This window comes from Aliivibrio fischeri (genome assembly GCA_038993745.2).
Taxonomy (GTDB): Bacteria; Pseudomonadota; Gammaproteobacteria; order Enterobacterales; family Vibrionaceae; genus Aliivibrio; species Aliivibrio fischeri_B.
Window position 1 is genome coordinate 1,093,281 of sequence record CP160629.1, and the last position, 461,373, is coordinate 1,554,653.

Annotated in this window: 398 protein-coding genes, 2 tRNA genes, 42 pseudogenes and 1 other annotated feature (2 of these 443 running past the window's edge); of the genes and pseudogenes, 212 read left to right on the plus strand and 230 right to left on the minus strand. The window is 37.8% G+C overall.

What is annotated here, in order from left to right; all coding sequences use genetic code 11:
* Positions 1–1,167, plus strand: the 3' portion of a protein-coding gene (locus tag AAFX60_005355) for a sensor domain-containing diguanylate cyclase (GenBank protein XDF78565.1). Its footprint begins 729 nt before the window's first position; 1,167 of the gene's 1,896 nt are visible here — the last part of the coding sequence; its start codon lies off the left edge, out of view; it ends in the stop codon at positions 1,165–1,167.
* Here AAFX60_005355 and AAFX60_005360 read toward each other — a convergent pair whose 3' ends face one another.
* The 22 genes from AAFX60_005360 to dinG form a co-directional block, all read right to left on the minus strand.
* Entirely contained in the window at positions 1,168–2,127 is a 960-nt protein-coding gene (locus AAFX60_005360; GenBank protein ID XDF78566.1) for a serine/threonine-protein kinase, read from the minus strand. It abuts the gene before it with no gap.
* Complete coding sequence (locus tag AAFX60_005365) at positions 2,124–2,795, minus strand: PP2C family serine/threonine-protein phosphatase (GenBank protein XDF78567.1); 672 nt, start codon at positions 2,793–2,795, stop codon at positions 2,124–2,126. Before AAFX60_005365 ends, AAFX60_005360 begins: the two co-directional genes overlap by 4 nt.
* Positions 2,792–3,217 carry a type VI secretion IcmF C-terminal domain-containing protein gene (locus tag AAFX60_005370; protein ID XDF78568.1) on the minus strand — a complete coding sequence of 142 codons (426 nt, stop codon included), beginning with the start codon at positions 3,215–3,217 and terminating at the stop codon, positions 2,792–2,794. The genes AAFX60_005365 and AAFX60_005370 overlap by 4 nt, the downstream gene beginning before the upstream one ends.
* Before the next feature lie 53 nt (positions 3,218–3,270).
* Complete coding sequence (gene tssM / locus AAFX60_005375; protein XDF78569.1) at positions 3,271–6,312, minus strand: type VI secretion system membrane subunit TssM; 3,042 nt, start codon at positions 6,310–6,312, stop codon at positions 3,271–3,273.
* Positions 6,313–6,322: 10 nt separating this feature from the next.
* Complete coding sequence (icmH, locus tag AAFX60_005380; GenBank protein XDF78570.1) at positions 6,323–7,156, minus strand: type IVB secretion system protein IcmH/DotU; 834 nt, start codon at positions 7,154–7,156, stop codon at positions 6,323–6,325.
* Between the two features lies 1 nt (position 7,157).
* Complete coding sequence (tssK, locus tag AAFX60_005385) at positions 7,158–8,480, minus strand: type VI secretion system baseplate subunit TssK (GenBank protein XDF78571.1); 1,323 nt, start codon at positions 8,478–8,480, stop codon at positions 7,158–7,160.
* Positions 8,481–8,491: 11 nt separating this feature from the next.
* Positions 8,492–8,983: a type VI secretion system lipoprotein TssJ gene (gene tssJ, locus AAFX60_005390; protein XDF78572.1), complete on the minus strand. Its 492-nt coding sequence runs from the start codon at positions 8,981–8,983 to the stop codon at positions 8,492–8,494.
* A gap of 36 nt (positions 8,984–9,019) precedes the next feature.
* Complete coding sequence (gene tagH, locus AAFX60_005395) at positions 9,020–10,330, minus strand: type VI secretion system-associated FHA domain protein TagH (protein XDF78573.1); 1,311 nt, start codon at positions 10,328–10,330, stop codon at positions 9,020–9,022.
* Between the two features lie 3 nt (positions 10,331–10,333).
* Positions 10,334–10,462: a hypothetical protein gene (locus AAFX60_005400; GenBank protein ID XDF78574.1), complete on the minus strand. Its 129-nt coding sequence runs from the start codon at positions 10,460–10,462 to the stop codon at positions 10,334–10,336.
* A gap of 2 nt (positions 10,463–10,464) precedes the next feature.
* Positions 10,465–12,033 (minus strand): sigma-54 dependent transcriptional regulator, encoded by a 1,569-nt coding sequence (locus tag AAFX60_005405; GenBank protein ID XDF78575.1) that lies wholly within the window; start codon positions 12,031–12,033, stop codon positions 10,465–10,467.
* Positions 12,034–12,038: 5 nt separating this feature from the next.
* Positions 12,039–14,621 (minus strand): type VI secretion system ATPase TssH, encoded by a 2,583-nt coding sequence (gene tssH / locus AAFX60_005410; GenBank protein XDF78576.1) that lies wholly within the window; start codon positions 14,619–14,621, stop codon positions 12,039–12,041.
* A complete protein-coding gene (gene tssG / locus AAFX60_005415; protein ID XDF78577.1) occupies positions 14,618–15,658 on the minus strand; it encodes a type VI secretion system baseplate subunit TssG in 1,041 nt (346 codons plus the stop codon). The genes tssH and tssG overlap by 4 nt, the downstream gene beginning before the upstream one ends.
* The gene (locus AAFX60_005420) at positions 15,622–15,843 is read right to left on the minus strand and encodes a type VI secretion system baseplate subunit TssF (GenBank protein ID XDF78578.1); all 222 of its coding nucleotides are present in this window, start codon (positions 15,841–15,843) and stop codon (positions 15,622–15,624) included. The genes tssG and AAFX60_005420 overlap by 37 nt, the downstream gene beginning before the upstream one ends.
* A gap of 38 nt (positions 15,844–15,881) precedes the next feature.
* Entirely contained in the window at positions 15,882–17,372 is a 1,491-nt protein-coding gene (gene tssF / locus AAFX60_005425) for a type VI secretion system baseplate subunit TssF (protein XDF78579.1), read from the minus strand.
* Positions 17,369–17,794 carry a type VI secretion system baseplate subunit TssE gene (gene tssE, locus AAFX60_005430; protein ID XDF78580.1) on the minus strand — a complete coding sequence of 142 codons (426 nt, stop codon included), beginning with the start codon at positions 17,792–17,794 and terminating at the stop codon, positions 17,369–17,371. The genes tssF and tssE overlap by 4 nt, the downstream gene beginning before the upstream one ends.
* Positions 17,795–17,883: 89 nt before the next feature.
* Positions 17,884–19,359 (minus strand): type VI secretion system contractile sheath large subunit, encoded by a 1,476-nt coding sequence (gene tssC / locus AAFX60_005435; protein ID XDF78581.1) that lies wholly within the window; start codon positions 19,357–19,359, stop codon positions 17,884–17,886.
* 3 nt (positions 19,360–19,362) lie between these two features.
* Complete coding sequence (gene tssB, locus AAFX60_005440) at positions 19,363–19,863, minus strand: type VI secretion system contractile sheath small subunit (GenBank protein ID XDF78582.1); 501 nt, start codon at positions 19,861–19,863, stop codon at positions 19,363–19,365.
* A gap of 14 nt (positions 19,864–19,877) precedes the next feature.
* The gene (gene tssA, locus AAFX60_005445) at positions 19,878–21,428 is read right to left on the minus strand and encodes a type VI secretion system protein TssA (GenBank protein XDF78583.1); all 1,551 of its coding nucleotides are present in this window, start codon (positions 21,426–21,428) and stop codon (positions 19,878–19,880) included.
* A gap of 221 nt (positions 21,429–21,649) precedes the next feature.
* Positions 21,650–21,808: a pleiotropic regulatory protein RsmS gene (gene rsmS, locus AAFX60_005450; GenBank protein ID XDF78890.1), complete on the minus strand. Its 159-nt coding sequence runs from the start codon at positions 21,806–21,808 to the stop codon at positions 21,650–21,652.
* A gap of 31 nt (positions 21,809–21,839) precedes the next feature.
* Positions 21,840–22,391: a primosomal replication protein gene (locus AAFX60_005455; protein ID XDF78584.1), complete on the minus strand. Its 552-nt coding sequence runs from the start codon at positions 22,389–22,391 to the stop codon at positions 21,840–21,842.
* 10 nt (positions 22,392–22,401) lie between these two features.
* Positions 22,402–23,172 carry a TSUP family transporter gene (locus AAFX60_005460; protein ID XDF78585.1) on the minus strand — a complete coding sequence of 257 codons (771 nt, stop codon included), beginning with the start codon at positions 23,170–23,172 and terminating at the stop codon, positions 22,402–22,404.
* A 68-nt stretch (positions 23,173–23,240) separates the two neighbouring features.
* Complete coding sequence (gene dinG / locus AAFX60_005465) at positions 23,241–25,325, minus strand: ATP-dependent DNA helicase DinG (GenBank protein XDF78586.1); 2,085 nt, start codon at positions 25,323–25,325, stop codon at positions 23,241–23,243.
* Between the two features lie 524 nt (positions 25,326–25,849).
* Between dinG and AAFX60_005470 the strand changes: the two genes are divergently transcribed.
* The 12 genes and pseudogenes from AAFX60_005470 to AAFX60_005525 all read left to right on the plus strand — a co-directional run bounded on the left by AAFX60_005470 (position 25,850) and on the right by AAFX60_005525 (position 38,127).
* Entirely contained in the window at positions 25,850–26,860 is a 1,011-nt protein-coding gene (locus AAFX60_005470) for a porin (GenBank protein ID XDF78587.1), read from the plus strand.
* Between the two features lie 637 nt (positions 26,861–27,497).
* On the plus strand, positions 27,498–28,496 hold the full coding sequence (locus tag AAFX60_005475) for a porin (protein XDF78588.1): 999 nt from the start codon (positions 27,498–27,500) through the stop codon (positions 28,494–28,496).
* A gap of 218 nt (positions 28,497–28,714) precedes the next feature.
* Positions 28,715–28,837 (plus strand) — a sequence feature (His leader region).
* A gap of 122 nt (positions 28,838–28,959) precedes the next feature.
* Entirely contained in the window at positions 28,960–29,856 is an 897-nt protein-coding gene (gene hisG, locus AAFX60_005480; protein XDF78589.1) for an ATP phosphoribosyltransferase, read from the plus strand.
* Positions 29,857–29,861: 5 nt separating this feature from the next.
* The gene (gene hisD, locus AAFX60_005485) at positions 29,862–31,181 is read left to right on the plus strand and encodes a histidinol dehydrogenase (protein ID XDF78590.1); all 1,320 of its coding nucleotides are present in this window, start codon (positions 29,862–29,864) and stop codon (positions 31,179–31,181) included.
* A 9-nt stretch (positions 31,182–31,190) separates the two neighbouring features.
* Positions 31,191–32,231: a histidinol-phosphate transaminase gene (gene hisC / locus AAFX60_005490; protein XDF78591.1), complete on the plus strand. Its 1,041-nt coding sequence runs from the start codon at positions 31,191–31,193 to the stop codon at positions 32,229–32,231.
* Between the two features lie 236 nt (positions 32,232–32,467).
* Positions 32,468–33,541 carry a bifunctional histidinol-phosphatase/imidazoleglycerol-phosphate dehydratase HisB gene (gene hisB, locus AAFX60_005495; protein XDF78592.1) on the plus strand — a complete coding sequence of 358 codons (1,074 nt, stop codon included), beginning with the start codon at positions 32,468–32,470 and terminating at the stop codon, positions 33,539–33,541.
* 8 nt (positions 33,542–33,549) lie between these two features.
* Positions 33,550–34,164: an imidazole glycerol phosphate synthase subunit HisH gene (hisH, locus tag AAFX60_005500; protein ID XDF78593.1), complete on the plus strand. Its 615-nt coding sequence runs from the start codon at positions 33,550–33,552 to the stop codon at positions 34,162–34,164.
* A gap of 114 nt (positions 34,165–34,278) precedes the next feature.
* Entirely contained in the window at positions 34,279–35,016 is a 738-nt protein-coding gene (gene hisA / locus AAFX60_005505) for a 1-(5-phosphoribosyl)-5-[(5-phosphoribosylamino)methylideneamino]imidazole-4-carboxamide isomerase (protein ID XDF78594.1), read from the plus strand.
* Positions 34,998–35,770: pseudogene (gene hisF, locus AAFX60_005510) on the plus strand (imidazole glycerol phosphate synthase subunit HisF). Before hisA ends, hisF begins: the two are co-directional and overlap by 19 nt.
* Positions 35,767–36,386 (plus strand): annotated as a pseudogene (gene hisIE / locus AAFX60_005515) (bifunctional phosphoribosyl-AMP cyclohydrolase/phosphoribosyl-ATP diphosphatase HisIE). The pseudogenes hisF and hisIE overlap by 4 nt, the downstream one beginning before the upstream one ends.
* Before the next feature lie 108 nt (positions 36,387–36,494).
* Complete coding sequence (locus AAFX60_005520) at positions 36,495–37,181, plus strand: TIGR01621 family pseudouridine synthase (GenBank protein XDF78595.1); 687 nt, start codon at positions 36,495–36,497, stop codon at positions 37,179–37,181.
* A pseudogene (locus tag AAFX60_005525) lies at positions 37,178–38,127 on the plus strand (class I SAM-dependent methyltransferase). Before AAFX60_005520 ends, AAFX60_005525 begins: the two are co-directional and overlap by 4 nt.
* Positions 38,128–38,201: 74 nt before the next feature.
* On the opposite strand, the gene AAFX60_005530 reads toward AAFX60_005525, so the two are convergent.
* The 11 genes and pseudogenes from AAFX60_005530 to AAFX60_005580 form a co-directional block, all read right to left on the minus strand.
* Positions 38,202–38,600, minus strand: a complete 399-nt coding sequence (locus AAFX60_005530; protein ID XDF78596.1) for a GspS/AspS pilotin family protein — start codon at positions 38,598–38,600, stop codon at positions 38,202–38,204.
* A gap of 25 nt (positions 38,601–38,625) precedes the next feature.
* Entirely contained in the window at positions 38,626–38,928 is a 303-nt protein-coding gene (locus tag AAFX60_005535) for a YciI family protein (GenBank protein ID XDF78597.1), read from the minus strand.
* 104 nt (positions 38,929–39,032) lie between these two features.
* The gene (gene yciA, locus AAFX60_005540) at positions 39,033–39,443 is read right to left on the minus strand and encodes an acyl-CoA thioester hydrolase YciA (GenBank protein ID XDF78598.1); all 411 of its coding nucleotides are present in this window, start codon (positions 39,441–39,443) and stop codon (positions 39,033–39,035) included.
* 94 nt (positions 39,444–39,537) lie between these two features.
* Positions 39,538–40,083: a septation protein A gene (locus tag AAFX60_005545; protein ID XDF78599.1), complete on the minus strand. Its 546-nt coding sequence runs from the start codon at positions 40,081–40,083 to the stop codon at positions 39,538–39,540.
* A gap of 168 nt (positions 40,084–40,251) precedes the next feature.
* A pseudogene (locus AAFX60_005550) lies at positions 40,252–41,486 on the minus strand (dicarboxylate/amino acid:cation symporter).
* Positions 41,487–41,787: 301 nt separating this feature from the next.
* Positions 41,788–42,594, minus strand: a complete 807-nt coding sequence (trpA, locus tag AAFX60_005555; protein ID XDF78600.1) for a tryptophan synthase subunit alpha — start codon at positions 42,592–42,594, stop codon at positions 41,788–41,790.
* Complete coding sequence (trpB, locus tag AAFX60_005560) at positions 42,594–43,784, minus strand: tryptophan synthase subunit beta (GenBank protein ID XDF78601.1); 1,191 nt, start codon at positions 43,782–43,784, stop codon at positions 42,594–42,596. Before trpB ends, trpA begins: the two co-directional genes overlap by 1 nt.
* A 10-nt stretch (positions 43,785–43,794) precedes the next feature.
* A pseudogene (trpCF, locus tag AAFX60_005565) lies at positions 43,795–45,206 on the minus strand (bifunctional indole-3-glycerol-phosphate synthase TrpC/phosphoribosylanthranilate isomerase TrpF).
* 4 nt (positions 45,207–45,210) lie between these two features.
* On the minus strand, positions 45,211–46,218 hold the full coding sequence (gene trpD / locus AAFX60_005570; protein XDF78602.1) for an anthranilate phosphoribosyltransferase: 1,008 nt from the start codon (positions 46,216–46,218) through the stop codon (positions 45,211–45,213).
* Positions 46,219–46,228: 10 nt separating this feature from the next.
* Positions 46,229–46,831 (minus strand): aminodeoxychorismate/anthranilate synthase component II, encoded by a 603-nt coding sequence (locus AAFX60_005575; protein ID XDF78603.1) that lies wholly within the window; start codon positions 46,829–46,831, stop codon positions 46,229–46,231.
* A complete protein-coding gene (locus AAFX60_005580; GenBank protein ID XDF78604.1) occupies positions 46,831–48,420 on the minus strand; it encodes an anthranilate synthase component 1 in 1,590 nt (529 codons plus the stop codon). The genes AAFX60_005575 and AAFX60_005580 overlap by 1 nt, the downstream gene beginning before the upstream one ends.
* A gap of 424 nt (positions 48,421–48,844) precedes the next feature.
* Here AAFX60_005580 and AAFX60_005585 point away from each other — a divergent pair, with 424 nt between their 5' ends.
* On the plus strand, positions 48,845–49,684 hold the full coding sequence (locus tag AAFX60_005585) for a PHP domain-containing protein (GenBank protein XDF78605.1): 840 nt from the start codon (positions 48,845–48,847) through the stop codon (positions 49,682–49,684).
* 73 nt (positions 49,685–49,757) lie between these two features.
* Complete coding sequence (locus tag AAFX60_005590; protein ID XDF78606.1) at positions 49,758–50,378, plus strand: L-threonylcarbamoyladenylate synthase; 621 nt, start codon at positions 49,758–49,760, stop codon at positions 50,376–50,378.
* 54 nt (positions 50,379–50,432) lie between these two features.
* Here the strand turns inward: AAFX60_005590 and ainR are convergent, their stop codons facing one another.
* Together ainR and ainS are read right to left on the minus strand one after the other, a co-directional pair.
* On the minus strand, positions 50,433–52,892 hold the full coding sequence (gene ainR, locus AAFX60_005595; protein ID XDF78607.1) for an autoinducer hybrid sensor kinase/response regulator AinR: 2,460 nt from the start codon (positions 52,890–52,892) through the stop codon (positions 50,433–50,435).
* An 11-nt stretch (positions 52,893–52,903) separates the two neighbouring features.
* Positions 52,904–54,070: an N-3-oxohexanoyl-L-homoserine lactone synthase AinS gene (ainS, locus tag AAFX60_005600; GenBank protein ID XDF78891.1), complete on the minus strand. Its 1,167-nt coding sequence runs from the start codon at positions 54,068–54,070 to the stop codon at positions 52,904–52,906.
* A gap of 356 nt (positions 54,071–54,426) precedes the next feature.
* On the opposite strand from ainS, the gene rluB reads away from it, so the two are divergent.
* Positions 54,427–55,491, plus strand: a complete 1,065-nt coding sequence (gene rluB, locus AAFX60_005605) for a 23S rRNA pseudouridine(2605) synthase RluB (GenBank protein ID XDF78608.1) — start codon at positions 54,427–54,429, stop codon at positions 55,489–55,491.
* An 84-nt stretch (positions 55,492–55,575) separates the two neighbouring features.
* On the opposite strand, the gene AAFX60_005610 is transcribed toward rluB, so the two are convergent.
* Positions 55,576–56,316, minus strand: coding sequence for a YciK family oxidoreductase (locus AAFX60_005610; GenBank protein ID XDF78609.1), 741 nt, complete (start codon positions 56,314–56,316; stop codon positions 55,576–55,578).
* 163 nt (positions 56,317–56,479) lie between these two features.
* Here AAFX60_005610 and sohB point away from each other — a divergent pair, with 163 nt between their 5' ends.
* The 9 genes and pseudogenes from sohB (at position 56,480) to AAFX60_005655 (ending at position 63,870) form a co-directional block, all read left to right on the plus strand.
* Complete coding sequence (sohB, locus tag AAFX60_005615) at positions 56,480–57,541, plus strand: protease SohB (protein ID XDF78610.1); 1,062 nt, start codon at positions 56,480–56,482, stop codon at positions 57,539–57,541.
* A 433-nt stretch (positions 57,542–57,974) separates the two neighbouring features.
* The gene (locus AAFX60_005620) at positions 57,975–58,571 is read left to right on the plus strand and encodes a hypothetical protein (protein XDF78611.1); all 597 of its coding nucleotides are present in this window, start codon (positions 57,975–57,977) and stop codon (positions 58,569–58,571) included.
* Positions 58,572–58,720: 149 nt separating this feature from the next.
* The gene (locus AAFX60_005625) at positions 58,721–59,386 is read left to right on the plus strand and encodes a hypothetical protein (protein XDF78612.1); all 666 of its coding nucleotides are present in this window, start codon (positions 58,721–58,723) and stop codon (positions 59,384–59,386) included.
* Between the two features lie 16 nt (positions 59,387–59,402).
* Positions 59,403–59,505, plus strand: a pseudogene (locus AAFX60_005630) (DUF3265 domain-containing protein).
* A gap of 36 nt (positions 59,506–59,541) precedes the next feature.
* Positions 59,542–60,477 carry a hypothetical protein gene (locus AAFX60_005635; protein ID XDF78613.1) on the plus strand — a complete coding sequence of 312 codons (936 nt, stop codon included), beginning with the start codon at positions 59,542–59,544 and terminating at the stop codon, positions 60,475–60,477.
* A 188-nt stretch (positions 60,478–60,665) separates the two neighbouring features.
* Positions 60,666–61,271, plus strand: a complete 606-nt coding sequence (locus AAFX60_005640; GenBank protein XDF78614.1) for a hypothetical protein — start codon at positions 60,666–60,668, stop codon at positions 61,269–61,271.
* Between the two features lie 171 nt (positions 61,272–61,442).
* Positions 61,443–62,819 (plus strand): AAA family ATPase, encoded by a 1,377-nt coding sequence (locus tag AAFX60_005645; protein ID XDF78615.1) that lies wholly within the window; start codon positions 61,443–61,445, stop codon positions 62,817–62,819.
* Positions 62,820–62,827: 8 nt separating this feature from the next.
* The gene (locus tag AAFX60_005650) at positions 62,828–63,007 is read left to right on the plus strand and encodes a hypothetical protein (protein XDF78616.1); all 180 of its coding nucleotides are present in this window, start codon (positions 62,828–62,830) and stop codon (positions 63,005–63,007) included.
* Positions 63,004–63,870 carry a hypothetical protein gene (locus tag AAFX60_005655; protein ID XDF78617.1) on the plus strand — a complete coding sequence of 289 codons (867 nt, stop codon included), beginning with the start codon at positions 63,004–63,006 and terminating at the stop codon, positions 63,868–63,870. The genes AAFX60_005650 and AAFX60_005655 overlap by 4 nt, the downstream gene beginning before the upstream one ends.
* Positions 63,871–63,941: 71 nt before the next feature.
* Here the strand turns inward: AAFX60_005655 and AAFX60_005660 are convergent, their stop codons facing one another.
* Positions 63,942–64,799: a site-specific DNA-methyltransferase gene (locus AAFX60_005660; GenBank protein ID XDF78618.1), complete on the minus strand. Its 858-nt coding sequence runs from the start codon at positions 64,797–64,799 to the stop codon at positions 63,942–63,944.
* A gap of 449 nt (positions 64,800–65,248) precedes the next feature.
* Complete coding sequence (locus AAFX60_005665) at positions 65,249–65,494, minus strand: YciN family protein (GenBank protein XDF78619.1); 246 nt, start codon at positions 65,492–65,494, stop codon at positions 65,249–65,251.
* 434 nt (positions 65,495–65,928) lie between these two features.
* Between AAFX60_005665 and topA the strand changes: the two genes are divergently transcribed.
* The 4 genes from topA to AAFX60_005685 all read left to right on the plus strand — a co-directional run bounded on the left by topA (position 65,929) and on the right by AAFX60_005685 (position 71,971).
* On the plus strand, positions 65,929–68,559 hold the full coding sequence (gene topA / locus AAFX60_005670) for a type I DNA topoisomerase (protein XDF78620.1): 2,631 nt from the start codon (positions 65,929–65,931) through the stop codon (positions 68,557–68,559).
* A 189-nt stretch (positions 68,560–68,748) separates the two neighbouring features.
* Positions 68,749–70,167, plus strand: coding sequence for an SLC13 family permease (locus AAFX60_005675; GenBank protein ID XDF78892.1), 1,419 nt, complete (start codon positions 68,749–68,751; stop codon positions 70,165–70,167).
* Positions 70,168–70,170: 3 nt separating this feature from the next.
* A complete protein-coding gene (locus AAFX60_005680; GenBank protein XDF78621.1) occupies positions 70,171–71,511 on the plus strand; it encodes an ATP-binding protein in 1,341 nt (446 codons plus the stop codon).
* The gene (locus tag AAFX60_005685; GenBank protein XDF78622.1) at positions 71,498–71,971 is read left to right on the plus strand and encodes a response regulator; all 474 of its coding nucleotides are present in this window, start codon (positions 71,498–71,500) and stop codon (positions 71,969–71,971) included. Before AAFX60_005680 ends, AAFX60_005685 begins: the two co-directional genes overlap by 14 nt.
* Positions 71,972–72,021: 50 nt before the next feature.
* On the opposite strand, the gene AAFX60_005690 is transcribed toward AAFX60_005685, so the two are convergent.
* The gene (locus tag AAFX60_005690) at positions 72,022–73,017 is read right to left on the minus strand and encodes a 2-hydroxyacid dehydrogenase (GenBank protein ID XDF78623.1); all 996 of its coding nucleotides are present in this window, start codon (positions 73,015–73,017) and stop codon (positions 72,022–72,024) included.
* Positions 73,018–73,264: 247 nt separating this feature from the next.
* On the opposite strand from AAFX60_005690, the gene AAFX60_005695 reads away from it, so the two are divergent.
* Positions 73,265–74,974, plus strand: a complete 1,710-nt coding sequence (locus tag AAFX60_005695) for a phospho-sugar mutase (GenBank protein XDF78624.1) — start codon at positions 73,265–73,267, stop codon at positions 74,972–74,974.
* Positions 74,975–75,019: 45 nt separating this feature from the next.
* Here the strand turns inward: AAFX60_005695 and AAFX60_005700 are convergent.
* Positions 75,020–75,654 (minus strand): annotated as a pseudogene (locus tag AAFX60_005700) (LysE family translocator).
* Positions 75,655–75,823: 169 nt separating this feature from the next.
* Positions 75,824–76,438: a fumarylacetoacetate hydrolase family protein gene (locus AAFX60_005705; GenBank protein ID XDF78625.1), complete on the minus strand. Its 615-nt coding sequence runs from the start codon at positions 76,436–76,438 to the stop codon at positions 75,824–75,826.
* Between the two features lie 280 nt (positions 76,439–76,718).
* Between AAFX60_005705 and AAFX60_005710 the strand changes: the two genes are divergently transcribed.
* The 3 genes from AAFX60_005710 to dcuC all read left to right on the plus strand — a co-directional run bounded on the left by AAFX60_005710 (position 76,719) and on the right by dcuC (position 81,151).
* Positions 76,719–78,386 carry a glycoside hydrolase family 19 protein gene (locus AAFX60_005710; protein XDF78626.1) on the plus strand — a complete coding sequence of 556 codons (1,668 nt, stop codon included), beginning with the start codon at positions 76,719–76,721 and terminating at the stop codon, positions 78,384–78,386.
* 165 nt (positions 78,387–78,551) lie between these two features.
* Positions 78,552–79,781, plus strand: coding sequence for a peptidase T (gene pepT, locus AAFX60_005715; GenBank protein ID XDF78627.1), 1,230 nt, complete (start codon positions 78,552–78,554; stop codon positions 79,779–79,781).
* 2 nt (positions 79,782–79,783) lie between these two features.
* On the plus strand, positions 79,784–81,151 hold the full coding sequence (gene dcuC, locus AAFX60_005720; protein ID XDF78628.1) for a C4-dicarboxylate transporter DcuC: 1,368 nt from the start codon (positions 79,784–79,786) through the stop codon (positions 81,149–81,151).
* A gap of 90 nt (positions 81,152–81,241) precedes the next feature.
* Here the strand turns inward: dcuC and AAFX60_005725 are convergent, their stop codons facing one another.
* On the minus strand, positions 81,242–82,498 hold the full coding sequence (locus tag AAFX60_005725) for an adenylosuccinate synthetase (GenBank protein ID XDF78629.1): 1,257 nt from the start codon (positions 82,496–82,498) through the stop codon (positions 81,242–81,244).
* Between the two features lie 135 nt (positions 82,499–82,633).
* On the opposite strand from AAFX60_005725, the gene AAFX60_005730 reads away from it, so the two are divergent.
* From AAFX60_005730 to AAFX60_005740, 3 genes are all read left to right on the plus strand, one after another.
* On the plus strand, positions 82,634–83,524 hold the full coding sequence (locus AAFX60_005730) for a LysR family transcriptional regulator (protein ID XDF78893.1): 891 nt from the start codon (positions 82,634–82,636) through the stop codon (positions 83,522–83,524).
* A 275-nt stretch (positions 83,525–83,799) separates the two neighbouring features.
* Positions 83,800–85,194: a glutamate decarboxylase gene (locus tag AAFX60_005735; GenBank protein XDF78630.1), complete on the plus strand. Its 1,395-nt coding sequence runs from the start codon at positions 83,800–83,802 to the stop codon at positions 85,192–85,194.
* Between the two features lie 90 nt (positions 85,195–85,284).
* Positions 85,285–87,162 carry a transporter gene (locus AAFX60_005740; protein ID XDF78631.1) on the plus strand — a complete coding sequence of 626 codons (1,878 nt, stop codon included), beginning with the start codon at positions 85,285–85,287 and terminating at the stop codon, positions 87,160–87,162.
* Between the two features lie 10 nt (positions 87,163–87,172).
* Here the strand turns inward: AAFX60_005740 and AAFX60_005745 are convergent, their stop codons facing one another.
* A complete protein-coding gene (locus AAFX60_005745; protein ID XDF78632.1) occupies positions 87,173–88,075 on the minus strand; it encodes a LysR family transcriptional regulator in 903 nt (300 codons plus the stop codon).
* Between the two features lie 152 nt (positions 88,076–88,227).
* On the opposite strand from AAFX60_005745, the gene AAFX60_005750 reads away from it, so the two are divergent.
* Together AAFX60_005750 and AAFX60_005755 are read left to right on the plus strand one after the other, a co-directional pair.
* Positions 88,228–88,620, plus strand: coding sequence for a DoxX family protein (locus tag AAFX60_005750; protein XDF78633.1), 393 nt, complete (start codon positions 88,228–88,230; stop codon positions 88,618–88,620).
* Between the two features lie 9 nt (positions 88,621–88,629).
* Positions 88,630–89,496, plus strand: a complete 867-nt coding sequence (locus AAFX60_005755) for a pirin family protein (protein XDF78634.1) — start codon at positions 88,630–88,632, stop codon at positions 89,494–89,496.
* A gap of 30 nt (positions 89,497–89,526) precedes the next feature.
* Here the strand turns inward: AAFX60_005755 and AAFX60_005760 are convergent, their stop codons facing one another.
* From AAFX60_005760 to AAFX60_005770, 3 genes are all read right to left on the minus strand, one after another.
* A complete protein-coding gene (locus AAFX60_005760) occupies positions 89,527–89,724 on the minus strand; it encodes a hypothetical protein (protein XDF78635.1) in 198 nt (65 codons plus the stop codon).
* A 147-nt stretch (positions 89,725–89,871) separates the two neighbouring features.
* A complete protein-coding gene (locus tag AAFX60_005765; protein ID XDF78894.1) occupies positions 89,872–91,326 on the minus strand; it encodes a DUF1214 domain-containing protein in 1,455 nt (484 codons plus the stop codon).
* A gap of 48 nt (positions 91,327–91,374) precedes the next feature.
* Positions 91,375–92,973, minus strand: a complete 1,599-nt coding sequence (locus AAFX60_005770; GenBank protein ID XDF78636.1) for a DUF1254 domain-containing protein — start codon at positions 92,971–92,973, stop codon at positions 91,375–91,377.
* Between the two features lie 164 nt (positions 92,974–93,137).
* Here AAFX60_005770 and AAFX60_005775 point away from each other — a divergent pair, with 164 nt between their 5' ends.
* A complete protein-coding gene (locus AAFX60_005775; protein XDF78637.1) occupies positions 93,138–94,076 on the plus strand; it encodes a LysR family transcriptional regulator in 939 nt (312 codons plus the stop codon).
* Here AAFX60_005775 and AAFX60_005780 read toward each other — a convergent pair.
* From AAFX60_005780 to AAFX60_005815, 8 genes and pseudogenes are all read right to left on the minus strand, one after another.
* Positions 94,051–95,003: pseudogene (locus tag AAFX60_005780) on the minus strand (DUF2860 domain-containing protein). The gene AAFX60_005775 and the pseudogene AAFX60_005780 sit on opposite strands and share 26 nt — an antisense overlap.
* Before the next feature lie 89 nt (positions 95,004–95,092).
* Positions 95,093–95,905 (minus strand): AraC family transcriptional regulator, encoded by an 813-nt coding sequence (locus tag AAFX60_005785; protein ID XDF78638.1) that lies wholly within the window; start codon positions 95,903–95,905, stop codon positions 95,093–95,095.
* An 11-nt stretch (positions 95,906–95,916) separates the two neighbouring features.
* Positions 95,917–96,522, minus strand: a complete 606-nt coding sequence (locus tag AAFX60_005790) for a LysE family translocator (GenBank protein ID XDF78639.1) — start codon at positions 96,520–96,522, stop codon at positions 95,917–95,919.
* A gap of 6 nt (positions 96,523–96,528) precedes the next feature.
* Positions 96,529–97,170, minus strand: a complete 642-nt coding sequence (locus AAFX60_005795) for a molybdopterin-dependent oxidoreductase (protein XDF78640.1) — start codon at positions 97,168–97,170, stop codon at positions 96,529–96,531.
* Positions 97,171–97,183: 13 nt separating this feature from the next.
* Positions 97,184–97,941 (minus strand): annotated as a pseudogene (locus AAFX60_005800) (formylglycine-generating enzyme family protein).
* Between the two features lie 4 nt (positions 97,942–97,945).
* Entirely contained in the window at positions 97,946–98,341 is a 396-nt protein-coding gene (locus AAFX60_005805; GenBank protein XDF78641.1) for a DUF2000 domain-containing protein, read from the minus strand.
* The gene (locus tag AAFX60_005810; protein XDF78642.1) at positions 98,314–98,643 is read right to left on the minus strand and encodes a hypothetical protein; all 330 of its coding nucleotides are present in this window, start codon (positions 98,641–98,643) and stop codon (positions 98,314–98,316) included. Before AAFX60_005810 ends, AAFX60_005805 begins: the two co-directional genes overlap by 28 nt.
* A gap of 17 nt (positions 98,644–98,660) precedes the next feature.
* A complete protein-coding gene (locus AAFX60_005815; protein ID XDF78643.1) occupies positions 98,661–98,972 on the minus strand; it encodes a hypothetical protein in 312 nt (103 codons plus the stop codon).
* A gap of 184 nt (positions 98,973–99,156) precedes the next feature.
* On the opposite strand from AAFX60_005815, the gene AAFX60_005820 reads away from it, so the two are divergent.
* Positions 99,157–99,630, plus strand: a complete 474-nt coding sequence (locus AAFX60_005820) for a DUF2127 domain-containing protein (protein XDF78644.1) — start codon at positions 99,157–99,159, stop codon at positions 99,628–99,630.
* A gap of 93 nt (positions 99,631–99,723) precedes the next feature.
* Here AAFX60_005820 and AAFX60_005825 read toward each other — a convergent pair whose 3' ends face one another.
* Positions 99,724–100,308 (minus strand): TetR/AcrR family transcriptional regulator, encoded by a 585-nt coding sequence (locus AAFX60_005825; GenBank protein ID XDF78645.1) that lies wholly within the window; start codon positions 100,306–100,308, stop codon positions 99,724–99,726.
* Positions 100,309–100,452: 144 nt separating this feature from the next.
* Here AAFX60_005825 and AAFX60_005830 point away from each other — a divergent pair, with 144 nt between their 5' ends.
* The 3 genes and pseudogenes from AAFX60_005830 to brnQ all read left to right on the plus strand — a co-directional run bounded on the left by AAFX60_005830 (position 100,453) and on the right by brnQ (position 103,808).
* On the plus strand, positions 100,453–101,145 hold the full coding sequence (locus tag AAFX60_005830) for a glutathione S-transferase C-terminal domain-containing protein (GenBank protein XDF78646.1): 693 nt from the start codon (positions 100,453–100,455) through the stop codon (positions 101,143–101,145).
* A 44-nt stretch (positions 101,146–101,189) separates the two neighbouring features.
* Positions 101,190–102,049, plus strand: a pseudogene (yghU, locus tag AAFX60_005835) (glutathione-dependent disulfide-bond oxidoreductase).
* A gap of 433 nt (positions 102,050–102,482) precedes the next feature.
* Positions 102,483–103,808: a branched-chain amino acid transport system II carrier protein gene (gene brnQ, locus AAFX60_005840; GenBank protein XDF78647.1), complete on the plus strand. Its 1,326-nt coding sequence runs from the start codon at positions 102,483–102,485 to the stop codon at positions 103,806–103,808.
* A 76-nt stretch (positions 103,809–103,884) separates the two neighbouring features.
* Here brnQ and AAFX60_005845 read toward each other — a convergent pair whose 3' ends face one another.
* Complete coding sequence (locus AAFX60_005845; protein XDF78648.1) at positions 103,885–104,499, minus strand: porin family protein; 615 nt, start codon at positions 104,497–104,499, stop codon at positions 103,885–103,887.
* A 336-nt stretch (positions 104,500–104,835) separates the two neighbouring features.
* On the opposite strand from AAFX60_005845, the gene AAFX60_005850 reads away from it, so the two are divergent.
* The 5 genes and pseudogenes from AAFX60_005850 (at position 104,836) to AAFX60_005870 (ending at position 110,920) form a co-directional block, all read left to right on the plus strand.
* On the plus strand, positions 104,836–105,693 hold the full coding sequence (locus AAFX60_005850; GenBank protein XDF78649.1) for a winged helix-turn-helix domain-containing protein: 858 nt from the start codon (positions 104,836–104,838) through the stop codon (positions 105,691–105,693).
* A complete protein-coding gene (locus AAFX60_005855; protein XDF78650.1) occupies positions 105,684–106,163 on the plus strand; it encodes a hypothetical protein in 480 nt (159 codons plus the stop codon). The genes AAFX60_005850 and AAFX60_005855 overlap by 10 nt, the downstream gene beginning before the upstream one ends.
* A gap of 272 nt (positions 106,164–106,435) precedes the next feature.
* Positions 106,436–107,749, plus strand: coding sequence for an anaerobic C4-dicarboxylate transporter (locus tag AAFX60_005860; GenBank protein XDF78651.1), 1,314 nt, complete (start codon positions 106,436–106,438; stop codon positions 107,747–107,749).
* Between the two features lie 242 nt (positions 107,750–107,991).
* Positions 107,992–108,923: pseudogene (locus tag AAFX60_005865) on the plus strand (TAXI family TRAP transporter solute-binding subunit).
* Positions 108,924–109,009: 86 nt separating this feature from the next.
* On the plus strand, positions 109,010–110,920 hold the full coding sequence (locus AAFX60_005870) for a TRAP transporter fused permease subunit (protein XDF78652.1): 1,911 nt from the start codon (positions 109,010–109,012) through the stop codon (positions 110,918–110,920).
* 73 nt (positions 110,921–110,993) lie between these two features.
* On the opposite strand, the gene AAFX60_005875 is transcribed toward AAFX60_005870, so the two are convergent.
* Positions 110,994–112,640 carry a methyl-accepting chemotaxis protein gene (locus AAFX60_005875; protein XDF78895.1) on the minus strand — a complete coding sequence of 549 codons (1,647 nt, stop codon included), beginning with the start codon at positions 112,638–112,640 and terminating at the stop codon, positions 110,994–110,996.
* Positions 112,641–112,893: 253 nt separating this feature from the next.
* Positions 112,894–114,900 carry a methyl-accepting chemotaxis protein gene (locus tag AAFX60_005880; protein ID XDF78653.1) on the minus strand — a complete coding sequence of 669 codons (2,007 nt, stop codon included), beginning with the start codon at positions 114,898–114,900 and terminating at the stop codon, positions 112,894–112,896.
* 390 nt (positions 114,901–115,290) lie between these two features.
* Here AAFX60_005880 and AAFX60_005885 point away from each other — a divergent pair, with 390 nt between their 5' ends.
* The 4 genes from AAFX60_005885 to AAFX60_005900 all read left to right on the plus strand — a co-directional run bounded on the left by AAFX60_005885 (position 115,291) and on the right by AAFX60_005900 (position 119,654).
* A complete protein-coding gene (locus AAFX60_005885; GenBank protein ID XDF78654.1) occupies positions 115,291–116,391 on the plus strand; it encodes a transporter substrate-binding domain-containing protein in 1,101 nt (366 codons plus the stop codon).
* Between the two features lie 89 nt (positions 116,392–116,480).
* Positions 116,481–117,182, plus strand: coding sequence for a methyltransferase domain-containing protein (locus AAFX60_005890; GenBank protein XDF78655.1), 702 nt, complete (start codon positions 116,481–116,483; stop codon positions 117,180–117,182).
* A gap of 60 nt (positions 117,183–117,242) precedes the next feature.
* Positions 117,243–118,178, plus strand: a complete 936-nt coding sequence (locus tag AAFX60_005895) for a LysR family transcriptional regulator (protein ID XDF78656.1) — start codon at positions 117,243–117,245, stop codon at positions 118,176–118,178.
* A gap of 270 nt (positions 118,179–118,448) precedes the next feature.
* Positions 118,449–119,654, plus strand: coding sequence for a NupC/NupG family nucleoside CNT transporter (locus tag AAFX60_005900; GenBank protein XDF78657.1), 1,206 nt, complete (start codon positions 118,449–118,451; stop codon positions 119,652–119,654).
* Between the two features lie 140 nt (positions 119,655–119,794).
* Here AAFX60_005900 and AAFX60_005905 read toward each other — a convergent pair whose 3' ends face one another.
* From AAFX60_005905 to AAFX60_005930, 6 genes are all read right to left on the minus strand, one after another.
* Positions 119,795–120,202: a glucosaminidase domain-containing protein gene (locus AAFX60_005905; protein ID XDF78658.1), complete on the minus strand. Its 408-nt coding sequence runs from the start codon at positions 120,200–120,202 to the stop codon at positions 119,795–119,797.
* A gap of 23 nt (positions 120,203–120,225) precedes the next feature.
* Positions 120,226–120,702 (minus strand): hypothetical protein, encoded by a 477-nt coding sequence (locus AAFX60_005910; GenBank protein XDF78659.1) that lies wholly within the window; start codon positions 120,700–120,702, stop codon positions 120,226–120,228.
* 145 nt (positions 120,703–120,847) lie between these two features.
* Entirely contained in the window at positions 120,848–121,345 is a 498-nt protein-coding gene (locus AAFX60_005915) for a peptidylprolyl isomerase (GenBank protein XDF78660.1), read from the minus strand.
* 10 nt (positions 121,346–121,355) lie between these two features.
* The gene (bla, locus tag AAFX60_005920; protein ID XDF78661.1) at positions 121,356–122,207 is read right to left on the minus strand and encodes a class A beta-lactamase; all 852 of its coding nucleotides are present in this window, start codon (positions 122,205–122,207) and stop codon (positions 121,356–121,358) included.
* Between the two features lie 50 nt (positions 122,208–122,257).
* Positions 122,258–123,175 (minus strand): 1-aminocyclopropane-1-carboxylate deaminase/D-cysteine desulfhydrase, encoded by a 918-nt coding sequence (locus AAFX60_005925; protein XDF78662.1) that lies wholly within the window; start codon positions 123,173–123,175, stop codon positions 122,258–122,260.
* Between the two features lie 61 nt (positions 123,176–123,236).
* On the minus strand, positions 123,237–123,581 hold the full coding sequence (locus AAFX60_005930; protein ID XDF78663.1) for a YajD family HNH nuclease: 345 nt from the start codon (positions 123,579–123,581) through the stop codon (positions 123,237–123,239).
* A 237-nt stretch (positions 123,582–123,818) separates the two neighbouring features.
* Between AAFX60_005930 and AAFX60_005935 the strand changes: the two genes are divergently transcribed.
* From AAFX60_005935 to AAFX60_005970, 8 genes are all read left to right on the plus strand, one after another.
* The gene (locus AAFX60_005935; protein XDF78664.1) at positions 123,819–124,178 is read left to right on the plus strand and encodes a hypothetical protein; all 360 of its coding nucleotides are present in this window, start codon (positions 123,819–123,821) and stop codon (positions 124,176–124,178) included.
* A gap of 111 nt (positions 124,179–124,289) precedes the next feature.
* Positions 124,290–124,757, plus strand: a complete 468-nt coding sequence (locus tag AAFX60_005940) for an isoprenylcysteine carboxylmethyltransferase family protein (protein XDF78665.1) — start codon at positions 124,290–124,292, stop codon at positions 124,755–124,757.
* 112 nt (positions 124,758–124,869) lie between these two features.
* Complete coding sequence (locus AAFX60_005945) at positions 124,870–125,646, plus strand: outer membrane lipoprotein-sorting protein (GenBank protein ID XDF78666.1); 777 nt, start codon at positions 124,870–124,872, stop codon at positions 125,644–125,646.
* Between the two features lie 15 nt (positions 125,647–125,661).
* Complete coding sequence (locus tag AAFX60_005950) at positions 125,662–126,891, plus strand: FtsX-like permease family protein (protein ID XDF78667.1); 1,230 nt, start codon at positions 125,662–125,664, stop codon at positions 126,889–126,891.
* Positions 126,881–128,098 carry an FtsX-like permease family protein gene (locus AAFX60_005955; GenBank protein XDF78668.1) on the plus strand — a complete coding sequence of 406 codons (1,218 nt, stop codon included), beginning with the start codon at positions 126,881–126,883 and terminating at the stop codon, positions 128,096–128,098. The genes AAFX60_005950 and AAFX60_005955 overlap by 11 nt, the downstream gene beginning before the upstream one ends.
* A 9-nt stretch (positions 128,099–128,107) precedes the next feature.
* Positions 128,108–128,791: an ABC transporter ATP-binding protein gene (locus AAFX60_005960; GenBank protein XDF78669.1), complete on the plus strand. Its 684-nt coding sequence runs from the start codon at positions 128,108–128,110 to the stop codon at positions 128,789–128,791.
* A 122-nt stretch (positions 128,792–128,913) separates the two neighbouring features.
* Positions 128,914–129,819 (plus strand): DnaJ C-terminal domain-containing protein, encoded by a 906-nt coding sequence (locus AAFX60_005965; protein ID XDF78670.1) that lies wholly within the window; start codon positions 128,914–128,916, stop codon positions 129,817–129,819.
* 38 nt (positions 129,820–129,857) lie between these two features.
* A complete protein-coding gene (locus tag AAFX60_005970; protein ID XDF78671.1) occupies positions 129,858–131,042 on the plus strand; it encodes a hypothetical protein in 1,185 nt (394 codons plus the stop codon).
* Positions 131,043–131,089: 47 nt separating this feature from the next.
* Here the strand turns inward: AAFX60_005970 and AAFX60_005975 are convergent, their stop codons facing one another.
* On the minus strand, positions 131,090–131,347 hold the full coding sequence (locus AAFX60_005975; protein XDF78672.1) for a DUF2798 domain-containing protein: 258 nt from the start codon (positions 131,345–131,347) through the stop codon (positions 131,090–131,092).
* Between the two features lie 107 nt (positions 131,348–131,454).
* On the opposite strand from AAFX60_005975, the gene AAFX60_005980 reads away from it, so the two are divergent.
* Positions 131,455–132,321, plus strand: coding sequence for a LysR family transcriptional regulator (locus AAFX60_005980; protein ID XDF78673.1), 867 nt, complete (start codon positions 131,455–131,457; stop codon positions 132,319–132,321).
* Between the two features lie 48 nt (positions 132,322–132,369).
* On the opposite strand, the gene AAFX60_005985 is transcribed toward AAFX60_005980, so the two are convergent.
* Together AAFX60_005985 and AAFX60_005990 are read right to left on the minus strand one after the other, a co-directional pair.
* The gene (locus AAFX60_005985) at positions 132,370–133,353 is read right to left on the minus strand and encodes an HAD family hydrolase (protein XDF78674.1); all 984 of its coding nucleotides are present in this window, start codon (positions 133,351–133,353) and stop codon (positions 132,370–132,372) included.
* A gap of 113 nt (positions 133,354–133,466) precedes the next feature.
* The gene (locus AAFX60_005990; protein XDF78675.1) at positions 133,467–134,318 is read right to left on the minus strand and encodes an SIS domain-containing protein; all 852 of its coding nucleotides are present in this window, start codon (positions 134,316–134,318) and stop codon (positions 133,467–133,469) included.
* Between the two features lie 260 nt (positions 134,319–134,578).
* On the opposite strand from AAFX60_005990, the gene murQ reads away from it, so the two are divergent.
* From murQ to AAFX60_006020, 6 genes are all read left to right on the plus strand, one after another.
* Positions 134,579–135,481, plus strand: a complete 903-nt coding sequence (murQ, locus tag AAFX60_005995; protein XDF78676.1) for an N-acetylmuramic acid 6-phosphate etherase — start codon at positions 134,579–134,581, stop codon at positions 135,479–135,481.
* Between the two features lie 86 nt (positions 135,482–135,567).
* On the plus strand, positions 135,568–137,022 hold the full coding sequence (gene murP, locus AAFX60_006000; protein XDF78677.1) for a PTS N-acetylmuramic acid transporter subunit IIBC: 1,455 nt from the start codon (positions 135,568–135,570) through the stop codon (positions 137,020–137,022).
* Positions 137,023–137,192: 170 nt separating this feature from the next.
* Positions 137,193–137,732 carry a YaeQ family protein gene (locus AAFX60_006005; GenBank protein XDF78678.1) on the plus strand — a complete coding sequence of 180 codons (540 nt, stop codon included), beginning with the start codon at positions 137,193–137,195 and terminating at the stop codon, positions 137,730–137,732.
* Positions 137,733–137,841: 109 nt separating this feature from the next.
* Positions 137,842–138,555 (plus strand): sulfite exporter TauE/SafE family protein, encoded by a 714-nt coding sequence (locus AAFX60_006010; GenBank protein XDF78896.1) that lies wholly within the window; start codon positions 137,842–137,844, stop codon positions 138,553–138,555.
* 68 nt (positions 138,556–138,623) lie between these two features.
* A complete protein-coding gene (locus AAFX60_006015) occupies positions 138,624–139,415 on the plus strand; it encodes an arylamine N-acetyltransferase (protein XDF78679.1) in 792 nt (263 codons plus the stop codon).
* Positions 139,416–139,553: 138 nt separating this feature from the next.
* Positions 139,554–140,063 (plus strand): N-acetyltransferase, encoded by a 510-nt coding sequence (locus AAFX60_006020; GenBank protein ID XDF78680.1) that lies wholly within the window; start codon positions 139,554–139,556, stop codon positions 140,061–140,063.
* Positions 140,064–140,150: 87 nt separating this feature from the next.
* On the opposite strand, the pseudogene AAFX60_006025 reads toward AAFX60_006020, so the two are convergent.
* Positions 140,151–142,102: pseudogene (locus AAFX60_006025) on the minus strand (BCCT family transporter).
* Positions 142,103–142,553: 451 nt separating this feature from the next.
* Here AAFX60_006025 and AAFX60_006030 point away from each other — a divergent pair.
* The 3 genes from AAFX60_006030 to AAFX60_006040 all read left to right on the plus strand — a co-directional run bounded on the left by AAFX60_006030 (position 142,554) and on the right by AAFX60_006040 (position 147,441).
* Positions 142,554–144,590 (plus strand): prolyl oligopeptidase family serine peptidase, encoded by a 2,037-nt coding sequence (locus tag AAFX60_006030; protein XDF78681.1) that lies wholly within the window; start codon positions 142,554–142,556, stop codon positions 144,588–144,590.
* Between the two features lie 308 nt (positions 144,591–144,898).
* On the plus strand, positions 144,899–146,833 hold the full coding sequence (locus tag AAFX60_006035) for a hypothetical protein (GenBank protein ID XDF78682.1): 1,935 nt from the start codon (positions 144,899–144,901) through the stop codon (positions 146,831–146,833).
* Positions 146,812–147,441, plus strand: a complete 630-nt coding sequence (locus AAFX60_006040; GenBank protein ID XDF78683.1) for a hypothetical protein — start codon at positions 146,812–146,814, stop codon at positions 147,439–147,441. The genes AAFX60_006035 and AAFX60_006040 overlap by 22 nt, the downstream gene beginning before the upstream one ends.
* An 85-nt stretch (positions 147,442–147,526) precedes the next feature.
* Here AAFX60_006040 and AAFX60_006045 read toward each other — a convergent pair whose 3' ends face one another.
* Positions 147,527–149,014: an oligopeptide:H+ symporter gene (locus tag AAFX60_006045; GenBank protein ID XDF78684.1), complete on the minus strand. Its 1,488-nt coding sequence runs from the start codon at positions 149,012–149,014 to the stop codon at positions 147,527–147,529.
* Positions 149,015–149,770: 756 nt separating this feature from the next.
* Between AAFX60_006045 and AAFX60_006050 the strand changes: the two genes are divergently transcribed.
* Together AAFX60_006050 and AAFX60_006055 are read left to right on the plus strand one after the other, a co-directional pair.
* On the plus strand, positions 149,771–151,828 hold the full coding sequence (locus AAFX60_006050; GenBank protein XDF78685.1) for a hypothetical protein: 2,058 nt from the start codon (positions 149,771–149,773) through the stop codon (positions 151,826–151,828).
* A gap of 38 nt (positions 151,829–151,866) precedes the next feature.
* Positions 151,867–154,041, plus strand: a complete 2,175-nt coding sequence (locus AAFX60_006055; GenBank protein XDF78686.1) for a hypothetical protein — start codon at positions 151,867–151,869, stop codon at positions 154,039–154,041.
* A gap of 164 nt (positions 154,042–154,205) precedes the next feature.
* Here AAFX60_006055 and AAFX60_006060 read toward each other — a convergent pair whose 3' ends face one another.
* Complete coding sequence (locus tag AAFX60_006060; protein ID XDF78687.1) at positions 154,206–155,171, minus strand: phosphotransferase; 966 nt, start codon at positions 155,169–155,171, stop codon at positions 154,206–154,208.
* Positions 155,172–155,205: 34 nt separating this feature from the next.
* Positions 155,206–155,664, minus strand: a complete 459-nt coding sequence (locus AAFX60_006065; protein XDF78688.1) for an RNA methyltransferase — start codon at positions 155,662–155,664, stop codon at positions 155,206–155,208.
* Between the two features lie 94 nt (positions 155,665–155,758).
* Here AAFX60_006065 and AAFX60_006070 point away from each other — a divergent pair, with 94 nt between their 5' ends.
* Entirely contained in the window at positions 155,759–156,232 is a 474-nt protein-coding gene (locus AAFX60_006070; GenBank protein XDF78689.1) for an NYN domain-containing protein, read from the plus strand.
* Between the two features lie 163 nt (positions 156,233–156,395).
* Complete coding sequence (locus AAFX60_006075; protein ID XDF78690.1) at positions 156,396–157,778, plus strand: alpha-amylase family protein; 1,383 nt, start codon at positions 156,396–156,398, stop codon at positions 157,776–157,778.
* 85 nt (positions 157,779–157,863) lie between these two features.
* Here the strand turns inward: AAFX60_006075 and AAFX60_006080 are convergent, their stop codons facing one another.
* On the minus strand, positions 157,864–159,855 hold the full coding sequence (locus AAFX60_006080; protein ID XDF78691.1) for a methyl-accepting chemotaxis protein: 1,992 nt from the start codon (positions 159,853–159,855) through the stop codon (positions 157,864–157,866).
* Between the two features lie 305 nt (positions 159,856–160,160).
* On the opposite strand from AAFX60_006080, the gene hinT reads away from it, so the two are divergent.
* The 4 genes from hinT to lpoB all read left to right on the plus strand — a co-directional run bounded on the left by hinT (position 160,161) and on the right by lpoB (position 163,072).
* Positions 160,161–160,511, plus strand: a complete 351-nt coding sequence (hinT, locus tag AAFX60_006085) for a purine nucleoside phosphoramidase (protein ID XDF78692.1) — start codon at positions 160,161–160,163, stop codon at positions 160,509–160,511.
* Between the two features lie 67 nt (positions 160,512–160,578).
* On the plus strand, positions 160,579–161,976 hold the full coding sequence (locus AAFX60_006090) for a hypothetical protein (GenBank protein XDF78693.1): 1,398 nt from the start codon (positions 160,579–160,581) through the stop codon (positions 161,974–161,976).
* A complete protein-coding gene (locus tag AAFX60_006095) occupies positions 161,976–162,365 on the plus strand; it encodes a YcfL family protein (protein ID XDF78694.1) in 390 nt (129 codons plus the stop codon). Before AAFX60_006090 ends, AAFX60_006095 begins: the two co-directional genes overlap by 1 nt.
* Before the next feature lie 116 nt (positions 162,366–162,481).
* Positions 162,482–163,072 (plus strand): penicillin-binding protein activator LpoB, encoded by a 591-nt coding sequence (lpoB, locus tag AAFX60_006100; protein XDF78695.1) that lies wholly within the window; start codon positions 162,482–162,484, stop codon positions 163,070–163,072.
* A 79-nt stretch (positions 163,073–163,151) separates the two neighbouring features.
* Here the strand turns inward: lpoB and tcpI are convergent, their stop codons facing one another.
* Positions 163,152–165,014, minus strand: coding sequence for a toxin-coregulated pilus methyl-accepting chemotaxis protein TcpI (gene tcpI, locus AAFX60_006105; protein ID XDF78696.1), 1,863 nt, complete (start codon positions 165,012–165,014; stop codon positions 163,152–163,154).
* A 405-nt stretch (positions 165,015–165,419) separates the two neighbouring features.
* Here tcpI and AAFX60_006110 point away from each other — a divergent pair, with 405 nt between their 5' ends.
* Positions 165,420–165,758, plus strand: coding sequence for a YggL family protein (locus tag AAFX60_006110; GenBank protein ID XDF78897.1), 339 nt, complete (start codon positions 165,420–165,422; stop codon positions 165,756–165,758).
* A gap of 63 nt (positions 165,759–165,821) precedes the next feature.
* Here the strand turns inward: AAFX60_006110 and AAFX60_006115 are convergent, their stop codons facing one another.
* Entirely contained in the window at positions 165,822–166,565 is a 744-nt protein-coding gene (locus AAFX60_006115; GenBank protein XDF78697.1) for a class I SAM-dependent methyltransferase, read from the minus strand.
* Between the two features lie 282 nt (positions 166,566–166,847).
* On the opposite strand from AAFX60_006115, the gene thiK reads away from it, so the two are divergent.
* The 6 genes and pseudogenes from thiK (at position 166,848) to AAFX60_006145 (ending at position 174,688) form a co-directional block, all read left to right on the plus strand.
* The gene (gene thiK / locus AAFX60_006120) at positions 166,848–167,684 is read left to right on the plus strand and encodes a thiamine kinase (GenBank protein ID XDF78698.1); all 837 of its coding nucleotides are present in this window, start codon (positions 166,848–166,850) and stop codon (positions 167,682–167,684) included.
* Positions 167,685–167,809: 125 nt separating this feature from the next.
* Positions 167,810–168,361 (plus strand): alpha/beta hydrolase YcfP, encoded by a 552-nt coding sequence (ycfP, locus tag AAFX60_006125; GenBank protein XDF78699.1) that lies wholly within the window; start codon positions 167,810–167,812, stop codon positions 168,359–168,361.
* A gap of 362 nt (positions 168,362–168,723) precedes the next feature.
* Positions 168,724–170,013, plus strand: coding sequence for an NAD(P)/FAD-dependent oxidoreductase (locus AAFX60_006130; GenBank protein ID XDF78700.1), 1,290 nt, complete (start codon positions 168,724–168,726; stop codon positions 170,011–170,013).
* 167 nt (positions 170,014–170,180) lie between these two features.
* A pseudogene (locus AAFX60_006135) lies at positions 170,181–171,474 on the plus strand (DEAD/DEAH box helicase).
* Positions 171,475–171,483: 9 nt separating this feature from the next.
* Positions 171,484–171,930 (plus strand): exoribonuclease R, encoded by a 447-nt coding sequence (locus AAFX60_006140; GenBank protein XDF78701.1) that lies wholly within the window; start codon positions 171,484–171,486, stop codon positions 171,928–171,930.
* Positions 171,931–172,319: 389 nt separating this feature from the next.
* Positions 172,320–174,688 (plus strand): annotated as a pseudogene (locus tag AAFX60_006145) (cellulose-binding domain-containing protein).
* A 128-nt stretch (positions 174,689–174,816) separates the two neighbouring features.
* Here the strand turns inward: AAFX60_006145 and AAFX60_006150 are convergent.
* The 3 genes and pseudogenes from AAFX60_006150 to AAFX60_006160 form a co-directional block, all read right to left on the minus strand.
* A complete protein-coding gene (locus tag AAFX60_006150; protein XDF78702.1) occupies positions 174,817–176,283 on the minus strand; it encodes a carbon starvation protein A in 1,467 nt (488 codons plus the stop codon).
* Positions 176,284–176,443: 160 nt separating this feature from the next.
* A pseudogene (gene btsR / locus AAFX60_006155) lies at positions 176,444–177,159 on the minus strand (two-component system response regulator BtsR).
* Positions 177,152–178,833, minus strand: a pseudogene (locus tag AAFX60_006160) (sensor histidine kinase). The pseudogenes btsR and AAFX60_006160 overlap by 8 nt, the downstream one beginning before the upstream one ends.
* 246 nt (positions 178,834–179,079) lie before the next feature.
* Here AAFX60_006160 and AAFX60_006165 point away from each other — a divergent pair.
* Entirely contained in the window at positions 179,080–179,667 is a 588-nt protein-coding gene (locus AAFX60_006165) for an acetate uptake transporter (protein XDF78703.1), read from the plus strand.
* Positions 179,668–179,734: 67 nt separating this feature from the next.
* Here AAFX60_006165 and AAFX60_006170 read toward each other — a convergent pair whose 3' ends face one another.
* Positions 179,735–179,896, minus strand: coding sequence for a heat-shock protein HtpX (locus AAFX60_006170; GenBank protein XDF78704.1), 162 nt, complete (start codon positions 179,894–179,896; stop codon positions 179,735–179,737).
* A gap of 312 nt (positions 179,897–180,208) precedes the next feature.
* Here AAFX60_006170 and htpX point away from each other — a divergent pair, with 312 nt between their 5' ends.
* Both htpX and AAFX60_006180 read left to right on the plus strand, forming a co-directional pair.
* A complete protein-coding gene (gene htpX, locus AAFX60_006175; protein ID XDF78705.1) occupies positions 180,209–181,084 on the plus strand; it encodes a protease HtpX in 876 nt (291 codons plus the stop codon).
* A gap of 133 nt (positions 181,085–181,217) precedes the next feature.
* On the plus strand, positions 181,218–181,697 hold the full coding sequence (locus tag AAFX60_006180) for a DUF1456 family protein (protein XDF78706.1): 480 nt from the start codon (positions 181,218–181,220) through the stop codon (positions 181,695–181,697).
* Between the two features lie 72 nt (positions 181,698–181,769).
* Here the strand turns inward: AAFX60_006180 and AAFX60_006185 are convergent, their stop codons facing one another.
* Together AAFX60_006185 and AAFX60_006190 are read right to left on the minus strand one after the other, a co-directional pair.
* On the minus strand, positions 181,770–182,282 hold the full coding sequence (locus tag AAFX60_006185; GenBank protein ID XDF78707.1) for a hypothetical protein: 513 nt from the start codon (positions 182,280–182,282) through the stop codon (positions 181,770–181,772).
* Between the two features lie 113 nt (positions 182,283–182,395).
* The gene (locus tag AAFX60_006190; GenBank protein ID XDF78708.1) at positions 182,396–183,679 is read right to left on the minus strand and encodes a dicarboxylate/amino acid:cation symporter; all 1,284 of its coding nucleotides are present in this window, start codon (positions 183,677–183,679) and stop codon (positions 182,396–182,398) included.
* A 429-nt stretch (positions 183,680–184,108) separates the two neighbouring features.
* Between AAFX60_006190 and AAFX60_006195 the strand changes: the two genes are divergently transcribed.
* From AAFX60_006195 to AAFX60_006205, 3 genes are all read left to right on the plus strand, one after another.
* On the plus strand, positions 184,109–185,518 hold the full coding sequence (locus AAFX60_006195) for an amidohydrolase (GenBank protein XDF78709.1): 1,410 nt from the start codon (positions 184,109–184,111) through the stop codon (positions 185,516–185,518).
* A gap of 112 nt (positions 185,519–185,630) precedes the next feature.
* Positions 185,631–187,169: a L,D-transpeptidase family protein gene (locus AAFX60_006200; protein XDF78710.1), complete on the plus strand. Its 1,539-nt coding sequence runs from the start codon at positions 185,631–185,633 to the stop codon at positions 187,167–187,169.
* Between the two features lie 174 nt (positions 187,170–187,343).
* Positions 187,344–187,895 (plus strand): YcbK family protein, encoded by a 552-nt coding sequence (locus AAFX60_006205; protein XDF78711.1) that lies wholly within the window; start codon positions 187,344–187,346, stop codon positions 187,893–187,895.
* 92 nt (positions 187,896–187,987) lie between these two features.
* Here the strand turns inward: AAFX60_006205 and asnS are convergent, their stop codons facing one another.
* Positions 187,988–189,388: an asparagine--tRNA ligase gene (gene asnS, locus AAFX60_006210; protein XDF78898.1), complete on the minus strand. Its 1,401-nt coding sequence runs from the start codon at positions 189,386–189,388 to the stop codon at positions 187,988–187,990.
* Positions 189,389–189,654: 266 nt separating this feature from the next.
* Between asnS and queD the strand changes: the two genes are divergently transcribed.
* Positions 189,655–190,017 (plus strand): 6-carboxytetrahydropterin synthase QueD, encoded by a 363-nt coding sequence (gene queD / locus AAFX60_006215; protein XDF78712.1) that lies wholly within the window; start codon positions 189,655–189,657, stop codon positions 190,015–190,017.
* Positions 190,018–190,420: 403 nt separating this feature from the next.
* Here queD and AAFX60_006220 read toward each other — a convergent pair whose 3' ends face one another.
* Complete coding sequence (locus AAFX60_006220) at positions 190,421–191,437, minus strand: endonuclease/exonuclease/phosphatase family protein (protein ID XDF78713.1); 1,017 nt, start codon at positions 191,435–191,437, stop codon at positions 190,421–190,423.
* Positions 191,438–191,617: 180 nt separating this feature from the next.
* On the opposite strand from AAFX60_006220, the gene sbcD reads away from it, so the two are divergent.
* The 8 genes and pseudogenes from sbcD (at position 191,618) to AAFX60_006260 (ending at position 201,400) form a co-directional block, all read left to right on the plus strand.
* Entirely contained in the window at positions 191,618–192,862 is a 1,245-nt protein-coding gene (sbcD, locus tag AAFX60_006225; GenBank protein ID XDF78714.1) for an exonuclease subunit SbcD, read from the plus strand.
* Positions 192,859–196,539: an AAA family ATPase gene (locus AAFX60_006230; GenBank protein ID XDF78715.1), complete on the plus strand. Its 3,681-nt coding sequence runs from the start codon at positions 192,859–192,861 to the stop codon at positions 196,537–196,539. Before sbcD ends, AAFX60_006230 begins: the two co-directional genes overlap by 4 nt.
* A gap of 32 nt (positions 196,540–196,571) precedes the next feature.
* On the plus strand, positions 196,572–197,057 hold the full coding sequence (locus AAFX60_006235) for an acyl-CoA thioesterase (protein ID XDF78716.1): 486 nt from the start codon (positions 196,572–196,574) through the stop codon (positions 197,055–197,057).
* A gap of 167 nt (positions 197,058–197,224) precedes the next feature.
* Entirely contained in the window at positions 197,225–197,656 is a 432-nt protein-coding gene (locus AAFX60_006240; GenBank protein XDF78717.1) for a DUF2000 domain-containing protein, read from the plus strand.
* A gap of 495 nt (positions 197,657–198,151) precedes the next feature.
* Positions 198,152–199,304 (plus strand): annotated as a pseudogene (locus AAFX60_006245) (aromatic amino acid transport family protein).
* Positions 199,305–199,415: 111 nt separating this feature from the next.
* Positions 199,416–200,582, plus strand: a complete 1,167-nt coding sequence (locus tag AAFX60_006250; GenBank protein ID XDF78718.1) for an aromatic amino acid transport family protein — start codon at positions 199,416–199,418, stop codon at positions 200,580–200,582.
* Positions 200,583–200,653: 71 nt separating this feature from the next.
* A complete protein-coding gene (locus AAFX60_006255) occupies positions 200,654–201,010 on the plus strand; it encodes a DUF2799 domain-containing protein (protein XDF78719.1) in 357 nt (118 codons plus the stop codon).
* 30 nt (positions 201,011–201,040) lie between these two features.
* Entirely contained in the window at positions 201,041–201,400 is a 360-nt protein-coding gene (locus AAFX60_006260; GenBank protein XDF78720.1) for a DUF2799 domain-containing protein, read from the plus strand.
* Positions 201,401–201,454: 54 nt separating this feature from the next.
* Here the strand turns inward: AAFX60_006260 and AAFX60_006265 are convergent, their stop codons facing one another.
* The 5 genes and pseudogenes from AAFX60_006265 to pabB all read right to left on the minus strand — a co-directional run bounded on the left by AAFX60_006265 (position 201,455) and on the right by pabB (position 207,079).
* Positions 201,455–202,003, minus strand: a complete 549-nt coding sequence (locus AAFX60_006265) for a hypothetical protein (GenBank protein ID XDF78721.1) — start codon at positions 202,001–202,003, stop codon at positions 201,455–201,457.
* 213 nt (positions 202,004–202,216) lie between these two features.
* Positions 202,217–203,577 (minus strand): annotated as a pseudogene (locus tag AAFX60_006270) (L-serine ammonia-lyase).
* Positions 203,578–203,670: 93 nt separating this feature from the next.
* Complete coding sequence (locus AAFX60_006275) at positions 203,671–204,921, minus strand: aromatic amino acid transport family protein (protein ID XDF78722.1); 1,251 nt, start codon at positions 204,919–204,921, stop codon at positions 203,671–203,673.
* Between the two features lie 189 nt (positions 204,922–205,110).
* The gene (locus AAFX60_006280) at positions 205,111–205,692 is read right to left on the minus strand and encodes a CoA pyrophosphatase (GenBank protein XDF78723.1); all 582 of its coding nucleotides are present in this window, start codon (positions 205,690–205,692) and stop codon (positions 205,111–205,113) included.
* A 16-nt stretch (positions 205,693–205,708) separates the two neighbouring features.
* On the minus strand, positions 205,709–207,079 hold the full coding sequence (gene pabB / locus AAFX60_006285) for an aminodeoxychorismate synthase component I (protein XDF78724.1): 1,371 nt from the start codon (positions 207,077–207,079) through the stop codon (positions 205,709–205,711).
* A gap of 164 nt (positions 207,080–207,243) precedes the next feature.
* Here pabB and AAFX60_006290 point away from each other — a divergent pair, with 164 nt between their 5' ends.
* From AAFX60_006290 to AAFX60_006315, 6 genes and pseudogenes are all read left to right on the plus strand, one after another.
* Positions 207,244–208,773: a fumarate hydratase gene (locus tag AAFX60_006290; protein XDF78725.1), complete on the plus strand. Its 1,530-nt coding sequence runs from the start codon at positions 207,244–207,246 to the stop codon at positions 208,771–208,773.
* A 130-nt stretch (positions 208,774–208,903) separates the two neighbouring features.
* Positions 208,904–209,260 carry a DUF2799 domain-containing protein gene (locus AAFX60_006295; GenBank protein ID XDF78726.1) on the plus strand — a complete coding sequence of 119 codons (357 nt, stop codon included), beginning with the start codon at positions 208,904–208,906 and terminating at the stop codon, positions 209,258–209,260.
* A gap of 103 nt (positions 209,261–209,363) precedes the next feature.
* Positions 209,364–210,398 (plus strand): efflux RND transporter periplasmic adaptor subunit, encoded by a 1,035-nt coding sequence (locus tag AAFX60_006300; GenBank protein ID XDF78727.1) that lies wholly within the window; start codon positions 209,364–209,366, stop codon positions 210,396–210,398.
* A gap of 2 nt (positions 210,399–210,400) precedes the next feature.
* Positions 210,401–211,483: an efflux RND transporter periplasmic adaptor subunit gene (locus tag AAFX60_006305; protein ID XDF78728.1), complete on the plus strand. Its 1,083-nt coding sequence runs from the start codon at positions 210,401–210,403 to the stop codon at positions 211,481–211,483.
* Positions 211,480–214,556 (plus strand): annotated as a pseudogene (locus AAFX60_006310) (efflux RND transporter permease subunit). Before AAFX60_006305 ends, AAFX60_006310 begins: the two are co-directional and overlap by 4 nt.
* A gap of 119 nt (positions 214,557–214,675) precedes the next feature.
* The gene (locus tag AAFX60_006315; GenBank protein ID XDF78729.1) at positions 214,676–215,062 is read left to right on the plus strand and encodes a DUF2750 domain-containing protein; all 387 of its coding nucleotides are present in this window, start codon (positions 214,676–214,678) and stop codon (positions 215,060–215,062) included.
* A gap of 52 nt (positions 215,063–215,114) precedes the next feature.
* Here the strand turns inward: AAFX60_006315 and AAFX60_006320 are convergent, their stop codons facing one another.
* A complete protein-coding gene (locus tag AAFX60_006320; GenBank protein XDF78730.1) occupies positions 215,115–216,305 on the minus strand; it encodes a cystathionine beta-lyase in 1,191 nt (396 codons plus the stop codon).
* 145 nt (positions 216,306–216,450) lie between these two features.
* Here AAFX60_006320 and AAFX60_006325 point away from each other — a divergent pair, with 145 nt between their 5' ends.
* The 9 genes from AAFX60_006325 (at position 216,451) to AAFX60_006365 (ending at position 225,399) form a co-directional block, all read left to right on the plus strand.
* A complete protein-coding gene (locus AAFX60_006325) occupies positions 216,451–216,801 on the plus strand; it encodes a hypothetical protein (protein XDF78731.1) in 351 nt (116 codons plus the stop codon).
* Between the two features lie 241 nt (positions 216,802–217,042).
* Positions 217,043–218,188: an L-threonine dehydrogenase gene (gene yiaY, locus AAFX60_006330; protein ID XDF78732.1), complete on the plus strand. Its 1,146-nt coding sequence runs from the start codon at positions 217,043–217,045 to the stop codon at positions 218,186–218,188.
* A 157-nt stretch (positions 218,189–218,345) separates the two neighbouring features.
* Complete coding sequence (gene ribA, locus AAFX60_006335) at positions 218,346–218,945, plus strand: GTP cyclohydrolase II (GenBank protein ID XDF78733.1); 600 nt, start codon at positions 218,346–218,348, stop codon at positions 218,943–218,945.
* A 210-nt stretch (positions 218,946–219,155) separates the two neighbouring features.
* On the plus strand, positions 219,156–220,409 hold the full coding sequence (locus tag AAFX60_006340; protein ID XDF78734.1) for an imelysin family protein: 1,254 nt from the start codon (positions 219,156–219,158) through the stop codon (positions 220,407–220,409).
* A gap of 179 nt (positions 220,410–220,588) precedes the next feature.
* A complete protein-coding gene (locus AAFX60_006345) occupies positions 220,589–221,992 on the plus strand; it encodes a di-heme oxidoredictase family protein (GenBank protein XDF78735.1) in 1,404 nt (467 codons plus the stop codon).
* A gap of 10 nt (positions 221,993–222,002) precedes the next feature.
* Complete coding sequence (locus AAFX60_006350; protein ID XDF78736.1) at positions 222,003–223,013, plus strand: imelysin family protein; 1,011 nt, start codon at positions 222,003–222,005, stop codon at positions 223,011–223,013.
* Positions 223,003–224,112: a DUF1513 domain-containing protein gene (locus AAFX60_006355; GenBank protein ID XDF78737.1), complete on the plus strand. Its 1,110-nt coding sequence runs from the start codon at positions 223,003–223,005 to the stop codon at positions 224,110–224,112. The genes AAFX60_006350 and AAFX60_006355 overlap by 11 nt, the downstream gene beginning before the upstream one ends.
* A gap of 44 nt (positions 224,113–224,156) precedes the next feature.
* A complete protein-coding gene (locus tag AAFX60_006360; GenBank protein XDF78738.1) occupies positions 224,157–224,810 on the plus strand; it encodes an MBL fold metallo-hydrolase in 654 nt (217 codons plus the stop codon).
* A 202-nt stretch (positions 224,811–225,012) separates the two neighbouring features.
* On the plus strand, positions 225,013–225,399 hold the full coding sequence (locus AAFX60_006365) for a hypothetical protein (GenBank protein ID XDF78739.1): 387 nt from the start codon (positions 225,013–225,015) through the stop codon (positions 225,397–225,399).
* Between the two features lie 156 nt (positions 225,400–225,555).
* Here the strand turns inward: AAFX60_006365 and AAFX60_006370 are convergent, their stop codons facing one another.
* Positions 225,556–226,470, minus strand: a complete 915-nt coding sequence (locus AAFX60_006370) for a DUF3943 domain-containing protein (protein ID XDF78740.1) — start codon at positions 226,468–226,470, stop codon at positions 225,556–225,558.
* Between the two features lie 148 nt (positions 226,471–226,618).
* Positions 226,619–227,791, minus strand: a complete 1,173-nt coding sequence (locus AAFX60_006375; GenBank protein XDF78741.1) for an aromatic amino acid transport family protein — start codon at positions 227,789–227,791, stop codon at positions 226,619–226,621.
* A 256-nt stretch (positions 227,792–228,047) separates the two neighbouring features.
* Between AAFX60_006375 and AAFX60_006380 the strand changes: the two genes are divergently transcribed.
* On the plus strand, positions 228,048–229,280 hold the full coding sequence (locus AAFX60_006380) for a CinA family nicotinamide mononucleotide deamidase-related protein (protein ID XDF78742.1): 1,233 nt from the start codon (positions 228,048–228,050) through the stop codon (positions 229,278–229,280).
* Positions 229,281–229,340: 60 nt separating this feature from the next.
* Here AAFX60_006380 and yfaE read toward each other — a convergent pair whose 3' ends face one another.
* The 5 genes from yfaE to ubiG all read right to left on the minus strand — a co-directional run bounded on the left by yfaE (position 229,341) and on the right by ubiG (position 236,759).
* The gene (gene yfaE, locus AAFX60_006385) at positions 229,341–229,619 is read right to left on the minus strand and encodes a class I ribonucleotide reductase maintenance protein YfaE (protein ID XDF78743.1); all 279 of its coding nucleotides are present in this window, start codon (positions 229,617–229,619) and stop codon (positions 229,341–229,343) included.
* Positions 229,620–229,696: 77 nt separating this feature from the next.
* Positions 229,697–231,772: a GGDEF domain-containing protein gene (locus AAFX60_006390; GenBank protein XDF78744.1), complete on the minus strand. Its 2,076-nt coding sequence runs from the start codon at positions 231,770–231,772 to the stop codon at positions 229,697–229,699.
* Positions 231,773–231,977: 205 nt separating this feature from the next.
* Positions 231,978–233,111, minus strand: coding sequence for a class Ia ribonucleoside-diphosphate reductase subunit beta (gene nrdB, locus AAFX60_006395; GenBank protein XDF78745.1), 1,134 nt, complete (start codon positions 233,109–233,111; stop codon positions 231,978–231,980).
* 172 nt (positions 233,112–233,283) lie between these two features.
* A complete protein-coding gene (gene nrdA / locus AAFX60_006400; GenBank protein XDF78746.1) occupies positions 233,284–235,560 on the minus strand; it encodes a class 1a ribonucleoside-diphosphate reductase subunit alpha in 2,277 nt (758 codons plus the stop codon).
* Positions 235,561–236,054: 494 nt separating this feature from the next.
* The gene (gene ubiG / locus AAFX60_006405) at positions 236,055–236,759 is read right to left on the minus strand and encodes a bifunctional 2-polyprenyl-6-hydroxyphenol methylase/3-demethylubiquinol 3-O-methyltransferase UbiG (GenBank protein XDF78747.1); all 705 of its coding nucleotides are present in this window, start codon (positions 236,757–236,759) and stop codon (positions 236,055–236,057) included.
* A gap of 325 nt (positions 236,760–237,084) precedes the next feature.
* Between ubiG and gyrA the strand changes: the two genes are divergently transcribed.
* Positions 237,085–239,721, plus strand: coding sequence for a DNA topoisomerase (ATP-hydrolyzing) subunit A (gene gyrA, locus AAFX60_006410; GenBank protein ID XDF78748.1), 2,637 nt, complete (start codon positions 237,085–237,087; stop codon positions 239,719–239,721).
* Positions 239,722–239,780: 59 nt separating this feature from the next.
* Here the strand turns inward: gyrA and AAFX60_006415 are convergent, their stop codons facing one another.
* Entirely contained in the window at positions 239,781–240,002 is a 222-nt protein-coding gene (locus AAFX60_006415; GenBank protein ID XDF78749.1) for a hypothetical protein, read from the minus strand.
* Positions 240,003–240,185: 183 nt separating this feature from the next.
* Entirely contained in the window at positions 240,186–240,893 is a 708-nt protein-coding gene (locus tag AAFX60_006420) for a DUF3581 domain-containing protein (protein XDF78750.1), read from the minus strand.
* 229 nt (positions 240,894–241,122) lie between these two features.
* Between AAFX60_006420 and AAFX60_006425 the strand changes: the two genes are divergently transcribed.
* The 5 genes from AAFX60_006425 to AAFX60_006445 all read left to right on the plus strand — a co-directional run bounded on the left by AAFX60_006425 (position 241,123) and on the right by AAFX60_006445 (position 245,552).
* Positions 241,123–241,671, plus strand: coding sequence for a phosphatase PAP2 family protein (locus AAFX60_006425; protein XDF78751.1), 549 nt, complete (start codon positions 241,123–241,125; stop codon positions 241,669–241,671).
* A gap of 62 nt (positions 241,672–241,733) precedes the next feature.
* The gene (gene yegD, locus AAFX60_006430; protein ID XDF78752.1) at positions 241,734–243,266 is read left to right on the plus strand and encodes a molecular chaperone; all 1,533 of its coding nucleotides are present in this window, start codon (positions 241,734–241,736) and stop codon (positions 243,264–243,266) included.
* 71 nt (positions 243,267–243,337) lie between these two features.
* On the plus strand, positions 243,338–243,655 hold the full coding sequence (gene yqfB, locus AAFX60_006435) for a N(4)-acetylcytidine aminohydrolase (GenBank protein ID XDF78753.1): 318 nt from the start codon (positions 243,338–243,340) through the stop codon (positions 243,653–243,655).
* 18 nt (positions 243,656–243,673) lie between these two features.
* A complete protein-coding gene (locus AAFX60_006440; GenBank protein ID XDF78754.1) occupies positions 243,674–244,756 on the plus strand; it encodes a site-2 protease family protein in 1,083 nt (360 codons plus the stop codon).
* Between the two features lie 49 nt (positions 244,757–244,805).
* The gene (locus tag AAFX60_006445) at positions 244,806–245,552 is read left to right on the plus strand and encodes a sporulation protein (protein ID XDF78755.1); all 747 of its coding nucleotides are present in this window, start codon (positions 244,806–244,808) and stop codon (positions 245,550–245,552) included.
* A 78-nt stretch (positions 245,553–245,630) separates the two neighbouring features.
* Here the strand turns inward: AAFX60_006445 and AAFX60_006450 are convergent, their stop codons facing one another.
* The 3 genes from AAFX60_006450 to AAFX60_006460 all read right to left on the minus strand — a co-directional run bounded on the left by AAFX60_006450 (position 245,631) and on the right by AAFX60_006460 (position 246,719).
* Entirely contained in the window at positions 245,631–245,921 is a 291-nt protein-coding gene (locus AAFX60_006450) for a putative quinol monooxygenase (protein ID XDF78756.1), read from the minus strand.
* 21 nt (positions 245,922–245,942) lie between these two features.
* Positions 245,943–246,338 (minus strand): glyoxalase superfamily protein, encoded by a 396-nt coding sequence (locus tag AAFX60_006455; protein ID XDF78757.1) that lies wholly within the window; start codon positions 246,336–246,338, stop codon positions 245,943–245,945.
* A 99-nt stretch (positions 246,339–246,437) separates the two neighbouring features.
* On the minus strand, positions 246,438–246,719 hold the full coding sequence (locus AAFX60_006460) for a ribbon-helix-helix domain-containing protein (protein XDF78758.1): 282 nt from the start codon (positions 246,717–246,719) through the stop codon (positions 246,438–246,440).
* A 263-nt stretch (positions 246,720–246,982) separates the two neighbouring features.
* Between AAFX60_006460 and thrS the strand changes: the two genes are divergently transcribed.
* The 5 genes from thrS to AAFX60_006485 all read left to right on the plus strand — a co-directional run bounded on the left by thrS (position 246,983) and on the right by AAFX60_006485 (position 251,622).
* Positions 246,983–248,911 carry a threonine--tRNA ligase gene (gene thrS, locus AAFX60_006465; protein XDF78759.1) on the plus strand — a complete coding sequence of 643 codons (1,929 nt, stop codon included), beginning with the start codon at positions 246,983–246,985 and terminating at the stop codon, positions 248,909–248,911.
* A 3-nt stretch (positions 248,912–248,914) separates the two neighbouring features.
* Positions 248,915–249,466, plus strand: coding sequence for a translation initiation factor IF-3 (infC, locus tag AAFX60_006470; GenBank protein XDF78899.1), 552 nt, complete (start codon positions 248,915–248,917; stop codon positions 249,464–249,466).
* Between the two features lie 107 nt (positions 249,467–249,573).
* Positions 249,574–249,768, plus strand: a complete 195-nt coding sequence (rpmI, locus tag AAFX60_006475; GenBank protein XDF78760.1) for a 50S ribosomal protein L35 — start codon at positions 249,574–249,576, stop codon at positions 249,766–249,768.
* A 41-nt stretch (positions 249,769–249,809) separates the two neighbouring features.
* On the plus strand, positions 249,810–250,163 hold the full coding sequence (gene rplT, locus AAFX60_006480; protein XDF78761.1) for a 50S ribosomal protein L20: 354 nt from the start codon (positions 249,810–249,812) through the stop codon (positions 250,161–250,163).
* Positions 250,164–250,509: 346 nt separating this feature from the next.
* Positions 250,510–251,622, plus strand: a complete 1,113-nt coding sequence (locus tag AAFX60_006485) for a ferredoxin reductase family protein (protein XDF78762.1) — start codon at positions 250,510–250,512, stop codon at positions 251,620–251,622.
* Between the two features lie 144 nt (positions 251,623–251,766).
* On the opposite strand, the pseudogene AAFX60_006490 reads toward AAFX60_006485, so the two are convergent.
* The 6 genes and pseudogenes from AAFX60_006490 to AAFX60_006515 form a co-directional block, all read right to left on the minus strand.
* Positions 251,767–252,545: pseudogene (locus AAFX60_006490) on the minus strand (heme ABC transporter ATP-binding protein).
* Positions 252,545–253,582, minus strand: a complete 1,038-nt coding sequence (locus tag AAFX60_006495; GenBank protein XDF78763.1) for an iron ABC transporter permease — start codon at positions 253,580–253,582, stop codon at positions 252,545–252,547. Before AAFX60_006495 ends, AAFX60_006490 begins: the two are co-directional and overlap by 1 nt.
* A 9-nt stretch (positions 253,583–253,591) precedes the next feature.
* Positions 253,592–254,440, minus strand: coding sequence for an ABC transporter substrate-binding protein (locus tag AAFX60_006500; protein XDF78764.1), 849 nt, complete (start codon positions 254,438–254,440; stop codon positions 253,592–253,594).
* A pseudogene (locus AAFX60_006505) lies at positions 254,437–254,855 on the minus strand (biopolymer transporter ExbD). The gene AAFX60_006500 and the pseudogene AAFX60_006505 overlap by 4 nt, the downstream one beginning before the upstream one ends.
* On the minus strand, positions 254,852–255,535 hold the full coding sequence (locus tag AAFX60_006510; GenBank protein ID XDF78765.1) for a MotA/TolQ/ExbB proton channel family protein: 684 nt from the start codon (positions 255,533–255,535) through the stop codon (positions 254,852–254,854). The pseudogene AAFX60_006505 and the gene AAFX60_006510 overlap by 4 nt, the downstream one beginning before the upstream one ends.
* Positions 255,536–255,556: 21 nt before the next feature.
* Complete coding sequence (locus AAFX60_006515; GenBank protein XDF78766.1) at positions 255,557–256,309, minus strand: energy transducer TonB; 753 nt, start codon at positions 256,307–256,309, stop codon at positions 255,557–255,559.
* 155 nt (positions 256,310–256,464) lie between these two features.
* On the opposite strand from AAFX60_006515, the pseudogene hutW reads away from it, so the two are divergent.
* The 9 genes and pseudogenes from hutW (at position 256,465) to AAFX60_006560 (ending at position 266,925) form a co-directional block, all read left to right on the plus strand.
* A pseudogene (gene hutW / locus AAFX60_006520) lies at positions 256,465–257,839 on the plus strand (heme anaerobic degradation radical SAM methyltransferase ChuW/HutW).
* Positions 257,829–258,358, plus strand: a pseudogene (gene hutX, locus AAFX60_006525) (heme utilization cystosolic carrier protein HutX). The pseudogenes hutW and hutX overlap by 11 nt, the downstream one beginning before the upstream one ends.
* A gap of 53 nt (positions 258,359–258,411) precedes the next feature.
* A complete protein-coding gene (gene hutZ, locus AAFX60_006530) occupies positions 258,412–258,939 on the plus strand; it encodes a heme utilization protein HutZ (GenBank protein XDF78767.1) in 528 nt (175 codons plus the stop codon).
* A 388-nt stretch (positions 258,940–259,327) separates the two neighbouring features.
* Complete coding sequence (gene tssI, locus AAFX60_006535) at positions 259,328–261,379, plus strand: type VI secretion system tip protein TssI/VgrG (GenBank protein ID XDF78768.1); 2,052 nt, start codon at positions 259,328–259,330, stop codon at positions 261,377–261,379.
* 5 nt (positions 261,380–261,384) lie between these two features.
* Positions 261,385–262,239, plus strand: coding sequence for a DUF4123 domain-containing protein (locus AAFX60_006540; GenBank protein XDF78769.1), 855 nt, complete (start codon positions 261,385–261,387; stop codon positions 262,237–262,239).
* Positions 262,236–263,735 (plus strand): toxin VasX, encoded by a 1,500-nt coding sequence (locus AAFX60_006545; GenBank protein XDF78770.1) that lies wholly within the window; start codon positions 262,236–262,238, stop codon positions 263,733–263,735. Before AAFX60_006540 ends, AAFX60_006545 begins: the two co-directional genes overlap by 4 nt.
* A gap of 50 nt (positions 263,736–263,785) precedes the next feature.
* Positions 263,786–265,510 (plus strand): hypothetical protein, encoded by a 1,725-nt coding sequence (locus AAFX60_006550; GenBank protein ID XDF78771.1) that lies wholly within the window; start codon positions 263,786–263,788, stop codon positions 265,508–265,510.
* Positions 265,482–266,213 carry a hypothetical protein gene (locus AAFX60_006555; GenBank protein ID XDF78772.1) on the plus strand — a complete coding sequence of 244 codons (732 nt, stop codon included), beginning with the start codon at positions 265,482–265,484 and terminating at the stop codon, positions 266,211–266,213. Before AAFX60_006550 ends, AAFX60_006555 begins: the two co-directional genes overlap by 29 nt.
* Positions 266,214–266,241: 28 nt before the next feature.
* Complete coding sequence (locus AAFX60_006560) at positions 266,242–266,925, plus strand: hypothetical protein (protein XDF78773.1); 684 nt, start codon at positions 266,242–266,244, stop codon at positions 266,923–266,925.
* A 158-nt stretch (positions 266,926–267,083) separates the two neighbouring features.
* Here the strand turns inward: AAFX60_006560 and AAFX60_006565 are convergent, their stop codons facing one another.
* Positions 267,084–269,282 (minus strand): TonB-dependent hemoglobin/transferrin/lactoferrin family receptor, encoded by a 2,199-nt coding sequence (locus AAFX60_006565; protein ID XDF78774.1) that lies wholly within the window; start codon positions 269,280–269,282, stop codon positions 267,084–267,086.
* A gap of 320 nt (positions 269,283–269,602) precedes the next feature.
* Here AAFX60_006565 and pheS point away from each other — a divergent pair, with 320 nt between their 5' ends.
* The 5 genes and pseudogenes from pheS to AAFX60_006590 all read left to right on the plus strand — a co-directional run bounded on the left by pheS (position 269,603) and on the right by AAFX60_006590 (position 277,092).
* A complete protein-coding gene (gene pheS / locus AAFX60_006570) occupies positions 269,603–270,586 on the plus strand; it encodes a phenylalanine--tRNA ligase subunit alpha (protein XDF78775.1) in 984 nt (327 codons plus the stop codon).
* A gap of 17 nt (positions 270,587–270,603) precedes the next feature.
* Positions 270,604–272,991, plus strand: coding sequence for a phenylalanine--tRNA ligase subunit beta (gene pheT, locus AAFX60_006575; GenBank protein XDF78776.1), 2,388 nt, complete (start codon positions 270,604–270,606; stop codon positions 272,989–272,991).
* Between the two features lie 588 nt (positions 272,992–273,579).
* On the plus strand, positions 273,580–273,876 hold the full coding sequence (gene ihfA / locus AAFX60_006580) for an integration host factor subunit alpha (protein XDF78777.1): 297 nt from the start codon (positions 273,580–273,582) through the stop codon (positions 273,874–273,876).
* Positions 273,877–274,217: 341 nt separating this feature from the next.
* Entirely contained in the window at positions 274,218–275,210 is a 993-nt protein-coding gene (locus AAFX60_006585; GenBank protein ID XDF78778.1) for a succinylglutamate desuccinylase, read from the plus strand.
* 98 nt (positions 275,211–275,308) lie between these two features.
* Positions 275,309–277,092 (plus strand): annotated as a pseudogene (locus AAFX60_006590) (M3 family oligoendopeptidase).
* Positions 277,093–277,173: 81 nt separating this feature from the next.
* Here AAFX60_006590 and AAFX60_006595 read toward each other — a convergent pair.
* A complete protein-coding gene (locus AAFX60_006595) occupies positions 277,174–277,656 on the minus strand; it encodes a YajQ family cyclic di-GMP-binding protein (GenBank protein ID XDF78779.1) in 483 nt (160 codons plus the stop codon).
* A gap of 16 nt (positions 277,657–277,672) precedes the next feature.
* Entirely contained in the window at positions 277,673–278,725 is a 1,053-nt protein-coding gene (locus AAFX60_006600) for a 3-deoxy-7-phosphoheptulonate synthase (GenBank protein ID XDF78780.1), read from the minus strand.
* A 209-nt stretch (positions 278,726–278,934) separates the two neighbouring features.
* On the opposite strand from AAFX60_006600, the gene AAFX60_006605 reads away from it, so the two are divergent.
* The gene (locus tag AAFX60_006605; GenBank protein XDF78781.1) at positions 278,935–279,819 is read left to right on the plus strand and encodes a putative PEP-binding protein; all 885 of its coding nucleotides are present in this window, start codon (positions 278,935–278,937) and stop codon (positions 279,817–279,819) included.
* 81 nt (positions 279,820–279,900) lie between these two features.
* On the opposite strand, the gene AAFX60_006610 is transcribed toward AAFX60_006605, so the two are convergent.
* Positions 279,901–281,256 carry a hypothetical protein gene (locus tag AAFX60_006610; GenBank protein ID XDF78782.1) on the minus strand — a complete coding sequence of 452 codons (1,356 nt, stop codon included), beginning with the start codon at positions 281,254–281,256 and terminating at the stop codon, positions 279,901–279,903.
* Positions 281,257–281,345: 89 nt separating this feature from the next.
* On the opposite strand from AAFX60_006610, the gene AAFX60_006615 reads away from it, so the two are divergent.
* Entirely contained in the window at positions 281,346–282,182 is an 837-nt protein-coding gene (locus tag AAFX60_006615) for a S1-like domain-containing RNA-binding protein (GenBank protein ID XDF78783.1), read from the plus strand.
* Between the two features lie 162 nt (positions 282,183–282,344).
* Here AAFX60_006615 and AAFX60_006620 read toward each other — a convergent pair whose 3' ends face one another.
* Positions 282,345–283,895 (minus strand): diguanylate cyclase, encoded by a 1,551-nt coding sequence (locus AAFX60_006620; GenBank protein ID XDF78784.1) that lies wholly within the window; start codon positions 283,893–283,895, stop codon positions 282,345–282,347.
* A gap of 173 nt (positions 283,896–284,068) precedes the next feature.
* Here AAFX60_006620 and AAFX60_006625 point away from each other — a divergent pair.
* From AAFX60_006625 to AAFX60_006660, 8 genes and pseudogenes are all read left to right on the plus strand, one after another.
* Positions 284,069–284,145 (plus strand) — tRNA-Val (locus AAFX60_006625).
* 77 nt (positions 284,146–284,222) lie between these two features.
* A tRNA-Val gene (locus AAFX60_006630) sits at positions 284,223–284,299 on the plus strand.
* A gap of 175 nt (positions 284,300–284,474) precedes the next feature.
* Positions 284,475–285,617 carry a LysM peptidoglycan-binding domain-containing protein gene (locus tag AAFX60_006635; GenBank protein ID XDF78785.1) on the plus strand — a complete coding sequence of 381 codons (1,143 nt, stop codon included), beginning with the start codon at positions 284,475–284,477 and terminating at the stop codon, positions 285,615–285,617.
* Between the two features lie 5 nt (positions 285,618–285,622).
* Positions 285,623–286,951: a peptidoglycan-binding protein gene (locus tag AAFX60_006640; protein ID XDF78786.1), complete on the plus strand. Its 1,329-nt coding sequence runs from the start codon at positions 285,623–285,625 to the stop codon at positions 286,949–286,951.
* On the plus strand, positions 286,944–287,456 hold the full coding sequence (locus AAFX60_006645) for a hypothetical protein (protein ID XDF78787.1): 513 nt from the start codon (positions 286,944–286,946) through the stop codon (positions 287,454–287,456). The genes AAFX60_006640 and AAFX60_006645 overlap by 8 nt, the downstream gene beginning before the upstream one ends.
* 167 nt (positions 287,457–287,623) lie before the next feature.
* On the plus strand, positions 287,624–287,776 hold the full coding sequence (locus AAFX60_006650) for a type I restriction-modification system subunit M N-terminal domain-containing protein (GenBank protein XDF78960.1): 153 nt from the start codon (positions 287,624–287,626) through the stop codon (positions 287,774–287,776).
* A gap of 153 nt (positions 287,777–287,929) precedes the next feature.
* A pseudogene (locus tag AAFX60_006655) lies at positions 287,930–290,133 on the plus strand (DUF3578 domain-containing protein).
* Complete coding sequence (locus AAFX60_006660; GenBank protein ID XDF78788.1) at positions 290,130–291,431, plus strand: McrC family protein; 1,302 nt, start codon at positions 290,130–290,132, stop codon at positions 291,429–291,431. Before AAFX60_006655 ends, AAFX60_006660 begins: the two are co-directional and overlap by 4 nt.
* 158 nt (positions 291,432–291,589) lie before the next feature.
* Here the strand turns inward: AAFX60_006660 and AAFX60_006665 are convergent, their stop codons facing one another.
* Together AAFX60_006665 and AAFX60_006670 are read right to left on the minus strand one after the other, a co-directional pair.
* Positions 291,590–291,751, minus strand: a complete 162-nt coding sequence (locus AAFX60_006665) for an omptin family outer membrane protease (protein XDF78789.1) — start codon at positions 291,749–291,751, stop codon at positions 291,590–291,592.
* Positions 291,748–292,449 carry an omptin family outer membrane protease gene (locus AAFX60_006670; GenBank protein XDF78790.1) on the minus strand — a complete coding sequence of 234 codons (702 nt, stop codon included), beginning with the start codon at positions 292,447–292,449 and terminating at the stop codon, positions 291,748–291,750. Before AAFX60_006670 ends, AAFX60_006665 begins: the two co-directional genes overlap by 4 nt.
* Positions 292,450–292,923: 474 nt before the next feature.
* Between AAFX60_006670 and AAFX60_006675 the strand changes: the two genes are divergently transcribed.
* Positions 292,924–293,355, plus strand: coding sequence for a LysM peptidoglycan-binding domain-containing protein (locus AAFX60_006675; GenBank protein ID XDF78791.1), 432 nt, complete (start codon positions 292,924–292,926; stop codon positions 293,353–293,355).
* A gap of 69 nt (positions 293,356–293,424) precedes the next feature.
* On the opposite strand, the gene AAFX60_006680 is transcribed toward AAFX60_006675, so the two are convergent.
* The 3 genes from AAFX60_006680 to AAFX60_006690 form a co-directional block, all read right to left on the minus strand.
* Entirely contained in the window at positions 293,425–294,597 is a 1,173-nt protein-coding gene (locus AAFX60_006680) for a MalY/PatB family protein (protein XDF78792.1), read from the minus strand.
* Positions 294,598–294,606: 9 nt separating this feature from the next.
* A complete protein-coding gene (gene nhaC, locus AAFX60_006685) occupies positions 294,607–296,064 on the minus strand; it encodes a Na+/H+ antiporter NhaC (GenBank protein ID XDF78793.1) in 1,458 nt (485 codons plus the stop codon).
* Between the two features lie 136 nt (positions 296,065–296,200).
* Positions 296,201–297,223: a LacI family DNA-binding transcriptional regulator gene (locus AAFX60_006690; protein XDF78794.1), complete on the minus strand. Its 1,023-nt coding sequence runs from the start codon at positions 297,221–297,223 to the stop codon at positions 296,201–296,203.
* 203 nt (positions 297,224–297,426) lie between these two features.
* Between AAFX60_006690 and AAFX60_006695 the strand changes: the two genes are divergently transcribed.
* Entirely contained in the window at positions 297,427–298,419 is a 993-nt protein-coding gene (locus AAFX60_006695; GenBank protein ID XDF78795.1) for a 3',5'-cyclic-nucleotide phosphodiesterase, read from the plus strand.
* A gap of 86 nt (positions 298,420–298,505) precedes the next feature.
* On the opposite strand, the gene AAFX60_006700 is transcribed toward AAFX60_006695, so the two are convergent.
* On the minus strand, positions 298,506–298,958 hold the full coding sequence (locus AAFX60_006700) for a DUF417 family protein (protein ID XDF78796.1): 453 nt from the start codon (positions 298,956–298,958) through the stop codon (positions 298,506–298,508).
* 125 nt (positions 298,959–299,083) lie between these two features.
* Between AAFX60_006700 and AAFX60_006705 the strand changes: the two genes are divergently transcribed.
* The 6 genes and pseudogenes from AAFX60_006705 to AAFX60_006730 all read left to right on the plus strand — a co-directional run bounded on the left by AAFX60_006705 (position 299,084) and on the right by AAFX60_006730 (position 303,525).
* Entirely contained in the window at positions 299,084–299,644 is a 561-nt protein-coding gene (locus AAFX60_006705) for a TetR family transcriptional regulator (GenBank protein ID XDF78797.1), read from the plus strand.
* 33 nt (positions 299,645–299,677) lie between these two features.
* Entirely contained in the window at positions 299,678–300,058 is a 381-nt protein-coding gene (locus AAFX60_006710; protein ID XDF78798.1) for a VOC family protein, read from the plus strand.
* A gap of 161 nt (positions 300,059–300,219) precedes the next feature.
* Positions 300,220–300,793 (plus strand): annotated as a pseudogene (locus AAFX60_006715) (glutaredoxin domain-containing protein).
* A gap of 1 nt (position 300,794) precedes the next feature.
* A pseudogene (locus AAFX60_006720) lies at positions 300,795–301,480 on the plus strand (TVP38/TMEM64 family protein).
* 148 nt (positions 301,481–301,628) lie between these two features.
* Positions 301,629–303,065 carry an amidohydrolase gene (locus tag AAFX60_006725; protein ID XDF78799.1) on the plus strand — a complete coding sequence of 479 codons (1,437 nt, stop codon included), beginning with the start codon at positions 301,629–301,631 and terminating at the stop codon, positions 303,063–303,065.
* A gap of 124 nt (positions 303,066–303,189) precedes the next feature.
* A complete protein-coding gene (locus AAFX60_006730; GenBank protein XDF78800.1) occupies positions 303,190–303,525 on the plus strand; it encodes an SPOR domain-containing protein in 336 nt (111 codons plus the stop codon).
* Between the two features lie 57 nt (positions 303,526–303,582).
* On the opposite strand, the gene AAFX60_006735 is transcribed toward AAFX60_006730, so the two are convergent.
* The 4 genes and pseudogenes from AAFX60_006735 to AAFX60_006750 all read right to left on the minus strand — a co-directional run bounded on the left by AAFX60_006735 (position 303,583) and on the right by AAFX60_006750 (position 307,618).
* A complete protein-coding gene (locus AAFX60_006735; protein ID XDF78801.1) occupies positions 303,583–304,926 on the minus strand; it encodes an MATE family efflux transporter in 1,344 nt (447 codons plus the stop codon).
* A 172-nt stretch (positions 304,927–305,098) separates the two neighbouring features.
* A pseudogene (locus AAFX60_006740) lies at positions 305,099–306,354 on the minus strand (Y-family DNA polymerase).
* A complete protein-coding gene (umuD, locus tag AAFX60_006745; GenBank protein ID XDF78802.1) occupies positions 306,354–306,761 on the minus strand; it encodes a translesion error-prone DNA polymerase V autoproteolytic subunit in 408 nt (135 codons plus the stop codon). The pseudogene AAFX60_006740 and the gene umuD overlap by 1 nt, the downstream one beginning before the upstream one ends.
* A 92-nt stretch (positions 306,762–306,853) precedes the next feature.
* The gene (locus tag AAFX60_006750; GenBank protein ID XDF78803.1) at positions 306,854–307,618 is read right to left on the minus strand and encodes a transporter substrate-binding domain-containing protein; all 765 of its coding nucleotides are present in this window, start codon (positions 307,616–307,618) and stop codon (positions 306,854–306,856) included.
* Between the two features lie 288 nt (positions 307,619–307,906).
* On the opposite strand from AAFX60_006750, the gene AAFX60_006755 reads away from it, so the two are divergent.
* Together AAFX60_006755 and yeiP are read left to right on the plus strand one after the other, a co-directional pair.
* Positions 307,907–308,788: a sulfite exporter TauE/SafE family protein gene (locus AAFX60_006755; GenBank protein XDF78804.1), complete on the plus strand. Its 882-nt coding sequence runs from the start codon at positions 307,907–307,909 to the stop codon at positions 308,786–308,788.
* An 85-nt stretch (positions 308,789–308,873) separates the two neighbouring features.
* Entirely contained in the window at positions 308,874–309,440 is a 567-nt protein-coding gene (yeiP, locus tag AAFX60_006760) for an elongation factor P-like protein YeiP (protein XDF78805.1), read from the plus strand.
* Between the two features lie 98 nt (positions 309,441–309,538).
* Here yeiP and AAFX60_006765 read toward each other — a convergent pair whose 3' ends face one another.
* The 5 genes and pseudogenes from AAFX60_006765 to AAFX60_006785 form a co-directional block, all read right to left on the minus strand.
* Positions 309,539–310,717 carry a threonine/serine exporter family protein gene (locus AAFX60_006765; GenBank protein ID XDF78806.1) on the minus strand — a complete coding sequence of 393 codons (1,179 nt, stop codon included), beginning with the start codon at positions 310,715–310,717 and terminating at the stop codon, positions 309,539–309,541.
* A gap of 87 nt (positions 310,718–310,804) precedes the next feature.
* Positions 310,805–312,226, minus strand: a complete 1,422-nt coding sequence (gene rsmF / locus AAFX60_006770; protein XDF78807.1) for a 16S rRNA (cytosine(1407)-C(5))-methyltransferase RsmF — start codon at positions 312,224–312,226, stop codon at positions 310,805–310,807.
* 161 nt (positions 312,227–312,387) lie between these two features.
* Positions 312,388–315,036: an MlaD family protein gene (locus AAFX60_006775; GenBank protein ID XDF78900.1), complete on the minus strand. Its 2,649-nt coding sequence runs from the start codon at positions 315,034–315,036 to the stop codon at positions 312,388–312,390.
* Positions 315,010–316,227, minus strand: a pseudogene (locus tag AAFX60_006780) (paraquat-inducible protein A). The gene AAFX60_006775 and the pseudogene AAFX60_006780 overlap by 27 nt, the downstream one beginning before the upstream one ends.
* 17 nt (positions 316,228–316,244) lie before the next feature.
* Positions 316,245–318,038, minus strand: a complete 1,794-nt coding sequence (locus tag AAFX60_006785) for an ABC transporter ATP-binding protein (GenBank protein XDF78808.1) — start codon at positions 318,036–318,038, stop codon at positions 316,245–316,247.
* Between the two features lie 96 nt (positions 318,039–318,134).
* On the opposite strand from AAFX60_006785, the gene AAFX60_006790 reads away from it, so the two are divergent.
* The 14 genes and pseudogenes from AAFX60_006790 (at position 318,135) to rmf (ending at position 339,156) form a co-directional block, all read left to right on the plus strand.
* Positions 318,135–318,587 (plus strand): GAF domain-containing protein, encoded by a 453-nt coding sequence (locus tag AAFX60_006790; GenBank protein ID XDF78809.1) that lies wholly within the window; start codon positions 318,135–318,137, stop codon positions 318,585–318,587.
* Between the two features lie 105 nt (positions 318,588–318,692).
* Positions 318,693–319,319, plus strand: a complete 627-nt coding sequence (gene proQ / locus AAFX60_006795; GenBank protein XDF78810.1) for an RNA chaperone ProQ — start codon at positions 318,693–318,695, stop codon at positions 319,317–319,319.
* 17 nt (positions 319,320–319,336) lie between these two features.
* Positions 319,337–321,357: pseudogene (gene prc / locus AAFX60_006800) on the plus strand (carboxy terminal-processing peptidase).
* A 129-nt stretch (positions 321,358–321,486) separates the two neighbouring features.
* Positions 321,487–322,152, plus strand: coding sequence for a hypothetical protein (locus tag AAFX60_006805; protein XDF78811.1), 666 nt, complete (start codon positions 321,487–321,489; stop codon positions 322,150–322,152).
* A gap of 137 nt (positions 322,153–322,289) precedes the next feature.
* Positions 322,290–324,893 (plus strand): aminopeptidase N, encoded by a 2,604-nt coding sequence (pepN, locus tag AAFX60_006810; GenBank protein XDF78812.1) that lies wholly within the window; start codon positions 322,290–322,292, stop codon positions 324,891–324,893.
* A 111-nt stretch (positions 324,894–325,004) separates the two neighbouring features.
* On the plus strand, positions 325,005–325,229 hold the full coding sequence (locus AAFX60_006815) for a DUF2835 domain-containing protein (GenBank protein ID XDF78813.1): 225 nt from the start codon (positions 325,005–325,007) through the stop codon (positions 325,227–325,229).
* Positions 325,230–325,387: 158 nt separating this feature from the next.
* Positions 325,388–330,224 (plus strand): annotated as a pseudogene (locus tag AAFX60_006820) (NAD-glutamate dehydrogenase).
* Positions 330,225–330,479: 255 nt separating this feature from the next.
* Complete coding sequence (pyrD, locus tag AAFX60_006825) at positions 330,480–331,490, plus strand: quinone-dependent dihydroorotate dehydrogenase (protein XDF78814.1); 1,011 nt, start codon at positions 330,480–330,482, stop codon at positions 331,488–331,490.
* A gap of 216 nt (positions 331,491–331,706) precedes the next feature.
* A complete protein-coding gene (locus AAFX60_006830; GenBank protein XDF78815.1) occupies positions 331,707–332,249 on the plus strand; it encodes a cell division protein ZapC in 543 nt (180 codons plus the stop codon).
* Between the two features lie 630 nt (positions 332,250–332,879).
* Positions 332,880–334,996: pseudogene (gene rlmKL / locus AAFX60_006835) on the plus strand (bifunctional 23S rRNA (guanine(2069)-N(7))-methyltransferase RlmK/23S rRNA (guanine(2445)-N(2))-methyltransferase RlmL).
* A gap of 6 nt (positions 334,997–335,002) precedes the next feature.
* Positions 335,003–335,245, plus strand: coding sequence for a glutaredoxin family protein (locus AAFX60_006840; GenBank protein ID XDF78816.1), 243 nt, complete (start codon positions 335,003–335,005; stop codon positions 335,243–335,245).
* Positions 335,226–337,139 carry an ABC transporter ATP-binding protein gene (locus AAFX60_006845; protein ID XDF78817.1) on the plus strand — a complete coding sequence of 638 codons (1,914 nt, stop codon included), beginning with the start codon at positions 335,226–335,228 and terminating at the stop codon, positions 337,137–337,139. The genes AAFX60_006840 and AAFX60_006845 overlap by 20 nt, the downstream gene beginning before the upstream one ends.
* Positions 337,140–337,147: 8 nt before the next feature.
* Complete coding sequence (locus tag AAFX60_006850; GenBank protein ID XDF78818.1) at positions 337,148–338,782, plus strand: DUF3466 family protein; 1,635 nt, start codon at positions 337,148–337,150, stop codon at positions 338,780–338,782.
* Positions 338,783–338,982: 200 nt separating this feature from the next.
* Positions 338,983–339,156 (plus strand): ribosome modulation factor, encoded by a 174-nt coding sequence (gene rmf / locus AAFX60_006855; protein ID XDF78819.1) that lies wholly within the window; start codon positions 338,983–338,985, stop codon positions 339,154–339,156.
* A gap of 206 nt (positions 339,157–339,362) precedes the next feature.
* On the opposite strand, the gene fabA is transcribed toward rmf, so the two are convergent.
* Together fabA and AAFX60_006865 are read right to left on the minus strand one after the other, a co-directional pair.
* A complete protein-coding gene (gene fabA, locus AAFX60_006860) occupies positions 339,363–339,881 on the minus strand; it encodes a bifunctional 3-hydroxydecanoyl-ACP dehydratase/trans-2-decenoyl-ACP isomerase (GenBank protein ID XDF78820.1) in 519 nt (172 codons plus the stop codon).
* A gap of 65 nt (positions 339,882–339,946) precedes the next feature.
* The gene (locus tag AAFX60_006865) at positions 339,947–341,617 is read right to left on the minus strand and encodes a Lon protease family protein (GenBank protein ID XDF78821.1); all 1,671 of its coding nucleotides are present in this window, start codon (positions 341,615–341,617) and stop codon (positions 339,947–339,949) included.
* Between the two features lie 180 nt (positions 341,618–341,797).
* On the opposite strand from AAFX60_006865, the gene matP reads away from it, so the two are divergent.
* A complete protein-coding gene (gene matP, locus AAFX60_006870) occupies positions 341,798–342,244 on the plus strand; it encodes a macrodomain Ter protein MatP (protein ID XDF78822.1) in 447 nt (148 codons plus the stop codon).
* A gap of 50 nt (positions 342,245–342,294) precedes the next feature.
* Here matP and AAFX60_006875 read toward each other — a convergent pair whose 3' ends face one another.
* Positions 342,295–342,849: a DUF1439 domain-containing protein gene (locus AAFX60_006875; GenBank protein XDF78823.1), complete on the minus strand. Its 555-nt coding sequence runs from the start codon at positions 342,847–342,849 to the stop codon at positions 342,295–342,297.
* Positions 342,850–343,493: 644 nt separating this feature from the next.
* Between AAFX60_006875 and AAFX60_006880 the strand changes: the two genes are divergently transcribed.
* A complete protein-coding gene (locus tag AAFX60_006880; GenBank protein ID XDF78901.1) occupies positions 343,494–343,712 on the plus strand; it encodes a DUF3653 domain-containing protein in 219 nt (72 codons plus the stop codon).
* Positions 343,713–343,748: 36 nt separating this feature from the next.
* Positions 343,749–344,432, plus strand: a complete 684-nt coding sequence (locus tag AAFX60_006885; protein XDF78824.1) for a hypothetical protein — start codon at positions 343,749–343,751, stop codon at positions 344,430–344,432.
* Positions 344,433–344,516: 84 nt separating this feature from the next.
* Here AAFX60_006885 and AAFX60_006890 read toward each other — a convergent pair whose 3' ends face one another.
* The 21 genes from AAFX60_006890 to AAFX60_006990 all read right to left on the minus strand — a co-directional run bounded on the left by AAFX60_006890 (position 344,517) and on the right by AAFX60_006990 (position 354,181).
* Positions 344,517–344,645 (minus strand): hypothetical protein, encoded by a 129-nt coding sequence (locus tag AAFX60_006890; GenBank protein XDF78825.1) that lies wholly within the window; start codon positions 344,643–344,645, stop codon positions 344,517–344,519.
* The gene (locus tag AAFX60_006895; GenBank protein XDF78826.1) at positions 344,638–344,814 is read right to left on the minus strand and encodes a hypothetical protein; all 177 of its coding nucleotides are present in this window, start codon (positions 344,812–344,814) and stop codon (positions 344,638–344,640) included. Before AAFX60_006895 ends, AAFX60_006890 begins: the two co-directional genes overlap by 8 nt.
* Positions 344,811–345,149 (minus strand): hypothetical protein, encoded by a 339-nt coding sequence (locus AAFX60_006900; GenBank protein XDF78827.1) that lies wholly within the window; start codon positions 345,147–345,149, stop codon positions 344,811–344,813. The genes AAFX60_006895 and AAFX60_006900 overlap by 4 nt, the downstream gene beginning before the upstream one ends.
* 103 nt (positions 345,150–345,252) lie before the next feature.
* A complete protein-coding gene (locus AAFX60_006905) occupies positions 345,253–345,657 on the minus strand; it encodes a structural protein P5 (protein ID XDF78828.1) in 405 nt (134 codons plus the stop codon).
* A gap of 58 nt (positions 345,658–345,715) precedes the next feature.
* Positions 345,716–346,477, minus strand: a complete 762-nt coding sequence (locus AAFX60_006910; protein ID XDF78829.1) for a hypothetical protein — start codon at positions 346,475–346,477, stop codon at positions 345,716–345,718.
* Positions 346,477–346,977 (minus strand): hypothetical protein, encoded by a 501-nt coding sequence (locus tag AAFX60_006915; protein XDF78830.1) that lies wholly within the window; start codon positions 346,975–346,977, stop codon positions 346,477–346,479. The genes AAFX60_006910 and AAFX60_006915 overlap by 1 nt, the downstream gene beginning before the upstream one ends.
* A complete protein-coding gene (locus AAFX60_006920) occupies positions 346,977–347,684 on the minus strand; it encodes a hypothetical protein (protein ID XDF78831.1) in 708 nt (235 codons plus the stop codon). The genes AAFX60_006915 and AAFX60_006920 overlap by 1 nt, the downstream gene beginning before the upstream one ends.
* Positions 347,681–348,124 carry a hypothetical protein gene (locus AAFX60_006925; protein XDF78832.1) on the minus strand — a complete coding sequence of 148 codons (444 nt, stop codon included), beginning with the start codon at positions 348,122–348,124 and terminating at the stop codon, positions 347,681–347,683. The genes AAFX60_006920 and AAFX60_006925 overlap by 4 nt, the downstream gene beginning before the upstream one ends.
* Complete coding sequence (locus AAFX60_006930) at positions 348,124–348,516, minus strand: hypothetical protein (protein ID XDF78833.1); 393 nt, start codon at positions 348,514–348,516, stop codon at positions 348,124–348,126. The genes AAFX60_006925 and AAFX60_006930 overlap by 1 nt, the downstream gene beginning before the upstream one ends.
* On the minus strand, positions 348,497–348,811 hold the full coding sequence (locus AAFX60_006935) for a hypothetical protein (GenBank protein ID XDF78834.1): 315 nt from the start codon (positions 348,809–348,811) through the stop codon (positions 348,497–348,499). The genes AAFX60_006930 and AAFX60_006935 overlap by 20 nt, the downstream gene beginning before the upstream one ends.
* On the minus strand, positions 348,811–349,005 hold the full coding sequence (locus AAFX60_006940) for a hypothetical protein (protein XDF78835.1): 195 nt from the start codon (positions 349,003–349,005) through the stop codon (positions 348,811–348,813). Before AAFX60_006940 ends, AAFX60_006935 begins: the two co-directional genes overlap by 1 nt.
* Position 349,006: 1 nt before the next feature.
* Positions 349,007–349,303 carry a hypothetical protein gene (locus tag AAFX60_006945; GenBank protein XDF78836.1) on the minus strand — a complete coding sequence of 99 codons (297 nt, stop codon included), beginning with the start codon at positions 349,301–349,303 and terminating at the stop codon, positions 349,007–349,009.
* Positions 349,304–349,312: 9 nt separating this feature from the next.
* On the minus strand, positions 349,313–350,113 hold the full coding sequence (locus AAFX60_006950; protein XDF78837.1) for a major capsid protein P2: 801 nt from the start codon (positions 350,111–350,113) through the stop codon (positions 349,313–349,315).
* A 13-nt stretch (positions 350,114–350,126) separates the two neighbouring features.
* Positions 350,127–350,255: a hypothetical protein gene (locus tag AAFX60_006955; protein XDF78838.1), complete on the minus strand. Its 129-nt coding sequence runs from the start codon at positions 350,253–350,255 to the stop codon at positions 350,127–350,129.
* A 115-nt stretch (positions 350,256–350,370) separates the two neighbouring features.
* A complete protein-coding gene (locus tag AAFX60_006960; GenBank protein ID XDF78839.1) occupies positions 350,371–351,057 on the minus strand; it encodes a type IV secretory system conjugative DNA transfer family protein in 687 nt (228 codons plus the stop codon).
* The gene (locus AAFX60_006965) at positions 351,054–351,512 is read right to left on the minus strand and encodes a hypothetical protein (GenBank protein XDF78840.1); all 459 of its coding nucleotides are present in this window, start codon (positions 351,510–351,512) and stop codon (positions 351,054–351,056) included. Before AAFX60_006965 ends, AAFX60_006960 begins: the two co-directional genes overlap by 4 nt.
* Entirely contained in the window at positions 351,505–351,951 is a 447-nt protein-coding gene (locus AAFX60_006970; protein XDF78841.1) for a hypothetical protein, read from the minus strand. The genes AAFX60_006965 and AAFX60_006970 overlap by 8 nt, the downstream gene beginning before the upstream one ends.
* Positions 351,951–352,205, minus strand: a complete 255-nt coding sequence (locus tag AAFX60_006975; GenBank protein XDF78842.1) for a hypothetical protein — start codon at positions 352,203–352,205, stop codon at positions 351,951–351,953. Before AAFX60_006975 ends, AAFX60_006970 begins: the two co-directional genes overlap by 1 nt.
* 2 nt (positions 352,206–352,207) lie before the next feature.
* Positions 352,208–352,489: a hypothetical protein gene (locus AAFX60_006980; protein ID XDF78843.1), complete on the minus strand. Its 282-nt coding sequence runs from the start codon at positions 352,487–352,489 to the stop codon at positions 352,208–352,210.
* A gap of 736 nt (positions 352,490–353,225) precedes the next feature.
* Entirely contained in the window at positions 353,226–353,855 is a 630-nt protein-coding gene (locus tag AAFX60_006985) for a hypothetical protein (protein XDF78844.1), read from the minus strand.
* Entirely contained in the window at positions 353,855–354,181 is a 327-nt protein-coding gene (locus AAFX60_006990; protein ID XDF78845.1) for a hypothetical protein, read from the minus strand. The genes AAFX60_006985 and AAFX60_006990 overlap by 1 nt, the downstream gene beginning before the upstream one ends.
* Positions 354,182–354,313: 132 nt before the next feature.
* Between AAFX60_006990 and AAFX60_006995 the strand changes: the two genes are divergently transcribed.
* Positions 354,314–354,667 (plus strand): hypothetical protein, encoded by a 354-nt coding sequence (locus AAFX60_006995; GenBank protein ID XDF78846.1) that lies wholly within the window; start codon positions 354,314–354,316, stop codon positions 354,665–354,667.
* A gap of 265 nt (positions 354,668–354,932) precedes the next feature.
* Here AAFX60_006995 and AAFX60_007000 read toward each other — a convergent pair whose 3' ends face one another.
* The 4 genes and pseudogenes from AAFX60_007000 to AAFX60_007015 form a co-directional block, all read right to left on the minus strand.
* Positions 354,933–357,011 carry an ATP-binding protein gene (locus AAFX60_007000; protein ID XDF78847.1) on the minus strand — a complete coding sequence of 693 codons (2,079 nt, stop codon included), beginning with the start codon at positions 357,009–357,011 and terminating at the stop codon, positions 354,933–354,935.
* A gap of 9 nt (positions 357,012–357,020) precedes the next feature.
* Positions 357,021–357,491 carry an FIST C-terminal domain-containing protein gene (locus AAFX60_007005; GenBank protein XDF78902.1) on the minus strand — a complete coding sequence of 157 codons (471 nt, stop codon included), beginning with the start codon at positions 357,489–357,491 and terminating at the stop codon, positions 357,021–357,023.
* Between the two features lie 93 nt (positions 357,492–357,584).
* A pseudogene (locus AAFX60_007010) lies at positions 357,585–358,135 on the minus strand (FIST N-terminal domain-containing protein).
* Between the two features lie 166 nt (positions 358,136–358,301).
* A complete protein-coding gene (locus tag AAFX60_007015; GenBank protein XDF78848.1) occupies positions 358,302–358,757 on the minus strand; it encodes a hypothetical protein in 456 nt (151 codons plus the stop codon).
* 271 nt (positions 358,758–359,028) lie between these two features.
* On the opposite strand from AAFX60_007015, the gene ccoN reads away from it, so the two are divergent.
* The 11 genes from ccoN (at position 359,029) to ttcA (ending at position 369,046) form a co-directional block, all read left to right on the plus strand.
* Positions 359,029–360,459: a cytochrome-c oxidase, cbb3-type subunit I gene (gene ccoN, locus AAFX60_007020; GenBank protein ID XDF78849.1), complete on the plus strand. Its 1,431-nt coding sequence runs from the start codon at positions 359,029–359,031 to the stop codon at positions 360,457–360,459.
* 12 nt (positions 360,460–360,471) lie between these two features.
* Complete coding sequence (ccoO, locus tag AAFX60_007025) at positions 360,472–361,083, plus strand: cytochrome-c oxidase, cbb3-type subunit II (protein ID XDF78850.1); 612 nt, start codon at positions 360,472–360,474, stop codon at positions 361,081–361,083.
* A gap of 10 nt (positions 361,084–361,093) precedes the next feature.
* Positions 361,094–361,279, plus strand: coding sequence for a CcoQ/FixQ family Cbb3-type cytochrome c oxidase assembly chaperone (locus AAFX60_007030; GenBank protein ID XDF78851.1), 186 nt, complete (start codon positions 361,094–361,096; stop codon positions 361,277–361,279).
* Positions 361,276–362,247: a cytochrome-c oxidase, cbb3-type subunit III gene (gene ccoP, locus AAFX60_007035; GenBank protein XDF78852.1), complete on the plus strand. Its 972-nt coding sequence runs from the start codon at positions 361,276–361,278 to the stop codon at positions 362,245–362,247. The genes AAFX60_007030 and ccoP overlap by 4 nt, the downstream gene beginning before the upstream one ends.
* A gap of 82 nt (positions 362,248–362,329) precedes the next feature.
* Positions 362,330–362,809, plus strand: coding sequence for a FixH family protein (locus tag AAFX60_007040; protein XDF78853.1), 480 nt, complete (start codon positions 362,330–362,332; stop codon positions 362,807–362,809).
* A gap of 18 nt (positions 362,810–362,827) precedes the next feature.
* Positions 362,828–365,206: a heavy metal translocating P-type ATPase gene (locus AAFX60_007045; GenBank protein XDF78854.1), complete on the plus strand. Its 2,379-nt coding sequence runs from the start codon at positions 362,828–362,830 to the stop codon at positions 365,204–365,206.
* Positions 365,199–365,375: a cbb3-type cytochrome oxidase assembly protein CcoS gene (gene ccoS, locus AAFX60_007050; protein ID XDF78855.1), complete on the plus strand. Its 177-nt coding sequence runs from the start codon at positions 365,199–365,201 to the stop codon at positions 365,373–365,375. Before AAFX60_007045 ends, ccoS begins: the two co-directional genes overlap by 8 nt.
* Complete coding sequence (locus AAFX60_007055; protein XDF78856.1) at positions 365,365–366,039, plus strand: sulfite exporter TauE/SafE family protein; 675 nt, start codon at positions 365,365–365,367, stop codon at positions 366,037–366,039. The genes ccoS and AAFX60_007055 overlap by 11 nt, the downstream gene beginning before the upstream one ends.
* A gap of 95 nt (positions 366,040–366,134) precedes the next feature.
* Positions 366,135–366,887, plus strand: a complete 753-nt coding sequence (locus AAFX60_007060) for an FNR family transcription factor (protein XDF78857.1) — start codon at positions 366,135–366,137, stop codon at positions 366,885–366,887.
* Between the two features lie 150 nt (positions 366,888–367,037).
* The gene (gene uspE / locus AAFX60_007065) at positions 367,038–367,988 is read left to right on the plus strand and encodes a universal stress protein UspE (GenBank protein ID XDF78858.1); all 951 of its coding nucleotides are present in this window, start codon (positions 367,038–367,040) and stop codon (positions 367,986–367,988) included.
* Between the two features lie 134 nt (positions 367,989–368,122).
* Positions 368,123–369,046 carry a tRNA 2-thiocytidine(32) synthetase TtcA gene (gene ttcA, locus AAFX60_007070; protein ID XDF78859.1) on the plus strand — a complete coding sequence of 308 codons (924 nt, stop codon included), beginning with the start codon at positions 368,123–368,125 and terminating at the stop codon, positions 369,044–369,046.
* A 72-nt stretch (positions 369,047–369,118) separates the two neighbouring features.
* On the opposite strand, the gene AAFX60_007075 is transcribed toward ttcA, so the two are convergent.
* Genes AAFX60_007075 through AAFX60_007085 form a run of 3 tightly spaced genes read right to left on the minus strand, consistent with a single transcriptional unit; the run spans position 369,119 to position 371,326 of the window.
* Positions 369,119–369,766 (minus strand): DUF2987 domain-containing protein, encoded by a 648-nt coding sequence (locus AAFX60_007075; protein ID XDF78860.1) that lies wholly within the window; start codon positions 369,764–369,766, stop codon positions 369,119–369,121.
* 1 nt (position 369,767) lies between these two features.
* The gene (locus tag AAFX60_007080; GenBank protein ID XDF78861.1) at positions 369,768–370,502 is read right to left on the minus strand and encodes a glucosaminidase domain-containing protein; all 735 of its coding nucleotides are present in this window, start codon (positions 370,500–370,502) and stop codon (positions 369,768–369,770) included.
* An 8-nt stretch (positions 370,503–370,510) separates the two neighbouring features.
* Complete coding sequence (locus tag AAFX60_007085; GenBank protein ID XDF76564.1) at positions 370,511–371,326, minus strand: hypothetical protein; 816 nt, start codon at positions 371,324–371,326, stop codon at positions 370,511–370,513.
* A gap of 313 nt (positions 371,327–371,639) precedes the next feature.
* Between AAFX60_007085 and potA the strand changes: the two genes are divergently transcribed.
* The 5 genes from potA to AAFX60_007110 all read left to right on the plus strand — a co-directional run bounded on the left by potA (position 371,640) and on the right by AAFX60_007110 (position 376,773).
* The gene (gene potA, locus AAFX60_007090; protein ID XDF76565.1) at positions 371,640–372,758 is read left to right on the plus strand and encodes a spermidine/putrescine ABC transporter ATP-binding protein PotA; all 1,119 of its coding nucleotides are present in this window, start codon (positions 371,640–371,642) and stop codon (positions 372,756–372,758) included.
* On the plus strand, positions 372,742–373,599 hold the full coding sequence (potB, locus tag AAFX60_007095) for a spermidine/putrescine ABC transporter permease PotB (GenBank protein ID XDF76566.1): 858 nt from the start codon (positions 372,742–372,744) through the stop codon (positions 373,597–373,599). The genes potA and potB overlap by 17 nt, the downstream gene beginning before the upstream one ends.
* Entirely contained in the window at positions 373,599–374,369 is a 771-nt protein-coding gene (potC, locus tag AAFX60_007100; GenBank protein ID XDF76567.1) for a spermidine/putrescine ABC transporter permease PotC, read from the plus strand. Before potB ends, potC begins: the two co-directional genes overlap by 1 nt.
* Before the next feature lie 124 nt (positions 374,370–374,493).
* On the plus strand, positions 374,494–375,528 hold the full coding sequence (locus AAFX60_007105; protein ID XDF76568.1) for an extracellular solute-binding protein: 1,035 nt from the start codon (positions 374,494–374,496) through the stop codon (positions 375,526–375,528).
* A gap of 201 nt (positions 375,529–375,729) precedes the next feature.
* Positions 375,730–376,773 (plus strand): extracellular solute-binding protein, encoded by a 1,044-nt coding sequence (locus AAFX60_007110; protein ID XDF76569.1) that lies wholly within the window; start codon positions 375,730–375,732, stop codon positions 376,771–376,773.
* Between the two features lie 82 nt (positions 376,774–376,855).
* On the opposite strand, the gene cobB is transcribed toward AAFX60_007110, so the two are convergent.
* The gene (cobB, locus tag AAFX60_007115) at positions 376,856–377,569 is read right to left on the minus strand and encodes a Sir2 family NAD+-dependent deacetylase (GenBank protein XDF76570.1); all 714 of its coding nucleotides are present in this window, start codon (positions 377,567–377,569) and stop codon (positions 376,856–376,858) included.
* Between the two features lie 158 nt (positions 377,570–377,727).
* On the opposite strand from cobB, the gene AAFX60_007120 reads away from it, so the two are divergent.
* On the plus strand, positions 377,728–378,639 hold the full coding sequence (locus AAFX60_007120) for a LysR family transcriptional regulator (protein XDF76571.1): 912 nt from the start codon (positions 377,728–377,730) through the stop codon (positions 378,637–378,639).
* A gap of 239 nt (positions 378,640–378,878) precedes the next feature.
* Positions 378,879–380,098: pseudogene (locus AAFX60_007125) on the plus strand (NupC/NupG family nucleoside CNT transporter).
* A 70-nt stretch (positions 380,099–380,168) separates the two neighbouring features.
* On the opposite strand, the gene AAFX60_007130 reads toward AAFX60_007125, so the two are convergent.
* The 8 genes from AAFX60_007130 to AAFX60_007165 form a co-directional block, all read right to left on the minus strand.
* Complete coding sequence (locus tag AAFX60_007130) at positions 380,169–380,459, minus strand: putative quinol monooxygenase (GenBank protein XDF76572.1); 291 nt, start codon at positions 380,457–380,459, stop codon at positions 380,169–380,171.
* 52 nt (positions 380,460–380,511) lie between these two features.
* A complete protein-coding gene (locus AAFX60_007135; protein XDF76573.1) occupies positions 380,512–381,168 on the minus strand; it encodes a Qnr family pentapeptide repeat protein in 657 nt (218 codons plus the stop codon).
* 228 nt (positions 381,169–381,396) lie between these two features.
* On the minus strand, positions 381,397–381,771 hold the full coding sequence (locus tag AAFX60_007140) for a hypothetical protein (GenBank protein ID XDF76574.1): 375 nt from the start codon (positions 381,769–381,771) through the stop codon (positions 381,397–381,399).
* A 124-nt stretch (positions 381,772–381,895) separates the two neighbouring features.
* A complete protein-coding gene (locus tag AAFX60_007145; GenBank protein ID XDF76575.1) occupies positions 381,896–382,495 on the minus strand; it encodes a sugar O-acetyltransferase in 600 nt (199 codons plus the stop codon).
* Between the two features lie 30 nt (positions 382,496–382,525).
* Complete coding sequence (locus tag AAFX60_007150; GenBank protein ID XDF76576.1) at positions 382,526–382,954, minus strand: PACE efflux transporter; 429 nt, start codon at positions 382,952–382,954, stop codon at positions 382,526–382,528.
* Between the two features lie 85 nt (positions 382,955–383,039).
* On the minus strand, positions 383,040–383,582 hold the full coding sequence (locus AAFX60_007155) for a GNAT family N-acetyltransferase (GenBank protein XDF76577.1): 543 nt from the start codon (positions 383,580–383,582) through the stop codon (positions 383,040–383,042).
* A 24-nt stretch (positions 383,583–383,606) separates the two neighbouring features.
* Entirely contained in the window at positions 383,607–384,056 is a 450-nt protein-coding gene (locus AAFX60_007160) for a lytic transglycosylase domain-containing protein (protein XDF76578.1), read from the minus strand.
* Positions 384,053–385,528 (minus strand): lytic murein transglycosylase, encoded by a 1,476-nt coding sequence (locus tag AAFX60_007165; protein ID XDF76579.1) that lies wholly within the window; start codon positions 385,526–385,528, stop codon positions 384,053–384,055. Before AAFX60_007165 ends, AAFX60_007160 begins: the two co-directional genes overlap by 4 nt.
* 280 nt (positions 385,529–385,808) lie before the next feature.
* Here AAFX60_007165 and AAFX60_007170 point away from each other — a divergent pair, with 280 nt between their 5' ends.
* Positions 385,809–387,140 (plus strand): polysaccharide deacetylase family protein, encoded by a 1,332-nt coding sequence (locus tag AAFX60_007170; protein ID XDF76580.1) that lies wholly within the window; start codon positions 385,809–385,811, stop codon positions 387,138–387,140.
* Between the two features lie 49 nt (positions 387,141–387,189).
* Here AAFX60_007170 and AAFX60_007175 read toward each other — a convergent pair whose 3' ends face one another.
* On the minus strand, positions 387,190–387,738 hold the full coding sequence (locus tag AAFX60_007175; GenBank protein XDF76581.1) for a VRR-NUC domain-containing protein: 549 nt from the start codon (positions 387,736–387,738) through the stop codon (positions 387,190–387,192).
* 88 nt (positions 387,739–387,826) lie between these two features.
* On the minus strand, positions 387,827–389,170 hold the full coding sequence (locus tag AAFX60_007180) for an MATE family efflux transporter (protein ID XDF76582.1): 1,344 nt from the start codon (positions 389,168–389,170) through the stop codon (positions 387,827–387,829).
* 105 nt (positions 389,171–389,275) lie between these two features.
* On the opposite strand from AAFX60_007180, the gene AAFX60_007185 reads away from it, so the two are divergent.
* Together AAFX60_007185 and AAFX60_007190 are read left to right on the plus strand one after the other, a co-directional pair.
* Positions 389,276–390,232, plus strand: a complete 957-nt coding sequence (locus AAFX60_007185) for a LysR family transcriptional regulator (GenBank protein ID XDF76583.1) — start codon at positions 389,276–389,278, stop codon at positions 390,230–390,232.
* Between the two features lie 114 nt (positions 390,233–390,346).
* The gene (locus tag AAFX60_007190; GenBank protein XDF76584.1) at positions 390,347–391,144 is read left to right on the plus strand and encodes a nucleotidyltransferase domain-containing protein; all 798 of its coding nucleotides are present in this window, start codon (positions 390,347–390,349) and stop codon (positions 391,142–391,144) included.
* A gap of 37 nt (positions 391,145–391,181) precedes the next feature.
* Here the strand turns inward: AAFX60_007190 and AAFX60_007195 are convergent, their stop codons facing one another.
* From AAFX60_007195 to AAFX60_007210, 4 genes are all read right to left on the minus strand, one after another.
* Positions 391,182–391,814, minus strand: a complete 633-nt coding sequence (locus tag AAFX60_007195; protein XDF76585.1) for an HD domain-containing protein — start codon at positions 391,812–391,814, stop codon at positions 391,182–391,184.
* Positions 391,802–392,470 carry a hypothetical protein gene (locus tag AAFX60_007200; protein XDF76586.1) on the minus strand — a complete coding sequence of 223 codons (669 nt, stop codon included), beginning with the start codon at positions 392,468–392,470 and terminating at the stop codon, positions 391,802–391,804. The genes AAFX60_007195 and AAFX60_007200 overlap by 13 nt, the downstream gene beginning before the upstream one ends.
* Positions 392,471–392,615: 145 nt before the next feature.
* The gene (locus tag AAFX60_007205) at positions 392,616–393,161 is read right to left on the minus strand and encodes a sugar O-acetyltransferase (GenBank protein ID XDF76587.1); all 546 of its coding nucleotides are present in this window, start codon (positions 393,159–393,161) and stop codon (positions 392,616–392,618) included.
* A 111-nt stretch (positions 393,162–393,272) separates the two neighbouring features.
* Positions 393,273–393,902, minus strand: coding sequence for a LysE family translocator (locus tag AAFX60_007210; GenBank protein XDF76588.1), 630 nt, complete (start codon positions 393,900–393,902; stop codon positions 393,273–393,275).
* A gap of 193 nt (positions 393,903–394,095) precedes the next feature.
* On the opposite strand from AAFX60_007210, the gene AAFX60_007215 reads away from it, so the two are divergent.
* Positions 394,096–394,554: a hypothetical protein gene (locus AAFX60_007215; protein ID XDF76589.1), complete on the plus strand. Its 459-nt coding sequence runs from the start codon at positions 394,096–394,098 to the stop codon at positions 394,552–394,554.
* 49 nt (positions 394,555–394,603) lie between these two features.
* On the opposite strand, the gene AAFX60_007220 is transcribed toward AAFX60_007215, so the two are convergent.
* Positions 394,604–394,873, minus strand: coding sequence for a hypothetical protein (locus AAFX60_007220; protein ID XDF76590.1), 270 nt, complete (start codon positions 394,871–394,873; stop codon positions 394,604–394,606).
* A gap of 153 nt (positions 394,874–395,026) precedes the next feature.
* Between AAFX60_007220 and AAFX60_007225 the strand changes: the two genes are divergently transcribed.
* A complete protein-coding gene (locus AAFX60_007225; GenBank protein XDF76591.1) occupies positions 395,027–395,788 on the plus strand; it encodes a carbohydrate deacetylase in 762 nt (253 codons plus the stop codon).
* Between the two features lie 9 nt (positions 395,789–395,797).
* Here AAFX60_007225 and AAFX60_007230 read toward each other — a convergent pair whose 3' ends face one another.
* The 9 genes from AAFX60_007230 to AAFX60_007270 all read right to left on the minus strand — a co-directional run bounded on the left by AAFX60_007230 (position 395,798) and on the right by AAFX60_007270 (position 402,859).
* Positions 395,798–398,464, minus strand: coding sequence for a glycoside hydrolase family 3 N-terminal domain-containing protein (locus AAFX60_007230; GenBank protein ID XDF76592.1), 2,667 nt, complete (start codon positions 398,462–398,464; stop codon positions 395,798–395,800).
* Positions 398,465–398,563: 99 nt separating this feature from the next.
* Positions 398,564–398,890: a cupin domain-containing protein gene (locus AAFX60_007235; protein XDF76593.1), complete on the minus strand. Its 327-nt coding sequence runs from the start codon at positions 398,888–398,890 to the stop codon at positions 398,564–398,566.
* A gap of 16 nt (positions 398,891–398,906) precedes the next feature.
* A complete protein-coding gene (locus tag AAFX60_007240; protein XDF76594.1) occupies positions 398,907–399,401 on the minus strand; it encodes a YgjV family protein in 495 nt (164 codons plus the stop codon).
* Positions 399,402–399,618: 217 nt separating this feature from the next.
* Positions 399,619–400,080: a hypothetical protein gene (locus AAFX60_007245; GenBank protein XDF76595.1), complete on the minus strand. Its 462-nt coding sequence runs from the start codon at positions 400,078–400,080 to the stop codon at positions 399,619–399,621.
* Positions 400,081–400,140: 60 nt separating this feature from the next.
* Positions 400,141–400,608, minus strand: a complete 468-nt coding sequence (locus AAFX60_007250) for a GNAT family N-acetyltransferase (GenBank protein XDF76596.1) — start codon at positions 400,606–400,608, stop codon at positions 400,141–400,143.
* Positions 400,605–401,144, minus strand: a complete 540-nt coding sequence (locus tag AAFX60_007255) for a GNAT family protein (GenBank protein ID XDF76597.1) — start codon at positions 401,142–401,144, stop codon at positions 400,605–400,607. Before AAFX60_007255 ends, AAFX60_007250 begins: the two co-directional genes overlap by 4 nt.
* Positions 401,145–401,150: 6 nt before the next feature.
* Positions 401,151–401,318, minus strand: coding sequence for a hypothetical protein (locus tag AAFX60_007260; GenBank protein ID XDF78959.1), 168 nt, complete (start codon positions 401,316–401,318; stop codon positions 401,151–401,153).
* A 32-nt stretch (positions 401,319–401,350) separates the two neighbouring features.
* Complete coding sequence (locus AAFX60_007265; protein XDF76598.1) at positions 401,351–401,686, minus strand: zinc ribbon domain-containing protein YjdM; 336 nt, start codon at positions 401,684–401,686, stop codon at positions 401,351–401,353.
* Positions 401,687–401,827: 141 nt separating this feature from the next.
* On the minus strand, positions 401,828–402,859 hold the full coding sequence (locus tag AAFX60_007270; protein XDF76599.1) for a cytosolic protein: 1,032 nt from the start codon (positions 402,857–402,859) through the stop codon (positions 401,828–401,830).
* A 298-nt stretch (positions 402,860–403,157) separates the two neighbouring features.
* Between AAFX60_007270 and AAFX60_007275 the strand changes: the two genes are divergently transcribed.
* Positions 403,158–405,203: a tetratricopeptide repeat-containing diguanylate cyclase gene (locus AAFX60_007275; protein ID XDF76600.1), complete on the plus strand. Its 2,046-nt coding sequence runs from the start codon at positions 403,158–403,160 to the stop codon at positions 405,201–405,203.
* Positions 405,204–405,248: 45 nt separating this feature from the next.
* On the opposite strand, the gene AAFX60_007280 is transcribed toward AAFX60_007275, so the two are convergent.
* The 14 genes and pseudogenes from AAFX60_007280 to AAFX60_007345 all read right to left on the minus strand — a co-directional run bounded on the left by AAFX60_007280 (position 405,249) and on the right by AAFX60_007345 (position 419,327).
* Positions 405,249–405,641, minus strand: a complete 393-nt coding sequence (locus AAFX60_007280; protein ID XDF76601.1) for a hypothetical protein — start codon at positions 405,639–405,641, stop codon at positions 405,249–405,251.
* Positions 405,642–405,995: 354 nt separating this feature from the next.
* Complete coding sequence (locus AAFX60_007285; GenBank protein XDF76602.1) at positions 405,996–406,448, minus strand: NUDIX domain-containing protein; 453 nt, start codon at positions 406,446–406,448, stop codon at positions 405,996–405,998.
* A gap of 36 nt (positions 406,449–406,484) precedes the next feature.
* On the minus strand, positions 406,485–406,619 hold the full coding sequence (locus AAFX60_007290) for a hypothetical protein (GenBank protein XDF76603.1): 135 nt from the start codon (positions 406,617–406,619) through the stop codon (positions 406,485–406,487).
* Positions 406,620–406,873: 254 nt separating this feature from the next.
* Positions 406,874–408,664: a hypothetical protein gene (locus AAFX60_007295; GenBank protein XDF76604.1), complete on the minus strand. Its 1,791-nt coding sequence runs from the start codon at positions 408,662–408,664 to the stop codon at positions 406,874–406,876.
* A complete protein-coding gene (locus AAFX60_007300; protein ID XDF76605.1) occupies positions 408,652–409,677 on the minus strand; it encodes a hypothetical protein in 1,026 nt (341 codons plus the stop codon). Before AAFX60_007300 ends, AAFX60_007295 begins: the two co-directional genes overlap by 13 nt.
* Before the next feature lie 207 nt (positions 409,678–409,884).
* On the minus strand, positions 409,885–410,667 hold the full coding sequence (locus tag AAFX60_007305) for a hypothetical protein (protein XDF76606.1): 783 nt from the start codon (positions 410,665–410,667) through the stop codon (positions 409,885–409,887).
* A 406-nt stretch (positions 410,668–411,073) separates the two neighbouring features.
* Entirely contained in the window at positions 411,074–412,096 is a 1,023-nt protein-coding gene (locus tag AAFX60_007310) for a formate dehydrogenase subunit gamma (protein XDF76607.1), read from the minus strand.
* 16 nt (positions 412,097–412,112) lie between these two features.
* Entirely contained in the window at positions 412,113–412,721 is a 609-nt protein-coding gene (gene fdh3B / locus AAFX60_007315; GenBank protein ID XDF76608.1) for a formate dehydrogenase FDH3 subunit beta, read from the minus strand.
* 13 nt (positions 412,722–412,734) lie between these two features.
* Positions 412,735–415,590, minus strand: a complete 2,856-nt coding sequence (locus tag AAFX60_007320; GenBank protein XDF76609.1) for a formate dehydrogenase subunit alpha — start codon at positions 415,588–415,590, stop codon at positions 412,735–412,737.
* Between the two features lie 12 nt (positions 415,591–415,602).
* Positions 415,603–415,800, minus strand: coding sequence for a twin-arginine translocation signal domain-containing protein (locus tag AAFX60_007325; protein ID XDF76610.1), 198 nt, complete (start codon positions 415,798–415,800; stop codon positions 415,603–415,605).
* 84 nt (positions 415,801–415,884) lie between these two features.
* Entirely contained in the window at positions 415,885–416,487 is a 603-nt protein-coding gene (locus AAFX60_007330) for a molecular chaperone (GenBank protein ID XDF76611.1), read from the minus strand.
* Positions 416,488–416,491: 4 nt separating this feature from the next.
* Positions 416,492–418,166, minus strand: a pseudogene (locus AAFX60_007335) (4Fe-4S dicluster domain-containing protein).
* Positions 418,167–418,369: 203 nt separating this feature from the next.
* Complete coding sequence (locus AAFX60_007340) at positions 418,370–418,888, minus strand: DUF3306 domain-containing protein (protein ID XDF76612.1); 519 nt, start codon at positions 418,886–418,888, stop codon at positions 418,370–418,372.
* The gene (locus AAFX60_007345) at positions 418,869–419,327 is read right to left on the minus strand and encodes a DUF3305 domain-containing protein (GenBank protein ID XDF76613.1); all 459 of its coding nucleotides are present in this window, start codon (positions 419,325–419,327) and stop codon (positions 418,869–418,871) included. Before AAFX60_007345 ends, AAFX60_007340 begins: the two co-directional genes overlap by 20 nt.
* Positions 419,328–419,474: 147 nt before the next feature.
* Here AAFX60_007345 and AAFX60_007350 point away from each other — a divergent pair, with 147 nt between their 5' ends.
* Positions 419,475–420,296, plus strand: a complete 822-nt coding sequence (locus AAFX60_007350) for a formate dehydrogenase accessory sulfurtransferase FdhD (GenBank protein ID XDF76614.1) — start codon at positions 419,475–419,477, stop codon at positions 420,294–420,296.
* Between the two features lie 185 nt (positions 420,297–420,481).
* Here the strand turns inward: AAFX60_007350 and AAFX60_007355 are convergent, their stop codons facing one another.
* The 13 genes and pseudogenes from AAFX60_007355 to AAFX60_007415 all read right to left on the minus strand — a co-directional run bounded on the left by AAFX60_007355 (position 420,482) and on the right by AAFX60_007415 (position 433,306).
* Entirely contained in the window at positions 420,482–421,942 is a 1,461-nt protein-coding gene (locus tag AAFX60_007355) for an HD domain-containing phosphohydrolase (protein XDF76615.1), read from the minus strand.
* Positions 421,943–422,263, minus strand: a pseudogene (locus AAFX60_007360) (metal-dependent phosphohydrolase).
* Positions 422,203–422,547 carry a hypothetical protein gene (locus AAFX60_007365; GenBank protein ID XDF76616.1) on the minus strand — a complete coding sequence of 115 codons (345 nt, stop codon included), beginning with the start codon at positions 422,545–422,547 and terminating at the stop codon, positions 422,203–422,205. The pseudogene AAFX60_007360 and the gene AAFX60_007365 overlap by 61 nt, the downstream one beginning before the upstream one ends.
* A 169-nt stretch (positions 422,548–422,716) precedes the next feature.
* Positions 422,717–423,878, minus strand: a pseudogene (gene mltC / locus AAFX60_007370) (membrane-bound lytic murein transglycosylase MltC).
* 239 nt (positions 423,879–424,117) lie between these two features.
* Positions 424,118–426,010: a methyl-accepting chemotaxis protein gene (locus AAFX60_007375; GenBank protein ID XDF76617.1), complete on the minus strand. Its 1,893-nt coding sequence runs from the start codon at positions 426,008–426,010 to the stop codon at positions 424,118–424,120.
* A 263-nt stretch (positions 426,011–426,273) separates the two neighbouring features.
* Entirely contained in the window at positions 426,274–426,912 is a 639-nt protein-coding gene (gene pcp, locus AAFX60_007380) for a pyroglutamyl-peptidase I (GenBank protein ID XDF76618.1), read from the minus strand.
* A gap of 11 nt (positions 426,913–426,923) precedes the next feature.
* Positions 426,924–427,829 carry a DUF979 domain-containing protein gene (locus tag AAFX60_007385; protein XDF76619.1) on the minus strand — a complete coding sequence of 302 codons (906 nt, stop codon included), beginning with the start codon at positions 427,827–427,829 and terminating at the stop codon, positions 426,924–426,926.
* A gap of 9 nt (positions 427,830–427,838) precedes the next feature.
* Positions 427,839–428,516, minus strand: coding sequence for a DUF969 domain-containing protein (locus AAFX60_007390; GenBank protein XDF76620.1), 678 nt, complete (start codon positions 428,514–428,516; stop codon positions 427,839–427,841).
* A gap of 203 nt (positions 428,517–428,719) precedes the next feature.
* A complete protein-coding gene (locus tag AAFX60_007395) occupies positions 428,720–429,964 on the minus strand; it encodes an NRAMP family divalent metal transporter (protein XDF76621.1) in 1,245 nt (414 codons plus the stop codon).
* 81 nt (positions 429,965–430,045) lie between these two features.
* The gene (locus tag AAFX60_007400; protein XDF76622.1) at positions 430,046–431,002 is read right to left on the minus strand and encodes a biotin-dependent carboxyltransferase family protein; all 957 of its coding nucleotides are present in this window, start codon (positions 431,000–431,002) and stop codon (positions 430,046–430,048) included.
* Positions 430,986–431,717 carry a 5-oxoprolinase subunit PxpB gene (gene pxpB, locus AAFX60_007405; protein ID XDF76623.1) on the minus strand — a complete coding sequence of 244 codons (732 nt, stop codon included), beginning with the start codon at positions 431,715–431,717 and terminating at the stop codon, positions 430,986–430,988. Before pxpB ends, AAFX60_007400 begins: the two co-directional genes overlap by 17 nt.
* Entirely contained in the window at positions 431,717–432,457 is a 741-nt protein-coding gene (locus AAFX60_007410) for a 5-oxoprolinase subunit PxpA (protein XDF76624.1), read from the minus strand. Before AAFX60_007410 ends, pxpB begins: the two co-directional genes overlap by 1 nt.
* A 48-nt stretch (positions 432,458–432,505) precedes the next feature.
* Complete coding sequence (locus AAFX60_007415; GenBank protein XDF76625.1) at positions 432,506–433,306, minus strand: putative hydro-lyase; 801 nt, start codon at positions 433,304–433,306, stop codon at positions 432,506–432,508.
* Between the two features lie 146 nt (positions 433,307–433,452).
* Between AAFX60_007415 and AAFX60_007420 the strand changes: the two genes are divergently transcribed.
* Positions 433,453–434,346, plus strand: a complete 894-nt coding sequence (locus AAFX60_007420) for a LysR family transcriptional regulator (protein ID XDF76626.1) — start codon at positions 433,453–433,455, stop codon at positions 434,344–434,346.
* Here AAFX60_007420 and AAFX60_007425 read toward each other — a convergent pair.
* The 6 genes from AAFX60_007425 to AAFX60_007450 all read right to left on the minus strand — a co-directional run bounded on the left by AAFX60_007425 (position 434,343) and on the right by AAFX60_007450 (position 441,844).
* Entirely contained in the window at positions 434,343–437,231 is a 2,889-nt protein-coding gene (locus tag AAFX60_007425; protein XDF76627.1) for an alkaline phosphatase family protein, read from the minus strand. The genes AAFX60_007420 and AAFX60_007425 overlap by 4 nt on opposite strands.
* Entirely contained in the window at positions 437,215–437,883 is a 669-nt protein-coding gene (locus tag AAFX60_007430) for a serine hydrolase domain-containing protein (GenBank protein ID XDF78903.1), read from the minus strand. The genes AAFX60_007425 and AAFX60_007430 overlap by 17 nt, the downstream gene beginning before the upstream one ends.
* The gene (locus tag AAFX60_007435) at positions 437,841–438,371 is read right to left on the minus strand and encodes a serine hydrolase (GenBank protein XDF76628.1); all 531 of its coding nucleotides are present in this window, start codon (positions 438,369–438,371) and stop codon (positions 437,841–437,843) included. The genes AAFX60_007430 and AAFX60_007435 overlap by 43 nt, the downstream gene beginning before the upstream one ends.
* 141 nt (positions 438,372–438,512) lie before the next feature.
* Positions 438,513–438,863: a hypothetical protein gene (locus tag AAFX60_007440; GenBank protein ID XDF76629.1), complete on the minus strand. Its 351-nt coding sequence runs from the start codon at positions 438,861–438,863 to the stop codon at positions 438,513–438,515.
* Positions 438,864–438,925: 62 nt separating this feature from the next.
* On the minus strand, positions 438,926–439,456 hold the full coding sequence (locus tag AAFX60_007445) for a GNAT family protein (protein ID XDF76630.1): 531 nt from the start codon (positions 439,454–439,456) through the stop codon (positions 438,926–438,928).
* A 144-nt stretch (positions 439,457–439,600) separates the two neighbouring features.
* The gene (locus AAFX60_007450; protein XDF76631.1) at positions 439,601–441,844 is read right to left on the minus strand and encodes a peptidase U32 family protein; all 2,244 of its coding nucleotides are present in this window, start codon (positions 441,842–441,844) and stop codon (positions 439,601–439,603) included.
* 171 nt (positions 441,845–442,015) lie between these two features.
* Between AAFX60_007450 and AAFX60_007455 the strand changes: the two genes are divergently transcribed.
* Positions 442,016–442,660, plus strand: a complete 645-nt coding sequence (locus AAFX60_007455) for a glutathione S-transferase (protein ID XDF76632.1) — start codon at positions 442,016–442,018, stop codon at positions 442,658–442,660.
* On the opposite strand, the gene AAFX60_007460 is transcribed toward AAFX60_007455, so the two are convergent.
* From AAFX60_007460 to AAFX60_007485, 6 genes are all read right to left on the minus strand, one after another.
* The gene (locus AAFX60_007460) at positions 442,657–443,130 is read right to left on the minus strand and encodes a GNAT family N-acetyltransferase (GenBank protein ID XDF76633.1); all 474 of its coding nucleotides are present in this window, start codon (positions 443,128–443,130) and stop codon (positions 442,657–442,659) included. The genes AAFX60_007455 and AAFX60_007460 overlap by 4 nt on opposite strands.
* An 89-nt stretch (positions 443,131–443,219) precedes the next feature.
* Positions 443,220–443,654 carry a GNAT family N-acetyltransferase gene (locus AAFX60_007465; GenBank protein XDF76634.1) on the minus strand — a complete coding sequence of 145 codons (435 nt, stop codon included), beginning with the start codon at positions 443,652–443,654 and terminating at the stop codon, positions 443,220–443,222.
* Between the two features lies 1 nt (position 443,655).
* Positions 443,656–443,874 carry a DUF6500 family protein gene (locus AAFX60_007470; GenBank protein XDF76635.1) on the minus strand — a complete coding sequence of 73 codons (219 nt, stop codon included), beginning with the start codon at positions 443,872–443,874 and terminating at the stop codon, positions 443,656–443,658.
* A gap of 34 nt (positions 443,875–443,908) precedes the next feature.
* Positions 443,909–444,754: a sulfurtransferase gene (locus tag AAFX60_007475; GenBank protein XDF76636.1), complete on the minus strand. Its 846-nt coding sequence runs from the start codon at positions 444,752–444,754 to the stop codon at positions 443,909–443,911.
* A gap of 23 nt (positions 444,755–444,777) precedes the next feature.
* Positions 444,778–445,560, minus strand: coding sequence for an SDR family oxidoreductase (locus AAFX60_007480; protein XDF76637.1), 783 nt, complete (start codon positions 445,558–445,560; stop codon positions 444,778–444,780).
* A gap of 19 nt (positions 445,561–445,579) precedes the next feature.
* Entirely contained in the window at positions 445,580–446,023 is a 444-nt protein-coding gene (locus AAFX60_007485; GenBank protein XDF76638.1) for an N-acetyltransferase, read from the minus strand.
* Between the two features lie 185 nt (positions 446,024–446,208).
* Here AAFX60_007485 and AAFX60_007490 point away from each other — a divergent pair.
* A pseudogene (locus tag AAFX60_007490) lies at positions 446,209–447,639 on the plus strand (glycoside hydrolase family 19 protein).
* 61 nt (positions 447,640–447,700) lie between these two features.
* Here AAFX60_007490 and AAFX60_007495 read toward each other — a convergent pair.
* The 5 genes and pseudogenes from AAFX60_007495 to AAFX60_007515 all read right to left on the minus strand — a co-directional run bounded on the left by AAFX60_007495 (position 447,701) and on the right by AAFX60_007515 (position 451,973).
* On the minus strand, positions 447,701–448,495 hold the full coding sequence (locus AAFX60_007495; GenBank protein ID XDF76639.1) for a hypothetical protein: 795 nt from the start codon (positions 448,493–448,495) through the stop codon (positions 447,701–447,703).
* 238 nt (positions 448,496–448,733) lie between these two features.
* On the minus strand, positions 448,734–449,222 hold the full coding sequence (locus AAFX60_007500; protein XDF76640.1) for a hypothetical protein: 489 nt from the start codon (positions 449,220–449,222) through the stop codon (positions 448,734–448,736).
* A 145-nt stretch (positions 449,223–449,367) separates the two neighbouring features.
* A complete protein-coding gene (locus tag AAFX60_007505) occupies positions 449,368–449,763 on the minus strand; it encodes a copper resistance protein (GenBank protein XDF76641.1) in 396 nt (131 codons plus the stop codon).
* Between the two features lie 100 nt (positions 449,764–449,863).
* Positions 449,864–450,309 (minus strand): annotated as a pseudogene (locus tag AAFX60_007510) (hypothetical protein).
* A gap of 108 nt (positions 450,310–450,417) precedes the next feature.
* A pseudogene (locus AAFX60_007515) lies at positions 450,418–451,973 on the minus strand (BCCT family transporter).
* 340 nt (positions 451,974–452,313) lie between these two features.
* Here AAFX60_007515 and AAFX60_007520 point away from each other — a divergent pair.
* The 3 genes and pseudogenes from AAFX60_007520 (at position 452,314) to AAFX60_007530 (ending at position 454,774) form a co-directional block, all read left to right on the plus strand.
* A complete protein-coding gene (locus AAFX60_007520) occupies positions 452,314–452,697 on the plus strand; it encodes a PepSY domain-containing protein (protein ID XDF76642.1) in 384 nt (127 codons plus the stop codon).
* A gap of 38 nt (positions 452,698–452,735) precedes the next feature.
* Positions 452,736–453,392: a response regulator transcription factor gene (locus AAFX60_007525; protein XDF76643.1), complete on the plus strand. Its 657-nt coding sequence runs from the start codon at positions 452,736–452,738 to the stop codon at positions 453,390–453,392.
* Positions 453,393–453,410: 18 nt separating this feature from the next.
* Positions 453,411–454,774: pseudogene (locus AAFX60_007530) on the plus strand (ATP-binding protein).
* A 13-nt stretch (positions 454,775–454,787) separates the two neighbouring features.
* Here the strand turns inward: AAFX60_007530 and AAFX60_007535 are convergent.
* Positions 454,788–456,064: pseudogene (locus AAFX60_007535) on the minus strand (LssY C-terminal domain-containing protein).
* Between the two features lie 20 nt (positions 456,065–456,084).
* Positions 456,085–456,816, minus strand: a complete 732-nt coding sequence (locus AAFX60_007540) for a glycosyltransferase (protein XDF76644.1) — start codon at positions 456,814–456,816, stop codon at positions 456,085–456,087.
* A 230-nt stretch (positions 456,817–457,046) separates the two neighbouring features.
* Between AAFX60_007540 and AAFX60_007545 the strand changes: the two genes are divergently transcribed.
* Positions 457,047–457,220: a hypothetical protein gene (locus AAFX60_007545; protein XDF76645.1), complete on the plus strand. Its 174-nt coding sequence runs from the start codon at positions 457,047–457,049 to the stop codon at positions 457,218–457,220.
* Positions 457,221–457,473: 253 nt separating this feature from the next.
* On the opposite strand, the gene AAFX60_007550 is transcribed toward AAFX60_007545, so the two are convergent.
* Both AAFX60_007550 and AAFX60_007555 read right to left on the minus strand, forming a co-directional pair.
* A complete protein-coding gene (locus AAFX60_007550; GenBank protein XDF76646.1) occupies positions 457,474–459,516 on the minus strand; it encodes a cache domain-containing protein in 2,043 nt (680 codons plus the stop codon).
* Positions 459,513–460,940, minus strand: a complete 1,428-nt coding sequence (locus AAFX60_007555) for a sigma-54 dependent transcriptional regulator (protein ID XDF76647.1) — start codon at positions 460,938–460,940, stop codon at positions 459,513–459,515. Before AAFX60_007555 ends, AAFX60_007550 begins: the two co-directional genes overlap by 4 nt.
* 281 nt (positions 460,941–461,221) lie before the next feature.
* On the opposite strand from AAFX60_007555, the gene AAFX60_007560 reads away from it, so the two are divergent.
* A protein-coding gene (locus AAFX60_007560) for a substrate-binding domain-containing protein (protein XDF76648.1) crosses the window boundary here: on the plus strand, positions 461,222–461,373 show its start. Its footprint extends 670 nt past the window's final position; only the first 152 of its 822 coding nucleotides appear in the window; it begins with the start codon at positions 461,222–461,224; the stop codon falls past the right edge of the window.

The window sequence follows — 461,373 nt, forward strand, 5'->3', positions numbered from 1 at the left end:
TTTAATTTATTGATTGAAAACCCTAATTTATGGAGAGCGATGGAAGATCGTAACATCCATAATTTCAAAGATAAGAAACATTTTTATGCATTTAATAAAATAGCATTAGGTAATGGATTTGAAGGAAGCGAACTTTATTTACTATTAACAAGTAATATTAAAGTAGATTCTTCTGGTACAGATCATAAATTAGCATTTATTCTTTATGAAACAATAATGGCTATTATCTTACTTGTTATCTTATCCGTTATTATTTCTCGATATATCGTAAAACATCGAACAACTAGCCTTGAAAGTCAATTAGCTTTAGCTGCCTTGAATGGTATGTCTTCGATTGTGATCACAGATAAGAACAACCGCATCATCAAGGTAAATGACGAGTTTACTCGAGTTAGTGGGTGGAAAGAATCTGAAGTGATCGGGCAATGTCCTTCAATCTTTCAATCTGGTGTTCATAGTGATGCATTTTATGCTGAAATGTGGCAAACAATTCAAGAAAATCAGAGTTGGGAAGGTGAAGTTGTTAATAAAAGAAAAGATGGAACCTTAATTACTGAGATATTACGAATTCAAGCGATCATGGGTATAAATGGTAAGGCTCAATACTTTATTGCTTCATTTGTTGATATTACTGCTCGAAAAGAATTAGAAAACTGCTTAAGAGAGTTGAGTGAAAAAGACATGTTGACTCAGTGCTGGAATAGAAGAAAGTTTGAAGCAGAGTTTTCAAAATTAACAAATAAGCAGCGTTTAACGCCTGAAGTAAAAATGTCTTGTTTGGCTATCATTGATATCGATTATTTTAAACGTATTAATGATCAATACGGACATGATGTCGGCGACAAAGTTATTAAAAATGTCGCTAGAATTTTGCAAACAGAAAGTCGAAGTATTGATTTTGTAGCAAGAATTGGCGGAGAAGAATTTGCTATTTTACTTCCAAATACAAGTTTGAAAGAAGCTGAAGTGATTTTAAATCGCTTAAGGGTTGCTATTCATCTTGCTGATGGTTCACAATCTGTAACCGTTAGTGGCGGTGTAACTGATATTTGTGATTGTGGAGAGGCAACTTACAAGCGTGCCGATCTTGCCTTATATGAATCAAAAACTGCTGGTCGAAATCAAATATCTTGTTTTCCATCCAGTGAAATGGATCAAATAGCATGATTATTTTTTTGAAAAAATAGATGTTACTTTCTTCATTATAGGAGTGTGATTGTCTATTTGATGATTTTTCATTTCCTTAAAGATATTTAATAGAGCTTTAAAGTTTAATTGGCGTTCACTTGGTACAGGCCTCATAGCTTGTAATAATATGTGATGTAATTTTTGCTCTTCTTTTGTTCTTTGCTTTGGTTCTTCTTCATTCAGCTGGTAAGGGTGAACTCTTAAAAGCAATTTATAGAGCAAAATAGCTACTGAATATAAGTCACTTTTTATTGTTGGCGCATTGCCTTGCAATACTTCTGGAGCGGCATAGTCGCCACTCCAAGCATGAACTTGGTTAAAGTTTATCGTGAATTTGTTTTTTTCAGGGTCTAGGTTTCGGCTGATACTAAAATCGAATAAAAATAATTCATTACTATCAGAAATAAGGATATTTCCAGGTTTTAAATCACCATGGATCACGCCTCTTTTATGGCAATGGTGTATGCAATTAATTAAGCTATATGCGTATTTCAATCTCGCATCAATGGGAATGTTTTCAAAAGGTGAATCTAATAATAGAGAGAGTAGTTCACCTTTAATAACCGGCATAATAAGAAAACCCCGTTGTGACTCATTACATACCGCCAAGTGTTGTACTGATACAATATTGGGATGATGTAAATGACTAGATTGAATATATTCATTCACAAGTAACAAATCGGCATCAGCAAAATGTGAGGCTTCACTATTTAGTACTTTTATTGCCATATGATAATTATTCAGCCCTATGCTTTTTAGCAATAAATCATCAACTTGGTACACAATACCCATACCACCAACACCAAGAACTCGTTTAATTTTATAACGCTCATTAATGACTTTTGGAAGAGGGAGAGTATTTCCTTCCTTTCGCGTTGATTCTGTATTTAATTCATCAGAGTCATCGGCAATAAAGTGATCTATATTGATATCAGTCATCTGTTGGCCTTAATCATAATGGCAGATAAATTATCATTTGCTTCTGTTAGTAATACTTGTTCTTTTAAGTGATAGCAGCCTTTGAGAGCACTTGGGAGAGCCATACATGCTTCAATCATATTGTTTGATAAGTATTTATGTACGCCATCACTGGATAGAAGAAAAGTATCTTTATGTTGTAATGGAATAATGCAATGTTCAATTGACAAATTGTGGCCCATTCCTATGGCCTGTGTGAGTGCCTCTTTCCCATTTTGTTCACGGGTGTGATCTTTCGATATCTGGTATAGCTTATTATGACGAAACAAATAACATCGAGAATCACCTGCCCATAAACAGGCGATATGACCATTATGAGCAATTAACATGCATACAGTGCTGCCAATAACAGCACTATGAGATAATGTCTTTTCTTGACTTAAATGGTGATTCACTTTTAAAAGCATTCTCTTTGCTTTATCAATTTTTTGATCTAGGCTGCCGTACAATAATTCTGAGTGGAAGGCATCCACAATCATTCCACTCGCAATTTCACCATACTCATATCCACCCATGCCATCTGCTATTATCCAGATTCCTTGCTCGGTAAAAGATAAAATCGCATCTTCGTTTTTATCTCTTACCTTGCCTTCTTCTGAAAAATGGGCCGTTTGAAATTGTTGGCTCATCCATTAATCCTTTTTGGAAGATAGAAATTCGTTAATATTTTTCTATTAAAAGGATTAGGGGTTCGATCACTATAAATAAGGTATTTGGCTTTCATTCCTTTATTTTCCAGATCTACTTTTATGACATCTTGACCTCGGTATTTATTGACTCTGAATTTGTCTAATACTCGGAAGAAAGCCCAAGGACCTGAGTTTTGTTGGTTTACGACTTTAGAGCCACTTAGATCTTGTAAAACAAAACTGACGTATTGACGCTGGTTGGTTATTGGCCACGTAAATTGTTTTTTCTGTATTGGACCATGACGGTAAGCAAATTTGTTTTTTCCGTAATAGAAAGTGGATTGCAAAGCGCTTGCATCAAGTTCAAATGGCGCAATACGGAACGAGACGTTGGCTTCTTTTCCTTTTGAACCATAAAACATACGTTGGATAGTTAACCCATAGTTATATTGGTCTAAGAATGAATCAGATAGCCCTAATGAACGTCCGTGTAAGGACTTTTGTTTGAATTTCCCTTTTGTTTATAAACAAATGAGGATAAATAGGCGTCAAAGAAATTGTCTAAAATACCGCCGTTCTGGAAGAATTCATCAAAGTCAGCAATGTTTACATCATGACTACTGTTTCTAAATGGGTATCGACCTGATAAAGCGACATCGTAATGAGTAACGACTTTATCATGGTAAACCATTTGTACATGTTTTCTTGAATGGTTCAGTATAATACCCCAAGCGTTATTTGATATTTGTTTCCACCATTGCTGTAATGGTTGGGGAAGCGTTTCTGCCATTACACGTATATCATTTAACTCATTTGGTATTCCTTGCATGCGATCGCGAGCAATCTTAAAGGCTGATGAATCAGGGTTAGGTGAGAACTTCACCATAGATAATCGTCCACTCAATTCGTTGATCACAACTAGTGCATCTTCTAATGGAATCGTTGCTTGATCTTTATCTGTGAGTAATAGGTTCAGTGGTTCAAATTGATTGCTTACCGCTTTTCTCGCACTTTGAGAGCGTTCTTCGACACTGTGTAAGCCCAGAGAGGCGACTTTCTTCAGTTTCGTATTTACAGGTAGTTTCTTAACCTGACCTGCAGTTTTTGAAGCCACTTGAGCCTTATCAACAAAGGTTGTATTTTCTTTTACTAGGTTTAAAAGTTTTAAAATTGGTTGGCTTGAACCGGTAATATTTGAAATTTGAAGAATGGCTTCATCCATATTTTTAGATGGTTTAATTTGAAGTTGATCTACCGCTTCTTTCCAATATTTAATGTAATCATGAAAATATAGGTCTTCGACATCTGCGTATAGTCCACGGATCTCATTAGCACTTAAATCACTTGATAGCCCAATAACCCAGTTTTCTTCAATCAGTTGTTTTACTTGGTCTAATCCTTTGCTTAAAAAGACAGCTTTATATCCTTTTTGCGTATATAAACCAGGAATAATGGTATTGGTGTGGATGAATAAGTTTTGGTTTGGTCCTAAATGATCACTGATTTTTATATCGCGCAGATCCATCTCTTTTGCATCTTGTTTCAGTTGTTGGTAAACCAATTCTGATGTATTTGCTTCACGTAAAAATTTACGAGATTTAGCGATTAAATTATCGTTTAGTTGAACAGGATCAAATTCAATAGCTAATAAATTTGAAAAGTGATTTTGCAGCTCTTTCTGCTCTGTTGCTGAACCACTGTATAAATACGACCAATGCAACCCCATCCATTGTTCTAGATAAGCTTTATCAAGGTGCTCATGTAGATTTAGCATCAAATATGCACGTAAAGAAGGCGTTAAGAATTCTCTATTATCTTGATTGTTTGCCACTTGGTATTCGAGTTCACTTGTTACTTTAGGAAGCAGTAAACTGAGTAAACTTCTGTGGTATGCGGCTTCTGCTGCCTTTCGTAATTTATCTCCTTGTTGGAGTCCCGCAAACTCATCTGTGAGGGTTTCACTCTCTTTTGAATACACTTGAGTTGCTGCTAATAAAGTATTTAATGTTGGCAGTAATTCAATAGAAGGAGCTAAAGGGGATAAATGGACAATCTGTTGATTATAATCGCCAGAAAGAGACAATAACTCTTGTTGTTTATGATGATTGGTTAAAAAGCTGGTTGCCCATAATGAACCAAACCCAATCACAAGAGCAAAAGAGGCTGCATAGACCGCCATGTTTTTCAGTTTTACTTGTTTCTCATATTTTTCATCCAATGTAGCGAGTTCACTGTTTGGAAAAATCACGTCTTCAAGTAATTTTCGAATAAAGAACCCACGTTGATGTTTATAAGTAGGAAGAACTCGAGAGCTGATACCAAGGTTTTGCCCAATACCTGACGTGGTTGATTCAGTCTGGGTATTTGTTGGTTCGGGTACTGACGTTAGGTATAAACCACGTAAATGAGAGGCTTGGTGATAACGGGTTTTAGTAAAGGCTAATTCAGAAAATAACGCTAAGCGTTCAGCAAGGAAGCTTAATTGGCGTGGGAATTGTAATAGTTCTGCACGTTTCATCACATCACGCTCATCGTGTAAGCGTGACATGACTTGTGAATCGATACGTAAAATGAGCTTTTCGAACTCATGTTTAATTTTATCGGCTTGCTGGCCTTCACCTTCGTTAAAAGTGACGCCAAAAACTTGGTCCATTTCTTCTCTGGATAGGGAAGAGAAGAAAGGTTCGAATCCCTCGACTTTATCCATTTTCGTTAATAAGAAATAGATAGGCATATCTGAGCTTAAATCATGTCTTAACTCTTGTAAGCGTTCACGTACATAGCGAGCTTGAACTTCGATTGCGCTTTCATCTGGAGATTGTAATGTTGTGATATCAATAGTTAGTATGACCCCATTTAATGGGCGACGGCGACGCTTATTGCGTAGAGCTTTTAAAAAATTGCCCCAAATTGGTTTACTTAACTCATTTTCATGTTGATCAAAAAAGCGTCCTGCAGCATCTAAAAGAACGGCATGGTTAGCAAAATACCATTCACAATGTTGGCTATTTTGAATGTCTCTTGTGTAATGCCCATCAGTTTGGTTTAAAGGGAAATCTAATCCTGAACACTCTAAAAGGGTTGTTTTACCACTATTTTGTGGGCCAATAACCATATACCAAGGAAGTTGATATTTAACGTTATTATTGAGTTTTCCATATAGTCCAGCACGCTTGATTGTTGCAATTGCAGCTTCAAGTTTTGTTTTTAGAATGGTGCTGTGTTCACGAATAAAAGCCATTTCAGATTGCGCAGCTTCATACGCTTCTTTATTTTCTTCTTTTTGTGCTTCTCGCTTTGCTAAGCCCCACAAAGTCAGATTGAATGCTCCCCATAGTAGTAAGCAAATGATAATTGTTAATGTTTTCCCGGTAGTCGTTTCAATTAATGGGGTATTTGCTATCGCAATATGCTTACCAAATAAACACAATAATAAGGCAATAAATAGTGTTAATAATAAGCTCCAACACCATGTCTTTTTTAATGTGTTAAGCAATGAATTAAAAAATGATTTCATCCGTAAAATCCTATAAATCAATTTGCTGAAAAGCTTGAATTACATGCTCTGATTGTTGGTCCAATACATAATAGAAACCACCGTAAATAGCACACAATGAGAAAACCACAACGCATACAATGCCAATCCAAGAGGTTTGTCTTGTGAGTTTATGGCGTTGAACTTGTTTCGGTTCCCAGTTTGGAGAGAGGCTAGCTTGCTCATCTCCTCGTAAAGAGCGAATTTGGCGATAAAGAGAATCACGAATGGCGTCTAATTCGACTAGACCTCTTGATAACACTCGATATTTACCTTCAAAACCTAAGCTCAAACATAGGTACATTAGCTCTAATAGATCTAAATACTTAGCAGGGTTTCTACTGAGTTTTTCTAATAGTAAGAAAAATTTCTCACCACCATATGTTTCGTTATGAAAGCTACTTAACATGCTTTTTGAGGCCCAGTGACTTTCTGAACCCCATGGCGTTGTTACGATGATTTCATCAACGAAAGTGCAAAGCAGGTAGCGAGATAAGGCAACATAATTACTCTCAACACCTGAGTTAATGGCTTGAAACTCGAAGGATTTTAACTCTTCAACTAATTTAGGTTTTAGTAACTCAATATCTTGGTAGCTTTCTTTTTTTAAGTCACACGTGATACAGAGTAATGAGGAAGCAGCACTGATTAGTGGGTTGTTTCCTGCAAAATTGTATTCTTCTGGTTTAATACGCGCGGCGTAGACCATGCGCTCTTGAAGCTGGTTGAATTTGGGTGCACTTGGGCTTTCAGTTAAAGTTGGGTTAACTTGATTAGGCTCTTGTGTGATAAGTACAGTACGGTCATCCATGCTACTGCTGTTCATATTAACTATTCCTTATTGCCCAAAAGAAAAGAGAAAGCTCAGGGAAATCACCTGCAATATGGAAGGCAAATCCTCCAGATTGCGTTAGTTGAGAGCGATCGTTTGAGGTTAAATCAAGGGTGAAATAACAATAATCACCATGGAAAGGGACTTGTCTTGGGGCTACAGAAAGTGAGCGACAAGTGATCCCCGGTAATTGAAGGTTTACAAGGTTGCGAATTTTTTCAACAGGTCCGACTTTTAATTGTGGTGGCAGTTGTTTTCGTAAGCTTTCAGCATCGGTATGAGAGCGAGCTGCGAGAATAAAGGTGGCTTCTTGCAATAAGCTATCATCAGAAATAGGGGCAATAAGTACACCGTGATTGCGTTTTTGTAGTGGTATCTCAAAAGCGTTTTGTTTCAATGACTGATTCAGTTGTTTACGCAAATGAAATAAGATCTGATCAAATGACTCGCCTTGTTCTTTATGATTGTATGATAATTTTAGATCTGGTCGACGATGACCTGAATCATAAGTAGACAACTCTCCTTGCAAAGATGAAAGTAATAAAAAGAGCTCCTCTGGATGGTATTGAGAGCACTTATTTAGATAGTGGAGCTGAGGCTCGTACTTATTTAATAATTGAAGTAATAAGAAGTCACCAATTTCAGAGGTCGCGTGTCCTGATTTAGTAATACGTTCGGCTAAAATATCGGCCTTATGAGTAACGAGAGTTAAGACTTCTCGTAGCGAACGATGAACAAGAGACGAGTGAACACCATTGATAAAACTCGCTTCAAAATTAGGGTTGAGTTGAATCGCACCTTCTGGAGTGACTTGTTTAATTTCACATAGTTTGATTTTAACCCAATGATTATCAATCTCTTCTTCGGTAATAATATGAAAATCCAACTCACCACAACTGATAGTCTGTAAGTTTTGTACTTGGGCATTATTATCTGAAATGGTTAAATCGTGAGAAACATAACGAGTGTTAATTTCGGTTTCTTTTTCATCGCGAGCTTCCGGACTATTGATAGTCGATAAAGAAATCGCTAAATACAGATTTAAGTTTGTTTTAGGCGCATCAGACTCCCAAACAATAGGGGTTGTTTGATGTTGAATATCAAATAGTGAACCATCGGGTAAAATACCACTAGCCTGACTGATAACGATCTTTCCAACAGATAAATGATGACTATCAAAACTCAGAGAATGGAAACCCCAATTAAACCTGTGTTGCTTCTGCGTACGTACTTGCAGTTGATTTTGATAGTAACGATCACTTTGTTGGAAATGTTGAGGCCGCAATAGCATGCCTTCTTTCCATATAACTTTTTGCATTTATCTATCCTCTAAATTCGCGCACTACTGCTTTGTGGGGCGTTCTTTTTCTTTTTCACGCGTTTTAATTTGACGATAGAAGAGTCGGTAGCGATCAATTCCACTTTTTGTGCCTCTTCGGGCTCAACTGTGTATATGTAATGCCATTTTGCATTATCTATATCTTGATAAGCGCCGATAACAGCTAAATATTGTCCTTTTTCACTGAGCTTTAATTTGATGATTTTTTTATCGCCAGGTCGTAAGATGATTTCCTCTTCTGCGATAAAATCCGCTCCTAAGGTTGATTTTGCATTATTGTATAAATCAAAAAATTCTGAGTTTTCAAAGCCAGTAATTGAAGATAACTCTAATACCCTTACCACTAGAGGCGAGGGGCGATCCGCATGATCAGGGTTAACATTTGCAGAGGCATTGAGAGTAAGCGCTACGTAAGTTGGATCTGGTGTGCTGCTGCATCCAACGAGTAACAATAGAGCTATGAAGGTAAATAATTTTTTCATAGTGAATACGTCCTTATTCTTAATTCTTTACGCTAATTACACACGAAGTGCTGCTGTGAGCATTTGTAATTGAGATTCATATTGTTTAGCAAAATCTTGCTCTAATAGTGCGTTGCGCCAGTCAGGGTCCTTGCTGATTTGTTTGTGTAGTTTGCTGTAAGCCTGCCAATATTTGGCGTCAGGTTTGCCAAATTTGCTTTGTATTCCTTCTTGTACAAAACGATATATCAGCGTTTCTGGAGAGAGTTTTTCAATCAATGCATCTAACGTATGTTGGCAAGCATCATGAATAGCCAATTGATTCGCTTGGATGTCTTTACAGCTTTGGTTGATGGCTTCAATCCCTTGTAGATACCCAGATTTATGATGAATAATGATATTGAGTGCATCGTTAACATCATGGGTGAATTTTATTGGGTTATTACCTTGGCCTTGAATCGTGGTGGCATTCGCTGTTAATTTATTTTTGATTTCAGTACGCGTACGTAGCAATTGTTGGATGCCATTTACTGAACTGCGAAGCGCTGATCCAATATCAAATAAGGTTTGTTCTGGATCTTCGAGATTAGTAAGTTCGATGCCTAATCCTTTAGATAATGCTGCTAAATAAGCCTCGTTTGAGGTTACTTGTGCATCAGGCACTTCTTTGTTTGTGATGCTATCTATTTTCTTTTTAGAGGTTGTATTGATCTTTTCCTTTGATCTTTTTGGTTGATAAGTCGGTTCCAGCTCAATCTCATCATCAAGGGAATCATTGCTAAGTTCTTCTTCATTAAATATTGGAGAAATGAATTGCTCTTTAAGTAGAACATCATCCATTTGTGTGTGAGAAGGTGTCGATTCTTCTACTTGTTTTAGAATAATTTCTTCGTCTGAATTTAATAGTTCTTCAATTGGTCCATCACTTAAAAAGCTGTCATCAGGGATCATGTCAAATACCGATGGAGATTCATCCGTACCATGGTTTGATAAAGGATCACGAGAGGCATTTGGATTTGTTTCTGGTGAGCGATAATTTGTTGGGTCTTGTAATAGACGAGCGCGTATTTTAATAAACCCCAACTCGTATACATCGCCATGTGATATTGGATGCAGTTCACCACTATTTAATGATGCTTCATCTCCGTTTAAATACGTGCCATTGGTACTGCTATCGGTAATGAAAAACTGTTCGTCTTCAAAGCTAATCGAAGCATGGACGTTTGATAATTGTCTTTTACTATCAGCAATATACCAATCGGCATTTGGACTGCGACCAATGGTGCCACCAGCCTTTTTGAAGGTAAAAGTAGGTAAGGTATCAATAGGTAAATCTTGTGATTGAATAATATCAAAAGCCAGCTCCATCTTTTATTCCTCCTCTGAAACTAACGTGGTTTGCTCTTGTGGAGCAGGGTTGCCAACAGGACGATATTCATCGTAATTGCTGCATGCCGACAGCAGTAATAGGGTTGTGATTAGTGAAAAGCGTAACAACATGCTTAATATCTCCATTCCTTGGCGGATAAATTAAATTTTCGTAATCGATAATCAAGAGAACCTTTTGATAGCTCTAAATGGTTAGCTATGGTCTGCAAGTGTCCTTGATGTTTTTCTAAATATTGCATTAAAACGTTCTTCTCAAATTGGTCTATTTGAGAAGATAAACTGCCAGTTAACGCCTGCTCTTTATTCTCTTTTGGCGTCATCATCATGATACTATTCAAGACTTTTTCTATGACAGATTTATCTAACTGTTGGCAGTCAGGCGCTTCCATACAGCAACGCTCTATGATGTTTTTTAGCTCACGAACATTCCCTGGAAATGAGTAATTATCAAGGTAGCTGATAAATTCATTGGTTAATGCGGGGGTAGCTTGATGGAGCTCTAAAGCATAATGCTTAGTAAAAAACTGACTCAATAAAGCGATGTCGCCATAACGCTCTCTAAGTGGAGGAAGAGCGATGGTAAATTGTGCTAAACGGAAATAGAGGTCTTGACGGAATTCACCTTGCTCAATTTTTTTGATTAAAGCTTGGTGTGTTGCTGCAACAACTTTGACATCAATATCGTAAAGGGTAGTTGACCCTAATGGGCGAACTTTTTTCTCTTCTAATACGCGAAGCAGCTTGGCTTGAAGTGAGCTTGGCATATCTCCAATTTCATCTAAAAATAGGATACCTTTGTCAGCGGATCGGATTAAACCAATGTAATCTCTATCTGCTCCAGTAAACGCTCCTTTTTGATAACCAAATAACTCACTTTCAAGTAGGTGCTCAGGAATAGAGGCACAGTTTTGTACGACGTATGGCTCGTTTCTTCTATTACCAAATTGATGAATAGCTTTTGCGATAAGCTCTTTACCGCTTCCTGTTTCACCAGTAACCAATACATTTCGATTAATGTGTAGCGCTTTAGATATATTAAGGCGCACCTCTTTTATCGCACTACTATCGCCAACAATATTAAAATCAGATGGGATGTGGGTTGTTGATGAATGAGGAGCAATCTTTTGATCCAATAAAGCGTAACTGTTTTTAATTGCTAGTGCGATTCGGTCAATAGCAAGTGAGTTAAGGGTATAAATTGTTTGGCGATCACTTTTTTGGTAGGTACTAAAATTGGAGAAATAAAACATGAGTACGCCTGAAATTCTTTGTTGTGAATTTCTTAATGGCATAAATTCAACTTCACCATCGGTTAGAGTGTAATACTCTGATTGTTCGAATAAAATATGCTTAATATCATCAGTACATTGACTAAAATGAAGATTAAAATTACGTCCTTCACTCATACAGAGAGTTAACGTATTAAATTCACGATAATCGGTATTAATGATGTTATTTTTGTCGTTTTTATTCTCAAAAGGCAAAGAGGTGATTTGAGGTTGATGTTTAGAGTCAGAATAACCTTCAGCCATTTTAAATAACTGTGCACCAGAAGGTTGCGATAAAAAGCAAATTACCTTTTGGGCACCACTGTGTTTTAAAATTCCAGATAACCAACATTGAGTGAATTTATTAAAGTCACTTTGTTGTTCTGAAGTAATATTCATTAATAGCTCTGGCATGATGGCTAGTCCTCAAACTCGCAAAAGACTTGGCCATTTTCATCAATACATAAAGAAATACTGGTTAATGGTTCTTTTCTAGCTAGTGCTAGCAGTATTTGGGATGAAAATGCAGGTTTTAGTTGTCCATTAATAATGGCATCAATATTTCTCGCACCGGTTTCAGTTAATGTACAACTTTGAGCAATGTGTTGAATGATTGCTTCATCATAATGAAGAGTGATTTGTTGCAATGACAGCTGTTCGGTTAATTGTTTAAGGCGAATATCTACAAGGGCTTCCATACTTTCCATATCAAGAGGGAAGAATGGGACAACGGTCATTCGTCCGACTAAGGCTGGTTTAAAGTACTGATTTAACGTTGGACGGATGGCTTTAGTTAATGCATCTGTTGTCGGTTTTTCTTCTTGATTACAAAGAGCTTCAATTTGATCAGAGGCTAAGTTTGACGTCATGATTATTAGTGTTTGTTTGAAGTTGATTTCTCTTCCTTCACCATCATTAGCTACGCCTTTATCAAAAATTTGATAGAAAAGGTTCATTATTTCAGGATCTGCTTTTTCGACTTCATCAAGTAATACAACGGAATAAGGGCGTTGACGAACAGCTTCAGTTAACACACCGCCTTCGCCATATCCAACGTAGCCAGGAGGCGAACCAATTAGACGAGATACAGTGTGTTTTTCTTGAAACTCTGACATATTGATGGTGGTGAGAAATTGTTCGCCGCCATACATTAAATCGGCAATGGCTTGAGCTGTTTGAGTTTTGCCTACACCACTTGGACCAACAAAAAGAAATACACCAGTTGGAGAATTAGGGTTGTTTAATCCTGCTGCAGTGGCTTGGATTGCTTTTTCTAAGGCGATGACGGCTTGATCTTGGCCTTTGATTTGTTCTTTTAGCTTTGATTTTATCGTAAGTACTTGAGTCGCTTGTCCACGTTGTAATGTACTCATTGGAATCCCAGTCCAATGGGATACTACCTCAGCAACCAAAGATGGGCAGGTTTCGTAATTGACTAAAGAGTGTGTATGTTGTGCATCCGATAGCGCTTGATGTATCTCTTGTTGGTTGCAAATTAATCGATGCTTTTCTTCTTCATCGTCACATTGTGCAATGTCAATTCGAGAAGTTAGCAGTGCCTCAGCTAATTCTTTTTGTGTTTGCCATTCTTGCTCTAACTGTTCAGCGTCAAGGTGGGTTTGAGACAGTTTTTCTTTCAACAGAGTGATGGTGTTTTCTTCAATATTGATCCCAGCTTGTTGATCTCTTAATACACAATCAAGCTCACGTTGAGTAATAGCAATAATATGCAATAACCTTTCTAATGACTCAGGCTTTGCTTTTAAATTGATCTTCACACGTGCACAAGCCGTATCAAGAAGATCGATTGCTTTATCAGGTAGTTGGCGACCGCTAATGTAACGTGCAGATAATTCAGCAGCGGCAATAATGGCATCATCTCTTACATAAACACCGTGGCTTTCTTCATAACGCTCTGCAAGACCACGTAAAATCGTTATGGCTTGAGTAACATTAGGTTCGTTCACTTTTACAGGTTGGAAACGTCGTGCAAGTGCAGGATCCTTTTCAATGTATTTTTTATATTCAGACCACGTTGTTGCACCTATTGTACGTAATTCACCTCGAGCAAGAGCTGGTTTTAGAAGATTGGCTGCATCATTGCTACCTGTTTGTCCACCAGCACCAATTAGAGTATGTGCTTCATCAATAAATAAGATAATAGGCGTCGGACTTTCTTGAACTGCTGTGATAACCAAATTTAAGCGACGTTCAAATTCACCTTTAATGCTTGCTCCTGCTTGAAGTAGTCCAAGATCTAAAGAGAGAAGGGCGACATTTTCAAGCATATCCGGCACTTCACCTTGAGCTATTTTTATTGCTAAACCTTCTACTAATGCCGTTTTACCAACCCCTGCTTCGCCAACAATCATTGGGTTATTTTTACGACGACGAGCTAAAATATCGATCATTTGACGAATTTCAGAATCTCGGCATAAAACAGGATCAATTTTATTATCTTTCGCCAATTGTGTGTAATTGGTTGTGTATGCATCGAGTGCATTTTGATGTTCAGCAGAGGAGTGAGAATCTCGATTCGCACAGCTGACTAAGCCTTCAACCTGTTGTTTTAATGAAGCGACAGGAATAACACTTAATTCACGGTAATAGGGGGTGTGTCCATATTTGTTTGGATGAGAAAGGAGAGTAAGCAGTAAATTTGCTGCTAGTACTTCAGAAAGTTGCATTTCTAACATGGAGAAGAGATAACTTTCTTGAAGCCATTCGATTAACGCAGTTGATAAGACAGGATGATTACTTTCAGATGAGGTACTTTTTCTTCCGTGTTGTAGCGCTTCAATTAAAACGTCAGTAGATACATTGTATTGCTGACAAGCTTTATTCCAGAAACTTTGTGGATTATTCAGTGCCGCAAGTATAAAGTCTTCACATAACACTTCATTACCGCCACGAGTGACGCATAATTGTGCGGCTTGCTCTAACGCAAGGTGTGACTCTTTATCTAATGTTTTAATTAATTGAGGTAGTTCTACGTTAATCATAATGTTTTCCCTGAAAGTGTAATACGTCCTTCATTCGGGTTTGAACCTAGCCAACTCGTCCAACCTAAACAGCATTCATTATCAACTGATAAGGTTAATGGACGGGGTTCATCTTTTTTTAAATGAAGTTGAATATCAAAATCGAGTGGATCTTTAACGGTAAATTGCACTAATTGATTGAGTGCGATCCAATTTGGTTTATCGGTTAAAAAAGAGTGGAAGTGATCCCACGTTAATTCTTTTATATGTATACGAAATTTATTTGCTCTATCTGGTGCACTACTGCCCAAAACAGAGGTGCTTGAAAGAACGGCATTGTTCTGGCCCAATTCACAGAGTTGTTGCGTTGGAATTGAGCAGTGACGAAGAATGCACTCTTCAATATGTATTGCTGAATGCTGGAAGTAGTATCGTAATAGGGCTTCGATTGTATTTGCTGATCTGACCCTTTGACTTAGTAAACCAAGGTAAGGAAATAAGCGAGACCAGTTGATTGAGTCGTCATCACGCAGTTCAGGATTTTTTAACCCAAGCAATGCAAATATATATTGTGAAAACGGATCATTAGCACCTTCTCTAAATGCTGCGTTATAGCGGTACTTTTGCCAAACACTACGAATTAAACGATGTAATCTATGATGGAAAATATCAAGAAATGACTTTAGAACGTTGTTTTCATCCTGCAGTAAATAATCATTATAAAAAGCAGGCAAGGGCGATGAAGCACCAATTAATGACAACATATTTAACGTCATAATGACTTTTGGTAGCCCATCATCATGAGTGATTACTTTAATGCTTTGAATTTCACGAGGAGCAAAACCTTGTGAAGGATTCGCTACAAATTGAATGCGGTCATAGGCCTGATCAAGATCCCATTCATCATGTTTGGTTTTTAAGTGATGACATACATGATCCAATGCCTTCATCAAGGATAAATGTCCAATATGTTCAATGGTTATTCCTAATTGAATAGGAATTTGATTTGATGTCATCGAGACTAAATTAGAGGTTGTTGCCCCATTCGTGGTAGCCATGAATAGTCTCCTCCATCAGTGCTTGTAACGTGCAATTGATTGAATGAATTCATACTGGTATAAAGCGATAAAAATTCATTAATTACAGTGGAAAATAAATACAGCTCGCCTTCACATAAAAAGTGCTTCGTGTTGAGATGAAGTTGTGTATTCATTGCTCGTACAGGAGCACCTTCGTATAACATATCGCAAGGTTTGGTCGATATACTTACGATGCCATCGATCAGTCTTTTATGTTTTTTCCTTTTGCATCGTCTTGTTGGCCAGCAAAATCATAAGCAAGCAAAATACGTTTAAACGCTTCTGGCTTGGTTAATGAAAGATAATTAAGGGACATATTTGATATGAGCGACCAAAGACCATCTTTATCAATGGGGGGGGTGTAGCAAGGTGTTACTGTTCTGATATTGGTAAATGTGGCTGAACCAGTTGTTTGATCTGTTGTTTCTGTAATTGAGTTTACAGATAAACGTTGAGCTAATGCCCCATTACATGCAGTAACGGCAATAGAAACAGTAACGCTATTGGTAAAAGTGTGTTGAGAGCGAAAAGACAGATACGTATCAAAGTGCCCACTGACAATGTTCTTTTCTTGACGAATACTGTAATAGTTTGAGCGATTTTTATTTTCGTTATGTTCAAATGATTCAAAGTGGTAAAAATCGATACGACCTTTTTGCCCAGGGTTCCAACCGTGTACTTCTTTGACCGATAAAATAGTACTGCTATCGTCATTTAAAGAAACTGGTGTGATCTTATATTGATCTTTTCTGTGGTTAAGTAAGAGTGGTTGTGTATCACTTTTAAATGAATTAACGATTGGGGTACAAAATAGCTCTGGTTGAACACGATTAGCGTAAAAAGGTTGTTGTGTGATGTTATCTAACGTGAATTTTAAATCGACATATTTACACCCTTGACTAAACTGAGCTGGCCAAACTGGTAACTCAGTTAAGTCAATGTAGTAATATTTTTCTGGGTAACAAAAAAATTCTTGAATGTGTCGGTAGCCTTCAAATGTATTGAGAGGGTAATCAAAAATAGCCTCATTGGTTTTAAAGCCAACAGGTTTAATGCTATGGGTTGGAAACGTTGAGCGATTGATTTGTTCTAACTCTTTATCCAAAGCACAAAACTCAGCTTGAGTAGTGGAAGAGCATAGCGCCATAATGAGAGATAAGCAGCTGGCTTTGTCTCCATTAAAATGAACACGTAACTGCTTCATATTTAACGACGCTAGATCGATTCCTGAAGGTAATTCCAATCGTAATTGATAAATGCCACCATGCCCATTTGCTGTAAAAGATGATGAATGAAGTGATACTGGATAAATATCAACATCAAAACATGTTTTAAACTTACATTGAATGCCATCAATAGGTTGGCTAAGTACTTCCGTACCACGTTTAATTATTGATGCTTGGGTTGCTTCACTTGCCGGTGTAAATTGCAGAGTACTCATTGCTGGAATTGCTTGGACATAGTTAGGCCACAATAAACGCATTAATGAATGAGTTAATTCTGGTAACTGGTTATCTAAGCGTTGATGTAAACGACCAACTAAAAAAGCGAACCCTTCGAATAATCGCTCAATATCTGGGTCCAATCCCTCTTGACCTAAATAGGGCGCTAAAGCCGGATTTTCTCTCGAAAACGACTTCCCTAATTCGCGCAGTGCTGCTAATTCAGATTGATAGTAATGATTAAAACTCATGCTGCACCTTGTGTAATATTGGTTTCAGCTTTGTGGTTAGCTGCTTGAGCATGAGCGGTAAATGAAATAGCGGTATTTTGCCCATTGATGATGACATCACCACTGACATCAAAATAGAGACGTAAAGGATTATAGATATCGCCTAAATAGCGGACTTGAGGATTAATGATTCTCGTTTCATATCGAGCGATAACACGTTCAACCTCGCGTTTAATATGAAGGATGGCATCATGTGGACTCATGTGAGACATATTAAGATCTGGTAAGCCTAAATCAGGACAGATCAATGCAGCCCCTTGTCTTGTTGAAAGTAACTGACTGACGTGTGAGCGAATTGAGTCCGTCATATGCTGTGCTGTGACAGATTGATTGTTTTGTGTTGTACCACTTAATAGTCGTTCAAATAATCGTTGGTTCGACATATTCCACTCTTTATTCCATTAACACCCTGTGAAATGCCCTGTGTTTATTGTCAATAATTAGACTTTTACTAAACACAGGGTGAAAGGGATTACTCTTGATCCAATTTACCAACTAGCGACAAAGTAAAATCAGAACCCATGTATTTAAAATGTGGGCGAACTGATAGGTTTACTTTGTACCAGCCTGGATTTCCTTCAACGTCCATTACTTCGATATTTGCTGCACGAAGTGGGCGACGGCTTCGAACTTCTGCTGGTGGGTTTTCTTGATCAGCAATGTATTGACGAATCCAAGTATTTAACTCTTGCTCTAAGTCTGTACGTTCTTTCCAGCTACCGATTTGTTCACGTTGTAGCACCTTAATGTAATGTGCAAGGCGGCTAATAATGAATAAGTAAGGGAGCTGTGTACCTAAGCGAAAATTTAACTCAGCGTTTTTGCCTTCTTCTGTATTACCGAAAAATTTTGCTTTTTGAACAGAGTTAGCAGAGAAGAAAGCCGCATTATCTGAGCCTTTGCGCATGGTGAGAGCAATAAAGCCTTCTTCTGCTAATTCATATTCTCTGCGGTCGGAAACAAGAACTTCTGTTGGGATCTTAGTTTCAATATCACCCATACTTTCAAAGTGGTGGAGAGGTAGGTCTTCCACTGCACCACCTGATTGAGGACCAATAATATTTGGACACCAACGGAAATTAGCAAAACTTTCAGTGATACGAGTTGCCATTGTAAAAGCGGTATTTCCCCATAAATAATCTTCGTGAGTAGCAGAAACATTTTCATGGTAATTGAATGCTTTTACAGGGTTTTCTTCTGGATCATAAGGTTGACGTAATAAGAATCTAGGTAATGTTAAACCTACATATCTTGAGTCTTCTTGTTCACGGAAGCTTTGCCATTTTGCATATTGAGGACTTTCAAAATGATCATTAAGATCTTTTAGATCAGGTAATCCCTCAAATGATTCTAAGCCAAAGAATTTAGGACCTGCGGCTGAAATAAATGGTGCATGAGACATCGCTGCTACAGCAGCCAAGTTTTGAAGGTTTTTAATATCAGGCGCAGAAGGACCAAAGTCATAATTACCAATAATAGCACCAACAGGTTGGCCACCAAATGTACCGAACTCGTTAGTGTAGACATGCTTGTAGAGTCCTGATTGAGTAATTTCTGAAGCATCTTCGAAGTCCTCTAACAAGTCAGTTTTAGATACATTAATCACTTCGATTTTAATATTTTCACGAAAATCGGTGCGATCAACGAGTAATTTTAATCCACGCCAAGCAGATTCAAGTTGTTGAAAAGAAGAGTGGTGAAGAATTTCGTCAACTTGTTTACTTAAACGTTGATCAATCTCTGTGATCATTTTATCAATCAGGGCTTTTTTGACTGGTTCTTCTTGATTTTGAGGTTTTAATAACTCTTCAATAAAAGCGCTGATACCACGCTTAGCAATACCGTATGTTTCATCTTCTGGAGTTAAATTGGTTTGAGCTACGATTTGATCAAGAAGTCCAACAGTAACTTGATTATCTAGCTCTTGTGCTGTGCTTGTATCTGACATGTTTTATTCCTTTTCTGTCACTAGACCTAATTCACTTAGTAGTTTTTCACGAGCTTCATCATCAACAAGGGCATCTTCAATTGCTTTGCGGAATGCAGGAACATTGCCTAACGGGCCTTTTAAAGAGACAAGCGCTTCACGTAAATCCATTAAGCCTTTTAGTTCAGGTACTTGCTCAACAATGCTTGAAGGATCAAAATCATTGATATGTTTAAAACTTAGATCGACTGCAATTTCCTCATTTCCTTCGCCATCATCTTGAAGTTGGTTTTTTACACCAAAAGAGATGTTTAAGTTTTGTTTTTCAATAACGTCATTGAAATTGCTTTTATCAACATTAAATGGCTTTCGATCTTCAAGTTTTCGATCATCTTCTTGCTGAGTAAAGTCACCAAGAACCATCATTTTCAGTGGAAGTTCAAGATCTTCTGCAGCGTCACCGCTTACTGGTTTGAATGTCACATTTACACGTTCTTTTGGTGCAACAGATCCATCTTTTGACATGGGTCTCCTTGGGTTTAATTAAGAACTCGTATTGGGTTTAAACAGCAGAGCCTTTCACGTATGTGTGTTAGCAACTGACTGTCTTGGTCTTTTTTAGATAATTTGTTATGGCATTGAAGCCATAGTTCAAGTAAACGTTCTTCAAGAATAGGATCCCAATGAGCGAGTACGGATTGGGAATATTGCTTATCTAGCCATGAGAAAAGTGAATTAGCTAAATCATATTTACTGGATTGAAATAGCAGTTTTGCCTGTGTAAATTGCCAAAAAAAGGCTTCTCTATCGGAACGTGATTGGTGATGACCGCGAATAAGAGGTTGCATTACTTCGTTTAAGCTGTGCTGCTGTAACAATGTGAGAGCTTCTTGGAAGGCATCTTCCCAGTCACTACTATTTTGTGATTCATCGAAATGATTTACTGGGGAAGTAGTCGCATGAGTTGAAGTCGAACACTGCTGCTGTATCCAAGCCTTTGTTGATTCACTAGCAAACTCAGTTCCATCATCGAATTTAAGATCCGTGATGCTTGGTGTTTTGTTGATTAATAAAGACAGCTGATCAGTGATGCTTTGTGCTGCATCATGATGATTAAGTGCTGTTAGGCTTTCCCAAACCATGAAATGACCATCGATCCAAAATGGTGATTTAGAAAGGCTCTCTTCCATTTCTATAATTAATGTAGAGTGATTTAATTCTGCTTTTAACTGTTGAAAATATTGTATTCTGGCCTGAGGAACAGGCTTTAACATAGTTACATTATCGTCATTACTTGCTGGCAATTGAGATATGGTTAACCAAGTTAAAGTCCGGTTTAATTGATACACTTTTTCGTCACTAAGTTTTTGAGATAACCAGTATTTTGAGAGTGTTCTCGCTACATCTTGTAAGTGACGAAATGCTTTATTTGCATCTCTATCGTTTGTGATGTCATTTTGAGAAAATGAGATAGTTGATGTTGCTGATGGAGCTTGTGTTGGTGCGGATGGTATAGATTGTGGTGCTACTATCTCATTATTTTCGGTTTCTGATTTTAAACGTTTTTTAAGTTTTTTTGTTAATGAAATAACAGAAGATAAATTATCTGTATTATTTTCAAAAATAGACTCAATTGATTCATCTAATACTGACAATTGTGTAATTAATATATCGGTATCATTTATATTGTCTATATTATCGATAATGGATTTTATGTTATCTGTTATTATATTAATGATTTGATTAATAGAAGAATATAGACTTCTTTTTCTCTTTGGATAAATATCGTCTTTGAATTTAATGATGAAATCATTAATAACACGGATTAACTCATTATTATCAATAGCAAGATTTCTCTTAGTTATAGATAAGCATAACCAGTAAAGTAATCTATAATCCTTGCTAGTTTTGTTTAGTAAATTTAATGAGTTATCATGCACGACAGACCAGTCCGTCTTGCTTGTAGCAAACAGATTTGTTGATTTTTTTATTTCTTCTTCAATTAATTCAAACTCAGGCTCATAACTTAAATCTGTGCCTAAGCGATCCTTATCTGATATATCAGAAAGGATTGAGTCGTAAGAAAACATATTTACCCTAGCTAAATGATGTTGTTCAAGTTAGATTTTATTGATTTAATTATTATTAAAATTATTTTTATATAGAAATACTAAAGGGAAGAATTTAATTAAGAAAGGGGAATAATTTGCGATGAAAATTAATTGAGAAATAGATCTAAATTTTATGAAACTAAATTAAAGAACTATTTCTCATGATTTACAAATAAAGCAGGTGTCTTATTTATGATACATTATTTATTCTTGAAGTCGGAGAGCACAATCTCTAATGCTTTGATTGCTGTTTCTTTGTCGACTTCGTTGCTTTCAAGAAGATAAATTAAATCAACCGCTAATTTTATTTCATCCGGTGCGTTATCTAGAGGGGTAGGAGTCTCTGTTTGAACTTCAATTTCGGTTTGAATTTGCTGATTATTTTTGGGGTTAGTCATGTTGCTCTCGATAAGTAATTTGTTGTTCTAATCGGATCATTGCTTCTTTACAGCGTTGTAAGCGTTTCTCTGTTGCTAGCAGCTTTTGTTGTAGATCTTGCTGCTGAGAGAATGAATGACATTGATTAATTGCCAGTTCTTGATCATTTACCATTTGTGCTAAACGGCGTTCCCACTCTTGATGTTGAGCTAGGTCCTGATACATATCACTAATGGGTTTTTTATAGCTTCCCTTCGGACGAGGTTCGTTAGAGCGTATACGTTGAGTTGCAACTTCTCTTTGTATCGCTTCAATTTGAGCAACCAACATTTGCGTTAAATATTCAGCTCTTTGTGTCGTTAGAATATTTGCTTTTTCTTCTCGTTGAATCGATCCAAGTGTTGCCTTTGCTTCATTTATACAGGGTACAAGATAGCGGCTTCTGCATCCAAATAGGCGTTCATCAAATAAAGGAAGTCGTTGTTCCCCTCGACGTCGGTCAATTTCAGCCGCCGTTTTACCTAGTTGTTCTAGCATGATTTCGATAGAGGTAAAATTAGTCATAATTGTTCCGTTAGAACCAAGCGTCTAAAGCGAGTTTAACAGCCAAGATACAAACCACAGTTACAAACACTGGTCGAATAAACTTAGATCCAAAACGAATAGCTGAGTGTGCACCAATAAATGCGCCGACCATTAAGCAGACGCCCATAGTTAAGCCTAGTGCCCAGTTAATATGGCCAAGAATTGCAAAGGTAACCAGTGAAGTAAAGTTACTGGTGAAATTCATGGCTTTTGCTAAGCCTGATGCTAATAAGATGTTTAGACGATACATCGCCATGCTGCTAACCGTCCAAAACGCACCTGTTCCAGGCCCTGCAACACCATCATAAAACCCTAAAGATAAGCCTTGAATAATCTGCTGAGTCTTTAGTTTAGGTGTGATATCAGGTAATTGATTTTGATCGGCCTTTGGTTGTGGATGCCAAATAGTATAAATTGCAGCAGCTAAAATAATTAAAGGTAATCCTTTTTCAAGCCATTCCGTTGAAATATAGTTAACCAGCAAAGTTCCACATGTTGCGCCAAATAAAGTTGCGACAAAAGAGGCTTTCCAAAAATGGGGGTCAAACAACTTCTTTTTAAAGTAGGTGAGTGCTGCCGTAGATGAAGCAAAACTTGCGGCTAACTTATTTGTACCTAAAGCTATGTGTGGGGGAAGCCCTATTGAGAGTAGAGCAGGAACGGTTAACATTCCTCCTCCGCCTGCAACAGCATCAATAAATCCAGCAATAAAAGCAACTAACCCTAGGATGATGAGGGTTGATGGTTCGAGAAATTCCATATCAATTCTTAATTATTAATAGCTATAGTAAGCTCGCATCTGCGAATGATTTAAGTAATAACGAGATATTACTCTATTAGTCTTTTAAAAGGAGGTAAGGCGTCCAAAAGAGCTTTACCATAACGCTTAGTTATTACACGGCGATCAAGAAGCACAACTCTACCAGAATCCTCTTCTTTACGCAGTAGTCGACCTACAGATTGAATTAATTTTTTGCTCGCTTCTGGAACACTGATCTGCATAAATGGATTACCACCTCGGCTCTCAATATATTCCGAATGCGCTTCTTCAACTGGAGAGGTTGGAACACCAAATGGAATCTTAGTTATAATTAGATTTGTAAGTAGGTTTCCAGGTAAATCTAATCCTTCAGAAAAGCTTCCTGTTCCAAATAAGATGCTGATTTTATTCTCATTACAAAGTTTTTTATGTTTTTTTAGAATTTCTTGTCTTGATTCCTGTCCTTGAATAAGTAGGTTCCATCCATGTTTTTTAACAATCTTTTCTATACCTTCAGCAACTTTGTTCATTTGCCAGTAAGATGAGAATAAAACTAAGCTTGAAGATTGATCGGCAAGATAAAAGGGGAGTTCTTCTATTAATAAATCTGTAAAACCAGGCGCCGAAGGTTCCATTGGTAGTTTCGGGATGATTAATTGAGCATTCTCTTGGTAATTAAATGGTGAAGCTAAGGATAAGAAGCGTACGCCATCCTCAGGCTTTTCTGATATACCTGCTTGTTTACAAAAAAACGAATAGCTATTTAATGCTCTCATTGTTGCTGAAACGACAACCGCTCCAGCAGCTCGACTCCATAAATTTTGGTCAAGTTGCCAACCTACCTCTAGAGGGGATACGTTAATGAAGGTATCGCCGTCTCTGTCTTGACTCTTTTCTAGCCATCTAGCAAGTGGTGCTCCTTTATCACTATTGGGCTTTGCCATTAAAAACCAAACTTGAGCTAAATTTTCTAATCTTTGTAAGTAAAAGCCTATTTCAGCTAATGCAGGCTCTGCCATTCTCGGTGCTAATTCGCCATCTTTCATGCGCTCAGAGATTAAGTCACTAATTTTTGCTAGTGCTTGGTTGGCTTTAGTTGAGACTTCTTTTAATTCTTTGGATTGCTCTGCTAACCAGTTTGGTATTTCGCCATGTTCAAAACGATAAATTCCATCATCATTGAATAATGTCGGATCAAATTGCTTACTTAACTGATTAAGCGTAGGAATTAATTCCTGAATATGTTCATGAAGAGAGTTTTGAAATCGATTAACTCTTTTTTGATCTGCAAGATTACAGAATTTACTAACCGATTTGTTTAATGACTCTAACCACGAGGCTGAACCTTTTAAACTTGCTGCAGCAGATGAGTGTTCTCGTGCCACATTTGGCAGATGGTGAGCTTCATCAAAAATATATATGGTTTGTTCTGGTTCAGACAAAACAACACCACCGCCTAAATCGATGTCAGCCATAACTAAACTGTGATTTGCAATAACCACATCTGCTTTATCTAAGTGTTCACGTGCTTTTTGAAATGGGCATTCACGGTGCATGGGTAAGCCGTTATGACAGCTGTACTTGTCTGAAACAATGCTTTGCCAGATAGAAGAGGGAATTGTCGTTGGCCAGCTATCTATATCACCGTCCCATTTACCCTCAGCTAATGCTTTGTACATTCTCTTTAGTAAATCTAACTCTTTCTTTTTTGGTTTTTCAGTAAACAAAGCAACTTGCTTGTCGTCTTCATTGTTTGACTCTGTTAATAGAGACAACTTATGACTGCAACAATACCGCTGACGACCTTTTGCAATAATAAAAGAAAAAGGCAATGGTGATATACGGCGATAGAAAGGTAAGTCTTTATGAGCAAGCTGTTCTTGAAGTGCAACAGTTGCGGTTGAGATAACCACTTTTTTGTTATTTAACTTTGCATATGGAATTGCGCTTAGTAGATAAGCAAGAGATTTACCAATGCCTGTTCCTGCTTCTGCAACAATCATGCGATTAGAATCACTGTATTCACCTGCAAGTGATTTAGCGATTTCTGCTACTAAATAGTTCTGAGCACGGCGAGGTATAAAACCTGGAAGTTGATCTTGTAGTGTTTTGTAGCTTTGGCGAATGCTATCAGTAACCGATTTATTCAGCATGAGAAGGCTCAATTAAATTTAAAAAACCATTGTACCACGCAAATTTGAGTGTGATCTTCTGCAAATAATGGAATTCAATGTTTTTAAATTGAGATGAACATCACGAAAGTGAGAATAAGGCATCTTTGACTATGTGATGTTAAATTTTAGATTTAATTAAAGTTCTTTAAGTTAGCAATTGTTGGTTGATTATTCTGTTTTTGTTTGTTTTTAGTGTCTAAAAAAGGTTTAAATTCTTTTGTGCTTAGAAATAAATATTTATAGTTTTTGTGTTGCATGAGCTTATCTTGTGTTTTTTACAACTTGCCAACCGTTTAAGTTGTTGATTTTTAATGTGTTGTTGTTTTTTTATTTAATTTTATAATGTTTGACATAGTTATTTAGTTTTTGCAAAGTAGCAACCGAATTCAGAAATACTGATTAATCACACGATTAGATGTGTTGTCGGTACTTAATAAATTACATAAAAAACAGGGAACCGGAAATCGGATTTCCAATTTTCTAAGAAAAGGCAGTGGATTATTATGAAAAAGACTCTTTTAGCTCTTGCAATCGCAAGTATCTCGACTTCAGCTTTTGCTGTTGATACTAGTAGCCAAAATAGTAAGAATGATGAAATGTTTGCATTTGACCCTATGCATAAAGATCAGTTTTCTGTATCTGGTTCTGTAGGTGTAGGTGGTTACTACGACACTGGTACTAAAGCATTCTATGATGATTGGGCTACAGGTTTAACTCTTGCTGTTAACTACCGTAATAACCGTGTTGTTGGTTATTTTGAAACTGACTTTATGTTGAATTATACAACTGATAGTGAAACTAAGCCTATTGCAAATGGTTCAGGCCCTGCGACTGATGTTGATAAAGCATGGTTAGGTTTTGATACTGGTTTTGGTATCGCATCTTTTGGTTGGGAAAACGATACAGCACTTGATGCTGTTGATGGCGCTGGTGATAACACATACGAATTTGGTGCTTCTGCGGGTGATGCATCTGATGGTTTTAATGTTGTTAAATTCCAAGGTTCAACAAGTGGTTTTGCTTACGGAGTATCTTACTTTGAAACTGGTGATGACCATGTTGCTGCCGATAAGGGTGTGAATGGTTACATTGGTATCGAGCAAGAAATCTTTAATGTTTATGCTGGTTATGAAACTCGTGATGAAGCTGAGTATGATGTAATGACTGTAACGGGTAACGTTAAGCTTGGTGCGGTTAAACTTGGTGCAAACTTCTGGATTGAAGATGGCGATGCTAGCGATTTAACAGGTAGAAACCTTGGTAATAAAGAGAATACAGGTTATTACCTATCTGCTGGTTTTGCAGCAACAGAAGACCTAACATTAGCTGCTGGTTATGCTGCTAATACGAAAGAGATTGCAACAATTGAAACTGATTACTCTTACGTGAACGTCGCGGCAATGTATACATTAGCTAAGAATATGGATATGGGTATTGACGTACGCCAAGATCTTGATGCAGGTGCTGCTGATGAAGAAACTTACGTGTTCGCTGCAGGTTACTACTACTTCTAATTGTATTATATAAAGTTGAAGTAATTATTAAGCCGGTCTATTTGACTGGCTTTTTTTGTTTTTATTCGGCTGATTTATTGTAGCCACGCTGTTTTGCTTCAACAGTTAAAAATGAACCAATGGGAATAAAGTGTGTTATGGGTCACAATTAATTTTTTAGGCTTCTTCATTTTTTATTAGTTTATGTTCTGCAAATATAAAAAAAATACAATTAATTCGCCTGCCAAATCTAACTAGTTAAATGTCAAATTCTATTTATTAATATTAAATAGCAATACAGGTGTGTGTTGCTGTTTTTATTTGTTTTTATCTTTTTGTCTTTTTTATTTCAATTGGTTATCTGCAGTTGTTGTTTTTTTACTCTTTTTGTAATTTATCTAAATTTATATTTTTTCGTGTGATCTGTGTCAAATCTTAAAATGTACCAATGTAACTTGCTGTATTGTGTGTGTTTATCATTTTTTACTTTCCTTGACTTTCTTCGTTGACATGGTGAGAAATCTTTAGCAAAGTACTCTCCAGAAATCGAGATGCTAACAAGTAGCACATTAAGATGCTTCTGTAGCAATCCAGATATAAAAAGGGAACCGGAAATCGGATTTCCAAATCTTTCTAAGAAAAGGCAGTGGACTTAATTATGAAAAAGACTCTTTTAGCGCTTGCTATCGCAAGTATCTCAGCTTCAGCATTTGCTGTTGATACAAGCAGCCAAAACAGCCGTAACGAAGACATGTTTGCATTTGACCCAATGCACAAAGATCAATTCTCTGTTTCTGGTTCTGTTGGTGTAGGTGGTTACTACGACACTGGTTCTAAAGCATTTTACGATGATTGGGCAACAGGTTTAACTCTAGCAGTTAACTACCGTAACAACCGTATTGTTGGTTACTTTGAAACAGACCTAATGTTGAACTACACAACAGATAACGCGACTTCACCAATCCTTAAAGATGGTTCAGAATTTGCAACTGATGTTGATAAAGCATGGTTAGGTTTTGACACTGGTTTCGGTATCGCATCTTTTGGTTGGGAAAATGACACCGCTCTTGATGCAGTTGATGGTGCTGGTGATAACACATACGAATTCGGTGCTTCTGCTGGTGATGCATCTGATGCATTCAATGTAGTTAAATTCCAAGGTGCAACAGGTGGTTTCGCGTACGGTGTTTCTTACTTTGAAACTGACGATACACACGTTGATGCTGAAAAAGGCGTGAATGGTTACGTAGGTATCGAGCAAGAAATCTTTAACGTATACGCTGGTTACGAAACTCGTGATTCTGATTATGATGTATACACAGTAACTGGTAATGTTCAACTAGGTGCTGTTAAGTTAGGTACTAACTTCTGGATTGAAGAAACAGATACTAAAGTTTTAGATCAAACTAATACTGGTTACTACGTATCTGCTGGTTACGCTGTATCTGAAGATCTTACTTTAGCAGCTGGTTATGCAGCAAATACATATGAAATTAAAGGTATTGCTGACCTTGACCAATCTTTCATGAACGTTGCAGTTATGTACACAATGGCTAAAAACATGGACATGGGTATCGATATTAAGCAAGAGCTTGATATGGGCGAAGGTAACGAAGAAGAAACTCACGTATTCGCAGCTGCATACTACTACTTCTAATCTCTTGATTTAAAGTAGAACAGATTATTAAGCCAGTCATTTGACTGGCTTTTTTTTGCCTGTAAAAAGCTTGTGAAAAATGAAATATAATTTTCTTTAAAATAATTCATCTTTTTTGTTGAAATAAAACCACAGTTTGATAATGTGTTTACAAGGTTAAAAACAAATACAGTTTGTTACTAAAGGTTTATATTTATGCGTATTCAAGGTCTGAACATTCATCACCACCATCATCCTGATTAGTCTTTCGGGAGGATACGTATTATCCGGAAGGCAATTTGAATTTCCTTCCGATGAATAAAAATTCTAACCCTCGGAAGGTCAAACTTCTGAGGGTTTTTTCGTTTTAGTAACAAATTAAAGTTAGATTATTTATTGATTTATAAGAGTTTAAAATTAGCCGATTGCATTGTTTATTTAAAAAACGATTTAATTGGAATCACATTTTTACAAGGAAGAAATTATGTCATCACAACGATTACGCATTGCGATTCAAAAGAAGGGTCGCTTATCTAAAGAGTGCCAAGAATTATTTAAACGCTGCGGCATGAAATTTAACATTTCGGGTGAGCGTTTAGTGGTTCATTCTGAAAATATGCCGATTGATCTATTGTTAGTTCGTGACGATGACATCCCAAGTCTAATTATGGATGGGGTAGTTGATTTAGGTGTGATAGGTGAAAATGAATTAGAAGAAGTTCGTTTAGAACGTAAAGCATTAGGTGAACCTTCTTCTTTTACAACCTTACGTCGTTTGGATTTCGGTGGCTGTCGTTTATCTATTGCGATTGACAAAGATGAAGTATACAACGGCCCACAAGATTTAGCTGGAAAACGTATCGCAACAACCTACCCACAATTACTTAAAAGTTTTATGGATGAGCAGGGTATTCCGTTTTCAACCTGTATTTTAAATGGTTCTGTAGAAGTTGCTCCACGCGCAGGTCTTGCGGATGCGATTGCCGATTTAGTATCAACAGGTGCGACACTTGAAGCTAATGGTCTTAAAGAAGCTGAAGTAATTTTTCGATCAAAAGCGACATTAATTCAGCGTGAAGGTGAATTTGATGCAGATAAGGCAGCGTTGATCAATAAGCTATTAACCCGTATGCAAGGTTGTATTCAAGCAAAAGAATCAAAATATATTATGCTGCACGCACCAACAGATAAGCTTGATGCTATTAAAGACTTGCTTCCGGGGGCGGAAGATCCAACGGTTTTACCTCTGTCGCGTGATGGAGCAAAGGTCGCAGTTCACTTAGTAAGTACAGAAAATCTATTTTGGGAAACAATGGAACAGTTAAAAGCATTAGGTGCGAGTTCTATTCTAGTATTGCCAATTGAGAAAATGATGGAGTAGCCATTATGAAAACGTTAGTTTGGCAATCATTGAGCGATTCGCAGCAAGATACGGTTCTACAACGTCCTGCAATTACTGAAGGTGCAAATATTACCGCAGCAGTAACTAGTGTTATTAATACCGTAAAACAAGAGGGTGATGCTGGTGTATTTGCATTAACTGAAAAGTTTGATGGTGTGAAACCTGATTCTATTCGAGTACCGAATACTGAGATTGAAGCGGCAAGTGATCGTTTGCCTGAAGAAATGAAAACAGCACTTAAACAAGCTTATAGCAATATTTCTAAATTTCACCAAGCGCAGAAACCACAGCCTGTAAAAGTTGAAACACAGCCAGGTGTCATCTGTGAACAAATTACTATGCCTATTAATAAAGTAGGTTTGTATATTCCAGGTGGTAGCGCGCCATTGCCATCAACAGTTTTAATGTTAGGTATTCCTGCTCAAATTGCAGGTTGTCATAAAGTTGTATTATGCTCGCCACCTCCAATAGCTGATGAGATTTTGTACGTGGCAAAACTGTGTAAGATTGATGAAGTTTATAATATCGGGGGTGCTCAAGCGGTAGCTGCAATGGCATATGGAACAGAATCGGTCTCTAAAGTAGATAAGATCTTTGGACCAGGTAATGCCTATGTAACTGAAGCAAAACGCCAAGTTTCGAATGATTTCCGTGGTGCAGCAATTGATATGCCAGCAGGGCCATCTGAAGTTTTAGTGATTGCTGATGAGACCGCAGATCCAGACTTTATTGCAGCAGATCTTCTTAGCCAAGCAGAGCATGGTCCTGATTCACAAGTAGTATTAGTCACTCCATCGCCAATCATTGCAGAGCAAGTCGCTGATGCGGTTGAGAAACAATTGAAAGAATTGACTCGTGCTGACATTGCTCGCCAAGCTTTAGGTTCAAGTTTATTGATCGTTGCAGATTCACTTACTCAGTGTGTTTCAATTTCAAACTTTTATGGGCCTGAACACCTTATTGTTCAAACTAAGAATCCACGAGAATTACTGCCTCTTTTAGATAATGCGGGTTCAATTTTCTTAGGGGATTACTCACCTGAATCGGCAGGGGATTATGCATCAGGAACTAATCACGTATTGCCGACTTATGGGTACACACGAACTTATTCTAGTTTAGGATTAGCAGATTTCTCTAAACGAATGACTGTGCAAGAATTAACGGCTGATGGTTTAAAAGGTTTAGCTCCAACGGTTGTCACAATGGCTGAAGCGGAAGGGCTTGATGCTCATAAAAGAGCCGTAACGATTCGAATTGAAAAGCTCGCTCAGTTAAAAGTTAATAAGCAAGAAGTGAATCAGTAGGAATTCATTATGGAAAAGTTAGCCAGAAAACAAGTACAAGCATTAACACCTTATCTTTCTGCTCGTCGAATCGGTGGTTCAGGAGATGTATGGTTGAATGCCAATGAATCCCCATTTGATAATGAATATCAGTTTAATTTTGCTCGTCTTAATCGTTATAGCGAATGTCAACCGCCTGAGTTAATTAATGCTTATGCGGCTTATGCAAAGGTAAAGCCTGAGCAGGTTTTAACTTCCCGCGGAGCAGATGAAGGTATTGAATTACTGGTTCGTGCTTTTTGTGAACCGAACCAAGATGCCATTTTATATTGCCCGCCAACTTATGGAATGTACTCAATCAGTGCTGAAACCATTGGTGTAGAGACGAAAACGGTTCCACTTACATCCGATTGGCAGCTAGATCTTCCAACGATAGAAGCTAATCTCGATGATGTAAAAGTGGTGTTTGTGTGTAGCCCAAATAATCCAACGGGTAATATCGTTGATCGTAAAGACATTCTTTCATTATTAGAAATGACAAAAGATCGCGCCATTGTTGTAATGGATGAGGCTTACATCGATTTTTGTATGGAGAAATCGACAGTTGATTTACTGGCTGACTATCCACACCTTGCGATTTTACGTACTTTATCTAAAGCGTTTGCATTAGCGGGATTACGCTGTGGTTTTACATTAGCAAATGAAGATCTGATTAATGTATTACTTAAAGTGATTGCGCCATACCCAGTGCCAGTTCCTGTGGCTGAGATTGCTACTCAAGCTTTATCAGAAGCGGGATTAGCTCGCATGAAATACCAAATGCTTGATCTCAGTGCTAACCGTGCTTATTTACAAGCAGGATTAATGGTCTTACCGGGGGTTACCGTTTTTGAAGCTTGGGGCAACTACTTGTTAGTGAAGTTTTCCGATGGTGATTCGGTATTTAAGGCCGCATGGGATAACGGTATTATTTTACGTAACTCTCCAATTAAAGATTGTGTGCGTATTAGTGTTGGCAATCGTGAAGAGTGTGAAAAAACATTGGGCTTTATTCGCAATCAATTAATCTAATACCAATCGTAGTAAATAACTGATCATCCTAGCGAGTTAAAATACTCGATAACTGCGTTAAAATTTTTGATTGTAGAATAACTACTTATCGAAAAATTTTGCCTTGTTCTCAAGCATTTTTCCTTCGCTATTACTGCTCATTTACTTACTGTGATTGGTATGTTTTATCCCCAAGTTTAGGAATAAGGCTTGGGGCTTATCAAGAATAAAATTAGAAAAATTAAAAGGACGTTCCTGTGAGCAAACAACAAAAGATTTTATTTATCGACCGTGATGGCACCTTAATTGTTGAGCCGCCGGTGGATTTCCAAGTAGACCGTTTAGATAAGCTAAAGTTTGAGCCTTTGGTTATTCCTTCTCTACTTTCTCTTCAAGATGCCGGTTACCGTTTAGTAATGGTAACCAATCAAGATGGTTTAGGTACAGATAGCTACCCTCAAGATGAGTTTGATGCGCCACATAACATGATGATGGAGTTTTTTGAATCTCAAGGAGTGAAGTTTGATGATGTTCTTATCTGTCCGCACTTTGAAGAAGATAATTGTTCATGTCGTAAACCAAAATTAGGCATGGTTAAAGAATATCTTCAAGGTGGGAAAGTCGATTTTCAACACTCAGTTGTGATTGGTGATCGCCAAACGGATCTTCAATTAGCTGAAAACATGGCGATACGTGGTATTCAATATCATCCAGAGATAATGAACTGGCCTGCGATCTTAAAAGATCTGACCGTAAATGCGCGTACTGCAGAAGTAATACGCACAACCAAAGAAACGGACATTAAAGTGTTTGTTAATTTGGATGAGCAAGGCGGCAATGAGATCACTACTGGTCTTGGTTTCTTTGATCACATGCTTGATCAGATTGCTACACACGGTGGTTTCCAAATGAAGATCAATGTAGAGGGCGACTTACACATTGATGATCACCACACCATTGAAGATACCGCTCTTGCATTGGGAGAAGCGTTAAAAGAGGCGTTAGGCGACAAGTGTGGTATTGGTCGTTTTGGATTCAGCTTGCCAATGGATGAGTGTTTAGCACAATGTGCGCTTGATTTATCTGGTCGTCCATATCTGAAGTTTGATGCTGAATTTAGCCGTGAGCAGGTAGGAGATTTATCAACCGAAATGGTAGTTCACTTCTTCCGCTCTCTAACTGATACTCTTGCTTGTACGTTACACCTTTCTTCATCAGGTCATAACGATCACCACATTATTGAAAGCTTATTTAAAGCGTTTGGTCGTACGTTACGCCAAGCGATTAAAGTAGAAGGTAATGAACTGCCAAGCTCAAAAGGCGTATTGTAGGAGTGACTATGACAAATCAAAACGTCGTTATTATTGATACGGGGTGTTCTAACGTTTCATCAGTAAGATTTGCGATTGAGCGTTTGGGTTACGAGGTTACGATAAGCCGAGATCCTCAAGTGGTTCTGGCTGCAGATAAGCTGTTTTTACCGGGTGTTGGCACGGCAAGCGAAGCGATGAAAAACTTGGCTGAACGTGATCTCATTGAGTTAGTTAAACAAGTAGAAAAGCCATTATTGGGTATCTGTTTAGGTATGCAGCTGCTGGGTAAACTTTCCGAAGAGAAAGGTCAAAAAGCCGATCAAATTGTGGATTGTTTAGGTTTGTGTGAAGGTGAAGTTCGTAAGCTTCAAACCGGTGATTTACCACTGCCTCACATGGGGTGGAATACCATTAAACCTGTTGAAGGTAATCCGCTGTTTAAAGACATTCCAGAGGACAGTTATTTCTACTTTGTACACAGCTTTGGGATGCAAGTAGGCGATTATACCATTGCTTCGTGTGATTACGGACAGCCGTTCACCGCAGCATTGCAGGCAGGTAATTACTACGGTGTTCAGTTTCACCCTGAGCGCTCAAGTAAATTTGGTTCAAAGCTTATTCAGAACTTTTTGGAGCTATAAGAGCAGGGACGAAGTGCGAGGTCACTTCGCTTCGAGGTTTTAGGGTTTTTACTCGTCCCTTGGATCTCGCAATGAGCGAAGCGAATGTTCTCGGTTCTGCTAATAAGGATATTTATGATCATTCCAGCATTAGATTTAATTGAAGGCCAAGTGGTTCGTCTGTTTCAAGGCGACTACGGGCAAGTAACAGAATACAAAGTTGATCCTGCCGAGCAGTTTAATTTGTATCACCAAGCGGGCGCAAATTGGCTGCACCTTGTGGATTTAACTGGTGCAAAAGACACGACAGCACGCCAGTTAGATTTAATTGCACGCTTGTTAGCAAGTACGCCTGCCAATATTCAAATTGGTGGTGGTGTACGTAACGAAGCAGATGTTCAAGACTTACTGAATGCAGGTGCGCAACGTGTGGTGGTGGGTTCCACTGCAGTAAAACAGCCAGAACTGGTTAAAGGTTGGATGGAAAAATACGGTGCTGAAAAAATCGTATTAGCATTAGATATCAATATTGATGAAAACGGCACTCGTAATGTTGCGATTTCAGGCTGGCAAGAAGACTCTGGCGTGACGATTGAAGCGCTGCTTGAAGATTACCTAACCGTTGGTTTGAGGCATGTTCTGTGTACTGATATTTCACGCGATGGTACGCTGCAAGGATCGAATGTAGAACTCTATGTAGACCTATGTAAACAGTACCCTGAAGTACAATTCCAATCATCAGGTGGCATTGGTTCATTAGATGATATCGCTGCATTGAAAGGCTCTGGTGTTGCTGGCGTGATTGTGGGTCGAGCTCTGCTTGATGGAAAATTTACCGCAGAGGAGGCATTCCAATGTTGGCAAAGCGAATAATTCCGTGCCTTGATGTAAAAGATGGTCAAGTAGTAAAAGGCGTTCAGTTTCGTAACCATGAAATCATCGGTGATATTGTCCCCTAGCACAGCGTTATGCGGAAGAGGGTGCAGATGAGCTCGTCTTCTACGATATTACCGCATCAAGTGATGGTCGTGTGGTAGATAAAAGTTGGGTTGCTCGAGTCGCTGAGGTGATAGATATTCCATTCTGTGTTGCGGGTGGCATTAAAACTGCAGAAGATGCAGCAAAGATTTTGGAATTTGGTGCGGATAAAGTATCAATTAACTCTCCTGCATTGGCAAATCCAGAACTTATCACAGAACTTGCCGATAAATTTGGTGTTCAGTGTATCGTGGTAGGTATTGACTCTTATTTTGATAAAGAGACTGGGAAATACCAAGTTTATCAGTTTACCGGTGATGAAGAGCGTACAAAAGCAACCAAATGGGAAACCAAAGATTGGGTGCAAGAAGTACAGAAACGTGGTGCGGGTGAAATCGTACTAAATATGATGAATCAAGATGGTGTTCGTAATGGTTACGATCTTGAGCAATTGAATATGGTGCGAGAAGTGTGTCATGTGCCACTCATTGCATCAGGCGGTGCTGGTGAAATGGTTCACTTTGCAGACGCTTATAAAAAAACAAACGTAGACGGTGCATTAGCGGCATCGGTATTTCACAAGCAAATCATCAATATTGGTGAATTAAAAGATTATTTAGCCGAACAGGATGTAGAGGTACGCCGATGAGCCAACAAGAATTAGCAACACGTATTGATTGGGAAAAAGTGGATGGTTTAGTACCTGCAATTATTCAAGATTTTGGTTCAAGCCAAGTGTTGATGATGGGATACATGAACCAAGATGCTTTAGCTAAAACATTAGAGACAGAAAAAGTCACATTTTTCTCACGTACTAAAAATCGTTTATGGACTAAAGGCGAAGAGTCCGGCAACAGCTTGAACTTAGTTAATATTTCACTGGATTGTGATAACGACACGTTACTTATTAAAGTAAATCCAGTTGGTCCAACGTGTCACACAGGAACAACAACGTGTTGGGATGGTGATAAAAGCGAAGAAACCCAATTGGTGTGGCTTCATCAGTTGGAACAGCTACTCGCCGAGCGTAAGAATGCTGATCCTGACTCTTCTTACACAGCAAGTCTCTATGCCGTGGCACCAAACGTATTTCGCAAAAAGTGGGCGAAGAAGGCGTTGAAGTCGCGCTTGCAGCGACGTCGGGTGACAAGGCGGAGCTAGTGTGTGAATCAGCGGATTTGATCTATCACTTATTTGTGTTATTGCAAGATCAAGGCTTATCGTTTGACGATGTGATTAATAAATTGAAAGAGCGTCATAAGTAGCTCTTTCAATTGAACAGTAACAAAATAACGCCGATCACCTGATCGGCGTTTTTATTGGAATTGAGTAACTATCCTCGCTATACTCTGCGCTCAATTTTAGGAGCGCCAATGTTCGATATCCTTTATCAAAATTCAGATTTTCTTGTCATAAATAAACACCCCAATGTAAGTGTTCATAAAGACGATGGTGAAACCTCATTGTTGATTGAATTAGCAAAAGAGATGGGTGATAAACAACTCTATTTAATTCATCGTTTAGATAAGATGACATCAGGTTTATTATTGATTGGTAGAAATCAAGCTGCCGCTAGTGAATTATCACAACTGTTCGCAAATAGATTGGTTGAGAAATATTATTTAGCAATTGGCGATAAAAAACCGAAGAAGAAGCAAGGCTTGGTTATTGGCGATATGGAACGTTCACGCCGTGCTTCGTGGAAATTGGTGAATAGTAAAGAAAATCCTGCGGTGACACAGTTTTTCTCAACCGCTGCGAATGATGGTAACCGTTTGTTCTTATGTAAGCCTCATACAGGGAAAACCCATCAAATACGTGTAGCACTAAAAAGCGTCGGTTCGGGTATTTTAGGCGATCCAATTTACAGCTCATCTAACGCAGATCGTGGTTATCTCCACGCTTATGCTTTACGTTTTACTTATCAAGAGCAAGCGTTTGAATTTATTGAAACACCAAAACAAGGTGAAGAATGGAAAAATGACACCATTCAAGCTGGATTAGCTCAGTGGCAAACACCGTGGACATTAACTTGGCCAGAGATTAAGAAGAAATCATGAAGATAGAAGCATTAGATACGTTATTTACACATCTTGAAGAGCAATTGAATAATCCGCCAAGTGAACTACGTCGTTTGTTTCATGGGCGCGGTCAATGTTTTGAGGGATTAGAGCAAATTACGGTTGATTGGTTACAGGCAAAAGATTCAACTGGCCAGCTTGTGGTGGCTTTATTTAAAGAGCAAACCCCTGAATTTGTTGAGCAATTAGTTGTTAAGTTAAATAAGCTTGCAGAAACTTCATTATGGAAAGTTGCAAATGGCACGTCGATTTTATTGCAACATCGTTATCAAGAATTCGCCCAACGCAAGTAGTTTGGGGAGAGGAAAATACATTTCCTGTCGTAGAAGAGAGTAACCTAAAGTATCAATTAGAGCTTAAAAAGAACCAAAACATGGGGATCTTTTTAGATATGCGATACGGTCGTAAATGGGTGCAGACGCACAGTGAAGGTAAATCAGTATTAAACTTGTTTGCGTATACATGTGGCTTTTCTGTTGCAGCGATTGCCGGTGGTGCAACTCAAGTTGTTAATTTAGATATGGCCAAAGCATCATTAGGAAGAGGTCGTGACAATCACCGTCTAAATCAGCATGACTTGTCTAAAGTTAAATTCTTAGGTCATGATATTTTTAAATCATGGGGTAAGATTAAGAAGTTAGGTCTATATGATCTTATCATTATTGATCCGCCAAGTTTTCAGAAAGGTAGCTTTGCTTTAACTAAAGATTATCAGAAGATCTTACGCCGTTTACCTAGTTTATTAACTGAAACGGGTGAAGTATTAGCGTGTGTGAATTCGCCAGCGGTATCTACTGATTTCTTAATTGATGGAATGGCTGAAGAAGCGCCTGAGCTTAAGTTTGTTGAGCGTTTAGATAATCCACCAGAGTTTAGCGACATTAATCCTGAAAGTGGCCTAAAAGTGATGCGTTTTACTCGTTAATCTAATTAGTTTGATATAAAAAGCCCTTCTCATCATGTTGATGAAAAGGGTTTTTTTTGTTTGGTGAGGCTGTATTATTCTTCGTTTTCTTGTTCGCGATCCAAACACGATTGTTCATTTACAATGATATCATTTTGTTTTTGACCACGTGAATTACGAATAATGTAGCGATAAGTTACCCCTTTATCTAACACAGGGCGAACTTCTTTATCTTTACAAAAAGTAGTTATGCTATTTTCAATGATTTGATTGGTACTGATTTCACCATTACCACCGTCCAAGAACATCATTTCAACGACGCCTTGCTTTGCTTTTGCTTGTAATAAAGTCAGTTGTCCCATCTCTAGGGGGAGCACACTAGCAAGAACACTTGCACGATAGTCTGCAAGCATTTCAATCTCTTGTTGCTGCTCATTAGATGCACAGCCAGATAGGATGATTGCACTAATAGCAGTGAGTAGAATTTTTTTCATCAGATAATCTTATTGTTTATATTTATTAAGCTGGAAGCACTTTTTTAAATGGCTTAACAATTACTTTTGCGTAAACACCAGCATCAATATAAGGGTCATTATCAGCCCAAGTTTGAGCTGCTTCTAATGAAGCAAAATCAGCAATAACTGTTGAACCAGTGAAGCCTGCTTCTCCTGGATTTTCAGAATCAATTGCAGGCATAGGTCCTGCTACTAATAAACGGCCTTCATTCTGTAGTTGAGCAAGGCGCTCTAGATGTTTTTCACGAACACTTAAACGACGTTCTAAGCTGTTTTCAACATCTTGAGAAAAAATCACATACCACATTATAGAGTCCTTTAATTAAATATCATCATTGATCTATTCATCATAAAAAAAGCCCCAGTCATAAACCAGAGCTTTTTGAAAAATAATGAAAATTATTCCAAATACTACGCATTTTTCGGAATTGGACGAGGTTTTCCGCTGGCATCAATAGCAACATAGTTAAAAGTGGCTTCACAAACTTGAAAGCGGTCACCAATCCCATCTTCTTTTACAGGTTTAACCCATACTTCAAGGTTGATACTCATTGAGGTTCGGCCAATCTTAACGCATTCACCATAACAGCAAACAACATCACCTACTTTAACTGGTTTTTTAAAGGTAATACTTGATACTGAAACCGTAACAATTCGGCCACCAGAAATCTCTTTTGCTAAAATACCACCAGCTAAATCAAGCTGTGACATAATCCAACCGCCAAAAATATCACCATTAGCGTTAGTGTCAGCAGGCATAGAGAGAGTTCGAAGAAGTAGTTGGCCTTTAGGGGCTTGTCCAAGGTTATTTGGGCTTGTCAAAGTTGGGTTCCAATACAACAAAAAATAGAATTGAGCTGAGTTTACCACATAAAAAAGCCGTGTTGTATACACGGCTTAATCATTATCTTTTTGGTTATTCTTGTTCTTCTTTTTTCTCTTTTGGCATATGTTTATAAACGTACATACCAGTGAATAGAGTATATAAGAAAGTTAACCCCAATAAACCAAAGACTTTAAAGTTAACCCATACGTCTAATGGCATTTCAAAGGCAACATAAAGGTTCGCAATAGCACAAACAGTAAAGAATAATACCCATGCGTGGTTGATCTTAGTCCATTTATCATCAGGCAATGTAACTTCTTTACCAAGCATGCCTTTAATTACAGGTTTGCCCAGAATATGCGCAATAATTAAACCAGCAGCAAAAACGCAGTAAACAATGGTTACTTTCCATTTGATGAAGTTATCGTCATGCAGAAATATAGTCATGCCACCAAATACAGTCACCATAATAAAGGTGATTAGCTGCATTTTTTCTACTTTCTTGTATAAAGCGTAGGTCACAATAAGTTGAATGGCTGTGGCAATAATTAAAGCACCTGTTGCTGTATAGATGTCGTACATCTTATATAGAGCAAAAAAGATAATCAGTGGGATAAAGTCTAGAATTTGTTTCATTTTTTATGTTGAGCCAATAATAAATTATGTTGTGAGTGTAACGAAAATTGAAGGAGTAGGGAATCGCTAAAAATTGCTTGTTACATTTTATGTTCGATGATCAAAAAAGGCCAATGTGAAATAATTGGCCTTGTTGATTTAAGTTGGGCTTATTTAGGTTAACTTTTTCTAAGCATTTTGATTTTCTGTTCTTACTGTTTTTTTGTGTTCTTCTTCAACCATCGCATCAACGATCACTGCACACGCCGCATCACCTGTAATGTTTAAGGCTGTACGGATCATATCGAAGATACGATCTAGTGCGAATAACAATGGTAAACCTTCGATTGGGATGCCTGCCGCTAATAAAACTGCGACCACTAAGAAAGAAGGCCCCGGAACGCCAGCTTGGCCAACAGCACCTAGAGTTGAAGTGACAATGATAGCGATGTAGGCGCCAATGGATAAGTCGATATTGAACAGTTGAGCAAAGAAGATAGCAACTAGGCCGTAGTAAATTGCGTTACCTGACATGTTAATGGTTGCACCAAGCGGTAAGACAAAAGAGGCGGTAGAGTTGCGAACCCCTAAATCTTTCTCAACGGTTTCCATCGTAACTGGTAGTGTTGCCATTGATGATGCTGTTGAAAGAGCCACAGCTTGTGGTTTTTCATTGCAACAAGGAATTGCTTTGCAGAGGTTTTAGTAAATAACCCAACCATCAGTGGGTAGGCTACAAAGCCAAAGATAACAATAGCAGCAACGTAGACAACGAATAGCTTAAATACCACCATTAGTGCACCAAAGCCAAACGTACCAACGGCTTCTGCCATTAAACCAAATACGCCGATAGGAGCAATGATCATTACTTTGTTGATCATCCAAACCATTACATCAACAATTGCGTTAACCGCATTAAGCATTGGCTCACGACGTGTTTTTTCTAATTTAGATAAGCCGATACCAAAGAATAGACAGAAAACAAGTATTTGTAGAATATTTGCTTCATTTAAGGATTGGAAAACGTTGGTTGGGATCATGCCTGTAATGGTTGCCCAAAAAGTAGGTAGCTCTCCTTTAGATGCATAGGCAGAAGAGAACATTCCTTCAACACCTGAAACATCAATCCCTTTTCCTGGTTCAAAGATTTCACCCATAAATAGCGCTAAGGCAACGGCTAGTGCCGATGTTATGCCAAAATAACCTAGTGTACTTAAACCAACTTTTCCTGCATTACTGCTGTTACCTAATCCTGCAGCTCCCGAAATAAGAGCAACAGCAACTAATGGTATAACTAACATTTTAATTAGATTAATAAAAATGGTTCCAAGAGGAGCAAACATGGACGCGGATTCGCCCATTGTTGCCCCAACCATGGTGCCTATAATCATGGCTATAACGACTTGAACCCCAATGTTGTTCATAAATCCTTTTTTGTTTAACACTTTGTCTACCTCTATGTTGTGTTCTTACGAAAATTTAGTGAATAGCTCTTATTTATTATGTGTATTGTTATTAAAAATTCGGGTGTCGTTTTACACGTAAAATTAACATATGGCAATGTGTTTATTAACTTTTGTATATTTAATTGTGTATTTATTGTTTTGTGTCGTTATGTGGTGATGTATTTTATTAACAATTTAGGAGAGGGTAATTAGGTTGGTATATATCGAGGAAAAAAAAGAGGCTTAATTTAGCCTCTTTAATCATGATTAATTAGATGTATTATTTTTGTGTTGCTGCTTTCATTGACGATGTGAAGTCCGCAAGTGCTTTTAATAATGCCTCTGGGTTAGCTTGATGTTGTTCAATCAATTTAACCGTTGCAGAGCCTGAGATAGCACCTGCAGCTCCAGCTTTTACCGCTTCTTCTACTTGAGCTGGCTCTGAGATACCAAAACCAAGAATAGCCGGTGGTGCATCGTATTGATTAAGGCGCTCTAGTAATTGAGCAACAGGCATACCCGCTTTGGTTTCGGCACCAGTAACACCTGCACGAGAAAGAAGGTAAGTGTAACCTCCACCTAATTTAGCAACTGTTTCTAGTGTTTCAGGCGATGCTGATGGTGGTGCAATGAAAATAGGGTGAATACCATGTTCTATTGCACTTTCTCTGAATTCTTGGGATTCATTAGTCGGTACATCGGCGATCAATACAGAGTCTACACCTGCTTGTTGGCATTTTGTGTAGAAGTTATCAATACCATTTGCGAAAACAAGGTTCGCATAAACTAAAAGACCGATTGGCGTATCAGGATATTTAGAGCGAATTTTTGTAATGAGCTCAAAACAAATTGCTGGTGTTGTTTTGCTATCCAATGCTCGAATGTTTGCACCTTGAATAGTAGGGCCATCAGCAAGAGGATCCGAAAATGGAATACCTAATTCTAATGCATCGGCACCAGCTTCAATCAGGGTTTCCATGATGTTATAAGATAGCTCAGGGTTTGGATCGCCAATAGTTACGAATGGAACAAAGGCTCCTTGATTTTTTTTCTCTAGCTGAGCAAATAGGGCTTGATAACGATCCATTAGATTTCTCCCTTTTCTTTTAAAATGTCATGTACTGTGAAGATGTCTTTATCGCCTCGGCCAGATAAGTTTACAACCAATAGTTGTTCTTTCTCCGGTTCTGCTTGTGCAAGTTGTAATGCATATGCTAAAGCATGAGAAGATTCTAATGCTGGAATAATACCTTCATTTCTTGCAAGAATTTTGAATGCTTCTAATGCTTCGTCATCTGTTACTGCACCGTATTCAGCACGACCAATAGCATTTAGGTGGGCGTGTTGTGGACCAACGGATGGGAAGTCTAAACCTGCAGAAACTGAGTATGATTCTTCAATCTGTCCGTGTTCATCTTGCATTAATGGGGCTTTCATTCCAAAGAAAATGCCTGTTTTACCATGCTTAAGTGGTGCGCCGTGTTGGTCGGTATCAATACCTTTACCTGCAGGCTCAACACCAATTAGTTTTACGCTTTCTTCTTCAATGAAATCTGCAAACATACCGATAGCATTTGAACCGCCACCCACGCAAGCAATAACCGCATCAGGTAAACGACCTTCACGCGCTAAGATTTGCATTTTCGTTTCTTCACCAATCATACGTTGGAACTCACGAACGATGGTTGGGAATGGATGAGGGCCTGCCGCTGTTCCTAATAAATAGTGTGCAGTTTCATAGGTTGCAGACCAGTCACGTAGTGCCTCATTACATGCATCTTTTAGCGTCGCAGAGCCTGAATGAACAGGAATGACTTCTGCACCCATTAGTTTCATACGGAATACGTTTGGGCTTTGACGTTCTACGTCTTTAGCTCCCATATAAACTCGGCATTTTAACCCAAGTAGTGCACAAGCTAGTGCTGTGGCAACACCGTGTTGGCCTGCACCTGTTTCAGCAATGATCTCATCTTTGCCCATACGCTTTGCAAGTAGTGCTTGGCCAAGTACTTGGTTAGTTTTGTGTGCTCCACCATGAAGAAGATCTTCACGTTTAAGGTATAGCTTTGTTTTTGTGCCTTTGGTTAAATTGCGGCATAACGTCAATGCGGTTGGACGACCCGCATATTCTTGTAAAAGCGTCATGAATTCAGAACGAAAGTCTGGGTCTTCTTGTGCATCAATAAAGGCTTGTTCTAGTTGCTCTAAAGCTGGAACTAAAATCTGTGGAACGTATTGACCACCGTATTCGCCGAAGTAGGCATCTAATTTTGCCATGATATTTTCCTTAATAGTCTCGTAATGCGCTAAATACGGCGCTTAATTTTTTATGATCTTTTTACCCGGAGTACTTTCTACTCCTGAGTTGAAATCTAATCCGTAGCAGCCGAGTTGTGCTGCTTGTTTGGTATTATTTAATTCAAGTCCACCGGCAAGCATGATGTTGTGGTGAGGCAGTTTATTCCAATCAAAACTAACGCCAGTGCCTCCCACCTGCGAACCTACTTTACAATCAACTAACACCTTATCAGCTTGAGTTTGTGGAAGTGAAATGCTTTGAGCATCATCTGACACAGAAATGACATTCCAAACTTGAGTGTGAGTCGGTAATAAAGAGGCTAACTCAGTAATATACTCTTCGGTTTCATTTCCATGCAGTTGAATCACTGATAGAGAAAGGTCAGTGGCGTACTGAGCAACACGCTGAGCATCCTCATTTTGGAAAACGCCCACATAATGTAATGCAGTTGCTTGGGTTATTTTCTTTGCGGTTTCAAGAGAAACAAAACGTGGTGATTTTTCTACGAAAATAAGTCCGCCGTAGACAGCTCCAGAGTCATAAACGGTTTTCGCATCTTGCTCTGAAGTTAATCCACAGACTTTGTTTTCACCTAAAATAACTTTTCTTGCTGCAAGCTCTAGGTTTTTTTCTGCCATTAGTGAGCTACCAATCAGAAAGCCTGAAGCGTGCTGAGCCAGATCTTTTACTTGTTGATGAGTATAAATACCTGACTCAGAAATAATGGTTGTACCTTTAGGGAGTAGAGGAGCGAGTTCTTTTGTTCTATTTAAATCCGTTGATAAGTCACGTAGGTTACGGTTGTTAATTCCAATGACTTTTGCGTTTAATGCCACTGCACGATGCAGTTCTTCTTCATTGCTGACTTCCGTTAAAATACCCATGTTTAATGAATGTGCTATGTCTGCAAGTTCTTTGTACTGCGCATCGTCTAAAACAGAAAGCATTAATAAAATGGCATCAGCAGAGTAATGACGAGCAAGATACACTTGATAAGCATCTATCATGAAATCTTTACATAAAATAGGCTGTGACACTTGATTTCGAATAATAGGTAAGAAATCAAAGTTACCTTGGAAATACTTTTCATCAGTTAGTACAGAAATGGCACTCGCATGATTATTGTAGATAGAAGCAATGTAATCGAGATCGAAATCATCTCGAATTAATCCTTTTGATGGTGAGGCTTTTTTACATTCAAGGATAAATTCGGTTTTGCCTGTTTTTAATGCGTCGTAAAAGCTACGGTCAGATAGACTTAATGACGATTGAAAATCATCGAGAGGTTGTTGTTTCTTACGCTCTTCGACCCAAATGGCTTTGTCTTTTACTATTTTTACAAGCACTTCAGCCATTTTTGTATTTTCTACTGAGATGTGTTCAGACAATTGCTGTGTCATTCATTTATCCTCTTGCAGCCAGTTGTTGTACCAATTCGAAGGCTTTACCTGAATTCATGGCATCGATGGCTTTTTGTGCATTAGCTTTTAGATCTTCATGGCCAAACAAGCGCATTAATAGGGCAACGTTAACAGCGATAGCACCTAATTGAGCATCTGTCCCTTTACCCGTTAAAATATCCGTAATAATGGCTTTATTCTCTTCTGGCTCTCCGCCTTTAATCGAATCAAGTGGGTGAGTATTCAGTCCAAAATCTTCTGGCGTTAATGTGTATTCTTTAATTTCACCATCAATAATTTCTGCCACCGTTGTTGGGCCATGAATGGCAACTTCATCTAAACCAGATCCAAAAACAACCGCAGCTCGTTTCATTCCCATGTTTACCATGGTTTCCGCAATAGGACGAACCAGTGATTCATCGTAAACGCCCATAAGCTCAATATTGGGACGTGCAGGGTTAATTAGAGGCCCAAGGATATTAAAGATGGTACGTGTTTTCATGGTTTGACGAATTGGCATCGCATGGCGAACACCACCGTGGTATTGCGGTGCAAACAAAAAGGCAACACCCAAATCATCAACCGCTTTTCTCGTGTCTTCTGCAGACATAGCTAAATCAATGCCAAAGGAATCAAGCAGGTCAGAAGAGCCTGATTTACTTGAAACGCCACGGTTACCATGTTTTGCAATTTTTAATCCACATGCTGCGGCAACAAATGCGGCCGTGGTGGAAATATTGATGGTATTTGAGCCGTCACCACCGGTGCCAACAATGTCCGCAAAATCATAGTCAGGTTGAGGGAATGGATTTGCGTTCTCTAATAATGCTTTAGCAGCCCCTGCAATCTCATCCGGTGTTTCACCTTTCAATTTTAAACAGGTGAGTGCTGATGTCAGTAGTATAGGATCTAATTCGCCTTTAATAATGGCATCAAAAAGAACTTGGCTTTCTGATTCTGAAAGAGAAACTTGATCGTATAGCTTGTTAAAAATGGTTTCTATTTGAGTCATGAGAATATCCTTATTCTTTATTGTCTTTTGCTGTTAGAGCTAATGCCCAATTCAAGGTATTAATGAGTAGTTGTGCCCCTTGAGTCGTCAAAATGGATTCTGGGTGAAATTGGAAGCCACACACCTTGTCTTCTTCTTGAATTACGGCCATTACAAGGTCATCTACTGTGGCTGTAATGGTTAGTTCATTCGTTACTTTTGTTGCCACTAATGAGTGGTAACGAGCAATAGATAGTGGATTTGGTAAGTCATTAAAAATAGGGTGTTGGTTATGGTTCATCATTGCTGATTTACCATGAACAATTTCACCTGCTCCGGCAACCGTACCGCTATAGGCCTCAACAATCGCTTGGTGCCCAAGACAAATACCTATCATTGGGATTTTGCCTTTTAGGCGCTGAATAACTTCCGGCATACAACCCGCTTCTGATGGTACTCCAGGGCCAGGAGATAAAACGACAACTGGATTGTCTAGCTTATTTACGGCTTCTTCAAAAGCGGCTGCGTTTAAGCTATTACGGTAAATCGTCACTGGGTAACCAAGAGAGCGAAATTGATCAACTAAGTTGTAGGTAAAGGAATCAAAGTTATCGAGTAATACAATGTGAGCCATTATTTTGTCTCCTTAACTTGTTGCGCGGTTGCCGATAAGTGTGCTTTTTGAATGGCTGAGATAACCGCTTGCGCTTTGCCTCGTGTTTCATCAGCTTCTGCCTGAGGATCTGAGTCATATACTACGCCGGCACCAGCTTGAACTTGAGCAACACCATCTTCGACATAAGCTGAACGGATCACAATACAGGTATCCATGCTGCCATCTCCCGTTAAATAACCCACAGCACCACCATAAGCACCACGGCGAGTTTTTTCTACATCACGGATAAGTTGCATTGCTCGAATTTTAGGAGCACCAGTGAGGGTTCCCATGTTCATGCATGCTTGATAAGCGTGAAGAGCATCGAGTTCGGTTCTGAGTTGCCCAACCACTCGTGACACTAAATGCATAACATGACTATAGCGATCCACTTTAAGCAAATCAGCAACGTGACGAGTGCCAGCTTGCGAAATTCGAGCTACATCGTTTCGTGCTAAATCAACCAGCATCATGTGTTCTGCATTTTCTTTTGTGTCACAGCGTAATTCCAATTCGATACGACTATCTAAATCGTGGTTGATGGAACCATCTGCATTTTTACCACGTTTACGAGTACCTGCTATTGGATAAATTTCAACTTGATTGCTGACTTTGCAATATTTAAGAGCTGATTCAGGAGAGGCTCCAAACAGTGTGAAATCACGATCTTGCAGATAGAACATATAAGGACTTGGGTTACCGATCTTCAGTTCGCGGTAAGCGGAAAGTGGAGCAGGGCAAGGCAGAGTAAAACGACGAGAAGGAACAACTTGGAACACATCTCCTTTGATGACAAATTCTTTTAAATTTAAAACTGTTTGGCAAAAATCATCATCAGATACACTTGGAACTGCATCACATTCAGTTAAGACTGGCGCTAATGGAACATCATGAGATTCAGAGCAGAATGTTTTTATGGAAGACAAACGTTTTGATACTTGTTGCTTTATTTCTTCATTTTGGGAAAAAAGCGTACCTTGTAACGTGGACTTTTGAGTTTGATGGTCAATAACCAGCAGTGTCTCTGCAATATAAAAAAGGTAATCCGGGCACTTATTTGTTGAATCGGCATTGCCTAGATTTTCAAAATTGGCTACTAAGTCATAAGCAAATAAACCGCCAAGGAATAATGCATTTGAAGGTAAGCCTGATAAGTCGAATTGATGTTGAATAAAGCGTAATGCATCAAATGATGACAGTTCTCGAAGACGGCTGTCTTCATCTAGATCTTGATTAGCATCAGGGAAATGAAGTGTTAACAGATTATTTGAAACTGATTGAATCAATGTCGATGGTAAGCATTGAGCAAGTTGAGCTAATAATAGTTCACCATTTGTTGTCATTGCTTCTAAAGTTACGTCTTTGCCAAAGCAATGAATTCTAACAGCAGCGTCAATTAGCATTAGACTTTTTAGGTCTTCTTTTGAATCTACTTCTGCAGATTCAAGTAATAAACTCATTGCGCCGTCAGCACACAATGTGGAATACAGCTCCGTTGGATCTGAAACGTATGGGACATCAAGGCAAAGTAGTTCAATTTTACTATCTTGTGAATGTGATGAACGCATTATAGCCTCCCTGCTAATTCGTTGATCTTGTGTTAAATTATATTGTATTGGCATAGTCGCATATTTCACAGTTGTTGCCACTCTTTTGTTAAAACTTATGAGGGCTAAAAGGCGGTTTGTATATTATTTCATCGTTATTTCTCAATTGTGCTTTTGTACTATCTATCACATCATCAATGTGTATTTCGGACATAAAAAAACCCGCTTAGTTGCGGGTAGTGGATTTATGTCAAAAATAAATTAGCACAAAACACTACCCAAAGTAGTGCCACCATCGCGAGCTTACCACTGATGTTTTTAAGATTGCTTGTTGTCTGTTAAGCTGTGACATAAAGTACCTATTGTTGACCAATTTCAATTTGGTGAGAAAGTGTTTAACTGTGTACTAGTAAACTAGTGCGCAAGAAGAAAGTCAAGAATAATTATGAAAATAGACCTACATAGTCACACAACTGCGTCAGATGGACGCTTATCACCCACAGAATTAGTTGAAAGAGCGGTTAGTTTTGATGTGAAGGTGCTTGCTATTACTGATCATGACTCTGTTGCGGGTCTTGATGAAGCTCATGCGGCAATTAAAGATCAAAATTTACCTTTGCAATTGATAAATGGAATTGAAATATCGACGTTATGGAGCAATAAAGACATTCATGTTGTTGGTTTAAACTTAGATATTCACCATCCTGATCTCATTGAGCTAATTAAAAATCAAGAAGCTCGAAGAGATGCTCGTGCAATTAAAATGGCAGAACGCTTAGAGAAAGCGGGGTACGAAGGGGCATTAGAAGGTGCAAAAGCATTAGCTGGAGATGGCACATTAACTCGTGCTCATTTTGGTAAGTGGTTAGTTGATGAAGGTCACGCTAAAACAATGCAGGCGGTATTTAAAAAATTCTTAACTCGCAATAACATAGGTTATGTGCCGCCAGATTGGTGTACGATTGAAGAAGCCGTTAATGTGATTCATAAGGCCGGTGGAGTTGCAGTACTTGCTCACCCTGGCCGCTATAAGTTAACAGCAAAATGGATAAAACGTTTATTAGCTGCGTTTGTTGAGGCAAAAGGTGATGCGATGGAAGTTGCACTACCGCAGCAAGGGGTGCAAGAGCGTCGAGTTCTTGCTGATTATGCAATTCAATTTGAATTAGAAGCTTCCCAAGGCTCTGATTTTCATTACTCATCGCCTTGGACGGAGTTAGGGCGAAATTTATGGTTGCCAGAAGGAGTCGTTCCCGTTTGGCAAAAATGGAATATACCAAGCTGAAATAGAAAATGGATTTAGTATAAAACTAAAATAAAAACCAAATATCACTATGACCTGCTAAGCAGGAGGGATTATGAGCCAATTTTTTTACGTACATCCAGAAAACCCACAAGCACGTTTAATCAATCAAGCCGTGGCGATTATTCGTGATGGCGGTGTGGTAATTTATCCAACAGATTCAGGTTATGCGTTGGGTTGTCAACTTGAGAATAAACAAGCATTAGAGCGAATTTGTCAGATCCGCCGCTTAGATGACAAACATAATTTTACGTTACTGTGTCGTGATTTATCTGAGCTATCTATTTATGCTCGTGTTGATAACAGTATTTTCCGATTACTTAAAAATAACACGCCAGGCGCATACACTTTTATTTTTAAAGGAACAAAGGAAGTGCCTCGTCGTTTAATGAACCCAAAACGTAAGACCATTGGTATGCGTGTACCAGATAATAAAATTGCTCTAGATCTGTTAGAGGCGTTAGGTGAGCCACTGATGTCTACAACATTGATTTTACCGGGTAATGAAATGGCAGAATCCGATCCTGAAGCAATTCGAGATCAATTAGAACATGCCGTTGATTTAATTATGAATGGTGGTTATTTAGGTGAACAACCAACCACAGTAATCGACTTTAGTGATGATGATATTAAAATTGCTCGAGTTGGTGCTGGTGATCCAACACCGTTTGAATAATTAATAAACTATCGAAGTAGCCAGACAGTTGTTCTGGCTATTTTTTTATCGGTGTTATAACCATTTATCTACGACCTGCAGTAATTGTGTTTTAGATACTGGTTTAGTTAAATACCCATCCATTACTTGCGTGATTGCACTGATTTCTTCGTGGCTAGATTCACCCGTTAGCGCAATAATAGGTATATGAGGGTAGAGAATCTTGATTTTTTTAGCCGCATCTATTCCATTCATTATCGGCATGCGAGAGTCCATAAAAATAAGATCGATCTTATTATTGGTTGCTATCTCTACGGCTTCTTCACCATTTTCTGCTTGTAGAAGCGTTAAGTTATCTTTATTTATAAAAGTATGAATTAACATACGCTGTACTTTTTTATCATCTACAATTAATACTGTTTTAAGTGAATTGTCTTTATCTTTAATTAGTGGTGGGGGACTTTGTTTGATATTTAATGCATTAATATTGCCTTCTATACGAGGAAAGCTAAGGACAAATTCGGTGAATTCACCTTTGGTTGAATAACAAACTATGTTTCCCTCAAAGGCATGCATAACACGTAAGCAATAAGATAGTCCTAACCCACTGCCGCCTTTCTTATTATGAGTAAAGAAATCATCAAAGATATTAGGAAGAATGTGAGAATCAATTCCTGGGCCGGTATCTCTAAATATTAATTTATTGGTCGCAAATCCTCGAACTAATCGAATAGATATAGAACTTTTATATTCATCAAAGTAATGTGTTGCATTTCTTAATAAATTAAACAGTATGAATCCATATAGAGTATCATTGATATTTACGATGAAATCGTCTTCAAGATTCAGGGTTATTTTTTGTTTCATTTCTTCAGAGTCGAATACATATTCATCAATAATTTTTTGAGTTAACAGTGAAATTGAATAATGTTGGAATAGAGCATTACTTATTGTTGTATTCTTTGCTTCACTAAGAATGATATCAATTAATTGCGCTCCTTTTTGAATCGCTAAACATCCTTGGTTTAATTCATTTTTTATCAGATCTTCTTGCTTTTCATGTTCAGTATTTTTTTGATAGTGATGTTTGATTTTTTCAAAATGATATTGAAGTTGTGATAATGGATTTCGCATCTCATGAGCAATAGAGTTAGCAAGAGCTTGTGATTGACGGACTTTTTGCTCACTTTCAATATAACCTTGAACCTTGGTTAACACCCATTGAATTGCTGAGATCTCTTCATTTGAAAAGGTTGCATTATCGTGTTTATTTGCTGAGATTAAGAAATGCGATATCAGCTTATTTTCACCAAAAATAGGTAAGATTAATGCGGTTTTGCTTTGATCCATTTTTTCTTGCACTTGATGAAGTGCTGAATTACCAGTTTCAAGAGCGTAATGGATTTGATAATCGAGCTCATCTTTAACCAGGGCGGAATGGCTTTCATTTAAGTGCGGGATGAAAATATTGTAATTCGTGTTTTTTCCAATTAATAATAATTCTTCTTTTGGAGTATTTAGTATTGAGGCTAATTTTATGATGGCATTACTGCTTGAGTATTTAAACTCCTCAGCTATCTTATATATTTTCTCAACGGGTGTTTGTTGATCTTTATATATAATAATAGATGCTATCTTTTTTGATTTTTTAAGTGTTTTATCCCAAAACAGTCCGGTTATTATAATTGATAAAGCATAAACATAGAATAAGTTAGGGTTACTTGATGAACTATAAATAATTACAATAGGGGTTATATACAATATTAAATTTATTGAATATGAGAGTGACCAGAATAATAGATATTTAAAACTATATAGTCGATGATAAAGTAGAGTGTAACCAATTAATAAAGCTTCTGTGACTGATAAGGTTGGAGGTAGCCATGTATATGAAAAATCTGCCCATATGACAGGGATGATAATTTGAGAAGCAATGGTTGAGATCATGTAAATAAATATCCCAATCATTAGATAAACAGATTTTTCTTTATTAAGTTTTATATTACTTTTTCTAAGTTTAAAGAAATTAATACTGGTTAGAATTACAAACAAAAATGCGTTTAGGAAAAACAAAGGAGCAAAGGGCCCGAACTCAATGGTGAATACGCTAGGAGCTTGAATTGTCACTCCTATAACCGTTAAGTTAGGGATAACATTCACAATTAGTGCGACAAGTGTTGTTATGCTTGTTAAGCCAAACTGCCATTTAGAGAGTCTTTTGTCTGAGTGTTTTGATGCTAAACGACATGAAAATAGAAAAGCAAACGCAAATGCTAGATACGAAGTCATATTAGCAAAAAGTGCCATGAAAATAGCTACGGATTCATCGAAATAAGTGAGTAATGGTGATTGAAAGTAGGCGTTACTTAGTATCCATAGAATAATAAAGAACGCATAAAAGATGTATGATGAATAAATGTAAGGGTTTACCTTTGTCCGCTCTCTATATAAAGAGCGGACAAAATACCCTACCCAAAGCAAGATGATTGCTGAGGTTGTCAGTAGTAAATAAACTTTAGGTAAAGTAGTTAGCATTTATATAAAACTCACTGATTTCGAAGTTTTTTTCTTAGGCTTATAATATTAGCATTGTATGCCTTAAAATTATATTGATTGAAAGCAGATGATGCATTTTTTAAAAGCCAGATCCCTTTATAAGTGATTATTCCCGATTTATTTACATCTTGCTCACTTGTGAAAACATAAGGAGATTGAGTTGGTGTTAGCAAATTCATCGATTGATAAAATAATACCATTGCTGGTTTTTCTATTATCGTGAATACAATATCTCTTCCACTTTCCTTTAAAGCCATAGCCAATCCTTTTTGTGCTAAATACAGATGATAGTTAGCTTTAGATTTCTCCCCACTAATAGTAAGTCGAATCGCTTCACATGCCTTTGTTTTATCTAAGATAGAATAAAATAAGTCATTTTCGATTTCGGTACTGCTTTTATCAACAAACTGTGACCTTGCTAACGTACTCATGGATGTCGCATGAGAAAGAGATAACAGTCCATCAGCGTTGAGGTTTGGTTTCCATTTGGTATTTTGAAAGAAATTGTCGAAAAAGAGCCAATCATGCTTATTCGATGTGGTTTGGATTAAGGCAGATGAAATAATGGTTGGATAGATATTGTTGTCAGTATATTGATAGAGAATAAAATGCTCTCCTTTGGACGAAATTTCTAGATGATTTAGCATTTCATACCACTTGTGTTCTTTAATGAAGGTAGCGATATTAATGAGTACAATGGCATCTGAAAGAGGAAGGGGGTGTTCGCTAAATTCAGTGTGGAAATAACGTTCGTCTGTTGAGATATCTTGAACCAGTTCGTAATGATATTTTTCATCAATAATGGCTGAGGTACTGTTTTTTTTTGTTACATCTAGATGACGATGAAGTACAGACATTGGTTTATGAATAAGTTTAAACATTTCAAATTCAGTACTGCATTTCAAAAGACAACCAAAAACTTTGATAGCCATTTGCTCTATATGAAAATAGACCTTAGGTAATGAACTACAAGGTTGTTTTCCTAAGATTTCTGCCGCTTCTGATGTTGAAAATAAGTATTCCAAATTTCCAATCGTTCCGCCTTCAAATTTATTCAAAATGATTCGTTCTCTTGCATTGATCAGTTGTTGAAGTAAATTAAAATTCTGCGTTTGAGAACAATAATCGTACAACTCTTTTATAAATTCATATTGCAGGTTTTTTTTCGACTATCTCTTCGTGAGAGATAGATGGAAGTGTATTTAAAAGAAGTGTGAAGTTTTTCATAATACTACCTTATTGATTGATAAGTCATTAAAATTACTAAGGAAATTACTTTCTCAGCATAATCAGTATAGTAAAAATAGGTAGTGGTGTTATGAGCACTTTGCGTGTCTTACGACAAAAATTAAAATTAAATTTTGATTAAATTCTTACCGCTTATTAGTAACAATATTGTATAATCACGCTTCATAGAATTTGATAGTGATTAAGAGTGAAGGATTATCTATTCATCCTCTTGATTAATAAGAAGTTAATTGACGCCTGTGAAGGCGACATAAAAAGGTAAAGAATGAGCGAAAAATTACAGAAAGTATTAGCACGAGCAGGTCTTGGTTCTCGTCGTGAGCTAGAAACCATGATTCAAGCTGGTCGTGTTAGTGTTGATGGTCAGAGAGCAAAATTAGGCGACCGCCTAGAAAACGTGGATGCTAAAATCCGTATTGATGGCCATGTCGTGTCGGTTAAAGAGTCAACTGATGTGATCTGTCGAGTACTTGCCTATCATAAACCTGAAGGTGAGCTATGTACACGTCATGACCCTGAAGGTCGTCGTACTGTATTTGATCGTTTACCAAAAATTCGTGATTCTCGTTGGGTATCAGTTGGTCGTTTGGATGCTAATACCGCTGGTTTATTGCTTTTCACTACAGATGGTGAATTAGCAAACCGTTTGATGCACCCAAGTCGTAAAGTTGAACGTGAATACATGTGTCGTGTATTTGGTGAAATTAACGAGAAAATGATTCGTAATCTAGTTACTGGTGTAAAACTAGAAGACGGTGAAGCGCGTTTTGAAGATGTAATGTACGCCGGCGGTGAAGGTATGAACCATACTTTCTACGTTGTTATTAATGAAGGCCGTAACCGTGAAGTACGTCGTTTATGGGATTCGCAAGGTGTAACGGTAAGTCGTCTAAAACGTGTTCGTTACGGTGATATCTTCCTTGAGAAAGCTTTACCACGTGGTGGTTGGATGGAGCTTGAACTTAAAGAAGTTAACTACCTACGTGAGATGGTTGAATTACCGCCAGAGAAAGAAAGTCTACTTGATGTAGATAAAGAGTCTCGTAAGCGTGCTAAATCAAAAACTCAAAAGATCCGTCGTGCTGTTAAGCGTTATGATGAGCGTTCAACAGAGGAGCGTAATACTCCAGCGGGTCGTCGTGGCCGCAACAATAAAAAACCAGTTGGTAGTTCACTGCCTTCAGCAAAACGTGGCTCTAATAATGGGGATAGCAAACCTTCTGGTAAGCCACAATCTAAAGGTAAAAAACCAGCAGCTGGTCAAAAGCCAGTAAGAAGTAAGTTTTCACCAAACGGTAAAGCGCCAAAGTCTAAACCTAGACAGCGTTAATTGCATCGTTAAAAACACTTAGATGAATAATAAAAGGGTTGCACCGTAAGGTAGCAACCCTTTTTTGTTCGTTTCTTTAAAAATTTATTTTGGCTGAGCATCTATACATTGACTGTGTACGTTAACGCCTTCTGGGGCCATTAAATACACATAAAGAGGCATAATGTCTTTTGGTGTTTTAAGTAAACTAATGTCTTCAGCAGGAAAAGCTTGAGCACGCATACGAGTGTGTGTTCCACCAGGATTGATAGCATTCACTTTTACAGTCGTTCCTTCCATTTCATGCGCCAGTGTCTGCATCATACCTTCTGTTGCGAATTTGGATATAGCATAGGCTCCCCAGAATGCTCGCCCTTGGTGTCCAACTGTTGAAGTGGTAAAGACAATTCGAGCATCATCAGATTGTTGTAAAACAGGAAGTAGGGCTTGTGTCATCAAAAATTGAGCTTTGACATTGATCTGCATGACTTCATCAAAAATGGATTCTTCAAATTGTTCAAACGGACTAAGCATACCCAATAGGCCAGCATTATGAAGAAGGCCATCTAGCTTTCCAAATTGGCTTTGGATGGTTTCAGCCATGTCAACGTAATGCTGTTTGGTGGCACCTTTTAAATCTAAAGGAACAATTGCAGGTGTTGGGTAGCCTGCTGCTTCAATCTCATCATAGACCGCTTCTAATTTAGCGACAGTGCGCCCTAATAAAATAACGGTAGCACCATGTTGAGCATAATGTAAGGCGGCTTGTTTACCAATACCATCACCAGCACCAGTAACTAAAATAACTTTATTTTTTAATGCGTCAGAAGAAACCTGATAATCCACTCTGTAATCCTTGTATTTCAACGTTCACCTTGAGAAATTTTTACAAATTTGTATTGTAAGTTGATGTAAAAATGCGCGTTTAGTGCGATTTATTATCATAATGTGAACTAACTTCGAGTTAAGTCGAGTACAATACACGAAACATACTTAAGAGGGTATTACATTGGAATTTTTGTTTGATTACGGTCTCTTTTTAGCAAAGATCGCAACTGTTGTTGTTTCTATTATTGCCATTTTAGTTGCAGCTAAAGCGGTTGGTGGGAAATCTGCTGGTGCAAAAGGTGAATTAGAGGTAACTAACTTAACTGAGCAGTATAAAGATACTGTTGTGGAGTTAGAACATCATTTATTTGATGATGCAGAGTTAAAAGCGCGAGCTAAGGCCGAAAAGAAAGCAGAAAAAGAAACGGAAAAAGCAAAACAAAAAGAAATTAAGCAAGCTGCAAAATCTGGCGAGCTTGAATTAAAGCGTGATGCCCGTTTATTTGTCTTAGATTTTAATGGCAGTATCGATGCGAAAGAAGTAGCTGCGCTACGTGAGGAAGTATCAGCTATCTTAGCGGTTGCTATTGAAGGCGATGAAGTACTTTTACGTCTTGAAAGTGGTGGTGGTATGGTTCATGGTTATGGCCTTGCTTCATCTCAACTCGATCGCTTACGTGATGCGAATATTAAATTAACGATTTCTGTTGATAAAGTTGCGGCATCAGGTGGTTATATGATGGCGTGTATTGGCGAAAAAATCATTGCTGCACCATTTGCAATCGTTGGTTCGATTGGTGTTGTTGCTCAGTTGCCAAATTTCAATAAATTATTGAAGAAAAATGATATTGAATTTGAGCAATTAACCGCTGGTGAATACAAACGTACCTTAACAATGTTTGGCGAAAATAGCGATAAAGCACGTGAAAAATTTCAACTAGAGTTGGAAGAAACTCATGTTTTATTTAAAGATTTTATTCGTGAACATCGTTCAGAGCTAGATCTGGAAAAAGTAGCAACAGGCGAGCATTGGTTCGGTAAACAAGCGTTAGAGTTAGGTCTAATTGATGAGATTCAAACGTCGGATGATTATTTAACAAAAGCGTGTAAAGATCGTGAAGTTTTAGCGATTCATTACGTTCAAAAGAAAAAGTTAAGTGATAAAATTGCGGGGATTGCAGGCCAGTCTGCTGAGAACGTATTTATGCGTTTAATTAGCAAAGGTCAGCGACCGATTGTTTAATTTTTGATGCAAGAAAGCGCATTAATTTAGACCATATCTGTTTTGTTATTTACAGGATAGATATGACAAAAAAGGCTGAGATTTCAGCCTTTTTGATATGTTAATGCTTTGATTTATATTGTAATCTGAAGTTATATCGCCACAAATTGCCCACATTCTGTTAGGAATAAAGCCGCACATATAGCATGGGCGGCTTTTTCATTGATGGTTTTTACGAAATTAATTTAGTGAAAATAGTAAATGTGAGCTAAATCAGTAAATTTAAAACAGTTAACAGTGTGTCATTCTGTCTTTAAGGTACAGTTTAATTTACATTTTACTTTCATGAATACATTAATCTGATTCATATAATAAAATGTTATGTTTTTTAGGGAAGATTTATGGATGAAATAAAAATAATCGCAGCTGTTATCGGTTCCGGGGACTAGCTGCATTGTTAACTGCTATTTATACTCGAAAGTCCCATGAAGAAAATATGGTAATTAAGTACATTACAGATGAGAGAAGGAAGTGGCGTGAAAATATTAAGTCCATTATGGCTGATTTAAGCGAAGCTGTTCAATCGTCAGCATTAAATGATGGGAATAAAATAAAAACACGTAAGTTAGCTACTTACTTGAAACTTAGTATTAATCATGATCCTAAGCATAAAATTGATAACTGTATTTTAGGCATAATTACGGAATTATGTGATAACCCTAATTATGAAAAGTTTAAAGAATTAGAACGTGAAGTGGCATTTTTATTAAAACATGATTGGGAAAGGGCTAAAATCGAAGCAAAACCATCAATTTCCCCGTTATTATTAATTTTATTTTCAATAGCTATTGTTTGGGTATCGTTTAAATATTGGTTTATGGATAGTCGATTATATGAGGAGTTGCAAAAGATAGAGCAATTCTCTGGGTTTTATAATGAGATTATTCTAGTGGTATCAGTTGTGATTTTTTCTCTTTTACTCTTACCATATTTATATAATTATGCTTTAAATAAAAAGTCTTTAAGGGATGTTTTGAAATTACGCGAGTAATAAAACATAACAAATGCATCCGATTTACTACACTCGGCATCTCAGGTTGTCGGGTGTTTCTCGTTTTAGGGCGTCAACTTTAAGTATAATTGTATAGTAGTAAACGTGTTATGCAGGCGTTATGTACCCCAAGTAACTTTAGGTTTTATATGAGATTACCATTAATAAATGTTTTTCCTGTTACAGAAAAAGAATCATCCGAAAGAGACTTATTCTTAATAAAGCACCGTGGGGAGTCATTGCCTCCGCGTAAAATTGCCAATAACGAAGACACTTTAATCGAGGATGTAGCAAATGATCATTCAAGCAGTGTTTTAGGTATCGCCTATTCTACTGCATTGGATGATTCATCTGATTATCAAGCATCTAAAGAAATGATGCCTCAGTCTTCTGATATGCCTCATCTGGACGTCTACAGGAATAACTTTTCAAATCATATTGCGCAAAGCTGTTTTGATGAGATTGAGAAGTATGGTGGTTACCTTAGTGAAGGACAGGTTCTGTTCCATGGTGGGCAATGGCCTGTATCGAATGTAAATGGTGTTGTAGGAACTAATTTTGAAACAGACAGGGTCTTATCAACTTCTCTTTGCCCAAAAGTTGCGGCAGTCCATGCGTGTTATCATGATCCACATGTCATATGGGTAATGAAGGTAGTTACAGACATTCAGACCAAAGCGGTAGTATTTAATGACGACTCCAGCGAGAAAATGGGGCATGAAAGAGAAGTAGCTTTTAACAAAGGACTCAAATTGAAGTGTATTGGAGAACGTAAAATTCACATATTCACAGTGCTGAGTGTTGAAATTTCGTAGATAGACACATAACAAACTGTTTAAGAGGGATTCGCAACGCGTGGCATTTTCACTATGCGTTGGTTTTAGTGTTTAAGGTGGTATGCGGCGGCTTTAGTATTGCGTTGCTCACCCTTTAACAGGGCGTTAGGTTTATATAGGAGGCTGTGATGCCCATGAGAAAGATGCAAGCCTGTTCACTCAGCTTGGTTAGTCATCCAATTACTAATAATGAGTTTAGTAATAAGCAACAGAAACATAATTTAAAGTCATCTTTAGAAAATAGTAAATTATATGCTATAGCCCAAGCTAGGTATCCTAGAATTGATTTTAAGATGCAGGAAGAAGATATTGAAATTACTATATCAAATGGTGAGTTTAAATCTGTTGGTTATATTGATATTTTGTACCTTTTTGAAGTGAATTACCCAGAGTATATTGAAGCTATCTTAAGTCGTAATGTGCTGTTAAATTTCAAAACATATTCTGATCCAAATTGCTATTTTGTTATCGGCATTAAAGATAAAGATACTGGTAGCATGCTCAGAGAAGGAATGATAGAAATTAGTGCTTGGCAGCTTTTATTTTATAAAAGCAGAGGGGAGAGTTACATCTCTGGTTTTGATAATTATAAAGATTTTCTCAAATTATTTATTCACTATGTAGGTAAAACATCAAAATCAACCTATGAAAGACTATCAAAAGGGCATCATGCTAGGCTTAATATTTTAAGCTCAGAAGAACCAATAAATAGACAGAACTTGTTAAGTGAAGAGTTATTAATATTGGCTTTTGAAGTTGATGCTGTAAACATAATGCAAAATCCCAAAGCACACGACTTAGGAGAAACTAAACTGAATGACGTAATCGATTTGGTAGAAAGGTCTTTAATTTCAAGTTTTATGCCAAAATATAATGAAGTGAAATATAAGAACCATGGTGAAAAATTCAAAGAAAATGATGAGTTGGATTCATGTTGCTTAACGTTAAATGACAACATCCAATTATTTACTGATGAGGCTAAACTTTGTGGAAAGTATGATGCATCTGGTTTGAGTAACTCTGATTATATTATTCTTGATGAGAATGGAATATCCTTAAATAATATCTGAATAAACATAAACATAAACATAAACATAAACATAAACATAACAAATGTATCAACACAATTTACTACACTCGGCATCTCAGGTTGTCGGGTGTTTCTCGTTTTAAGGCGTCAATATTAAGTATAATTACATAGTAGTAAACGTGTTATATAGGCGTTAGCCGTACAAGTATTCTATGCTGAGGTAAGAAATTGATCGATATCCTGAGGGAAAATATCTCAAGTCTAGTAACTGCAACTGCAGTATCATCTGGATTTGGCTTCTTCATTAAAAGAGTTTTTGATAAAAAACTTGAAGAGCATAAAGCACTATTGAAATCGCAGCATGACAAAGATTTAGAGCAACTAAAATTACAACATCAACGAGTTTTAAAGCGTATAGATGTCGTATCTCCTCTACTTCATGAAAGGAGAGCGAATTACATTATCAATTTATATATTGCACTAGTCGATTTAAGAAATTTGACCGACTATTTTTTTACTTATTCGGGTGAACCTGTTCGTTTACGAAAAGTGGCCGATGAAGTGCATAAAAATATAATTAATTTGTATGCTGATTATAAAAAAGCAAAGATATTTTTATCAAAAGGCTCGTGTGAAAAGATTGAAAATGTATTGAATGCAATAGAAGATCCTACAACGACATATCTGAGTTTTTTAAATGTATATGAAGATTTTGAACTTGATAAAATTGATGGCGTCAGGAAACGAGAATATGACCAGATTAGGCATCTACTGCCTGACACCATGAATAATATAGAAGAAGAGTTTAGAGAAATTCTTGGGGTGTACAGCTAACAGATTGCTCAAGAAGGATCCGCAACGCGTGGTATTTTTACTTTGCGTTGGTTTAAGTGATTAAGGTGGTATGCAGTAGCTCAGATATTGCGTTGCTCACCCCCTTAAAAAGGCGTTATATTTTTCTAAACAAGAAAGAACTTTCCCCTTTAGTCATTAATAAGGTTTAAAATGACAATAGTTTTTAATAAATTGCCGTTAGGATATGCAGCTCCTTCTAGTGGTGTAAATGTTGCTTATCTTAGACAGAATAACTGGGATGATTATAGTTATAAAACCTTATTTCATCTCACTATTTTTGGCCCCGATGGTGTTTGTTATGATATAGGTGATTTAAAAATTGGTTATACAGAACAAAGATCTCCATCATGGACAGAGTCAGAGCTATTAAATAGTTTTAATTCGTTAGACTCAAGGTTCTTTTCATTAGGTCAAGATGCAGAATATTATAAGAATGTTAGTGAGCTACCCACACAAATAAAAGAAAACCTAATGCATGCTTTATGTGATGTGGTTTTTAGCCAAGAGTACTTTGATAGAGCTGAGGGGCAGTCTGTTTTTAATATTTCCTTGTTGAGAAGTATTAGAGTTGGATCAATAAACGATCAATTTAAGCGAGTCATAGATGGTGGTGTATTACTATCAAATTACAATTTCAAGTATAGGACTGAACAAAATGATACCAATGCGGGGATGTCATTAGAGTTTAATGTTACCGCTAACTCAAAGCCATCCTCAAATATCCATGTGTTAATAGGGCGTAATGGCATCGGAAAAACAACATTGTTAAATGGCATGATTTCATCATTAATTGATGGTGATTCTAGTAATCCAAATGTTGGTCGTTTTACTAATATTTCATCACCAATTGAAGTAGATATAACAAATCACTATTTCACAAATGTAGTTTCTGTCTCATTTAGCGCTTTTGACCCTTTTACACCTCCTTTAGAAAGAAGTGATACAACTTCTGGTATTTGCTATTCCTATATAGGTCTCAAAGAAGTATATATTGAAGGTGACATAAGAAAAAGTAAGCATAAAGATCTTAATATGTTGTGCCGCGACTTCATTAAGAGCTTTGTTATATGCCTTAGTTTGCAAAAAAAGAAAGAGCGTTGGCTAAATGCAATTAATTATCTCGAATCAGATATAAATTTTGCTGAAATGGATTTGAAGAGGTTAGCAGATAATCTTAATCCTGCAGAGTTGCCGATGATAGCAGAAAGGGTATTTTCGCGTATGAGCTCTGGTCATGCGATTGTATTATTAACAGTAACAAAGCTTATTGAAAAAGTAGAAGAAAAGACGTTGGTGATAATGGATGAACCAGAGAGTCATTTGCACCCTCCTCTGTTATCGGCGTTTACTCGCTCATTATCAAATTTATTGATTAATAGAAATGGTGTCGCAATAATTGCCACACATTCCCCAGTTATTTTGCAAGAAGTACCTAAAAATTGTGTATGGAAAATCTATAGAACAAGATTATCTGCTACGTCAGAGCGCCCCCAAATGAGACATTTGGTGAAAATGTTGGTGTGTTAACAAGGGAGGTGTTTGGGCTTGAAGTTTCTAAGTCAGGATTTCATGATTTATTATCAAGTTCGGTTAATGAGGGAAAAGACTATGATTTGATTTTATCTGAATATAACCATCAACTTGGCTTTGAAGGAAAAGCTGTATTAAGAGCTTTAATTGCCAATAGAGACGCTCAAAGAGGGAGTCTTGAATGAGAGTAGTTGAAAAACCAATACATGCCGTTAGAGATGTATATCAATTATGCGTCAACAGTATCTCAGATAATAATACACGAGTGCGTCTTAATGATATATCAAATATCATTGAGGATTGTGCACTAGAATATGAGCAAAAAGCCCGTGTATCAAATTTATATCTAGTGCCACCAAATTACTCGGATAACAATAGTATAATAGTTGGTGAAGTTACAAAAAAAGAATTAAAAAGTATCTATAGTCAGCATATGGTCGCTGCAACTAAACCTGCCCGAAGAATATATGATGAGCTAATGAATTTGGCACCAAATGGAAGGTGTCCATTTTGTGGTTTAGGTCATGTTTCAACATTAGATCATTATTTGCCTAAGTCAAAATATCCGTTTTATTCAGTATTACCTATAAATTTAGTTCCATCTTGTAAGGACTGTAATACAGGAAAGGGAGCAGCATTGGCAACTTGTGCAGGCGAGCAACCATTGCACCCATATTATGATCATCAACATTATATTACAGAACAGTGGATATTTGCCGAAGTAATAGAAACGATACCATTGTCAGTAAGATTCTTTGTGCGCCCGCCAGAAGAATGGGATCCAATTTTTAAATCAAGAGTACAGTGTCATTTTACAGATTACAATCTATCAAGTCGCTTTGCTGTTGAAGTCGCTGATGAATTAAGCTCGTTAAAATATTTATTGACTGAATATATTTCAGCAGCTGGTGTTGATGCCGTTAAAAATTATTTAATAGGGAAAGCATCAGCAGAAGCTAATAATCATATAAACTCATGGCTAACAGCACTGTATCAAGCTTTGGCAGAAAGTAATTGGTATTGCCAAGGAGGGTATGCTTTCGAATAAATATAACAAATGTATCAACACGATTTACTACACTCGGCAATCTCAGTTTGCCGAGTGTTCTTCATTTTATATTAACCTTTAAATGTATTAATTATTTTTGTATACATTTCTTCTTCCATCTCAATTCCCACAAACTTTCTATTGAGTGCTAAGCACGCTTTCCCTGTTGAGCCTGAACCCATAAATGCATCAAGTACCACTGCATTTTCACGACTACTGCTTGTAATAATATGCTCGAGCAAATCTGCAGGTTTTTCACAAGGGTGTTTGCCTGGATAATACTGAACCGATGCAAATGTCCATACGTCGGTATAAGGCACTTCGGCTGTGACATGAAAAGGTCTTCTGAGATTTTCATATTCCGCTTTTAGTTCATCGTATTCCTTGATCAGTTTTCCGTATTCACTGTGTAATGCTTGGTACTCAGTCGTAAGGTCAGAGTGTGATTTGGGGAGTTGGCCACTTTTTGATACGAACAAGGTTTGCAGTTGTTGGTATTGTTTCTCTGTGGGCAGTTTCCATTGACTCGATGAAAACCAGTGCGAGCACATTTGTGTGCTAGTGGCCTCATTGATTTCTTTTGCTGAGATATTAAGTGCGTTCTTCGCTTTTTTGAAATAATCCATCAATGGCTTAAAGGTGGTTTTCTTTAGTTCGTTGCATTTAGTGGCGTACTGGCTACATCCTTTCGCGTATCCTTCAGAGTCATAATGCCCTGCAAAGATAATACGCTCTGTCGCAGGAAAGAACGCCCGTAAGTGCGGCTTGTGCGCACGTTTCCACACCCCTGAAGGCTTTGCCCAAACAATGTGATTAAATACGTTAAATCGCGCACGAATAAGCAACTCAGTATCTGCCGCTAGCTTTGAGCCACAAAATAGATATAAGCTGCCAGAGGGCTTTAGTACTCGCCAAAATTCAACAAGCATTTCATCAAGCCATGCCAGGAAGGTTTCTACATCTGGCCATATTATCCCAGGCATTATTTAAGCAGTGTTATAAAGAATTCTATCAAGTTTTAAAGAGTATTGATTTTGAACACCCTAAAGTGCAGGCAGTGCATGTATTGAGACATACGTTTGTAAGTCACTTTAATATGAATGCAAGGAATATTTTGACTTTAAAGAAAATTTTGGGCTACGGATAGTATTGCAAACAATGGCATATGTTCATTTAGCGCCAGATTGTTTAGCTAAGCAGTGGAATATATCTCATTGTCTACATTATGACCGAATAGAGGCAGCAGGTATGTAATAGTAGATTACGTTTTCGGTTGATAATTGATTGGTTAAGATGTAACAATTTGATTTGTAAGGTAATAAAATAGGCTGAAATTCAGCCTTTTTTATTGATGACATTATACCAAAATAAGTCGCAGTTATTTAACCGTAAACTCTTTTGATAAATGGTGCGCAAGGTATTTAAACATATTGAAAACAGCGGTTGTTTTTTCAGTAGGAAGCCCTTGGTCTGATAAGAAGTATTCTCCTTTAAACACAAGAACTTCATCTTTCTCTTCAACGCTGGTTGCACGCATACCCTCAAGGTAGTTTTCGTGATCTTGAATGATTTGATTGGCAATTAACAGTAAATCAGCCTCAGAAATGGATTTTTTATCGCTCATAAGTCACTCATTTTTTGCTATATAAAAGAGGGATTCTAAGCTCAAAAATTTAAAATCACAACGAATGTGGCATATCAATTCAAAATAATAGCTTACTTGTATTCACTTTTTCTTACCAAAGTCATTGAAAGATAAGTAGAGTCACAAAAAGGCATTTTATTGTGAGCAGGTGCAAGATATTAAACTAAGCTTTTGAGCTTAAACTCAGTAAATGCTAATAGATGCGCACTGTTATGGATTTGCTAGTTGAATAATCACATTTGATTAACAACTGTCCAAAGCGCGACCATTCAGCACTGTTTGTAAAAAAAGTGGTTGACGTGATGCCATACACCCTCAATAGTAATATATAGATAAACATTAGATTTTAGCTGTGGATTAAACGAAAATCGGCAGCTAAGTAAATTTCAACACGAGGACGTTAGTGAGACATTATGGGTAAATCTCTAGTTATCGTGGAGTCACCAGCCAAAGCGAAAACCATCAATAAATACCTTGGCAAAGACTTCATCGTAAAATCCAGTGTAGGTCACGTACGTGATTTGCCTATGGGTTCGACAAGCACTGGTAAAAAGGCAGCAGCGTCGACCAAAGGGTTAAGTGTTGAAGAAAAAGCACGAATTAAAAAAGAAAGAGATAAAAAGAACCTAATTAATAAAATGGGTATTGACCCATACAATGATTGGGCAGCTAACTACCAAATCCTTCCGGGTAAAGAAAAAGTAGTAGCAGAATTACAAAAATTAGCAGAAAGCGCAGATACCGTTTATCTCGCAACCGATTTGGACCGTGAAGGGGAAGCTATTGCGTGGCACCTTCGCGAGATCATCGGTGGTGATGATTCACGCTTCAAACGTGTGGTTTTTAACGAAATCACGAAAAATGCGATTCAACAGGCATTCGAAACCCCGGGTGAACTAAGCATGCCTGGCGTAAATGCACAACAAGCTCGTCGTTTCTTAGACCGTGTTGTTGGCTTTATGGCATCTCCATTATTGTGGAAGAAAGTGGCTCGTGGTTTATCTGCTGGCCGTGTGCAATCGGTAGCAGTGAAAGTATTGGTAGAGCGTGAGCGTGAAATCAATGCCTTTATTCCCGAAGAGTTTTGGGATATTCACGCAGACACGTTAACAGCAGATAAAGAAAACTTCCGTCTGCAAGTAGCACAACGTAACGGTTCAGCATTCAAACCGCTTAATCAAGCAGATACAGAAGCGGCTGTAAGCATTCTTCAAAATGCAGAATACGAAGTGTGTAAACGTGAAGATCGCCCAACGAAAAGTAAGCCATCTGCACCATTTATTACATCAACACTGCAACAGGCGGCAAGTACACGTCTAGGTTATGGTGTTAAAAAGACGATGATGTTAGCTCAGCGCCTCTATGAGGGCGGTTACATCACTTATATGCGTACTGACTCAACTAACTTAAGTAAAGAAGCTGTAGAGGCGTTACGTGAGTTTATTGGTTCTGAGTATGGCGATAGCTATTTACCAGCAGCTCCTATTGTTTATGGTAGCAAAGAAGGTGCTCAAGAAGCCCACGAAGCGATTCGTCCTTCAAGCGTAGAAGTAAAAGCAGACGACCTACAAGGTATGGAAGCTGATGCGCATAAACTGTATAACTTAATTTGGAATCAATTCGTAGCATGTCAAATGACACCTGCGCAATATGATTCAACAACATTGAGCGTAAAAGCCGACGAATTCACACTAAAAGCTAAAGGACGTATCCTGAAGTTTGATGGTTGGACTCGTGTACAGCGCCCAATGGGTAAAAATGAAGATCAACTGCTTCCTGCTGTGCAACTTGGCGATAAGCTAAAATTAGAAAAACTGGATCCTAAGCAGCACTTTACTAAGCCACCAGCTCGTTTCACAGAAGCGGCATTAGTTAAAGAACTAGAGAAAAAAGGCATTGGTCGTCCATCGACTTACGCATCAATTATTTCAACGATTCAAGATCGTGGTTATGTTCGCATTGATAACCGTCGTTTCTACGCTGAAAAAATGGGTGAAATCGTAACTGATCGTCTAAATCAATCATTTGATGATTTAATGGATTACGACTTTACTGCTCGCATGGAAGGCAATCTAGATAGAATTGCAGAAGGCGAAAAAGATTGGAAAGATGTGCTTAATACATTCTTCCAAGATTTTACTGCAGACATTGCAAAAGCAGAACTAGATGAATCTGAAGGCGGTATGTCTCCAAATAACATCGTTGAGACAGACATTAAATGTCCAACATGTGGTCGCAATATGGGTATCCGTACTGCATCTACAGGTGTTTTCCTTGGCTGTTCAGGTTATGCATTGCCACCAAAAGAGCGTTGTAAAACAACCATTAACTTAGGAAGTGAAGAGGGCATTGTAAATGTTCTTGAAGAAGACGTAGAAACTGCAGCATTACGTGCGAAGAAACGTTGTCCTAAGTGTGAAACGGCGATGGATCCTTATCTAATTGACCAAGAGCGTAAGATTCACGTTTGTGGTAATAACCCGAACTGTGAAGGTTATGTGGTTGAAAAGGGTGAATTCCAACTTAAAGGATACGATGGTCCTGTTGTTGAATGTGACAAGTGTGGTTCTGATATGGAACTGAAAAACGGTCGCTTTGGCAAATACATGGACTGTACGAGTGAAACATGTAAAAACACTCGTAAGATCTTAAAGAATGGTGAAGTTGCTCCACCAAAAGAAGATCCTGTACATCTACCAGAATTAGTATGTGAAAAATCAGATGCTTATTTTGTATTGCGTGATGGTGCGTCAGGTCTATTCTTAGCTGCGAGCACTTTCCCTAAATCACGTGAAACACGTGCACCATTAGTGGAAGAGTTAGTTCGATTTAAGGATCGTTTGTCGCCTAAGTTCTTATACTTAACAGAAGCGCCAACACATGACCCTGATGGTAAACCTGCGGTAGTTCGTTTTAGTCGTAAAACAAAAGAGAACTATGTTCGTTCAGAAGTGGATGGCAAGCCAACAGGTTGGACTGGTTTATATATTGATGGAAAGTGGGCTATTACCGATAAGCGTAAGAAGCCAAAAGCTGAAAAATAATCAATAATAAAATATCAAATGAAAGAGCTGCAGAAATGCGGCTCTTTTTTTACGTAATATTTGTCACAAATAGTCATATTTTTAATTATTTCAAAATAATCTTTGATCTAACACGTTATACCGAATAGCAGTAAAAGTAGATAATCGATGGAATTCAACATTTATTGTTCTATGGAAGTCGGAAACGTTATGCGTCAATACATGAAGTATTTAATCCCAACAATTATTCCTCTCATCATTTTATTGATGCCTTTGTCAGCCTTTCCATTTGAAGGCATGACCATAATCCAACAGCGTGTTATTGCTATATTTTTATTAGCAGCGCTATGTTGGGTATTTGAACCGATCCCAATTTATGCCACTTCGGTTGTGATCATCGTTTTAGAATTATTAATGGTATCAAATAAAGGTTTTTTCTTATTTAAGATGAACCAAGATTCACCTCAATTTGGTGAGTTGTTGAATTACAGCGACATCATGGCGACGTTTGCAAGCCCAATCATTATGCTGTTTTTAGGTGGTTTCTTTCTCGCAATGGCGGCAACGAAATACCGTTTAGACGTTAACTTAGCACGTGTATTACTAAAGCCGTTTGGCAGTGATCCTAAATTCGTAATGTTAGGCTTAATGCTGATCACTGGTATTTTCTCAATGTTCATGTCAAATACGGCGACAACGGCGATGATGCTATCTATCTTAACACCTGTTATTGCTGTATTTGGTCCTAAAGATCCAGGTCGTGTTGCTTTTGCCTTGTGTATTCCTATTGCAGCGAACATTGGTGGTATTGGTACACCAATTGGTACTCCTCCTAATGCAATCGCACTTAAATATTTAGTAGGTGATAATTTAATTACGTTTGGTGAATGGATGGTCTTTGGTGTGCCATTTGTTATTGTGATGATGGCGTTAGCATGGTTTTTAATTAACTATTTGTATCCTGCTAAACAAACATCCATGAACTTAAATATTAAAGGCAAATTCTTAAAAACGCCGAAAGCCATTACGGTTTATATCACGTTTGCAGGGACGATTTTGTTATGGTTGATGGGATCAAGCCATGGCATGAATTCGTATACAGTTGCTTTAATTCCTGTAGCCATATTTTCTATTACAGGGATCATAAACAAAGAAGATCTTAAGAAGATCTCATGGGATGTGTTATGGCTAGTTTCTGGTGGTATCGCTCTAGGGCTTGCATTAGATAAAACGGGGTTAGCGAAACTGGTTGTTCATAGTATTCCTTTTGACTCTTATTCTCCTTATGTTGTGCTATTTGGTGCTGCGTTCTTGTGTTTATTAATGGCAAACTTTATGTCGCACACTGCAACAGCAAACTTATTAATGCCAATTATGGCAGCTCTTGGTACTTCAATGAGCTCGTTAACTCCGCTCGGTGGCGAACTTACGCTAATCTTAATTGTGACTTTTGCTGCATCTTTAGGTATGTCTTTACCTATCAGTACACCACCTAATGCGTTAGCTCACGCAACAGGAAATGTAGAAAGCAGTCAAATGGCGAAAACCGGTGTTATTTTAGGGATTGTCGGGGTTTTATTAAGTTTTGTTATGGTGTGGGTTCTTCATTCAGTAGGTCATATTGGATAGTTTATGAATCAAGAAAAATTACAGCGATTAATTGGAGCGTATTTTTCTCAACCTGAGCGTCGGGTGACGCTTCCTGCTGGTGAAACACTACTTGAGCAAGGAGAAGATAATGATCGTTTGTATTATGTCTGCTCTGGTGAACTTGAAGGGTTTTATCAAGAAGAACATAGCGAAGCGCAAGTCAAAGTATTCAGTGCAGGAGAAGGGGCATTCATTGGCGTTCACAGTTTTTTCTCTGAAACCTTAATTGCGTCGTCGACGGTTATTACTAAAACAGAAACTGAATTAGGGTGGATTGACTCTAAAACAACGGCCATTGATTTGGATAGATATGGTCCTTTAACAGCGCAATTTACTCCAATTATTGTTAATGAGCTTTCACGTCGCCAGCGACGAGCAATGCATGAATCTATAGAAAAAGAGAAAGCGTTACAAAAGTTATATACCGCAGAGCAAATGACAACGTTAGGGCAACTTGCCGCAGGTATTGCTCATGAGTTGAATAATGCTGTTGGGGTATTGAGTAGTAAAACCGAAAGACTTCAAAGTATTATTTTAGAACTACTCGAAGAGATTCATCCCGAAGCGAGCAGTTTTGTTGACCAAGGTTTAATGTTTGGACAAAACATCAGTTCAGCGGAGGTGAGAAAACGCGGACGTGAATTGGAAGTGACTTATGGTATTGAAAGAGATACTGCAAGAGAACTCGCTCGTGCGGTTCCTGAAGGAGAACTTTCAAAGTATTGGTTAAAAAGCCCAGAGCAAGCGGTGCGGTATTGGAATATAGGACGAGACCTTCACGATATGCGTCTTGCTGCAAGGCACTCGGTTGGGATTGTTCGTTCCGTTAAGCAACTAGGACGCACTGATATTGATACCGATGAAGTCTTAGACGTTAACGACAGCATAAATAAAGCTCTTGTGTTATTGCAAAGTGATTTACGACGAGTATCGGTTCATTTAAGTCCTGCAGCAATGCCTATGGTAAGAGCATCGGCTACTGAGCTCGTCCAAATTTGGGCAAACATAATTAAGAATGCCAGTGATGCCATGAAGCATACACAGGAACCGGAAATTGAAATATCAACTCGGGTATCGAATCGATTTGTTTTGGTTACGATTGCTAATAATGGCCCTGAGATTGATGAAGCGACAAGAAGAAAAATTTTCAGACCAAACTTTACCACTAAAAAAGGTGGGCTTTCGTTTGGCTTAGGGCTTGGTTTGGCTATAGTTAAACGAATTATCAGTGGGTATGGTGGTTCGATAGCGGTGAAAAGTAACCAAGAGAAAACCATTTTTAGAATTAAACTACCTGTCGAGGACAGTCATGGAAAAACTTAATCTGATTTGTGTGGACGACCAAAGAGAAGTTCTGAGTGCCGTTTTACAAGATTTGGCACCACTTAAAACTTGGGTGAATATTGAAGAGTGCGAGTCTGCGGATGAAGCATTAGATCTATTGGATGAATTAGATAGTGAAGGCGGCTATATCGCTCTTGTGATTTCTGACCATATTATGCCGGGTAAAAATGGTGTTGAGTTATTAACGGATGTATCTCATGACTACCGTTTTTTGAGAACCAAAAAAGTATTATTAACTGGGCAAGCGACTCATCAAGATACTATTACTGCGATTAATCGAGCACGTATTGAAAGTTATATTGAAAAACCGTGGAATGCGAGTGAATTACTAGCACTCGCTACAAGACTTATCACTGAATACATTTTTGATAAAGGGTTGGAATATACGGATTATCAAGAACATTTAGATCAACAAGTCGTGCTAGATAGATTACGATAGGTCAGTTAGCTAAGCATCTCACTACAGTGAGTAGGAGATGCTTAAGTCAGTTAATTGGTAATGAGTTCATTACCCGATGCTTCGCCTTTTAAGAAAGCATCAATATTTCCTAGTGTTGTTGAAGCAATATTGTCTAGCGCTTCTTCAGTTAGAAATGCTTGATGCCCTGTGAATAGTACGTTGTGGCAAGCAGATAAGCGACGGAAAACATCATCTTTAATAATGTCATTTGATTTGTCTTGGAAGAAAAGCTCTTTTTCGTGATCGTAAACATCTAAACCAAGTGAGCCAATTTGCCCAGCTTTTAATGCCTCAATTGCACTAGCTGAATTAAGCAATCCACCACGGCTTGTGTTAATGATCATTACTCCATCTTTCATTTTAGAAAATGAATCTGTATCTAGAAGATGGGTATTCTCAGGTGTTAATGGACAGTGCAGAGTGATCACATCTGATTGAGAAAATATTTCGTCAAGAGTTGTGTATTTCACACCCATATCTATGGCGACTTGGCTTGGGTATGGGTCAAAGCACAATATATTCATTCCCAATCCTTTTAGAATACGCATGGTTGCTAGGCCAATTTTACCTGAGCCAATCACCCCAACGGTTTTACCGAAAAAGTTAAATCCAGTAAGGCCTTCTAGAGAGAAGTTAGCATCACGAGTACGTTGATACGCCTTGTGGAAGCGACGGTTTAAACACATCATCATACCAACGGCATGCTCAGCAATAGCCTCTGGAGAATAGGCAGGAACACGAACTACTTGCATTCCTAATTTCTTAGCAGCCTCAAGATCAACACGATCAAAACCAGCGCATCGCATAGCGATAAGTTTTGTTCCTTGCTTCGCTAGTATTTCTAGTACTGGTGCTGACAAGTCGTCATTCACAAATGCACAGACAACATCAGCTCCATTGGCAATAGGAGCCGTGCTTTCAGTTAACTGAAAATTGAAAAACTGACATTCAAACTGATAGTTTTGATTGATACTATTGAAAGATGTTTCATCATAAGATTTGGTGCTGAACATTGCGATTTTCATATAATATCCTTACAAATAAACAGGTTATATTTAATTTCACTGTTTCCACTCTACCATTTAGTCTTAAGAATTCTCAAGGCAGAATGGGATAAAAAAGGTTTTTAATTAAACTTAATATAAAGATACGTATAAACGCTATAATTTGTTCAGTACTGGTTTTTATGAGAGTTTAGCGATTGCGTTCTAGTAATTGATAATGTTTATCATTTAGAATCAATGGAAAGATAATGCTTAAGAGGTTGATATTATGATGCAAAAAGTAACAGAGTGGCTTATGCGAGATCCTGATCCTAAAACTCGTGAAGAGCTTCAGTGTTTGGTTGATAGTCATAATACACAAGAACTAGAAGAGCGTTTTCATTCACGTTTACAATTTGGTACGGCTGGTCTACGAGGTAAAGTCGGCGCAGGACCAAATAGAATGAATCGTTTAGTGATTCAAGAAACCGCTACTGGGTTGGGACATTACCTTATTGACCAAGTGAAAGATGCTAAGCAACGTGGTGTGGTTGTTGGTTACGATGGAAGAAATGATTCAAAGCAGTTTGCACATGATACCGCGAGTGTTTTAACAGCGCTTGGTATTAAGGTATTTTTAACATCAAAAGTAGCAGCAACACCGATCGTTGCTTTTGGTATTAAACATTTCAATGCGGCTGGTGCTGTGGTTGTTACAGCAAGTCATAACCCACCAGAATACAATGGCTTTAAAGTGTACTGGGAAAATGGGGCGCAGATTATTCCACCACATGATTCTGGTATTGCGCAAACTATCGATATTGCAGCAACAAAATCGATTGTAATGATGCCGTTAGATGAAGCCGAAGAAAAAGAGCTACTAGTTTGGTTAGAAGATGATTACTACCAAACATATCGAAATACAATGAACAGCAATAAATTGCTTTCTAATCATACTGATCCATCAAGTATAACTATTGCTTATACCGCAATGCATGGCGTGGGTGCTGATATGGCCGAAACGTTATTACGTGATGCAGGCTTTAACTATGTATTTAGTGTGGCAGAGCAAAGAGAGCCTGATGGTAATTTTCCAACAGTAAACTTCCCTAATCCTGAAGAGGCTGGCGCAATGGACATGGTGGAAGCATTAGCCGCTTCTGCTAATGCTGATATTGCTTGTGCCAATGACCCTGATGCAGACCGATTTGCACTTGCTGCAAGAAAACCTGATGGTGGATATAAAATGCTGACTGGTGACCAAGTAGGTACTTTATTTGGACATTATTTACTAACGCATACAGAAGCAAGCGGGAAACTGGTTGGTAATACGATTGTGTCATCAACGTTACTTAAAAAAATTGCAGAGTCGATGGGAGCTGAATACTTCCAAACATTAACGGGTTTTAAATGGTTAACGAATGTCGCTATGCAAAAAGAGACGAATGAAAAACAATTTTTATTCGCTTACGAAGAAGCACTTGGTTATACCATTGGGAGTCAAGTTTGGGACAAAGATGGTTTATCTGCTTTAGTTGTCTTTGCACAATTAACGGCGGAATTGGCGACGAAAGGTAAGTGTGTATGGGATCAATTAGAAAGCATTTATCGTCAGCATGGCATTCATATTAATGCACAACGCAGTATTGCTCTTGACCCTAGCTCTCCAGCAATAGGTGAACACTTGCGTGCAAATCAACCCACACACATTGCAGGTGTGAAGATAGATGTTGTCGAAGATTTAAAAGCATCATTACGTTACTTACCTAATGGGGCAACAGAATCGATCGATTTACCTGCGAGTGATGTACTTATTTATCATCTTGAGAATGGAGCTCGAATTATCGTTCGTCCATCAGGAACAGAGCCTAAGTTGAAGTGTTATTACGAAGTAGTGGCAGATATCTCTGAAGGTGAGGATTATTTTGACAAACAAGTGCAAGCTCAAGCCGCGATGGATAATCTTATCGCTGAGCATCAAAAAAGCTTAACATTTTAACGTGAGATGAAATAAAAACGGCGAGGATAGAACCTCGCCGTTTTTTTATGCGGTTACAAAAGAACTTAACATCCATACGGCTAGAATGATGAATATTCCGCCCATAAATTTATGTTGGTACGTTCTAAACTTAACGTTATTAAGTAATGATTTACCAAGAGTGCCAACCAATGCAACAAGCAGTAAATTAAACAGTAAACCAAGCACATTTAGTAATAGGCCAAGAGCGAGCATCTGCTCTCCAGACGTTGCTGTAATGTTTGTTGAAACAAATTGAGGTAAAAACATTACAAAGAAAACAAGTGCTTTTGGGTTTAATAGATTACTTACTAATGCTCGTTGATAAAAGGTAGTCGCCATTTTAGAACCATCAGTTAATTCAGGTGCTTCATCTGCTTCTGCTCGGATGCAATCCCATCCCATTTTTAGTAAGTACATACCACCAAGAAGGTGTAATGCTTTTAATGCAAGAGGGCTCATTGCGATAAGAGCTGATACACAAGAGCTGCTAATAACGTCAAAATAATACCTGACGTTGCATTCCCTAAGCTTGCAAATAATCCTACTTTTCGTCCATAGCTCATGCTTGAACTTGCAATAAGTAGCATATCTGGACCTGGAAGTAATAAGAGGGCAATAACAGCAGTCAAATAAACTGGAAGAATAGTAATATCAATCATTATTTTATTTTGAATTATAAATAAGAGGGCGGATTTTATAGTAGAGTAATCCAGATTTCCATTCTTAAAGATTCAAAATAGAATAAAAAATCAGCATATTAAATATTATAAATAATATTGTTAATATATGGTTGTGCTATTGATTGTTAATTGTATTTAATTAAAGACGTTACCTTGCAACCCATTCCGTTTCTATTAGTGTTTTTCCATCTAATTTTAATCGAGCAAGAAAGATATCCCCCATGTGTATTTCGCCTACACCTTGTGGGGTGCCTGTCATAACGACATCACCATCACATAATTGGGTATAACTTTTTAAGTCATTTAAAATCGTTTCAGGAGAATAAATCATTTGGCTTACGCTGCCACATTGAACTCGCATACTATTAATAAATAATTCGATTTGGAGTGCATCGATATTAAGGTTATCAATAGGGATAAAACGGCTGAAGATAGCAGAACCATTAAATGCTTTTGCTCGTTCCCAAGGTAATCCTTTACTTTTAAGTTCAGCTTGTAAGTCACGTTTGGTTAAATCGAGCCCAATGGCCACTGCATTTAATTGTTCATCTTTAATTAGGAAACAAATTTCAGCTTCATAATGTAAGCGTTCTTGATGGAATGAACTTAAAGTAGAAGTGATGCAGGAATTGGGTTTATTAAATACCACCATTTGATCAGGAATCGAATTATTAAGTTCACTAATATGATCAATATAATTGCGACCGATACACAGCAACTTAGTTGGGGTGATCAGCTGTTCTCCAAAACGAATGGTATTCATTGCTTTTCCTTAGCACAAAAATAATTCGAAATTGTATCGTGAAATTATTTCAATTACGTTTAATTTTATTAGAATTTATTAAAAATTCGACATTTAGCTAAAAAATAGAAAATACTGTCATGCAATGGTCAATATCATTTAAATAATAAAAATAACTGAAGTAAGGTCACGAATCGTTATTTTATGTCGTCTTATTTATGATAATAAAATAAATTTCCCTGTTATATTCTGATCAGTCGGTTACCGGCTAAATCTAATAATAAGTAAATAAGGGAATTTTATGAAACTAAATAGTCTGTGCATTGCAGTTATGCTTGCGACCTCTGCTTATGTAAATGCTGCTGAAATATATAACCAAGAGCAAAGCTATCAAGCTGGTAGCCAAGTATCATTTAATGGGGATATATATGAAGCTAAATGGTGGGCAAATCCGGGTCAAAGTCCTGCTGATGTTGCTGCAAATCCATGGGATACACCTTGGGAGCTTATCTCAGAAGGAGATGGTGTAACGCCTCCGCCACCCGTTGTTGATCCTGAAGAGCCTGAGGTTGAATTACCTGAAGGAGATTATCCTCAATATAAAGAGGGTGAAAAATACAAAGGTGGTGATGTTGTTCAAAACGAAAATCAATTATACCGTTGTAAAACAGGCGTTACAGCTACTTGGTGTTCAGGAGCCGCTTGGGCCTATGCTCCAGGAACAGGTACTGCATGGGTAGACGCTTGGGAAAAAATTACTGAAGATGATCTTGTTCCACCAGTAGACCCAGAAATTCCACCAGTTGATCCTGAAGTTCCTCCAACGGGCGGAGACTATAAAGTAAATCAATCTGCATTGGATGCTAAAGAAGCGGAATTAACAAATTTTGATGTAATGAATGATGTAAAAGCATCCATTGCCACATTAGATAATGAATCTGTTGAACGCATTATTCCTGGTGCAGAATCAAACCCTGAGAACGTAAAACGTATTGAGCAAATTGTTTCTGAAAGTACATGGAATTTCTTATTCCCTAAGCGTGCTCCTGAATATACATACCGTCATTTCTTGCAGGCAACGGGTAAATTCCCAGCTTTCTGTGGTACTTATGAAGATGGACGTGACTCTGATGCTATCTGTAAAAAGTCACTAGCAACTATGTTTGCTCATTTTACTCAAGAGACCGGTGGACATACTGCTCATTGGGAAGTGCCTGAGTGGCGTCAAGGTTTAGTTCATGTTCGTGAGATGGGCTGGACTGAAGAAATGCGTGGTGGCTATAACGGTGAATGTAATCCTGACGTATGGCAGGGGCAAACATGGCCATGTGGTACGTTTGATAACGGCGAATTTAAATCATACTTTGGCCGTGGAGCGAAGCAGTTAAGTTATAACTACAACTACGGACCGTTTTCTGATGCGATGTTTGGTACCGTTCGAACTCTGTTAGATAACCCTGAAATGGTGGCAGATACGTGGTTAAACCTGTCTTCAGCGGTCTTTTTCTTTGTTTATCCACAACCACCAAAGCCAAGCATGTTGCATGTTATTGATGGAACATGGCAACCAAACCAAGCAGATTTAAATAATGGCTTAGTTCCTGGGTTTGGTGTAACCACTCAGATCATTAATGGTGGTGTTGAGTGTGGTGGCAGTGTTGAAGTCGCACAATCGTTAAATCGTATTAAATATTACAAAGAAATGGCAAATTACCTAGGTGTGCCAATTGAAGATACCGAAATACTTGGTTGTAAAGGCATGAAGCAGTTTGATGCTGCAGGCGCTGGAGCGGTTAATATTTACTGGGAGCAAGATTGGGGATGGTCAAGTGAAACGCCAGATGGTAAAGCTTACGCATGTCAATTAGTAGGTTATCAAACACCTCATTCGGCATTTAAGTTCCGCGATTATACTAAATGTGTAGAAGCGAACTTCCCGAATATTGAAGTAATTAATGATGTAGATTAATTAGTTAAATAAAGATAAACACCTTCCAGATGGTTTTGGAAGGTGTTTTTTATTTTTGCAATATAAATAACCATTTTTATATTGTGGTTATTGAGAGAGTAGTCACTTAAATAAGATGGAGAGTTTGTAATATCGTTGTTTTATCAATCGTTTTGGATTAAAGCAATGAATGTAGTAGAACGTTTCTTAGGTTACACAAAGATTAATACGACAACAAACCAAGCTAATGGGGCCGCAGGCATTATGCCTTCAAGTGAAGGGCAATATGAATTGGCTTGTTTGGTTAAAAAAGAATTAGAAGCGCTAGGTTGTACAGATATTCTTCTTCGTGATACCGCTATTCTTACGGCAACTCTGCCATCTAATACCGAAAAAAAATTACCAACCGTTGCTTTCTTTGGGCACCTTGATACCAGCTCTGAACGTACAGAAGACACCCATGCCGTAGTGGTTCATTATAAAGGTGGCGATATTCCTCTCGCAACAGGGTCTGTTTTGTCTTTAGCTGAATATCCAGAACTAACTAATTATATTGGTCAAGACATCATTGTAAGTGACGGTCAATCATTATTAGGCGCAGATGATAAAGCAGCCATTGCCGCTATCTTAAATGCGTTACAGTTTTTTAAAGACAACCCAGATGTTGAACATGGAACGGTTAAGGTTGGTTTTGTTCCTGATGAAGAACAAGGTCTTTTAGGGGCGAATGCTTTTGATGTTGACGGTTTTGGTGCTGATTTTGCGTACACTTTGGATTGCTGTGGCATTGGTGAGTTTGTATGTGAAAACTGGAATGCAGGTAATGCGGTTGTTACGTTTACGGGGCAGTCTGCACACCCTATGAACTCTAAAGGTAATTTGATTAACTCTTTGTTACTGGCTAATTCATTTATGTCCCGTTTTCCTGAGAAAGAAACTCCTGAGCATACAGAAGGAAGAGAAGGCTATTACTGGATGAAGAAGTTGGCGGGAAATTCTGCCAAAACAGTGCTTAATATGGATATCAGAGATTTCACTGAATCAGGATATATGTATCGTAAAGCCTTTATTGCTGAACAAGTTCGAATGTTCAATGAAGAAAACAATAACCGTGCAACTCTTGAATTAAGTGATCGTTACAGTAACGTTCATAACTTCTTAAAAGGCTCCATGCTGCCAGTTGATCTTGCATTGGAAGCATATAAGGAAAATGGCATTGAACCTAAAGTTATACCGATGCGCGGCGGCTATGATGGTGCGGTTTTGTCTGAAAAAGGTTTGCCATGTCCTAACATTTTTACCGGCGCACATAACTTCCACTCAATATTTGAATACCTTCCTGTCCCATCTTTAATTGCTGCAAGTAATGTCGTGAAAACAATCATTATTAACTTAACGAAACATGAAGAGGTGTAGTCATGGCTTCGTTATTACTTGTTCTTATCGTTGTTGTAATTGCGGCAAGGATGATTTTAAAGGGGTATAAAGCTGAACCTACTTTATTAATGTCAGGGATGGTATTGATTTTCGCAACTGGGCTTTTTGGCTGGGGGCCAATGTTGCCTGCTTCGGTTACATCGACTAATTTTTCAGGATTTGAGCCCTTTAAATACATACAATTTTTAATGGGGTATCGAGCGGGAGCGCTGGGGTTAATGATTATGGCTCTGGTCGGTTTTGCTGATTATATGAGTCATATTGGAGCTAACGATGTTGTCGTTCGTTTAGCCACTAAGCCACTAAGTCGTATTCAAAATAAAAACATTATGTTGTTCTTTGCTTACTGTATGGCAAGTATCTTACAACTGGCAATTCCTTCAGCTACCGGTCTTGGCGTGTTATTGATGGGAACACTTTATCCTGTGATGTTGGGATTGGGGATTTCTCGTGGTAGCGCCGCGGCGGTTATTGCTAGTTCATTAGCGGTAAGTTTTACGCCAACAGGGGTTGATGCAATACGTGCAAGTGAAGCTTTAGGTATGGACTTGATGAGTTATGTTTCTCATTATCAAGCTCCAACATCGGTAGCAACAATGGTGGTTATCGGTATTATGCATGTTATTTGGCAGACACAGGTTGATAAAAAGCATCCTGAACAATTCGAACAAGCATCAATTGAGCAGACACAAAAAGAGGAAGTGTTAGCACCTAGTTATTATGTCATTTTACCTTTACTTCCTATTATTATGGCTGTTGTGTTTTCTAAATTGGTCATTTCAACGATCAATATGGATGTGACGACGATTGTATTTGTTTCAATGTTTGTTGCTATGTTGTGTGAATGCATAACGAAAAGAAGTTTAAAAACGGTTTTTGATGGTTTCAATGTGTTCTCAAAAGGAATGGGGAGTGCATTTAGCAGTGTGGTTGTATTATTAGTTGCTGCTGGTGTTTTTGCTTATGGAATTCAAGCGACAGGAGCGATTACAAACCTAATCATGATGGCTAAATCAGTGGGTTTACCAAGTGTAGCGATGACGTTTGTTTTTGCTGTAGTGACGTTAATGGCTGCGGTAATCATGGGGTCGGGGAATGCGCCATTCTTGGCGTTTGTTGAGTTAATTCCTACTATAGCTTCCAGTATGGGAGCCAACGCAGCGGCAATGCTAATGCCAATGCAACAAGCCTCAGCAATAGGTCGAGCAATGTCTCCTGTTTCTGCTGTTGTTATTGCTTCAGCAACGGGTGCCAAGTTAAGTCCATTTGAAGTTGCAAAGCGAACATCTGTTCCAGTCTTAGTAGGCTTTGTGTTTCATTTTGTTATTGTTTACGCTTTTTATAGCTAAATAGTTAATCAAATAAGTACTATCATAATAAAAAGCCACACTACCTAAAATTCCCAAAATAGGTATGTGTGGCTTTATTAGTTTATTAGATTAACGGATGATAATTTGCTCACGCTCAGGACCAACAGATACCATGCTTACTGGCACTCCCATTAACTCTTCAATACGTAATACATAAGCTTGAGCCGCTTTTGGTAGGCTTTCAAAAGTACGACAACCTGTAATATCTTCTTCCCATGCTTCCATTTTTTCGTACACAGGACTTAATGCTGATGTTTGAGGCCAAATAGGGTTCTCAGTGTGCTCACCAGCATAAGAAGTACAGATTCTAAGATCTGCCATACCACTTAAACAGTCGATTTTTGTTAATGCGATTTCCGTTGCTGCTTGCAGTTCAACACCGTTGCGTGTTGCTACCGCATCAAAGTAACCCATATCACGCGGACGACCTGTTACTGCACCATACTCGTTAGCTGCTTCACGGAAGTTATCTTGCTCTTCCATTGCAGTGACTAATGTACCTGTACCAACCGAAGAACTAAACGATTTCGCCACAGCAATAACACGTTCAGGACGTAACGCAGGTAAGCCACTGCCGATTCCAGCATAAGCTGCCGTAACATTTGAAGACGTAGTCCATGGGTATTCACCGTAAACTAAATCACGGCCTGCACCTAGTTGTGCTTCAAACAATAAGTTTGCGTCGTTTTTCTGCATTACTTTTAGTGGTTCAGTAACATTACAAATAAATTCACGCCAAGGAGCAGTCACTTCTAATAACCATTCTGTCATTTCTTCAGCGGTTTGGCTGAAGTCACAAGTAGGATAAAGCGCTTTCAGCTGTGGCATTTTCCAATCAAGCATGAATTTAATACGCTCAAGAAGTACATCAGGTTGTTTTAGCCAACCAACAAGAATGCCTTTTTTCATAACACGGTCGCCGTATGCAGGAGCAATACCTTGACGAGTAGAACCGTAAGCACCATCACCTAAACGTAATTCTTCTAATGTATCTTCAAGTGCATGGATTGGAAGGCAAAGTGTTGCACGATCAGAAATGTGCATTTTAACTTCGATGCCAGCGGCTTTTACTTCAGCAATTTCTTCACTTAATGCTGCAGGGCTAATAACCATGCCAGGGCCAAGAACCGCTGTACAGTTTGGGTTAAAAATACCGCTTGGAAGTTGGTGTAGCTTAAAGGTACCAAAGTCATTTACAACGGTATGACCGGCGTTATTACCACCTTGAAAACGAATACTTGCAGCCGCTTCAGCAGCAAGAAAATCAACGATGCGGCCTTTACCTTCATCGCCCCAATTAGCACCAACAACAACAATAGACGGCATAACACAAACTCCTTAATGATTAAGACACTATCCTAATATCAGATTTGCAATATGAGAAATTAATTATAATTATCGACTTGATAAGAAATCCATATATCATATTGAGTGAAATATATTCAAAAAGAGAGTATGAGCATGTTAGATCTTCACTGGCTGAAAACCTTCGTGACATTGGCAGAGTTAAAGCATTTTGGTAAAACAGCAGCAGCATTACATATGACACAGCCCAATGTTAGTTTGCATATCAAACAGTTAGAAGCGGCAACCCGCGTGAAATTGATAGAGAGAAATCCTTTTCATTTAACGGAAGCGGGCAATCGCTTATTAATGACGAGCCAAAATACGTTAATGGAGTTGCAAGTATGCCAAGCGGATTTGAATGCGATTAATGATTTGAGTCGAGGAACGTTAACCATTGCAGCAAGCGATATTATCTCGCGTTTATTATTGATAGGGCCATTTCAATTATTTAAGCAAGAATTTCCAGGAATTGATTTCTCATTGCTTAATACCACCTCTTCACAGGCATCTGAGTTAGTAAAAAGTGCAGAGGCTGATTTGGGCTTTGTTATTGCCCAGAAAGAGAGCCAACCTCTGCATTTTACAGAGTTGCAGCAAATAAAATGGTGTGCATTAGGTAATCACCTTGAAGAGTGGCAACACGCGTATTTGGATCCTACAATTGTTGTGGATGAAGAACCGACTTTGATTTTGTTAGGGCATGATACCCGAACAAGAGACTTGTTAGACCTAGCATTACCTTCATTGAAATTACCCAAATATCGAATCATGGAAGTGGGTAGTGTCGATGCCCAAATAGATTGGGCTGAAGCTGGGTTTGGGGTAGCGATTGTGCCTGAGTTTTCTATTCATCCAAAGAGAGATCTCAAAACAAAAGTAACGCCATTACCCGAATTCCCGACAACAAGTTTAGGTTATATAGTTCGTCAAAATCAGATTTTATCTAAGGCAATTAAACAATTATTAAAGTGGGTGGATGACGAGATTATTCGCTCTCAAAAGTAGACATTATTTGTCGTTTTACATTGAATGTAAACTGTCTGGTTTGTCAGAAATGGTGTGGCATTTATGATACTGATTATCATTTTAAAGACAGTTGTGCTCTAAAAAAGGCTGCGAAAGAACGTTGACAATGCTCATTAAAGGGTCTAGAAATGTAACTAAATATTAATGAGTAACTAATTGACAGTATTGTAAATTGCTCATTAATTAAGGCCGAATTTAGTTAATTCGACAGTTTGTATTCTTATTGTATGTTCAATTCAATGGAGCTAAAACGTATGCCTCTTCATTCCAAAAACGCAGTCAGAGATGATCTTCTTGATGATATTTATTCATCAGCTGACCTTTCGTTATCCATGCCAAAATATAAAATGCCTGAACAAGAACATGACCCACGTCATGCCTACCAAGTCATTCATGATGAGCTCATGATGGATGGTAATTCTCGACAGAACTTAGCAACGTTTTGCCAAACTTGGGTTGAAGATGAAGTCCATAAATTAATGGATGAATGTATCGATAAAAATATGATCGATAAAGATGAATATCCTCAAACTGCTGAATTAGAATCTCGCTGTGTGCATATGCTAGCGGATTTATGGAACTCTCCTGACGCAGAAAACACACTAGGTTGTTCAACTACAGGTTCAAGTGAAGCCGCTATGCTAGGTGGTATGGCATTAAAATGGGCTTGGCGAGAAAAAATGAAAAAACTTGGCAAACCAACAGATAAGCCAAATATGATCTGTGGTCCCGTTCAAGTATGTTGGCATAAATTTGCACGTTATTGGGATATTGAATTACGTGAGATCCCAATGGAAGGCGATCGCTTGATCATGACGCCTGAAGAAGTGATTAAACGTTGTGATGAAAATACCATTGGTGTTGTTCCAACACTGGGGGTGACGTTTACTTGTCAATATGAGCCTGTGAAAGCGGTACATGAAGCGCTAGATAAGTTACAAGAAGAGACGGGTTTAGATATTCCAATGCACATTGATGCGGCGAGTGGTGGTTTCTTAGCTCCGTTCTGTGACCCTGATTTAGAGTGGGACTTCCGTCTTCCTCGAGTTAAATCGATTAATGCATCAGGTCATAAATTTGGCCTAAGCCCACTAGGTGTGGGTTGGGTAATTTGGCGTGACGCATCAGCCTTGCATGAAGATTTGATTTTTAATGTGAACTATTTAGGTGGCAATATGCCGACCTTTGCATTGAACTTCTCTCGCCCAGGTGGCCAAATTGTAGCGCAATACTACAATTTCCTACGTTTAGGAAAAGAAGGGTATCGTAAGATCCACCAGGCGTGTTATGACACTGCTGTTTATTTATCATCTGAAATTGAAAAACTGGGTATGTTTGAAATTATCTATGATGGTAAAGGTGGTATTCCAGCAATGAGTTGGTCATTGAAGGAAGGCGTTGATCCTGGTTTTAATTTGTTTGACCTATCGGATCGAATTCGTTCTCGTGGTTGGCAAATTGCGGCTTATGCAATGCCACCAAAACGTGAAGATTTAGTCATCATGCGTATTTTAGTACGTCATGGATTCAGTCGAGATCAAGCGGATTTATTGGTTGCGGACTTAAAACATTGCGTTGAGTTTTTTGCAAAGCATCCTATTTCCCATGGTAGTGATGAGTTGGAATCATCAGGATTTAACCACGGCTAATCCCTTTCGTCGTGATATAGACATTTTGCTTTTTAGATCCTCTATTGTTCTGTAGAGGATCTCTTCTTCCTAAAAATATAGGAAATAATTATGAATATCGGTCAAATAGGTCGTCCATTTACTTGGGTTCGCTCCAAAGGTTGGGTTCAGTTATTTACTTTACTATGTGTTACTTTCTTCAGTCATTTGGCTTTGGCTGAATCATTAGAAAATCAAGCAACTCAAGATGCATCTAGTGTCTTTGGTTTTCTCTTTTCTTATATTGCACAAAATCCGTTTGTGTTTCTTTTCTTAAGCATCGCCATTGGTTATCCATTAGGTAAAGTAACAATAAAAGGGGTTAATTTAGGCTCAACAGCAGGCACCTTAGTGGTTGGTGTGGCTATTGCTTTACCTGCTTTTTCTATTTATGGATTACATATTAATGCACCGGGATTAGTCTCGGACATATTCTTGATGATGTTTATGTATGCAATTGGTATGAAAGTTGGGCCGCAATTTTTCTCTGGTTTAGCTCGAGGCGGTTTAGACTTTGTAGTTATTGGGTTAATTGTTGTTTTTAGTAACTTTATTATCGTGTTCTTTGGTTCTAAATTATTGGATTTAGCTCCGGGTTATGCGGCTGGGATAATTTCAGGAAGTTACACAGTAACTGCTGTTATGGGCGTTGCTCAATCTGCGATTAATTCAGGAGCCGTTAAAGCGCCTGCAGGTATGACACTTGATCAGATCAGTGCCAATATCGCTGCGGGCTATGCTATCAGTTACATTTTATCAAGTGTATTCATTATCTTACTTATTAAGTATCTGCCTGCTATGTTTGGAATTGATCCAGTAAAAGCAGGTAAAGACGCCGAGGCTGAATTTGGTGCTGGTGGGGATACAGAGGCGTTACCAAGTACCAATGGTTTCTCGAATTTAGGTGTGCTTCCTTTGGATATTCGTGCCTATCGTGTTGATCACCAAGAGTTGGTTGGTCAAGATGTTGAATCATTATTTCATCGTTACCCTCATGCTGCGATTCTTAAAGTTGTGCGCGGTGAGGATGTTTATGAAGCATCAGATAATCCAATACTTCAACTTGGCGATATTATTGGTATTCGTGGTGATTACCATGTCTTGATTGAAGGAGGAGAATCCTCTGTAGGTATTGAGGTAGATGAACCAAGAGCACGTAATGTTGATATTGAAGTTGCGGATATTCACCTAGGTAAATCGGAATATACAGGTAAAACGATAGAAGATATCAGTAAAGAAGTTGGTTTTGGTATTTATATGAAAGCTTTGTTTAGACAAGGGCATCAACTTCCTATTTTACCTCAAACCATTGTCGAAGTAGGCGATGTTATACGTGTGGCAGGGTCTGATTGGTGCGTTAAGCAAGCCGGTAAGAAACTGAACAGTAATCCAATTGTAGAGAGCACGCTAACGGAGACTTTTTACTTGGCACTTTCTTTATTGATTGGTTACGTTTGTGGTCACTTTAGCGTTACGTTAGGGGGGATCCCATTTGCTTTAGGCACATCTGCTGGTTGTATGTTGACAGGGATAATATTCTCGTTTTTACGTACTCGTAATCCTGCTTTTGGTGGACCTATGAGTGAAGGGGCTCGTAGCTTCTTACAAGATATCGGTTTGAGTCTATTTGTTGCGGTATTAGCAGCAACTGTGGGCCCTAAAATATTAGCGTCTTTCCAAGGTATTGTTGTGATTAAAATTGCAGTGTTAGGGTTGGTTGCTGCTTTACTTCCTCCATTATTGGCGTGGATTTATGGTTTATACGTTAGAAAAATGAACCCTGCAATTCTGGCTGGTGCTTGTGCTGGTGGACGTAATAGCACACCTGCAATGAAAGGCGCTCAAGATGAATGCCAAAGCGATATGCCTGCAGTCGGCTACCCTGTTCCTTATGCATTAACATCAATGATTGTTCTTGTATTAGGTTATCTGGCGATGGTGCTGTATTAATTTCGTTTAATTACTTATCCCAGTAGGGCTCGTTACCGAAATATTCACCTAAAAAGTCGATTAACATTCGAACTTTTCGAGGTAGGTAGCGGGTCTCTGGGTAAACGGCATAAGCCTTAATAGAGTTGAAGCGATAATCGGTCATGATTGGTATTAGGGAGCCATTTGCTAGCTCTTCCCAGACAATAAATTTAGGTGTGAATAATACGCCATGTCCAGATACCGCCATTGTTTTTAGAAAATCCCCATTATTTGCGATACAAAAGCTTTCCATCGGAACTGTCATTGTTTTGTTATTGTTATCTATTAACTCAACACCGGACAGTGGTTGTTGGCTATACCTTAATAATTTATGAGATTTTAGATCATTAGGTGTTGTGATATGTCCATGTTCCGTTAGGTAATCTGGACTTACACATAATACATGATGGATAGGGGCGAGTGGTTTCGCTCGTAAAGTTGAATTACTCAGAGAGCCAATTCGAATCGCCAAATCAACCCCATCTTCAACTAAATCTATTTTTTTATCCGAAAAATCGATATCTAATTTTAGCTCTGGATGTAACTTTGCAAAATTGTCGAGAGCAGGGACAAGGTGCTTGAGTCCAAAGGTTAATGGAACCGCTAGCTTTAATACACCATTTAATTTGCTACTAGTCGATGATATATGACAATGTAGATCGTCCACTTCATCCAAAATTAATTTACATTTATTCAAATAAACTTGACCAGCTTCAGTCAAACTTGATGTTCGGGTTGTTCGATTAAGTAGCTTCACTCCGAGTTGTTGCTCTAACTCACTAAGGCGTTTACTGATGGCTGATTTGGCAAGATTAAGTCGCTCTGCTGCTCTGGTAATACTGCCAGTTTCAACAACAGTAATAAAAATTCGCATGCTTTCTAATTGCCCCATATCCATTCCTTTATTTGTTTATTGTTCTCTAAATGAGAACAGTGTTTCCTCAGTATTGCTGTTTATCAAGATTTCTTCAATGGCTATTCTTTATACCAAGTGATGAGACATGAAAGATATATGTCTAATTTAATGTATGAAAAGGAAAAATCATGAATAAATTACAACAACTGGCAGCACCAACAGGGCGTTTCTTTTTATCTCTAATATTTGTTACATCGGGTTTAAGTAAAATTACACAATATGAAGGGACGCAAGGTTATATGGAAGCGATGGGCGTACCTGGAGCGTTATTACCATTAGTTATTTTAACCGAAGTTGTTGGTGGTTTAGCCGTGATGTTAGGTTGGAAAACGAGATATGCAGCGTTTGCATTGGCCGGTTTTAGTGCATTATCTGCGTTACTTTTTCATGTCGATTTTTCCGATCAATCTGAAATGACAAGCTTTATGAAAAATATCGCCTTAGCAGGTGGTTTTTTAGTGATATTTGCACAAGGTGCGGGCTCGTATGCGATAGATAATCGTAATAAAAACGAGTCATAGGAGGTTTATATGTCCGAAGTAATGCAAAAAAACAGAACAGTTGTACGAACCATTTCTGGAGTCGAAACATCAGATGGTGATGGTGTAAAACTCACTCGTATTATTGGTACACAAAAGCTAGACGTGCTTGATCCTTTTTTATTGCTGGATTGTTTTGAAAGTGATGATGCTTCAGATTATATAGGTGGTTTTCCAACGCATCCGCACCGAGGATTTGAAACTGTCAGTTATCTACTAAATGGCAAAATGCGCCATAAAGACAGTGCTGGGCATGAAGGTGTTGTTGAATCCGGTGGCGTGCAATGGATGACCGCAGGAAAAGGTGTATTGCATTCCGAAATGCCTGAGCAGGAAGAGGGATTACTGAAAGGATTTCAATTGTGGGTTAATTTACCAAAAGCATCAAAAATGATTGAGCCTGCTTATCAAGAGTATCCACCAGAAACGACACCTTTAGAAAAGCGAGAAAATGGTATTGAGATCCGAGTTATCGCAGGTTCAACAAATCTAGGTACAAAAGGACCAGTGAATAATGTTCATGTTTATCCTACGTATATGGATATCAATATACCTAGAGGACAAATGTTAGAACAAAGCTTACCGTTTGAGCACAATGCTTTTATCTATGTTATTGAAGGTAATGTGGGTATTAAGAGTGATGATAATCAAGTTCAAACTGTTGATATGCGGTCACTCGCAGTATTTGGTAAGGGGCAGAACGTTTCCTTTGTTGCTGATGACTCTTCAGCCCGATTTTTATTTGTTGCTGGTAAACCATTAAATGAACCGATTGCTCGAGGTGGTCCGTTTGTAATGAATACTCGTGCAGAAGTATTACAAGCATTTGATGACTTTAACCAAGGTCGATTCCACTAAGGTTGAAAAGCCATGTTATTTAATATGGCTTTATTTTTTTCTTCGTTTTTTAGGTCTTTTCTTATTAAGAACTTTATTTAATAGTTGTATTTGTTCTTCAGAGAGAGGGTATTTATCCATCATTTGGTTTTGAGTACTTAATAGCATGGTTTTTTCCCAAGGCTTAAACACATCAAATTCAAGTAGAATAGCGTCATTGATTTTTATGAAAAGCTCATAATCGTTCATAAGGATCCTTATTGTTGAGAAGAACCATAACATAAGAAATGTATAGATGAACGTTTTATAGCAATCTAAATGAATAACGGCGCATTTTGTTGATAAAAAAGCCTTCTAGTTTTAGTAACCAGAAGGCTGTTATTTAAATATTATTTTTTATTTCACTTCTTCAAAGTTTGGAAGCAAGGTTTTTGGTTCTTCATCAACAAAAGCTTTTTTCGGTGAGTACGCTCTAAAGTAAACAAACCAACCTTCTTTTTCGTTAGTTTGAACCCAATTTGCCTCAGCAACACCTTTAGGTTTCTTTGGAGAGAAGTGTAAGGTGATTGAGCCGTCTTTATTATAGACCGAACCTTTGATATTGGAGCCCACATCTGCGCGACCTAAATCGTTTTCAATTATTGCTCTATTTTCAACATTATAAACGGTTATTGTCCAGAATAAATCAGCGTACATATCTGGGTTTTTGATGGTTAATGTGTAGTGTTTACCGCCATCTAAGCCGTGATCTTTTTCTCCAGAATAGTAATTATCTAGATATACTTGGCCCCAACCACCATTGTCCATACCGTGCATGGCAATGTCATTGGTTACGGCTTCATAAAACCATGCTGCTCGTCCATCTAAATCCATACCATTATTTCGGTCTTGGTTAGGTGTAGATGCGGTTGCTATTTCCCAAGGATTACCTTTTGGACCATATTCTGCATGATCAAGACGACCGGTTTTATTAAAATCGATATTTTTTGTCATAGCTTCACCAACAATAGCTGCCTCTTTTAATAAAGATTGCTGTTTTGGGGTTGGTGTAAATGGTTTTCCTTTTTCAATGCCTAAAGGGCGTAGCATATCCATCATCATACGATCACGCTCTTGCACTGGATTAGCTTGAATAGCTTGGTTAACGACTTCCCAGAATTCCATACCTCGTGGTTGTTTATGGTCAATCCCACGTTTTACATGATAAATTCCTTTGTTTGTTAATGGGTTACCATTTATATCCGTAATGCCTTTTTGAATGGAATTCATCATGGTTGAACGAACTTTGGCATCTTTATTCATTAAACGCACACCAAAAAAGAAGTCATTAGTATCCATTGCAATTAATGTTGCACCTTTTACTCTTGGTACTGAATTTTCTGCTTTGTAAATGACATATTTCCCAGGTTTAGTCATTTGTTCTTTACCAATTTGCCACATGTTATGAACGGCACCACGTAATTGCGTATCTGGAAGATTAATTACAATTGGTCCATTATTTAAGTTCATATAACCAATTAAATAAGGTGTTGAAGTGTTATAAGTTAAGCCTCCTAGTTTAGACTCGTAACCAGCTTGGTAAACGAGTTGGCCATTTTCTGTTCCCCAAGTTTGGTAGTGATCGTTTTTCCATTTATAGAAACTTACGATCGGTGTTGCCCAAATATATCCTTGTACTGCACGTTGATAATCCAATTCATCAAATAATTTCTGTGATGTTTTGTTAGTTGGTACGCCATGCTCAAAGCCATTTTCAAAGGTGAGTTGGCCACTGCGTGTTTCTAGAGTTTCATAACCTCCAGATGGAAGGTAATCATTAGCGAGTGTAGTGAAGCTTATTGTGCCAAGCATTAAAGCGATGAGTGTTTTTTTCATGTGTTTATCCTATTGAACTGTTGGTTATTTCACGCAGTTAATTTTTTCAAATTCCCCAGGGACCCAAGAACCATCAAATAAACTTTGCTGAGGACCATAAAAACGGATCAAGGAGAACCAGCTGTCATTATCAAATTGCAACCAGTTATTTTTGGCTAATTGCGCATTCTCTGGCGCGGTTGGACCAAAGAATAATGTGACAGAGTCATCACTGTTTTTAATTGGATTATCACGATCGCCAAGTGAAGGCCATTGATGATTTTCAACATTAACACCCGCAGCCGTTGCTGCATCATAAGCGGTGACCGACCAGAATAAGCTAGCAGGTACATCTGCAGGAATGTGTAAAGAGTAATTACAAGAGCCAACTAACGGATTGAGGTCTTTATCTTTATATGCACCAGCGTATTTAGCTCCTGCTCCTATTTTGGCGTTAATCATTCCTGAAGACATAGAATAATGGTTGGTGTACATATGAGTGATAGCATCGACATTGGTGTAGCCGGTTTTTATATTGTGATAATAAGGGTCTGATAGCGCATGATATTGATTCCCTTTGTCAGTTAATGCGTGAGCAACCCACGATGGTGCTTCTTTCCAAAACCATGTATCACCAGTGGTTTTACTTGATTTCTCATCAAAGTTAAGGGCAATCTCTTTGCTAATTTTCCAACCAGTTTGAGCGGCCTTTGTTAGCATCTCTTTTTGCTTTTCAGTTGGTGTAAATTCAACGCCTTTGCTTATTCCAATTGCGGCCATGACACCATTCATATATGGATCAAACGTAGCCAACTCCATATTTTGAACGGCTCTGTTTAATGTTTCATAGAATCGATAATCGTTATCCCAAATCGATTTAGAAGGAACATCAGAGACATTAAAGAATTCCATTGACTCAGCACTGCCATTTAGTGGATATACTTTGATTTCTTTTACTCGATTAACTGCAGGCTCAAGGTTATTCATGTCTTTAAAGAAAGAGCGAAGGAATAAGAATACTTCAGAAGTATTTGATTCATAAATAAAGTATTTATCTGCTAGCTGTGCGTAATCTTCACGCTTTTTATTTGGCGGTAAAATAAGAAATTTCGCCGCTTTACCTTTGTCAGGACCAGCATTACCAATATCACCTAAATATTGTCCACCCGGTTGGTTTTTATCTAATGGACCTCGTAGTGGGTGGTGGTACATATCATCCATTAATGATTGTAAACCTGCGGGATGTTCTATAATTAAAGGACCTGTTTCTTTCATATCTAGCCAGCCCATTGCGTAGATAACATCTGAGTTTGGTGTGGTTATTAATGAATTGGGTTTTAAACGATCTTGGTAAATGGCTATTTTATTATAGGCGGTACCATTCATTAGCTCTGCGTGACCTTCTTGCATCGCTTTCATATTTACAATAGGCAGAGCCCATTGATATAGCATGGATGCACGTTGAAAATAGCTTTCATTTTGAAGGATTTTTTGACTGGTTTCTGTCGGAAATCCACCGTTCATTTCTAAGTTAGCCAATGTTGAATATCTATCTGACATAGAAGATACGGCATCAGGTGAACTGCTCGCAGATGCATTACACGTGATAGCGAAAATTGATATAGCAAGTAAGGTTCTTTTCATGTGTACTCCAATATAAGGCAAAGGTATTTGCTCAACTGAATTACATTGTTGTTTATTTTTGATAACCTAGATAATGAATTGAAGGGATATGAGATATATCATTTAGTCATCATTGGTGGCGTGATTCGTTTATGGTACTAATTTGGATAAGTAAGTAGGACAAAATGAAGCATAAAATTCATCAGCTGGATCTTAATTTACTCAAAGTGTTTACGGTTTTATTAGAAGTTCGTAATACTCGAAAGGCATCTGAACGTTTGTTTTTAAGCCAACCTGGTGTCAGTAGGGCACTTGCTCGATTAAGAGACTTCTTTGAAGATGAATTGTTTATACGCAGTCATTATGGCTTAACGCCAACCCCTAAGGCATTAGAGATTGGAGATAATATTGCGCCTGCAATGACTTTACTTTTTTCTGCTTTAGAACCATCAGATAAATTTGATAGTTCACAGTTAGAGGGAAGAATAAATATCGCTATGAATGGTTTTATTGCTCCGTCCATTGCTTCTAATTTGTGTGGCATTATTTTAGAAAAAGCACCAAATGTTGAAGTGGTATTTTCTAATTGGGACAGAGCAACGCCTGAAAATATTTTGCATGATCAAATACAGTTAGGTTTAAATTATTTTCCATTAGAAATTTCAAAACAGCTTTCTCAGTCGGTACTGACCACCGATCGTTTTGTATTGATTGGACGTAAAGAACACCCTCTAATTACGGGTGAGGAAAGCTTTGAAAATGCAGCTCAATTAGATATTGCGACGCTTGTTATCCCAAATTGGAATGAGCATAAAGCTTATGTAGTTAATTCTTTAAAATCATTAAATAAAGAATGTCGCATGAGGCTGAGAAGCAGTTACCTTGATGTCATTTTAAATTCAATACAACGAACGGATATGCTTTTTCCATGCTCAGAATCATTAGCAAATACCTTAGGTAGTGACTTTCAGAAACTACTATTGCCAGATGATGTTATTCAACCGGGTGGAGAAATAGGGCTTGTTGTAGCGAGTAAAAATCGGAGAACTCCTTTAATTAAATGGTTAAAGGAGTGTACTCAAGAGGCGGCCGCTGAGATTAAAACTTATAATTTAAGCCAGTAGAAATAATGTATTCAGAGTTATCGTAGAAAGTGATATTTGATTGTTCTGTGCCATATCCAGCAAAAGCAACGAGCGACCAATCTTTCCAATCCATGATATTTTTGTATTCATAAGCAGCAAACAAACTGAGTTTATTATTCTCACGTGTTTTATTATAAATCGGATTTGTCGATTCATATTGACGTTGAGCATAACCGGCAGTTAATACAATTTGATGTCTTTGCATTAATTTAAATACGCTGAGTTCTACACCGTATTGGTCGTATGAATTTGCTTTACCCTCGCAGAAGAGGATTGATAAATAATCGATGGCATCACAAGCATTGTTCTGCTTAGTGGTTGTCTATATTGTCCTTTTAAATAAATCGTATTAGCGTCGCGTTTTAACTCATCGATAACCTTGTCGGTGTCTATTTCTTTTGTTGCAAAGGCACTATCAAGGCTAAAGTTTGAACCTGCAATATTTTTCAATTGAAAACGAAATGCATTGCCTGATTCATCTGTTTTTGTTCGAGATTGATTGACTAAATATGGGTTTTCCCACGTCTCACTTGACATGATAGTAGGAAGAATAGCGAAATCCATGACCATTCTGGATTCAAATTGATATCTATAACCTACCTCTAACACAACAATACCTGTTGCCACATCCTGACGGCTTGTACCTGTATATACTTGCTGATTTAGTGCATCACCAAAGGTGTAAGTGATGCTTCCTAGTGGGAACGCAAGAAAACTATCTTCAGAGGTTGGTGCTTGAGTGTTAGATGAAATTGTGTCACTTCCTTCAGTATTGAAGTTAGATGTCGATGAAGCAAAGCCTGCGGTAATTGCTATTTCACCACTGACACCTTCTTGATCTGCAAGTTGAGCCATTACTGGAGATGCTGTTACACATAACATAAGCGATAACTTACGTAAATTCATGAATAGTCAATCCTAGTGTTATTATTATTTAATTAACTATATTGAAACAGTAACGCAGGAATATATCAACAAAGAAGTCGAAGTAAAAATTATAAACTTTGTTTATATTGCTTTGGAGTAGCAGCAACAACACTTTTAAAATTGCGATGGAAGTGGCTTTGGTCTGTAAAACCAAGATCTGTCGCAATAGATGCAATGTTTTCCCCATTTTTTAATAATGATTTAGCTTTATTTATTCGCATAACAATTTGGTAAGCATGAGGTGTAATTCCGTATTGTTTTCTGAATGAGTGGATAAGGTAGAATTCACTTAATCCAGATACTTCAGCAATCTCAGAAATAGAAATATTCTTATCAAAGTTATCTGAAATATATTGATATGCACAATCGATCGCCTTTTTAGAAATGACATCAAGAGAAGGGTTGTTTGTATCTTTTAAAATCAATTCAGAAAAAAAGTTGATTGCTGTCTGTTCTACTTTTATTTTTGATTCATCTTCTATAAGAGTATGAGACAGAGATTGAAAACCTCTATAAATGAAAGGGCAATCAGTATGGGTTATTTGAAAGGGTCTGAATGTATTGTTGTTATCATTTAATATTTGAGATTGTAACTTTGCAATCCACTCTGGTTCTACGTAGAGCATTTTATAACTCCAATTGGTTCCTTTCTGTGGATTACAGGAGTGAACTTCTTCGGGGTTAACTATTACCGTAGAACCAGGGGATATCGTTTGTTTTTTATTTTGATTGAAATACTCACTAATCCCACTATCCACGACACCAATTGAAAATTCTTGATGTGTATGTTTTTTATAGCAGGCGCTTGAATTACTTGAATAACGTAATTCAAACGGAAGAATTGATGATCTTAAAAAGTGAGGATTTGAATTAGCCAACATAACGTCCATTATTATTTTGATATAAAGAATACATACACTACTGTTAGTGCGAGCAACCCTCCCATAATACGATTAAATAACTTATAGTGGATAGGATGTTCGAGATACTTTCCAATGGTAAGGCCTAATAAGGCCCAAGTTGATATACAGCAGTAACATACGATAAAAAATATCACACTAAATGCCCCGAGATCTTCGAGTGGAATCACACCGTTGCTAGAAAATACGGTTACCCCTGAAAGTGAAACAATCCAAGCTTTAGGGTTAAGCCATTGACACAAAAGGCCTTGGAACATAGTAGGAGCGTCGTTTTTCTTTGTTTCATCCTGTTCAGTTTTACTGCTTGTTGCAACCTTATAAGCCAAATAAAGTAAGAAAGCACTGCCAAGATAATTAAGTACTTGTGTTGCAGTATGTGAACCATCAAAGGCTTGTATCAATCCTAAACCTAAAATAATAAGAATAGACACAAACCCAATAGTAGCACCAAAAATATGTGGAATAGTCCTTACATAACCGTGATTTGCCCCAGTAATGGTTGCTAGAATATTTACAGGCCCAGGGGAGAGTGAAGTAACCAAGGCGAACATCGCCATAGCAAGAAATAAAGTCATCATTTGTCCTTAAAATTCAGTGACCTCACCGGTTCCATCAATGAAACGGTGCTCTTGTAAATCAACAATTTTGTAGCGTTTTGCTTTGATTTTCCCTTCTTTACAATATCCTGCTTTTGCTTCCCAAAAGCCCGAGTTAAATTCGGTGGTGAAGTGTAATTCAGAAAGGCATTTAACCCCTTTGTAGCGGTAAAGTGAAAAGTCGATTAGCCTAAGAGGGTATCCTTCTTCAAGGCTTAATGGCTCTCCATCTACATCCCAAACCAACATCGCTCGATTTGTTATGGCTTGTGAATAAGACAGTGTCGAATCGTATTGTCCTTTATCTGTACCAAAGCTTAATTGCTTTAAAAAATGGCTAGTGTATTTGTTCGGATCGATGTCGAGATATTTCATTACATCAGCCAGTAGTACACCAGTCCACGTACGACGAATACTCCAATTACATACGCACACAACACGGCGATTCTCAGTGATTGGCGCTATATTTTTAAGTTCATCTAATGTGATTTCTAGCGGTTTACTTTCATTAGGTAAAAAGACTTTTAATACCTTGGGTGTATTTTCATGCGTTTCTTGTGGCCCTTCTTGATAATATCTTAGAGACGACGGTTTTTTTTCAATAAAAGGGGTCTTTTCAAACTGTTCCATACAACCTCACAACCTACTCTGTAATGTTTTTTACACAACGAAAACCAACAATATTATCTCTTACCGTTGGGGGATAATTATCTCTGCTGGTGCTGCGCATATAATTTTCATCGTGTAAGCCTGAACCGCCTCTCACCACATGATCAAAAGAGATGTCTAAAATACAAAGTGGATCAACATGGTTATCATCCCATGCATAATTTGGTAAATAATTATCTAAACACCATTCTGCAAGGTTTCCCCCATATCTATACAACCAAAAGGAGATCGGTTTTGTGGATGAGCATCCCAGTCTGTTGAGCTTCGATTAAATTCAACTGGTTCACAATCGGGAGCGAAATTCGCGATATTTAAATCTGGCTCTGTATTTCCCCAAGGATACATACGGTTATCATTTCCTTTTGCTGCGTATTCCCACTGCGATTCAGTTGGAAGTTCTTTACCAACAAAACAAGCAAAAGCTTGAGCTTCATGCCAACTGATCCCTGTGACTGGTTTTTTATCCCCATTCCAATTGGGATCATTCCAATATAAAGGTTCAGTAATATTGTGCTCTTGGATGAATTTGAATCCCGTTGTTGACCAATATCTAGGGTCTGAATAACCACCTTGCTCAATAAAAACACGGTAATCTTTATTTAATACTGGGTGTATATCCATAAAGAATGGAGATAGTGAGATGGTTTTTATTGGTTGCTCATCAGAACTTAAAATCGACCCTCTTTGGTAAGGTTGACCTGAAATTAGTACCATATTATTCATTATACTCATCTTATTAACCCCAAGTTTCCAGTGTGTTTATTGATGATTTTTTGGTGCCATAAATTGCGATACCAAGGTATTCAATATCTTCAGGTCTCGTTGCTGCAAGTTTGTCTGAATAGTCTTGGTAGTTTTTGGTTGTTTGAGCCACATTAGAAAAATCAACTAATGTGGCTTCTTCTTTTAAAGATGCTCTTATTTCTTTTATTTTATGAGAAGAGCTTGCCAATATAGGGATCGGAATCGATGTGATTCCGGTATGGATCTCCCCATTTTTATTGACGTTATCAGCACCAATCAGTTCGGGGTGCAATTTACCTAGCGATAATGTTAGAACGGCCGCAGTATTCGCAATTAACCCTTGTGGTAGAGCTTTATCTATTACGAGTACGCATTTGTGGTTATCCATTTAGCCTTTTCCTTTTGACGTTGTTGGTTTTTTATAAAAAGTGCCCATGTCATATTTATTGTTAGGGGCGCTGAAATTTTCTTTAATTGGTATAGTGCGATTGAATCCGAGTTAACAAGACAGCAATCAGAATGTCCTTCAGCAACATGAATGGCAGCTTGACTAGTTGACGTTGAAAGACGGATGTTAAAGCGAGCGTTTGATAAATCGATAACGCTTGGATTGGCTGTTTTTATCAAGTCATCTAAACGAGAAAGTGGAGCATGATGTGTATCTATATTGATGATTTCGTTATTGTTCACTTTTTGCTGTAGTGCATTTATGTCTTTACAGCAAAGATGATAAGCAGGGGAGAAAAAAAGAAGGAACCAGAAAGTAATGTCTTTGGGTTCATATAGAAAAAGTCAGTTTTTTGATATGCATTTGCAACTAATAAGGCTGCGCTATCGGATAACTCAACATAGTCTGATGCCTCTTCAAACGTATCGAAAAGCAGTATTTTTAATGGGCGATTGATAAGAGTCGAAAAATAGTTTGCGGCGGCTTCACTGCTTGAGCTCTTAGGGCCAAGCGTAGCAACCGTGCTGATATCGTTATTATCTCTAAGCCAAAAATAATTTTGATCCATCATTCTTTACTAATCCATTTGTAATTTTTATTAGATTAATTCAATGAGATAGAGTGATATTGTACAAAATTGCTTTTTGAATCTAATTAATAAATAACTTTTAAAGCGGAAGATAAAGGCAGATACTTCGACTCTTGTTAAGCACTGTTGTCTATAAACAGTGTTCATCGTTATAAAAGAGAAAAACATGAAAGTAGTAAAAAAAGGGTTGCGAGCCGTTGCGGTATTAGAGGCTTGTAAAGGTATAGCATCTCTTTTGGTTGGATTTGGTTTGCATGTTCTTGCTGGTCATAATATGCGTCAACTTGCTGAAAATATCGTTAGTCGTTTGCATTTGAATCCGGCAGGGCATCTTCCTAGTATTTTTATTCATGCTGCTAGCGGATTAACTGATGCACGAATGGGGTTATTAGCTATTGGCGCATTAGTTTATTCTGCAATTCGGTTAGTTGAAGCTTATGGTTTATGGCAAGGTCTTGTATGGACTGAATGGTTTGCTTTGGTGAGCGGCGCTATCTATTTACCTTTTGAAATTTATGAAATGATTTTTCATACAAATCTTTTGGGTATTGGTGTCTTTTTTATTAACGTATTTATTGTGGCTTATATGGCATATGCGCTGTATAACGAAAGAAAAATGCAAAGGGAACACTCACTATAATCTTTAGTTCATTGTTGCTCATTTGTGCTGATATTTTACTATCCGAGCATTTATATGTTCGGATCAGTATTGTTCCACACAAGTAAATGATATTTAGAATGGGTAGTGACTAAACATATTATCCAGCATATTCTGTAATGGAAGGTCGCTATCTACAGTGCGTGCGTAGGTTCTTAATCCTGCTATTTGGACCTGAACAAATTGAGCAAGCTGTTTTGTATCTTTCTCTTTCTCTATTTCTCCAATCTCTTGCGCTTGTTTTAATACCTTTTCAAATTCAGATTCCATTATCTTCAAAGAGCGTTTTGCTTCAGTTAATAATTCTTCATTTTCATTCGTTAACTCAGTGACCGTTTTTACTAACATGCACATGCCACTTGGCGCACTAGAGCGTTTCTCTACAACAATGTTATGAATAAATGACTTAAGCCCCAGTAAAGGAGATTTTTGTTCATGACAGCATTGTTCTAAATGCAAAATACCAGATTGAGTGTAACGCTGTAACGATTCTTTAAATAATCCTTCTTTGCTGCCAAAGGTGGCATAAATACTTCCTGGACGCATATCTATCACTTCTTGAAGATTACGCATTGATGTCCCATGGAATCCTTTCTCCCAATAAAGATCAACTGCTTTATCAACAACTTGTACGCGATCAAACTTCGAATTTTTAGCCATAAGAATATGCCTTTAATAACTTTCTTGAACATTTGTTCAAATATTATCTTGAACGATCGTTCAAGTCTAGTTATATTGTTTTTAGCCCAACGAATACCAGTCGGTTGTAATGCTGGTTTATTTTGTCATTAGAAGGATATCAATATGCTTAAGTTTTATTTTCATCAAACACCTAACCCAATGAAAATTGCATTATATTTAGCTGAAACTGAATTGCCGTTTGAGTTAATGCCCGTAGATACATTAAAAGGTGAGCAGCATACAAAGGAATACCGAGCGATTAATCCAAATGAGAAAGCACCTGCAATCGTAGATGATGGAGTTCGTGTTTTTGATTCAAGTGCGATTTTACTTTATTTATCAGAAACGAGAGGAAAGCTTGGTGGCAAAGCAGAAGACCGCGCCGAGATGCTTTCATGGCTATTATTTATCGCTTCGGGTCTAGGTCCATTTTCCGGTCAGTCGGTACATTTCCGTCATTTTGCACCTGAAAAATTACCTTATGCAATCAACCGCTATTTATCTGAAGCACAGCGTCACTATGACGTTTTGGATAAACACCTTGAAGGTCGTGAATATATTGTCGGTGATGAGTTTAGTATTGCGGATATTTCGGCATGGGGTTGGATTGATAAAGCGACAGTTGTTTTAGGTGAAGAGGGATTAGCTCCTTACCCAAATATTCAACGTTGGTTTGATGGTATCAATAGTCGTCCTGCTGTTGAAAAAGCACGGAATATAGCAAACAACGTTGAGTTTAAATCAGAGTTTGATGAAGAGGCTAATCGTTCTCTTTATCCGCAAAATTTTGCCAAAAGCGGAAGTGCTAAACACTAATATTATTTTTATAAAAATAGTTATATCGTTTTTTAGGAGTCAGTATGGAACAACAATATATCCCACCTAAAGTGTGGTCCTTTGATAGTGAAAGCGGTGGTGAATGGGCGAAAATTAATCGTCCAGTTTCAGGTGCTACACATAAAAAGCAGCTACCAGTCGGCAAACATGATTTACAACTTTATTCGATGGGGACACCAAACGGACAAAAAGTGACAATCATGCTTGAAGAGTTGCTAGAGCTAGGAATAAAGAAAGCGGAATATGATGCGCATTTAATTAAAATTAGTGAAGGCGATCAATTCTCATCTGGTTTTGTTAATGTAAACCCTAATTCTAAAATTCCAGCTCTTGTTGATTCTTCAGGAGAAGTGCCAATAGAGGTCTTTGAATCTGGCTCTATCTTGTTATATTTAGCAGAAAAATTTAATGCGTTTATACCAGAAGCACCTGAAAAGCGCGTAAAAGTGATGAACTGGTTATTTTGGTTACATGGTTCTGCACCATATCTTGGTGGTGGTTTTGGGCATTTTTATGCTTATGCACCAGAGAAATTTGAATACCCAATTAACCGTTTTACGATGGAAGTAAAACGTCAGCTAGATGTATTAGATAAGCAGTTAACTAAGAATCAATATATTGCGGGAGATGAATATACTATTGCAGATATGGCTATCTGGCCGTGGTATGGCAATTTGATTCTTGGTTATTTATATAATGCTGAAACGTTTTTGGATGTAGGTAGTTATGTTCATGTGAGACATTGGGCGAAAATGATATTAGCGAGAACTGCTGTCCAGCGTGGACGTGTTGTGAATAGAACATGGGAGAACCATGGGAGCAAGTTCCAGAGCGTCATAGTGATAAAGATATTACCGAAGTTTTAGTGCTTAAACCTGAATAACTTATGGTTACTATAGTTAAGCCAAGGATTTGATGTGAGGCATTAAATCCTTGGCTTTTTAGATTTAATATATAGATAAGACAACTAATCATTGTTGAGATAATAATATTTTTAACTATAACAGTGTTTACAATGAGAGTTATTACTTATATATTGATTTGGTTACCACGATAAATAACTAGGAAATTTTTCATGCTTTCTCTAACAGTCCAACAATCTGTTGCTTTGTGCAAAATGATGCTCGGATCTGTATCGCGTGTAACATCAACAATTATTGCAGTCATTCTAGTGATTATTAACTAGGCTGGCGGCACTTCCGTCAGCCGGGCTGACGGAGAATAGTCAAACTCCTTCTTATATTTTCCCAGCCAAACTGACGGTCCATAATAAAAGCTACTAGGGTATAGCCCAATAGCAAAAGAGGACTTGTACATTGAAAAAACACAACTTGCTTGCGATTGGTCTAATGACTTTTGCCATGTTTCTTGGCGCAGGGAATATCATCTTTCCTCCTTTTCTTGGTTTAGAGGCAGGAACACAATACTTACCAGCAATGTTAGGCTTTTTGCTTACTGCTGTTGGTTTACCATCTTTGACATTAATTGTATTAGGTCGATTAAGTAGTAGTGCTCAGCTAACACAGGCATTACCAAAGCCACTTTCCATTGCCTTTTGGTTTCTTTTGTTTACCGCTATTGGTCCCGCATTTGGTATGCCAAGAGCAGTAACGGTTGCTTACGAAATGGGAATTAAGCCATTTGTTGAAGGCGATCACTTACTTATTTTCTCGGTATTATTTGTTGGTGTAACACTATTACTCGCATTTCAACGTGGAAAGTTAGTCGATTATATTGGTAAGGTAATGACACCCTTACTTGTACTAATGTTGGCCGCTTTAGCTGTTGCAGCTATCGTCACGCCTTTAGGCGCTTTCAATACACCGAGTGCTGATTATCAATACAAAGCCGTGACGAGTGGTTTAATTCAAGGCTACATGACAATGGATGCCATTGCAGCAGTTGGTTTTGGTTGGATCATTATCAAAGCAATTCAAGATAAAGGTTGTGAGTCACCAAAAGAGATTTTCCATGCAACGCTTAAAGTAACGTTTGTTTACGCTCTTTTGATGTCTGCATGCTATTTAGCTATGGCATACGTTGGCGCTACTTCTGCTTCTATTTCAGAAGGGGCAACGAATGGTGGTGAGCTACTAACTCGTTATGTTGCAGAGATCTTTGGCCCATTAGGACAGTATTTATTGGCGGGCATTATTATTATGGCTTGTTTAACTACTACTGTCGGTTTAACCAATGCATGTGCTGAATATTATCAACAAACATTTCGTTCACCATTTGCCGTTACTGCGATCATCGTAACGGTACTTACTGGCGTTATTGCTAACTTTGGTTTAGAGCAAATTTTAGCGATCAGTTTACCAGCAATTCTGATCCTTTGTCCGATAGCCATTGCACTTGTTTTAACCGCATTGTTTGTGCCGACAACGAAACAAAATTTAGCGGCTTACGTAGCAATTGTATGTATAACACTTGTATTTGGTAGTTTAGATGCGTTACATATTCTTGGTTTATTACCAGAATCATTGGCAACATTGTTAAATGAGTATGTACCTTTGTTTGAAGCGCACGCAAGTTGGTTCTTACCTGTATTCGCAGCTATTGCTATTAGTAAGTTATTAACCAAGAAAGTGATGAACGGTGATGCGGTAGAATTATCAGAAAAAGCGGTAAATCTAAAATAAACAATAATCTTTTTTTAAGAAAAAACGGGTAGCTTTTGGCTACCCGTTTTGATTTGTATTCGCAATAAGTCGTAACTTAGAACTTGTAAGTTGCACCTGCGTAAAAAGTACCAATATTCATTGCGTAGTCATCAGAGTAGCTGTAGTAACCGTAATCTTGATATACGTTCTCTTCAATAAACATATCACCTTCATAAGCTACACGGAAAGCCAATCCACTTAGTGCTTTTGGTGCATATTCAACACCTACACCGTAATGGAAAGACGTATTATTTTCACTTAGAGAGTGGCCTAGTACATTCGTTGATGATTCTAATGAACCTAAACCAACGATACCAAATGGGCGCCAGCCGCTATCAAATGTATAACCTAGGTTTGCAGCTAGTGAGATAGACGTTGATTCAATATCAATACCTTTAAAGCCAGCTGCTTTAGCAGTAGGATGGTTTACATTGATGTCACCATATTTTGTGTATTGAAGTTCAACAGTAACAATACGATTGAATTGGTAGCCACCCATGAATTTAAGGGTTGAATCATCAGCATTGATAGAAGCGCCTGTGTAATCAAATGCGCCACCATCATCAAAAGTGGTTGCACCCAAGCCAGCACCTAAGTAAAAGCCTGAAATGTTATCGTTAGCATTAGAAAATGCTGAAAATAATACCAATAAAAGTGCAATTTTTTTCATGGGATTCTCATTTATAAATTGGGAAGGAAAAGTAGGGGGCATTATAAGAAAGTTGCTTATAGAGTCTAAATGGAAAACTCACATTTGTTTTTTGTTTGTTTTTTTATTTGTTTTAACTAAAGTTGTTGAAGGTTTTTTTGTCTCAACTTGATGTTTAATAAGCATTTATTTTACTAAATAGTGATATGGCTCTAAGAATTATTGATTTGTCAGTTTTTTTAGGTAGACTCCAGAGTTTTATAAATGAAACCAATGCCTCTTATTTGAAGATGTATTTTTTGTGTGATTTATATGAATCAATTTTCTTCTACTTATATTTTTCACTATAAGGCTTAAATGCATAAAATAATTATTGCTAATTTAGTGTTAGAACCTGAAAGCAGAACGTTAACAAACCAGTTTGGTCACAAAGTAATGTTAAGACCATTACCTTATGAAGTGTTTAGATTATTGCTTGATCAGCAAGGAAAAAGTGTATCTCGTGATCAACTATTTAATGTTTGTTGGGAAGGTATGGTTGTTACCGATCAGGCATTAACGAATGTTATTTCGAATTTAAGACGTAATTTAGTGCAATTAAAAGCAGAGAACGTAACGATTAAAACAGTAAGTAAAATCGGTTACTTACTTGCTATAGAGCAGCCAATCACAATCGTTGAAAATACGAATGAAATTGCACCTTTAAAAAAACAATCAGAACCATCATCTGTTGCCAATAAGATAAATAAAAAAGAAGCGTTTAATAGAAAAACAGCTGATGCAATACTTAAACAATTATTGACCAAACCTTCTGTTAAATCAGTAAGTTGTTGTTTTTTCCTAGTTGCGATGATTATTGTTGGTGTCGTGTACCAAAGGTACATATCAATACCGCACTTTTTAGTGAGCAATAATTATGAGCACTTTAGTGTCAATAACACGGATTTTTATTTGCTAAATAAGACAAAAGAAAAAACAGATATAGAGAAGATCAAATCTGGTATTGAATCTTTGAATTTGGCTGAATGTAATGCAAATGTTTACATTAGGATGTATGACTCAGTATATGAGGATGATACGTACTCCTTAAAAGGATACATAGAAGCAAAAAATAATAATAGAAATGGAAACTATTCGTTAAGTCAATTTTCATATGATAATTTGCCAAACATCATTGGTGAAGCATTAAAAAGGGCGAAACTAGTATGCGATTAGTTAATTTGGTTTTATTGCTTATACTAGTGGGATTGGCATTTTATAAATTTAGCTTTAATGATACTGAGCTCGCTGGTTCTCGTTGGGCATGTAATGAATTATCTAAAAATTTTATTTCAGAACCGTATAAAAAATACCAAGAAATAACAGAGAAAGATGTACTCTATTTTGCTTCATCATCTAATTTAACTATTTTTCAAACTGGTGAGTTAGTTTTCAAAAATGGAGAGCGTCATAAGTATGAAGTTATTATTGATGCGAGCTATAAGGTTAAAAAGAATAAAATATCACTAAAGTATACAAATATAGACTGGCATTATAAACCCGCTAAATCTCCAGTTTTTGTTCAAGATTTGGACTCATTAAAAGGTTTTGAAACAGATCTTAACTATATTATTAATGACGAACAATTGTATTTTTATAATCGAAAAAAACATGAAAATACAAACTATCTTTGTTTCTCTTTATAAAGTAACAATTCACTAAATTTGGTTATTTGTTAAATAAAATAACCAAATTAGTATTTGATTTGTATTCTCTTTGTGAAATAAAACTGCTTTAATTACAGTGATTTATCTGTTTTTGCATTAACTTAAATTAATTTGAGTGATGTGTGATCTAACACTATTTATCAAATCGATAACCCGATTATTATTCGCTCGATTTTGGAGTTTAAATTGCAGACGAATAACGTAGCAATTTAAAAATTTATTATATAAAAGCTATCATCAGGGAGATTGATATGTTTTTAATTGAGTTTTTAATCGTACTAGTATGTATTTTAATCGGTGCTCGAATTGGTGGTATCGGTTTAGGTGTTATGGGTGGTATTGGTTTAGCCATACTAAGTTTTGTTTTTGGTTTACAACCGACAAGTCCGCCTATTGATGTAATGTTGATGATCATGGCTGTAGTAGCTGCTGCTGCAGCAATGCAAGCTGCTGGTGGTCTTGAATATTTAATCAAAATTGCTTCAAATATTCTTCGTAAAAATCCTCGTCATATTACTTTTATTGCCCCTTTAGTGACGTACATGTTTACTTTCTTAGCTGGTACTGGACACGTAGCTTATTCAGTTTTACCTGTTATTGCAGAAGTAAGCCGTCGTAGTGGTATTCGCCCAGAACGTCCACTTGGAATGGCAGTAATTGCTTCTCAATTTGCAATTGTAGCGAGTCCAATTGCTGCTGCGGTTGTCGCTGTTGTTGCCTTTTTAGAGCCACAAGGAATTACTTTAGCTGATGTATTAATGGTAACGATTCCGGGCACATTCTGTGGTTTAGCACTAGCTTGCGTTATTGTTAACAAGATTGGTAAAGAGCTAAAAGACGACCCTGAATACCAACGTCGTATGCAAGATCCAACGTTCCGTAAGGAAATGGAACAAGAAGTACAAGTAGAAGAAATTGAAATTAAACCAGAAGCAAAAAAAGCGGTAGGACTATTCCTATTTGGTGCATTCGCCGTGGTTATTATGGGTGCATTCCCTGCATTACGTCCTAACTTCAATGGATCTCCAATGGGCATGGCTCATACTATTGAAATCGTAATGTTAGCAATGGCAGCTTTAATTATTTTACTATGTAAGCCTGATGGAAATGAAATAACACAAGGTTCAGTTTTCCATGCAGGTATGCGTGCTATCGTAGCTATATTTGGTATTGCATGGTTAGGTGATACGTTTATCGCAGGCCATGATGTCATGGTGAAAGAAGCGGTATCTGGCTTAGTTGAAGTTGCTCCATGGACATTTGCTTTTGCATTGTTTGGTTTATCTGTAATGGTAAACAGTCAAGGCGCAACAACGGCAGTATTAGTACCTGTAGGTATTGCATTAGGCTTACCACCAGAAGTGATTATTGCAACGTTTGTTGCTGTAAATGGTTACTTCTTTATTCCTAACTATGGTCCGATTATCGCATCTATTGATTTTGACCGTACAGGCACAACTAAGATCGGTAAATACATTTTTAACCACAGCTTTATGCTTCCTGGTCTATTAAGTATGATCTTCAGTATCGTGTTCGGATTTATTTTTGCAAGCATGGTTTTATAACGCTTAATCAAAAATATAAATACACTTTAATTAGAACAAAGGCGAGCCTTAATGGCTCGCCTTTTTTTGTTTGATTTCTCAAATGTGAAAAGATTAACATTAAGATTACATTGACTTCACATTTGCGGCGTTATTTGTTGGACTTTAATTTAGCCATGAGTAATGTGAACTTGCTAATAAATGAATCTATTATAAAAACGATAGTTAGGTATTTATCTAAATAAAGTTTAATAATCAAGGAGATGATTGTGTTTAAACGTAATTTTATACTTGCTCTACTCTTTATCATTCCATCAGTTGTTAATGCTGAAAATTATACTATTGGCACTGGTGGTCAAAGTGGTATTTATTATCCATTTGGAGGTGCATTAGCGAAGGTTTGGACTGAACATGTTCCAGATGTAACAGCCAAAGCAGAGGTGACTGCTGCGTCAGTTGAAAATACCATTAAGGTTGTGCGTGGCGATATGATAGCAGGTATTGCAATGGGGAATGTGGTACTTGATGCCTATAATGGTGAGGGGAAATTTCCACAAAAAATGCCAGTTAAAACGCTTTTTGCGCTATACCCAAATTTAGTTCATACCATAACTCTTGAAAAATCTGGTATTACATCATTATCGCAATTAAAGGGGAAACGAGTGTCTTTAGGCGCTCCTGCAAGTGGTACTGCTGTAACTTCAGCTGCTCTACTTGAGTCTTTAGGTATTGATGTGAAAAAGACATTAAAGCGGTGTATTTAAATTACTCTGAAACTACGAATGCATTAGCAAACGGACAAATTGATGCTGGTTTTATTGTCGGTGGACAAGGGGTTGGTGCTGTAACACAAATTGCATTAACACATAAAATAAAAGTGCTTTCAATTACACCAGAAGAAAGTGCACTGTTTATGAAAAAGTACCCAGCCTACAGTACATACAATATTCCTGGAGGCGTATATAACAACGTTGATGAAGTGTCGACATTAAGCGTTTGGAATGTATTAGTGGTGAATGCAAAAATGAGTGATGACATGGCATATAACCTGACAAAAGCAGCATATGAAAATATAGGTGACGTTCGTAAAGTTGTAAAAATGGCTGAAATGACAACACCAGAAAATGCAAACAGTTTACAGGGTGTACCTCTTCATGCGGGAGCTCAAAAATATCTGGATTCAATCTTGAAGTAATTAAACTGTTTTACTCAATATTAAATGGAAGGGTAAGAGTTCTGCTTACCTTTCTTCTTTTCTGACTTTATCCTACAGGCATTAATATGGACATTATAACTGATAAAAACCAAAGCGATGTCGATGAGTATTTACCTCATGAAAGAACGGTCACCGTATTTGGATTCTTAATTTTAAGCATTGCTGTTGCATTATCCGCTTTTCAAATATGGCAGGGAATAAGCTCGACAATCTCTGCTACTTATTTTAGGCCTATCCACTTATGTTGGGTTCTCATTCTCATCTTTTTGCATTACCCGTTAATTAATAATCGAAAGAGTTCTTTGTATTTAGCTGGGAGAGTTATCGATCTTATTTTGTGTGGTTTGATTGTTTTTGCTGCTTATCGAATGACGATATTTGATTATAACGATATCAACCATCTCTTTTATGGGTTGCAATTACCCGATATGGTTGCGGGTTGTTCATTGATTATTTTATTAATGGAAGGCTGCCGTCGTACCGTTGGATGGGTAATGGTACTTATTGCTGTGTTATTTTTATCTTATAGCGCATTTGGAGATATGTTACCTGCAGGTTTCGCAATTAAATCATATACCTTACAAGAGCTTATTCAGTTTCAAATTTTTTCTGCTAACGGCATATTTGGTTCTGCATTAGGGATTGCTGCAACCACCGTTTTTGTTTTTGTTTTATTCGGTGCTTTTCTTGAGGTAACAGGGGCCGGGAAATTCTTTATTGATTTAGCTTTTTCTATTGCCGGTAAATATCGAGGTGGTCCGGCAAAAGCGGCAGTATTAGCATCGGCCGGATTAGGTTCTATTTCTGGTTCTGCAATAGCGAACACGGTAACAACCGGTTCGATCACCATTCCAATGATGAAGAAACTCGGTTATAAGCCAGAACAGGCTGCAGGAATAGAAGCCGCAGCATCAACTGGTGGGCAAATAATGCCGCCAATTATGGGGGCTGGGGCATTTGTAATGGCACAATTTACCGGTGTCCCTTATAGCGAGATCATGCTTGCATCTATTGCTCCTGCAATTTTGTATTTCTTTTGTACTTTGCTCTATGTGCATTTAATGGCATGTAAACTGAATCTTAAAGCAGCAAATCGAACTGAAGCTGTAATGAGTGTTATGAAAGAGGGAGCTCATCATTTAATTCCACTAGCATTAATCACAACATTATTGATGATGGCGTATTCTCCATTATTAGTTGGCGTCGCTGGTTGTGCTGCAATTTTAGTGACCGCAGCTTTAAGAAAGCACAGCCGAATAGGATTACAAAAATTCATTGAAGGCATGAAAAATGGAGCTTTAATGGCATTACCTATTTCGGCTGCATGTGGTGCTGCTGGGATAATTGTTGGTGTGGTTGGACAAACCGGAATTGGATTACAGTTTACTCAATTTGTTATGGATTTTTCGGGAGGTTACTTACTCATAGCTCTTGGGTTAATAAGTATTGTAGCGTTAGTACTCGGAATGGGGTTACCTGTAACAGCCGCTTATATTGTATTAGCCGTAATGGCGGTTCCGATGTTAAGTGACTTTGGTTTATCACTATTAACAGCACATCTTATTGTTTTTTGGTTATCGCAGACATCAAATGTAACGCCACCAATCGCGCTAGCTGCATTTGCTGGAGCAGGAGTTGCTAATGCTAATCCAATGAAGTCATCAGTAGAAGCATTTAAATTGGCTGGTGGTTTGTTCATTATTCCAATAATGATGGCATATACAAATCTGGTCGATTCTAGTGCAGGAGCTTGGAGTCTAACTTTATCGATTGTGCAGACATTGACGATTATTATAGCGATTGCCGTATCAATTGAAGGGTATTTATTACGTGTACTAACAACAGCTGAAAGGTTATTGGCTTTCTCTACTATTCCTTTAATTTTGTTAAATCCATTCGGTGCCGGTTTCGTTGGAATTATCATTATTGCGGGATTGATATTGACTCAATGGCGAGGAAAACCTCAAGTAACATAAAACAGAATTTAGTTTCAGATATTAAAGCCCTTAGAGGTAAGATCCTAAGGGCTTTTTATTTAAGTGCAATTTTTTAAATTTTAAAGAATGCCAGCTCTTCTTTTTGTGAAACAGCCAGTTGTGATAGTTCTTTTGCGGCTTGTTGAGTTTGATTAATCGCAGCTACATTTTGATTAACAAGATCAAAGGTGTTGGTTGTATTTAATGCGATTCGTTCTGTGAGTGTGAACTGCTCTTGAGAGGTGCTAGCCACTAAGGTGTTCATCTTCGATATAGATTGAACCGAATTCTCAATGTAGCTGAAAGAGGATTTTACATTCTCTGATAAAGCCACAGACTCTTGAATAAGTTCCACGTTACTTATCATGTTGTCGTTTGCTTTTTCAGATTGAGCTTGCAGTTGAGCGATAATTTCTTGAATACTTTGTGTTGATTCTTGAGTTTTTGATGCAAGATTACGAACCTCATCAGCAACCACGGCAAAGCCTCGACCATATTCACCAGCACGAGCCGCCTCAATTGCAGCATTAAGTGCTAATAAATTTGTTTGGTCTGAAATGGTACTGATAACTGCAGTTACTTCCCCAATGTCCATTGCATTGGTTTTTAGTTCAGCAATCATACTCGCGGTTAGTTGTACCGATTCATTGATTTTTTGAGTCAAATGAATCGACTCATCTAAGGTTTGGTTGCCTTGAGAAACACTGTCTATTGCTTTACTCACTTCTTCTTCAGCGTGAACTGCATTAGATGTTACTTCTTTTGACGTTGTCGATAGCTCACTGATTGCGTGTGAAATCTCTTCAACTTGGGCTAATTCATGTTGAGCATTATTTGCTGTGTTTTGCATCACCTCAGTTAGCTGCTCTGATGATGTTGCAACGTGAGTTGAAATATCACTGCTATTTCTGATTGCAGCGCCGACTTTTTCATTAAGAATAATTAATGAATTGTAGATGCCAACCGCACTTGAAGCGTTATTAAAACGTTGGGATAGATTACCTTCAGAGATCTTCTTAATCATCTCAGATAGCTCCCAAGGTTCACCACCTAAAGAAACTCTAAAACTACGCTCGATAATCAAACCAATAAATAATGAGGTAGCTAAAGCAAACATGCTAAGAATTAGCATTAATTGTTGGAAGCCACCAGCAACATTTCTTGCTTCAGGTGTAAGGATTTGGTTTCGGGTTTCTTGATAATCAATAAACTGGTTAATGTCATCTAGCCATTGAATAAACGCAGGTCTAATCGAGTCTAAAACAACATCGGTAGTGAGTTTACCTGACTTTTTATCACGAATAACTTGGTTGATTAACGGTAATGTCGTTTTCTGAATTTTTTCGATTTTAGCTAAAATGCTGAGTTCTTCACTGGTAAATGCGATACCATCTTGGCGCATTTTTTTCATTTGCGCTTCTGAATCACGATAGAAGGTTTGTAATCGGTTAATCTCTTTTTCTAAATGTGATATTTCTTGTGGGGTTCTTGCGATAGCAATATCTCTAATAGCAATTGCACGGTCATGTACACTGCCACGGTAATTGATTGCATAGCGTTGTTTAACTGAATTAATGTCAGTCATTTCAGTTAAAGTATGATCAATAATATTTACTTTTTGTATTCCTAAAATGGTAAGTAGAAGCATTAGGAATAAAGTAATACCAAATCCTATTATTAAGCGAGCGCGAATAGTTAGCTTTGAAAATTTGTCCAAAATATATACTCTTATTTATTGTTTAAATTGTGGGGGTATATTTTTCGTTTCTAAGTGTAATATCGAAAAATAGTGTTGAGCGACCCTTAAATCTAGTATCTAATTTTATATGCCTAATTTAAAGGCTTAATAAGCGTATTTTTTGGTATATTTTTTTAATGAAATGATGATGTTAAGTTACGTTATTATTTTCATAACTTATAATGGAAGGTAATAACTGAATAGCCCACTTGAGTTAACAAGTGGGCATGATAGGTTAACTTAATTTAAATAAAGCGATTTCAGATTTCTGCTGTTCAGCGAGTTTTGCCAACTCTTGGCTTACTAGTTGTGTTTGATGAATTGATGATACATTTTCATTGACTAAATCAAATGTACGAGTTGTATTTTTAGCGATATCTTCAGTAACAGAATATTGTTCTTGAGAAGCCGTGGCTACTAATGTGTTGATATCTGAGATGGCTTGAACTGAGTTTTCAATATCATTGAAAGACAGTTTCACATCTTCAGCTAATACAACTGATTGCTGAATTAACGTAACATTTTCAATCATATTATTATTTGCTTTTTCTGATTGAGATTGAAGCTTTGAAATAATTTCTTGAATATGTTGTGTAGATTGTTGTGTTTTAGCTGCTAGGTTACGTACCTCATCAGCAACGACGGCAAAGCCTCGACCTTGTTCGCCGGCTCTTGCTGCTTCAATGGCAGCATTTAGGGCAAGAAGATTAGTTTGATCTGAAATAGAGCTGATCACATTAGTCACTTCACCAATGTTAACTGTATTTGCTCTTAATTCTTCAATCATTGATGCTGTTTGTTGAACAGAATCATTAATACTACGAGTTAAAGACATCGAATTTTCTAAATGCTGTTTACCAATATCGACATTATTAATAGCTGATTGAGCTTCTTCTTCAGCATGGGTCGCATTGGTCGTTACTTCTTTAGATGTACTCGATAGCTCACTGATTGCCGTTGAAATTTCTTCTACTTGCGCCAACTCATGCTGAGAGTTATTTGCGGTTACTTCCATTACTACATTGGATTCTTCTGCACTGGTAGCCAGTTGGGTGCTACCAATATCCATTTTTTGTAAAACCGAATGAAACTCAGCGAGCATTTCATTTAAATATTTAGTACTCACACCTAATTCATCTTCAGATAATACTTTAGCCCTTATGGTTAAATCTTTATCTTTAGATACCGTTTCAATTACTTGTGATAGCTGTACAGCTTGGCCAATTAATAGTTTAGATATAATGACTGATGAAACGATAGTAATAGATAAAATAAGCAAGATAATGAATAGGCTTGAATAAATAGCCGTATTAACTTCACTATTTAGACGTGAAATTACTTTTTCAATATCATCAACCAGTAAATCTTCGTATTGTTTAAATTCATTAATTCGATTCGTAGAGGCTTGATACCATTCGCTGCCTGATACAGTAAATTTACCAGAAACATATTGCGCATTTACCATGTCACGGATGTTCGATACTTTTTGTGAAATGGAATCAGAGAGTATTTTATTTAAAGCATCAACTTGCTCAGAGGTTGCGTATTCGACGAATGTAGCAAGGTAGGCATTTTGAGTTGAATCAAGTGCTACAAATGTTTTGTATAAGGTTAAAGGGACAGGACCAGAACTTGATAAAATGTTATTTAAGCTGGCGCGTTCTTTTCCTGCTGATTCTTTGATCTCTAAAAATAATGAATAGTTTCTCAAGTGAGGTGTTAGTGTTCGCTCAGTTGATGTTTTAACGATCATATTACTTAAAGATAAGAACAGTCGGTTAATATCCGTATAATATTTTGCTGCATTTGATGCTGATATTGTCAAATTATCAACATTATTACGAATAGTGTTTAATTGATTTAGCTGCGTAAATATTGTCTGCATATCGTTATACACGGCAATATTTGTTTTTTGTATCGATTGTGCTTTTTCTTTTAATGATTGTAGATACGTATTTAGTACAGAATCTGTTTCTTTTCGTTGTTCAAGCATCTCACTTTTAAAGTTTGCCCCTTTTGAACTAACAAATCCTGCAGTAGAACCTCGTTCTTTTTGAAGTTCGTGAACAATTAAACTGCCTTCAATTGAAATATCGGTCATTGAAGTAATGTCTTGCAGTTCAGAACGTAGTGAAACGGTTTTGTATAGGGTATCAAGTGAAAAGAAAAGCATCCCAATAATCGGAAGGGTAATGATTAAAAGGATTTTTTGCTTAAACGAGAGTTTTTTTATGAAATTCATGATGCTTAATCTTCGTAAATAATATTTTTTGGTTATTAGTATTTGTCAATTGCATTGTGTTCGCTTTACGTGTTTTTTTCACATTTCGTTTTGCTTTCTCAAAAGCAAGAATATTTTATATGATTAGCATTTAATCTTATCTACCACTTTAGGGTGGTTATTTATACTAAAATCAACTGAAATTACTGTTAATAATAGATTTTATGAAGGTGTTAGTTTTTTATTTTAGATGGCTTAAGATGGGGGGGATTTCAATTTTATTCTTATTATGGACTAAGTGAATTGCTGTAAAATCAATAACAAATATTCGAGATTATTTATAACCACTGCTACCTTTTAATATAGATATAAATAAAAAGAGTAAGCTCTATATTTTAAGGAGTTCATATTATGCAGGGAGATAGGGTAAAGCGCTTGTGGTGTAAAGGAGTGATACGTTTATTCTCAATTCTATTGATTTTTAGTTCTTTTTTCGTACAAGCACAACCGCAATTAAAGGTGGGTGCTTATCATTGTCCTCCATTTATTTTTGAATCTAGCGCAGAGCAGTATGACGGTTTGAGTATGATTCTTTGGCAACGTATTGCTGAAATCATGCAAGTTGAATACAAGGTGAGTCATTATGGGCTTCAAGAGTTACTCAGTGCGGCTGAAGTGGGTGAAATAGATGTAGGTGTTTCATGCATATCAATAACCCCTGACCGTGAAGAACATGTCGATTTTTCCCATTCCTTTTATGAAACTCACCTTGCCATAGCGGTTAAAAATCGAAGTTATCTTGATTCATTCATTAGCATTATTACTAATAAAACCTTATGGAAGGCTATTGGTCTCTTCTTATTTGTAGCGATCTCAGTAGGTACTTTTTATTACTTATTAGAGCGTAAAAATAACGATAAATTATATTCGATGCCAACCAAACGAGGACGCATAGCTGAAGCGTTTATTTTAGGTGTGTTGTTTATTACTAAAGGACCATTTAATTATTTTGAATTTAAAACATTGTCGGCAAGAGTGGTAACGGTATTAATTGCCATGTTTTCTACCGTATTTATCGCCAGTATCACAGCAGTACTAGCAAGTTCACTCACATTAGAGCAGTTAAGGTTTGATGTAAAAGGCATCAATGATTTATCAAAAGTAAAAACGGGTGCGAAGCAAGGAACTACCGCTTCATTACTACTGAGTAATCACAGCATTGCCCACGATACCTACCAAGATATGGATGCGCTTTTATTGGCTCTTGAAAAAGGTCAATTAGATGCCGTTGTCGCTGATGATGCTGTATTGCGATATATGATTAAGAAAGGAAAGGGAAAAGACTTATTTTTAGATTTAACGGTATTACCATATCAGTTAGAGAAGCAAAATTACGGTTTAGTATTAATTGAAAATAGTCCTTATGAAGAGAAAATTAATCGAGCACTATTACAAGTTCGAGAAACCAACGAATGGCATCAAATACTATTAGAGTATTTTGCTGAAAAATAACAGAATTTGGTGAGTAAAAAGTATCAGGTTTAGGTTGTGTCACGTATTATTGAAATTGCGACAATATAGAGTGAATTTAGGAGTAATTGATGTCGAGTATGTACACAACATTCGCAGAGCGATATGACAATGTGGTTCAAGATAATATTTATAATGCATACCTAGAAAGACCGTCACTACAGGCTATGTTAGGTGATGTGAACGGTTGTGATGTGATTGATCTTGGCTGTGGTTCTGGTGTTTATGCCGATTATTTTATTCATCGTGGGGTAGCAAAGCTAACTTGTATCGATTTCTCACCGAATATGATTGAAATTGTTAAGCGAAAATTTGGTGATCGAGTTACCGCTTATGCACAAGATGCGTCTATTGGGTTAATAAGAGAAGCAAGTGAAAGCGCTGATTTGATTATTTCTCCATTGATGATTCATTATTTAGAAGATCTCTCGGTACTTTTTAATGATGTTGCTCGTGTTTTAAAAAATGGTGGAAGCTTTGCTTTTTCTACTCATCATCCGTTTGCTGACTTTGAGTGCACATTATCAGGAAACTATTTTGAAAGAGAATTCATTACTGAAATGTGGAATACCGTTGGCGAGCCAGTTGAAGTGACATTCTATCGTCGTTCATTAACAGAAATAATGAATGCAATTACAGATAGTGGTTTAGTTGTAACGCAGTTATCTGAAGGCAAAGTGGCTGAAGAAGTAAAACATTTATCTCTAGAAAAATATGAGTATTTATCTAAAAACCCTAATTTCATTTTTATCAAATGCCAAAAGCTAGTTTAGTCTTACCATCTAGTGTTACTATCTGCGCCCAATTTTCCTTTGAGTTTGAGGAGCAGATAGATGCATGACCGAGCGAGTCAAATGGTGATATTTTACGCCTTAGCGAAAGCTGGGAGTTTTACTGCTGCAGCAAAGCAAATGGGTGTATCAACCTCACATGTCAGTAAGCAACTTGGTGCTTTAGAAGAAACGCTTAATCTAAAATTGGTGCATAGAACGACACGCTCTCTTATTCTAACGGATGCGGGACAACAGTTTTTTCTGTATTGCGAGACCATTTATAATGCAATGACAGAAGCAAGTGCCATTATGGATGATGAACGAGATGAAGTCGCAGGTATTCTACGTTTAGGTTTATCCCAATCATTTGGCACTATGCATATCATTCCGGCTATTGATAAGTTGCGAAACCAATACCCTGATTTACAAGTTGAAGTTCGCTTATTTGATCATCAAGCTGACATGTTAAAAGATGGTTTAGATTTATGGGTAACTAATTTTGAAGACTTGCCTGAAGGTTATGTTGCACAGCGTTTAGCTGATTCTAATTTTGTTTTAGCGGCATCTCCTGATTACCTTATTGATAAAAAAGTTCCGCATCATCCTTTGGATCTTGTTGAGCATAATTGTCTTACTTACCAGAGTCGCTATCGTGATTACAGTAATTGGGATTTTAGTAAGGGTAATGAATCTCTATGCGTAAAGGTATCTGGTAATTATCGAGTTGATTTAGCTGAGGCTGTTAGAGATGCAACCATATCAGGGTGGGGTATTGCTTATTTAGCCAGTTATTTGCTAACTAATGAGTTTAATGATGGCAAACTCATTCAATTATTACCGGATTGGAAAGCAAGTCAGAAAATGCCGATTTATGCGGTATACCCAAGTCGAAAACACCTTCCAAGAAAGATAAGTGCGGTCATCGATTTTCTTCGTGAACATATAGGCCAACCGCCATATTGGGATAAAGCGCTCATGAAGCGAGTGAAGTTGTAACGTTTGCTATTCCTCATTGATTGAATTTCATACTTTAAATTGTTGCCTTTTTAATCAATGAGTTATATCGATTATGTGCCGTGAAATAAATATCTTTTCCATATGGAAACAATCTTATTTCTGATTGTTTTTATTACAAGAAATCAATCAGTTAATTGCTGCTCATAATGTGACCTATGTCTCATTAACAGAGTGGTAGCAAAGTCGACTTGCACGCAAACCTTTGCGGATTAGAATGCGAACTCATTTTCGATAGCATAGGTTTCTATCATGACATCTTTACTTGGTATTTTTGCCATTTTACTGTTTGCTTATTTGTGTTCGACTGACCGCCGTAACATCCCTCTTAGAACTGTCTCTTTGGCGTTTGGACTGCAAATTATTTTTGCCTTATTGGTTCTATATGTTCCTGCTGGTAAAGAAGTTTTAAACTCTGTTACAGCAGGCGTATCAGGCGTGATTGATTATGGTCAACAAGGTATTGCCTTTTTATTCGGTGGTTTAGCTACTGGCAAAGTTGGCTTTGTATTTGCCATTAATGTGCTTGGTATTATCATTTTCTTCTCGGCACTCATTTCTGCGCTTTACCACATCGGTGTGATGCCTAAAGTGATTAATTTCATTGGTGGTGGATTACAACGTCTACTTGGTACAGGACGTGCAGAATCCCTTGCTGCAACGGCTAATATCTTTGTTAGTATGGTAGAAGCTCCATTAGTTGTTCGACCTTACTTAAAGCACATGAGTGATTCTCAGTTCTTTGCTGTGATGACATGTGGCCTAGCTTCTGTAGCTGGCGGAACCATGGTTGGTTATGCATCATTAGGTGTGGATCTAAACTTCCTTATCTCTGCTGCATTCATGTCTGCACCAGCAGGATTATTAATGGCTAAGATGATGGTTCCACCGGGTGATGAAGCAAATAATGATGATGAAATCACCTCTGTTGAGATTGATCATGCAACTAATGTATTTGAAGCATTAGCTGATGGTGCTATGTCTGGCTTGCGTATCGCTGTTGCGGTAGGTACGACGTTATTAGCGTTTGTCAGTGTGATTGCTTTACTTAACGGCTTACTAGGGCACGTTGGTGATATCTTTGGTATCAAACTAAGTTTTGAATTAATTCTTGGTTACTTGTTTGCTCCTGTAGCTTTCATCTTAGGTGTGCCATGGAATGAAGCGATTCTTGCTGGTTCATTAATCGGTAATAAGATCGTGGTAAATGAATTTGTTGCCTTTATTCAATTAATGGAAGTGAAAGATCAACTAAGCCCACATTCTGTTGCGATAGTTACATTCGCACTGTGCGGTTTTGCAAATATTTCAACCATGGCAATTTTGATTGGTGGTTTAGGTAGTCTTGTTCCTGAACGTCGTCCATTTATTGCGAGAATGGGTTTCAGAGCGATTACCGCAGGTGTACTAGCTAACTTAATGAGTGCAGCGATCGCTGGTGTGATTTTGTCACTTTAAGTTAATTGCTTAATTTCAAATAAAGAAAAGGTTGCGATCAAAAAGTCGCAACCTTTATTTTTTCTAGTCCCTAGTCCCTAGTCCCTAGTCCCTAGTCCCTAGTCCCTAGTCCCTAGTCCCTAGTCCCTAGTCCCTAGTCCCTAGTTCTCAAATCTCACTCGAATCGGCGTTGAGCTATCAAATGTGACCTGATCAAAACTATCTAATTTATGATGCTTAATTAATGCTTGCAGATTCTCAACATAAGCTTCACCACGGGTAGAGTAGTGAGATAAAGACTCGACTAGCTCATAACCTGATAATTTCCCTTCTGCGCTTAGTTGTTGGCGTAGTTTCCAAAGATCTTTATAAGCAGACGTGGTGTTTAAGTTATACATGTAGCGTGCAGTACCTGCGAATAAATTGTCGAATGCTGCAACTTTTACATGGCCGCCAGGAGTACTTAAATATTTGCCACCTTTAGACGATAGATGTTCGCCATATAAGCTATTGCCATTAATTGCAAAATAACTGGTTCCCCAACCACTCTCATCGATACCTTGTGCCAATACCATTCCTACTGGAATCACATTTAGACGTAAGAGTAGGTCATCAATATTTTGGTTTTTACGAAGTAAGAATCCATTAGGTTATGCATCCATAATGTTTCTTCTTTTGTCCATTCACTCGTTGGACGTTTAGAAAGGGCAATTACTTCCTCTCTAACAGCACTAATGTGTTCATTTACTTTAATAATTGTTGGTAACAATAAACGAATAAATCCTGAGATCTTTTCTTGAACAGGAAGCGCATTTAAATCATGCGGCAGATTCTCTACAAAAAAAGTCGGCATAGAGCGTTCTTCGATAACATGGTCTAATGAATATTGGTGAGTCGTAAATTCCTTAATAAGAGATTGTGCAGAATCAAGAGTCGTTACTTTTACATCAGGGTAGGGTGAGCTTATCTTTTCGGGCGATAACGGAAGGTTTGTATCGGCTAAGCAAATTGAAGAGATGAAAAAAAGCAGAGAAGCAAAAATATGTTTTAACGTTTTAGATAAAGACATAAATGAAGTTCCATATTTCAAATAGATAATAACATGGGATTATCTTTAGGTTATTTGTATTGTCCCAGAAAAATCAATTAGAGGGGCGATCGAAAACGGTGCTGTAATTAGCACCGTTTTTTGTTTTATCGGGTGATTTCGGGGGTTATTCGCCTACGATAGTCACTTTCTCGATAACAATACTCTCTTTTGGAACATCGTCAAACTCACCGATGGATTTAGTTTTGATTTTTGCTATTTTCTTAACCACATCCATGCCCATTGTCACTTCGCCAAATACAGCATAACCCCAACCTGCATTGGTAGTTGCTGTATGGTCAAGGAACGTATTGTTAGCAATATTAATAAAAAACTCGCTTGTTGCAGAGTGCGGTGCATCAGTACGAGCCATTGCAATAGTACCGTTTAAGTTTTTTAAACCGCGATTCGCTTCATTAACGATAGGTGCACGCATCTCTTTTTCTTGCATATCAGCAGTAAAACCACCGCCTTGAATCATAAAACCTTTGATAACACGGTGAAAAATGGTGCCTTCGTAGAAACCATCTTGGCAATATTTTAAAAAGTTCTTTGAGCTAACAGGTGCTTTCTCTTTGTTTAGCTCAATGTGAATATCACCAAAGTTGGTAGTAAAAATGATCATAATTTTGTTCTTAATTAATTTTAAATTCTTTGAAAATAGCATTGCCAACTTCAACAATAACTTGATTACGTTCAGCCATATCAAGCTTTGTTTGAGTTAAGTAAATACTAATGATAATAGGTTGGTGTTTGTCGTTCCAGATAGCAGCAGTGATACCACGAGAACCAAAACCACCAGCACCTGAGCGATCAGCAATAGACCAGTCATTAGGTAAAATAGAGCGCAGTAATGGATCAGACACTTTGTTGTTCATCATCCAAGATTTTAATGTTTGTTCATCCTGTGAGTTTAAAGTGTTACCAAATAACAAAGCATTGAGTGTTTGCGACATAGCAACGGGTGTTGTTGTATCTCGTTTATCGCCATTTTTAGATTCATTTAATTCTGGTTCAATGCGATCAAGGCGAGTTTTTGTATCACCCATAGCACGCAAGAATTGCGTTAAAGAACTTGGCCCACCAATTTCATTTAGAACAATATTCGCAGCAGTATTATCACTCATTAGCATGGTTGCTTCACACGCTTTTTGAGTCGTAATAATATTGCCGATTAAAGGTTCTGTAACGGGTGACCAAGGTATGATTTGTTCTTTAGTTATAGAGGTGGTTTTGTATTTATCAATGCCACCGACGCTTGAATCGTAAAGCATTTTTGCACAGGCAAGGGTTTTAAATGTACTCATCATAGGAAAGCGTTGGTCGCCTTTATATGCCCATGTCTTGTTTGTTTCTGTATTCAGTACTGAAACACCAATGTAACCTCCGCTTGATAGCTCGATAGCTTCAATATTTTGAGCAAGAGAGCCCGCAATTGCATTGTTTGCTAAAACAATAAGGCCAAATAGAAATGGTTTGATTTTCATCAGAAGTCCTAAAGATAATTTTTATACAGCTATATATATTAATATTAAAATTAGTCAAACTTTCGTTTGTATCTTGGAAGCATACTTTCATTCCCAAGTAATCCACCTTGGTGAATATACATTAAGGTCTGGTCGGTATTTTTAGGTAGCCAGTCAGTTAAACAGCGCCACATGAGAGGGTCATACAATAGCTCGAATTCAACTTGGGTTTGTTGATATAGCTCTTTCCAGATCTCGTAGTTTTCTCGATATAGTTTACCAAAATGGTGTTTTTTCTCTGGGGTCAGAACTTCAGGGAAATCGGTTTCACCTAATTGATAAAATTGTTTTTCAAGATACTCATCGCCACCAACACAAGAACACGTAATAACCTTAACGTCGTGAGGTTTTAAGTGTTTATGTAAAAATAGTGCGGTGGTTCCTGTTCCTGATGGTAATGCGACAGTTAGGTGCTCTATATTTGCTTCTTTTTTCCAAGCTAATACTTCTTCTGCTAGCTTCTGAACACCACTTTCAGCTAAACGACAACGACCACCTTCAGGAATATAAATTTCATCTTCTTTTGGTTGTCGTATCTTACAAATGTATTCAGCAGATGAAGTAGTAGAACCATCGTCGTCTTTGGCGTGTTCTAACTTATTTAGAGGAATGATCTTAGCGCCTAATTCTAAAGCCGCTCGATAATTACCAATTGGATTTTCTTTTAAATAGGATGGAATATGATCCACATAAAAATGAAGATGCCACTGTTTCAATTTAGCCAGAGCCGCCATCGAATATAAGGAGTTCGCTTGCGGAGAACCATAGCCAATGATGGTTTTTATGTTTTGGAATTCACTCTCTAGCAGCCCCATGAATTTTCGAGCTTTGTTACCTGAGAATTGAGGGTGGAGTAGGTCATCACGTTTTAGATAAAAGTGCGTACCATTAAAGTCATGTTGTGTTACAGGACTGTTTTCGATCTTCATTCTTACAACTAGCCAAATTTAATATGGCCTTTATTTAGTTAAAGGCCATTATTTTTAATTATTATTTTTTCATCATTGCTTTTAGATCAGCAAATGGATTGTGTGTTGCTGCTTTATGGTCATCTTCACCAGCTCTAATTTCAGTGCCGTATTGATCATGTTCAGTGTATTTAGAGTGTTCATGATCATGGCAGAAAAGACACAGTAATTCCCAGTTGCTGCCGTCACTTGGGTTATTAGTATGATCGTGATCTTTATGGTGAACCGTTAATTCACGAAGATTTGAATAAACAAATTCACGAGCACAATTGCCACAAACCCAAGGGTATAATTTTAGTGCTTTTTCACGATAACCACTTTCTTGGCGAGCGTAAGCGGCACTAGTGCCATAAAAATCAGATGACATGATTCTTGTATCCTTTTAACCATTCAATTTTGAACGTTGTACTTAAAAAATAACTAAATGTATAACCTATACACATCTAAACATAGAATGGTCAATAAAGGTATTAATTTTGAATAAATCAAAGATTTCAGATCACATTTGTTGCGATCTAGCGCCGAAGAAATAGAGCAATGCTATTGCATTTGAACTCGTACAGGTTAACTTCATTGAGTTATCATTTTTGAGATGGAAAGAAGCATGAGCGCAGATGTAAACATCATCTATAAAATATTGTGTCTATGGGGTAAGCCGAAGACTTATGCCGACTTATCAAGTGACTATAAACAGCACACAAATGAATGGTATTCTCCACACTCTTGGGAAAAGGTTTTAAATGAGTTAAATGTAATTTTGTCTCAAAATGGAGCTCCGCCACTAAGTGCTTTAGTGGTATCGTTAGGAACGAATGAGCCAAAGTTGTCGTTTTGGTCGGGTGGGGCATCAAACGTGCCTGCATTACCAAATAACCCATTACAGCGCACTTTATTATGGCAAAATTTAGTGAATGATATTAATCATTACTCATGGCCTTCTCAACTAACGGACAAAAAAGAATGATGGTTTTATCCTGAAAGTAATGAGAAGTGCTATTCTTATGTTAGAAAGCATTGATAAAAAGTAATAATAAACGGTTATACGGATTTAATCGGTTATATTTAAGGATAAATAATGTGTTCCAAGCTTGAGTTAAAAGTACCGCCACCTCTTGTTATGTTGCTATTAATGGGAACCGTTTTTCTCTTTGATAGATTACTTCCTTTCCAAATTTTTTATATACCAACACTGACGGTAACATTGAGCATTATGTTTGTCGTTCTTGGTGCTGTGATTTCATTATCAGGTGTTCGAGAATTTAAACGTGCTCATACAACCGTTAACCCTTTAAAGCCAGAAAACAGCTCATCTCTTGTCGATTCAGGTATCTATCAATACACACGTAACCCTATGTACCTTGGCTTTTTATTAATATTAATAAGTTCAGTTATTTACACTCAAAATCCGCTAGGTTTGGTCAGTGCTCTTTTGTTTGTTACCTATATGAATCGTTATCAAATTGAGCCAGAAGAAAGAGCGTTGGTAAAAATATTTGGTGATGAATTCAAATTGTATGCAGAGCAAGTTAACCGTTGGTTTTGAATTTACATTACTCTGACATTATTAGCTCTGATTCGTCTAACAGCTCACGAATTAACCACTTAAATTAATTTAAAATTGTTTCATAAACGAGGCATCATGGCTGGGGTGTATTATGAAAAAGAAAATTAAATTAATTATAAAAATCGTATTGTTTTTAGCATTTGTTGGTGTGGTTGGGCATGTGTTTGCCGCAGAGCCCATGTCAGCAGATAAGGTCGTTGCAAAGTCAGATGAGCAAATGCGTGGTAAATCGAGTTATTCAGAAATTACGATGAATATTATTCGTCCCGATTGGACTCGTAGTATGAGTATGAAGAGTTGGACGAAAGAGCAAAACCTTTCTTTAGTATTAATCACAGGCCCGGCCAAAGATAAAGGTAATGCTTCTCTTAAGCGTGATAAAGAGATGTGGAGCTGGATACCTAGCATTGAACGAGTGATTAAAATAGCCCCATCGATGCTTGGACAATCTTGGATGGGTTCAGATTTCACCAATGATGACTTGATTAACCAATCTTCGATTGTCGTGGATTATGATCATAAGTTTGTAAAAGAAGAGACCATTGATGGTGATAAAACATGGGTAATCGACGCCATCGCAAAACCAGATGCACCAGTAGTATGGAGTAAGGTTCGTCTTTGGATATCTCAAAAAACGTTTATTCAACGTAAGGTTGAGTCTTATGATGAGTTTGATGAGCTAGTAAACACGATGACGACTTACGATATCCAAGAAATGGGCAATCGAATGATAGCAACAAGAATGGTCATGATCCCTGCCGATAAGCCTGAAAATAAAACAGAAATGATCACCCATAAAGCGCAGTTTAACTTCTTAATTAATGATGAATTCTTCTCTCAAATGCAAATGAAGGCATTACGATACTAACTATAGGTGCTGAATATGCTTATTAAATTAGCTTGGCGAAACCTATGGCGACAGAAAAGAAGAACGATATTAACGGCCTCTGCATTAGCCTTGGCCTTATTACTTTCGTTGTTGATGCGTAGCATTCAAGAAGGGAGCTATACAGCAAATATCGAGAATGCCGCACGTTTATCAACTGGCCTTATTCAACTGCAAAATCCCGAATTTAAAGAAACGCAAAGTATTGATGATTTGTTACCAATGAGTGACGACTTCATCGCTCCCACTAAGCAACAACCTAATATCCAATTTACCTTACCTCGAATTGAAACGTTTTCACTTGCTGCCGCAAAAGATAAGTCCAAGGGTGTATTAGTTGTTGGTGTCGATCCTCAACCTGAAAATACCTATTCATCTTTGGCAGATAAAGTGGTGCAAGGAGCGTATTTTACCGCAACGGATAAATCGGTATTGTTATCAGAAGGACTGGCGAGATATTTTCAGTTAAATGTAGGGGATGAAATTGTTCTCTATGGGCAAGGTTATCGAGGGCAAACTGCAGCAGGCTTATACGTAATAAAAGGCATTGTTCACTTTCCAATGCCAGATCTAAATAACCAATTAATCTACCTTCCTATTCAAGAAGCGGTTCAACTCTTTAGTACCGAGAATCAAGTAACGTCATGGGTATTGCATACACGTGATTTTTCTTTGTTACCACAAACGGTTAATAACTTACAAAAAGGATATGGGCAAGCAGTGTCTGTACGTCCGTGGAATGATCTCAGCCCTGAAATGGAGCAGCAAATTCAAATCGATAGAGTGAGCGGTATCATCATGATGTACATCTTATATGGCATTGTGGGCTTTGGTTTGTTCGCCACATTATTAATGATGACTCTTGAAAGACAACGTGAATTTGGTGTGATGTTAGCGACTGGAATGGTTCGGTTTCGATTATTAAAGCTATTAGTGATTGAATCTTTCTTTATTGGCTTATTAGGTATTCTTTTAGGCTTAGTTATCGCTATTCCGGTTCTTGGTTATCTCTATATCAATCCAATTACATTAACGGGTGACACCGCCAAAGCGATGCTTGAAATGGGGTACGATCCTGTTATTCCAGTATTAATCAGTGGGCGGCTTTTTATAAACCAAATGTTGATTGTTACAGGCTTACTTCTTTTATGCCTAATATATCCATTATGGCGTGTTTATCACCTCGATATTGTTACTGCATTAAAAGGAGGTTCGCATGCTGCTTAAATTAGCGTGGCGTAATGTGTGGCGCAATAAAATGAGAACCTCAATCATGTTAGGCGCTATGATTTTCGGTGTCGTAGGCGTGATTTTAATGATGGGGTTCATGTCTGGCTTTATCGATAATATGGTGAAAAATACCATTCAGTGGCAAACCAGCCATATTCAAATTCATCAAAAGAATTATGCGTTAAATCCGGATATCAATCTTGTTATTGATGAAGAAAAGGAAATCACTCAGTTATTAAATGATTCCTCGGAAGTGAAAGCATGGTCAAGTCGTACTTTAGTCAACGGCATGATAGCGTCAGCACGAAGTACCAGAGGCATAAAGATAAATGGCATCAATCTTCAAATGGAGAAAAAAATAACCCCGTTATCGACGCATATCATTGATGGTGAATGGCTAAGTGAAACAGGTCGAAATCCCATTTTAGTATCACAAAAAACCGCAGAGCGATTAAAACTGCGCGTGGGTTCTAAAGTCGTGCTTACTTTTAGTGATACGACAGGCGAAGTTACTGGAGCTGCGTTTAGAGTCAGTGGCATATTTAAAACATCGTCGAGCACGTTTGATGATGCCAACACTTACGTTCGTAAAGCAGACTTACAGAAAGTCGGAAAAGTATTTCAAGATCATGAAATAGCGATTTTATTAAACGACAATACAAAAGTAGAGGCGTTTAGAGATCACTTAATAGCAAATATAAATTCAGATAATAGTGTGCAAGATTGGCTGCAATTACAGCCTATTTTGTCAACGATGATGAGTTCGATGAACGCTGGTAATCAAGTTATCTTAGTCATTTTTATTGTCGCAATGGGCTTTGGGATCATTAATATTTTATTGATGTCTGTGTTTGAGCGCACTCGAGAGTTTGGTGTTCTGATGGCCGTTGGCATGAAGAAAGATCGGATTCGTTATCTCATTATTTTGGAGTCTGGATTCCTAGGGTTATTAGGAGGAGGGATAGGAGTACTGTTGTCCATATTATGTATAGCGGTGTTCAACCATACCGGTATTCCACTAGAGTCCATGGCACAAGGCCTTAATGCATTTGGTATTGATTCGGTACTTTATCCTAGTATTTCATGGCATCAATACGCAGTGGTATCCATTATGGTCTTCTTTGTTAGCGTGTGTGCGGGGTTATATCCAGCGCACCAGATCATTAAAAAGAATCCTGTTCAAGCAATGGCAGAAAAGCAATAAGGTGAGTGTATGACAATTCAAATTAAGCAATTATGCAAAACATACAATCAAGATACAGAGTTTCCAGTTCACGCCGTTGATCATCTTGATCTTACTATTGAACAGGGGGAGTTTGTTGCTGTTATTGGTCCATCAGGTTCAGGTAAAACCACCTTACTTAATATGCTTGGCGGTATTGATGCCGTAACGTCAGGAAAAGTGAGTATTGATAATTATGAATTAACCGAAATGGATGAAAAGCAGCTGATTGAGTTTCGACGAGACAACATAGGCTTTATCTTTCAAGACTACAGTTTATTACCTGTTTTAACTGCATTAGAGAATGTTGAGTTTGTTATGCTGTTACAGGGTCACGAAGAGGCTGAATGTAAATTACGAGCACAGCAATTATTAAAGCGAGTTGGACTAGAAGATCAACAGCACAAGCGACCAGCTCAATTATCTGGCGGTCAACAACAACGAGTAGCGGTGGCCAGAGCATTAGCCCCACGACCTCGTTTTATTATGGCAGATGAACCAACGGCAAATTTAGATGCAAAGAGTACCGCAGAGCTACTAGATATTATGGAAGCGCTAAACCAAGAAGAGAATACAACGTTTATTTTTTCTACCCATGATTCTCGCGTATTTGAAAGAGCCAAAAGAATCATCGTGTTTGAAGATGGCCAATTAAAAGAAGATAAACAGCAATAATAATGTGAGATAGATCTTGACCTAAATCTGATAGTACATAAACTCCAATGATTAGTTTTTATTAAAGAAAGACGTAAGAGTTTGTTCTTACGCCTGATTCTATTCATTGACGAGGTTAAGTCATGTCTAAACGTGATTATTATGAAGTCCTTGGTGTTTCTAAAAGCAGCACAGAAAAAGAGATTAAAAAAGCATATAAACGTCTTGCGATGAAATACCACCCAGATAAAAATCAAGGTGATGCACAAGCCGCTGATAAGTTTAAAGAAATTAAAGAAGCATACGAAGTATTAACTGATCCAGATAAGCGTGGACAGTATGATGACTTTGGTCATGCAGCATTCCAAAATGGCGGTAACGGCGGCTTCGGTGGTGGTTTTGGAGGCGGCCATAGCCAAGGTTTTGGTGGATTTGAAGATATTTTTGGTAGTGCCTTTGGTGGTCGTTCGCGTGGCGGTTTTGGTAGTGGTGGATTTGAGGATATGTTCTCTCAACATCGTCAACCACGAGCACAAAAAGGACAAGATCGTCAGTTTAACCTGACTGTTGATTTTGCTGATGCTATTAAAGGTTGTGAGCAAATCATTGAGCTGCCAGTGAATGGCGTAAATAAAAAAATCAATGTAAAAGTACCAGCAGGTATTGAAGACGGTGAAAAGATCCGTTTTGCGGGTAAAGGTGAATCAGGTATTAACGGTGGCCCTGCTGGGGATCTACTGATCCAAATTAATACTCGACCACACGCAACATTAAAACGTGATGGAAATGATTTAATTTGTCCTGTGACAACGGATTTTGTTACTGCTGCTTTAGGTGGTGAAGTTGAAATTCAGACTTTAGAGAGTCGTTTTAAACTGAAAGTACCAGCAGGAACACAAAACGGTCGTAAATTCCGCATGAAAGAAAAAGGTGTGAAAAGCCGTAAAGGTGTAACGGGCGACTTATTGGTTGAAATTACCGTAGCAACACCAACAAATTTAACCGAAGAGCAGAAAACATTGCTCATGAAGTTTAAAGAAATCGCATAACTAGCGGAAATATTTAACGAGAAAGGAGGCGTGAATATATGATGAGAAAAATCGGATTATTCATGCCTTTTTTGTTGTTTGTTAGTTATGAAATACAAGCAGAAATCCCGGGTCTTGCACCAGAGAAAAAATGGGATTTAAATGGCTATGTAAAGTACATGGCAACCAATACCATTCCTAACTCCTCCTTATATCCGTCTACCTTTGATAATTTAATTCATCAGCGTTTTAATTTTGAATATCGTTTTTCGGATCATTTACGTGTGAATCTCGGCATGCGTAACCGCCTTATGTTTGGTGATACAGCTGAATACCCTAATTATGGAGAGTACATCTCTTATGATTCGGGTTACGTTGATTTATCGAAAAACTGGTTGGATAAAAAGGGCGTTGTGGGGAACTCACAGTTTGATCGCGCTTATATCAACTGGAATAAAAATGATTGGCAAGCGAGAGCTGGACGATTCCGTATCAACTGGGGAATGACGACGGTTTGGAATCCGAATGACATTTTCAATTCTTATTCCATTTATGATTTTGATTATGAAGAGCGTCCAGGAACGGATGCCATAATGGTAAGTAAAAAACTTGGTTTTGCTAGCTCAATTGATATGGTGTTTAACCCTAATTCAAACAGTGAACTTGATAGCTATGCAACACGATACCTGTTTAATAAACAAGGGTGGGACATGCAAGTTCTATTAGGTAAATCTCACCTTGATTATGTGCTTGGTGCCGGTTTTGCTGGGGATATTTATGGAGCAGGGTTGAGAGGCGAATTCAGTTGGTTTGAACCCACTCAGAGTCGTTATGATAACCAAGATCTTGTTGCATCCAGTGTATCAAGCCTTGAAATGGATTATCGATTTAACAGTGTGAATAATTGGGTGTTACAAGGCTCTGTTATGCATATATCTGAGCCACAAGATGTAGATAGTGCAATGAGTTATTTAAACCTCCCATTAACAGCGCGAACCCTCAGTTTTACCCACTGGACTTGGTATTCAAGCTTAGGTTTTGATATCTCTTCTTTATCACGCATGAATATCATGGGAAGTTATTATGACGATGGTTCTTATTTTATAGGGTTAAACCAAACTTATTCGTTATCCGATAACTGGCAGCTTATTGGGGTTGTGCAATATTTTGATGGCATGAATGATAGTGTATTTGGTGAAAACCCAAGTACCTTACTGTATGCGCAAGTGAAGTGGAGTTTTTAATATAATCATTTGCCCTCAAACCTCTTTCTTTTGCCACTTCTGATTAATTACTGTGATTGGTATAAGTCTAGGTTGCTTTTTGTTTTATCACGACATAACCATGCTGCAAACTCTCTAATCTTAGGAAGAATGGTAAGGTTGGCAGTAATTGCCACAGGCCAAGCAATGGTAAAGCCATTCATCCATGCTGATACCCACTCAACACTGAATCCTCCCATTCTAATTGCCGACATAGAGCCAGACATTAATAGTGCCATGGTAACTGACGAAAGTAAGGCGGACACCCAAAATTGTTTTCTACTCATCTTTTCTCTCTTATTTTTAATAAATTAACGGTTAGTTATATTGGTAAATTTAATAAGAGTGAGTATATTAGTTTCATTAATGATAGAAAATAATGAGTTCTAGAAGTATGAATTCCATATTTGGAAGTATTGATGATTTATTTCTTTTTTGTAAAGTGGCTCAGCTTGGGTCACAACAAAGTGCGGCAAAAGAGCTGAAAGTGCCCGTTTCAACGGTTTCACGCAGGATTTCATCTATGGAAGAGAAGTTAGGCGTTCGCTTATTAGAGAAAAGAGGACGAGAACTCGTACCAACAGAAACAGGAAAACACTATTACCAATTGCTTGAAAGTCAGTTTTCAGACCTAGAAAGTAACTGTCATCAACTTAATGAGCACGTTGATGAAGTGACAGGGATGATTCGTTTATCTTTACCATATCGATTTTATCATCATTATGTTCGTGATTTGATCGTGGATTTTTTACTGGAATACCCAAAGGCGCAAATTGAAGTCAACCTATGTGCAGAAGATACACTACCAGCCACAGATCGAGATTTAGTACTGACTTTTGATATTAGCAGAGCCGATGGAATGATAGCTCGTCCTCTGTTTTTAGCAAAGCACGGTGTATTTGTGACCAAATCTTATTGGGAACATAATCAAACAAAGAATATTGAAGAGTTGGATTGGATTCGATTGAATGATCAGAAAAATCTGATTTATACAGATGAGAAGCAAATCTTAAAGGAAATACATGTGCGTCCTAGGTTAGAGGTGAATGATCTTGACCAAGTACTTCATGCAACGGTTAAAGGGTTAGGGGCTGCTCGATTACCAGTACACCTTGTTACTTCTGATATGGACTTAGTTGAGATCTTTCCTGATTACTCGTTTCCGCCAAGGCAATCCTATTTAGTATATAAACAACGAAAATATCAACCTAGAGCATTAACGATTCTAGTAGAGCGAATTATTAGCGTGATGGAACGATAAAATCCAAGTGCGTTAACACTTGGACTTTATTATTGAAATGTGAAAGCGTTAGTAAACAGTACACCACTCATTTTTCATATCGATTAAGTACCAGTTATCACGCTGGTTAGCTTCATCCATCGCTTTATCTAAATGGCCAACACTTGATTTACGATCGTATTTCCATTCACGAGCTTCGTCTGTGTGATGAACGATCATCGCCATTGAATTTGGCTGGCTAGTTGCCCATTGCATCATTGCATGGTCACCATCTGAGTTACCAATGGCTAATACTGGTTTCTTACCAATGATGTGTTGAATATTTTCAACCTTACCTGCTTTGTCATCAATGGTCAGGATTTCACCTAGTTTAGTGACCGTTGGATTGCCGTTGTTGTAATCGTATTTGTATTTTAATGCGCTACCAATGATTTGCTCTTCAGGAATACCATACACTTCTGGTGCCCATGTACGCATGAAATCAACGCCACCGCCAGAAACGATATAAACTTTAAAGTCATGATCTTGTAGGTAAGTGACCATTTCACGCATTGGTTTGTAAGTAAGCTCAGTATAGGCTTTATTAAAATGTGGGTCTTTTGCTACTTCTAACCATTGTGCGACAGTTTGTTGGTATTCTTCAACGGTCATGCCACTGTGAGTTGCTGTAACTATGTCGAGTAGGGCTTTTTCACCACCAGCAAACACGTTTTTGATGTCATTATTTAGAACAGATTTAAATGGTTCTTGTGTTTTCCATTCAGGATGCTCTTTTGCCATGTTCTTTACTTGGTCTAGCGCAAATGCTAGCTGAAAATAGTAAGGTTTTTCTGACCATAATGTTCCATCATTATCGAAGACAGCAATACGGTCTTGTTCAGGAATAAAGGTTTTTTTTGAAGCATCCGTAGATTGATCAACGTAGTTGACGATTGCTGTTTTACTTGCTCCATCTTGCCATGAAGGTAGTAGATTTGGGTCACAATCTAAAGCCATCGCTGAAAAGGATAAGCCAGATAAGACTGCTAGGGCACAGAGTTTTTTCTTATTCATATTATTATTCACCTAATGTTTGTATCGTTTGAATACATTTATAAAGTCTAGCAATAAATGTCATGAAAAAAGGTTATAAGTGGTATAACAGCTTATATTGACTGTTAGTTATATTAGATCCTATTCATAGTAGATGAGATTTCATCAATCAACAGCTTAGCTTTATCACTTTTTATTTGTAACAACGTCATGAAGAGTAAATCCGTGATGACATTCTGAGCGGTTCTTGATGAAATGGATGAACTACGAAATTGTCTTTCATCTGCAATAGTATCAATACAAAAGTTAGCCAACTTACGTAGAGGGCTTTTCTTTGTACTTGTTAACGCAATCACCGTTGCTCCTTTATCCATTGCTGTTTGTGCAGCCATTAGGATTTCTTTTCGACTACCAGAATATGAGATAACGATTTGAACATCTTGTTTGGTTAAGGTATTTGCCGTTGCTATTTGTACATGGCTATCTTGCTCTGTCAGTGCCGTCATTCCAATTTTCAGTAATTTGAAGGCCAGATCTTTCGCTGTTAATGCGGAGCCACCAATCCCCACAATTTGAATACGTTGCGCTTGGTTAAGCAGAGTTGTGATGAGTTCAAATTCAGAGAAATTAATCGCGTTTGTCGTAGCAATCAGTGCGTGAGTTTTTTCTTGTACTAACTTTTGAGCAATGGTTAGAGAGGAGTCGTCACTATTGATCTTGTTATGGATAGGGCGCTCAGGTTCGAGGATCGCTTGTTTTCGACCAAGATCTTCAATAATCGCTAACTTGAATGCCGTAAATCCTTTAAACCCGAGCCGTTGAGTAAGTTTCACAATACTTGATTGCGATACGCCTACTTTAGCGGCAAGAGCTTGGCTCGAATAGGAGCTGATTGAAGCTGGATCATCAAGAATAAAGTCCAAAATTTTAATCCCGTTTGAGGATAAATTGCTTCTTTGGTTCTGTATCTTTTCTAAAATATTCATTCCATCTCATTTTTATCGAATTAATTATTCCAAATTTGCTTATATTATTCTTTTGTTTTTATCTTTCTGTAACTTGTTGTATATAAATGCTTTAGGCTGTTTGTTGAACTGTTTTTACTTAATTTTAAAATGTATTTATTCCATCTATTTTGAGAGTTTAGAATAACTTTTGTTGTGATTTTGGTCACTTTATGGAATTTTTTATTCTTTATGATAGCAAGCATCAAAATTAAGCATTTAACTTTTAAAGAGTACAGATTATGAAAATCGATTTAACAACATTAGTAACAGAGAGCCGTAACAAAGCGAGTGAAAATATCGATGTGTTATCAACGGTAGAAATGCTAACCGTTATTAACCAAGAAGATCAAAAAGTTGCATTGGCTGTTGAAGCGATTCTTCCTCAAATTGCAGATGTTGTTGATGCTATTGCCGTTGCTTTTCAATCTGGCGGTCGTTTGATTTACACAGGTGCGGGTACTTCAGGGCGTTTAGGTATTTTGGATGCAAGTGAATGTCCTCCAACGTATGGTTCAAACCCTGATTTAGTTGTCGGCTTAATTGCTGGCGGGCACAAAGCGATTTTAAAAGCGGTTGAGAATGCTGAAGATAACCGTGAATTAGGCGCATCGGATCTACAAGACCTCGGTCTTAATGAGAAAGATGTTTTAGTTGGTATTGCGGCAAGTGGTCGAACGCCTTATGTACTTGGTGCGATGGAATATGCGAAATCAGTAGGAGCAACGGTTGCGACACTAAGTTGTAATCCAAATAGCCCAATGACAGAGCTTGCAGATATTAACATGACACCTGTTGTAGGCCCTGAAGTAGTGACAGGTTCTTCTCGAATGAAGGCGGGAACAGCACAAAAATTAGTACTGAATATGCTAACAACAGGGGCGATGATCCGCACTGGTAAAGTATTTGGAAATCTAATGGTTGACGTAGAAGCAACCAATGCAAAATTAGTTCAACGACAAAAAAATATTGTGATTGAAGCAACAGGTTGCTCAGAAGTCGAAGCTTCAGAAGCATTATCTCAATGTGATAATCACTGTAAAACAGCCATTTTAATGGTCTTGTCAGGGTTAGATGCACAAAGTGCGAAAGCAAAATTAGCACAACATAATGGCTTTATTCGAAATGCACTTTCAGACCAGTAATTGGTAACAAGGCCTTATACCAATCTGGATGAAGCAAATTTTATCTAGGTTGGTACCTCAACGAACAAATTAAAAAGGAACAGAAGATGGCTAAAATAACCACTTCCATGATTCAAGAGATACTGACCGCAATTGGTGGCAAATCAAATGTCATTAAGTGTGGAAACTGTATGACACGTCTGCGCCTTACCCTTCATGATGATAATTTAGCAGATAGAGATACAATTAAACGCATTGCAGGTGTGATGGGGCTTGTTGAGAGTGATGATCAATTTCAAATCGTATTAGGCCCAGGTAAAGCACAAACAGCAGCTGAGATGATGAATGAAATGATGGAAGGAGAGGAAGATAACTCTGCTTCAACAGCGACCGAAAGCCGAGATTTAAAAGACGTTGCATCAGAACATAAACAGAAATTGAAGAAAAAACAAACCAGCGCAGCACAACGTTTTTTGAGCAAGTTTGCTACCATTTTTACTCCATTAATTCCGGGGTTCATTGCTGCTGGTCTGTTACTTGGTTTCGCCACTTTACTTGATCAAATTTATATCATAGGTAATGAGTCACCAAATGCGAATCTGGTGGATTTAATTCTTTATATGAAAGTCTTTAGTAAAGGCTTATTCAGCTTCTTAAGTATTTTAATTGGCTACAATGCACAACAAGCATTTGGTGGTTCAGGTGTAAATGGTGCGATCCTAGCGTCATTGTTTGTACTTGGTTATAACCCTGATGCAACCTCTGGTATTTATTCTGGTATGACGGACTTCTTTGGTCATGGTATTGACCCAAGAGGTAACATTATTGGTGTATTGATTGCCGCTATTATAGGTGCTGGCGTTGAGAAGAAAGTTCGCCAATACATGCCTGATAACCTAGATATGATTTTAACTTCGGTTGTGACGTTACTTATTATGGGTGCGGTTACCTTTGTGGTTATCATGCCGATAGGTGGTGTGTTATTCCAAGGTATGTCATGGTTATTCATGAACTTAAACGGCAACCCAATTGGTAGTGCAATTCTTGCGGGTCTGTTTTTAATCTCAGTAATGTTTGGTATTCACCAAGGCTTTGTACCGGTTTACTTTGCTCTAATGGATGCACAAGGCTTTAACTCACTGTTCCCAATCCTTGCGATGGCAGGTGCAGGTCAAGTGGGTGCGGCATTGGCTCTGTATGCAAAAGCAAATAAAGACGCGTTGTTACGTACTCAAGTAAAAGGTTCTATTATCCCAGGCTTTTTAGGCATAGGTGAGCCACTTATTTACGGTGTAACACTTCCACGAGTGAAACCATTTATCACTGCTTGTGTAGGTGGTGCAGCAGGTGGCTTCTTTATCGGCTTAGTTTCATACATGGGCTTACCAGTAGGTTTGAATACTGTATTTGGTCCATCAGGTATCGTTGCTCTACCTCTTATGACATCTAACGCAGGTATCTTTGCCGGAATGCTAGTCTTTGCAGCAGGTTTGGTAATCTCATACGTCGCTGGCTTTCTTGCAACTTGGTTCTTCGGAACAAAGAATGTTGATTTAAGCTAAGAGACGAGTTCATAGAATAAATTAACGAATAAAAAGTACTTTCCCCTATAAGTACGCTAAGGCCTCACAGGTACCACTGTGAGGCCTTTTTTATGAAAAATCAGACACCTCTGGTATAGCAACAAGAAAAGGGTACAATGCATGCAATTCTCATATTGTTAGGAAAGCCTGTGGCTCTTAAACCAACCATCTATAAATTTCGCGTCGCTTTAACAGACATGAATCGTGATCATTATGATTCATTGAATCTGACGATTGCTCAGCACCCTTCAGAAAACACTGAGCGCATGATGGCGCGTGTATTAGCATTTTGTTTAAATGCAAGAGAAAGTCTAACCTTTACGAAAGGATTATCAGAAGTTGACGAACCTGATATTTGGGTTCGTGAATATGATGACACGATTTCATTATGGATCGATGCGGGTGAACCAGATGCGGATCGTATAAAAAAAGCAACGCGTCAGTCAAAAGAAACTAAGGTCTACAGCTTCAATTCAAAATCAGAAGTGTGGTGGAAACAAAACCAAAGTAAATTTGCTCCTTATTCAGTTGATGTTGTTCGTTTTGATTGGGAACAAATTCAAGCGTTTGCCGCATTACTGCAAAGAACTATGGATATTTCAGTGATGATCACAGGTGACTCTGCATTTATTTCAACTGAGCAGGGCGAGTGTGAAGTTACTTGGGAAACCCTACAATCAGTAGAATAAGTGATTTAGATTCATTTATTTGATTTTACTGTTTCAGTAATTAAATCTGGTTCATAATGCCTTCTGTTTAGCCTTTATTCAGAAGGCATTTTTTATGGAGCCGACTTTGATGGATCTTGGTTTATTATCTGCAATGTTTCTTATCTTTATAGGATCATTTGTCCAAAGTGCGATTGGTTTTGGACTTGCTATTGTTACTGCGCCACTGCTATTTTTAATTTCTCCTGATTACGTTCCTGCCCCAATAGTGATTGTCGGTTTATTCTTATCCATTATTAATGCCTATAAACATAAAGCGAATGTGTCTTTTCGAGGCTTAGGGTACGCATTTTTAGGTCGGATTCCCGGCTCTGTATTCGGAGGTTTACTGCTTTATTACGTAGATGCAAAACTGCTGTCTCTTTGGATTGGTGTGGTTGTATTACTTGCTGTTGCGATTAGTCTGCTTCCATTTCGTATTGAACCAAATAATTCAAGAATGACGATTGCAGGGTTTTTCTCTGGTCTATTTGGCACCAGTTCAGGTATTGGAGGCCCTCCAATGGCCTTGTTATTACAGCATCAAGAAGCGAACCTTATTCGAGCTAACTTATCTGCTTTCTTTGTTGTGAGTAGTTTTATTTCTCTTGCTGTGCAAGTACCTGCAGGATACATGAGCTTGAATCATTTATATCTTACGCTGCCATTACTTCCCGCTTCGGTTATCGGTTATCTGGTCGCAATGAAAGTAGTGGATAAAATCGATAAAAGCACCATCAGAAAAGTATCACTAGTGATGTGTTCTATCTCAGGTATTGCTGCGATAGTATTAGGAATGAGGTAGCTTCTTTAACTATAGTTATAACGTTATTAATTTAGAGATATCACTTAAGTTAGACACAAGGACATGAAATGAATCAAGAAATGTTAACTCATTACTTTAACCGTATTGGCTTACCTAAGGATACGGCATTAACTATTGAAAACCTTAAAATGATTCATCGTGCTCAACATAGAACGATTCCTTTTGAGAATATTGATATTGTAAATGGCCAATCCATTCAATTAGCTGATGAGGTAATTTACGAAAAACTTGTTAACAACAAACGAGGTGGATATTGTCATGAATTAAATGGACTTCTCTTCACTGTGTTAAATGCCTTAGGATTTGAAGCAAGAGTTCTATTAGGAAGAGTTCATTTATCTCCTGAACCAACAGGGCGGGGACATAGAGTAACCTTGGTGATGCTCAACGGTCAGCAATGGTTGGTTGATGCTGGTTTTGGCACGTTTACACCGAGAGAACCATTACCTATTGAGTTTGATAAAGAGTTGGCGACGGATCTTCAAGTTTTTCGTTTTCTTCGTGATGAAGATTACGGTGTTTTGCTGCAAGTTAAAGAATCTGACGAATGGCTGAGCCTCTATAGCTTAGATATGGGTTATGTGTGTAAAGGCGATTTAGAGTATGCAAATCATTTCTCTTCAACACACCTTGATTCTGTTTTTACTTCAGGAGTGATTGCTGCGTTATCGACACCAGAGGGAATCAATACCTTGTCGAATCAACAATTAAAAATAAAGAAAAATGGAGTAATTCAGCAAATTACATTAGCGGATGAAACTTCCTATTTTAAGGCACTAAAAGACTATTTTGGATTAGAGCCAAATTTATCTTATAAAAAAATTGAACAGCATTTTTAATAAAAATATCTATTGACCTGTCTAAAGCTTCATAGTCTATGCTTTATCAAGTAAACGGAAGGCGTTTTATTTCAAATGAAGAAATGATTTATTTGAAGTGGTGCGCCTTCAAAACGGTTTAAAACATTAGAGATAGACATGAAATTTAGAATAGAAAAAGAATCCGATCATAAAGCAATTGAAAACATAACTTATAAAGCGTTTGAAAACCATCCGCATCATGCTCCGGGTGTAAAACCAACAGAGCATAAAATCATTGAACGATTACGTGAGAATAATGCACTTACTCTGTCACTTGTGGCTGAGAAGGGTGACACCATCATTGGGCATATTGCATTTTCACCTGTATTAATTAATGGCAAGGACTCGAAATGGTACGGTTTAGGGCCTGTTTCGGTATTACCTGAGCATCAAAGTGAAGGTATTGGTTCACGTTTAATTCGTCTAGGTCTTGAACAATTAATCGAGCAAGGTGCGGAAGGGGCTGTGTTACTTGGTGAGCCAGAATATTATCAACGTTTTGGCTTTAAATCGGATGAAAAATTAATACTCGAAGGCGTACCTGCTGAGTATTTCTTAAGTCTGCCATTAAAAGAAATTGAAATGCCTCAGGGTGAAGTTAACTATCATCCAGCGTTCTTTGAATAAATAGAGCTGATAATTCGTTACATTGACATAAAAAACCGCTGGAAGTTCAGCGGTTTTTTCATATTTAGCATTTGAGTTAATGCAAGATTAGCTTGGCGTGTTCAATCTTGTTTTAATCGCCAATTTTGCTTCTTCATTTGCTTGTAGTGCTTCTTCTTCAACTTTCTGACGCATCAGTGCATCAAAGGCAACACGTGCTTCTTGAGCAAGCTCAGACGCTGCTAATTTCGCTTCTTTAGCATTTGTCGAGTCATCAGTTAGTTGACGTAATTTTTCAATGATCTCATCAGGTGCATCACCTAAATCAACACTTGATTCACCACGAGCTAATGCTTCTTTACGTAATTGTTTTTTCAGCATCCAAATAGCATCGTTCGCTTCACGCTCAAGATCAGCTGCTTCAATTGCGTTATCACGTAGCTGTTCAAAGCGTGCCAATGCTTGGCCTTCTTTACTCCATGGATCAACATCTGGTAAGTCAGAAATGTTGATAACAGGATCAACGTAATTATCTTGGTGTGATAAATCCAGCATGGCTGCTTTAACACCAGAGATCATTAGCATGATAGCGATAACTAATAGAGGTAAACCACCAACAATTGCTGCTGTTTGTAATGTTGCTAGGCCGCCCATAAACATCAATGCTGATGGCATGAATGATAGGGTGAAAGCCCAGAACAGACGGTTCCAACGCATTGGATCTTCAGTTACGTTCGTTTGTACTACTGACGCTAAAATGTAAGAGATAGAGTCAAACGTTGTCGCAGTGAAAATCACACATAACAAAGTAAACACAGCAATCACAAAAGTACTGAATGGCAGTTGTTCTAAAACAGAGAAGATAGCACGAGTTGCGCCTTCGCTATTAAGAATACCAACAACGTCTAATTCACCAGATAATTGCAGTGATAAACCGTAGTTACCAAGAATGATGAAGTACATTGCACAGCCTAAAGAGCCGAAGAATACTGCACCTGAAACCATCTGTTTAATCGTTCTGCCACGTGAAATACGAGCAACGAACAGACCCATGCTTGGTGCAAATACTAACCACCATGCCCAGTAGAAAATCGTCCAGTCTTGTGGGAAGTGCGTATCCGCAAAGGTACCCATGCCACCAAACGGTTCTGCCCATGTCGCCATTACAAAGAAGTTAGATAGCATACGACCGATTGAGTCTAAGCCTGTTTCCAACATAAAGATGGTTGGACCGCAAACTAATACAAACAGCAGTAAACCTAACGCACCCCAGAAGTTAATGTTACTTAAAATCTTAATGCCTTTGTCCATACCCATGTACGATGAGTAAGCAAAGATAGCGGTACAAACCATAAGTACTAAAATCTGGCTACCTGTTGTTGCAGGAATACCAAATAGGTAGCTAATACCTTCGTTGATAAGTGGTGCTGCTAAACCTAAGGTTGTTGCTGCGCCGCCCAATAGACCGAAGATAAACAGTACATCAATAACTTTACCCAGTTTACCAAAGCTGTTTGCTTCGCCAATAACAGGCATTAAAGCAGCAGATACTTTTAGTACAGGTTGTTTACGTACGTAGAAGAAGTAAGCAATTGGAATTGCAGGGATCATATAGATACACCAAGCAATTGGACCCCAGTGGAAAATGCCATAAGTCGCCGCCCAACGTACTGCTTCCTCACTGCCAGCTTCTAATTGAAACGGAGGATTTTGGTAGTAGTATGCCCATTCAATCGTACCCCAGTACAAAATACTGGCACCGATACCGCCACAAAATAGCATTGCCGCCAAGACGCCAGTGCAAATTCAGGCTTTTCATCTGGATCACCCAGTTTGATTTGGCCGATATCAGAGAACACGATGTAGATCATGAAGAAAAATGCCGCTAAACCTAGCCCTAAATAAGCAAAGCCCAATTTGTCGGTCATAAATGTTTTAGCTACGGCAATCCACTCGGCACCTTCAGCTGGGAATACCAGTAAAGGAACTACAACCGCACAAAGCAGTAAGATTGCGCCGAAAAAGGTGGGTTTATCGATAAGCTCGAAGTGTTTTTTCATTTTTATTGTCCGTAATAAAAACAGATTTAATTAAGTGCGCGCACCAATAATTCCCCGTGCTGAGGGAATTCAGACGGGTTCAACTTAAATAAATAGAGTATAAATATTGTGTGCGGACGTATTTTTGTAAGTAATGTAATGCTCGAAAAATATTCAGGTCACGATTAACCTGAATCGACGATAAAATAGAGCGAATTTGTCAATCTGTCGACAAACTTATTTCTTTATTTTATAAAAAGTGTGATCTGGATATCATAAAAATAAATTACGAAAAGTCGCTGTTTAATAAACATTCTAAACGAATAAAAAGTGTCAATGATTGGTTTTGATTGAACCTTAATGCTCTCGGTATCAATAACTAGTCTTAAACCACCAAACAGTTGCATTCCTATTTTTAATGGGCGTATTCTACAAACAGATAACACAAACTAATTATAAATAGGGATGCATTATGATTTATCCTTTCACAAAACAAGACTCAACCGTCGACCACTATTTTTCACATGCTATTGCTGATCCATACCGTTGGCTTGAAGATGACAGAAGTGAAGAAACAGAAGCGTGGGTGAATAAACAAAATGACGTCACTTTCAATTACCTTTCCCACATTGATTTTCGTGACGATATCCGATCTTTAATCGCAAAAGGTCAGGATTACCAAAAAACGTCACAACCATTTAAGCGTGGTGAATACACTTATTTTTATCAAAATGATGGCTTACAAAATCAGAGTGTTCTGTATCGTTCAAAAGAAGGAAAGGACGTTGAGGTTTTTCTTGACCCAAATACGTTCAGTGAAGAGGGAACGACTTCTTTAAGTGTTGTTAGTTTTTCAAAAGATGCCTCATTAGTGGCGTATTCGATTTCAGAAGCGGGCAGTGATTGGCGCAAAATCATCGTATTAAATGCTGAAACCAAAGAGCAAATTGAAGCGCCAATTGTCGATGCTAAATTTACTGGTATTTCATGGTTAGGTTCAAAAGGCTTTTACTACTCAAGCTATGATAAGCCAGAAGGCAGTGAGTTATCAGCAAGAACAGATCAGCATAAACTCTATTTTCATGAGATAGGCAAACCACAAGCCGATGATGTTTTGGTGTTTGGCGGAAATGAAGAAGAAAAACACCGTTATGTAAGTGGTTATACAACGGAAGATGATGCGTATTTGGTGATCTCAGCGTCTACATCAACATCGGGTAATAAACTGTTTATCGAACCATTAAACAGAGACGGTTCATATCGATTAACCGTACTTGATCATACGGATTCAGATACCTATGTGATTGAGAATGAAGACACACACCTGCTGATGTTCACGAACCTAAATGCACCTAATGGCAAAGTGGTATCTTATGATGTTGTTACCGGTGAGTGGACAGACATTATCCCTGAACAACCACAGCCATTAGATATAAGTGTTGGCGGCGGTACCTTGTTTGCAACTTATATGGTTGATGTACTTAGCCAAGTGAAGCAGTACGATTTTTCAGGTAATTTATTACGCGAAATTGAACTACCGGGTGAAGGCCAAGCTACGGGGTTCTCAGGTAAAAGAGAACAAACTGAGCTCTTCTTTACCTTTACTAATTACGTTACACCACCAACGATTTATCAATTTGATGTAAAAACCGGCGAGACAGAACTGTATTTAGCGTCTGCTTCACCTTTTGACTCAGAGAAGTTTGAATCGAAACAAGTGTTTTATACATCAAAAGACGGTACGCAAATTCCAATGCTTATCTCTTATCGTAAAGGCATTGAGCTTGATGGTAGTAACCCAACGATTCTATATGGATATGGTGGTTTTAATGTCAGCTTAACACCAAACTTTAGTGGAGTAATGGCCAGTTGGTTAGAGCTTGGCGGTGTGTATGCGATTCCTAATATTCGTGGTGGTGGCGAATATGGAAAAGAGTGGCATAAGGCAGGAACACAGCAACAAAAACAAAATGTATTTGATGACTTTATTGCTGCTGCCGAATTTTTAATCTCAGAAAAATATACCGACTCATCACATTTGGCAATTCGTGGTGGTTCAAATGGTGGATTGCTGGTTGGTGCGTGCATGACTCAGCGACCAGAGTTATTTAAAGTTGCTCTGCCAGCGGTTGGTGTTTTGGATATGCTTCGTTATCACACTTTTACTTCTGGTGAAGGTTGGGCGTATGACTACGGCACTTCAGAGCAAAGTGAAGAGATGTTTAACTATCTATTAAACTACTCACCAGTGCATAACGTGAAAGAGGGCGTTGAATACCCTGCAACATTGGTAACAACTGCTGATCATGATGATCGCGTTGTTCCTGCTCATTCTTATAAGTTTATTTCTGAGCTGCAAGCCAAACAATCGGGTGATAATCCTGTGTTGATCCGCATTGATGTTAATGCCGGTCATGGTGCCGGAATGCCGATATCCAAATCCATGGATTTAATGGCTGATGTTTACGCATTTACCTTAAGTAATATGAAGGTGAATCCGTTTGAGTAAATAAGTAAATTTGGTTTTGTTTATCTTTCAATAAATTAGCAATATAGCGTTTATCAATAATGTAGAGCCACATGCAGAATTGTGTGTGGCTTTTATGTGTTATTTAAATAATCTTTAAATTCAAATGGTTATATTGATGCTATTAACAATGTTTTATTACAGAAAAATAAAGCTGGAGTTACATAACAGTAATTAAAACTATGATGTGTTGTCGATCGCATTGATGTTTATTTTTTGTTGGTAATGTTATTTAATTGATAAAAAATACATCCGTACTATATAAATCACCCAATATATACGGAGATATTATGAATTTTCCAAAAACGTTGTTGGCCAGTGTAATCGCCTTGTCATTGTCAGCTTGTGGTGGAGATTCTTCATCAGATAGTGGCACAACCACACCAAATGAAAGTAACGTTGCTCATGTCGGTAAAGCAGCAGATGGTTACTTACAATACGCAAATGTCTGCTTGGATTTAAATAACAATAAATTCTGTGATGATAATGAACCTTCAGCAACTACAGATGAAGACGGTTCATTTACTCTTGATGTCACTCAAAAACAATTGGAGCTTCATCCTTTACTTGTTGAAGTTATTGCTAATCAAACCATTGATAGTGATGCACCAGGAGTCGTACTCACTAAAGGTTATTCATTGACGGCTCCTGCGGGATCGGATTTTGTCAGTCCGGTGAGTACATTCGTTCAAAATCAAATTGAAAAGGGAAGTACGCCTGAAGAGGCGGTTGAGATTGTTCAAAGTCAACTGGGAACAGAACTCGATATCACAAAAGACTACATTGCAGAAAAGCAGAACAATACATTAAGTGATGCCGAAAAAGCAGAGTTTGAAAAACTGCATAAAGTCGCTCAAGTTACGGCGACTATTTTAGCGGATAAATTCGATGAGCTAAAAAATTCGGCCGCACAAAATGGCATTTCAGACAAAGAGTTAATGAATGTCATTACAGAAGAAGTAAACAATGCAGTGACTAACATTGTCTCTAGTGTTCAAGCTGCCGGTGATGGATTCGATGTCAGCAATGTAGCTAGTGCCGTTAAAGATGGAAGTATTAATATCACCACTGAAAATTTGCAAGACAAAGTGGATGTAAATAATGCCGCTCTTGGTTCGAAAAAAGCAAGCGTTGCAGAGTTAGCAGGGAATGAAGGCTTACTTTGGTTAGGCAGCAACAGCGGTATCGCACCACGCTTAGAATACGGAGTTATTAGTCAGGACAGTGATAACAATGTAGATGAAGAAACATACTTCTCTAATGCCGATTTCGATGGTTTTGAACTGCAAGTTGCAGACTCGACGGTTAACCTTCAACGAGCGCTGACTGCGGATGGCTGGGTTACTGCTGACGACACAATTGTTACTATTGAATCAAGACCAGATGGAGCTGAGACACTAGTCACGGCAACTCGAGATTTATCTCTTAAAGCTAACATGAAAAAAGTGGATGTATCTGGCCTGAATGTTAAAAAGATTTTAGCGAAAACCGCTGATGATGGTGTTTGGACAAGCCTTTATTCAGAAACTCTCGATTTCCCTCAAGGTACTTACGCATATAATTTAAAAATGCAGCCAGAGGTGGAATCTTATTACACCTTTAATGAAGGTAATTGGTGTACTGAAGAGCAAAAAGCAGAGCGTGGCGGAATGTGTAACTCGGTTGCTGTTGAAACTGGAGTTGGTCCGGGAACGCCTGCCACATCACTTGATCAAATATTTAAAGACGTAGCGGATGGTGACGTAAACGCAACGGCAATCATGGCTGGTATATCAAATGGTGGGATTTTAGTTGAAATCGTTGCTGGTGGTGTCGTTAACTTTTATACATGGGACTACATGAACCCCGTATCAGAGGTTATCGCTGTAGGTCAATGGAGCGACATTAATCATCACGGCAAAGTATTAAGAAAAGTCATTGCGCCTGAAGCGTTAATGAATCGAGACGATATTACATGGAACAACTTTAATCGAGATGATGGCAGTTTGTATCTAACTGTCGTTGATGGTTTTGTGCGTGTTGCAGGTGAAATATCGCTTCAAATTGAAGAAGAGTACGTGTTTGGTGCAAATACACTTCAGTTCCTTAAAGACAGCTTACCGACTGCTCTTACGTTTAACGCGTGTTTAGCAAGTCTAGAGGATGCAAGTTATGTTCTAGAGTCGGGTCATACGATTACTTATGGTGCACAAAAATCAGTTTCTTGGTTAATGATGGTGCGTTAACTGAGTATATTGAAACGATGGAATACATGGGAAATAACTTCTCATGGGCGAGTGCGTATACCAACATTTATGATATGCCTGCTTGGATTGCAGCTACAGATGGGAGTTTAGATAAAACATTATTTAAATCTCATGATGCTGATTTCAACTTACTAGCAATGGAAGAGCTATATCACGATGCCGATTACCATTATGGTGAAGAGGGGTTAAACCCTGACGGTTCTTTTGGTTGGTGGGGTAGTTTAAAGGCAACATTACCAGCGAAGAAATTAAGCTCATCTAAGCTTCTTAATTACGTTTATGCCGACTCGTACGAGAAAGTATCACTCGTTTCACTTAAGAACTTAGATTTGGTTGGAGGCTCTTTTAACGAGCTTGAGCGTAACGTCATTAATTACTCTGAAACCTATGAAGGTAAAGAGTCTGTTACTGTTGAAGCCGGTACATTTGATGCTTGCCGAGTAACCGAGAAAGTCTTTGTTGGTGATGTGGTCGATATAAATACGCGTTGGTACATTAACCGTGGTTTCATCAAACAAGAAATGGCAGCACCGTCATGGGCACCAGTTTATAACCGTGAAGCTTTGTACATTATAGGGCTAGATTAAACTGCTAATTCGTAATAACGATATTTAACGTCAAACGCTCCTAATTTAGGAGCGTTTTTATTATTTACTGATTAGCTAAAAATACTTATGGTTGCTCAACCAATTCAGCGTCTTCAGGTTGTGAGCTTGTCATCATCTTATTTAATTTAGGTGCAGTGACTGCCATTACAATAGCTACCGCTAAAGTAACAAAACCAATGTTTTGGAATAGCTCAGTATAAACAGGCAGTGTATCCAGAGGATCGGTTAAATGCTCTGGCGTTGCACTGAATGTGGCTACATAACCACCAATGATGAAAGAAGCGGCTTGAGTTAAAAACCATGCGCCCATCGTAAAGCCCATCAAACGTTGTGGAACCAAACTCGCCACCATCGCAAGGCCGAGACCACTAATCATCAACTCGCCTAAACTTTGGAATAAGTACACCAATATCATCCACCAAACCGAAACCATACCGGCTTGGTCAGCAAACCAGTTGCCTGCGGCTGCAACAGATAAGAAACCAAAGGCACACATAAACATGCCAACAGTGAATTTACCTGGCATAGATAAATCTTTGTTTTTGTTTCCATAGTAAGTGTATAGATAAGCCAATATAGGGCTACAGAAAATCACCCAGAATGGATTTAACGCTTGTAGACTAACAGGGTTAATATCAATACCAAACAACTCAGAGTGGACGTTATTAATAGCAAAAAAGTTAAGTGATGTTGGCATCTGAGCATATAACACGTAGAAAATGATCGCTTGCAGCATAAGAATGAAAGCCACAATCATTTTGTTGCGTTGTTCACCTGTTTCTTTAAACGTTTCTTTTAAGAAGAAGCCAACCACACCAACACCGATTAGACCGAGTGCTAAGTTTGCCATCATGATGTTTTGCAATAGCCATGCACACACTAGGGTCGATGCGATAGTACCAATTAAAACGATAAGCGCTTTGGTTTTGTTGAGAGGCAGAGCATCAGGTTCAGAGCCAATCCCTTGCACTGTACTGCGCAATGAAAAGTAGCTAAATAGACTAGCGATAAGACCCAATCCACAGATGATAAATGCGTATTCATAACCATAATTATTAGCGATAACAGGGCTTATAGAAAGGGAAACCAGTGAGCCAATATTAATGGACATATAATAAAGAGTGAATGCGCCATCTAAGCGTGAATCGCCTTTCTCATAACACTTAGCCAGTAGGCTTGATGGGTTTGCTTTGAATAAACCATTACCAACAGCGATAGCCCCAAGCGCTACATAAATAAAGTTCGGGTTTAAAATGGAGAAACCCATTAAAAAATAACCCAAAGCAAGAACAACGGCACCGAATATCATGGTGCGTTTTGTTCCTAGAACATAGTCTCCGACGTAGCCACCAACAGAGACAAGCCCATACACTAAGGCCGCGAATGCACCAAAGGTAACGAAGGAGTCTTGCATGCTAAAGCCAAGCTTATCTACGAAGTAGACGGCGAGGATCCCTTGAAGGCCGTAGTAACCAAATCGCTCCCATAATTCAATGAAAAATATCATCTTAAATGGTTTTGGTTGGTTTAATATACTTACTTTATTATCCATATTAGTTATTTCACCTAGCTGTTTGTTATTATGTGCGCATTAAAAACTAATTATGAAAATTAAAACGTGATATTTGTTTGTTTTGTAATCTAGTCTCTGTGATCAAGCTCGCATTAGATTAAATGCTCTAATAATTAATCATTAGGAAAACCGAGTCGAGTAACGTAATTACGTGTCTACTAGGTTGCATAAGTTATTGATTGGTTGAAATTAAATATCATTAATGTAACTGGGTGGGATTTCAGAATAATAAACTGCATTAGATTTGTTCATCTAAACTGATTATTTTTTGATGCGTATAAAGAGTGAAGACGTGTTTGGGATGGGGGGCGTAATGCTATTCGTTACTTTGATGCTTTTAAAGATAAAAAGGTAGTCAGAGTTAACGTTGGTGTATCAAAGAAGAAATAGTGGTGTCATTTCTAGTACTAGTTTAAACCGTGATGTGTTGTACATGATTGAATTAGAGTAAATCGATATGCAATGGAGATACTTAACTTAAGCATTCTTATTTGATTTGATGGATGAGCTTTATTGAGCCAAATAATATAAGTTAACGAATTCAATTAACTTACCGAAGAATATTTTAAAAGTAATTATTGCTTGTATTTTCGAACTCCAAAATTGTATTACATCATTAACGTAAGTTTTGCTTTAATCTGTTAAAAATAGCACGTTTTTTTATGTAACTGATTGACTACAAACTTCAATTGGAGGAAAAATTGCATATCTAACGTTCATACCAAGGACATGTTTGTGTATATCGATTTAAAACGAAAGCTAAAAGAAATTCCGATAGAACAATTAAACGAAGAATATGACTTCTCTCTGGGATGGGGTGGCTACGGAAGTGTAGATTGGCAAGAAGTAGTTAGTGAATATAGAACTGTTATCTTATCTGAAGCTGGTACAGGTAAAACTGAAGAGCTTAAATATCTTACTAAAAAGCTTCGTACAAAAAACCTTCCTGCTTTTTTTATTCGATTAGAAGATCTTTCTGGTGATTTTGAAGACGCTTTTGAAATTGGTAGCTATGAAGAATTTACCTCTTGGATGGAATCTGAAAATGAAGGTTGGTTGTTATTAGACTCAATAGATGAGGCTCGCTTATCTGATCCAAGAGACTTTGAGAGAGCAATAAAAAAAATATCTAGGCATCTTACTACTATGTTCGATCGTGTGCATATTATTTTATCTGGGAGAACATCGGCATGGCGTTCTAAAAGTGATTTATCTTTATGCAACGATAAACTTCCTCTTGGTCGAAATGTGACTGGTAATGCTAAAGATGGCGAAAATCCAATTGATAATATTTCAGCTTCCAATTTAGCTACACGTACTGCATTTAAGTTTTATCAGTTGGTTGAACTAAATCGTGAACAAATACAAGTATTTGCTGAAGAAAAAGGTATTTCCAATTCAATTAAATTACTTGATGATATCGAAAGAGTTGATGCCTGGGGATTCACAACGCGTCCTCAAGATCTTATAGATCTTATCGAGTATTGGAGTGTTCATAATAAACTCGGTTCACGTATGGAGTTAATGGAAAGTAATATTCAGAGGAAATTATCAGAACGTTCTCTCGATAGAATCGAATCGAATGAACTTCCGCAAGAAGAACTTTATTCTAAAGCTCAAACATTGGCAGCAGTTGCTACTTTAACGCAGATTCCACATATTGAACTCCCGGAAGGTTCAAGACACTTCTCAGGCAATTCATCAACGTCAATTTTGCTTGATTGGAATAGTAATCAGGTTCTTGACCTCCTAAAAAGGCCTATATTTGACGAAGCTATATATGGCGCGGTACGTTTCCATCACCGCTCTGTCAGAGAATTCCTGACGGCTAAGTGGATTAATGCCCTTTTGTTAAAGAGCACTTCTCAGGCATATATAGAATCTCAATTTTTTCGAACTCAGTATGGTATTGAAGTATTAACCCCTACATTACGTCCCATACTTCCATGGTTAGTCATTTGGAATGAAAACTTTCGTAAACGCGTATCTAAATTAGATCCTAAAGTATTTTTTGAAGGTGGCGATCCAAGTCAATTAGACCTAAAAGTACGCAAAGATATTTTGCGAGATGTATGTGAAGAGTTAGCTAAAAAAGTCCCCGGGCACCTTCAATACGATATTGTGGCAGTGCAGCGTTTTGCGAGTCAAGACTTAGTAGAATATATCCGAGAACTTTTTAATATGTATTCTTGTGATGAAGAAGTGCTTGGTTTTTTACTTCGAATGATATGGAGAGGCCGAATCAAAGGATTGGAAAAAGAAGTAATTAAAACGATAGAGAGCCCTGTTGTTGATAAATATATTCATATTTCTGCGATAAGAGCAGCTAAGGCCATATGCTCTTCTGAAGTTGTAAATAATATTCGAGATTACTATTTTAATAATAATTCTGAGTTAAATAGAGAAATACTGTCGGAGTTAGTCGAAGATTTAGAAATAAATAATAAAAACTTAAAGTGGTTGATAGCTTGTTTTAAAAAGCTAGCTCCAAAAAAAGAATATTCATATGACAGATTAGGTGAGAGCATAATACAGAGCTTAAAAGGTGCTAAAGCTGATGAGTGTTGGACAATTATTATTCAAATAAAAGAATTATTGGAAATAGGACCGCTTCATGATACTTGGCATTATCAAATTTCAAAAAAGTATGATTGGCTAATACCTGTAGTAGCGGCATTAATTGATAAGGTTATTAATGAGCGAGTTTTAATTGCTCTTCAACCTGAAGTGTTAGAGCTGCTTCAAATGATATCGACAGTTCGTGAATATGATATTAGGGAGTTGACGACCTAAAAGAAGATTTTTCTAAGAAAATACCAGCATGGAGTGAGTTGAATTGGGCGCTATTTTGGTCTTCTCTCGAAAAGACAAGGAAAAGTGTACAGTGGAAAGTGCAAAACTTTAGGCAAGCCTCTTTATGTGGGCATTACTGGAATTTTGGTCTTGATGATTTTGACCAAGCCTTATGGGAACTTAGTAATAAAAAAGATTTTGATGATCGAAAAGTTGTTTTGTCTTTAGTTTTTGATTTATATAAGTCATCCGGAGATAGACCGACTTGGTTAACTAAAATCAAAGATTGTTTATCTGATAGTCCTGATCTTTTAGAATATTTGTCTTTATTGATAGATCCACCTCCGCCTTCACAGAAAGAGCAGGAATTTGAAAAACAAAATAAAAAATGGGAAATCAAACGGAAAGCAAGAGAAGATAAAGATAAAAAATTCCATGATGATTGGAAAAGTTGGCTGAACTCTAATTTCAAGAAAATTACAACAGAGCAAATAAAAAAACCTGGAGTCCTTACTAACGCATTGTGGTATCTACATCATCAAACAGAGAAATCGGATGATTCTTCTTCTCGCTGGACATGTTATAACTGGCTTTCTTTAGAAGGAGTGTTTGGGAAAGACATCGCAAAATTCTATCGTGATGGAGCAGTTAACTTTTGGCGAAATTATAAGCCCCAGATACGCTCGGAAGGTGCCGATTTTAACAAAACAAGCGGTACAGTTATTTTCGGCCTTACAGGATTAGAGATAGAGGCGCACGAGAACAAAGGGTGGATAGCTGAACTTACTCCTAAGGAAGTTGAGCTTGCCTGTCGTTATGCATCTTACGAACTTAATGGATTTCCGACTTGGCTTCCGAAGGTATTTATTGCTCATCCACAAGAAGTCTCCGATTTCTTGTGGAGAGAGATCAAGTTTCAGTTAAAGATTGAAACTGAAGATAGTCAGATCCATTACATTCTAGATAAAGTTAATTGGACTGGGGAATGGTGTTGGGATTCAATATCCCCACGAATTCTCAATTTAATTAAGAGGGAGCCAAAAAATCTTGAGAGTTTGGAAACATTACTTAAAATTCTGATGAACTCAAGTATTGAGTCTGATGCGCTTATACAATTATCATCTAAGAAATGTAAGCAACTAAAATCTTATACGCATTTAGCTCGTTGGTATGCAGTCTGGGTTGCTATAGAACCATCAAAAGCTATCGATAGCCTAGAAAGTAAACTATCTAAATTCGATGATAAGGAGCAAGAGCTGTTTGCTATGCTTTTTGTTACGAGTTTAGTCGGTGGTCGTCGAAATAGAGTTACTCATGAAAGAAGTGACTTTAAGCAGCCTGCATATTTAAGGCGTTTATATATGCTCACGCATAAGTATATTCAAATAGAGGACGATATAAATCGTTGTGATAGCGGTGTATATAGCCCTACCTTGAGAGATGATGCTCAAGATGCGAGGGAGCTTCTCTTTCGCGAACTAGATGCATTGAAAGGTAAGGATGCTTTTTATGAAATGCAGCAATTGGCACTTTCCCATCCTAATCTGAATTCTAGAAAATGGATGCTAGAAAAAGTTAAAGATCATGCTAAAGCTGATTGTGAACTAGGGCCATGGAAAGCTAAGCAGGTATTAGATTTTCAATATTGTTTAGAGCGAACACCTAAAAATCATGCAGAACTAGCTGAGTTAGCAGTTTTTAGATTAAAAGATCTTAAACAAGAGCTTGAGGGAGGGGACGACAGCATTGCGAGCACTCTTCAAAAAGTAGATGTGGAAACGGAGATGCGTAACTTTATAGCCTATATATTACGCAGTAAATCCAATGGTAGGTACAGCGTACCTCAAGAGGAGGAGATGGCCGACGCAAAAAGACCTGATATTAGGTTTCATGGCAATGGTTTTGATGGGCCAGTTCCTGTTGAGCTCAAACTTGCAGAAAACTGGACAGGACCACAATTGGTTGAACGTTTAGAAAATCAACTATGTGGTGATTATTTAAGAGATAATAGATCAAATATTGGTATTTTTTTACTTGTTTTGAGAAAGAAAAAGTCTGGTTGGGTACTACCTAATGGCAAAGCTAATAACTTTTCAGAATTGATATTTATGCTTGAGCAACATTGGAAAACTATTTCTAGTAAATTTGCTAATGTTAGAGATATTCAAATAGTTGGAATAGATTTGATGCGAAGAAGTGATAAGAGGGAATAATTGATTGACCGCTTATATTGTTGATTCTTATTTACTTTGGTTGTATTAACGCTTAACTTGTGTGTAATTAGTAAAACTCTAACTCATTTTGGCTTAAGTTAGTTATAAAACTCCCATACAATAAAGGTCGCTTACACGGCCTTTATTTCAAACTTTATAAACAATTATTCACTTAAAAAAGCCAAAGCCCTCAACTTAACTCCCTCAGTATACCTATTTATCTTCCAATGCTCTGGACTCCAGCCTTTTACAAAGCGGTGGAAATCAGCCCATGCAATGCAATAAAGAGGTCGCCATTCTGCTTCTATTTCAAGGGTTGTTTCTAATTGGTTTTCACCTAATGCGTGTTTGATTTGCTCAAAGTAGTGGTCGAGTAATTCGCTCTCAAGCTCTGCGCATTTTTCTGGGGGAATGCAACTGCTGATAAATAAAATCACATCCTTCATACCGCAGCCTTTTCCTATGTATTGGAAATCAACCGCAGCAACGTGTTTTCCATCTTCAGAAAAACAGAAGTTCGCTAACTTAGCATCACCATGAACAAGAGTTTGATAACGGGTATTTTTAAGTGTTTGATCAATCTTAAACGCAGCGTCTTTTAATGGTAAATCTGTTAAGGCTTCAAGCTCATCAGGGCGTGTGTCTAAATGCCAATAAGTACCCGTTTCCCATAATCTTATTGGCTGCGTGTCTAAGTGCTCGATATGAAAATACGCAAGCCAAGTTAAACAGGCTTTGGCTTCGTCTAATGATACGTCGGTTTTTACAAGAGGAAAGCCAGCGGTCGCCAGATCCTCAAGCACTAACACGAGCTCATTATCACGTCGCTCTACGTATAAACAGCAGGGTACAGGATTATACAGTGACACTGAGTTGGCATAATCTTGATACCAATTGAGTTCCACTTGGTATGAGTCGAGTTTACGTTGGTGTGATAAATCTGTATTCCAACCTCTAGGATGCACTTTAGGTTTTGGTAACGTGATTTGTTTGATGATAACTGAGGAAGTAGGGGCATTGCATAAATGCAAACGCACCAACTCCCCATAACCGCCCCACAAGGTTTGTAGCGTATCGGCCTGAGTAATTGATGCGTTTTCGAAACCCGAAATACGTGATAAATCAAACATGTCGAGTTCCTTTATTCATCCAGTTTAATCTAGATTACTTATGGTTTGAGAAGTTGTCGCCTTTTGCCATGCGATCGTACATGATCACGTTTACCGCAGCCGCAAGGTTCATACAACCATTGGTAGGTACGTAAATCGTTTCACGACAGAAATCGGTGATCTCTTTTTTCAGCGTACCATCTTCAGGGCCAAAAATGTAAAACGCACGTGGTGGGTGCTTGTAATCTGGCAGTGGTTTTGCACCTTCAATCAAATCAACGGCTACAGGCACACAATCTAGAGGAACGATGTCTCTTAGATCTTCAACACCGATTAACGGTAGGTTTAAATGCTGACTTTTTGTATCCGTACAAAACTGCTTAGCAATGTCATAACGCTTTCCTGTGTAGAATACAGAGTTTACGCCATAGCAACCCGCAGCGCGCATTACAGAGCCTACGTTTTCAGGTGTTTTTGGGTTTACTAAACCAATACAAGAATAGCCTTTAGTCATTTTTACCGTCTTTCTCTTACAAAATTTGCGCGAAGTATACCTAAATTGATGTCATTCATATAGACTCATTAGAGAATTTCCTAAGAGAATGATTATGAAAACAGTAGCAATTTTGGTTGATGTGCAAAACATCTATTACACCACGCGTGATGTCTACCAGCGTCATTTCGATTACAACGCATTATGGGCAAAAGTAACCGAAGGAAGAACCGTGGTGGGAGCGAACGCCTATGCTATTGCTCGTAGCGATGATAAACAAAAACAGTTTCATAATATTCTTCGTGGTATTGGTTTTGATGTTAAGTTAAAACCCTTTATTCAACGCCGTGATGGCTCGGCAAAGGGCGATTGGGATGTAGGGATCACCCTTGATGCGATTGAACTGGCTGAGCAGGCTGATATTGTAGTTTTATTGTCTGGTGATGGGGATTTTGATTTACTCATTAAGCGAATTCAGTCACGTTTTAATAAAGAAGTTGAAGTGTATGGCGTGGCAGATTTAACCGCTAATTCACTCATTGATGCGGCAGATCGCTTTATTCCAATTGAAGATAATCTATTGTTATAAAACAGATTATCTATTGTAGGTCGTTGTGTTAAGTAATCTGTAATTGAGATAATTATCATTCTACGCCTTTCTACTCCTACTGTATTTTATAGAATGGGGAGGAGGGCAACGAAAAACGGCCTTTTTATAATTGGCTCACATCATAAAAAAGGATAATAATGAAATGAGTCAAGCAACACAGCAGCATTCCGATCCGGTTCCTATCGTGAGTAACGTGATACTTCACGCTTTTGATTGGAGCTATCAACGAATTACTGAACAAGCTGAATTAATTGCTCAATTGGGTTATCGCTCAGTGCTTGTTTCTCCTGCCATGAAATCTCTTAACTTGCCATCAGGAACCAAGTGGTGGCAGCGTTATCAACCTCAAGATTACCGTTTGATTGATAACCCTCTTGGCGACACGTTTGATTTTAAACGCATGGTTGAACGTTTAACTGAGCTTAATATTTGGGTTTATGTGGATGTGGTGTTTAATCACATGGCCAACGAATCGGATATTCGAGCTGATTTAGAATACCCAAATCAATGGGACAGAGAAGACTACGCTAAAGATCCTGAAAAGTACGAGGCATTAACTTTATTTGGTGATTTATCTGAGCCTCTGTTTACTGAGAACGATTTTGTTGAAGCGTTTGGCATTGAGAATTGGAATGACAAATGGGAAGTGCAGAACGGGCGTATTTCAGGTGGTCCACACGATCCCGGTTTACCGACATTAGCCGATAATGAACACGTTATTGCACAGCAACGTGCGTATTTAAAAGCGTTAAAAGCCATTGGTGTGAAAGGCTTTCGGATTGATGCCGCAAAGCACATGAGTCTTGAGCATCTTGAGAAAGTGTGGGATGAAGAGATCACTCATGATATTCATATCTTTGGTGAGATCATTACCGATGGCGGTGCAACAAAAGAAGAGTACGAAACCTTTTTAAGCCCATATTTACAAGAAACCAAATTAGGTGCTTATGATTTCCCTCTGTTTAATACCTTGTATCAAGCGCTAGAGGGAGAGGGGTCATTAACAAGCTTGATAGACCCGTATGTCTACGGCATGGCGCTTTCTCCATTACGTGCAATTACTTTTGCTACTACTCATGACATTCCTAATAACCAGGTGTTTCAAGACCTTGTTATGTCTGAAGAAAACGAATGGCTAGCTTATGCGTATTTGTTTGGGCGTGATGGTGGTATTCCGTTAATTTACTCAGAGAATGAGATCAGTGGATTTAAAAATATGGAAGGTAATCCACGCTGGAAAGAAGAGTGGTGCTCTAAACGCATGACGCAATTGATTGGGTTTTATCATGAAATGTATGGTGAAACTCAAATGCAAGTTGAAGCCAGTGATGAGCACTTGGTGTTTGCACGAGGCGAGCGTGGTTTAGTCGCTATTAATAAATCTGATCATAATATTGAAGTGAATGTCGCGGTTAAGGCGGATATAGTTTGGTTAGAGCATACTTCTCAAACTTATCATGCACCACAGCAAGGGAATTTGCGTTTCTTTATTCCTGCAAAATCGTATTTGCTGTTTTCTCGTTAATTGTTAGTTTTTAGAGTAAAGCGTAATAAAAAAGGTGGATAATTTATCCACCTTTTTTGTTTGTTACATTGTTTATTTAAGATAACTATACTTTAAATTGATGCACAATATCACTTTGTTGATGAGCCAGTTCATTTAATGTTTGGCTTACATTAGCAATGTCGTTCATCGCTTCTTGGTTATTTTCAGCAATGTGGCTGATGTCTTCTAAGCTACGTGCAATCTCAGTTGTTGTTGCACTTTGCTCGTTTGCCGCTTGAGAAATGTGATTACTCATGTGGCTGATCTCTTCAATTAAGTTTTGGATCATCACCATCGCATTATTGGCTTCGTTGGTTTGAGTGACGCTTTGTTGCATGTCTTCAACACAGCTTTCAATCACTGTCGTGGTGGTTTTTGAGCTTGATTGAAGGTTAGCAATCATTACTTCAATTTCAGAAGTTGATTTTGCTGTACGTTGAGCAAGAATACGAACTTCATCAGCAACAACCGCAAAGCCACGGCCTTGTTCGCCGGCACGAGCGGCTTCGATAGCGGCATTAAGTGCCAGTAGGTTGGTTTGTTCAGCAATGTTATTAATCACATCCAAAATTGAGCCAATTTCGCTGCTTACTTTTTGAAGGTTTGATACGGCTTGTACTGATTCATCTAAACGAGAAGAAAGCTGCTCAATGGTCTCTAAGTTGTTTTTCATGACTTGCTGACCGTGCTCAGAAGCCGCTTCTACTTCTTGTACTTTTAGTAGTGAACTTTCTGAGCTTGATGCAACTTCTACAACCGAGTGTTCCATCTCTGTCATTGCCGCTGCAACGCTTGTAGTTTGTTCACGTTGGTTCAGTAGTTGTTGTTTCGCTTTCTCTGCGGTTGCGTTGTTATTTTGTGCCACTTCAGTCAGTTCGTCTGATGCTCCACTTAACTGGATTAATACTTTTTGTAGATTGTCGGCAAGGGTATTGATATGACGAGATACACGGCTAAATTCGGTATTTCGTTTGGTTTCAATACGCTGAGTCATATCGCCAGAGGTTAATGACTCTAGGATCTTAAGCATGTTTTGTAGTGGGGTACGAACTGATGTCGCTAGGTTAAAACCAATAAAGGTCGCTAACAGAGAAACAACCACACCCAGAACAATCCCTTTATAAAGACTTTGTTGGTAAATGGTGTCTGCTTGTTGCAGTGAGTTTTGTAAATCTTGGTTTGCTAATTGATTAAATGAAGTCAGCAGGGTAATGGCTTTATCAATTTGCTGAGCAAGGTTTGAGATGTTGGTGTACAACGCATCTTTAGCCGTTAGATAGGTAAAGTGAGTATTTAGAATCCCTTCTTTTTGTCCTACTTCAGCGCTGAATTGTTTTACTGAATCATCAAATGTGCCTTTTAGCTCAGGCAATTGGTTTGCTAGCCCACGGTAAGCGTAGTTTAGGTGCGTAACTGCTTTTTTGTTTTGATTAACGGCTTTATTAACCAATGCGATATCGTTACTTGCTAATGCATCCGAAGTAATCAGCTCTGCGTCTTCTAGTTTCACGAAGTAGCTTTTCGCCATCATCTTAACAGCGATACTTTCTTGGTCATTAATGTATTCTTTCATACGTACACTTAACTCAGTGTAAAGACGTTGAAAGTTACGGATCGCTTGTTGTTTTTCATCTTCAGCCGTTAGTAGGGCTTGGTAGTTATCCATTGCTACTTTTGCTTCATTGAAATAAGCGCTTTCTATTTTAGCCAGTTCTGATCGTTGTTGTGCACCCGTGTTTTTTTGTTGAGCGGTATTGATAAGTTGTTTAAAGGTATTTTTAAATTTGGTTTCTGCAACAGAAAATTGCTCACGAGCTTGCTGCATTTGAATAGTATCGCGAGTAGTAAGGAAATCTTTAAATGACTTATCAGCAGCAAGTAAGGAGACGCTTGTTTCGTTTGATAAGCTCACTAAAGGCATGGATTCTGAAGAGACAGATTGCATCTGTTTGTGAATATTGCTCGTTCCGTTGAGCATTAAGATAACCGTCGTAATAAATAGGATAACAATTAAGGAGAATCCTGCGTACATGCGACGAACTACCGAACTGTTCATGTTGTATCTCTCTTTCATCTAAAAGGGTATTAAGATTGTGCAATGATGATTTTTTTGCTTGCGAGTCTTAAAATGGCTACAGTGATTATTCATGATATGATTAACTCGTCACACAAATTGCGACCTTGTCTATAAAATTAACAATAACTGTTAAAATTTTTACATTATTTCGGGTGAGTTCTCTGTTTGGGTTTTAGATGATTGCTTTTACTATTTCTCAAGTGATTGTTTTTGAGCTATTTGTAACGCATACTAAGTGAAAGTAAAAAATAAAATAGAATTCTGGGTATTATTGGAGGCGCTTCATGGCTGAAGAAACAATTTTTAGTAAGATTATTCGCAAAGAAATTCCTGCGGATGTGGTATATCAAGATGATTTAGTTACGGCTTTTCGCGATATTAATCCAAGAGCGCCAAGCCATGTATTGATCATTCCTAATAAATTGATCCCTACTACGAATGACGTAGAACCAGAAGATGAATTGGTGATGGGACGTTTGTTTACTGTGGCTAGAAAAATTGCACAAGATGAAGGAATTGCTGAAGATGGTTACCGTTTAATCGTCAATTGTAATCCTCATGGTGGTCAAGAAGTTTACCATATTCATATGCACCTAGTTGGCGGTCGCCCTTTAGGTCCAATGCTACTAAGCTAATAGATATCATATAGAGGCTCCTGTTTTTGTGGAGCCTTACTTTTCCAACGATGAGTTTCTTATAATAATGAATTCAATATTGAAGAAATCCACCATAGTTACTTTTGCTTTGCTGCTTTCTGGCTGTGCAAATATGTCTGTTGGCAATTTGTTTAGTCATTATTCAGCTCAAACTAATGATGTTTATCAATTAGTGAAAAGTGGTGAAGCAAAACAAGCTTATACTCTTGAAGAGCAGGAAGTGGGTGGCCCAATTCTTGATAATATGGAGCTTGGTCGTATTGCTTTATTAAGCGAGCAATATGCGGAGAGTAAAACGGATTTTGAAGTAGCAGAGCAAGCCGCAAGAGTACAAAGTGACCAAGCGACTATCTCTGTTTCTGATTCAGCAAATCAAGTGGGTTCTTTAGTCACGAATGATAATTTAATTGACTATAAACCAGCGGATTATGAGTTAGGTTACTTGCATTTATATTTGTCTTTAAATTATTTAAAAAATAATGATTTAGAAGGTGCTTTGGTTGAGGTTCGTAAAGCGAACTATATTCAAGAGCAAGCGAAAAGAGACAGAGAAAAGGATTTACAAAAAGCAGAAAAAGAAGCAAGAAAAGAGGGCGTTAAAACCAACGTAGGGGCTATTTTAGCTAATTATCCAGATGTGGGTAATCAACTTGCTGCAGTTCAAAATGGCTATCTTTTCTATTATTCAGGCCTGCTTTATGAAACCAATCGTTCTTTAAATGATGCTTATATAGATTATAAACGAGCGTTAGCAGTAGCGCCGAATAATAAAACGGTGATTGAATCTGTTCAACGTGTTGCTCGTAAACTGGGTATGCGTAACGATATCAAAATGTTAGAGAAGCAATACGGTGCTTACCAAGTACCAAAACGCTCTGATAGCCGTGTGATTATTATTGATGAACAAGGTATTTTACCGCCATTGTCTGATTGGCGATTGGGCTTACCTATGTGGGATAGCCAAGGTAATTTTGTTCAATATAATTTAGCATTACCTTACTATAAAAACACCAAACGTCAGGTATTTCCGCCACTAAAAGTGAATGGTAAGTCGTTAGCGAGTGATCAAGTTGCTGATGTAACATTAATGGCGAAGAACGATCTTAATGAACGCATTCCTGCAATGGTGATCCGCCAAGCTTTACGTGTTGTTGCTAAAGATGAATTAAGAAAAACATCAAGAAACAGCAAAGAAGAAGAGTTGGTTAATGCGGTCTTTACTATCTTTAATACATTAACAGAACAACCTGATACACGTAGCTGGCAAACACTACCGGCACAAATAAGTGTAACAAGTATGAGTATTGAGCCCGGAAAGAATCAAATTCAATATCAAGGAAATGAACTAGACTTTACAGTAAAGGAAGGACATACCGTTATCGTCTGGTCATCTAGACAAGGAAACGCCGTCACTTGGTGGCATAAACAATTAGGGGAAATATAATGAAAAAATGGTTTATCGCACTTTTGTTACCACTGGCTTTGGCTGCGTGTAGTTCAAGTCAAACAGCAGGGATCAGTGTTGATAGCAGCACTCAAAAAGTTGTCTTTGGTGATAACGTATTGGGTAACCGTTTATCGGTAGAGCAGATCACAACACAAGACAATAATGGCTTGGTGCGTGGTATTGTGTCAGTTACAAGTAAATTTACGGGTGATCAACAGCTTCAATACCGTTTTTACTGGTATGATGAACAAGGTTTAGAGGTTAACGGTTCTGATTCTCCTTGGCGTACGTTTGTTGTTCGTGGTTTAGATACAATGAGCATTCAATCGGTGGCTATGAAGCCTGAAGCAACTCAGTTCCGTGTTCAAATTCGCACATTAGATTGATACTCATCTCTATGAATAGTTGACCACACTGTTTATTAACATTATTTGGTCAGCTATTTATGTTGAAGGGTATGGTTTCTTTTATAAGATAAAGACTCACTAGAGGTAAAAACAAAATGAAGAAAAGTGTTATTGCATTATTAAGCTTGGCTGTATTACTTGGCGGTTGTTCAAACAAGGTAAGCTATGGTGATGCTCAAGCTGTTGAAACAACAACTGTAGATTTCGGTTCAACTGATTTACAAAAAATCGCAGGTGAGATGACTGAGAGCATGCTTTCTTCTGGTGCTGTTGCTCAAATTACTCAAGGTAATCGTCCAATTGTTTTTGTTGAAAGCATTAAAAACAAAACAAGTGAACACATTGATACTGAATCTGTAACAGATTCAATCAGCACTAAACTACTTAACTCTGGTAAGTTCCGTTTTGTAGATATGGATCGAGTGGAAGCAGTTCGTTCACAACTTAACTTCCAAAACAATGATGAGCTAGTAAACCAAAATACAGCAATTCAGTTTGGTAAAATGGTTGGTGCTCAATACATGCTTTACGGCAACCTTTCTAGCATCGTGAAAAATGCAGGTAGCGACAAAGACGTATACTACAAAATGACAATGCGTTTAATGGATTTAGAAACAGGTCTAATTGAGTGGGCTGATGAAACTGAAATCCGTAAGCAACAAGAGAAAAGCCTACTAGGTTGGTAATCTCTTAATTACTTAGAATCATAAAAAAGCCCTTCATCTCGTTGAGTGAAGGGCTTTTATTTTGCGTTGAATATATTGATTAAGACACTTTGAAGAAGCTGACTTCTGCCTTTAATTCTTCAACTAAGGAAACCATTTCTGTATTTGAGTCAATCGCTTGAGTCACGCCTGATAAGTTGTCGACCACCATGTTTTTAATGTCTTCTACATTATGTGCGATGTTTTGGTTTACGATTGATTGCTCTTCAGAAGCGGTCGCAACTGATGAGTTTATATCAACAAGCAGAGTTACTTTCTCTGAAATATTGTTGAATGCGTCTTCAATCTTATCCGATATTTTCGCTAAATCGTTGGTTAGCTGTAAGTTGTTTTCCATCGCATCAACGGCTTTTGTCGCTTCTGTTTGTAGAGTCGCAATGATCGTTTGAATATTGGCTGTTGAATCTTGTGTTTTAACCGCCAAAGCTCTCACTTCATCTGCAACAACCGCAAAGCCACGCCCTTGCTCACCAGCTCGTGCCGCTTCAATCGCAGCGTTTAGAGCGAGTAGGTTTGTTTGGTCTGAGATATTACCAATAACGTCAACCACTGAGCTGATGTTGTCTGATAGGATTTTTAACTCTTCAATAATGCAAGATGACTCTTTAACCGATGATGAAACGCGGTCAACGATAGAAGAGGACTCTTGTAACGTTTTTAAACTATCAGAGGAAAGAACTAATGTTGTGCTCGTCTCTCCTTCAGCAGATAGTGCATTCGCGGCAATATCGTTCGCTGTGGTAGCCATTTCAGTAATAGCTGCAGCGACTTGATCAATGTGTTGTAGCTCAGATTCAGATCGCGTAACGTTATTGTTAGTCACCTCAGAGATTTGTTCTTGATGTTCAGATAGCTTATACATAATGGTGTTTGTTGTTGTCATTACACCAGAAATGCGTGATTGTAAGCTCTCTAATGATTCTGTGATTAAATCAATTTCGTTTCCTGTTTTAGGAATGGATAGATTAGTAAAATCACCACTCGCCATTAGTTGAATATTGCTCACTACATTTGGGATCTGTGAAAGCTCTTTACGAACCACAATAAATTGAGCAAGAGTCAAAACCAAACCAAGAATAACTAAAACACTGATTAACGCTGTTCGGATATTTTGAGCATTTTCAAAGGTGGTGGTTTGGTTTGTAAATACGTAACCAACAAGTCCATGCGAAAGTGGCAACTTTGTTAAGCTAAAAAACTCGTTATCCCCAGCATCAATAAACATTGGCTTGTCTGTCACCCCTTTATATTCAGGCCTAATTTCGAATAAATTCTTATTTAGCCAATCAGGTGAATTACTATCAATAGCAACAATATGACCACTCTGAGTTGTTAAAGCGAATTCAATACCACTATCTGGTATTAATACATTCAAGTTAACCCCAACAGCAATAACACCAACAATTTCATTATTGAATAAAAGCGGAGCACTCGCTGTTATTTCATATATTCCACTGTTAGAAAGGTAAGGTGTTGATATATTAGCTTCTTTTTTATCTTGCATAATAGAGTTAAACCACTCTCTATTACCTTTGATAGCGTTAAATGTTGGATGCCAACCATTAGCAGCAACAGAGAAAACATCACCATTTAAATTGGATAAGATAACATTAGTGTATGTTTTATTTGATTTAACAATATCTTGAATGTTGCTTAAGATAAGCTTTTCGTCAAATGGTTGGTTTGGGTCTAATTCAATGGCAGCTGATAATGATTTTATTGAGCCATAAAGTCCATTTATTGCCGCATTAAAATTAGCTTGAGTTACATCAAGTGCAATCTTACTGGCATGCGTCATGTTGTTTTCTTTGTATGATTTTAAGAAACTTCCTGATGCAACAAGTGTTAAAGCAAGCGTTGTTAATATAACTAAGCAGAAAATTAAAGTTATTTTTTTAATCATTTTTTGAAGGTTAATAATGGTTATAGATTGCGCACATTACACTGCTATTTTATGGTTTGAAATTAAAATTTTCGCTCATTTAAAAGGTTTTATAATTATTTATAAATGGGTTTTCTTAATGCTTTTTTATATATAAAAAGAAGAAAATAAGACGGCGCTATTTGTTTGGTTTTTATAATTATTTAACTCTAATTTATTGTTGTTTAATGGTTTATTTTTTATGGCGCTCGGTTCTTATTTAAGCAGACTAATGCTAGATAAGATAAAAAATAATACCGGCAAGTTTTCGGTTTTCTTATGTTAGTAAGGGATCTTTATGTAATGGCATTTATTTTCAATCAACGCTTGGGTATTTGTGCTGAAAGGAGTATAACTACATCACATCTATCAAATGAGAGAAAAATGATGAAACTGAATAAGTTAGAAAACAAAAATCGTCGTATTCGTAAAAAACTGTACTTAGGTGAGTTTGCGATTCTTGGTTTCGAGGTGAGCTGTGCTACCGAGTTTAAAGATTTCGATCAATATGATGCATTCGTAGATGAGTTTATCGATTACATTAACAGTATTGACCTATGCTTTGGTGGCGGTGGCCTTGAGTTATTTGAAGGCTTTATTTGTTCAATAGAGCGTTACCGTTCAGTAACAGAAGAAGAGCAATTAGCGGTAGCAAACTGGTTGGACGCTCGTTCAGAAGTGAAGAAAGTCGAAGTGAGCGATTTAGTGGATGCTAACTATCTATAATTTTGATTCTCAATAAATCAGAATAAAAAAAATCCGCTGATAATGGCGGATTTTTTATGAGTGCTATTTTTTCACACATACCACGATGGCATTGCCTGACGAGGCTTCAAGTGGAGTGATCTTTTCATAGTCATGTTCAAACATATGAACGTCAAAGTACGGCTCTAACAAGGCTGTTAGCTGGTTAAAGTCAACGGCAACCATTGGGTGTTTGTCATCCCAAATTTCGGTTACACCATCTGTTGTCTTTTCTATTTTCAGCAATAAGTGCTGTTGCTCACCCTCGCCGCAATAGTTCCAACCTGATTGGAAGCTAAATTGACTGCCTTCATGTTCTGCAGCGTGTTTTACAAATGAGCGATTGTCGATTTTGTTTTTAGCTACAGAGTTAAAACAAAGCACACCTTCAGGCTTTAATGCGGCATGAGCACTTGCAATACATTCACTCAGTTTTTTTATATTCGCATTGTAATGAATGGAATAAAGAAAACAGGTGATTAAATCCAATGGTTCTTCAACCTTGAAATTACTCATGTCATGCAAAATAAAATTCGCATCAGGGTTACGCTGCTTAGCTATATCAAGCATAGGTTGGTTAATGTCTAAACCACTTGCTTGGTAGCCATAATTAATAAAATGATGAACATGTGGCCCTGTACCACACGCTAAGTCAAGATAATCTCTTCCTTGATTACCAAAGATTTGGTGTATACGACGTACAAAATTACTTTGTGATTGATAATCAATGTCAGCACACATTAAATCGTAATAGCCAGATAAATCAGTATATAAAGCGTTAGAGGACATTTTAGCCTATCCATTACAACACCAGTCTACTTTAAGTGTTTGATTAACTGCTTATTTTGAGAGGTATAAAAGAAAAACGTCTTATAAGGAATGACAAAGCGTTAAGCCTGAAGAGACGCGTAGGGCGCGGATAATAATTCAATTTGTATTGTTTGAATAGATAAAGTTATTCAATTTTTAAAATGATTTTTTTCGGTGTCTTTTGGTCTTTTTTAAACTCAATGTCACTCTGTGTTAGACTGCGTGAAAGCTTATTCTAATGCACTGATATAACGAGATTTTATGGATAAACAATTTAAAGGTTTTGGTTTAACTATTTCCCATGTTTCTGCTTTAAGTGGTGGATTAACCAATGCGTGTTTAAAAGTTGAAGCAAAAGAAGGCTCGTTTGTTTGGCGTCCAATATCCTTGCAGGCAAAGATTCTAGGAGCGGATAGAGCGAAAGAACATGAGATTCTACAAGCGTTATCTGATGAATCTTTTTCTCCGAACGTATATGGAGCAAATGAAGAGGGGTTATTAGTTGAGTGGTTTGAAGGTGAGGTTATTGCGCTTGATAAAGCTCAAGATGTCGCTGTTGATTTATTGTGTTCGGTTCATCAAATTTCATTAGATAAGTTAAGTGAACAAATAAAAAATAAGCCGATGAGTTTAAAAGATCGAATTATTGATTATTGGAATTCAATTACGCCAGAAAATCAAACACCAGAGATGGAAGCGTATTTTGAGTATTTCTCACAGCAAGATGAGCAAGCTTTCTTCTCTCATTGCTTATGCCATTACGATATTGGTGCATATAATATTGTTGTTAAAGAGGATGGCTATGGTCTCATTGATTGGGAATACGCTTCGATGGGTGACCCAAGCCAAGACCTTACATCTATGATTATTGCTAATCAATTTAATATGGATGATGTTATTTCATTGTATTGCCAAAAACGTAGTTTAAATATTGATGAGTGGAAGCGGGCGGTGATTCATTGGACCCCGTGGGTGACTTTTATGGGGGCGTTGTGGTTCTCATTAGGTTATCAATTACTCAAAAACACTTGCTATCAAGAGTTAGCAGAACGAGAAATGTGTAAATTAATAAAATTACTTCCATCAATTCATAAATAAATTGGCAATAATCTAGTGTAGATCACTGTTCTCAGTATTGCTTCAGTTAAGAGATTTAAAAGCACAGTTTTCGTGGTAGATTAAATTCACTTATATGGAAAACTCTTATACCGAACAGGGGAAACATGATTATTTATCTTCACGGCTTTGACTCAACTAGCCCAGGTAATCATGAGAAAGTAGTTCAACTTCAATTTATTGATGAAGATGTCCGTTTTATTAACTACAGTACACTGCATCCAAAGCATGATATGCAGCATTTGCTTAAAGAAGTGTATAAAGTGATAGAGCAAGCTGGTGATCCAAACCCTATTATTTGTGGTGTGGGCTTAGGTGGTTTTTGGGCTGAGCGCATTGGTTTTCTATGTGGTATTCGCCAAGTGATTTTTAATCCGAACCTGCATCCAGAAGTTAATATGGAAGGTCGTATTGATCGCCCAGAAGAGTATGCTGACATTGCAACTAAGTGTGTAGAAAAGTTCAGAGAGAAGAATAAAGCAAACTGTTTGTGTATTTTATCTAAAAATGATGAAATTCGTGATAACAGCGACACTGCTGCAGAGCTTGAACCTTATTATCAAATTGTTTGGGATGAAAAGGAAACACACAAATTTAAGAAGATCTCACAGCATCTTCAAGCGATGAAGTCATTTAAAGAAGCGGAAACTCTCATTTAAACAACCGTCTCTTTACCCTAATGAAACATAATAAAAACCTCACATTATCGTGAGGTTTTTTGATCTAAACCAAAGAATTAAAATAATGTTACATTTCCTTTCAATTACATCAATTAATTTACACCTCTAAAAAATCTTCTTCATAACATCTATATCTGCTTGATAACATCTGAAATACAGATATATAATGCGAAAAACAACAAAAAGAAGCATATATTGCTCAACTTTGCGTAACGTGAACGCTGTTTCCTCAAGACTTACTCATTTCAGACAATCTAGATATTGCATTGTGAGGTAAGCACAAATTTTTTAATTCGAATGTGCGGGTTAAAACCTTTTTTATTTTTTAGAGGATAATTGTAATGACTAAAATTGTTATTGTTGGTGGTGGAGCTGGTGGTTTAGAGCTCGCTACAAAATTTGGTCGTACATTAGGTCGCAAGGGCCGTGCTGAAGTTACATTAGTAGATCGTAAAGCAAGTCACTTATGGAAACCATTACTACACGAAGTAGCAACGGGCTCACTGGATGAAGGTGTTGATGCTATCAGCTACCGTGCACATGCAAAAAATCACTCTTTCGAATTTCAAATGGGTAGCTTGTGCGATATTAATCGTGAGAAGAAGTTTATTACTCTTGCAGAAATTAAAGACGAACATGGCGATTTAATTATTCCTACTCGTCACATTGATTATGATTACCTAATTCTTGCAATTGGTTCTACATCAAATGATTTCAATACTCCGGGTGTTCGTGAAAATTGTATTTTCCTTGATAGCCCAGAGCAAGCACACCGTTTCCGTACAGAAATGAATAACCAGTTCTTGAAACTGCACGCACATCCAACTCAAAAGACGGTTGATATTGCGATTGTTGGTGCTGGTGCAACGGGTGTTGAATTATCAGCTGAGCTTCATAACGCAGTTAAAGAACTTCGTTCATACGGTTTTGGTGATTTAGATTCGGCAAAACTGAATGTGAACTTGGTAGAAGCGGGTGAACGTATTCTTCCTGCATTACCTCCTCGTATTTCATCTGCTGCACACAGCGAGTTAACTAAACTGGGTGTGAATGTTCGTACAGCAACAATGGTAACAAAAGCGGATTCAGAAGGTCTTCATACGAAAGATGGCGATGTGATCCCTGCGCAAATCATGGTTTGGGCTGCTGGTATTAAAGCGCCTGATTTTATGAAAGACATTGCAGGTCTTGAAACTAACCGCATTAACCAGTTAGTTGTTAAGCCGACACTGCAAACTACACGTGATGATGATATTTTTGTTATTGGTGATTTAGCTTCGTGCGAAAAAGCAGATGGTGGTTTTGTTCCACCTCGTGCACAAGCTGCACACCAAATGGCAAGTCATGCGTTTAAAAACATCGTAGCCAAGATGCGAAACCAAGAAATGAAGCCTTATGTGTATAAAGATCATGGTTCGTTAGTTTCTTTAAGTAACTTCTCAACAGTAGGTAGCTTAATGGGTAACTTAACCAAAGGTTCTATGATGGTTGAAGGTCGTATAGCTCGTGTTGTTTACATCTCACTGTATCGTATGCACCAAATTGCACTTCATGGTGTATTCAAGACCGCATTAATGATGCTTGTTGGTCGTATTAACCGTGTATTACGTCCAAACTTGAAGCTACATTAATCCAATAGATAAACATAAATAGATTTAAAAGCAGAAATACTCCGGTGTTTCTGCTTTTTTTTGTACCTAAATATGAAAAAATGTGCGCTAACTCACCGTAAATCATCTATAATGCGCGGCTAAATTAATAATGAATACATAGACTGTTTGCTTAAGGAATCCACTTTATGTCATTTTCATCTCAAGGTTTTGCACCTGAAATCGTAAAAGCATTAACTGAATGTGGTTATCAAAAACTGACCCCAATTCAACAAAAGGCTATTCCTTTAGCACGTAAAGGTCATGATATTCTGGCGAATGCTCAAACGGGTACAGGTAAAACTGCTGCGTTTGCATTACCAGTTATTCAACAATTATTAGATTCTAAGAAATCAGCAACTCGTCGTACTGCACGAGCGTTGATCCTTGCTCCAACTCGTGAGTTAGCAGAGCAAATCGCAGTAAATATTGCTGATTACATTAAATACACATCATTGACAGTAACTTCTGTGTTTGGTGGTAAAAAATGTCATCTCAAGAGCGCGCTCTAGAGCCGGGTGTTGATATTTTGGTGGCAACTCCGGGTCGTCTTCAAGAACACATCGAAGAAGAAAACGTGTCTATCGCTAACTTGAATTTTTGGTCTTTGATGAAGCAGACCGTATGTTAGATATGGGCTTTGTTAATGCGATCCGTAATATCATGATGGAAGTAAATACGTCTCCACAAATCATGCTGTTCTCGGCAACGTCTTCTGCTCAAATGAACAAGCTAGCGAGTGATATCTTACGTAAACCAAAACGTATCTCAGTTGATCCTGAAAACACAACAGCATCAACCATTGCACACGTTGTTTACCCAGTAGATGAAGAGCGTAAAACAGAGCTTCTTTCTGAGCTGATTGGTCGTAAAAATTGGCAACAAGTGCTGGTGTTTGTGAACTACAAAGAAACAGCAAATGAGATCGTAAAAGAATTAAAACTGGACGGCATTAAAGCGGTTCTTTGTCATGGTGATAAAGCACAGAGTGCTCGTCGTCGTGCATTAGAAGAGTTTAAAGAAGGCAAAGCACGTGTAATGGTTGCTACGGATGTTGCAGCTCGTGGTCTTGATATTGCTGATTTACCTCACGTGATTAACTATGACATGCCTTTCTTAGCAGAAGATTATGTTCACCGTATTGGCCGTACAGGCCGTGCTGGTAAAAAAGGTCATGCAGTTTCATTTGTTAGCCGTGAAGAAGAGCTAACTGTGGTTCAAGTTGAAACATTGATTCAACAGCGTATTCGCCGTGTTGAACAACCGGGTTATGAGCCTAAGAACCGTGATGCTTATATTGATAAAGTAAACACGAAATCGGCATTTAAAAATCGTAAAGGTCGTACAAACAATCCAAATGAAGATCAATCTTCAGCTGAACGTCGTATGCGTTTGAAGAATGTGATTCAAAATAAAGCACGCATTACTAAATTGAAGAAGTAGGGCTGAATTATGCAACGTGATTATACTTTTTCTTGTTTGGTAACTATGCCACGTCATGAGCTAGAAGAATTTAGCCACCGTGTTGTTAGTCGCATGGTTCCAGAAGAGACGATGCAAGAGATCTTTACGTTTGATCAAGAAGAAACGACTGATCAAGATCGCATGCAAACAGCGCAATTAGATGCGATGCTACGTCTTTCTGCTGTAGCGCTTGGTGAAGTGACGCACGCTTTTTCTGAATCTGAAAATGCACAACAAAATAGCTTACGAATGATGCGCCTTATCTTATGGCACACTTATGCAATGCTATTTAATTTAGAAGAAGCGGTATCTTTAGAGCAGCATTGTGAACTGGTTGAGAAAATCTTAGCTAAGCCACCAACCGATGCGTTAAATTGGTTACCTGTATTATCTAAATTATTAAGTGACTATGCGGCGATTGCTGCGAAAAAATAAGTGATTTAATAGCACTAAACGAAAGGTTGAACGCGAAATCGTTCAGCCTTTTTTTATATCTAAAGAAAAAGTGAATATTTTCTCAAATTAACTGTATATGTATTTATATTTTGGGATATATAGTTATTTTAGAACAAAAAATGGCTGTAATTCATCTTTAGAGTCATTTCACATTTATAAATCACTCATACTTTTATTACTTCTATTTCCTTTGATGCATCAATCATATTTAATTTAATAAATCACAGAGATATTGTTAGGGCTAATTTACCGTGTTACATACGTAAGTAATGATTCGAAGAAAATTGCACGGAGTGCAATGGTCAATAATCGAGAGAATCAGATACTTGATTTGTTGAAATATATAAACATGGAAAGAAATAATAATTATGAAAAAAATAAATAAAATAACTCTGGCAATATTGAGTTCAATGCTTAGTGGCTATGTGTATGCATCAGATGTAATTCAAACAACCAATGTTGCTCCTGTTACTTCTGGTGGGCTATGTGAGAGTTTCAATGTTTATCCTGATTGGACTCGCGGAGATCATGCGACAAATGGTGACATTATGGTGCATGAAAATATCGCTTATTCGGCAGTTTATTGGACACAAAGCATCCCAGGAAGTGATAGTTCATGGGCTCTTCATTTAAATTGTGATGGTTCAGAGCCTGGCACTGCACCTGTTCTTTCGCTACAAAACCCTCTTGATCCTATTCGTTTAGAAGTTGCGGGCTGGCCAAATACCTTCGTGGTGGCGAGCCCATCTACATTAGCACCTGCGACTATAACCATTCAGGCAAGCAATAGTGATTCGCTAGCTGATGTTGATCAGTTAACAAGTGCATTTGTATCTGTTATTGAACAAGCTGAGAATGCAGGTGCTGCATCACTTATTATCAGTTCGGATGTGTTGGATCTTGCAACTCAAGATAAAGGTGAGTCTCTAGGTACTGTCGCTGTTAAACAAGCATTGACTAATGCTATCAATATGACAAACAGCAATATTGATATTACAGCTATCAACGCATTATCTGATGATTTAAAAGGGTGGGCTCAAGCGCACAACTTAATCCTTAGCACTCTTGCTCCTAATGCAAATTTTGGTTGGTCAGTGAGTATTGGTGATTTTGCATACGATACGCATTCTGGCCGTCAATCCGTGTGGGATAACGCGTCAGTATTCAGCGCTGATCTACTAGCGACATTAGAGCTATACAAAGTAGATGCAATCAATAAAGCTGACTTTGTCGTGTTTACTAAATCAAGTACAACAACGGCTCTAACAAGTGACCAATGGCACAATGCTTTAGAATATGTAAAACAAGTGTCTGATTATATTAAGGCTCCTGCGATGTTGGCTAACATGCCAACAAACCAAGCCGCAGATTATTTTATGGGGAACTCGGTTAGTAAACCTCAGTTACGTAAAGCGGCATTCAGTAACGTATTTGCACTAACATTTGATCAAGATAGCCAAGAGCTAACAGCTAAGATTGAGCGCTATCAGAATGCGAAAATTCCATTGTACTATGTAGGCGAAGAGCTAGAGAAAGGGTCATTAACTCGTATTGAAGCTTTAAATCAACAATTAGCTGCTGCTGAAAATGCAATGGACAATGAAGCATTTTTGTATGAAACACCGCAATCGCAGTGGATCCCATCAACAGTATACAAGTGGAATGACTTCTTAGATGGCTTAAATGCAATGCACAACATTGGTGTTGCAGGCAATAAGTTCTGGTTAATGAACGATGACGTTGATGATGAAACAAACATCAAATACGCGAAAGTAGCGATAGCCGCTTTCTTAGCACAAAGTATGCAAGAAACAATTCGCTACAATGCGTGTGATGAAAATAACTGGTCTGAAATTAAATATGGTGCACCAACTGATTACCCGATGACAGCGAGTTGTGGTCAACTTGGTCAGAAGTATGCGGATTACGGTGTGAACCCTGTTTCTGGGTTAGATTATGCGTATTCATGTCCTCGTGATAATAAGATGGAAGTAAGTGCTTTAACTCATGCTAAATGGTATGGAGCACCTGCGCCTGTTTTCGCTGCTCCAGATGCGGTACTTGAAGAGCGAGGTTTATTGGTAAATGGCCATGCAGGTCGTTGGACAAATAACGGTCACTGTAATGAAGTCCCTGAAAAAGTAGATACGTCGAAACAAGTATGGGAACGTGATGAATGTAAAATCTACGTTGGCCAAAAAGCAGGTACGTTTATTTGGGATGGTAGCAGCCAAGAAAGTGTTGAAGGCTGTGGTTGGTGGGGCGTGGAGTTATCCAAACAACGGGCCGTCAAAACTTCGGTACACTTAACCACTACTTAGGACGTTCACACGTTGATCCAGACACCATTGGTACAACAATTGATGGTGTAACGGTAGAAGCGCCACCAGCAAATCCACTTTACGCAGAACTTGATTTTTGTTCAAACCCAGGTTTGATCTGTAGCTCTGAAGAGAGTAAAGAAATTAAGTGGATCGCAGGTCTGTTCTACTGGGTAACATCAGTACAAGCTTATAATGATGTAGGCGGTCAATATGCTGATTGGAACTACTATAACGAGCTGAAAAAGTACGTAGATAGCGGCTTGCAAGGGACTCAATTTATAGATGATGTTTCTGGTATTGTAAACCGTGGTTGTCCTGATACGACGTGTTCAACTGGTGATGTTCATAACATTAAAGAGCGTCAAGATAACTTCAAATTAGTATTACAAAAATTAGGTCTTAACCCACAATAAACCGTCAACCCTGTTTACTCATTGTTTTTAGCAGATGTTGAACGCTTAAGAAGTGAGAAGGGTAAGTACTAATATACAAAAATCCCCATTAATAATGATTAATGGGGATTTTTTATTTAACTTGATTATTAAGATTGAAGGCTTTCTTCTTCAGAATCAACTTCGCCACTGTTTCTTGATTTAATAATTACAAGAGCTGCAATTGCTACCGCTGATACTACACCTGTAATCGTTGATAGCGTCATTGGTAAACCAAAACCTAGCTGACTGTTGTTTAGAATGAAAGTAATACAAACACTTGTCATAAATACTGCAGGAACGGTTGTGATCCAGTGTAGTTTGTTATGACGAACTAGATAAGCAGTTGCTGTCCAAAGCATCATTACCGCAGTCGTTTGGTTAGCAAAACCGAAGTAGCGCCAGATAATACCGAAATCTACTTGAGTTAGAATGCCACCGATAACAAACAGTGGTAGTGCCATTAATAGACGGTTACGTAATGTTTTTTGTTCCATGTTGAAGTATTCAGCAAGGATTAGACGGCTTGAACGGAATGCTGTGTCACCAGAAGTGATTGGTAGAATTACCACACCTAAGAAAGCAATGATGCCACCGAATGTACCTAATAGACCAAATGCAGAGCTGTATACCACATTACCTGGGCCACCGTTAGCAACCGCTGCTTGAAGTGCTTCCATACCATCAAAGAATGATAGAGCGATAGCACACCAGATAAGAGCGATAATACCTTCACCGATCATCGCACCGTAGAATACGAAACGACCGTTCTTTTCATTTTCCATACAACGAGCCATTAATGGCGATTGTGTCGCGTGGAAGCCAGAGATAGCACCACAAGCAATGGTAATGAATAGCGCAGGCCATAATGGCAAATCATTAGGGTTCATGTTGGTGAACATTTGACTTGGTTCGTAACCACCTAATACTGAATGGTCACTAGAAATCGCAATCGCTGAAATAAGACCAACAGACATGAAGATGAGTAGGCCACCAAAGAGTGGGTAGAAACGACCAATGATTTTATCGACAGGAACAATTGTCGCAATAATGTAGTAGGCGAAAATGATAACTACCATTGCGGTCATGGTAATGCCTAAATTAAATTGGTCATTCATTAGGTTAGTTAACATGCTTGCAGGAGCTGATACGAATACCACACCAACAAGAAGCAGCAGTACAATCGCGAATACATTCATAAAGTGTTTTGCGCCATTACCTAAGTATTTACCAGTAATACTTGGTACAGAAGCGCCACCATTACGAACAGATAGCATACCTGAGAAGTAATCGTGAACTGCACCTGCGAAAACACAACCTAGCACAATCCATAACATAGCTGCAGGGCCGTAAAGGGCACCCATGATTGGGCCAAAAATTGGGCCGACACCTGCAATATTAAGAAGTTGAACTAAGTATACTTTTGGTGTCGACATTGGAACGTAATCAACACCGTCTGTTTTTGTATGAGCGGGAGTTTGACGGTCTACTTTAATACCGAACACTTTTTCTATAAAAGCACCATACAGAAAGTAACCACCGATAAGTGCTGCAACACAAGTTAAAAACCAAAGCATAATCTATTCCTTGTAAGAGTTAGCTAAGTAAATTTTATAATTAGATGCTGCGTATAATACTGTTGGGCGTAAAGAGTTCACGCCCAAAAAAGGTGAGTGGTTGTGTTTTGCTAGTGAGTGGTTTTATATCAGATTAAGTGGTTTTGATGATATTCACACGTCAATGATGGATACCTAAACGCTCTTTTATTTCTTTAAGATAACGGCGACTAACTTGAGCGATATGGCCATTTTGAGTGACAATTTCGCTGGTTCCATTTTCATGCAATTTAATCTCACGAATAAAATGTGGATTGATTAAAAATTGGCGATGGCAGCGAATTAAAGGGGTCTTTTCTTCAAGTACTTTTAAAGTAAGTTGCGTGCAGGCTTTTTCAGTTTTAGACAATAATTCAACACCAGAGGCTTGAATGCTTGCCACTTCGATTTCATTAGATGGAAGAAGTAGAATACGGTTATGACCAGAACAAGGGATGAGATCGATATCTGGTTGGCTAAGCGGAGTTAAATCTTGTTTCTTGTCTGCTTGAATTAAACGCTTAATGGTTTTTTGTAATCGTGCTGGTTCTATTGGTTTTAATAGATAATCAAACGCATTGTCTTCAAACGCTTTAACTGCAAATTCATCGTAAGCGGTGACAAACACAATGTTCGGCATGGTTTCAGGATCAAGCATGCTGATCAATTCCATTCCAGTAATTCTCGCATTTGGATATCTAAGAATACGACATCTGGCTTTAATATATTAATTTGCTTTAAGCCATCAATGGCATTTCCACATTCAGCAATAATATCAATATGCCCAATTTCGTTTAATTGTTCTATTAATTCTTCTCTAGCAAAGAGTTCATCATCTATTACGATGGCTTTAAGCATGGTTTTTATTCTCTATTGGTAGGTGAATCGTTGCTTTTGTTTGTTGATTACTAATACAGCTCATGGTTAAGCCAAAATTATCACCAAACTGGTTCTTTAAACGTTTGTCGACAATGGTGGTACCTAAACCATTATTTGAGTTTTGTTCAGTATATAACCCTGCATTGTCGATGACTTCTAAAATAATTTGATGATGTGAAGGGTAGGCTTTTATTGTTATTTCACCCGCTTCAAATAAGTTAGATGTTCCATGTTTAATGGCGTTTTCGACAAGAGGTTGCAAGGTAAATGTAGGCAATTTCAAACCGTATAGACTTTCATCAATATCCATATGTACGGTTAAACGATCGGCGAAACGAGCTAACTCAATTTCTAAATAAGATTGTACATGATGCAGTTCTTCTCTTAAGGTGACTTGTTCAATGTTCTGTTTCAAGTTCATGCGGAAAAATTGCGATAAATGCTGAATCAGTTCTCTTGCGCGAGTTGGATCACGACGGATCACTGCGCTAATAGTATTTAGTGCATTAAATAAAAATGTGGGTTTACTTGGGCTTGAAGTACACGAAGTTCCGCTTGAGTAAGTAAAGATTGTTGTTGTAAATAACGTCCCGTTAAGATCTGGTTTGAGAGTAATTTAGCGATACCTTCGCCTAATGTTAGATTGATATAAGAAAATAGTTTCCGTTTTGGTTCATACAGCTTAATGGTGCCAATTACCTCATTATTTGCGCCGATAAGTGGAATAACAAGTGCCGATCCTAGTTTACATTTTTCACAAATAGAACATTGGTAAGGGTGTTCATCACCGTCAATGTACATAACTTTGCTACGTTTAATCGCTTTTTTTGTGTAGTCAGAAGCGATTGGTGTATCGGGTAAGTGGTGGTCATCACCAATACCGATAAAGGCTAAAATTTTCTCTCTATCAGTAATTGAAACCGCACCAACACCAGTTTCTTCATAGATGATTTTCGCTATTTGTTTGCTGTTTTCTTGGTTGAAGCCTTGGCTTAAAATCCCAACCGAACGTTGGGCAATATTGAGCGCTTTATTTGAGAAGGCGGCGGAGTATTTTTCGTAAATAGCTTTTCTATCTTGAATGATACTCATAAACATAGCTGCGCCAATAGAGTTAGCGACTACCATTGGTAATACAATCGATGAGACAAGTGCATAAGCTTGGTCAAAAGGTTTTGCTACTGCCAAAATAATTGTCATTTGAAGTAATTCAGCAATGAAGGCAATCATTAATACAGTTCGAGGTCTAAATAATTGTTCAATCTGATTTTTTCTAACAAAATAAAGATGAAATAAACCACCAAGTAAGCCTTCAGCTGTGGTTGATATTGCACAGGCAAGATCGGTAAAGCCACCCATGGAATAACGGTGTAGCCCTCCGGTTAAACCAACAAAGAATCCAACAAATGGTCCTCCTAAAACGCCACCCATTACTGCACCAATAGCTCGTGTATTTGCAATGGCATCTTGAATAGCGAGCCCGAAATAGGTTCCTAAAATACAGAAGCCAGAAAAGATGATGTAACAAAGAAAACGGTGACTCCAACGAGCAGAAATCGTTGTAATTGGTAAGAAGAGAGGGGTTTTACTCAATAGGTAAGCAAGAACCAGATAGACACTTAATTGTTGTAATAACGAAAACACCAATTCCATTGGTTTACCTATTAAAATAATGACTGAGACTATAGTGTAATCGTAAATTAATGGTGAGTCTAAGTAAGCAAGTTATATAAGTTAATCTTGTTAATGGTTTGTGTAAAACGACTTATTTATGAGACTTATATAAATGCAATGTAAGATTTCATAAATGATGGTTGTGATCTTCATCACCCGGAAATAAACTGCGCGCCTAAACCTAAACACCTTTTTAATTTTTACACTTTTTTTTGAGGCTTCGGCATGTCAAACAAACTTGCAAACCCTGCACCATTAGGCCTAATGGCTTTTGGTATGACAACTGTACTACTTAACCTGCACAACGCTGGTTTCTTCCCATTAAACACAGCTATTTTAGCTATGGGTATCTTCTATGGTGGTACTGCGCAAGTAATTGCTGGCATCATGGAATACAAAAAAGGTAACACATTCGGTACGACTGCATTTACTTCGTACGGTTTCTTCTGGTTATCTTTAGTTGCACTTATCCTTATGCCTGAAATGGGTCTAGGTCAAGCTACTTCAGCTACATTCATGGGTTGGTACCTATCTATGTGGGGTGTACTAACATTCTTCTTGTTCTTAGGTACATTTAACTACCCACGCGCAAAACAAGTTGTATTTGCAAGCCTAACAATTCTATTTGCATTACTTGCAGCTCGTGATTTTACAGGTAGTGTAGTAATTGGCCACTTAGCTGGTTACGTTGGTCTTTTCTGTGGCCTAAGTGCAATGTACTTCTCTATGGCTCAAGTAATTAACGGTGAGTACGGTCGTACTGTATTACCTGTTGGTGAAGTAAAAGCTAAAGCAGAAACAGTAACTGCATAAGTTTTAAGTTTCCATGAAAAAGGCAGCTCATAAAAGAGCTGCCTTTTTTGTGTCTGTAAGAAATTGCTTACTTGTCTAAAGACATTAATGCTTCTTGTGTTTCCATAATTTGTTGCTGTAAATCATTAGAAGAGGAAATACCTAATTGTTCTTTTGCTTCTTCTTTTGATATTCCTAGGTGGCAACAAAGCATATCAATTGCCATCAAATGAGTTTCTTGCTCAGCCATGTCATGTCCTTGATTTTTTCGTCTATCATTGAATTAGTCACTAAAGTAAAGCCAATTGCAGGTGATGACAATACGACCAAAGTCTAAGGCTCTTGATTGATGATTTTTATTTGTCGAAGGAAAAAGTCATGAGTAAAGGTAAATAAGCACAAAGAAAGTGTATCAAAGTGCGTCAAACCCTTGTATTTATAGAAAATGACATTATCTTATCGTTATGCCTGATTTATCGTGCTAGAAACGATAATCAGGGGTCTGCTCAACAAGACGATATACAAAAAATGAGCAGGTTGAATTAATTATTGGAGTAAAGAAATGAAGCGTATAGCGCTGTTTTTAGCAACAAACTTAGCGGTAATGATTGTATTCAGTATTGTTCTGAATATCGTTTACGCGGTTACGGGGATCCAACAAGGTAGTTTATCTGGCTTATTGGTAATGGCAGTATTGTTTGGTTTTGGTGGTTCATTAATTTCTTTAATGATGTCGAAATCAATGGCACTACGTTCTGTGGGCGGCGAGGTAATTGAACAGCCTCGCAATGAAACAGAGCATTGGTTATTAGAAACGGTTTCTCGTCAAGCTCAACAGGTTGGTATTGGTATGCCAACGGTTGCTATTTACGATTCACCAGACATGAACGCATTTGCTACTGGCGCAAAGCGTGATGATTCATTGGTGGCTGTTTCTACAGGTTTATTGCACAGCATGACTCGCGATGAAGCTGAAGCGGTATTAGCGCACGAAGTTAGCCATATTGCGAATGGTGATATGATCACGATGACGTTAATGCAAGGTGTTGTGAATACCTTTGTTATTTTCTTATCTCGTATGATTGCTAATGCGGTAAGTGGCTTTACATCAAGCGATGAAGAGGGCGAAGGTGAAGGCGGAAGCTTCATGACGTACTTCATTGTGTCTACTGTACTTGAATTAGCGTTTGGCTTCTTAGCAAGCTTCCTAACGATGTGGTTTAGCCGTCACCGTGAATTCCATGCGGATGCGGGTGCTGCTCAGTTAGTTGGTAAACAAAAAATGATTGCAGCTCTTGAACGCTTACGTATGGGGCAGGAGTCTCAGCTAGAAGGTTCTATGATGGCATTTGGTATTAACGGTAAAAAATCGTTAACCGAATTGTTGATGAGCCACCCACCTCTAGAGAAACGTATTGACGCTCTTCGTCAAATGTAATCTTTAATTTAAAGATAAAAACCCGAGGCTTTCTCGGGTTTTTTTATATGTATAGATCACATAAATCTTTTACCAAAGATGATTACAAGTTATAGTCTGCACCTAATTTAAATTAATACATTTAGGATCTACCTTGACTAATAACGACATTCTACGACGCATTCGCTACACATTCGATTTCAACGATTCAAAAATGATTGCATTGTTTGCTGCAGCTGATCTGAAAGTAACTCGTGAAGAAGTATGTAACTGGTTGAAAGCTGATGACGATAAAGATTACAAAAGCTGTCAAGATGTACAATTAGCAACGTTCTTAAATGGTTTAATTAACGATAAACGTGGTAAGCGTGAAGGCGAACAACCAAAGCCTGAAGAAAAGTTAACAAACAATATTATTCTGAAGAAACTACAAATTGCTTTGAACCTTAAAGCTGATGAGGTTTTAGATCTTCTAAAATTAGTTAACTTCCGTTTAAGCAAGCATGAGTTAAGTGCTTTCTTCCGTAAACCAGATCATAAACATTACCGTGTGTGTAAAGATCAAGTATTACGTAACTTCTTACAAGCTGTACAACAAAACTTACGTGGCGAATCAACAGAAGAAGCTAAGTAATTCGTATAAGCTCTCTATTTAATAGAGAATGAATAAAAAAACCACTGAATAATCAGTGGTTTTTTTGTAGAGTTAAAAGCTCCATTGCATACTCATCACGATAATTCCGGGTAAGATGAACCCCGCTTCAACGCCAAAATAGTCTGTTAAATTATATTGAGCGGCGTGATATATGTAAGGGGCAAATCCAACACCAAATTTTTCTTTGGATGTTTTATAAATACCGCCATCGCCACAATCATCGAATGCATCAAAGAAAAACTCACCGGCATAAGAATAAATCCCTTTGATCACGACTTTATCGTTAACTTGATACCAATCTTTACGTACACCAATAAGCATACAGCGGTTAGCTTGGCTATTTAAAAAAGTACCAACCATTAAACTGTAATCAGATTCTTCGCTAAATTTACGTTCGATAGAAAAATACTGATTTCCAAAGTACTGGTGTGAATCAGGATCGTATGGCACTAAATGATACAAGAAAGAACCGGTATTCATTGAGTAAAGTGATAGAGATTCTGCACTTGTTCTGAAAGGAATAAGAGAAAGTAACAGAATAAATGTAAATAAATGAGGGTTCATAAATATAAAATGTTAAATAAAAAGGCGATTCATTATAATTGCTTTGCTCATAAATAAAAAGGGAGAGCCGTGATTGCTCTCCCATTATCGTTACTTAAGTGACTAAATTATAATTAATTTCTCATTGTTTGAGCGAATGTTGCCCCATCTTCAACTTCTGTTTCTGCGATTTCGCCTTCTGATTTTGCAACAATGGTATTTACTGCGGTATCACCAACCACATTTGATGAAGTACAGAACATATCGTTAATACGGTCAACGGCAGCAACAATTGCTAATCCTTCTGGTGGAAGTCCTAATTGGTGCAAGATAACACCAACCATAACAACGCCACCGCCAGGAACACCACCAGCACCAATAGAAAGTAATAGGATGGTAAAGCCAAGAGTGAATAAGTCAGCTGAATTAATCGGTTGTCCAAATGCATTTGCTACAAAGATAGCAGCAAGTGCGATATAGATTGATACGCCAGACATGTTCATTGTTGCACCTAAAGGAACACCAAAGCCTGCTACTGATTTAGATACGTTCAGTTTCTCTGTAAGAGTACGCATCGTTACAGGGATAGTTGCATTTGAACTTGCTGTTGATAGCGAAAATAGAATTTGTTCACGAACGGCACGTAAAAATGTTTTTGGCGAAATACCTGTAGTTAGACCTACCATTATTGGGTAGAAAACAAAAATCCAGAATACAAGCATAGCGATAACAAGAGCAACATAACTAGCCACTGACATTAGTGTATTTGCATCTAAAGTAGCGCCTAATTGAATCATAAGCGCAAAAACACCATAAGGGGCAAGACTCATTACTAAGCTAATTAGCTTCATCATGATTTCATTCGCAACTTTAAAGGTCTTAATTGCAGGGCCGCCACGGTGGTCAAGTGCCTGAATAGCTAGGCCAGTTAGAATTGCCATAAAGATGATTTGCAGCATATCGCCACTTGCAAACGCTTGAATAGGGTTGCTTGGTACAATATTCGTTATTAGAGAAAAGATATCAGGTGTTTCTGTTGCTTTTAATTCAACCGTACCTGCAGCAATCGTTCCTGCTAAATTTGCGTCAGCGCCTGGCGCAAATATCATACCTACTGTTAATGCAGCAGCAATCGCAATGATGGTGTTAATAAGGTAAAGAGCAAAAGTTTTACCACCAAGGCGACCAAAAGAGGCAATGTCTTTTAATTCAACGATGCCACAAACTATCGAAACATAAACAAGAGGAACAACAAGAAGTTTAATTAGAGAGACAAACATCCCACCAACGCCTTCGGCAGCTCCTAATATAAATGAATCAAAAAAAGCAATGCCATTAAACATATATTGAATAGCAGTACCTATTAATAGGCCTGCGAATAAACCTATAAAAATTTTACTGGAAAGTGACTTTTTCATAATTTTCCTTTACTCCGGATATTGTGTTCACTAATACGTGATTTCTATAACGTTTCTCTATTGACTGAGAATTCAACAGGATGTTTACATATTGTTAATATATTTAAAAGAAAAAAATAACGTCTGATTTTTAAGAGAGAGAAGTTTAGTTTTGTATGCTTATTGAGCAAATAAACAATAAGAAATAAGAAAACCAATTACTTATAAGAAGTGTTTTGATATAGCTTTACGTTATAAAAGGACTTTTGAATGGTAAAATTAACTCTCATTTATGTGTTGTATGTCACGTAAATGTGACATCTTGCTGCGAGTGAATTCAAGATTTAAAGGAAACTGTGATGTGTGCCATATCAATTAATCACAATGATCTTGATATAAAAACAATAACGTATACCATTCCTGTCAATTTTATTAATAACGAGTTGACCCATGTATTTACGAAAATCGCTAGTCGCTGCAGCCGTTGCAGCAAGCTCATTATTTTCTTTTTCTGCTGTTTCTGCACAACAAGCAGACTTAATGATCACTGACGCAACAGTACTGACAATGAACGCTGCAAAAGACGTTTATGAAAATGGTGTTGTTGTGATTAAAGGCAATAAAATTTTAGCGGTAGGTACAGAGGAACTTGCTAAAAAATACTCAGCGAAGACCACATTAGATGTGGATGGCGATATTGTACTGCCAGGCTTAATTAACACCCATACGCATGCTTCAATGACGGTTTTCCGATCATTAGGTGATGACGTTCCTGACCGTTTACACCGTTATATATTCCCTCTAGAAAAGAAATTAGTGTCACGTGATATGGTCCGTATTGGTGCTAATTTGGGTAACGTTGAAATGGTAAAAGGTGGGGTGACCACTTATGCTGATATGTACTATTTTGAAGATGAAGTTGCAAAAACAGTCGATAAGATTGGTATGCGTGCAATTTTAGGTGAGAGTGTTATTAAATTCCCTGTCGCTGATGCTGCAAATGCCGATGAGGGTATTCAATACGCTCTAAATTTTATCGAGGAATATAAAGATCACCCTCGTATTACACCAGCGTTTGCTCCTCATGCTCCCTATACAAATACTACTGAAACATTGCAAAAAATTGCCAAGTTATCATTAGAGTTAGATGTTCCTGTTATGATTCATTTGGCAGAATCTCATCGTGAAGAGGAGGTAATTGCTGAGCGTTCTAATGGGATGTCTCCAGTTGAATATATGCACAGTATTGGAGCGCTTAATAAGAACCTGATTGGCGCTCATATGATCTTAATTGATGACAAAGATATTGAGTTAGTAAAAGAAGCGGATATGGGTGTTGCTCACAATATGAGTGCAAACATTAAGTCTGCGAAAGGGGTATCACCAGCTCTGAAAATGTACGACGAGGACGTGCGTATTGGTTTAGGTACAGACGGTCCAATGTCAGGTAATACACTAAGCATTATTGATGAGTTTAACCAAGTAGCGAAAGTTCATAAACTGGTGAATAAAGATCGTGCAGCAATGCCACCGCTAAAAGTCATTGATATGGCGACAATGGGTGCAGCAAAAGCATTACATATGGAAGATAAGATAGGCTCGTTAGAAGTTGGGAAATTAGCAGATATCATTGTGGTAGATACCAAAGCACCAAATATGTTACCAGTTTACAACCCATATTCAGCGTTAGTTTACTCTGCTAACTCAGGGAATGTTCGCCATACAATTGTGGATGGTGAAATTCTGATGAAAGATCGTGAACTATTAACGGTTAATGAAGATGAAATCCGTAAAGAACTTATTGAATTTACAAAGGTTGTTCGTAAAACTGTTATCGATAGCGGTGAAGTTGTTCAATAATCTTTAATAAGAAAACGTTTGTTTAAAGCCAGTTGTTATTCAACTGGCTTTTTTGCTATTTGCGTAATGAAGTCTAAGATCAATATATACCAATCATGTAATAGGTGCTGATATGGGACGATTGATAATTATTCTTTTTGTGCTTTTTTCCTCTTTATGCAAGCCTATTCATGCCGCTTTGATTGATACCTACATAGAGTATTATCAAGAACAACTTTTTTATCCTGAAATAACTCAACGCCTTTATAACGATGATACTTTAAAGTGGAAGTCTCCCTTAGCAAGAAAATACCTTGAGAATCAACTCGCACTTTTGGCATTAGCCCAATTAAATGACTCTGTCACTGCTCGTTACTATCAATTACAAGGAATGGATGGTGTTGAGTACGATATTTTAGCAACCGATACATTAATTTATCTCAGAACCTATCAATCTAGTGTTTCAGCAAAAGGGAAGAAATGGTTTTTTGGTGGGCGAATAGAAGCATCATTACCTAAACCACAACCTGAAACAATCAAAGGAATAACAAAAGCAATTGAAGAACGTGATTTAGTGAGTTTTACTCATGCTTTGCGACCTAGCTCTGATCAATATGAGGAGCTCTATCAGCGTCTATTTCATTATTATCAACCCTATGAAGACAGTGAAAGTGTATTCATTAAAGAGCGCTTGATCAGACCAAACCAACTCACTGATGTGAACGCCATTATTTATCGTTTACAAGTTTCTGGTGAAATTAATCATCAAGAAGCAGACATGTTATTAAGGCAAAGTAATGATCATTATGATTCATCCTTGGTTTTAATCATTAAAGAGTTTCAGAAAAGGCATGGTTTAAAACAAGATGGGATAATCGGCCCTAAAACCTTACATTGGCTCAATATGACAGCGAAAGAGCGTGTACGTATCATGGCATTAAATATTCAGCGTTTGCGCTTATGGGAGAATAAGAACTCGAATTTCGTATTAGTGAATATTCCGTCCTACGAGATGGCTTATTGGCAAGAAGGAGAGTTGGTGTTTACGAGTAAAGTCATTGTTGGTAAACCTGAAAGGCGAACACCTATTTTCACTACTAGGTTAAATGCAATTGTGTTTAATCCTGAATGGAAAGTACCAACAAAAATAATGCGAGAAGATATTTTACCAAAGGCATTAAATAATAAAGATTTTTTACAATCACAAAATTTCGAGATTATTCCTACATGGCTAAGTAAAGAGGTTATCTCTATTGATGATATTGATTGGGAGCAGGTGAATGTAGAGACTTTTCCTTATAAGTTAAAGCAGAAATCAGGTAACACCAATGCACTGGGACGATATAAATTTAATACACCTAATCGAAATGCCATTTATCTGCATGATACGCCATCTCGTTCACTATTTAGTAAGCAGCATAGAGCATACAGTTCAGGATGCATTCGGGTTGAAAAGGCCTCGGAGTTTGCCCAATTGCTTATGAAGGAATCTCACTTCTCAACTCAAGATTATAAGGATTATCATGAGTTACCAGAGACAAGTAAAGTTTCGTTGGATCAGCAGATATCCGTTTATACCATATATCAAACTTCCTGGGTTGGAGAAGATAACCAAGTGCAGTTTAGAAATGATATATACAAATACGATGAATGGAGTAAAAGTCGAAATTGATAAAAATTAGCTGTTTGGATAGTGATAAAAAATCATTTACTGTTCAATAAGTAAGCTAAATTGGGCTCATAAGGCAGATAAAATTAACTGTTTATTATTTGACCAATTGATAATTGGTGTGTATCTTTGCGCTCAGTTACTGATTGATCTATTTATAAGTGAGTCCTTTACTGCATGTCTGAATTTAGTCCATTACGCCGTAAGATCCTTCTTGGTGGCGCAGCTACTGCTGGTTTAAGTTTATTTCCTTCATTCTCTTTTGCTTCACAATTTGCAGAGACGCCTCGTAAGTTAGCTTTGAGCAATTTACACACAGGTGAAGAATTAAAAACAGAATATTTCAATGGACGACAATATCAAAGTGCGGAACTTCATAAGTTAAATCATTTATGCCGAGATTTCCGTCGTAACGAAAGTATTGAGATGGATAAACGTCTATTTGATCAGTTATCAGCGATTCAAAATGTGATTGGTTGTGATACACAAGTTCAAATTATTTCAGGATATCGCTCACCAGCTACAAATGAAATGTTACGTGGGAAGTCTCACGGTGGTGTAGCGAAAAAAAGCTTACATATGCTTGGTAAAGCAATGGATTTTCGTTTAGAAGGGGTTCCATTAGCTGAAGTAAGAAAAGCGGCATTATCATTAAAAGCGGGTGGAGTAGGTTATTACCCGGGTAGCAACTTTGTTCATATCGATACGGGTAGAGTACGTTTTTGGTAATGAATACTTATTGAAAAAATGGCGACCAATGTGGTCGCCATTTTTGTATGCATTACTTGCTAATTAGGTTATCTCAATTGAGATAATACGAATTAGAAGTTAGCTGAACGTGGAGTACGTGGGAACGGGATAACGTCACGAACGTTGCCCATACCAGTTACGTAAGATACTAGACGCTCAAAGCCAAGACCGAAACCAGCATGAGGAACTGTGCCGTAACGACGTAAATCGCGGTACCAGCTCATGTGTTCAGGGTCGATACCCATTTCAATCATACGTGCATCAAGAATGTCTAAACGCTCTTCACGTTGAGAACCACCAATGATCTCACCAATGCCAGGTGCAAGAACATCCATTGCAGCAACTGTCTTACCATCGTCATTTTGACGCATGTAGAATGCTTTGATGTCTTTCGGGTAGTTTTTAACGATAACTGGCGCTTTGAAGTGTTCTTCAGCAAGGTAACGCTCATGCTCAGAAGACATATCGATGCCCCACTCAACATCAAACTCAAAGTCACGACCAGAATCTTTAAGGATTTGGATAGCGTCAGTGTAGTCTACTTGTGCGAAATCAGAGCTTACGAATTGCTCTAGACGAGTGATTGCTTGTTTGTCGATGCGAGAAGCAAAGAACTCAAGGTCATCACGACGCTCAGCAAGAACGGCTTCGAATACATACTTAAGCATGTCTTCAGCTAGTTTAGCTACGTCATCAAGAGTAGCGAAAGCAACTTCAGGCTCAACCATCCAGAATTCAGCTAGGTGGCGGCTTGTGTGTGAGTTTTCAGCACGGAAAGTAGGACCGAATGTGTAAACTTTGCTTAGTGCACAAGCGTAAGTTTCAGCATTAAGTTGACCAGATACTGTTAGGAATGTTTCTTTACCAAAGAAATCTTTGTCGTAATCAACATTGCCTTTGTCATCTAAAGGAAGGTTCGCATGGTCTAAAGTAGAAACACGGAACATTTCACCAGCACCTTCTGCATCAGATGCAGTGATAAGTGGAGCAGACATCCAGAAGTAGCCTTGCTCGTGGTAGAAACGGTGAATCGCTTGAGATAGACAGTTACGAACACGTGCAACCGCACCGATCACGTTAGTACGTGGGCGAAGGTGTGCAACTTCACGTAAATATTCAATTGAGTGACGAGTCTTAGCCATTGGGTAAGTTTCTGCGTCTTCAACCCAACCTACAACTTTAACTTCAGTTGCAGCAAGCTCAAAATCTTGGCCTTTAGCAGGAGAAGCAACGATAGTACCAGTCACTTCAACAGAACAACCTGTTGTTAGTTTAAGCACTTCGTCGTTGTAATTATTTAAGTCATTAGGAACCACGGCCTGAATCGGGTCGAAACAAGAACCGTCATAAACAGCTAGGAAAGAAATACCAGCTTTAGAATCGCGACGCGAACGGATCCAACCGCGAACAGTTACTTCACTGTCAACCGCTAGTTTACCGCTTAATACGTCTGTTACAGGCGCGTAAGTCATGTTAAATACATTCTCCATTGTTGTGCCACATGCACGAATATTTTTATTTCAAGAGTGACATATTACCTTTCTTATAGCTCGCATCAAGTGTTGTTACGCTATAAAGATAAAAATTCAGGATAAGAATCAATTTTCGTTCTAAATTCGTCGAAAAAAACACCAATATGGTGATGTTATATATACTTAAGTGTCACGAGTCTTGTTGTTTAGTAGAGAAGTAGAGTACTATCCCTGCTTCATAATATAGGTAATAGAGATTTTAACTAATGACAACTGAACTATATAAAGACTTCATGTTTGAAGCAGCACACCATTTACCACATGTACCAGAAGGTCATAAATGTGGTCGCCTTCATGGTCACTCTTTTTTAGTTCGTTTGTATGTTGAGGGTGAAGTTGATCCACATACAGGTTGGGTTGTTGATTTTGCAGAAATTAAAGCGGCATTCAAACCAACCTATGATCGTCTTGACCATTACTACCTAAACGACATTAAAGGGTTAGAAAACCCAACAAGTGAAGTATTAGCTAAGTGGATTTGGAATGAAGTAAAACCAAATTTACCACTGTTAAGCAAAATCGAAATTAAAGAAACCTGTACAGCAGGTTGTACTTACCGCGGTGAGTAAGCTCGTATTCTGAGAAATTAAAAAGGCGCCTACAATTAGGCGCCTTTTTTTATATTCACAATTAGGTCTAATAACGTCTAAATTATATAAAGGGTTATAGGTATCAAAATTAGATAATGATTAAAGTTCAGGTGAAGCATATGTCCTGAAATTAAATAAAAAAAGGGGACTCATTGGCTAAATTGGCTAAATTTTGAGTCCCAAACCTGTAACGCCTGTCTACAGCAACACAGAAATTAGTGAGTGGCTTCCAGTCTATTGCAGTCACTATATTCGGCCAACTGTAAAATCGGACAGGTTACGGCACATATTAGTTTTTTCATTATTGTATGAACGCTATTTATAAATCTGAATTAAATTATGTGATTGGTATTAATTAAACATTTAGGGTATTAGACATTTTTTATGCCTGACGTATACGAGCGGTAATGGAAACTAGAGCGTGATCAGTACTGAATTGATCAATATCGAATGTCGGGTTTACAATGTGTTTATCTGTCACCGTGTAGTCAACTACTTCTAAAATATTGCCAGAAAATGAGCTATCAAATTCATTAGAAAGCAGTATGTAATCTAACACAGAGCCTTTTGCGCCGTAGTAATGCGTATAAGTTCGTTCTTCCAATAAATCTATCCCTTTTAATTTTCCATAAAGATCCCAACTGTCTTTTAGTTGAAATTGAGCTAAATAGTCAGAGCTAAACTTATCAAATCGCAATTCATGAGAGAGTAACCCTTTGAATTCATCGTGAAACAAGGGCTTATTAAAATCACCCATGACGACAACAGCTTGGTTTGTTTTTTTGCGTTGCTGAATAATGTGGTTATGTAGAATATTCGCTTCCAACCCTCGTTGAGCGGTAGAAAGCCAAGATCCTAATTGTTCATCATGGAGTTGATTAAGGGAGGAGAGACTCTCTTCATCTATCTCATTATTAACTTCAGCCTCTTTTGGGCGTTGAGATTTAAAATGCACGACATAGCAATCTGTTATACCCAAGTGAGGCAGTTCGATACTGGCATGAACGGGAATACGATTAAATTCAAATTCAATGCCAAATCGTTCAAGTTGTGTTTGTTCAGCTATTACAGGTTGAGCGTTTAATATTGGATAGCGTGAAGCAAAGGCAACAACAGGGGAATTGAAGACATAGCCATCTTCAGATTTTGGTTCATCTACTGTGCAAAAATACGCATACCCCAACTCATTCACTAACGCTTTTAGCGCATTGGGACTGAATACTTCTTGAAAACCAATCACATCAGAGTTTATTTCGGTAATTTTATCTTTAAACCAACCTTGCTTCTTTTGCCATTCATCATGGGTCAATATGTTTTCAAAATCATAGAATGCATTAGGCGGCTCAACAAAGTTGAACATATTGATGGTGGTAAAGGTGAGGCTTTCTGGTGATGACAAAATACGAGGCTCTTTATTTTTATGATGAATATGAAGTGGATATACCTTCAGTGTAAAGGGGTTAGTCCACTCTTGCCAGTGAATAGTTTGATTTTAAAAGCTTATAAAAGTACATAGTTTGTCTTTCAAATGGTATAACTGAGTCATAGTATTCTTCATCTAGCGAACAAGTTGATATATATGCGTATTTTACATACTTCCGATTGGCATTTAGGTCAAAATTTCTTCACAAAAAGTCGTCGTAATGAACATCAACAATTCATTACCTGGTTACTTGAGCAAGTACAAGAAAATGCCATTAATGCCGTCATTATTGCAGGGGATGTGTTTGATACAGGGGCGCCTCCAAGCTATGCCCGCGAAATGTATAACCAATTTGTGGTGGAGATGAACAAAGTAAATTGTGAGTTGATTGTGCTTGGTGGAAACCATGACTCAGTTTCAACATTAAATGAATCTAAACAATTATTGGCTCACTTGAACGCACGAGTGATTGCCAATACCAATGATGATTTATCCACTCAATTATTAACGCTTCCAGACAATGATGGGGGCGTGGGCGCTATTTTATGTGCGGTTCCATTTATTCGCCCGCGTGACGTTGTCACTAGTGTGGCGGGTTCAACGGGTGTAGAAAAGCAACAAGCACTCGGTGAAGCGATTAAACAGCATTATCACCAGCTGTATCAGAAAGCGCTAGAGCTACGAAAAGAATTAAATGTGGAAGCGCCTATTATTGCAACCGGTCATTTAACCGCGCTAGGGGTAAAACAATCGGATTCGGTTCGAGATATTTATATCGGTACACTTGATGGTTTTGCTGCGGATGGTTTCCCGCCGGCGGATTACATCGCATTAGGCCATATACACCGCCCTCAACTTGTCGCTAAATCTGAGCATATTCGCTATTCGGGTTCGCCAATCCCATTAAGTTTTGATGAATTAAAATCTCAAAAACAAGTGGTGATGGTTGAGTTTGATAAGCAAGATGTCACTCAAATTACGCTAATTAATGTGCCTATGTTTCAACAAATGAAGACGTTAAAGGGCGATTTGGAAACCATCGAAAAAGAATTAGCCCAATTTAAAGAGTGTGAAGAAACAACTTGGTTATGTATTGAAGTGGAAGTGCAAGATTATCTTTCCGATCTACAACAACGCATTCAAACATTAACTCAAGATTTGAATGTAGAAGTGTTGCAATTGCGTCGAGCAAGAAATCGCAGTGAACAAACCTTAGCACAAGAAAAAACAGAAACCTTAGCTGAGTTAACGCCTTTTGATGTGTTTACTAAACGTATAGAGCAAGAGACGTTTGAGACAGAAAAAGAGCAGCAACGAGCTGAAAGAATGACAGTGAAATTTAAACAAATTCTGTCAGAAGTAGAACATAAAGATACGGATCCACAAGAAGGTGATGCATGAGAATTTTAAGTCTAAGTTTTTCAAATTTAAACTCATTAAAAGGTGAGTGGAAAATTGATTTCTCAGCATCTCCTTTTGCAGAAAACGGGTTGTTTGCGATTACAGGCCCAACAGGTGCAGGTAAAACGACGATTTTAGATGCGATCTGTTTAGCGCTTTATCATAAAACCCCTCGTCTTGGTGGTATTTCAACATCAAGTAATGAAATCATGACTCGTGGCACGGCGGAATGTTCTGCGGAAGTGGAATTTGAAGTGAAAGGCAAAGCGTACCGTGCGTTTTGGAGTCAGCGTCGTTCACGTGGCAAAGTGGATGGTAATCTACAAGCAGCGACTGTAGAGCTTGCAGAGGTGGATTCTGAAAAAGTATTAGCAACGCAAGTTAAAAAGAAAGATGAGCTAATTAATACCATTACAGGTTTAGATTTCTCTCGTTTTACAAAGTCCATGATGCTCTCTCAAGGTCAATTTGCCGCGTTTTTAAATGCGGATGCGAATGATCGTGCTGGGTTATTGGAAGAGTTAACCGGTACAGAGATTTACGGTCAGATCTCAGAAAAAGTGCATGAGCATTACACCGCATCAAAACAGAAATTGGCAGAACTTAAGGCAAAAGCTGAAGGGGTTGAGCTGCTTTCTGAAGAAGATAAACAAGCGTTAATCGACGAGCAAACCGAACTACAAGCTAACCAAAAACAGCAACAAGTGCAGTTAGTTGAATGGCAGGCGCATGTTGAGTGGTGGAACGCAGAGGTTAAAAACCAGCAGCAATACCAACAAGCGATTGAACATCATCAATTTGCCTTGGATAAAGAAAAACAAGCGAGCGAACAATTACATCGTTTAGCACAAAGTGAACCTGCTGAAAAACTGCGTGCGCCTTATCAGCTGTGGCAAGAAGCACAAGAGCGCTTTGATGAAGTGGTTAAAGAATTGAGTTTAACCGAGGTATCTCATCAACAAAAAACAAGTGATAAATTGACGCTTGAGTCTCATGTTACGCAGCTAAAACAAGTGTTTGATGATATTAAAGTGGAAAGTAAAACATTAGAGGCGTTAATTAATGATTCAGTGCAACCGCTTGATACAAGGATAAGTCAATTAACTCAGCAGTCGCAGGAAAGACAACAGAACATTGCCCACCTAACGACACGCTACGAAGAGAGTCATAAAAAACAACAACACTTAACGGTGACGTTATCTGATGTGACGGAAACATTGGCTCAGTTGACAAGCTATGTTGAGAAACATCAATCCGATGTGCAACTTGAGCGTTATTTAGGTCAGTGGAAGCGTCAAGTTAGTTATATTTCACAGCAAGATAAAGAAGTGAGTGCGTTAAATAGCAAAGTGACATCAGCTAAGGCCACACTAGACGCTTTACTTGCGAATATGACCAAAAAAGAGACGGAACTACACCAAGCTCAAGTTGTTGTTAATACTGAAGTGGATGCGTTAAAAGCTGCGGAGCTTGCATTACAGCAATCACAAGAAAAAGGCACAGAAGCACAACTGGCAGAGCAAGTCGCAGCACTAACTAATCGTCATCAATATCGTGTTGAATTGACTCATGTAAACAATGAGTATTTACGAGCAATAAAAGAGCTACAAACCTTAGAGATGATGCAGAAAACGCAATCTTCAGAGATTCAGACGCTGGAAGCGCAGCGTGCTGAACTAGGTTCGCAGTTTAAGCAACTAGAGCAACAGGTAATTGATTTAACCACATTAATTGAGCAAGAAGGCGAGCTAGCAAAATATCGTGCTGAATTAATGAAAGATCAAGATTGTCCGCTGTGTGGTTCAACACATCATCCATTATTAGAACAGTCTCAATCTCTTGATCTTAATGCCACAATGCAGCGCAAAAAAGAAGCTGAACAAAAGCGAGCAGAGATTGTTGAACAGGGCAAATCGGTACGTGAGCAATTGGATTCACTTAAGGTAAAACAAGAACATTGCCAATCTCAGTGCGTGCAGTTTCAAAATATTGTTAAATCGACTCAGCAGCAGTGGTCTACCTTGTTAGAGGCGACTCAATTAACATTAAATTTGGGCGATACGGATACGATTAATCAGTCGATTGCTGAATGCGAAGCATTGTTAACGGCACTTAATGAACAAGTTAAACAAGTACGCCAAGCGGATGAAAAATACCGAGCGCAGCAAAATCAATTACAACAAGCTCAACATCGTTTTGATACGGTCACTGCTGGATTAGAGTATGACCGTAAATCACATCGAGTAGCAGCACAGTTACAGCTTGATGATTCGGTTAAATTAGAGCAACTGCAACAACATGCTGCTGAGTTGAAACAGCAATTGGTTGCTGAAATTGAGCAAACCGGGTTTAACGCCCCTAAATTGGCGGAAATAGAATCGTGGTTTACGCAAAAAGAACAAGATTTACAGCGTATTCAACAACAGATCTTGGAGCAACAAAGGTTTACTCAGCAGCAACAAAAGCTGCAGAGTGAGCATGGCCATTTATTAGATCAATTGAGTGAGTTAACTAACCAATTAAAAACAGTTCAAGCGGAGAATGTATTACTGACTTCAGATCTAGAACAGCAAAAAGCAAAACGTGTTGAGTTGTTTGGGCTGCAAGAAGTCAAAGTCGCACGTTCTGAAATGGCTGGGAAATTGGGTGATTCTGAGCAACGCTATCAGGTTGAGCAACAAAAGCTGCAAATTCTAGTACAAGAACTCGCGGTTATCGAAGGTAAGGTGACGAGCTTAAAACAAAGTCATGCTAATAATGACAAGTTAACAGCAGAGCGAAGTGGCGTATGGAAAGACGCATTATTGCATAGTCCATTTGAAACACTAGAGTTGTTCAAAGCAGCCTTGATTTCAGAAGAAGAACGTCAACAGTTACTTGATCTGAAAACAGAAATACAACAAGCGATTGAACGAACAAGTGCGTTATTAGACAGTGCAAAACACACGAAGGAACAGCATTATCAAATGCCAAAAGCGACAGAGTGGCAATTAATACCAAAAGATACCGTTGAGAGTGAATTGGCTCAAGTGAAGTCGTTATCTGAAAGCTTGGTGAAACGTGAAGGTGAGATAGCTCAAGCCTTACGTTCAGATGATGAACGCAAAACCAACCAAAAGGCCTTGTTTGAAGCAATAGAAGCGTATCAGTCTGAATACGATGATATTCAATATCTGCATTCATTAATTGGTTCGCAAAAAGGGGATAAATTCCGTAAATTTGCCCAAGGATTAACGTTAGAGAACCTCGTTTATTTAGCCAATAAGCAGTTAACGCGTTTGCATGGTCGCTATGAGCTTAAACGTAAAGCCAGCGATGGATTAGAACTGCAAGTGTTAGATACATGGCAGGGTGATGTGGTTCGTGACACCAAAACCTTATCGGGTGGTGAAAGTTTCTTAGTCAGTTTGGCGTTAGCGTTAGCGCTTTCTGATCTTGTTAGTCACAAAACGAGTATTGATTCGCTGTTCTTAGATGAAGGTTTTGGTACGCTAGATAGCGAAACGCTAGATATGGCGCTTGATGCGTTAGACAATCTAAATGCATCTGGAAAAATGATCGGTGTAATTAGTCATATTGAAGCGATGAAAGAACGTATTCCAGTTCAAATAAAAGTCACCAAACGTAGCGGATTAGGCGTGAGTGAGCTAGAAAAACAATATAAAAAAGTCAGTTAATTTTGCAAATAGAGCAGTAAAAGGAATTTATAATGGGTAAAACAAAACGTGAAGTAACGTTACGCTTTTTAGCTGAACCGGGCGATGTCAACTTTGGTGGTAAGGTACACGGCGGTGCGGTAATGAAATGGATCGACCTCGCAGCTTATGCATCAGCGGCGGGTTGGAGTGGGAAATATTGCATTACCGCATATGCAGGTGGCATTCGTTTTGTTGAGCCTATTTTTGTTGGCAACCTTGTGGAAGTGACAGGTAAAGTCATCTATACCGGAAAATCGTCTATGCACATCGCTATTGATGTGCAAGCAAGTGACCCTAAAGAGCAGAATAATCGCTTAACGACGCATTGTATCGTTATCATGGTGGCGGTTGATGGAAATGGTAAACCGACATCAGTTCCTGAGTGGGTACCAGAGACAGAAGAAGACATAAAATTAAGGGATTCGGCTATCAAACTGATGAATATGCGTAAAGAGATAGGCGAAGAGATGGAAGCACATGTTCAATACTTAAAATAGAGTAAAATTTCCTATTGTTTTTTCTATGCGCAATATAATTTTAAAATGTATGTTTAGCCTGAATTATATTGCGTATACCTTCTAAATGACGCTGATATAGACACAAAATCTACTTTGGTGTGTATTAAGATAATACAACACGCACAATAAGGTAGAGGAATAAATTAATGGCATCATTACCAGACGAGAATCAAAAACGCTTTGTAGCCATCTTAAATAAAAAGATGGATTTAGGGCGTACACTCAATGTACTTGGCCATATTAGTGTCGGCTTATCTGATTTACTTGAGCAGAGTGATGCAGAGTTTGTTGATTACTATGATAAAGATAAACACCACCATCCTAATATCTCTCATTACCCATTTATTGTTTTAAAAGCGCCAAACTCGAATAAAATCAGAACTATTCGTGAGCAAGCGTTAGAGCTTGGTATTCAATTTACGGATTTTACTCATACGATGATTGAAGGTGGCTCTATCGTTCAACAACAGACAACCAGTGAAACGAAGGATGAAGATTTCGAATACCTTGGAATATGTTTGTTTGGGGATACTGAAACTATTAAAGGGATCACCAAAAAATTCAGTTTATATAAATAACTATTATGTTATTTGTTCAGTTTCTATCTAGCGTTTAAAAAGTAAGAAATGGATAAATAATTTAGTAGATGTTAAAGGATAGGGGAAACAAGTTTATTTAAGGGTTGCATTGCCAAGTTCATTATATAGAATGGATCGGACTACTAGTTTGGTAGTTCGGTCAGTAAAGGATTTACGACCTATTATTATAAATGGAATGTGACTAATTAGGATGTACACATGATTTTCCAACTAACATCAGGCCCATTGTTAGAGCCTACAGAAGGTTCACCCCATCATACTGGTTTCAAGTCATCAGTTGTTCTTTCTCTGCGTTTCTTCTCGTCTCAGTTTCTCGCGTTTCACTTCTTCTCGTATTTTCGATTTCTCCGTTTTTATTCGTAATTAATCAGCTCTAATTTCAACCGCGTTATCTTTGTGGGTAATTTCTTGCGCGTTGAATTTGACAAAAAATAAAACTAAAGCTCAAACTCGAATAAAAGTAAGGGAAACATTGTGAATTTAAAATTAATCGGAAGCTCACTTATTATTTCAGGTACTGCGCTAGGCGCTGGTATGCTGGCAATCCCAATGGTATTGGCTCAATTTGGCCTACTATGGGGTACTGCTCTAATGTTGTTTATCTGTCTTGGAACAACATATGCCGCTTTATTGCTTCTAGAAGCGAGTATTAATGTTGGTGGTGGTTTAGGTATGAACACCATCGCTCGTAAAAGTTTAGGTAAAAGTGGACAAATTATTACTAATGGTCTGCTTTATGCGCTTTTAATCTGCTTATTAATGGCTTACATCTTAGGTGCTGGTGATCTATTAAATAAGCTGTTGCGTGGTATTGGTGTTGAGTTGTCACTCATTCAAAGCCAGATTGCATTTACATTGGTTGCCGGCATTATTGTTGCTTCGGGAACTGCAGTTATCGATAAATTAAACCGTGTTTTATTTGGCATTATGCTGCTGATGCTTGTTTTAACGCTTGTATTTTTAGTTCCTGACATATCGTTTGAGAATATGACACAAGTGACGAATTCAAGTACGACCGATTTAGTTAAAACCAGTGCAATTATTTTTACCAGTTTTGGTTTTATGGTTGTTATCCCATCATTGGTATCTTACAACCATGACGCAACACCAAAGCAACTGAGAAATATGGTTATTCTTGGTTCATTAATCCCATTAGTTTGTTACCTAGTATGGCTTTATGCTGTGGTTGGTAATTTAACGGCTGAACAACTGATTCATTTTACAAACGTCTCTGAGTTAATCTCTGTATTTAGTGCAGAACATGCATTTATTAGTGTTGTGTTATCTGGTTTTACAGGTCTTGCTTTATTAACCTCATTCTTAGGTGTAGCAATGGCGCTTTTCACTCAAAACCAAGATATGTTTAAACAGAACAAAGTAGTAACTTATGTTATTAGTTTTATTTTGCCACTGACTGGCGCTATTTATGCAGCTGATCAGTTCTTATCTGTTTTAAGTTACGCAGGGATCATTTTAGTTTTCTTGCAGTCTTTGTACCTCTTGCAATGGTGGTAAAACTAAGAAAATCAGAGAATGCCGAGAAAACATACATTGCTGAGGGTGGGTAGCTATGCTGACTTTCTCTTTTGCTTTTGGTGGTTTTCTTCTGATTTCACAAGTGATCTAACGTTATAAGCTCTTATTTATGGTGTTGTCACATACTATGAATAAGAGCACCTCATATCGACAATCTAATTACAGTGTTGATATAAATTTGTTTCAAAAAGAATGATATACAATGAATTTTAAATTATTTGGTAGTGCGTTAATTTTATCTGGTACAGCATTAGGCGCAGGGATGCTGGCTATCCCTATGGTATTGGCACAGTTTGGATTGTTTTATAGCACTCTACTAATGTTGATTATCTGTGCAGGAACAACATACGCAGCTTTGCTATTAACAGAAGCATGTTCAAAAACAGAATTAGCATTTGGGATTAATACTGTAGCAAATAAGACCATTGGTAAAGGTGGTCAACTTGTTACTAATGCTCTGTTTTACCTTTTATTATTTTGCATGTTAATTGCTTATATTTTAGGGGCAGCAGATTTAATTAAACGTATATTTTCTATGATGAATGTAGAAATGAGCATTGAATTTGCTCAGGTTGCATTCACCTTGTTTGCGAGTGCTTTTGTTGTTTGTGGAACACAAATTATTGATAAGTTAAATCGACTGTTGTTTTTCTTTATGATTTCCATGTTGGTGTTGACTTTAATCATTCTAATTCCAGGTATGACAGTGGAAAATCTATCGCAAGTAACAAACCATGATAAAGGTATGCTATTTGATACCAGCACGATTTTGTTTACTAGCTTTGCCTCTATGCCAGTAATTCCTTCGTTAGTTGCTTATAATAAGGAAGCGACAAAACAACAATTGCGAAATATGGTTATTCTAGGATCGATCATTCCATTGATCTGTTATTTAGTATGGCTATATGCGGTTGTTGGTAACTTAACAGCAAATGAAATTACGCATTTTTCTAATATCTCTGATTTGATTCAAACATTCAGTGCGAAGAATGAATATATTGAAATTATTCTGTCGATTTTCACATCATTAGCATTATTGACTTCTTTCCTTGGTGTGGCGATGGCTTTATATAATCAAAATAAAGATATGATTTCACATAATAAGATTGTGACATATGTGTGCACGTTCATTTTGCCTTTATTAGGTGCTGGTTTAGCGGCTGATCAATTCTTATCTGTACTTGGTTATGCTGGTGTTATCTTGGTTTTCTTAGCTATTTTTATTCCATTAGCAATGGTTGTAACGTTAAGAAAAAAAGAGACAGAGGAAGTGCATCAAAACCTTCATATTTATACAGCTGAAGGTGGTAAATTAGCTCTTGGTTTAACTCTTTTATTTGGTTTATTGCTATTAATTAGCCAAATTTAATAGATATTATGATCTGACCTGATACAGTTAACGTAATAGTTAAAGAATATTTACTGTAGAAGGTCAGCATTATGAAATACTTAATTATTGCATTTTCTGCTTTATTTTTAGCGGCATGCGCAACTCCTCCTCCTACTTCAATGCTCGATAGTGACTGGTCAACCTTTGGTTACGAAAGAGCCATGAAAGGACAAATAGCTCAATCAGAATCACGACTAGATAAATTACTAGACGATCAAAATTTAAAATCGAGCAATTATCAAGCCTACTTAGCTGGTTACAAAAAAGGTCAGAATGAGTATTGTTCGCAAAATGCGTATATACTTGGTGTAACTGGTGGTCCATATAACGGAATATGCGATCTTATCGATTGGACTTTCCGAGAAGACTACAACAGTGGTCGATTTTCAACTGCGAATGGGATGTGAAAATAATCATTCGATGTAAGGAGACATTACATGAAAGCATTTATAACTGTAGTACTTAGTTCTTTGTTGTTTGCTTGTTCTACAACTGCACCAATCACTTCAACGCAAGATAGTGATTGGAACCAGTATGGTTTTGACAGAGGATCTAAAGGGTGGAACCTAGAGACACAGGAGCAATTAAATAATGCTTCAGATGGTCAACAAATAAAAGTATCTAATTATCAGGCTTATACAGCAGGCTATGCTAATGGACAAATGAAGTATTGTCAGCAAGATGCTTATGAATTAGGTATGAAGGGTGAGGTTTATACTGGTGTATGTGACAGCATAAATAAAGATTTTAAGTATGATTACTTACGTGGCTATCATTCACACACTAAAGATATGTAAATGACTTATGGTTTTGATATAAAAAATGGCGGGAATTCCCGCCATTTTTTATAACTAATCTACTTTAATAATATTAAAGCGTCCCATTTTCTTTAATATAGGAATGAACTCTTTGTTCACTTCAAGCATTACTTTTTTCGCTTTAGTATAAGCACTTAATTTGTCGTTGCCGTTACCATGCGAGAATAGGCGACTTTTCGGCTTATATTCACCATCAACTAATTCTTTCCAACGAACAATATAGTAATCAGTGGTTCTTACTTCACCAGAGAGTAGGGTGCGTTTTTTAGTGATAATATCAGGCTCAAGGCTGTGAGGAAGGCGTTCAAACAAACTTGGTGTATTTAATACTGCGTTCCAACAGCTACCCCATAGTTCTTTACCCACTTTGTTTCGTTGTTTCACTGCTTCTTTTAATGCTTTTTCGCGGCCCTCTTTTAAGCAGCCAACCGAGCGGTTATACATACCATCATCAGGTGTATGGATATGTATTTTTACGCAATTGAATGAATGGGAAATAAAGCGATAATCACTTTTCATACCTTTCCATTCAGCTCTTAACTTTTGCGCTCTAGGAGATAGAGTGTGCTTTTTCTTATTCATATTCATTATGTTGTGTGTTGATGCATTAATGACAATATTACATTAATTGAGCATATTGTTAATAGTGAAGTGGTGAGAAAGCGTAAAGTTTTTGTAAAAAATAGAAATATTTAAAATAATTGTAGTTTAGATAGCTGAATTTTGTAGTATTTTTTTGTAAAGCATAAAAAAGGGACGATAAATCGTCCCTTAGTCATGGAATGTTATGCTCTATTAGCAAATAACTTTAATTGCTAGGCCACCCTGAGAAGTTTCACGGTATTTAGCATTCATGTCTTTACCTGTTTCAAGCATTGTCTCGATAACTTTATCAAGAGATACACGAGGTGCTGATGCACGACGTAAAGCCATACGAGTTGCGTTGATAGCTTTAACCGCAGCAATGCCGTTACGTTCGATACAAGGAACTTGTACTTGGCCAGCAACAGGGTCACAAGTTAAACCTAAGTTATGTTCCATTGCAATCTCTGCAGCCATACATACTTGTTCAGGGCTACCACCCATAAGCTCAGCAAGACCTGCAGCAGCCATAGAACAGGCAACACCAACTTCACCCTGACAGCCAACTTCTGCACCAGAGATTGATGCATTTTGTTTGTAAAGACCACCGATTGCACCAGAAGCTGCAAAGTAACGGATGTAATCTTTCTCTGTTACTGTTTGGATAAACTTATCGTAGTACGCTAGAACAGCAGGGATGATGCCACATGCGCCATTAGTTGGAGCGGTAACAACACGACCACCTGCCGCATTTTCTTCGTTTACAGCAAATGCGTACATGTTAACCCAATCAACTACTTCCATAGGGTCGTGAGACGTTTTTTCAGAAGTCAGTAATTGTTGACGTAGAGCTGCAGCACGACGAGGAACACGTAGAGGTCCAGGAAGGATACCTTCAGTATTCATGCCTTTTCCATACAGTCACGCATGGTTTTCCAGATCTTAGCAAAATAAGTACGAACTTCATCTTCTGCAAGAATCGCGTGTTCGTTTTTCATTACTAGAGTACTGATAGATAAGCCGTGCTCTTTACATAAATCAACAAGTTCAGAAGCGTAGTTGAATGAGTAAGGAACTTGGATTGATGATTCTACTTCTTTACCAAAGTTTTCTTCATCAACAATAAAACCACCACCGATAGAGTAGTAAGTTTTAGAGTAAGCCACTTCACCGTCAATCCACGCATGGATTTGCATGCCATTTTCGTGAAGTGATAGGTTAGAAGTATGGAAATTCATTCCACCTTCTTTTGGAAATTCTACCGTGTGGCAGTGCATACCAACTGGTAAGCGCTCAGTTTCTTCAACGCGAGCGATGAAGCCCGGAATAGAGTCAATATCTACGTGTTCTGGCGTGTTACCTGCCAGACCCATAATGATTGCGATATCAGTATGGTGACCTTTCCCTGTCAGTGATAATGAACCGTAAACATCAACAGTGATTTTAGTGATATCACGCAGTTTGCCCATGCCACGTAAATCGTCGATAAACTCTTTACCAGCTTTCATTGGACCAACGGTGTGGGAGCTAGAAGGACCAACTCCGATTTTGTAGATATCAAAAACACTAATCATGTAATTACCTCGAATAAGCCCCAAAAGAGGGGCTTTATTATCATTATTATTAACTTCGTTTAACTAAGTTTGTATTAGTTTACAAATTAGTTATTAAAGAGCGCCGTAGATTACAGAAGTAATCGCCGCAACACCACATAATGCTGTAAAGATTTGCACAGGTGCTGAAGTTTTGTACTTAGCCATTGCTGGAACTTTACGCATTGCGAAGATAGGCATAAGGAATAGGATAGCTGCAATCATTGGAGCACCCATTGTTTCAATCATACCTAGGATACTTGGGTTAACGATAGAAACGATCCATGTAGTAACAACGATAAAGATTAGAGATGCTTTTTCTAGCTTAGCAACAGGTGCATTTGAGCGAGATTTAGCTAGGCCAACAAGACCTTCATGAGCACCAAGGAAGTGGCCGAAGTAGCTTGAAGTAATCGCAGCGAAAGCAACGATTGGACCTAAGTAAGAGATAAGTGGAGATTCGTGTACGTTAGCTAGGTAAGAAAGTACAGAAATATTCTGTGCTTGTGCTTGTGCTAGTTGCTCTGGAGATAGAGAAAGAACTACAGAGAAAACGAAGAACATAACGAAGCTCATTAGCATCATTGCCGCACCACCAGTGATCATGTCAGTTTTAACAACTGCATCTTCACCGTATACACGACGTTGTTCTTTAGAGAACTGGCTGATTACTGGGCTGTGGTTGAAAGAGAAAACGATGATAGGAATCGCTAACCAAACAACAGAAGGCATTGAACCCCAATCTGGGTCAACAGACATCATAGATGTGTTCCAACCAGGGATTAGGTATACAGAAAGAGCCATTAGGATGAATACAAGAGGGTAAACCATTGCTGAAGTTGCTTTCAGCATTAGTTCTTTACCAAATACTACACCACATGTCATCAGAGTGATAAGAACACCTGATAGTAACCAACGAGGGATAGATTCCATACCCATTTGGTTAACCATGAAAGAATCTACTGTGTTTGTAATACCAACACCGTAGATAAGTACAATCGGATAAATCGCGAAAAAGTAGGCAAAAGTGATTAGGTTCGCGCCTGTTTTACCGAAATGCTCTTCTACAGTATCAGTAATATCTGCATCTGGGTTTTTAGCTGAAAGAACGAAACGAGCCAAGCTTTTGTGTGCAAACCAAGTCATTGGTGCAGCGATTAGAGCAAGAATAACTAGAGGCCAAAAACCACCAGCACCCGCTTTAATTGGAAGGAAAAGAACACCAGCACCTACAGCGGTACCGAACAGAGACAGACACCAAGTGAAATCTTTATAAGTCCACTTAGCTTTTTTTGCATCGATAGATGCAGTATTTGTTGTTTGCATAATTAACATACTCTTAATTTTTTGGAACAGGAATTTTAGGAACGGCGCTATTGTCGTTATTTTGACGAGAAAAACTTTGACCCAGATCCAGAAATGAAAAAAGATGAACGAAGATCCAAAAATAATTGATAATGATCACAGTAGTTGTAACTGCAATATTAGAAAAACTTATCGTTAATGATAAATTTTCTAAGTCGTAATGTAATTCATTGCATGAATTATTTCGGCAGTTACGCCCCAAATGAGTTTTTTATCAAAAGGAATAAAAATCAGATTGTATGTGTGTTTTTTGTTAAAAACGTGATGATTGTAGGTGTTTTTTGGGTTAATAAGATGATTTATCGGTGCTTCAAATGTGCTACTAACCTCACCGTAATCGATTGCGGTGGTATAATTTTCATCAATTAATGCAACGATAGGGGTTACTTTATAACCTGATATTGTTGGTATTGTGTTAAGTTTTACTAATGGTTTAATGTGTGCAGGATTAATGCCAATCTCTTCATTCGTTTCACGAATAGCTGTATGAATAAGAGACAAATCATCGGGTTCAGCCTTACCTCCAGGGAAGCTAATTTGACTTGGATGATGACGTAAATGTGGCGCTCGTTGGGTTAAAATTAAGTGATAACCCGTATCTCTTTTTACAATAGGAACAAGAACGGCTGCTGATTTAAAATGGCCATTTTTCAATAAAGGGTGGGAGAGTAAACTTGAGCTGTAATTTATCGGTTTATGAAGTAACAAATGAGAAAGTAAATGTGTGTCCATAAACCGATCCTTATCGTTATAAAATAGGTAAGATTTTGCTTAACTTATGCAATGTCTCTTCATATTCTAGTTCAACTTGACTATCAGCGACGATACCACCGCCTGCAGATGCATATAAGCTTCCTTCATAAGCAATTAATGTGCGTATGGTTATACTGGTGTCCATTGTTCCACAGCGGCTAATGTAGCCAATACTGCCACAATATAAGTTACGGCGATGTGGTTCGAGTTCTTCAATGATCTCCATTGCTCTGATTTTAGGCGCTCCTGTGATAGAACCACCAGGGAAAGATGCTTTAAGTAAGTCTGTTGCAGAGTATTCTGTATTGAGTTCACCTGTAATGGTACTTACTAAGTGATGCACAGCTGGGAAAGACTCTATATCAAACAGTTTCGGTACTTTTACAGAGCCCGGTGTAGCAACACGGCCTATATCATTTCTCAGCAAATCAACAATCATCAGGTTTTCAGAGCGGTCTTTTGGGCTATTACGCAACGTTTCTGCTTCTTGTTTATCAATCTCAGGAGAATTTGAACGAGGTCGGGTTCCTTTAATTGGTTTTGTTTCAATTTTTCGCTCTTTTACTTGTAAAAAACGCTCTGGAGAAACAGAAAGAATCGTTACTTCTGGAGTTTTTATATAAGCAGAGAATGGAGCCCCGTTTTGTGTGGCTAGTTTTTGATACGCTTCCCATTCAGAGCCCTGATATTGTGCTTTAAATCGTTGTGCTAAGTTTATTTGGTAACAATCCCCTGATTCTAGGTAGTGCTGAATTGTATTGAACTTTTTAGCGTATTCAGACTCGGTCATATTCGATTTCCAGTCTGAGGTTAAGCTAAATGGTGTATCTACTTCTTTTATAGCAATAAATTGCTGAAGCCAATGCAATCGATCACCACCTTCGGGTTGTATCAAATACAACGTTGATGTTTTATTATCTGCCACCAGTGCCCAGTTATAAATTCCTACAGCCATATCTGCACATAAAATGTCATGTTGTGCCGTATTTGGAATCGTTTCGACACGACGTCCTAAGTCATAGCTGAAATAGCCTAACGCACCACCAATGAAAGGTAATGCTTGTATTGGTTTGCAAAAAGGGGTTAGACGTTCTTGATAATGCGCAAGTAACTGAAAAGGACATGCTTCACTGGTTACAGGTTGTTTTCCTATTACATTAATCGTGGTGATATTGCCGTGTGTTTGTAATGTAGCGATAGGATCGGCAACCAAAATGTCATATCGATTATCAATGTGCTTTTGTGCTGATGAGTTAAGCAACATCGCCCAAGGTTGATTTGCAATAGCAGAAAAGAAATCAATCACAGAGTTAGATTGATAATCAAGTTGAGTGATACTTAGTTTTGCATCTAATTGATTGTTCATTTTGAGTTTTATAACCAGAATGTGATGAGCAACGATAGCCTTGGATGGAGAGCAAGAGTATCATAATGCGAGTTCTAAAAGAAAATAATAGATGGCGATTGCTCACGTCATACACAATAAAAATCATCCTTAATTGCCATGGAAGCTTATAAAAAGAGGGCCCTATGATTAACGTTCACCAAGAAACATTGATTCGTAATGAAGATGTGATCAGTTCTGTAGCCGATGCTCTGCAATATATATCTTATTACCATCCGCTAGATTTTGTTCAAGCACTTGAAAAAGCGTATCACCGAGAAGAAAGCCAAGCTGCAAAAGATGCGCTTGCACAAATCCTAATTAATTCACGTATGTCAGCAGAGGGGCGTCGTCCTATCTGTCAAGATACGGGAATTGTAACTTGTTTTGTTAATATTGGTATGAACGTTAGGTGGGAAGGAGACTTAACTGTTCAACAAATGATTGATGAAGGTACTCGTCAAGCTTATACCAATCCTGACAATCCATTAAGGGCATCCGTATTGTCTGATCCGGCTGGTAAACGTATAAATACAAAAGATAATACGCCAGCAGTGGTTCATATTAATATGGTTCCGGGAAACAAAGTTGAGATTCAAATTGCTGCAAAAGGTGGCGGCTCTGAGAATAAAACTAAAATGGTAATGTTAAACCCATCAGATGATATTGCTGAGTGGGTAGAAAAGACGCTTCCAACAATGGGGGCGGGTTGGTGTCCACCAGGTATGCTTGGTATAGGTGTTGGCGGTACGGCTGAGAAAGCAGCTGTATTAGCAAAAGAAGCACTGATGGAACACATTGATATTCAAGACCTTATTGAACGAGGTCCTCAGAATGCAGAAGAAGAACTTCGTCTTGATATTTTTAACCGTGTTAATAAATTAGGTATCGGAGCTCAGGGTCTTGGCGGACTTACTACTGTTGTTGATGTAAAAATTAAATCAGCACCAACGCACGCAGCCTCTAAACCTGTGTGTTTAATTCCTAACTGTGCTGCTACTCGTCACGTACATTTTACCCTTGATGGGACAGGTCCTGCTGATCTTCAGCCGCCAAAGTTAGAGGAATGGCCTGATATTACGTGGGAAGCGGGAGCAAATACACGTCGAGTTAATCTTGATGAGATAACAAAAGAAGACGTTCAAGAGTGGAAAACGGGCGAAACGATCTTGCTTAATGGTAAAATTCTAACAGGACGTGACGCGGCACATAAACGTCTTCAAGGAATGATCGAAAGCGGTGAAGGTTTACCTGATGGTGTTGATTTTAATGGTAAATTCATTTACTACGTAGGCCCTGTTGATGCTGTAGGTGATGAAGCGGTAGGTCCTGCCGGCCCAACGACATCTACTCGCATGGATAAATTTACCGATATGATGTTAGCTACAGGCTTAACGGGCATGATAGGTAAAGCGGAACGTGGTCCAGCAACCGTGGCATCTATTAAAGAAAATAAAGCGGTATATTTAATGGCTGTTGGTGGCGCTGCTTACTTGGTTGCTAAAGCGATTAAAAAAGCACGTGTTGTTGCCTTTGAAGATCTTGGAATGGAAGCTATTTATGAGTTTGAGGTTGAAGATATGCCAGTTACTGTGGCCGTTGATTCAACAGGTGTAAATGCGCATCAAATTGGTCCTGATACATGGAAGGTAAAAATTGCTGAAATGAGCAATTAATTTACATCATAAAGCTTCTTAAATAATGAAAAAGCACTCATTTTGAGTGCTTTTTTTATTTTTGTGTCTTTTATGTTAATCATTTGGGTGTAATATATAAATAACTATTTGATAAATAAATGAGGGAACAATGAAGAAGTTAACAATTGGGTTATTCATTACTGTACTTGCTGGGTGCGCCTCCTCTGATGATGTTGAACAAGAAAAGAACGTTGATGATTGGTTCGCGATAGGTGAAGCTAGGGCGAAAAATGGATTTTTATTGCAAACAGAATCACGACTTGTTGATCGTTATCCTGAAGAGAAAATTACAACCGAATTCTATAATGGTTATGTAAAGGGTCACGAGGCTGGCACAAAAGTCTATTGTTCACAAAATCCATATATATTGGGATTAAGTGAAGAACCTTATTTCGGACTATGTGATCAAATTGATTCTAATTACTCTGATGAATATCAAAAAGGGAAAAAGCATAAAAAAGAATAAAAACATTGTTTTTTATAACTAATTTTATTTGTTGACTGGATGAACAAATAAATATAGGCAATAATTCTTTATGTAATCAATTAATAATGACAAGGAACGGCATATGTTCAAAAAGACTGCAATAGCCGCAGTGCTTGGCTCCATTTTACTCGCAGGCTGTGACAGTAAAGAGCCTAGTATTGCAGAGCCTAACTCTCGTCCAGCAAAGATCTTAACCGTTTCTGTTGGTGACCACGAAACATCACGCTTGTTTCCAGCTAAAGCCGAAGCGGGCGATAAAGCCGTTTTGGCTTTTAGAGTTCCTGGACAATTAAATACATTGAATGTGCATGCTGGCCAATCGGTTAGTAAAGGTGAGCTTCTAGCTACAATCAATCCAGATGAATACCGTTTAATCCAGAAACAAGCGCAAGCACAATATCGATTGATTGATGTGCAATATCAAAGGATTAAAAAGTTAAGAAAAGATAAAGTCGTATCAGAACAAGATTATGATACAGCGGTTGCCAATAGAAAAACTGCGAAAGCTTCTCTTGACCAAGCCTCTGCTAATTTAAGCTACACTAAGCTTGTCGCACCATATGACGGCACGATTTCACTTCTTCCGACAGAAAACTTTGAATATGTAAATGCGAAACAATCGATTATGCATATTCAAACTAACGATATTCTATATGTTGTTTTTCAACTTCCGGATTATTTGCTTCAACGTTTCAGTTTTACAGATGTATCAGCAACAGTTTCATTTGATTCGTTTCCAAACACTACTTTTCCTCTTGAATTTGAAGAAATTGATACTGAAGCCGATCGTAAAACATCAAGTTACACGGTAAAAATGAGTATGCCGCGTCCTAAAGATTTAGGGGTTCTTCCGGGGATGTCTGGACAAGTGAAAGTAACTATTCCTAAGGGCGGAAGTGAAAAACTGCCACTTTCAGCTATCGATCAAGATGGTGATACCACGTATGTATGGCGTGTGAAAGAAGATGGAATTGTTGAAAAAGTGGCAGTGAAATTAAATGAGAAACGTCAAGTAGTCTCTGGAATAGAAGATTCAGATCAAATTGTATCTTCAGGTATCGCAGGGCTAGAAGAGGGAATGAAAGTTCGCAAGTGGGTTAAGGAAAGAGGATTATAATAATGCAAAGATTAATGAAACTATCTTTACTTTCCAGCACGTTACTTCTTACTGCTTGTAATCCTGCGCCGACGGAAACTGTCGTAGAAATTCCGAATGTTGTGATTAAAGATATTAATTCAAATGGGGTAAGTGATCGCCTTTATCTTCCTGCGGTAGCCACTGCTGCTGATCGTTCTCATCTAAGTTTTCGACTTTCTGGTGAGATTAAAGAGCTAAATATAAAAGCAGGGGAAATCGTTAAAAAAGGTCAAGTTTTAGCTGTGTTAGATAAAACCGACTACAACATTGATGTTGATAATGCTAGAGCTCGCTACAACGTAGCAAACAGTCAATATAAGCGTTCAAAGCCCTTAGTTGATAAAGGATTGTTAGCTAAATCACAATTCGATGAATTAGCAGCGCAACGACAAATTGCACTAGCGGATTTAGAGTTAGCAAAATTGCGTTTAAGTTTTACCGAGTTAAAGGCGCCAATTGATGGTGTTATTTCTCGAGTAAGTGTTGAGCAATTTGAAAATATTCAAGTAGGGCAACAGATCTTTAATATTAATAACCGAGATGCGGTAGATATTATTGTTCAAGTACCTGACAAGCTTTATGCAAAGCAACCGAATAAAGAAATAATTGAAAGCATTAAAGCAACAGTTCGCCTTGATAGTGGTGAGAGCTACTCCGCAAGAATTAAAGAATACACCACAGAGCCTGATCCTGATTCAGGTGCTTATCTAGTTACACTGACAATGCCTATGCCTGAAGACCAATTTATATTGGATGGTATGGCAGTTGAGGTGGCAACTAGTGAAAGTGAAATTCGTTTATCAACTCAAGCAGGCATGGTAATTCCGATTGAAGCTATTTTTAATGAAGATGGTGACACTATTGATCTTGCTGAAAAATACGTATGGCTTGTTGATGAAAACAATACAGTGAAAAAACAAAAAGTAGTAACGACAAAAGCGACTTCATCTGGTTTACGAGTTGTTGAAGGTTTATCAACCGGTGATCGCATTGTAATAGCAGGGGTATCACGACTGCGTGATGGCATGTCAGTGAATGTTATTAATGCGGAGGAGAAAAAATGAGCCAAGAAAAAGGAATTGCAGCTTATTTCATACAGAATAAAGTCATCAGTTGGATGTTAACACTGATCTTTATGATTGGTGGTACATCCGCATTTTTTGGTTTAGGCCGTTTAGAAGACCCTGCGTTTACCATTAAAGATGCAATGGTCGTAACCAATTATCCTGGTGCGACACCTGAGCAAGTGGAAGAAGAAGTAACCTACCCACTAGAAAAAGCAATTCAACAGTTGACTTATGTAGATGAAGTTAACTCGCTGTCTAGTCGTGGACTGTCTCAGATCACTGTAACCATGAAAAACAATTATGGTCCTGATGATTTACCACAAATCTGGGATGAACTGCGCCGTAAGGTGAATGACTTAAAACGTCAATTACCTCCGGGTGTTGGTGAACCATCAGTTATCGATGATTTTGGTGATGTTTATGGTGTGCTTTTAGCCGTAACAGGAAAAGGCTACTCATATAAAGAAATTCTAGATTATGTTGATTATTTGCGTCGTGAATTAGAGCTTGTTGATGGCGTTAGTAAAGTATCTGTTAGTGGTGTTCAACAAGAACAAGTCTTTATTGAAGCGTCATTAAAGCGTATGACAAGTTTAGGAATTTCTCCTCAGACTTTGTATAGCTTATTGTCTAATCAAAATACGGTATCGAGTGCTGGTGCTGTAAAAATCGGAACGGAATATATTCAAATTCACCCAACAGGGGAGTTTGAAGATGTGGCACAACTTGGTGATTTAATCATTACTGATGGTGGTGCTCAAGGACTGATTTATTTAAAAGACATCGCAGAAGTTAAGCGTGGTTATGTTGAAGTGCCAAGTAATATTGTGAACTTTAATGGTAATTTTGCTCTAAACCTCGGTGTTTCATTTAGTGCAGGTGTTAACGTAGTTGAAATTGGTAAATTAGTTGATCAACGAATGGCTGAGCTTAAAGAGCAGCAGCCTATTGGTATTGATATCTCTGAAATTTACAGTCAACCAAAAGAAGTGGATAAATCGGTAAGTGGTTTTGTTGTCAGTCTTGGTCAGGCTGTTGCGATTGTAATTATCGTTTTACTTTTCTTTATGGGAGTACGTTCAGGTCTATTAATTGGTCTTATCCTATTATTGACCGTTGCTGGTACTTTCGTCTTTATGAAGTATTTTGCTATCGATTTACAACGTATTTCTCTTGGTGCACTGGTTATTGCTCTCGGTATGCTCGTAGATAACGCCATTGTGGTGGTCGAAGGCATACTCATCGGGATGCAAAAAGGAAGGACACGTTTACAAGCCGCTACCGATATTGTGACACAAACAAAATGGCCATTGCTAGGAGCAACGGTTATTGCGGTAACCGCGTTTGCGCCAATTGGTTTATCTGATGATGCGACCGGTGAATACTGTGGAACGCTCTTTACCGTCTTGCTAATTTCGTTAATGCTAAGCTGGTTTACTGCTATTTCACTTACGCCTTTCTTTGCTTCTTTATTCTTTAAGGAGAGAGTACAAAGCGAAGAAGAGAGTCTTGAAGAGAAAGACCCATACAATGGGATGATCTTTGTTGTTTATAAGCGTTTCCTAGAGTTTTGTATGCGCTACTCTGTAGCAACCATGGTAATACTGGTTGTAGCTCTTGGTGGTAGTTTATATGGCTTTACCAAAGTTAAACAATCTTTCTTCCCATCATCAACAACGCCAATCTTCATGGTGGATGTATGGATGCCTGAAGGGACAGATATTCGTTCAACTAATGCAACATTAAAAGAGTTAGAAGAATGGATATTAGAACAGCAACATATTGAACACGTAACAACAACTGCTGGTAAAGGTTTACAGCGTTTCATGTTGACTTATGCACCAGAGAAAAGCTATGCAGCTTATGGTGAGATAATGACTCGTGTTGATAACTATGAAGCATTACAGCCCTTGATGGCGAAGTTCCGTCAGCATATCGAAGATCAATACCCACAAATTCAATATAAATTGAAACAAATTGAATTAGGTCCGGGTGGCGGTGCGAAAGTTGAAGCTCGTATTGTTGGTGCTGATCCAACGGTATTACGTGGCTTAGCGGCGCAAGTTATCGACATTATGCATAATGACCCAGGAGCAACAAACGTACGTCATGACTGGCGTGAGCGTACAAAAGTACTTGAGCCTCAATTTAATGAGAGTCAGGCTCGTCGTTATGGTATTTCAAAGACAGATGTAAACGAACTATTAGAAATGGCGTTCTCAGGTAAAGCAATTGGTGTTTACCGTGATGGTACAACATTAATGCCAATCGTTACTCGATTACCTGAAAATGAACGTGTTGATATTAGTACGATTGAAGGCATGAAAATTTGGAGTCCGGCACTGTCTCAATATATTCCATTACAACAGGTTGTTCTGGGTATGATGTGATTTGGGAAGATCCACAAGTTGTTCGTAAGAACCGTAAACGTATGTTAACCGTAATGGCTGACCCAGATATTTTAGGTGAAGAAACTGCGGCAACATTGCAGAAACGATTACAAACACAAATTGAGGCGATCGATTTTCCTACGGGTTACAGTTTAGAGTGGGGCGGTGAATACGAATCGTCACGTGATGCTCAGGCATCATTATTCCAAACGATGCCATTGGGTTATCTATTCATGTTCTTAGTTACTGTCTTCTTATTTAACAGTGTGAAAGAGTCGGTGATTGTGTGGCTAACGGTACCATTAGCTATTATTGGTGTAACTAGTGGTCTATTGTTACTTAATACGCCATTTGGTTTTATGGCTTTACTCGGTTTCTTGAGCTTAAGTGGTATGCTATTGAAAAATGGTATCGTATTACTTGATCAGATTGAAATAGAGATACAATCAGGTAAAGAGCCTTACCATGCGGTGGTTGATGCGGCATTGAGCCGTGTGCGTCCTGTTTGTATGGCAGCGATCACAACAATCTTAGGTATGATACCTCTACTACCGGATATCTTCTTTAAGCCAATGGCGGTAACGATTATGTTTGGTTTAGGTTTTGCAACGGTTCTTACTCTAATTGTGGTTCCAGTTCTATATCGAATGTTCCACAGAATTAAAGTGGTTGAATACTAATCGTAGTTAATAACTGGTTAAAAGCTCATATTAGAGTATCTAGTATGGGCTTTTTTGTGGTATTCTATCGCTAACAATCTGAATAAGATGAACGCAGTTCACATATTAGGAACCGTAAAATGAGCCAATTAGATCAACAAGCAATAGACAAAATCCAAAACTACAATGAAGAAGAGCGTTTTAATTACTTCATGAAAGAAGTAGTAGCAAATCGTCAAATTTGGATTTTAACCGATGAGCATGGTTGTGTAATGTTGAACACAGAAGAGGAAGATTGTGTTCCTGTATGGCCAAATCAAGAGTTTGCAGAAGCATGGGCAACGGGTGAGTGGGACGTGTGTAAAGCTGAATCTATCTCATTAAATAAATGGCATAGTCGTTGGACTAACGGCTTAGAAGATGATGAATTAGCTGTGGTTGTATTCCCAAATCAAAATGAAGAAGGGCAAGTTCTTTTCCCTGACGAGTTTGATTTTGAACTGACAAAGCAAGAAAGAAAACGTTAATTATTAGAAATGAAAGGCGATACGGCTTATGCAATATCGCCTTTATTTATTGTTAAGCGTTTAATGCGTCTTGATAGCGTTGCAGTCCTTCTTCGAGATCGTGAATTAGATCTTCAACATCTTCTAATCCAATGTGAACACGGATTAATGTCCCTTTAAAGTTTGGATTAGCTATGGTTCTTAATGCATTGAAGCTTCGAGGCTCATTGGCAAGAATAAGGCTTTCAAATCCTCCCCATGAATATCCCATACTAAAATGTGTCATGCCATCTAATAACGCGGTGGTTGCTTTGGTATCGGATTGTTTTAAAACAAAGGAAAATAAACCATTACAGCCTTTGAAATCACGTTGGTAAAACTCATGACCCGGGCAACTAGCAAGAGCAGGGTGGCGAACATGATCCACTAATGGATGTGCCTCTAACCATTTAGCGACTTTGATGCTGCTCTTTTCATGTTGTTTTAATCGAACGCCCATGGTGCGAATACCACGCATTGCAAGATATGCATCATCAGGAGAAATACATTGCCCCATTAAATAACTTTGTTCACGCAGTTGATCCCAATGTTTTTCGTTCGCTACGGCTGTACCGAGCATCACATCCGAGTGACCAACGATGTATTTGGTTGCTGCTTGTACAGAAATATCGACACCGTGATCAAAAGGGGCAAGATTCACACCCGCACCCCATGTATTATCAAGTATGACGGTAATATCTGTTTCGTGCGCAATACGGCTAAGGGTAGGTAAATCTTGAACTTCCATGGTGATAGAACATGGAGATTCAGTAAATAAAACCGTTGTGTTTGGGCGGATAAGTTCGCGAATACCTTCACCAATCATTGGGTCATAATAGGTGGTTTCTATCCCCATTCGTTTCAAGATGGTTTCACAATAGTCACGGGTCGGTTCATAACAACCATCTACCATTAAGATGTGATCACCCGTTTTAACAAAGGCTAAAATGGTATTGGCAATAGCTGCGGTACCACAAGGGTATAAAGCACAGCCTGCACCACCTTCAAGCTCAACCATGGCATCTTGTAGAGCAAAGTGGGTTTCGGTCCCACGACGCCCATAAAAAAGCGTTTGTTTGGCACGGTTAACCATAGCGTGATTTTTTTCTGCAACCGTATTAAACACCACAGTAGAAGCGCGTTGTACTGGTGGGTTAACTACGCCTTTTGTCCATTTTTTGTTACGGCCGGCGGTGACGTATTTGGTCTCTAATTTATCTGACATCTGAATCCATTCGATTATAAGTAAATAATATCCCCATAAAGCCAAAATGAGCACCAAATATCAAGGAATAAAGTGAATTGAGGTCGAATAAATTTTTTTTGCTGCTAAAATCACATTCATCGTTAACCTCAGAGTTGAATATCAAATGCAACAGAATGAATTTGAAACATTAGTTAAAGAACTGTGTAAGAAAGAAAACCTTCCTCAAGTGCTAGAAGCTTTAAAAACATGTGAAGACCAAGACATTGTTGAAGCAGCTCAATCGCTAGCAGGTCAGTTCCGCCTTGCAGAAGTAGAAGGTGAGCAACGTATTTATCATGTATTTACTGATGAAGACGAAAATGGTGAAGAGCAAGAACTTGCAGAGTGGATCATGAACGAAGGTGATGATGTTATTAAATTCGTCGCTTGGTTCTTCTACGCAATGTTTGATATGAAGCAAAAAGAAACGTACCAAGCAGCGGGTAAAACTTACCAACAGCCAAAGCGTTCTTAGATCTTTATCACAAAAATTACAAGCCAATAAGATGATATTATTGGCTTTATTATCAATAGGTTAAGTTTTAATACGCCTTTCGCTTTCTATCTACCACTAAAGTATGACTCACTTCTCAGTTTTATTGTAACGCTCTCTTCCTTATTGCAGTTTTTGTCTTAGATCAAAAAGTTATTACCTGTATCAATGTTAAAACATAAACAGTTCTTAAAAATTTATATAAATACTAATGGAGTTGGTTATGAGTGCATTTTTTATCCCTACAGTAAACTTAATGGGTGCAGGTTGTCTTACAGAAGCGATGGACAGCATCAAATCTCAAGGTTACAAAAAGGGTCTTATCGTTACTGATAACGTACTAGTTGCAATTGGTATGGTTAAACAAGTATCAGATTTATTAGCAGAGCGCGGTGTTGAAGTTGCTGTGTTTGATGGTACGCAACCAAACCCAACAATCGGTAACGTAAATGCAGGTTTAAAAATTCTTAAAGATAATGAGTGTGACTTCGTTATCTCTTTAGGTGGTGGTTCTCCTCACGATTGTGCTAAAGGTATTGCTTTAGTTGCTGCAAATGGTGGTGAGATTGCTGATTATGAAGGTGTTGATCAGTCAGCTAAGCCACAATTGCCTCTAATTGCGATCAATACAACGGCTGGTACAGCATCTGAAATGACGCGTTTCTGTATCATTACAGATGAAGCTCGTCACATTAAGATGGCGATTGTAGATAAGCACACGACACCATTGATGTCTGTAAATGATCCTGAATTAATGCTTGCGAAACCAGCATCATTAACAGCAGCAACGGGTATGGATGCGTTAACGCATGCTATTGAAGCATACGTATCAATTGCAGCAACACCAGTAACTGATGCTGTAGCAATTAAAGCAATGGAACTTATCCAAGCGCATTTACGTACAGCGGTTAACGATGGTCAAAATCTAGAAGCTCGTGAGCAAATGGCTTATGCACAATTCATGGCGGGTATGGCATTTAACAATGCTTCTCTAGGTTATGTTCACGCAATGGCACACCAACTAGGTGGGTTCTACGACCTTCCACACGGCGTATGTAATGCGATTCTTCTTCCTCATGTACAAAGCTACAATGCTAAAGTATGTCCTGAACGTCTAAAAGACGTTGCAAAAGCAATGGGCGTAAATGTTGAAGGCATGACAAATGAAGAAGGCGCTCAAGCTGCATTAGAAGCGATTAAACAATTATCAAAAGATGTTGGTATTCCTTCTGGTCTAACAGAGCTTAATGCCAAAGAGGAAGATTTCGATACGCTTGCAGAAAACGCATTAAAAGATGCATGTGGCTTTACTAACCCTAAGCAAGCGACGCACGAAGAAATCGTAAGTATCTTCAAAGCAGCAATGTAATTCTTATAGATAAAAGTATTAATTAGTTTAGAAAGGTCTAACAATTGTTAGGCCTTTTTTTTGATTCTTGCTTCCACGTTAGGGTATGCTTATGATCTTCTTATCTGATTAAGTCGTAGAAGATTTGATCTTCTCATTGAAAAAGGCATAAATTAGCATGGCAAACGTAAGAGCTCGTATAGAGTTAATGGTAGGGCAAAAAAGTAATATCCCTGCAGAAATGCTTTCATTTGAAGGGCTAGAGACTGAGAAAGAGCACGTTGCTGTTATTTTTAATCAAGCCGATAAACATCAATCTACTCCCTTAGTACGTATGCATTCCGAGTGTTTAACAGGGGATGTATTTCACTCATCTCGCTGTGATTGCGGTGAACAATTAGAGGAAACGATCAACCGAATGTCTGAAAGTGGCGGGATTATATTATACCTACGCCAAGAGGGACGCGGTATTGGTTTATATAACAAATTAGATGCTTATGAATTACAAAGCCAAGGTATGAATACCTATGAGGCAAATAATCATTTAGGGTTTGGTGATGATTTACGTGACTTCAAAGAAGCGGCACAAATGCTTGAAGCATTGAATATATCTAAGATTAAGCTAGTTACGAATAATCCAAAAAAGATTAAGGATATTCAAAACTACGGTATTGAAATTGATGAAGTTGTTAATACTCATGCCCATGTAAAACAGGGCAATGAGCATTATTTACATTCAAAGGCCGCACACGGGCATAAGTTAAATTTTGATAAATAATATTGTCTTTATTATTAACTATTAAAAACCTTACTTATTTGTGGGGTTTTTTTATGAGTTACACAAAATTGGTAAAATAAATGATAAGGATTTGCATTTAGATTCAGAATGAGTATATTACGCAAATAAAAATTATCATCATTAATGAATTCTTACAGTTTTCAATTAATGGTTTACAAGTCATATTCATTTGCTCAACAAGGACGATTCATGAATCACGTCAAATTTGCTCGAAATTTAATTACCGCATCTTTATTTGTTATTCCTTCTATTTCACAAGCAACGACTCAATCGGAAGTGGTAGAGCACTATGCTGATATCGCTCATGCTGTTTATAGCGACTCTTTATCTACAGCTCAAAAACTGGACAAAGCCATTACTACTTTTTTGAATAATCCTTCTAAAGATGGTTTAGAGGCAGTAAAGCTGGCTTGGAAAGAGGCTCGTGTACCTTATCAACAATCGGAAGTTTTCCGTTTTGGTAATGCGATTGTTGATGAATGGGAAGGGCAATTAAATGCTTGGCCTTTAGATGAAGGCCTAATTGATTATGTTGCAGACGATTATCAATATGAATTAGGTAATGATGGTGCTAAAGCGAATATTGTTGCGTCTAAGTCAATAAAGATTGGTGCCGAAACGATTGATGTAACATCAATTAAGGCAGAGCAATTGGCAGATTTAAATGAGTTAGGTGGTTCTGAGGCAAATGTAGCAACGGGCTATCATGCCATTGAATTTTTACTTTGGGGTCAAGACCTAAATGGAACTAACTCTGGTGCAGGTGAGCGTCCATACACTGATTATGTTATCGGTTCTGCGTGTACTAATGGTAATTGTGAGCGCCGAGCTGAATATTTAAAAGCGGCTTCTGAGCTGTTGATTAAAGACCTTTCTTGGATGGAAAAACAATGGAAAGAAGGTGAGAAAAATTATCGTGCTGAGCTTTTATCTGAATCATCAGAGCAAGGTTTACGTAAGATGCTATTTGGTATGGGGTCATTATCTCTAGGTGAGTTAGCAGGCGAGCGAATGAAGGTTGCATTAGAAGCAAACTCAACAGAAGACGAGCACGATTGTTTTTCTGATAATACACATAACTCTCATTACTACAACGAACAAGGTATCTATAACGTCTATACGGGGACTTATACACGAGCTGATGGTTCTCAATTGTCTGGACCGAGTATTCATGATCTTGTTGCAAAGAAAGATGCCAAAGCAGCAAAAGAGATTAAACAGCAGTTTGATGCAACTCGTACTCAAGTAGGTACATTGGTTTCTGCTGCGGAGAAGGATAATCAACACTTTGATCAATTGATTGCCGCTGATAACGCTGCTGGTAATGCATTAGTAAACAAATCAATTATGTCGTTAGTTTTGCAAACCGCTTCTATTGAACGTGCTGCAAACGTTATTGGCATTACGAGTTTAAATCCTGATACAGCTGATCACGAATTTTAATTCTAAGAAAAAGCAGTAATACAATGATAGCGACCTAGAAATAGGTGTTAGCTCAATCACATTTCCCCCGATTTAGTGATTGAGCTCTTTTCTTTTTTCTATTGTGGTTATTGAAATAATAACGATAAACAATACCCATCGATACCCATAATAATATGACGATCAGGATATGCGACTTTATGAAACCCGCAATGCTTGGAGCAATAACTTTATTATCTACATTTTCTTTTTCTTCTTTCTCAGCTGATGTTAACCCTATTGATGTTGCCTCTGGTGGTAAGACAAGCGTAAAAAAAGAGGGGCAGAATGCCTTTTCTTTGCCTGCTGCAAATTTACCTATGAGTAAACGACTAGACTTTAGTGTCGGTAACAGTTTCTTTCGTAATCCTTGGGTACAAGCACCCGCGTCAACAGATGCCAGAGATGGACTCGGCCCTTTATTTAATACTAACGGTTGTCAAAATTGTCATATTAAAGATGGTAGAGGACATGCTCCTCGAGAAGGCGATACAAATGCTGTATCTATGCTTGTTCGATTAAGTATTCCAGCTTTTACTCCAGAGCAGAAAAAACGCATTATTTTAGAAGGGGTGATCCCTGAGCCTACTTATGGTGGGCAGCTTCAAGATTTCTCGTTATCTGGATTAAAGCCAGAAGGACAAATACACATTACCTATAATGATCTACCTGTAACGCTTTCTGATGGTTACGTTGTCACATTGCGTAAGCCAAATTTGACCATTACTGAATTAGCTTATGGTGACATGGATGAGAATGTAATGATGTCTGCACGAATTGCCCCACCTATGATCGGTTTAGGTTTATTAGAATCGATCCCTGAAAAAACCATCCTAGGTTTTGCTGAACAACAAAAGAATGAAAATAAAGGCGTTTCAGGTAAAGCAAACCGAGTGTGGGATGCAAAAACAAAGCAACTTGAATTAGGACGTTTTGGTTGGAAAGCCGGACAACCGACACTTATGCAACAAAATGCGGCAGCGTTTAACGGGGATTTAGGCTTAACGAGCAACATGTTCCCGAAAGATGACTGTACTCAAGCTCAGACAGCGTGTGCGAAGCTTCCCCATGGCGGTGAGCCAGAGGTTAGCGATAAGATTTTAAATTTTGTTGAATTTTATTCTCAGCATTTAGCGGTTCCGGTTCGTCGAAATGTAAATGATCCCGAAGTTATTAAAGGTCAAAAACTATTTAAAAATATTGGCTGTGAAAGCTGCCATAAAAGCAATATACAAACAGTAAAAATTAAAGACAGACCTGCGTTATCTAACCAGTTAATTCATCCTTATACTGATTTACTACTTCATGATATGGGGGAGGGGCTTGCAGATAATAGACCGGAGTTTTTAGCGAATGGGCAAGAATGGCGAACGCCACCATTGTGGGGACTTGGTTATACACAGGAAGTGAATGGGCATACAGAAATGCTGCATGATGGTCGAGCTAGAAATGCATTAGAGGCGATTCTTTGGCATGGTGGTGAAGCTCAAACAGCTCGTGATGCCGTGGTTAAATTATCAACGCAAGATCGCAATGCGTTACTTGAATTTCTGAACTCATTATAAAGGATAAGCAATGAAACCTAAGTATCTATTACTAAGCAGTACGGTTTTGCTTACTGCCTGTCAAAGTACTAGCCAAACCTCGATATCAAATGAAATGATTGAGCAAGTTTATGTTATTGAACAACAATCCGCCCAACGTTTAGCTGAGTCAAGTTTACAACTAGCGCAAAAGTTTGAATCTTACTGTGTAAAGCAAGCTGATAAGCAAGAGGTTGAAGAGCAGTGGCAGCAAACAATGCACTCTTGGATGGCATTACAAGGGCAAGAAAGGGGCCCAGAAGCAGCACTTGCATTAAATTGGAATATTCAATTTTGGCCGGATAAAAAAAATACAACAGGTCGAAAAATGTCTCAGTTATTACAACAAGATCTGAGTTGGAATAGTAAGTTAATTCAACAGCAAAGTGTGACAGCTCAAGGCCTTGGAGCTGTTGAGTGGTTGCTGTTTGACCAATCATCTACGTTGCCACAACCTGAAGCGTGTCAGTTGGGTAATGCGATTACACGTAATTTGGCGCTTAATACGCAAAAAATAGAACAAGCATGGCAAGTTAATCCATGGTCTGAATTTGATCAAACAATGTGGCTAAATGAATATATTGCGTTGTTAGCGAATCAACTGGATTACAGTATGAAAAAGCTGAGCCGTCCACTGGCAAAAATTGGACAACCACGTCCATATTTTGCTGAGTCATGGCGTTCAGAAAAGTCATTAACGTGGCTTAAATACAATGTTGAAGCAATGCGCACACTTTATATAGCTAATGGTGTTGGTCTTGATAATTATTTGCGTAAACAAGGGCATGCAGAGTTAGCCGATCGAATTAATGATCATTTTGATTCTACATTAGCATCGTGGCCTGCATCTTCGTCGTTGTTTGCTGCATTGCAAACTAAATCAGGCTATCAAGATACACTCTCTTTATATAACAAATTAGAGTATTTGAAGTACCTAATTCATGAAGAAGTAGCGATAGAGTTGAATATTGTAATAGGGTTCAATGCAACTGATGGCGATTGATAATCATAAACGTAAGTTATTAAAAAGTAGTGCGGCTGCTTTGGCATTGTCACCATGGCTAACAGCGTGTTCTTCTTCGTCGCTTCAGAGAGAAAAAGCGGCATTGGTATCTTGCTCTCGTACCGCTAATGGGCATTTTAGTGCAGTTGTTGCGGACAGTAACGGTTACCCAATTTATTCGATTCCACTACCAGAAAGAGGTCATGGTGTTGCTATCTCGCCTAATGGTGAGTTAGGTGTCGCATTTGCTCGACGCCCTGGTAACTATATGCAGTTGTTTAATATAGAAACGGGTAAAAGTTATGCCATTACTGCGTCTAGCCCTGACCGCTATTTTTATGGTCATGGTGTGTTTTCTTCTGATGGAATGACTCTGTATACCACAGAAGGTGAAAAGAAGACGAGCCAAGGCATTATTGGTGTTTATCAATTGCGTGATCACCAGTTAATTAAAGTAAACGAATTCTCAGGCTTTGGTATTGGCCCTCATGAAGTGATCCGTGTTGATGACACAACATTAGCGATAGGTGTTGGTGGCGTTCATACAGATGGTAGAACGCCCTTAAATTTAGAGTCGATGCAACCAGCGTTGGTCTATTTGTCTACTGAGTCTGGAGAAGTTGTTGAACGGGTTGGATTAGCCGAACATAAGTTAAGTATTCGCCATTTATCTCAAACTCATGACGGACGCGTGTTATGTGGTCAGCAATATCGAGGAGAGCCTGAAGATGGGGTTCCTTTAGTGGCAATACATCAACGAGGTGGGGCTTTAATTCCACTGAAAGCGGAACCTGAAGAATGGCTTAGATTTAATCATTACATAGCAAGCATTGCTGTATTAGGAACACATGTTGTTGCCACATCTCCTCGAGGAAATTGCTATGGTGTCTGGGATCTTGAAACAAACCAGTTAACTGAGATTATATCACTAGTGGATGCGTCTGGTGTGGTGGTTGAGCAAAGTGGACTTAACTCACCGCAATGGCATATTAGCTCAGGATCCGGAAAAGTGGTTAATAGAACTGAAAGTGGTATTGTCACAAGTCATCAAACGAATGTGATGTGGGATAACCATTGGAATCGAATTCCCCTAAAATAATAGCCGTGCTATTCTTAGTGTAATTATTTTAGGAAGAGACAAATATGAGCTTACAATATCAAATTATTCCTGTGACTTCATACGAGCAAAACTGTTCAATCGTATGGTGTGATGAAACCATGAAAGGCGTTGTGGTCGATCCTGGTGGTGATGTTCAATTGCTAAAGCAAGCAATTGAGGCATTAAATGTTGATGTTGTGCATATGGTATTAACTCATGGTCATTTAGATCATGTTGGCGGTACAGAAGAGCTGGCTGCTATTACTAATGCAACGATTGTTGGCCCGCATAAAGAAGATAATTTCTGGTTGCAAGGTCTTCCAAATCAAAGTGAGCGATTTGGTTTCCCTCACACAGAGGCATTTGAGCCAAGTCAATGGCTAAATGAAGGCGATGTGATTGAGTTTGGTAATCAAAAATTAGACGTCCTGCATACGCCGGGGCATACTCCAGGTCACGTAGTACTGTTTAATCAAGAAGCAAAAATGGCATTTGTTGGCGATGTACTGTTTAAAGGTGCTATTGGTCGTTCAGATTTCCCTAAAGGTGACTTTGATACGCTTATTTCTTCTATCAAAACAAAACTATGGCCGTTAGGTAATGACATGAGATTTGTACCAGGTCATGGTCCAGAGTCAACATTTGGTCACGAGCGTCAAACTAACCCATTTGTCGCTGATAAAATGCCACTTTGGTAAGAAATTTTGTAAAAGTGACGGACTTTTCACCATACAGTGTCGTCATGTCTATAAATATGGCGCGTTTTTTGGTATAAAACGCGCTTCGCCAATTCCAATACAACTATTTGAGTTACATTTTAGGAATTGACATCTTTTTTCCGCTATCGATTTGAGAGGGTAACTCACAAATATAGATATAGCGCAACGGAGTTTAAGTTTCATGAAAATTGCTCACAAACGTAAAGTTCAGTCTAAGCTGCATAAACGCATTAAAGCTAAAGTTACTGCACCAAAAACTGAAGTGAAAAAAGCAGCTAAACCTGCAAAAGTAGCTAAACCAGTTGAGAAAAAAGTGGAAGCAGTAGTTGCAGAAGCACCAAAAGCAGCAGCAACGGACATCGCACTTACGCCAAAGCAACAGACTGTATTTGACATTGTTTGTCAAAATCCTGAAGGCATCAATTCAAAAGAAATTGGCCTTGCAGCTGGTCAAGAAGAAGCAAAAGCGGCAGCATGGGCAACAGGTGGCTTGAAGAAGCTAGTTGAAGAAAACCTAGTTGTACGTGAACAACTTGCTGGTAATAAAGTGATTTATAAAGCGGCTTAATCGTTTAATAAACTACTTTATAGACACAAAGAAGCCGAGATTACCTCGGTTTTTTTGTGCCTTAAATAGTACCAATTCCATTAATGTTCATCTAATTATAAAAATAAAGGGCATACTAAGATGCCCTTTATTTCTGTCATTCTGATTGATGTGAATTTAGAATTTAAGTTTCACTTCAAGGCCGATAAATTGGTCGGTATAAGGCATACCCGCATCGTAAGCGTATTGAGCAGCATCACCATTACTAAACCATGCGTTGTAAGCTAGATTAACTTCTGTCTCATCACCCCAAGCATCGGTTACCCAGTAATGGATATGACCTACAGGGTTTAAGAAGAATAGACTTACGCTACCTAATGTTTCAGAGCCCATTACTTCGCCACCATTTTCAGTAATACGAAGTTCTTGTTGAAGCATTACTTCACCGACAACAGCACCAAAGAATGGAGTAACGAATAAATCTTGAATAGATGGTACTTCGGCAAATGCCTCTACGCCATACTCCCAGAAGAACGTTGACATTGTTGTCGAGTATAAGAAAGATTCAAACTCGTTAAAGCCTGCGTGACGAGCAGCTGTATAGTAAACGCCACCAAAGTAAGGGTGCATTACATAGTTTAAGAAGTGCTCATCTTTATCCCATACAGGGCCTTGGCTTACGTTATCTTTCCACTTAGAGCCTAGGTTTTTAATGCTTGAATCTTCAGAATCCCACTTAGTGATGCTTTCCGGAAGAAAAGTCATTAAACCAACCGTTGCAACACTTAAACCAAGAATAGTGTATGACTGTTCCATTAGGTAGTCCCAGTCACGCTCATCTGAAACGCGAAGGTAGTGCGGTAATTGTGTGCTTTGTGCTAGGGAATCATTTTCAGCGACTTTAGAAGGTGTTTCACCATCTAAACGCATTGGAGAAAAATCAAATGACGCATTTGAACAATAGCTAGAGTAGATATTTGTAGAACAGTCGTTTTGATAATCCATATCGTAAGCGCTATTAGTATCTAGTGCGAAAGCATTTGTTGATGCTGTACACCCTAAAAGCAAACTGGCTATTGCTTGTTTTTTCACGAAAAGTCCTTAATACAGTTAAATTTCTGAGCTAGTTCACAATTATCTACTATTCGAGAAAAAATGCAAAACATAAAAATAAGAAGAACCAGCTTATCTAGGTTAAATATAGACAAACTGGCTCAACAGAAGATCAAAAAATAAGTTGTTATAGAGAACTGATAAGTTGACTCATAATAATAAGTACACCAAAAGCAACGACTAGTATGAGTGCTCCATTACCACCGATTACTTGGTATTCAGAACTCTCTTTAGTTTTTCTAGCTGAAATAACTAAAGCAACAGGTAAGAATAGAGCAAGAATAACAAGAGCAATAGCAGCATAACCTAATGCCATAATAAAGCCCTGTGGGTAAAATAAAGCAAATAACAATGGTGGTGTGTAGGTTAATAAAGCGGTCACAATCGATGACTGTTGCCATTTTTTAGATGAATCACGTAAAAATTCAAATAATCCTAAACTTACACCAATGAATGAAGTTAATAGCGCAAGATCGGCAAACAAAGAGAGTGCTTGTTGAATAAATTGGTGATCTATTGTGCTTTGAATTTCAGTGATGAATTGATTTAGTCCGTTTATTTGGCCAAATTCATTTTGTGACAACAAGCCTAATGTCATTCCTTGCCAAAATAAGTAAACAATTAAAGGTAGAGAAGAACCCACTAATAAACTTATTTTGATCTTTTTAACATCTAATTCAAGGTAGTTCACGATTGCTGGAATACTGCCATGAAATCCAAACGAAGTAAAAATAACGGGTAATGCTGTGATAAATACACCTTGCTCAACAGGCAGTGCTAATAGGTATTCTCCAGTAATACTTGGCGTTAAAAAGAACAGAATAGAAACTAACATAACTAACTTTAACGTGAATAAACCACGGTTAATAATATCAACTGTTTTCGTACCAAATGTAATGATGGTTGCAACAATACAGGTAAAGATAATCGTTGATGCAAAATTTGAAAATTCAAAAGGAAGCAGCTCATTTAATTTAGAATGAAATTGTTCACTTCCTCCTGCAATGTAAGCTGCACACAAAGCGTAAAAAAGAAACAACATAGAGAAGGTTGCAACTTTTTGTCCGTGTTTTCCTAAAAATTGACGAGCTAAACTATGAAGCGTTGCGCTCTGTTCTCCATATTGATGAACTTCTAACATAAGTAGACTTGTATAGCTCATGATTGCCCAAATACCAATCATTAATAAACTTGCTGTAAAGAATCCTAGACTAGCAGAAACAAGAGGTAAGGCTAACATGCCAGCCCCTATGGTTGTTCCTGCTATAATTAACGAGCTTCCAAGTACTTTTGTCTTCATATACTTCTACTTCTTCTTTCTTAAATTAGAGTAAATTTGGGTGCTTATTTTCGATGGTAGAAATGTACGACTATTCTGAATTGAATACAATAAAAATGTACAATTATAAATACAATTGTTGTAATCATATGTTTACATGCTAAGGCTGAAAGGCATTTTTATCAAAATAGAGTAAAATTAAAAGTAAGATGGTTTTTTAAAGTCACATATGTGATAAATTAGAAGTAATTATAGAAATATCAAAGAGGAAAGGTGCATGTTGCAAGTAGCAATGATTAGCACAGGCGAAGAAGTTTTACATGGTGATATTGTTGATACCAATGCTGCTTGGATGTCGCAACTTTTTTATCAGCATGGCTTCAAATTATCAAATCGCTCTACTGTTGGCGATAACATTGATGCGTTAGTATCAGAGATACACCATCAGACTAATCAAGCATCTATCGTAATTGTTAATGGTGGATTAGGTCCAACTTCTGATGATATTTCTAGCGAAGCAGCGGCAAAAGTATTGAACACTAATTTAGTTATGTCTCAATATTGGCTTGATCGTATGCAAGCTCGTTACCTTGAACAAGGTAAAGAAATGCCACACAGTAATATCAAGCAAGCGATGCTACCTGAAGGTGCACAGCTTATTGATAATCCGGTAGGGACTGCATGTGGATTCTTTATTGAAATAAACAAATCAATTGTTATTTTTACCCCGGGCGTACCGTCAGAATTCAAAGTGATGGTAGAGCACCAGATCTTGCCTCGAATGAAACAATGGCATCCAATGGTTGAAGCGTCTGAATGTAGCCGTTTATTTACCTTTGGTTTATCAGAATCTGGTATTCAAGATAAACTGCAACAAGTTCGTTTACCTCATGGTTTTGAAATTGGTTACCGTTCAGCACTTCCATTTATTGAAGTGAAATTGTTTGGCCCTAAAAATCATGATGGACGCTTTCCTACTTTAGAGAAAATGTATCATTTACTTGGTGATAATGTAGTGAGTGTTGATGAATCGATGCTACCTAACGTAGGTGCACTTTTAAATGAATTTTCACTAAACTTCACGGTTGCTGAACAAGCGACAGGTGGGTGGTTAACTAATTGGTTGCAAGAGGATGAACAAATTCGTTCTCATATGAAACAAGGTTGGATTTTATCATCTCAAGTTGACCAGCAAATGGCGGGACAGGATCCATTGGCTGCTGCGTTAGCATTAGCTGCAGCAACAAGAGAAAGAACACAAACATCAATTGGTTTATCTTCAGGACCAATGCTTGAAGGAAAAGTCGCTGTAGCTCTTTCTACATCGTATGGTGAGTGGGGACAACTGGTAAGCTTGAAGCGAGACTATAGCTATAATGAAATGCGCTCTATTATTTCAACACTAATGTTAGATATGTTGCGCCGTTGCTTAGAACGCAAGCCTATGTTTGGTGAGTACCAATCGCTAAATAGAGAATCAGAAATCTACGTACCACAAAGTGCACTGTAGATACATTTCAAAATAAGACATAGAACACAAGCCCAATAGGATGACTCTTGTTGGGCTTTTTTATGCTTTTTTAATCAACGTTTGAAATTGTAGCCCTTCAATAACTAAGTCAGTTTTCGCTTTACAAACGCAAGGAAGAATTTCATTTGGTCCGATAAAGGCAAGGGGGAAAGATTGGTATTCCACTTCGCCTGACACTAGAGTACAACGACAAGTACCACAATCGCCACTTCGGCATTGAGATTCAACAATCAGTCCTTGTTGCTCCATTACTTCTAATAAAGAACCATGTGGCGTGTTATGTAGCATTATTATCTTGTTGATGTGTATTTTAGTCATATTTAAAGAGCTGTAGTTTATTTCCCTTAAGAAAGAGTAACACAAGCCATGAAATATTGAAGGTGATAAGTGAGAAATTAATATATGGTTTCTTTGATATGCGATAATTCAAAATAACAGTTTCGACCATTTTCTTTCGCTTGATATAGCGCTCTATCGGCAGTATTAATTAGGGAATTTAGACTAAGTTTGTTTTCAGGATCCTTGTTATAACCAATACCAACGGAGATTGATAAATAGCATGAACAGGTCGACGCTTTATGTGGTATCAATAGCTTTTTCACTTCAATTAATAACTTGTCTAATTTTTGATGAATCCTTTCAGGCTTTATGTTCGGTATCAGGACGAAAAATTCATCGCCACCATAGCGATATACTTGGGTTTCTAAACTATGGAAGCCTTGTTTGATTAAACGACTAACTTGAATTAGAACTTCATCACCAGCAATATGACCATAGGTATCGTTATATTCTTTATAATGGTCGATGTCGATCATTATTCCTGTGTACTCTTGATTTTGCTGTTGTTTTAATTGATTGAAATGAGCTTCAAGAGACTTTCTATTCCATACTTGTGTTAGGTGATCTGTCTGGGATAAATGCAAAAGCTGCTGGCGGTTATACTGGTTTTCAAGAGCGATGGAAATGTAGCTTATGAGTTGTGAAAAGAGCTCAAAATGGAAGGTTTGATACTGATAGCTCTCTCTTGCTTGTATGGTGAAAACTCCTTTTACTTCACCATTGATAGTAATAGGGGAGAACATAGCCGATTTAAATTGCACTTTGCTGTCACAACGATCACCTAACATTGCTACTTTTTGTTCGCTGTTCATATGATTAAAATAAAAAGCAGAATTACTTTTTATACAGTAACTCATATAAGTAGCTTCACTTTTACAGTCGGTAATATATGGCGTTTGTGCTGGCAAATTATTATCCAAGTAATGAATCGTAATTTGATCTTGTTCAGGGTTATAAAATCCCAGAGCGAGCGTATCTGTTTGAAACAGAGTGGCAAGGTCTTGCTGTATTTGAGGTAATGCATTTTTAATATCACTACTGGTATTAATGTAATGTCCGACTTTATTTATAACGGCTAAATTATCAGAAAGTGATTTCATGGTACTTAAGTTTAATTTAGCAACGTTTAAACGATACAGCTGTTGTAAATAATCACCTTCACGTTTAAGTAATTCTCTTCTCGAGTTAAGCAATGAAGAGGTAAGGGTTTGATAATGTTTCTCACGAATATTGATATCATTGATGTCTTTTATTCTTAATAGAATAATATCGTTGAAACCATCGATGAGCTTGTCACTCTCTATTTTTTTGGCCACTGCTAAGCCTAGATCAATATACTGATCAAGTTTTTTATATTGCAAGCAACTAGTTAAGAAGTGGCAATATTCTAAGATCATTTCAGCATAATAATAATCATGCTCGCATATTTGCATATTCTTGATGGATAAAAGGTGAAGTTTATCAGCTTGTTCGAATTCACCTGAATGGCTTGCTATCTCTGCTTTAATTTTGTAGTAAAACCCTAAATATCTTGGCTCATTTTTAATATCTTGATATAGGTTTTCAAGTAATTCATTTGCTTCGGTAAAAAGGAATTGCTTAGCTTTTATTTCTGCAATATTAAAATATGACAGGGCTGTGGCGGTCTTAGGACCGTGTTGAGAAAGTAGTTCGGCAGCTTGTGTTAGGTAGATTAAAGCCTCATTAAAATTACCAATTTGACGAAAAATATCACCAATGTTGTTTTTTATGATGCCCGTAATGTAACCATCACAGAATTGCTGCATTTTTTCGGCTTTTGCCAGAAACTTTTGAGCATAAAAGTAATTTCCGAGCATGCCATAAAGCGTGCCGATATTGTAATGACAGAAGCAGATTAAAAATTCTTGTTGGTTTTGTTGACTAAAATTAATCGCATCAAAAAAGACACTAATAGAGTCAATGAGCTTTCCTGAACGAGAAAGTTGATAGGCTTGAAAAATGAGTTCAAATTCTGTTGGGATGGTTTTGTTTTGTTTTGATGCTTCGACAACTAAAAGGTTAAGGCGTAACTGTACCTGCTCTTTTGAAGAAGCCATAGGTAATTGTCGTACTTGTTCGAGCAGCAACTCATTCCATTGATTCTTAGCCATAATTCTTTTTTATAATTTTTAGTCTAATTACAAGAGATTATCGCATGGATGAGTGTTTATATGAAGCAAAGTCTCATTTTTGAATTGTTAAAAATGAAAATTGTGCGCAAGGTTGAATTATTATCCGCAAATCTATCAATAAGGTTATTGCTGGTAATAAAAAGCCGAGCATAAAAGCTCGGCTTTGGTGCTTATATATGTTTGATTATAATTCGAAATCGCCTAAATCATCAGCATCAACGTCATTGTCAATTTGGCCTACTAGGTAGGAGCTGATTTCAGTTTCTTGTGGAGCAACTTGAACATTATCAGAACTCAACCATGAGTTAATCCATGGAATAGGGTTCTGTGTTGCACCTTCGTACGCACTATTTAGGCCAACCGCTTTCATGCGAAGGTTTGTAATATACTCTACGTATTGGCAAAGAATATCTTTGTTTAAACCAATCATTGAGCCATCTTTAAATAGGTAGTTTGCCCATTGTTTTTCTTGCTCAGCTGCTGCTTTAAATAGATCAAAACATTCTTGTTCGCATTCTGCTGCAATCTCAACAAACTCAGGGTCATCTTGTCCAGTACGAAGTAAGTTCAACATGTGTTGGGTACTTGTTAGGTGTAATGATTCATCACGAGCGATCAGCTTGATGATTTTTGCGTTACCTTCCATCAGTTCACGTTCAGCAAAAGCAAATGAACAAGCAAAACTTACGTAGAATCGAATGGCTTCTAATGCATTAACTGACATTAAGCATAGGTATAATTTCTTTTTAAGCTCACGCTTAGAAATAGTAATTTCTTGACCGTTTAAAACGTGTGTACCTTCACCGAAGCGATGATAATCATTTGTTGCTTGAATTAGATTATCGTAATAGTGAGCAATGTCTTTTGCACGTTTTAGGATCTCTTCATTTTCAACAATATCGTCAAAAATAACAGAAGGGTTATTAACGATATTACGAATAATATGAGTATAAGAACGTGAGTGAATTGTTTCAGAGAACGACCAAGTTTCAATCCACGTCTCTAGTTCAGGAATAGAAACAAGAGGAAGTAAAGCAACATTTGGACTACGACCTTGAATTGAATCAAGTAACGTTTGGTATTTTAAGTTGCTGATGAAGATGTGTTGTTCGTGTTCTGGTAAGTTGTTGTAATCAATACGGTCACCAGAAACATCAACTTCTTCCGGACGCCAGAAAAATGAAAGTTGTTTTTCGATAAGTTTTTCAAAAATTTGAAACTTTTGTTGGTCATAACGAGCAACGTTTACCGAGTTACCTAAAAACATAGGTTCTTTCAATTGATCATTTTTTTCTTGTCGGAAAGTACTGTACGCCATGGAAACCTCAATGTTATCAAAGCCAAAGAAATAGAAAAGGGCTCTTTATTTAAAAATTATGCCGATAGATACCTATACGAACTTAGGTACATATTGGATTAACCATTAAAGATGTTGAAACTAAAGATGATAAGCCCGCTAATGAAAGCGGGCTAAATATTAATGTGAAAACTTAGATCTTACAACCGCCGCCTGCACAATCGTCATCTTGTCCTAGGTCGTCTTGTGAGTCGCTAGCACCATCACGAGTGTTATGGTAGTAAAGTGTTTTAAGACCAAGCTTATAAGCCGTTAGAAGGTCTTTTAATAACAGCTTCATTGGCACTTTGCCATTTGGTTGAATGTTTGGATCGTAATTAGTATTCGCTGAAATTGCTTGGTCAACGAATTTTTGCATGATACCTACAAGCTGTAGATAACCATCATTTGAACCAATGTTCCAAAGTAGCTCATAGTTGTTTTTCAGATTCGCAAAATCAGGAACAACTTGTTTCAAAATACCATCTTTTGATGCTTTAACCGATACAAAGCCACGTGGTGGTTCAATACCGTTAGTTGCATTTGAGATTTGAGAAGACGTCTCAGATGGCATCAGTGCAGATAGTGTAGAGTTACGTAGACCGTGTGTCTTGATCTCTTCACGCAATGTTTCCCAATCTAAATGCAATTCTTCATTACAGATAGCATCGATATCTTTTTTGTAAGAATCGATAGGTAGAATACCTTGAGCATAGGTTGTTTCATTGAAAGCAGGACATGCGCCTTGCTCTTTTGCTAGACCAACAGATGCTTTTAATAGGTAGTATTGAATCGCTTCAAATGTTTTGTGCGTTAAACCATTTGCACTACCATCAGAGTATTTCACACCATTTTTTGCAAGGTAGTAAGCGTAGTTAATAACACCCACACCTAATGTACGGCGGTTCATTGTTGATTTGTATGCCGCTGGAAGAGGGTAGTCTTGATAATCTAAAAGCGCATCAAGAGCACGAACAGCAAGCTCAGCAAGCTCTTCAAGTTCTTCTAGTTTTTCAATTGCACCTAAGTTAAATGCAGAAAGCGTACATAATGCAATTTCACCTTCTTCGTCATTAACGTGAGTTAGTGGCTTAGTTGGAAGTGCAATTTCTAAACATAGGTTAGATTGGCGTACAGGAGCAACACTTGGGTCAAATGGACTGTGTGTATTACAGTGGTCAACGTTTTGAATGTAAATACGGCCAGTTGATGCACGTTCTTGCATTAGTAGTGAGAACAGCTCAATTGCTTTTACTGTTTCACGTTTAATCGACGTGTCTTGCTCGTATTTTTCATATAGGCGTTCAAACTCAGCTTGATCAGCAAAGAATGCATCGTATAGCCCTGGAACATCTGAAGGTGAGAACAAGCTAATGTTTCCGCCTTTGATTAAGCGTGTGTACATCAGTTTATTGATTTGTACACCGTAATCCATATGACGAACACGGTTCTCTTCAACACCACGGTTGTTTTTAAGAACAAGTAGAGATTCTACTTCACGGTGCCAAATAGGGTAGAACAGAGTTGCTGCGCCACCACGAACACCACCTTGTGAACAACATTTAACAGCTGTCTGGAAGTATTTGTAGAATGGGATACAACCTGTGTGGAATGCTTCACCATCACGGATTTCAGAACCAAGAGCACGAATACGACCTGCGTTGATACCGATACCTGCACGTTGAGATACATAACGAACAATAGAACCTGCTGTTGCGTTAATTGAATCTAAGCTATCGTCACACTCAATTAATACACATGAGCTAAATTGACGAGTAGGAGTACGTACACCAGACATAATTGGTGTTGGCAATGAGATCTTAAATTGTGACGTAGCATCATAGAAACGCTTGATGTAATCAAGACGAGTATCTTTTGGATATTTAGCAAATAGACACGCCGCAACAAGGATATAAAGGAACTGTGCACTCTCGTAAATTGCGCCCGTTACGCGGTTTTGAACAAAGTACTTACCTTCAAGTTGTTTAACTGCAGCATAAGAGAAGTCCATGTCACGATTGTGATCGATCATTTGATCCATTAGATCAAATTCTTCTTGAGTGTAGTCGTCAACAATATGTTTATCGTATTTACCAAGCTCGATAAGGTTCAGAACGTGGTTAAATAGCGTTGGTGGCTCAAATTGGCCATATGCTTTCTTACGAAGGTGGAAAACAGACAAGCGAGCAGCTAAATATTGATAATCTGGAGTGTCTTCAGAAATTAAATCAGCGGCAGCTTTGATGATGGTTTCATGAATATCAGAAGTCTTCATGCCATCGTAAAATTGGATATGAGATTTCATTTCGACTTGTGATACAGAAACATTATCTAGACCTTCTGCAGCCCATGTGATCACTTTATGGATCTTGTCTAGATTAATTTTTTCTGTGCTGCCATTTCGCTTAGTAACGGTAAGCTGTTGAGTCATTTGTCTACTTTTCCTTTCAATAAAGAACGAAGATGTAATTTTTGTAATTTTCGTTGTTAATTTGTGATCAAGCTCATAGTGGTGCGCTTTGAAATAAACACAAGATATAGGGCTTAATGATTAATTGACTACAAGATAGTGATTATTTTGCCTCTGATCAAGTTTGAAAATCATTGTCTCCTGTGGATAACCTATGAATTAAAAAAAACAGTAAGTATCTACTAACCTAATCACTTTAGTGATATCAAGGTGTCAGAAATAACGTTTTTTATTATGGTTGATAAGTAAGCAGTTAAAAAAATATTTTTCTTGATTTTTGTCGTTTATGAGGATCTTTGCATTTTAGAAAAAAATGATGATTTCTCATTCAATTTGGCATGATAAATGAAATGTAGAATTTAGGTATAGCAGTATATTAATTAAGGTTATAAATGGCTCTTTAATGAGACGCTTGTATAATAAAAAGCCATTTAGATTAAGAAAGAAGCAGAAGGTTATAATGTAGTGTGAACAATATAATTAACATCTACATTCTTACCAAGAGAGTAGGTATCGGTAAGAGGGTTATAATGCAAACCGGTAATGCCACGCTCTTGTAATGCAGTTTGATCTAACATTTTTAACAGTTCAGAAGGACGAATGAACTTATTATGATCGTGTGTACCTTTTGGTACTAATTTTAATAATTGCTCTGCACCAACAATAGCAAATAAATAAGACTTGATATTGCGGTTCAGGGTTGAGAAGAATACGTGTCCGCCAGGTTTTACCATTTTTGCACAAGAGCGGATAACTGAAAGTGGGTCAGGTACGTGCTCAAGCATTTCCATACAGGTAACCACATCATACGTCTCAGGGTTCTCTTCAGCGTGTTGTTCGGCCGTTGATTGAACGTATTCAAGTTTGGTTCCTGTTTCTAAAGCGTGTAAGCGTGCAACAGTTAAAGGTTCTTTCCCCATATCCAAACCAATAACATCTGCCCCTTGTTTTGCCATGCTTTCAGCTAAAATCCCGCCACCACAGCCTACATCAAGTACTTTTTTACCAAAGAGGCCATTCGCGTTTTCAAGCACGTAATTTAAACGAAGAGGATTAATTTGGTGTAGAGGTTTAAATTCACCTTCTAAATCCCACCAACGTGAAGCCATATCTTCAAATTTTTTGATTTCTGCCGGGTCGACATTTAACTGCTGAGTCATAGTTAATATTCCTTTTTTATATCCCTCTATTATATACAGAAAAAAATGAGAAAGTGAGTATTTAAAATGGCGATTTTTTCAGCACATTTTCTGAGGTTTATCAAGAATATGATGCTCAGGTATGTGACTTGCTCCTGATTTCGCAGGATTCTTAAGCTTAAGAGCCATTTTGCAAATTAAAACGGTGCGAAATCCCACTTAACTGTGCTATATTTTGCAATCTTGCACGTTTATCAGTATTAATTATCTTGGTGCATAGAAGTAGTATTATTTGCTAAGGCAATTGATATTGATACGACAGAACTAATTGAGGGATATTGGCTCTATGAGCGATCTTGCTAAAGAGATCACGCCCGTAAATATTGAAGATGAGCTTCGAGGTTCTTACCTAGACTATGCGATGTCAGTAATCGTTGGTCGTGCTCTTCCCGATGTGCGTGATGGCCTAAAACCAGTACACCGCCGCGTTTTATTCGCAATGGATGTACTAGGTAATGATTGGAATAAACCATATAAAAAATCTGCCCGTGTTGTTGGCGACGTAATCGGTAAATATCACCCTCACGGTGATAGTGCTGTTTATGACACCATCGTACGTATGGCGCAGCCGTTCTCACTACGCTATATGCTTGTTGATGGCCAAGGTAACTTCGGTTCTATTGATGGCGATTCAGCGGCGGCGATGCGTTATACCGAAGTTCGTATGGCGAAAATCGCTCACGAATTATTGGCTGATCTAGACAAAGAAACTGTAGATTATGTTCCTAACTATGATGGTACAGAACAGATCCCTGCAGTATTACCAACAAAGATTCCGAACCTACTTGTAAATGGTTCATCAGGTATCGCCGTTGGTATGGCAACAAACATCCCACCACACAACTTAACAGAAGTGGTAAATGGTTGTTTGGCTTTCATCGAAAATGAAGAAATCACGATCGATGAGCTAATGAACTACATTCCAGGTCCTGACTTCCCGACAGCTGCATTGATCAGTGGTCGTAAAGGCATCGTTGATGCTTATAAGACAGGTCGTGGTAAAGTTTACATGCGTTCTAAAGCAAATATCGAAGCTGACAAGAATGGTAAAGAAACCATTATTGTTACAGAGATCCCTTATCAAGTTAACAAAGCTCGCTTGATCGAAAAGATCGCTGAGCTAGTTAAAGATAAGAAAGTAGAAGGCATTTCAGCATTACGTGACGAATCTGATAAAGATGGTATGCGTATTGTTATTGAATGTAAGCGTGATGCAGTAGGTGAGGTTGTTCTTAATAATCTTTACTCTCTGACTCAACTTCAAACTACATTCGGTATCAATATGGTTGCACTAGATAATGGTCAACCAAAACTATTCAACCTGAAAGAAATGTTGAAGTGTTTCGTCGATCACCGTCGTGAAGTGGTAACTCGCCGTACTATTTTTGAATTACGCAAAGCGCGTGATCGTGCTCATATCCTTGAAGGTTTAGCACTAGCATTAGCGAACATCGATGAAATCATCGAATTGATCAAGAATGCACCAACACCAGCAGAAGCAAAAGAAGGTCTAATCTCACGTGGTTGGGATTTAGGTAACGTTGCTTCAATGCTAGAGCGTGCTGGTACTGATGCTGCTCGTCCTGATTGGTTAGAGCCAGAGTTTGGTATTCGTGAAGGTAAATACTTCTTAACAGAACAACAAGCTCAAGCAATTCTAGAACTTCGTCTACACCGTTTAACTGGTTTAGAGCACGAGAAGATTTTAGATGAATACAAAGCACTATTAGATGAAATCGCAGAGCTAATGCATATTCTTGCAAGCACTGAACGTCTAATGGAAGTGATCCGTGACGAATTAGTGATGGTTCGCGACATGTACGGTGATGAGCGTCGCACTGAAATCGGTGCTGCAATCCATGACATCGACATGGAAGACCTAATCACACAAGAAGATGTTGTAGTAACACTTTCTCGTGAAGGTTATGTTAAGTACCAAATTCTGAGCGATTACGAAGCACAACGTCGTGGTGGTAAAGGTAAGAGTGCAACTAAGATGAAAGATGAAGATTTCATCGAACGTCTACTTGTTGCGAATACTCATGATAATATCCTTTGTTTCTCTACACGTGGTAAAGCGTATAGCTTGAAAGTATTCCAATTACCTCAAGCAAGTCGTACTGCTCGTGGTAAGCCAATCGTAAACATTCTTCCTCTAGAAGAAGGTGAGCGTATTACAGCGATTCTACCAGTATCTGAATACTCTGAAGATAAGTTTATCTTCATGGCAACAGGTGATGGTACTGTTAAGAAAACATCACTAGATCAATTTGCAAAAGTTCGTGCAAACGGCTTAATCGCAGTAAATCTACGTGAAGATGATTCACTAATCGGTGTTGATATCACTGATGGTTCAAGTGAAATCATGCTGTTCTCTAAAGCTGGTAAAGTGGTTCGTTTCAACGAAGAACAAGTTCGTGGTATGGGCCGTACAGCTTCTGGTGTTCGTGGTATGAAACTGTCTGGTGAAGATCAGGTTGTTTCGTTAATCGTTCCTTCTAATGAAGGCGATATCTTAACAGTGACTCAAAATGGTTACGGTAAACGTACTGTTCTTTCTGAGTATCCTGCGAAGAGCCGTGCAACGCAAGGTGTTGTATCTATCAAAGTTTCTGAACGTAACGGCAGTGTTGTTGGTGCAGTTCAAGCTGAAGATGGCGATGAATTCATGATGATCACTGACGCAGGTACGCTAGTACGTACTCGTGTATCAGAAGTTAGCCAAGTGGGTCGTAATACTCAAGGTGTAACATTGATCCGTACTTCTGAAAATGAAAATGTAGTTGCACTGCAACGCATTGATGAAGTTGAAGAAGCTGAAATCATTGAAGGTGAAGAGGGTGAAGTAACAGAGGCTGCAGTAACAACTGAAGCAACTGATACTCCTCAAGCTGATACTGACGCTGAGAGCACAGAAGAATAATTTATTCTGATGTTTTCAAATAAAAAGCCCGCTTAGAAATAAGCGGGCTTTTTTTATCATTAAAAAACGTCGAAAATGCCTTGTTCTGAATATAAGTTTGATGCAATAACAAACGTTTTTTTACCACAAGAAATACAAACAGGTGGGCCAAACCACGCAGCATAGCATTCGCCACATGAATAATGAGCATTAATTAAACGTAAATGAGTTTTATCAGGAATTACGTTTAAAGCAGCTTGTTGTAATTTAATTTGTCTTTCATCTTTTATTATTGTTTTCATTCTAGCCAACTTTACGGTGTTAATAATGAGATACATAAATTTCATTAATGAGATACCTATAAAGAAGTATGATATGATATGGCTCGTAAAACAATAATGCAGATTGTGATCTAGATTATCTTTTTTAAAATAAAAAAGAGTGCAGAAGCACTCTTTTATAAGTCATTATTTAGTTTATAAATTTTAATTGTTGTAAGCGGTTTTTAGTGCAACAAATCGTTCAACTAAATCATCGATAGCAGTTTGATCGTAAGTCTTTAAACCTGTCGCAATCATTCGTTTAGTACCATGGCCAACTTCTTCACCGTTTTCAGTAAATTTAAAGTTTAACTTAACAACGCCACGCTTTCCTTCGATATCCATGGTTGCGCCGGTAAATTCAACACTTGGTGTAGTAAGGTCAAGTCGAGTAAATTCGATATCCATGCTTTCATAAATTACTAATGGGCGCTGACAATTAATCATTAATTGTTTTTCTTCCATTAATGGAACCATGATATGAGGGAAGTTCATTCCTGAAAATTGAACATATTGTTTTACGACATGCTCAATAAACTTAGGGTTAAGATTTTTTTCACCACTACGCTTTACGTGAAGGTACACTTTTTCATTATCGTCTGAAAGCGAATATTCACCTTGTTCTGTGTGGTTAATATGTAATGCTGTACCGTTAGATACCATACCTGCAAAATCGAAATGCATTTTATTACTAATACCAGTTTTAGATAATAAAACTGCAAATAATAAATCACCAGGAACACAGAAACGCTTAGAATCCACATCATGAATTGGGTTAAAATCACCAGCCACTTTTTTCGCAAAATCGCTTGCTTGTTGGCGTGTGAATTCAAATGAGTTATCTGTTTCTGAAAAATATTGATTTAACTGCATAATAAATTTGGTAAAAACCTAGCTAATGAAATAACTTGGCTAGTATAACCAATCTCTTCTCATCTAATGGTCTATCCAGTGCGAATAAAAGTAAAAACAATCAGTTAAACGTTTCAAAATGTAGATAAATTGACATTTACTTCACGGTTATCTCGATATAATCACAAACGAAGTACTCACATCAACCAGTGTATTTATTGTATCTAAGGTTGAACATTAAGGTTAAAAAATGAAATCGTTAATAACGGTAGGGCTAGTTTTTTCATTAATAGCATCAAGTTACAGTGCTCAGGCAGAAGAAAAGCAATCTGGAGATCTCGCTGCAGACATCGGTGCGGTTGGGATTCCTGTTATTGCAGGCTCGATAGCTTTATATAAAGAAGATTACGATGGCTTTTGGATGTTTGCTAAAGGAGCTACTTATACTTTAGCGGCAACACAAGCGTTAAAATATACGGTAAAAGAGGAGCGACCGAATGGGGAGGACAACTTAAGTTTTCCATCCGGGCATTCATCGTCAGCGTTCCAAGGTGCTTCATACTTACAGTTCCGTTATGGTTGGGAATATGGGGTTCCTGCGTATATAGGGGCGAGTTTAGTTGGATACTCACGTGTAGAGAATGAACACCATTATTGGCGTGATGTTATTGCCGGTGCGGTATTAGCGACAACCATTCAATATTTGGTTACCGATAAGTACCTTGATTCAAATAGCGTAATGATTGCGCCAGTGATCAATGATGATCACGTTGGAATTGCAGCATCTTTCTCATTTTAATTGGCAAATGGTGTACAAGCGAGTAAAATCAGCTCCCTTTTAATAATGCTAGGTGTACCACAATGTTTATTGGATTTGACTACGGAACCGCTAACTGTTCAGTTGCGACCATTCAAAATAACCAAACAAAATTACTAAAACTAGAAGGGGATAACACCTTTATTCCTTCTGCGTTATGTGCACCTACTCGTGAAGCGGTTTCTGAATATTTATTTCGTATTTGGGGCGTTCAGCCAAGTACAGATATAAATGAACGTTTGCTTCACACTGCAATTTCATACAATCGTGAAGAAGATATCGATGTTGATGCTGAGTCGATGACATTTGGTCAAGCAGCATTAAATATGTACATCGAAGATCCTGAAGAAGTGTATTACGTAAAATCACCAAAATCATTCTTAGGGGTATCTGGTTTACGTGATGTACAAGTGAGTTTATTCGAAGATCTTGTTACTGCAATGATGAAAAACATCAAAAACAATGCAGAGCAAGAACTACAGCAAGATATTACGTCGACAGTAATTGGTCGTCCAATTAACTTCCAAGGCGCAGCTAGTGACGAAGCTAATGCACAAGCGATCTCAATTTTGTCATGTGCAGCAATGCGTGTGGGTTTTAAAAATATTGAGTTTCAATTTGAGCCAGTTGCGGCAGGTTTAGACTTTGAACAAACATTAACAGAAGACAAAACGGTTCTGATTGTTGATATCGGCGGTGGTACGACGGACTGTTCAATGATTCAAATGGGGCCGTCTTGGCGTGAACATCATGACAGAACGAAAGGGATCTTATCTCACAGTGGTTCTCGTATCGGTGGTAACGATTTAGACATTTACCTCGCACATCGTCAGTTTATGCCTTTACTTGGTTCACAGAGTCGAACTCATAAAGGCTTAGAATTACCAATGACGCAGTTTTGGAATCCAATTGCCATCAATAACATTGTTGCTCAACTGGACTTCTTTGGTTTTGGTAATCGTAAACATTTAATGCAGATGCTTAATGATACTCAAGAGCCAGAAAAAGTTGCACGTTTAATTAAACTTTATGATGAAAAATTAAGTTACAAACTGCTACGTGATGCAGAGCAAACGAAAATAGCATTATCAGAATACGCTGAGCAAGCGGTAGATTTAAGTTACCTTGATGAAGGTTTAACTTTGAATATTTCTCAACAATGTCTAGCAGAAGCAATTGCGAAGCCACAAGAGAACATTAATAAGCTGATTAAAGAAGCGATCGTTCAAGCAGGCACGACACCAGATATCATTTATGTAACTGGCGGTTCTGCTCACGCTGAGCAAGCGGTAGATTTAAGTTACCTTGATGAAGGTTTAACTTTGAATATTTCTCAACAATGTCTAGCAGAAGCAATTGCGAAGCCACAAGAGAACATTAATAAGCTGATTAAAGAAGCGATCGTTCAAGCAGGCACGACACCAGATATCATTTATGTAACTGGCGGTTCTGCTCGTTCTCCAATTCTACGTTCAGCATTACAACAGCAATTACCAAACATTGAGATTGTTGGTGGTAATTATTTTGGCTCTGTTACAGCAGGATTAGCACACTGGGCAAATTACTGCTTTGGGTAATGAGCTCTATTTTATTAATTGTTAATTTTCGAGCTGCATTGTCGCAGCTCGAATTGTATTAGGAAAAGACAATGAAAACAGCACCAACAGAAATGACGTTTTTTGAGCGTTTTGAATCAGATATTTTATCGGGTAAGAAAGTGATCACGATTCGTGATGAATCAGAAAAAGATTACGTGATTGGAACAGAAGTTGAAGTTAGTACTTATGAAGATAATCGTCGTTTTTGCCGATTAGCTATCGACAATGTTGAACCAATTAATTTTGATGATCTTAATCAGTACCATGCTGAGCAAGAGAATATGACATTAGAAGAACTAAAAAATATTATCGAAGAAATTTACCCAAATAAAGGTCAACTTTACGTTATCTCTTATCATTTAGTTTAAAGGAAATAGAGGTCAATAATGGAATTATTATCTATCGACTTTTTAGGTCAGCCACTTCGTTTAGAAGGTTCAATGGCAGGTTGGCAGCAATTATTTTGGAGTAATACTCTTGTTGCTCAACACGCTGCATCGGCGGATCATAATGATCACTTTCATCATGAGTTTCAGTTAACTCAAGGTGAAAAAATCATCACTTGTCAGTTAGAGGCCAAAGTGACTTGGCAACCATTCCTTATTGAATACCGAGCAATGATTGATGGTGAGTTAGTAGCAGAAGGCAGCCGTAACGAAAAAGACATTGAAAAACAGGTTCCACATACTCCTATTAAAGCTGAGCGTAAATTCAGTTTAATAGGGTTAGTTTCATTAGGAATGAAGGCATTAAAAAGTGCCAAATTAATTAAGGTTGTTTTAGCCTCTGCAAGTCTTGCTGCATACTCGTGGTTATTCTCTATTGAATTCGCTTTATCTTTGATCGCTTGTTTAATGTTTCATGAGTATGGACATATAAAAGCGATGAAATATTTTGGAATGAAAACCAAAGGTATTTACCTTATACCATTTTTAGGCGGTTTAGCTCTGAGTGATGAGAAGATAAATACGAGATGGCAAGATGTTGTTATCTCGATTATGGGGCCATTTTTTGGCTTAATCCTTTCGCTTATTCTTATGGTGGTATATTGGATAACAGGGGAGATGTTCTTTGCTGGTCTTGCTGTATTTAATGCATTCTTAAATTTATTTAATTTATTACCAATACTCCCATTAGATGGTGGGCACGTTTTAAAAAGTATTAGCTTTTCAATGAACAGTAAGCTTGGTATTTTTTTATGTGCACTAGCAGCTGTTAGTGGTGTCATATTAAGTTACTATTTAGGCCTAGCGCTGTTTGGTTTTTTACTTATCATGGGTAGTTTAGAAATTGTATTTGAATGGCGAGCTCGTCATCACAGTCATTTATTGCCACTGGATCGATACGGACAAATTATTTCATCGGTTTGGTATGTAGGGTTAGTGAGTTCATTAATTGGCATTATTTGGTATTTCGCAAGTAGCGGTGATGCTTTGTTGCAATTACCTATGCAAATATTAGGAACTTAATCTCTAAAATTAAGATTATTAGCTCTTAATAGCTAAAAGGAATTTACGGATGTTTAAAAAATTAAAAGCGTCTCTTGGCATTGGTGCCGCAAAAGTGGATACCATTTTAGAAAATCCAGAGCTTTTCCAAGGGGATAAGCTTATCGGTGCCGTTCATATTCAAGGTGGCGATATAGAGCAGAAAATTGATGCTATTCATATCAAGCTGAACACAGAGATTAAAATTGAAAATGATAATGGTGTGAGTTATCAAACATTCACTCTATTTCATACACAAGCGGTTAATCCATTTGTTATCCAAGCTGGTGAACAAAAGAAATTACCATTTACTATTAAGTTACCTGACGAAACACCAATTACGGCATTAAATGTTCGTAATAACCACTGTGACGTATGGGTTGAGACGGTATTGGATATTGATTTTGCATTAGATCCAACAGATCGAGATTTACTAATAGTAAAACCATTACCTGTCGCTGGAGCGATTATCCAACAAGTTGAGCAAGCTGGCTTTAACATGGTAAAAGCAGATGTTGAGAAGGGCTTTTTAAATGGAGGTCACTTCAAGTCTCATTCTGGTTGTTACCAAGAAATTGAATTTAGAAGTAGCGGCTTTATTAATAAGAAAGAAATTGAATTGTCATTTATTTTGGATGGCAGTGTTCTCCATTGCTTAGCGGAAGTTGACCGTTCTCTTGGTTTTAATCGTGGTGATCAATATATTTCATTCTCTTTAGGTCTAAATGTCTCAAGTGCTGAAATAAATAATGCTGTTCAGCGAATTTTACGCGTATAAAGATTGACGAAGTACGGTGTAAATAAAAAGATTAAATGCATTAATAAAGCTCTCTACATTTAGAGAGCTTTATTTGTTTTATGCTTCTATAGCATTATAAAACGTTATTTTTGGTTCTTCTTCTAAAAGACCATTAAGGTTAGCAATCAAATCAGTAAAGTGCGTCTCTTTGCAATGCGAATCGAACGCATTTTTATCACTAAATTGTTCTTGAAATAAAAACTTACGACTATCTGATTGGTCTTGAAATAAACAATAGCGAATACAGCCTTTTTCGTTACGAGTAGGAGCTAATATTGCTGTTAGCAGTTGATATAATGCCTCTTCTTTTCCCATCTTAGCGCAGAATTGTGCAGTCAAGTGAATCATGTTGTATTTCCGATTTATTTATTATAAGTAACGCCCAGCTCGTTGAATAAATTCAATCTTGTAGCCGTCAGGATCAGTAACGAAAAAGAACGTCGCTAATAGCACGCCTTCATGGTCAAATGATTTAATATCCGAAGTGTTAATACCGTATGTATTTAGGCGCTTATGTGTTGTATGAATACAATCAACACTCACCGCAATGTGTCCATAGCCATTACCGTGAATATAGGGTTCGTGTTGGTCGTGATTATGAGTCAATTCGATTTCGAATCCTGTTTCAGAATTAGCAAGGTAGGTCAGTGAAAAATCATCAAAACGATATTGATTAACGATCTCTAGCTCTAGTGCATCACGGTAGAATTTGATGGAGGCAGGTAAGTCATGCACTCTCACCATGCTATGTATTAGTTTTGTCATGGGTTCTCCTTGTGAACGAGAACATCATAATGAGAGTTGAAAGTAGGGTGGTAGTACGTGAGTACGACAAATAACAAATCTATTAAAATGAATGTGTCATTAAAGAGTTGAGAGTGTTTCTTGTGGCTTACGTGAATAAATTAAACAAGCACAGCGAAGTAACGAAGCAAAATTAGTGACCTCTCCGTTATGTTCTAATGCCTCTTTGTATATTGTAGAAATAAAACGAGGGACGCTTAAACCTTGGTACTCAGCGATTTCTTCAAGTGTTTCCCAAAAGCTGGCTTCTAGTTTTACACTGGTAGCATGACCATCAATTCGAATAGAGCGAGTGATGAATTGGTAGTTTTCAGTTGGCTGATGAGCAAATATTTCACACATAAATATCATAGGTCTGTTGAGTTATTGCATTATTTTGTATGGAAATGAAGCGAGAATCAAATAACTGGGAAATATCATTTTTGTGATCTTGATTCTTTTTTTGCATTAATGAGTTAAGAAACGTACAATAGCGCTCTTGTGAGTATTCCCGACCTTTGTGTGGTTGATTGATTCTCTCAACTATTCTATATACAACGTATTTTTCGTTTATTAATTTTTAGCATGTGTTGCTTCGTGTGCAACACCACTGTAAAGGATAAAACATGCCTGTAATTACTCTTCCAGACGGTTCTCAACGTCAATTCGATAACGCTGTTTCAACTATGGATGTCGCTGCTGACATCGGTCCAGGTCTTGCGAAAGCTTGTATCGCTGGTCGTGTTGATGGTGTTCGTGTTGATGCGTGCGATTTAATTGAAAATGACGCTCAACTTGAAATCATCACAGCAAAAGATGAAGACGGTTTAGAAATCATTCGTCACTCTTGTGCGCACCTTTTAGGTCACGCAGTTAAGCAGCTTTTCCCTGAAGCTAAGATGGCGATTGGTCCAACAATCGATAACGGTTTCTACTACGATATCGATATGGAGCACTCTTTAACGCAAGAAGATCTTGATAAGATTGAAAAGCGTATGAAGGATCTTGCTAAGACCAAGTACCAAGTAATTAAGAAGAACGTAAGCTGGCAAGAAGCGCGTGATACTTTTGAAGCACGCGGTGAAACTTACAAGATTGAAATCCTTGACGAAAACGTATCTAAAGACGATCGTCCAGGTTTATATCACCACGAAGAATACATTGATATGTGTCGTGGTCCTCACGTTCCTAACATGAGCTTCTGTCAGAACTTTAAGATTCTGAACGTTGCTGGTGCATACTGGCGTGGTAACAGTGACAACAAAATGCTGCAACGTGTCTACGGCACTGCATTCCAAGATAAGAAATTGCTGAAAGCACACCTTATCCGCCTAGAAGAAGCTGCAAAGCGTGATCACCGTAAAATTGGTAAGCAACTTGATCTGTTCCATATGCAGCAAGAAGCTCCAGGTATGGTGTTCTGGCACCACAACGGTTGGACTATCTTCCGTGAACTAGAAGTATTTGTTCGTGAAAAACTAACTCAGTACGATTACCAAGAAGTAAAAGGCCCATTAATGATGGACCGCGTACTTTGGGAACGTTCTGGTCACTGGGACAAATACGCTGAAGCGATGTTCACAACAAGTTCTGAGAACCGTGAATACGCAATTAAACCAATGAACTGTCCAGGTCACGTTCAAATCTTTAACCAAGGTCTGAAATCATACCGTGATTTACCATTGCGTATGGCTGAGTTTGGCTCATGTCACCGTAATGAACCATCTGGTGCTTTACACGGCATTATGCGTGTTCGTGGCTTCACTCAAGATGATGCACACGTATTTTGTACAGAAGCACAAGTTCAACAAGAAGTTAAATCTTGTATTGAAATGGTTTACGATACATATCAAACATTTGGTTTTGAGAATATCGTAGTTAAGCTGTCTACACGTCCAGAACAACGCGTTGGTTCTGATGAAATGTGGGACCGTGCTGAGTCAGATTTAAAACTTGCTCTAGAGTCAATGGAGATTCCATACGAGATTCAAGAGGGTGAGGGTGCGTTCTACGGACCGAAAATTGAATTTACTTTGCATGATTGTCTGGACCGTGCGTGGCAATGTGGTACAGTACAGCTTGATTTTGCATTACCAGAGCGTTTAGGTGCAACTTACGTTGGTGAAGATAACGAACGTCACACACCAGTGATGATTCACCGCGCGATTTTAGGTTCACTAGAGCGTTTCATTGGTATCTTAATCGAAGACTATGCAGGCTTTTTCCCAACGTGGTTAGCTCCTGAACAAGCGATTGTTATGGGAATTACGGACAAACAAGCTGATTACGTACAAGAAATTGCAAAAAAACTGCAAAAAAATGGATTTAGAGTGAAAGCGGACTTGAGAAATGAGAAGATTGGCTTTAAAATCCGTGAACATACTTTGAAGCGTGTACCGTATATGCTTGTTTGTGGCGACCAGGAGATGGAAGCTGGAGAAATTGCAGTACGTACTCGTAAAGGTAAAGATTTGGGTAAATTCAAAATTGATGATTTTGTTGCATTCCTGCAGCAAGAAGTTAGTGCCCGAACGCTCAATACTGTGGAGGAATAAGGTATTAAAGGCGGAAAAAGAGCCCAACAGCCGGCTAAACAAAATGCTCATCGTCTAAACGGTGAAATTCGTGGCGTTAAAGAAGTGCGCCTAACAGGCCTAGATGGTGAGTCAGTAGGCATCGTTTCTCTAAACGAAGCTCTGGATGCAGCACTTGAAGCTGGTGTTGACTTAGTTGAAATCAGCCCAAATGCCGAGCCACCAGTTTGTCGTGTGATGGACTATGGCAAATTCCTCTTCGAAAAGGCGAAGGCTGCTAAAGAACAGAAGAAAAAGCAAAAACAGGTTCAGATCAAGGAAATTAAATTCCGACCTGGAACTGATGTAGGAGACTATCAGGTAAAACTACGCAACCTGACTGGTTTCCTAGAAGACGGCAACAAAGTGAAGGTAACAATTCGCTTCCGTGGCCGCGAAATGGCTCACCAAAACATCGGTGTTGACGTTCTTAATCGTTTGAAAGCGGATACTGAAGAATTTGCAGTAGTCGAATCTTTCCCAACGAGAATTGAAGGTCGCCAGATGATTATGGTGTTGGCCCCTAAGAAGAAGTAATTTAGTGCATTCAAGTAATACAGCAGGGTAGCTGTTCGCAGTTACCCTGTTTTATTCGCCTAATTACTGTATGTTTAATCACGCAACAATGCGGAGTTATATTCATCATGCCTAAGATGAAATCAAACAAAGGTGCTTCTAAGCGTTTCAAGAAAACTGCTGGTGGTATCAAATTTAAGCACGCTACAAAACGTCACATCCTGACTAAACGTACTACTAAGAACAAGCGTCAGCTTCGTCCTAACTCTCTACTTCCAAAATGTGAAGTAGCAGCAGTTGCTCGTATGCTTCCATACGCATAATTTTTAGTATTTATTTATAATTTTAGTTTAGGAGAGACATAATGCCTCGCGTAAAACGTGGTGTACAAGCTCGTGCACGTCATAAGAAAGTTCTGAAACAAGCTAAAGGTTACTACGGTGCACGTTCACGTGTTTATCGTGTAGCTTTCCAGGCGGTAACTAAAGCAGGTCAATATGCTTACCGTGACCGTCGTAACAAAAAGCGTGTTTTCCGTCAACTTTGGATCGCTCGTATCAATGCTGCAGCTCGTCAAAACGAGATGTCTTACAGCCGTTTCATCAACGGTCTTAAGAAAGCATCTATTGAAATCGATCGTAAGATCCTAGCTGACATCGCTGTATTCGACAAAGTAGCATTCGCTGCTCTAGTTGAAAAAGCGAAAGCTGCTCTTTAATTAGAACAGTTTCAAGGCTTTAAGACTAAGAAAGGAGAGCACTAGCTCTCCTTTTTTTATGCCTGCAATTTATTCATATATTAAGCATTAACCTCCTAATTCCCTTTCTATCTGTCAGTTTCTGTAAAGCTTATACAACTAACGTAAAGTTACTTTTGATTTAAAAACAAAAGCCTATTATTTACTCAATTGATTCATTTAATGAGTATTGAAAATGCGTAAATTTACTATTCTGTTGCTTTTGCTATGGCTGCCATCTTTTGTTTCATTACTTACTGAATTTGATAGTGTGATGGATTTACGTAAACAATTAATCGTCTTAACTGGTTGGCTTGGTTTTGCTTATATGGGCGCAGCTATTGTTCTTTCCGCTCGTTTTAAATGGACGGAACGATTAGTAAAAGGGCTAGATAAGGCTTATGGTTTACATAAAAAATTAGGGATTTCAGCTTTTATTGCTCTGCTCTTGCACTGGTTAGTGATTAAAGCTGCGCATTGGGCTGTGCAACTAGGTTGGCTTGTACGCCCAACACATGCAGGAAAAGAGAGAGTTATCACAGGTGTTGATTGGATTTCTGTTGCGGAGAAAGTGGGTGATATATCGTTTAAGGTTTTTATACTTTTTACTATCATTAGTTTGGTTGAAAGAATCAGTTATAAAAAATTTAAAGGGATCCACAAAATTGGTGGAGCATTAATGTTAGCTGGTGTGTTTCATACGCTGTTTTTGATCAAATGGGATCTTTCATTAATCCCAATGAATATAGCTATTATACTTATCTCTGCTATCTCAGTTTGGTGTGCAATACTTTCACTAACGGGCTCTATTGGTAAGAAAAATAAAATAGGTGGTCAAGTAGTTCAAGTTGATAAATTTAAAGATGATTCTGAATTTACTGTGGTGGCTCGTCTTCAAATTAAACTTGAGAGTAAATTGCGATATAAAGAGGGACAGTTTGCTTATATCAATTTTCATGACGGTGAAGCGCCACATCCATTTTCTATTCTAAATTATAACGAAAAGACAAGGGTGGTTGAGTTTGGGATTAAAGATCTTGGGGATTATACGCATCAATTAGTTAATCAAATTGCAGTAGGAAAAAAAGCAACAGTGGAAGGCGGTTATGGTTACTTCCAAATCCCATCTGATATGAACCAAGTATGGGTAGGGGCCGGAATTGGTATCGTACCATTATTATCTCGACTGTATTGGTTACAAAAGAGCACCGATAAAACCACAAAAAGGATTGAAAAAATTCACCTTTTTTATTGTGTAAATAATGAGAAGGAAGCCTTTTTTAGTAGTGAAATAAAAGCTGTTTTACGTAAGATGGATTTTATTGAATTACACCTTATTGAGTCAGATAAGGGCTATAGATTAACCTCTGAGGATATTCTAAAGAAAATTGATAATGAGTCATTTTCTGTTAGTTTTTGCGGGCTGAAGGGTTTGGAATGAGTTTAAAGCAAAGTTTGATGGAAAAGGGTCTTCCTGAGGCATCATTTCATAAAGAAATATTTAAAATGCGTTGATCTGTATTTTTATTTAATTTTAAAGAGCCAACATAAACATATTGGCTCTTTTTTGAAATCTCTTTGGGCTTTATGCCGCAAACACTACAGGGAAATTCAACGTAGGGTGAGCTTGCACTAAGGTTTTGTGTCCATAAACATTCTCTATCATTTCTGATGTTATCGCCTCCCATGGCGATCCGTCTGCTTGCAGCTTTCCATCTTGAAGAACAATGACTCGATCAGAGTATTGTGCCGCCAAATTCAAATCATGCAGTACCACAATAACCGCAGCACCTTCGCTCGCTAACTCTCTTGCTAATTTTAATGTATTGTGTTGATGTGAAAGATCTAACGCTGATGTTGGTTCATCTAACATCACGATCTTCTGCTGATGTTGGCTTACTTGGGTTAGCACTCGCGCTAAATGAACTCGTTGCTTTTCACCACCAGATAGAGAGGGGTAGGCTCTTTCTGCTAAATGGTTTATTCCCGTCTTTTGCATCATGTTCGATGTGATTTCTCGTAATGCTTGATTGGATAACGATAATGGCAACCCTCCAAGTTCTACCACTTCATTTACATTAAAAGCAAAAGAGAGGGTACTGTGTTGAGGGAGAACCCAAGTCGTTTTGCTAGTTCGTTACCATCCCATTGATCTTTTGCTTTTCCAAAATAACGAATGTCATTAAAAGAGGTGATTTCATCACATAGCAATTTTAGTAATGTGCTTTTTCCGGCACCATTTGGCCCAAGTAATGTGGTCACTTCACCACAACGAAGTTCTAAGTTAATGTCATCTAAAATTATTTTAGAACCAATGCGATAAGAAATGTTGTTGGCTGAGATAGCTAATGAAGAAAGGCTCATTAAATTTTACCTCGCTGGGTAAAGAGTAAATACAAAAAGAAAGGCGCACCAATAATAGCCGTCACGATACCAACAGGCAGTTCAGCAGGGCTAACGGCAACACGAGCAAACATATCTGCTGCAGTTAATAAAAGACCACCAAGTAATGCTGAAAGTGGTAATAAGGTTTTATGGTTTGGTCCAGATAGCATACGACCAAGGTGAGGGATGATTAATCCAATAAACCCAATCATTCCAGATAAGCTAACGGTAATACCAACGCCTACAGCACTTAATATGATCATACGTTTCTTTAATGATTGAACATTAATGCCTAAATGTTTTGCTTCTGCTTCACCAAGAAGTAGGGCATTAAGTCCTGACGCATTTTTCATAAATAAAACAAGTAAGGTGATAAGACCAATACCTGCAAGTAGCAAGTCATTCCATTTTGCACCCGCTAGCGATCCCATAGACCATAACGAGAGATCTCGAAGCATTTGATCATCGGCAATGAAATTCAAATAGCCAATTCCAGCACCAGATAAAGCGCTAATAGCAACACCAGCGAGTAGCATAACAGTAATTGAGGTACCAAATTTACTGCTACCTAATCGATAGACAATGAGTGTGGTTATTGCGCCACCAAGAAAAGCAAAAATAGGAACAGCAGCAAAATTCATAAAAATAGGAAATTGCTGAGCAACGGATGAAAATAATACGATTGCCATTGCTGCACCAAGTGCGGCCCCAGAAGATACACCAATGATCCCAGGTTCAGCAAGAGGATTTCGAAATAACCCCTGCATGACAACACCAGAAATAGCCAATATGGCACCAACAAGCATACAAAGGATGGTTCTTGGTAGGCGAACTTGATGAATGATCAAATTAATGTGTGCCGGAATTTCAGCGGTTGACCAAGGAATAAGGCTATTAAAACTATCACTTAGCGTAATGTTCATTGGTCCTGTCGCAATGGAGCTTACTGCGATAATTAGCAGAGAAAAGCCACTTAACCACAGTAATTTTGAATAAGAGATGTATTTTAACAACATAATAATCACTTAAGGGTAAAGAAGGGTATTCAAACGAGCAGCCTCATCAAGTGTTGCTAAGCCAAGGCCACCGACGAGTGCTGAGCCATCAATACCAATAATTTGTTTATTAATACCAGCAGGTGTGGAGGCTAAGGTTGGAATCGATTCGATAATTTTATCAATGCCTTTTAACTTCTTGATACTACGGTTGCTGACTAAAACAACGTCAGGTTGCATTGAGATCATGGCTTCCATTGAAATAGGTTTAAACGATGATATAGATGAGCGTGCAGGGTTATTTGCACCTGCTAAATGGATCAATTCATCCATTGTTGTATCACTGCCAGCCACATAAGGGGCTCTGCCTTCATGTAATAAAAGGTAAATGACTTTTTTTTGCTTCGCTTTACTTGGAATACTACTGTTTAGTAATGCGACCTTTTTATTTACTTGATCCTTGATCGCTTCTGCTTGCGATTGATGCTGAGTAATAGAGGCAATTTCGTCAATACGATTTAATAAACCTTGAACTGTTGGTGTGGTGTTTACGATATTCACTTTTACATTCGATTGAGAAAGCAAATCTAGTGTACTTTGAGGTCCCATTTCGTCGGAACCAATAATTTGTGTTGGTTGTAAGGCTAATAACCCTTCTGTCGATAATTGACGGTGATAACCAATTTTAGGTAAAGACTGTGTCTGCGGAATTTTGCTCGTTACATCAACGGCAACAAGAGAGTCTTCTGCACCTAGTGCATAAATTAACTCCGTAACGGCACTTCCAGCACTAATAATACGCTCTTGTGCTGTACTAATGGATGAGAATGAAAGCAATGCTATAGCAAAGAAAGAGGAGGTAAGTTTAGAATTAATCATGATTTATTTTCGTCCATTAAAATTTGAGTTGCTTTAATATTGTTATCTTGTAAAAAGGCCAATAATTTCACCATATGCTGAATTTCAGCGGTTTTATCTGAGGCAATAACCACTTGAAAATCAGGCTTACTTTTTACTTTTTGTAGTAATGCGTTAGTAAAAGAAGGCCAAGTAGAATAAGAATGACCATCCAAACCCCAATATGGCGGTTGTTCTAATATATTGATGGTAAAAGACTTACTGTCTACGTCACTTACCGATTCGGTATCCGCTGTCGGTAAGCTCACTTCTAAAGATTGAAGTTTCACGGTAGCGGTGAGTAATAAAAAACCATTACGATGAAAATAATATCGAGTAAAGGGGTCAGATCAGGCTGAATGGACTCTTCAGAAGTGAAAGAAGGTGACTTAATCATGCATTCACCTTGATGATTTTATGTTGGATGTTCTCACTCATTGAATCATTTGAGCTAAATACACCTTCAATCCACAAATTAGTGTAATTTAATGAATGCTCTAAACGTGACAAGATACGATCAGCCCATAAGCCTAGAAGTTGTGAGCTTGCGATAGCAGGTAAGGCAATGATCAAACCAATTGCCGTTGTACGCATTGCTAACCCTAAACCATCAGCCAGAATATTTGGTGTGATAGAACCCGTTGTTGCTGCTACATCTTTAAACATATCTATTAAGCCAAGAACCGTACCTAATAAGCCGAGTAATGGGCTGATCATGCCAATAAGAGCTAAAAGACGTAATCCAGAACGCAATTGATGGCGCTTCTCTTGAAGCCATAATCCAGCTACATCTTCTCGTAATCCTTTTTCAAAATCACGATGAGCAAGTAGCATGGCATTGCCTTTTGCTGAGAGAGCACGACGTTTTTTCAATTCTTGAATAAAGGAGTGAATACCTTGTGTATCGTCTTTTTCTAATTGATTTAGCGTCGACTGTATTTTTTTATGAGAACAGCCAGAAAAAAGCAAAAGCTGAATGGTTCGTTCTAATAACAAGGCAAGAGTGAGTAATGAGCAGCCTAATAGCGGTAAAGCCATAATGCCAAGTTGCGAATATAAGTGTGAAAAGTTAAGCATAGTTAAATCCGGTATAACTGATTAATTTAGTGAAAATCTGACAGGGATCTGCACTCGGTGTGCAATCGCTTGGCCATTGATAACTTGAGGTGAAAATTGCCAATCACGAATCGCATTAAGAGCGGCTTCATCGAGAACTTGTGCGCCAGATGAGGTGATTAACTCTTGTTTAATTTGTTTTCCGTTTTCATTTAGCCAAATTTCATATAGCGCAGTACCTTCAATGCCTTTACGTTGCGCGATGCGAGGGTAACGTGGTGCATTAGGACGCTTTAAGAAACTCGGTTTTTGGACTAATTGTGGTTTTTCTGTTGCCCCTGATTTAGAAGCAACAGGTTTTGCTGTTGACTCTTTTTCTACAGGTTTGTCTGTTTTCTTAGCCGTTTTAGTTGTTGGCTTAGTTTCTGCCTTTTCTTTAAGAATCTTTTTTTCTGGTTCAATTGGCTTTGAAATCGTTGGTTTTTTTACCATTTTCTTTTTTGGTTTAGGCTTTTGCTTAGATTGTACGGGTTTCTTTTTCACCACTTGTTTTTGAACTGTTTTTTCAACTGTGGTTTGTTGCTTTGGTTGTTCTTTCGGTTTTGTTACCTCATTTTTTTTCGTTTGTACTGATTGAGGAGTAGGAACACTTGGTGCGACAAACTGGATGTTTACTTGTGATGAAGTACTACCGGTAGGCATAGCAAAGGCTTTTTTTTCAGGAACAGACCAAATAAGCGCGGTATGAATAGCTAATGAAATACCAGCTGCAGCTAGATAACGAAAGTTCAGCACGAATGTCTCCATTTAATTCAGTACTTTTTAAGATGACAACATTATAAACAAAACGATAATGAGATCAATTATCAATTGCATTCTCATTAAAAATACTTTATGATGTAAAAAGAAGCAAAACTCTTTGAAGTAACGAGTTAAAAAGAATTGAAATCATGAGAACAGAAATTGACTTAAATCAGCTACCTATTTCACTTGTCGGTGAAAGTACACCAGAGCCATTGCTGTATGCCTTTCAAAGAAAAGCATCCGCTCATGCTGGGGGAGGCGCAACACCAATCTCGGCGGATTTGTTTAATGAGCGCTTTTCTTCCGTTTCATCGGAAACCACACAGATCAGTAAACATCGTTGCCTTTACGTTCATATCCCTTTTTGTCGTGTGCGATGTACTTACTGTAATTTCTTTCAGCACGCATCAAGCAAGCAACTAGTACAAGAATATTTTGATGCCTTATTAGTTGAGTTGAAATGGAAAGCACAGCTCGCTTGGACTCAAGCTGCGCCATTTCATGCGGTATATATTGGTGGTGGAACGCCTACGGATCTTACTGCAGATCAAATTGAACAATTGGGCAAAGCCATTCGCTCTCAGTTCCCATTAACCCCTGATTGTGAAATTACGCTAGAAGGGCGAATTAACCGTTTTGATGAAGAGATGTTTGATAAGTCATTAGAAGGTGGCTTTAATCGTTTTTCATTTGGCGTACAGAGTTTTAATACAAAAGTAAGACGCTCAGCCAAGAGGCTTGATGATAAAGAGTATGTATTACGTCGTATTCAAGAGTTAAGTGATTCAGAGCAAGCGCCCATTGTGGTTGATTTACTTTATGGCCTTCCTTATCAAACTTCCGAGATCTGGCAACAAGATCTCAACGATTTTTTAGAGACAAACGCACATGGTGTTGATCTTTATCAGCTGATCGAAATGGGCGGAACTCCTATGAAAGGCATGATTGATAAAGGTAAATTGCCACACCCGCATCAACCGAAGAAAAAGCCTATATGTATAAATATGGTGTGGAGTTCATGAACAAACATCACCTTAATCGCTTGAGCGTTAATCACTGGGCGCGAAGTAATCGGGAAAGAAGCATCTACAACAGTTTAGCTAAAACCACTGCAGAGGTATTGCCTGTGGGGTGTGGTGCTGGTGGTAATCTTGGCGGTGTAGGCATTATGCAACATCGCACGTTAGACGCCTATATTCAGTCAATTAAAGCTCAACAAATGCCGATTGCAATGATGACACAATCCGCTTCTTCAGCAGGGTTATTCTCAATGATTAAAGCAGGGTTTGATCGTGGTGTTCTATCAAGAAAATCATTATTGCAGCAGACGTCAGAGGATGTCTATCAATACTTAATGCCACTATTTAAACAGTGGCAAAACCATGGATTAGTTAAGGTTAATGCGATTATTTAAGTTTAACGCTAGCGGGTGAATTTTGGGCAGTGACTTTAGCACAAAGTGTGATATCCGCTTTATCAATGACGAACAAACAGCCTGTTTTTAATGAACATGCCGCATAAATTTAATCAATATAATAAGAGTATTCCAGTGAATAAACACGTTATCGAATTATTAGAAAATGATCCATCATTATTACCAAGTGATATAGCTAAGCAACTGTCTATTAGTGAAGTCGAAGTGGTTAAATCATTACCTAAAGAGATGGTGACTATGGTTTCTGGCCTGAAAACCAAGATATTTTAGAAGGGCTAGTAGGTTTTGGTGATGTAACAACCATCGTACATTCATTTGGTTCTATCTTTGAAGTTAAAGCTCCATTTCCAAACGGGAAAATAGCGCATGGTTATTATAACCTGATGGGGCGAGAAGGGCAGTTACACGGTCACTTAAAATTAGATTTAATTCAAGATATCGCATTAATTAGCAAACCGTTCAGAGGAACTGAAAGCCATTACTTTGGCTTCTTTAATCATGACGGGCATTCCGTATTTAAGATCTATTTAGGTCGAGATAAAAAGCGCCAACTTATTCCTGAACAAGTTGAAGCGTTTAATGTCTTAAAACAAGAATATAAATAAAAAAATAGTCAGCTCAGCATACAACTCAGCACCAAATTTAAAAGGAAAGAAAAATGAACTCAAATGTTAAGCAGGAAAGATTACAAAATCGTCTTGGCCTTGAAATTCAAGAGTTTCGTGACTCACGTAAAACCCTTCAATTAGCAACAGTAGATTGCGAAGGAAAGCCAAACGTAAGTTACGCCCCTTTTGTTTTATTAGAAGATGGTTACTATGTCTTGATCTCAGAGATTGCACGCCATGCAAGAAACCTGTTACAAAACCCTGATGTATCGTTAATGCTTGTCGAAGATGAAGATTCATCGAAACAATTATTCGCTCGAAAAAGATTAACGTTTGATGCGACGGCGATTTTAATTGATAGAGAAGAAGCCAATTGGCAGCTGGCGGTTGATGAAATGAAACAACGCTTTGGCGATATTATCGACGGCTTGAGTTCGTTGGAAGACTTTAAAATGTTCCGTTTAAAACCCATTCAAGGATTGTTTGTAAAAGGATTTGGTCAAGCGTTTCAAGTAAGTGGTGATGATCTTGTCGACTTTGTTCACCTAGATGAAGGGCACAAGAAAAGAACTGCTTAATTCCAGCTACATAACATCAATAGAATTTAAGACTAAAGCTCAATATTTTGGGCTTTTTTTTGTATCTGGAATACCATATTAATTGTAGTAAGTTACGGGGCACTCTAACTTGTTAAAATGCTTGAAAACTTCGTTAGCATTTTTGATTATAAAATTGCAGAACATGTATTTATTGTGATTGGTATCAGATCTCACTCGAAAAAGTAGCAAACAGAATAAGTGACCAATAATTTTGGCATGAATTTTAGTTTGATTGATTTTCAAGCGTGAAAGTGCCGTTGATCGCATATTTTTTCACCAAATTAGGAACTAAATATTAACTTGATATCATTCAGTGTGAATTTTACTAAGTAACTGATTAATCTATTAATTAAGGGCTGAGTTGACCATGCAGGATGCTAATCAATCAAAGTTTGAGTTGGATGTAACCACGGTAGATATACCGCTTCAAGTCTATGAATTTACTGGTGAAGAAAAAATAGGTGAAAGCTATCAGTTTGAAATCACCTTCATTTGCGAAGACCCAGATCTTATTTTAGAACAGTGGCTACAACTGCCTGCTCGATTAAGTATCTGTGGGGATAATGTAAATAGCGATTCTAATACTCGGTTTGTTCATGGTGTTATTCAGTCTATGGAACAAATGAGTACATCATTTAGATTCAGCACGTATCGACTGTCATTAGTTCCAGTATTTTCTCTGTTATCACTTCGTCATAATTATCAGATTTTTCAGCAAAAGCCAGTGCATGAGATCATTTCAGAGGTTTATTCTCAAGCTGGTATTTTAAATCATCATTATGATATAGAACTTCATCATACTCATGAGAATCGAGATTATTGTGTGCAATATGGTGAAACCGATGCGCAATTTGTGCAACGTTTAATGTCAGAAGAAGGATTAATTTCCTACTTTGAACATACAGAGTCGCAATCTAAATTAATTATTTCAGATGGTAAAGAAACACACACTAATCTCCCTGAACTTGAATTTATACCTGAAAATGGCATGGTTCAGGAAAGTGATGTTATTTATTCTTTGGCTAAAGAACAGAACATTCAAACCGGTAAATATGCAATAAAAGATTATGTTTTTCAGCAACCAAAGCAAATGATTAACGCTGAAAAGAGTACAGAGAAAGTAGAAGATACTGCGAGTGAAGAGGCGTTAGAGTGTTACGATTATCAAGCATTAAATCAAGCCAACCTTTATCTTGAAAGAAAACGCACCAATCAAATCGTATTACGTGGAGAGAGCGACAGTCCACAATTAACACCAGGCTATTTTCAGCCTATATCAAACCATCCGATAGAAGAGTGGAATACTAATTGGTTAATTACTTCAGTGAATTATGAAGGGAGACAACCGCAAGTGCTAGAAGAACTGGCAGAAGGAACCTCTCATTTTGAATCTCGCTTTCATTGTATTCCTTGGTCAGTTCCTTATCGTTTAGCAAAAATAGAGAAACCGCGCATTCATAATATTGATACTGCAATAGTAACGGGTCCTGAGAATGAAGAGATCTATTGTGATGAATATGGGCGAGTAAAAGTGCAATTTCATTGGGATAGAAATGGCCAAGAGGATGAGAAAACAAGTTGTTGGCTTCGTACCTCACAAGGCTGGGTTGGTAATCAATACGGTCAGTTTGTATTGCCAAGAATAGGACACGAGGTGATCGTTAGTTTCATTCAGGGTGATCCCGATAAACCCATCATCACCGGTTCACTGTATAACGGGGATAATAAACCGCCGTATCCATTGCCAGAGCATAAAACACGAAGCACATTTAAAACATCAAGCTCTATTGGTGCGGATAATTTTAATGAGCTGCGCTTTGAGGATAAAAAAGTATCAGAGCAGATCTATATTCATGCGGCGAAAGACATGGATAGTCAAATTCAAAACAACCGTACTAGTGAGATATTTAATGATGATCACTCTGTTGTGCATCATGATCAATTTCATCAAATCACCAAAGATAATCATCTGACCGCGCAATCAGATAATTTAAGCTCAATTAAAGGTGACGCACACCAGCAAGTATCAGGCTCTGTTCAACAAAAGATCCAAGGCAGTCGGCTTGAACAAATAGGCACAGAGTTACATATTAAGGTGGGCAATAAAGCGGTCCTTGATGCCGGCAGTGAACTGACCATCACTACAGGCAGTAGCACAATGAAGTTAGATTCTGGTGGTATTCATTTACTTGGAGCGGCCATTGACTTAAATAAGGGCGGCAGTCCTGGAAGCGGTAGTGGATATGCTGGTATTACAGCTACACAACCTATTATGAAGCAGAGTGAAACGGCAGGCAGCGCGGCTGAAATCGCAACGGCCTCTGAATACACAAGAAGTAAAATTAACGCTGCTCATCAGATAGAAGCACTAAAGACATCGGATCCTGTTTGTGAAGAATGTGAACAAGAGCAGGAATAAGAATAATGGAAATGCAGTGTTTTGATTCTCTGAATATTGATGACTTCACCTCCTTTTATTTGATGCTAGACACATGTCAGAGAGCAGACGTATTAAAAGAATTATATCAATTAGATACGGTGATTGAGCAAGAGCCTCTTTATTTGTATGAGCCTTGGAATGACATGATATCTGTCTCTCCTTATTTGGTAAAAGCAGCGCCTGTTATTGCGCAATGGTTTGAAAGTCAACGTGGTCAGCTAGACGGTTTCTTATTCAGTTCGGCGTTAGATCTAGAAAGCCTTGCAGAGCATTTAAGAGGCGTGATTAAGGTTCAGTCGCCTTACGGTTTATCCATCATATTGAAATCTGCGCATTCAGGGTGTGCCAATGTTTTATTCTCGACAGGAACTGATTGGTATTGGCAACACATTGATGAAGTTTGGCTTCCATATAAAAAGGGATGGGCGCATTACTTATCGCCTTGCTCTGAGATGAAAAGTGTCAAACCTTATCGTTTAACGGACGAACAATGGCAAGCGTTAGGAGAGTTAGTAACTGAAAATGCCTATGCCCATGTGCTTAATCATGTAGAGCACTTCTTCCCACATTGTTTAGTGGACGTGACAGATAAACAAAAATGGATTCAGTATTGGTTTGAGGCCGCTTATAGCAGAGGGTTTCAAAATGAATCTGACGTCTGTCTATTTATGAATGTGATGGGCTATTTAGGAAAAGAAGCGATCACAACCGATAAATATCCAAAAATCACAGAATTGATTTATCAAACATCACAGCAAACCCCATCACAAAGAATTAAACAAGCGGCTGATTTAGCCTATCAATATCGTCAATCTATGCAAAAGGATTTACAAGAATGAGCGAAGAAAACAATGCAGCCAAGTGTGGCAATAAAAAAGATGCAAAAAAACCAGCGGGGTCTTGCCCTGTAAAGTTTGGCGTTATTGACATTGTTCCAGTCCGTTATGCGATTGATGATATGGATGATGAAGAGAAAGAGCAGAAACACCCATTACTTGAAACTCATAAAGGGAACGGTTTTTTTGATGTTGCTCATTCAAAATATACATTAAGACAATTAAGAGACGGTTGGCTTTACGTTTATAGCAATAAAGATAAAACTTTTCATGAATATCAGGTAAAAGGCACTCAATTCATTAAGATTGATTGGGACTCAAATGAAGCCGATAAAGCACCAGAAGAGAGAGGGAAAGCAGGAGAGGCTAAAAGCTGTTTGTCTTACTCTAAGAATGACACATTAACGATATCATTTTCTCACCAACGTTGGACATGGCGTTTATGTGAGCACATGCGATCAAATACTCAGTGTCGAAACGAATGGATGCGAACTGTCGACTTAAAAACCTATTCAAACACACTAGAGATAGAACACGGTGGTGGCATGCGTGATTTTGTCCATGCCGTTGCTGATATTGGAACTCCCAAACCCTCCGATGTCTTGTTTGAAAAAACATGTTCACCATTAAAAGACGATGATCCTTCTGATGATGAGTTTCATCTCGCTACTCATAAGAAACCCGTATTAGAAACCGATTATCAATGTGATTTACTAGAAAAGAACAGCGCTTTGTATATCGCACTGGATGATCAGTTGGCTGATATAACGGATTTGTTTTTGAAGTTGTCAGAAACATACGTGCGTATTGTTGAACTACAAGGAACAGAGGAGGATGAATACAAAGCTCAAATGGCTGAATTAACACGATCTTTAGCAAGGGTAACATTTAGTGATGATCAACTTCCTGAACATATTAAATCAGATCCAATTGAACGGTTAAAACTAGAAATAGAGATAAATGAGTATTTATACCAAGAGCAAAATGTCCAACAATCTTCAGCATCTTATGAATATCATGTCGGCGAAGGGGTAGAAAATACCTCATGGTATAAGGCGTTAGAAGCGAAAAAACAAGCCATAAAAGAGCAGTTTAATTTTGAAATTAAAAAGGAACATACTTCTCAGTGGAAAAGGCAATATCGAAATTTTGATGAAATTCGATGGAATGAACTGAATGAATACCTATTTGAACAATACGATAAATTATCAGAAGTAGAAACATTAAACAGTAAGTTAGTTTATCAGCATAAAGAGGTAACAGATGCCATTGAACAGATGGGTATCGACCCTATGTATTTCGGGATTGATAACCAAACAGAGGTTGGTCAACGTTATTTATCTGAACTATTTTCACCAATAACCGTAGAGCTTGTTCAATCAGGCTTTAATGTTCCTGAGATTAAGCATTACCTAGAAAAAATGTTAGATCTGAGCAAACCAAATAATTTATTAGCACTAGCCCGTTTGCTTACTCAAAAGAAGTGGTGGATGAGTTAACCACTTACTCTGAAGGTGGATCTGCACTTAATATGAGCAGCCCAAGCGACATGATCGCATTGCATACTCGATTATCAGAATTCGATACATTAACAGGTGACGTAAGAATTCAAGATTCTGATTGGTACAAGCTGCTTCATATCAATATTAAAGCCGTGTTTGCAGCATTTATTGCCAGTAATAAAGCCAATCCGATACTGCAATTTCGACCTTCGATGGAGATGCTCAACGCAATCCAACCTCGAACTAATCAATTCAGTGCACTTAGTTTTATGACTCGCTTCAGAGTTCTCATTATGGAAAATCTAGCAGATAGCAGTTTTATTGTTTCTGTAAATCCTAATTACCCTAAAGAACTGGCGGCATTTAATAAAAAATATGATCAGTTTTTATTATCTAACAGTAAAACAATGGCTGCGATTATTCGGAAAGAACAATTTGCAGCGGTGCTAGTACAAAAAGCATCTGAATTTATTTCAGAGAACATGCCTCAAATGCTTAAGGTTTCGCAAAATGGATCAATGTTGAATATAAAAGGAGCAATCAGCAAAGGCGTAGCAGAGAGTTGGGCTGCATATAAGAATACAAAGGCAGATCTTGTTAGTTTTTCGGAAAGGAAGTGGAAAGGAGCAGCAAGTTGGAATGGGGTTGTTGCAGCATTAAACATTTGGAACTCAATAACCGTTTTTTCAAATTTACTTCAAAGAAACCAAGAAAGTAAGACGACAGAGGAATATAAATCAGTCGCCGCAGAGGTTGTTTATACGGCTTCTTGGACGGTCAATGCGTGCGCTTTGGTATCAAGAGACGCTGCATGGTCTGAAGTGATGAAAGATAAGGATTTATTGAATGAAAGAAGAAAGCAAGCTTTAAAAACAAATAAAAAACTCATTACTAAATTTGTAAATCTAACTCGATTAGTAGCTGTTACTGGATTAATCGCCAGTGTGTCTGAAATTTATTATGTTTATAAACGCTTAGATAGTCCTCTTTTATCAAAAGAGGAAGTGCTAGCTGAAAAATTGAAAGTTATTTCGTTAATTGGGCAAGCTGGTATTTTTACAACTCAACTAATTTCATGTTTTATGAATGGTTCAATAGGCGCTATTTTTGCTCCTTGGATGGTTATTTGGTTAAGTGTATTTGGTATTGCTTATATTGCAGCAACGGTATTCATTAATATGTTTAAACGAACCGATATGGAGGTGTGGTTAGTGCAATCCATATGGGGAGTAAAGACGGCTAAGTGGTCACCAGAAATTGAACTAGTTAACTTGCAAAACATATTAAATAAACCTGTAGCCCAGATAGATATTGGAATAGTTAGGACGTATCAGTCAATTTCTGATTCAGACAAACAATGGACGTTAACTATTGAGTTACCTGATTACTTATCTGATAAATGGTTTGGAATTAAAGTAATTAAAAGCGCATCTAAAAAAGCAATAAAACATTATAATTTCATTGGAAATAAAGAAGCGAGTCAATCAGAAGTAGAGGTCAACTTCACTAAAGTAAGCAATGATAATAATTGTTATCAAATGAAGATTGAACGGAACCATTCAGAAGATATTTCTAATATAACTATTTATTTAGATGTTTTAGCCAATAGAACGCCTCATGTGATTTCTTATTCCGGCTTTCAAGGTGGTAGTGGGGATATAAATCTAAGTATAAATAAAATCACTTCATTTAATGATTATTCAAAAAATGAAAGTTTAGGTATGGAGATTGTGAGGTTAAATAATGCTAACTCATCAAGATATAGACAATAACGATAAAGTAGAAGCCATGAGAATGGATTTATATAACGAAGAAGTGCTTTATGAGTATGAAACAATAGAGCACCAATATTTTGGGTATTTTGTGGCATTGTTATGTTCATTATTTATTTTTTGGATGTCGTATGATTCTAGTCATGATGGACTTGATGTTGGAGAGATTATTATTTACGTAGGAGGTGGGCTTTTACTTAATTTGGTTTTTATTTTTTTTGCATCAGCCGATATAAAGCGGATTTATAAGTTCACTAAAAACGGAATATTAACCGAGCAGGCAGATGTGGTACCTGAGTACGCTTATCAATGCATACGAATGATAGGTCGAGTGGGTGTTGTTGTATGTTTGATTGCCGTTGTTTTTGTTGGCCCTATGGCGTTCATTGGAGCAGGGGCCAGTGCGTTACTCTCATTCAAACTGGTTAACTTTAGATTAAAACCTATGTTGTTTGAAACGTTGTATTTTGATGAAACGGTATTAATTAAAGCTTCGGATGTGAGTTATATATCAGTAATTCCTAATGGAAAAATATCAGCCTCTAGAATGGGCTTTTTTTGTAATAAAGAAAATGTAGATGATATTTTTAATACTTTAAAAGAATTCTATCCAAATGGTTATTTTTATGAGGTTGAGAAAGAAGATGATATTTATGAGCATGAAAAATTTAAAGAGTTCTTACATCCAATGGATCAAGATTGAGGTGACATTTCAAGGATGCGGTTAAATAATGCTAACTCATAAAGATATAGATAATACAGACAAAATAGAAACCATGAGAATGGAGTTATATAACGAAGAAGTGCTTTATGAGTATGAAATCATAGAGCATCAATATTTAGGGTATTTTGCTGGTGTTGGTTTTTTTAGTGTTATGAGTTGGATGTTATATGACTTTAGTCAAGATATGCTAGATACAGGTGGTGTGGTGGCATTTAGTTTACTTACCATTTTCATGACATTGTTTTTTATATTTTTTGGTTCTGCAGACATAAAGCGGATTTACAAGTTCACTAAAAACGGAATATTAACCGAGCAGGCAGATGTGGTACCAGAGTACGCTTATCAATGCATGCGAATGATAGGTCGAGTGGGTGTTGTTGCATGTTTAGTTGCCGTTGTTTTTGTTGGCCCTATGGCGTTCGTTGGGGCAGGGGCCAGTGCATTACTCTCATTCAAACTGGTTAACTTTAGGCTGAAACCTATGATGTTTGAAAGTTTGTATTTTGATGAGTCCGTGATATTTAAAACAAGCAAAGAAAATTATATAGATATTACAGCAAACATTAATGAAATTTTCAATACATTAAGGGAATTCTATCCAAATGGTTATTTTTATGAGGTAGAGGAAGAAGATGATATATATTCCCATTATAAATATAAAGAGTTCTTACATTCAATCGTTCAGGATTGATGTGAAATAGTAAAGGCGCATTAAATAATGAATGATAAAGAAATAAATGACTACGCTCCATTTGAACCCTCTGCAATAGCAAAATCATAATACAACAAACATAAAAAAGCGGCGATGACGCCGCTTTGAACTAGCCAATTAACGTTGAGTGCTATTTTTTAGAATTTATAATCTAACTCAATACCCCAGTTACGACCTGCTTGAGCTTTACGATCAATGCCATCATCGCCAGATTCAGTACCAATCATGTCGTTGTACAACCAGTACTGCTTATCAAATGCATTAAATAAACCACCACGAAGTGTTAAATCTTTCATTGGTTTATAGTAAGCGGTTAAATCCACCAAGGTGTAGCCAGCGACATTGATGTTTTCATAACCCTCATTTGACCATTTGTCTTTTCCTGCAACCATATTAATGTTTAATAAAGCACCGTAAGTGTAACCAACAGAGTCATAACCTAAGCCTAGGTTTGAAGTAAGAGGAGCAACACTGTCTATCGGAGCCCCTGTCTTTTTATCTCGGCCTTCTGCGTAAGCAATGCTTAATTTAGAGTACGTGCCTTGAGGTGCATTGAAGGCTTTATCTAATAAATACGTTGAGCTAAATTCAATACCATAAATTTCCGCTGAATCGATATTCTCTTTTGTATAATGCTCTTTACCATCGTTCGGGCCACCAACGACTTTACCTAAGTATTGTTGATTGATGAAATCAGAATAATCATTATAGAAAGCGATTAATTCAAGTTGTACGGCATTAGATTGAGCTCGAATACCTGCTTCATACGAAATACTGCTTTCCGCTTTTAGATCTGGGTTTGCATCGATGACAGCGCCACTATCGTAAAAGTAGTACATATCTTGCAGAGTCGGGGCTTTGAATCCTTGGCTAATTTGACCAAGTACGCTGAAATTATTATTAATATGGTAAACCGAACCTAACTTAGCTGTGAAAGCGTCATTTTGGCTATCAGGATATTTTGTTTTAAAGCCATCATTTGTTTCAGGTTCTGCTTTGAATGAGTCATAGCGTAAACCTGCTGTTAGCACTAATTGTTCATTGAATAAGAAAGCTTGGTCTTGTGCAAAAATACCGTATTGAGTCATTGTTGCATCAGGCATATCGGTATGACCTGGCCCAACGGTGCCTTTGTCGTATTTATAATCGGTGTTTTCAGTTGCGAACTTGTTTTGTCTAAAGCTTACACCATAAGTGATTTGATGGAATCCTTCTCCAAACTCGGCAATTTTATCAAATTGTGCGTCAAACTGGATAGAATCATCAGTAGCAATACGTTCACGCATACGACGACCACTACCATAAGGACCTGTTGAAGTATCGTAGTTTTCTGACAATGATTCAGTTTGTTGTACGTTTAATTTTGATTCTAGCGTATCGAATAATGAATTATTCGCTTGCCATTCGTGCTCTAAACCAACACGTAATCGAGTGTTTGTATCTTTATTGTAATTGTCATAATAAGTAATGATTGGGGTGCCTCGACTCATCATCGAATAACCATTTTGCGATAATTCATCTTCATCGTATTGAGAGGTGAAGTATTCAACAGTAGCACCGATACGATGTGAATCGTTTAATTGGTAAAAGGCTTTAGCAAGAAGGTTACCGATTTGTGCATCGGCTGGGTTAGCAGCACCGCGATCAGGACCTTCAATATCAGCACCATTTGAATGAGTTTGTGATTCATTGCCTTTTTTATACGTTAGCATGATAAGTGTTTCTAACTCTGCCGCACGCATTGCCCATGTGCCCGTTGTCTTTGAGCTTGTATCAATGCTGTTATAGCTGGTTTTTACTTCAAATGCATTTTCATCGCCATCGGTTCTTAAGATATCTTCAGGATTTTTCGTTTCCATTAGCACTGTTCCGCCAAGTGCATCTGAGCCGTATAGAGTAGAAGAAGGTCCTTTGTTTACCTCAATTGCTTTTAGCGTATCTATTTCAATAGTGCTAGGGTATTTACGTTGTTCGTTTGCACCAGGGTTATAAGGCGTTGGTTGTTGAACACCATCAACTAACATTTTTATACGGCTGTCACTCATGCCTCGTACGGTAAATCCTGATAGACCAAAACGGCCACCACCATTAGCCGAAACACCTGGAGTGTATTTCAGAGCATCTTGAATGTCGGTTGCCATTGTTTTTTCAATATCATCTGATGTGACTTTTGAAATTGAACTAGATGTGTCTTTAATGCTTTGCTCTGTACGAGTTGCAGAAACAACCACTTCATCAAACATGGTTGTTTCTTTATTTGATGAGGTTTCAGCCTGGAGAGTGGGAGATAGTGCAACGAGAATAGACGCTGCTAAAAATGTTTTTTTATTAGACATGAATTTTTCCTTTGAAGTTGTCCTCTCATAATTCGCCGGAGATAATACATATTGCGAATGATAATTACTATCATTTTTATTTGATCTTTTCGTTTTTTGTTCTATGGCAGCAAAAATTGATTTGAAATAGGGAAGAAAGACAGTGGAAAAGAAAGAAATAGTGCAGATAGGGTAAGCAATTGGTTAAGAAAAGCACTTTTTTCTATTAGATTGAATATTTTATCTAATTCAATTTGGATTTAGCGCTGTGATTTATTACTATGTGTTGTTATATGTATTTTACTCGCAACGGATACCACCTATAAGTGGATGAGGAAACGATGCAACATCTAGACGAGATCATTGCCAATGCAACGGCAGAAATTGAACAAGCTGGCTCTTTAGTCGCTCTGGACGAAGTCCGTGTTCAATATTTAGGTAAAAAAGGCCACTTAACACTTCAACTTCAAGGTCTAGGTAAACTTGACCCATCTGAGCGTCGTGAAGCGGGTCAATTAATTAACAAAGGTAAGCAAGCAGTACAAGCAATGCTAACAGAGCGTAAAGACGCACTGCAAACGGCTGAGCTTGAAGCAAAACTTGCTGCTGAAACTATCGATGTGAGCCTTCCTGGCCGTCGTATCGAGAACGGTGGTTTACACCCTGTTACTCGTACTGTTGAGCGTATTGAGCAATTTTTTGGCGAGCTAGGCTTTAGCACTGAGTCTGGTCCTGAAATCGAAGATGCATTCCATAACTTCGACGCATTAAACATTGCAGAAGATCACCCAGCTCGTACTGACCACGACACCTTTTTCTTTAACCCTGATCTAATGCTACGTACGCACACATCAGGTGTTCAGATCCGTACAATGGAAAACGGTAAACCACCATTCCGTTTCATTGCACCTGGCCGTGTATACCGTAACGATTACGACCAAACTCACACGCCAATGTTCCACCAAGTGGAAGGTATGTTAGTTGATGAGAACGTAAACTTTGCACAACTTAAAGGTATTCTTCACGATTTCCTTTGTAATTTCTTTGAAGAAGAAGTTGAAGTGCGTTTCCGTCCTTCATTCTTCCCATTCACTGAGCCTTCAGCTGAAGTTGATGTTAAGCGTAAAGATGGTAAATGGTTAGAAGTATTAGGTTGTGGCATGGTTCACCCTAATGTACTTCGCTCTGTTGGCATCGACCCTGAAAAATACTCAGGCTTTGCGTTTGGTATGGGTGTTGAGCGTCTAACTATGCTTCGTTACGGCGTAAATGACCTTCGTGCGTTCTTCGAGAACGATCTTCGTTTCCTTAAACAATTCAAGTAATTCGGGGCTAGAAACTTATGAAATTCAGTGAATCTTGGCTACGCGAGTGGGTTAAACCTGCTATTAACAGCGAAGAGCTAGCTCACCAAATCACAATGGCTGGTTTGGAAGTTGATGAAGTTGCACCTGTTGCTGGTGAGTTCACCGGCGTTAAAGTAGGTAAAGTGGTTGAGTGTGGTCAACACCCAGACGCAGACAAACTTCGTGTAACTAAAATTGATATCGGCGAAGAAGAGCTTTTAGACATCGTTTGTGGTGCATCTAACTGTCGTCTTGGACTAACGGTTGCAGTTGCGACTGTTGGCGCAGTACTTCCTGGTAACTTCAAAATTAAGAAAGCAAAACTACGTGGTGTTCCATCACACGGTATGCTTTGTTCTTTCTCTGAGCTAGGTATCGATGTTGAATCTGAAGGTATTTTAGAATTACCTGAAGGTACAACACTAGGTGCAGATGTTCGTGATATTTTAGAGCTTAACGACGTTGCTATCGACGTTGACTTAACAGCAAACCGTGCTGACTGTTTCAGCATTCGTGGTTTAGCTCGTGAAGTAGGTGTTCTTAACCGTGCAGACGTTACAGAACCTACTATTGCAGCAGTAGCGACAAGCATTGAAGATGCAGTATCTATCGAAGTTAAAGCAACTGAAGCATGTCCACGTTACCTTGGTCGTGTTATCAAGAACGTAAACGCTAAAGCTGAAACACCAATTTGGATGCAAGAGAAACTGCGTCGTTGTGGTATTCGCTCAATCGATGCGATTGTTGATATTACAAACTACGTAATGCTTGAGCAAGGCCAACCTATGCACGCGTTTGATCTAGCTAAGATCGACGGTGGCATTGTGGTTCGTATGGCTGAGCAAGATGAGAAACTGACTCTTCTTGATGGCAACGAAGCAAAATTAAACGACAACACATTAGTGATTGCAGACCAAAATAAAGCACTAGCAATCGCTGGTATCTTTGGTGGTCAAGAGTCTGGTGTTACTTCTGAAACAACTGACATCATGCTTGAGTGTGCATTCTTCGCACCTGATCACATCCGTGGTCGTGCACGTGCATACGGTCTACACACTGATTCTTCTCTACGTTTTGAACGTGGTGTTGATTCAACGCTACAAGCAGCAGCAATGGAGCGCGCAACACAGCTTCTAGTTGAACTTTGTGGTGGTGAAGTAGCTCCTGTTGTTGCTGTTGAATCAGAAGCTGATTTACCAAAAGCAAACACAGTTGAATTACGTCGTAGTAAGTTAGATGGTCTATTAGGTCATCACATCCCATCAACAGATGTGGTTGAGATCCTTACTCGTCTAGGTTGTGCAGTTGAAAGTACTGACACAGGTTGGACTGCAAGCTCTCCATCATGGCGTTTTGATATTGCAATCGAGCAAGACCTAATTGAAGAAGTAGGTCGTATCTACGGTTACAATAACATTCCTAACCAAGCGCCTGTTGCTGCACTTAACATGAACGATCACAAAGAAGCAAACCAACCGCTTAAGCGTGTTCGTGATCTTCTTGTTGACCGTGGTTACCACGAAGCAATTACCTACAGCTTTGTAGAGCCAGAGCAACAAAAACTGATCGTGCCTGAGATTGAGCCGTTAATTCTGCCATTCCCAATCTCAGCTGAAATGTCAGCAATGCGTTTAAGCCTATGGACTGGTTTGATCAATACCGTTGTTCATAACCAAAAACGTCAACAACCACGCGTTCGTTTATTCGAATCTGGTCTGCGTTTTATTCCAGAAGAATCAGCAGAAAACGGCATGCGTCAAGAAATGATGCTTGCTGGTATCATCGCTGGTACTCGTGGTGAAGAACACTGGGATATCGCAACAAACACAGTTGATTTCTTTGATCTTAAAGGCGATTTAGAAGCGGTTCTTGAACTAACTGCTAACGAATTAGCGTATGAGTTTAAAGCGGCTAAGCACCCAGCACTTCACCCAGGCCAAACAGCAGCTATCGTTGTTGATGGTAAAGAAGTTGGTTTCATTGGTACAGTACACCCAGAGCTAGAGCGTAAGTTTGGCTTAAACGGTCGTACAATCATGTTTGAAATCGAGTGGGACGCAATCAATACTCGCGTTATCCCAGAAGCTGCATCAGTATCTAAGTTCCCTGCAAACCGTCGTGATATCGCGATCGTTGCAGACGAAGCAATTGCTTCTGGTGACATCGTTGCTGAATGTCTAGCATCAGGTGGCGAGCTATTAACTAGCGCGAAACTGTTCGATGTTTACCGTGGTCAAGGCGTTGAAGAAGGTAAGAAGAGTCTTGCAATCGCACTGACACTTCAATCTGTTGAGCGTACGCTAGAAGAGGCTGATATCACTTCAGCTGTTGATGCTATCGTTGCTGCAATTGGTGAGAAGTTCTCAGCAACACTGCGTGACTAATATACTTCTTTTTTAACGAAAGAATATAAGATCCAGTACTGACATTTGTTGGTACTGGATTTTTTTATTCAAAATTTAAGATTGATAAATTAATCTTGATAACACATTCATGCATCTTATGTGAAACATATTAACTCCACCTTATTAACGCTAAATCAGTAAAGAAATAGGCGCTTTCAGTATATAATCCTGAAACCACAATAAGCGTGAGTTTATGGTTATTTAGCGGCTAAAACTAACTACAACATAATCATATAGATGGACTATCTTTAAATTTATTAATAAAAGTTTGGCCTTTATCACAGAGTTAAAAACAGAGTTTTATCCTGTTATTTTTAAATATTTAGGTTTAGATATTATTTCAATAACTTAGCATGGCAAATAATAAGAGATTTCAGTAGATAAGACTTATAAACTTGATCTTTATCTCATAAATGCAGCATTAAATTTTAGAAAAAAGTTGGCGAAAATCAGTCGGTTGGCATACACTGTCATTAGTTAAACAATGCAGATGCATCGTACTAACTGTTCAGTTTCCAGTTACAGCAATGCTGTGACTCTGTCTAACGTAACTTGAGGGTAGTTTTTATGGCACTCACTAAAGCTGATTTGGCTGAGACCTTATTTGAAAAAGTTGGATTAAGTAAACGCGACGCCAAGGAAACGGTAGAAGTATTTTTCGAAGAGATTAAGCAAGCTCTAGAGAGTGGTGAGCAAGTGAAATTATCAGGATTTGGTAATTTTGACTTACGCGAAAAGAGTGAGCGTCCTGGACGTAACCCAAAAACTGGGGAAGATATTCCAATTTCTGCACGCCGAGTTGTAACATTCAAACCGGGTCAGAAGCTGAAAGCTCGTGTAGAGAATCTACCTGTAGAAAAATAGTCTTGCCATTTTAGGCGAACAAGAGAGAAGCCGTGTGATGCAGTTAATCACATGGCTTTTTTATTGCCTGTAATATTAATTCTATGAAGTGGAAGGTTTATACCAATTGTAGTATAACTGCGTTGAATTTTTGGATTGTAGAATAACGACTTATCGAAACTATTTCTTGAAAAGTGCCGCCTGGTTCCCAAGCATTTTTGCTGCGTTATTTCTGAACATTTACTTACAGTGGTTGGTATTATTCAGGTTGTTATCACATATTTGTTTTTAATTTATTATTGTTTTGTTTTTGTAATGGTACAGTTTTTAGTATTAAGTTTTACTAAAAACAGGAAGTGCCGATGGATCGCATTGCATTTATTAAAGACACACTGGATTTCTCTAAGCCAATAAAGAGCACAACTTGGTTATTAAGCAATGGAACGCAAGTTAACCATTTAGCTAGAGGAATCATCGAAATTGTTCCTAAAAATCCATCAAGTAAAGCGATCGTTTTATCTTCAGGCATTCATGGAAATGAAACCTCACCAATTGAAATCCTTAATAACATAATCAATGATATTCAAGATGGCTCATTAGTATTGCAGCATCCATGTTTGTTTATCTATGGGCATCCAGAAGCAACGCATCAACATATCCGATTCATTGATACCAATTTAAATCGATTGTTTTCACACTACCAAGCACCAGACGATGCTATTCAAGAAGTCGCTATTGCTAATCAATTAATGTCTTCTGTTGATGATTTCTATGCTAAATATTCTGAAAAAGAAAAATGGCATTTAGATCTGCATTGTGCGATTAGGCGTTCTAAACATTATACTTTTGCAATACATCCTTTTAATCGTCATTACCAACGCTCTGAACCATTACTTCAATTTTTAAAACAGAGTCAGATAGAGGCGTGTTTATATTCAGACGCGCCAGCATCTACTTTTAGTTGGTACAGCGCAGAGCATCATGGAGCACATGCGGCGACGGTTGAACTAGGGAAGGTATCCCGAATGGGAGAGAATGATTTCTCGTTGCTGAGTGGTTTTATTCAAGAGTTAAAGCGATTTATTTCTTCTTCAGATACGAATGCTACAGAATTAAGCAATAGAGAGATTGCTGAGTATCAAGTCACTCGAAGCATTATGAAAAAAAGTGATGAATTTGAGTTCTCTTTTGCAGCGGATTTATCAAACTTTACCTATTTTGAAGAGGGCGAGTCATTAGCTCTTGATGGTGTTGACCACTACAAAGCAGATAGTGGTGGTGAATCGGTTGTATTTCCTAATGCCAATGTAGAGATTGGTCATAGAGCGTGTTTGCTCGTACAAAAGTGTAAATAATATGCTTATCTGTCTTATAAATTGAGTCGATGAAGTGGAAGGCTTTACCTTGGACAGTAGCTTGATATGATAGAGGAAAAATAAATAAGGACACTATTATGACAGCACCAAGCTGGGATCTTTCTATCGCATTCCAATCACTTCAAGATCCGAAATTAAAACAGACTATTTCTCAATTAGAGCAACAGATTGCCGATTTCCCGCAGTTAGACTCTGATGCTGCTGTATCGCAATTGCAGCACGCTATTTTAATGAAAGAAGCTATCACTGTGAATCTTGCAACCGTGGCTAGTTATGCAAACTGCATTGCCTCGGTTGATTCTTCGAATAACGAAGCAAAAGCCTTAGTTAATCATATGACAAAGCTAGGCTCTGCATTATCACAAGTATTCAGCCCATTTTTAGATAGTATCGTAAATTCACCTCTTGAACAGTTTGAGCAGATCATTTCAGAAAATGAAGAGCTGAATGCACATCGTTTTCTGCTTGAAGAAGAGCGCAAGCTTGTTGAAAACCGCTTAAGTGTAAAAGAAGAGCAATTGCTGTCTGCGATGAGTGTTGATGGTAAAAATGCATGGGGTAAGTTATACGATAATATAACAGGCTCTATGAAGGTCACATTGGTACTGGCTGATGGTACAGAAGAAGTGATGGACTGTCACAAGCAGCAAGCATTTTATACGGCAGTGATACCTTACGTAGAGAACCTGCGTGGCGAGCGATTCAACAAGGTATGAAACAGAATCAAGAGAGTTTCTCTGCCATCTTAAATGCGTTAGCGGGTTGGCGTTTAACGGAATATCAAAAGCGCAGTAAAGAAAAATCGGTTCACTTTCTTGAGCCAAGTTTACATGGCAGCCGAATCGAACAAGCGACACTAGATAGTATGATGTCTGTGGCGAAAAAGAATCGAGAAGTAGGACAAAAAGCTGGGCGATTAATGGCCAAAATGTTTGGAGCAGAGCAGCTAACGCCTTGGGATCAACTTGCATCAATGCCACCATTAGTTGGAGAGGCTTCTAATTATAGTTTTGATGAAGCCATTGATATCATAAAAGATGCATTTTCAGGTGTATCACAAGAGATGGCTGATTTTGTTGATGTAATGGTGAAAAACGGTTGGATAGATGCCGCACCACAAGAAACCAAACGTCTTGGTGCTTACTGCACAAAGTTTGCTGACTCACGTACGCCATTGGTCTTCATGACGTGGGGTGACAGCATGTCTGATGTGCTTACTCTTGCTCACGAACTCGGTCATGCGTTTCATAACTGGGTAATGCGAGATATGCCATTGTGCACGACACGCTACCCAATGACACTTGCCGAGACAGCATCTATATTTGCTGAAAACGTAGTACGTGATGCTTTGCTTGCAAAAGCGAAAACCAAAGAAGATAAAATTGAAATGTTATGGGAAGAGTTGTCATCAGCATTAGCATTGACGATTAATATTCCAGTTCGTTATGAGTTTGAAAAAGCATTTTATGAGCAGCGTTCATCAAAAGAGCTTGGTGCTGAAGGTTTATCTGAGCTAATGCGTGTCACTTGGGAAGAGTGGTATGGTAACTCAATGAGTGAAGCAGATTCACTTTTCTGGGCAAGCAAATTGCATTTCAGTATTCCTGAAGTAAGTTTCTACAACTACCCATACTTATTTGGTTATTTATTCAGTATTGGTGTGTACGCACAAAGAGAAGCGAAAGGGGCTGATTTCTATGGAGATTATATTAATCTTTTAAGAGATACAGGAACCATGCGAGCTGAAGAAGTGGTACAAAAACACCTACAAATGGACTTAACACAAGAGACATTTTGGCAGCAGAGTTTGGATAGAGTTAGTAATCAAATTGACGAATTTGAACGTTTGATTAGTGAATAGAATTGAACAGTAAATAATAAAAAGCGCCTCACTGAAAAGTAGAGGCGCTTTTTTTATCTATCAAACTTAAACTAACAGTAATTAGTCACGGAAGTTAGTGAATTGGAAAGGTTGACCAAAATCACCTTCACGAACTAATGCCATTACCGCTTGTAGATCATCACGCTTTTTACCAGTGATACGCAGTTGTTCACCTTGAATCGCTGCTTGAACTTTGATTTTAGATGCTTTGATTTCTTTTACTAATTTCTTAGCAATTAGCGTATCAACACCTTGTTTAAAATCGATGTCTTGGTAAAAATTCTTACCTGAGTGAACCGCATCTTTGATATCCATAGCACGAGCATCAACGCCACGTTTTGCTAGGTTACCACGAAGAATATCAACTAGTTGAGACAGTTGGAAATCATCTTCAGCTTTGATTTTGATGTTTTCGCCTTTAAGTTCAAAGCTAGCGTCAACGCCACGAAAATCAAAGCGAGTTGCAAGTTCACGTGTTGCGTTATCAACCGCATTCTTCAGTTCTACATTATCAACTTCAGAGACAATATCAAAAGCAGGCATAGTTTTAATCCTTAAATTAACGAGATGTTTTAATAGTATTCGATAACATGTCTAACATAGCCACGGTATCTTCCCAACTTAAACATGGGTCTGTAATAGATTGACCATAAGTTAGGTTATTTAAATCCGTCATTGGTTGGTTGCCTTCAACAATGAAGCTTTCAGCCATAATACCAACAACTTTATTGCTACCAGATTCGATTTGAGCACAAATATCTTTGGCTACATCAAGCTGGCGGCGGTGTTTTTTCTGACAGTTAGCATGGCTAAAGTCAACGATTAGGTGAGGAGGCAAATCAACATCCGCTAAACGTTGACAGGCATCTGTCACTGAATCGATATCGAAGTTAGGCTTATCATTACCACCACGAAGGATCACATGACCAAATGGGTTACCCGCAGTGCGGTAAACTGTCATACGGCCTTGTTTATCTGGCGAGTAGAAAAAGTGAGAAGCTTTCGCTGCACGAATCGCATCCATAGCAATTTGAATATTACCATTTGTACCGTTTTTGAAACCGACAGGGCATGATAATGCAGATGCCATTTCACGGTGGATTTGAGATTCAGTTGTACGAGCGCCAACAGCACCCCAAGTGATCAAATCAGCAATATACTGACCTGTGATCATATCTAAAAACTCAGTCGCTGTAGCTAAACCCAGTTTGTTGATATCAAGGAGTAGTTTACGAGCCTTATGTAAGCCAGCTTCAAGTGCATAGCTGCCATCTAAATTAGGATCAGTAATTAAGCCTTTCCAGCCCACAATCGTGCGCGGTTTTTCAAAATAAGTACGCATAACGATGAAAAGCTCATCTTTATACTGTTCTTGAATGTTTGCTAAGCGTTGTGCGTAATCCAATGCTGCTTCTGTATCGTGTACAGAGCATGGTCCCACAACAACTAAAAGGCGCTTATCTTTGCCAGTTAAAATTGCTTCAACCTGCGCACGAGATTGCTCGATATGTTCAGCAACATCGTCCGTAATAGGGTGAGCAGTCGTAAGCTCAGCTGGCGTTGGCATTGGGCCTAGAGGCTGAGTACGAAGTTCATCTGTTTGAAATGGCATAAAAGTTCGCCTGTTAATTCTTTTTTAATACACACCGACTAAGATAACGGAAAATGAGAGGGGATGAAACCCAAAACTTTTATTGTTAGCCACAATAAGTAAATAAAAGTTAACTTGTTGTATCTTTTGGACTTGAGTTGTTGGCAATGTATCGGTATGTTCACATTAATAATAACATAAATGGTATTTACGCGTTTACTGGAGCAAGCATGACAGACACAATTTTACCAACACTTAATCGTGTTGCGAGTTTACCTTCATATCAATCAGAAACAGACTCAGACGCTTCACTGTATGTATCTATTGCTGCATTAATTCAAGAGCATTTGTTTTATCACCCAAAAGCAGTAATCAAAGCACCTGAAATGACGTCAATTGATGCTCAAAGTTTTGCTGCAATCATTGAAAGCGCAGCAGATGGAAAAACGCATTTTATTGATACACTAGCAAACGTGATTCTATCGAATGTTACTGAAGCGACAAAAGAAATTAAAATTGCATTTTCAGATGCGGATAGCGCCGCTTTTGCAGGCCTTCTTGCGGGTCAACTAGAAGAGAAAGAAGCCAATCCAATGATGGGAGTTCGAGGAGTAACTCGATACGCTTCTGACGCTAGCGCCGATCAATTTGCACTAGAGTGTGAAGTGATCAAAAAGGTCATTGCAAACACATCAGCAAGTGTGCAAATCGTCGTACCATTTGTTCGTAATTTAAGTGATGCTGCAACCATTATTGATCGCTTAGCGATTCAAGGCTTACCGCGTGGTTTAGATAGTTTAAAAGTACACTTTGTGTGTGATGTGCCAGCTGCTGCATTAATGGCAGATAAATTACTGCAATACTTTGATGGTATGGTGATTAATGTTGATACATTAACCCAGTTTACATTAGGCGTTGATAAGCAAAATGAAGCACTAGAACATCATTTTGATCCACAAAACGATGCGGTTATCCACCTTATTGGGCATGCTATTCAATCAGCGAATAAAGCAAATAAACCAGTATTAACCACCATTGATGAACTGGCTCAAAACCCTCGTATTCAAGAGCTGTTAGAGCAACTGAATGTCGTAGATGTTGTAGTTACCGCGTAACTTAATATTATTAAGTTACAATAAAAACGCCTTTATTTCGTTAAGCAATAAAGGCGTTTTTTTGTATCATAAGCTGTTTAATTATTTTTCGTCAGATATCTTTTCTATATCAATAATCTTTGAACGGTTAACAATGATTTTCCAGCGGTGCAACTGCGTGCTGTAATCATCCATTGTCTCTCTAATGACCAAATTAATTAAATGACGTTTCTCAACAGATTCTTTACTGACTTGACCATCATTTAAGTGATAAATCTTTTGAGACCCTTTCTCCATTAAACGAGCGATAGGGCGCAAATCAATCAGCATGGTTTCACGAGTTTGTTCATAACCACTCATGAATTTGGTAATGGCCATTTTAGTTTGACTTTTATAGGCTAAAACCACTTCTTCACGTTGCACAACACGGTGTTTACGTAATTTTTGAATATCAGAATCAAGCTCAGCAAACGTCATGTAATCAAGCCATTCTAATTTTCTTCCAACATAAGTATTACTTGTTGGGTCAAGGTAGCGTTTACGCCACTTAGGTTGTCCTTTACGTATCCAACGCCACATTACATCACGTAAGTCATCCTTAAAGACTTCACGCATGGCATAGATAAATGAGACCGCAAAAATGAAAGAGGCCGTAATTTCCCCCAAGAAACCACGAGCTTGAATCACCATTAATGATACAAAGATCATAACCACAGCCGTCGCACCGCCTTTTACCATACGCTTAATATGTTTACCTAAAGCAAGGTTCTTTTCTTTAAGTACGATAGGGAATTCGATTAAACGACGTAGTAAACGCATTTTGTTTGACATACGAGTGATATCTTCCCGAGCTTTACGAGAGTTATAACTCTTATCTAAACGATGTAGATCTTCTTTTTCACAGAAATCGATAAGCTTCTCTTTCACTTCTTTATATTCTTCATTACGCGGCATGTGCGCAATCAGAGAAAGAAACTTCTGCTCGGTGTACCAAGAAAGGTAATTGTCGATGTTTGCGTAGTAACGCTTTAGCGTATCGTCATAAGGAACGTTACGGCGTAACTTTCTAAGAATATCAATTGCGAGTTCAATAGCATCTTCAACTTCCTCGTGCGTAATGTCGTCACGAGTCGTATCGCTTAGTTGTTGTATCGCTTTCTCTAATGCAAGGGCATATTGATAGGCGTATAAACTCAAACTTAAACGATATTGTTCGCTCGATAAACGTCCACGTTGTGCAAGGCGAGAGTGCACAAGAGGTAGGTGGTTTTTATCACTAAAATAGGTTCGTTGGCTTTGAATCGAGTTGTAATAAAACTCAGATTCAGAAATCATATCCTTGTTTAATCCAAGCTCACCAGGAATAAAAAGAAACATTTCTAGTTCATGTTGTTTGGATTCTTCAACAATATGAGAAATTTTTAGTGATAAGCCATCCTTCTTACCAACTGTAATCACAGGAAATTCCTATAAAAATGCTAATTCATACAGCAAGCATATCAGAGTTCGGGTATAATCACCGAGTATTTTATTTAGGAATTGAAGTAATGGTTAAAATTGGTCAAATCAACAAATTAGAAGTAACAAAAACCGTAGATTTTGGTGTCTTTTTAGATGGCGAAGATTTTGGTTCAATTCTTCTTCCAAGTCGTTTTGTTCCAGAAGGCACAGAAGTAGGCGAAGCACTGGATGTGTTTATCTATTTTGATTCAGAAAATGAAGTGGTAGCAACAACTGAAACGCCAAAAGCACAAGTGGGTCAATTTGGACTAATGAACGTGATCGGTACAAACAGTATCGGTGCATTTGTGGATTGGGGCATTGCTAAAAAAGATCTGCTTATTCCATTTAGTGAGCAACGTGGTCGTTTAAATGAAGGTCAATCAATCCTTGTTTATGTATACACAGATAAAGCCTCTGGTCGTATCGTAGGAACAACACGTTTCAACAAGTGGTTAGATAAGACACCAGCAAACTACGAGAAAGGTCAACAAGTTGATATCTTAATTGCTGAGCGAACGGATCTTGGTTACAAAGCCGTAGTGAATGGCGAGCATTGGGGATTAATTTTCCACTCTGATGTATTTGGCAAACTGTTCATTGGTAAGCAACTAAAAGCATTCATTAGTGATGTGCGTGAAGATGGTAAAATCTCATTATCGCTTCAACGTCCAGGTAAAGCACGTATGGATGACTTAAGTGAAAAAGTGATTGCGACATTAGAGAAGAAAGACGGTTTCTTACCGCTAAGTGATAAATCATCACCAGATGCAATTTTTGCTGAGTTTAGAACCAGTAAAGGCACGTTTAAGAAAACTATTGGTGGTTTATATAAAGCAGGCAAGATCACCATCGAAAAAGACGGTATTCATTTAGTTAAATAACGTTTTTACCTAAAAAAATAGCCCGTAACTATTCCTGGTCACGGGCTTTGGGAAACGGCTCATCGCGAGCCTTGCGCTAATAATAAAATGGAAAGCATTACCTTATTTAGCGTAGTTCAAGGGCTCGTTCTGTCCAGTTTTTCTTCAGTTTATTTTCTGCAATTATATATCTTGATAGTGAGTGATTTTATTACGTCCATTATGTTTTGAGTAATATAGCGCTTTATCCGCTTGTTCAATTACATCATCTAATAGTACGTTTGGTTTATTAATTGTCGTAATCCCTGCACTCAAGGTAATGTCTTCATGAAGCGTATTATAGTTTGAGATTTGCGTACGTATTTGGTCAGTAAATTCAATCACTGACTCAATGTCATTATCTCGAATAAAAAGAATAAACTCCTCACCACCATAACGACCAGCTAATACATTAGGGTATTGAGCCATTGTTCTACCCACGATAGCGATCACCTTATCGCCAACTAGATGTCCGTAATTATCATTAATACGTTTAAAGAAATCGATATCCAATAAAATAATCGAATAGGGTTTAAATTTGTTATTACTGTTACTCGATTTTATGAGTGGCGATACCTTGCTATGAAACGTCCCACGGTTGTATAAGCCAGTTAAATAGTCTCTATTAAGTACATTAATTAATTTTCTATGGCGATGGTTAAGTAACAACATCAAAATCAAGATTAAAGTCGTTAAGCTGATCACTAAAGTCAGCAAGCTATATAGCAATGTATTGGTTGGTTGATTTAATTCATCTCGAGAAATACCTGAAATGATCGCCCAGTCCAAATAAGGGTAATAGATAAACAACACATCTTTTTGATACGTTTTATTATCTAAAGTAATTTGGTAAGTGTAATCCTCAATATCCATACGAGAATGATCACTTGAAGTGGTTTGATGTTGATTCATCTGTAAATTGTACGCATGAGCAGACTGACGTATTTTTTCTAACAGTCCATCAGCGTGAGAACCAATTAAGTCACGAACATTTTCGCCTTCATAGCTAGGGTGAAGCAATAACTTACCATCTAGGTCGATGACATAGACATAACCAGTTTCACCATATTGATATTTATTTAACTTGCCTTTAAGTAAGCTTTTATCAATAAAGTGAAGAAGTTCGTCCTTATAAGCACTTGCCGATACGATAAGATCAGAATCAGGCAAGTAAACCGAGTAAGTGATTTTCTTTCTTGGCTTCTCATCTCCAGGGTTTGTCCATAAATACTCAACAAAATTATCATCATTGCCAATTTGTTGCTGAATATGCAGGTACTGGCCAACATTACGACCCTGAAAGATAGGGTGGTACAGTAAATCCCCATTCGAGTTTAGAATGTAAGGATAGCCAGTGTCTCCAATTTTGCTGTCGTTAATATAGTCTTGTATGACTCTTTTTTTTTGCTCAGCACTTAATACTGGAGAGTTTTGAATTTGAGAAATAAATTCAGCAGAGGTTGTCACTATGCCTTTTAAATAACGTTTAATAGACTCATTAAGTGCAGTGTCTACAATATCGTAACTGGCTTCAATTGAGTTGTTGAATGCCTGAAAGGATGATGTTTTGATTGTTTTTTCAACAGATTTAAAGTTTTTGACACTAAACGTGAGTGAAATAGCAGCCATCCCAACCAAGAGTAAGATGATAATTGGTTGTAAGAACGATAAGCGCTGAAGACGAGATTGAGGCATAAGATTAAAATCCTTTTAACGGTACATGCAATTGTATTGGAAAGTATGGACTCTATCAATATGTTCTGATTTTATTCGGATTGAATGAGAAATAGACAAACGATTGATAATGAAAAAAAATTACTTGCAGACTGATTCTGAACTCGATAATATCAACCTCGTTCTAAAGGAATGCGTCTGTAGCTCAGTTGGTTAGAGTACTACCTTGACATGGTAGGGGTCGGTGATTCGAGTTCACTCAGACGCACCATTCCTTCTGTTTGTTTTTGTCAAACAACAACTATTGATTTAGTCACAATAGGTTTTATAGAAGATTTAGAACACAGTGCGTCCGTAGCTCAGTTGGTTAGAGTACTACCTTGACATGGTAGGGGTCGGTGATTCGAGTTCACTCGGACGCACCATTATTTAAACGAAGAAGCCCACCTATTGTGTGGGCTTTTTTGTATCTGTGATTTACATAATCCTTTGATAACATCCTCAATCTTCAATATTTGGTAAATTTGCCTATTCATTTAGTAAAAATGCAATTTACTTCTAGGTTATTCTTCGAAAGTAATTTTTAGAAATAAATGAGTAATGAAAGTGTGGGATGAAAAGCTAGAAGATTTTGTTGATCTTGATGAACTAGAAAGCGAAATAACTAAACCCAAGAAGCAACCAACGTATAGAAATGCTTTTTATAAACCAGTTGAAGATGGTTTTATTACACCAGAGCAAAAAGCCAAACAAGAACAACCTCATAATGAACCAGTAGTAGAAAAGAGCGCTCCAGTTGCTGCGTACGAATACAATATTGAAATAGCGTGCGCACAAGAAGATCTTGTTACGTATCAGATAGGTGCATTTTCACTTGGAAAAACAGATAACGAACCATTAATTAGTTCATGGAAAAAATCCGCATCACAAGCAGGTTTTACTCTATTGACTGCGTCTATTATGGTTAATGAGCCTAAAACACTTTATCGTGAATTCTTTTCATTAAGTGGTCAGGCTCTTTCATTTAAAGAGGTTACTCCTGTTAAAAAAGGAGTAGGAACACATACCGAATCTTTTGTTCCTATTAAAACAGCCGTTCAAGTAGGTGAGCAACTTGGTTGGCCAACGGCTGGTTTTTATTACCATTTTGTTGATGATAAATTAGCCCATGAATATCAGATCGTAGGTAATGACGCATCTACTTTTTTTGTTACTCAATCGAGCGTAGATCAGTTAAGTTCATCGCTTTTATCTGATCATCAGTACAATTTCATACTTATTCCTTGGAAAATCAATAACTCACCGGTAACAAGGCAGCATTTATTGTATTTACCACAAAAAATGACTCAACAAGAGTTTGCAGAGTTAAACGCAACTTGGTTAGATGAAAATGCCTGCCTATTAGATGTAGAAACCATAGTTAAATCAAAAAATGAAAGCGTATTAGTGCGTGAGAAAACAGATAATAATTCAGTAGCTTATGTGATTCAATCTGGTGATTCGTTATGGAAAATAGCCCATCAACAAGGGACAACTATTGAGAATCTTGTTGAACTAAATCCTCAATACAAAGGAAAAGAAGGGCAGATAAAGGTAGGTGATACCCTTGTTATTGAACTAAAGAAGAATGAAAACACCGCAGCCTCTGCTCATGTTGTGGTACTAAATGGAGATGGTAATAGAGAAACATGGGATGAAATAGCCAAGCAGCATTGTATGGCCCCAAGGAGTTACTTAAACTAAATCCAATGTTTGAAGACAATCCATCTGCGTTAAAAGTGGGTGATGAGTTATGTGTAAATGATTCACAACAAGCTCAAGATAAAGAAGAAAGAATCACATTACCACCTATTGTTTTAACGCATATAGGACAAGTATCTAGTTTTGTGAATAGCTTTAGCACTATGAGTAAGAGGCTATTAAATGCATTTGTGGTTGCCGCATTAAGTGACAAAAATATTCCAGCTAATACGCCCATTGTGAATGTAGGAAAGAAAACATTAAGATCAACCGAGTTGTCTTCTTCAAATGACTTAGAATTACTTGCTAATGGAAAAGGCCAGCTAATAAAGAAAAAGGCAGACGGAGAAAGTGTTAAAGCAATACAAAAAGCATTATTAAAACTCAATTTTGACTTGGGAAGCGCAGGCGCAGATGGTAAGTTTGGCTCTGGAACAGAAAGTGTGATAAAAACATTCCAAACTACCTATACACCAACAAATAAAATTCATGCAGATTACAAAATCGGCAGCGCCGATGGAATAGTAGGAAAGAATACATTATTGGCGTTAGATGAAGCAGTTGTTGGTAAGTGGGTTTATGAGCGAGGTGAATTTAAATTTACGTTATCAATAATGCAAGATATTTATCCATCAGTAAAAGATAGTAAAAAAGAAGAATTAAAAGCTATCGCAGATGAACTTAATAACCATCTTGAGTTTTATAAGTTAGATACACCTTTACGAAGAGCTCATTTTTTTGCACAAATAATGCAGGAAACAGGGCAATCACTAAGTTTAGAAGAGAGCTTTGTTTACAGTATTGAAGGTCTAAAAAGTACTTTTAAAGTCTTTAGAAAAGAACCAAGTTTAGCAATTAAATACGGATATAGTCATAGAGATCCAATAACTAGACGTAGAGTTAAAACGGATGGTTCAAATATGTCGACTTCTGATTACCAAGCTATAGCAAATTATGCGTATGGGAATCGAATGAATAATGGAGATAGTGAAACTGGTGATGGCTGGCGTTATAGAGGAAGAGGCTTAAAACAATTAACAGGTAAAGATAATTATAATCATTTTTCTGATTGGCATACTAAAAATGTAAGCGAATGGCCTGAAGATAAAAAGATGAATTTTATAAATGAACCTCAACGATTACTCGAATTAAAATATGCGACAAGATCTGCTGCATATTTTTGGATAGAACATAAATTATATGAAAAAGCAGATCAAGGCGATAAAGAGATAGTTTCGAATGCCATAACTGAAGTTATTAACAAAAATACAAAGAGTTACGAGCTTAGGTATGATAATTTTATTAAATTGAGAAAGTTAGGTGTATTGAATGACTAGTTTAAATGGCTTACTTACATTATTTTTAACGACTTCTGTTAATGCTGCAACACTGTGTAATGCAGATGAAGTTGTATATTTTAGTTGTAAATTAGAAGACCAGAAAATCGTTTCTATTTGTGCTAGAGACAATAATCAACCGAACAAAGGTTACGTTCAATGGAGATTAGGTTCAGAGCATAAAAAAGACTTAATTCCTGTGGATATACAAGCACCTGAACAGTTAATACAAGTAAATAATTATTCTGAAAATATTTATAATTTCATATCTTTTACTTTGCATCATAATGAAAAATTATATAGTGCATATATGGGAGACTATGGCGAAGAGCATTGGATGGAAGGTATTACTATAGGTAAGCGACAATTAAGTTGTGATACGCCTGTAATTAGTGATTATCGCACAGGAAAATATGACCAAAGCCTCACAAAAGGTAATGTTGCTCTTTCTGATTACCCATTTAACCAAATAGTTGACGCAGCTTTAAAGACAGAAATTAAATAGTTTGGTTTAAACCGCTCAGCAGAGCGGTTTTTTTATACATATTTTCGCCATTAACCCTTCAAAATTACTCACCATATCAATGATCTTTCTCTAACTTAATGTACAATACGCCGCATTAAATCTTGTATCTTTTGCAAGTAGAAACAACAAAATGAGAAGTAAACGTTATGGCTAAAGCTCCAGCGAAAAAAGCGACCAAAGCAAAACCAAGCAAAGGCTTTGAAGAAACTCTGTGGGATACCGCGAATCAACTGCGTGGCAGCGTTGAATCATCAGAATACAAACACGTGGTATTGAGCCTTATAGTTACCTGGTACTGATGACAAGGGGTAGAGATGGCGTAGTGTTTTATTTCCCCCAGGAGGCACTGTTCGATGAAACTTACGAATATTTCTTAAGTGCAGGTGCGAAGGAACTCTAGGTCTTCATATTGTTGGTTCAGGGTAAAATAATAAGAAAGGTAGATAGGTACAATGTTAAGAGAGAAACTAAAAGATGTACTTGAGAACTGGCAGAGCGCTAAAAAGGAAGCTTTTTCTGGGCATCGTCTTGGTCAAGTTATTAGAAACGAGCTCGTTCAAGAAATAGAAAATATTGCTAGTACCAAGGAGAGTACCTTTGTTTTAAAGGGCTCGATCGGTGCTGGGAATTGGGCCGATGTTCCTTGGTTTCTATCTTACATAGTGCTATAACTCAGACGACCCAAGGCGGGATTTACCCTGTGTATTTGTTTTGTTCTGATGGAAGCGGGGTATACCTTTCTCTTAACCAAGGTACAACTAAGCTAAAAGAAAAGTTTGGAACCAAAGGGGCTAAGCAAGAAGCTAAGAAAAATGCTGACTCAATATTCCCATATTGTGAATTGTTACTAACTCAAAAAGGCTGGACTAAAGGTCCGCTAGACTTAAAAGCCAAGACAATAACGGGTAAATCTTATGAAGAACCGAATGTTGTTGCCAAATTTTATCCTGTAGGGTCTATTCCTTCTGATCAAGAGCTTATTTCGGATCTAGACTCGTTACTTTCTGTTTATGAAAGAATTGCACATAACTATCCATTAAATTCTGAAGTCCTGGTTGAAGAGCCAAAAGAGGAGTATGACGTGTTCAAGAACAACGTAAATACAAATGCCGCTCCCTTAAATCAAATTCTCTATGGTCCGCCGGGAACAGGTAAAACTTACACCACAATTAATAAAGCATTGCAGATTGTGGCTCCTGATTTTTATCTTAAAAATAAAGATGACCGTGAAAAATTGAAATGTCGTTTTGATGAACTCCTGAATAATAATCGTATTGGATTTGTGACTTTTCATCAAAGTTTTAGTTATGAAGATTTTGTTGAAGGCCTTAAAGCATCAACGACAGAAGATAAGCAGATTAGCTATGATGTTGAAGATGGTATTTTCAAAAGTATGTGTAATTCTGCAAGTGTAAAAGCAACAGTTAATACTGAACAACAAGCGTTAGATATATCAAATCGAAAGATCTGGAAAATGTCATTAGGAGATACCTCTGGAGAGGATGCTTTTATTTATCAACAATGTATTGAAAATAATTATGTTCTTTTAGGCTACGGTTATGACATCGATTTCTCTAATACATCTAATCGCAAAGAGGTAATTGAAGCCTATCGTACTAATGAAGTTATTATTGAAAAAGAAAGTAGTGATTACAGAGTCACATCGGTAAATAACTTTAAGAACGAAATGAGTATTGGTGATTTAATTGTCATTTCTGATGGTAATCGTAAGTTTAGGGCGATTGCTGAAATTACGAGTGATTATATCTTTGATGAAACTTTAGTGAGTGATAGTGGATACTCTCAAGTAAGAAAAGTAACTTGGCATCGAGTGTATGAACCGTCATTACCTGTAGATGAGTTATTCAAAAAGAACTTATCTCAAATGACATTATATCGCCTTTATGGCGCAACTATTGACTTAGATAAGTTACAGGGTATCTTTTCATTACCTTCGATAGAAGACAAAACAGAAATAAGCAATGATCGTGTACTTATCATTGATGAAATTAACCGAGGTAATATCTCTAATATCTTTGGTGAGCTAATTACATTGATTGAACCAAGTAAGCGTAGTGGTGGCACGGAGTCTTTGTCTGTGAAGTTACCATATTCAAAAGAGACGTTTTCTGTACCATCAAACTTGCACATCATAGGTACGATGAATACCGCAGATAAATCACTGGCACAGCTTGATATCGCACTTCGTCGTCGCTTTGAATTTGTTGAAATGATGACAAATTACGAGTTACTTAAAGGAATTCCAGATATCGAAGGCATTAACGTTGCTAAGCTTGTTAAAACCATGAATCAACGTATTGAATTGTTGTATGACCGAGAGCATACGATTGGTCATAGTTTCTTTTTACCGTTACTTGGTAACCCAAGTCTACAATTATTAGCAGAGATCTTTGAGTTACAGATCTTACCGCTATTAGAAGAGTACTTCTTTGAAGATTGGGAACGTGTAGAGCAAGTACTAGGTGATCATTTAAAAGATAACCATGAGTTACGTTTTGTTATTGAACAATTTGGTAATAGTGAGATCGCTGAGTTAATGGGTGATGATTGGGAAGTGCAAGGAATACAGCCTTATTGCCGTAATCAAAAAGCATTTTTAAATTTTCAAGCGTATATTGGTGTTTATACTCGATGATAAGCACAAAGAGCAATTCTATTGTTAAGGTGCGTGAGTTTGGTTTGTTGCTCAATGGGGGCGACAAATCTGACATTGATTGCCATTCAATCAAGAAAAAAGCATTTGAATGGTTATTAGTGAACGGACAAAGCGCTAATGACAAATCAGTTGAATTAGTTAGAGTAAAAAAATACGGCAAAGAGATAGCACTTCAAGTGGTTAACTATGTTGGAGTGTTAGAAACGCCGTGTGGCACTCGTATTGAGATTCTACCTAAGATATCAGATCAACATGATTTAGAGACTGCGAAGAAAGTATTATTAAAAATGCTTTCAACGGTAAACAAGCTGTCTATGCAGCAATTTGAACAATCATCTTTAAAAATAGTAAAGCAGCCATTGTTTGAAGTGCTAATAGGGTATTTTTTAAAAGAGGTCGCTGATGTTGTTAAACGTGGTATCCGTAGTGAGTATAAGCGTGTAGAAGCAAAAACACCGTATTTGAAAGGGCAACTTCAAACATCAAGGCAGCTTCGTGAGCGTCCGGGATGCCAAAATCGTTTTAACGTATCTTATGATCAATTTTCCTCTGACCGTTCAGAAAATAGATTAATGCATTCAGCATTGAAGCAAGTACTGAAATGGACAAAGAGCAATGAGAATCATCGTTTGGGTAAAGAGTTATTATTTGTCTTTGATGAGATCCCATTATTATCGAATTATTCTCTCGACTTCAGAAAATGGTCTGTTGATCGTTCGTTAGTTCACTATCGGAGTGTGAAGCCATGGTGTGAGTTAATTTTGAGTTACCAATCTCCAATTGCTTTGTCTGGTGCGCATAAAGGGGTTTCTTTTTTATTTCCAATGGAAACTCTTTTTGAGCGATATGTGGCGATAAAACTACAAAAAGATCTGCCGCCACATTTGAAGTTAAAAACACAGGCAAGCAGCCAATCTTTAGTTTCTCATACTCCAGCTAATGCAGAGAAAGAGCAGGGTTGGTTTAAATTAAAGCCTGATATTGTGATTAGTGAAAAGAAAACCAATAAAGTGGTTTGTGTCGCTGATACTAAGTGGAAGCGAATATATGAAAATCAAGGAACGGCTAAAGAAAAATATGGAATAAGCCAAGCCGATATGTATCAAATGTTTGCTTATGGTCATAAATACTTAGAAGGCGAGGGAATAGTGTATTTAATTTATCCTAAGCATGCTCAATTCAATGATTCGTTAGAGTCATTTAAATTTAATGAAAAGTTAACGGTTAAAGCAGTCGCGTATGATTTAGATTTAGATAAGTGTGGCGTGCCTTTTTAAATCAAAGCCAATTGTTACTCACAATTGGCTGTGCTAACTAGGTTAGATAGGATATATGTCAGTTAGCCTTGTAGAATGGCCCCAACCGTTCGAAAATTTTTGTTTTTTGTATCTGTGATTTGTTGTTTTATCCATTATTTTTAAAAGTGATTTTGTAATTAGAAGCTATATTTCAATCCTATTGAGAGTGTGGAGTATAGATTATCTAGGCCAGCTGCATTTTCGAAAAAACTGGAATCGTTTGTTTTGTTATTAACCTTTGTCATATCTGCATTGGCTTCAAAATATTTGGTATAAGCATATTCGGTGTATAGATTCATATTTGGACCGAAGTTATAGTTATAGTTAATCGACAGAGAAACGGCATCAGAGTATTCATTACTTTTTCATAGAAAGTAAGGTTTCTTAGGTAGTGGTTATCAACATCTTTGGCTTTAACCCAAGGGCTTAATTTTAATAAAAAACTAAACTCAGAGTTATCTAGTCTGTATTTTCCTGTTAGCCCAACATAAAACATACCGAATTCTTGCTTATAATCAATGCCTACAACATCAGGAAAAGTTCCCACATCAGTACCGTTGTTATATGAGTAAGTACCACCTAAATCCTCCCATTTGAATTGGTTATATTGAAATCCTCCTAGAGCGCCTATTTCGTAATTGTTTTGAATGAACAACCAATAAGTGATATGTAAGCTCGCTTGATAAGCTTTTTTCAAGGTTGTTTTTGGACTTATAGATATATCAGTAGGAAAATGTTGGTTTTCAATTAACCAATCTCGGTCTTCCATATGGGCGTTACCATCATCGGTTAATATAGACCAAAAATCACCCGTTAAAGTCCAGCTTTGGTTAATATTCCAGTCCGTTTCTAATTTTATGATAGGAACATTATCGATTCTCCAATCAAGCTGACTTAGCTTTCTTCCAGTGTCGTCATATACAAGTTCTTTAGATGCTCCGTTTAAAACACCCAGTGAAAGGCCTAAAGATATATCTTTTTTATCGCTCTCAGCCATTGCCTCGGGGATTAAAACTAGGGAGTGAGTATGAAAATTAACTGTTTCATAAGTATGTTTGATACTCCTATATTGTATATGTAAATTGGTTTTCTCGATGATGCTTTAAGAGTTCCTAATTAAGGTGGATGCCGTTTTAGCTATTTAAATAATGAAGCAAAAGGGATGCAGAATTAGCCTTCAATTGAGAGGCATTGTAGGCTGATCTATTTTGAAGGGTAATTGTAAGAAGTTACAGGTACTGCTCTAGGGTATCTTTGTTACATTGGTTTTATAAGTAGCAAATATAGGATACAAACATAGTAGACATTGATAAGGTGGTGTTTATTAATTTTACAGTGGATCCGTTATCTGTATAAATGCCATAAACTCAGCAGAATCAAATGATAAAACCATTTATTACTTGTGCATACATCTTATTTTTATGACAATACTCGAAATTATTTATCAAACAGATGAAGTTGTGAGAAAAGTATGAAACAGAAAAAAAGTATTATTCTGGTAGCGTCGCTAATGTCTTCGTTAGTTCTTACTGGTTGTGCGTCAAACGATGAGCTGATCGGACAACAAAAGCAGCATGCAGAACAAATTAACACCTTAGAATCAACGGTAAGTACGCTAGAGTCTCGAGTAACAACGTTAGAGAACGAGCTACAAGCGCAAAAAGAAACTGATAAAGATATTTACCAAGAAGTAAACAAGCTAAATACAGAGCAAGGTAAATTGAAACAGCAAGCACAACAACAAGTTGAGCAAGCAGATAAGTTCTACACAATTAAACAAGACGATACGCTTTACAGTATTTCAGTAGAGTTTGGTTTAACAGTAGATGAACTACTTCAATTAAACCCAAAAATTGAAAACCCAAGACGTCTACTTATTGGACAAATTATCAACATCAAATAATGGTGTTAAATAAGTAACGAAAAGCCGCTAATCAATAGCGGCTTTTTTTATGGTTTGCGGAGGTGTGGGTTACCTCTCTAAGGCTTCTTTAATTCGTTGCATTGCTTGAATAAGTACCTCACGAGGACAACCTAGATTTAAGCGAATAAATCCTGAACCTTCATTGCCAAACGCAATCCCCATGCTTGGAACTATCCCTGCTTCTATTAATTTACGCTCTAGTTCTTTATCTGTTAGTTTAAGATCTCGGCAATCTACCCATGCTAAATAACCCGCTTCTGGTGGGGTAAAGCGTAGCTCTGGCAGTTCGCTTTCAATAAAAGCTGCTAGGGTAGTAATGTTCTCTTGTAGATAGGTTTTCAGTTCATTTAACCACGGTGCTGAAGTTTGATAAGCAGCAGTGGCTGCACACATCGCCAAGCTATTATAAACATCCATACCATGAGCATCTAAACGGCGAACCAAACGTGCTTTTAATTCTTGATTTGGGATCATGAAATTAGAAATACGCACAGAAGACAAACCAAATGTTTTACTCGCCGCCGTAGCGACAATCAGTTTTTGTTGTAGATTCTCTGGTAATGATAACGCTGAATGGTAAGTGTTATCTCCCATTGCTAAATCGCCCCAGATCTCATCACTTAGCAGCCATACATCGTATTGATGACATAGCTCTGCTACCGCAGTTATCTCTTCTTTTGACCATGCTTTACCAACAGGGTTGTGAGGGTTACAGAAGATCATTACTTTAGCACCTTGCTGAAAACAAGATTCTAAATGAGCAAGGTCGATAGTGTAGTTTCCTTGCAGCTCAATTAATGGGTTCTCAACCAATACACGGTCATTAAACTCTACGATTTTACGAAACGAACCATAGCCCGGTGTTTGCATTACCACTTTATCATTGGTTTCAGTCAGTAGCTGAATTGCCATTGAAAGTCCTGGTAATACACCATGTACGGTTGTTATCCACTCTTTTTCAATTTGAATGTGATGTTGCTCTTGATACCAAGTGATGATCGCTTGGTAGTAGTCATCATTGCGTTCTGCGTAGCCAAAAATACCATGATCGATACGATTATGAAGTGCTTCTAATACCTGTGGTGGCGCTTGAAAATCGTAATCAGATACCCACATAGGTAAACGGTCTGTGCCATCTAGCCCTAGTTTTTCTTTCATGAAATCCCATTTTAATGAGCCGGTGTTACAACGGTTGTGAATGTAATCAAAAGAAGTTGTCATGAGATAACCTTATTTTACGTCAACTGGAGATAGTGAGTCGTTGTCTTGAGTTGCTGGCGCTTTTGCAATACCAAAGCCAGTGAAACCATAAATGATGGCGAAAATCACGCCGGTGTAACATTGAATTGCCCATGGTAGGTAATCAAGCGTTGCTACGCCTAAAGTACTTGCCATGTAAATACCAGCTGCTGTCCAAGGAACCAGTGGTTCGATAATGGTGCCGGCATCTTCAATAGTTCTTGAAAGGTTTTTTGTATCTAATCCCATTTTGCGATAAGCGTTTTGAAATAATTCACCTGGGATTAAGAGTGCAAGTTTGCCATCAGAGGTTGTGAATACCACGGTAATCGTAGCAATCACAGTTGATAGAATTAGCTGACCAGTGCTGTGAATAAGATGTAAGAAGCGGCCTAGAACCACATTTAATGCACCTGTTAGACTTAAAATTCCCGCAAAAGCAAAGGCACAAAATACAAGAAGAATGGTGCTCATCATAGAGAACAGGCCACCACGATTAAGCAGTTTTGCAATATCTGGAACTAAACCATCTGTTGTGTGACCATTAGTGTTCAACATATCGATATTGAAACCATTAACAAACGCTTGCAGTGCTTGTTGTAAGCTGAAGCCTTGTAGAAATACACCAATAAGTAGAGCAAGGGCAGAGGCTGCAAGCATCAGAGGAAGTACTGGTTTTTTCGTGAATGCGCCCCATAAGATCATGATTGGTGGCACAATTAATAGAATGCTGAAGTTATATAAACTGTCTAAGCCAGCAATGATATCAACTACTTTTTGAGGTTCGCTCACATTTGTAATATCACCGTATTGACCAGCAAAGAAGAAGACAACAGAAGCAATAACAAAGCCTGGTAGCGTGGTATAAAGCATATGTTGGATGTGTTCGTATAATGTAGTGCCAGAAACAATAGGTGCAAAGTTTGTTGAATCAGAAAGAGGGGAGATTTTATCACCAAAGTAAGCGCCAGAAACCACCGCGCCAGCAGCTGCCGCCAAGGATACGTCAAGACCTGCTGCTACACCCATTAACGCAACACCTACTGTTCCTGCAGATCCCCATGATGTACCAGTACACACAGAAACCACACTGGTAACAAAGAAAGCTGCGATTAAAATATATTGAGGGCTAATAACTTTTAATCCCCAATAAACCATGTAGGGGATAGTGCCACTGATCATCCAACTTGCGATTAGACCACCAACCGAGACTAAAATTAAGATAACCGGCATTGCTTTCGCTAATTTCTCAACAATGGCATTCATTATTTCATCCCAGCTGTATCCCATTTTATAAGCGATGAAACCAGTGAAAGTTGCTGAAGTTAGCAATAGCGCTTCGATTTGTAGACCAAATAGGCCGTATCCAATTGCCAGTAAACCAAACATTACAGCAATAGGAGCTATTGCTAATGCAAAGGATGGAAGAGGCTTTGATGAATGTGTCATTTTGTATTCCTCGTAAAAAGTTGTAGGGTTGTTTTGTTTTTATGAGGTCATAATAAGAGTTCTATTAATTAGAATATGAGAGACAGGTAACGCACTCATGTAAGCGCTTACATGAAGTTCTTACCTAAGATGCTCATCACACTTTTAGGGCTTGTTTATTTGAAAAAGGTATAACGGTTTGTCGCTCGACCAAGCTGGCATTAAAGCGATGATTAGATGGTGGAACATAACCGGAGTTTTTTATTTTTAATGCTAAATCAGCAGCATAACTCGACATTTCATCAATAGGATTGTGCATTGTGGTTAAGCGTGGGTAGAGATATCGAGCCAATAAAACATCGTCAAACCCAATAATAGAAATATCGTCTGGAACACGAATATTATTTTCATGCAGGCTTGCCATTAAACCTGCGGCCATTACATCGTTAAAGGTAACCACAGCAGTGACTTCTGGGCATTGAAACAATAATTGTTCACCGGCAAGTTCTCCACCTTGTTCGCTAAAGTTCTGATTTATTATCCAGTTAGGTTCAATGGTAATGTTGGCTTCTGCCATGGCATCGCGGTAACCGTTAAGTCGCTCTGTTCTGTCTTCAATAGGAAGATCACTGGTGACACAGGCGATCTTGCGGTGACCTTGTGAAATCAAATGAACCACAGATTCTTTTGCACCAGCTCTATTATCAATATAGACAGAACGATTTGAGATTTGTGGAATGGTACGGTTGAGCAATACCATCGAAGGGAGTTGAGCGCTGTATCGTAATAGGGTGGCATCATCTAGCATTTTTGCGTGAACCACCATGGCTTCACATCCTTGACTTATCAAAAAATCCAACCCTTCTTTTTCTCGCTGTGCATCATGACCTCCGCTTACAACTACTAATTGGCATTTATGTTTACGTGCGACTTCTTCTACGTGTTTGGCTATTAGGGCAAAGAAAGGATCTGCTAGGTTGCCGGTTAATAATCCGAGAGTATTATTTGTTTTTTTAGCTAAGGCGCTGGCTCTTGCATCTCGTTGATAGTTTAGTTCACGAATGGCACTTTGTACTCGCTCAAGAGTTACCGGCTCAACATAAGCGGAGTTATTGATTACACGTGAAACGGTAGCGGTAGATACCCTTGCTAACTTTGCAACGTCACTGATTGTCGCCATGATGACTACTTATGGTGATTAACATTGAGTCAGAGTGTAGCGCGGATTTTTCGATAAAGATGTTAGAACTATCAAATTCTGTGGAGCATACCGTTTATAATTACCTTCTTATCAATAGTCTTAAATATTTAATACATCATTCATTTATCTCATTGTATTATCTGATTGAGCACAAGGGTGTGCAGTATTATTTAAGGTTGGATATGTTTAAAAATAAATTAGCAGTGTTATTTACGTGTTTGTCTGTTTTTTCTTTTTCGGCTCAGTCTGGGAGTTTTGATACCGTTACGTTAGGAAGTAAAGGTGGGATCCAAGATGGTAACTTAACGGCTTTTTTAATTAAAAGTGAGGCGGATTCTAATTTTGTTATGCTTGATGCAGGCTCTGTTGTTAATGGATTAATTGTTTCAGAGCAGAAAGGAGCGTTTAAAGATATTACCGTGCCAGACAGTTCTTCTTACACCAAAGTTGGTTACCTATTAAAGGATAAGATTAAGGGCTACTTTATCAGTCATGCTCATTTAGATCATGTTGCCGGTTTAATTATCTCTTCTCCTGATGATAGTAAAAAACCGATATATGGATTAGCAGCGACAAATAAAGATCTCATGAAGAATTACTTTAATTGGTCAGCATGGCCTAATTTTGGTAACAAAGGTGAAGGCTTTAAACTGAACAAATACAATTATGTGGATCTTCAACCGGGTGCTTGGAATTCGATAGCTGAAACAACAATGAGTGTGATGTCATTGCCTTTGTCTCATTCTGGTGGGCAATCTACGGTATTTATTCTAAAAGATAGTGAAGGGGATGTATTTGCTTATTTTGGTGATACAGGGCCTGATGAAGTAGAGAAAAGTTCGGCAATGAAAACCGCGTGGTCTGCATTAGCTCCTTTTGTAAAACAAGAGAAGTTAAAGGGGATCATTATTGAAGTTTCTTTTACCAATGAAACTCCAGATAAATCTTTATTTGGACATTTAACGCCAAACTGGTTAGTTAAAGAATTAAGTGTGCTTGAAGACATGAATGGCAAGGGTTCTCTAAAAGATCTAAATGTAGCCATAAGCCATATCAAATACAGCTTAAAGAACAGTGAAGATCCTAAAGTAATTATTAAAAAGCAGTTAGCAGACGCAAATGACTTAGGTGTAAATTTTATTTTTCCTGAGCAAGGTGATTCACTGCAGTTTTAAGACAAGCTAATTTAGCTCATATCAAAAAGAACAGCCTGCTCAATGAAGAATGAGCAGGCTATTTTTTATCTATAATAGATTATCTATCATAGGTGTGGTTTATTATGCTCAATCACAAGTAGTGATACAGAGATAAACACAATGTCTTTAAGTAAAAAGAAGTTGGTTGTTAATACGCCATCAACGACTTTCCATGTATTCGGTGTGGTTGCTAAGAAGCTAAGTGTCGCAATAAATGTAAGTAAGGCAAGGATCCCTGAATAGTAACCAATTTTAGGGTTAAAGAAGCCAGCGATAAGTCCTATTGCAATCACAATTTCAGTCAAGCCAATGATATTAGATACCGTTTGTACTGACATAAATCCGTATATCCAGCCCATTAAAGGGTGATTTGCAACTAATGGTTCGATAGCTGCCGCTTCTGTTGGGGTAAATTTAAAAATACCTATCCAAAGTAGGGTAAGTACGACACCAAAAACACCAATTTTATAACCTAATGACGTTTCTTCTGAGATGGCTTTACAAGTTTGAGTATTCATTTTTATCTCCTGGCTAATAAACTAAACTGTTTAGTTTAATTTATCGTTTATTTTGATACTGTCAATCAATTTTTGAACTAAACAGTTTATTTTGCTAAAATCACAGCATTAATGGAGAGTGATGTATGAAAGAAGAAAAAAGAGTAAACGCACTTAAAAAGACAATAGAACTGTGCGCATTACATGGTTTTCATGGTACGAGCATGGATAAAATTACCGCGGCGACGGGGTTATCTAAAGCGACCATTTATAAATATTTTCAATCTAAAGAGAATTTAATTGCCAATGCATTAGAGCTGTTTAGTCAGCAATCTCTTTCTCATGTTCAAGCTTTATTTGAAAATACAGAACTGACATTAGAAGAAAAAATTGCGCTTCGTTTTGAAGGCCTTGCTGGGTGTATTGATATTGAGTCATTTAATGGCTGTTATTTTCAATTGGCGTATAGTGAATACAGCAGTGAAGATCAAGGTATTACAGAGGTAAGTGCGCAATACAAACAACGCACACAAGAGCTATTAATCGAGTTATTTAAAAGACACGATATTAAAGATGCAGAATTGAAGGCCAAAAAAGCAGGGTTAGTTTATAACGGGCTATTGGCATCGTTACAGTTAACAAAAGATGCAGAGCTGATTGAACTCGCTCACCAAATGTTTTTAGGGATTATCTTTAAATCTGAATAATGTTTTACGTTTTTGTTTCATAGGGAATGAATCATGAAAGTTGCACGTTTAGATCATCTTGTTTTAACGGTTAACAGCATTGAAGTTACGAGTCAATTTTATTCAAACGTACTCGGAATGGATATTGTTACCTTTGGTGAGGGCAGGGTCGCCCTTACTTTTGGGGAGCAAAAGATAAACCTTCATCAATTAGGCAATGAGTTTGAACCCAAAGCGGCACAGGTTAAAAGCGGCAGTGCGGATCTGTGTTTTATTACTCATACGCCTATTAATGAAGTTCAAAGCCATATTGAATCACAAGGCGTGACTATCATTGATGGTCCAATTCAACGAACAGGTGCGATGGGTAAAATAATCTCAGTCTATTTACGAGATCCTGATGGTAATTTAATTGAACTCTCCAACTATTTATAATTTCTAATTATTGATATCTCAAAACTATTTTTCTTAGCATATACTTATATTTCGCAACATAAATGGATCATAAAGGTTGACTTAAATTGAAATTCAACTAAATTAAACTAAACGGTTCAGTTTAATTTTGATAAATCAGTTTGCTGATAGGGGAAGTCGCAATGAAACCAGTAAAAATTACATTATATCGTTGGGCAGGCAGTTGGGGCCATTTAAGGTCAATATCCCGTGTGGAGAGTGCACTTTAACGAAAGACATTCTTGAAGATACATTTAACACCGAGCTTGATGGCATTCCTATTGAGCTTGAAGTGAAAGATTGGCTGTCTTACTGGTGGGAGCCTTTAAAGCTTAAAGCGTGGCATGCTCCGATTATCATTGTTGAAGATAAAGTGATAAGCCAAGGTGAAGCGCTAAATCGTGGTGTTTTGGTTCAAGCTGTTATAGCTCAAGTCGCCAAGCGTGATGATATCAAAGGTAACGTGGTATTTGGTAAAGCAACATGTCCTTATTGTATTAAAGCAAAAGCGGCGCTGGATGAGGCCGGAGTTGAATACACTTATCACGATGTGGTGAAAGACAGTGCGGCTCTATATCGAATGATCCAGAGGTTAAAGCCATTATTGGTGAGAAAACGCCTGTGACAGTGCCTCAAATTTGGTTGGATGGTAAATACGTTGGTGGTTTTGATGATTTATCTAAACAGATGAACACTGACGTGAAAGCGGGGCATTAATATGAATAAAAAATTGATTTTATTACTTATTCTTCTTGCGTCATTTGCTGCTGTGTATGTCAATTTCGGGCATTTATTGACACTTGAGCAAGTGAAAGCATTCCATCAAAATGTGCAAAATGACATACAAGCTAATCTGTTTGTATACAGTGCCGTTTATTTTATCTCTTATGTTGTTATTACTGCATTGTCTATTCCTGGTGCTGCGGTTGTCACTTTGCTTGGTGCGGCATTGTTTGGTTTTTGGTGGAGTTTATTACTGGTGTCGTTTGCCAGTACCATTGGAGCAACCATTGCGTTTTTAAGCAGCCGTTATTTATTAAGGGAGTGGGTTGATAGTAAATTCAAAGATAAGTTGGTAGCGATTAATGACGGTGTGGAAAAAGATGGTGCATTCTATTTGCTGACACTACGCTTGATCCCTGTGTTTCCGTTCTTCTTAATCAATTTACTTATGGGATTAACCAAAATATCAGTAGGTCGTTTTTATCTGTTTAGTCAGTTAGGTATGTTACCGGGACAATGGTGTACTTAAATGCAGGTACTCAACTCTCAGAAATAACCTCGTTGTCTGGGCTAATTTCACCACAAATTTTAGGTTCCCTCGCTTTACTTGGCCTGTTTCCAATTATCATTAAATTTATTATGGGACAGATCCAAAAGCGTCGCTCTCAAGTAAAAGAGTAGTCGATAGAGAGACCTATCCCACAATCTTATCTTTTGGTGGGCAGAATCATCTCGTAATCGTTATATTTATCAATTAAATTAATTAAGAAGAAGCATTTTCCCCAATGCTTCTTTTTTTCATTTACGGGGGCATGATTAAGGTTTAGGAATGAAGCTTAAAAGCTTGGTATTGAGTATTAGCGCTGTCTTGCTATCTGGTTGTGGAACAACAGCAAAACAACAAGAATATAATGCAGATTTGATCATCAATAATGGACAGGTGTTAACCGTTAATACTGATATGGAAGTGATTGATGATGGTGTTGTGGTGGTTAAAGATGACAAAATTATTGCTGTTGGCGACGAAAAACTACTAGAGCAATATTATGCACCCAAAAATATTGATGCTAATGACGGTATTGTGATGCCAGGAATGATTAATGCTCACAACCATCTTCCGATGATTGCATTTCGTGGTTTAGGTGAAGAAGGCATTTCTAATCGACTATTTGCTTATTTTTTCCCGTTAGAAGCACAAAAGTTAAGCCGTGAGCTGATTTATAATGCAACGAAGCTTGGTGCTATCGATTTAGCCCAGAGTGGCGTTACCACTTATGCCGATATGTATTATCACATGGATGAAATGGCTAAAGCGACCAAAGAGGTTGGGTTAAGAGCTGTACTTGGTGAAACGGTTATTAAGTTCCCAGTGGTGGATGCAAAACAACCGTATGGTGGAATTCAATATGCGAAGTCATTTATTGAAGAGTATCAAAACGATCCGTTAATTACGCCAGCTTATGCACCTCATGCCGTGTATACGGTAAGTAAAGAAAAGCTTCAAGAGATCAATCAGCTTTCTGAAGATTACGATGTGCCTGTTTTAATCCATGTTGCTGAGTTTCCAAATGAAGAGGCAAGAATTAAAGATCCAACGAAAGCGACATCTCCTGTTGAGTATCTAGAAGAGATTGGTGTACTGGACGAGCGTATGGTGATTGCTCATGGCATTCATTTGTCTCAACATGATCAAGCGTTATTAAAACAAGCGGATGCGGGAGTGGTTTATAACCCAATGGCGAATGCGAAAGGGGCAACAGGCATTGCTCCGGCTTGGGATATGTTTCGTGCGGATATGCGAGTTGGTTTAGGAACGGATGGACCAATGAGTTCAAACCAAGTGGATTTATGGCGAACCTTAAGTTATGCCGCAAATATGCAGCGCTTAAAAAACTCAGACAGAACAATTATGATCCCGGAACAAGTGATTGAAATGGCAACCATTGGTGGTGCAAAAGCATTGCATATGGAAGATGAGATCGGTTCTTTAGAAGTCGGAAAGAAAGCGGATATCATTATTGTTGAAACTCAATCAGCGAACATGATGCCAAGCTATGATCCATACGCAACATTGGTTTATCAAGCCAACCCAAGTAACGTGGATACAACGATTGTAAATGGCAAAGTGGTCATGGAGCAGCGTCAGATGAAGACGATTCAATTAGATGATATTCGACAAAGTGTTGAAGCGTTTGAATCAGATATCGCCGATTTTGCAAAAGAACTATCTAAAAAAGCGATAAAATCCAAAAGTTTGATGGATTAGTTTTATACAAAAAGCCTGATTTTTAGATGTTGAGTCAGGCTTTAAAAGATTCTCATATTTTGGATAGAATGAGACGATCGATTCCCTTATTATTCAATCTTAAATCGGCTGCCGGATAAATAGGGTGTTTAAGTATTTATTGTTAGTAGGTGTACTTTTCAGCGGTACTTCTTTTGGTCGTGAATTGTTTGAAAAAGAAGCTGAGAGCAACAAAGATGAGATGTATCGAGTTCAAGCTTATGCTTTCTCATCTATGCCTGATCTAAATTTCAAAGTATGCAGTAGTAATATGCTGACACTATATAAAATAGAAGATACGTACTATTTAGTGACTGACTTTACTACCTATGAAAATGCAAAAGACATAGTAAGTTCTTTAAGAGTAGAGTGCGGATTTAAATCGTGGATCCGACCTCAAGCGATGGATTTGTCATTTACTCAGGATAACCGAGCTTACTAAGAGAATGGGCAAAGGTATTTATTTACTTTTGCCCATTTTTATTTACTACGATTGGTATTAGATAAGATTAAACTTAGTCCATACTTTAGAGCGCCAACGGCGAGCCATAATTATTCCACGAACCCATTCATCTGCTGCAAGTGCGAGCCATGCGCCAAGTACACCAAATCCAAATTGAACGCCGAGTAGATAAGTCAGACTAACGGCCACTCCCCACATACTTAATATCCCTAATTGAACTGGAAATTTAATATCACCAGCCCCTTTAAGTGCGGATATAAAGACAAGATTAAATACCCGTCCAGCTTCCACTAAAATAGAGCCTGCAATTAATCCTGCCGTTAAAGTTATGACCTCTGGATCTTGTGTGAATATATCGAGCAGTTCATAACGGAAGAAAAAGACGATACAAGTAAGGGCAACAGAGACAGCAAAAGAGACTAAGAAGTAGAACTGAACTCGTGTAAGAATTTGCTCAATCCATTTTTTTCCTACGTAATAACTGGTTTGTATTTGACTTGCTTGACCGACGGCTAATGCAAAAGCAAAAGAGACTCGAGCAATATTTTGAGCGTAAGTAAAAGCGGTTAACGAAGCGGTACCCATTCTTACTACTAAGTAAACAATGACCATTTGCGACAAGTTATATGAGAGCATTTCACCTGCATTCATTACCCCAATATGCATGATCTTTTTATAGGTTGTTTGAGGTATTTTTTTAAAGCTCATCATCGGCAGCGCAATGTGTTTTCTATGGATCATTACCCATAAAATAATCGTATTAATGACTTGGCTAAACGCAGTCGCAACAGCCACACCCTGAACACCATAAACAGGCAATCCAAAAGGTTGATACAAAGCGCAATAGTTACCAAATATATTAAGTCCACCAGTGAGAAGGTTCACTATCATTGGTGTACGAGAGTATCCATTACTGCGTAATATGGTAGAGAAGACGATACCAAGGGTTACGGTTAACGTGAAAGAGCCTGTAATAATCAAATAATCGTAGGCAAAAGTTGCAACGTCACTTTCTAGTCCATACATGATGACAATAGGATTTGCGGCAAAAAAGGCAAATAAACTGAGGCTAAGTCCTAATATCCCACCAAGCACAACACTGGCTACTGCAACATCTGTTGATTGTTGAGTTCGTCCAGAGCCGTTGTATTGACCAATAAGAATGCCAGTACCGGTACTCACCATCATTGAAATGATCATTAAAAAGAAAATGATTTGAGAGATAACCCCAATAGCAGATACTGCCAGATCAGAGTAGCCACTAAGCATGAATACATCACTGGTACTAATGGCTGTACGCAGTAAAATTTCCACCAGAATCGGCCACGCTAATGTCGTGATCTGCATTCGGCGTTCAATAGGATTGCTTTTATCAAGCATAGTTTGTCCTTAAAAAGGGAAGAGAGGATGCTCTTCACCATACAGCTAGGAAGGAAATATAAAGGTGTCTACTTTGACGAAATTCATTCTCCCAATCTGGGAGCTGGAACTCATTTTTGGATAGTATATTAATTCACACAATTATCTATGAAAATAGTGAGAATAATTGGTATTAACATCGAATTTTAGGAATGTCTTTCCATTTGGTAGTGTATTGCGGGGTGAGCATTTCTCGTTTCATTCCCCATTGGGTATTTATCCCTTGAGCGCCAAGAAATAGAGTGTCTGTGCCGTATTTATGATTGATTTTATCAAAAATAGTCATTAACTGATTATTGTTTGGGGCTGGGTTTAATAAATCGAATTGCTCATGTCTTCCATCAAGTAAATCTAATAAACCAACACCCACTTTATAATAGCGAACATCTGGATGAAACAACTCTTTAGCGATGTGTGTGACCACTGAGGTGATATGATTTACATCAGCTGTTGGGTAAGCAAAGTGGTGAGTTGCACGTCCATTTACTGGTTTATCATCATGAGGAGAGTTTGAAGCAAAGCAAAGTAATGTTTTACATAATGAACCTTGTTTTCTGGCTTTCTGTGAAGCAATAGCTGCATGTTTTGCTAACGCTTGTTGTAATGCATCAAGATCGGTAATGCGGTTTCCCATACTACGAGTTGAAAATATTTGTTTTTTATCTGCACGAGCAACATCCCATGATTTACATGACGTTCCATTTAACTCTAATACAATACGTTCAACTTCAACGTTGAAGTTTTTTCTCACTAAGCCGATTGGCATATTGGTCAGTTGAAGTGCTGTATGAATACCCATTTGATGCATACGTTCAGAGAGTTTTCGACCGATCCCCCATACTTCTTCAACAGGTAAAAGATGGAGTGCATTCAAACGTTCTTGTTCATTATCCAATACACAAACACCATAATAGCCTGCGAACTTTTTGGCTGCATGGTTTGCTACCTTAGCCAAGGTTAATGTGGTTCCCATACCGACACAAACCGGTAATCGACACTCTTTCCATACGGCTTTACGTAGTTGATTTGCATGTGAACGTAAACAAGGTATTGCGGGAAAGCTACGTTTAAAAGAGAGAAAGGATTCATCAATGGAGTAGATATGTTGCTCTGGCGCAAAGCGTCCAATAACTTCCATCATCTTAGACGATAAATCAGAATACAATTCATAATTAGACGATAGAGCAATAACGCCTTTTTCTTCACATTGTTTTTTATTTGAAAGTAAGGTTTAAATTTAGGTATACCTGCTTCTGTCGCTTGGCGATTGGCTGCGACAATCATGCCATCGTTATTGGATAACACAATAATAGGGCGGTTACGCCATTCAGGACGAAAGACTTGCTCTGCACTGCAATAAAAAGAGTTAGCATCAACCAGAGCAAACATTATGATTGGCTCAGTAAATAACTTGGACGGTGGCAGCGAATAGAGCGAGTAACAACGCCCTCAATGGTGAAGGTATCGTAATCATTAATGGGAACGGTTTGGTATTTTTCATTGGCTGAAACTAATAAACGGCGTTGTGTATCCAGTATTTTACAGACGAATTCACCATTAAAATTAGCGACAATGACATCATTACTTTGTACTGTTACATAACGATCGACAATGAGTAAATCGCCATCAAAAATGCCAACCCCTTGCATTGAATCACCACTGGCACGCCCAATAAAGGTTGAACTTGGGTGCTCAATTAATAATTCATCGAGATCAAAAGAAAGCTGAGAGTATTCAGCAGCAGGGCTTTCAAAGCCACTAATACCAGCACTGGCGTGAAGAGGAATTACATTCATAAAATAACACTGTATATAAGTACAGTGTTATTTTGGGTGTGAATGAATAAAATAGCAAGTGATTAGATAAAAAATATCGTTAACTGCTTACTTTATAACAAGGCATTTTTCTTCATTAATTCTTTATCTACACCTTTTAGCTTCATTTCATCCATAATGAAGTTAACCGCATTTAGCAGCTCTTGCTCGCCTTTAGGTACTAAATAACCAAATTGACTTTTTGTGAATGGGTCGTCGCAGCGAGACGCTTCTAATCGCTTGTCTGTTGCTTGGTAGTAAAGCGCTTCTGGTGTTTCGGTTACCATTACGTCAACTTTTCCTGTCGCAACGGCTTGGGGTACATCAAGGTTATTTTTGTAACGTGTGAACGTTGCACTTTGTAGATGTGTATCAGCAAATATCTCGTTAGTACCACCAATGTTGATACCTAAACGAGTACTTGATTTATTGACTTTATCAATGGTGTTATAAGTTTCAGCTTTTCCTTTTGCAACAAGAAAGCATTTACCAAAAGTCATGTAGCCTTGACTTTGTTCAGCATGCAACTGACGTTGTATTTTACGTGTGATACCACCCATAGCGATGTCGTATTTGTCAGCATTAAGATCGGGAATGAGGTTTTTCCATGAGGTTTGAACTAACTCTAGTTTTACATCTAGCTGTTCTGCTATGTATTTAGCAACATCAATATCATAACCAGAAAATTGCTTACCATCGAAAGAAGAGAAGGGCTTATAGTCACCCGTTGTACCGACTCGAATAATTCCGGCTTCTTGGATTTCATCTAAGCGATCTGCGTGAGCTGTGAAGGAAGCGGCAAATAGCACAGATATGCATAAAAGTTTCTTTTTCATCATCAAATCTTTTTGTTTATTAATTTAACTAACAAACTTATCACTATTTTGTAAATAAACAGATCAAACCATTCTATAAATAACGATAAAAAAACATGAGTGAGACATATTTCAAGTGGATGGTTACCATATGTATTGATCTAATCTATTTGAATGCCATCAAATGTAAATAATATGGATTAATTGTTATTGAGGAAATGGAGTGAGCCTTTGCCACATAAGGGCTGCACTGGTTTTTCTTATTAATCTGAATTACTATTCTCAGCTTTGTTTCAACTGTGTGATGTATTGATGACAGTTTTATTATTCTTACAGATCGGTCTTGTTATTGGAGGCCTAACGTTCCTTTTTATGCTTGTATCATTATGGCTTAAGAAAAAGGACTCAGAAAAAGACACTAATATATGGGCAGTTGGTCTAATTGGTGGTTTTGCAAACTTTTGTGACACTCTTGGTGTTGGAAGTTTTGCCATTAAAACGGCTGGTTATAAGCAGTTTAATTTAATCGATGACAAAGTATTACCTGGCACCTTGAATGCTCAAGCAACCATGGCAACGGTTTTTCAAGCATTGATTTTTCTTACCGCTGTTAATGTGGATTTAACGACGCTACTTAGCTTAATTATTGCAGCGTGTGTTGGCGCAACAGTGGGTGCTCGATTAGTATCAAATTTTGATCGCCAATTGATTCGTTTGATTATGGCTGGCGCTTTGTTGGTTGTTGCATTACTGATGTTTGCAGGACGTTTAGATTTATTCCCACTAGGTGGTGAAGCGTTAGGATTAAGTGGTGAAAAATTGGTTATCGGTATTATTGGTAACTTTATTTTTGGTGCATTAATGACGGTAGGGATTGGTTTATACGCACCGTGTATGACGATGATTTACTTGTTAGGTATGAACCCGTTAGCGGCATTTCCTATTATGATGTGTTCATGCGCATTTTTATGTTTCTTTTCTGCTGGCGGTTTTATCAAGCAGAAAGCCGTGAACTCAAGAGCATCTTTGGTGGTGGCGATTACCGGACCTATTGGCGTGTTAATTGCGGCGTTCATTGTTAAATCTCTTGATGTCGATATGCTTGCTTGGTTAGTGGCATTTGTGGTTCTTTATACTGCAGTTATGATGTTACGTTCATGGCAGCAAGGCCGAGTGACAAATAAAGCGCTATAAAATGCGAGTTTCTGTCACATAGTTATTGGAGATATAAAAAGTTCGTGGTATTTTCCACCTACCAATTATTTATGGATTTTTTATCATGCCAAAGGCAAGTGACATCAAAAAAGGTTCAGCAATTGAACACAACGGTAAAGTATTTTTCGTTAAAGAAATCAGCAAGCTAACTCCAAGTGGCCGTGCAGGTGCAACATTATTCCGTATGCGTATGTACGATGTTGCAACAGGTGCTAAATCGGATGAAAGCTTCAAAGCTGATGACATGATCAATTTAGCTGACTTTAGTCGTCGCAGCGCAACGTTCTCTTATGTTGATGGTAATGAGTATGTATTCATGGATTCTGAAGACTACACTCCATACAACTTCAACAAAGAAGCGATTGAAGAAGAACTACTTTTCATCACTGAAGAGACTCAAGGTCTTCAAATTCTTATCGTTGATGGCGCACCAGTAGCAATCGAATTACCGTCTGCTGTTGATCTAGAAATCGTAGAAACTGCTCCTTCAATTAAAGGTGCTTCTGCAAGTGCTCGTACAAAACCTGCAACTATGACTACAGGTTTAACTGTACAAGTTCCTGAGTACATCGCAAACGGTGAGAAAGTGAAAATCAACACGACTGAACACAAGTTCATGAGCCGTGCTTAATCGCTTTTAGATAGTATTTTTTAATACTGTTAAAAACATAAAGAAAAGGCCAGCTATTCGTTAATAGCTGGCCTTTTTTATGTCTTGTATTTTGAGTATCACAAGTCTCGTTCAATTTTTGGAGAGTAAATCGAGTAAGCGGTAATTTGTCCTGCAACAATGGCAGAAAACATGAAGAGCGCCGATAAACCAATGCTTGGGATAGGGAGTATCGATTGCTCAAATACACTTTGACTTGCACTTACTAAGATACGACTGCCTGGAACAAGAATGATGATCCCTTGTACGATAAAAATGATCCCCGTTAGATTTAAACGTCGAGCAATCCATGTTCCATAAAGGGTGATTAATACTGTCGTTACCCATGTACCCACAACCCAGCCACCATCAAAACCAAGATAAAATGGGCCCCACATACCTAATACAGCAACCGGTAGACTATATAGTGTATCGATTGGGCGAGCTTTAAACATCACACCTAATGAGAATGAAATAATAGGTAAGCCTAGTATTTGTAGCCACAGCGGAAATTCATTTTGATATTCAATGGATTCAGTCGTACCAAAAATGGCTTCGCCAATGTGTAAGCCGATAATGATCCCAATAAGAAGTTTTATTAAAGTGAGAAAGCACTGGCCAAGTAAACTAGTACCAGAGACAAGATCGTTAAAGGCTAAACATTCTAATGCGTTTGAAATAGAAAGTCCGGGAACAAAAAGAACAACAGCAGCAATACAAAGTCCGAGAATAGGTATGGGAACACCAAGACTTGCAATAAATGCTACGGTAAAGGCAACAATTAAGGCACCAAAAAACTCAACAGCAATAGTACGACGCTTGCTACAAAAAACTTGAGATAACCAAACTAAAAAACCAAGCAGAAAACTGACGAATAACGCTTCGAATGTTGATCCAACAAGCATAAGAAAGGCAGGGGGAATACAGGTATTTGCTAAACAAACGGCCCATGACGGATAAGATATTCCTTCTGCAGGAGCTTGTGGAATGGGAGTTAGTGGTTGTTGTAATTGAATAATCGTATTAGCAAGGAGACCAAGATCTATACTTGCAGGTTTATGACGTTTCATGATGACGGCGTTGTTATCATCTGGAAACTGATAGTTAATGGAAGTTGGTGTTGCTTGGATCATACAATTAACGCCATATTTGTTGGCGTAAAAGGTCGTGTAGCGTTCTACTTTATAGGGAGCACAGCCGCAACGGTGCAGTGTATCTCCAATCTCTACAATTCGATTGATACGATATTGTGAAGGCATATCCTTATTCCTACAGCTTGATGTATGGTACCAATCTAAGTGTGTTTACGATTTACTTAGATTGGCACTAATTTAAAAACGTATTATTTAAAACAAGTTTCCATCACGAACAAGTTCACGAGGTAATCCATTTTTGATTCGGTTACCCACCCATTTTCCTAAGCCAATAACTGCGCCTTTATAAGTAACAATCGTTTCGCCTTTTCCTGAAAAGTCCGGACGTACATCTCGTCCCATATACCATTCACGTGCTTGTTCTGTATTTAGTTCAGCACAAGTCGGGTTATCGGCTGTCGCGAGTGCCATGATAGCTTCATGTTGCCAGCGATATCCTTTTTTATGGGTTTCAGCAAGTTTAAATCCAATTCGATGGTAGCGCATTTCACCAATCAATGGCTTCATGCGTTTAGGGAAAGCCCAGACTTCTTTATCTCGGATCCAAAATTCATTATCTTCAGGGATTGCTAATTGTAATGTTGATTTTAATTCTGCTTCAATAGCTTGTGCTTCTTTATTTGAAGCCGGTGCGAAAGGGAATTTGCCTAAGCGTTTTTTCACCTCTGGAGGCGTGGTTGAGCTATTTTTACGGATCTTAGCAACAAAGAAACCTTCACTATCAAAAATCTGAGGGTAGATATGTAAGAAGCCTTCTTTGGTTAACGCTTTTTCTGCATTCTCAAATAAGTCACCTAGTGGCTCAAACGTGACGGCGTCACCAAATTGTTCAACAAGATGATGGCAAATGTTTTGGTTTTCTTCGTGGTTTAATGTACAGGTTGAATACACCATTACGCCGCCCGGTTTTAAGGCATGAAACGCACTTTCAATTAAATCACGTTGAGTGTCACCAATTTCGATAACTGATTCAGGGCTCCAGTTATGCATTGCATCTGGGTCTTTACGAATGGTACCTTCGCCAGAACAAGGTGCATCCAATAAGATTGTGTCAAAAGTTTCTGGCAACCAACCACCAAAAATACGACCATCAAAGTGGGTTAGAGCAACATTGCTTACACCACAGCGTTGTATATTTGAGCAAAGCACTTTTACACGGCTTGATGAAAATTCGTTAGCAACGAGAGCGCCTTGGTTTTTCATTCCTGCAGCTAGTTGTGTGGTTTTAGAGCCGGGAGCTGAAGCCATATCGAGAGCCATTTCGATATCATTATTATCTTTTAATAATGCGGTAACTGGCATCATAGAGCTTGCTTCTTGAATGTAGAATAGGCCAGCCATATGTTCTGCGGTGCTACCTAGTTTTACTGTGTCGCTCTCAGGACGCGTGATCCAAAAACCAGTATCGCACCAAGGCACAGGTTCTAAATCCCATTGTTTTTCAGCGGCACGTTGTTTAAATTCTTCAACACTGTTTTTTAAGGTATTCACACGAATACTACGACGTAAAGGTCGTTTACAAGCGGCAATAAACTCATCCATTGATAAGTGGGAAGGCATGGTCTCTTGTACTTGTGCCAAGAAAGCGTCAGGAAGAAAAATATTATCGTGCACAGATGAATCTCATTGGATGATGTAATGGCAGGAAGTGTAAACGCTATTGTGAGTATTGTCTAAATGGAATTAAGGATAATAGATGAAATAGTGTGTTGATGAATAAGAAAAAGGCAGTTGAATGAACATCAACTGCCTTATTTAGTTAACTCTTTGAGTGCTTATTTATTTGGGTTTGGAATGGCTGCATTCCACAATGCCCAATCTTCTTCTGCGGTTTTATGCAGTAGGTAAGATTTATGTGCTTTTGCCTGTGGTTTTAGCGTTTCATCATCTGGTGTAGAGAAAGCAATACCACCACGCAGGATACTATCTACCGTACCGGCTTGAACTTTTGCACCGCTTAAACCAATAGACATATTTACACCTGATACATTCCAGAAAACACTGTTTTCTCGAACAAGGTATGCAAATTCAGAGTGAATACCAATCGTGATAATAATGCGATCTGATAAATCACCAAGTCTTACATCAGTCACTTCACCAACTTCGATTTCTCTAAATAGGATAGGTGTTCCAACTTTGACTGAACCACGAGAAAGCGCTTCTAACGTATATGAAATGAATTGATCACCTTGTGGTTGATCCGACAATGTAAATTGAGTTTTCGCTTTTCCTGAGCCTGGCGTTACTTGAATGTAACTGCCAAGTAGGGTGTCTAAATTCTCTGCACCAGCTAAGCTAATGCTTGGTTCTACAACCCAGAAGTGGCTACCTGCAACTGCAATTTGGTCAACATATTCAGGGTAAATACGAGCTTGTACATAAACGTTATCGCTAGAAAAGTTTGGTGTTATTTTACTTACTTCACCAACAGAAACACCTTTATATTTAATCTGTGTTCCTTTGTCTATCGCATTGCTGTCTTTGGCTGTAAACGCGATGATTTTTCCAAATTCTTGGGCTTCAGATAGGTTAGAGTAAAGTTTCCACTTTTTACCTAGTTTATTCTCAACACCTTGAATATTATCAAAACCAATACCACCACGGATCATCGACATTAATGGTGCCGCTTGAATGTTAACACCGCTTAAACTCGCTTCTACATTAACCCCTGAATAGTTCCAGAAAACCGTATCAGCTTGAATTAAATGCGCGTACTGCTTTTCAATGTTTATTTTAATGTTAACGCCATCATTACCTAAGTTGAAATCCGTTACTTTACCCACAACAAGGTTACGATAAAGAATTGGGCTGTTTTTGGTGATTGGCGGTAACTCTGTACTAAATAGCGTGAGTTCTGTGCTTTTTTCTGTTTTAAATTGTGCCAGCTCAGCAAGAGAGCTGTTTTTAAATAGGGTATAGCTTTTTTGTTTATAGCCTTTACCTTCACTCGTAAAGCTAATCGAACCAGAAATCAAAGCTTGTGTTGGAGGCACATCAATATTTAAACCAGAGTCAGTTAACTCAGCAGAGACACTACCTGAAACAAAGAATTTGTTGTTTGATTTGATAAGGTGTTTGTATTTCTCAAATACCATTGCATCAAATTTAACTCTGTCATTAACTAGCGCGACATGGGTAATCGAGCCGACCTTAATTCCTTTATACAAGATAGTAGTATCAGGGGTTAAACCAAAAGAGCGATCTGCATACAGAGAGAAAGTAAGCGCTTTTGCATCTTGCTTAATCAGTTCTGGTTTACGAATTGCAGTAAATTCACGAGAGCGTTCACCTGTACCTGGAACCAGTGTTAGGAAGTTACCTCGAACAAGGTTACCAATGTTTTCAATACCAGATAAGCCTAACTTTGCTTCTTCTAATACAAAACGAGAACCATCGTTTAAATAATCCGTAAAAGCAGGTTCAACAGTGGCAGAGGCAATAATGTCTTTTTTATCATCAGATAATTTTAAACTGTTTATTTGACCAATTTCTAAGCCACGATACATGATGGCAGAGCCATTTGGACTGATTTGGTTATTATCTGGCAGAGTGATTTTAATCGGAATGCCACGTCCTGCAGTTTTGATATTAGAGTAAAGTCGGAACTCTTTGCCATTCTCAATGGCTTTGCCATCATCAGGAGAATCAACTGCAATAGCGCCACCAATAAGAGCTGATAAACTTTCAAATTGAACATCTACACCATTAAAACCAATATTAGCGCCGATACCACTCGCATTCCAAAAACGGCTTTTAGATGTGATTAAATGTGCATATTGTTCTTCAATTAACGCTTTAATACGAACGTTGTCTGTTTTGTGGTCAAGTTTGAAATTGTAGACTTCACCAATAGGAATTTTTTTATAGTAAATTTTTGAACCAACAGAAATAGATCCTAAATCTTTAGAGCGTAACGTCACACTCAAGCCTGCGGTGTTTGGTTGAATGGCAGGAGAGTTAGCTAAAGCGGTAAATTTTGTTTTTGCCTCACCAGAACCCGGTAAAATAGCAATGTAGTTACCAGAAACCAATGCATCTAATCCTGATATACCAGTAAGAGATGCTTGAGGTTTTACTAACCAAAATTGAGTATTTTCCTTTAATAGGTCACTGGCTTCAGGGTAGATATCCGCATCAACATAAATATTAGAAAGGTCTTTTGAAAGGGTGATGTTTTTAACCATACCAACTTCAAGACCTTGATAACGAATTGTCGTACGTCCAGCCATTAAGCCTTGAGCGTCTTCAAAATAAATTTGAATGCGTTGCCCAGCTTCCATCAGAGAAGAATAAACAAGCCAACCACCAAGACATAAAGCGAGTAAAGGTAGGATCCAAAGGGGTGAAATGCCACGCTCTTCTTTGATGTTGACTTGCTCAATCGATGAATCAAGATTTTTGGTTGGTTCATAATTATCCCAAATTAAACGAGAATCAAAACTTTCGGCTGCTAGCATGGTGAATACGACTACTAAACCAAAAGCCACAGCACCAAGGCCGGGAGTAAAATCTAAAATTTGTCCGCGATCTATTAATGTCATCATAATAGAGATAACAAATAAATCCATTACAGACCATTTTCCAATCCATTTAACCGCAGTATAAATGAACATTCTTTGACGATGAAAAACTGAGCGTTTAAATTGCACACAAAGCAATAAATAGCCAAGCCCAAGAATTTTAGCAACTGGTACAATAATACTAGCGATAAAAATAATAGCCGCAATACCATACATGTCAGTTCTGATTAAGCCTGCAACACCTGAAAAAATCGTATCTTCTAAGCGTTTACCATTGGTGAGTAAAATTGAGATAGATAAAATGTTAGCAGGAACAATGAAGATAGCTGCAGCAATTAAGTAAGCCCAGGTTTTTTGAATCGACTTAGGTTTTCTAAAGTGAATTGGGCGTTTACAACGAATACAGTGACTGCCTTTTTGTTGAGTAAAATGGCAATGTTCGCAATGGACAGAATGCTTAGGGTCGACAATAGGAGCTTCAGTATTCTGCTGATGTTTTCTTTGCCAAACACGCCAGTAACGACGCACACTAACATGAGTTAACAATAAAGACGTTGTGAATTGAAGCAGAACAAGTCCATATAATCCTGAGCCGATAAATATATCAGCGTGATCTTGAATTTTAAAACAAGCAATGGCTAAGCTGACTAAAAATACGTCAAGCATCATCCAATCTTTTAAATGTTGAATGATAGATAAACTTAACCTGTAGGTTTTGAACCATTTCTTTCGAAGTGCTAGGTGAGCGGTAACCACAGAGCTACATACAAGAAAGGGGACAATTGAACTACAAAATAAAATAAGTAGACCGAGCATTGGGAAACCTTCAGCCATTAAAGTAATGGTTCCAGAAGGCAAGGTTGCTGGGATCATTACACCAAACAGCTTGATGGTTACCATAGGGAAAAAATGAGAAGGAATAAATAGTAATAGCGCAGCGATGGCGATAGCAAGATCACTATTTAATGAAATTCGGTTACCACGATAAAGCTGTGTGTTGCAGCGAGGGCAATGAGCGTTTTGCTTTTTCTTTACCTTCGCTACCTCAACAACAAGATCACAGCCGTGGCAGCGACGAAATTTAGCGTCATCCACTTCTGTGATCCGTCAAATTAGCTTTGAATAGTGCCATACAGTGTTTGATACAGTCCTTGCTGTGTAACTAACTCGTGGTGTGTACCTGATTGAGATACTTTACCATCATCTAAAACATAAATCGTATCGGCTTGTTTCACCGCACTTAAACGGTGAGCTACTATTAGTGTAGTACGTCCAACTAAAAAGTCACTGAGTGCTTTATGTAAAGCGGCTTCAGTTGCCGTATCTAATGCCGAGGTTGCTTCATCTAAAATTACAAATTTAGGGTCGGTTAACACCATTCTTGCGATAGCTAAACGTTGTCGTTGTCCACCAGAAAGTTTAACGCCTTGACGACCAATTTGAGTATCAAGTCCTTCTGTTAATTGTGCTACCACATCTTGTAATTGCGCGACATTAAGAGCTTCCCAAAGTAAATCATCAGAATAATCAGCGCCTAACGTGAGATTATGCCTTAAAGTATCATTAAATAGTATAGGTTGTTGTAGCACTACTGATATTTGATTCCTAATATTATCAAACCCAATTTCTTTTGTACTGTGACCATTAAAGGTGATAGTGCCGTTAGACGGTTGGTATAAACCCAGTAATAGCTGGATAAGTGTTGATTTCCCACCTCCGCTAGCACCAACTAAGGCGACTTTTTCACCAGCTCGAATGTTCAAAGATAAATCATTTAGGACTTGGCATTCCTCGTTATAACTGAAATTTATATTGTTAATAGATATTTCAGCGGTGCTACTTTTGTAAAAAGGATCGATATCTGAATGAATTTTAGGCTCTTCATCAATATGCAGTAATGTATTAATTCGCTTTAAAGCAGCGGATGCACCATACCAAGAGAATTGAATATTAAGTAGTTCTTGAATAGGAGAGAGCATTACCCATAAGTAGCTAAAAATGGCAAACATTTGACCGATGCTTAAATCACTAAATAGCACCATGATCATTGCAGCCGCACGAAACAGCTCAAAACCAAGTAAAAATAATAAAAAAGATAGGCGGCCAGCTGCTTCTGATTGCCACGCAAACTGGTCTGCGCTGTGCCTAATGTCATCGGCCTGATTTTTGAGTTGTTCTAGAAAAAGACGTTCACGATTCGATGCACGTAATTGATAAATACCATCTAAGGTCTCAATTAAACGTGATTGGAAGCGCTCATAAGATTGGTTTTCTTTTTTCTTTAAGTCTTGTACACGGTTTCCAAGTTTACGAGAGAAATAAATAACAATTGGATTAACGAGTAAAATGAATAACCCCAGTTGCCAGTTAATCCATAGTAGAACACCAGCCGTGCCGATAACGGTTAAAAAAGAGACGATAAAACGACTTAGTGTCGGACCAAGGAACTTATCAATGGTATCAATGTCAGTAATGATATGAGAGTTAATACCGCCACTGCCGCGTGATTCATACTCTTTCATACTGATACGACTTAGCTTATCTAAGAGTTGCAGTCGAATTTGATAAGTGATCGTTTTTGAAACCAAACTAAATTGGCGACCTTGAACTATATTGAGGATTTGACTTATTACTCGCATGAGAATAACCAAAACAAGCACAAGAAGGATATAACCCGTCGCATTTTGCCAAGCAGTTGGTAAAAGGTGATTTAAGATCTCAACACCGGATGCGGGTTTATGTAGCAAAACTTCATCTACCATTAATGGCATAAGTAAAGGAATTGGGACACTAATTAAAGTTGCAATAATAGCGATGACATTTGCTGCAACTAAACGTGTTTTGTAGTTTTTTGCTTGCCTTAATAGCCAATTCCAGTTAATTGTAGAAGTTATGGTACTGCTCATGGTGATAATGATTCCTATTATTATCTTTTCAAGGGCATTGTACTCAGTATAAATAGAGTCGCAAGTGATTGGTACAAATACAGGATAAATAAAAAGATGGAATTAAAACATTACGCGCGATTAACACAGCAAGCACTGGGTTTGATTGAAGGTGAAACTGATTATATTGCAAATTTGGCAAATATCAGTGCGCTATTGAATATGGAACTGGATGATATTAACTGGGTTGGTTTTTATCTATTTAAAGAAAATGAATTAGTTTTAGGTCCATTCCAAGGTAAACCTGCTTGTATTCGAATTAGCGTAGGGAAGGGAGTGTGCGGCACTGCTTTCGCTACAGAAACAGTTCAACGTATTGACGATGTTCATCAATTTGCTGGTCACATTGCATGTGATGCAGAAAGCAACTCTGAAATTGTTATCCCATTTTATAGAAATGGAAAACTTGCAGGAGTGTTGGATATTGATAGTCCAAAATTTAATCGATTTAGCGAAATCGACGAAAAAGGACTGGTTGATTTCATGAAAGAAGCAGAAAAGAGACTTTAATTTTCTTTCAGTAGTGGTTTTTCACGCTTAAGTATCTATAATAGCGGAATATCTTTACTAGAAATAAACCTAAATACGGCTAGAACCGTACTATCAGGAAACTACATGGAAAACTCTGAAAAATTAGCGAACAGCAAAGAAGTAATTGCATACATTGCTGAGCGTTTCCCGAAATGCTTTATTTTAGAAGGCGAAGCTAAACCTCTTAAAATTGGTATCTTCCAAGATCTTGCTGAACGTTTAAGCGATGATCCTAAAGTAAGTAAAACTCAGCTACGTGCTGGTTTACGTCAATACACATCTTCTTGGCGTTACCTACACGGTGTTAAGCCGGGCGCATCTCGTGTTGATTTAGATGGTAACCCTTGTGGTGAACTAGAAGAAGAGCACATTGAACACGCTAAAGCGACTCTAGAAGAGAGCAAAGCAAAAGTTGCTACTCGTCGTAAAGAGCAAGCTAAAAAAGCAAGAGAAGAAGCAAAAGCTAAGAAAACAGCTCGTGCTGCTACTCCACCTAAGCGTCGTCCTCAACCTGCTGCGAAGAAAGTTGAACAGCCAGTTGAAACTCGTGCTCTAAACGCTGATGAAATTACTGTTGGTAACAACGTAAGCGTGAACATGGGTAAAGGTAATATGCCTGCGACAATCGTTGAAATTAACAAGGATGATGTACGAATTCGCTTATCGAACGGCCTACAAATGGTTGTTAAAGCGGAGAATCTTCGTTCATAAAGGAGCACTCCCGACGCATGAATTGTCGATTTAGAGTCTCGCTGATTGCTGCTGGCGTTATGCTAGCAGCATCTGCACACGCACTTGAAGCTAAGGTATTAGACGCCAAGTTTTCCGAAACTGACTTACCAGTATTAGCCGCAGAAACGCAGCATGCCACTGCAAGTAAGCGCGTTACTTCTCGTTTTACACGTTCTCATTATAAGCATTTCTCATTAGATGATGACTTTTCAGTTGCCATTTATGAGCGATATTTAGATATGCTTGATTATAATCGAAACGTGTTTACACAAGCAGACCTTGCTTCGTTCGCCCCATTATCAACTCAATTAGATGACCAATTAAAAGTTGGTGACACCAAAGCCGCTTTTGATATTTATAACTTATCTTTAAAACGTCGTTTTGAACGATATGTTTATGCATTGTCATTATTAGATAAAGAATTTGACTACACAGTAGACGAATCTATTGAACTTGATCGCTCTGAAGCGGCTTGGCCAAAAGATGAAGCTGAGTTAAATGAACTTTGGCGTAAACGTGTTAAATATGATGCACTTAACTTGTCTATGGCAGGTAAAGATTGGCCTGAAATCCAAGAGATGTTAGGCAAGCGTTATAATAATGCGCTTAAGCGTTTAACTCAAAGTCACAATGAAGATGCGTTCCAACTTTACATTAATGCGTTTGCACGTGAAGTTGATCCTCATACAAGTTATTTATCTCCACGTAATGCAGAGCAATTCCAATCAGAAATGAATTTATCATTAGAAGGAATTGGGGCAGTATTACAAGCAACGGATGACTATACTGTTATTCGTTCTCTGGTTGCTGGTGGACCGGCATTAACAAGTAAAAATTGTCTGAAGGTGACCGAATTATCGGTGTTGGCCAAGAAGGTGAAAAAATTGTTGATGTTATTGGATGGCGTTTAGATGACGTTGTTCAACTTATTAAAGGACCAAAAGGGACAAAAGTGAAGCTTGAGATCTTACCTGAAGGTAAGGATTCAAAAAGTCACACTGTCACAATTGTTCGAGATAAGATCCGTTTAGAAGACAGAGCAGTAAAATCTGAAGTGATTGAGCAGAATGGCAAGAAAATTGGTGTACTAGAAGTACCAAGTTTCTATGTTGGTCTTGCTGAAGATACGAAAAAAGAAATTGCTGAGCTAAAAGAGAAAGATATCTCAGGTATTATTGTTGATTTACGCAACAATGGTGGTGGGGCATTAACGGAAGCAACTGCGTTATCTGGCTTATTTATTACTGCAGGACCTGTTGTTCAGGTGCGTGATAGTTATGGTCGAGTTAATGTAAATGCGGATACTGATGGTGAAATTTCATATACTGGCCCAATGACGGTTCTTGTTAACCGTTATAGTGCGTCAGCATCTGAGATTTTTGCTGCAGCAATGCAAGATTATGGTCGTGCGGTTATCTTGGGTGAAAACTCATTTGGTAAAGGTACGGTTCAACAGCATAGATCATTAAATCATATCTATGACTTGTTTGATAAACCACTTGGTCATGTTCAATACACAATTCAGAAATTCTACCGTATCAATGGTGGTAGTACTCAGAATTTAGGTGTTGTGCCTGATATTGCTTTCCCAACAGCTATCGATCCAAAAGATACTGGTGAGAGTGTTGAAGATAACGCACTCCCATGGGATAGCATTAAAGCTGCTGATTATGCTAAAACAAATCAAATCGCAGAAACGATTGAACCATTAGCGAAAAAACATGTTGAACGAATTAAAACCGATGAAGAGTTTGGTTTTATTCAAGAAGACATTGCTCGTTATAAAGCTGAAAAAGACATTACTTCTATTTCATTGAATAAAAAAGTTCGTGAGAAAGAAAGTGATGATGCAGATGCTCGTCGTCTAACTCGTGTAAATGAGAGACAAAAATTACTTGGAAAAGAAGAGTTTAAAACACTTGATGATATTCCAAAAGATTACGAAGTGCCTGATGCTTATTTAGATGAAGCGGTTTCAATTACGATTGATTTAGCACTAATGAATCAGAAAAAGTAATCTCGATCTGAATTATTTTAAAACAGAAGTCATGATGGCTTCTGTTTTTTTATGTCTAAAAAACGGCAAATCATTGAATTTACAACTAGGCTTAACATAGTAAGCATTCAATTTACTTGGAGTCTTGATATGAAGCCGATGATTTTATCTGTATTACTTTTCTTTATTAGTCCCTTTGTATCTAACGCAACGGTAGAGTTAGAAAATAAATCGCTAACGTATTTTGAAAATCCATTTTTATTAGGTGATTGGTACTTCTTTAAACCACCACATATCGAAAATGATTTTGATGTTCTTCATATTCGACTCAATTCTGATCATCAATTTACGATTGAAATGATAAAAGTAGAAAAGAATACGGCAGATTCGTGGTCGGGAGAGTTTCAGTTATCACCAGAGCGAATTTTGTTTAAAGGCGGTGAAGATGAATCTCATGTTTATCACTACCAAGTTAGTCATAACAGATTGTATTTAAATGGTGTTGAATTCTTTAAAGTTGTCCCTGAAACCTACACTGGAGCCTGGCGTTCACAGCTCGTTTCTGGTGAAGATATTATGGTCAGTGATGTTCAAAATTTGAATCTGTTTTTAGGGTCAGATTTTATTTTTTCACTAGAAGTGATTTCGAGTACAGGTAAACGAAATCAAAAAATTGGTTACTATTACTTTGAAGATGATGACTTGGTTCTTTTATATGATGAAGGGGAGCAGGAATCGACATTTGAAATTAATGAAAATGCACTTGAGTTAAAAAATGAGCAATTTGGAATGTATGCGCTATTAGTTCGGGATTAATGTTACTCCAAGTATAGAAATATGAGACTAGAATATTTTTTAATAACAAATTTGTTGGATCTTATGCGAGAATGGAGGAGTTAAATAGCTATTATCACTAGCTTTGTTTTCAGTGATAGAAATCATAAGGATATATTATGAGCCAACAACCTCAGGCTAAATTTCGCAGTGATTATCAATCTCCAGAATTCACAATTTCAGATATCGATTTAGTCTTTGATCTCAATGATACCAACACATTAGTTTCGGCCACTTCAAAAGTACAACAATTAAAACAATCTACGGATCTTCTTCTTGAAGGTGAAGGGATGAAGTTGGTGTCTTTAAAAATTGATGATGTTGAGTACAGTGACTTTACTCAAACAGACACTCAACTAACTATTCATAATGTTAGCGGTGATTTTACATTAACAATCATTACTGAAATTAATCCTCAAGAAAATACCGCATTAGAAGGTTTGTATAAATCAGGTGATGGGTTCTGTACTCAATGTGAAGCAGAAGGTTTCCGTCGAATTACCTATTATTTGGATCGTCCTGATGTTCTTGCACGTTTCACCACAAAAGTGATTGCAGATAAAGAGGCATACCCACATTTATTAAGTAACGGCAATCGCATTAGCCAAGGTGATCTTGACGGTGGAAAACACTTTGTTCACTGGCAAGACCCATTCCCAAAACCGGCTTATCTTTTTGCTTTAGTTGCGGGTAATTTTGATGTATTAACAGATACTTATAAAACTAAATCTGGCCGTGATGTTGCACTAGAGATTTATGTTGACCAAGGCAACTTAGATAGAACTCCTCATGCAATGACTTCTTTGATTAACTCAATGAAGTGGGATGAAGAGCGTTTCGATTTGGAGTATGACCTTGATATTTACATGATCGTTGCCGTTGATTTCTTCAATATGGGTGCGATGGAAAACAAAGGCTTAAATGTATTTAACTCTAAATTTGTTTTGGCTAAACAAGAAACGGCAACAGATACTGACTATTTAGGTATTGAAGCGGTAATCGGTCATGAATATTTTCATAACTGGACTGGTAACCGAGTGACTTGTCGTGACTGGTTCCAATTAAGTTTAAAAGAAGGTTTAACGGTTTTCCGTGATCAAGAGTTCTCATCTGATCTTGGTTCTCGTTCAGTAAATCGAATTAATAATGTTCGTATTATGCGTGGCCCACAATTTGCTGAAGATGCGAGTCCAATGGCTCACCCAATTCGTCCCGAAAAAGTGATAGAGATGAATAACTTCTATACTTTAACGGTATACGAAAAGGGCAGTGAAGTGATCCGTATGATGCATACCTTATTAGGTGAAGCGAATTTCCAAAAAGGAATGAAACTTTATTTTGAACGTCATGATGGTACTGCTGCAACCTGTGAAGATTTTGTATTGGCAATGGAAAATGCATCAGGTATCGATCTGACTCAATTCCGTCGTTGGTATAGTCAGTCAGGTACACCGGTACTGACGGTGAGTTCTTCTTATGATGATGCTAAAAATGAATATGCGTTAACGGTAAAACAACATACTCCAGCAACAGAAGATCAAACGGATAAATTGCCACTTCATATTCCTTTTGATATTGAGTTATATGCACAAGATGGTTCAATTATTCAGTTACGCTGTAACAATGAAAAAGTCAGCAATGTATTGAATGTAACTGAAGAAGAACAAACCTTTATTTTTGAGCAAGTTTCTGAAAAACCAGTTGTTTCTTTACTTCGTGAGTTTTCAGCACCTGTTAAATTAAATTACGCTTATTCAGATGAAGAGTTGATTTTCTTAATGGTTCACGCACAAAACGACTTTGCTCGTTGGGATGCTGGCCAAATGTTATTAGCTAACTATATTCGTAAGAACATCGCTAATATTCAAGACGATAAAGAACTTGTTCTTCCTCAATCTGTCGTTGATGCGTTCCGTGGGGTATTACTCAATGCTGAATTGGAACATGCTTTTATTGCGGAAATGTTTGTATTACCAAATCATAATGAAATCACCGGTTGGTTTGATACTGTCGATGTCGATGCGATTGATAAGGCGCTTGGATTTATCAAACAAACATTAGCGACAGAATTGAAAGATGAATTTTCTGCTACGTATCATAGTTTAAAACAGGGTAGTTACTCTGTAGAACATGATGCGATTGGTAAACGAGCTTTACGAAACTGTTCATTAAGTTATCTTGCAAAAACAGAAATTGGTGAAGCGTTAGTTGAGGCACAGTATCAAGATGCAGACAACATGACAGATACTATGGCTGCAATGGGTGCCGCGAATGCTGCTGAGTTATCAATTCGTCAAACATTAATGAATGATTTTAGTGCGAAATGGTCACATGACGGATTAGTTATGGATAAGTGGTTTATTCTTCAAGGATCAAACCCAAGTTCAGAAGCGTTATCAATCATCAAAGAAACAATGAATCACAAAGCGTTTAGTTTGAAAAATCCAAACAGAACACGCAGCTTAATTGGTTCATTTGCTGGTGGTAATGCGGTTAACTTCCATAGTAAAACAGGTGAAGGGTACGCATTCTTAGGGGATATTCTTATTGAAATGAATGAGAGTAACCCACAAGTTGCTTCACGATTGGTTGATCCATTGTTGAAATTTAAGAAATACGATAGTGATCGTCAATCGCTTATCAAGGCTCAACTACAGCGCTTAGCGGATCTTGATAACCTAGCTAAAGATCTTTATGAGAAAGTAACGAAAGCATTAGCTTAATTACTCGATCTTAATTCATGAAAATGGTCAGTATTTTACTGGCCATTTTTTTATTTAAGATCCAAAATAGAAAAATAAATCACCCATATATCCAATATGTAATAGAGAATAATGAACAAATTTTATTACTTTAGAATGAATGTTACTTATCAAGCGTTTTTAAGCCATTATTCTGGTGCAGCAAGCACGGTGTTAGTCGTAACAGAACAAGGGTTAAAATTACAATTGCCTGCGTCACGTTTTCGTTCGTTTCTGACTCAACTAGGAGTGAAAGGACGCTTCAGATTGACTACAGACCAAAATAATCGTTTTCTAAATTTAGAGCAAGTAGGATAAAGCGCTACCTTAATCACAAATCTAACGATTAAGCTTCTAGCACGCAAAAAAGTCATAACGTTTCTGCCATATAATCCTTACAATGTAAGGTGCGTGGGCAGTTTCAACTGCTACACTATATAAATAATACTAATCATAAAAAACGGAGCATTCGCTTTATGACGACGCGTGATCCTATTGTTCCTGTACTACTTGAGAAAGTGTACGCTCTTATTGCTGAAAAGCTTGAAATGCCTCAACAATCCCTAATAACGCAACTTGCTCAGCGTTTATTTGCTAACATTGATGATGACGATTTACTGCAACGCAATGAATCAGATATGTATGGTGCAACACTCAGTCTTTGGAACCACTTATCTGATGTTAAAATATCAGATATTTCGGTTCGTGTTTTTAATCCTAAACTCAGTCAAGATGGGTGGCAGTCAACACATACTGTAGTTGAGATTGTTACACCAGATAGCCCATTTTTAGTTGATTCCGTAAAAATGGCTTTAGCTCGTTTAGACATGACGAGCCATTTTATGCTTCACGGACCACATTGTTTTGGCCGTAACGAAAGCGGTGAGATCATTTCAGTCTGTGAGAGTAACGCTGGGATGCAACAAACTCTATTCCATTTTGAAGTTGATCATTTAAATGACAAGGTTGAAATGGAAAGGCTTCAAAATGAATTGCTTATTGTTCTACAAGACATCCATCGGTCGTGAATCAATGGAAGCCGATGTCAGATAAATTGACAGAGGTAATTGAAGAGTTAAAAACGTCGGATTTACCAATAGTAAAAGAAGAGATAGATGAAGCCATTTCATTTCTTTCTTGGCTTAAAAATCACAACTTCACTTTGATGGGTTATAAGAACTTTGATTTACAAGCAGTAGAAGGTGATCATGAGTTGGTTCCAACCCAAGAGGAAGGGTTAGGGCTGTTCTCGTTAGCGTCACGAATTCATACGACAAAGCTTTCCGAAATGCCATCTTCTGCACGAGCTGCAGCAAAGAAATCAGATCTTCTTATTCTTACCAAATCAAACACCAAATCACGAATTCACCGTCCTGCTTATACTGATTACATCGGTATCAAACGTTTAAATAAAGAAGGTAAGGTAATAGGCGAGCATCGCTTTACAGGTCTTTATACGTCAACAGCATATAATCAAAGCGTTTCAAACATTCCATTATTGAGTAATAAAGTTGAACGTATCTTGGATGCGAGCAAATACATTAAGGGCTCACACTCTTATAAAGCTCTGCATAATATTCTAGAAACGTACCCACGAGATGAATTATTCCAAGCTAATGAAGAAGAGATGCTTGAAGTTGGCGTAGGTGTGGTAAAAATGCAAGATCGTGATTTATTGCGATTATTTGTCCGTCGTGACCCATTCGGACGCTTTTTCTCATGCATGGTGTATGTCACTAAAGAGCGTTATAACACAGAGTTACGTCGACAAACTCAACGTATATTACAAAATTATTTTGGCTCAAAACAAGAAGTTGAATTTACGACTTTCTTCTCTGAAAGTGCGTTAGCAAGAACGCATTACATCGTTCGTGTCGATAATAATAATGGCGATATTAATGTGAAAGACATTGAAAATAATCTAATGGAAGCCGCTTCAACATGGGATGATCGTCTTTGTGATGTGATTGTTGCTAATTTAGGTGAGAGCAAAGGAACGGCAATAGCTAAACAGTATCAACGTGCTTTTCCTCGCTCGTATAAAGAAGCGACATTACCAGGTTCAGCGGTTGCGGATATTGAACGATTAGAACTGCTAAACGATGATAACAAATTAGGTATGCTTTTCTATCGTCCACAAGAAGAGAAGAAAGGGTCAGCCAACGTTAAATTAAAATTGTTCCATCGTGATGAGCCAATTCACTTATCTGATGTGATGCCAATGCTTGAAAACCTAGGGTTACGAGTTATTGGTGAGTCACCATATGCGGTGAAAAAGAGTGATGGATCGGTTGATTGGATCTTAGATTTCTCGATGATTCATAATGGATCAGCTGAAGTGGATCTTCGTCAAGCTCGTGATCGTTTTCAAGAAGCGTTTGCTCAGATTTGGAATGGTCAATTAGAGAGTGATGGTTTTAACCGATTGGTTCTAGGTGCTGGTTTATCTGGCCGTGAAGTGACTATTTTACGTGCTTATGCGCGTTATATGCGTCAAGTTGGCTTCCCATTTAGTCAGCAATATATTGAAGATACATTATCAACCCACACTGATTTAGCGGTTTCTGTGGTTAAACTGTTTGAACTCCGCTTTGATCCTAAATCGAATTGGTCTGATAAAAAAGAACAAAAACAACTAGATGCCATTTATTCAAGCTTGGATAAAGTAGAGAGTCTAGATGATGATCGTATTATTCGTCGTTATGTAGAAATGATCGTTGCGACGTTACGTACCAACTACTATCAAACTGCAGAAGATGGGCAAGCTAAGCCTTGGTTATCGTTAAAGATGCAACCATCAAATATTCCTGAAATCCCAGCACCAGTACCTGCGTACGAAATTTTCGTTTATGCGCCAGATATTGAAGGTGTGCATTTACGTGGTGGAAAGGTAGCTCGTGGTGGATTACGTTGGTCTGATAGACAAGAAGATTTCCGAACCGAAGTGCTTGGCTTAGTTAAAGCACAACAAGTTAAAAATACGGTTATTGTTCCTGTTGGTGCAAAAGGCGGTTTTGTTTGTAAGAAACAGCATAACTTTACGACTCGTGAAGATATCTTCGCTGAAGGTCAACGCTGCTATAAACAATTCATTCGAGCGTTATTGGATGTATCTGATAATATTATTGAAGGCGAGGTGGTTCCTCCATCTAATGTTGTTCGTCATGATGACGATGATCCGTATTTGGTTGTTGCAGCAGATAAAGGTACCGCAACCTTCTCTGATTTAGCTAACTCAGTATCAGAAGAGTATAACTTCTGGTTAGGGGATGCATTTGCTTCCGGTGGTTCTAATGGTTATGACCATAAAGCCATGGGTATTACAGCAAAAGGGGCTTGGGAGTCGGTAAAACGTCATTTCCGTGAAATGGGAATTGATTGTCAAACAACTGATTTTACAGCCATTGGTGTTGGCGATATGGCTGGTGATGTGTTTGGTAATGGTATGCTTTTATCAAAACACATTCGATTACAAGCCGCATTTAACCATTTACATATATTTATCGATCCAAATCCTAATTCTGAATTGACTTGGCCAGAGCGTAAGCGTTTATTTGAGCTTCAGGGATCGAGTTGGGAAGACTACAACAAATCATTGATCTCTCAAGGCGGTGGTATTTTCTCTCGCCGAGCGAAATCGATCGAACTTTCTCCTGAAATTCAGAAAATGTTAGGTACTCGCAAGCAATCTCTTGCTCCAAATGATCTTATTCAGATGATCTTAAAAATGGAGGTTGATCTGTTATGGAACGGCGGGATTGGTACTTACGTTAAATCCAGTAAAGAAACCAGTGTTGATGTTGGTGACCGTGCTAATGATGCCTTACGTATCAATGGCTCAGAGCTAAATGCTAAAGTGGTTGGCGAGGGTGGTAACTTAGGCATGACTCAATTAGGGCGTATTGAATATGCACTAAAAGGTGGTCGAGTTAACACCGATTTTGTTGATAATGTTGGTGGGGTTGATTGTTCTGATAATGAAGTAAACATTAAGATCTTACTGAATGGCTTAGTGGCTAATGGTGATCTTACTTATAAACAACGCAACGTACTTCTTGAGAAAATGGAAGATGAAGTCGGCGAAATTGTTCTTGATGATGCGTATTGTCAGTCTGAATCGATCTCTGTAACAGAGCAACAAGGTACATCATTGGTGAAAGAGCAGATCCGCTTTATTCACCATTTGGAAAAACAAGGTAAGTTAGATCGTGCTTTAGAGTTTATTCCAGACGATGAAACTTTAATTGAGCGTGAGAAAATGGGGCAGGCATTAACTCGTCCAGAGCTTTCTGTTCTTGTTGCCTACGGAAAAATGGTATTAAAAGATCAGCTAGCTTGTGATGAAATCGCAAATAATCCGTATCATGCTGATTTATTAACAACGTATTTCCCAACTGAGTTACAACGTAACTATAAAGCCGCAATGGATAACCATCCATTACGTTCAGAGATTATTGCTACCTGTTTAGCCAACCAGATGGTTAATGAGATGGGATGCAATTTTATCACTCGTCTGCAAGAAGAAACTGGTTACGCTGTCACTGATATTGCTAATGCGTATGCCGCAACTCGAGCTATCTTTGAATTTGGTGATTTATTTAAGCAAATTCGTGAGTTGGATAATACGGCAACAACGGAAGCACAATATGAAGCCTTCTTTGCAATGCGCCGTACAATTCGTCGTGTTACTCGATGGTTATTGCGTAATGGCTCTCAAAACATGTCCATTCAAGCACTTATCGAAAAATACAAATCAGCGGTTGATGATATTAAAGTGAATCTCGATGGGTATTTGGTTAATGATGAGGTGGTGGAACATATTGAGCAGGCTAATCATTACTTTGAATTAGGGTTCCGTGTGAACTTGGCAATGTGCTAGCACGCTTAAGTAGTTTATATTCAGCAATGGATATTTCAGAAGTTGCAGAAGCTGCAGGGCAACCAGTGTCTGTCGCATCACGTTTATACTATGTATTAGGTGATAAATTATCGCTTCATTGGTTCTTGAAACAAATTAACAACCAAGGAGTTGATAATCATTGGCAAGCCTTGGCTCGAGCATCATTTAGGGAAGATCTTGATTGGCAACAACGTCAATTAACGACCTTGGTTTTAGCGGAATATAAAGATGATACAAGCATCGAAAATGCAATAGAAGAATGGTGTTTGAATAATGCTGCTTCTGTTGAGCGTTGGGAAAACATCTTGAATGAATTTAAGGTCGGTTCAGTGCACGAATTTGCTAAATTTTCAGTCGCATTGAGAGAATTAACCTTATTAAATTTGAGTTGTTCTTCTGCTTTAGCAAGATAAAAATAGGGTAAGCCAAACGTTTGCTCTTCTATAAGGAAAGTGATTTTTTATTCACTTTCCTTTTTTATTATCTCGATAATTTTCTCATTTACTTACATTTTTAATCGTAAGAAGTGAATATTTAATAATTGCGATAAATATAAGGTGTCAGTTTGCAATAATTAATTATGAATAAAGTACGATTAAGTTTGAATTGTGAATAAAATCAGTGAATAATGTCTCCCCGTTTATACGGGACTTAATTTTGGAGTTACAATGTTATATCGCATCGCCAGAGCTGGCATTTTCAAACTTGATGCTGAAAAAGCACATGACCTAGCAATTCAAAATTTCAAACGCTTCAACGGCACTCCTCTTGATATCTTCTATCGTCAAAACCTTGCTTCTAAACCGGTAGAAGTGATGGGTATTAAATTTAAAAATCCTGTTGGCCTTGCTGCTGGCCTTGATAAAAACGGTGAATGTATTGAAGCATTTGGCGCTATGGGGTTTGGATTTGTAGAAGTCGGCACTGTAACACCTCGTCCTCAATCTGGTAATGATAAACCACGCTTGTTCCGTCTTATTGAAGCTGAAGGTATTATCAACCGTATGGGATTTAATAACCTAGGCGTAGATAACCTTGTTGAGAACGTTAAGAAAGCAAAATACGATGGCGTTATCGGCATTAACATTGGTAAAAACAAAGATACACCAATTGAAAAGGGCACGGAAGATTACCTAATCTGTATGGAAAAGGTATATCAATATGCCGGTTATATCGCGGTGAATATTTCATCTCCAAATACTCCAGGACTTCGAACTCTTCAATATGGTGAAGCGTTAGATGATCTTTTATCTCAATTAAAAGAGAAACAAAAAGAGTTAGCAGAGAAATACGGTAAGTATGTTCCTGTTGCACTTAAGATCGCTCCGGATCTAGAAGACGATGAATTGACACAAATTGCTGAATCATTGATCAAATATAAAATTGATGGGGTGATTGCAACAAACACAACATTAAATCGTTCTATGGTTGAAGGCATGAAGCATGCTGAAGAGATGGGTGGCTTAAGTGGTCGTCCTGTTCAAACACGTAGTACTGAAGTTGTTCGTCGCCTTAAAGAATTACTTGGCGATAATCTACCAATTATTGGAGTAGGTGGTATTGACTCTTATGTAGCAGCAAAAGAGAAAATGGTTGCTGGTGCAGAGCTAGTTCAAGTCTATTCTGGCTTTATTTATAAAGGTCCAGGTCTGGTTCGAGATATTGTTAACAATATTTAAGGCTGAAATTTCAACAGTAAGTTGATTACAAGTGATTTTAATAAAGGGGAGAATAATATTTTCCCCTTTTTTTATTGCTAACCTCTTGTAAAATTAACAGTTAATTGCATCAATGAATTTTTTACGCGAAAACAGATGGAAATTTTCGCTATAAAATTGCATCCATTGATATTTGGCTGGCACGGGATTTTTCCCATTTTCAAGAGAGAATTCATAATGCTTAAACCTAGTGATACATGGACTTGGTATTACGATAATAAAGCACAATCTCTAATGCTTGATTTGGGCATGGATATGGTCTTTTGTGTAAACCTTCCACATAAAGTATTAGTCGAAGGCGCATTTTCTGAATGCAAATTCTCTGTAGATGATGCATCTGCCTATCAAATGTTCGTTGAACACATTTCTTATCTCCCTCTATCTGAACCTCGTAAAGTAGAGCTTGCTCTTAATTGTGTAGCAGCTAAACGTTTTCATAAGCCTATGCTTCCTAAAAGCTGGTTTTTTGAGACTCAAAGCGATGCAGGCTATGCTCCTGAGGAAGGTGAAGTTATCTCTCTTAAGAATGATTTAGGGGAAGGGCACTTCATTATTGTTGAAAACTACGAATGTGCAAGTATGTGTATGCTGGTGGACATGGACGCTTTCGCTCTAAATCCGACTAAATACATGGCCTTTTGTGAACCAATTAAAGTAATGCATGACCGCATGGCTCCAATGCAGGTAGTCAACTCTTCGTACTATGCAATGGTAGGTTAAGGCAAAACGACGTTTCTTTATCCTTAATTTATCATTTGTTTTTGCTTTATTTCCCTTTCTAATTATATCGTTTCCTTCCTTTGATGCAGCTACCAACCAGCGCTTCTCTAATTAAATACATACCTCACATAGTATTAATACGCACCTATAGAACGGCCAGATACCGTCTTATTGGATTGTATTTATCTATCTAATCGTTTGCTTGAAATAGGTAAGTTAAATCGTAGTACTTAAGATTTTTAAAGAGGCTGCGATGAAAACGCTCAACATTTAAACTCTTAAAAGTGAGACCTAGAGCCAAGAAGTATAAAAAAACAACACTCAGAACAATAGTTTAGTACGTCTATAAATAGGCCTTTTCATTATTATTTTCCCTGTTTCCCATGTTTTGTAAGTAAATTACATAGCTAATTTTCTATTGGTATAGTCCAGAATTCACGATGGGTATTGCGCTATTTTGTGTTTCTTTGTGGAAACGAAGTTTGGACTTGATCTCTTGTTTGATTAATAAGTTTTTGTTTTAAAAGAAATTAAGTGGATAAAAGAGTTGTCATTTATCTGCTATCTAAATGTCCTATTTCATATAGATTCATGTATAATGCGAGGCAATTTAATAACGAAAAGAATCCCATGAAAAAATACTTAGCCATTACTTCTAAAGGCCTTGAAAACTTACTTGCAGATGAACTGATTGCACTTGGTGTGACTGACCCTAAAGTGGTTCACGCTGGTGTTAAATTCGAAGCACCAATCGAGGTCGTTTATCGTTGTTGTTTGTGGAGCCGTATTGCTTCACGTTTCATTCAAATTCTTTCTGAGTTCGATGTCCGTGATGATATGGACTTATACCTAGGCGCATCTTCAATTAACTGGCCTAGTTATTTCTCTGCTGATAAAACGCTAGTGGTGGACTTTAACGGTACTAACCGTGAGATTCGAAATAGCCAATACGGTGCATTAAAAGTAAAAGATGCAATTGTTGACCGTTTTACAAAAGCGGACTTAGCGCGTCCAAATATCAGTAAAGTAGAACCAGACTTACGTGTTCATATGCGTTTATCAGGCGAGAAAGGGATTCTTGGCTTTGATTTGGTGGGTTCTGGTTTGCACCAACGTGGCTACCGTACTGAGGCTGGTCGTGCGCCACTTCGTGAAACTCTAGCAGCAGCACTTGTTATGCGTAGTACATGGGATGAGTCAAAACCTCTACTAGATCCAATGTGTGGTTCTGGTACCTTACTGATTGAAGCGGCACTAATGGCATGTGAAATGGCTCCTGGTGTTAAGCGTGAGAAGTGGTGTTTTGAAGCACTAAATGATTTTGACGCTGAGCTTTGGGCTGAGATTCGTTCTGAGGCTCGTGTTAAGAGTCGCCGTGGCGTTAAGAAAGTAGATGCTCGTTTCTACGGCTTTGATCGTGATTACCGTGTTATTCAAACCGCTCGTGAAAATGCGCGTCGTGCTGGCGTGGAAGATTTAATTACTTTTGATGTGGGCGATGCTACGAAAGTTGAGCGCCCAGAAGGGTTTGAGAATGGTGTTATTCTTTGTAACCCTCCTTATGGTGAGCGTCTAAGTACAGAGCCTGCATTGATTGCACTGTACAGCGAATTTGGTCGCCAATTAAAAGAAGTATTTGGCGGTTGTACGGCATCTATCTATTCAAGCAATGATGATCTACTTGCTTGTTTACGTATGCGTGCAGATAAGCAATTTAAATTGAACAATGGTGCATTACCTTGTGTTCAGAAGAACTACTCAATTACTGAATCTGCTGAACGTAAAGAAGCGGTAAGCATTGAAGTTGCTCCTGAGTTCATGAACCGTCTTAAAAAGAACATAGGCAAGATTGGTAAATGGGCACGTAAAGAGAAATTAGATTGTTACCGTATCTACGATGCTGATTTACCAGATTACAATGCGGCAATTGATGTCTATAAAGATTACATCATCATTCAAGAATACGCGGCACCAAAAACGATTTCTGAAGATAAAGCGCGTCGTCGTTTAACGGATATGATCCGTGCAACAGTTCTAGTAACGGGTGTTGAAACTAATAACGTTATTTTAAAAGTTCGTCAAAAACAATCTGGTAAAACCAATATCAAAAACTGGCAGAGAAATCTCGTTACTTTGATGTTGAAGAGTACGGTGTAAAACTGATTGTTAACCTACAAGATTACTTAGATACCGGTTTATTCTTAGATCATAAATTGACTCGTAAAATGTTAGGTGAAATGGCAGCAGGAAAAGATTTCCTAAACTTATTTGCTTACACAGGTTCAGCAACCGTTCACGCTGCTTGTGGTGGTGCTAAATCTACCATGACGATTGATATGTCTCGTACCTACTTAGAGTGGGCGCAGAAGAACATGAATACCAATGGTCAGACAGGTACACAACACCAGTTCTTACAAGCTGATTGTTTACAATGGTTACAACAAGCGGACGGTGAATTCGATTTAATCTTTATCGATCCACCAACGTTCTCTAACTCTAAGCGTATGGAACAAACGTTTGATGTACAGCGTGATCACATTATGCTGCTTGAAAACTTAAAACGTATGCTACGTGAGAACGGTACTATTGTATTCTCTAACAATAAACGTAACTTCAAAATGGATGAAGCAGCATTAGAGAAAGCAGGACTTAAAGCGAAGAATATTTCTAAGCAAACTTTGCCTCTTGATTTTGCTCGTAACAAGCATATCCATAACTGTTGGATTATTACCCACAAGGAAGACTAAGAGATAATGATCACTCTCTATAGCACGGAAGGCTGCCACCTTTGCGAGCAAGCGTTTGACTTGCTTGTTGAGGTGGGTGTAGATATGGAACAAGTAGATACCGTCGATATTGCATTTAACGATGAGCTTTTCTCTCGTTACGGTGTCACTATCCCTGTAGTGGCGAATGGCTTATCTGAGCTAAATTGGCCCTTTGATGCATCACAACTAAAGAATTGGTTAGAAGATAATGGCATTACTTACAATTAATAACGGACAACTGGCTTTTGGCGATCATCCGTTATTAGATAAATCTGATTTCGCTTTACAAGAAAATGAGCGTGTTTGTTTGGTTGGTCGCAATGGTGCGGGTAAATCGACGCTTATGAAGGTAATTGCTGGTGACATCATTATGGATGACGGCAAATTACAAATTAATCAAGATGTGGTGGTTTCACGTTTAGAGCAAGATCCACCTCGAAATGAAGCGGGAACGGTTTTTGACTACGTTTCTGAAGGATTAGCAGAGGCGGGTGAATATTTAAAAGAATATCACCGTCTGCTTGATTTACTAGAAACAGATCCAAGTGAATCAAATATTAATAAGCTTTCTCGTGCTCAAGAAAAAATTGATCACCTAGGTGCTTGGCACTTTGATACCCGCATTAAATCAGTATTAGAATCATTAAAACTGGACGGTCATACACTTTTAACAGATTTATCTGGTGGCTGGCAGCGTAAAGCAGCACTTGCTCGTGCGTTAGTTTCTAATCCTGATGTTCTTCTTCTTGATGAACCGACGAACCACTTAGATGTGACAACGATTGAATGGCTTGAAACTTTCTTAAAAGATTTTAAAGGTTCGATTATCTTTATTTCGCATGACCGTGCATTCATTCAATCAATGGCGACACGTATTGTTGATTTGGATCGTGGTCAATTATCTTCTTTCCCTGGTGATTATGAAGGTTATTTACTTGCGAAAGAAGAGATGCTGCGTGTAGAAGCAGAGCAGAATGCCCAATTTGATAAAGTACTTGCTCAAGAAGAAGCATGGATCCGTGAAGGTATTAAAGCGCGTCGTACCCGTAATGAAGGGCGTGTGCGTGCATTAAAACAGTTACGTCGTGAGCGTTCAGAGCGTCGTGAGGTAATGGGTAAAGCAAACATTCAAGTGGATGAATCAAGTCGTTCAGGCAAGATTGTATTTGAAGCAGAAAAGATTAATTACGCTATTGAAGGTAAGACAATTGTTAAAAACTTCAGCTTTAATGTCATGCGTGGTGATCGTATTGCTTTAATTGGTCCAAATGGCTGTGGTAAGAGTACATTATTAAAACTGATGCTTGATCAATTACAACCTGATTCAGGTCGTTTGCATTGTGGTACTAAGTTAGAAGTGGCGTACTTTGACCAATACCGTGAAGCGTTAGATCCTGAAAAAACGGTAATTGATAACTTAGCCGATGGTAAGCAAGAAGTGACCGTAGGTGGCCGTGAGCGTCATGCATTAAGTTATTTACAAGATTTCTTATTCTCTCCAAAACGTGCTCGTCAACCAGTTAAAGCATTGTCTGGTGGTGAGAAAAACCGTTTATTACTTGCTCGTTTATTCCTGCGTCCTAATAATTTATTGATTCTTGATGAACCAACCAATGATTTAGATATCGAAACATTGGAACTTTTAGAAGAATTACTTGCCAATTATCAGGGTACGTTATTATTAGTAAGCCATGACCGTCAGTTTGTTGATAACACAGTTACGACAAGTTGGATCTTCGAAGGTGAGGGTCAGATCGAAGAATTCGTAGGTGGTTATCACGATGCACAGCAACAACGTGCTAATGTACAGGCCGCTCGTGATGCAATGGCACCTAAAGTAACCAAGAAGAAGCCTGAAACTGTTGAAGTTAAAGAAACAGCCGCAGTGCAAGCGAAACCAAAGAAATTATCTTATAAGTTGCAGCGTGAGCTTGAACAGCTACCTGAACTTTTAGAGAAACTAGAAAACGAAATTACAGAACTTCAAGAGAAAGTGAACGACGCAACTTTCTTCCAACAAGAGCCGAAGGTAACTGAACCTGTATTGGCTCGCTTGGCTCAAGCAGAGCAAGAGTTGGAAGTAGCATTCGAGCGTTGGGAAGAACTTGAAGCTCTACAATAGGAAGTTAAATGAGTAGTAAATTACAATTAACCACATTAGCTGTTTTGGTGTCTGCTGCGCTTCCTGCGCAAGCAGCGCTTTATAAAGTGGTGGAAGTAGCCCCAGGTGTTTCTGGTAATGAAGTATATGGAACAGCTATTCAACCCGGGGCCACAGCTGATCCAAAAGGGTGTTTTGTTGATGATTGTGCTGATGGGGCTAGTTATAAATTAGCAGGCGAAACTCGTAATCGTCCTGATGGTTTTTCATATCGTGAAGAAGTTCCTTTTGCAATGGACAATTCATTTGCGTACATTGAAGATGATTACGATGGTTTTGAAGATTACTGTTTCTATCAATTAGGTTATGCTACGTGTGAATACTGGGCTTCTGATCGTTGGTCTAGTTGGTACAATGAGACGTATAGCAGTAATACACCTAACTCATTAGCATTTATTGAAGGTGCAGCCGTTTTACCTACTGATGCGAAAAATACAGTGATTAATTCACTTAATTCATCTGGCTCAGCTATTGGTAATTACAGTACTGCAGCAGTTCGTAACACTCCGATTAATGGGGACATTACGGGATGGAAACAAGGGCGTCAATGGGCAACAGATGGAACTTACAGTGTTGGAAGCGTCTCTTCTCGTACAGGTACTGGTGGTGAGCGTTATTATTATTTTTCAAAACCTGCAGTATGGAATGGAACAACTTTAAATGCAGTTAAATGGGCATATAATAATCAACAAGATGGAGATTATTACGCTCAAGGTAGTATGCGTGATTTATATGTAGATGGAACAACTTTTTATGGTGTTGGCTATAACAACTATAAAGACCAACATATGAATGCAACTATTTTTAAAGGAACGACTACAAATTTAACTAATCTTAACTCAGTTCAAATTAATAATGCTCAAGTAGATATTAGTGGTGATAATATTCACTCTAACTCGGTAGCTACCAATATTAATAAGAATTTAGTTGTGGTTGGTCAAGCAAAACGTTCTGGTGGTTACCCGAAAAATGGTGCCGCATCGAATCGTTTGTTCATTGTTCCTGATGCATCAGCAAGTTCAATTAATGCTTCATTCTTCTATGGTGGTATCTTCTTTGATGGTGCTGGTGGTGAAATGGGTGGTATTAACAATTACAATGAAATTGTTGGTCGTATTGACTCTGAGAATCACCGTGAATACGATGGCAAGCAACGTCGCCAACGTGCATTTATTTATCCGTATGGAGAAACATCTGGAGTTGCTGATGCAGATAAAGCTGCAATTACTGCTAGAAGAGCGATATTTAAAAATAAAGCTTGGCTTCTTGATGATCTAACGAATGGTGGTTCTGAAAGCAGTAACAATAACCAATATCGTATCTATGATGCCAGTGGCATCAATGATGCTGGTGTTATCTCAGCAACAGCAGTGAAATGTTCTGGTGGTTATGACTCTACATCACATAACGCATATTGTGGAGATGGTAACGGAACTGAAAAAGTTGTGGCGGTTAAGTTAGTTCCAATTGCAGGATCTGATGCTTCTGCGATAGAACCTCGTAGCTATGATAGTACAGCAACTGAACGTAAAGGTGCTGGTTTAGGCTTTGGTGCTTTGACCATACTTGGTTTATTTGGTTTCATGCGCAAACGAATTAAATAAAACTTAATTAATAAGATTAAGCCTGAAGTCACATTATGTGGCTTCAGGCTTTTTTTATACTTGAAAAACACACAAAATTAGTCGATTCTTAATATTGTCATCATGAAATGTTCATGATGAACCCTAACTAAATAAAAGGGTGAAGTAGTAAAGTAGTACATTTATGAAGCAACATGCTTTCCATCTATGAGGACTGAACTATGAAGAGACAAAAGCGTGACCGTTTAGAGCGAGCGCAATCACAAGGGTATAAAGCAGGCTTAAATGGCCGCTCATCAGAGCACTGCCCATATCAATCAATGGATGCTCGTTCATGTTGGCTGGGAGGCTGGCGGGACGCAAGAGACGACAAACAGTCCGGTTTGTTTAAGTAAACCCATAAATAAAAAGAATTTTAAAATTAAAGCCTCTATATGAGGCTTTAATTTTTTCTAGAATTTACGAAAAACGAGTTTAAGTAATCTAACACTTAGAGTAGGTAACATATGTTATAAAACAGTACTAACGCACTATAACTTGTCAAAGGGGCAATAAAAAAAGCTAGCCCGAAGCTAGCTTTTAATCATACTAAAAAATTTAATTAGAATGCAGATGTATCTTGGAAAAGGCCAACTTTAAGATCTTTTGCAACGTAAATTTCTTTACCATCAACAAGTACACGACCATCAGCTAGGCCCATAACTAGTTTACGGTTGATAACACGTTTGAAATCGATTTCGTAAGTTACTTTTTTCGCAGTAGGAAGTACTTGGCCTGTGAATTTAACTTCACCCACACCTAAAGCACGACCTTTACCTTCGCCGCCAATCCAACCAAGGAAGAAACCAACTAATTGCCACATAGCATCCAGGCCAAGACAGCCAGGCATTACTGGGTCACCAGGGAAGTGACAATCAAAGAACCAAAGATCTGGAGTAATATCTAACTCTGCGATCACTTTACCTTTACCAAATGCACCTTCAGTTTCAGACATCAGAGGGATACGATCCATCATTAGCATGTTTGGTGCTGGTAGTTGTGGACCATTTGGGCCAAATAATTCGCCACGGCTTGATGCTAGTAAATCTTCGCGATCATAAGAACTAGGTTTGTTTTGCATTAAAGTATTACTCCTAAATAAGTTGCAGAAATTCTAGCTAACACTTGTACTCATATCAAGTCGGATCAGCGCTGGTTAAACCAGTGTTTAATTCGACATAATAAAGCGGAACAATGAGTTGGGTGATGCTCAACATCTTCAATATGTTGAGCAATTAAAGAGAAAACAGACTCATGTTCTTCTGACTGTAAAGGTAATCCCAATAAAATCTCAACTGCTTCTTCAACGTTATTTACAGGGTAGATAGTAAATAAGTTATCTTCTACAGCTTTAACGACATCATCGGAAAGTACAAGATTAATTCCATTTGTTGCTGGGATAATAACACCTTGTTCACCAGTTAACCCACGTTTTTGGCATAACTGGTAAAAGGCCTCAATTTTTTCGTTAACACCGCCAATAGGCTGAGCAGAACCAAACTGATCAACCGAGCCTGTAATGGCGATACTCTGAGTTATTGGTTTAATTGATAGGGCACTTAATAATGCGCACAGTTCAGCTAAGCTAGCGCTGTCGCCATCAACTTCACAATAAGATTGTTCAAATACCATTGAAGCGGTAAAAGGTAAAGGTTCACGAGAATCAAGTTGGCTTAAGATATAAGCTTGCATGATCAACATACCTTTAGCATGAATATTGCCACCAAGTTCCACTTTACGTTCAACATCAGATAGCTCACCATCACCAGTATGTACAACACAAGAAATGCGTGAAGCTTCACCATAAGAAATAGGGTGTCCTGGAACTGATACGACGGTTAGCCCGTTAATTTGGCCAACTTTTTCACCTTGTGTTTCAATAAGAATATTGTTTTCAAGAATATCGTCTAACGCTCGTGATGGTAAATAAGATTCAATATAGTATTTAGATTCAATCGCTCGATTAAAATCGTCTGCACAAATAGTCGTTTTTGACTCAGAAGCTAATGAAGCATGAGCTAGAAATGAATTTAACCAAATTAAACATAAGTTTAATCGAGTTTGATCTTCACACTCACGCGCACCAACTTTTAATAAAGGCAATAATGATAGGCCGTCATTTAATGGTAAATGTCCGTTATCGATTAACATCGTATTAATGAGTTGAACGTAAGCAGTTACGCTGTCACTTGATATTTTTGTATCAAATTCGTACTCAGAGTACATTGACATGCCGGCAAGTAAGTCGGGTTCTAACTGTTCAATTTCACCTAATAAAGCTCGGTCACCAACGATGAGCAATTTTACATCGACAGACAGTTGGTGGATTGTTGTTTTAGGTGATTTAAGATCACTTGAAGGAATCGTTATAGAACTGCCTTGAAGTACGCTTTTTAATCTAGGCCATAAGTATGGATTAGCAAGTAAGATACTTGGCGATATAATTAAAAAACCACCATTGGCTTGCTGAAGTAAGCCTGATTCTAAACTGTCAGATTTATTATGATAGATGCCAAATAACTCTGCTTCAGATGCACTTTCAGCAATAATGATTGGTACATCAGTATCCTGATCAACACGGTTCTTGCTATTATTCTTTAGCCATGTAGCTGCATATTCACGATAAACTCGATTATCTAATGCGGTTAGCTGAAGTATATTAATGCCATTGATTTGAGAGAAATTCGTCAGTGCTTGAACTAATCGAGGTTGCAAAGAGTAGGCGTCTTGAACTTCAGATAAGAGTGCATTATTCAAATCGTTTTCGATATGCGCGAAATTTGGTGAAATTGTAAATGGCGTGTCTACTAACTGCATGCTTACTTATGACTAAAAAATAAAATCGATTATACATGACATAATGTAAAACGTCTGATTTTTCAGAGCTTACATTAGCAATTAGATCAGAATCTCATATTTGTTGTTATTTAATTGAACTTATCCGTGTCTACAGTTACACTGTCACCCAACATTTTCTTTTATAACGAGTGACTTATTATGAAATACCAACAACTTGAAAACCTAGAAGCTGGTTGGAAATGGATGTATTTGTTCAATAAGCACCGTATGGGAGAATCTATTACTTGTTATATTGATTCAAGTGAACAAAAAAAGTGGGTTGATGAGTTTGTAAAACTTGAACATGAGCCCGTTAAAGCGCTTGAGTGGATTCAAAAACACATGAATCCAGATCTTGAAAATAAACTTAAACAAGCAATAAGAGCTAAACGTAAACGTCATTTTAATGCAGAACAAGAACATACACGCAAGAAATCCATAGATCTTGATTATCGAGTATGGGAAAAGCTTTCATTAAGAGCACAAGATTTAGATTCAACGCTATCAGATACCATCGAATATTTACTTAGTGAAGCGTCAAAAACAGAAAAGGTTAGCCGAACTGTTTCTTCATTAAAGGCAGACTTACATGAGCTCCTGAAATAGGAGCTTTTTTCATTACTCCTAATGCACTATAACTTAATTGAGTTATTTAATTAATCAAATAACTCAATCACTAGCTTATTGTTTTTTATAACTAAATTAGGTTCTGAGGACTTAATAAGAGATTCTTTAAGCTTATTAGAATCGAGCTTATATGCTGGTTCATTTGAAAGTGCGTAGCCAATAATTGAAACCGCAGGCTTTAAAAGAGCAGCAATATCTTGCGGTAATTCGCCATTTTGATCTTCAAATTTTTCTAATCTAAGTGCTTTTAAATAAATTTCACCTGTTTTTTTATCGTATTCAGGAATCGCACTGAACTCTAGAGATAAAGCAAAATTCTGGGTGAGTTGATTCATGATCTCAACATCAGCGGTTGTATTTGCATAAACAGCAATTCGATTAGCATCTACACGGCCAATAGTGACGTTAACATCCTCAACATTTACTTGCGCATAAAGCACACCAGGGATACCGACAGATTTTTCAACATGAACTTCATTAGAAAGATAATCTGTCATTTCTTGCTCTGTAACTGAATAACTAGCACATCCAGATAATGAAAGAACACAAGACAGAGATAATAGCATTGATTTACAGTGATTCATGGAAGTCCCATATTGAATAGTAATTAGGTGTTGTGACAATGTAACTACTTGAAAAATATCGGATACAGTTTACTGGTAGATTAAAGTAATAACAAATTAAAACGTAAGATATCACCAAGTATTGACTTAAAGTGTCATGATAACTTAGTAGAACGAGTGAATAGTAAAAATGACGATACGCCTTAAATGAGCGATTTAAAGAAATGAATCAGTAAACAGAAAACCAAGACAGTACCAGAAGTAGAAACCATATAGAAACTAATAAAAAATAGCATTTTAAAGCTGATTTGATCTGATAATTAACCTGATACCTTAGTGCGTATTATGTATATTATGTTAAATTACTTTGTTAATTAATAAGATTATCAACCCTTTACTGCATATATTCAAAAAAACAATCATAATACTATCTTTTCTTTTTGGCGATTTTTGGCATTTTTCACTACTTACGATAAAAATATTTCATGGAAATATGCCATTAATCAAAAATTTTCATCGTTGGTTTTATGAAAATCCCAGTAAAAATATTGATTGATATGCACTTTCACGGTGATATTTCGTCGGCTTGTGCTTGGTTTGGTGTGTCACGTTCTACAATTTACCGATGGATGCAGACTGATAAACTCCCCACTTGGGCCCTAGATATGATTAGAAATAGAAATTGTCGGGCGTTACGGGGTCACGGTTTACGGTGGGATAAATGGACGATAGATGAGGACGGTATCACAACCCCTCACGGACGTAGGATCACAATTACACAACTAGAAAACTATTCTGCATGGATAGAATCATCTATAATAATAGACGGTTCTGCATGTAACTATATGAAGAATCAAAACAATAAAATATATTTTAACAAGTAGCCTATTCATACTAGGTTATTTTTTGGACGTCTAAAAATGAAAAAAATAATTTTGCTTTCTCTGATTTCTACCGCTCTTGTTGGCTGTGGCGGTGGTAGCGATAGCAATTCGCCATCTTCTAACTCTTTTGATGGCATTTATGCAAATAGTGACGCGGTAATGTTAGTTGATACCGCACTAACTTATGGCGCAATTGCTAGTAATGGAACACATATTTTAAGCTTCGATGGTTTTACTCGTAATAATGACTCAATGACATTCAAAGGATCTAATCTTTGGTCTAACGGTGTATACAGTCACTCTTCAGATCAAACTATGAATGCATTATTTGACGATAATAATGTACAAACGACGGCTAATATTAACGGTACTCCGTTTACTTATGATTTATCCAAACAACCAGTGAGCAAATCATTAGCAGAATTAGCCGGCACACACTCACATGCAGGTCAAGTTACTGATATTAGTGAGGATGGTACATTTAATTCCTACGGTAATGCATTAGGTTGTACCTATGACGGTATTCTAAAAATGACCAAAGGACTGTATTATTCAAGCACTGTTATTGCTTCTGGCTGTACTGATTCAGCACGCGATGGCGCTTACAATGGTTATTTCTTTACTGTGAATAAATTAAATAAAACTAATTTACTTGCTGTTTTCCATAATAAAGCGAATCCTAGTCATATTATTTGGGGTGAAACTCCAATCACAAACTAATCGAAACAAAAAAGCCGGTACTCATGCACCGGCTTTTTTTATGTCCTGGTCAAACATTAGTTATCACTAATATTAATCCTGGTACTACTTCTTTTTACGACTTCGTTTTGTCGGCTTTTTCTTTGTAGTTGATACCTTTACCACACCGCCGCCCTTTTTAAACTTATAGCCTTTCTTTAGTTTACCGTTTGATTTTAAACCCGCTTTAGCCATGATCTTTCCTTACTTCTAATATTGTTATGCGCTTATCATGCGCAGAAATTAAACTCATTAAATGTTTGTTCATTTTGAACATTTGCCAACCGAGAAAAGCGATTGCACCCGATTCTAGCGTTAATCCTAGCTCTATCGCTAAGCGAACAATTGCCAAATCCGCGATCATTTAAACCTGCTTTCTATTGTTTTCCTTAACATTGAACGGAAACCAAATGTATCAACAAAGACAAGAACAACCGCATATAAATACCACTCAGGGACTTTTTCAAGAGCAATGAACCCATTTAATACAAATGATTGAGTCTGTGGTATAAACATTAAAATCATTGGAAAGATGATCAACAATAAAAGAAATTCATCTTTCCAACCACGATTTAGTTGTGAGAAATCGTCTTGCTTAATTAATGCCTCTATTTTCATTTTGGTCATTTTATCTTTTAACTTTGCTCTATTAACAAAGAAACTACCGAGATAATGTGAAATAGATTTTAAGAACGTCATTTTTTAACGTCACTTTGTTTTAGCACTTTGGCAATTAAATATGCTGATAGAACCGCAGTAAATACACTTACAGAAATTTCTAGTGCAATCACTTGCCCTTTCTTCATAGTTTAATCCCTGCAAGCTCTACACCTGCCTTAATTTGGCTCATTGAGTATGGTTGTATGCCATTTTCAAATCGTGTCATTGCCGCAATTAAAGACGGTATATGGGCGTTAGTAAGATTATTATCCGCAGCATTTACTCCAATGTATTTAGCCACAAAATCAATATAGGCTTTTGTCGGATTGTTATCAGAACCCGGCGCCCATTTAGTAATAATTGACGCAACAGAAGTCAATTCATTCTTAGTCATGTAATTATGAAGCAATCGAGCTGCCGCTCGAATACCATACTTAGAACTTGAGAATGTGCAAAATCCGCGATTTTCGCCCGTTTGACCATCCCAATTATTAGCCTTGTTAAATTTAATATTTAACGGATTATTGTTACGAATACCTAACGGCATACTTGATCTAACTCCTACATATAAAAGGCCACATACAGCCCCGATAATTAATATTTTTTTAAGCATTGATAAAATACGCTCCGTTCAATGTTGGACGCTCACAAAACGGAAAACCTTGCTGCTGTGGATAATCACACAGTAATTTTCTATCGTTCAATAACTCAAGGAATTGTGATTCAGATAATAATGAGGTCTGTAGTTCTACAGGGTAATTTTTATCTTTTTCGTATTGGTCAATTCGAGATAACACAATATTTAATTGATTATCGCGCCACTCTCTTTCCTGAATAATTTTAATTGGTCGCTCTAATTCTTTTTGATATATCCAATCATTAGATTGTTCATTCCAAACAGAAAACGCTTTACGTTCAATCAATGTGTGCGTGTCTGGTAATTCGCCATTAGATTCAATAATAAAATCATTATCATCTAATTTCGAATAGGCAGTTTTATCAATATTATCAGTTAGATAAACCCATTGATTATTTACCAGCTTTACATAGTAACCATCTTTTTTTGGTAATGGTTTTTCAAATGAATGTCCGTCAGGTAAAACGAAAGGAAATTCATTAATTACGAGTTCATGCGCGTATTCATCGTAATATTTACGACCAATGAAAAATTCAGTTTTAACCCAATCATCATTAATAAAATACGCTCGCTCATTATCATTTAACTGTGGTAATGGCTTTAATGTCGATTTAGCTGGCAAGCCCGTGTGAGCATGAATAGTCCACGTTTTAGTTAACGTGTATTCGCCGTTTTTATCAAAATGATGCAAAGCTAGAACACGGTCATGTTTAGAAAATTCAAACTTCATTACTCAGCCCTCGTTATACAATTCCACAATAAAGAACGTGGGCGAGTTTCTTCGCCCGTTCCTGTAATTATTCCGTCAGGTGTCCCTGCTGATACGTTTTCAGTATATTTAGTACCCCCACGGTTTGCTCCGCCGCCATATCGGGAATCACCTTCGCCAGTCGTATAGGTTGAAAATTTAATTTGATGTCTATGCACTGGAAGCGGAACACCTTCAAACCCCAACGGCTGCACTGATTGTTCTTGACGTGTTAGCGGCTCTTGTCCCTCACCTGCAACACGAAAATAATCGTCACGCGAATCAGGTAAAAAACCGTCAGGATACACAAGTGCTAATTCTGGATAAGCAATAGGATCGAATGCTTGACCACTCATAGGCAAATGTCCTTTAGGGCAAGAAGCTAAAGGCCAATAGATAGGCGCACCAATCAATGAACCACCGCCCGAACTATCGCCCGATACTGTCACTTTAGGTGAATTTAAAACCATTAAAGGCTGCATTAATAAATTTCTCCAACATAAACGGTATCACCCTCTGCACCTGTAATAATCACATCATTACAAGCGGGCAATGTTGCCATACCATCCGCTTTTAAACGCATAAAACCGCACAGCACTATGATTTCTTTATTTTCATCACTTGCCTGTATTAGCAAGCCTTTACGCTCGTTATTACCTGAAATCGTATGTTGCCCTGTTGCCGTCAGTTGAATATCACCGATAGCCCTAACGTTAGTAATAACGCTTGGTTGGTTCAGTACTTCAACTTTCTGAACCTCTTTATGGTTAGTAAGAACCACTTCTTGAGGTTCAACAAATTCAGTTTGAACCACTTGTTCAAACGATACAGGGACAGTGCCACGAATAGATACTGGCTTTTGTACTTCACTAACCACTACAGGCTGAATGATTTCATCAATGGTGATACCACCCTCGACACTCATTCGTTGCTCTTTAATTCGAATATCAACTTCTGATAGTTGAAATTCAAAATAAATAGACTCTGTACTTGTATTTAAAAAGCGCAGTTCCATATTGCGATAATTGGTAATGATTACCGTATCACTTCGCGTTAGTTCAACGTTTTTAAATGAATCACTTTCAAGAATTAACGAATGGCTTGCATCACGTAAAATCAAATAATTATCGGCTTGGCCTACTGTAAATGTATAACTTTCGCCAACCGCTAAAGTGTATTTTCTTTTCATGATTTCCAAGCCTTAATTGCCATGACAAGCCCACCAACAACAACGCAGCCAAGTACAACAATGACAATCTGTTTTTGTCCCTCGCTACTGCCGCCTGTTATCGTGGTTGTTGCCATTTCTTTGGCAAAATTCATTGATTCTTTTGCATTAATTGCCATTTGTGAGGCTGAATCTTTAACCGTACTCATGGCAGTGTTAGCAATTTCAGTAACGTTATTATTTGCTGCTGTGTTACTTTCGAGCACCTTATCAACAACATCACCTGCAAAATCAAGAGATCCACTTACTGCACCGTGGTCGGTTACTGTTGTATTGATTGTTGAGTTGTTTACACCCGAAATCATTGTGCCAAGGTTGTCACCTTGTGCAGCATTAGAACCACTGGTGTTTGTTGTGGTCGTTGTTGTTTCTGTTGTGCTATCAGTTGAACCGCCACCCATTAAAGCACCATCCTAATGATAAATTCTTCACAATTTAGCTCTTTGCATCGTTGCTGTCTCACCATCTGAAACGGCAAACCAATACGTTTTAACAATCGTAAATGCGAACGACGTTCGACATGTGCACGAGCTGTTTTAAAGCCATTATTGCGAGCTTGCATGATAATTAATGGGGCGCACTCTTCAAGATTGCCTTCAAAACCCGCTATAACTAATTCTGAGCCTTCTTGTCGCAATAACACGATAGAATAATCATTGATAACGAATACGCGCTCAGTACCCGCTAAAACTCGTCGTTCTGCTTCTTCAAAATGCGTACCTAGGATAGGCTTTAAACGATGTTTAACACGTCCCCAAGAGACATTCTTAAATTTACCCTTTACGTTTGACAAAGTAGACTCCTGCAAAAATAACAACTGCAACAATGACCAACGGTGATATGGTGGCATTAGAACCGAATTGAATATTTCCACCAGTAAAACCACTGTTATTATTAGTGGTTGTCGTATTGGTAACTGCTCCACCCGCACCACCAGTTAAACTAGGCATTCCACCCATTCCCGGTATCATGTTTCCAACTCCTCCTAAATCCGGAACGTTTTCTAAGTTTGGTAGATTTCCAACATTCCCGAACTGGGACAGCGTATCTTCTACTTCGTCAAAATTACCAAGAATGTCATTTAGCATTACTTAACCGCCTTCGCCCCGAAATAAATCGCGCCACCAATCACAGTTAGAACAATAACGCGAGTCAAAAAGCCCTCCGACTTTTCGACCGCTTCGCCTGTTTCTTCTGCAACTTTTGCGGTGCCATAAATCGCCGCAACACCGAGCGAACCACCAGTAAGAGCCAAGATAGGAACTAATAAAGGCAACGCCATATTATTTCCCTCTTGTTACTGCGTAGATAACCCCAATCAGAACAACGCCACCGATGCCAACATAAGCCCAATTAATGGGCTTAGGTTGAGAGCCAGACGAGTTATTTATCGTATCTTTTGCATCGTCCACTTTATCAACGGCGTTATCGACCTTATCGGATGCATCAGCAATGCTGTCACTTGTTCCGCCTAGGCTGTTGGCTATATCGCCCACAGCCTCAAGGCCACTTTGTACGCCATCAACAACGGAATCAAAAATATCACCGCCAGTTTCAAGAAGACTATCAAGAAAACTCATTTAGCCCCCTTACGCTGCGACTTGCTCGAGACCTTCAATTAGAATTTCGATTGATTGCACGACTTCGGTCGTATTGACGCGGAAAAAGAACTCACTTGCGTGTTGAGTTGGTAATACGAAATCACGCATGAAACCATAAACAAGTGGATCATAGTGAAAATGGCCTGCTTGCCATTTTTTACCATTGTTATCCGCTACGAATGACAATACATCTTTGTGCATTTCACCCTCTTCACGACCATCACGCTTGATTTCTAATTTATCCATTTTGTCGGTTTTGAAGTGCATGCGACGAACATAGCGACTTGGTGACGACAATAAACCAGAGAAATCATTTTCACCCGATGCCGTAGCCGTCATTGTCTGCGTGTAAAGACGCGGCAATAACTTACGGTAAGGCTGTGCATCAGACATGATCGCAAACGTATCAATTTTGATTGCTTTATTTTCAGCAATCGAATCAGATAGTTTCAAATCAAGTGTGATGTGATCATTCAATTGAGTTACGAAAGCGGTAGCTGAAACCGAACCACGTTCAATGTTATTAAAATCAGAGAAAGGAATAACGTATACACCCTCTACGACTTTCTTCATGTGATAACCTTGAAGCATGTTCAGGTGTTTTGATGTTACGTTATAAAACTTATCGTCATTCAACGTAATTTCAACGCGCTGTAATTCATCTTCAGTAAGGTTAGTACGCAGAATGATTTGTTCATACGTGCCGCCTGTTGGTAATACTAATGTGGCAGTACCACCGCGAACCACACCAGAAAAGGCACTTAATTTTTTATGTCGGCAATTTTGCATAATGCTTTCCTACTTAATCGTTAAGGCCAAAAGTGTGGTCTAAATCCATAGGCTGAAACTTATGAATAAACGCCATCAGAGCAAAAGTAAGTAAGACCGTACCGCCTACAATCTTCGCTGTGCTTTGTGTTTTTTTGTCCAATTAATGAACCTCATGTTAAAAATGAGATTGCATAAGACATAAAAAAACGGTTTTGAGTCAATCCCCAAAACCGTTAAAAACCTATAGGTTATTTGCACTTAAAATGTGATTTAAATCACTTTTTAAAGGTGAATTTACCGTTATCAAATTCACCTTTTCCGTGTTTTTCCGTTTTTATGATGTATTCGAGTTTTTCAAGTTTTGCGATTGCTTCGGATGCTATGCCTAACTCTTTTGATAAATACACCGCATCATTTTCACGGTCTTGGTATCCTATCCACTTAATCGGACAGTTACCTATCACGGTTTTACCGACTTCTTGACCACGTTGAAAAATACAGTGTGTACGTAGTCCAAATTTACGACCGATACGGATCAAGTCTCCTACATAGCCGTCCATTTTTCCCGCGGTATCACAGAACTTCGCTAATTCTTCTAATACTACATTTAACGGCTCTTTACTGCCGTCACCACACGCCCATGCAAGGGCGCAAAATAGTTCAAAGTCACCTTTTTCAATTCGGCCTTTAAAACCACGTGCAATCTTAAACGGCTTACCAGAACTACGAGCTTTAAATAGATTCTCTGAAAAATCAGCCCATGTATAGTAAGTAAAAACTTGTTGACCTTTAAATGTGCCCTCGTAGTCTCCGAACGCATCAAAGAAAACAACACAATCATTCGCTGCTATGTTTAGGTTTTTTACTGCCGTAGTCTTTCCACTACCCGATGAGCCGACATACATAGCATTACAACAATCTAGCGCGTTGTTTGGGTTTACTGGCTCAGCAATGCTAATCATGCCGCCTCCTTGTATTCTTCTTGGTTATGTTGCTGGGCTATGGCTTGTGCATCTTCTTGCTTGTACTGTTTCGCTTGTTTCGCTACATCCCAACCAATTTGACCCATCGATTTAAGTGCCATGATTTCTTGCTCATATTGACTAAACCATGACGGCAACAGTGCACCGTATTTGACCAGAAGTGGTCCAAAGTTTTCTATTGCTTCGGCCTTTACTTCTTCATCAATTTTAATGCGCTTATGGATAAACTTTTGCGCTAACTTTTCGAGAGTAAAAACGGCGGCACGAGCTTCTGCATTTGCGCATACTGCTTCAAAGCGCTCACTATTGGCCTCTGCTTCGGCTTGCTCTTCTGGCGTTTGGTTTAACTCTGCACGAGCATCAGCGGCCTTGAGTTCTTCAACCATGCTACAAAAGCGATCATCAATAACGGTATCTTTCCAAGGTTCAAGCATTACGCACCCCCAATTTATAACCAACACATAGACCTAAAGCCGTACCTAGCCCGACACACATAGCAATAAAACCCTTTCCGTGTGGGTTTTTCTCGGTTTCAATAACCGTTTCTAGCGGTTCAATAACGGTTTCTAACTGATTGTTTCCATTATCAATAACCGTTATTTCTAGGTTTTCAATTTCAGCCTTTGTTTCTGAAACCGTTTCCAATGGTTTTTCTTCGATTATTAACGGTTTTTGCAAAAGGCTTTCTTCGTATTCAGAAACCGTTTTAAACATATTGTTTTTGATGAACTCTTGACGTTCTAAACCTGCATTTTGATTAGTACCGCACTTACATTTCGTATAGAACGTTCCGACTTTTTGGCCGCCACACTCCCACACAGCCGCAAGAGTGTTACAACCAACACAATGTAATACACCGACTTCGGTAGCCATTATTCAACGCCCCCTAATATCTTCATTAATAATTCGTTTTGTTTCATAAGAAGTTCATTTTGTAGGTTCTTTTCTTCACTAACCAAATTCATGAACTTCACTACAGGTTCTAAATCTTTTGCAAATGATTTCTTGATCATGCTTTTGCCTAATTCTTCATATTCAGAAAGAAGCACACGACCTTGAAGCGTTCGCGCTCGTTCTGCGCTATTTAGTTCGTCGGCTATATCAGCTAATTGGCTTAATTCAATCATTATCAAATATCCAGATTACGTGCTTGTGCTGCGTATAATTCTTCTTTTGCTTTCTGCTCAGAATACAAACCAAATATAAAAGCAATAAAAGCGATAACGGCAAAAAGCCCCATAAGCCAAAACCACAGCGTTTTTAAGAGCGTGAGTGGGTCGCCCCAAAAGTTAGGTAAAAAGGTATTAAATACGGATATACCAAAAGCAAGCAGTGCTCCAGAGCTAAAGCCGAATAACAAAGAGAGCCCTACAAACTCAACTAACGATAAGAAATAATTTTTTCTACACATCTAAAACCTCTAAAATGAATATATATACAAATAAAGTGAATATATTAGATATTATATTCAATAAATATGCAATAACCGTTTTAAAAACGGTTTTTTATTCATAAAAACGGTTGTTTTAATACTTAAGCTTCTGTAAACGCTTCTAAGCTCAATTTGATATGTATTGATTAAATGGTATGGGTTATATGTTTAAAAGCTCTCAGATTGCGAAATAACGCCAGATAAACGCCATTCTTAAATCTTGCCTTTCTCTTCATGCCAGAATCATCGCGCAGCGATAAGAACTACCACTTAATATTCATAGTGTGACCAACATGACGGTCGTATGACAAAAAGCACTTAACGCGACGACAACAAGGCCTCAGGGCGAAGCCCTCGAAAGGCCGTTACATTAACTTATCCCGACTTTGTCGGGGTTTAATCATTAAGTTTATTTATTTCTTTAGAACATATAGAGAATCTATGCAGTAAATGTAGATAGCGTTACTACGTGGAGTAGTTGAGAAGTTGAAACGAGCGTTATACATGAAGTTATCCACAGTTACCCACAACCTGATTAATATATGAGCAATTCAATAGCAAAATTAATGATTTACGATTTAATTTGACTTAATTAAAAATTAATGTCTTAATTATTTACGGATAGTTACGCCTGTTTTTTACCAAATAAAAACAAGCAAACGCAAAAAAGCCGCACTTAAGCGGCTTTCTTTTTATTTATTAGGTCTAAAACCGTCTAATACGGTATATCTTCGCCTTTATCGACGTAATCAGGTGTATAGCTACCCTTTTCAGCATTTCGCTTTCTGATAGCATTGAGGATGCCTACAGGCGTAAGCATTAATTGAGTGGTCACACCTAACCCTTTCGCTTTATTCGTTAGGTATGCTTTTGCTGCTTCTTGAGCTTCTTTGAATTTTTCGATAAGTCCCAAATCAGTGAAATACTTCATGGTCACTTTCTTGGTGGTAACTCTAAAGATAAACTTACCATCTTCGCCACGTTCCCTAGCTTGATCGCTTGATTCTACCCAACCGCGATCACTTGCATACTCAAAACATTGCTTAACTCTGTATGTAGGGACTTTCATTAGATCTGCAATTGCTTCCCACGTATAAAGAAAAGTACCGTTTGCACTTGGCTTGCGGCCTACTTTACGAGAAACAAAACACATATTAGATACAAGCGTATCCATAAACGCCGCCACATCTTTAACTAGGCTTCTTCTAGTCGCTTGACCGCATGGAGCTTGTAATACTTCAAATTTTGAAGGAGTTTTTACCATACCATCCCAATAAGCACGATTAAGCGCAGCAAGCGGACGCCCACTGCGTTTAAATTGTTTATTTGAGATAGTAGCCGTCATTATGCTGCTTTCGCCTGCACAGCGGCTTTAGTAACGAATTTTAGAGTGTCACGATTAAGATCCGAATATACATCGGCATTAGCACCAATAGCTGATTCAATCAAACTTCTATTAATATGCTCGGCTAATAGTTCAGATAAACCATTAACTATTTCCTTGTCTGATACTAAACCAACCACAAAAGATAAAATCATTGTTAAGTACATAGATTGTGCTTTTTGAGCATCCAGAATAGTTAATTCTGTATTTGCTTTAAGCACACCATCCATTCCTTTTTTGGATTCAATAATTGCTTCTTGTAATTTCGTTAATACTAGCTTGTCCATACATTCCACTCGTTAAATAGATCACAGAATGATCTCAATAGTTCGAATGAAAGATACTATCTGCCATTTTTGTGTGCAAGAGACTGTCTCACACCCTCTTTTACAAATATCCTCTTCAAAAAAGGAGGGTTTATGATAACTACAATTGAATTAATGGACTCCGTGAGAGCCCGTTTTGCCTGTAAATCAGACAGGGAAATTGCAAAAATACTAGGAATTACTGGAACTTCTGTAAGTGGCTACTATAGAGGCAATATTGCATCTATAGATATAGCCCTACATGTCGCTGATGTTTTGGAGTTAGACCCACTAGATGTTCTAATTAGTAACTTATGCGAAAATAAAGTTAAAAATCAAAGAGCTATAGAGTTATTGAGCGGGTTAATTAATAACAATTCTAGACAAAATACCGATAGAGTTACCACCCTATTGGCTGCTAATAACAATCAAGCAACAACGCAAACGAGTACCCATTTAAATTCCTAAAATGGGACAACGTGAGACAGTGGTTAAGTTTATGATTTAAAAGAGAATAAAGACATGTTAAGAAAGGGCGTTCACTGTATATTATGTTAAATAGGGTTCGGGTTAATATAGATTGTTGCTTGTAATACTGCACTATCTCTTGTCTTCACTACTTTTAGCTTCAATTTAACCATAATCGTATTTACCATAAAATAGCTAATAATCATTAAATAATACTTCGTATTTATCTATTGATTATTAGCCTCATTCTTACAAGCTAAGTTACTTAACAACTGTATTTGATTAAAATATCTGATAAGTCTTTTGCTCTGATTGGTTTTGATATGAAATCGTTCATACCAGCTTCCAAACACATTTCTTTTTCTGTCTCCATTGCATGAGCTGTGATTGCTATTATAGGCAGCTCTATACCTAACTTTCTTAGTTCAGTAGTTGCACTGATGCCATCTTTAACTGGCATCGATACATCCATAAGAACCACATCAAAAAAACAACCGTTTGTCTGATGTTTAAATATTGAAATGGCCTCTTCACCATTACTGACTATTGATACATGGTGGCCTTGTTTTTCTAGCAATATCTGAAGAACCGCCTGATTTGCTTTATTATCTTCTGCTAACAAGATATTTAAGCTACGCTGATTAACCAATTCTTTAGCTTCATTATTTAATTGTTTCGGTAAATCGCTGATTTCTTTTAAAGGCAGAGTTATTTTAAAAGTACTGCCTATATTTAATCGGCTCTCTACTGTTATCGTTCCTTGCATTAATTCAACTAAGCGCTTAATAATGGCTAAACCAAGACCAGTTCCACCGTATTTTCTAGTTATTGAACTGTCTGCTTGCACAAATGGTTTAAACAATTGCTCTAATGTTGTTGAAGCAATGCCGATACCGGTATCACTAACTGATATGGATATTGAATTATTAGGTAGCTTCTCGATCTTAACAGCGACATGTCCATGATTAGTGAATTTAATTGCATTACCAACTAAATTGAAGATTACTTGGGATAACCTGGTTGCATCAGCAAAAACATATTTAGGTACATTTTGTGACGCCGTAACAGTTAAAGTTATTCCTTTATCTTTAGCTCTTGTATCTAGAAAATTAATAGATGTATTTAAAGATCTTAATAAATCAATTGGTTGTTCATTTAAAACAAATGTTCCCGCTTCTATCCTAGATATATCAAGTACATCACTGATTATTGTAAGCAGCAATTGAGAGGAACTTTCCATTTGATTTAACCAATCTAATTGTTCTTCAGAAAGCAAGCTACTATGAAACACATCAACAAGACCAAGTATTGAGTTTAATGGTGTTCTAATTTCATGGCTCATCATAGCTAAAAATTGTGATTTTGCTTTATTGGCTTTTTCAGCTTCAGTTTTAGCGGTTTGAATATCTCTGATTCGTTTTTTTCTCGCTGAAATATCTTTGGCCGTACCTCGGTAACCAACAAAAGTACCAAACTCATCAAAAAATGGTTTACCACTCAGGCTTAACCAAACTTTATTATTGAAAATATCAGGGTTCCATTCAACTTCGTGAAATGGCGCAAGCCTCTTCTCTGATTCAATTATCGTAGAATTAATGAAATCATTACTGATCAAGCTAAGTAGATTTTGAGAGATGATGGATGTGTTATTTATTTTGGTATCAGACAAGTAGGTAAAATTAAATTGAGGATCCGTTTCCCAAAACCAGTCACCAACGGTTTCAGCAAAGTCTTGAAATCGCTCTTTACTTAGAAAAAGTTCTTTTGTCTTCAGTGAAACCATCGCATTGAGGCGTTCTTTATAATCAATATCAATTACTGCTCGCTCAACTAATGGCATAAAGCGTTCTATTTTCTCTTTCTCGAGAGTTGAATAAGCCCCAAACTTAGAACACGCTAAAATAATAACAGCATAGCCAGAATGAGATTTTAAACCACATATTGCCACAGAAGAAAATAAGCTCTGTAATTCTGTATTTTTGAATAGAAATTCATTTGTTTTATGCGGTTGAAATAAGATGATAGTTTCATCATGACAGGCTCGATGAAAAAGATCGTTATAACGCCATGTTAAATGATCGAAATACGGATTTGTTGATGCTAATACAGAGAAACTGTCTTTATCTGTAGATGAAACCACAATAGCATTATCGAATTCGACAAATTCCTTAATGACATTTAATAAACCATTAAAAATATCTTCTTTTGTTTGAGCATCTGAAATTGCAGATACCCCTCGCAAAATAACTTGGTTTTCTTTATGAAGTTGGGCTTCACGTTCTTTACTTCGCTTTAATTCCAACAGTATCTCTTGAAATTGTTCTTTTTCAGAATGATTTTTCACAGACAATACCTAATTATGAAATAAAACGGTTGATACCATTAAGTTACCGTGAGCATTTTCCCCACCAGTAAAACGACCTTGTTCACCAAACGTAAATGGGCAAATATAAGGAGCTCCATGCATTGCCGCATTCACAGAATCACAGACATCTAACATAGAGGATTTAATGTGCATCATTGAACCGGCACAAAAAATATTAATGCCACCAATTGGAACAAATTTCTCTTGTTTAAAATTCGTCGCGGAGTCAATAACCCGTTGAGGTCGTGATATGATTTGATCTTTTTCTCCATACATAACAAATACTTCTTCGCCTTCATATATATTAGCGAAGCATTCAATCCCTCCGTCATTCGTTATCTTAGTTGGATGTGCCAATTTAAAGTATGGAATATCATACATATAACCTGCAATACGTCCGAATGGGTATTGAGCCATGTTTTCTAATAAATTAGTTCTTTTGTTTAACAAACAAGACATATTCGTCCACTCTTTATAAACCTCAAGAGCTGGACGATTATCTATTTCATAAATAGTTCGTTGATCGGTTTTCGTGGCTATGCCAGAGACATTTGAAGGTGCGTAACCCGAGTGAAATGAGTAAGAAACTTTACAGGAAGGATAGAAAACTGAAATGGAAATACCGCTTTTCACACAACCATCTTGAGTAAAGACGCTCCATAAGCCTTGGTTATGATTATCTGCGGCAGTTCCCCAATAAGTGGAACTGGAGAGCCAAAAAAAGTATCAATAACTGAAATTATTTTTTCTTCATGGCCTGAAGTTGCGTGTAATAATACTAATGAAGGTAATTCCCCTTCTCTACCACTATCTTTAATTGCTTCTTCTAATAAGTGGATGGTTAATGACTCTATATCATAGTGAGAAACAAACTGGCTGATACTTGTTCCATAGCAACCTAAACCGGAATCGAAAATTCCCCATACCGCTATGGAGTGGTCATCAGCAAATCCCTGATCGGTCATTATCCCTTGGCAAGACGTACACCCATGAATTTTACTAGACGGAAACTGACTTTTTAGTGTCGAGATGATCGTTTCTTTATTATGTCTCTCAGTGAAATAACATAAAATTAAATTTGGAGCAGATTGTTCAGTAGCCATATTTCGAATACAGTCATATACGGCATCATATGAATTGTTTTTTTGCGAAACGCCACTAATTATCTTCAAAATTGCTCCAAATAGTCATATTTATATGCATATTCTACATATTTATGTTCGAGCGATTGATTTTTGAACGTTATCTATTTAACCCTATGAAAAGAAATTATTTTTTTGCAGTAAATGTGATTTCTTTACTTTTTCCATCTGCTGTAATCACAACTAACCATTCCATTTCATTATGTTTACATTTAGGTACAAAGGTTGAATAAGACGCTACATCATCGCTCTTTAATTCTTTTGTGAATTTCAATATGCCCATATTCATGTCGACACCTTTCGCTTGAAGGTTAAAGGCAAGATCCTCACCTTTAATGTTAACAATCATTTCGGCATTTTGTTGTATCGGTCTTGAAGCAACATCAATAATGATTTGATTATTATCAATATTAATCAAACATGCTTGTTTCGTTACATCACATATATTTGATAATTCACTATCCGATGTTAAACCACTTTCAGGAACGTAGGTAATTGTTCTCCAAGTAAATGCGGCGATTAAGACAAATAATAAGAAAATAAGTTGAAATAAACGGGGGCCTGTTAACTTTTCCACTGCCATAGTTGTAAAAACCTTTGTTATCTAGTTCAAAAAAAGAGAAAAAATGTTGCTTAACCGTAAATTTAATGTGGCGACCAACTGTCATTCAATTTTTAAGTGAAGTATCATTGATGCCGAAAATGCCATTTTTGCATTAAAAAAGGATATTTCAAAATAAAAGAGTCACAAATTTAATTATTTAGAAATAGAATTTTGGATGGCATTGCGGACATTATTGTTCGCACTAAGGAAAGTAAAGTGTAGTTAATAATAAAAGTGGAAGCATGCAATTATGAGCCAAGTACAGCAGCATGAACAAAACTACAACTATACCGTTGTTCGTCAGTTCTCTTTAGTTACCATACTTTGGGGGATTGTTGGCATGGGTGTAGGTGTACTAATTGCCGCTCAGTTAGTTTGGCCGCAACTAAATTTCGACACACCATGGCTAACGTATAGCCGTTTGCGCCCTCTGCATACCAATGCAGTAATCTTCGCATTCGGTACAAGTGCCCTGTTCGCAACATCTTATTATGTTGTTCAGAGAACTTGTCAAACACGTTTGTTTGGTGGTCCATTAGTTGCGTTCACCTTCTGGGGATGGCAAGCAATTATTCTAGCAGCAGCAATTACGTTGCCTCTAGGTATTACATCAGGTAAAGAATATGCCGAATTAGAGTGGCCGATTGATATCGCTATTACACTAGTTTGGGTTGCATATGCTATCGTATTCTTTGGAACCTTGTTTAAACGTAAAACATCTCATATTTACGTCGCTAACTGGTTTTTTGGAGCCTTCATTTTAACCGTTGCTGTTCTTCATATTGTGAATAGCCTTGCGGTTCCTGTATCTCTAACAAAATCGTATTCAATGTACTCAGGTGCGGTCGATGCGATGGTTCAATGGTGGTACGGTCATAATGCAGTAGGTTTCCTTTTAACTGCAGGTTTCTTAGGTATGATGTATTACTTCGTACCGAAACAAGCGGAACGTCCAGTTTACTCTTACCGTTTATCTATTGTTCACTTCTGGGCATTAGTTTCTCTTTATATCTGGGCTGGTCCTCACCACTTACATTACACCGCACTACCTGACTGGACACAGTCACTGGGTATGGTGATGTCATTAGTTCTATTCGCACCATCATGGGGCGGCATGATTAATGGTATTATGACGTTATCTGGTGCTTGGCATAAGCTTCGTTATGACCCTATCTTACGTTTCCTAATTGTTTCTTTGTCCTTCTATGGTATGTCGACATTTGAAGGCCCAATGATGGCAATTAAATCTGTAAATGCCCTATCTCACTATACTGACTGGACAATTGGTCACGTACACTCTGGTGCTTTAGGTTGGGTTGCAATGGTTTCAATTGGTTCTTTATACCACTTAATTCCTAAGCTATTTGGTCAAGAACGTATGTACTCTGTATCACTAATCAATGTTCACTTCTGGTTAGCAACAATCGGTACCGTTTTTTATATTGTAGCAATGTGGATTTCTGGTGTAATGCAAGGCTTGATGTGGCGAGCAGTAAATGCTGACGGTACATTAACATACAGCTTTGTTGAATCATTAGAAGCATCATACCCATTTTACTTCATTCGCTTTATAGGTGGTTTAATCTTCTTATCAGGAATGTTCTTACTTGCATACAATACATATAAGACCATTACTGCTCCGAAGAACAGCCTTAAAGCAATTCCACAACCGGCACAATAAGGAGACCATGTTATGAGTTCTAATCGTCATGAAATCATAGAAAAAAATGTTGGTCTTCTTGCGGTTCTTATCGTTGTTGCTATCAGTTTTGGTGCATTAGTTGAAATTACGCCTCTAATTTTCCAAAAACAGACAACGGAACCGGTAGAAAACCTACGCACTTATACTGCGCTTGAAATGGAAGGCCGTGACATCTATATCCGTGAAGGTTGTAATGTTTGTCATAGCCAGATGATTCGTCCATTCCGAGCTGAAACAGAACGTTATGGTCACTATTCTGTGGCTGGTGAAAGTGTTTGGGAACATCCATTTTTATGGGGTTCTAAACGTACAGGTCCTGACTTAGCTCGTGTAGGTCAACGTTACTCTGATGAGTGGCACCGTGTTCACCTTATCAACCCTCGTGATGTTGTTCCTGAATCAAATATGCCTGGCTTCCCTTGGTTGGAAGAAAACGTACTTGATGGTGAACTAACATCGAAGAAAATCGCCATTTTCCGTGATAACTTTGGTGTTCCATACACTGAAGAAGACGTGAAAAATGCTTCAGAAGAAGTAAAAGGCAAGACTGAAATGGACGCATTAATTGCATACCTTCAGTCTCTTGGACATGCAATGAAGTAAGGAGGTCCCTATGGACGCTGGTACTATTCATGCAATTTGGACGGTCATACTGTTTTTAAGCATGGTAGGCATTATTTTCTGGGCATACAGTAAAAAACAAAAAGCACGCTTTGAAGAAGCTGCGAATTTAGTTTTTGCTGATGAGGAAGAAAATACTACTTCAAGCAACAAAACGACAGGAGTTGACAAACAATGAGTACTTTTTGGAGTCTCTGGATAAGTGTCATTACCATTGGTACGTTGGTTGGTTGTGCTATTTTACTTCGATTCTGTTTAAAAAATACGACAGGCATTGAAGAAGGCGAAGACATGGGCCATGAATACGATGGTATTCGTGAGCTTAACAACCCATTACCAAAATGGTGGTCTTATCTTTTTTGGGCAACACTAATATTCTCGATTGTGTATTTAATCCTTTACCCGGGATTAGGTAACTTTAAAGGAGTGTTAGGTTGGACAAGTTCGGATCAAACCGTTCGAACAATTGAAGAATCTCGTGCATCTATTGAGCGCTCTCACAAAGAGAAAACATTGGATCAATTTGCACGAGAACTGGACGATGCAAATACGAACTTTGGTGAAACCTTTTCAAAACTTGCATATAAACCAGGAACGTCTGATTTCCGTGAAATTACAGACATAGCTAATGATGATGAAGCATTAAAAGTTGGACAACGTCTATTCTTACAAAACTGCTCTCAGTGTCATGGTTCTGATGCTCGTGGCATGATTGGCTTCCCTAACCTAACGGATACAGCATGGTTATATGGTGGCGAACCGCAAGCTATCAAAACAACCATTATGGAAGGCCGTATTGGTAACATGCCAGCTTGGGGAGACGCTTTAGGTGCTGACGGTGTAAAAGAAGTTGTTTCTTATACGCTTAGCTTATCAGGCCGTAAAGTAAACGCTAAAGAAGCAGCAGCAGGAAAACAACGCTTTGTTGTCTGTGCTGCTTGTCACGGTACAGATGGTAAAGGTAACCCTGCATTAGGTGCTCCTGACCTTACTGATCAGGACTGGCAATTCGGTGATTCACGAGCCGCTGTTACTGAAACTGTGACTAATGGTCGTCAGGGTGTTATGCCTGCATGGAAAGACGTATTAGGTGAAGAAAAAGTACAACTTCTCTCTGCTTACGTTTGGAGTTTAAGCAACAAATAATATAATAAAAGCCTCTGTATTATCAGAGGCTTATTCTTTTCTTATTCGTTTTGAATAAGAGTCTTTTATAGGAATTATTACTATGCCTCAACCTTGGTATAAGCAGTTCTGGCCTTGGTTTCTCATTATCCTTCCAGCCACTGTTGTCGTTGCATGTATTTCAACGTTTGTCCTTTTTGTCGAAAATGATGTTGATCTTGTTGCTGAAGATTATTACAAAAAAGGAAAAGCGATTAATGTTGATCTTTCTAAGATTAAAGTCGCTCAAGAGCTATCTATTCACGCTCAAGTTCGTAACCTTAATAACGTTATTGAAATAAAGTTAGATAAAGGTAAGTTAGAACATAACCCAGCAATTAAAGCTATTTTTACTCATAGAACATTACCAAATCATGACTTTTCGCAAGTCTTAACTTCTGATGCGAAAGGCATTTACCGTATTACATTACAAGAACCTATTACCGGCCCTTGGTTTATTGAATTACTACCACATGACAGTTCATGGATGGTTCAAGGCCGAACTAACTTCCCTAGCAAAGACTTTTTCCCTTTAGGTAAATAATTAAAATAAGTAGACCATATGTCGAAGGAATGTTACCACTGCAATGAGCCTGTACCATCAGGCTCAAATTTTCATGTTGATATCTTAGGTGAAACTCGTGATATGTGTTGCCCAGGCTGTGAATCAGTAGCGCAAACTATCGTTGAAAATGGCCTGTCTTCTTATTATCAATATCGTACAGCTCCAGCAGATAAAGCAGATCTAATCCCTGAACAATTAAAAGCTCTTACCCATTATGATCACGAAGAAATTCAAAAAGAGTTTGTGAGAACAAATGATAATTATCGTGAAGTGACATTGTCACTTGATGGTGTATCTTGTGCAGCATGTGCATGGTTAATTGAAAAACAACTTTCAGCCGCTAGAGGCATTCATCAAATTAAAGTGAATACCTCAACACATCGAGCATTGCTTAGTTGGAATCCAGAAGAAACAGAGCTTAGCTCCCTACTTACTTTAATTCATCAGCTAGGCTATAAAGCAGCTCCTTTTGAAGCAGACAAACAAGAAGAAGAATATCATCGTTCAATGAAGCAATATTTATATCGTTTAGGTATTGCTGGATTAGCGACAATGCAGGTAATGATGCTTGCTGTTGCTCTTTATCTTGAAGTATTTGGTGATCTCGACGAAGAGTTCCGTAATTACTTACGCTACGTCAGTCTGGTTTTTGCAACGCCAGTAATGCTTTATTCCGCCTTACCATTTTACATGAATGCGTGGCGTAGCCTTAAAGCACGAACATTAGGTATGGATGTCCCTGTTTCAATTGCAATGTTATTTGCTTATTTTGCAAGTGTCGTTGCAACTGTGACTGAAACGGGAGAGGTTTTCTTTGAATCTGTGGCGATGTTTACTTTCTTCTTATTACTTGGTCGCTTTCTTGAAATGCGTGCGAGAAGAAAAGCCGCAGCAATTACAGGTAACCTCCTTAAACTTATCCCAGTAATGGCAACGTTATCTTCAGGAAAGCGAGTTCCGGCTCGTACATTAGATATAGACGATATTGTTGTTGTTCCACCAGGTGAACACCTTCCAGCTGATGGTATTGTTATTTCAGGAACAAGCGCTATTGATGAATCCATGTTTACCGGTGAATCAATGCCAATTGCAAAGAGTGAATCCGATACAGTTTATGCAGGTACGATCAATGGTGATGGCAACCTAACCATCAAAGTTACCAAAACAAAAGCAGACTCGCTCATCTCTAATATTGTGAAACTGCAAGATGAAGCGCAAATGTCCAAACCAAAAGTGGCAGAAATCGCCGATCTTGTTGCTCGCTATTTTGTTGCTGGAATATTGATAATCTCTGCATTTACTTGGTTCTATTGGCACGAAACAAAACCAGATGACGCCTTCTGGATTATGCTTTCAGTACTTGTTGCAACCTGTCCATGTGCCCTTTCATTAGCCACTCCGACAGCCATTACCTGTTCCACATCACGCTTAGCACAATTTGGACTGATGTTACGTAGAGGACATGTTCTAGAAACGTTATGTAAAATAAATCGTCTAGTTATAGATAAAACCGGAACTTTAACCGAAGGTAATATTCGCTTAGTTAAGGTGAATACATTCACTAATACAACTGAAGAAGAATGCAAAGCGCTTGCTGCAGAACTTGAATCTTTTGCTAATCACCCAATTGCACAAGCATTTTCATCATTTAGAAAGCCTGAAACTACCTATTTTGAGCGTGTTGAAAATGTTATTGGCTCTGGACTCATTGGCTATCACAATAACAGTGAATGGAAAATTGGTCATAAAGCGTTTGCAGCTCCGTCAACTCAAATTGCCGATGAAGATAACTATCAAGTTTGGTTATCTAAAGATAATCAAGTTGTAGCTGCATTTTCACTTGATGATCCAATAAGAAAAGAGAGTAAAGAGTTTATTGATGCTTTGCATAAGTTAGGCATCAAAATAACTATGCTTACTGGAGATAGTAGCTCTGCAGTATCTAAAGTTGCCAATGAATTGGATATTGATACAGTCGTTTCTGGCGCTTCTCCGCAAGGAAAATTGGAATATCTCACCTCATTACCAGAGCATGAAATTAGTTTAATGGTTGGTGATGGAATAAATGATGCACCGACTTTGGCTGGCGCTCATTTATCCATAGCTATGGGATCAGGAACTGATGTCGCTAAAGCTTCTGCGGATATGATTTTACTTGGCGATCAACTAACACGATTAATTGATGCTCGAGAATTAGCGATGAAAACACGTAAAATTATTCGCGAGAACTTAGCTTGGGCTTTAGGTTACAATGCAATCATTCTACCACTTGCTGTTATGGGATTAGTTGCACCCTATATTGCCGTTATCGGAATGTCTGGGAGCTCTATTATTGTAGTAACTAACTCATTGAGGTTATTAAAAGAAAATGGCTAGTTTATATTTATTAATCCCTATCGCGATCATGCTGGTTTGCGTCGCTGTCGCTATTTTCATCTGGGCAGTAAAAAGCGATCAATTTGAAGATTTAGATAGACAAGGTTCCGAAATCCTTTTTGATGAAGAGACGAAAGCCTCAGTAAAAGATAAAAAAAATGAACATTGATTTTGTTGCTGCATTTTTTGTGGGCTTAATGGGTGCTGGGCACTGCATAGGTATGTGCGGTGGGATCTCTGCAGTAATTTCCATGAACGCTTCTACTAGCCGCTTTCCTAAGTGGCAATTTATAGTTTGTTACAATATTGGAAGACTCCTTTCTTACTCTATTTTTGGAGCTGTTATTGGTGGTGTTTTTGTGTCGATAGCCAGCGCAAGTCAAAGTTATAGTGCATTAGTTTATTTACGTATATTTGCAGGTTTATTAATGTGTTTGCTTGCACTTTATATTGCAAACTGGTGGAAAGGCTTAGTTTATATCGAACTATTAGGTAAAAATTTATGGCACTACATCTCACCTCTTACTAAGCCACTATTGCCTCTAAAAAGCCCATTTCATGCGGTTCCGTTCGGTTTTCTTTGGGGTTGGTTGCCTTGCGGATTGGTTTATTCCACACTAAGTTGGGCTGCAGTTTCTGGAAATGCCATTAATGGCTCACTATTAATGCTTTCATTCGGATTAGGAACTTTACCAGCAATGTTACTTGTCGGTCTTGGCGCAGAAGCACTAAAAAAATGGTTAAATCATGTTGTTACCAAAAATATTAGTGGATTGCTGTTAATGAGCTATGGTCTTCAAACGATATATATTGCGCTAAATCAATTAAGTTAATCGCAAAATTTTTGCATAGTCTTATTTTTATGCTACCACTTTAGTGCGACTTAGTTTAAAATTGACCTATATCAAATATAAGAGCATTGAATGAGATGATGTCAGATAACTCAGCAAACAAACGAATTCAGTCAGGCGGTTGTGCTATTCACTGTCAAGATTGTAGTATCAGTCAGTTATGTATCCCATTTACTTTGAATGATTCTGAATTAGATCAGTTAGATGAGATCATTGAACGTAAAAAGCCTATTCAAAAAGGCCAAGAGCTATTTAAAGCTGGTGATGAACTGAAGTGTTTATACGCTATACGTTCAGGCACAATCAAAAGCTATACGATCACAGAACAAGGTGATGAGCAGATCACTGCATTCCATCTAGCTGGTGATCTCGTTGGTTTTGATGCAATTACGGAAGCTCAACACCCTAGTTTTGCTCAAGCTCTTGAGACATCGATGGTATGTGAAATTCCTTATGAAATCTTAGATGATTTATCAGGAAAAATGCCAAAACTTCGTCAGCAAATCATGCGCTTAATGAGTAATGAAATTAAAGGCGACCAAGAAATGATTCTTCTTCTATCTAAAAAGAATGCAGAAGAACGTTTAGCGGCATTCCTTTACAATCTATCGACTCGTTTTCATCAACGTGGCTTCTCTCCAAGAGAATTCCGTTTAACAATGACACGTGGTGATATTGGTAACTACCTAGGTTTAACGGTTGAAACAATTAGCCGTTTATTAGGTCGTTTCCAAAAAACTGAAATGCTAACAGTAAAAGGCAAATACATCACAATCAACGATCATGATGCCCTAGCTGAGCTTGCCGGTTCTGCGAAAGAAATTAAGTAAATCGTAAAAATTACTGCTTTTAAAAAGTGAGGTATATCTCTTGATGTACCTCACTTTTTTGCATCTAACTTCCCCACTTTCACTCCCTAACTGCTACAGTATAGATAACAGAACAGTTTTATGAATTTGGTTTTTACCAAGGAGGTTAGTATGAACCGCTACCGTAAAATACTTGTTGCTGGGATCATAGATCAGGAAGAACAACCTGCACTAAAACGTGCATTAGATATTGCTAATCGAACTACAAAACCAAGTGAGATCACTCTGTTTTGTACTACTTATGATTTTTCTTATGAGATGACTTCTATGCTATCAGCTGATGAGCGGATGGCGATGCGTAATGGCGTAGTCTCACAAAAAGTAAAAATGCTTAATGATGTTATTGCTGATTATTCTAAATCAGATCATGTCACCATAACCATCAAAGTCGTTTGGCATAACCGTCCTTATGAAGCCATCATTAATGAAATCTTCGATGGCAACTATAACATATTGATAAAGGCAACACGTCAACACGCAAAATTAGAGACCGTATTCTTTACGCCAACGGATTGGCATTTGTTACGCAAGTCTCCTATTCCTGTTTTATTGGTTAAAGAGCGCCCATGGCCTGAAAATGGTAACATTCTAGCCTCAGTACATGTTGGGTCTGAAAACCCTGCACACTTACAACTGAATGATAAAATGGTTGATGAAGCCATCTATTTCGCTGAAGTGTTAAACTCAACACCTCACCTAGTTAATGCTTATCCATCAACACCACCATCTATTCATGTGGAATTACCTGAGTTTAATGCTGTGCAATATAAAGATGCTATTCGTGGTCACCATTTGACACAAATGAAAGCATTAAGACAAAAATACGGTATTCCAGAAGAGCAAACTCACGTATATGAAGGGCCAACTGAAGAAGTCATTTCTGAAGTTGAAGACGAACTTACCGCAGGACTTGTAATTCTTGGTACAACAGGCCGAACGGGGTTGTCTGCAATTTTTATTGGTAACACTGCTGAAAACACTTTAGATTTACTTAACTGTGATATTTTAGCATTAAAACCAGATGGTTATATTAGCCCTTTGGACCCTAACCATATCAGCTAAATTTCAATAAGGCCTAATTCTGAACAAGTATTAGGCCCTTTTCTCCCAAAATAATCTCGTCTAAACTCGCTTATTGATCTTGTTTGGGTATAATACCCGCCTTATCAGTTCCACCATTAGTTTAGAGTAAGTAAATGAGCGAATTAACTAAAGCGCAGCAATACAATTTCAATAAGCTTCAAAAGAAAATCCGTCGTAATACAGGTAATGCTATTGCCGATTACAATATGATTGAAGACGGTGACCGCATCATGGTATGTCTATCTGGTGGTAAAGATAGCTTCACTATGCTTGATATCTTAATGAGCTTAAAGAAAAGTGCGCCGATCTCATTTGACTTAATCGCTGTAAACCTAGACCAGAAACAGCCAGGTTTCCCTGCACATATTCTTCCTGAATACCTTGAGAAGTTAGGTGTAGAATACAAAATTGTAGAAGAAGATACCTATTCTATCGTTCAGGATAAAATTCCTGAAGGTAAAACAACTTGTTCTCTATGTTCACGTTTACGTCGTGGCATTCTATACCGCACAGCAAAAGAGCTAGGTGCAACTAAAATTGCTCTTGGTCACCATCGTGATGATATTCTAGAAACTATGTTCTTAAACATGTTCTACGGCGGTAAATTAAAAGGCATGCCACCAAAACTAGTTTCAGACAATGGTGAGCACGTTGTAATCCGTCCTTTAGCGTACTGTCGTGAAAAAGACATTATTAAATACGCTGATATGCGTGATTACCCTATCATTCCATGTAATCTTTGTGGTTCACAACCTAACATGCAACGCCAAAACGTTAAACAAATGCTTAATACATGGGATAAGCAGTTCCCTGGACGTATTGAGACTATGTTTACTGCAATGCAAAACGTAGTTCCAAGTCATTTAGCTGACTTTAATACATTTGACTTTAAGAGCATCAACCGTGATTCAGGTGTTATTAACGGTGGTGATATTGGTTTTGATAAAGAAGAAATGCCAACATTACCCGTTGATGCTGACGATGCAGTTGCAGAGTTTGACCCATCATTAAAATTAGATGTTGTGAATGTAGATTAATTATCTAATACCAAATAAAAAGGCGCAAACGTTAACCGTTTGCGCCTTTTTTTTATTTTGATTTTATTCGAACTATTTTACTAACCATGGAGTAACTTTTAATGCTTCACCTGGTAAAACAAATTTCACATCATCTTTATACTTTCTAAGATCTACTGTTACTTTTCCATTATTAAGTGGCAGTACATCCCCTGTTGAAACAGTAATACCACTAGTGACAGTGTCACTAAAAATGAAGGTGACGCCTTCAACATCAGGCATGAAATATTTGGCAAACATTCCGCCAATATCTGCAAGCATCGCATCCATTTGAACCGTTAAGTCTCTGAGTTCTTTAGCTGATACAGAATCACGGAAAGATTTATTTGCTAATACCTCCATAGAGATATCACACTGTTTACCTTCCTCTGTTTGGATATAAACTAACGGATTAGCTGACTTTAAATTGTTATCGATTGGAAGAGGCAGTTCTTGGTTACTCGGAATCGTAAATTCCTCATAATGCTCTTCTTTTTCCATCCATGCCTTTATAATTTGACAAGCTTTACCTGTTTTAGCATCGTTAAAGAAAAGTGCCATGCGAACATCATCATGTCCTTCTTTCTGGTTCACTTTTAATTGATAGTAAAGCTTTGTATACGTAAAGCGGTACTGCTCAGCTTTCACAGGTAGTGCCAAACACAATAGTGACAACGTCGTCGCACTAATCCATTTTTTCATTTTATCTCCAGTATTGACTGTTGTGGCGGATCATCGCTTGAATTTCTTCAACATATGCCTCGCCACGCTCTGAGTAACGAATTAAACCATTCGCTAATACATTCGCTTCTTGCTCTGGTGTTAAGTTTTGTGGAGAAGCATGCAATTCCATACGGATTTTACGAAGATCAGCATACGCATTATTGCGGTTTACATTCATAAAATAAGCATGTACCGCTTCTTGAGATGAATTAAACTTAGCCACTTCATGTACCGCACCTTCATTACGCTTACTTGGTACCACACCACAACCTTTAGTGTAACACCACTGACCGAAGTAGTTATTAGCCTCACGAGCAAAACGAGATGTGCCCCATGCAGATTCATTAGCTCCTTGGCTAAGAACTAAAGGCGCAGGAATGTAATCAACCTTAACAAGCATATTATTAAGCCACTCAGCCGTTACGCCTTTATCAGTTAGCTTTTCTTTGTATGCTTTTGATAACTCTGTAGCCTTTTCTAACTCTTTTGACGACAAAGCAGTATCGTTGTCGTTTTTGATCACTAAAGATTCAATAAACGCACGCTCTTTTTTAACACGAGTATTTTCAGCAATAACCGCTGGATACATAAAGTTAAAAAAAGCGGCCTTTTTTTCTTTAACATCTTTAAATGCTTTAAAATCTGGCACTTCTTCTTTAGGTGTACATGCTGCCATCATTAATACAGTAGATAAAATTAAGATTTTTTTAATCATTATTAAACTCACGCATTGAAAATATCATTTTGAACAGATTGATCAGGTTTATCCTCATCATCTCCACTCTTATCTTTAACCATTACTTTTAAAGTAATACCAAACATATTGCGATAAATAATCCCTTTCACGTTGAAAATGAAAGGCATAACTACAATCAAACCAACACCATATAATGCAATACCGAACACCAATGCCAGCATAATAACAATATGAATTAATAGCATAGACGCTAATTTTTTATTTGTTGCTCTAAATGAAAGTAGCAAAGCTTGTAGTGGTGATACTTTCTTTTCACAAACAAGCAAAATCGACATTCCAAAAGCCATAGATAGGTATAACGCAACCATAGGTAGATAAATATTTACCATGCCTTGCAGAACTTCAGACAAAATCGTAACTAACGCTACCATTCCTGCCGAAGCGATCCCTTTAAAAATATAGCTTGTTCGACATTTTAGACCTGCTGCATGGCTCATTCCCATTAAACTTGCCCCAGCTGTTAATGGAGAAACAATAACTTGAGCACTCAAACCAGCAACAAATGCAGCATACGAAATCTTCGTCGTTAGCTCTGTTTCACCCAAAAATGCCTTAAACAAAACAGCAGGATCACCAAGTTGGATTTGAAGCGCTAAAAAGAATACCGCCATATATGAGAATGTTAGCAATAGTATTGCTGGAGAAAAGACGAAAAAATGTTTAACCGTATTTTTCCAAGCTTCTTGAAGAACACTCACAGGACTTAACTCAAATTGACCTGAAACTGCCTTTTCAATACTGCCACCTAAGATAAACGTTTTCTCTTTTGGTTGTTCACTCATTTCTGTGTACCACAATAAAACATGGGGCGATTATACGTATTTCAAAGCTTGAGTGCAGTATTCATAAAAAAGAAATTATCTAAATACAAAGTTATTTGTAACAAATGACACCAACTTACTGATTTTCGTCTATAATAAAGCTCAAAATAGATACACAAACAGATTGAAAATCAACGACTTTTAAAAAAGTTTGCCATATCAAATAAAAAAAACTTTTCATATTGTGAGATGGGGTCTATTATGCGCCCGAAATCCCCATTTATAATCAACACTTAAACGCGGTATCACTACCCAAGGCGGAGATAAAAAGACATTGAACGTTACACAACAATCCGAAAAAGAAGCAGTTATTAAATTAACTGGTATTTCTAAAAGCTTTGATGGCAAAGAAGTGATTTCTAATTTTGACTTAGATGTAAATCACGGTGAATTTTTAACAATTCTTGGTCCTTCAGGTTGTGGTAAAACCACAGTGTTACGCATGATCGCAGGTTTCGAAACCGCTGATGCAGGAACAATTTTATTGGATTCGACAGATGTAACGTCAGTGCCCGCAGAACAGAGGCATGTGAATACCGTATTCCAAAGCTACGCCCTATTCCCGCACATGACGGTGTTTGAGAACGTTGCGTTTGGTTTACGTATGCAAAAAGTTGCAGAATCAGAAATTGAGCCTCGTGTAACAGAAGCTCTGCAAATGGTTCGTTTAGCTCAAATGGCAAACCGTAAGCCTCATCAGTTATCTGGTGGTCAACAACAACGTATCGCAATTGCTCGTGCAGTTGTAAACAAGCCTAAGGTTCTTCTTCTTGATGAATCTTTATCTGCGCTTGATTACAAACTACGTAAGCAAATGCAAATTGAACTTAAACAATTACAACGTCAGTTAGGTATTACTTTTATTTTCGTAACTCACGACCAGGAAGAAGCTCTTTCAATGTCTGACCGTATTATCGTAATGCGTGATGGTGTTATTGAACAAGACGGTACTCCTCGTGAAATTTACGAAGAACCAAAGAACTTATTTGTTGCTCGCTTCATCGGTGAAATCAACGTATTTGCTGCTACAGTGCAAGAACGTCTTGATGAAAAACGTATTAAAGCAGAAATCGAAGATACTTCAGCTATCGTATATTGCGACCTTGATGTTGCTCCTGGCGATAAAGTGAAAGTATTACTTCGTCCTGAAGATTTACGCCTAGAAGAAATCAAAGAGTCTGATAATAAAGGCATCACTGGCTATGTACGTGAACGTACGTACAAAGGTATGACTTTAGACTCTGTACTTGAGTTAGATTCAGGTATGCGTGTAATGATCAGTGAGTTCTTTAATGAAGATGATCCAGATGTTGATCACTCTTTAGGTCAAAAAGTAGCAATTACTTGGGTTGAAAGCTGGGAAGTGGTGTTAGCAGATGAACAAGAAGTTTAATCTCCAAAATATCATCATCACAATTATTGTTAGTTGGTTACTGCTGTTCGTTTTCATTCCAAATGTAATGATCATCGGTACTAGCTTCTTAACTCGTGATGAAGCAAATTTAATCGAAATGACGTTTACGATGGATAACTATCTACGTCTTTTTGATCCACTATATGCAAAAGTGCTGTGGCATTCATTTTATATGGCCATTGTTGCAACGTTAATCTGTTTGGTTGTGGGTTACCCATTTGCCTACATCGTTGCAAAAATGCCTGAAAGATGGCGCCCATTTATGCTGTTTTTAATTATTGTTCCTTTTTGGACTAACTCATTAATCCGTACTTATGGGTTAAAAATTGTGTTAGGTACTCAAGGTATTTTAAATAAAAGCCTAATTGCAATGGATATCATCGATAAACCATTACGCATTATGTACACAGAAACAGCAGTAATGATTGGTTTAGTTTACATTCTATTACCTTTCATGATTTTGCCACTGTATTCAGCAATTGAAAAACTTGACGGTACTTACTTAGAAGCGGCTCGTGATCTAGGTGCAAACAAACTTCAAACTTTATGGAAGATTGTATTGCCACTAACAATGCCAGGTATTATTGGCGGTTGTTTATTAGTGTTACTTCCAGCTCTTGGAATGTTCTATATTTCTGATCTATTAGGTGGTGCTAAAAACCTACTAATTGGTAACGTAATTAAGAGCCAAGTATTGAACGCACGTGATTGGCCATTTGGTGCAGCGACCAGTATCGCCCTCACCTTGGCGATGGCATTAATGCTTTATGCTTACTACCGTGCAGGCAAGTTATTAAACAAAAAGGCGGATCTAGACTAATGGGACGCACAATTAGATTTAGTTTTATGAGTTTGGTATATCTTTTCTTATACCTACCAATCATCGTTCTGATTGCGAACTCATTCAACGCAAGTAAATTTGGTATGAAATGGGGCGGCTTCACTACAAAATGGTATGAAGCGCTAGTAAACAATGACAGCTTAATGCAAGCAGCTTGGCACTCTATTACTATCGCAGTAATTTCAGGTACCGCTGCAACCATTATTGGTAGTTTAACTGCAGTTGCCCTTTTCCGTTATCAGTTTAAAGGCAAAAAGTTTGTTAATGGTCTACTGTTTGTTGTGATGATGTCTCCTGATATCGTGATGGCAATTTCATTACTGGCTATTTTCCTTGTAATCGGTTTTGAACTTGGCTTTTTAACACTATTAATTGCTCACATCACTTTCTGTTTACCATTCGTGGTAGTAACAGTTTATAGCCGCTTAAAAGGCTTTGATGTAAAAATGTTAGAAGCTGCACGTGATTTAGGTGCAAGTGAATGGGTAATTCTTAAACAAATTATCCTTCCTCTAGCAAAACCAGCTGTCGCTGCTGGCTGGTTATTAAGTTTTACCCTTTCATTGGATGATGTAATCATCAGTTCATTTGTAACGGGTCCAACTTACGAAATTTTACCATTGAAGATTTACTCAATGGTTAAAGTAGGTATTTCACCTGAAGTGAATGCCTTAGCAACAGTAATGTTGTTTGTTTCTCTGATTTTAGTTGTACTTTCACAACTATTAGCAAGAGAAAAAATTAAGTAATAGTTCTATTGTTTTAAATTAATTGTTTCATGCAAACCATCGTTTCATGTAAACAATAAATCTGGAAGACATGCCTTTTGTTCGACATGTCTTCTTTTTTATCACTCTAATGGAGAGTCAATCAATGAACAAAATGGCTGCGTTTTTTACTGGAACCGCCTGCGCTTTAGCACTAACAATGAATGTTGCAAACGCAAAAGAAAATGATGAATTGGTATTCATGAACTGGGGACCATACATCAACAGTGATATTTTAGAAGAATTTACTAAAGAAACTGGCATTAAAGTTATCTACTCTACTTATGAGTCAAATGAAACTTTATACGCTAAAATGAAGGCTCACAATAAAGGTTATGACCTAGTTGTTCCTTCAACTTATTTCGTTGCAAAAATGCGTGACGAAAAAATGCTTCAACCAATTGATAAATCAAAACTATCAAACTTCACTCAATTGGATACGAACTACTTAGACAAGCCATTTGATCCTAAGAATGAATACTCTATTCCACACGTAGTGGCGATCACAGGTCTTGCTGTAAACACAGAAATGTACAACCCAGATGACTTCAATAGCTGGGGCGACCTTTGGAACCCAGAGTTTGAAGGTCAATTAATGTTAATGGATGATACTCGTGAAGTATTCCACATTGCATTACGTAAATTAGGTTACTCAGGTAACTCAACAAACCCGAAAGAAATTGACGAAGCGTATGCTGAGCTACAAAAACTAATGCCAAACGTATTAGTATTTAACTCAGACAACCCAGGTGCACCATACATGGCTGGCGAAGTTGGTCTTGGTATGCTTTGGAATGGTTCTGCAGCAGCCGCTCAAGCTGAAGGTTTACCTATTAAACTTATCTTCCCTAAAGAAGGTGGTATCGGTTGGGTTGATAACTTTGCAATCCCTTCAGGCGCAAACAATGTAGAAGCAGCTCATAAGATGATCGACTTTTTACTTCGTCCAGAAATCGCAGCACGCATTTCAGCTGATACTGGCTACCTAACAGCAGTTAAAGCATCAAACGACAAGTTTAAAGACGTTGCACCTCTGTTCCCATCACAAGAAGATTTAGACCGCGTTGAGTGGCAATCTGCAGTTGGTGACATGACAGTTAAATACGAAGAGTACTTCTTAAAACTGAAAGCCGGACAGTAACCTAACCCTTACTGAACCTTACTAATGGCAGCGTATATCGCTGCCATTTTTGATCTCCCTCGCACAAATTTCTTTACAAACTAATTTATATTACCTTGATTTAAGCCAAGTTATTGATTTGCAATGACATGCAGTCTCCTGCAAAAATTGCTATAATGCGCGCTCAATTATGGATACTCCCCTCATATATAGGAGAAGGAAATGAAAAAGTGGACAACTCTCGTCTCTACAGGACTGTGCGCTGCAGCCTTAATCGCTGGTAATGCACAAGCTGCAGATAAAGAGCTCTATTTTTATAACTGGTCAGAATACATTCCAAATGAAGTTCTTGAAGACTTCACTAAAGAAACTGGTATCAAAGTTTACTATTCGACGTATGAGTCGAATGAAAGCATGTACGCTAAATTAAAAACTCAAGGTTCTGGATATGATCTAGTTGTTCCTTCAACTTACTTTGTGTCGAAAATGCGCAAAGAAGGTATGCTACAAAAGATTGATAAATCTAAATTACCTCATTTCAAAGACTTAGATCCAAACTACCTAAATAAGCCTTTTGATCCAAATAACAACTACTCTATTCCTTACATTTGGGGCGCAACAGGTATCGGCGTAAATGCTGATATGATGAACCCGAATGAGCTTCATTCTTGGAACGATTTCTGGGATGAAAAATGGCAAGGTCAGTTAATGATGATGGATGACTCACGTGAAGTGTTCCATATCGCATTAACTAAACTTGGTTACTCAGCAAATACAACAAATCCTGAAGAAATCAAAGCCGCTTACGAAGAACTGAAAAAACTAATGCCTAACATTTTGGTGTTTAACTCAGACTTCCCTGCAAACCCATACTTAGCGGGTGAAACAAGTGTTGGTATGCTTTGGAACGGTTCTGCTTACATGGCTCGTGAAGAAGGTGCAAACATTCAAATCGTATGGCCAGAAAAAGGCGCTATCTTCTGGATGGATAGCCTAGCAATCCCTTCAGGTGCAAAAAACATTGATGCTGCACACGAAATGATGGATTTCTTACTACGTCCTGAAAACGCCGCTAAAATTGCATTAGAAATCGGCTACCCAACACCAGTTAAATCAGCATACCCTCTTTTACCTAAAGAGTTTGCTAATGATCCAAACATCTTCCCTCCTCAATCTGTAATGGATTCAGGTGAATGGCAAGACGAAGTTGGTGAAGCAAGTACGCTTTATGACGAATACTTCCAAAAGCTAAAAGTTGATATGTAATACCCATCTATTACATCGTAATACAACACATTTAAAAGCCAATGAATCTAATGATTTATTGGCTTTTTTATTTTATTAAAAGTTATATTTCTAATAGTTCCGAAACCAACTCAGGTACTAACTCACCCGCTTTACCATAACGTTTCTCTTCAAATTCATCATCTACAGCACTTGGCTCCAAGTTAATCTCAATAGTATGTGCGCCATGTAAACGAGCTTCATGCACAAAACCAGCAGCAGGATAAACAGAACCTGACGTACCAATCGAAATAAATAAATCCGCCTGATTTAACGCTTCATGGATTCTGCCCATTTCTAATGGCATTTCACCAAACCATACGACATGAGGACGTAACTGAGCTGGTATTTGGCAACAATGACAAAAATCACCAGTATGAATATCATCAGTACACTCAAACACTTGATTCGATTCTTCACAACGAATCTTGTTTAACTCACCATGCATATGAATCACATTTGTGCTTCCACCGCGCTCATGTAGATTATCAATATTCTGAGTCACGATTGTCACCGTACCATCCAACTCTTTTTCAAGTTTAGCGAGTGCTTTATGGGCTGCGTTAGGTTGAATATTATCGCTTTTTAACAGAGCTCTACGTTTATTATAGAAATCCTGCACTAAATCCGGGTCATTCAAAAAACCTTCTGGAGTTGCAACATCTTCAATTCGATGGTTTTCCCATAACCCATCACTGGCACGAAAAGTTTGAATCCCCGACTCAGCCGATATTCCAGCACCAGTTAAAATTACGATATTCTTATACGGAAATAACATGACATCATCCTTAATCAATTTTGATTCTTACTGAAACTCTACCATGAATAACATTACAGTTTCTATGGATACTAAAAACAAACACCTAAGCTACTTTATTCAGCACAGTCCCTCCATTACAATGGAGTCAACCATACTAATAATGAATAGAGATATACATGTTAAAGCAAGCCAAACAAATGATTGTGTTCAACGCCTTAACTCAACAACAAAGCTTTACCAAAGCCGCACAGCTTCTTGATATATCTCGAACTCAAGTAAGCCAACAAATTCAATTATTAGAAGAACGTTTAGGTGTCCAATTGGTTCAACGTACAACACGTTCATTTTCTCTAACTGAAGCAGGACAAACCTTCGCAGTTCATTGCGCTAATATCGCCGATGAAATTAACGAAGCTGAAAATGAATTGCTGACCAATATTGATAACCTGCAAGGTAAATTACGTGTTGGTATCGCGCAATCATTTGCTACTAACCACATTCTTCCTTACCTGTCAGAACTGCACCATGCTTATCCACAACTAAATATAGAGATCACTTTGTTCGATCATAAGATCGATGTGATTGCAGAGCAATTAGACTTATGGATAGGTGTCATGGATTCCCCACCAGAAGGATTTGTTGCACGTCACCTAATTGATTGCCACTTTGTATTAGTTGCAAGTCCGCTATACCTGGCAAAACAAGGGATCCCTTACCATCCTTATGACTTAAAAAAGCATAATTGCTTAACCTATATTAGTAGAGAGCGTAAAGATGACGTCTGGGGCTTCCATAAAGAGGATGAAAATCTTCAGATAAAAGTGTCTGGTAACTACCGTATTGACTCAGCTGATGCCATTCGTAATGCCACCATAGCAGGTAATGGTATTGGTTATATTGCCACTTATCTTCTTTCTGATGAATTGCAAACAGGTAAACTTGTTCAACTCTTGCCTGATTGGGAATTAAACCAATCAATGCCCCTGTATGCCGTTTATCCAAGACGAAAATTCTTGCCTAAGAAAGTCCATGTTTTCATGGAATTTGTTCGTCAGCATATTAATGAAACACAAATTGGCAAAATTTAATCATTTTACTGATGGGATTATTAATCAAAAATCCACCACAATTGTTTCATATAATAAAAACTGACTTCTAAATATGTGATAAAAGCCTCAATTAAGAGGTTTTTGTCTACTAATCCAACAAATAAGTCTTTTTTTGTTATCACGATGTTTTTAGCTTAACAATTTGATCCTTGTCACATTTTTATTTTTGAATAGAATACCTCCGCAATCATTACACTAGATACTTTTGGAGTTTGACCGTGAACTTTTTGGTCAGTATTTTAGGCATTGTTTGCCTATTCGCGATTGCAATTCTTTTCTCAGAAAACCGTCAAGCCATAAAATGGAGAACAGTATTAGGTGCTTTCCTAATTCAACTGTTATTTGCCGGTTTTATCTTATACGTTCCTATTGGTCGAACTATTCTAAATAGTATTTCTATGGCAGTATCAAGCATTATTGATTACGGTCGTGTAGGTACAGAATTCCTTTTTGTGATCTTGCCCAGTACAAACTGGGCTTCATTTTTGCCGTCAACGTTTTACCTACGATTGTATTCTTCTCTGCTCTTATCTCAGTACTCTATTACCTAGGTGTTATGGGTTGGGTTATTCGCACCATTGGTGGCGGATTACAACGCTTCTTAGGTACAACTCGTACAGAATCTATGTCTGCAACCGCAAATATTTTTGTTGGTTCTGTTGAAGCACCACTGGTTGTTCGCCCTTTCCTTGCAAAAATGTCACGCTCTGAACTGTTTGCTGTTATGGTTGGTGGTCTTGCCTCTGTAGCTGGCGGAACAATGGTTGGTTACGCAGGATTAGGTGTTGAACTTAGATACTTAATTGCCGCAAGTTTCATGTCAGCACCTGCTGGCCTAATGATGGCAAAACTTTTGGTTCCTCAAACAGAAGAAATCAATGAAGCAGAACAATACTCAGAAGATGAAGTTGATGATGCTCCAGTAAACATTATTGATGCCGCTTCACAAGGTGCATTAAATGGCTTACAAATTGTATTTGCTGTTGGTGCGAGCTTATTAGCTATTATTAGCTTAATTGCACTACTAAATGGTGGTTTACATAAATTAGGATTATTTGTTGGCTTAGACAATTTAAGCTTAGAGTTAATCTTTGGTTACCTATTTGCACCTGTAGCATGGTTAATCGGTGTTCCATGGTCAGAGGCAACAATTGCAGCAAGTCTAATCGGTAAAAAAATTGCGATTAATGAATTTGTAGCTTTTGCTGATCTAATAGCAGTAAAAGATCAATTAAGTGAACATTCTCAAGCTATCGTTACCTTTGCCTTATGTGGCTTTGCTAACTTAACCTCTATTGCAATGTTAATGGGTGGTTTAGGAGGTGTAGTACCAAGCCGTCGCCCTGATATCGCACGTTTAGGTATGAAAGCAATCTTTGCAGCAACATTAGCAAACTTAATGAGTGCAACCGTTGCAGGCATCTTCCTGTCTTTCTAATAGTAAGTAAGACATAAAAAGCCACTTGTGAGTAATCATAAGTGGCTTTTTTCGTTAATGAAGAACGTAATTACAGCTTAGTCATTCGATTTAGAACAAATGAGTCAATAGCTCCATCAACTGTTTTTACGTACTCAGCAATATGAGCAGTGTTTAAATGATCTTGTAAATGCGCTTCGCTTTCCCATTGTTCATGAAATACAAATACATTTGGATTCTCATTATCTTGGTGAAGATCATACTGAATACACCCTACTTCTTTACGTGTAGGCTCCAGTAACTTAAGCATTGCTTCTTTTACAAATTCAGCATTACCATTTTTTGCTTCAATTCTTGCAACAATCGTTAATATCTTAGTCATTGTATAAATTCATTCTATTTAAAAAGCTTTGAATAACTATTAAAACACGTCTTTATTCAGGAAGTACAATCAATCCTAACGGTTCTAACAATTGCTCTTGTTGCCATCCACAAATTTTCACACCAGTTAAGTCAATACGACGAGGATCTAAGCCTTCTAATTCACAATGGCATAAATCACTCTCTTGAAACTTAAACTGTTCCCATGCATCTTCTGAGAAAGAGCCTCGACTTAAGTCTGAACCTTTAAAGGACGCCCCTTGTAAATTCGCCCCATTCCATTTATTTTCGAACAAATCACACTTTTCAATGCATAAGCGTTCAAGATTTGCATACGATAAATTACAACCCGTAATGTAAGCGGAACAAAAGTACATTTGATGATTAATTTGATTTGAAAAACTCGCTTGAGAAAAATTAGCGCCTTTCAAATCACACTCTCTAAACTCAATTCCAAATGCATTTGCGCCTTTAAAATTTGCCATTGCTATCTTACAACTCTTAAATGACGAATCTCGTAAGTCTGCATACTCAAAGTGGCATCCTTCAATTGCTCCTTGCTCAATGAAACTGCAATCAACAAACTGAGCATCTCTTAAATTTGCTCGAGAAAAATTACATAGGTAAAACTTACACCCTTCATAATATGCGTTACTCAGATCTTGATGTGAGAAATTAACACCATCAAATGTTTCATTATAAATAGCCATAGATACTCCTTAAGGTTATTAAGAAGAAGACTACCAGTAACCATGATAAACTCAACAAAAACAAAACCTTAAATATCAACAACTTAAAAGTACGAGTTTTGGGCTCTAAAACGAACCATATCCAATGCTAATCAACGATTATGTTTATAAACATACGCCAAGACTAAAAAAATAATTTCACAAGTTAGCGACGCATATAGCGCATTGATACATAGTTTTTTGCTCATACTAAGAACACACAAACATTTTACTCTTTGCTCTTACAAACGCTGAAACTTGAATACTACGTGGTAAATTAAGCTTCATGACGTTCTCACAGCATTTCATTAGAACTTCTGTCGCTTTCTCTTCCCATTCATGTTCAGTCTCTAATGAGTGAAGAGATACGCAAGGCTCTGTCTTTGAGCTTGGCTGAAAAGTAGTAAAAGATTTATTAAAAATAACATCTTCACACGCTCTTGCCTGAGATTCAGAAACAAGTTTTTTTCTTAAAATTGTCTGCGCAGAGTTACTTAATGTAATCGTACAAATAAAGTCACGCTCATTAAAATAGAGATCAATCGCTCTATTTAACTGATGTAATGCAATAGTCACACTGTCCATAGTTACCTCCTTGTGGTTATAGATATATTCTAGGAAATTTTTTTAAAACAATGTGCCGTTGTGATCACTAATAAATGATATTGTTCACAAATTATTCAATTGTGTGTTTTATTGATAATAATAATTATGTTAGACCTGCCCACATTTCATCAAGTTCATCGTCAGATGGCATATCTGAATGAGTAATCGTCTTAATCACTCGACAAGGATTACCGACAGCGACACAGTCTGGTGGAATATCTTTTGTCACTACACTTCCAGCACCAATCACACTTCGATCACCGATTGTCACACCATCCAATATAACGGCGTTAGCACCAATCCAAACGTTATCTCCAATCTTAATAGGGTTAGCTGAAGCAATTGGTAATACTCGCTCCGCTAGATCAAAAGGATGCCCTGCTGTACTGATCACAACATTTGGGCCAACTTGAACATGTGCTCCAATAAAAACAGGAGCAAGATCTAAGATCTTAACTCCTGAATTTAAAAATCCACCACACTCAAAATGTATGTTCTTTCCCATATCGCAATAAAATGGAGGTACGATAGCCACTCCCTTGTATTGACCAAGGATAGATTGCAATACATCGGATCTTAACTGATGTTCTGATGGTCGGGAGTGGTTAAAGTCATACAGTTGCTCTTTTACTTCATCCTGAAATGCGCACAGTTCTTTATTTATGGGAATTTGAACTGAAAAATCCGACAATTTATGACTCATAACCACTCCTTAGTTAATCTTACTCCCTACTTATTGAGCTACTTGTTTTACCTCATTAATAGGGAATGCTTTATCATAAGCTAAATTATAAACATACGCATAAAACAGATAGAAAACCACGAGACCGATATCAAGAATAAAAGCTTCCAAGATACTAATATTTAAGAACCACGCTATAGCAGGAATAGTCAGAATCAATAACCCGCCTTCAAACCCTAAGCTATGAACAACACGGTTTAATGTTGATTTTACTGTGCTGCCTGTTTTTCTCAGCATGTACTTATCAAATAAGATGTTATAAACATAATTCCACCCAGTTGCGACAAGTGAAAATACAACACCCATAATACCAACATGGCCCATTTCAAAGCCAAATTGACTTAAAACACCGACAATAAGAATAAGACCAATTAACTCAAACATAATAGCGTGACGAATTCGGTCAAAACGACTTCTCATAATAAAAACTCCAAAGGTTAATGTTGGCGTCATTATATAAAGAAAAATAGAGAGTAAAAGTTAGAAGCTATCCGCTTTTCGTATACTAATTTTTAGTATGATTAAAAATATACTCATAAAACACAACCATAGAATCCATTTCTTCTTTGACAACAAATCCTACTTTTTCTAGTAGTTTAGCAGAGGCAATATTATCTTTATCAACACCACCAACAAGTCTCTCTATAGATGGGTGTTGGTACAGGTAATCTAAGAGACCACTGAGTAATTCTGAGCCATAGCCTTTATGCCAATACTCGTCACCTAATAAGTACCCTAAATGAACTTCCTCGCTATCTGCTCCCGATAAAAATAAAAAGCCAATAATATCCTTAGTATTCTTAACCGATACCGTAAATAGCTGACTTTCATTCGACATTTTCTTCAGCCATATTTCCGCTTCTTTTATCGTTTCTATATCGTGGAAATAAGGAGGCAACCCTCGGGTAACTTGAGGTGTTAGTAACGCAACAATCTTATTCAATACGACTTGGCTTCCTTGCTCGTTTACTATCACAGAATCTATATGTTCAATGACAAGGCGTGTCGTTTTATAACTCAGTTCAGCCAATTGATCTTGATGGTGCATACCTATAATTATTCCTATCGTTAGTTAAATCGAATTCGTCAATTCGGAAGGTCTTAAGAAGTCACCTTCTAGTTTTAAGATTTCTCGATAATACATTTCAAACATAAAAATATTCTTTACGTATACTCGAGTCTCTTTAAAAGAAATTGACTCTATATAACCAAATATATCAATCTCTTTACTTGCCGCTCTTCGCCATACCATCACCATTGTTGGTCCTGCATTGTAAGCAGAAAATGCGTAAGCTCTATTGTTCTTATAGCGAGCAAGCAAATGACTTAAATAACGACTACCTACGGCAACATTTTTGTCTAAATCAAACAGGTCACTCGAATGTCGATAATTTAAATTATACTTCTGTGCCATAAATGCAGCAGTACTTGGTAACACTTGCATCAATCCACGTGCACCAACAGGTGATTTAGTGGTTAGTTCTAAACCACTTTCTTGTCTTGAAAGGGCTAATAATGTCACAGGATCCACATTATATTTAGTGCCATAGCGTGTAAATTCTTTCCAATAGCGAACAGGGAAACGCAGATAAATATAATCCCATAACTCCCACGAATGGTGGCTTCATGCGTAAATAAATGCCAATGCTTCTTTTTAGCATAACAAGCTAAAACCGCACTCTTTGCTTGATTCTCTTTTGCGACTACATGACGCCAATGTTTTCTTGCAGGGTACGTTTTACCTAATGCGAGTAATTCCTCTACACGATCAATATCATCTTGATATGGTTCTAGTTGTTCTTTATTACACTCAACACGAGCAATAGGGAATCGAGGTTCTCTTTTTAGTGCAATAGATGCCGCAATACTATAAAAGTACCTATTACCAGCGATACGCTTTAAGCGTGTTTCACCAGACTCGGTATCTCCTAGCTTCATCTCACTACGAGCTAACCAATACTGCCATCGATATGATGCTTGTTCTTCGCTGGTGAGCTTATTAATCCAAAATATAATTTCGTTCCATTGTGTTTTTCTAATCGCCAATCGAATTCGTTGCTCTAGAACGACACTATCGCTTGAGCGTTCAAAAACATCGTCTCTCCATTGGATTATTTCAGGATCTTTTGTATCCAGTAATCTAACGGCCAGAAACTCAAGTGTTGCTTGAAGTTCATTAACTTCAAATGAAAAATGACTCTGTACAAAGTCCACCTTTTCATAAGCGGAATTTATATTATGTTTTGCCAAATGTTTTAGCGCTGTTTGAGCATAATTACGATTAAATTGCGTGTCCTCTTTGGTTTCAAAAACCACGGTAAACTTTTCAGGCTGACGATACAATCGAAGCATTTCCGTTAAAGTGTCTTTGCTATCAACCGTAGAGGCTAATTTTCGCAAATAGGTAATCAATCTAGGGTTCTTTGCATCAACAGCGTATAACGCACGCTCAAGTATCATGTTATCGGTTCGTTCACCGGCCTTATCCCAATATGAAAAAAGGGAATTACAAGCGCTAGAGACACTCTCACCATCTAACCAGAGTCGCTTTGCCCCATCAAAGGCGGTGTCCAATTCATTCTCATAATAAAAAGCAGTGTAATACCAACATTGGTAATCTTGATCACGAGGTAACTCTGTTTGATAAGCAATTAAATATGGCCAATTTTTGGTAGCAATCAACGCATTAAGGTAGTCAGCACGAATGGAAACGGAGAATGGATAATCAGCAAACTCTTTTGAAAACTGATTTACTTCTTCTGGTGTTTTATTTTTTAAATCAAAAAGAAAGGCACGATAATCAGCATACCCAGATAATGGGTAATTATCTAAATCTCCACGCTTCTTATGATAAACAGAAATGTCTTTTTTATTAAACCCTTGTTGAATCGCATCATAAGCGTAACGATCAAGCCATAACTCTGAAATCGCAAAAGCACTGTTTGAAACACACCCGAGTATTAACCCGACAAATCCTTTTTTCATTAGTCGCATCAATCATCCTTTTTCTGCATTTAATGAGTGTGGTATAGAATGTTTAAAACGTCCATATAACGTAAAAAAATCACACAAATTCGACTATGCATACTTTGTTTTTTTGATACAAGAATAAAAAGAATCATTTATGAGAAACTAATAGTTAAAAGACTCAATTACATCGCAACATTATGAACGTCGCATTTATTCCTTTTCATCGCACAAGCTTTTCTTCCTTTTTTGTTTTCTTTCCCTCCTTTACTAGACTGCTATTCTCATTAACTAAAAGGAATTAATTATGTACAAACCAAGAGGCTCTTTAGTCACAGCTTGTCTTACTTTACTCATATCTACATCAGTTGTTGCGAGTAATACACTACTGAAAAAAGATAACGTGCCTCCATCTGATATGCCACCAATTCAAATTAAACATACACCCATGTTTATTAGCCTAGGCTTTGATGATAATGTCGAAAAAGATGGCCTAGAGTGGGTTATTAAGGAATTGAAAAAGAACAAAAACCCAGATGGTAATGACCGCTTCGCTAACCTTCCCTTATCTGCTTCATTTTTTATGCATTGTGCTCCAGCACGTGAAAATACAGAAATAAAAGAGTTATGGCGTCAATTAGTTACGGATAATCATGATATTGGCAATCACACAGAAACACATCCTGACGATAAAGTGAATTATAATCCTTTAACATCATGGATGACTCCAGAGCAATGGCACACAGAAGTTGCTGATTGTAATAAACTACTGATGTCAGCATCGGACAATGGTGGTCTAGGTATTGAACATGTTTCAGGTTTTCGTGCCCCTTACATGACATACAATGACAACACACTCAATGCATTAATTGAAAATAACATTGTTTATGATGTTAGCTTTCCTGCGGGAATTACACCTGAGCAAAATGGTCAAAACAACTACTGGCCATATACCCTAGATAATGGAAGCCCATCTCATAATGCAGCAGTCAGTGGTTGGTGGAAACCTGCTATAAATAACTATCCCGGTTTATGGGAGATCCCCCTTCACACCTTAATTGTTCCGCCTGATGAACTATTAGAACAATATGAATTAAACTATTCTCTTAGAGATAAAATAGCGAGTCGTATTAGTTATTTCGATCCAATTTCTGGTAAAGGTGACAATTTTGATTGGAATTTATATTCAACACCTAATTGGGGAGCGGCCGGCCTTAATGAAAATGATGTTGTTGCCATTTATAAATATAACTTAGATTTAAGAATGCAAGGGAATCGAGCTCCACTTGTCCTTGGATTACATTCTGCATTCTATGGTTATATTGGTGGTGAAGAACATATTGGCATGCCAGAAAGTAATGTCGATACACGTAGAAATGTTTTAAAACGTTTTATTAAATACGCTTTATCTAAACCTGAAGTAAGATTTGTAAACCATAAACAAATTATTGACTGGATGCGTACACCTGAACCTCTAACATTATGTCCACAGGAAGAATGGAAACCTCACCAAGTGTATATCAAAGGCGAAACCGTCAATTTCCAAGGCAAGATGTGGCAAGCGCAATGGTGGACTCAATTACAACAGCCAGGTCTGACTGAAAGCTCTCCATGGAAAAAAGTCACTTCTTGTACATAACAAATACCAACGCCCCCTTTCTATTAGTAAAGGGGGTTCATTATCAAGGTTACACCCCTAGCGGATTAGGAAATTGCACTACTTTAATGTCATAAGTTTTTGGTTTATACGTCTTACTGCCTTCCATTACATAAACTATTTCTACTTCACATTCCAAAACAGACTTAATGTTGGACAAACAAATAAGTTCAGCTTCAGATAAGTGTTTTCCAGCCTTTTGTACTTTCACAAATAGCAAAGAACCATCAGGCTTAAATAAAAACAATTCAGGCTCACCAGCGGTTAATCCTGTTCTTATTCCTTTTAATAAAGAAAGCTTCACAGGACAAATATACTGGGAAAGTAACACTCGGCCTGCATCATACAGAGAGTTCGACGTTGCAGAGTTACCTAAAGCATAAAACGCAGTCCCATACCATCCATTATCTAAATAATGTGTTAACGCATAGCACTCATGAAAATATTTATTAAAGTAGCTTTTACAGTCAACAAGTTCTGTTAAATCAATAGGTAACCAATCTTTATTTCCTTTCTGCCACTCTTTTAATACCTGCTCTGGATACGTAATCACTTTTTCTTGTATCGTATAAATCATCATAAATCCCTTTTATGAAATACTTAATATACGTACAAAAATATCATGAATTTTTAGCCTGATTTGTGAAGTGTTTTAAAATACAGCAACTTTAATTCTCTATTTCCTGATAATGAGTTTTCACTCGTGCAATCGATATCAACAACTGCACCAATAACAGAATACCCGTTACTCCTAAGCCAATGCCAATCCCTGCCCATATGCCACTTAATCCAAAGATAGGCATTAAATACCAAGCAGCAGGTAAACCACATACCCAATAACCAATCGCGGTCATTACGGTAGGTAAAGAGACAATCTTCATTCCTCGTAATAAATTGATTGCCAGCAATTGCCACGCATCAACAACAAAACATAAAGCAACAACCCAAATTACTGAGGTAAGTAAAGCTGACATATTATTTTCGCCATTATCTAATTGGAATAGATCCGCAATACTCTCTGGCCAAATGATAAAGACAGCAGCAATAAACACACTCATTACCGTAACCAGTACAAAACTATGCTGTGACGTTTTCTTAATTCCATCCACATTGTTTGCACCAAAATCTCTTCCAACTAAGATTGCAGCAGCTTGCGAGAAACCAAAGTTGAAGTTCCAAGTAAAGCTCAAACATTGCAATAGGATTTGGTGCAAAGCTAATGAGGCAATACTAATGGTACCCGCCATTAAAGTACCACCATAAATCAATCCGTGTTCCAATAAGGCTGCAACAGCAATAGGCAATCCCATAACTAATAGAGGTGTAATCAACTTTATCGAGTACTCTTCTAGATTTAACCAAGGAGCAAACGGTTTGTATTCTTGTTGTTTAAAGACCCAAAGCCCGTAACCTAGCATCACCATCAATGCAGCAATAGCGGTGCCTAGCCCTAGCCCATACAATCCCATGCCAAGCTGAAAAGTAAGTACATAGCTAATAGGAACATTAAGAATAACTGTGATCACAGACATCACCATAATAGAACGAACATTGCCCAATGCGCTTGTTAAACCACGTAAAACCAACAGTATGAGTGACGGAAACATTGCCCACTTTAAAGCATCAACGTATTCCATCGCCAATGAAATCATTTCCTCTGGTTGTCCCGCTAAACGCAGCACATTTGGAGCATAAGAAAAGGCAAATAGTAAAATAACGCTCAATATTATTGATAATAAAACCGCCCCCTTTATAGCAAGTCTAATTTGTTGGTTCCCAAATTCAGGTCTCGCCAATCTTTGCCCATAAGCAATAGCAATCAAATTAGCAACGCAACCGACTGTGCTGCTTGCTACGATAAAAATAAAAAAGTAAACCGATGCCCCCAAGCCACCACCAGCCAATGCCGAAACACTTAATCGTGACATCATCCAAACATCAGTAAGAACTAATGCCATAGAAATCAACTGAGAAACAATAAGAGGAAAAGCGAGCGTAAGAATTTTTTTCATAGAAAGATAGATTAAATAATTTCACATCACGTTATCGTTTAAAAAAGTAGTATTCAATTAATTAATTCGTCAGACTGACATTCCAAAAACTCATGCGAGAATCTAATGACACCCTATCCAACATTACCTTACTCACATAACGGCTTTAAAGCTTTTGAATCTGTTGCAAGGTTGATGAGTTTTACTTCAGCGGCAAATGAGCTTAATGTGACTCAAAGTGCAGTCAGCCGCCAAGTAAAGCAACTTGAAGATGATCTCAACGCATCTCTAATCATACGAAAACACCGTTCGATTCAACTGACGACACAAGGTTTAGAACTGTATAAAACGTTACAGGATAACTTTACTTCCCTCGAATCAGTGATTTCATCTTGGCAAGATCCAAAGCCTAAACGTATTGTTATCAAAGCAGCATTAAGCTTTGCTACCCGCGCTCTCTTACCTAAAATTAAAGAAATGAATGAGAGATATTCAGATTATGAAATCGTCATCATTCCTTCTTTAGAAGAAGACGAAGCCCTCAATACCACTGATTATGATTTATTGATTTTCCATACAAGATTAAAGAATCATTACGATAATAAATCTAATTTTTCTCTGTTACGTGAAGAATTTATGGCACCAGTTTGTGCTACCAACATTACAACAAAAGACACGGTGTTAGATGATGTTCTTCAATTACCAAGGTTGCATCCTACAGTTGATCATCTCGATTGGATTACTTGGCTAAATAATGAAAAATATGTTCCCCATCAAAAAGTGAGAAACACCAGTTTTCACTCATTAGATCTTGCATTAAGTGCGTGTTTGTCAGGTCAAGGCGCAACCGTAACTGATCTCTTATTGATCTTACCGGAATTAGAAAGAAACTTTTATTACTGCCCAAGGCACACCACACTTCAACACAGCGCATGGGTATATTATATCCATCAACACACGCATTCTTCAGCGATTAACGAGCTTATCGAATGGTTACAGCAAGAGGCAAAACGTGAGATTGAATCATTAAAATGTTTAGCTAAGACCCATCATTGGGGAGGAATTATTAACCGGATTAATTAGATAGATATTTATTGATAAAAAATAAATTTCAGAATACTCTGTAATGCTGCGTTGTTTTTACCGCACTAACTGATCATCAGTTTTAACATCGAATTCGATATAAAGGTAAAAAATATGAAATTCCCTAAAACTCTTCCTGAAACACACAAGGTTCTTCTTTCTACAATTGTTGATTCTTTTTCACAGGACACAAGAATCGAAGGTATTGGTGTAAGTGGTTCATATGCATCTGACTCTATGGATAAATACAGTGATTTAGACCTTGTCATTGCTATTTCACCTACTCATTTTGAAGAAGTGATGTCATCGCGTTTTGAACTAATCAATAAAATAGAAGGAAAAGTCGCAGCTTTCACGGGTGAACATGTCGGAGAACCAAGACTTATCATTGCCTTGTTTAAACCTCATGCAATACATGTGGATTTTAAATTCGTTTCATTGCCTGATGCGGCAGTGCGAGTAGATGATACAAAAGTGATTTGGGATCGAAGTGGATTACTCACTAAAGTGTTTGATAACTCTACTCATCAATACCCTCAACCTTCTCCTCAATGGATAGAAGATCGTTTTTGGGTTTGGACTCATTATGCTGCAACCAAAATTGCGCGAGGCGAATACTTTGAAACTGTCGAATTTCTATCATTTTTAAGAAGTGTTGTTCTTTCACCATTAGCTTTGCAACAAAATGGATTAACTCCATCTGGTGTGAGAAAAATAGAGCAACGCTTACCTGAATTTTCTCAACATTTAAAAGAGACCGTTGTTCCGCCTGAAAAAGACGCATTAATTAATGCACTTCAATGTTGTATTTCGTTATATCTAAAATTAAGAGAAAACGAAATTGATATAGATGTACAACTAGAAGCGCAACATCTTGCTCTGCATTATGTAGACCAAGAATTAATGAAATAAAGTGACAAATTAAAGGGGGATATTTACCCCCTTTTTATTACAACTCACTCTCTAGTTGAGTTAAGTAATCACGCATATATTGAGTGCGTCTTTCGGCTTCAGCTACCGCAGATGTCGTTTTCATCGTATTCGCTAGTGTTAGCAACTTGGCATAAAAATGATCGATGGTATAAGCCTTATCATTCGGCTCTCTATGATAACAAAATGGATCATCAATGGAGTAAAGCGGTGAATTTAATTTTGTACTGACTTGTAGACAACGAGCGATACCTATTGCCCCTAAAGCATCCAACCTATCTGCATCTTGAACGATCTTTGCTTCTAACGTTCTCGTTTCTACTTTAGCACTAAAGCTATGAGCAACAATCGCATGGTATATCTCATCATAATACTCTGATGGATAACCAATCTCCTTTAAAAATACCAACGCTTTATCCGCAGCAAATGTCGAACTTTGAGAACGATTAGAATGATCTTTCGCAAAAGAAAAGCAGTCATGTAAATAAGCTGCTGGAATGACCACCGCCTCTTTTCCCTTCTCTTCAACACATAAACGCTTTGCCATACTGACAACCCGCAATACATGGTTAATATCATGCGCTAAGTCTTGAACCATCTCTTTTTGGATAAAACTCAAAAACTGAGGCTCAAAGTGTTCTATAGATTGCATTGTTGTTTCTCCAACTTAAGCTCAGCCGATACTTTGGTTACCCGAACTGAAATCGCAATACAAATTAAATAAGGGCTTAAATACCAGAATATCTCTTCAAGTGGGTGCTTCTTCGTTTCTTGTAGTGTGGTCTCATAAACCTGTTTTTGAGTTTTATAATTATCAAACATGCCACGCAACCAAATCACATCGGATTCAATAATGCTTTGACTAAACGTAATTGGCGGTAGACTTTCAAATCCAATATTGGGTAAATCATTAAATCGAACAGATTCTAAATATTTTGCTGAATCAAGAAACCAAGAACACGATTGTTTTGATACAAGATCATCCTCTACACCCGTCGCTCCAGAGCACAAATAGCTTTTTAATTGATTAACGGTATAACTATTAATGGATTCTAAGCTAGTTACTGCTCGTGTGTGTTCAGTTTCAGCCCAATCAGTAGCCACTCTTGAGCGAACCTCTGAAACCGTCCCCATCAACCCAATAGCGGCAACCAAAGGCCAAAGGTAATCCACTTTCTTCCATTGGATCTTCGTTAAATTTTTACCACACCATAATGGAATATGAAGAAGCCCAGTCAGCAGCAATGTCATAAAGAAAAAGAAAGTCGAATGCGCAAGAATAATCTCACTACTAAAAAAACTATCCATAACTACCTAAATATGTTCATTTTTCTAAATATACAATCCAAAAAATAAGTAATGGTGCCAGAATATGACACCATTACTTAAACAAAACTCAGTGATTTAGCCGAAAGTATTTAATTCAAAAAAATCCTTTCGCAAATAGCCCACACTAAACGGATTTGATGACTCTACAAGGATTACCCACCGCAACGCTATTATCAGGAATATCTCGGTTAACAACGCTTCCAGCGCCTATCACACAATTATTTCCAATACGTACACCTGGAAGAACAGATACATTTCCTCCTAGCCATACGTCATTACCAATAGAAATACTCGCACCGAACTCCGTTTTTTGTCGCTCGATAGAGTCAATCGGATGCGTACCAGTAGAAATCATCACATGTGGCCCAAACAGCACATTGTTTCCAATAGTAACCTTACATACATCCACAATCGTCAAATTATGGTTAGAATAAAAATTACTTCCAATTTCAATGTTATAACCATAATCACAAAAGAAATTTGGCTCTATATGTGCTTTGTCCTTTATACACAGCAACTCACTTAAAATGGCCATTCTTTCATCAAGCTTAGTTGGGTCAGCTAAATTAAATTGGTGGCAAATCGCCTTGGCATTCATACGATCATTTAATAGCGTGTCTTCCCAAGCATCATAAGGAAGCCCTGCTAACATTTTCTCTTTTTCAGTCATTGAAACCTCAATACATAAAACAACTGAGGCTCTTATACCTATCTTCCACCACACATTCTGCTAGAAAGATCACTAATTTACGCTCTTTACTAAAAGCTTACACAATCCTCATTAATTTCGGCTAGCGGTAGACAATAAAGCCCCTGCTCCGACAAAAACAGTTCCGCTTAATTTGTTGAACCATTTAGCACGCCCTTTAACCATTAGCCAACGAGACGATGTAGAACCTAGATACGCATAAAACAGTAACCAAGAAAGCTCTAATACAATAAATGTACTCGCAAATATCAGGTATTGAGGAACGAGAGCCGCAGATGGGTCAATAAATTGAGGAAACAGAGCAGTAAAAAACAAAATCGCTTTAGGGTTACTGGCACCAACAATAAAACCACTTACAAAATGCGCTTTAAATCCTGTTTTAATCTCTGTATTTTCAGCCGTTGATGTATAACTTTCTTGTTTTGATAAAAAGGCTTTTATTCCCATATAAACGAGGTATGTCGCACCAATCCACTTAATGATTGTAAATACCAATTCAGATGAAGCGATGACAACTCCAAGGCCAGTAAAAGAAAGTGAAAGGATAATAGTGATGGCACTTAAGCTACCTAACGCCGTAAAAAAACCGTATTTCCATCCATGCGTCACCCCTTTTGTCATGCATAATAATGAACTGGGGCCTGGTGAAGCCGTAAGAATCAAGACAGCTAACACATAATAAATCCATATTTCTAACGCCATAATAGAATCTCCTTATTCCATTTTTTTATCCATAAAGGATCTATTAAAGTGTATATATGGAATTTTACAAATTACGCATCCCGTTCATCTTGCTTTAACGATTTCGAGATACCCAATAGTTACCTAAAACTGATTGCAAATTACGTATAAAAATCTACTATCTATCCATATTTCAAGTGATAAGGCTCTTTCTATGATTGATCGTATCTATAATGCTTATCAAGGCGAAGTGTATGGCATTGCTTTTTTTACTTACTTCTCCGAACACTACCCTATGCTCAGCAAAAGCGAGTTATGGAACACGTTAATTAACGTTGAGGTTCTAACAGCACAACTACTAGAACCGACACTCACAAGACATAGCGTCCAGTTTGATATCAAAGATCAAGCGATGTTAGTAAAAGGCACTTCTGATGCAAAAAAATGGATTCATTTAGAATGGAATGAATTAGTGAATACATTGACTCACTGGGTAGAGCCTTATGAAGTAAAATACCGAGAATGGGCAGAAGAAGCCACAGAAGAAATGGAGGCGTTTCAACTCATTGCTGATCATGAAACCGCTATTTATGAGTGTTGGAAAGCAGAGCTTAATCAACAATCAGGATTACCTATTCTGCTCTTTTTTGTTGAAAAGTATAGTCAGCGATAAATTAGCTAAGCGTATTTAGGCTTTATCACTCGATAAAGCCTTCTTTAACTTACTGATTATTATCCCCTAATAGGATATCTGAAAGTTTACTTCCAATGCTAAAACAAGCAATAAGCACAACTGAAATAATTAGTAGAGAAACGACATACCCCATAACAACAGATAAGCCAAATCCCCATACCACTGAAAACACTAGCCCTTGGAAGGCTTCATACGGCCATTCATAAACGGGAAAATGAGAGCCTCCCGCTAATAACCAGATAACCCCAGCTAAACCTAGCAAGGACGCCAACAACCCAAATAAAGTTGCTCTTTTCATTTTTCTTTCTCAGCACAAAATCGAAGATACTAATTTACCGCATAACTTCAAATTATCAGAGCTTTTTAAACGATTTAGATTGATGGAGAAGACACCAAAGCCTACAGTAGAAACGATATATTGATATGTTCAATCGTTGTTTTGGAGAACATCATGAAACTGATCTTAAATGCTGATGATTTTGGTTTATCAGAAAGTGTAAATAACGGCATTGTTGAGTGTTTTCAATCAGGCACAGTAAAATCAACAACCGTTATGATGAATCAGCACGGCATTGATCATGCTATTCAACTCTATAAACAAGGTTTAGTGCCCGACATCGGTTTGCATTTTACGGTGACCGCAGGCAAACCCTTATCTAACCCTGAGGATGTGCCTAGCTTAATTGATGAGGATGGATATTTCCTCAATAGACAAACACTTATGACCAAACAGGTTTGCGAAGACGAAGTCTATTTAGAACTGAGTACACAATATCAAGCGGCACTTAATGCAGGCTTTAATATCAATCACATTGATAGCCACCACTTTGCAGGTGTTTACCCGCCATTAAAAAATGCGTTTATTCGCTTTGCTAATGACATTAACCTACCCGTGCGTAGAGTTGATAACATCGTTGCAGGTCAAGATACACTGACAGTGCCGACCCCAGATGCATTTGATATGCGCTTCTTTGATAGTGGCGCAACATTCGAAAATCTAAAAGCCATTCTTTTAGAATACAAACTCACACACCCTAACGGTATCGTTGAGTTAATGTGTCATCCAAGTAACGAAGAGCATAACGATTTAATTGAGCTAAGTAGCTACAATGAAATGCGCAGTCTTGAAAGAAACATTCTAACCTCACCTGAGCTATCAACGTGGTTAAAAGAACAAAATATTGAATGTGTTGGCTTCAATAGTTTTTGTTAGATAACCACATTAAATCGGCTTAAAGAGATCGCAACTGATTTCAGCAGCGTTCTGCTTATTTACGCCCGGCACGTATCGAATATCACCAATATCAAATTCAAAAGCTTCATCTGTATAAAGTAGAAATGGCGTATTAATGTTTGAAAAATTAACTCCATTTTCAGAAAAACATCGCAGTGGTACTCTCAATGTTATCCATTCATTGTTCGACGTCGCTAATGCGGTTTGTAATGCATCTTGAATAGGAGCTATCGCTCCACAAGGATAAACACAATGAGTAGCTAACTTTAATGAACTTGGTAATTGCTTTTGTTTTATTGAAATATCAAACTCTAATCTTGAGTCAGCAGCTAAGTAATGACGCATATCTACCCCTTTTTTATCCGGAGTTTGTAAATAGAATTGCATAGGAAGCTGTTGGCCAAAATTGATATATAATGCGTCTTGTTGGTGTTTATAATTTATGGGGGTCGATGACGCCGATCCTATTTCAGTTTTATTGCCCTGTGAAATAAACGTTCCTTTCCATTTCGTCACTTTCCCACTCATCTTAGGAACAAACAAATCTGCAGCATTCCTGCCAAATATTTCTAAATTTGCGATGGGTAAATCTTGAACCTTTTCCTCTCCACATCCCCATTGACGTTTATCCATAAATAATTCAGCTAACTGCTCAATCTCTTTATCATCAGAATAATCTAAACCATAACCATATGAGAAAAGAGGCTTGTTTTTATGATTAAGACCAAACGATGTCATACATTTATTGTTTGGCCATGAATAAGGCAATCTACCAGTAAAATCAGCTCCATCCTTTGCAAACAGAACATCTGTAATACCTTTTGCTTCAGTACCAGGTAACCACGCAGCTACAAAAGCATCAGAAAGTGATAATTCAGGATTGATATATAGTGGTCTACCTGAGAACAGAATCGTGACAACATTAAACCCTTTCTTCTTCAGCAATTGTATAAGTTGCAAATCTTTTGCATAACTAGGTTTAAGTTCTGAATATGCCAGAGTTTCATGCGGCTTTATATCTCCATACATTTCAGCGTAAGGATTTTCACCAATAACCACAATCGCAACAGAGTCCATAGGAGCAGACTCAACATCCGTATAAATATGTTTCTCCCCAATTATCGATCTAAAAGCGTCTAATACTGTTGAACCGTGTGGAAAATCTTGCCGACTATTTTCATTACCTTGCCAAGTTAATGTCCAGCCACCACTTTGTTTTTGAATATCATTAGCGGCACTTCCTACAACTAAATAACTACGATTCAGCTTTTGTAGAGGCAATATTTGGTTATTATTTTTTAATAAAACCAATGACTCACTCACTGCCTGACGTGCAATTTTTCGATGCTCTAATGACCCTAAAATCTCTTGTTCTCCAGCAAGCAATCGATAAGAAGGTCTAGGCTTTTCCCACAGACCTGCTCGCATTTTTACACGTAGAATTCGAGTGACTGCATCATCAATACGGCTCATGGATATTTGTCCATCATTAACTTGCTTAATCACATTCTGATAAAACGCTTTCCAATCTTTGTTATCCGTCACCATAAACAAATCATTTCCGGCATTGACAGCTTGTGGGCAGCTTTGATTAGTACAACCGGCAACTTCACCATGCCCATTCCAATCCGTAACGACCATACCATCAAACCCTAATGTCTCTTTTAGAACCTTAGATATTAAATAGTAACTGCCATGAACCTTTCCAAATACACCTTTAGATGTAAATGCATTTTCTAACTTACGATCTTGCTCTACTTCGCTTTGCCAGGAGTTGAATGATGTCATGACAAGCTGAGCACCTGCATTTAATGCGCCGTAGTAGCCGATAGCATCAACATTTCGTAATTCATTTTCATTTACCTGTGTAACGCCACGATCTACACCATTATGTGTACCGCCATCACCTATCCAATGCTTCACTGTAGATAAAATATATTCTTCTGAACGTAATTCACGTTCTCCACCTTGCAGACCTTTTACTATTTCTTTTGCATATTGGAATGTGATTTCTGGGTTCTCTGAATACCCTTCATAAACTCGCCCCCATCGGTAATCTCTTGGAACAGCAACCGTTGGTGCAAAAGTTAAATCCAGTCCAGTAACGGCGACTTCTCGTGCCGTCACTCTACCTATATCAAATAATAACTTGGGATTATTAGCTGCACCCAACCCAATATTGTGTGGGAATATGGTTGCGCCATAGACATTATTATGACCATGTACCGCATCTGTTGCCCACATGAAAGGAATGCGAAATCCGCGGCCTGCATAAGCTTCATCTAGTGCTAACCAATATTCATCTGATTGTTTTGCCCAATCTAAAGCTGTCGCGTATTTATTTTCATTAGGCCATCCACCACCACCATTTAAAACAGAGCCAATTTTATATTGCTTTGCTTCTTTAGGTGTTATTTGACGGTATTCAGGCATGATCATTTGGCCAACTTTCTCACCTAATGTCATTTGAGACACAATATTTGCAATTCTCTCTTCAATATAATCATGCTTTTGAATTGAACTACTAATATGAGGCCATTTTACAAGGTGGGATAATTCCTTTTTTGACTCAGAAGATATCGCGAGAATAGCGTATGTACATAAACAGAAAGAGCCAAGTATAGCGATATAAATACGTTTATTATTCATGCTCATAAAAATGCCTTGTTCCACAATGATGCTTTGATCATTAGTCTAGGATAATAAATAGTGGAAAAAGGTTAAAAGGACAGAATATGAATAAAAATTTAAGTCTTAGTTCAAGATTGATGAATAAAAAACAGCAAGCCACACTGTCGTCTCATTTGGTGCAGTGGCTTGCACTTTATGCTTTTCATGCGCTCTAATATTAAGGTAATCCCCTTTATTTAACGTAACAACACGCCCATCATCAAACTCTATAACACCAAAACCAGATAAAACTAACACCCATTCGTTTTCATCTTGATCATACCAACCTTGTTCAGGGGAACTATGTCCATAAGATAAAATCCGCTCAATACGAATATTGGAGGTAGATAAAATATCTTCAAAGATCTCACTAGGTAACTCATTTGGTATATCTGTAAACAAATTCGGCATCTCAATTTATCCGTAATTACGCATTCTTATAATAGTAGCGATAATAGCCAATTAGATTGCTACTTATGAACAAGGCTTCCATTAAAACTGCTGTTGGCGAACCAATAACATAATTATGTACAAGCCAAAAACTAGTGCCAATAACCATTAATTCTCTTAGTCGTTTATCATCTTTATTAAATGCAGCAACCGTTTGAAAAACAGAACCAATACAACTTAATACACTTGCAATGCCTGCATATGTGACTACTGATGTAACAATAGATAAGCTACAAAAAAGATATTTAAGCTTACTAGAAGTAGAAAAAATGCTGGTTAAGTAACGGATAGTAGCAATTATCATTAAGCCTGCAGCCGTCCATTGCTCTAACAAAATAAAATGACTTGAAATTAAAATCCCAGCGCAAAATAGGCAACCAACAATTTTTTTTCTTTCTTTAAATTGGAAAGACATCAGATCAAATCCAATCGCTATTGCAACTAATACCTGAGATAAAAAGAATAATGACACAATAGCTTTCTCCGAAAATCAAAAGAGTTGTTTACATAACGAACAGTAGCTCAAAGAAATTAACGGATAGATATCAAATATTCAATAAAGAAGTCGAATAAAACCAAAGTATCCAACAATTATCCGTAATAAGCTTTCCATACCTTCACTAAAGATAATTACTGAATATATTCAAGACAAAAAACATAGGATAACGCTATCTAAATGCGTCTACATTTTATTTTAATAATGCATTTTCAAGGTTAGACGACACTCGCTCAAACTTATCTAGGATCTGTTTATAGCCATATTCTGAAGGCAATTTCCAATCATGGCAGCCTGAAAGACTTGGTACCCCAGGCAAAAGCTTAAGTTGTAACCGAGCTTTGTTGTCTCTCGCCATAAAGCGAAAATCATACGCTGAGTAACAATATAAAGGCGTTGTTGGTGATATTTTCCACTTCACAATCCCTTTGCCAATAAATGACGCGTTAGCACGATCCATTACCCTGATCTCTGTTTGGTGCTGTTCATAATGATTCATCAAGTACTGGTGGGTTATCTCCCACAATTCATTCTGATTTTTATTCAGATCAGAGTAAGTATACATTTGAGCTTTTACATTAACGGGATCGATCTGCATAGTTAGTGGATCTGATGAGCTACACCCATTTAAAAACAATACAAAAACAGACATCATAATGTGTCTTTTTAGAATGATTACGCTCTGATTTTTCACAATAATTACTACTCAAATTAATTATAAAATTTGTCTTTCCATTACATAGTTGATTAACTGCTCGCCTCTCACATCAATACATTGAGGTTTAACAACCGTAAAACCAAAACGCTCATAAAAAGGTTTTGCTGTAATACTGACATGAGAATACACACGAGGCAGTTTTCGCTCTTTAGCAAGCTCAAGAATATGTGTCATTAAAGCACTACCAACCCCTTTTCCTTGATGTTGGTAATGACAAAAGAAATGATCTATCAATCCATCGTCTTGCAAATCTGAATAACCGACAATCACACCGTCTATCTCTGCAATAAAAGGATTCAACGATTGCATTTTGTTCTTCCAAACATCGGTATCAAAAGATTCAGGAGCCCAAGCAGTCACTTGCTCATTAGAATAATCTTTACGATTTACTTTTCGTACCGTATTAAAAAACAGATCCCACAAAGCTGATGCATTTTCTTCCTGATATATTTTGATGACTATCATTGATGGTTATCTTTTATTAAACCATAAATAGCATGGTCAATAATGCGGCCATTCAAGTTCTCACTGCTGGTGATAATCCCTTCTAATGTCATTCCGAGTCGTTCGCAGACCGCTCGGCTTGGTTGGTTATCTACCGCAGCAGAAATTTGAATCTTATTTAGACCTAGTTCATTAAACGCCAGATCAATAAGTTTAGATACACAACGAGTGATGATCCCTTTTCCTTGAAAATCCTCATTTAACCAATAGCCAATTTCTGCCGTTTTCAGGTTTTGATTAATCGAATTAAAACTGATGTTCCCAACTAATTCACCCTGATAAATCATGCCGCAAACCATGCTTTTTCCTTCAGCATAATCTAATAAAGATTTAGTTATAAAAGAATGGAAGAAAACCTCTGAATCAGCATGTGGTGGCCAAGCCAACCATTGAGATAGATACGCTCGTTGCCTTGATACAATATCGAAGTACTTAGGCGCAAAAGAAGGTTCAATGAGGGCTAGATTTAATTCGTTATCCACTTTTAACGTAAACATGGTGAGTTACCTTCCATTGGTCTTACTCTCTTTAAGAGATTTCAACATAAAAAAATCACACGCAACACGGTTTGCCATTGTTGGTTGATCCCAAGCACCGCATAAATCCTTTGAATTATTTGGCGTACGAGTAAACTGACGACACTGTCCGCATTTATAAATTTTCCCATCCATTGGGTTATCCTCATCCCTGATTAATTGGGCTTTTAGGCTTTCTTTACAAACTGAGCCGTCACCATCATTTCGCCAACACCATCAACCTTACAATCTAATTGATGATCTTTTCCATCAACAATACGTTTAATAACCGCTTTTGTTCCCACTTTAATCACTAAAGAGCTGCCTTTAACTTTTAAATCTTTAGCTACCGTTACCTTATCGCCTTCTTCCAACAACGTACCGTTAGCGTCTTTAACGATCACCTTCTCTTCCATAAGTGCTTCTTCAGGGTTCCATTCATGAGCACACTCAGGGCAGATAAGATGGTTTTGATCTGGATAAACAAATTCAGAGTTACATACAGGGCAAGGAGGAAGAGACATATTGGATTACTTCTTAGTTAATGAACGTAATCTATATAGTAATAGGTCTATATAAAGAATGAAATGCCTTCATGAAGATCATTAAACCGCAAATACAAAAACGCCCCATTCAAGATGAGGCGTTAATATTTAAAACGGCTTTTACGCTAATTGTTTTAACTTATGCTCAACCACCGGATCATCTGGCACTAATAATTGCGCCATTTCTAAAAGCTGAATGGCATCTTTTGGATGCTCATCTTGGTGCTTAAGTGCGATATCAATTAAAGGCTGAACATCTATCTGCGCTTGGTGCTCTTGTACGTGCGCTTCTTTCTCACCAATAACAATATTATGTGCTTTACTCAATAAGCCCAGACGGTGCTCAGAGCTTGAGTTCGCTTTATTAAGGCGTTTGTAATAATCTTCTTTAAAACGTAACGTTTTAGTTTGCTGACGAAATTGGGCAATATCAACCTTTTGATGGCGCATGAAATCAACCGCCACCTGCTTATAAAAGCCGAATTTATTAAGATAAGTAGCGTGAGTACCATGTCCCATACCAAACACACGTAAATGCGTCAGTTCAGGATAACGTTTAGCGTGCAAACGATCGATGCGATTTGTTGGGTCATAAATGATATAGCCCTTCGCTTTTCCTAAATCAAGATCGTGATAATCGCCTTCCCAATCAAACTTCTGTGCAATTTCAGTGCTTGATCTGTCATCCCATGGCGCAATGTTTTGGTTTTTCGTACTAACAGGATGAAACAGCAAAACTTGGTCAAGTTGCAACAAATTAGCAAATGCACCAATAGCGAATCCACCACGACTTAATCCATACCCTAAACGATACGTAAATGGTTCAAGCAAGGTAGATAATTGCTCTAAAAAGAAGATTAAGTTTCGACTACGGAACCAGTTACTCTGGCCCAAGTGCTGAAATGAAATCACATTCACATCTTGTTTGCGTGCTAAATGATAGCCCCAAGGTGCATAATCTTCATGAAGATCTTGCTCTTTTAAGTTGGTTCCCGCAGGAGAAAACGTAAACAGTAGTGGCTTGTCCAAATCAACAAACTCATACTTAACAAACACATCGTCAAGTAAATCGCTGCCCGTCATCGGAAGTCGCGCTTGTTGTTGTGAACGTGAGTTGGTTAACCACTCATCTAACCAATACAGTAATTTCATTTAGCTCTCCTTTAAAACAGGCGCGAGATTGTATCAAAGATAACCGCTGAACGAAAATTTAGTTTGAACACTAATATTTATAACTGGAATGATTTTAATAAACAGTTGATACAAAAGAATAAAAAATGAACAGTCATTTTTTAAACAATCTAATAAAATGGACTATTCTCAGAGATGCTTTATTTGCCAATCGTCACATAACAGCAAAAATACCCTCTCAATAATAAGATCTGAATGTATATTTATACTAATTCTATTGATAAAATAAATAATACTGATTTGTTTTTGATATTCCTGCATGAACCTTAGGCTTTTAACAGCTTCGCTGATTTCTCTTATTTTAATTATTATTCTTTCTATTACCTTTTTATCTGAAGATGTATCTGTACATTCAACTAAAGAATCACCTTCAATTAAAAAAGCCATTGAATTAATCCTTAACATTCAATCAGCTCGACGTGGTGAACACCTAGATTATTTAGAGTCTGTTGTCTCTCAACACGCCAAGTTAAAAGCAAACAAATCAGAAACCTTCTATATAGAATTTCTTAAAGGTTATATCGCCTCTGCAAACAATCAGTTTGATTTGGCTGAAAAGCATTTTAATCATGCTCAACAATACATCTACCCAGCACTTCCTTCGCATGTATTGTCTCGTTTTTATTATGAAAGAAGTTATATTGAAATAGAGCAAGATCAATACGAAAGATCGAAACTTAGCTACCAAAATGCAGAAAATTTATTTAATTCAAATCAAGACTATAGTCGTGCTTTCATTTCGATCTCATTAGGTCGAACGTATGATCTTGCACACGTAGAACAAGGCAGTTTACTCAGCATCCAGCAAGCCCAAAAAACACTCGAATTTGCACAAAAAATCAAATATCCAGAAATGGAGAACGTTTATTTCATCCTTGGCCTTTCCTATTGGAACAATAACCAAACCATTCTAGGCATTGATTTTAAATTAAAAGCGTTAAATATTTACATAGAGAAGAAACAGTATAGCGATATCGTTTACACCTTAACGGATATTGGTATCGATTATCTGTTTTTAAAAAACTATGACGAAGCGATTCGCCAATTAACGCAAGCACTTGAATATCAGAATAAAAATAACAACACAGAACCAGACGAAGCCTATTACATCGTATACAAACTATATAGTGCTTATCTTCAAATCAACGACATGGAAAATGCAAAGTATTATTTAGATGAGGCTGCTAGACTCCTAAGAATACAGAAAGACTCCATTGTTAAAGAGAATTTTCAAACAAACCAATTATTGCTAGAAGCTGAATACCTGTCGATTACAGGAAAAGCGAAAGAAGCACTCATGCTGCTAACTCAAGCTAATGAGCGCCATAAGAATGGACTTTCAAACAGCTTTTATCATTTTGATGTCACCTTATATAACACCTATGGCAAGGTATACAATCACTTAGGTTTGTATGATGACTCTATTTATCACCACACTTTAGCAAAAAAAGAAATTCAACAACGTAAACTCTTTTATCTAGAAGATGAAACGTATTTCTACTTATATGATGCTTACCAAAAACAAAAAGACTATCAAAAAGCGGCTTTGTATTTAGCAAAAAGCCACGCAGTAAAAACCAAACAGTTGAATGATAATAACCAAGCACAAACACAGTTTTTACTTCACTCTTTTGATAATAAAAAGAAAGAAAATAGGATTTTACAACTTGAAAGAAACGCTAGTAAGATCATGTTCTTCTCTGGTTTCCTTCTTTGTATTTTGATCGTTATTGCCGCTTTCGCCCGAATTTTGATGAATAAAAACAAAGAGATCAACGCACTTAATCTTAAATTGCATGATCTTAGCTTAACGGACGGTTTAACAGCAGTACCCAATCGCAGAGCATTAGAGCTTCATCTATTAGAGAATAATCAAGATTTAACGGTTCGCTCTGTCATGATGATAGACATTGATTACTTTAAAAAATACAACGACACCTATGGTCATAAAAAAGGTGATGAAGCATTAATCGCCGTCGCTAAGGCATTAAATGAAAGCTGTAAAGAAAATGATTTTCTTACAAGATTTGGCGGTGAAGAATTTATTATTGTGATGAAAAATACCAATAAAGCGGAATCAATACAGATGGCCGAAAAAATTCAAGCCTGTATTACTTCTCTATCTATTCCTCACGAGAGTTCTGACGTCTCTTCCTTCATCACTTTGAGTATTGGTATTACCACCTACTCTATTAATAAAGAAGATGATTCAAACAATGAAAAGGCGATCATCGAAGCTGATAAGGCGCTGTACTATTCTAAAAATAATGGCAGAAACCAGAGCAATCACTTTTATGATATTTAAATATAATGTTTAAAGCCTGTAATTACACAGGCTTTAAATCGTGCATTATTTAGCAGGAGCAAAGTCTTCTGCAGCTTGACGGTGCGCCGTGTAAATTGCCTCACCATCACTCTCTGCATCAAAAATTACCGTTACATCAGGTGAGAAAAGAAGCACATCACCCACTTCTGCAACGTATTTATTACCAGCAACGTCACGAACAACGATCTTGCCTTTAGTAATTACTTTGTATTCAACTGAATCATAAAAGTATTCAAACTCAACACCCGGAGACATAGTAAAGTGTCCCATCGTTAATGCGTTGGTGTTATTTGTTACTGCTACTTCTGCCATATCACTTTTTAAGCCTGGCTCATTTAATAATTGGCTAAGATCGTTCAGTTTAAAGCTACCAGATTTAATCAGCGTGATACCTGATTTTTCAGTCAATGTTGTCATATTAATATTCTCTTTGTAATTATATCCAAACTTCACATACCAGTAGGCCACTGATATTTAAAAGGTAATACCTCTAAGGCATGGAAAAGAGTTTAACTATATTTAAAACACGAACAATATGACCAAAACGTAAAACATTCTTACGTAAGCTGTTGTAATGGCAAAGATAAGCTCCGAATACGAAAATGATGGTTAAACGAGCGATGTTTTGAGATTAAAAGCACTCACAATACCGCGAATACACAAAACACTTTTACAGTATTGATAGTAATATTTTGGCTTCATTTAAATATAAAAGCCGAGCAAGTTACTCTGCTCGGCATTTTGAATGCATTTCAGCAATAGAGTTTCTACTTAGCTAACATCTACCCGATAAAGCGCATTAACGGGCTTTTCTACAAAATACGACCACACATGCTTAAACACTGCATGCTGATTTGGAAATGGAGCTAACTCAAGCGCTTCTTCTAAACTACACCACTTATATTCGGTATGTTCTTCATTTAGCACCACCGTTTGCTCTGGTGGACACATCACAACAAAAACAGGGATGAGTTGAATAACATTAACACTGGCTTCGTAAAATTGTTCTAGATACTGAGCATTGTATAAATTTAAAACGTCAATTTGAGTCTCTTCCTTAAATTCACGAACGATTGCATCAATACCCGTTTCACCTTGTTCAATTGAGCCGGCAACATGACACCAAAAGCCACCCTTTACTCTTTTCATGAGTAGCATTTTAACTTCGCCATCAATTTTTGATAACGCCACGCCAGACACGACAGATGAACTTAGTGGGATCATATTTACCTCGAATTTGAAATGGTGAACAACACAAGTCTACTTATCTTTTTCTTTGCTTTGTAAATATTCGGCATATTTTTTAGAAATAAACTTGTGTATATGAAGCCCTGTTTTACGAAGTAAATACCAATCTATCGCAATTAATATGAGTAAGCCTATTACCGTTCCCATTTGAAACCCTCCTTGAACATAGAATCATAACTCTACCAAACCATTGGGGAAATTTATAAACCTGAAAGCGATTTATGCTAAGTAGCTATGATTTTCAGAGAAGTTAAAGTCTATTGAGGGAGAATGCTCGTTTGAAGTAAAGAGAAAATATGCCGCATTAAAAACTAAACGCAACACATAGTAAAAATTCCATGTGTTGCGAATAACTCTTAAACAGATTATTAGAAGAATTTTTCTATCTACGCATGCTCATGTTATTTATTTTGCAGTACATTTAGCAGGTTTTCGATAGGTTCATTAATAATACTCTGTGTAATAAAGTCTTTGACGCTATTCTCATGCCCCTTATTTAAAACAAAACCTTTTCCTGATGAGTTTTTAGCTGGCTGTTTTAACAAAAAACCTTGCTGAACTAAAACTTCTAGATACTTAGAAAGGTTTAATTTGTGTTTTAACGATGTACACTGTTGTTTATATAGCTCTTCTGTTTTCCAAACAAATGAATTTTGTCTAAATCCAACTCTGAATATTTTTTTCAAATCATTTTTTATAGTGTCCATCTTTTCAGTTACAGAAAGTTCGGTTGATTTGATAAACTCTCTGAATTCATCAGGCAATATACAATCTTGAAAGTTATCTGCTGAAATATCATTTTTACCGAAGCTAGCAATATCTACATCAATAAACTCTGATTCTACAAATACTACATCTTCACTAGGGAATGTAGATTTAGACAAATTTAAATAGCCATTGAAGTATCCGTCAATTACAGAAAATGACCTGAAATCTAATGGATGAAAGTCACCATAAATTGACAAGTTATTAATCCTCTCACCTTTATGCTTACCATACAAGCTTAGCAGTTTTTCAGTATATACTTCTCTATTGCCAAAGTCCTTCGGCATAGCTAAATAAGCAAGGCTAGACAGTATTTTTCTATACTTATATTTTTCTTCAAACTTAGCACTGTTTAATTCTTGAATAGATTTACCTATAAAACTTTTCAAGAAAATTAAATCATCATGATTCCGGTGAAGCTTAATATCTTCCACTAAAGCCCCACCTTTATAACAGTCACGAGAAATAGACGTTAATACATTTTGTCCTAAGTTTAAATCTTGATTGTTTATTTTATTGGCAATAAATCTGGATTTTAGCCAAAACTCAAAAGAGTCATGCTTTATCTTAAAGTGGCTACCCTGTCTAATCAACAAAGGAGAAACATAAAACTCCGTATAATTATCTGTATACTTACCATGTAGTGAACATTCTAATAATTCATCTAAATCTGATTTAGAGATCATTCCTTTATAATCAAAAACGATATCCTTTAAAATTTCAAAGTAATCATCACTAGTAATTGAAATATTTTGTTTAAGAATATCTCTCATTATTATTTGATGTAGGACCTTATCTAAAGGTTCTGACATTATAAAGAATTTAGACTCATCATAACTGGAAGGAATGCTTCCTTTGTCTTCAGATTCGACCAATTCACATAGTAACCTTATTATTAAAGGGGTAACATTCGTTTCACTATCAAGTGATAAACTCTCTATATGGTTTATAACCTTATTATCAAAGTTTTTACCACTATATTCTTTATCGTCATTATAACGAATATCTAAGTATTTCTCTGTTAACTCCCTATTAAATCCTCTCAAGTTAAAAATATCAACTTGACTTCTATGGAATCTTTCTGAGTTATTTTCCCTAGAAGTAATTAGAACTGAACAGTTTTTATACGTTTCATTTAATTCAACTACTGAGTCAATAAAAAGATCCAAATTAAACCTTTCTTTTAATTTAGATTCAATCTCATCCAACCCATCAATTATAATAAATAAGTTACCAGAGCTGATATTTAGAGCTAAATTTTTTGAGTCAAGAGTTAAATCAGGTTCATCTTGTAAGATACGGTATAAACTTTGAATTGAATCAACTCTTTCCCCATTATTTCCTACTTCATCTGGAAGATCAAAAGAAGATAAAAGCAACGCTTTTTTCTTATGACCATTAAAAAGAAGTCGATCTATTTTTTCCACAACTTGCAGGCAGAATGTAGTTTTACCAACCCACCATCACCCACCACAACATTAATAGGTTTAGCGTCATTATCAGTTTTGCTAATTATTGAATCAATAAAATCTAAACTTAGTGTTTCTTGCTCATTCTTATACAACCACTGATCGACGAAGAAAGGCTCAGTAGTTACATGGCTCCCATCTTTCAGAGCATTTATCAAACAATAATCCCAAATGTAGTCTTCAATAAAATGATGCGAAAAGTCAATATTTGGGTGTGAACTTTGATAAGGCTGGCATTTAGAAATTATACTAGACTTTCTATTTTTCACTTCTAATCCAGTGGTTTTGCTTATTTCTTTTGGAAAAAGAAATGAAATGGATATTAATTTTTTTATATCATTCTTATGCTCTTCAAATAATTCTTTAAATGCGCCTGCGAAACTAACATTTCGACCAAGAAAAACAAAACCAACACCTTTTCCATTTACATCTGATAGATGATAAAACTCAAAGTTTTTACTCTTACTTGCTTTAGTAACATATCTATTTGGGTACACTATCGAAATTATATCTGTACACTTCCAATCTTCAGATTCAGAAATATCTTTACTAATAAAATGATATATTGGCATGGGAAGTGATTGATCAATGTCAATATGTTCTTTGGAATCAAAAACATTTCTTAAAAGACTTTCGACAGAAAGTCTTATTCTTGAACTATCCGAACAATTAATATCCACTTCATTGTCGTGAGAATCTATATTACCAAAGTCTTGAAGAACTTTAAGATCCAGTTTAATTTTCTTAATATGATTTTCATTTACATCTAGATTTTTTTTACTAATAGAGTCTATTAGCTCTTGAAACTTACTTTTTGAACTTAAGGCCTGAGTTGTTTCACTTTCAGAACTGAGTAATATAACTCTACATACGCATTCACCAATTTTTCGAGCGTCGTTTGCTTTACCCAAACGATCATAATCGCTCAAATATTTAGATAACCTAAACAGTATAGTTTTCAAATCTTCCAAAATATCACCTAATCATCAAATTAAATACACATAAACGCATATCACACATTTTACTACATCATATTACTGGACATAATTCTGCTAACGCCGCGTAAGGTGCGAGCAACGCGACCATTGGCCTAAACCATTGCGCCGTAAACACGAAACCCAACCTTGAACTGATAATGCCAAGCGTTGGGAATCACTCTTAAATGCTTTATTATATTTTTATTCTTCTCGCTCCAATCTCACTCCTATTACAATTGAAAGTAGCGTAAGTAACGACATTACAATCAACTTAAGGGATTCTAGAGACTCTACTTTGCTATTGTAACGTTCTAGGACTTGTTCATATATATTCAAAAAATCATGTGATTGCTCAGCAAGCTTTCTTACAAATTCAAATATATCGCTATTATTTTTGAGAAATAATAACTCACTCGAATACAGTTCTTTGAGTACTGTTATCTGTTTAACAGTAATATCAACCTTTTCATTATCAGTCATTTGTTCATAATCAAATGAAAACAACTCAATTAGTTTGGGATAATACTCTTCCAAAGCTTTTTCACGTTGAGCATGCTCATTAAGCAAAGCTTCTAACTTCTTCCAGCTATCACTAAAACTCACGATATCATCGGTGGTATGAAAACCGTACTTTGACATCTCTTCAATATCAGTAATGATATTCAGGGGAATTTGATATTGATATTGGAGTACACGCAGTATGTCTTTCATCTCCCTATGATACGAGTGAAGATTAACGAAAAACTCTTTATTCACTTTTACTTGTTGCTCTCCAAGTATCAACTGACTTGCAGAGCCAGATTCACTTACTCTTCTGAACTTGTCATGTAAGTTATCAGCCCAATAGTTAAGCTGAAAACTATAAGCATAAGCTTTCGATTCTTTGGTATTACCTGCTCCGTCAAACATAAACTCTTGGCAAATGTAAAGTGCTGCAGCTAAGGCTCCTCCAAGATACACTAAACTTAATTTTTTTTGGCTCATATACACGTCTCATTTGATAATAAATAAAAACCACTTTAAATACATGTATATACACACACCATTTACTACCAACCATTCCATTAATGGCTGCTATTTTTTTCGAAAACTTAATAAATCAACACCATAACCTATTCGATATTATTCGCTCTTTTCATACTATGCGAGAACGTGTTGTTTTATGCGTTAATTCAAACCTTCTTGCGCACATCATACCATTTAATGGGTAGATTTCATTTACTTTTTTTATGTTTTGCTTATAAGTTCTAATTTTTATTAAGAACTAACCTATTGATAATATTAACTATAAATAGTGACATTTCTCTTTCACCAAGCATCAGACATAAAAAAACCGAGCAAGTTACCCTGCTCGGCTTTTGAATTTATGACAATAAAGTAACTAACTTATTTAGTCTACTTTCTTATCTTGTGGTTGGTTTTCAGGAAGGTCTTTCACTTCGTGATACCATAAGTCATGGTGTTCTTTTGCCCATGTCTCATCAACATCACCGGTTACCATGCCATCTAGGCCCGCTTCCATACCGAACAGACCGATATAAATGTGGAAGATGAAACCACAGATCAGGATAAGTGCTGATAGCATATGCACAAGGTTAGATAGTTCCATGTCACGACGTAATTGGCCGAAGATTGGGAAATCTAAAACAAAACCACTGAAAGCAACAACAGTACCGAATACAATTAGTAACCAGTAAATTGCTTTTTCACCACCATTTGAGAAACCTGCTGATGGGTGTGAACCTTTGTGTTTACCTACCATGCCGCCCATTTTCATGAACCATTGAATGTCTGTCTTGTTGAAGATAGATTTTCTCCACCATTTCAGAAGTACACACATTAGTAGGATAAAGAAGATCGGTCCCATGTAGTTGTGGTATTGCTTCGCGGCATAAATGATCATGCCCCAGATTTCACTTGGTAAAATCGGTTTTAAAAAGTGTTTACCATAAACTAAACATAAACCACTGAACGCTAGAGTTAAAAAGCTAAATGCCATGCTCCAGTGTAAGGCGCGATCCATACGAGACCAACGTTTGATCTTACGGCCTGTTTTTGGTTTGCTTAGTTTTAATGGACCAACGACAAAGTACGCCAGTGTTACCATTACTAAACTACCAAAAATAGCAAGTGCACCTAATGGTGACATCCACTTCTCTTTTAGTACAAACCACGTTTCGCCTGCCGTACTAATAAGTACGCCATGTTCAGGCCATTGCGAAGTTGTGTAGCCTTCTTGACCTGCTCTTACTTCACGCCAGATATCTGCGCCAGCAAGTTGGGTCATTTCTTTCTCTGCGCTCTTCGCGGCTGCACTCTCATTTGCCATGCTTGGCGTAGCAAATGAAAGCGTTAATGCTGCCATTAGCGGCAGCAATAACGAAAGAGAAAGACGTTTTAATTGTTTCAACATCACTCTCTCCACCGGATTAGCTCTTAGTCGCATCAAACGCAAGATCTTCACCGTCAGTCCAACCTGCGTCTTTCGCTCCACGCTCAACAACACGTTGACGGAAGATGTCAGATACTTTCTCTGCATCACCAGCCAATAGTGCTTTTGTTGAACATAGAGAAGCACACATTGGTAATTTACCTTCAGCGATACGGTTTGCACCGTATTTCTCACGTTCTTCTTTAGAACCTGGTTCTACACCTGGGCCACCAGCACAGAATGTACATTTGTCCATTTTACCACGCTCAGCAAATGCACCCTGTTTAGGGAACTGAGGCGCACCAAATGGGCAAGCAAACAGACAGTAACCACAACCGATACAAAGATCTTTGTTGTGACGTACGATGCCGTCTTCTGTGTGTTCAAAACAGTCTGCAGGACATACTGCTTTACATGGTGCATCGGTACAGTGCATACATGCTACTGAGATTGATGTTTCACCTGGTTCACCGTCGTTTAGTGTTACTACGCGACGACGTTGAATGCCCCATTCTAGAGCATCGTCATTTTCGTTTTTACATGCAGTGACACAGCCGTTACATTCGATACAACGCTTGGTGTCACATAAGAATTTCATTCTAGCCATTTTATATCACCCCTTACGCTTTTGTGATTTTACATAGTGTCACTTTGGTTTCCTGCATTTGCGTTACAGGGTCATAACCATAAGTGGTTGCTGTGTTTGCTGCTTCACCAATAACGTATGGATCAGTGCCTTCTGGGTATTTATTACGTAAGTCTTCACCTTGGAATTTACCGCCAAAGTGGAATGGTACGAATGCTAAGCCAGGCTTAACGCGACGAGTTACCATTGCCTTAACGTGAATGCGACCTTTCTCTGCACCTTCAACCCAAACCATGTCACCGTCTTTAAAGCCGATGTCGTTTGCGTCTTTCGGGTTAACTTCAACGAACATTTCTTGTTGAAGCTCAGCTAGCCATGGGTTTGAACGTGTTTCTTCACCACCACCTTCGTACTCAACAAGACGACCAGAAGTCAGAATAATTGGGTATTCTTTTGACTTGTCTTGGTCTTGAATTGTTTTGTACAGCGTTGGAATACGGAAGTTCGCAGCGCGGTCATCCCATGTTGGGTAATCAGCAACAAGATCACGTCGTGGTGTGTATAACGGCTCACGGTGTTGTGGAACACGGTCAGGGAACGTCCATACAATTGCACGTGCTTTTGCATTACCAAATGGCATACAACCGTGTTTGATAGCAACACGTTGAATACCGCCAGATAAGTCAGTTTTCCAGTTTTTACCTTCTGCTGCTACTTTCTCTTCTGGTGTTAAATCGTCCCACCAGCCTAGTTGTTTAAGCAGTTTGTCAGTGAATTCTGGGTGACCATCTTCGATTTCACAACCTACTGGGTAGCTGTCTTCAGCTAGTAGACTTTGACCTTCATATTCCACACCAAAACGTGTACGGAAGTTACCGCCACCTTGAGCAACAGGTTTAGACGTATCATAAAGGATATGCGTACCTGGGTGCTTCATTTCTGGTGTACCCCAACAAGGCCAAGGAAGACCGTAGGTTTCACCATTTACTGGGCCGCCTTCTGCTTCTAACGTTGTTTTGTGGAACGTGTGCCAGTTTTGTGTGTGCGCTTTAATACGCTCAGGGCTTTGACCTGTGTAACCGATTGTCCACATACCTTTGTTGAATTCACGTGTGATGTCTTCAATTACAGGTTGGTTGTTTTCATCAATTTGGATGTTTTTGAACAGTTGATCTGCATAACCAAGTTTTTTACTTAGTAAGTACATGATCTCGTGGTCAGGTTTTGATTCAAACAGTGGCTCAACGATTTTTTCACGCCATTGGAATGAACGGTTTGATGCCGTTACAGAACCGTGCGTTTCAAATTGTGTTGTTGCTGGTAGTAGGTATACGCCATCAGTACGGTCGTTCATTACCGCTGCAACCGTTGGGTATGGGTCTACAATAACCATCATATCCAGCTTGCTCATTGCTTTTCTGATTTCAGTACCACGTGTTTGTGAGTTTACTGCGTGACCCCAGTAGAACATTGCACGGATATTGTCGTTTTGTTCGATGTTTGCTTTGTCTTCTAAAACACCATCAACCCAACGAGATACAGGAATACCAAAGTTATTCATTGGCGTTTTGCCGTTGTATTTACCTTGGTCGAAGCGGCCTTTCACCCACTCGAAATCCAATTCCCATACTTTAGACCAGTGTTTCCATGCGCCTTCACCAACACCGTAGTAACCAGGAAGCGTATCAGAAAGTACACCTAAGTCCGTTGCACCTTGTACGTTATCGTGACCACGGAAGATGTTTGCACCGCCACCTGATTTACCCATGTTGCCAAGAGCAAGTTCTAGGATACAGTATGCACGTGTGTTGTTGTTACCTGTTGTATGTTGAGTACCACCCATACACCAAACAACACAACCTGGACGGTTTTCAGAAAGCAGTTTTGCTGTTTCGTAAACTTCAGCTTCAGTGATGCCTGTTACACGCTCAACTTCTGCTGGGTTCCATTTTGCAACTTCTGTGCGGATCTCATCCATACCAAATACACGTTGGTTAATGAATTCTTGATCTTCCCATTTGTTTGCAAATACATGCCATAGTACACCCCAGATGAAAGCTACATCAGAGCCCGGACGCAATGCAACATAGTGATCAGCTTTTGCTGCTGTACGTGTACGACGTGGATCAGCAACAACGATCTTACAACTGTTCTTCTCTTTTGCGATCAGAATATGTTGCATTGCTACTGGGTGCGCTTCTGCTGGGTTTGAGCCAATGAACAGAATTGACTTACAGTTGTGCATGTCATTGAATGAGTTTGTCATCGCACCGTAACCCCAAGTGTTTGCTACACCGGCTACAGTTGTTGAGTGACAAATACGCGCTTGGTGGTCAATGTTGTTTGTGCCCCACATTGCTGCGTTTTTACGATACAAGTATGCTTGTTCGTTGTTGTGCTTTGCAGAACCTAACCAGTAAACTGAATCAGGACCTGACTCTTTACGGATCTCAAGTGCTTTGTTACCCACTTCTTCAATCGCTTGTTCCCACGATAGTTTTTTCCACTTACCGTTTTCAAGCTTCATTGGGTATTTTAGACGACGCTCACCGTGACCATGTTCACGAAGTGCTGCACCTTTTGCACAGTGACCACCTGCGTTGAATGGGTGGTCAAATGCTGGTTCTTGACCAGTCCATACGCCATTTTGTACTTCAGCGTAGATACCACAACCTACTGAACAGTGTGAACAGATAGTACGTTTCACTTCTGTAGGTGCATCAACTGGCACTTCTTTCGCTTGTGCTTTTTTCATCATGCTTGGAACAAACATGCTTGCACTTGCTACTGCACCCGCAGCAATTGTTGAAGTACGCATGAACATACGACGTGTAATGCCCAGTTGGTTCTCTTGCTTCTGTACCGAATCGGAACGTTTAGTCAGTTTCATTATTATGCTCCGTTATAGGCTGTCGTAATAATCACGAATGTGTTGAGTTTCACGATATCCATCGCCTTTTTTCTCAACGTTTTTAGTTTCCGCTACTGTGTTTGCATTTGCAGTACCAGATACCGCTGCGGCTACTGAACCTGCGGCAGCAGCAGTTGCAAGGCCTTTCAGTAGATTACGGCGGTTTAGGTCCGTTTTTTTATCGCTCATTCAATGCTCCTATGATTCCAATGTATTTGGAATGGGCTTTTGTTTTTATGGTTCTAATTCTCGTTAAATGAATTGATTTACGTACTATTGCACTTCTGTAATTTCAATTTCATTTGGGTTCTTAGCAAATCGTGTTTGCTCTACGCTGAAAAACGCCAGAGTCAAACTCACTACCGATTTGTAGAAATTTGCATGTTCAGCCTGTTTAATTTGATCACAAAGTGACACAAACCAAGGTTGAATATGTCGATTAAAGAATCGCTGTTGCAGTACTTCTGCATCACCTGACTCTATAAGCATAGCCATTACTTCACATAGTGCTGAAATATGATCTTCTGGCTCTTTTACTTCTTCTGCACGCTCGAAACCAAGCTGCATTAGATCTTGTCGTAGTGCCACTAATGGTTTTTCCATTAATGCACCAGCCATGTGCCATGAGCCAAACGGCATCACTTCACCACGGCCTACACCAATAAATAAGTTTTGATACTCATCTTCTAGTGCTTCTTGTTCTGAATTTTTTGCTGCATCTGAAATCACAGACCATGCTTTGCTCATTTCGTGGCTGTCATCGCCTTCGACTTCAATACCACTTAACCAATCAATCACATTTTGATCAGGTGCTACTCGGTATAAATGCGCTAATAAACCGTAGATTTCTTGTCGAATTTGTTGTTGTTCATTCATGCCATTACACCTTTAACTGTTTTTCAGGGTTTGCAGACAAATCGGTAAAGATGTCTCGAACTCGACAATCTTCACACATATATAGACGTTTAATTGATGCTTCATCGTTGAAGTGAGGGTTACCCTGTAACTTAGAGCGTAGCATTTCAATCATTGATGCTGGCGCAAAAGGCGCACCACAGCTAATACAGCATGCCGCGTCTTCTTTATGCACAATTTGTGTTTCTTGACGTGTCTCTTGGTTCCAGTTCATTTGCACTTTCATGCTTAACACTTTTTCTGGACAAGCACTTACGCAAAGACCACATTGAACACAATCTTGCTCAACGAATTTCAATGTTGGTGAATCAGGATCACTATGAAGTGCACGTGTTGGACACACAGCGACACAACCCATGCACAAGGTACAATCTTTAGTTTCGCAACTGATTGTTCCGTATGGTGCGTGTGATGGTAGAGATTGGATCTCTGTGATTTCAATTTGGTTTGCTTTTGAGTCGGCAGCAAGGTGATCCAATGCCCCCATTAGACGCTCACGCTTGTTACCTTTTAAAGGTGCATCCATTACAGATAGCGGCGTATCAATCAGTGTCATCTCATTTAACGCTTCCATGTAAACCACTTGGATTCGTTGAGGATCTAAACCTAATTGAGTTAACAATGCCTGAGCAATTTCCACTTCTTGTGTTAATACACGTTGAATGGTTTCTGGCATTCTGCGGCTTGCGATAAACAGAACTTGCGCAGCACCATTCACCAACGCAGAGAACCATGTATCAATACCAACAGACAATAATTCATCAAGAACCACTGGAATAACATGGTCTGGCATGGTTTTCAGTGCCATTACATTGAAATTCTCATGACGATCACTACAAAATGCGATAATAGGTGTCTCTCCACCCTCTTTTTTGTAGTTTGCTAATAAGCGAGTAGCAAAGTTTTGCGTTTTTTCTGCTTCTGGTAATGCGTAGCTGATCGCTTCTGTTGGACACGCGGTTGCACATGTACCAACACCTTGGCAAAGGTATGGGTTAATTTGGATATGGTGACCCGTTTGATCCGAACCTTCACTGGTTAATGCACCAGCAGGACAAGCATCAACACAACGCTCACACCCTTTTACGCCACGTGAACTGTGTGCACATAACTCTGGGTTTAAGCGGAAATATTTTGGTTTATCGAACGTACCAACAAGACCCGGTAATTCATCAAGCACTTGTGCAAGTGTTGGATAGCCACGGCCTACTGGGTAGTAACCTGGTACTGGCACTTGTTCTTTCATCACGCTATCTAGTTTCATATCTAAAACTAAATCGAAAGCGGTTTTTCCGGTGGTTGTTTTAGCAAGGTTTACTCGCTCGCCATTAACCACGCACTCAACATCGAACGCACCTAAGAAGCCTTTAATGGTGACCTCTTTTGCGTGATAAACGGTTTTGTCCGTTTTTTGTCTTGAGTATCTGATTCTGTCGATACCAATGTGATGCTGTTTAATTCAGAGAACTGCTCTGCTACATCAACAATGATGCTCGTAGGCCGATAATAACCAAGTTACCACGGCTTTCGTAGCTCACCGTTGGCGGGATCAAGTTGTTTAACTCAACGGTTTGCTCAATAGCGAACTTACGCGCTTTGGCATTCGTTGTTTCTGATTGTGCTAAAAATTGGGTTAACATTGCTTCACCTATTCTTGACCCCATTCGGGCCTATTCAGTTCTATGACTGGTTTATAGGTTCTATATCGCAATATCCGTACCAACTTAATGGCTAATTATGAGAAATATTAATAGGTCGATTTGTTGATTATTTAGACTATTTGGCGGGAGTTATTTTTATGCGGGACATTTTGTCTCAACTTGGTTCAAAATGTCCCGATTCTTTATATGGTCTTTTTTGTCTCACTTGGGTCAATATCGTCGCCTTTAACGTATTGATATTCATTATCATTTTCATTTATAGCGTCAGTATCAAGAGCAATTTCTTCGTCTGAAATCTCGTCTTGTTCTTCTTCAGGTTCGACTAACCATTCACGTAATTTGCTTGCTGTTTCACTGTCCAGTTTTGGTTGTGTTGAGTAGTTTGGCTCATCTTCCATCGCAAATTCTGGATTCAAAAACATCTTACGAAGTGCTGCTTTTTTCAAGTTTTTGTCTACACCTTCAGCCATAAATTGACTGACGTTACTTGTGCCTGTGATAGTAACTAAATCTGCTTCGGTAGGCAGTTCAGGCTCTATCTCAGTTTCGCTTTCTCTTTCAACAGCAACACTAGGCTCAACAAGGGTTTGTGAATCTTCTACTGTGTCTGATTCAGTATTTAATACTGGCTCATCACTGACTTCTTCACCCTGCTTAACCTTTTGTTTTCTTAAAGACCATCTACTTAGGAAGTTGCTCACTTGCGCGCCCCGCACCTTTACGTTTTTTCTTACGAACTTCTAATAACTCGCCGTGTTTACCAATATAAGCTTCTAACCATGCTTGCATCGGTAGCGGCATTGCTGTTGAAAGCACTAAATAATCACCATCCATATATTGTCCGATCATGCTTTGTGATGCAGTGATCATAACTGGCGTTAGTTGGTCATTATCGTTTTCAAAAGCAAAGAACAATTTAGGATCTTGTGAGCTTAGATTGAAACGATAATCTGTTCTTTCATCGCGGAAAATTTCTAAATCACGCTCAAACAGTGAAACATTATCTTGTGTCTCATTTACCTTCTCATAAAGATGAATATCACCAAGTCGCCATGATGGTGCACTCCAACGGCCAACCTGTTTGATTTCTTCAATCACTTCAAATTGTAATGGCCATTTGTTTTCTGTTTTCTGTTCCACAAGTTATCCTTCTTTTGATGAAGTTTTGTATTGCTATTTATACTCTAAAGCAAAGCTTGTACCAACCACGCTTTCTTTTTTTACTCTATGGTATAAAATTTGCCTAACCTAGATAAATAATCAAATCTCATTCATTTGGAGCTTATTTTGAGCCAATCACCTAAAATAATTACTACTGGCACTGTACCAAAACAAACCATTTCTGTTGATGTTTATGATGAATATGGTGAAAAGCTAACAAAAGAGATCGCATGTGAACAACCTTTAACCGTAATGTTGAATTGGCAAGAAGTCGTAACATTAATGACCCTTGGCGCTCGCCCTGCTGAGTTGGTTTTAGGGTACTTAAAGAACCAACATTTTGTTACTGATGCTTCTCTTTTAGAATCGGTGATTATTGATTGGGAAACCAAAACGGCTGCTGTAAATACGAAAGAAACCACCGAACACGTTAAAGAAAACTTGAAGAAAAAGACGGTGACTTCGGGTTGTGGTCAAGGCACCATGTACGGCAACGTAATGAAGCAACTTGAAAACTATCAAGTACCACAAGTAACTATCAATCAATCTGATCTTTACGAATCATTAGAAGCGCTGACATATCACAATGATACTTACAAAGCAGCAGGTGCTGTGCATGGCTGTGCTGTGTGCAAAGACAATAAAGTGCTTTCATTTGTGGAAGATGTAGGTCGCCATAACGCAGTTGATACTTTAGCTGGTGAGCTATGGTTAAAACAAGAAGCAGGTGATGACAAACTCTTCTACACCACTGGTCGTTTAACGTCAGAAATGGTTATTAAAGTCGCTCAGATGGGCATTCCTGTTCTGCTTTCACGCTCTGGTGTAACTCAAATGGGTTTAGATTTGGCTAAGAAGTTTGGCATTACCATTATTGCTCGTGCAAAAGGTAAGCGTTTCCAAGTATTTGCTGGACATGAAAAAATCAATTTTGATGTGAAAGGTTAAGTGGAGCTTAGGGACTAGGGGCGAGGAAAAGCAGGGACGAGTAAGAGTCGAAAGCAGATGCTAGGGACTAGAAAAGAACAGGAACGAGTAAGAGCAAAAAGCAGTTACTCGTTCCTGTTCTCACTCGCCACTATCCCTCAAGACTTACTAATCCCTAGCCCCTAAAAACTAGTCCCTGCTCTTACTCACTTACTGATTATTCTCAAAATAGCTCTGAACTCTTCATGATGCTCTAAGAATATATCGACAATCTTAGGGTCGAAAGAAACGCCCTTTTCTTCTTCGATGATCTTAATAGCCACTTCATGAGTAAAGCCTTCTTTGTAAATACGCTTTTGTCGTAATGCGTCATACACATCCACAATACTTACAATTCGAGCTTCAATCGGAATCTCTTCACCTACTAAACTCAAGTATCCTTTACCATTCCATTTTTCATGATGGTAAAGCACGATATTTTTAGTTATCAAACTCAAGTCTGTATTCTTGATAATCTCATAACCAATGTTTACGTGTTTTTTCATTACGTCGAATTCATCAGGATCCAATTTTCCAGGTTTCTTCAATATGTAATGAGGTATACCAATCTTTCCAATGTCATGCAGCGAAGCAATCATACGAATTTCTTCTACAAACGAGTTTGGCATATTCAATAAATTAGAAAGATGCTCAGAATATACGTTGATTCGCTTGTTATGCTCACTGGTTTCTTCATCACTGTATAATGAGGCCATTTCCAATGAACCAATCAATGATTCGTTCATTCTTAAAAGACGAGCTTGTGCTTTTTTCTCTATATAAACTCGAGTTATCAACACGCCAATGATAAATAAGCTGACAAGTAGAACTGCGATTAGTAGCCAGAAATCATCTTTCTGATACTTTTCATTCTCATTGATATAGATGTTTTTAATCAAACGTTCATTATCTGATGATGTTGATATCAGATTAATGGCATTAAATAGTGCTTCATGCTCTTTCTTTACTGCGATATACACAGAGAATGTTTTGGTTAAGGTTCCTGCGGTTTTTAAATCATACATGTCATGGTTGATTGTATGATTCATTAATAAACGTTGGTCACCAAAAGCATAATCAACTCGTCCGTCATCTATTGCTTCAATGATCTCTTCAAAGGTATCAAAAAAGACCATTTTCACATTTAACGTATTGTTTTTTATATAATCGTAATAATAAGCGTTTTTCAGCATCCCTACCGTCGAGTAGTTTATATCTGCAATACGAGATATAAAGTTCCCTTCTAACTTATTAAATACTGACAATTCAAAACTGTAATACGGTTTTGTTAGAAAATATTTATCTGTAATGCACTCATTTTCAAATGTTGATAATAAAACATCATAATCTTTACACTCACCAACACTTGGCTCAGTGAAGGTGACCGAATCTTTAAATATTCGCTTAATACTGTCGAACAACGTAGGTGCAATGCCGTGATACTCTTCATTAACTAAGTAGCTTGCAGGAAACTCATTAACGCCATAACCAACACTGACGCTTGATCCTTTAAGTTCACTACTTCCTTTAAAAAGATACAAAAAGTAATCTTCACGGGATTTTTTAACAAACGCTTTTACTTCTTCTGATTTCAACTCAATAAAGTATTTTACTAATACGCTATACAATTCAGATTGCGATTTTGGTATTGCAAATGAGGTATATAGGTTATTCAATCTTGGTAAGTTTAATGTCGGAAATGCTTTGTCCGTTATTTCTTGTGTATCAGCAACAAAAGCGTCAATCTCTCCGGAATTAAGAGCGTTTATCAGTGAATTAACATCCGCAAATTTTACTGGTGTATATTGTATAGAATCAGAGTATTGTTCAATAAAATTCGTCGTAGAAAACCAATCTTCAACTAAGCCAATTTTCTTATTATTTAAACTTACAAGATCAATAATTTGATCCGTATTTTTATAAAAACTTTGGTGCTTACACGATACAATGTTGGGACAAAAAAATAGTTTTCTTTTCTGTTTTCAGTATCAGCAAAATCTAAATAAGCCCCACTCTCTAAACGGTCAAACATTGCATGTAAATCATCAATGTCTTTTACTTTTAGTTGGAAGTTTGTATTGAGTTTTTTGTTAATATCTTGAATTAGGTTGCTGTACAGTCCTTTTGGTGCCCCATCCTCAATAAAAAATAATCTTGAATTATAATCATTGTTATAAAACACAAAATTTTTATTGTTTTGTATCCATACTTGCTCTTCCTCTGTTAAATCCATTGAAGAAACAAATGAAGAAAAAACACACATGATAAAAACGAAAATTCGTTTCAATTTGCATACACCATAACAATCAATAAACACAAATAAGTGCAAAAAACGCACACTAACAAAGCACTCTGCAAATGTATAATGGAATTTATTGCACCTATCAATCAATAAAATTTATCTAACTTTTCTCATTAAATTCTTTTTGAAATTTAAGCACTTTTTCTAAATATCTACGAGCTTCAGCCTTAGGATGTTTGTTTGTTAACGCCCAATAAAGCTGATTTGGTTGCAAACTATTTATCTCATCAATGGCTTTAGTTCGGCTTGGATCAAATGTTGAGAAAACGCCACCTGAGCCCCCGTTATAAGCCGAGATCATACTGTAATGCTTATTAGTTGGATGTTTGATGTCTCTTAAATAACGATTCTTTAAAATATAGAAATACGCTGTACCAGTATCGATATTATGCGCAGGGTTAAACAAGTACTCTTTTGTTGGGATCCCGGCTTATTCTTAACTAATTTAAAAACATCCGCTCCTGCGGTTTTTGGATCACTTGCATTAATCCGTAAGCGCCTGCATGGCTTACAGCATAAGGGTTAAAGCTGCTCTCTGTCTGAATAATTGCATAAATTAAGTCGATTGAAATATCGTACTCTTTTGATGCTTTTTTAATTAAATCTGCATATTGAAATTCACGTTGCTCTAAATGGTCATCAACCATAGATATCTCAACATAATACGCTTTACCATTTTTAATGGTTTTAGTTTGTAACTTATTTTCTATTAAGTAATCAGCATAACGCCCTGCTCGCCATGGCCATTCAATGTCTTTATTCTCTTGGTCTTTAATTTGGCCAAGTAAGAATGGACGTCCACGCAACGGAATCGATTTATCGCTAAATAAATCCACATGTGATGGGTCTGCTGGCATTAATACGGTGCCGATGATCGCTTTCTTCAACGTTTCTTTTGGTTGGTATTGAGAGATCGTCGAAACGTAAATTTTGCCTTTATCAAAATCGATATGTGCGCGAGTTCTATATCCATCCAAATACTTAACGTAACGATGCTTACCCGCTTCTAGAAACTCTTTATCTCCCCATGTTTTATGAACATGATTAGCAAGATTTTCTAACTGCTCTTCAATGCTTTGATTTGGTTTTGACGTGCTAGGTTTCCAAGAATCTGGCTTTGAAGTTGTATTATTGTTCGAGTTAGTAATGTCACTCTCGCAATTACATGAATTCGAGTTAGGTCTTTGGAAATTGCCATCAAAAATAGGCGTACAAGAGACTGTCGCTAAAGAAATAATAAAAGGAATTAATACGTTTTTCATCGATGTCCTAAATAGCGAATTGAATGGATTTTTCAATGCACTGGATAGATTACACATTAGGTGTTACCAATAAGGAGGCGTATTTTACACATTGTTTATTTTTTTGGAATAGCATACGAAACAAACTTCATAAGTTTTTTTACAAGGTGTTGCCTTACACAACATTGGAAACAAAATCACACTTTTTTGACGTAAAAAAACCGTCACTATTGGACGGTTTTTTACTGTTTATTAATAAGTTACAGTTTATATCGTTTAATTTCTTCTTCTAATGAATCAGCTAACGATTTTAATGACTCAGCCTGCAATGCTGCGGTCTCAGCCTCATGCGCCATTTGGTTTGCTACTTCCTGAACCCCTTCTGTATTTCGACTAATTTCAGCCGTAACACTTGACTGCTCTTCTGCAGCAGAGGCAATTTGAGTCGCCATATCGCTAATCACATTAATTTGCGCAGCAATATTCCCGATACTGACTCCCGCTTCATCGACATCTTTTACGCTTGTTTCTGCCAAGTGATGACTGTCCGACATGACTGAAACCGCTTCTTGTGTTGTTGATTGAAGCGTTTCTATCATGGCTTGAATCTCTTCTGTTGAAGTATGGGTTCGTTGAGATAAAACTCGAACTTCATCAGCCACAACCGCAAATCCTCGACCTTGCTCGCCAGCACGTGCCGCTTCGATTGCTGCGTTTAATGCGAGTAAGTTTGTTTGTTCGGCTATCGAACGAATGGTGGCCAAAATTGAACTGATTTTGAGTGCGTGTCCGTTAAGATCTTCAATGATGCCTACCGCACTATTTACCTCTCGAGCAAGATTTCCGATAGATGCTTGGCTTTGATTTGCTTGATCGTGACCTGTTTGTGTTAATCCCACCGCTTGCTCTGCCGATTTAGCAGTGTTTTCAGCATTTCCTGCAATCTCTTGTGTCGCACTCGCCATCTCAGTTACTGCAGTAGCAACCATGGTTATTTCATCTTGTTGATGACGGATATTTTGACTGCGCTGAACGGCTGAATCTGCACTTTCTGCTGCTGAGCGATTTAACTCAAAGGTTATTTCACGTAAATTTGATGCCATCGTATGCAAGCGTGATACGAACTGGTTGAAGTTATCTGCTAACTTACCTACTTCATCATCTGATTTAACATTAATACGAACCGTAAGGTCGCCTTCGCCATTTGCGATATCCGCTAACGCATCCGAAACCGTTCCTAACTCTCGTAATTGACGAGTTACAAGCCATCCTGTGAACATAGATACAAACAATAAGATTAACGCGCCAATCGACAGCAATTCAAAAAGCATCGAATTTAATGGCGCTTCTAATGTCTCTTTGTCCATCACCAAGGTAATTGCCCAATTGGTATTTGGAACCGCCGTGATCATGACCGCTTTCTCTTTCCCATTCTCTTCGGTAAAGAAAAAACCATCAGATGCAATTTCATTACTTAAATTGTTAGCATCGAATCCATTACCAAGTTCTGAAATTGGTTTTAACACCATTTTCTCATTTGGGTGAGCAACAACGATTTTATTGCTCACATCCAGTAGCATGGCATAACCATTACCTGGAACTGGAATATCTAATATATCCTCAACTAAAGTAGACAAAGATAAATCAGAAGCTGTAACACCAATTATTTTTCCATTACTACGAACTGGTTCAGTAAGAGTAACAACTAACGCTTGCATGGTATGACTAACATAGGGCTTTGTTGTTATTCCCTTATTCGCAGTCAGTGTTTCTTTGTACCAATCTCGGGTTCGTGGATCATAACCGGCTTTATTTAACGATGGATCTTGGCGTTGCATCACGCCATTTTTGTCACCGTAATAACTTAAGCCAAAACCACCTGATGTGAATGTCTGTTTTAAATGAGCGACCAAATCCAAGTTAGGATCTCGCTCTATTGCTTCTTTCATAGCAACAATCGCATCTTGGCGACCTTTAAACCAATCACTAATGCCTAAACTATAGGCTTTTGCTGTATTTCCACTTTCACTTTGAATGGCATCCCATGCTTGAGTTTTCATTGTCTGATATGAAAAAGAACCAAGAGACACGATTGTTAAAACAATAAGCGCAAAACTCGTTAAAACAAGTTTAATTTTTAGTGTTAGATGCATAATTTTCTACTTCTAATAATTTTAATAAAATTCCTAAGTGCAAGAGTAAATATGAACAACCTCTGAAATTACTGCTACACACCTCATAATTGAAAAAATCAATTACACAAATCATCATATAGTTTCGACTAACTTCAAAATGTGTTCATTTTCACAAACTTAACTGTCTATCTCGTTAAATCTCTTATAATTTCTTCAGGCATAAAAAAACCTAAGAACAATTAACATTATTCTTAGGCTTTAAAAAAGTGAGGCTAATTATCTTAACAGATCGTTCCCGCACCTTGTTGGATATCAGAATCGTTATCAATGATGGCTTGCGCCGCTATTGCTAAACCTTCTGCAATTTGCTCAAGTTTCATCGTTGGTTGTGAACCATCAACCGATTGCTCTGGTAATAATGGAATATGTACAAAACCATGACGAACATTCGTGTCTTTTAAGTAATGTTGTATTCCATAAAACAGATGGTTACACACAAATGTCCCTGCGGTATTTGAAACCGTGGCAGGTATGCCTTGCGCCTGAATTTCACTAACCATTGCTTTGATAGGAAGTGTCGTAAAGTAAGCGTCTGGCCCACCAGCGACTACTGGCTCATCAATAACTTGGATACCCTCGTTATCAGGGATTCTAAAATCGTCTACATTAATGGCAATACGCTCTGGTGTAATGGCAGCACGTCCTGATGCTTGACCCACGGTAATAACCGCATACGGTTGTTGCTCTTCAATTGCTTGTTTGACTGTTTCAATAGATTTGTATCGAACCACTGGAACCTGACAAATAACGATCTCACCACCATTAAGCTTGCGTCCTGCAATTAACTTAACCGCTTCCAATGCCGGATTGATTTTATCGTTACCAAATGGTTCAAAACCCGTAATTAAAATCTTTTTCATTGCCTAATTCCCTAAAACGCAAACAGATACATAAATGTAGTATTAATAAGTAACATGATAAAACCAGGAATAAACTGAGTAATAATCACTTGGTTTTTATTCTCTAACTCTAATAGTGCGGCAGGTACAACATTAAAGTTGGCCGCCATCGGTGTCATTAATGTTCCGCAATAACCAGAAACCATACCAAGTACACCAACGATCACTGGATTACCGCCCATTTCAACCATAAGTAGCGGAATACCAATACCTGCAGTGATAACAGCAAACGCAGCAAACGCATTACCCATCACAATGGTGAAGATAGCCATGCCGAATGTATAAGCAATAACGTAAGCTAAAACACTACCATGAGGCACAATTTCTTTTACGATTTGTGAAACGGTATCACCAACACCCGCTTGACCAAACAGATAACCAAGTGCAGCTAAGAATTGCGACAAAATAGCCGCCCAACCAATGGTATCAATTAAACGACGACCTTCATGTATGCTTTGCACAGGTCGACATTTGGTCATTCCGTTTGCAACTAATAAAGCCGCAACAGAGCTTATCCCTAAACCAATAAGCGCACTTTCACCAGTTACTTGGCTCCATAAAATGGTACCGACAGGAACAATGATCGCAGGAAGAAATAGCATGTTTTGTAATGATTTCGCACTGGCTTTTCTAAATTCATTATCACTTGAATGATAAGAACCAATCCCCATTAATCCAGCAGAAGCAATCAGTGTCATAAGTAACACCAGAACGCCGACAAACCAATCAGGTAAAATGCTTCCTAAACAGAAAGAAACACCATATGCCAACCAAAATAAACCTGTACCAATTGCTTTTGGATTTTCCTTATCCATAAAGCTTTGAACCGAAAAGGCAATTAATAATAAACCCGTTGCTTGATAAATATATTCTAACATGATGAATCCCTACTCTTGCTTACCAGCTTTTGCCAAACGCGAATCTTCTATCCATGCTCGAACATAAAACACAACACATGATGCCAATGCGGTTGGAATTGCCCACATAAACATATCGTTTAACGCTACACTGTAACCGTGTTCTTCCAACACGCCTTTGATAAGCAATAAACCACCTGCACCAATAAAGATCAGCTGACTAAAGAAGTTAGCAAAGTTTTCACTCATTGCAGCTAAAGCACGCAAATGTTGCTTCTCTTTATTCGTTAATGGTTTTCTGTCTTTTTCTGCAGCAGCTTCTGCCATTGGAGCAACTAGCGGACGGATCATTGATGGGTGACCACCCAGATTCAAACCAAGTGCATTCGTCACTTTACGTAATAATAGATACGTAAGCATCACACGACCTGCTGATGCTTGCTTGATTGAACCAATCAAGGTTTCTGCTCTTTCTCTTAATCCAAAACGCTCTAGAACCCCTATCATAGGTAGAACAAGAATGAATAAAGACATATAGCGGTTTTGCGTAAAAGAAGCCCCGAGGATTGATAAAATCTCGATAAAATCAATCTTAGCAACCAAACCGGTAACAATCCCGGCGGTTAAAATAACTAATAAAGTGTTCAAGCGTAATGCAAGACCGACTGTGATGATTAAGACACCAATTAATGGCCAAAAATCAATCATATTACATCCTTATAAATAGTATCTTTACTCCCATAGCAAGATACAGTTAGTTTTTTAAAATGGGTAAAACCAAACAACCCCAAAACGTTATAGAACGTTTCGGGGCATTTAACGAGTATATTCAAAAATAAGTAGATGAGAAGTTTTTAAATATTTTTTATTATTAATTTGTGCTAAATATTTAAGAAAATGTGCCTCATCGGTTAAATAAGCAACATGTATAAGGTATATACACTCATTGCAGCCATCATTGCTGTAATTAACCACCCAAACACCGACATCCATACTGGGTGCTTATAATCTCCAACAATTTGTGCTTTCTTTGCCGCTATTAACATAATGCCTAAGGTAACAGGTAGAATAAATCCGTTTAGAGCACCAGCAACAATTAGAAGAACAACAGGCTTACCAATAAAGCAGAAGATAAAAGTAGAGATAACAATAAAACCAATAATAAATTTACGAGAGTGCAAATCAATCATCGGATGCAATGTCTTCAAAAACGATACGGATGTATATGCAGCACCGATAACGGAAGTAATGGCCGCAGCCCAAAGAACTAAACCGAAAATTTTATAACCTATGTTTCCGGCAGCGTGTTGGAACATAGATGCAGGCGGGTTTGAAGGGTCCAAAGTTACCCCTGTACTTATTACCCCTAACGCCGCTAAAAACAAAATAACACGCACGATTGAAGCTACACTAATCGCAGAAACTGAACCTCGATTCACTTGTGGTAGCGCTTCTTTTCCTGTTACTCCAGCATCAATTAAGCGGTGTGCCCCTGCAAAAGTAATATAGCCACCAACCGTACCACCAACTAGCGTGATGATCGCAAGAACGTTTAATTTTTCAGGCCAAACTGAACGATACAATGCTTCTCCAATCGGTGGAGACGTTGAGAAAAGAACATACAGAGTCATTACTATTAATGCGGCACCCATTAAAATAGTAAAACGGTCCATTACTTTAGCTGCATCTTTTAACATAAAAATGGCCACAGCAATAACGGCACTGATTGAGGCCCCTGCTACCGGAGAAATGCTCGGGAATAACACGTTCATCCCCATCCCTGCACCACCAATGTTACCGATATTAAATGCTAAGCCCCCTAGAGCTACGGTTCCTGCAATTGCATAACCTAAACCGGGAAGTAAATCATTTGCTATATCCTGAGCACGTTTTTTGGAAACAACGATTACACGCCAAATATTTAATTGAGCACCAATATCTAAAATAATAGAAACCAGAATAACAAACGCAAAACTAGCCCCTAATGTTTGTGTAAATACTGTTGTTTGAGTTAAAAAACCGGGACCAACTGCTGAGGTTGCCATCAAAAAGGCAGCGCCCATTATCAATGACCAACTAACACCTGAACTTCTCGGCAGCTGTCCTTCCTTTGTGGACGCATTTGACGACTCACTCATGACTTTTTCTGATGACATATCATTTCCTTTTGTTATCACGTCACTGCATCCTTATTGTTGCAGTAGTTTCTCGTCTATCGACGATATTTATTAGAATTATTAAGAGTTATAAGAAGTAAAAAACTGACGTTGAATATGTAACTCAGCTTCTGCACTATGCAGTTCTTTTTCGTAGAACTGAACCGTTGAACCCGGAACACATTGAGATAAACGACTAATATCAGCGTGTATTACACAACCAATTTTCGGATAGCCCCCAATCGTTTGACGATCACGCATTAGTACAATAGGTTGACCATCATTCGGAATTTGTATTGCCCCAAGAGCAATCCCTTCTGAAATCAGGTTATTACGTTGACACTGAATGGCTTCTCCAGATAACCGATATCCCATTCGATCAATGTTATTTGACACGGTATAAACCGTAGAAAAGAATCGTTCACGCTCTTCTGGTAAAAAATCATCATATTGATAACTCGGGATCACCCCTACCTTTATATGCTTACCATATGTGGGAATAAAACGATTTGGAACTTGTTTACGTAATCTTGGTTCAAAAAATACCGTTGATAACTGAGATACATCTACAGAGTAACGAATAAGAATGTTTGCTTTGAGTGGTTTACCATTTCCTTCAAGGCCGCCTAATCCATCACGAACCACTGTTGCTGTACTGCCTAAAATATTATCAATTTTAAATCCCCCACTCACTGATAAATAAGCTCGCAGTCCAGCACTCGCAGCCCCCATTTCAAGCTTATCACCTGAATTAATAGCATAACTCTGCCAAGGGACTATTGGGTCACCATTTAATTTGGCCTGCATATCCGCACCAGTTAATGCCATTGTGGTTGCCGCATAAAAAGTACAGCTAAATTGCCCTAGTGTGATTTCAATTTGAGTCGCATTAGGATCATTACCAAGCAACTTATTTGCCCAATCAAACGCATGTTCATCCATTGGACCACCCGGAGTTACACCAACGGATTGGTGGCCAAATCGTCCTTTATCTTGAAGTAATGCCAATGGGCCTGTGCTATTAATTCGTAAAGTCATTTGTACCTCTCACAGACTCTGATTCACAAGGTAATTCCCCACCCATTTCAATATAGGTCTCACGAGAAATTGAAACAAACGTTACTTTCGCACCCATCTCAAACAAGGTTAAGTTTTTACGATTAAAATCAATAAGATTGACAGGCGTTCTCCCTATTATTTGCCAACCACCAGGTGATGACTTTGGATAAATAGCCGTTTGTTGCTCTGCAATAGCTAAACTTCCAGCTGGCACCATTAAACGTGGTGTGCTTTTTCTAGGGACATGAATTCTAGAATCCGTATTTCCCAAATAAGCAAATCCGGGAGCAAAGCCTATGGCATAAACTCGGTACGTTTGAGATGAATGTATTGATATCACCTCTTCAAAACTTAATCCTGTGTGGTCACAAATCTCATCAGCATCAAGTGACACTTCTTTTCCATAATAGACTGGCAGTTCTATTTCTACTGTAGACTTACTCGATTGCATCTTCTGTAAATCAGAAGGTATACACTGATGTAACTGCATCATAAAGCGGCGTAAATCTACACTAGAGGTATCATATGTGATTAATATAGATGTGTATGAAGGAACAATATCGACAATAAGTGAACCGAGCTCTTGAGTAAAAAGAGTGACTGATTCAGCAATCATATCAGCGACTTCAGGACTGACTTTATCAGCAAAGGTAAGTAACAAAGTCGATTCATTGACAGCGGATATTTTCATCATTACTCCGCCTTTGATTTTAATTTTTTTCGTAGATATTCAGCCGTAGAGACAGCAAATGGTCCGTCCCCATGAATACACAATGTATCTGCGTGTATTTTTATAATGTCGCCATTTAAGGTCGTCACACAGCCTTCATCTATTAATTGATTTGCTTGTTTTTGTATGGCTTCATCTGAGTGATGGCTTGAACCGGGAACACTTCTTGGGACTAGACGCCCTTGCTCATCATATGCTCTGTCTACAAAGGCTTCAAACCAAAGTGTGATGCCATACTCTTTCGCCATATCTACATAACGTTGATGATCAGGAACAGCCATAATGACCAAAGGTAACGTCGCATCATATCGCTTCAAGGCTTCTAATAACGTTTGAAGAATGGCGTCATTTTTCATCATTGCGTTATATAATGCGCCATGTGGTTTTACATAGCTCAACGAGGTCTGCTGACTTTGACAAACTCCTTCTAACGCACCTAGCTGATAGATAAACAGCGCAGCTAAATCGTCTGAATCCATTGATATATCACGTCGTCCAAAACCTTGAATATCGTTATAACCAGGGTGAGCACCAATCGTCACGCCATGTGCCTTTGCCAGTGCAACTGTTTTCATCATGACACTTGGATCTGAAGCATGCATACCACATGCAATATTCGCCATATCTAACGCTGGCATCACGGCACTGTCATTACCTAATTGCCATAAACCGAAACTTTCGCCCATATCACAATTAATTCTCATTCCCTGCTCCTTAATTATTAAATTTGGTAGTAACAATAAATATCTGCTTTAAAGCACAGCAAACTCTGAACTTAGACGATCAGTGATCAGCATTTTTCCCGGAGCATGAGTAATACAAAATGGCGGTCGACTCTGACGAATAACATTTTGTGGTGTAACGCCACACCCCCAAAAAACAGGCACTTCATTTGGTTTTATTTCAACGGCATCGCCATAGTTTGGGGTTGATATATCGTTAATGCCAATAAGGCTTGGATCGCCAAAGTGAATTGGTGCTCCATGCGCTTTAGGAAAACGAGTTGTGATTTGAATGGCACGAATGGCATCAATCGAAGTGAATGGGCGCATTGACACCACATAGTTTCCACTGAACTTTCCTGATGATTGGCAAGGAATACTGGTGTCATACATTGAGACGTTCTTCCCTTCATCGATATTTCGGATGGATAAACCAGATTGTATTAACGCCTCTTCAAACGAGAAAGAGCACCCTAAAATAAAAGTAACTAAATCTTCTCTCCATAATGTGGAAAGATCAGAGACTGCTGTTTCAAATTCGCCATCATAAAAAACATGATATTCAGGAACGTCAGTTGATAAATCAATATCCCTCCCGATCGATTGCAGGTACTTTTCTCCTGGTTGGGTAACATCAATTAAAGGACACGCCACCGGATTTTTTTGACAAAACAGTAAAAAATCGGTTGCCCACTCAGCTGGCAATATAACAAGGTTGGCTTGTAAATATCCTGCAGCACAACCCGTTGTCGAATCCGTAAATTGATTATTTCTAATAAGATTACGCAATTCTTTAAGAGGCAGTGTATTGAGCGATAGTCCTTGATCCATATAACAATCCTTTCGTTATTTGTAATTTTATCGTTAACCAAGAGTTACATTACTGCTTATTTATATAATGTCTATTCGTATTTTTCTGCTATTCTTGATAAAAAAAATTTATCACCCCTCAACAAATTAATAAAAGAGAGGCTTAAATGCTCAATTTAAAACAGCTGGAAACGTTTGTCTGGATAGCGCATTTGGGGAGTTTTCGCCAAGCAGCAAAGCATTTATGTACAACACAGCCTGCCATCTCTACGCGTATTGCAAACCTCGAAGAAACACTTAATACGGCATTGTTTTATCGTGATACTGGTTCAATTTCATTAACAGCCAAAGGACGTGAATTATTACCTTTAGCCGAAAAGTTATTGAGCAACGCCGATCAATTACAAGTTTTAGCAAACAGTGCTGAAGCAATATCTGGGATTTTACGGATTGGAGTTTCTGAAACGGTCGTACATACATGGTTACCGCACTACTTAGCGCTTATTCATCAGAATTTACCTCACTTAGAGGTAGAGCTTATCGTTGATGCCACCATAAATTTACGAAAAGAATTGCTAGCACGAAATATTGATATCGCGATTTTATTAGGAGTAGTTGATGAACCGAATGTGGTTAGTCAAGCCATCTGTAATTACGATTTACACTGGGTGGCAAGCCCGGCATTACAACAAACACAAAAGAATAAAGTACTTAACTTTGCTCAATGGCCGTTGATTACCTACGCCCGAAACACGTCACCATACTATGAAATAGAACGTTATTTTAATACGCACAATAATCAAGCTACACGCTTCTACTCTGCGAGTTCTCTATCCGCTAGCATTAGACTCGCTGAGAGTGGCATTGGTATCGCTATCCTACCTAAAGAAGTCATACATAGTTCTCTACAAAACAATACGCTAGAAATAATTGAAGCAGACTGGTCACCAAGTCCGCTTCAATTTTCTGTTGCTTATATTGATACGCCAGTAAATCTGATGACAATAGAGTCAGTTAAACTTACTTTTGAGGCCGTGAAACAATATAAAAACGTTAACTAATTTAACAAAGAAGGATATCCCCAACCGTTTTCATTTTTTATCACTTTTTCTTCGGTTAAATATTGATACAGTGTTGGAGCTAAAGAACCGTTCTCTTCAATGATAAGTGGTGCCATCTTATTCTTTATAGGCTTACCCCAAAACCCTAAGAACGCATCTTTCTCTAAATAATGCTCTCCAGCATGACGACCTGGCACCTTGGTGTTAAAGCCAACACCAAACTTAGGAAATAAATTGATCGTTCCTGCTCTGTCTTCTTCATACAAATAAGCTAATTGGTTTACCACATCAGGACGAGCTGTAAATGATGTTAATGTTCGCCATTCTCGCTCAGTACACCATGAACTCTCTTCATTAGCATCAGCTGAGATCATGCAACGTTGGTATAATTCATCATATTGCTTTTGTTCGGTCTCGTTTAGCTGTGGTTTATAGATATTAAGTACATCGACCTCAAGTAATTGAGATGAACCAGCAACAGGTTGATAAAACAGTCGGTTGCCCTTCTTAGAGATCAATTCATCAACTCTTATGTCGTCTTTAAAGCCAATCACTCGTATCTGACACTCATTCAACGAACAAGGTGTTTCTCTCACAACTAAATAATCTAACGACTCTTTTAAACGTGAAGCAATTTCATTCACAATATTAATCGGTTGAGCTTTAGGTGCATTAACGGGTATCCATGTTGTGAGTTCGCTATACGTAGGTTGTACTTTCCATCCTTGTTGAGAATTAAAAAAGTCCATCATAAAATTACCACCAGCAGTAGAAGCCACAACAACATCAACCTCTTTATTACTCTCATAATTTAAGGCGTTTGTAATTTTTGGACCTTCTCCTTCATCCGATGATATTTTTTTAATGACTAATGGGTAATCTAGCTCAGCCTGAAGCGTTTCAAATACTTGTTTCTCAGGGTTTAATGAATAATAAACTGGAGCCAAACCATGATCGCCCGCCATTCCCCACAACGTGCGATCATAAACATTAGCGGATTTATACACACCTGAAATTTGCGTTAACCAATAATCCAAGCGGTTAAGCTCACCCGTTGGCATCAATATTTCATCACTAAAAGGGCCTGTAAAATGAGCAAAGTGATCTGGCCATGGGTTATAAATAAGGGCGTAATCCGGCATCCCTTTTTGCTCTAACTTAGAGAGCGTTTCTAATTGTTGCTGAATCTTCCATTTCTGTGTGAGCTTACTGTAAATATCCAATACAAAAATATTTTGATAAATGCCAATTTCTTCAATTAGCTCTGCTCTCATTTCTGTTATGGTTTTTTCTGTTTTTGCTCTTTGAGTTAATTCACGTAAACACCGTTTTTCCCCAAAATCACGCAGGCTTTCTCCTGCCCCTAAATTAACTAAACCATCGTAAGTTGTATGTGCATTCCAATCATACTGAGCATTGCAGTTGAGCGTAACTAAGTAATCTAGGCGATCAAACATAGTTTGAACTTTATTTGCATCCATTAATCGATCTAACTGCAACGCATCATTACCAAAAAAGTAATAGGCACGGTCATCTTGCCTGTCAACGAAGTGGAAATTAGGGATCCCAGTTCCTCCCTGACCAGAAACTTTTGCCCCTGTTTTGATTATTGGTAAATTACGAACACTTATCGTAGGTGTTGATGAAATGCCAACATTAACAATGCTCTTTTCATACTCTTGGTATAACTGGCTAAAGAAAGGCAAATAGTTTGGGTCTTGATAACCCTTTTCTACCATGGTTTTTAAGAAAGTAAGTTGCTGTTCATGCTCAGGTTGAGAAGTTGGCTCCCCCTGAGGTTTATATTCATTGCGATTTAAATGGTCTTGATATATCTGCTTTAAAAACGTTTTTTCTGTTGGTGTAACTAAGCCTTCAATAAGTCCTTGTTGCAGGCCATCTACCGTAACTTGTACGGCCAATCGACGCTGTTGACGTGATGCTAAATATGCAACTAAAGTGTCAGGGTTGTCTTTAAATGTTTCTTGTAACCACGAATTTAATGCAATTTGTCGTTGCTCTTGATACACAAATTGACGATAAGATTTCAGCACGTTAAGACGAACAAAATCAATCAATGTTATGGTCAGGGCTTCTGCTTTATTATTTACTTTGTTTTTATTCTCGGGTTTACCATCTGCAATAATAAGCTCTAATGCACTTCGCATCTCTCCCTTATCCATACCAAGCACAGATTTCTCTAAACCAGATAATATAATTGGTTGAATCTTATCGATAATGGCTTTGTCTTCCGGGCTATCTGAAAGATACGTATAGCGATCAGGTAAGGTATTAAGATCTTTCCACTCACCAATTTGAACCAACTCATCATAAACCACTACCATATTGGCGATAAATTTACGATCAACCTTCAATCCTTGATGATGTCCTTCTGATGGTTTCGATGCATCTTCTTCTTTTTGAAGCTCATTAAGTGTGAACAAAGAATGGCTAAAACGCTGTAATTCTTCTTCACTGTATTTAGTTTTTAAATAAGCTTTAAACGCATCTTCATTATCCATGTTTCCGTATTTATCAACGAAAGTATAAAGAAAATGCCCAAGAGGGATGGCGTAATAAGGATTAGATAATTGTGCAATAACCCGTTTTTTGACGCTACTATCAAGCGGTAGGGATAAGATGTAAGCATCTAGCGTAAGACCTGCAATAGTAAAAATAGCAGCGTCACGAACGGTGGTTGTCGTATAAGTAATAGAATCATTGATTTGATGTTTTAAGATCTCGCTTGAATTAACAATGCCGCCAACAACAGGCACTGCACTGATATTTGCGGAACATGGCAAGCTCAACATAGACAATGATAACGCACTCATTCCTAATAACGACGACACCGTTCTTTTTTTCACTTTAATTTCCTTTTCCATATTGCTGAACAATGCTGTTCAGTGGTGGCATTTTTAAATATTTATAATTACACATTTGAATGTAGCCAACTTCTCGTTCTGGTGAAAACCAAAATTCAGTCACCATTCCATCAAGAGAATAACCTGAATGGCTATAGAATTCACCACCGTATAAATTCTTTGCTATTAAGCCATTAACGTATTTTGAATCGCCCATTTTAAACTCTACCGCTCCCCAATACGTTGTAAATGCTGGGTATTCACCTTTAGATAACGCAAGTAACTTTTCACGGGCTTCATCCGCATACTTAGGTTTAATTAGATGCTCCATCCATTTTGCCATATCAGGCACCGTACTTTGTATTCCACCATCGCCTTGACTTGGTAACATGGTGTGGCTGTGAGCATAATTACCGTATTTATCGACATAATAACTGGACGCTTTCCAGTTAATCAGAAAATTATCTTTCATTGATGCTTGAGTGTTGCTCATTTTTAAAGGAATGAAAATTCGAGAGGCTATTTCATCTTCAAACTTATTGTTGGTTACTTTTTCAATAATATCAGCAAGTAATACATACCCTGTATTGCTATATGAGATTGAGGTTCCCGGAGTAAATGTGGGGGATTTTAATTGTTTACTAAAACCGACAATTTCTGAAACAAGTATGATTTATCGACCATCCCACCCCAGAGCGCAGTATTCAATTCTTTATCATTAGTTTTAAAGCGCTTCATTAAATAAAGAGCGGACTCTGCATCATTTAAATAATCAGGTATGCCACTTTGGTGATGAATTAAATGAAAAAGTGTGACGTTATTAAACCAATCAGGGCCATCTTTATAAAAATCTGCCAACGTTTGTTTTTGAGATAACTGCCCCTCAGATTCCAACGCCATAATAATATAAGCTGTCATATGCTTACTGACAGAGCCAATATCAAAAACAGTTTTATTATCAATAGGAACTTGATATCGAATATTTGATTGGCCAACATAAAGTTGCTCAATTAATTTATCAGATTTAACAATACCCACACCGCAACCGGGTGTTTCATTATCTTGAATGGTAAAATACTGGCCAAGATTAAGATCTTTTGCTGATAACGCCGAAGATAATAATAAAGGTAATGAGATGAAGCTTAACGTATAACGATTCATGGAAGTCCTCTACATAACTCATAACATTGAATTTTATAGAATACTCCCACCACATCTTAATGTTGTAACTTGAGTCGGAATTACGATTTACAATTCACTTTTATGCAATTGATTTACTTACCAATTACATTAGCTTTCATATTATAAACCAAATCCAATCTTAGGCTGACGACAAACAGATCGCACGCCCCATGGGGTTAAATCAGGTTTTGGCTGCCCTTCAAAATCACCAAGACAAATGTATCCCTTAGAAAGGTAACGATATAAGAAGTCACCTCCATCTAATGAACCTGTTTTATCATCACCAAATGGCAAATAAATTCGCTCAACACGAAGATCTGGTGCTTTTTTAAATGCAGGATATGCTGTTGAATTAACTTGGCGTGAATCTAAGCTATTGAGAAGTGCTTTATCTGACATTTTAGCTTTCATACGGCTAAAAATCATGATCATTCGTTTCTGTCTTTCTGAAGAGACGATTATCATTTCCATTATTGGATTTCCTTTGAAACGAGAAAGTATATAGTAAACCCCTTCTCACAACCATGTTTACTCTACATAACCGGCGTCAATTGCTGAATCAGGCAACGATATTCATAACAATCAATAATTTCACCATCGACGAAAGCAAACTCAGGCTTAAATCCTACTTGTTTAAATCCATTTTTTGCTAAAACTTTCTGAGATGCGGCATTATCTGTCGATGCTACTGCATTTATCGATGATAATTCATATCTGTTTTTCCCTATCTCTAACAGCTCTTTTGTGGCTAATGTTGCTAAACCTTGCGAAGTAAACTCTTCCCCAATTCGATATCCGATTGAACCGCTGTTTTTTACTCTATCGATATTGTATAAATTTGCCCTGCCGAGTATTTGACCATTTTCATCTTTAATCAACGTTGGATAAAGTAGCCCTTTTTTATATTCAGCCAGACAAAAATTAACGTGATCTTTTATGCCATTATCATCAAAAAAATCATCGTCTCTGGCTTCAATGAAAGATTCAAACCACTCTTTATTGTTTAGTTCAAACTCTAGTAATGCCGACGCATCACTTTGTTTTAGTAATTCTAATTTGACCATTATTAATCCCTCTTATGTTATTTCCCTTAGCAATGGCGTTAACTGAATTTACGTTAATATTATGTTGCTATAAATTGATTATAGACAAAAAAAAGCCACGATATGTGATCGTGGCTGACTATTTAAATCAAAGCGATAAATTGATTAAAGACCTTTCACATACTGATTATGTGTATTAATAGGTACCATTGAATATAACGCTTCTTGAACCGCCGTTTCACCTTTAACCAGAGCCTCAAAGTGCGTTGCTAACTCAACAATATCCGCTTGTTCTTTAGAACCACCACCAATATTGGTTAGATCAATAAAGAATTCATCAAACAAATCAGATAAATCATTAACGACATCCATGTTTAAGAATTGCTCATGGTTATAAATACTTGGGTAGCCACCTTTTTGCTTATCTACAGCAAAAGAGACCCCTTTCATGTTCGTAATGGTTGTCGCTTTTTCACACTTAATCATACAACCCGCTTCAATCGCACGCTTATTACAACCAACCGTTTGTTGGAAGAAACATTGACGACTTGTCATCAACAAAATTGGATGATAAATGCTGTAAAGTAACTTAAAGTTTTCAGGACGACGAATGTGTTTCATTTGTCCTTGATTTATTTCGTTAGAAATGAACGCACCAGCACAATTAAACTCTTCTTTTAGTGTAATTAATGCGTGTGAGTTGGTGGTATTCATGAATGGACCCGCAACCCACTCAATTCCCATTTCATAAGCTTTATAAGCAATACCAGTATTATTAGTAACAATACGTGCAGGTTTTACTTCTTCAAGGAATTTCACCGCTTCATTATAATCTTTACCAATCAATACCGCAGGGAACCATGGGATCAATCTTGGATTTTCTGAAAAGATGTTGATGTACGTTTTATCATTGCGTCTAAAGCTTTCTGGTAACTTAAAGTAAATATCTGCATCAGTGGCATCACATATTTTTAAGTCGGCAATATCTGCGATAAGCATAGATAGCTTAGGTTGCTGTTCAACTTTCGGCTTCTGAGCTAATTTTGGTAATTCAACATGTTTAATAACGGCTTTATTTCCATTTAAACGATACGCAATCTGATCTTTTAAATCTGAAAGCTCTTTAAATGGCAGGATTAAACCTTCATCAACTTGAGAAAAATCATAGCCAGAGAACTCATAATCGCTATTAGAAACCCCTTTAAAGCGTTTCTCTAGCTCTTTTTGTGTAATTGACTTCTCACCAGCAGCCATAAGTAACGATGTCGATTCTAATTCAAAGATCTCTTTTGAAGTTGCTACCACTACTTTTAATGGACTATCAAGTTGTGCTTTAAATGCAATGGATAATGGCAGTTTTGAAATATCTAGATCTTGAATTTTCTCACGTAGTTCTTCACCAAGATTGTCTTTTGCTGCGTTCAATTCAGCTTTAACATCATGAATTTGAACCACATCAATGGCATTACTTTTCTCTACCGCATGAGTAACACTGTGATCTCTAGGGTTATCGATGAACATGTCTTTGGTTAAGTTACCAGTCAAAAATGAATTGGTAAAATCACGGTTAAACACTTTGTGAAGGTTTGAATCATCTTCTAATAAATCACCAGACTCGATGAATTTATTGATGTTTTTGCGCCAATTATCAATAACTGTATAAACGTAATGAGAACCTTTAATACGCCCTTCTACTTTTAAAGAATCAACTTTGGCATCGACCAGATCAGGCAAATCAAAATACGCTGAGTTGTCTTTTAAGTTTAGAGGGTATTTGTTACCAACCGCTGTTTCTTCATATTCATCACGGCATGCTTGGCTACAACGCCCACGGTTACCTGAGTTACCCGCACTTACTGATGTTGAATAACATTGACCAGAAAATGCAATACATAGTGAACCATGAACAAACACTTCGGTTAACACATCATGCTCATGAGCAACAGCAGTCAGTGATTTCACTTCTTCAATATTGAGTTCACGAGATAAGTTAACACGAGAAGCCCCTAACTTAGCTAAGAATTTAATTTGTCCTTCATTATGCGTAGTTAATTGCGTTGAGGCGTGAACATCGAGTGTTGGGAAGTATTTTTTCACTAAATCAAACATAGCTAAATCTTGCACAATAATGCCATCAACTGATGTATTCACTAGTTGATTAAGTAATTTAGCAATGCTTTTAATTTCATGTTCAAGAAGAACGATATTCAAAGTAAGGAATACCTCACAGCCATGCTCATGAGCAAGGCGTAAAATACCTGTCAATTCATCAAATGAGAGATTGGATGCACGGTTACGGGCGTTAAATACATCTAAGCCACAATAAACGGCATTTGCCCCTGCTGCGATGGCCGCTTTTATCGCTTCTACATCACCGCCGGGTGCCAATAATTCAAGTTTTCTACTCATTCTGAAATTGCTCACTTCGTTTTGCTGTAATAATTTTTGAGGGAGTATTCTACTCGCCTCACACTTTTATTACCAGAAGTAAGGGTTTTTATTGATCCAGATCATGAGGTATAACTATGATTTTCATTAGCAATGACACATATTCGACTTCATTCAAAGTTTAAGGTAACGATGACTATTCCTATTCTCTACTCATTACGACAATGTCCATACGCAATGCGTGCACGCTTAGCTATTCTGTATGCAGGACAAACTGTTGTGCTACGAGATGTAGACATGATGAATAAACCCAAAGAAATGTTATCCATTTCCCCTAAAGGCACGGTACCTGTACTTCATTTTGAAGATACGGTTATTGAAGAAAGTGTTGATGTGATGCTTTGGGCACTAACCCAATCCGACCCAAGGAACTTACTATACCATCATGATTTGCTTCAGCTTCCATTGATGTTGGATCTCATTCAAAAAAGTGACTCTGAATTTGTGCAAATTTTACAAAAATACAGGGCTGCTTCTCGCTATCATGACGATAATGAAATTGAGTATAGGGCTAAGTGTGTCGAATGGTTATCAGACATTGAAGAGCGATTATCTAAACATGCATTTATCATAGGGGAAAGTGCCAGTATCGTTGATTATGCGCTTTTGCCTTTTATTCGCCAATTCTCTCGAGTAGATAAGAAATGGTACAACATCGCTCCTTTGCCACATTTAAGAGCTTGGCTTGTTCGCCATTATAACGACCCTATTTTCTCTAAAGCCATGACGATCTACCCTAAATGGAACCGTGATGCTGAACCTGTCATTTTCGGTTAAGATTCCCCCATATAACCACTGAAACAAAGAGAGCGCTCCATCTCAACAAAATGCTCATCTTCTCTGACAATTTGATAGCCTAACGAAAGATAAAAGTTGATAACCGATTTATTGACTTTGAATGCTGATAAGCAAGATTTTGTGACAGCGTCACTATAGTGTTTTTGATAACACTTCATAACTGCGGTGCCTACGCCTTTATTTTGGTATTTTTCAAAAACAATCAATAAGTGAATATGAATCGTACTTCTAATGGCGTCGGGCTTAGTGCAAATGATCCCTAGGCGCTCACCATTATACATTATCCAATCAAACCACTCTTTTTGGTATGACTGATTAAAGCGCTGTTGTTGGTACAACTCATCCCAACCCAGCGCTTCCTCTATCGTTGGTTTCAAGTACTTTTTGTAAATAGAGAATAAGGACGGATACTCACAATCAGTTACTCGTTGAAATATGATTTTATCCATAACATTATCCTTATCTCATAAATCCATGACTCATACTTGCAATAGACTCTTTCAGTTTAGACCATCATGATGGTTTCACTTAACTACCACTACAATTTCTTTAAAAATTTGATCTTACTATTGTCGCTTGAGCCTTCATCTTCGTAGCCTGAAATGTGATATCCACTAGAGATAAGCAGTTGCAACATGGCAGGATAGCGATTCATCGATTTAACACTGATCGCTTCATAACCTTGCTTTTTAGCCCACTCTTCTTGGGTCACTCTTAACTGAGTTGCAATGCCTTGCTTTCTTGCACTTGGGACGACACCACCTAGCCAACTATAGAATTCAGAGTCAGAAAGTTGGTAGCCCATCTTATACGCTACTGGAATACCTTCAGAGACAGCAACTAAGATAAGGTGCTTTTTATCATTTAGACGTTGTGTCAGTTTCTCATGTGTATTTCGGTTATCAAATTCAGGGATTTGTTGATCAACAATAAGAACGTCTGCCACTGTGCCTTGATGTATTTCTATTTTCATTTTACTTTCCATCTAAAACCATCGTTTTTATTTTGTATGCTTTTTCAAAGTGATCTAATTTATGTGTTGATATCCACCATGTCGCCGCTTCCATTAACAGCTCAGAGTCATCATTTTTATTAGCAAAAAAAGCATAAAAAGAGACACCAACGTTATCTCCCTTTTGTTCTATTTTTTTATCACAAACCGCAATTATTTTATCTCTTAGACTTTGTCGCATTATCTAACTCTTGACTCTTCAAAGAACAAACTCATTATTCAATCGGTAAATTGTGATTACTTCCCCAATCAGCCCATGAACCATCGTATAAAACGACATTTTTATAGCCAATTGAAACCGCTGCCAAAATTAAAATACAAGCCGTTATGCCTGAACCACAACTGAAAAATACCTTTGTTATATTTGATGGTACTCTTTCTTGAAAAATAGAGTTCAAAATCTCTTTATTTTTAAAGGTCGTATTATCTAACAACATAACAAATGGGAGATTTTTAGAACTTGGAATATGACCGCTACGAACCCCTTCACGAGGCTCAGCTGCTTTACCTAAAAATCGCATCTCACCACGTGCATCTAAAATGACGGTATCTGTATCGATAACGTGAAGAATATCATCTGAATCACAAGCTAAATGCCTATTCGGCTTAGCAACCGCATTACCTAAAGAAGGTATTTGTTGGTAAGAAGTAACGACTTCCCTCTTTTCTTCTTGCCATTTTGGTAAGCCGCCATCTAATACATAAACGTGCTCAAACCCCATTACTTTAAATGTCCACCAAGCACGTGGAGATGAGTAGATTCCTTGGTTATCGTATATCACAACTATAGAATCTGAATTAATACCAAGCTCTTGAACGGCTTTTGTAAACTGTGGTTCTGTTGGTAATGCATGAATTTGAGAAGAAGCGTGATCGCAAAAATCCAACTCAATATCAAGCTTACGCGACTTCGGTAAACAACAAAACTCGTCATAAACAATCGGTTCTTTACCAACAATATTCGCCATATAAGCATCAACAATGACAAGATTAGTATCATTAATATGTTCTGCTAGCCACTCGGTAGTAACTAATGGGTTATCAGCTAATAATCGATTCATGATGACTCCCTATTTGGTCTCTGTTAGCTATCATACGTAATGTTCATCACATCAGGGTGAATAAATTCATAACCTAACGCTTCTTTTATTTTATGATTACTGATGATTTTAAATGTTTGTTCATTGGATTCGATAAACGTTGGTGTTTCAACGCCAATACGTTGCGTTGCTTGTGTATAAAACTCACGCTTACTTGGATGAGTATCAGCACACGCATTAAAGATCTCATTCCATTTTTCTTGCTTAATAATTTGAGTGATCAGCCCAATACAGTCATCCTGATGGATCATATTTACTGGTGCATCAGGGTTACTCACAGAGCGCCCACTTTTGGCAAAAAAGCGTCCTGGATTCCGTGAATACCCTACAAGTCCGCTAAATCGAATTACGGTTGTTGTGAACTTGGTCGACTGCATAAATAAACGTTCAATCTGTGATAATGCAGAAGAAGGTATGGTTGCATCTTCTTCGGTAACTACTCGATTCGCGTCTTCATAAACCGATGTGGAGCTTACAAATAGCACATGTTTTATCGACGAGGCTTCAATAATAGGAATTAAAGCGGTAAAGCCTTCGATATTTTTTGATGGTATCGCAATGATTAAAACATCAGAGGTTAGAAATTGACTCCATGATTGTTCGACAGCATCGATATCTAATAAATACGGTTTAATATGATTTTTTTCTAATTCACTTATTTTGCTCGAACTTCTTATAGAGCCTTTGACCATAAAACCAATATCAATGAGGTGTTTTGCTAAAGGCAACCCTAACCAGCCACATCCCAGTACGCTTATTGATGTCATAATAGTCCCTAATCTTTATTTAATTTATATCTAAAGCAAGTACTAAACGATCTTCGCCAAGACCAAAATAGTCCTGCTCTTCCTTCAATAAATAGAATCCATAGGATTGATATAGTGCGTATGCTTTTTTATTTTTTGGGCATACGGTTAACAATAGCCTGTCATACTCTTTTGCCGTTGCAATTGCCGTTTCAAGCAATTTTTTCCCAAGGCCACAACCTTGTGCTGCTTTTGATACCGCGACCGCTAATATCCAAGCATCACCTTTAACCACACTTGATGGTACTTGCAATACATAACCAAGCGTCTCATCCTCTTTTTTAGCGACTAATAAACCATCAGCCCAACAATCAAATGCTTGTCGAATAAAGAAAGATGGATAACCATGATCACCAAAAGCTTCAGTTTCAATATCAAAAATTCGAGTCAAATCGGCTTTTCCTGCTGTGCGAATACTTACCATCAATACATTTCCCTTTCTACTTCATAAATCACATTGTGTATGTGCTTTTGTTTATATTTCATACTATTTGAAACAACTCGCATTGTTAAAACAGATATAACGGATGAGATAACCAAATCTACTAAAAACTCCTATAGTTATTCCAACTTAATTTCGTTTTAAAATTATCACAAGGAACGTTAATCATGTTTAAACTCGCTCTTTTACCTTCATTGCTAGCATGCAGTTTTGCAGCTAATAGTTTTACAATGAACCCTCAGCCTGACCCTGATAATCCAACAGGTTATGTTGTATCTAAAGCTGAAATTAAAGCAGCTGAAGATGCGAAAACATTAGACCCTATGTACGATGTTTGGGCTAAAGCATTAGAAACTCGTCCTAATAGCGTTGTTGAAGCCATTGATGCGGGCGTTCCTACTAACCCAGATAACGTGAAACGTGTTGAACGAGTTTTTCCGCAATCTGAATGGTTCTTCCTAACCCAAATGGCGGCTCCAGAATATACTTATACTCGCTTCTTACGTGCTATTGGTAAATTCCCTGCGTTCTGTGGTGACTATACCGATGGACGCGATGCTGACGCTATTTGTAAAAAATCCATTGTAACGGCATTTGCACATTTCTCACAAGAAACAGGTGGCCATATTGCTGTAGATAACGTATCAGACAATCCATTAGGACTTGAAGAATGGCAGCAAGCGCTTGTTCACGTTCGTGAAATGGGATGGTCAGAAGGTCAAGAAGGTTATACAACAGGTTGTGGTCAAAATGATTGGCAAAACAAGCGTTGGCCGTGTGCAGCAGGTCAAGGTTACTTTGGCCGCGGTGCTAAACAGCTTTCTTACCACTTTAACTACGGTGCTTTCTCGGAAGTCATGTATGACGGCGATGCGACTGTATTATTAAACAATCCAGGTTTAGTTGCTGATTCTTGGCTAAACTTAGCATCTGCTATTTGGTTCTTCTTAACACCGCAAGCGCCAAAACCAGCAATGCTTCACGTTATTGATCGCACATGGACACCATCACAACGTGAAACAGATGCAGGAATTGGTTACGGATTTGGTACGACTATCAACGTAATTAATGGTGGTATCGAATGTGGTGAACAGAATAAGGATAAAGGACAACCAGTTAACCGTATTCGTTACTGGGAAGGACTGTCTTCACATTACGAAATCCCAGTAGAAGCCGATGAGAAGAATACTTGTTGGCAGCAAACTCCTTACGGTAGCTTGAACCTAAATGGTGCTACGGATGTGCTTTACACTAACTGGGATGGTAACTGGAAATATTACCCAGATCGTCCAGAAGGTGCGTCTTTTGAGTGTGAATTAGTTGGCTTCCAAACCGCCTACTCTGCGCTTGTTCCTGGTGATTATGAAAAATGTGTCACTAACTTCTATGGATCTCATGCAAATTGGCCTGAAACTCGAGTAGTAGAAACACTACCAACAGACCCATCTGAACCAACGGATCCGACAGACCCAACAAATACATGGGATGCAAACAAAGTTTATAATACAGGTGATCAAGTTGTCGTTAACGGCGTGACTTATCAAGCTAAATGGTGGAACCAAGGTGATAACCCTGCAACAAGTACAACTGGTGTTTGGGAAAAAGTATAATCAAATATAATAAACATGGGCCGTTTCGCGGCCCATTTTCCATTCTTATTTAAAATAAATTCATAAAAACAGAATCATTAGCTGCAAAATTAAGTTTAATATTACCCACATGTTGAGTTGGAATCATTGTCTGACTATCTCCAATTATTCTTCCTGCAATATAGCAACTTTGATAGCTAGACATTAACTCACTTATCTTTTCTCCAAATTGAGTTTCAACATCAATAGTAAATGATGATTCTGGTTGTGAAATACTATAATTAGGAACCGATGCATCAAAACTAATATTTCTTTCACCATCAGGATAGGTACAGTTTAAAAAGGCCATTTCAAATGAATATTTATGATCAGGAACAGCATCCCATTGTGCAGTAACTAAGCTAGTATTATTAAATACTTCGTACGTGAAATTTTTTGTCGGTTCAGGAAGTCTATCAACCGAACTATATCCGACGAGTTCATTATTACGATACCAATAAAACTCGTAATTTGAACCTGATGTATCCAAATTAGAAAACGTTATTGATGTCGAATCATCCCTTTTATGTAACACACCATCCTGAAGGATCTCCAATCGTTCAATATCAGATACCGTCATTTCGTATGGATAAACTGGTGGTTTATATTGACTATAAAAATCACCTCTAAAATACAGACCGTCATCATGTTCAACATACATAGTATAGGTCAATTCGAGCTCAGAAACAGAATACGTACATGTTAAGCTCTGACCATTAGAACAAAATCCATAAGGAGGATCTGTCTCATCACTTCCACCACCATCACTACCGCCACAAGCAGCAAGTAGTCCAAAACATGGGATCATTAATAAACTCTTTTTCATAATAATCTGTCCTTGATAAATACCTAGAACAATTTTACAAACAAGAATTACACAATTCATTTACATAAATTATACCGAATGATAAGTGTCGCAATTTTGTATTTTAATGAAAACAATCTGCGAGCTACTTCATTATTATTAATTGAACAGTAAAATACATAATTGACTTCATTCAAAACATCATACCTAAAAACAAAGAAAAGCCCTTTAACTCTATAGAATTAAAGGGCTTTATTTACTATGCCGTAGCTAGTGTTAACTGCTTATCTTGATTTTCTACATACCAGAAAGCCAATAATGATACCGCCCAGAATTGAAATAAATATTGGACGTCAGAGGCTCCTGCTAATGTTTGTGTAACAGCCATTGATGCCGTTACAAACAAAGAGGATAACAAGCCTGCTTTCAATAATGTTTTAGGCTTATCCGATAAGATTTCTAATTTCAAGAACGAGGTAATTAATAACACAACAGGTAAAATTTGAAGCACGATTAATACAGGAAATAAATAATCATACATAGGTACAAATATCGCGTCTGTTAATGGTTTTTTCGACCACGTACCTGCTATATATTCTTTCCACCCATCCCAACTATCACCTTGTCGAGTTCCAAATAAAATCCCATAAAACTTATCAACAACTCCGTTTGAAAACCAAAATGGTGCAAACAACATATAAAATGGAAGATATTTAATAATTTCAATCGCTTTTTCTAATTTTTTCATTGTCATTTCCTAAGTATAAAATAAAAATATTTAATTAAATTTATACCAATTCCATTCTCGCACTCATCACACTAAACACAGCTATTAAGCGGTGTAATTTGTAACAGTTAACGAGCAATCACTGAAATTAGTATTACTTAGGTTTTTATTCTAGAAAAACGCAGAATCTAAGATGCCGACGCCGAACCTTCTGAACTTGTCGTTCTATGGGTTCAATAAAGATTGGAGGTGAATGGAGTAAAGGGATAACAACGAGAGCAATCGCTATGAATAACCAAGCACCTAAAAGTAAATCGTGCATGCTATTTTCAAAGGATAATAAGTGCTCAACCAATTCGCATTTAGGCGCTATCGGCTGAGAATCACTTCCTGTCACCGCCTCTAATTGGTGTACTTTTATTTGCGCCTCAATCAAGTGTTCTTTACAACTTGAAGTTACACCAATCAATTGACTAAAACAGATAAACACACTTAAAAGAACTAAGCATAATAATAGCTTAGCTCTAAATTGTTTATTTCTATTTGAAATAAGTGTGCTCATAAATATCTTAGTAATAAGTTGAATATCAATTACACCAACCCTAACAAAGAATCTCTTTGATATAAATCAGTTTTTTACTTATCAATAAACCATCCCTTGATTAATATTGATCTAATACTCGTGTTTGAGCTAACTTAAGATAAGAGTGCAATTCATTATTCTTGTACTCTATTGCTGAATGAATATTTACAGATGAATTCGCCACAACCACGAAGTCATATTGATTTTCGTTCTTAAAAATTGATATGTGTAGCAAACCATCAATGAGTTCCCAATGCCCTACCGTTTTTAATCGCTCAAACAAAGTAAACTCAATTAAGCTCCCATTTTGACTAAATATAAGCTCCGTAATATAGCCAGCCGTACACGTTTTTATCCAGTGTGATTCAAAGATTTCTTCAAGTGAAAAATCTCTTTTTTGCTGACACCATGTAACGAGTTTTTTTCTTGAATATCACAATGAGAAAGTTCATTACGTTCAACAATTGGCGTTCCTTTTACTTCACGTAAAAATAACTGCTGCAATACGGCTTCTTTATTTGGCATACATTCACTCCTGAAATAGTCGTTTATCCATAATAAAAAAGGCTTACCACAGTTTCTGCGATAAGCCTCTCATTCAATCAAAACGTTTTATTGGGTCGTTATCAATAACTACACCGTAACGCTTTTTGTGCAATCTACCGATGATTTACTTTCAAGCTCTGCACTCTTCATACGTAGAACCGCAATCGGTCCGGTAATAAAAGTAACACCAACCAAGAAAGAAACCGGTACAGCTGTAATTACGATAAAGGATTGAAGTGCATTTAATCCACCATCACCTGCAATCAATAAAACGCCGGCAACCACACCCATCATAACCGCCCAAAATAGACGCTGATATCTTGACGGTGTATCAGTGCCCTCTACTGCCATTGCAATAGAATAAGCCATTGAATCACCTGTTGTTGCTACAAACGTCGTTGTAAGTACAAGGAATGCAGGTATCAATAAGAAACTAAAAGGTAATTGAGCTAATGATGCTAATAACACCGCAGGTAAGCCCGCTTCTTGCAATGGTTGAGAAATGCTACCCGGAGTTTGTAACTCAAGGAAAATCCCTGTTCCACCCAATGATGAAAACCAAAAGTTGGTCGCAATTGGAGCAATAATTGCTACCGTAATAATCAACTCACGAATGCTTCGGCCTTGAGAGATACGTGCAATGAAAATAGCCATCATTGGAGCAAAACCAATAAACCATCCCCAGAAGAACCACGTCCACCACGAATTCCAAGAAGGGTCTGCAGTACTCAAACTCATTTCAGGTAAATGCTGAATATAAGTACCAAAAGCCATACCAAACTCTTTAAAGATAAAACCGGTAGGACCAAGAACTAAGATCGCAACTAATAATGCAACAGCACCAATAACATTCATACGACTCAACCATTGTAAGCCCTTGTCCATGCCAGAGAAGGCCGAAACAGAATAAATGCTAACAATCACGGTCAAAATGATGATTTGGCTCATCAGCGAGCTTTCAAGCCCTGTCAGGACTGTCAGACTGTAACTTAACTGTGTTGCTAAAAATCCAATAGGTCCAATGGTTCCTGCTGCTACAGCAATAATAGAACAAGCATCAATGACCGAACCAATCCAATGGTTCTCCAATTTGTCACCCAAAATAGGATACAACAATGCACGAGGACGAAGTTTTACACCGCAGTTATAGTGGGCATACATAAGAACAATCGTACTTAATGTGCCAAGCACAGCCCATGCTAAAAATCCCCAATGTAAAAAGCTTTGGCTTAAAGCTGGAGCAACTGCTGCCAACGTGCCACCTTTAACATCAGAAAAGCTTGGTGATGGTGTAATGAAATGGAAAATAGGTTCAGCTGCTGACCAAAACACGCCTCCGCCTGCAAGCAGAGTACACATGATCATTGCCACCCAACGAAAGGTACCTATCGTGGGTTTGATTCACTGCCCATCTTAATTTTGCCATAACGGCTCATCGCAATGATAAGAGCTAAAACAAAAGTGATGATCATTAGCCACTGCCACCAATAGCCGAACATGGTCGAAACCGACATGAACAAAGATTGAATAGTTGCAGTAAATGCTGAGAGATCAACAAAGGCAGCTAAAAGAAATAGAAGGATAAATCCTATTGTGAGGGTTGGAACAAGTTTGTCGCTAGTTTGCTTACTATTTGTAGACATAAATATCTCACTTGATGCGTGAGGGACGGAACTCTAGCAGCTTAAAAAACGTAAAACCAGTGAAATATTTTTCAACTTTCCGATTTTCTAGTGAAAAAAATATGAATATAATCACAAAAAACGAACATTACGCCTAAAAATCAGATAGTTATAAAATCAACCATAAAATAATACAAACAACCAAAAAATTTACACTTTTATCAAAATAATCCATTCTGGGTAGGCTGTTTTTTAATCGTTAATTATATTCTTCATGGTTCATTTATCTCCTGTAAAATTCATTTTATATTCATATTCGCTGCTTTATACTTAATCTCATAGCGAACTATTGGGATAAATCATGCTTAAAAAATCTGTCATATACCTCGCCGCTCTTCTCTCTATATTCTCTCAGAATGTATTGGCCGATAATCATCAAAATGGGCATCAATTAGTCCAAGATATTCAAACGGCAGATACACGAATAGAGATAGACGAAGATCAAGATGAAGTATATGAAGCGGTTAAATTAGGGCTAATTAAACCATTTTCTGAATTGTATACCACTGTTGCTCAAGACTTTAACGGCCGAATCATCAAGGTAGAACTTGAAGAAGACGATGATGAATGGACCTATGAATTAAAAATCGTACACAATAACAATGTATTAAAAGTTGAATACAATGCGGCTAACCTTGCTATCACAGAAATTAAAGGTCGTGATATTCGAGCAGCACTTAAATAAATCAATCCACAATTATATAAATAGAGATAACAATAATAATGAAAATTTTAGTTGTAGAAGATGACTTACGTTTAGGCGAACAAATTGTAGAAACCCTAGAGTCTGCCGATTGGGTTCCTGAGTTATCACAAGATGGTGTTGATGCATTATATAGAGCAACAACTGAGGAATGGGATGCTATTGTTCTTGATTTAGGTTTACCAAAATTAAATGGTCTAACAGTACTGAAAAGCATTCGTGATGAAAACATTAACACGCCCGTTATTATTTTAAGTGCTCGTGATACGTTATCACAACGTGTTGAGGGCTTAAATGCAGGCGCAGATGACTATTTAACTAAACCGTTTGAAATGGTGGAATTGATTGCTCGCATTCGTGCTCAATTACGTCGAGCCTCTGGCAATGCCTCCCCTATTTTAAAAATTGGTGATTTAAGCTTAGATACCCGCAGTTCCAAAGTTCTGTGGCAAGACCAAGCTGTAAACCTGACAGCATTGGAATACAAGGTCGTTGCTTATTTCATGCACAATCCAGATAAGGTGATCTCTAGAACGACACTTGTTGAACATATCTATAAGCAAGATTTTGATCGTGATTCAAATACCGTTGAAGTATTTATTGGCCGAATTCGTAAAAAAATAGCGCCAAATATCATCAAAACCGTACGTGGTCTTGGTTATCAATTAAACTCATAGAGCAAATCAAGGATAACGATGAAAAAGGCACCCCGTCGTCTTCAGCATACATTTAAAAAATTAAGTTTAAAAAGCCGCTTGCTTCTTGCTGCGGCTTTTTGGCTATCTTCAATGATTTTAGCGGCTGGCATTGGTATTCCAAAACTGGTCAATGATTATCTTATTAAAGATGTAAAACAACAATTAGCCTTATCTATGGATGAAATCACGGCGAATTTAGAAACCAACGAACAAGGAAAATTGGTCTTATTCTCTCGACTTTCTGATCCTCGATTTAATCAGCCTTATAGCGGTCTATACTGGACTGCAAGTACCAAAAAAGATGAACTGCGTTCTCGTTCTTTATGGGATAAAAAGCTCAAGTTTAAAGACAATTCTTTAGATATCGCTCCTACGGTAAAAGGAGCAAAAGACGAAAAACTTATCTATATTCAAAAACACATATACCTTCCAGAAATTAAAGCACCAATAACAATAACCATTGGTGTGGATGAAGATCCCTTAGAAAAAACATTACACCAATTAACAGGACAAGTTTGGGTTATCTTAGGATTGCTATTTAGCGGTGTTTTATTCCTTATTGGTATTCAAGTCAGTTGGTCTTTACGCCCACTTGCTAAAATGCAATCTGAACTTATTCAGCTGCGTAAAGGAGAACAACAAAATTTAAGCCAACACTACCCTCAAGAAATAGCCCTTTGGTTTCGGATCTCAATGCGCTTTTATTTCATTATCAAGAATTGCTGGATCGTGCTCGTAATCATGCAGGCAACTTATCTCATTCTTTAAAAACACCACTATCCGTCCTTAAAAATGAGTTAGAACATTTAAGCGAAGAGGATAAAAAGCGCTTATCTCTGCCTATTAATAAGCTTCAAGAGCACATCGACTACCATTTAGGCCGTGCTCGCATGGCTGGATCAATGAATATTTTATCTGTTGCAACCTCTCCATCCGATCGTGTTGATGCCATATCAATGGCTTTTGATAAAGTTTATGCTGCCCGTGAAATCATGTTAATTAACGAACTTAATAGTGATGACAATATTGCAGTAGAAGCAACAGATCTTGATGAAATGCTAGGTAATTTACTCGAAAATGGCTATAAGTGGGCAAATTCTATGATTCGTGTCCATTCAAAATATGCTGCTGACAATCTCATTGAAATCACAATCGAAGATGATGGAAATGGCATCCCAGAAGATAAACTAGAGCACGTAATTCGACGAGGTGTTCGTCTGGATGAATCAACTCCAGGAACAGGACTTGGTTTAAATATTGTAGACGAAATGGCACACAGCTATCGTGGTTCATTGCTTTTAGGTAGAAGTAAAATGGGCGGCCTAAAAGCAACTCTCACCTTTCCACTTGTGGCTAAATAAATAAACTCGTACGTTATCCATTATTACCAATAGGTAACGTACGAGTCTTGATAACCAATATATCTCCATCGGAATAATAGTCATGTTCTTCATCTTTACTCACAGGTGCTGAATAAGCTTGTTTCGATGTAGATAGATTGTTCGAAAATAAATCGATCGTTCTTTTAAATTTATCTCTTTCTTTATCTACATCTGAATCAATGCTGTGCAGCATAGTCACAATTCCTCGATATGGAGTAAAGGTAAGACCATCATCATAACTTAACGCACCTAACCAAACCTGTTGTTCTCCGCTATTTCTTCCAGCATTCCACCAACGGATATGACTTCGTTTTAATAAATTTCCTGGTAATTGAAAAGCCATATCTTGAACTCGCCCATCCCAAAACAAATCGGATACTGGTGGCGTCTTATTCCTCATAAGTAAAAAATAATCGACTAAATTAATATCATTTCTTGAAAAAGTTTTGTTTTCAATCCACCCAAGTTGATTCATTATCGTCTGAGGATTGTTACCGATAAACACAACGTTAATCGCTTGTGCATCAAAAAAGGACGACTCTCCAGGGAATGCTTTGAATACGGTGCGTGTTTCATCAAAATATAAAGGTTTATCCTTAACATCTTTGATTAAGTCATCGGCTGTCCAAAAAAAATGACTGTAATTTAAATAAGCCACTGCCGCTATAAGGGCAAAGGTGAATTTTAATCCGAGTCTGCGCCATCGATAACGTTTAGCTATGAACAAAAAATACTCAAGAAAATCAGCACCAGAATAGACTGTATATGCTCTATAACAAAAAGCTCAGCTTCTTTTAACAATGGCAGCGTATCAATGCCATAAGATAATAAATATCCCCATAAGACAAATTGAGTAACACCGAGTAGCAAACCAATAGAATTCAATAATGTAAATCGCCCCCAACCAATATGATTAACACCAGCGATAAAAGGAACTATCCACGCTACAGGTCCTAACAAGCGAGAAAAAACAAGAACAGTTGTACCTCTCTTTTGCAATAACAAGCGGCAACGAGCGATAGGACGTCGTGTTTTTGGCAGCCACCTCATTAACCATGATTGAGCATTTCGTCCAAATCGGCGACCAATAACATAGCTAATTTGATCGCCTAAAAAACCGCCTAAAATGACAGCAACGACGCCACTCCAAATACCTTGATGAAGCCGAAAGCCTGCTGCAATTAAAAAAGGTTCCCCAGGAACAAATACATTAGGTCCTATGAGCGCATCAAATAATGCGCCCCAAAACAAAGTCATCGTATCAAACATAATTTACCTTTACGTATAAATTACTTTTGATTTGAATAATGTCCGAACTTATATTCCATTTCGTTATTGCGCATTTCTCCAAACAAGAAACGGCGAACATTAGCTTTTAAATAGGTATACCCCATTCGCAAAAAGCCATCTTGTTCTAAACGACGTGGATCAAACTCAAATGTCATTGGAAGAAAACGAAAACGCCAAGTTCTGCTTGCTCTTTTTACGTAATCACAATCTTCGCATAACGTAATATTTTCATCGAAGCCAAGAAGATCTTTATGCGCTCTTCTAGTCGAAAAAATACACGCTCCAACTGCGGTAGGAAATGCAAATTGAGTTAGAAACAGACCAATATTAAACGTCATATAACCAAGTTTATGAGCAACAGGTAACCCTTTCGAGCCCATATATACGCCTGCTACTTCAAGTCCTTTTTCATTAAGTTGAGTTAATGCTTTAGTAAGAAAGTCTGGAGACAAACGCACGTCAGCATCTAAAAATAATAGACGTTCATGTTTAGCAAGTGATGCTCCTGTATTACGACCTAAACTGACCCCTTGTTTCTCCATTTTATGAACGGTTAAATCAGGAATACTTGCAGAGAAGGATTGTGCAACCTCACACGTCGCATCTGAACTATTTGAATCAACAACAATTACTTCAAAATTTTTGAATGTTTGCTCTGTTAAATCTTCAAGTAAACGGCCAATACGTTTTTCTTCATTTAAAGTAATAATAACAATGCTTAATGGGTTCATAGTGTACCTCCAAGTAAAATGAATTAAGCTACTTGAGGCCATAATAACGAATACTATCTTAACCAATGGTGAGAGGTTTATTCATCTTTGATTCATCCATCGCAGTCAAACTTACTATTTACATATAAATCATCGTTTGTTTTTTATTCAATCTAACATTTCATTTTTAGCTGTAGCACATCATTCTCACCTCATATATTGTTAAATTTGTGTTTAAGAAGGAGAAAGAAATGAAAGTGATAATTCAATACACTCAAACAGGTATGTATAAAGACCATGCATGGGAAGCATCTACAATTAGGATTCAAGGGCAGTATCATGCAGTTACGCCATCCTATGCCGCTCAACTTATCGAGCAAAATAAAGCACAGTTACATACGATAATAGCAATAATATTGTGTTAGTTGATTGATTTTAAAGATTGAAAATTCGATTGGAATTTGATGATTTATCAATAAGATAAAAAGAGAAAGGAAAGCCACACGTCTCAAAATGTGGCTTAATTTGGAACTGTTCGGGGTCATAACCGGACGTGTTAACTATCTAATATCACTGACTTAATTTCAACAGTTTTTGTGAACACAATGGTCAGAAAAAGTACAAATTTTGAAGTTGTTCCGTATTTTGTGAGTCGTGTAACACTAATTAGCTTGCTACTCAACCTACCAAATTATGATATTGCTGTTCTTCTGTCTTTGTTGGCAAATAGATCGTAAAGACGGTTCCCTTTCCAAGTTGTGATCTCACTTTAATTTCACCACCAGTTTGACTTAATAAACTTTGAGAAACAGATAAACCAAGCCCTGTTCCATCACGCTTTGTTGTATAGAACGGGTCAAAAATTCGATTTAGTTGTTCTCCAGCAATACCACATCCGAAATCTTCTACTTCTATAATCGCACCAAACTCAACTCCTTCATGACACCAAGTTCGACTACGAATGATAAGTTTACCTTTACTGTTCATTGCATGAATGCCATTCATTTGCAGATTGACTAATACTTGCAATAAATGATGGCGATTCACTTCCACTCTTGGTGGCTGCTCAAAATCAAACTCAACCTCAATATCTCGTTTGTGAGCCCCTGTACGAACTAAGGTAACGCTTTCTTCAATGATTGGATTAATGTATTGCCATGTCACCTCATCTTGAATCCCACCTTGTCGACTGTACTGCAATAAACTACGAGTGATATTACGGATTCGGTCTATTTGCTCCATAATGGTTTCTAGCTCTTCAGCTATTACGTGGGCCTCTTCACCTAATTCATATTTAATTAATTCTGCATTACCTAGAATAACAGCTGTAGGATTATTAATTTCATGAGCAATACCGGCAGTCAACTCACCAAGTGATGCCAATTTTTCACTCATTACCAGCTTATCTTGAGCTTGTTTTAGCAATTTTATGTATTGCTCTAATTCCACTGTCTTTTCATGCAAACTTGCCGTTCTTGACTTAACTTTTGACTCTAACTCTTTAGATGCCCTTTGGATCTCTAAATTTCGTAACTGAAGTTGATCAAGCATATTGTCAAACTGCTGCGCTAAGCTGGCCAGTTCATGACTATTATCCAACCCTAAATCCCCAATTCGAACATCTTTACCTAATTGGACAGACTTCACTACAAAGTGAATTTTTTCGATCGGTTGAAATAGATCTCGAGCTCCTCGATGCACAAAAAATGTCGACAATAATAACGTAATAAGAATGGTGATCCCTGCTTCAAGCAAGTTTTGTAAATACTGTTTTAATAACGGCCACTCTAAATAGCCGGTATAAAGCATTCCAATCACATCTCCATTCATATCTTTAATCGGTTGATATGCTGAAATGTACCAATCATTGTAAACATAAGCTCTATTTACCCATCGCTCTCCAGCACCAATAACTTGTGCTTTCACTTCTGGAGATACTTTGGTTCCAATAGCACGGCCTTGGTTTAACTCTTTATTTGCAAAATCAGTATGCAGTGGAACGTTGGTACTAATACGAAGTCCATCTAAAAATAACGTTACTGTCCCTATATTATTGGACGGTAAATCACCTGATGGATAGATCAAATCACGGATTCTATCGACAAGTAATGTGCTGTTATTTAATATAATTCCGCTATCAACAATCCAAGTTAATTTCCCTTTATTATCAAAAATTGGTATTAACGTTCGGCTAATCAAACCACGCTTTTCTATACTTCTATCTTCTTTGTTAGTCACCCAAACCTGTTGTTTCAGTTTAGGATTAATATCCGCTAACTCTTTTTCAGACATGACTTGAAAGAAGGTTCGTGACATACCAATCTTCATATCATTGACTAAAGAAGAAGGCAGCTCATTCATATAAGAAACTGGATGTAACGCAATAAAATCAGAGTTGTATTTACCCGCTTGTTGCGAAACCCACGACTCAAAATCAGGCGCTTTATTTTCAAACTTTTTTTGAAAATAATACGATTCTACAAAGCCTCTCAATTCCGCGCTTTGCTCTCGCTGTAAAAAATCAATACTGTTATTGGCAACAGATAATTTACTGCCAACATCATTCAGTGCATTTTGCCAAGTATAATGTGTAGACCAAAATGCTGTAATGATCACTAGAGCTAATAGGGTTAAGAATAATGGAACCGAGTTCAACCAAAGTAAGCGGTAACGCACCATGGTTTTAATGCGTTTTTTCCAAACCGTCGGAGATAGCGTCATGCGTTTTCTTCGCTCCACTCTTTAAACTTACGCTCTAAAGTTTTACGAGCAACCCCCAACTGCCTTGCAGCTGCAGATTTATTACCATCATGAAGATCCACGACAGTGATGATGTGTGATTTTTCCACTTCTTTTAATGTCCATTTTTCTGGGTAAGTATCTAAGATAGGCATACAAGTACACTCGCCTTCTTTATTCCTTGATGCGTCATCATTTTTATTCTGTTCTTCGTCTTGATGAATTGGCTCATCACCTTGTAATTCAGCCCAATGTTCAACAGGTGGCTTGCCTAATAAAATACAACGTTCAATCATATTTTTAAGCTCACGGATATTACCCGGCCAATCGTAATTTGCCATTGCGACGATATCTTCATGAGCCCAATGCACAGGTTTTACTCCCATTTCACTCGCAATCATTTGCGAAAAATGCTCAGTTAAACATGCAAGATCCGCTTTTCGCTCTCGTAATGCTGGTAGAGAAACCGTCAAAACATTTAAACGATAAAATAAATCTTTTCTGAAATTTCCTTTTTCCACTTCTTCTAATAAATTACGGTTAGTAGCAGCAACAATACGAACATCAACAGGAATTTCTTTTTCAGAGCCTACAGGTCTAATGGCTTTTTGCTCTAACGCTCGCAGCAACGATGATTGCATTCCAATTGGCATTTCACCTATTTCATCTAAAAACAGTGTCCCACCATTCGCTACTCTGAATAAACCCTCACGCCCTTTCTTAGCACCAGTAAACGCACCAGAAGTATGCCCAAACAATTCACTTTCAAGTAAGTCAGGAGCAATAGCCCCGCAGTTTAATGGTACAAACGGCCCTTTGCGTTCACTTAATTGGTGCAAACCACGAGCAACTAACTCTTTACCTGTTCCTGATTCACCTTCAATTAATACAGCTGCATTAGATGGAGCAAGTTGAGCTACCATTTTCTTTAACTGTAACGTTTTCTCTGCATTACCGATGATCTCAATCGGATTCTTCTTCTCAACTTCTCTTTTTAAAGCAAAGTTGGTTCGCTCAACTAAACGACGATCCATGCATCGTTTAACTGCTTGTAGCATGTTTTCAAGATTAAACGGCTTTAAAATAAAATCAGATGCGCCAAGTCGAAGCGCTTGAATCGCCGTATCTAACTCCGCATAACCTGTCATGAAAATCACATCGTAATTACGCGCATCACATGCAACGCTTTCTTGCCACTCTAAACCTGTTTGACCTGGTAAGTTAATATCAAGAATGATTAAATCAAGATGGTGAGATTGTCGAATTTCTTCTGCTTCTTCAATCGTACCTGCGGTATGCACTTGTCCAAATTGTTTACTTAATGCTTTTTTTAGTATGGTTTGCATACCAATTTCATCATCAACAACAAGAACTGAAAACGCATTCCAATCTGATTTTACAACCATATTTATTCCTAATAAGATCTAAAGAGTTATGTGGGTCAAAATGTCCTAATTATTCTAACCTGTTATTCGCAAAATGTATCCTTTCTATTGCGACATTTTGTCCTAATCACATTTTTTATAAGGTTTTTATGTAAGAATCCAATTCAACCACTTAAATATCATTACGTTAAGTGTGTGTTTAAAGGCATTATACTTGGCATAGTGATTGCTTTAGTGGGTACGAGTCTATTCACTTCAGAGCATTATGCTTTGCAAGTTAAACTTCATTACATGGATATAACATGAACAATAAAATTAAGACATTTTCTGCAGTTGCTGCACTGGCTTTAGGTTCTTTCTCTGCGACTGACGTATACGCTAATGACGCAAACGTTGTACGTTTAGCAACGACAACAAGTACTTACCACTCAGGCTTATTAGATTACCTTCTTCC

Coding starts and splice junctions, on each gene's coding strand:
- yfaE (XDF78743.1), bottom strand. CDS start 229,619: ATGACTAAAATACACATCAACAAGATAATAATGCTACATAACACGCCA.
- tagH (XDF78573.1), bottom strand. CDS start 10,330: ATGGAGCTGGCTTTTGATATTATTCAATCACAAGATTTACCTATTGAT.
- AAFX60_007410 (XDF76624.1), bottom strand. CDS start 432,457: ATGAGAATTAATTGTGATATGGGCGAAAGTTTCGGTTTATGGCAATTA.
- AAFX60_005645 (XDF78615.1), top strand. CDS start 61,443: ATGACAATAGTTTTTAATAAATTGCCGTTAGGATATGCAGCTCCTTCT.
- AAFX60_006450 (XDF78756.1), bottom strand. CDS start 245,921: ATGATTCACTTGACTGCACAATTCTGCGCTAAGATGGGAAAAGAAGAG.
- AAFX60_007130 (XDF76572.1), bottom strand. CDS start 380,459: ATGACTAAGATATTAACGATTGTTGCAAGAATTGAAGCAAAAAATGGT.
- AAFX60_007030 (XDF78851.1), top strand. CDS start 361,094: ATGGACGCTGGTACTATTCATGCAATTTGGACGGTCATACTGTTTTTA.
- AAFX60_006790 (XDF78809.1), top strand. CDS start 318,135: ATGGAATTAAAACATTACGCGCGATTAACACAGCAAGCACTGGGTTTG.
- AAFX60_006615 (XDF78783.1), top strand. CDS start 281,346: ATGGTTAAAATTGGTCAAATCAACAAATTAGAAGTAACAAAAACCGTA.
- AAFX60_007415 (XDF76625.1), bottom strand. CDS start 433,306: ATGGATCAAGGACTATCGCTCAATACACTGCCTCTTAAAGAATTGCGT.
- AAFX60_007550 (XDF76646.1), bottom strand. CDS start 459,516: ATGACGCTATCTCCGACGGTTTGGAAAAAACGCATTAAAACCATGGTG.
- AAFX60_006640 (XDF78786.1), top strand. CDS start 285,623: ATGTTTGAAGACAATCCATCTGCGTTAAAAGTGGGTGATGAGTTATGT.
- AAFX60_007400 (XDF76622.1), bottom strand. CDS start 431,002: ATGACTTTACGAATTAATAGCACAGGCCCATTGGCATTACTTCAAGAT.
- hisG (XDF78589.1), top strand. CDS start 28,960: ATGTCATCACAACGATTACGCATTGCGATTCAAAAGAAGGGTCGCTTA.
- AAFX60_005890 (XDF78655.1), top strand. CDS start 116,481: ATGTCGAGTATGTACACAACATTCGCAGAGCGATATGACAATGTGGTT.
- AAFX60_006275 (XDF78722.1), bottom strand. CDS start 204,921: ATGCAAACAACAAATACTGCATCTATCGATGCAAAAAAAGCTAAGTGG.
- AAFX60_007120 (XDF76571.1), top strand. CDS start 377,728: ATGTTAAAGCAAGCCAAACAAATGATTGTGTTCAACGCCTTAACTCAA.
- AAFX60_006355 (XDF78737.1), top strand. CDS start 223,003: ATGGCGATTGATAATCATAAACGTAAGTTATTAAAAAGTAGTGCGGCT.
- AAFX60_005730 (XDF78893.1), top strand. CDS start 82,634: ATGTTAGATCTTCACTGGCTGAAAACCTTCGTGACATTGGCAGAGTTA.
- cobB (XDF76570.1), bottom strand. CDS start 377,569: ATGTTATTTCCGTATAAGAATATCGTAATTTTAACTGGTGCTGGAATA.
- AAFX60_007075 (XDF78860.1), bottom strand. CDS start 369,766: ATGAAAAAATGGATTAGTGCGACGACGTTGTCACTATTGTGTTTGGCA.
- AAFX60_006315 (XDF78729.1), top strand. CDS start 214,676: ATGAGCCAATTAGATCAACAAGCAATAGACAAAATCCAAAACTACAAT.
- hinT (XDF78692.1), top strand. CDS start 160,161: ATGGCTGAAGAAACAATTTTTAGTAAGATTATTCGCAAAGAAATTCCT.
- rmf (XDF78819.1), top strand. CDS start 338,983: ATGAAGAGACAAAAGCGTGACCGTTTAGAGCGAGCGCAATCACAAGGG.
- AAFX60_006830 (XDF78815.1), top strand. CDS start 331,707: ATGCTTAAACCTAGTGATACATGGACTTGGTATTACGATAATAAAGCA.
- AAFX60_007135 (XDF76573.1), bottom strand. CDS start 381,168: ATGGCTATTTATAATGAAACATTTGATGGTGTTAATTTCTCACATCAA.
- tssK (XDF78571.1), bottom strand. CDS start 8,480: ATGCAAAAAGTTATATGGAAAGAAGGCATGCTATTGCGGCCTCAACAT.
- AAFX60_005370 (XDF78568.1), bottom strand. CDS start 3,217: ATGTTTTATGGTTCAAAAGGAAAAGAAGCCAACGTCTCGTTCCGTATT.
- AAFX60_007395 (XDF76621.1), bottom strand. CDS start 429,964: ATGTCATCAGAAAAAGTCATGAGTGAGTCGTCAAATGCGTCCACAAAG.
- AAFX60_006390 (XDF78744.1), bottom strand. CDS start 231,772: ATGGCTAAGAATCAATGGAATGAGTTGCTGCTCGAACAAGTACGACAA.
- AAFX60_006230 (XDF78715.1), top strand. CDS start 192,859: ATGAGAATTTTAAGTCTAAGTTTTTCAAATTTAAACTCATTAAAAGGT.
- dcuC (XDF78628.1), top strand. CDS start 79,784: ATGGCTTCGTTATTACTTGTTCTTATCGTTGTTGTAATTGCGGCAAGG.
- AAFX60_007440 (XDF76629.1), bottom strand. CDS start 438,863: ATGGAAATGATAATCGTCTCTTCAGAAAGACAGAAACGAATGATCATG.
- AAFX60_006650 (XDF78960.1), top strand. CDS start 287,624: ATGGCTAAAGCTCCAGCGAAAAAAGCGACCAAAGCAAAACCAAGCAAA.
- AAFX60_007375 (XDF76617.1), bottom strand. CDS start 426,010: ATGCATCTAACACTAAAAATTAAACTTGTTTTAACGAGTTTTGCGCTT.
- AAFX60_006695 (XDF78795.1), top strand. CDS start 297,427: ATGTTTAAAAATAAATTAGCAGTGTTATTTACGTGTTTGTCTGTTTTT.
- AAFX60_006070 (XDF78689.1), top strand. CDS start 155,759: ATGAAAACAGTAGCAATTTTGGTTGATGTGCAAAACATCTATTACACC.
- AAFX60_007055 (XDF78856.1), top strand. CDS start 365,365: ATGAACATTGATTTTGTTGCTGCATTTTTTGTGGGCTTAATGGGTGCT.
- AAFX60_005575 (XDF78603.1), bottom strand. CDS start 46,831: ATGGCTCACATTGTATTACTCGATAACTTTGATTCCTTTACCTACAAC.
- AAFX60_006665 (XDF78789.1), bottom strand. CDS start 291,751: ATGAATCTATACACCGAATATGCTTATACCAAATATTTTGAAGCCAAT.
- AAFX60_007145 (XDF76575.1), bottom strand. CDS start 382,495: ATGAGTCATAAATTGTCGGATTTTTCAGTTCAAATTCCCATAAATAAA.
- AAFX60_005740 (XDF78631.1), top strand. CDS start 85,285: ATGAATATCGGTCAAATAGGTCGTCCATTTACTTGGGTTCGCTCCAAA.
- AAFX60_006950 (XDF78837.1), bottom strand. CDS start 350,113: ATGCAAAATTGCCGACATAAAAAATTAAGTGCCTTTTCTGGTGTGGTT.
- AAFX60_006460 (XDF78758.1), bottom strand. CDS start 246,719: ATGTGTGAAATATTTGCTCATCAGCCAACTGAAAACTACCAATTCATC.
- AAFX60_005965 (XDF78670.1), top strand. CDS start 128,914: ATGTCTAAACGTGATTATTATGAAGTCCTTGGTGTTTCTAAAAGCAGC.
- AAFX60_006080 (XDF78691.1), bottom strand. CDS start 159,855: ATGAACAGTTCGGTAGTTCGTCGCATGTACGCAGGATTCTCCTTAATT.
- AAFX60_007005 (XDF78902.1), bottom strand. CDS start 357,491: ATGTCTTGTTTGTTAAACAAAAGAACTAATTTATTAGAAAACATGGCT.
- AAFX60_007365 (XDF76616.1), bottom strand. CDS start 422,547: ATGGATTTAACAGAGGAAGAGCAAGTATGGATACAAAACAATAAAAAT.
- AAFX60_007450 (XDF76631.1), bottom strand. CDS start 441,844: ATGAGTAGAAAACTTGAATTATTGGCACCCGGCGGTGATGTAGAAGCG.
- AAFX60_006690 (XDF78794.1), bottom strand. CDS start 297,223: ATGGCGACAATCAGTGACGTTGCAAAGTTAGCAAGGGTATCTACCGCT.
- AAFX60_006485 (XDF78762.1), top strand. CDS start 250,510: ATGGGCGCAGCTATTGTTCTTTCCGCTCGTTTTAAATGGACGGAACGA.
- AAFX60_006620 (XDF78784.1), bottom strand. CDS start 283,895: ATGCCTCAATCTCGTCTTCAGCGCTTATCGTTCTTACAACCAATTATC.
- ribA (XDF78733.1), top strand. CDS start 218,346: ATGGCAAACGTAAGAGCTCGTATAGAGTTAATGGTAGGGCAAAAAAGT.
- AAFX60_006755 (XDF78804.1), top strand. CDS start 307,907: ATGACAGTTTTATTATTCTTACAGATCGGTCTTGTTATTGGAGGCCTA.
- AAFX60_006365 (XDF78739.1), top strand. CDS start 225,013: ATGAAAATTGCTCACAAACGTAAAGTTCAGTCTAAGCTGCATAAACGC.
- AAFX60_005825 (XDF78645.1), bottom strand. CDS start 100,308: ATGGCTAAAAATTCGAAGTTTGATCGCGTACAAGTTGTTGATAAAGCA.
- AAFX60_005685 (XDF78622.1), top strand. CDS start 71,498: ATGGAAAAACTTAATCTGATTTGTGTGGACGACCAAAGAGAAGTTCTG.
- AAFX60_006150 (XDF78702.1), bottom strand. CDS start 176,283: ATGCTTTGGTTTTTAACTTGTGTTGCAGCACTTATCGGTGGTTACTTT.
- AAFX60_006240 (XDF78717.1), top strand. CDS start 197,225: ATGGCATCATTACCAGACGAGAATCAAAAACGCTTTGTAGCCATCTTA.
- AAFX60_006970 (XDF78841.1), bottom strand. CDS start 351,951: ATGGCTACCGAAGTCGGTGTATTACATTGTGTTGGTTGTAACACTCTT.
- AAFX60_007385 (XDF76619.1), bottom strand. CDS start 427,829: ATGTTAGAATATATTTATCAAGCAACGGGTTTATTATTAATTGCCTTT.
- AAFX60_006095 (XDF78694.1), top strand. CDS start 161,976: ATGAAAAAATGGTTTATCGCACTTTTGTTACCACTGGCTTTGGCTGCG.
- AAFX60_007290 (XDF76603.1), bottom strand. CDS start 406,619: ATGGGAACGGTAATAGGCTTACTCATATTAATTGCGATAGATTGGTAT.
- hisH (XDF78593.1), top strand. CDS start 33,550: ATGACAAATCAAAACGTCGTTATTATTGATACGGGGTGTTCTAACGTT.
- pyrD (XDF78814.1), top strand. CDS start 330,480: ATGTTATATCGCATCGCCAGAGCTGGCATTTTCAAACTTGATGCTGAA.
- AAFX60_006990 (XDF78845.1), bottom strand. CDS start 354,181: ATGGACAAGCTAGTATTAACGAAATTACAAGAAGCAATTATTGAATCC.
- AAFX60_006910 (XDF78829.1), bottom strand. CDS start 346,477: ATGAAGTTTGAATTTTCTAAACATGACCGTGTTCTAGCTTTGCATCAT.
- AAFX60_005420 (XDF78578.1), bottom strand. CDS start 15,843: ATGTTATACGAAGGTGCTCCTGTACGAGCAATGAATACACAACTTCAT.
- AAFX60_005655 (XDF78617.1), top strand. CDS start 63,004: ATGAGAGTAGTTGAAAAACCAATACATGCCGTTAGAGATGTATATCAA.
- AAFX60_006320 (XDF78730.1), bottom strand. CDS start 216,305: ATGTCAGATAAATTAGAGACCAAATACGTCACCGCCGGCCGTAACAAA.
- ccoO (XDF78850.1), top strand. CDS start 360,472: ATGAGTTCTAATCGTCATGAAATCATAGAAAAAAATGTTGGTCTTCTT.
- pheS (XDF78775.1), top strand. CDS start 269,603: ATGCAACATCTAGACGAGATCATTGCCAATGCAACGGCAGAAATTGAA.
- AAFX60_006815 (XDF78813.1), top strand. CDS start 325,005: ATGAACAAATTTTATTACTTTAGAATGAATGTTACTTATCAAGCGTTT.
- AAFX60_007500 (XDF76640.1), bottom strand. CDS start 449,222: ATGAAAAAATTAGAAAAAGCGATTGAAATTATTAAATATCTTCCATTT.
- AAFX60_006605 (XDF78781.1), top strand. CDS start 278,935: ATGACAGACACAATTTTACCAACACTTAATCGTGTTGCGAGTTTACCT.
- AAFX60_006250 (XDF78718.1), top strand. CDS start 199,416: ATGAATTTTAAATTATTTGGTAGTGCGTTAATTTTATCTGGTACAGCA.
- AAFX60_007175 (XDF76581.1), bottom strand. CDS start 387,738: ATGATGATTTATACGATACAAGAAAAAGTGATTACGTATCCAGAGCAG.
- AAFX60_005665 (XDF78619.1), bottom strand. CDS start 65,494: ATGAGCGATAAAAAATCCATTTCTGAGGCTGATTTACTGTTAATTGCC.
- AAFX60_007225 (XDF76591.1), top strand. CDS start 395,027: ATGAAACTGATCTTAAATGCTGATGATTTTGGTTTATCAGAAAGTGTA.
- AAFX60_006035 (XDF78682.1), top strand. CDS start 144,899: ATGAATTTTCCAAAAACGTTGTTGGCCAGTGTAATCGCCTTGTCATTG.
- AAFX60_007505 (XDF76641.1), bottom strand. CDS start 449,763: ATGAGCACACTTATTTCAAATAGAAATAAACAATTTAGAGCTAAGCTA.
- ihfA (XDF78777.1), top strand. CDS start 273,580: ATGGCACTCACTAAAGCTGATTTGGCTGAGACCTTATTTGAAAAAGTT.
- AAFX60_006805 (XDF78811.1), top strand. CDS start 321,487: ATGAAGCCGATGATTTTATCTGTATTACTTTTCTTTATTAGTCCCTTT.
- AAFX60_006235 (XDF78716.1), top strand. CDS start 196,572: ATGGGTAAAACAAAACGTGAAGTAACGTTACGCTTTTTAGCTGAACCG.
- AAFX60_007180 (XDF76582.1), bottom strand. CDS start 389,170: ATGAAAAAAATTCTTACGCTCGCTTTTCCTCTTATTGTTTCTCAGTTG.
- murQ (XDF78676.1), top strand. CDS start 134,579: ATGAAAATCGATTTAACAACATTAGTAACAGAGAGCCGTAACAAAGCG.
- AAFX60_005770 (XDF78636.1), bottom strand. CDS start 92,973: ATGAAAAGAACCTTACTTGCTATATCAATTTTCGCTATCACGTGTAAT.
- AAFX60_006170 (XDF78704.1), bottom strand. CDS start 179,896: ATGGCTGAGCAAGAAACTCATTTGATGGCAATTGATATGCTTTGTTGC.
- tssG (XDF78577.1), bottom strand. CDS start 15,658: ATGGCTACCACGAATGGGGCAACAACCTCTAATTTAGTCTCGATGACA.
- yiaY (XDF78732.1), top strand. CDS start 217,043: ATGAGTGCATTTTTTATCCCTACAGTAAACTTAATGGGTGCAGGTTGT.
- ccoN (XDF78849.1), top strand. CDS start 359,029: ATGAGCCAAGTACAGCAGCATGAACAAAACTACAACTATACCGTTGTT.
- AAFX60_005755 (XDF78634.1), top strand. CDS start 88,630: ATGTCCGAAGTAATGCAAAAAAACAGAACAGTTGTACGAACCATTTCT.
- AAFX60_006785 (XDF78808.1), bottom strand. CDS start 318,038: ATGAGCAGTACCATAACTTCTACAATTAACTGGAATTGGCTATTAAGG.
- AAFX60_005990 (XDF78675.1), bottom strand. CDS start 134,318: ATGAATATTTTAGAAAAGATACAGAACCAAAGAAGCAATTTATCCTCA.
- umuD (XDF78802.1), bottom strand. CDS start 306,761: ATGAATGTAATTCCTCTTCACGCCAGTGCTGGTATTAGTGGCTTTGAA.
- icmH (XDF78570.1), bottom strand. CDS start 7,156: ATGAACAGCAGTAGCATGGATGACCGTACTGTACTTATCACACAAGAG.
- ycfP (XDF78699.1), top strand. CDS start 167,810: ATGATTATTTATCTTCACGGCTTTGACTCAACTAGCCCAGGTAATCAT.
- AAFX60_006075 (XDF78690.1), top strand. CDS start 156,396: ATGAGTCAAGCAACACAGCAGCATTCCGATCCGGTTCCTATCGTGAGT.
- AAFX60_007215 (XDF76589.1), top strand. CDS start 394,096: ATGATTGATCGTATCTATAATGCTTATCAAGGCGAAGTGTATGGCATT.
- AAFX60_006750 (XDF78803.1), bottom strand. CDS start 307,618: ATGATGAAAAAGAAACTTTTATGCATATCTGTGCTATTTGCCGCTTCC.
- AAFX60_005690 (XDF78623.1), bottom strand. CDS start 73,017: ATGAAAATCGCAATGTTCAGCACCAAATCTTATGATGAAACATCTTTC.
- AAFX60_007245 (XDF76595.1), bottom strand. CDS start 400,080: ATGATGTCTGTTTTTGTATTGTTTTTAAATGGGTGTAGCTCATCAGAT.
- potB (XDF76566.1), top strand. CDS start 372,742: ATGAACAAGAAGTTTAATCTCCAAAATATCATCATCACAATTATTGTT.
- AAFX60_005985 (XDF78674.1), bottom strand. CDS start 133,353: ATGAATAAGAAAAAACTCTGTGCCCTAGCAGTCTTATCTGGCTTATCC.
- AAFX60_006915 (XDF78830.1), bottom strand. CDS start 346,977: ATGCAGCCTTTAATGGTTTTAAATTCACCTAAAGTGACAGTATCGGGC.
- tssF (XDF78579.1), bottom strand. CDS start 17,372: ATGAGTTTTAATCATTACTATCAATCTGAATTAGCAGCACTGCGCGAA.
- queD (XDF78712.1), top strand. CDS start 189,655: ATGACAACTGAACTATATAAAGACTTCATGTTTGAAGCAGCACACCAT.
- AAFX60_006975 (XDF78842.1), bottom strand. CDS start 352,205: ATGATTGAATTAAGCCAATTAGCTGATATAGCCGACGAACTAAATAGC.
- hisA (XDF78594.1), top strand. CDS start 34,279: ATGATCATTCCAGCATTAGATTTAATTGAAGGCCAAGTGGTTCGTCTG.
- AAFX60_005460 (XDF78585.1), bottom strand. CDS start 23,172: ATGGAATTTCTCGAACCATCAACCCTCATCATCCTAGGGTTAGTTGCT.
- AAFX60_005405 (XDF78575.1), bottom strand. CDS start 12,033: ATGCCAGAGCTATTAATGAATATTACTTCAGAACAACAAAGTGACTTT.
- AAFX60_006935 (XDF78834.1), bottom strand. CDS start 348,811: ATGCTAAATGACATTCTTGGTAATTTTGACGAAGTAGAAGATACGCTG.
- AAFX60_006255 (XDF78719.1), top strand. CDS start 200,654: ATGAAATACTTAATTATTGCATTTTCTGCTTTATTTTTAGCGGCATGC.
- AAFX60_006510 (XDF78765.1), bottom strand. CDS start 255,535: ATGCTTAACTTTTCACACTTATATTCGCAACTTGGCATTATGGCTTTA.
- AAFX60_006545 (XDF78770.1), top strand. CDS start 262,236: ATGAGCGAAGAAAACAATGCAGCCAAGTGTGGCAATAAAAAAGATGCA.
- htpX (XDF78705.1), top strand. CDS start 180,209: ATGAAGCGTATAGCGCTGTTTTTAGCAACAAACTTAGCGGTAATGATT.
- AAFX60_005955 (XDF78668.1), top strand. CDS start 126,881: ATGCTGCTTAAATTAGCGTGGCGTAATGTGTGGCGCAATAAAATGAGA.
- AAFX60_007190 (XDF76584.1), top strand. CDS start 390,347: ATGAAATTCCCTAAAACTCTTCCTGAAACACACAAGGTTCTTCTTTCT.
- AAFX60_005850 (XDF78649.1), top strand. CDS start 104,836: ATGCATAAAATAATTATTGCTAATTTAGTGTTAGAACCTGAAAGCAGA.
- AAFX60_007015 (XDF78848.1), bottom strand. CDS start 358,757: ATGGCAGTGGAAAAGTTAACAGGCCCCCGTTTATTTCAACTTATTTTC.
- AAFX60_007545 (XDF76645.1), top strand. CDS start 457,047: ATGAAAGTGATAATTCAATACACTCAAACAGGTATGTATAAAGACCAT.
- AAFX60_006680 (XDF78792.1), bottom strand. CDS start 294,597: ATGACAACTTCTTTTGATTACATTCACAACCGTTGTAACACCGGCTCA.
- AAFX60_006670 (XDF78790.1), bottom strand. CDS start 292,449: ATGGCTGAGAGCGATAAAAAAGATATATCTTTAGGCCTTTCACTGGGT.
- AAFX60_006500 (XDF78764.1), bottom strand. CDS start 254,440: ATGATTAATTCTAAACTTACCTCCTCTTTCTTTGCTATAGCATTGCTT.
- AAFX60_006845 (XDF78817.1), top strand. CDS start 335,226: ATGGCATTACTTACAATTAATAACGGACAACTGGCTTTTGGCGATCAT.
- fdh3B (XDF76608.1), bottom strand. CDS start 412,721: ATGGCTAGAATGAAATTCTTATGTGACACCAAGCGTTGTATCGAATGT.
- ttcA (XDF78859.1), top strand. CDS start 368,123: ATGAGCGAATTAACTAAAGCGCAGCAATACAATTTCAATAAGCTTCAA.
- AAFX60_006585 (XDF78778.1), top strand. CDS start 274,218: ATGGATCGCATTGCATTTATTAAAGACACACTGGATTTCTCTAAGCCA.
- AAFX60_006885 (XDF78824.1), top strand. CDS start 343,749: ATGAAAAAAATAATTTTGCTTTCTCTGATTTCTACCGCTCTTGTTGGC.
- AAFX60_007080 (XDF78861.1), bottom strand. CDS start 370,502: ATGATTAAAAAAATCTTAATTTTATCTACTGTATTAATGATGGCAGCA.
- fabA (XDF78820.1), bottom strand. CDS start 339,881: ATGCAAAACAAACCTAGTTCTTATGATCGCGAAGATTTACTAGCATCA.
- AAFX60_006295 (XDF78726.1), top strand. CDS start 208,904: ATGAAGAAGTTAACAATTGGGTTATTCATTACTGTACTTGCTGGGTGC.
- AAFX60_005470 (XDF78587.1), top strand. CDS start 25,850: ATGAAAAAGACTCTTTTAGCTCTTGCAATCGCAAGTATCTCGACTTCA.
- nhaC (XDF78793.1), bottom strand. CDS start 296,064: ATGACACATTCATCAAAGCCTCTTCCATCCTTTGCATTAGCAATAGCT.
- AAFX60_006345 (XDF78735.1), top strand. CDS start 220,589: ATGAAACCCGCAATGCTTGGAGCAATAACTTTATTATCTACATTTTCT.
- potC (XDF76567.1), top strand. CDS start 373,599: ATGGGACGCACAATTAGATTTAGTTTTATGAGTTTGGTATATCTTTTC.
- AAFX60_007220 (XDF76590.1), bottom strand. CDS start 394,873: ATGAAAAGAGCAACTTTATTTGGGTTGTTGGCGTCCTTGCTAGGTTTA.
- AAFX60_007255 (XDF76597.1), bottom strand. CDS start 401,144: ATGTTTACGTTAAAAGTGGATAACGAATTAAATCTAGCCCTCATTGAA.
- AAFX60_005930 (XDF78663.1), bottom strand. CDS start 123,581: ATGTCATCTGATTTTTATGGCACTAGTGCCGCTTACGCTCGCCAAGAA.
- AAFX60_005535 (XDF78597.1), bottom strand. CDS start 38,928: ATGTGGTATGTGATTTTTTCTCAAGATGTTGAAAACAGCTTAGAACGT.
- AAFX60_007555 (XDF76647.1), bottom strand. CDS start 460,940: ATGGTTGTAAAATCAGATTGGAATGCGTTTTCAGTTCTTGTTGTTGAT.
- AAFX60_007305 (XDF76606.1), bottom strand. CDS start 410,667: ATGAGCCAAAAAAAATTAAGTTTAGTGTATCTTGGAGGAGCCTTAGCT.
- AAFX60_007460 (XDF76633.1), bottom strand. CDS start 443,130: ATGGATAAAATCATATTTCAACGAGTAACTGATTGTGAGTATCCGTCC.
- AAFX60_006905 (XDF78828.1), bottom strand. CDS start 345,657: ATGCCGTTAGGTATTCGTAACAATAATCCGTTAAATATTAAATTTAAC.
- AAFX60_006765 (XDF78806.1), bottom strand. CDS start 310,717: ATGCCTTCACAATATCGTATCAATCGAATTGTAGAGATTGGAGATACA.
- AAFX60_006735 (XDF78801.1), bottom strand. CDS start 304,926: ATGCTTGATAAAAGCAATCCTATTGAACGCCGAATGCAGATCACGACA.
- AAFX60_006985 (XDF78844.1), bottom strand. CDS start 353,855: ATGACGGCTACTATCTCAAATAAACAATTTAAACGCAGTGGGCGTCCG.
- AAFX60_006895 (XDF78826.1), bottom strand. CDS start 344,814: ATGATCGCGGATTTGGCAATTGTTCGCTTAGCGATAGAGCTAGGATTA.
- AAFX60_006010 (XDF78896.1), top strand. CDS start 137,842: ATGGATCTTGGTTTATTATCTGCAATGTTTCTTATCTTTATAGGATCA.
- tssJ (XDF78572.1), bottom strand. CDS start 8,983: ATGAAAAAATTATTTACCTTCATAGCTCTATTGTTACTCGTTGGATGC.
- hutZ (XDF78767.1), top strand. CDS start 258,412: ATGAACTCAAATGTTAAGCAGGAAAGATTACAAAATCGTCTTGGCCTT.
- AAFX60_007205 (XDF76587.1), bottom strand. CDS start 393,161: ATGACTGAAAAAGAGAAAATGTTAGCAGGGCTTCCTTATGATGCTTGG.
- AAFX60_005695 (XDF78624.1), top strand. CDS start 73,265: ATGATGCAAAAAGTAACAGAGTGGCTTATGCGAGATCCTGATCCTAAA.
- AAFX60_006635 (XDF78785.1), top strand. CDS start 284,475: ATGAAAGTGTGGGATGAAAAGCTAGAAGATTTTGTTGATCTTGATGAA.
- asnS (XDF78898.1), bottom strand. CDS start 189,388: ATGACTTACGCGCCTGTAACAGACGTATTAAGCGGTAAACTAGCGGTT.
- tssM (XDF78569.1), bottom strand. CDS start 6,312: ATGAAATCATTTTTTAATTCATTGCTTAACACATTAAAAAAGACATGG.
- AAFX60_005675 (XDF78892.1), top strand. CDS start 68,749: ATGCGTCAATACATGAAGTATTTAATCCCAACAATTATTCCTCTCATC.
- AAFX60_006280 (XDF78723.1), bottom strand. CDS start 205,692: ATGGACACACATTTACTTTCTCATTTGTTACTTCATAAACCGATAAAT.
- hisD (XDF78590.1), top strand. CDS start 29,862: ATGAAAACGTTAGTTTGGCAATCATTGAGCGATTCGCAGCAAGATACG.
- AAFX60_005750 (XDF78633.1), top strand. CDS start 88,228: ATGAATAAATTACAACAACTGGCAGCACCAACAGGGCGTTTCTTTTTA.
- AAFX60_006300 (XDF78727.1), top strand. CDS start 209,364: ATGTTCAAAAAGACTGCAATAGCCGCAGTGCTTGGCTCCATTTTACTC.
- AAFX60_007540 (XDF76644.1), bottom strand. CDS start 456,816: ATGAACCCATTAAGCATTGTTATTATTACTTTAAATGAAGAAAAACGT.
- thrS (XDF78759.1), top strand. CDS start 246,983: ATGCCTGTAATTACTCTTCCAGACGGTTCTCAACGTCAATTCGATAAC.
- AAFX60_006700 (XDF78796.1), bottom strand. CDS start 298,958: ATGAATACTCAAACTTGTAAAGCCATCTCAGAAGAAACGTCATTAGGT.
- AAFX60_006995 (XDF78846.1), top strand. CDS start 354,314: ATGATAACTACAATTGAATTAATGGACTCCGTGAGAGCCCGTTTTGCC.
- AAFX60_005785 (XDF78638.1), bottom strand. CDS start 95,905: ATGTTGGCTAATTCAAATCCTCACTTTTTAAGATCATCAATTCTTCCG.
- AAFX60_006890 (XDF78825.1), bottom strand. CDS start 344,645: ATGGCTAAAGCGGGTTTAAAATCAAACGGTAAACTAAAGAAAGGCTAT.
- AAFX60_006165 (XDF78703.1), top strand. CDS start 179,080: ATGTCAAACAAACTTGCAAACCCTGCACCATTAGGCCTAATGGCTTTT.
- AAFX60_005365 (XDF78567.1), bottom strand. CDS start 2,795: ATGAGCCAACAATTTCAAACGGCCCATTTTTCAGAAGAAGGCAAGGTA.
- AAFX60_006415 (XDF78749.1), bottom strand. CDS start 240,002: ATGAAAACAATAATAAAAGATGAAAGACAAATTAAATTACAACAAGCT.
- AAFX60_005455 (XDF78584.1), bottom strand. CDS start 22,391: ATGACTAATTTTACCTCTATCGAAATCATGCTAGAACAACTAGGTAAA.
- AAFX60_005705 (XDF78625.1), bottom strand. CDS start 76,438: ATGAATACCATTCGTTTTGGAGAACAGCTGATCACCCCAACTAAGTTG.
- AAFX60_006445 (XDF78755.1), top strand. CDS start 244,806: ATGTTTAAAAAATTAAAAGCGTCTCTTGGCATTGGTGCCGCAAAAGTG.
- AAFX60_005900 (XDF78657.1), top strand. CDS start 118,449: ATGACATCTTTACTTGGTATTTTTGCCATTTTACTGTTTGCTTATTTG.
- proQ (XDF78810.1), top strand. CDS start 318,693: ATGGAAAACTCTGAAAAATTAGCGAACAGCAAAGAAGTAATTGCATAC.
- yqfB (XDF78753.1), top strand. CDS start 243,338: ATGAAAACAGCACCAACAGAAATGACGTTTTTTGAGCGTTTTGAATCA.
- AAFX60_007250 (XDF76596.1), bottom strand. CDS start 400,608: ATGATAGTCATCAAAATATATCAGGAAGAAAATGCATCAGCTTTGTGG.
- AAFX60_005975 (XDF78672.1), bottom strand. CDS start 131,347: ATGAGTAGAAAACAATTTTGGGTGTCCGCCTTACTTTCGTCAGTTACC.
- AAFX60_007165 (XDF76579.1), bottom strand. CDS start 385,528: ATGCGACTAATGAAAAAAGGATTTGTCGGGTTAATACTCGGGTGTGTT.
- AAFX60_007480 (XDF76637.1), bottom strand. CDS start 445,560: ATGACATCAATAAGCGTACTGGGATGTGGCTGGTTAGGGTTGCCTTTA.
- AAFX60_005880 (XDF78653.1), bottom strand. CDS start 114,900: ATGAATTTCATAAAAAAACTCTCGTTTAAGCAAAAAATCCTTTTAATC.
- trpA (XDF78600.1), bottom strand. CDS start 42,594: ATGGATCGTTATCAAGCCCTATTTGCTCAGCTAGAGAAAAAAAATCAA.
- AAFX60_005725 (XDF78629.1), bottom strand. CDS start 82,498: ATGCCGTCTATTGTTGTTGTTGGTGCTAATTGGGGCGATGAAGGTAAA.
- AAFX60_006425 (XDF78751.1), top strand. CDS start 241,123: ATGAAATCGTTAATAACGGTAGGGCTAGTTTTTTCATTAATAGCATCA.
- AAFX60_006900 (XDF78827.1), bottom strand. CDS start 345,149: ATGACGTTCTTAAAATCTATTTCACATTATCTCGGTAGTTTCTTTGTT.
- AAFX60_007110 (XDF76569.1), top strand. CDS start 375,730: ATGAAAAAGTGGACAACTCTCGTCTCTACAGGACTGTGCGCTGCAGCC.
- murP (XDF78677.1), top strand. CDS start 135,568: ATGGCTAAAATAACCACTTCCATGATTCAAGAGATACTGACCGCAATT.
- AAFX60_005980 (XDF78673.1), top strand. CDS start 131,455: ATGAATTCCATATTTGGAAGTATTGATGATTTATTTCTTTTTTGTAAA.
- AAFX60_006325 (XDF78731.1), top strand. CDS start 216,451: ATGCAACAGAATGAATTTGAAACATTAGTTAAAGAACTGTGTAAGAAA.
- AAFX60_007060 (XDF78857.1), top strand. CDS start 366,135: ATGATGTCAGATAACTCAGCAAACAAACGAATTCAGTCAGGCGGTTGT.
- AAFX60_005860 (XDF78651.1), top strand. CDS start 106,436: ATGTTTTTAATTGAGTTTTTAATCGTACTAGTATGTATTTTAATCGGT.
- AAFX60_007265 (XDF76598.1), bottom strand. CDS start 401,686: ATGTCTCTTCCTCCTTGCCCTGTATGTAACTCTGAATTTGTTTATCCA.
- AAFX60_006200 (XDF78710.1), top strand. CDS start 185,631: ATGGGACGATTGATAATTATTCTTTTTGTGCTTTTTTCCTCTTTATGC.
- AAFX60_006705 (XDF78797.1), top strand. CDS start 299,084: ATGAAAGAAGAAAAAAGAGTAAACGCACTTAAAAAGACAATAGAACTG.
- AAFX60_005845 (XDF78648.1), bottom strand. CDS start 104,499: ATGAAAAAAATTGCACTTTTATTGGTATTATTTTCAGCATTTTCTAAT.
- AAFX60_007330 (XDF76611.1), bottom strand. CDS start 416,487: ATGAATGAACAACAACAAATTCGACAAGAAATCTACGGTTTATTAGCG.
- AAFX60_006380 (XDF78742.1), top strand. CDS start 228,048: ATGTTGCAAGTAGCAATGATTAGCACAGGCGAAGAAGTTTTACATGGT.
- AAFX60_006865 (XDF78821.1), bottom strand. CDS start 341,617: ATGCAGTTAGTAGACACGCCATTTACAATTTCACCAAATTTCGCGCAT.
- nrdA (XDF78746.1), bottom strand. CDS start 235,560: ATGACTCAACAGCTTACCGTTACTAAGCGAAATGGCAGCACAGAAAAA.
- AAFX60_005775 (XDF78637.1), top strand. CDS start 93,138: ATGAAGCATAAAATTCATCAGCTGGATCTTAATTTACTCAAAGTGTTT.
- AAFX60_007185 (XDF76583.1), top strand. CDS start 389,276: ATGACACCCTATCCAACATTACCTTACTCACATAACGGCTTTAAAGCT.
- AAFX60_007260 (XDF78959.1), bottom strand. CDS start 401,318: ATGGATGGGAAAATTTATAAATGCGGACAGTGTCGTCAGTTTACTCGT.
- AAFX60_005745 (XDF78632.1), bottom strand. CDS start 88,075: ATGGGGCAATTAGAAAGCATGCGAATTTTTATTACTGTTGTTGAAACT.
- AAFX60_006940 (XDF78835.1), bottom strand. CDS start 349,005: ATGGCGTTGCCTTTATTAGTTCCTATCTTGGCTCTTACTGGTGGTTCG.
- AAFX60_007455 (XDF76632.1), top strand. CDS start 442,016: ATGACTATTCCTATTCTCTACTCATTACGACAATGTCCATACGCAATG.
- ccoS (XDF78855.1), top strand. CDS start 365,199: ATGGCTAGTTTATATTTATTAATCCCTATCGCGATCATGCTGGTTTGC.
- AAFX60_006850 (XDF78818.1), top strand. CDS start 337,148: ATGAGTAGTAAATTACAATTAACCACATTAGCTGTTTTGGTGTCTGCT.
- pheT (XDF78776.1), top strand. CDS start 270,604: ATGAAATTCAGTGAATCTTGGCTACGCGAGTGGGTTAAACCTGCTATT.
- AAFX60_006065 (XDF78688.1), bottom strand. CDS start 155,664: ATGACTAAAGGCTATTCTTGTATTGGTTTAGTAAACCCAAAAACACCT.
- gyrA (XDF78748.1), top strand. CDS start 237,085: ATGAGCGATCTTGCTAAAGAGATCACGCCCGTAAATATTGAAGATGAG.
- AAFX60_005580 (XDF78604.1), bottom strand. CDS start 48,420: ATGCGTTCATCACATTCACAAGATAGTAAAATTGAACTACTTTGCCTT.
- AAFX60_007195 (XDF76585.1), bottom strand. CDS start 391,814: ATGCAATCTATAGAACACTTTGAGCCTCAGTTTTTGAGTTTTATCCAA.
- tssI (XDF78768.1), top strand. CDS start 259,328: ATGCAGGATGCTAATCAATCAAAGTTTGAGTTGGATGTAACCACGGTA.
- AAFX60_005765 (XDF78894.1), bottom strand. CDS start 91,326: ATGCTTGGCACAATAAGCTTCACTACACTCGCTAATGATTACCTTCCA.
- AAFX60_006350 (XDF78736.1), top strand. CDS start 222,003: ATGAAACCTAAGTATCTATTACTAAGCAGTACGGTTTTGCTTACTGCC.
- tssE (XDF78580.1), bottom strand. CDS start 17,794: ATGTCGAACCAACGATTATTTGAACGACTATTAAGTGGTACAACACAA.
- AAFX60_006110 (XDF78897.1), top strand. CDS start 165,420: ATGAAACTGAATAAGTTAGAAAACAAAAATCGTCGTATTCGTAAAAAA.
- AAFX60_005795 (XDF78640.1), bottom strand. CDS start 97,170: ATGGAACAGTTTGAAAAGACCCCTTTTATTGAAAAAAAACCGTCGTCT.
- AAFX60_005970 (XDF78671.1), top strand. CDS start 129,858: ATGATGAGAAAAATCGGATTATTCATGCCTTTTTTGTTGTTTGTTAGT.
- AAFX60_007425 (XDF76627.1), bottom strand. CDS start 437,231: ATGGAAAAGGAAATTAAAGTGAAAAAAAGAACGGTGTCGTCGTTATTA.
- trpB (XDF78601.1), bottom strand. CDS start 43,784: ATGGCAAAATTAGATGCCTACTTCGGCGAATACGGTGGTCAATACGTT.
- AAFX60_006340 (XDF78734.1), top strand. CDS start 219,156: ATGAATCACGTCAAATTTGCTCGAAATTTAATTACCGCATCTTTATTT.
- AAFX60_007140 (XDF76574.1), bottom strand. CDS start 381,771: ATGGACAGTGTGACTATTGCATTACATCAGTTAAATAGAGCGATTGAT.
- AAFX60_007275 (XDF76600.1), top strand. CDS start 403,158: ATGAACCTTAGGCTTTTAACAGCTTCGCTGATTTCTCTTATTTTAATT.
- AAFX60_007420 (XDF76626.1), top strand. CDS start 433,453: ATGCTCAATTTAAAACAGCTGGAAACGTTTGTCTGGATAGCGCATTTG.
- AAFX60_007230 (XDF76592.1), bottom strand. CDS start 398,464: ATGAGCATGAATAATAAACGTATTTATATCGCTATACTTGGCTCTTTC.
- AAFX60_006030 (XDF78681.1), top strand. CDS start 142,554: ATGATTTATCCTTTCACAAAACAAGACTCAACCGTCGACCACTATTTT.
- AAFX60_005710 (XDF78626.1), top strand. CDS start 76,719: ATGAAACTAAATAGTCTGTGCATTGCAGTTATGCTTGCGACCTCTGCT.
- AAFX60_005660 (XDF78618.1), bottom strand. CDS start 64,799: ATGCTTGTTGAATTTTGGCGAGTACTAAAGCCCTCTGGCAGCTTATAT.
- AAFX60_007435 (XDF76628.1), bottom strand. CDS start 438,371: ATGAATCGTTATACGTTAAGCTTCATCTCATTACCTTTATTATTATCT.
- AAFX60_005735 (XDF78630.1), top strand. CDS start 83,800: ATGCCTCTTCATTCCAAAAACGCAGTCAGAGATGATCTTCTTGATGAT.
- AAFX60_005360 (XDF78566.1), bottom strand. CDS start 2,127: ATGACTGATATCAATATAGATCACTTTATTGCCGATGACTCTGATGAA.
- dinG (XDF78586.1), bottom strand. CDS start 25,325: ATGCTGAATAAATCGGTTACTGATAGCATTCGCCAAAGCTACAAAACA.
- AAFX60_007445 (XDF76630.1), bottom strand. CDS start 439,456: ATGGTCAAATTAGAATTACTAAAACAAAGTGATGCGTCGGCATTACTA.
- tssB (XDF78582.1), bottom strand. CDS start 19,863: ATGTCAAAAGATGGATCTGTTGCACCAAAAGAACGTGTAAATGTGACA.
- AAFX60_006130 (XDF78700.1), top strand. CDS start 168,724: ATGACTAAAATTGTTATTGTTGGTGGTGGAGCTGGTGGTTTAGAGCTC.
- AAFX60_006600 (XDF78780.1), bottom strand. CDS start 278,725: ATGCCATTTCAAACAGATGAACTTCGTACTCAGCCTCTAGGCCCAATG.
- AAFX60_007105 (XDF76568.1), top strand. CDS start 374,494: ATGAACAAAATGGCTGCGTTTTTTACTGGAACCGCCTGCGCTTTAGCA.
- AAFX60_006550 (XDF78771.1), top strand. CDS start 263,786: ATGATCGCATTGCATACTCGATTATCAGAATTCGATACATTAACAGGT.
- AAFX60_007485 (XDF76638.1), bottom strand. CDS start 446,023: ATGGTAAGTATTCGCACAGCAGGAAAAGCCGATTTGACTCGAATTTTT.
- sbcD (XDF78714.1), top strand. CDS start 191,618: ATGCGTATTTTACATACTTCCGATTGGCATTTAGGTCAAAATTTCTTC.
- ubiG (XDF78747.1), bottom strand. CDS start 236,759: ATGACTCAGCAGTTAAATGTCGACCCGGCAGAAATCAAAAAATTTGAA.
- AAFX60_005940 (XDF78665.1), top strand. CDS start 124,290: ATGTGTTCCAAGCTTGAGTTAAAAGTACCGCCACCTCTTGTTATGTTG.
- AAFX60_005400 (XDF78574.1), bottom strand. CDS start 10,462: ATGTTGTTACGCTTTTCACTAATCACAACCCTATTACTGCTGTCGGCA.
- AAFX60_006090 (XDF78693.1), top strand. CDS start 160,579: ATGAATTCAATATTGAAGAAATCCACCATAGTTACTTTTGCTTTGCTG.
- uspE (XDF78858.1), top strand. CDS start 367,038: ATGAACCGCTACCGTAAAATACTTGTTGCTGGGATCATAGATCAGGAA.
- AAFX60_007525 (XDF76643.1), top strand. CDS start 452,736: ATGAAAATTTTAGTTGTAGAAGATGACTTACGTTTAGGCGAACAAATT.
- AAFX60_006115 (XDF78697.1), bottom strand. CDS start 166,565: ATGTCCTCTAACGCTTTATATACTGATTTATCTGGCTATTACGATTTA.
- AAFX60_006495 (XDF78763.1), bottom strand. CDS start 253,582: ATGTTGTTAAAATACATCTCTTATTCAAAATTACTGTGGTTAAGTGGC.
- AAFX60_006595 (XDF78779.1), bottom strand. CDS start 277,656: ATGCCTGCTTTTGATATTGTCTCTGAAGTTGATAATGTAGAACTGAAG.
- tssC (XDF78581.1), bottom strand. CDS start 19,359: ATGTCAGATACAAGCACAGCACAAGAGCTAGATAATCAAGTTACTGTT.
- AAFX60_006420 (XDF78750.1), bottom strand. CDS start 240,893: ATGCAGTTAAATCAATATTTTTCAGAAACAGATAACTCATTTGAATTC.
- AAFX60_005475 (XDF78588.1), top strand. CDS start 27,498: ATGAAAAAGACTCTTTTAGCGCTTGCTATCGCAAGTATCTCAGCTTCA.
- AAFX60_006710 (XDF78798.1), top strand. CDS start 299,678: ATGAAAGTTGCACGTTTAGATCATCTTGTTTTAACGGTTAACAGCATT.
- AAFX60_005830 (XDF78646.1), top strand. CDS start 100,453: ATGCTTAAGTTTTATTTTCATCAAACACCTAACCCAATGAAAATTGCA.
- thiK (XDF78698.1), top strand. CDS start 166,848: ATGGATAAACAATTTAAAGGTTTTGGTTTAACTATTTCCCATGTTTCT.
- AAFX60_006880 (XDF78901.1), top strand. CDS start 343,494: ATGATTAGAAATAGAAATTGTCGGGCGTTACGGGGTCACGGTTTACGG.
- AAFX60_005895 (XDF78656.1), top strand. CDS start 117,243: ATGCATGACCGAGCGAGTCAAATGGTGATATTTTACGCCTTAGCGAAA.
- AAFX60_005925 (XDF78662.1), bottom strand. CDS start 123,175: ATGAAGATCGAAAACAGTCCTGTAACACAACATGACTTTAATGGTACG.
- AAFX60_005520 (XDF78595.1), top strand. CDS start 36,495: ATGTTCGATATCCTTTATCAAAATTCAGATTTTCTTGTCATAAATAAA.
- AAFX60_005635 (XDF78613.1), top strand. CDS start 59,542: ATGAGAAAGATGCAAGCCTGTTCACTCAGCTTGGTTAGTCATCCAATT.
- AAFX60_006190 (XDF78708.1), bottom strand. CDS start 183,679: ATGAAAAAGTCACTTTCCAGTAAAATTTTTATAGGTTTATTCGCAGGC.
- AAFX60_007150 (XDF76576.1), bottom strand. CDS start 382,954: ATGAGAAGTCGTTTTGACCGAATTCGTCACGCTATTATGTTTGAGTTA.
- AAFX60_005910 (XDF78659.1), bottom strand. CDS start 120,702: ATGTCTTTATCTAAAACGTTAAAACATATTTTTGCTTCTCTGCTTTTT.
- AAFX60_006945 (XDF78836.1), bottom strand. CDS start 349,303: ATGAGTTTTCTTGATAGTCTTCTTGAAACTGGCGGTGATATTTTTGAT.
- AAFX60_006140 (XDF78701.1), top strand. CDS start 171,484: ATGCAACGTGATTATACTTTTTCTTGTTTGGTAACTATGCCACGTCAT.
- tssA (XDF78583.1), bottom strand. CDS start 21,428: ATGTTTTCTTACGACTCAATCCTTTCTGATATATCAGATAAGGATCGC.
- pepT (XDF78627.1), top strand. CDS start 78,552: ATGAATGTAGTAGAACGTTTCTTAGGTTACACAAAGATTAATACGACA.
- AAFX60_007155 (XDF76577.1), bottom strand. CDS start 383,582: ATGCACCATCAAGATCAATTGGCTGAACTGAGTTATAAAACGACACGC.
- AAFX60_007235 (XDF76593.1), bottom strand. CDS start 398,890: ATGCCGAATTTGTTTACAGATATACCAAATGAGTTACCTAGTGAGATC.
- AAFX60_005760 (XDF78635.1), bottom strand. CDS start 89,724: ATGAACGATTATGAGCTTTTCATAAAAATCAATGACGCTATTCTACTT.
- AAFX60_006920 (XDF78831.1), bottom strand. CDS start 347,684: ATGAAAAGAAAATACACTTTAGCGGTTGGCGAAAGTTATACATTTACA.
- AAFX60_006675 (XDF78791.1), top strand. CDS start 292,924: ATGAAACAGAAAAAAAGTATTATTCTGGTAGCGTCGCTAATGTCTTCG.
- AAFX60_006305 (XDF78728.1), top strand. CDS start 210,401: ATGCAAAGATTAATGAAACTATCTTTACTTTCCAGCACGTTACTTCTT.
- ainR (XDF78607.1), bottom strand. CDS start 52,892: ATGCTAACTACTTTACCTAAAGTTTATTTACTACTGACAACCTCAGCA.
- tssH (XDF78576.1), bottom strand. CDS start 14,621: ATGATTAACGTAGAACTACCTCAATTAATTAAAACATTAGATAAAGAG.
- AAFX60_007210 (XDF76588.1), bottom strand. CDS start 393,902: ATGGCGTTAGAAATATGGATTTATTATGTGTTAGCTGTCTTGATTCTT.
- AAFX60_007270 (XDF76599.1), bottom strand. CDS start 402,859: ATGAAATTACTGTATTGGTTAGATGAGTGGTTAACCAACTCACGTTCA.
- tcpI (XDF78696.1), bottom strand. CDS start 165,014: ATGATTAAAAAAATAACTTTAATTTTCTGCTTAGTTATATTAACAACG.
- AAFX60_007470 (XDF76635.1), bottom strand. CDS start 443,874: ATGCGACAAAGTCTAAGAGATAAAATAATTGCGGTTTGTGATAAAAAA.
- AAFX60_006925 (XDF78832.1), bottom strand. CDS start 348,124: ATGGGTGGCGGTTCAACTGATAGCACAACAGAAACAACAACGACCACA.
- AAFX60_005950 (XDF78667.1), top strand. CDS start 125,662: ATGCTTATTAAATTAGCTTGGCGAAACCTATGGCGACAGAAAAGAAGA.
- AAFX60_007465 (XDF76634.1), bottom strand. CDS start 443,654: ATGAAAATAGAAATACATCAAGGCACAGTGGCAGACGTTCTTATTGTT.
- AAFX60_006290 (XDF78725.1), top strand. CDS start 207,244: ATGATTAACGTTCACCAAGAAACATTGATTCGTAATGAAGATGTGATC.
- AAFX60_006360 (XDF78738.1), top strand. CDS start 224,157: ATGAGCTTACAATATCAAATTATTCCTGTGACTTCATACGAGCAAAAC.
- AAFX60_006045 (XDF78684.1), bottom strand. CDS start 149,014: ATGGATAATAAAGTAAGTATATTAAACCAACCAAAACCATTTAAGATG.
- AAFX60_007280 (XDF76601.1), bottom strand. CDS start 405,641: ATGACAACATTGACTGAAAAATCAGGTATCACGCTGATTAAATCTGGT.
- AAFX60_006195 (XDF78709.1), top strand. CDS start 184,109: ATGTATTTACGAAAATCGCTAGTCGCTGCAGCCGTTGCAGCAAGCTCA.
- pabB (XDF78724.1), bottom strand. CDS start 207,079: ATGAACAATCAATTAGATGCAAAACTAAGTATCACTCAACTTGATTAT.
- AAFX60_007495 (XDF76639.1), bottom strand. CDS start 448,495: ATGAAAAAGAGTTTATTAATGATCCCATGTTTTGGACTACTTGCTGCT.
- ccoP (XDF78852.1), top strand. CDS start 361,276: ATGAGTACTTTTTGGAGTCTCTGGATAAGTGTCATTACCATTGGTACG.
- AAFX60_006875 (XDF78823.1), bottom strand. CDS start 342,849: ATGAATCACTGTAAATCAATGCTATTATCTCTGTCTTGTGTTCTTTCA.
- AAFX60_006455 (XDF78757.1), bottom strand. CDS start 246,338: ATGACAAAACTAATACATAGCATGGTGAGAGTGCATGACTTACCTGCC.
- AAFX60_006560 (XDF78773.1), top strand. CDS start 266,242: ATGCTAACTCATAAAGATATAGATAATACAGACAAAATAGAAACCATG.
- AAFX60_005590 (XDF78606.1), top strand. CDS start 49,758: ATGAGCCAATTTTTTTACGTACATCCAGAAAACCCACAAGCACGTTTA.
- AAFX60_007520 (XDF76642.1), top strand. CDS start 452,314: ATGCTTAAAAAATCTGTCATATACCTCGCCGCTCTTCTCTCTATATTC.
- nrdB (XDF78745.1), bottom strand. CDS start 233,111: ATGGCGTACAGTACTTTCCGACAAGAAAAAAATGATCAATTGAAAGAA.
- AAFX60_006645 (XDF78787.1), top strand. CDS start 286,944: ATGACTAGTTTAAATGGCTTACTTACATTATTTTTAACGACTTCTGTT.
- AAFX60_007475 (XDF76636.1), bottom strand. CDS start 444,754: ATGAATCGATTATTAGCTGATAACCCATTAGTTACTACCGAGTGGCTA.
- AAFX60_007390 (XDF76620.1), bottom strand. CDS start 428,516: ATGATTGATTTTTGGCCATTAATTGGTGTCTTAATCATCACAGTCGGT.
- pxpB (XDF76623.1), bottom strand. CDS start 431,717: ATGATGAAAATATCCGCTGTCAATGAATCGACTTTGTTACTTACCTTT.
- AAFX60_006260 (XDF78720.1), top strand. CDS start 201,041: ATGAAAGCATTTATAACTGTAGTACTTAGTTCTTTGTTGTTTGCTTGT.
- trpD (XDF78602.1), bottom strand. CDS start 46,218: ATGACTCAAATAGAAACCATTTTTAACAAGCTATACGATCAAGTTTCT.
- AAFX60_005625 (XDF78612.1), top strand. CDS start 58,721: ATGAGATTACCATTAATAAATGTTTTTCCTGTTACAGAAAAAGAATCA.
- AAFX60_006265 (XDF78721.1), bottom strand. CDS start 202,003: ATGAATAAGAAAAAGCACACTCTATCTCCTAGAGCGCAAAAGTTAAGA.
- AAFX60_007285 (XDF76602.1), bottom strand. CDS start 406,448: ATGATCCCACTAAGTTCATCTGTCGTGTCTGGCGTGGCGTTATCAAAA.
- yeiP (XDF78805.1), top strand. CDS start 308,874: ATGCCAAAGGCAAGTGACATCAAAAAAGGTTCAGCAATTGAACACAAC.
- AAFX60_006965 (XDF78840.1), bottom strand. CDS start 351,512: ATGCTTGAACCTTGGAAAGATACCGTTATTGATGATCGCTTTTGTAGC.
- AAFX60_007040 (XDF78853.1), top strand. CDS start 362,330: ATGCCTCAACCTTGGTATAAGCAGTTCTGGCCTTGGTTTCTCATTATC.
- AAFX60_005680 (XDF78621.1), top strand. CDS start 70,171: ATGAATCAAGAAAAATTACAGCGATTAATTGGAGCGTATTTTTCTCAA.
- AAFX60_005915 (XDF78660.1), bottom strand. CDS start 121,345: ATGATCATTTTTACTACCAACTTTGGTGATATTCACATTGAGCTAAAC.
- AAFX60_006980 (XDF78843.1), bottom strand. CDS start 352,489: ATGTGTAGAAAAAATTATTTCTTATCGTTAGTTGAGTTTGTAGGGCTC.
- AAFX60_006555 (XDF78772.1), top strand. CDS start 265,482: ATGCTAACTCATCAAGATATAGACAATAACGATAAAGTAGAAGCCATG.
- AAFX60_006020 (XDF78680.1), top strand. CDS start 139,554: ATGAAATTTAGAATAGAAAAAGAATCCGATCATAAAGCAATTGAAAAC.
- AAFX60_006725 (XDF78799.1), top strand. CDS start 301,629: ATGAAGCTTAAAAGCTTGGTATTGAGTATTAGCGCTGTCTTGCTATCT.
- AAFX60_007045 (XDF78854.1), top strand. CDS start 362,828: ATGTCGAAGGAATGTTACCACTGCAATGAGCCTGTACCATCAGGCTCA.
- AAFX60_006015 (XDF78679.1), top strand. CDS start 138,624: ATGAATCAAGAAATGTTAACTCATTACTTTAACCGTATTGGCTTACCT.
- AAFX60_005805 (XDF78641.1), bottom strand. CDS start 98,341: ATGGATAACCACAAATGCGTACTCGTAATAGATAAAGCTCTACCACAA.
- yegD (XDF78752.1), top strand. CDS start 241,734: ATGTTTATTGGATTTGACTACGGAACCGCTAACTGTTCAGTTGCGACC.
- AAFX60_006205 (XDF78711.1), top strand. CDS start 187,344: ATGTCTGAATTTAGTCCATTACGCCGTAAGATCCTTCTTGGTGGCGCA.
- AAFX60_005545 (XDF78599.1), bottom strand. CDS start 40,083: ATGAAACAAATTCTAGACTTTATCCCACTGATTATCTTTTTTGCTCTA.
- AAFX60_005885 (XDF78654.1), top strand. CDS start 115,291: ATGCAGGGAGATAGGGTAAAGCGCTTGTGGTGTAAAGGAGTGATACGT.
- AAFX60_006540 (XDF78769.1), top strand. CDS start 261,385: ATGGAAATGCAGTGTTTTGATTCTCTGAATATTGATGACTTCACCTCC.
- AAFX60_005820 (XDF78644.1), top strand. CDS start 99,157: ATGAAAGTAGTAAAAAAAGGGTTGCGAGCCGTTGCGGTATTAGAGGCT.
- AAFX60_007325 (XDF76610.1), bottom strand. CDS start 415,800: ATGAGCGATAAAAAAACGGACCTAAACCGCCGTAATCTACTGAAAGGC.
- AAFX60_006440 (XDF78754.1), top strand. CDS start 243,674: ATGGAATTATTATCTATCGACTTTTTAGGTCAGCCACTTCGTTTAGAA.
- AAFX60_005815 (XDF78643.1), bottom strand. CDS start 98,972: ATGATGGATCAAAATTATTTTTGGCTTAGAGATAATAACGATATCAGC.
- AAFX60_007320 (XDF76609.1), bottom strand. CDS start 415,590: ATGAAACTGACTAAACGTTCCGATTCGGTACAGAAGCAAGAGAACCAA.
- rpmI (XDF78760.1), top strand. CDS start 249,574: ATGCCTAAGATGAAATCAAACAAAGGTGCTTCTAAGCGTTTCAAGAAA.
- lpoB (XDF78695.1), top strand. CDS start 162,482: ATGAAGAAAAGTGTTATTGCATTATTAAGCTTGGCTGTATTACTTGGC.
- AAFX60_006375 (XDF78741.1), bottom strand. CDS start 227,791: ATGAAGACAAAAGTACTTGGAAGCTCGTTAATTATAGCAGGAACAACC.
- AAFX60_007200 (XDF76586.1), bottom strand. CDS start 392,470: ATGGATAGTTTTTTTAGTAGTGAGATTATTCTTGCGCATTCGACTTTC.
- AAFX60_005945 (XDF78666.1), top strand. CDS start 124,870: ATGAAAAAGAAAATTAAATTAATTATAAAAATCGTATTGTTTTTAGCA.
- rplT (XDF78761.1), top strand. CDS start 249,810: ATGCCTCGCGTAAAACGTGGTGTACAAGCTCGTGCACGTCATAAGAAA.
- topA (XDF78620.1), top strand. CDS start 65,929: ATGGGTAAATCTCTAGTTATCGTGGAGTCACCAGCCAAAGCGAAAACC.
- matP (XDF78822.1), top strand. CDS start 341,798: ATGAAATACCAACAACTTGAAAACCTAGAAGCTGGTTGGAAATGGATG.
- AAFX60_006185 (XDF78707.1), bottom strand. CDS start 182,282: ATGAACCCTCATTTATTTACATTTATTCTGTTACTTTCTCTTATTCCT.
- AAFX60_006565 (XDF78774.1), bottom strand. CDS start 269,282: ATGTCTAATAAAAAAACATTTTTAGCAGCGTCTATTCTCGTTGCACTA.
- pcp (XDF76618.1), bottom strand. CDS start 426,912: ATGAAAAAGATTTTAATTACGGGTTTTGAACCATTTGGTAACGATAAA.
- AAFX60_006060 (XDF78687.1), bottom strand. CDS start 155,171: ATGTTTGATTTATCACGTATTTCGGGTTTCGAAAACGCATCAATTACT.
- bla (XDF78661.1), bottom strand. CDS start 122,207: ATGAAAATCAAACCATTTCTATTTGGCCTTATTGTTTTAGCAAACAAT.
- AAFX60_006660 (XDF78788.1), top strand. CDS start 290,130: ATGATAAGCACAAAGAGCAATTCTATTGTTAAGGTGCGTGAGTTTGGT.
- AAFX60_005870 (XDF78652.1), top strand. CDS start 109,010: ATGGACATTATAACTGATAAAAACCAAAGCGATGTCGATGAGTATTTA.
- AAFX60_005585 (XDF78605.1), top strand. CDS start 48,845: ATGAAAATAGACCTACATAGTCACACAACTGCGTCAGATGGACGCTTA.
- AAFX60_007170 (XDF76580.1), top strand. CDS start 385,809: ATGTACAAACCAAGAGGCTCTTTAGTCACAGCTTGTCTTACTTTACTC.
- AAFX60_005855 (XDF78650.1), top strand. CDS start 105,684: ATGCGATTAGTTAATTTGGTTTTATTGCTTATACTAGTGGGATTGGCA.
- AAFX60_007085 (XDF76564.1), bottom strand. CDS start 371,326: ATGAGTGAACAACCAAAAGAGAAAACGTTTATCTTAGGTGGCAGTATT.
- hisC (XDF78591.1), top strand. CDS start 31,191: ATGGAAAAGTTAGCCAGAAAACAAGTACAAGCATTAACACCTTATCTT.
- AAFX60_005530 (XDF78596.1), bottom strand. CDS start 38,600: ATGAAAAAAATTCTACTCACTGCTATTAGTGCAATCATCCTATCTGGC.
- AAFX60_007310 (XDF76607.1), bottom strand. CDS start 412,096: ATGTTGAAACAATTAAAACGTCTTTCTCTTTCGTTATTGCTGCCGCTA.
- AAFX60_005960 (XDF78669.1), top strand. CDS start 128,108: ATGACAATTCAAATTAAGCAATTATGCAAAACATACAATCAAGATACA.
- AAFX60_005790 (XDF78639.1), bottom strand. CDS start 96,522: ATGATGACTTTATTTCTTGCTATGGCGATGTTCGCCTTGGTTACTTCA.
- AAFX60_006840 (XDF78816.1), top strand. CDS start 335,003: ATGATCACTCTCTATAGCACGGAAGGCTGCCACCTTTGCGAGCAAGCG.
- AAFX60_005935 (XDF78664.1), top strand. CDS start 123,819: ATGAGCGCAGATGTAAACATCATCTATAAAATATTGTGTCTATGGGGT.
- AAFX60_006960 (XDF78839.1), bottom strand. CDS start 351,057: ATGATTAGCATTGCTGAGCCAGTAAACCCAAACAACGCGCTAGATTGT.
- pepN (XDF78812.1), top strand. CDS start 322,290: ATGAGCCAACAACCTCAGGCTAAATTTCGCAGTGATTATCAATCTCCA.
- rluB (XDF78608.1), top strand. CDS start 54,427: ATGAGCGAAAAATTACAGAAAGTATTAGCACGAGCAGGTCTTGGTTCT.